The organism is Microbacterium sp. JAI119, assembly GCF_013410135.1.
Taxonomy (GTDB): Bacteria; Actinomycetota; Actinomycetes; order Actinomycetales; family Microbacteriaceae; genus Microbacterium; species Microbacterium oxydans.
The window spans coordinates 1,862,497-2,236,061 of sequence record NZ_JACCCK010000001.1; the positions used below are offsets into that span (position 1 = coordinate 1,862,497).

Sequence of the window (373,565 nt, forward strand, 5' to 3'; positions counted from 1 at the left end):
GTTGAGCTCCTCGATCTGCACGGCGACGTCGCGGCGATCGAAGACCTGACCGCACTGCAGACACAGCACGCGACGCATGGTCCCGTGGACCTCGATGACGTGCGAGCTCCCGGCCCGCAGATGCAGTCCGTCGACGTTCTGGGTGATCACGCCGGACACGTTCCCCGATGCTTCGAGTTGCGCCAGGGCGATGTGTCCCGCGTTCGGCTCGGCTCTCGCGAAAGCGCGCCAGCCCAGGTGCCCGCCGACCCAATAGCGCCGACGCGCAGCCTCGTCACCCAGATAGGTCTGGATCGTCATCGGATCGCTGCGCGTCCTCGCGCCTTCGCCACGGTAGGCGGGGATGCCGGAATCGGTGGAGATGCCGGCGCCGGTGAGGAGTGCGATGCGCTTCTCGCGCAGCAGCTCGGCGGCGTGGGCGATGGTGGCCGACAGCTCGGCGGGAATGGACACGCTCACAAGACCTCCTTGAGCGAGTCTACGGTGCCGAGGCCGACCAGGGCCTCCACGAGAGCCGCCGACGCCCCAGCGACCGGTGCTGCGCCGTGTCCTGACGGCGGCAGAGTGGACATCGTGGATCTCCTGCCTGTGACCGACGCCGCCGACCGACGTCTCGACGACTACCGCGGCCTCACCGATACCGCCCTACGAGCACTGTCGGAGCCGTCCGGTGGTCTCTACATCGCGGAATCGACGAAGGTGATCGCGCGCGCGGTCGCCTCCGGTCACCGTCCCCGCTCCGTCCTGGTGCAGGAGCGCAGGGTGGACGACATCCGTGCCATCGTCGGTGACCTCGACGTGCCGGTGTACGTCGTTCCGGACGAGGTGGCGGAGGCGGTGACGGGTTTCGCGGTGCACCGCGGCACCATCGCCTCCATGCACCGACCAGAGCTGCCCTCCGTCCGCGAGGTGATCGACGGCGCCTCCCTCGTGCTGATCCTGGAGAACATCGGGGATCACACCAACGTCGGAGCAGCCTTCCGTGCTGCAGCAGGTCTCGGCGCCGACGCGGTGCTGGTTTCTCCGGGCGGGGCCGATCCGCTGTACCGGCGCAGCGTCCGAGTCAGCATGGGCACCGTCTTCCAGGTGCCGTGGACGCGTATCACGGACTGGGAGTCCGCGATCGCGGATCTCCACACCGACGGCTTCGACATCGCCGCGCTGGCGCTGCGCGACGACGCGGTGACGCTCGACGCGTATGCGGCCGCACGTCCGGCGCGGGTCGCGCTGGTCATGGGGTCGGAAGGCGACGGACTCTCGCGCGAGGCCATGGACGGAGCGGACACCGTCGTCACGATCCCGATGTCCGGTGGGGTCGACTCCCTCAACGTGGCATCAGCGGCAGCGGTCGCACTCTGGGCGATGAAGGCCTGACGCTCAGTCCCTCCCGGGAAGGACGACGGGGGAGGGCTCCGGACGCTTCGCAGCGAGGTTGTCGCCAGATGACTGGTGACGGAGCCTTCTGAGCACCCACGGAACCAGGTGCTCCCTGGCCCAGCCCAGGTCTTCCGAGCGTGCCTCTCGCCAGGTGCGCAGCGGGAACGGCTCGGGCTGCATGGCCTCGAGATCGTTCGGCACGTTCAGGGCACGCAACGCCATGCGGGCCACCTCGTGATGGCCGAGCGCGTTGTAGTGCAGTCGGTCATCGTCGAAGAAGCGCATGTCCTGCACGACCTTGAGCGCCCACTGGTCGGCCACGATGCAGTCGTATCGCTCGGCGATGGTGCGGACGTTCTCGTTGTAGATCGCGACCTTTCCGCGGAAGGCGCGGAAGACCGGCGTGAAGGCGGTGTCGATGCCCGTGAACAACAGCACGGCGGCGCCGGTGGAGGACAGCCGGGCGACGGCGTCGTCGAGCTGGCTCGCGATCGCATCCGGGTCGGTGCCGGGCCGGATCACATCGTTGCCGCCCGCACAGATGGAGACCAGATCGGGGCGCAGCGCGACGGCCGGCTCGATCTGGTCGGCGACGATCTGGGCGATCAGCTTGCCGCGGACGGCGAGGTTCGCGTAGGCGAAGTCGTCGACCTGCGCGGCGAGCACCTCGGCGACGCGGTCCGCCCACCCGCGGTGGCTCCCAGGATGCGCCGGATCGGGGTCGCCGATGCCCTCGGTGAACGAGTCGCCGACCGCGACGAATCGGCGCCACGGGTGCGCGGTCTCGTTCGGGATGTAAGGGGTCCGAGTCGAATCCTGGTCGGTCATCCAGCTCTCCTTCGCGAACGATCAGCGACGCGGCGGTGACCACGACGCAGTGACCGAGCCTACCCGCAGGGCTCGGTGCGGGGCAGGGCACGCGCGGGAATCGCGGGGAGTGATCCGGTGTCCCCGGCAGCGATTATCGTGGACTCGATGCTCTCTCCGTCCTTTCCTCAGCGTGCCCCATGGGGAACCGCGAACAAGCTGCGTGCCTGGCAGCAGGAGGCCCTCGAACAGTACTTCGCGGCGGATCAGCGCGACTTCCTCGTCGCCGCCACACCCGGCGCAGGCAAGACCACGTTCGCACTCACCCTCGCCGTCGAGCTCATGCGCATGGGCGAGGTCAACCGCATCATCGTGGTCGCACCGACCGAGCATCTCAAGACCCAGTGGGCGGACGCCGCGGCACGCGTGCACATCCGCCTCGACCCGCGCTTCCGCAACAGCGACTGGGCACCGGCTCGGCACTATCACGGCGCTGTCGTGACGTACGCGCAGGTCGCCGCGAAATCCTCGGTGCACCGGCATCTCACGGAGGACGCCAAGACCCTGGTGATCCTCGACGAGGTTCACCACGGCGGCGATGCGCTGAGCTGGGGCGACGCCATCCGAGACGCGTACGGGCCGGCGAAGAGGCGCCTGCTGCTGTCCGGCACGCCGTTCCGCAGCGACACGGCGCCCATCCCGTTCGTGGAGTACCACCCCGATGAGTCCGGCGCCCGCATCTCGCGCACCGACTACAACTACGGCTACGGCCGGGCACTGGCCGACGGCGTCGTCCGGCCCGTGCTCTTCCACATGTACGCCGGCAAGATGCGCTGGCGCACCACCACCGGCGACGAGCTCGAGACGCACTTGGGCCAGGACAACACCAAGGACGTGACGTCGCAGGCGTGGCGCACGGCGCTCGATCCCGAGGGCGAGTGGATGCCGGCCGTCCTGTCGGCCGCGGACAGACGGCTCACGGAGATCCGCCACCACGTCCCCGATGCCGGCGGTCTCGTACTGGCGACGGACCAGACGGTCGCGCGCGCGTATGCGAAGATCTTGCACAGCATCACGGGCCAGCAGGCCACGGTCGTGCTCTCGGATGATGCGACGGCGTCGGAGCGGATCGAGAAGTTCAGCGCCAACGACTCTCGCTGGATGGTGGCCGTGCGCATGGTGTCGGAGGGCGTCGACGTGCCGCGTCTCGCCGTGGGGGTCTATGCGACGTCGTCCTCGACTCCGCTGTTCTTCGCTCAGGCCATCGGCCGGTTCGTGCGAGCCCGGCGTCGTGGCGAGGCCGCGAGCGTGTTCCTTCCGCAGGTCCCCGTGCTCATGGGGCTTGCGAACGAGATGGACAAACAGCGCGACCATGCGCTCGACCGGCAGTCGAAGGAAGACGATGGCCTGGAGGATTCGCTGCTCGAGAGTGCGAACCGTGAGGAGGAGACCTCGGACGCGCTGACGCAGGAGTTCAGCTACCAGGCGCTCTCGTCCGTCGCCCACTTCGACCGCGTGGTCTTCGAAGGACAGGAGTTCGGTCAGCTGGCCGAACCGGGGACCCCGGAGGAGGAGGAGTTCATCGGCTTCCCCGGTCTCCTCGAGCCGGAGCACGTGCATGAGCTCCTCATGCAGCGTCAGTCCCGCCAGTCACGCCTGCGGGAGGCACGTGAGGCCTCCACACCGCCCGACGAGTCGACGACGCTTCCCCCGCCCCTGCACCGCACCCTCAAGGAGCAGAGGCAGCTGCTGAACAGCCTCGTCGGCCTCTACGCGCGCCAGAAGGGTGAGCCGCACGGCGCGGTGCATGCCGAGCTCCGCCGCATCTGCGGAGGACCGGCAGTCGCGCAGGCCACCGTGACGCAGCTGCAATCCCGCATCGAGGTTCTTCGGAAGCGCGTGCGGTCCTGACATGATCTGCGCCCCGTCCGTGCAGGGACGGCGCTTCGGATCCCCGAAATGCTGTCAATCCGCGCCTGGGTGAGGTCGTGCTGAGCATCCGCGGATAGCGTTGAACGGTTGCCCACGCATAGGGCGCCGCCATCTCTGGAGGATCCATGACAGCCCCCGCTGCCGCCACCCCGACCCCCGCCGATCGTCGGCGCTGGGCGCGCTACCTGGTCGAGGAGCGCGCCGAGGGCGCCGTCTATCAGAAGCTCGCTGCACGCCGAGAAGGCGAAGAGCGCGACATCCTGCTGAGCCTCGCCGATGCGGAACGTCGCCATGAGCAGCATTGGCTCGATCTCCTCGGTGAGGAACCGCGGCGTCTGCCCCGCGCCGGGGTCCGCTCGCGCCTACTCGGATGGATGGCCGGTCGTTTCGGATCGATCTTCGTGCTCGCCCTCGCACAGAGCGCTGAGGCACGGTCGCCCTACGATTCGGAGCAGTACGCCACTCCGGCCATGAGGGCAGACGAGAAGGTGCACTACGAGGTCGTGCGCGGACTCGCTGCGCGTGGTCGCAGGCGGTTGTCCGGTTCGTTCCGCGCGGCCGTGTTCGGCGCCAACGACGGCCTGGTGAGCAACCTCGCGCTGGTGCTCGGGATCGGCGCGACGGGCGTGAGCTCCGGCTTCGTGCTTTTCAGCGGGATCGCCGGTCTCCTGGCCGGCGCACTGTCGATGGGAGCAGGCGAGTTCGTCTCGGTACGTTCCCAGCGCGAACTGCTCGCGGCGACGGAGGCCAACGAGGACGCACACGCATCAGCGGGAGATCTCGACATCGACGAGAACGAGCTGGCTCTCGTCTACCGTGCCCGCGGCATGGAGCAGGAGGAATCCCTCGCGCGGGCACGCCGCATCGTGAAGGCGGCGCAGGCCGGCGTGCGTCAGGCGGCGACCGGTCCCGTGGACATCCAGCGCGGCGATGATCACGAGATCGTCGGCAGCGACTGGACGGCGGCCATCTCCAGCTTCCTCCTGTTCGCCTCCGGGGCGATCATCCCCGTGCTCCCGTGGATCTTCGGGCTTCAGGGCACCACGGCGATCATCGTCGCCCTCGTGCTCGTCGGCATCGCCCTCCTGAGCACAGGCGCGATGGTGGGAGTGCTGTCCGGGGGCCCGCCCCTTCGTCGAGCACTCCGCCAGCTCGCCATCGGGTTCGGGGCTGCCGCGATCACCTACGCGCTCGGTGTGCTGTTCGGCGTCGGCGCGGCCTGAACGATCCGCGATCCGGCGGGCGCTGCGTCCCCGCCGGATCGCGGAAGACGAACCGCATCGCGGAACGCGAAGAAGGCCCCGGATCCTGGGATCCGGGGCCTTCTTCTTCCTGTGCGCGGAGGGGGACTTGAACCCCCACGCCCTTACGGGCACTACGACCTCAACGTAGCGCGTCTACCATTCCGCCACCCGCGCAGGTTTTGGATGATCGTTGCCGACCGAAGAATAACATTACCATGTCCTCCGCGGCCTCTCGAACCGAGGCGCACGCCCGGGCGTGGCGCGACGTTTCGATAGCCTGGACCCATGACTGAACCGTCCCTCCCGGAGGTCGTGCGCATCGCGAGCGACCTGATCCGCTTCGACACCTCCAACTTCGGCGGTGGCAACGCGAAGGGCGAGCGGGAAGCCGCGGAGTATGTCGGGGCCTACCTGGAGGGGCTCGGACTCGAGGTCGAGTACTACGAGCCGATCCCGCGCCGCACGAACGTCATGGCACGAGTGGCGGGACGCGACAGGGAAAAGCCCGCACTCGTCGTGCACGGGCACCTCGATGTGGTCCCGGCCATGGCCGAGGATTGGAGCGTCGACCCGTTCGCCGGATTGGTGCAGGACGGGATGCTCTGGGGCCGTGGGGCCGTGGACATGAAGAACATGAACGCGATGATCCTCACCTCGGTCGCCGAGATCCTGCGTGCGGGTGAGCAGCCGGAGCGCGACCTCGTTCTCGCGTTCTTCGCCGACGAAGAGAACGGCGGGGTCGAGGGGTCGGCGCTCGTCGTGCAGAACCGCCCGGAATGGTTCGAGGGTGCCGCGGCCGCGATCAGCGAGGTCGGCGGCTACTCGATCACGGTCGACGACCGCCGCGCCTATCTGCTGCAGGTGGGGGAGAAGGCCCTGATCTGGATCCGTTTGGTGGCGAAGGGGCGAGCGGGACACGGCAGCCGCCTGCACGACGACAACGCGGTCACGAAGCTCGCTGAGGCCGTCGCGGCGATCGGACGCACCCGGTGGCCGATCCGCCTGACTCCGACCACCAGAGCGCTGCTCGAGGGGCTGAGCACGCTGTCAGGTCGCAGCGCGGACGACCCTGACGCTCTCGCCGCAGCCGCAGGGCCGGCCGAGGCCTTCCTCCGCTCCTCGTTCCGCACCACCACGAACCCGACGGCGCTGACCGCGGGGTACAAGCACAACGTCATCCCGGAGCGGGCGGAGGCGCTCATCGACGTGCGAGTGATCCCCGGCACCGAGGGCGAGGTCCTGGCCGAGCTCCAGCAGATCGTCGGAGACGAGATCGTCATCGAGACGGTCGTCCGTGACATCGGTATGGAGACGCCCTTCGAAGGGGATCTCGTCGAGGCGATGGTCGCCAGCATCGGTCGTCATGACCCCGGGGTTCCGGTGATCCCGTATCTGCTCGGTGCCGGTACCGACAACAAGGCGTTGGCGTACCTCGGGATCACGGGCTACGGCTTCGCACCTCTCAGGCTCCCGGCCGACCTCGACTTCACAGGCATGTTCCACGGAGTCGACGAGCGAGTACCCGTAGAATCGCTTGTCTTCGGCCAGCGGGTGCTGACCGATCTGCTGCGCACGTACTGAGCGCCGCGCGCTCCGTGCCTCCTCCGACCTGAAAGCCCTCCATGCACCTGCTCGAAGCACTGATCCTCGGCGTCGTCCAGGGACTCACCGAGTTCCTCCCGATCTCCTCCAGCGCACACCTGCGCATCCTCGGGACGTTCCTCCCCTCCGGTGAGGACCCGGGCGCGGCGTTCACCGCGATCACCCAGATCGGCACCGAGGCCGCAGTCGTCGTGTTCTTCTGGCGAGACATCGTACGCATCGTGACCCAGTGGTTCCGCTCCCTCGTGGGGAAAGCGCCTCGCAACGATCCGGACGCGAGGATGGGCTGGTTGATCATCATCGGCAGCATCCCGATCGTGGTGCTCGGGCTGCTCTTCCAGGATCAGATCGAGACCGTCTTGCGCTCGATGTGGATCGTCGCGGTCATGCTGATCGTCTTCGGAATCCTGCTCGGTGTGGCCGATTACGTGGGGGCGAAGCGCCGCAAGCTCGACGACCTGACCTACCCGCACGGCATCGCATTCGGTTTCGCGCAGGCGCTGGCCCTGATTCCCGGCGTCTCCCGTTCGGGCGGAACCATCACCATGGGCCTGTTCCTGGGCTACGAGCGCGCCGCGGCTGCGCGTTATGCGTTCCTGCTGGCGATCCCTGCGGTGTTCGGCAGCGGCTTCTACCAGGTCTTCAAGAGCTGGGACGAGCCCTCGTTCTTCTCCTTCGGCGACACCCTCGCCGCGACCGGCATCGCGTTCGTCGTCGCTCTCGGCGTGATCGCGTTCTTCATGAACTGGATCTCGAAGCGCAGCTTCCTGCCGTTCGTGATCTACCGCATCCTGCTCGGAACCGTGCTGCTCGTACTGCTCGGCACCGGCGTGATCGCAGCCTGAGCGCGAATCAGCGCTTGCGGTCTCCCGGACCGTCGTCCCGTCGACGGAGGTAGCGCTCGAAGGCCTGCGCGATCGCGTCTCCCGACGCTTCGGGGGAGTCCCACGTGTCGCGCGTGCGCTCGAGCTGGCGGATGTACTCCGCCATGTCCTCATCCTCGGAAGCGGCGGCGTCGATGGACGCCTCCCACGCGGCAGCCTCCGTCCGCAGCGCCTGACGGTCGACATCCACGCCGGTGAGTTCCTCGAGCCGGTCCAGCAGCGCGAGGGTCACCTTCGGCGAGGGAGTCGCCGAAGCGACGTAGTGCGGCACACTCGCCCACAGGCTCGCTGTGGGGATTCCCGCATTCTCGGCGAAGTGCTCGAACACCGTGAGGATTCCCACCGGGCCCTCGTACATCGATCGTTCCAGGGCGTGCGCCTCGCGCACCTGCTCGTTCTGGCTGGAGGCGAAGATCGATATCGGTCGGGTGTGCGGCACGTCGGAGAGCATCGCACCGAGGGTCACCAGCCCGGTGATGTCGTCACGCAACGCGACGTCGATGAACTCGGAGGCGAACGCCTGCCACGTGCGCGCGGGCTCGGCGCCGGTGAGCAGCCAGATCTCGGGACCGGGCCCGGGATCGCGCGGCCGCCACAGTCCTGCTTCCGGCCAGGTCAGCTGGCGTCGTCCCTCGGCGTCCATGCGTGTCGATGGGCGCGTGTACTGGTAGTCGAAGTACAGCTCGGGGTCGACGGAATGCACGAGGTCGTACTCCGAGGATCTCCGCAGTGCCTCGATGGCGCCGCTCGCTGCTTCACCCGCATCGTTCCAGCCGTCGAAGGCGGCGATGACGATGCGCGGACCGAGAACATCCATCGAGGCTCCCTTCGAGATGGCGGTCGTGATCCTTCCAGGCTAGTCCGCGGAGGCGGGATGCGGGCGGCACCACGGCTAGCATGGGTTCAGTGAGCAGAAAGCCCAGCGCGGTCCTGTGGGACATGGATGGAACACTCGTCGACACCGAACCGTATTGGATGGCGGCCGAGACGGCGCTCGTCCAGTCGTTCGGAGGCTCCTGGACCCATGAGGATGCACTTCAGCTCGTGGGAAGCGGCCTGATCGACAGCGCGGTCATCCTACAGAACGCCGGAGTCGCCATGGAAGCCGAGGCGATCGTCTCGCATCTCACCGACGTCGTGCAGGAGTCGCTGCGCACCCAGGGCGTCCCGTTCCGCCCCGGTGCGCGCGAGCTGCTCCGCGACCTCCGCGACGCGGGGATCCCGACAGGGCTGGTGACGATGTCGTTGCGCCGCATGGCCCTCAACGTGGTCGACCTGATCGAGTTCGACGCGTTCGACATCGTGGTCGCGGGCGACGACGTGGACAACCCCAAGCCGCATCCCGAGCCTTACCTGCAGGCAGCGGCTCTTCTGGACGTCGACATCGCCGAGGTGATCGTCATCGAGGACTCGCCGACCGGGGTGCGAGCGGGCCTCGCCTCGGGCGCGCTCACCCTCGCAGTCCCGCACATCGTGCCTCTCGACCACCTCGGCGCTCACGAGCTGTGGGACACGCTGGACGGCCGAGGCGCGGTGGACCTGACCGATCTCTACGACAGCCGCGCAACCGCGACAGGAGCCGCCCGATGACCGAAGCCAGCCCGAACCGGCCGAGTGGCCCCTTCCGCGCCGGCGACCGCGTGCAGCTCACCGGCCCCAAGGGGCGCCTGCACACCGTGACGCTCCGCGAGGACGGCGAACTGCACACGCATCAGGGCGTGCTCCGCCACCGCGACCTCATCGGACTTCCCGACGGCTCCGTCGTGGCGAACAGCTCGGGGCACGACTACCTGGCGCTGCGTCCGTTGCTGCGCGATTTCGCGATGTCGATGCCGCGCGGAGCGGCGATCGTGTACCCGAAGGACGCGGCGCAGATCGTGATGCAGGCCGACATCTTCCCCGGCTCGGTCGTGGTCGAGGCGGGTGTCGGCTCCGGCGCTCTCTCCCTTTCCCTCCTGCGAGCCGTGGGACCGGCGGGAACGCTGATCTCCTTCGAACGCCGCGAGGACTTCGCCGATGTCGCCCGCGGCAACGTGGAGACGTTCTTCGGGGAGCGCCCTGACACCTGGCGCGTCGTGGTCGGCGATCTCGTGGAGTCCCTTCCCCGCGAGGTGACGCCGGCCTCCGTCGATCGGGTGGTGCTCGACATGCTCGCTCCGTGGGAGTGCATGGACGCCGTCGCCGATGCGCTGACCCCCGGTGGCGTCGTGCTCTGCTACGTGGCGACAGCCACTCAGCTCTCCCGTGTGGCAGAGTACATCCGCGCCACGGGTCTCTTCACCGAACCCGATGCCTCCGAGACGATGGTTCGCGGCTGGCATGTGGAGGGCCTCGCCGTGCGGCCTGATCACCGCATGGTCGCGCACACCGGCTTCCTGCTCACCGCGCGCAGGCTCGCGCCGGGTGCGGTCGCCCCCTCCGTGAAGCGACGGGCATCCAAGAGCAGCTATGGCGACGAGGACGTGGAGGCGTGGACCCCCGGTGCCGTGGGCGACCGCGAGATCAGCGACAAGAATCTCCGCAAGCGCGCACGGGAGGCGGAGAAGGCTGCGGAAGGGGCGCGCCTTGCCGCCGCATCGCGCGATTCCGGGCACGCGACGGAATAGACTGGAGCGCGTGCGTAAAACGTCCGCCGTTCTGGCCTCCCTCAGCCTCGCCGTCCTCGCCCTGACGGGCTGCACCGCGACCGCATCCGACGGTGTCGCCGCCTGTGATCGCGGTGGTGACGACAAGATCCTGAACGTCGCCGACGTGAGCGGTGACCTCGGTTCGCTGCCCGACGTCGAGGTCTTCGGGCCCGTCAAGTCCGACAAGACGGCCTTCGCCGATGTGACGGTCGGCGATGGCCTCCCGCTGGGCTCGAAGTTCCAGCCCGTGGTGCTCGATATCGCCTTCTACGGCGGCGACAGCGGCGAGAAGCTCTACCAGTCCGAGTTCAACGGCGACCAGAGCCGCGTGCACAGCATCGACTACTGGGCGCAGCGCTCTGCCGGTCTGTCCGATGTGCTGGAGTGCGCGACCGAGGGCAGTCGCGTCCTCGCCGTGCTCACCCCGGAGGACTTCGGCGAGCAGAACGTCCAGGCGTTCGGACTCGAAAAGGGGGAGAACATCGTGGCGGTCATCGACGTGCTCGATGTGATGCCGGCGAAGGCATCCGGCGCGTTGCAGTTCAATGACGCGCGAGGACTCCCCACCGTGGTGCGCGCTCCCGACGGCACGCCGGGCGTCATCATCCCCGACGTTCCCGCCCCCAAGGAGATCACCACGCAGACGCTGATCAAGGGCGACGGTCCGAAGGTGAAGAAGGACGACATCGTCGTCACCAACATCATGGGCGTCGGTTGGGACGACAAGAAGGTCACCACGAGCTCCTGGGGTGCCGATGCCAGCGTCAGCGTGGCTGCCGAACAGCTCGTCGGAGCCACGGTCGGATCCCAGCTCCTCGTCGTCTTCCCCGCCGCCGAGAACGCTCCGGCCACTGCGGTCGTCGTCGACATCCTGGGCGCAGTGACGGCGCCCACGCCGTGATGGCAGCCCGGATCCCCGCGGAGGAGCGTCTGACGAATCTCGTCGTGGCGCTGATGGCCACGGAGATCGGGTTGACCAAGCAGCAGATCCTCGACAACGTCTCCGGCTACCGGCAGCGCGCCGAGGCCGGTACCCGGTCGGATGCGCTCGAGAAGATGTTCGAGCGCGACAAGGACGAGTTGCGCTCACTCGGCGTGCCCATCGAGACCATCGGGGACGCCGCGGATCCGAACGATCTCCGCGAGGCGCGCTATCGCATCCCGCAGGCGGAGTACGACCTCCCCAGCGACATCGAGTTCTCGCCGGCCGAGCTCGCGGTGCTACAGCTCGCAGGAAGCGTCTGGAGCTCCGAATCGGTCTCCGGGGACGCGCAGTCCGGCGTCCGCAAGATTCGCGCCCTCGGCATCGACGGCGACGAGCCGATCATCGGGTTCGCGCCGCGCATCACCGCGCGCGATGCGGCGTTCTCGCCTCTGCAGGATGCGATCGAGCGGTGCAGGGTGGTCACGTTCGAGTACTTGAAGCCCGGAGAGGATGCGCCGCGCCGCCGCCGTATCCGGCCGCTGGCTCTGGTCGACTACGAGGCACGGTGGCATGTCTACGGCATCGACGTCGATGTGGAGGAGGACCGCACCTTCCTGCTCAGCCGGATCGTCGGGGACGTACGCATGACTCCCCAGAGCTTCGATCCGGTGCTGCGCGACGGCGCAGGAGATCGCGCACTCGCCGGGCTGGAGCGCGTCGCCGCCGAGAACTCGGCCCTTCTGGAGGTCACCCCCGGCACGGAGGCGGCGTTGCGGCTGGGACGACGCGCCTCGCCGGCCACGCAGGGCATCAACGTGCCCTTCGTCGACCTGCACATCCTCGCCGACGAGCTCGCCTCGTACGGACCGGAAGTACGAGTGGTCGACCCGGCACCCTTGCGGGAAGCCGTGATCTCGCGGCTGCGTGCCGTCGTGAACGCCCACTCCGGAGCGGAGGAGACGAAGTGAGCGCGAGCTCGAAGCCCCTGCTCGCCGCCGATCGCGTGCGCCTGTATCTCACACTGGTTCCCTATCTCCTGGAGCACGGACAGGTCTCTCTCGAGGAGGCGGCCGCGGAGTTCGCCGTCACGCCGCAGGAGATGCGCGGGATGGTGGAGAAGCTCACCGTGATCGGTCTCCCCGGAGAAGCGGGGTACTGGCAGCAGCCGCAGGAGATGTTCGACATCAACTGGGACCTCCTCGATCTGGAAGACGTGATCGAGATCACGAACGATGTGGCTCTACGCCGCGTCCCGCGCTTCACCGCTCGCGAGGCTGCGGCGCTGCTCGCAGGGCTCCAGATGGTCGCGGCGGTCCCGGCCGTCTCGGACTCGGGTCTCGTCGCCGGACTGATCTCCAAGCTGTCCCGTGGCGCGGCGGACGCGCCCGCCGATGTCGTCGTCGCCCCCAGTGCCGTCGACGAGGTGCGCGAGGCGGTGGCCCGCGGACTGCATGAGGGCGTCGCGATCGCGTTCACGTATCAGGCTCCCGACGCCGCGCCGACCACTCGCACCGTGGATCCGATGCAGATCCTCATCACCAACGGTCAGTGGTACCTCCAGGGGTGGTGCCATCTGCGCAAGGCCATGCGCACTTTCCACCTCGACCGGGTCAGCGCGCCGGCGCTCACCGACATCCCGATCACGCATCAGGGAGATCACGTCCCCGAAGCCTTCGCAGGGCTCGAGGAGGAACGGACCGTCACGGTGCGGGTGCCGGAGAGGCTGGCTCCTCTGCTCGACGGATTCGTGCCCACCGGAACCACCGACGCGGTGGACGGTACGGTCACAGCGCAGCTGCACCTCGCGGACCCGCGGGGTATCAAGCGGCTCGCTGCGCGCTTCGGCGGGGCGATGGAGGTGCTGGAGCCCGCGCTGGGCCGTACGGCGACGAGGGAGTGGGCTGCTGCGGGACTCGCGCTCTATCACCAGCCCGAAGCAGAGGTTTGATCTGTAGACTGGATCGAACGCTCACCGACGACGGGAAACCTGACATGTTCGCTGGAATGCAAGGCTGGCACCTGCTGATTGTGCTCGCCGTGATCCTCCTCCTGTTCGGTGCGGCCAAGTTGCCGGCTCTCGCGAAGAGCATGGGCCAGTCGGCTCGCGTGTTCAAGGGCGAGATGAAGGCCATGAAGGACGACGCCGCTCGCACCGACTCCGCAGCCGCCGAGCCGACCACGGTGAAGGACTCGGGCATCGACCCTGAGACCCCGCCCCGCGCCTGACCGGCCGTGGCAGCCATCGAACCGACCGTGATGCCGAAGGCGGATCGGGATCGACGGATGTCGCTCGGCGCGCATCTCGTCGAACTGCGCAAGCGCCTCATGTTCGCTGCGCTCGCCCTGCTCGTCGGAATGGTGATCGCCTTCCTCATCGCCGATCCGATCATCAACTTCATCACCGAACCGGTCCGCATCATCGCCGAGAAGCGCGGAGACGATTTCAGCGCGCTCAACTTCGGCACCGTCACGGCCGCGTTCGACATGCGCATGCGCATCGCGTTCTCGATCGGCATCTTCCTGTCCGCACCCGTGTGGCTGTGGCAGATCTGGGCGTTCATCATGCCCGGACTCACGCGCAAAGAGGTCAGGTACACCGTCGGCTTCGTGGTCGCCGCCGTTCCGCTGTTCTTCGCCGGCTGCTACCTCGGCGTCATGATCATGCCGCACATCATCGAGCTGATGTGGAGCTTCACCCCGGCAGGCGCGACGAACCTGTACTCGGCGCAGGAGTATTACGACTTCATCTTCAAGCTGATGATCGTGATCGGCATCTCCTTCGTGCTCCCGGTGTTCCTCGTCGCCCTCAACCTCGCAGGTGTGATGTCCGGACGGGCGATCCTCAAGGGATGGCGCGTCGCGATCATCATCGCGACGGTCTTCGCCGCGCTCGCGACACCCGCGGCAGACGTCGTCAGCATGCTGATGCTGGCCGGCATCCTCATCGTGCTGTTCTTCGCCGCTGCCGGTCTCTCGCTCATCTTCGACCGGCGCAAGCGCAAGCGTGACGAGGCATCAGGGCTTCTGCCGGATCCGGCATGAGCTCGCCTTCGGAGAAGTACGCTCGCGCGCGGGAAGCGGGTGAGCATCCGCAGTCAACGGCGTTCGCGGCGCTGCAGAAGTTCGATCTCGATCCGTTCCAGGTCGCCGGCTGTCATGCACTCGAGGGTGGACGAAGCGTGTTGGTCGCTGCTCCGACAGGTGCAGGCAAGACGATCGTCGGCGAGTTCGCGATCCATCTCGCGATGCAGACATCGAGCGACAAGGCCTTCTACACGACGCCGATGAAGGCACTGTCGAACCAGAAGTTCCGCGAGCTGGTCGACGTCTACGGGGCCGATCAGGTGGGCCTGCTCACCGGCGACACCAACATCAACGGCAATGCGCGGATCGTCGTCATGACGACCGAGGTCCTGCGCAACATGATCTACGCCGACTCGGCGGCGCTGAGGGATCTGCGCTACGTGGTCATGGACGAGGTGCACTACCTCGCTGACCGATTCCGTGGAGCGGTCTGGGAAGAGGTCATCATCCACCTCCCCGCCCGCGTCCGCCTGGTGTCGTTGAGCGCGACGGTGTCGAACGCGGAGGAGTTCGGCGACTGGCTGGACACGGTGCGCGGCGATACCGAGGTCATCGTCTCCGAGATCCGTCCCGTGCCGCTCGAACAGCACGTCCTCGTCCGTGACGACCTGCTGCCGCTGTTCGACGATCGGGCGGGTCTGGCCACCGCGCAGGTCAACCAGGAGCTCATGCGGATCCGCTCCGCGACGGGCACGACATACGAGAACAACCGGCAGGCGCAGTCGTACCGCAGCGACCGCCATGCCGGACGTCAGGCGAAGCGTCCGCCGCGCGGGGGACGACGTCCGGTCCGTGCTGCCAACGCGCGCCGCATCGAGCGAATGGATCGGCCCGACGTCGTCCGTCTGCTCGAACGCGCGAATCTGCTCCCTGCCATCTTCTTCATCTTCAGCCGCGTGGGGTGCGATGCCGCGGTGCAGCAGGTGCGCCGCTCCGGTATCAGGCTCACGTCCAACGAGGAGCGCGCGGAGATCCGCGCCATCGTCGAGGAGCGCACGCGGACCCTCCAGGACGAAGACCTCGGTGTGCTCGGCTACTGGGAATGGCTCGACAACCTCGAACGCGGAATCGCCTCGCACCACGCGGGCTTGCTGCCCGCTTTCAAGGAGGTCGTCGAGGAGCTCTATCAGCGCAAGCTCGTGAAGGTGGTCTTCGCCACCGAGACGCTCGCCCTCGGCATCAACATGCCGGCGCGCACCGTCGTCCTCGAGAAGATGGAGAAGTTCAACGGCGAAGCCCGCGTCGCCATCACGTCGGGGGAGTACACCCAGCTCACCGGTCGCGCAGGGCGTCGCGGCATCGACGTCGAGGGCCACGCCGTCGTGCAGTGGACCGAGGGCATGGATCCGCAGGCGGTCGCCGCACTCGCGTCCCGGCGCACGTATCCGTTGAACTCCAGCTTCCGCCCGACCTACAACATGGCCGTGAACCTGATCGACATGTTCGGCAAGCTCAGGGCGCGGCAGATCCTGGAATCGTCGTTCGCGCAGTTCCAAGCAGATCGGGCCGTCGTCGGGCTCGCACGCCAGGTGCGCGAGGCCGAGGAGTCGTTGGCCGGCTACCAGAGCGCGATGGCCTGTGAGCACGGGGATTACCCCGAGTACGCGGCCATCCGGCGCGAACTGAGTGACCTCGAGAAGAAGAACCGGCAGGACTCGAACGCCCCTCGCGCTTCACGCGACAAGCGGATGAAGCGAATCCAGTCGTTGCGCACGCAGATGCAGCGGCACCCGTGCCATCGTTGTCCGGATCGCGAAGCTCACGCGCGGTGGGCGGAGCGGTATTGGAAGCTCAAGCGCCAGACCGATCGGATCCGCCGTCAGATCGAGACGCGCACCGGCACGGTCGCACGCGTTTTCGACCGCGTGGTCGAGGTACTGGAGACGCTCGACTACCTCACCGAAGTCGACGGAGAGACGGCGCTGACCGAAGCGGGACGCACCATGCGTCGCATCTACGGCGAGCGGGATCTGCTCGTCGCGGAGTCGCTCCGTCAGGGGCTGTGGGCGGGGCTGGATGCTCCTTCACTCGCGGCGATGGCGTGCTGCCTCGTCTATGAGCCTCGCCGTGACGAGGCGAATTCGGGGGAGCGGGGTCTGCCCCGAGGCGCCTTCCGGGCCGCATACGAGAAGACGACGACGCTCTGGGCCGAGCTCGACGATCTGGAGCAGGATCACCACCTGCCCGGGAGTGAGCCGCTGGCGGCAGGGCTGGCCGGGGCGATGCACTCCTGGGCCCGCGGCGGCATGCTCGACCGCGTCCTGATCGACGCCGACATGGCTGCGGGAGACTTCGTGCGCTGGGCCAAGCAAACGATCGATCTGCTCGATCAGCTCTCCATCGTCGCGGAAGATGCCGCACTCGCACGAACGGCACGGGCCGCGCTCGATGGCGTGCGCCGCGGCATCGTCGCCTACTCGTCGATGTGAGATGGACGGAATGACCTCGAAAACCGCGCCACAACGCGCCCTCCTGCCCCTCTGGGCTGCTGTGCTCGCCGCCGGACTGGCCGCCCTGGTGATGAATCTGGCGTATCCGGAGGCTGCGATCTGGATCCTCGCCTTCCCAGCGACAGCTCTTCTGCTGCTCGCGCTGATAGGACGACGGTTCGGGGGTGCGCTGCTCGTCGGGCTGGTCTACGGCATCCTGTTCTTCGGGCTCCTGGTCTCCTGGACATCGCGATACCTCGGCCCCATCCCGTGGGCCGCCCTGAGCGTCGTCGAGGGCGTGCTGACGGCGATCGCCCTCATCCCGATTGCGCTCGCCTATCGCTGGCTCCCGAAAGCCTTCCCCGGGACAGCGGGGCGCCTTCTGGGGCTCCCGACGGTCGTCGCGGCCCTCTGGGTCGGCCGCGAGCTGTTCGTCGGCTCCTGGCCCTACGGCGGCTTCCCTTGGGCACGTATCGGCATGAGTCAGGCCGAGAGTCCCCTCGCGTCCGTCTCCTCCTGGGTCGGCGTGAGCGGGCTCAGCTTCCTCATGGTGCTCGTCGTGGCGATGCTGATCGAAGTCGTGCGGCTGCGCGCATGGCGCCGGCCCTTGCGGCTGATCGCGCCGGCAGCCCTCGTGGTGGTGCTGCTGTTCACCCCGCTCTTCCCGACCGCGACCAGCGGCTCGATGCGGATCGCCGCCGTGCAGGGGAACGGCCCGACGGGGTACTTCGACGATCGCGAGCCGTTCGCGGTGATCCAGGCGCAGACAGAGGCGACCGCCCCTCTTTACGGCGAAGACGTCGATCTGCTGGTCTGGCCGGAAGGGTCATTGGACGCGGACCCTTTTCAGAGCGATGCGCTGGCGCGGCGGATGACCCTCATCGCGAACCGGATCGACGCACCGCTCCTCGCCAACGCGCCAACAGGTCGTGACGACCGCTTCTTCAACACCTCGATGCTCTGGAACCTCGATGGCACCGCGAGGCAGCTGCACGACAAACGGCACCCCGTCCCCTTCGGCGAGTACGTGCCGGATCGCCCGTTCTTCAACGCGCTCGCCCCGGAGCTGATCGGTCTCATCCAACGGGAGTACACGCCGGGTTCGAACCCTCCGATCGTCGACGTCGACGGGGTCCGCGTCGGTCTCGCCATCTGCTTCGATGTGATCTACGACGATGTGATCTGGCAGGGCCTGAACGCGGGGGCAGAGGTGCTGGTGTTCCAGACGAACAATGCCGACTTCCGTGGCACGGACGAGAACCTGCAGCAGCTGGCCTTTGCACGCATGAGGGCCATCGAGACCGGCAGAAGCGTGGTGAACGTCTCGACCGTCGGCACGAGCCAGGTCATCCGTGCTGACGGCTCCACGGTCACGAGCCTGGACGCAGATGAGGCCGGAGCCATGCTCGAGGATGTCGAGCTGCGCTCCGGCCTCACGGCTGGTGTGGTGCTGGGCCCCTGGATCCAGGCAGTCGTGCTGTGGGGCGGTCTCGGCGCGCTCCTCGTCGGGTGGTGGCGCGCCAGGAGGCGCTAGGCGCCGATCTTCTCGCGGGTCGGGTCTTCTCCGGCACCGCGGCGGGCCCGGATGAAGGCGAGGCGCTCTTCCAGCAGCTCCTCGAGCTCGGCGCGCGTACGGCGCTCCAGCAGCATGTCCCAGTGGGTGCGGGCGGCCTTCTCGTCGCTCGCCTCGAGCGTGACGGCCTGGCCGTCGACGTTCAGTCGAGCCTCGGCACCGCAGGCGCGGCACTCCCAGGTCTGGGGCGGCTCGGCGTCCGCCGCGAACATCAGGTTCGTGACGTGGCCGCATGTGTCACAGGTGTAGGTGGTCTCACGGCGCTCCATGAAAACGACGCCCTCTTCGCTCTGTAGGCTCTGGGCGCCGAGTCGGATGCCGCGCAGGCTGCGATCTGCCATTGTGTGGTCCTCTCGTCGCTGTCAGGTATAACGCTCCAGCCTGTGGGCTTCATCCACGCGGGCGAGTTCTCGGCGGAACTCACAGGTTAATCCCAGCGGAGGAGGTTATGAGGCGGGTCGCCCCTAACGCGGGGCGAGAGTCTTCAGGGCGAGATCAGCGCGGTCCGACACGATGCCGTCGACACCGAGGTCGATGAGACGGCGCATGTCTGCGGCCTCGTTGACGGTCCAGATGTGCACCTCCACCCCGTGCCGGTGCGAGGCCTGAAGAAGAGCAGGAGTCAGCACCGTCAGCGCGCGGTGGCGCTCCGGGATCTGCAGAGCATCGATGCCGCGAAGGATGCGCGCGGGGGAGAGGCGGAGTGCCGAGAGCGCGCGCAGGGAGGCGATCGTCGCGCTGCCTCCGGACGTGGCCGGACGAAGCGCCGCCCCTGCCCGCAACACGGACGCCACCGTTCCCCGTCGATTGGCGTCGGAGAAGCTCGTCACGAGCACCCGGTGCGTGTCGTCGACCAGGATCTTCCCGAGAGGCTCGACAGCGGACGACGTCTTCACGTCGATGTTGAACCGCACGTCCGGGAAGGAATCGAGTGCTTCTGCGACGGTCAGCAGGCCCCCGTGCTCCTCGAACAGGGTGCGCAGCTCACGTGTACTCACCTCACCGACGGGCCGGGGGTCGCCGGTGAGTCGTGCGATGTCGTCATCGTGGAAGAGCACCACGTCGCCGCTCGCTGTGACCTGACAATCGGTCTCGATGTACTCGACGCCGGCGGCATGGGCGGCCGCGAAAGCCCCGGCGGAGTTCTCCCAGACGCCGGAGTCCTCGCCCGCCGCGGTGATCAGACCACGGTGGGCGAGGACTCGGGGATTCCGCATCTTCGAGAAGTACGGGTGCGTCACGCGCCGGGAAGCGTGTTCGACGGGCCCTGGCCGGGCTTCGGCGTGAACGCGCTGCCGATGCCCTTGAGCGCCTCGGTGAGTTCGCTGGGGATGATCCAGAGCTTGTTGGACTGCCCCTCACTGATCTTCGGAAGCATCTGCAGGTACTGGTAGGCCAGAAGCTTGTCGTCCGGCTCGCCCTGGTGGATGGCGCTGAAGACGTTCTGGATGGCCTCGGCCTCACCCTGGGCGCGCAGCACTGCGGCTTGCTTGTCACCTTCCGCGCGGAGGATCTCCGCCTGCCGCGCACCCTCGGCTTCGAGGATCGCGGACTGCTTGGTCCCCTCAGCGGTCAGGATCGCGGCGCGGCGGTCACGCTCGGCTCGCATCTGCTTCTCCATCGAGTCCTGGATCGAGATGGGCGGGTCGATGGCCTTGAGCTCGACCCGGCCGACGCGGATGCCCCACTTGCCTGTCGCCTCGTCGAGGACGACTCGCAGTTGACCGTTGATGTTGTCACGGCTCGTGAGCGCTTCCTCGAGGTTGAGGCCACCGACCACGTTTCGAAGCGTGGTGGTCGTCAGCTGCTCGACGGCGCCCAGGTAGTTCGCGATCTCGTAGGTCGCCGCACGCGCGTCGGTCACCTGGAAGTAGACGACGGTGTCGATCGAGACCACGAGGTTGTCCTCGGTGATCACCGGCTGCGGCGGGAAGGACACGACCTGCTCGCGCATGTCGATCAGAGGCCGCAGCCTGTCGATGAACGGCACGAGCACGTTGAGGCCCGGCGTCAGTGTCTTGTGATAGCGCCCGAGACGCTCGACCACCCCGGCCGTGGCCTGCGGGATGATGCGGATCGCTCGCGCGACGGTGACCACCACGAAGATGATCACGGCGATCACGAGGATCCACAGGATCGCTGTGGGGATGAACGATGCGTCGTTCACGGGGTTCTCCTAGTCGTTCACGGGACGGACGATGGCCGTGGCGCCGTTGATCGCGGTCACGGCGACCGGGGCACCCTGGGGGATGGGAACGGGGGTGGCGGTGCGCGCGGTCCAGGTGTCGCCGTTCGCGAGCTTGGCCTGGCCGGAGATCTGCGTGATGTCATTCAGCGCGATCCCGCGAAGGTCTATGAGGGCGTCGACGTTCGACCTGGTCGGATCCTCGCCGCGGTGCAGGCGTCTGAGAAGGGGAGGGCGCAGGAACAGGATGAACAGGGCGGCAGCGGCGGCGGCGATGATCACCTGCAGCCACACGGGGACGCCGACCAGATCCGTGACGAGACCGACGACTCCGCCGAAGCTGAGCATGAGGAACGTGAAGTCCAGCGAGAGCATCTCGATCACCAGGAAGACGGCGATGAGAACCAGCCAGCCGATCCACGCCCATTGCTCGATGAACGTGACGAACGTCACGATGTTGTCCATGCGGCCTCCTTTGTGGTCAACGTATCACGCGCAGAGCGCTGGATCAGGGCGCCACTGCGTGCGCTTGGTAGGGTGTGAAGGCCGTGCGATCACGGCTTTTTTCGCGCATCATGAGGAGTCACCGTGACCGACGTTCTTCCCGCAGGATCCCTCGACGGCAAGGTCGCCCTTGTCACCGGTTCATCGCGGGGGATCGGCGCCGACACCGTCCGCTACCTGGCGGAGGCCGGTGCCGACGTCGTCATCAACTTCCGCAACAAGGCCCCGCGCGCCGAGAAGCTCGCCGCCCAGCTGCGGGAACTCGGTCGCCGTGCGCTCGTCGTGGGTGCCGACCTCACCGACCCCGAGTCCGTCGCTGCGATGTTCGAGGCTATCCGCGCCGAGTACGGCCGCCTGGACGTACTCGTGCTCAACGCCTCAGGGGGCATGGAGTCGGGCATGGCTGCGGACTACGCGCTCACCCTGAACCGCGACGCGCAGCTCAACGTGCTCGACGCCGCTACCCCGCTGCTCTCTGACGGAGCACGCGTGGTGTTCGTCACCAGCCACCAGGCGCACTTCATCCGCACCACACCGACCATGCCGGAGTACGAGCCCGTCGCCCTCTCCAAGCGTGCCGGAGAGGACGCCCTCCGGGAGCGCATCCCCGGCCTCGCCGAGAAGGGCATCGGCTTCACGGTCGTGTCGGGCGACATGATCGAGGGCACCATCACGGCGACGCTGTTGGAGCGCGCGAACCCGGGGGCGATCGCCGAGCGCCGGGAGTCGGCGGGCAAGCTCTACAACGTCTCGGAGTTCGCTGCCGAGGTCGCCAGGGCGGCCGTCGACGCGGTGCCCGCTGACAACACGCGCCTCGTCGGTGACGTGAGCGCTTTCGCGGCCGAGTAAGAGCACGAGAAGAGCGGCCCCGTCTTGCATCGCAAGTCGGGGCCGCTCTCGTTTCAGACGATGAGCGTCAGCTCGTCGCTCCGCCCTGAACGGCGGAGACGTACTCCTTCGCATCCCGACCGAGTGTGATGGCACGGACGATCTGGATGATTCCGAGCACGACCAGCGAGATCCCCAGCAGCAGCCAGAAGGCGAAGCCGGCGATCAGCGGCGAGAACAGCACGATGATTCCCGCGACGATGCTCAGGATCGCGTAGAGGACCGTCCAGACGCGCGATCCGTCGCTGCCCAGCAGGGACAGAGCGACGATGCCGTCGACGATCCAGCTGACACCGATGAAGATCACGACGACGAAGGCGAGCGTGGCCGCAGCGACGTTCAGGTTGAAGAACGCGATCACACCGGCAGCGATGTAGAGCAGTCCGAGGACGATGTGACCGACGCGCGCCCACCCGCCCTTGGCACTCGAGAAGATACCGAGGCCGACGTAGACGAGCCCGGCGACGATCAGGTACGAGGCGAAGATCGCCGTCACGATGACCGCGGACTTGACCGGCCAGACGAGGAGGACGATACCCGCGATCAGCGCGAGAACGCCGGCGACGGCCAGCGTGACGCGGATCGACTTGAACAACGACTTCGCCTCTGCGAGTGGTTCAGACATGGTGGGGACCCCTTTCTGAGAAAATCCTGTGAGGATGCCCTTCAGGGTAGCGCCCCTGAGGGCAGGAGCGGGGGAGAAGCGCCCGCCCGCGTTTCTCTTCGTCACGCCGGGAAACTCCCCGACACGATTCCCCGACGTGGCAAGATCATCCTCGTGACGGACCTCGACCACGCTCGGCTGCGCGAGCTCGCCGTCATGCGACGGGTCCGCGATCGCATCGATCGGGAGTACGCCCGACCTCTGGATGTCGAAGCGCTGGCGCGCGGAGTGCACATGTCGGCAGGGCACCTGAGCCGGCAGTTCCGCGAAGCCTACGGGGAGTCCCCGTACTCGTATCTGATGACGAGGCGGATCGAACGCGCCATGGCTCTGCTGCGGCGCGGCGACCTGACGGTGACGGAGGTGTGCTTCGAAGTCGGATGCTCCTCGCTCGGCACCTTCAGCACGAGGTTCTCGGAGCTCATCGGTGTCTCACCCAGCGTGTACCGTGAACGCGCCACCACCATCGAGGGAATACCGTCCTTCCAGGCGAAGCAGGTCACGAGACCGATCAGGAATAGAGAAGCGCCGCGCCCCGATGCCCACCTAACGTGAGAGCCATGAGAATCAGCATCCACTACGCATTCCTTCCACACACCGATGGGGAAGCCGCTCTCGCGTTCTACCGCGACGCTCTCGGATTCGAGGTGCGCAACGACGTCGGCTACGACGGATTGCGATGGCTCACCGTCGGCCCCGTCGGTCAGCCTGAGACGTCGATCGTCCTCCACCCGCCGGCAACAGATCCCGGCATCACCGATTCCGAGCGGCAGACGATCCTCGAGCTGATCGCGAAGGGCAGCTACGCTGCTCTCACCCTCGCCAGCGATGACCTCGACACGCTCTTCGAGAGCCTGGTCGAGCACGGCGCCGATGTCGTGCAGGAGCCGATGGACCAGCCCTACGGCGTGCGCGATTGCGCGTTCCGCGACCCGGCCGGGAATCTGCTCCGTATCAATCAGACCGCTTAGACCAGACCACCTGATATCTCCACCGCAGAACCGAAGGACCCCGATGAGCACCGAAGCGCACCCTGCCGACACCCATGACCTCATCCGCGTCCAGGGCGCGCGTGAGAACAACCTCAAAGAGGTCAGCGTCGACATCCCGAAGCGCCGGTTGACCGTCTTCACCGGTGTCTCCGGCTCGGGCAAGAGCTCGCTCGTCTTCGACACGATCGCCGCGGAATCGCGCCGCATGATCGACGAGACCTACAGCGCTTTCGTGCAGGGCTTCATGCCGTCGGTGCCGAGGCCCGACGTCGATGTCCTCGAGGGACTGACAACCGCGATCATCGTGGACCAGGAGCGGCTCGGTGCGAACCCGCGTTCGACGGTCGGCACGGTGACGGATGCCAACGCGATGCTGCGCATCCTGTTCAGCAAACTCGGGCAGCCGTACATCGGCGGACCCACCGCCTTCTCGTTCAACATCCCGACGCAGAGAGCCAGCGGGGTGATGACGGGCCCTGGCGGTGAGAAGAAGATCGTGAAGGACGCGATCTACCTCGGCGGCATGTGCCCGCGATGCGAAGGCAGGGGAGCGGTGTCCGACCTCGATCTCGCCCAGATCGTCGACGAGTCGCGGTCTCTCGACGAAGGGGCCATCATGGTTCCCGGCTACACGGCGGACGGCTGGATGGTGAAGGGCTTCTCTCAGTCGGGGTTCTATCCCGCCGATAAGCCGATCTCGCAGTTCACCGACAAACAGCGTCAGCTCTTCCTCTACGGAGAGGTCACGAAGGTCAAGATCTCCGGGATCAACATGACCTACGAAGGCCTCATCCCGAAGATCACCAAGTCGATGCTGTCGAAGGATCTCGATGCGTTGCAGCCGCACATCCGTGCTTTCGTCGAGCGCGTCGCCACCTTCGCGGTGTGCCCGGAGTGCGACGGCACGCGACTCACCGAGGGTGCACGGTCGTCGAAGATCGAGGGCGTGAGCATCGCGGACGCATGCCGCATGCAGGTCACAGACCTCGCGGACTGGGTCCGGGGGCTCGACCTTCCCGGCGCGGGTCCACTACTTCAGGCGCTCAGCGCGAACCTCGATGCCTTCGTGACCCTGGGACTCGGCTATCTCAGTCTCGAACGGCCTTCGGGCACGCTGTCCGGGGGAGAGGCGCAGCGCATCAAGATGCTGCGCCACCTCGGTTCCTCGCTCACCGACATCACCTACGTGTTCGACGAGCCGACCATCGGATTGCACCCGCACGATATCCAGCGCATGAACGGGCTCCTGCTGCAGCTGCGCGACAAGGGGAACACGGTGCTCGTGGTCGAGCACAAACCCGAGACGATCATGATCGGCGACCATGTCGTCGACCTGGGTCCCGGTGCGGGCAGCGCCGGCGGAGAGATCTGTTACGAGGGAACGGTCGAGGGTCTCAAGGCCAGCGGCACCAAGACCGGCGATCACCTCGAGGACCGGGCGCAGTTGAAGGAATCGGTGCGCACCGGCACCGGCGCGATCGACGTCAGAGGCGCGACGGCCAACAACCTGAAGGACGTCGACGTCGACATCCCGACGGGCGTGCTCACGGTCGTCACGGGCGTCGCGGGCTCGGGCAAGAGTTCCCTCATCCACGGGTCGGTCTCGAAGCGCGACGGCGTCGTGGCGATCGATCAGGCCGCGATCAAGGGCTCGCGACGAAGCAACCCCGCGACGTACACAGGCCTCCTGGAGCCGATCCGCAAGGCGTTCGCCAAGGCCAACGGCGTGAAGCCGGCTCTATTCAGCGCGAACTCAGAGGGCGCCTGCCCGTCGTGCAAGGGCGCCGGCGTGATCATCACGGAACTCGGATTCATGGACACGATCGAGACGCCCTGCGAGGACTGCGGCGGCAAGCGCTTCCAGGCAGCTGTTCTCGAGTACAAACTCGCCGGCAAGGACATCACCGAGGTGCTCGATCTGCCAGTGTCCGAAGCGCGGGTGTTCTTCGGTGAGGGCGAGGCGAAGCTCCCGACGGCTTCCGCCATCCTCGGCCGGATGGAAGACGTGGGTCTCGGCTACCTGTCGCTCGGGCAGCCGTTGTCGACCCTGTCGGGTGGTGAGCGCCAGCGGATCAAGCTCGCGATCCAGATGGGGGAGAAGGGCGACGTCTACGTGCTCGACGAACCCACGACCGGCCTGCACCTCGCCGATGTCGACAAGATCCTCGGGCTGCTCGATCGGCTCGTCGACGCCGGGAAGACGGTGATCGTCATCGAACATCATCAGGCGGTGATGGCCCATGCAGACTGGATCATCGATATCGGGCCCGGGGCCGGTCATGATGGCGGCAAGATCGTGTTCGAAGGGACACCTGCAGATTTGGTGTCCCAAAAATCCACACTGACGGGGGAGCACCTCGCTGCCTACGTCGGAGCGTAGGGGCATGCCGGTCGACCGCTCCCACATTCGTGTCAAAGCCATGCTTGTGGCCACCCACAGCGACGGCGCTCGGCACCTCGTCAGCCAGCACGGTGCGACGGCGGAGAACCCGCTCGGCTTTCACCGGCTGATCGTCGGCGGTGTCGAACTCGGCGAGACACACGAGAAGGCGATACTCCGCGAAGTCCAGGAAGAGCTCCAAGCCGATGTGGTCGATCTGGCTTTCCTGGGCGTCGTTGAGAACATCTTCCGATACGACGGCGAGCTCGGTCATGAAATCGTTGCGCCGTACTGCGGCAGGCTGCACCCAGAACCTGCATTGGAGGGCGGCACCCTCACGGAGTCCGACGGATCGATCGTGCCGATCCTATGGCGCCCATTCGACGACAACGATGTGTCGGCACCGCTGTACCCGTCAGCGGCGAACCGCTGGATTCGCGACGTCGTCTCCCATACAGCAGCCCAGGGAGCATGAGGGGCCCGAGAGCACAGAGTCCCATCTCTTCGCGCCACTCTCGACTCGCGAGCTATATCCGATAATGCACATTATGTCAGCTAGCAGAAAGCAGCCCGTCCCCCTCAGACTCGCGTGAGCGGGAGATGCGGGTGCGGTGGCAACTCGACATCGATCGGATCTCCCGCAGCCACGCGCCCACCCCGCGACACGATGCCCATCACGCCGGCGAGGCGGACGACCTTGCCGTCACCGGCGTTCCGCACCACCTGCTTGAGCAGCCCCGACTGGAATCCGTTGATCTGCTGGCACGGATTGCGAAGCCCCGTGACCGTCACCACAGTCTCTCCGATTCGCAGTCGTGATCCGACAGGCAGCGCGAGCAGATCGATGCCCTGCGTCGTGATGTTCTCGCCGAGGTCCCCTGGAGCCACGAGATGGCCACCCTCCTTCAGGGTCTCGAAGAGCTCGCCGTGGATCAGGTGCACCTGCCGGAGATTCGGTTGGGACGGATCGGCGGCCACCCGCGATCGGTGCTTGACCGTCGCTCCACAGTGCGCATCGCCGTCGACGCCCAGACCCTCTAGCAGCGAGATGGATCCCCGTGTCTCCTTGCTGAACGTGTGAGAAGCACTGGAATGGACCGCGACGACCCGAGCAAGCATGTCTTCATTGTTCCACGAGCCATCCAGCCGCTCACCGTGCGATGATCGGGGCGCGAGTCCCCCTATGCATGCGCCCGCGGGCTACGTCTGCCCGTTCTGCGCTTTCCTCGAGGGCACGCATGACGATCACAACCTGCCCACAGACGTGGTCGCTGTCACTGAACGCGCTTACGCCCGGATCGCTCCGAAGTGGTGGCCTGGGAACCCGGGCGCGGTGCTTGTCATCCCTCGGACGCATGTGGAGAACATCTACGACCTTTCGCCGTCGGACAGCGCGGCGGTGTGGGACCTCACCCAGAGAGTCGCCATCGGCATCCGCTCCTCATACGCGTGTGAGGGCACCTCGATCCGCCAGCACAACGAACCCGCCGGAGGCCAGGACGTCTGGCATCTTCACGTTCACGTGTTCCCCCGCCACCCGGACGACCGTCTGTACCAGCGGCATGATGACGCGGAATGGGTCGATCCGGCTCACCGCCAAGCCTTCGCGACCAGGCTCAGGACAGCCCTCGGCATGCCGTTCCAGCTCACCTGACGCCCGTCAGACCCGAGAGTATTGCGAGAATGGCCCGATGGCTCTCACAGGCAGCGGCTCCACTCGTCTCGTCATCCTTCGCGGCGATGCGGCGTCGGGGAAGACGACCACGGCGACATCGTTGCGCACAGCGCTGGGCGCGCGCGTCGCTCTGATCTCTCAGGATCACTTCCGCCGCGAGCTCCTCCGTGAGCCGGATCGGCGGAAGCTCTCCCGCGACGCCAGTGTCCTCATCATCACCACCGCCCGCCAGGCGCTCGACCTCGGGTATGACGTGATCCTCGACGGCGTGTTCAATCTGCGCGACTACTCGGAGGCGTTCGAACGGTTGTACCGAGACCACCTCGGGTCCACACGCATCTACCAGTTCGACGTCGGCCTCGAGGAGACGATCCGCCGCCACGCGGGCCGGCAGCTTGCCCAGGAATTCGGGGAGGATAAGATCCGCGAATGGCACGATGGGTGGCAGCCACTCCCCTGGTTCGATGAACGACGGATCGGCCCCGAGATCGGTACCGACGAGCTGGTATCGATCATCGTGGAGGATCTCAGGGGCCCGGCACTCCCCTCCCCTGGGCCGTCATAGGCTCGGCATACTCCATGCCCCTCTGTCAGGCGTGCAGCGCGCTGAACGTACCCCCGGAGGCGTCGGCTCCCCTCAGAGGCCGACACTGAACGTGATCATGGGCTCGCCGCCGAGCGGATGAGGGACCGGACCGGAAACAGGCCGGAATCCCTGCAGCTCATAGAGCCGGACGGCGGGGTTTCCTCGCCGCACAGCGAGCTCGACCGTGGAGTACCCGGCGTCCTTCGACGCCCGTATCGCGTCCTTCAACAGAGCTCTTCCCATCCCCTTGCCGGAGGAAGCAGGGAGCACAGCGATCCGCTCCAGCACTGCCGTGGTCTCGTCACCGGATTTCGGTGCCGTCAGAGCGAACCCAGCGAGAGGCTCCCCTGCCAACGCGAACCGCAGGAGAGGCCCGTCGAACAGCTTGCGCATGCGGGCGGCGACTGCGGCCGCGTCGACCTCTCCATCGCGGTATCGAAGAGCCTGCACCCAGAGATCGACACATCTCGCGATGTCGTCGGTAGTACCCGCGGTGATGTCCGTCATACGGGCAATCGTCGCACGCTCGAAAGGTCCGACGCCGGGAACCGGGCGCTAGTGCGCGGACCACACCCCGAGCTCGGTGCCAGACGGATCCGCGAAGTGCAGCCGACGCCCACCCGGGAACTCATACGGCTCCTGCAGGATCTTGCCCCCGGCCGCCACGATGGCCTCCTTCGTGGCGTCGAGGTCCTCGGAGTAGAGCAGCACCAGAGGGCCGCCGGCGGGACGCACCTCGTCGGCGAGCAGCAGACCACCGGCCTCGTTCCCGTCGGCGCGCGGAGACACGATCCCCGCATAGCCCGGGCCGTAGTCGTTGAAGTGCCAGCCGAACGCATCGGCGAAGAAGCGCTTCGAGACGTCGAGGTCGGTGACGACGAGCTCGATGTAATCGAGTGAGTGATGCAGAGGTGTGCTGGTCATGGCGTGAGCGTAGCTCCCACCTGCGACATCACAGATCTCATCTGCGACATCGCAGAGGAGTAGCGTTGAGGGGTGCCGCAGGTCTCCCACTCCCCCGTCTCCACACCGGGGTGGCGGGCCTGGCTGATCTGGTCGGTCGGCGTCGCCGCCTATGTGCTCGCGATCACCAACCGCACCTCGCTAGGGGCTGTCGGCGTCGAAGCGGCCGACCGGTTCCAGGCCGACGCTTCCACGCTTGCCCTGTTCGCCGTGGTCCAACTCGCGGTGTACGGCGGGATGCAGATCCCCGTGGGAATCCTGCTCGACCGTTTCGGATCCCGGCCGATCATGACGATCGGGATGCTGCTCATGGCCGCCGGCCAGTTGACCATGGCGCTCTCCCCCAGCATCGGCATCGCGATCGTCGCACGCGTTCTGCTCGGCGCCGGAGATGCCGCCATCTTCCCCGCCGTGCTGCGCCTGGTTGCCACCTGGTTCCCCTCGCAGCGAGGACCCCTCATGGTGCAGTTCACCGGCATCATCGGCCAGGCGGGGCAACTCATCGCGCTCGTCCCCGTCGCCGCGCTGCTGCACGCCACCACCTGGACGATCACCTTCGGCAGCATCGCCGGGCTCGGGGTGCTGTTCACGATCCTCGTGGCGCTCGTCATCCGCAACCATCCGGTCGAGCGCGGCGCCGATGTCACGGTGAACACCGACACGGGAGTCGTGCGCGTCGTCACCTCAGCGATAGATACCGGCGTCGGCATACGCGCCGCCTGGGCGCACCCAGGGACCCGTCTCGCCTTCTGGTCGCACTTCACCACGCCGTTCGCGGGAACCGCGTTCGTGCTCCTCTGGGGAATGCCGTTCCTCACAGCGGCGGAGGGCCTGGATGCTGCACCCGCCGCGGGTATCATCTCCGTATATGTCGTTTCCGGAATGCTTCTCGGTCCCATCATCGGCGACCTCTCGCGTCGACTGCCGAACCATCGCTCTCTCGCCCTCGTGCTTCCGGCCGTGGGGGTTCAGATGGCAGCGTGGATCTCTGTCATCGCCCTCCCCGACACCGCACCGCTCTGGCTCCTCTACGTCCTGGCGATCGCTCTCGGGACCGGTGGTCCCGCCTCGATGATCGCCTTCGACCACGCCAGAACGCACAACCCGACGCACCGCCTCAGCACCGCCACCGGCGTCACGAACGCCGGAGGTTTCATCGCCGCGCTCATCGCCATCTTCCTCATCGGTCTCGCGCTCGACCTGCAGGGCGCCGGCACGCCGGAGACCTACTCGCTGGAAGCCTTCCGGATCGCATTTCTCATGCCGATCCCGCTCTGGATCATCGGCACCGTCTTCATCCTCGTCGAGCGCAAACGTACGCGTGTCCGCATGGGGCTCGACCCCGAGCGCCGTCGCTGACGCGGCACGCGGACAGAGTCCACAAAATCAGCGCAGGAGGTGCTGCAAAGTCTCGATCACGAGCTCCACGCTGAGATGCTCAGGGACTTCGGCGTCTCCCGCCTCGAACTCCGCGAGCTCCACGCCCTGCACGGCACCTACGGGCAGTGCGGCGAAGATCCCGGCGATCTGATGCGGCAGCAGCCCGCCCCCGATGCGATAGGCCGCAGGGATGTAACCGGGCTCGAGCACGTCCCAGTCGACGTGTATCCATACCGGTCGTCCGGCGATGATGTCGACGACGCGTTCAGGCGTGCTCTCTGCCGGCCGAAGTACGGTGACCCCTGCCTCCGCCAGAAGGTCCCCCTCGGCGGGGTCGATGTCCCGGCCACCGACGACGATCACCTGCTTCGGGTCGATGCCGGAACCGTGGCCGCTATCCCAGAGGCCGCACGCCGCGGCGAGCACCATGCCGCCGAGGTACCCCGACTCCGTCGTCTCCGGGGTGTTGAAGTCGCCGTGCGCGTCGATCCACAGCACCACCGCATCCGGGTGATGCTCCGCGACCGCGGGGAGCGTGCCGAGGCTCACAGCGCAGGTGTTGGTGATCAGCAGGGGTGTCGTCCCCGCGGCAAGGGCATCCTGCAGCGCCGCCCGGATCCCCTGGAGCGTCTGCTCCGCCTCCGGTAACGCCTTCGTCCAGTCATCGACGACACTCGGGGTCGGAGTGCCGATGGTCTGTGCTTCGATCGACATCAGGGACGACACCGCCTCGCCCACTCGGCGCGCGCCGATCAAGGCGCCGTCGGTACGGTCGGCCACCCGGCCCTGAGAGACGATGAGCGAATAGAAGGATGCCATGTCCCTCAGCCTGGCATCAGCACAGCCAGCGGGACAAATGCGCTCCTCTCGCACATGTCGCCGACGAAGAATCGGGGCGCCTCAGCCGCGGCGAGGAGTCCATCCCGATGGAAGCGGGCCATCCTGGAAAGCACGCTCTCGATCGCTTCGCGCCGACCAGCCCTGTGCCTGATCCGTGGTGTCGAAGGCGCCTCGAGCGAGCCTCAACCCCACGTCGTCGTGATGCATACGCGGCGCTCCCCCGCGACGAACGGATGCCCGAACGCTCCAGGCGTCGTCGGCGAAGCCGCCTCCGCGGAACACCCGGTAGTCGTCGTAGCGGGCGGGGTCGAGCAGGTCCCAGCACCACTCCCAGACGTTGCCGAGCGTGTCGAAGAGCCCGTTGAGATTCGGGAGCTTCCCGCCCACGTCCTGTGGCGAGGCCACCCCGTCCGCCGCCGTCCAAGCCGCATCCGCGAGCGGCGCATAGTGAGGGCCCGTCGCGCCGGCACGACAGGCGAACTCCCACTCCGCCTCTGTGGGCAGCCGGTATCCGTCCGCGGTCGTATCCCACGTGACGACCTCGCCGTCGAACGAGTAGCTCCGTTCCAGCCCCTCCCACTCCGACGCGGCATTGCAGAAATGCACCGCTCGCAACCAGCTGAGATCCGCGGCGGGGCGGCGGGGATGCCGTGCGGGAATGCCGAGCACCTCGGCGAGCTGTTCCTCCGTCACCGGGTACACACCGATCTCGAATGGTTCGAGAGCGACATCGCGCCTCTCCTGCCTGCGAGCATCATGCAGCGACACGGTGCCGGCACTGATGGCCGCGAGCTCGAAGTCACTCACCGGATTCGGCAACTGTCGGACGACGTCATGCGGGAACCCGTTCTACCCACGACGGGTACTTCGCCGCGCGGCCGTCTCCCGACGACGTCCTGGTCACACGCCGCCGCACCCAGGGCCCGACGAACTCGCGGTAATAGGCAAGGCCGGAGGGGCCCGTACCGAGCCGATCGCTCGGCGCCCACCACGTCTCCGGAGGCTCGTAGCCGAGAGCGTGCAGCACGCGGGCGGCCACACGGTGGTGACCCGATGCATTCATGTGCAGCCTGTCCTCCGCCCAGTACGCGCCGCGGGAGAGCTCACGGTCGGGCCAGTTGAGCGCACGGATCACGTCGGGACGATCTTCGACGCGACGCAGCACGGCCTCGGACAGCAGATCACCCCGCCGCTGCACGAGAGAGCCCATCGGGAGCTGACCACTCGGGTTCGCGCCGGAGAGCAGGATCATCGTCACCCCCTCCTCGTCGCATCGGCGCAGCACCCGGCTGAAGGCGTCGGCGATGTGCTCGACGTCGGTACGCGGGCGCAGCATGTCGTTGCCACCGCCGTTGAACGAGAGATGCGTGGGACGCAAGGCGAGCGCGGGTTCGAGCTGCTCTTCCACGATCGGCCAGGCGAGCTTGCCCCTGATCGCGAGGTTCGCGTACTGGATGGGGTGCCCGGCGGCGTCGGCCCACCCTTGAGCCGCCAGGTCGGCCCAGCCGCGCTCCCGTCCGTCCGGGAGGACATCACCCACACCCTCGGTAAACGAGTCGCCGATCGCCACGAACCGCACATCTGCCATCATCCCAGCCTATTGCGGGACGACGACGCACGGCGCCGGGACCGGATGGGTCGCCTCCGCCTCAGCGGTCGTCGAGAGCCTGGCCGCCGCGATCGACGAGTCCCCACGCCGCAGCCGCAGCACCGAGGAAGCAGACGCCGAAGACCGCGAACAGGAGCGGCGCGCCGCCCCCGACCAGGAGGATCGGGACAGAGAGCGGTGCGACGATCGATGCGATGCGCCCCACTCCAGCGGCCCAGCCCGCGCCCGTGCCCCGCAACGAGGTCGGATAGATCTCCGGGGTCACCGCGTACAGGGCACCCCAGGCGCCGAGGTTGAAGAACGACAGCGCCATGCCGGCGGCGATGATGGTGCCCTCCGTCGTCGCCGTGCCGAAGACCACGGCAGAGACCGCCGAGCCGAGGAGGAAGACGGAGAGCGTCAGTCGACGGCCCCAGACCTCGATGAGCCACGCGGCCACCGCGTAGCCGGGGAGCTGAGCCAACGTGATGATGAGCGTGAACCCGAAAGACCGCACCAGATCGAACCCGGCATCGACGAGGATGCTCGGGATCCAGATGAACGCTCCGTAATAGGCGAAGTTCACACCGAGCCACACCAGCCAGAGACACAGTGTGCGCAGTCGGAACTCCCGATTCCAGAGTGTCGCCAACCGTGCGCGGGCGGTGACGGCGATCGCTCGTGATGCCGGCTCCTTCCTGATGGCCGGAGTCGCCTCCACCCGCGCCTCCGCCTCGAACGCGGAGACGATGCGGTCGGCCTCTGCGATCCGTCCCCGCGACGCGAGCCAGCGAGGCGACTCGGGCATCCGCCACCGCACGAAGAGTGCGTACACCGCCGGGATGGCCCCGAGGGCGAACGCCCAGCGCCAGCCATCCTCCGAAGCGGGTATGACCAGGAACCCGATGAGAGCAGCTGCCGTCCACCCGAGTGCCCAGAACGCCTCCAGTACGACGATCAGGCGACCGCGGATCCGGGCGGGGGCGAACTCGCTCACGTAGGTCGATGCCACAGGAAGCTCGGCGCCGAGCCCGAGGCCGACGAGGAATCGGAGAACCAGAAGCGCCGCAAGCCCGCCCACGAGCGCGCTGGCTCCGGTGGCGAGGCCATACACGAGCAACGTCAGAGCGAACACCTGCCGTCGTCCGTAGCGGTCCGCCAGGAGACCGCCGAGCGTCGCACCGATGGCCATGCCGAAGAACCCGACGGAGGCGATCCAGCCCGCCTCGCCCTTGGACAGCCCCCACTGCTGCGTGAGGGCCGCGAGGATGAAGGAGATCAGACCCACGTCCATCGCGTCCAGCGCCCAGCCGAGACCGGAGCCCGTGAGCAAGCCGAGATGCCGGCGCGTGAAAGGCAGGACGTCCAGTCGCTCAGCCAAAGATGAGCGGCTCGGCAAGGCGGTGTTGGCCATGCTTCTCATCGTAAAGCCGAGCGCCGGGCGTGCTGCGCTCGATGACGTCAGTCCTGCGAGGCGAGGATCCGCTTCACGCGCGGGATCACCTCGGTGCCATACAGCTCGATGCTGCGCATCATCGACTCGTGCGACAGGGTGCCCGTGGCGTACTTGAGGTCGAAACGCCCGAGGCCGAGCGTCGTGATGGTGTCGGCGATCTTCGCAGCGACCCGGTCCGGCGACCCTGCGTAGATCGCCCCCTCAGGTCCCACGTCGTTCTGGAAACGTGCACGGCTGTACGCCGGCCACCCGCGCTCTCGGCCGATGGTGTTGTTCATCGCCTCGAATCCGGAGTAAGCGGCATCCCAGGCTTCCGCGTCTGTCGCGGCGATGTGGCCAGGCGAGTGCACCGAGACGGGATGCGACGTGGTACCGAACGATGCGACCGAGCGATGGTACAGATCGACGAACGGCTTGAACCGCACCGCCGGCCCCCCGATGATCGCGAGCATGAGGCCGAGACCGTGGCGAGCGACACGGACGACCGACTCCGGGCTTCCGCCCACACCGACCCAGGTACGCAGACCCTTCTCGGTCTTCGGGAACACGTTCGCGTTCTCCAACGACGGACGCATCGTTCCCGACCAGGTCACCGGCTCCTCCTTCAGGAGCTCCACGAACAGTTCGAGCTTCTGCTCGAAGAGCGCGTCGTAGTCTCGCAGGTCATAGCCGAACAGGGGGAAGGACTCGATGAAGGAGCCGCGCCCGAGCACCACCTCGGCCCGGCCGTTCGACAGCGCGTCCAGCGTCGAGAAGCGCTCGAACACGCGTACGGGGTCGTCGGAGGACAGCACCGTGACCGCAGTGCCAAGCCGGATGTTCTCCGTGCGCGCGGCGATCGCCGCCAGCACCATCTCCGGGGCGGACACGGCGAACTCGGTGCGGTGATGCTCCCCGACCCCGAAGAAGTCCACGCCCACGGAGTCTGCGAGTTCCGCCTGCTGAACGATGTTGCGGATCGTCTGCGCCCCCGTGAGGAGCTCCCCGTCCGCATCTCGCGTGATGTCGCCGAACGTGTCCAGCCCGAATTCGATGCCCATGTCATCCCTTCCTATTCAGATGAATGAACACGTGACCGTCCGGCCGCATTCCCGTCAGCGCGGGAGCAGAGCGGTGCGCAACGTGTCGAGCCCGACGCCGCCCATATCGAGCGCCCGCTTGTGGAAGTCCTTGAACGAGAAGGCATCGCCTTCCGCCGCGCGAACACCATCGCGGACCTGCTCCCAGATGCGCTGGCCCACCTTGTACGACGGCGCCTGTCCCGGCCAACCCAGGTAGCGGTTCACCTCGAACTGCACGAACTGATCCGACATGTTCACGTTCGCGCGCATGAAGTCCAGCGCGTACTCCGCGTCCCACACACCTGTGCCGTCGAGACGGGGCTTGCCGAGGTGCACGCCGATGTCGAGCACCACACGGGCCGCCCGCATGCGCTGACCGTCGAGCATGCCGAGTCGATCGGCGGGGTCGTCGAGGTAGCCGAGCTGCTCCATGAGGCGCTCGGCGTAGAGCGCCCAGCCTTCTGCATGGCCGGACGTGCCTGCGAGCAGACGGCGCCAGGAGTTGAGCTCTGCCCGATTGTAGACGGCCTGCGCGATCTGCAGGTGATGTCCGGGGACGCCCTCGTGGAACACCGTGGTGAGCTCGCGCCAGGTGTCGAACTCGGTGACGCCTTCGGGGACCGACCACCACATGCGACCGGGACGCGAGAAATCGTCCGTGGGCCCCGTGTAGTAGATGCCACCCTCCTGGGTGGGAGCGATCATGCACTCGAGTGTGCGGATCGCCTCGGGAATGTCGAAGTGCGAGGCGCCCAGTTCAGCGACGGCCCTGTCGCTCGTCTCCTGCATCCACTTCTGCAATGCGTCGGTGCCGACGAGCTTGCGTGCGGGATCGGCCTCGAGATGGGCGACGGCCTCCTCGACCGACGCACCAGGGAGGATCTCGTTCGCGATGGCGGTCTGCTCCGCCACCATGCGGGCGAGCTCTTCACGACCCCATTCGTACGTCTCGTCGAGGTCGATCGTCGCGCCGAGGAAACGGCGGGAGTTGAGGGCGTACAGCTCGCGGCCGACGGCGTCGACCTCGCCCGCGACGGGGGCGAGCTCCTCGGCGAGGAAGCGGCGGAGTTCGTCGTAGGCGACGCGTGCAGCTGCCGAGTTGTCCGCGAGCGTGCGTGCGAGGGAGGCCGGGAGCTGGCCCTCCTCCGGGTCGGCCTCGGCGACGAAGGCGGCGAAGAACCCGTCGTCGGCCGTGTAGCGGTCGATCTGTGTCGCGACCTCGACCACCTGACGACGCGCCGGCGTCACTCCCTCAGCGATCCCGGTGCGGAGCGTCTCGACGTATCCGCGGAGCGCATCCGGAACCGCGGCGAGACGGGTCGCGATCACGTCCCAGTCCTCGACGGTCGCAGTGGGCATCAGGTCGAAGGCGGCGCGCACGTCCTGCGCCGCCGAGGCGATGACGTTGAGGTCACGAAGGTGCCACTTGGCATCGTGGAGTTCGAGATCGAGGCGGAGCTCGGCGCTGAGATCGGTCTTCGTCACCTCGTCGATCGCGTCGACGGGCTCGAGTGCCGAGAGACGGTCGAGTGTCGCGCGGGTGGCTGCAGCGATCTCTTCGTGCCCCTGCGGGCTCAGGTCGCCGAAGCGGTCGTTCACCTCGTCGCGGCCGATGTACGTCCCGAGTGTGGGAGCCAGTACCGCGATCGTGTCGACCCATTCATCGGCGACGGCGTCGATGGCAGAGGGGGTGCGAGGAGCTGAAGTCATACCTTTCAGCCTAATCCCCGGCCCCCTCCCACCGCCGGAGGTCAGTGCGCGGCTTCGTTCCAATCGCGACCCCGACCGACCTGCACATCGAGCGGCACGGACAGCTCGGCAGCATCGCCCATCCGCGCGCGGACGATCCGCTCCGTGGCGTCCCACTCCCCCGGCGCGACCTCGACCACGAGTTCGTCGTGGATCTGCAACAGCACCCGCGAGGAGAGGTTCTCGGACCGGAGGTCGTCGTGGATGTGCAGCAGCGCGATCTTCATGATGTCGGCGGCACTGCCCTGGATCGGAGCGTTGAGGGCGGCCCGCTCGGCGTTCTCGCGGAGCACGCGGTTCGGACTCGCGAGGTCGGGGAACGGTCGACGGCGGCCGAAGATGGTCTCGGTGTAGCCGACCTCCTTCGCCTTCATCACGGATGCACGCAGGTAGTCGCGCACGGCGCCGAACCGCGCGAAGTACTCGATCATGAGCTGCTTGGCCTCGGACTGCTCGATGCGCAGCTGCTTGGAGAGGCCGAACGCGGAGAGCCCATAGACCAGACCGTAGGACATCGCCTTGACCTTGGTGCGCATCGCCGCCGTGACATCGCTCGGCTCGACACCGAACACGCGCGCTCCGACGAAACGGTGCAGGTCTTCCCCGCTGTTGAAGGCCTCGATCAGCCCCTCGTCGCCGGAGAGGTGCGCCATGATGCGCATCTCGATCTGGGAGTAGTCAGCGGTGAGCAGAGCCTCATACCCTTGGCCCACCTCGAAAGCACTGCGGATGCGGCGTGACTCCTCGGTGCGCACCGGGATGTTCTGCAGGTTCGGGTCGGTGCTCGAGAGCCGTCCGGTCTGGCTTCCCGTCTGCACGTACGTGGTGTGCACACGGTGGTCGTCTCCGATCGCCGAATCGAGCGACTCGATGATCTGGCGCAGCTTCGTGGCCTCACGGTGCTGCAGCAGCAGGCTCAGGAACGGATGCGGGTTGCTCTCCTGCAGATCGGCGAGCACCGCAGCGTCGGTCGAGTAGCCGGTCTTGGTCTTGCGGGTCTTCGGCAGCTGCAGGTCTTCGAACAGCACCTCCTGCAGCTGCTTGGGCGAGCCGAGGTTGAACTCGCGGCCGACGACGGAGAACGCCTCCTGTGCGAGGCCCTCCGCTCGGGCCGCGAGCTCACCCGAGAAGGTCGACAGCACGTCGTGCGACACGGCGACACCCGCGACCTCCATGTCGGCGAGGGTGAGCAGCGTGGGCAGCTCGATGTCGTCGAGGACCTTCGCGACCGACTCCGGGATGTCCTCGCGGAGAGCATCGGCAACTCGCAGAGCGAACCACGCCTCCTGAGACGGCGTCGCACCCTCGGTCTCGGGGACGAGCTGGGAAGGATCGGCCTCGGGGAGCTTCTCCCCCAGGTAGCGCTCGACGAGGTCGGAGAGGGTCTTGTCGGGGAAGCTCGGTCGCAGCAGCCAGCCGGCCAGACTCGTGTCGTATGCGAGCCCGCGAAGGCGGATGCCCTGGCGGATCAGCGCCTTCACCTGCGGCTTCGCGTCGTGGAGCACCTTCGGTGCGTCGGACTCCAACCATCCGCGCAGAGCGCCCGCGGCCTCATCCGACCAATCGGCTTCACGTACTTCGGTCAGCGTGGCAACACCGATGCGTACGGGGACACCGCCCTGGGTCGTGACGCGGAGCGCGACATCGCCTTCCTGCGCCGCAGCCCAACTCGCGAGGTCGGCCGCAGGCGCCTCGACGGGCACCGGGAGCACCACGACGGAGGCAGGGTCGTCAGCGACGTCGCCGGCACCGACGGCCTCGAACACCCGCGGCAGCAGGGTGCGGAACTCGAGACGGGCGAAGATGTCGCGCACGGCCTGCGCATCGATCGGTGCGACGGCGAGGTCAGCCGGGCCCACCGGAAGCTCGACGTCGGTGAGCAGACGGTTGAGCTTGCGGTTGCGACGGACGTCTTCGATGTGGTCGCGGAGGTTGCCTCCGACGACGCCCTTGATCTCGTCGGCGCGGGCGATCAGTTCATCGAGCGAGCCGAACTGCGTGAGCCATTTGACCGCCGTCTTCTCGCCGACCTTCGGCACGCCGGGCAGATTGTCGCTGGTCTCGCCCACGAGCGCGGCGATATCCGGGTACTGCTCGGGTCGCACCCCGTAACGCTCCTGAACGGTCGCCGGGTCGTAGCGCTTGAGTTGGGAGACCCCCTGCACCGACGGATACAGCAGCGTGACGTCTTCGTTGACGAGCTGGATGGTGTCGCGGTCCCCCGAGACGACGAGCACTTCGAAGCCCTGTTCGGCGCCTTGGGACGCGAGGGTGGCGAGGATGTCGTCCGCCTCGATCCCCTCCTTCGTCAGGACCGGGATGGACATGGCGGCGAGGCAGTCCTGCAGCAGCGGGATCTGCCCCTTGAACTCCTGCGGCGACTCGGACCGTGTGGCCTTGTACTCGGGGTACTCATCGGTGCGGAAGGAGTGCCGCGAGGTGTCGAAGGCGATCGCGAGATGCGTCGGCTTCTCCGCCTTGATGAGGTTGACCAGCATCGACAGGAACCCGTAGATGCCGTTCGTGTGCTGCTTGTCCTTGGTCGTGAAGTTGTCGACCGGGAGCGCGAAGAAGGCGCGGTAGGCGAGCGAGTGGCCGTCGACGACCATGAGGGTAGGCTTTGCGGAGTCCGTCACCCTGTCAGCCTAACGAGGACGACGGACACCCGCTGAGGAGGATGCATGGGCGATGTCGCGATGAGCGAGGGACTCGACTGGGCGACGGCCCGGGGAATGGGCGCCCTCGCCGAGAAGATGGGCATGGAGTTCGTCGAGTTCAGCGTCGAGCGCTGCGTCGCGACGATGCCGGTCGAGGGCAACACCCAGCCCGTCGGACTCATGCACGGCGGGGCCTACGTCGTGCTCGGAGAGTCACTCGGCTCGATGGCTGCCAATCTGCACGCCGGTGCCGGAAGGCTCGCTGTCGGGGTGGACATCAATGCGACACACACGCGGTCGGCGACCTCTGGTCTGGTCACCGGCGTCTGCACGCCCGTGCACCTGGGACGGAGCATCACGGTGCACGAGATCGTGGTGACTGACGATCAGGGTCGTCGTTGCTCGACCATCCGCATCACCAACATGATCAAGGACCTTCCCGCCGGGCGCTGAGCGGTTCCTCCAGCAGGCGCTGGAACAGCAGATGATCCTGCCACTCCCCCGCGATCAGGAGGTACTTCGGCGCCATCCCGATGCGCTCGAATCCGTTTCCGAGCAGCACCCGCTGCGAGCCGAGGTTGTGCAGCAACGTGGCCGCCTGGAGTCGGTGCAGCCGCAGCTCGGTGCGGGAGTGCTCGATCACCCTCGCGACCGCGCGGCTCGCGAGCCCACGGTGCACGCGCGTCGCATCCACCCAGTAACCGAGGTCTGCGCTCCAGAACGCCCCGCGGACGATGTTGTTGAGGTTCATCCGTCCGCGGATCTCACCATCGTCGGACTCGATCACGAAGCGGATGCCGCGTCCGGCCGATGCGTCGTCCACACAGTGCTGTGCATGCGCCTCCTGCGAGGCAGCGGTGAAGAACGCCTCCGAGCGCGTCGGCTCCCACGGCGCGAGATGCTCGCGGTTCGCCAGATACGCACGCGAAAGGGCGGCACCGTCGCCCAGGCGCACGGGCCTGAGGATGTGCTCGGAATCGAGCCGGAAGGATCCGGCGCTCACCGCTACTTCTTGGGAGCCAGCTGCTCGATGATCGCCTTCGCGACGTCCTGCATCGTGAGACGACGGTCCATGGAGGCCTTCTGGATCCAGCGGAAGGCCTCGGGCTCGCTCAGCCCCATCTTCTCGTTGAGCAGACCCTTGGCCCGGTCGACGAGCTTGCGGGTCTCGAAGCGCTCGACCATGTCGGCGACCTCTGCCTCGAGCGTGATGATCTGCTCGTGGCGGGCCAGCGCGATCTCGATCGCCGGAAGGAGGTCGTTCGGCGTGAACGGCTTCACGACGTAGGCGAGGGCGCCGGCCTCGCTGGCACGCTCGACGAGCTCCTTCTGGCTGAACGCCGTCAGGAGCACGACCGGGGCGATGTTGCCCTTGTGCAGCTTCTCGGCCGCGCTGATGCCGTCGAGCTGAGGCATCTTGACATCCATGATGACCAGGTCGGGGCGGAGCTCAGTGGCCAGAGCGACCGCGGTCTCCCCGTCACCGGCCTCGCCGACCACATCGAAGCCGTTGTCGCGGAGGATCTCGACGATGTCGAGACGGATCAGCGACTCATCTTCGGCGACGACGACGCGTCGGGGTGCGGATGACGTGGGCTGCTCAGCCTGCTCTTCTTGCTCTGTCACACACCCATCCTAGTGGAGTGCCCCTGTCTGCAGGCCTCAGGCGCTCGGCGCGGACGGTCGCGCCTCCTGCTCTGCGCTAAAGTCGTAGACGCGACACACGAGCCGGCGTGGCGGAATGGCAGACGCGGAGCACTCAAAATGCTTTGTCCGAAAGGGCGTGTGGGTTCGAGTCCCACCGCCGGCACCCAACATCGATCGAACGAACGCGCGAATTCCGGCGCGGGCGACTGATCGACTATTCCGCGAGCACCGCGAGCTCCGCCAGAACGCGTGGATGCGCGAGGATCCGGAAGTGCCCGCCCGTATCGAGGCGCACGTTCTTGGCGCCGGCCAGTTCGCTGCCTTCGGGGATGTGAGGGTCGAACGCCGCGTACACCGAGACGATCCGCTCGTTCACCGTCACCTGCTGCGCCAGATCCACGATCGACGGGTCGCGCGGTGAGAACGCACGAAGCGTTCTGGAGAGCATCAACCGCGCATAGCGCGACCCGCCGAACGGTGCGGCGATCGCGAGCATCGACCGCACGCGCGTGCCCGCCGGACCGGTCATCACGGTCTTCCCCGCAAGGCCGCCCTTGCTGTGCGCGACGAGGATCACGTCTTCGAGCCCGCGCTCCTCGAGGAACGCCGCCACGACCGCGGCCATCTCGGCCACAGGACGCTCATTCCGGTGGAGCGCCTCGACGATGTGCACCGGATGACCACGTTCATGCATCGCGACGACGAGCGGCTGCAGGAACCGCCAGGTCTCGTAGACGCCGGGGAGCACGACGATGTGTGCAGCATCTCCGGAGACGAAAGACGACGGATCGGTGCGGTCGAATGCCGCACGGACCTGCCAGTACCCCGCGTACGCGTAATCGGCTATCCACCATCGCGCGTTCCTCAGCACGCCGATGACGGCCTCCTTCGACGGCGATGCGTTTCCATGCCTGAAAGCTACCCGAAGCGGACGACAGAGGGGGCAGGACCGAAGTCCCACCCCCTCTGGATGACGTACGTCAGACGCCGGCCTTGTAGATCGGCGCGGCACCGCGGATCGCATCGCCGACCTTGTGCACGCGAAGGTCGTTCGTGGATCCGACGATTCCGGGAGGGGAACCGGAGATCACGACGACCTTGTCCCCTTCTTCTGCCAGACCGTTGCCGAGCAGATACTCATCGACCTGGTGGTACATCAGGTCGGTGTGCTGGACCATGTCGACCAGCGTCGAGCGGATACCCCACGTAAGCGCCATGCGGCGACGGATGCCGGGCTCCGGGGTGAAGGCGATCATCGGGATGCGCGAGCGCAGACGCGACAGGCGACGGGCGGAGTCACCGGACTGCGTGAAGACGCAGAGGAACTTCGCGTCGACGAACTCGGCGACCTCGAGCGCGGCGAGGGTGATCGCACCACCCTGCGTGCGGGGCTTGGCCGTGAGCGGCGCGATGCGCTCCAGGCCGTGCTCCTCAGTCGACTCGATGATGCGCGCCATGGTCTCGACCACGACGACCGGGTAGTCTCCCACGCTGGTCTCGCCCGAGAGCATCACAGCGTCGGCGCCGTCGAGCACGGCATTCGCGACGTCAGACGTCTCGGCGCGAGTCGGCACAGGGCTGTTGATCATCGACTCGAGCATCTGCGTCGCGACGATGACCGGCTTCGCCATGCGGCGGGCGATCTCGACGGCGCGCTTCTGCACGATCGGGACTGCCTCGAGCGGCAGCTCGACGCCCAGGTCGCCGCGGGCCACCATGATCGAGTCGAACGCGTCGATGATCTCCTCGAGCGCGTCGACCGCCTGCGGCTTCTCGACCTTGGCGATGACGGGGACGCGGACGCCCTCCTCCGCCATGATCTCGTGGACGCGGATGACATCGGCGGCGTTGCGCACGAAGGACAGCGCGATCAGGTCGGCGCCGATGCGCAGACCCCAACGGAGGTCCTCCTCGTCCTTCTCGCTCAGCGCGGGGACGTTCACGGCGACGCCGGGCAGGTTGATGCCCTTGTTGTTCGAGACCGCTCCGGCGACGATGACCTTGGTGGTGACCGTCACACCGTCGGTCTCGACGACCTCGACGCGGACCTTGCCGTCGTCGATGAGGAGGAAGTCACCGGGCTTGACGTCCTGCGGGAGCCCCTTGAACGTCGTTCCGGAGATCTCCTTGTTGCCGATGATGTCCTCGGTGGTGATCTTGAAGATGTCGCCCTTGGCGAGTTCGTAGGGTCCGCCCTCGAACTTGCCGAGACGGATCTTCGGACCCTGCAGGTCGACGAGGATCGCGACGGGGCGACCAGCGTCCTCAGCGGCACGGCGCACGTTGGCGTAGTTGTTCTCGTGCACGGAGTAGTCACCGTGGCTGAGGTTCAGTCGGGCGACGTCCACGCCCGCATCGATCAGTGCGCGCACCGTCTCATAGGTGGAGGTGGCGGGGCCCAGGGTGGCGACGATTTTCGCGCGTCTCAAAGATTGCTCCAGGGTAGAAGTGGGGGATGGTGAATCAGGCGACGGTGCCGGCCTCAGCCTACGCGGGCTGGAGTCCGATCGCGACATCGCTCGGACGCACCGGCTCCGGGAGCACGGTGGTGCCCATCAGGAACCGGTCGACGTTGGCCGCGGCTGCACGCCCCTCGGCGATGGCCCACACGATGAGCGACTGTCCACGGCCGGCGTCGCCGGCGACGAACACGCCCGGCACCGTCGACTCGTAGGAGGAGTCGCGCCGGAACGCACCCCGATCGGTCACCTGGGGAAGCGTCTCCTCGGTGTAGCCGTCCTGCTCCGGTCCGGTGAAGCCCATGGCGATCAGGATGAGATCGGCCGGGATCTCCCGCTCAGTGCCGCTCTTGGGCACACGCCGACCATCGACGAACTCCGTCTCCGCCACGCGCAGTGCACGGACCTCGCCGACGTCGTTGCCGAGGAACTCGACGGTGGAGGCGAGGAACACACGCTCTCCGCCCTCTTCGTGAGCGGAGGAGACCTCGAACAGGGTCGGCATCATCGGCCACGGCTGGTGGTCGGGACGGGTGTCGCCCGGCTGCTTGCCGATCGCGAGGTTGGTGACGCTGAGTGCGCCCTGCCGGTGCGCGGTTCCGATGCAGTCCGCACCCGTGTCGCCACCGCCGATCACGATGACGTGCTTGCCCTCGGCGCTGATCTGATCCGTCACCTTGTCGCCCGCCACCGCATGGTTCGACTCGACGAGGTACTCCATGGCGAAATGGACGCCGTCCAGGTCGCGGCCGGGGATCGCGAGGTCACGCGGAACCGTGGAGCCTGTGGCGATCACCACCGCGTCGTACCGGGCGCGCAGGTCCGGCCAGGAGATGTCCTTGCCGATCTCGACGCCGGCGCGGAAGCGGGTGCCCTCCTCCTGCATCTGGCGAAGGCGGGACTCGAGCTGCGTCTTCTCCATTTTGAAGTCGGGGATGCCGTAGCGCAGCAGTCCGCCGATGCGGTCGTCACGCTCAAAGACCGCGACGGTGTGCCCGGCACGGGTGAGCTGCTGGGCAGCGGCGAGTCCCGCAGGACCGGAACCGACCACTGCAACCGTCTTGCCCGTCAGCCGCTCCGGCGGCTCCGGCTCGACCCAGCCCTTCGAGAAGGCCTCGTCGATGATCGAGACCTCGATCTGCTTGATGGTCACAGCCGGCTGGTTGATACCGAGCACGCACGAGCTCTCGCACGGCGCAGGGCAGAGCCGCCCCGTGAACTCCGGGAAGTTGTTCGTCGCGTGCAGGCGCTCGATCGCCGCGCGACCCTCGCCTCGCCACGTCAAGTCGTTCCACTCCGGGATCAGGTTGCCGAGCGGGCACCCCTGATGGCAGAACGGCACGCCGCAGTCCATGCAGCGCCCTGCCTGACGGCGCAGGACCTGCTTGTCGCCGGGCTCATAGACCTCTTTCCAGTCCATGATGCGCACGGGAACGGGACGACGCGCGGGAACCTCCCGCTCGGTCACCTTCAGAAAGCCTTTGGGGTCAGCCACCGGTCACCTCCAGGATGCGGTTCCACACGATGTCGCCGTCGGGGTCGATCCCCTCGGCCAGCGCCTCCTCGCGCATGCTCCGCACGGCGGCGAAGTCACGAGGGAGCACCTTCACGAACTCTGCGGCTGCCGCCTCGAAGTTCTCGAGAAGACCCGCGGCCAGCGGAGACGCGGTGCGCTCGACATGCGCGACCAGCAGGCTCCGCAGCACTTCGAGATCCGCGCGGTCGAGCGGCTCGAGGAGCAGCTCGCCGCTCCCGAGCGACTGCGCGTTCACCTTGCTGGTGTCGAGGGCGTGCACGTAGGCCACTCCCCCGGACATCCCGGCGCCGAAGTTCCGTCCGGTCGAGCCGAGGATCACCGCGAGCCCACCGGTCATGTACTCCAGAGCGTGGTCGCCCACGCCCTCGACCACGGCGGTCGCACCCGAGTTGCGGACGAGGAAACGCTCGCCGACGACGCCCGAGATGAACATCGTCCCCGAGGTCGCGCCGTAGCCGATCACGTTGCCGGCGATCACGTTCTCGTGCGGCGCGATCTTGGAGCCTCGCGGCGGACGGATCGTGATGTCGCCGCCCGAGAGCCCCTTGCCGACGTAGTCGTTGGCATCGCCCTCGAGCCGCAGGACGATACCCGGCGGCAGGAACGCCCCGAGCGACTGACCGGCGGTGCCGTGCAGAGTCACATCGATGGTGCCCTGCGGCAGACCGTCTGCTCCGTGCCGTGACGTCACCTGATGACCGAGCATCGTCCCCACCGCACGTTCGGTGTTGGCGATGGGCAGCTCGACCACGACGGGCTCGCCGTTGAGCAGCGCGCCCTTCGCGATGTCGATCAGCTTCACGTCGAAGTGCTTCTCGAGCTCGTGGTCCTGGGTGCGTGCGCTACGACGCGGTTCGCCTGCCGGGAACACCGGGCCTTCCAGCACCGGAGTGAGGTCGAGCCCCTCGGCCTTCCAGTGCTCGACCGCGGCGTTGACCTCGATGAGGTCGGCACGGCCGATGATCTCGTCGATCGAGCGGTAGCCGAGCTCGGCGAGGAGCTCACGCACCTCTTCGGCGATGAACTCCATGAAGTTCACGACGAACTCGGGCTTGCCCGTGAACCGCTCGCGCAGAACCGGGTTCTGCGTGGCGACACCGACGGGGCACGTGTCCAGGTGGCAGACGCGCATCATGATGCAGCCGCTGACGACGAGCGGAGCGGTGGCGAAGCCGAACTCCTCCGCGCCGAGCAGCGCACCGATGATGACGTCGCGGCCGGTCTTGAGCTGGCCGTCGACCTGCACCACGACGCGATCCCGCATGCCGTTGAGCATGAGCGTCTGCTGCGTCTCCGCGAGGCCGAGCTCCCACGGTGTGCCCGCGTGCTTCAGCGAGTTCAACGGGCTCGCACCTGTTCCACCGTCGTGACCCGAGACCAGGATCACGTCGCTCAGCGCCTTCGCGACACCGGCCGACACCGCGCCGATGCCCGACTGGCTCACCAGCTTGGTGTGGATGCGGGCCTCGGGGTTCGCCCTCTTCAGGTCGAAGATCAGCTGCTTCAGGTCTTCGATCGAGTAGATGTCGTGATGCGGCGGCGGGGAGATCAGTCCCACACCGGCGGTGGCGTGACGGGTACGCGCGACCCAGGGGTACACCTTGGTCGGCGGCAGCTGGCCTCCCTCGCCGGGCTTGGCACCCTGGGCGAGCTTGATCTGGATGTCGTCCGCCTCGGTGAGGTACAGGCTCGTCACCCCGAACCGCCCCGACGCGACCTGCTTGATCGAGCTGCGACGCTCGGGGTCGACCAGGCGGTCCGGATCCTCGCCGCCCTCACCGGTGTTCGACTTCGCGCCGATGCTGTTCATCGCGACGGCGAGCGTCTCGTGCGCCTCCTTGGAGATGGAGCCGTAGCTCATCGCCCCCGTGGAGAAGCGCTTGACGATGGCGGAGACGGGCTCCACCTCGTCCAGCGGCACGGGCTTGCGAGTGCCGGTGCGCAGCGTGAACAGTCCGCGCAGGGTCTTCAGCTCGGCGGCCTGCTCATCGACGAGCTTCGTGTACTCGCGGAAGATGTCGTAACGTCGCGTCCGCGTCGAATGCTGCAGCTTGAACACCGTCTCCGGATTGAAAAGGTGCGGAGAGCCGTCGCGGCGCCACTGGTACTCGCCGCCCGTCCAGAGCCTCTCGTGCGCACGTGCTGCCGCATCCTCCGGATAGGCGTAGTCGTGGCGCGCCTGGTTCTCGGCGAAGATCTCCTCGATGCCGATGCCGCCGAGCTTCGACTCGGTGCGCGTGAAGTACGCGTCGATGAACTCCTGGCTGAGGCCGACCGCCTCGAACACCTGAGCACCGGCATAGGACGACACGGTGGAGATGCCCATCTTCGACATGATCTTCAACACGCCCTTGCCGAGCGCGTAGATCAGGTTCTTGACGGCCTTCTCGGTCGTGATGCCCGTGATGTAGCCGGTGCGCACGAGGTGCTCTACCGTCTCCATCGCGAGGTACGGGTTGACGGCGGAGGCACCGTAGCCGATCAGGGTCGCGACATGATGCACTTCGCGGACGTCTCCGGCTTCGACGATGAGACCGACCTTCATGCGGTTCTCGCGCCGGATGAGGTGGTGGTGGATCGCCGAGACCATGAGCAGGGACGGGATCGGTGTCAGATCCTTGTTCGAGTCACGGTCCGACAGGATGATGAACTCGGCACCGTTCTCGATGGCCTCGTCCACCTCGGCGCACATCTCGGTGAGCCGGTCGGCGAGCGTCTGGGGGCCGGCGTCGAAGTGGTAGAGGCCGCGGATCGTCGCGCTCGATCGACCGGGCATGGCCTTGTCGATGTGGCGGATCTTCGCGAGCTCGTCGTTGTCGATCACCGGGAAGTCCAGAGACACCGTACGCGTGTGCTCCGGCCCCCAGGTGAGCAGGTTGCTCTCCGGCCCGAGGCCCAGCTTGAGGCTCGTGACGACCTCTTCGCGGATCGAGTCGAGCGGCGGGTTGGTCACCTGGGCGAACTGCTGGGTGAAGTAGTCGAACAGCAACCGCGGACGCTTGCTGAGCACGGCGATCGGCGTGTCAGAGCCCATCGCGCCGAGCGGCTCGACACCGGTCTGACCCATCGGCGTGAGAAGGATGCGGACCTCTTCCTCGGTGTAGCCGAAGGTCCGCTGACGACGGGTGATCGACGCCGGCGGGTGCACGATGTGCTCACGCTCGGGAAGCTCGGCAAGACGCACGGCGCCGGCGTCGAGCCACTCCTGCCACGGGTGCATCGTGGCGAGATCGTGCTTGAGCTCGCTGTCCTCGATGATCCGACGCTGCGATGTGTCGACCAGGAACATCTTGCCCGGCTGCAGGCGGCCGCGACGCTTGATGCGCTCCGGTTCGAACTGGAGAACGCCGGTCTCGGATCCGATGACGACCAGTCCGTCGGTCGTCTCCGTCCAGCGTCCAGGACGCAGACCGTTGCGGTCGAGCGTCGCGCCGACGAGGGTCCCGTCCGTGAAGATGAGAGCGGCCGGTCCGTCCCACGGCTCCATCTGGTTGGAGTGGTACTCGTAGAACGAGCGCAGCTCCGGAGAGATGTCGGCCTGCTTCTCGTAGGCCTCCGGCACCATCATCATGATCGCGTGCGGCAGGCTGCGCCCGGTCAGCGTGAGCAGCTCGAGCACCTCGTCGAACGAGGCGGAGTCGCTGGCGCCGTCGGTGCAGATGGGAAGCAGCGGCGTGATGTCGCCGAGGAGCTCGGATTCCAGCTGCGATTGGCGGGCGCGCATCCAGTTGCGGTTGCCGCCGACGGTGTTGATCTCGCCGTTGTGGGCGAGCATGCGCAGCGGCTGCGCGAGCGGCCACGACGGGAAGGTGTTCGTGGAGTAGCGGGAGTGCACCACGGCGAGCTCCGAGGCGAAGCGCTCGTCCTGCAGGTCGGGATAGAACGGCTCCAGCTGCAGGGTGGTGACCATGCCCTTGTACCCGAGGGTGCGGGCGGAGAGCGAGACGAAATAGGCACCGAGTTCGTGACCGGCGCGCTTGCGCAGACGGTAGGCGACGCGGTCGAGCGCGATCCCCGTGAGGGGCGCATCGGAGTGCGTCGCTCCGCCCGCGCTGACGAAGAGCTGCTCGAACGCGGGACGCGCCTCATCGGCGAGCTTGCCGAGGTTCTCGTTGGCCGTGGGAACCTCACGCCAGCCGAGGACGCGAAGCCCCTCGGAACGGGCGATCTTCTCGATGCCGGCCTTCTGCTGGCGGCGCTCGCTGGAATCGCGAGGCAAGAACGCCAGTCCTGCGGCGTACTCCCCTACCGGCGGCAGTTCGAACCCGACCACGGCGCGGAGGAACGCATCGGGCATCTGCGTCAGGATGCCGGCGCCGTCCCCGGTGCCCGCATCCGAGCCGATGGCTCCGCGGTGCTCCAGGTTGCGCAGGGCCTCGAGGGCCAACGCGATGATGTCATGCCCGGCTTCGCCGCGCAGGGTCGCGACCATGGCGAGGCCGCAGGCGTCCTTCTCGAACGCCGGGTTGTACATGCCCTGCTTCGGGGGGTATGCGCCGGAGGCGCCGTAAGGGGGCTGGAAGTACACCAGTTACCGTCCTCAGATCTTCGAGTGAAACCCGGGGACGACGTCGGCCCGCTCGTTCAGTGCAATGGTTCTCCCGCTACGAGGCGGCGTTATCGAGAGCCGCCCTCGCTCGTGGGAGCAGTGCTTGTGGCGGTGGCTCCTGCGGTGACTTCTTCGGCCGGAGGCTCGCTCACGTCTACGAAGTCAGAGGTATTGTCCTGCGATTGTACAACAGCGTCCGGGTCGGTCCGTTCGCGGCCGGGCTGGTACGGTGACGGCTCCAGTCCGGGGTGACGACGCGTCTGCACGATGAGGATCGCGACACCGATGAGCACGCCGATGATGGCCGCGAGGACGTTGCTGCGCAGGCCCAGGATGATCTCGCTCGGATCGATGCGGATCGACTCCCAGAGGATGCGACCGGCGCTGTACCAGATCAGGTAGATCGCGAAGAGGCGACCCCACTGGAAGAAGAGCTTGCGACCGAGCCACAGCAGGACGATGACGCCGAGACCGTTCCAGATCACCTCGTACAGGAAGGTGGGATGGAACAGCGTGCCCTCGGGAAGTCCAGGGGGGAAGGCCGAGTTGGTGGACGGGATCTCCAGACCCCAGGGCAGATCGGTGGGAAGCCCGAAGAGTTCGTTGTTGAACCAGTTGCCGAAGCGACCCATGGCCTGTGCCAGCAGCAGACCGGGTGCCAGCGCGTCGGCGAACGTCCAGAAGCGGATGCCTGTCCAGCGGCACCCGAGGTACGCACCGATGGCACCGCCGATGAGCGCGCCGAAGATCGCGATGCCGCCCTCCCAGATGGCCCAGACGGAGCCTGGCTGGAACGGGTTCCAGGTGTTGATACCCTCGCCGAAGTAGTCGTTCGGGTGGGTGAGCACGTGGAAGATGCGCGCGCCGATGATCGCCAGCGGCACTGCGAGGATCGAGATGTCGATCACGACCCACGGCTCCGCTCCACGCTTGGTGAGGCGGTGGTTGGTCAGGAACGTCGCGGCGATGATGCCGGCGATGATGCACAGCGCGTAGAAGTGGATCCGGATCGGCCCGAGGTCGAAATACGAGACCGTGGGGCTCGGGATGCTGGCGAGCACGTTCGTGAAGGTGCTGTGGAGCGCGAGTGACATGAGTGCGATTCTAGTTCTCGTGATCGGGGCGTGCCGACGAGGTGCCGGAGGCCAGGTTTCGGGTGACTTCTGCGAGGGCCGGTACTCCGCCGTCACGCAGAGCGCGGACGAGCGCTGTGCCGACGATGGCGCCGTCGGCGTACTCGGAGACTCCGGCGATCTGCTCGGCGGTGGAGATGCCGATTCCGACGCAGGCGCGGTGAGCTCCGTGCGCCCGCAGGCGTCCGACGAGGGTGCGGGCAGCGCGGTCGAGTTCGGCGCGCTCCCCCGTGATGCCCATCGTCGAGACCGTGTACACGAACCCCGTGGAGGACTTCACCACCAGGTCGAGTCGTTCATCGGAGGAGGTCGGCGCCGCCAGGAACACCCGGTCGAGGCCGGTCCGCTCGCTGGCTGCGATCCACTCCCCTGCCGCGTCCGGCGTGATGTCCGGCGTGATGAGCCCAGCACCGCCCGCGGCGAGCAGGTCATCCGCGTAGCGATCGATGCCGTACTGCAGAACAGGGTTCCAGTAGGTCATCACGAGCACGGGGACATCGGTGGCCGCCGTGATGGCGCGGATCGCCGTGAAGAGGTCGGCCATCCGGAAACCCGCAGCCAGAGCCTTGGTGGTCGCCTCCTGGATGATCGCGCCGTCCATCACCGGGTCGCTGTACGGCGGTCCCAGCTCGATGATGTCGACGCCGTTCTCGGCCAGGGCGATGGCTGCCTGGATGCTCGTCTCGAGATCGGGGAAGCCGACGGGCAGGTACCCGACGAAGGCGCTGCGGCCGGCGTCCTGCGCACGCTGGATGGCTTGTTCGACGCGGCTCACAGCTGCGGTTCCCCCTTCGCGATGCGTCCTTCCTCTTCGCTCTCCTGCTCGACGTCGTGGGCCAGAGCGGCCTCGTCGTAGAGCTGGAAGTAGCGGGCCGCGGTGTCCATGTCCTTGTCGCCGCGACCGGACAGGCAGACGGCGATCAAGCCGTCGGGGCCGAGCTCGCGACCGATGCGCAGGGCCCCGGCGAGGGCGTGTGCCGATTCGATGGCGGGGATGATCCCTTCGGTCCGGCTGAGCAGACGCAACGCCTGCATCGCCTCGTCGTCGGTCGCCGGGATGTACTCGGCGCGACCGATGTCGGCGAGCCAGGAGTGCTCGGGGCCGACACCGGGGTAGTCGAGACCGGCCGAGATGGAGTGGGACTCGATCGTCTGGCCGTCGGCATCCTGGAGGACGTAGGTCTTCGCACCGTGGAGCACGCCAGGGCGGCCGCGCTCGATCGATGCCGCGTGCTTCTCGGTGTCGACGCCGTCGCCGGCGGCCTCGACCCCGTAGAGTCGGACACCCTCGTCGTCGAGGAACGCGTCGAACATGCCGATCGCATTGGAGCCGCCGCCGACGCACGCCATGACCGCATCGGGAAGCCGTCCCACTTCGTCGAGCAGCTGCGCGCGGGCCTCTTCGCCGATGATCTTCTGGAAGTCGCGGACCATCGCCGGGAACGGGTGCGGACCCGCCGCCGTGCCGAAGATGTAGTTGGTGGTCTCCACCGAAGCGACCCAGTCGCGATAGGCGTCGTTGATCGCGTCCTTGAGCGTGCGCGAGCCGGAGGTCACCGGGACCACCTCGGCGCCGAGGAGGCGCATGCGAGCCACGTTGAGCGCCTGCCGTTCGGTGTCGACCTCGCCCATGTAGATGGTGCAGTCCAGACCGAACAGCGCTGCCGCCGTCGCCGTCGCCACGCCGTGCTGTCCGGCACCGGTCTCCGCGATCACGCGGGTCTTGCCGAGGCGCTTGGTGAGCAGAGCCTGGCCGAGCACGTTGTTGATCTTGTGGGACCCGGTGTGGTTGAGGTCTTCGCGCTTGAGGAAGATGCGCGCACCGCCGGCATGTTCGGCGAATCTCGGGACCTCAGTGATCGCGGAGGGGCGCCCGGCATAGGAGCTGAGCAGATGCGCGAGCTCGTCGCGGAACGACGGGTCGACGATCGCGGCCTCGTAGGCCACCGTGAGCTCATCGATCGCCGCGATGAGCGACTCGGGCATGTACCGCCCGCCGAACTCGCCGAAGAAGGGGCCGTGCTGGTCGCGCAGGCTCATCATGCCTCCAGGAAACTCTTGAGGGTGGCGACGGGGTCGCCGGTCACGAGCGCCTCGCCGATCAGCACGACGTCGGCGCCCGCGGAACGGTAGTGCACGACGTCAGCCGGAGTGAGCACCGCCGACTCCGCGATCTTGACGGCCGTGTCGGGGATGCGCTCGACCAGGCGCCCGAACAGGTCACGATCGAGTTCGAGGGTCTTCAGGTCCCGCGCGTTGACGCCGATCAGGGGGGCGCCGAGGTCGACCGCGGCTTCGAGCTCATCAGCGGAATGCGTCTCGACGAGCGGCGTCATGCCCAGCTCGCCGATGAAGCCGAAAAGATCACGCAGCACGTCGGGCTCGAGGCCGGCGACGATGAGCAGGACGAGATCGGCGCCGGCTGCACGCGCCTCGAGCACCTGGTAGCGGGACGCGATGAAGTCCTTGCGCAGCACGGGGAGCGAGACCCGCGCCGTGACCGCCTCGAGGTCGGCGAGGCTGCCACCGAAACGACGCTCCTCCGTGAGCACGCTGATCGCGGACGCACCGCCCGTCTCATATAGCGATGCCTGAAGAGCCGGGTCGGGGATGTCGGCGAGTGCGCCTCTCGAGGGACTCGCACGCTTGACCTCGGCGATGATCTTCACGCGATCCGCAGGGGCGAGGAACGAGAGTGCGTCCTTCGCTGCGGGACGGGCGAGAGCGTCTCGCTCGAGGGCGGCCAGCGGTCGCGACAGGGCGCGACGCTCGGCGTCTGCGACAGCGCCGGCCGTCAGGTCGGCGAGCACCATTAGTGCGCCTTCGGAGCGTACTTCGGACCCTTCACGCCGTAACCGGCCTTTGCCAGCGCCCAGCCGACGATCGCGCCGATCGGGACGAGGGCCACCGAGGCGATGACGAGGACGGGCTGCTCGAAGCAGAACGCGACCGTGGCGGCGGCGAAGCCGACCAGCATGATGACCACAGCGGTCCAAGCGGCAGGCGAGTGTCCGTGGCCGGGATCGGCGATCGGGTTGGTCATGTTCTCCTCCGGGGGACGACGTGCGGTTCGGATTCAGTCTATCGGGGTCAGCGTGTCGGATCGGTTCCCCGGGACAGCTCGTCCCAGGAATCGACGGCATCGACGGGCCCGTCGTGCGGGACATCGACGCGGTCGGTGCGGTATCGGCGTCCACCGGCCTTCCACCCGCGCCACGTCGTGAGGACCACGACCGAGGCCGCCAGCAGGATCGCCCAGCCCACGAGCGCGATGTACGGCCAGGCCGAAGGCACGATGCTCGCGACCACCTCATGGACCGCCATGCCTCCCGCCAATCCGGTCACCTCGGTCACGGTGGCCCCGACGGCGTCGAAGGGTTCGGAGAGCAGCAGCTGGAGAGTCGACCAACCGAGGAACACGGCTGTCGCCGCCGCGAGCACGCCGAACACGAGGCGCACCGGCTTGCCCGCGATCGACAGCGCGGCGCCGAGAGCGAGCACAGCCAGGCTGAGCGGGGCGAGAAGCACCAGGGCGGACGCCCCGGGGACCAGGATCGCCTCGCCCGCGTCGGCGCGCTCCACGGTCAGCCAGGTCTGAGTCGACGAGATGATGCCGATCGCCCCGGCGAGAAGGAAGCCGGAGACGGACAGCGCGCGACCGCGTTTCGCGAGGCTCATGACCGATCCGTTCCGGTGACGGCCTCGAGGTCGTTCGTGTCGAAGCAGGTGCGCGTGCCAGTGTGGCAGGCGGGGCCGGTCTGGGCCACGAGGAGCAGGATCGCATCGCCGTCGCAGTCCAGACGCGCCTCGTGCACGACCTGGATGTGTCCGGACGTGTCGCCCTTGCGCCAGTACTCCCGGCGGGACCGGGACCAGTAGGTCGCCCGTCCGGAGGTCAGGGTGCGTCGCAGCGCCTCGGCGTCGACCCAGGCGAGCATCAGCACCTCGCGCGTGTCCCACTGCTGCACGATGACCGGCGCGAGCCCGTCGGCGTTGAAGGCGACCTGCGCGATGCGCTCGTCGACGGATGTCGTCTGTGCTTCCGCGTCGCTCATCGGACGAGAACCCCCTCCGCGCGAAGCGCGTCCTTGACGTCGCCGACCGTGAGCGCGCCGGTGTGGAACACGCTGGCCGCGAGCACGGCGTCGGCACCGGCTTTGATGGCGGGCGCGAAGTCCGATGCCTTTCCGGCACCGCCCGACGCGATGACGGGCACGGACGCCGCCTCCCGCATCAGGCGCACGAGCTCCAGGTCGAAGCCGTCTCTGGTGCCGTCCGCATCGATCGAGTTCACGAGCAGCTCGCCCGCTCCACGCTCCGCCGCCTCCCGCGCCCAGTCGAGGGCGTCGAGAGTGGTCTGCGTGCGGCCGCCGTGCGTGGTGACGACGAAGCCCGAGTGGGTCGTGGGCGCGCGCTTCACGTCGAGCGAGAGCACGAGCACCTGCGCACCGAAGCGGTCGGCGATCTCGCCGATGAGCTCCGGGCGCGCGATGGCCGCCGAGTTCACGCCGACCTTGTCCGCGCCGACCGAAAGCAGGCGCGCCACGTCGTCGACGCTGCGCACTCCCCCGCCGACGGTGAGCGGCACGAACACCTGCTCCGCCGTCCGCTGCACGACGTCATACGTCGTGGCGCGGGCGTCGACCGTCGCGGTGACATCGAGGAAAGTGATCTCGTCTGCACCCTGCGCCGCGTAGTGCCTGGCGAGCTCGACGGGGTCGCCCATGTCGCGCAGGTTCTCGAAGTTCACGCCCTTGACGACGCGCCCATCGGCGACGTCGAGACACGGGATGACACGGCTCGCGAGCGTCATCAGAGCCTCGCGTTGTGGATCGCGGTGACGAGGATGGCCCGTGCACCCAGCGCGTAGAGAGCGTCCATCACGGGGTTGACCCGGGAACGAGCCACCATGACGCGCACGGCCACCCACTCGGGGTCACGCAGCGGCGAGACCGTCGGCGACTCCACGCCCCCGGCGATCTTCACGGCGTCATCGAGGAGGGCGACCGGAAGGTCGTAATCGATCATGACGAAGCGTCGAGCGACCATCACACCGCGCAGGCGGCGAAGCAGCGTGTCCGCGCCCTCGGCGTCGACGGGTCCGGCGATGAGCACCGCCTCCGACTCCAGAATCACGGGGCCGAACACCTCGAGCCCGGCCTGACGCAGCGTCGTACCGGTCTCGACGACATCGGCGACGGCGTCGGCGACACCGAGGCGGACCGCGGACTCCACGGCGCCGTCGAGGGGCACCAGGTCGACGGCGATGTCACGCTCGTCGAGGAACGCGTCGACGAGGCCGGGGTACGACGTCGCGATGCGGAGCCCGTCGAGCTCGCTCACATCGGTGTAGCGTCCGGTCGGCGCGGCGAAGCGGAACGTCGAGCCGGCGAAGCCGAGAGCTTCGATCTCGCGCGCACCGGGCATGCGTGCATCGAGCAGCAGGTCACGACCGGTGATGCCGACGTCGATCGCGCCGGAGCCGACATACGTGGCAATGTCCTTGGGCCGGAGGAAGAAGAACTCGACGTCGTTGTCGGCGTCGATGACGTGCAGGGTCTTGGGGTCTCGACGGCCGGCGTAGCCCGCCTCGGCGAGCATGTCGGCGGCGGTCTCGGAGAGCGAGCCCTTGTTGGGAACAGCGATGCGCAGCATGGATGGCTTTCAGTTCGAGGGGATCGGAACGGAGCGCATCACAGATGTCGATAGACGTCCTGCAGGCTGAGCCCCTTCGCGAGCATCATCACCTGGACGTGGTACAGCAGCTGGGAGATCTCCTCGGCGGCGGCCTCGTCGGACTCGTACTCCGACGCCATCCACACCTCGGCGGCCTCTTCCACGATCTTCTTGCCGATCGTGTGCACGCCGCCGTCGAGCTCGGCGACGGTGCCCGATCCGGCAGGGCGGGTCTCGGCCTTGACGCTGAGCTCGGCGAACAGCTCGTCGAAAGTCTTCACGCTTCCAGGCTAGCGGCTCGGGCGAGGTCTCTCAGCCGGGTGACGGCCGCCTCGATGTCGTCAGCCCCGTACACGGCCGAGCCCGCGACGAATGTATCGGCGCCCGCGGAGGACGCGATCTCGATCGTGCGGTCCGAGATGCCGCCGTCGACCTGGAGCCAGACACGGGAGCCGCGCCGACGGGCTTCTTCCGCGAGAGCGCGCAGCTTCGGCATCGTCTCCGGCATGAAGCTCTGCCCGCCGAAGCCGGGCTCCACGGTCATCACGAGGATCTGGTCGAACTCGTCGAGGACCTCGAAGAGCGATTCGACAGGTGTCGCCGGCTTCACCGCGACCCCGGCTCGAGAACCGATGTCACGAAGACGACGGGCGAGAGCGACGGGCTCATCGGCGGCCTCGAGGTGGAAAGTCACGCTCGCGGCGCCGATCTCGGCATACTCGGGCGCCCACCGCTCGGGGTCCGTGATCATCAGGTGCACGTCGAGCGGGATCGGGCTGGTGGCCTGGATGCGCTCCACCATCTGCGGCCCGAACGTCAGGTTGGGCACGAAGTGGTTGTCCATCACGTCGACGTGCGCGAAGTCGGCGGTCGCGATCTTTGCGAGATCCGCCTGCATGTTCACGAAGTCGGCGGCGAGGATACTCGGGTTGATGCGCGGGGCGCGAGGGAGTTCCACAGTCCTAGTCTTCCTTCCCGGATGAGGTGTCGTCGATCGATGAGCGCTGCAGGAGCGCGAGGAACATCGCATCCGTCCCGTGACGGTGCGGCCAGAGCTGTGCGCTGCCGGAACCGACCCTGCCGTCGTCCGCGAGATCGATCGGGGCCATGGCGACATCCGCGATGACGGCCCGCGCATCGAGCTCGCGCACATCTGCACGGTCGCGGAGCACCTCCTTCACCACGCCCGTGGTCTCCGCGAGATGAGGAGAGCACGTGACATACGCGACGATGCCGCCAGGGGCGAGGGCATCGAGCGCGGCAGAGAGCAGCTCGACCTGGAGCGGCACGAGCTCGGCGACGTCGGCCGGGGACTTCCGCCACCTCGCTTCAGGGCGCCGCCGCAGCGCCCCCAGACCCGTGCAGGGGGCATCGACGAGGATGCGGTCGAACTCCCCCGGCCGGGATGCGGCCAGAGTCCGCCCGTCCTGCTCGTGCACCTCGATCTCACCGGGGACGGCCCGCAGTGCCTTGCGCACCAATCGGGCCCTCACCGGGACGACCTCGTTCGCCTCCAGAGTGACGTCATGCTCACGGGCGACAGCAGCGAGGAGCGCCGTCTTGCCACCTGGCCCCGCGCACAGGTCGAGCCAGCGCTCACCGGCGGTGATGGGCGCGGCGCCGGCCAAGGCCAGTGCCACGAGCTGGGATCCCTCGTCCTGCACGCGCACGGTCCCACCGGACGCCTCGACGGCATGCCGGGGGTCGCCGCCGGCCGAGGCGAAGGCCGTGGGCGCGTACGGCAGACGAGGCTCCCCCGGCTCGGCGAGCCCGGGGAGCGCGACGAGCGTGACATCGGGTGAGGCGTTGTCGGCCTCGAGAAGCGCCTCCAGCTCCTCGCCACGCCCCTCGGCGATCAGAGCACGACGCAGAGCGCGGATCACCCACACCGGGTGCGCGGAACGCAGGGCGAGTCGTTCGTCGTCGGAGCGTGCGCTGCTCTCGATGCGTTCCTGCCACTCGTCGCCTGATTCCCGGGCGATGCGACGGAGCACGGCGTTCGCGAAGCTCGATGCTCCACGCCCTGACTCCGTCGCGACCAGGTTCACCGACTCGTTCACCGCGGCGTGCGAAGCCACCCGCGTCGCCAGCAGCTGATGCACGGCGAGGCGCAGAGCGTCGAGGACGGCGGGATCGATGCTGTCGGGAGAACGATCCGCCGCCGCGGCGATGATCGCGTCGTAGGTGCCGAGCCGGCGCAGCGTGCCGTACGTCAGCTCGGTCGCGAGAGCAGCGTCCTGGGGGCTGAGTTGCGCTTCGGCGATCGCGGAGGGCAGCACGAGGTTCGCATAGGCATCGGTCTCGGAGACCGCACGCAGCACGCCGTACGCGACTCGTCTCGCGGGCTGCACGGTGCGGGCGGGACCGCGCTGCCCCCCGCGATGCACGTCTCCCGATCGCTGCGCGCCACGCGGACCGGCGTTCTTCGGTGCCGTCCTACGGTTCCGTCGTTCATCGCTCATGAGCCGGCCACCAGTTCGTCGCCTCCACGCAGACCGCGCCACCAGTCGACAGCGTTCATCGCGCCCTTGCCTGCCGGCTGGACCCTGGTCACCGCGAGTGCACCGGTGCCGGTGCCGATGTGGAGAGCCGTCTTGGTGCCGCGGAGCCGCCCCGGCGCGAGGGGATCGGCATCCGGGGCCGGCGTGGCTTCGAGCACCTTGAGGGGTTGACCTGCGACCGTGGTGTGCGCACCCGGTTCCGGGGTCACACCGCGGAAATGAGCGAACACGGTGTCGAGCGGCCGACTCCAATCGAGCAATCCGTCCGCGAGCGTGAGCTTGGCCGCGAAGGTGGGCTCTCCCTGCTGCGGTATCGACGACGCCGTACCCTCGGCGATCGCAGAGACCACCTCGGCGAGGAGCTGCGCGCCGTCGGCGGCGAGGAGCTCGAGTGCCTCCCCTGCGGTGGTCGTAGGGGGAATATCGACCTCACGCATGGCGAAGACATCGCCGGCATCGAGTTCCGCGACCAGCTGGAAGACGCTCGCGCCGAGCACCTGATCCCCGGCGATCAGCGCGCGTTGGACAGGGGCGGCTCCGCGCCAGGCCGGCAGCAGCGAGAAGTGCAGGTTGATCCACCCCGCACGGGGCGCGGACAGCAGAGGCTCGCGCACGAGCCCGCCGTACGCCACGATCACCCCGAGATCCGCCTCGAGCGCGGAGATCTCCACTGTCGCCGCGTCGTCCAGGCGCGCCGTCTTGATCACGGGGAGACCCAGTCCGACCGCCGATTGCGCCACCGGAGACGGGGTCAGGGTGCGACGACGCCCCAGCGGGGCGTCGGGACGTGTGATGACCGCAGCGATGTCGTGGGACTCCGCGAGTCGCTGGAGGCTGGGGACGGCGGCGGCCGGTGTGCCGGCGAAGACGAGGCGCATGAATGTTCTCCGGAAGGGTCAGAGCTCTGGTTCGAGGATATCGAGGCGGACGGAGAGGGTGCTCTTGGTGGCGCGCCCCTTTCGGCGACGACCGCTCACGGCTTCGGCGACGACCGCCGCGCGCAGGGCCGTCGCCACCCGCGCTCCGGCACCGTAGTCGAAGCGCACGAGCGCACGCACCCGTGGGGGCACGTCGTCGGTCTCGACCGGGACGGGCCCGAGCACCGCGTCCGAGGGCAGGGCGAGATCGCTGAGTGCGGCGAGGGCATCGGCGACGGCGGGGACCGATCCCTGCACGAGCGCCACGCGCGTCGTCGGAGGCATGTGCAGAGGTGCTCTGCTCTCCAGCTCCGATCGGGCATGGCCGGCCTGGTTCCAGGTGGCCAGCGCCTTCGCGGCCGCCCCGTTGACGCCCACGAGATGCACGGGCGCGCCGGGAGCCGCCAGCGCGGCCGCGTTCGACCACCACCGCAGACAGGACTCGGCGACCCGCAGGTCGGGGGCCTGAAGCATCCTCGGCCCGTCGAGCAGCACGACGGCACGGTATCCCCCATCGGCGATCGGCTCGGCACCACGGGTCGCGACGACGAGTGCGGGCTTCGCCGGAACCCGCTCCACCGGATGAGCGCCGTCCGCGACGATCACCCGCACACCGGGGAACGCGCGCCCCAGCTCGTCGGCCGTGCGCTCGCTGCCGGACGAAGCCAGGCGAAGCTTCGTCGACGAGCAGGCAGGACACGTCCAGGCACTGGCTCCGCGTCCGCACCATCCGCACACCGGCACGGCACCGCGATGCTTCGCACCGAGTGGACCGCCGCAGTGGGCGCACCGGGCGGGCGCTCGACAGTCCGCGCACACCAGTGAAGGAGAGAATCCGGGGCGCGACACCTGCACGAGCACCGGGCCCTCCGCCGCCGCGGTGCGTGCGGCGAGGAACGCGGACGACGGCATCCGCTGAGCCGTCGGCTGCTCCATCTCCTGGGGCGTGCTGAGGACGACTCGCGGCAGCACTCGACGTGCTGCTCTGACGTCCTGCAGCCAGCCGAGGACGACCAGCCGTTCGACATCCGTCGTGCGCGTGTGGCCGGCGAAGAGCAGCGCCGACCCCTCCAGCTCTTGACGCAGCAGTGCCGCGTCCCGTGCATTCACATACGGGGCCAGCGGTTCCCCGAGAAGCGGGTCGCCGTCGTCCCAGATCGCCACCAGGCCTGCGACGACGGGTGAGTACACGGCCGAGCGGTTGCCCACCACGATGCACGGGGCGTCTTCGAGCGTGCGGAGGAAGCCACGATAACGGTCGGGGTTGGTCTGCCGGGAGTCGTGACGGACCACTGCGGCGGCGGGGACGAGCGCCTCCAGAGCCGCGAGGAGTCGATCGAGATCGCGACTGTCCGGGACGACGATGATCGATGATCGCCCCGCGGCGAGCATCCGCGCTGCCGATGCCGCAAGCAGACGGGCCCAGCCCTGCACGCCGTCGACGAGCTGGGGAATCGCCTCGACCGCGGCGCGACCACCGGAGTCGAGAACGGCGCCGAGCCCCTCGTACAGATCGACCGTGCTCTCCGCCACGGCCAGAGCATCGGCGTCGGGGACCTCGGCGGGCGTATCGGCCGTCCACGCCTTCTCGACACGCACCTGACGTTTGGGGATCACCAGGCGCAACACGTCGGAGGCCGAGCCCGCTGCCCGGTCGGCGACGCGACGAGCGAGGGCGTGCAGACGCGTGGGAAGCACGGGCACCGGAGACACGACGCTCTCGACCTCCGAGAGCGCCCGGTCGGCATCGTCCTCCGCGTCGATGTCGACGACGTAGCCGTCGATCACGCGTCCGGCGGTGCGCAGGGGCACACGAACGCGAACTCCCAGGGGCACATCCCCCAGCTCAGGGGGAAGGGCGTAGTCGAAGAGCCGATCGAGTTGCGGAAGAGGGGAATCGAGGAGCACGCGCGCGATGCGCCGGCTCTCCGCAGGCATCAGGACCGCGGTCCCATCAGAGACCGGCGGCGCGGCGCAGCTCTTCGACGCGGTCGGTGCGCTCCCAGGTGAAGTCCGGGAGCTCACGGCCGAAGTGCCCGTAGGCCGCGGTCTGCGCGTAGATCGGGCGCAGCAGTTGGAGCTGCTCGATGATCGCCTGCGGGCGGAGATCGAACACCTCGTTGATCGCGCGGGTGATGATCTCGTCCGACACCTTGCCCGTGCCGAACGATTCTACGTACAGACCGACCGGGCGTGCGACGCCGATGGCGTAGGCCACCTGCACCTCGAGGCGGTCGGCCAGCCCCGCGGCGACGGCGTTCTTGGCGACCCACCGCGTTGCGTACGCGCCGGACCGGTCGACCTTCGACGGGTCCTTGCCGCTGAAGGCACCTCCCCCGTGACGCGAGGCTCCGCCGTAGGTGTCGATGATGATCTTGCGCCCGGTCAGACCCGCGTCCCCCTTGGGGCCGCCCGTGACGAAGGGCCCGGCGGGGTTGATGTACAGGGTGACGTCGTCGAGGTCGAGGCCTGTGGTCGCGAGCACGGGATCGATCACGTGTTCCCGGACCTGGGCCTTGACGTCATCCTGCGAGATGTCGGGGTGGTGCTGGGTCGAGACGACGACCGCATCGACGGTCTTCGGCGTGAAGCCGTCGTAGCCGAGCGTGACCTGTGTCTTGCCGTCGGGGCGCAGGAACGGCAGCTGGCCGTTGCGACGCACCTCGGTGAGCCGCTCGGCGAGGCGGTGTGCCGTCCAGGCGGCCATCGGCATCAGCTGCGGCGTCTCGTTCGTGGCGAAGCCGAACATGATGCCCTGGTCGCCGGCACCGAGCCCGTCCAGCGGATCGATAGAAGACCCGTCGCGGTGCTCCTGGGCGCTGTCGACGCCGTGGGCGATGTCGGTCGACTGCTCGCCCACCGAGACGCTGACACCGCAGGAGGAGCCGTCGAAGCCGGTGTCGCTGGAGGTGTAGCCGATGCCGTTCACGACCTGGCGGACGATCGTGGGGATGTCGACGTAGGCCTCGGTGCGGATCTCGCCGGCCACGTGGACGAGACCCGTCGTGACGAGCGTCTCGACAGCGACGCGGGAGCCCTTGTCCTTCGCGATGAGCCCGTCGAGGATGCTGTCGGAGATCTGATCGCAGATCTTGTCCGGATGTCCCTCGGTGACGGACTCGGACGTGAACAGACGCAGGGCGCTCATCGATACTCCAGAACGGGACGGACAGAGAGAGGGTGTTGCACCCATTCTGGACCGCGCCTCCGACAGAACGGAGGCGCGGCCTGGAATATCACTCTGCGTGACGAAGGCGGAGCTTGTCCTCGTTGATCTCGTGCAGCGCGATCGTGAGCGGCTTGTCCTCGACGGACGAGTCCACGAGCGGGCCGACGTTGTCGAAGAGGTTTCCCTCGTGCAGGTCGGAGTAGTAGTCGTTGATCTGACGCGCGCGCTTCGCGGCGTAGATGACGAGCTCGTACTTCGAGTCGACGCGGTCGAGCAGGTTGTCGATGGGGGGATCGATGATGCCGTTGTTGTGTCCGGCCATGGTGAGACCTCCTGATCAGGCGACGGGATCGTCGCGAAGACGGTGCGAAAGGCGCGCGAAGACGCTCAGCGCGCAGAGCTTGTAGACAATTCTACGACCTCGCGGGCCGCAGTGGCGACGTCCTCGTTCACGATGAGGTGGTCGAACTCGTTCTGAGCGGCGAGTTCGACCTTCGCGGTACGCAGCCTCCTGGCCCTTTCCTCGGCGTCTTCCGTGCCCCTGCCGACCAGTCGATGCACCAGTTCGTCCCAGCTCGGAGGCAGCAGGAAGATCAGCGTCGCTGCCGGTTCGGCGGCACGCACCTGACGCGCGCCCTGCAGGTCGATCTCGAGCAGTACCGTCTTGCCTTCGGCGAGAGCGGCGTCGATCGGCGCCCGCGGCGTGCCGTACCGCGAGCGGTTGTGCACCACGGCGTACTCGAGCAGCTCCCCGTCGGCGATCAACCGGTCGAACTCGTCGTCGTCCACGAAGTAGTAGTGCACCCCGTCGATCTCGCCGGGACGCGGGGGCCGGGTCGTGGCCGAGACCGAGAGGTGGATCTCGGGGTTGTGCTCGCGGATGTGCGCGGCGACCGTGCCCTTTCCCACGGCGGTGGGACCGGCGAGAACCAAGAGCCGACTGCGTGCGCCGCGGGGAGCCGCGGGCGGGAACCGGGAGTCCAGCCAGGCCTCCAGCACCCGACGCTGCCGAGCACCGAGCCCTCCGAGACGCTTGACCGGCGAGATGTGCAGCTCTTCCAGCACGCGGTCGCGCTTGCCCGCACCGATCGCGGGGAGCGCCAGCAGGAAGTCGGTGATGCGCATCGATCCCTCAACCGAGTCGGCGTCCGCCGTCGCGCGGTGCAGTACCGTCTGCGGCGTCACCACGCGCATCGTGAGGTCGCGTTTCACCGACGCTCTCGCGCGTCGACGCTCCACGGCACGGCGTGCGGCGGCCGCCCTGTCGACCTCGGGAACCGTACGCTGCGCGTCAGGCACGCGCCACCTCCAAGTACTCGGCCGCGCGAGCGGTGATCGTGGCAACCAGATGATCGGGTCCGGCGCCGAGGATGCTGCGGCTCTCGCTCGCGATCACCGCATCCGACATGGGCCCGAAGCGCACCCGGAGGTCGGCAGGCGTTGCGCCCTGCGCGCCGAAGCCGGGAGCGAGGATGGGAGCCACGGGTCCGAACGGGTGGATTCCCGCGAGGTCCCAATCCACGGTCGCACCGATCACGAAGCCGAAGCTGCCCCACTCCCCCGCGTCTGCCAGCGCGGCGTTGCGGGCGGAGACCTCGCCGATCACCGATCCGGAGACGGTCTCACCTGTCGAGGTGACTGCGCGCTGCAGCCCCTCGGCCTCGGGGTTGCTGGTCGCGGCGAGGACGAAGACTCCCTTGCCGTGCTCCTCGGCGAGGGCGAACGCCCCGTCGAGGGCGCCCACGCCGAGGAAGGGGCTGACGGTGAACGCGTCGGCTTCCAAGGGCGAGCCGGGTGTGAGCCATGCGCGCGCGTAGTCGCCCATGGTCGATCCGATGTCCCCGCGCTTGGCATCGGCGATCACGAGCAGATCGGCCGCCCGTGCGGCCGCGAGCACGTCTTCCATCGCGGCGACGCCCCGCGAGCCGAAGCGCTCGAAGAACGACACCTGGGGCTTCACGAGAGCCACTCGCCCCGCGGCCGCCTCGACCGTGCGCAGACCGAAGTCCCGCACACCGCGCGCGTCGTCGGGGAGCCCCCACGCGGCGAGCAGGGCCGCGTGGGGGTCGATTCCGACGCAGAGAGGGCCGTGCGCGCGCAGCGCTGCCCGTACGCGTTCGCCGAAGCGTCGGCTCACAGTGCCGCCTTCCGGTCCAGCGCGTACTCCTGGAGGCTCTTCACCTGGAAGCCCTCATGGGCGGCGTCCATTCCGCTCACCGCTGCGCCGAGCACGGCGATCGTGGTGAACAGCGCCTTGTCGGCGGCGACGGCCGCAGCGCGGATCTCGTAGCCGTCGGCGCGAGCGGCGCCACCCGACGGAGTGTTCACGACGATGTCGATCTCCCCGTCGTTGATGAGGTCGACGATGTTCCGGGCGCCCGACTCCTGCGTCTCGCTGTACTTCTCGACGACCGTCACGGCGATGCCGTTGCGCGAGAGGATCTCCGCGGTGCCCTCGGTCGCGACGATCGTGAAGCCGAGCTGCTGCAGGCGGTGCGCGGGAAGGATGACCGCACGCTTGTCCGAGTCGGCCACCGAGATGAACACGGTGCCGGACGTGGGCATGCCCCCGTAGGCGGCAGCCTGGCTCTTGGCGAACGCCGTCGGGAAGTCACGGTCGATGCCCATGACCTCGCCGGTGGAGCGCATCTCCGGTCCGAGCACGGAATCGACCGTCTTGCCGTCGGCGGTGCGGAACCGCTTGAAGGGCAGCACAGCCTCCTTGACCGAGACCGGAGCGTCCAGCGGGACACGCGAGCCGTCCTGCTCCGGCAGCATGCCCTCGGCGCGCAGCTCGGCGACGGTGGAACCGGTCATGATGCGGCTCGCGGCCTTCGCCATCGGGATGCCCAGCGCCTTGGAGACGAACGGCACCGTGCGGCTGGCGCGCGGGTTCGCCTCGATCACGTAGAGCACGCCGGCGCTGATGGCGAACTGCACGTTGAGCAGTCCGCGCACGCCCACGCCCTTCGCGATGGCGAGGGTGGCCTCGCGCACGCGGTCGACGTCCGTGCGACCCAGCGAGACGGGAGGCAGCGTGCAGCTGGAGTCGCCGGAATGGATACCGGCCTCCTCCAGGTGCTCCATGACGCCGCCGATGTACAGCTCGGTGCCGTCGTAGAGGGCGTCCACGTCCAGCTCGATCGCATCGTCGAGGAATCGGTCCACCAGCAGCGGCTTGCCCTCCTCGATGACGACCTCGCCTGCGGTGCGCACGAAGTAGTCGCGCAGCGACGCCGTGTCGTAGACGATCTCCATGCCGCGCCCGCCGAGAACGAAGCTCGGACGCACGAGCACCGGGTAACCGATCTCCTCGGCGATGCTCACCGCTCCGTCGACGTCGATCGCCGTGCCGTTGCGCGGTGCCACGAGACCCGCCTCGTCGAGCAGACGGGAGAACAGCTCGCGCTCCTCAGCGAGGTCGATCGCCTCCGGACTCGTGCCGAGGACCGTGTAGCCGGCCGCTTCGATGCCCTTCGCGAGTCCCAGCGGCGTCTGGCCGCCCAGCTGGCACACGACGCCGAGGATGGTGCCGCTCGCCGCCTCCGCGTCGAGCACCTCGAGCACGTCCTCGAGCGTCAGCGGCTCGAAGTACAGGCGGTCGGAGGTGTCGTAGTCGGTCGAGACCGTCTCCGGGTTGCAGTTGACCATGATGGTCTCGAACCCGGCATCGGAGAGCGCGAACGACGCGTGCACGCACGAGTAGTCGAACTCCACGCCCTGACCGATGCGGTTCGGCCCAGAGCCGATGATGACCACCTTGGTGCGCTCGGACGGAGCGACCTCGGTCTCGAAGTCGTAGCTCGAGTAGTGGTAGGGCGTGAGAGCGGGGAACTCGCCGGCGCACGTGTCGACGGTCTTGTACACCGGACGGATGCCGAGGCCATGGCGGACGCCGCGGACCTCGGTCTCGGACGTGCCGCGGAGCTCGGCGAGCTGCGCGTCGGAGAAACCGTGCTCCTTGGCGTAACGGAGAGTCGCGGCGTCCAGCTCGGGAGCCGTCCGCACGATCTCCGCGACCTCGTTGATCAGCACGATCTGGTCGAGGAACCACGGGTCCATGGCCGTCGACTCGAAGGCCTGCTCGACCGTCGCGCCCTTGCGCAGTGCCTGCTGCAGCGTGACGATCCGGCCGTCGGTCGGCGTCTTGGCGACCTCCAGGAGCTCTTCCACCGAACGGGTCTCCTCGCCCCAGTGGAAGCTGGAGCCGCGCTTCTCGAGCGAGCGCAGCGCCTTCTGCAGCGCGGTGGCGTAGTTGCGGCCGATGGCCATGGCCTCGCCGACCGACTTCATGGTCGTGGTGAGCGTGGCGTCCGCCGCAGGGAACTTCTCGAACGCGAAGCGAGGCACCTTGACGACGACGTAGTCGAGCGTCGGCTCGAAGCTCGCCGGCGTGACCCCGGTGATGTCGTTCGGGATCTCGTCGAGGCGGTAGCCGAGGGCGAGCTTCGCGGCGAGCTTCGCGATCGGGAAGCCGGTGGCCTTCGAGGCGAGGGCGCTCGAGCGCGAGACGCGCGGGTTCATCTCGATCACGATGATGCGCCCGTTCGCCGGGTCGACCGCGAACTGGATGTTGCAACCGCCGGTGTCGACGCCGACGGCTCGGATGATGTCGATGCCGATGTCGCGCATCTTCTGGTACTCGCGGTCGGTGAGGGTCAGCGCCGGGGCCACCGTGATCGAGTCACCCGTGTGCACGCCGACCGGGTCGACGTTCTCGATCGAGCAGACGACGACCGTGTTGTCGGCCGTGTCGCGCATGAGCTCGAGCTCGTACTCCTTCCAGCCGAGGATCGACTCCTCCAGGAGCACCTCGGTCGTCGGGGAGTCACGCAGACCGGCGCCTCCGATACGACGCAGGTCCTCCTCGTCGTAGGCGAAGCCGGAACCGAGGCCGCCCATCGTGAAGGACGGGCGCACCACGAGCGGGTAGCCGAGCTTCTCGGCACCGGCGAGGAGGTCGTCCATGGTGTGGGCGATGACGCTCTTCGCGACGTCGGCGCCCGCCTCGAGCACGAGCTCCTTGAAGACCTGGCGGTCCTCGCCCTTCTTGATCGCATCGACCTTGGCGCCGATGAGCTCGACGCCGTACTTCGCGAGGATGCCGCGCTCGTCGAGCGCCATGGCCGCGTTCAGAGCGGTCTGCCCACCGAGTGTCGGGAGGATGGCATCCGGCTTCTCCTTGGCGATGATCGTCTCGATGACCTCAGGGGTGATCGGTTCGACGTACGTCGCATCGGCGAAGTCGGGATCGGTCATGATCGTGGCCGGGTTGGAGTTGACCAGGATGACCCGGACACCCTCCTCGCGCAGCACGCGGCACGCCTGGGTGCCGGAGTAGTCGAACTCGCAGGCCTGACCGATGACGATCGGGCCGGAGCCGATGACGAGGACGGAGTTGATGTCGTCGCGCTTGGGCATTACTTGGAGTCCTTCTGGCTGGCGATGACCAGGTCGCGGAACCTGTCGAAGAGGTAGTTGGCATCGTGGGGGCCCGCAGCCGCCTCGGGGTGGTACTGCACCGAGAAGGCCGGGATGTCGAGGGCGCGGAGTCCCTCCACGACGTTGTCGTTGAGGCCGACATGGCTGACTTCCACCTTGCCGTAGCCGTGGGGGCTGTCGAACGTGCCCTCGATCGGCGCCTCGACGGCGAAGCCGTGGTTGTGAGCGGTGATCTCGACCTTGCCCGTCTGCTTGTCGAGCACCGGCTGGTTGATGCCACGGTGTCCGAACGGCAGCTTGTAAGTGCCGAGGCCGAGAGCCCGACCGAGCAGCTGGTTGCCGAAGCAGATGCCGAAGAACGGGAGTCCTTCGTCGAGCACCGAGCGCAGCAGCTCGACGTGGTCACCCGATGCCGCGGGGTCGCCGGGCCCGTTCGAGTAGAAGACGGCGACGGGATCGACGGCGCGGATCTCGTCGATCGTCACGTTCTGCGGAAGTACGTGCACCTCGAACCCGCGAGCGGCCAGGTTGTCGATCGTCGCCTGCTTGACGCCGAGGTCGAGCACGGCGAGGTTGCCGATCCGCTCCCCCAGTGCCGTGGTCACGGTGGCGACGTCGACCGAGACCTCCGCCGACAGGTTGCGGCCGGCCATCTCGGGAGCCTCGCGGACGATGCGCACCTGCTCCTCCGGGTCGAGCACGGCATCCGGACCGGAGAAAATGCCACCGCGCATTGAACCCGCCGAGCGGATGTGTCGGGTGACCGATCGGGTGTCGATACCGCTGATGCCCACGATGCCGTCCTCCACGAGAACGTCATCGAGCGAGGCGTTCGCACGCCAGTTCGACACCACCCTCGAGGGGTCGCGGACGATGTAGCCGGCGACCCAGATGCGACGCGATTCCGCGTCTTCGTCGTTCATGCCGGTGTTGCCGATGTGCGGTGCCGTCTGCAGCACGATCTGCCCCGCGTAGGACGGGTCGGTGATCGTCTCCTGGTAGCCGGACATGCCGGTCGAGAAGACCACCTCGCCCAGAGTGCGCCCACGGGCGCCGTAGGCGCGGCCGATGTGGCGGGTGCCGTCTTCCAGGACGAGGACGGCAGGGTCGGGGAGCCGAGCCGCTGAGGCCTGCTCGGGGGTGGTGGAGAGTGTCATGACGTTGCTCCTGTGTCGGGGGCGGCGGGGACGAGCCGCTGCAGGTCGGAGATGAGGTTCTGAGGTTCGCCGGTGGCGACGCGCAGGTAGCTGTCGACGACAGTGTCGTCGTCGATGTTCCATGCGATGCGCACGAGACCACCCGGCTCGACGACACGGTCGATCGTGACCGTGGCGCGGTCGACGGCGACGAGACGGTCTTTCGCCAGGAAGACCGTCGGCGTGCCGTCGAGGCAGAGGGCGATGCCGCGATCCGTGACGGCTACCTCACCGCGGGCCCGGTATGCGAGAGGCGACACCGCGAGACGCTCGAGCGGCTGTCCGTGCCGTGTCGTCGACACGTACAGCACCTCGTCGCGGCGGGCGACCTCCGCATGCTCGGGCACACCCAGCGGGGCCGAGAACACGGAATCGCGGCGGATTCGTCGTCGCCAGGCGCGCAGCATCACCAGCAGCACCAGGAGGGCGACCGCGATGGTGATCGCGACGGCGAGATCCCGAGCGCTCATGCGCCGAGCTCCTCGACGACGCTGCCCCCGTCGACCGTGAGGACGCCGCCGTGCACCGTGTACTCCACCCGCCCGGGAAGAGCACGGCCGAGATAGGGCGAGTTCACGCTGCGACCGTGCAGGTCTGCTTCGGTGAAGACGCCGTCCACCGACGCGTCGTAGAGCGTGAGCTGCGCCGGCTGCCCGACCTCGAGCGGTGTGCCGTGGCCGGAGAGGCGTCCGATCCGTGCCGGTGCCGCACTCATCACGCGCGCGATGTCCGCCCACTCGAGCAGCCCGGTCTGCACCATCGACTGGTGCACGACGCGCAGCGCGCTCTCGAGACCCACCATTCCGTTCGCCGCAGCCTGCCACTCGCACGCCTTGTGCTCGCTGGGGTGCGGCGCGTGGTCGGTCGCGACGATGTCGATCGTGCCGTCGGCGAGGCCCTCGCGCACGGCGAGGACATCCTCTTCCCGGCGCAGGGGCGGGTTGACCTTGTAGCGCGCGTCGTATCCCCGCACGAGCTCGTCCGTCAGCAGCAGGTGATGCGGCGTCACCTCAGCGGTGACGCTGATGCCGCGCTTCTTGGCCCACCGGATGATGTCGACGGAGCCCGCCGTCGACAGGTGGCAGACGTGCAGCCGCGAGCCGACGTGCTCTGCCAGCAGCACGTCGCGCGCGATGATCGACTCCTCCGCGACCGCAGGCCAGCCGGCGAGGCCCAGCTCGGCGGACACCGTTCCCTCGTTCATCTGCGCCCCCTCAGTGAGGCGGGGATCCTGGGCGTGCTGCGCGATGACGCCGTCGAAGGACTTCACATACTCCAGAGCCCGACGCATGATGAGCGGGTCGAAGACGCAGAAGCCGTCGTCGCTGAAGACGCGCACCTGGGCGCGCGAGGTGGCCATGGCGCCGAGCTCGGCGAGACGCTCGCCCTTCTGTCCCACGGTGACGGCCCCGATGGGCTGCACCGTCGCGTAGCCGGCAGCCTCGCCGAGGGCGAGCTCCTGCTCGACCACCCCCGCCGTGTCGGCGACGGGCGAGGTGTTCGGCATCGCGAACACCGCGGTGAACCCGCCGGCGGCGGCCGCCCTGGTACCGGTGAGAATCGTCTCCGACGCCTCGTAGCCGGGTTCGCGCAGGTGGGTGTGCAGGTCGACGAGCCCCGGCAGCGCGACCAGGCCCGCAGCGTCGATCACGCGCGCACCGGTGCGGGTGAGACCCGTCCCGATCTCGGCGATCCGCCCGCCCTCGATGATGATGTCGGCGCTCTCGGCACCGAGCAGCTGCGCACCGGTGATGACGAGGGTCTCGTTCACAGGTCTCCCCCTCGTTCGTCGTCTCGTTCTCCTGCGAGCAGCAGGTACAGCACCGCCATGCGGACGGATACTCCGTTGGTGACCTGTTCCAGCACCGTCGAACGGGCGGAATCAGCAGCTTCGGAGGAGATCTCCAGTCCCCGGTTCATGGGTCCGGGGTGCATCACAATGCTACCGCCCGGAAGCGCGGCCACACGCCGTGCGTCAAGACCCCAGCGGCGGGAATACTCCCGCTCAGTCGGGAAATACGCGGCATTCATGCGTTCCAGCTGAATGCGGAGCATCATGACGGCATCCGGCTCGTCCGCCAGCGCCTCGTCGAGGTCGTAGACGACCCGGACCGGCCAGAGCGACACGTTCTGCGGAACCAGCGTCGGCGGCGCGACCAGGGTGACGTCCGCGCCGAGCGTGGTGAGCAGCCAGACGTTGGACCGTGCGACCCGCGAATGCAGGACATCGCCGACGATCACCACACGCAGTCCGCTGAGATCCCGTCCGCGGCTTTCGGCACCGAAACGGCGCTTGCGGATCGTGAAGGCGTCGAGCAGCGCCTGCGTGGGGTGCTCGTGGGTGCCGTCTCCGGCGTTCACCACACCGGCCGATATCCAGCCGCTGGTGGCGAGGGTCTGCGGGGCGCCGGAACCCGGGTGCCGGACCACGACCGCATCGGCGCCGATGGCCTCGAGCGTCTGGGCGGTGTCCTTGAGGCTCTCGCCCTTGGAGACGCTGGATCCCTTGGCGGCGAAGTTGATCACGTCGGCGGAAAGGCGCTTGGCAGCGGCCTCGAACGAGATGCGCGTACGGGTGGAGTCCTCGAAGAAGAGGTTCACCACGGTCTTGCCCCGCAGCGTCGGGAGTTTCTTGACCTCGCGCGACTGCGTGTCGGACATGTCCTCGGCGACGTCGAGGATGCGAAGCGCGGTGGTCCTGTCGAGGGTGCGGGTGTCGAGGAGGTGTCTCATTCGCCGATCGTCACCTCCTCCGCCCCGTCGTTCTCGAAGAGGCGCACGTTGACCCGCTCCGTGCGGGCCGAGGGGATGTTCTTGCCGACGAAGTCGGGGCGGATCGGGAGCTCCCGATGTCCGCGGTCGACGAGGATCGCCAGGCGCACGACGGAGGGGCGTCCGATCGACTGGATCGCGTCCAGCGCCGCGCGGATGCTGCGGCCCGAGAACAGCACGTCGTCCACGAGCACCACGGTCTTGCCGTCGATGCCCCCGACAGGGATCTCCGTCGGCTGCGGCGAGCGGGTCGGGTGCTTCGCGAGGTCGTCGCGGAACAGCGTCACATCGAGGGAGCCGACCGGGACGGACTGCTGCGCGATCTCGCTGATCAGCAGGCCGAGGCGATGGGCGAGAGTGACGCCGCGGGTCGGTATCCCCAGCAGGACGAGGCTCTCGGCGCCTCGATTGGATTCGAGGATCTCGTGCGCGATCCGGGTCAGCGCTCGTGAGATGTCGGCTTCGTGCAGCACAGTGCGCATGCTCATCGGCCGCTCCCTTCTCCGCCTCACAGGACGGTGTTAAAGGTTGCTTGTGATGTCAGTCTATCGGAGCGCTCAGGCCTCCGCTGATCAGCTCGCCTCCTGCAGCACGGGATCGGTGACCTCGTCGATCTTCGAGGAACGGATCGGGTGCCCCGCCGTGGACAGGCAGCGTCCCGTCTTCAGGTCCCACTTCCAGTCGTGCATGCTGCACGTGAGGATGCCGTCCTCGTCGACCTTGCCGGTCTTGGTGAGGTCGGCGCGCAGATGGGGGCAGCGGCGCTGCACGACCCAGTCGCCGATCTCGGCGTCCTCCGTCTGGTCGGTCTGCTCCTGGTACCAGTTCTCGACGTACTCGATCCGGTCGACCGAGAGGCACTTGAGGAACGTGGTGAGGAACTCGTTGAACTTGCCGCTGCGGCCCACCGAGAACTGCATCGAGAGGAAGATCGAGTTCGACCAGTCGATCTCGTGGTCGACGATGTTCGTCGAGACCAGATCGGCGGGGATCGTGTACCAGTAGATGCACTCCTCGCCCGCGTACTCGCGGACCTTGGCGCGGGGGAAGTCGACCACCATGTCCAGCTCGCCGATGCGGAACCGGACGCATCCGCCGACGCCGAGTCGGATCGTGCGGGACTTCTTCAGCAGCGGCTCCCACCACTCCTTGATCGCAGCCAGCATCTCGGCCGGCGGGATGATCTCGGCGCGGGAGGCCTCCTCGTCGCGGATCTCCTGCTGACGGGATGCGCGCTGCTCTTCGAGATACTCCCACTTCTCGTCGAAGATGTGGGCGATCTCCGCTTCGGTGTACAGGGTCTGCTCGCTCGTCACCTCTCCACCCTCGACCGTGACGACGGTGCCGGGGATGAAGAGCTGTCCGTCGTACTGCGGAGCGAGCTCCTTCATATGCGCGAGGAACTGCTTCTGGTCCGTGAAGATCGACTCGCCGTTCTTTCCGAGTCCGTTGAAGTCGAACAGGTCGTCGCGAAGGAACATGGGCGGCCCTGCCATCGGGAAGACATGCGGGGCGTCGACCTTCTCGATGTAGTACATGGCGCGCTTGTTCTGCGCCTCGCGCTTGAGTCGGGCGAAGTTCTGCTTGGCGTCGAGCGGCAGGTCGTAGACCATGGGCCACCAGATCGCGCCGGAAACCTGGGTGAAGTATGCGTCGGGCTTGCCGAAGTCGAGGAGCTTCTCGAGGTCGAGCGGGTGCGAGTCGTTCTGGTTCAGCATCGAGCCGGTGCCGTCGTCGACGCTCAGCGAGGAGTCGCCGATCGGCCCGTCGCTGGGTGCTCGGAGCGGCGTGACCATCATCTTCAGCTCGCCCCGCTGGATCACCTGTCCGGCCGGGGCGTAGGTGATGTTCGTGTAGCCGAGCGCGCGGATGTCCTTCTCGAGATCATCCGTCGGGTACTCGGGCAGCAGCACCTCGATGTCCTTGCGGATGTACCGCTCGAGGAGGCGCGGGTCGAAGTGGTCGCGGTGGCGGTGCGAGATCCAGAGGAAGTCGGCGTCGCGGCCGTAGCGCTCCCAGTCAAGGCCGCGGTTGTCGGGGAACGGGAACCATGATCCGTAGAACGACGGTCCGAGGACCGGGTCACAGATGATGTTCCCGCCGACCGTCTCGATGAACATCCCGGCGTGGCCGAGTCCCGTGATCCGCATTGCATTCCTCCCGAAAGTGAACCGTTCGATTGTACCGAGGGGTCCCTGTGCGACCGGTCGGCACCGCCGTGAGTATTCCGGTCAGCCGTCGAACAGCCCGCGGATATCGTCGGCGGAGAGCGACTGCGCGAACAGCGCCTCGTCGTCCAGTACCGCGGTGAACAGCCGTGCCTTGCGGCGCTGCAGGTCGAGCACCTTCTCCTCGATCGTGCCGGTGGCGATCATCCGATAGACGAACACCTGGCTGTCCTGGCCGATGCGGTGCGTGCGGTCGACCGCCTGCGCTTCGGCGGCCGGATTCCACCACGGGTCGAGCAGGAACACGTAGTCGGCCTCGGTCAGGGTGAGACCGAATCCTCCGGCCTTCAGGCTGATCAGGAACACGGGCTGCTCGCCGGACGTGAACCCGTCGACCACCTGCTGGCGATGCCGCGTGGAACCGTCCAGGTGCGTGTACGGGATGCCTGCGGCGTCGAGGCGGGCCGCGGCCAGGTCGAGGAACGACGTGAACTGGCTGAACACGAGCGCACGGTGGCCTTCCGCCTGCAGCTCGATAACCCGCTCGATCAGCACGTCGAGCTTGCGGGAGCCGATCTTCGCGTCTTCGGGATCGATCAGCGCCGGTGCGAGGCTGAGCATGCGCATCAGGGTGAGCGAGCGGAACACGATGAATCGGTTGCGATCGAGGTCTTCCAGCAGCCCGAGGACCTTCTGGCGTTCGCGCTGCAGGACCACGTCGTAGAGGGCGCGGTGGGAGGCACTGAGTTCGACCTCGAGGATCTGCTCCTGCTTCGCCGGCAGGTCCGGCGCCACGATCTCCTTCGTACGCCGGAGCAGGAGTGGTCGGATGCGCCGACGCAGCTGCTCGAGACGACGCTGGCGATAGGCTCCGCCCTCCTCGTTCTCCGGCACCTTGCCCTGCTCGATCGGCTGGATGTACTGCTCGCGGAACTTCCGTGCAGAGGCGAAGAGTCCGGGAGCGGTGAGCTTCAGCAGAGCCCAGAGCTCGCTGAGGCTGTTCTCCATCGGTGTTCCGGTGACGGCGAACGTCACATCCGCTCGGAAGGAGGCGACGGCCCGGTGCAGCTTGGTCTCCGGGTTCTTCACGAACTGTGCTTCGTCGAGGATCAGACCCGCCCAGTCGATGCCCGCGTACTCGACCTCGTCGAGACGGGCGACAGCATAGCTCGTGATGACGACATCGGCCCCACGGATGCCCTCGTCGAGGGACGGGCCCTGTGTGGACCCCCGCAGTAGCACCCGCAAGGTCGGGGCGAACAGCGCCGCCTCGTTGCGCCAGGTGGCGAGCACCGAGGTGGGAACCACCACGAGGAAGGGCCGCCGCTCCCCCGCTTCCCGCGCGTGCACGATGAGTGCCAGCAGTTGGAGCGTCTTGCCGAGACCCATGTCGTCGGCGAGGATGCCACCGAGGCGATGGCTCCACAGGAAGACGAGCCAGTCCAGCCCTTCACGCTGGTACGGACGGAGGTCGGCAGTGATACCCGACGGCACGGCGACGACAGGCACCGAGGCGGCGGTGCGCAGGCCCTCGGCGGTCGCGCGCCAGGTGACGGCGGGCAGAGCTTCATCCGCGAGGTCTTCGAACTCCTCCCAGAGGTCCGTCTGGTAGCGGCTGATCCGCGGGCCGGTCTCCCATTCCTCGAGCTCCCCTGCCTCGTCGATCAGCTCGCGCAGCCGATCGAGGGCACGATGATTCAGCGAGAAGTAGCTGCCGTCGACGAGGAGGAGCTTCTTCCGGCCCCTGCTGAGCGCCGTGAACAGCGGTTCGAACGGGATGGTGCGTCCGTCGATCTTGACCAGGACTCCGAGATCGAACCAGTCCCGGTCGCTGCTCTCCACGGTCGACACCGTGATCTCGGGCTCTCCCGTGAGCTCGTGATAAGTCTTCCGACGCCCCGAGACCACGACCACGACGCCCTCGGCCTCGAGAGCGGGCACGAGGCGTGTGACGAACTCGGCGGCCGAGACATCATGGAACGAGCCTGTCGAGGCGAGCTCTTCTCCGAGGTGATCGGCCCACACCGCACGCAGAGTCTCGCGGAGCACATCTTCGGCGGCGGTGTCGCGCACGGCATCCCCGTCCTGCGCGAACGGAACCCTTCCGAAGCCGCGATACTCCCACTCGAACATGTACTTGACGGTGTCGCCTCTAAGGAATGACAGCGCGAGCACCGGGCGCGGGGCGGGCAGTGCGGGGAGCTCGACACGACCGGTCGGGCGCACCTCGATCCGACGTGCCAGCAGCGGGTAGGCGTCACGGAAGAACGCGCCCTCGTCTCCCGGGGGAACCTCGAGACCTGTCCTCGCACCGAGCAGGGCGTGCACCGGCTCGCTGAGTGGCACCTCGGCGAGCGTCACCCTGATCGCACTCCCCCGCTGGGAGATCTCGTACACACCGCTGTGTCCGATGGTCTGCACCGAGGAGGGTTCCGCATCGTGCCCGTCGATCACGATGTGAGGGTGCACGGTGAGACCTCCGTCGTCGCCGCGTCCGACGGTCGCGCGGATCTCGGCACGATCGGCGAGCACGACGGTCGTGCTCTTCTGCATGGCGACGAGAGGGATCCCGACCTCCGAGGCGGCGCGAAGATGTCCCCAGAGGAGCCCTGACTCGATCAGATCGGCGACGAGCCAGTCGCCGGCTGTGCCGGACAGGAGCGTGTCACGCGCGATGCTGAGCAGGTCGGCGAACCACCGTGAGCGATCACGTCCGTACTGCGTCGGCGAGCGTCGTACCGCGTCCCAGGTCGCAGTCCCCTGCACCCAGGACCCGGTCGAGAGGCTCTGCTCGAGCGGCCGGATCCCGAGCAGGATCTCGCCTGTGCGTGTCGCGACGTCGCGGGCGGTCGCGGTCCGTTGGGGACGGGATGCCCACGGATTCGCCCCGCGGCCGTCGCGCACTCTGAGTTCGATGCCGAGCGCGAGCGGCGTGTCGGCGTCGACGCGCGCCGGACCGAGGATGCTCCTCCAGTTCGCCGACGACGCGTCTTCCGGACGAGTCGGGTCAGAAGCGAGGGACATGCAGCCATCCTCTCCGACACCGCCGACAGTGCAGTCACCGACAGTGCCGCCACCGACAGGGCTGCCGTGTGCGACGGATCAGGCGGCTCGGGCCACCCGCGCGAGGACGCCGTGCACGAAGGCCCCGGAGTCGTCGGTCGAGAACTCCTTCGCGAGCTCCACCGCCTCGTCGATGGCGACGGCAGTGGGAACCTCGTCGTTGTGGAGGATCTCCCACACGGCGATGCGCAGCAGGGCGCGGTCGACAGCGGGCATCCGCTCGAGCTTCCAGTCCCTGCTGTGGGTCGTGATCTGCTCGTCGATCTCGTCGCGCGAGTCGATGATGCCGTCGACGATCTCACGGGCGTACAGCCACGAGGCCTCACGGGCGGGCTCGCTCGCCGCGCGTTTCGCCTCGGCAGCCAGCGTCACCGCGAGGTCGTCTCCTCGCACGTCAGAGGAGAACAGGATGTCGAGAGCGCGCTTGCGCGCCTTCGTCCGGGCGCTCACGCCTTACTTCTCGCGGCCGAGGTAGTCACCCGTGCGAGTGTCGACCTTGACCTTCGTGCCGCTCTCGACGAACAGCGGCACCTGGATCTCGTAGCCGGTCTCGAGCGTGGCGGGCTTGGTCCCGGCCGAGGAACGATCGCCCTGCAGGCCAGGCTCGGTGTAGGTGATCTCGAGGACCACCGACGCCGGCAGGTCGATGTACAGCGGGTTGCCGTTGTTCAGGGCGATCGTGACGTTCTGGTTCTCGAGGAGGAAGTTCTTCGCGTCGCCGACCGTGGCGGCGCCGACCGTGATCTGGTCGAAGTCGGTCTGATCCATGAAGACGTAGCCGTCGCCGTCCGTGTACAGGTACGTGTAGTCGCGGCGGTCGACGTTCTCGATCTCGATCTTCGCGCCGGCGTTGTAGGTGCGGTCGACGACCTTGCCGGAGACGACGTTCTTGAGCTTGGTGCGCACGAACGCACCGCCCTTGCCGGGCTTGACGTGCTGGAACTCGATGACGCTCCAGAGCTGCCCGTCGATGCTGAGGACGACGCCGTTCTTGATGTCTGCGGTAGATGCCATGCGCTGCGAGTTCCGTTCGTGAGTCTGCGGGGTCGGGCGGAGCCGACAGTCGATTCTAAGGGATGAGTGCTGCGAGCTGCCGCACGGCGTCCGCGTAGCCGTCCACTCCGCGCCCGACGACGCGCACGGCGGCGACGTCGTCGAGGTACGAGTGGTGCCGGAACGCCTCTCGAGCGTAGACGTCGGAGATGTGCACCTCGGCGAAGGGCAGGGACACTCCGGTGAGCGCGTCGCGAAGGACCACGGACGTGTGCGTGAGTCCGCCCGGATTGATCACGATGGCCACGCAGTCTTCGCGTGCCGCGTGGATCGCGTCGATCAGCACCCCCTCGTGATTGCTCTGCACTGCGCGCACCTCGAAGCCCACGTCCGCCGCGGCATCGGCGGTGAGGCGCTCGACGTCGGCGAGCGTCGCGGTGCCGTAGATCTCCGGTTCGCGCGAGCCGAGCAGATTCAGGTTCGGCCCGTTGACGAGGAGGATGCGTCGGGTCACGCGCCCACCTCCTGGTAGGCGGCGAACATCAGCGATTCGTCCGGGGCCTGCAGCACCGTCGGCTTCGCGATGTCGTCGAGCAGGATGAACCGCAGCATGCCTCCGCGGCTCTTCTTGTCGCGCTGCATCGTGGCGAGCAGCTGCGGCCAGGCACCGGCACGGTACGACGTCGGAAGTCCCAGCGATTCCAGGATGGTGCGGTGGCGCTCGGCTGCCGTGTCCGACAGCCGTCCCGCGAGACGCGAGAGCTCGGCCGCGTACAGCATGCCGACCGAGATCGCGGCGCCGTGACGCCACCGGTAGCGCTCCGCGTGCTCGATCGCGTGGCCGAGTGTGTGGCCGTAGTTGAGGATCTCCCGCAGTCCGGCCTCGCGGAAGTCGTCCGACACGACCTCGGCCTTCATCCGGATCGCGAGCTCGACGGCACGACGGAACTCCTCGGTCGTCGGGTCCACGGCGCGTGCGGGATCTGCTTCGACGATGTCGAGGATCTCGGGCGCCCAGATGAAGCCGGCCTTCACGACCTCCGCGAAGCCCGCCGTCGCCTCGTTCGGGCTCAGGCTGGCGAGTTCGTCGAGGTCTCCGACCACAGCCGTCGGTGCCCAGAACGCTCCGACGAGGTTCTTGCCCTCGGCCGTGTTGACACCTGTCTTGCCGCCGACAGCCGCGTCCACCAGTCCGAGAACGGTCGTCGGCACCTGGATGAGCTGCACGCCGCGGAGCCAGGTCGCGGCGACGAAGCCGGCGAGGTCGGTGACGGAGCCCCCGCCGTAGCCGATCACGGCATCGGAACGTGTGAAGTCGGCCTGACCCATGACCTGCCAGCAGAAGGCGGCGACCTCGATCCGCTTGCCCTGCTCGGCATCGGGGATCTCGGCGAGGAGCACCTCGCGCGGCCCATCGGCAGCATCGGCGAGGAGGCGGTCGCGCAGTTCAGCAGCGCGGGCCGCGAGGGTCGGCGGGTGCACGACGAGCACCTTGCGCACCCCCGGTGCGAGCGCGGCCGAGACCCGATCGAGGATCCCCCGTCCGACCGTGATGTCGTAGGCGTCGTCTCCGGTGACGCTGATGGTCGTCGTGCTCATCGCTGCTCTCTCCTCCATGCCACGATGTCGTCCGCGATCTTCTGCATCGGACGACGTGAGGTGTCGAAGGTGGCCGAGGAGACCTCGTCGTACCACCCTCGACGCTCCTCAAAGATCTTCTTCCAGCGCTCCAGCGGGTCCTCCCCCGCCAGCAGCGGACGGCTGCTGCCGCGCAGCCGATCGGCGACGGCCTCGGGACTCACGGTCAGGAACACCACCGGATGCTCGACGAGCAGATCCCGCGTCGCGGCCTTCGTCACCGCGCCTCCGCCGAGCGATATCACTCCCCCTTCGGAGAGCGCCTCGGCCACGGCCGCCCGCTCGAGGTCGCGGAAGTGCTCCTCGCCGTGCTGCTCGAAGATCACCGAGATCGGACCGTGAGCGGCGACGATCCGCTTGTCGGTGTCGATGAAGTCGACTCCGAGCCGACGCGCCACCCGCCGACCGACACTGGTCTTGCCGGCGGCCATCGGACCGACCAGCACCAGCGTCAGCGGATCAGCCGCGCTCGTCATGCGCGATGAGCGCCGCCTCGGACGCGGGGGTCGTGCGCAGCTCTTCGGGGATGCCAGCCAGGTATCCGTCAAGGTTGCGACGGGTCTCGCGGATGCTGTCTCCGCCGAACTTCTCCAGCACGGCGTTCGCGAGCTCGACCGCGACCATGGCCTCGGCGACGACGCCCGCCGCAGGCACGGCGCACACGTCGGATCGCTGGTGGTGGGCGGTGGCATCGTCTCCGGTGGAGATGTCGATCGTCCGCAGCGCATGCGGCACGGTGGCGATCGGCTTCATCCCTGCGCGCACGCGGAGCACCGTCCCCGTCGACATGCCGCCCTCGGTGCCACCGGCTCGATCGGAACCGCGGGTGATGCCCTCGGCGGTGGCGAAGAGCTCGTCGTGCGCCGCAGACCCCCGTCGGCGCGTGGTCTCGAAGCCGTCGCCGACCTCGACCCCCTTGATGGCCTGGATGCTCATGAGCGCCTGCGCGAGGCGCGCGTCCAGGCGACGGTCCCAGTGCACGTGGGAGCCCAGTCCGGGCGGCAGCCCGTACGCGAGGACCTCGACGATGCCACCGAGGGTGTCGCCGTCCTTCTTGGCGTCGTCCACCTCAGCGACCATCAGCGCGGAGGTCGTCGGGTCGAAGCACCGGAGCGGATCCGCGTCCAGAGCATCCACGTCGTCCGGTGTGGGCAGCGACGATCCCTCCGGCACGCGGACCGGACCGATCGACAACGTGTGGCTGACGAGCCGGATACCGAGCTCGCCGAGGAACGAACGGGCGATCGCACCGAGTGCGACGCGTGCGGCGGTCTCCCTGGCGCTCGCCCTCTCGAGGATCGGACGGGCCTCGTCGAAGTCGTACTTCTGCATGCCGACGAGGTCGGCGTGACCAGGACGTGGACGCGTGAGGGGTGCGCTGCGGCCACGGGACTTGTCCGTGAGCTCCACCGGCTCGGGGTTCATGACCTCGATCCACTTCGGCCACTCGGTGTTGCCGATCCGGAGCGCGATCGGACTGCCGAGGCTCTTCCCGTGTCGCACGCCGCCCGAGATCGTCAGCTCGTCCTGCTCGAACTTCATCCGTGAACCGCGACCGTAGCCCAGCTTGCGCCGAGCCAGATCGGCCTGGATGGCCTCGGAGGACACAGGGACGCCGGAGGGCAGTCCCTCCATGACGGCGATGAGTTCTGGGCCGTGCGATTCGCCGGCCGTGAGCACGCGGAGCATTGCTCCAGTCTCCCACGGGTTCGACCTGCCCCGCGCCGCGTTTCGTCGTCCGCGCCGACCGTCTCAGAGAGCGGCGCGCATGGCGGCGATCACAGAGTCCTCGTCCTGCAGCGCGATCGCCGGATCTCCGTTCCGGAAGATGCGGATCTGGCGCACGGCCTGGTGCAGCAGCATGCCGAGTCCGGAGATGGCACGGTCTCCGCCCCACAGCGCGGCGAGGGCAGATGGCCAGGGTGCGTACGCCACGTCGAAGAGGACTCCGCCTGACGCGGCCAGTGCTGCGGCGACATCCGCGGAGAGCTCAGCGCCTCCGGGCAGCGTCGCCACGGTGAGGTCCACGTCAGTCAGCGGCGCGTCGAAGGAGTCGACGTCGACGATCACTCCGAGCCGTTCACCGAGTTCCACGAGTGCGGCAGCGGCTTCGGGGCGCCGCGCTCGGACGTCGACACGCACGGCGCCGAGCTCGGAGGCGGCGACGAGTGCGGACGACGCCGTGGCTCCCGCGCCGAGGATGCGCACCTGCCCCGCCTCGGGCACGTCGGCCTCGGTGAGAGCGTCGACGATGCCACCCACATCGGTGTTGAAACCGGCGAGATGCTCCCCCAACAGGAGCGTGTTGACCGCTCCGGTCAGCTCTGCGTGACGATCGACCGTCACCGCCGCACGGAACGCCGCCTCCTTCAGGGGCATGGTCAGCGAGAGGCCGCGCCACGTGTCGTCCAGCCCCGCGAGTGCCGGCTCGAACTCCTCAGCGGCGACTTGACGCCGGCCATAGACCCAGTCGAGTCCGAGCACGCGATATGCAGCGGCATGGAGCGCAGGCGACTTGGAATGCCCGATGGGATCGCCCCAGACCGCCAGACGAGACCGCGTCACCGGCTCAACAACCGGCGTCGGGGTTCGCCCGGCACCACTCGCGCCATTTCTCGATGCCCTGCTCGTGCTCGGCCATCGTTTCGGAGAACTGCGTCTCCCCCGTCGCCAGGTTGATCGTGACGAAGTACAGCCACGGGCCGTCGGCGGGCGCCATCGCGGCCTTGATGGCGGCATCGCTCGGGCTGGCGATGGGCGTGAGCGGCAGACCGGTGCGCACATAGGTGTTCCAGTCGTTGTCGTCCTCCAGAGCTTCCTTGGAGCTCGAGACGACCCCCTCATGCAGCGAGCCGTACCCGTACTGCGCCGTCGAGTCCATCTGCAACTTCATGTCGATGTCGAGACGGTTCTGGATGACCCGCGACACCTTCGCGAAGTCGTCGAGCCGGCCTTCGCGCTGGATGATCGACGCGATCGTGAGGATCCGCTCCGCATCGGCCGCGGGCACGCCTGCCGCGTCGAGCGATTCCCGCGTGCGGTCCACCATGCGCTGGATCACCTGCGGCGCCGTTACTCCCGGGTCGAACTCGTACACCGCGGGGAACAGCCAGCCTTCCAGACTCGGTGCGTCCACTCCGTACGCCGAAGGATCCTGAACCGCCGCTTCGAAGTCGGCCAGCGGAAGACCGAGCGTCTCGGCCATACCGGGGAGCGACGAGACGATCGTCCCGCCCTCGGAGACGGAGACGGCGTTGGCCATCTTGTTGCCATCGTCCTTCAGCGCCGCCAGGGCGGCTTCTGCCGTCATCTTCTTCTGTAGGCGGTACACGCCCGGATAGAAGGTCACGGCGAGGTTCTCGTCGACGATGTAGTCGTAGAAGACGTCTTCGGTCTTCGTCACACCGGCTTCATAGAGGGCGGTGGACACAGGACCCCCGGTGTCCCCCTGCTTGATGGTGACGAGGGCTTCGCCGTTGGCCAGCCCGGGCTCCCAATCCTTCGACTCGCCCCACCCCATCGCATCACTGATCTTGTCGCCGTAGGTGTTCCACACCCACGCGCCGCCGGCGGCGATCCCGCCGAAGATCGCGAGAACGATCACGAGCGCGATCAAGCAGCCCTTCCGCCGCTTCTTCTTCTTGGGCTTCGCGTCGACGTTCTCATCGTGGGGGACGAAGAGGGCGTCGAGGCCACCGCCGATCGCGGGTCCCGCTGCATCGGCGACGGGAGCCGACGCCGGGACGGCCTCGGCTTGTGCCCGTGTCGTCGCGTCAGCAGAGGCCCGCACCGGAATCGGAGACGGTGCCGACGCGTCCGCGCCGACGGCGTCATCGGCAGAGGCTCGCACCGGCGCGCTCGAAGGCTGCGCCGCCGGGCCGGCGGTGCCGCGGGCCGGTGTGGCCGTCCCCTCCCCCGAGGCCGCTTCCCTCGCGGCACGTCGCGATCCGGGAGCAGGCGCGCTGTCGTCCACGGTCGGAATCTGTCTCGTCGGTTCGGGCAGATTCTCGAACAGGTCCCCCAGCCGGGCATCGGTGTCGGGCTCGGGTGTGGCGCTGTCACGTTCAGACATCGTCAGGCGTGCTCCTCGTCAGGCGAGATGGTGGCACCGGCCGGGTTTCCGGTGCTCTTCTCCATGTCGATCGCCTGCTGCAGAAGCACCACGGCGGCGACCTGATCCACAATGCTACGAGACTTCTTCTGAGATCTCCCGGAACTGCGCAATGCCGCGTGGGCGGTCACGGTGCTCAGCCGTTCGTCCACGAGCCGCACCGGGAGCCCACTGCGCACCTGGAGCGCGGCCGCGAACTCGCGGGCATCCGTCGTCGAGGGGGTGTCCGTTCCCTGCATGTTCACTGGCAATCCGACGACGAACTCCAACAGGTCGTACTCCTGTGCGATCTGGACGATGCGGTCGATCGAGGCGTCATCCCGCGGCACGGTCTCCACCGGCACCGCGAGCATCCCGTCGGGATCGGAGCGCGCGACACCGACCCTCGCTCTTCCCACGTCGATGCCGAGACGCACTCCGCGACGGAACCCGCTCACGCGCTGTGCAGCTCCTGGGAGATGGCGTCGAGCGCCGCGGGGAGTGCGGCGACATCCGCTCCACCGCCCTGTGCGACGTCGTCTCGTCCGCCGCCGCCGCCGCCGAGCACGCCGGCTGCGCGCTTCGCCAGCGCACCGGCCTTCGCGCCGGCCGACCGCGCCGCCTCGTTGGTGGCGACGACCACGACCGGGCGTCCGTTGACCACGGCGCCCAGTGCCACGACAGCCGCCTCAGAACCGAGCCGATCACGAACACCGTTGACGAGATCGCGCACGTCATCCGCAGAAGCCACGTCACCGAGGTTCTGCGCAGCCAGACGGAACTCTCCGACGCGCGTCGCAGCCTCGACGATCGACGGGACCTGACCCGCCCGCTCCTTCGCCTCGAACTGCGCGATGCGCTTCTCCGCCGCCTTGAGGCTCGCGGTCAGATCGGCGATACGCTCGGGCAGCTGCTCGCGAGGAGTCTTCAACGAACTGGTGAGCTGCGACACGATGGCACGCTCAGCGGCGAGCTCGCGGAAGGCATCGGCGCCGACGAGCGCCTCGATACGGCGGTTCGATGCCCCGACCGACGACTCGCCGACCAGGCTCACCAGTCCGATCTCGGCACTCGTGCTCACGTGCGTACCCGCGCACAGCTCGCGGGACCACGGGCCGCCGATGTCGACCATGCGCACCACGTCGCCGTACTTCTCGCCGAACAGGGCCATGGCCCCGGCTTCCTTGGCCTCGTCGAGCGAGACGATGCGCGTGGTCACTTCGAGCGAGTCCTGCACCGCGCGGTTCGTGATCTCCTCGATCTCGCTTCGGGTGTCTGCCGAGAGCGCCTGCGACCACGCGAAGTCGAAGCGCATGTAGCCGGCGCGGTTCAACGACCCTGCCTGCGTCGCCGTCGGACCGAGCGTGTCGCGGAGCGCGGCGTGCACGAGGTGCGTCGCCGAGTGCGCCTGGCGGGCGGCACGGCGGTTCGCGGCATCGACGACCGTGGTCGCGATGTCGTCGACGGCGACGCTTCCGCGCGTGACCTCGACGGTGTGGCTGATCAGACCGGGAACCGGCTTCTGCACATCCAGCACTTCGAGGACGTAGCCCGGGCCAACGATCGTGCCCTTGTCAGCGACCTGGCCGCCGGACTCTGCATACAGCGTCGTCTCGGCCAGCACGACCTCGGCGATCTGACCCTCGGCGGCGCTGCGCACCGGAACGCCGTCGACGAGGAGTCCGAGCACACGCGACTCGACCTCGAGCGCCGTGTACCCGTCGAATCCGGTCTCGCCCAGGGCGCGCAGTTCACGGTAGACCGACACATCGGCGAGCTGCCGCTTGCGGTTGCGGGCGTCGTCCTTGGCGCGCTGACGCTGCTCCTGCATGAGATTGTCGAAGGCGGCACGGTCGACGTCCAGCCCCGCCTCCTCGGCGACCTCGAGCGTGAGGTCGATGGGGAAACCGTAGGTGTCGTGCAGAAGGAACGCCTCCGGCCCGCTCAGCGTCTTCCCGCCGCCCTTCCTGGTCTCGTCGAGCGCGAGGTCGAGGATCGTGGAGCCGGCGACGAGGGTGCGACGGAACGTCTCCTCCTCGGCGAACGCCGACGCCGAGAGCACCGGCCAGTCCTTCTCGAGCTCGGGGTAGGTGGTCTTCATCACGTCGCGCGACGCGGCGAAGAGCTCGGGGAAGACCGGCTCGTCGACGCCGAGCAGCCGCATCGAACGGACCGTGCGGCGCATCAGACGGCGGAGGATGTATCCGCGCCCCTCGTTGGAGGGGCGGACTCCGTCGGAGAGGAGCATGAGCGAGGACCGGACGTGGTCGGCGACGACGCGGAACCGCACGTCGTCCTCATGCTGCACGCCATAGGGCCGTCCGGAGAGTTCGACGGCACGATCGAGCACGGGCCGCACCTGGTCGGACTCGTACATGTTGTCGACGCCCTGCTTGAGGAAGGCGACGCGCTCGAGGCCCATCCCGGTGTCGATGTTCTTCATCGGGAGCTCACCGACGATGTCGAACTCGGTCTTGCCTCGGATGTTCTCGATGAAGTCCTGCATGAACACGAGGTTCCAGATCTCCAGGAACCGCGAGTCGTCGACGGCGGGGCCGCCGTCCTTGCCGTAAGCGGGGCCACGATCGAAGAAGATCTCCGAGTCGGGGCCACCCGGGCCCGGCTGACCGGTGTTCCAGTAGTTGTCCGCGCGGCCGAGACGCTGGATGCGCTCGGGCTTGAGCCCGATGATGTCGCGCCAGATCGCTTCGGCCTCGTCATCGGTCTCGTAGACCGTGACCCAGAGGTCCTTCTCGTCGAAGCCGAGACCGCCGTCGGACTCCGCACTGGTCAGCAGCTCCCAGGCGTAACGGATCGCGCCTTCCTTGAAGTAGTCGCCGAAGGACCAGTTGCCCAGCATCTGGAAGAACGTGCCGTGACGGGCGGTGCGGCCCACCTCTTCGATGTCGTTGGTGCGGATGCACTTCTGCACGTCCGCGATGCGCGGGTGCGGAGCGGGCACGACCCCGGTGAGGTACGGGATCATCGGCACCATTCCGGCGACAGTGAACAGCAGGGAAGGATCGTCGCTGACCAGAGAGGCGGAGGGGACGATGAGGTGGTCGTTCTTCTCGAAGAAGTCGAGGTAACGCTGCGCGATTTCCGCAGTTTTCATAGGGGTGCCAGGTGTCCTAGGTCGCGTGGAGAGATGGTCGCGTTGAGCGATGCTGCGCGAGGCGCGCAGGAGGTGTCAGTTCTGTTCGGGCTCTGCAAGCCGAGCGTCTTCGGCGCGGTAGGCGTCGCCGATCAGGGAGGTGAAGCCGTTGATGCGGGCATCGACCTCGGCGAGGATGTCACGACCCCGCGGGTCCTTGTTCATGAAATGGGCCGCGACGAAGCCGCCGATCACTCCGATCAGGAACCACTGCAACTTCTTCATGACGCCATCCTTGCCTCTGAGCCGCGAAGGCGCGGTGATCCCATCGTATGCAAAAACGACGAGAGGCGTCGGGTTTCCCCGACGCCTCTCGTGTATGCGGTGTATCAGCGAGCCGCGTAGTACTCGACGACGAGCTGCACTTCGCAGGTCACGGGGACCTCAGCGCGCTTCGGGCGACGGACCAGACGCGCCTGGAGCTTGTCGAGCTCGACCTCGAGGTAGCCGGGAACGGGGGGCAGGACCTCGGCGTGACCGCCGGCTGCTGCCACCTGGAAGGGCTCGGTGCCCTCGCTCTTGGGCTTGACGTGGATGAGCTGACCCGGCTTCACGCGGAACGACGGGCGGTCGACGAGCTGGCCGTCGACCAGGATGTGACGGTGCACGACGAGCTGGCGAGCCTGTGCGGTGGTGCGGGCGAAGCCCGAACGCACGACGAGGGCGTCGAGACGCATCTCGAGAAGCTCGACCAGGTTCTCACCGGTCAGGCCGTCCTGACGACGAGCCTCGTTGAACGTGTTGCGCATCTGCTTCTCGCGGATGCCGTACTGCTCACGCAGGCGCTGCTTCTCACGCAGACGGACGGCGTAGTCGCTGTCTGCCTTGCGCTTGGTGCGGCCGTGCTCACCCGGAGCGTACGGGCGCTTCTCGAGGTAGCGGGCGGCCTTCGGGGTGAGTGCGACGCCGAGGGCGCGGCTGAGACGCACCTTGCGGCGGTCCTGGGACTTCGTGGTCACGAAGCGTTCCTTCCGATGACGCGGTCGCGGCTTTCGCGACTCGCGGACGTATCGTCCGCGTTCTGCCTTGGAGCGCACGCCGGGGCGCCAGCAAGGTGTGGTGTGAACGAGGAGATGCCCGAAAACTCGGTTTCGAGCCGCTCAAGTCTAACAGATCGTGTCTCTCGACCGGATCTGCGGGTCAGCGATCGCCGAGGATGCGACGGATGCGCTCGAGCCGGGAGCCGATGTCACGCTCCGCACCGAGGTTCTTCGGCTGGTAATAGCGTCGGCCGTCCAGCTCATCCGGCAGGTACTGCTGGGGCACGATCCCGAACTCGCTGTCATGGGAGTAGACGTACCCGCGGCCGTGCCCGAGTCGCTTCGCGCCCGGATAGTGAGCGTCGCGCAGATGAAGCGGCACCCTGCCGAAACCTCCCGCACGGATGTCGGCGATCGCGGCGTCGATGCCCACATAGGCGGCGTTCGACTTGGCGGTGGTCGCCAGGTACACGGTCGCCTCCGCGAGCGGGATGCGCCCCTCCGGCATACCGATGAACGCCACGGCATCGGCAGCGGCGACGGCGATGACCATTGCCTGCGGGTCGGCGAGGCCCACGTCCTCCGACGCGGAGATGACGAGGCGCCTGGCGATGAACCGCGGATCCTCCCCCGCCTCGATCATGCGGGCCAAGTAGTGCAGCGCCGCATCGGGGTCGGATCCCCTGATCGACTTGATGAACGCACTGATGACGTCGTAGTGCTCATCACCCTGACGGTCGTACCGCAGCAGCGCCTTGTCGACCGCCTGGGCGATGTCATCGGCAGAGACCTCGGGCGGCCCCGCACTCTCGTGCTCCTCGCCACCAGCGCCGTCACCGGGCTCTCCTGTCGTGGCGTGCGACAGGGCCACGGCCGCACCGGCCTCCAACCCCGTGAGGGCGCGCCGAGCATCCCCCGATGCGAGTCTCAGGAGGGCGGATCGAGCTTCGTCGCTGAGCGTGACGGCTCCGTTGAGTCCCCTGGCATCGGTCACCGCACGGTCGACGAGCACGCCGATGTCCTCGTCGGTCAGTGGCTGCAGGGTCAGCAGCAGAGAGCGCGAGAGCAATGGTGAGATCACGGAGAAGGACGGATTCTCCGTGGTCGCGGCGATGAGGATCACCCACCCGTTCTCGACCCCGGGGAGCAGAGCGTCCTGCTGCGCCTTCGTGAAGCGGTGGATCTCGTCGAGGAAGAGGATGGTGGTCTGACCGTAGAGATCGCGTTGGTTCACCGCCTCCTGCATGACTTCGCGCACGTCCTTGACGCCGGCGGTGATGGCGGACAACTCGACGAAGCGTCGCCCCGACGAACGCGCGATGGCCTGTGCCAGCGTGGTCTTGCCGGTGCCCGGCGGCCCCCACAGGATGATCGATACGGCTCCCGGCGCTGCCGCCTTCGGATCAGCGAGGGCGACGATCGGCGAACCGGCCCGGAGCAGGTGACGCTGCCCGGCGACCTCGGCGAGGGAAGTCGGGCGCATGCGCACGGCGAGGGGCGTCTGCCCGGAGAGCAGCGGCGCGGAAGGGGTCACCCGCCAAGGCTACTCGGGGCGAGCGACATCGCCGTCTCAGGAAGTCGCCGTCACTGGAAGAGGTCGACGAACTCGAGCTGCCTCGCCTGCCCGGTCGTGCCGAGGGAGATCTGGGTGCCCGGCGCCGAGGAGACCACGCGCGGTTGCCACCCGATGCTCGACACGTGTCCTCGTCCGGACACCGTGTTGCCCGGACTCCACACCCGGAGAGCCTCCATTCGAAGCCCTCGACCGGTCGTCCCCGCCGTCACCTCGGTACCGGCACCCTGCGTGCAGACGGGTGTCATCCACCCGATGTTCTGCACATGGGCCTGAAGGCAGATGACCTTGCCGGTCTGCTGCCGCACCGCGACGGCTTCAAGACCCAGCCCCTGCCCCGTGGTGCCCCCTCCGGCGATCCATCCCCGCTGAGCGACGTGGCTGCGCACGGAGGCGTCCTGCCGCGAGACCGTCGGAGTGGGCGTCGATACCGGATACTTGGCGAACACCTGCGTGGCGTAGCCGTTGACGAGACCGATGCCGATCGTCGTGTAGTCGCCGAGGATGTTCGCGCGGTGCCCGGGCGAGTTCATCCATGCGGCGACGACGGTCGCCGACGAATAGCCGGATGCGACGTTCTCGGCTGCCCTGCTCCAACCCCCGGGAATCTGGCTCGAGTACTGCGGGTTGTGGTACATCCGGCCTTCGCGGGACTGGGTCGCCGACCAGTTCTGCGCGACCGCCGTCACATCCCCGTCCAGCACCAGCGGCGCCAGTCCGTTGGCGGCCCGCGCGGCGTTCGTATCCGCGAGGATCCGTGCGACATCCGCGTTCGGCGGTGGGATCTCCGCCGCGCTCACCGGCGGCACGACGCCGAGCACGGCAGTCGCGCTGACGACGAGAGCCGCGACCAGGTTTCGGGTCCACCGCATGAGCGTGCTCCTTTTCGGACTGAGGCGATCAATAGCCTAAAAGTAGTCGGTCCATCACGGAATGACGAGCGTTCGCCGTTGAACCGTGCCGAACGGCCGAACGCAGCGCATCGGTGCGACGGGCCGACGACGCTAGGCTCTGAGGCGAGGTCGCACAGCGACACAGTGAGGGGAAACAGGGCAGATGGCAGCACGCGGGTCCAAGAATGCACAGCAGCGCACGCAAGCGGAACGCGCCCGCATCCATGCGGCCCGCAACGCCGTGCATGAAGGACTGATCCGGCGCCGCACCCGAGACAACGCGATCGGGATCATCGTCGGCGTCGTGATCGTGTCGGCGGCGATCGCGAGCCAGGTCGTGCACGCGCAGGTCACTGCCCCCGAACCCACGCCCACACCCACGGTCGCTCCGACCGGGACACCGGCCCCCAGCGAGACACCGGCTCCCACCGAGGAGCCCGTTCCCAGCGAGGAACCGGCGCCCACCGAGTAGCCTGCACACGCTCTCCTGACGAGCGCCCTCATCGGGGCTCGGCCACCGCCAGGCGATAGCCCCGCTTGACGACCGTCTGGATGAGATCGCCACGCCCCAGGGAGTCGCGCAATCGCCCGACGGCGACTTCGACCGCTCGATCGCTGCGATGGCCGCCGGGAAGCACCTGACCGAGCTCCGCGCGCGAGAGCACGCGGCCGCGAGCGAGGAACAGCGCTTCGATCAGTGCCACCGCTCCACCCGACAGGGGGACGAAGCCGTCGTCGAGAATGACGCCTCCGCTGCGAACCTCGAGGCGTCCAGCCACCGTGAGAGCGGATCCTGCCCCGCTCCGATAGTGCGCGAGGACGCTCTCCGCCAGCCCGGCCTGCGTCGACGGCTCGACGTGTCGAGCACGCAGCCCGATCGCCCGCAGTCGGGTGGCCTCCCGTTCCTCGACGGCGATGAGGAGCAGCCTTTCCGCCTCCGTCCGCCGCCGGTTGGCGTCGAGGGCGCCGGAACTCTCCGCCGCGTCGACCCACGCCGCCGTCGACGCCGTGAACAGCACAGCGTCAGCGCCGCCGGCACCTGCGCGGTGGACGGCGCGACACAGGGCGACCGGAGCCGGTGTCGTCACTCGAGGCGTGACGACACGCAGCAGCTCCGCCCCCGCTCGTTCCAGGACGCGACGCCAGCCGTCGTCGTTCGACCCGCCCCTCCCGGCGGAGGGACCTCCGGCGGATCGCGCCTCGTCCGACACGATGATCCTGCATCCTGCGAGCACCGGGCGTGCCCCCGAACGCCCGGTCGTCATGCGGGGTTCTCCGCGCGCAGCGGCGAGGCGCGGTGCCGACCCATCGAGTGACCTCGATCGGCCCAGCCTGCGTCCATCGCTCTGACAGCGTTCCGTGCAGCATCGCTTGACGGCCTCGGATGCGGTGACACAGACTCGCCGCTGGGGAGCGACTGCTCCTGGGCATCGCCCGAGCCCGTGCGCAGCGGGGACTCTTCGCACAGGATCCCGACCGCGGCCAGCCGTTCCCGCAACGCCGAACGCTGCCCCCGACGGACTCCCCGCAGCTCGATCCGCGAGTCGACGACCTGCAGCGACAGGCCGAGGTCCAGCGCGATGCAGCCGATGTCGACGAGCTGCTGCGGGCCGAACTCCCCTCCCCCCGCTTCGGAGAGGCTCACGCGACTGCCGTCAGACGCCGAGCCGACCACACGACGTGCCCGCTCGCTGGAGGCGTCTTCCCCTTTCTGCGGCAACCGCTCGTCAGCCAGCTCCAAGAGCGCACGAGCCACAGCCAGACTGCAACGCGCACAGTCGGGCTCCCTTCCAAGACGCCCCCCGAACTCGGTGAATGTGGTCAATCCTTCTGTGCGGATCACTTCCCGGAGTTCGCGCGACGACATCCCGATGTGGACGCAGGCCGGGATCGTCCCACCCTCGTCCGGAGCCGTACGCCCCAGCTCCTCGGCGACCTCGCCCCGTAGCCGTTCGCCGACGGCCCGCCGAAAGGCGACATGTCCGCTCGTATCGCCCACGAGGATGCCCCCGAGGAGAGTCTGCGCATCGTCGCTCAGGACCAGCTTGCGGTAGACACCGCCGCGACGGGAGAGCGTGACGACGTCGACCGCCCCCGGAGAAGCCGCCCACGGCTCGCCGAAGCTCACGATGTCGACCCCGGCGATGGTGCGGTGGAGATAGGCTTCGTGCCCCGTGAACCGCGACGCTCCCCCGCACGCCCGCTCCGCTGCGACCTCCGCCATGGAGTGCGCGCCCGCGGCGGAATCGACAGCACGGTCGTCGAAGCGGGCCGCTTCGCCGATCGCGAGGATGTGTGGATCCGAAGTGACGCACCGATCGTCGATGATGACCCCGCCCTGCGCGTGCACACCGAGCCCCGCGTTGCGGGCGAGTTCGTCACGCGGACGCACGCCGACCGTGAACAGCACGACATCCGCCCGTTGGAAGGTCCCGTCCTGGAACTCGAGAGCAGTGACCGCACCCGAGTCGTCCGCGTCGAGCCGCGTCGTCCTCGTACGCGTGCGCACCGCGATGCCTCGATCTGCGAGAGCGGACTGCAGCACGCCGGCACCCACCTCATCCAACCGGTCGGGCAGCAAGCGATCCGCATGCTGCACGATCGTGGTTGCGACCCCCGCCGCGTCCAGAGCGACCGCCGCTTCGAGCCCGCGTCGACCTCCCCCGATCACGACGCCGCGCAGCGGGCGCCCCAGGACGCCGGATCGCGCCTCGACGAAGGTCCGGATCGCTTCCGCGTCCTCGATCGAGTGCAGCACGAAGCACCCGGGAAGCCGAGCTCCCGATACGGCAACCTGCGAAGCGAACGAACCGGTGGCGAGCACCAGCGTGTCGTAGGAGTATGTGCGCCGGGAGCGCGTTCGCACGGTGCGGGCCGTGCGATCGATGCGCAGCACGCGGTCATCACGCACCAGCCGGACGCGGTCGTCACGGAAGACGGAGCGGTCCAGTTGGAGCTCTGCGGGATCGTCGCCGGAGAGGAGCCCCGCCACCTCGGACCTGTCGTACGGACCGTACCCCTCGTCTCCGATGACCGTAACCCGCGCGGCCGTGCCCGGGTCGCGGAGCAGCCGCTCGACGAATCGATGCGCCGCCATCCCCGCTCCGACGACGACGATCTCGCCCGGTGGGGATGTGGTGTCCTTCATACTGCTCCTGTCGACCGGATGACTGTCGTCCTGGCGACCCTAAGAGGGTCGTGTTTCCCGGAGATGACGAGCTGTGTGTCCTCCGTCGAAAGATCTCATTACAGAACGGTAACGATCCCGCGTGACGCCCGGGCCTCACCCGCGGCGCTTCGGCGTACTAGGCTGAGCCTCGTCCTTTCCGCCTCCCGCGGCCCGACCGCGCAAGGAGAATCACGTGTCTGCCAACGAGCCCACGAAGCCGACTCCCCCCATCCCCGGACCCCCCTCCGTGCCGATGCCCCGCAAGGCACCGACGCCGGCCGCCGTCGCGCCTGCCGCACCGGTGCCCGCCGCATCGTCGACGTCGGCGGAATGGGGGCGCGTCACCGAGGACGGAACCGTCGAGGTCAAGGAAGGCGACGCCTGGCGCGTCGTCGGCCAGTACCCGGACGGTACGCCCGATGAGGCCCTCGCCTACTTCGTCCGCAAGTTCGACGACATCGCCTTCAAGGTGCATGCACTCGAACAGCGCCATCAGGCCGGCGGCGCATCCGCGAGCGACCTCGCCAAGCAGGCGAAGCACCTGATCGACGAAGCCACCGATGCCGCCGCGGTCGGTGACCTTGCCGGTCTTCGCGATCGACTCAACGCTCTGACCTCGTCTCTCTCGGAGGCGACGGAACAGAAGGCGAAGCAGGCGAAGGAACTCGTCGACAAGGCGATCGCCGAGCGAACCGAACTCGTCGAGCGCGCCGAGGCGATCGCCGCACGTGACCTCAGCAAGGTGCAGTGGAAGCAGGTCACGGCTGAGCTCGGAGAGCTGTTCGACGCCTGGCAGGCGCAGCAGCAGAACGGGCCGCGCCTGTCGAAGGGAATCTCCCAGCAGCTCTGGAAGCGTTTCCGGGACGCTCGGGCCGTCGTGGACAAGCAGCGCCGCGCCTTCTACTCCGAGCTCGACGACGCTCACAAGGTCGCCCGCGACGCGAAGACCCGTCTCGTGGAGCGTGCGGAAGCCCTCGCCCCCCGCGGTACCGACGGAATCCCCGCCTACCGCAACCTCCTCGACGAGTGGAAGGCGTCCGGCCGCGCCGGACGAAAGGCCGATGACGCGCTGTGGGCGCGCTTCAAGGCCGCGGGCGACGCCCTCTATGCCGCCCGTGCCGAGCAGGCTGCCGCTGAAGAAGCGGATTCCGCTCCGAAGATAGAGGCACGCGAAGCACTCCTCGAAGAGGCGAAGGGTGTCGCAGACGAGCCCAACATCAAGCGAGCTCGCGCGCTCCTGACCCGCATCCAGCGGCAGTGGGACGAGATCGGACGCATCTTCCCCCGGGACAAGGAGCGGGCGCTCGACGACAAGCTCCGCGCCATCGAACAGGGTCTCAAGGCCCGGGAAGATGTGGACTGGAAGAAGAACAACCCCGAGACCAAGGCGCGCGCGAACGACATGAGCTCCCAACTGCTGGAAGCCATCGAGAAGCTCGAGGCCGAGGTCGCCGCGGCGGAGAAGGCCGGCGACACGAAGGCTGCCAAGGCCGCAGCGGATGCTCTGGAAGCACGCCGAGCCTGGCTGAGCGCACTCGGAAGCTGACCCGTTCTCCACAGGTCCCGCACGACGACGGACGAGGCGGGGTGCACTGCGTCAGACTGACGTGATGCACCCCGCCCTTCTGTACCTGCCCGGCGTTCGGCTGAGTGAGGCGGAGCTCAGCGCGGCACGGATCGACGGGCATGTGGTCGAGGTCGGGGACGCCTATGTCCCGGCGGACCTGATCGAGGGATCGGATGTCAGGGCGAGCGCTGTCGCATCGCTGGTTCGCGCAGGAACCGCGGCGTCAGGGCCGACGGCTGCGTGGATCCATGGCGCCGGCGATGGTCCACCGGGCGTGCATCATGTGCGACGGTGCGTCGAACGACGGATCCGTGCGACGACGAACTCACGACTCGTCTTCCACGACACCGTCGTCGCCTCTTCCGAACTGGAGTCGATCGGCGGAATCCTCGTCACAACGCCGGTGCGGACCATGCTCGATCTCGCCACGACCGTGCACCGCGATCCGCGCGTGCTGACCTGGATGGACAGACTCGCGCTCGTGTCGCCCGACGTGCCGGAGGAGGCGTCCGCCATGCTGCGCCGCATGTCGCGCGTTCCTGGAAGCCGCGCGGGACGGGCCGTGCTGGACAGGCTCGCGGTCAGGAAGAGGTGACGCGATAGACGTCGTACACGGCGTCGATCCTGCGTACCGCGTTGAGCACGCGATCGAGGTGCACGGCATCACCCATCTCGAAGACGAATCGGCTCAGAGCGAGTCGCTCGTCCGTCGTCGTGACCGTCGCCGAGAGGATGTTGACATGGTGCTCGCTCAACACGCGGGTGACATCGGAGAGAAGCCCCGAACGGTCGAGCGCCTCGACCTGGATCTGCACCCTGAAGACGCTCTTGGTGGTGGGAGCCCAGGAGACCTCGACGAATCGGTCCTGTTCGGCACCCAGCGCCTTCACGTTCACGCAGTCCGCACGGTGGACCGAGACGCCGCTGCCACGGGTCACGAACCCGACGATCTGGTCGCCCGGAACCGGGGTGCAGCATTTCGCGAGCTTGACGAGGATGTCATTGGCGCCGCGCACCAGCACGCCGGAGTCACCCGACCGCGGCTCACGCGTCTGCACGCTGCCGGGAAGGTCGATGGCCCCCGTCGCGGGGTCGTTCGCCGCGACGAGTGCGGTGACCTTCTCCAGCACGGATTGGGTCGAGACGTGCCCCTCGCCGACCGCCGCATAGAGCGCGGAGACGTCCTCGTAGTGCATGCCCCGTGCCACTTCCGTGAAGGAGTCATGGCTCATGAGTCGCTGCAGCGGCAGGTTCTGTCGACGCATCGCCCTCGCGATGGCCTCCTTGCCCTGCTCGATCGCCTCCTCGCGGCGCTCCTTCGTGAACCACCCGCGGATCTTGTTGCGGGCGCGCGTGCTCGCAACGAACCCGAGCCAGTCCTGGCTGGGTCCCGCGTCGGGGTTCTTCGAGGTGAACACCTCGACGACGTCACCGCTCTTGAGCTCGGACTCCAGAGGCACCAGGCGACCGTTGACCTTGGCGCCCATCGTGCGGTGGCCGATCTCGGTGTGCACGGCGTAGGCGAAGTCCACCGGGGTCGCGCCGGAGGGCAGCCCGATCACCCGGCCCTTCGGCGTGAAGACGTAGACCTCCTTCGCGCCGATCTCGAACCGGAGGGATTCCAGGAACTCTCCAGGGTCGGCGGTCTCGGCCTGCCAGTCGGAGATGTGCGCGAGCCAGGCCATGTCGGTGTCGGACGCGCGGACCTCGGTCTTGCCGCCGCCGTTCATCCGCTCCTTGTACATCCAGTGCGCAGCGACGCCGTACTCGGCCTGCTGGTGCATCTCATGGGTGCGGATCTGGATCTCGACCGTGCGGCCGGCGGGGCCGATCACCGTGGTGTGCAGTGACTGGTACAGGTTGAACTTGGGTGTGGCGATGTAGTCCTTGAAACGACCCGGCAGCGGAGTCCAGCGTGCGTGGATGGCTCCGAGCACCGCATAGCAGTCGCGCACGGAGGACACCAGCACCCGGATGCCGATCAGGTCGTAGATGTCGTCGAACTCACGGCCGCGGATGACCATCTTCTGGTACACCGAGTAGAGCTGCTTGGGGCGCCCGACGACCTTGCCACGGATGCGGAGATCCCGCAGGTCTTCGTCGATCTCCTCGACGACCTGGTTCAGGTACTTCTCGCGCTGCGGGGTGCGCTGCGCGATGAGGCTGTGGATCTCGTTGTAGATCTTCGGGTGCAGCACCGCGAAGGAGAGATCCTCGAGCTCCGACTTGATCGCCTGGATTCCGAGCCGATTCGCCAACGGAGCGTAGATCTCCAGGGTCTCCTTGGCCTTCTTCGCCGCCTTCTCCGGCGGAACGAAACCCCAGGTGCGCGCGTTGTGGAGGCGGTCGGCGAGCTTGATCAGCAGCACTCGGATGTCCTTGGACATCGCGACGATCATCTTGCGGACGGTCTCGGCCTGCGCGCTCTCGCCGTACTTCACCTTGTCGAGCTTGGTGACGCCGTCGACGAGCATCGCGACCTCGTCGCCGAACTCGGCGGTGAGATCGGTCAGCGCGTACCCGGTGTCCTCGACGGTGTCGTGCAGCAGCGCTGCGGCGATCGCCCGCGGCCCGAGACCGAGTTCGGCGAGGATCTGGGCGACCGCGAGCGGGTGGGTGATGTACGGCTCACCGCTCTGGCGCTTTTGCCCCTCGTGCTTCTCCTTGGCGACCGCGTAGGCCCTCTCGATCACCGAGAAGTCGCCCTTGGGGTGGTTCGCCCGGACTGTGCGGATCAGATTGTCGAGGTCATTGATCCTCGACGCGCGGGAGAAGATACGGGGAACCAGCCGTCGCAGACTCGAGCCCTGCGATGACGTCTGCGGTTCCGCCATCTACTCACCTCCTGATCGATCAATCCTACGCGTGCTGTGCGGAACCGGCCCCGCTGAGGAACCGATCAGACCTCGACGGCCGCCCTGCTGCGAGCTTCTCGGATGCGGGCATCCCGTGCCTTCAGCTGCGGCTCGTTCTCGCGGAACAGCGAGTAGAGCGGAGCAGCCACGAAGAGCGTCGAGTAGGTGGCTACGAGAATGCCGACGAAGATCGAGAGCGAGATGTCGGTGAGCGACTCCGCGCCCAGCCAGAACGCGCCGATGAAGAGCACCGCGCCGACCGGCAGAGCAGCGACGACGGACGTGTTGATGGAGCGCACGAGCGTCTGGTTCACCGCGAGGTTGACCGACTCGCCGAACAAGCGGGCGGACTTCTCCCCGTCTTCGGTCGTGTTCTCGCGGATCTTGTCGAACACGACCGTGGTGTCGTACAGCGAGTACGCGAGGATGGTGAGGAAGCCGATCACGGCCGCCGGCGAGATCTCGAAGCCGGCCAGCGCGTAGATGCCCACAGTGATCACGAGCACGTCGAGGAGACCGATGATGGCCGCAGCCGACATCTTCCAGGTGCGGAAGTAGATCGCCAGGATCAGGAAGGTCAGGGCGAGGAAGATCGCGAGACCCCACAGCGACTGCTTGGTGACGTTCTCACCCCACGCGGGTCCGATGAAGGAGGAAGTGACGTCGGACGGATCGACGCCGTATGCCTTCGCCAGTGCCTCGCCGACCTGCTGGGTCTCGGCAGCGCTCATCTGGTCGGTCTGGACGCGGACGTCCTTGCCGCTGACGACGACGACCTTGGTCGCAGCGCCGGGGACGACCGATTGCACGGCTGTGGTCGCCGTCTCCTGATCGAGGCTGTCCGGCGCCTGCACGGTGAACTGCGATCCACCCGTGAACTCGATCGAGAACTGGATAGGACGGATGAGCGGCACCAACGCCGAGCCGACGACCAGGATGATCGCGATGATGAACCACAGACGGCGCTTGCCGACGAACGGGAAGGAGGTCTTCCCGGAGTAGAGGTTGTTGCCGAACTCATTCATGGAAGGCATCAGGCGTCTCCCTCACTTCCGGCTTTGGTGGATCTCTCGCCCGTGAGGGCCTCGGCGCGCTTGCGTTCGGCGATCGTCTGTCTGCGGTCGGCCTCGCCGCGGGACCGCGCGTTCTTCGCGCCCCGCCCGACCGACGCCGTGGTGACCTCTCGGTACTGCGAGCGGCTGCGGTACACGGCCCCGAGAGCTTCGGGATCGAGTCCGGACAGCTTGTGGCCGCCGCCGAAGAAGCGGGTGCGCGCGAGAAGTTGCATCACCGGGTGCGTGAAGATCACGAAGATGAACACATCGATGAGCGTCGTGAGTCCGAGCGTGAAGGCGAAGCCCTTCACCGTGGCATCGGCCAGGATGTAGAGGACGACCGCCGCGAGGATGTTGATCGACTTGGAGATGTAGATCGTGCGCTTCGCACGACCCCAGCCGTCCTCGACCGCCGCGGTGATCGACTTCCCGTCACGGAGCTCGTCTCGTATTCGTTCGAAGTACACGATGAACGAGTCGGCGGTGAAGCCGATGGACACGATGAGACCGGCGACACCGGCGAGCGAGAGGCGGAACCCGATTCGCCACGCCAGGATGCAGATGATGATGTAGGTGAGCACCGCCATCACCGCGATCGACGCGATGATCACCGACCCGAGCGCTCGATAGACGATCAGCGAGTAGATCGCCACCAGCGCGAGCCCGATGAGGCCCGCGATGAGACCGATCTGCAGCTGCTGCGTACCCAGCGTCGCCGAGATCGTGTCGGAGCTCTGCACCGTGAAGCTCAGCGGAAGGGCGCCGAACTTGAGCTGATCGGCGAGAGTGGTCGCGGACTCCTGCGTGAAGCTTCCGGAGATGCTGGGGCGACCATCGAGGATCTGCCCGTTCATCCGCGGAGCGCTGATCACGTTGCCGTCCAGCACGAAGGCGAACTGATCCCGCGGCGTGAGCCCGTCGATGCGGTTCTGGTTCAGGCGGGTGCTGACCTTGCCGAACGCATCGGCCCCGTCGCCGTTCATCGTGAGCTGCACCAGCCAGGCACCCGACTTCGGGTCGCGACCGGCCGAGGCGTCGGTGATGGCGGTGCCGTCGAGCTCTGCCGGTCCGAGGATGTACTTGGCGCTCCCGTCCGCCGAGCAGGCGATGAGCGGCTGGTCCTTCGGCGCCTTGGAGGCGTCGTTCTCCGGGTTCGCGCAGTCGTATGCCTGGAACTCCGCGGCCAGCTTGTCGGTGACCCAGGAGAGGTCGCTCGCGTCGGTCGGCTCGGCCGTCGGCGTCGAGTTCAGACCCGGATCCGGGCTGGGATACGGCGTCGAGTTGCCGTCCTCGCCCACGAACTCGTTGGTCGCCGCCGTCGTGTAGAGCACGGGACGGAACTCCAGCTGAGCACTGGACTGGATCCGCTCCCGCGTCTGCGCGTCGGCCTCACCGGGGATCTGGACGACGATGTTCTGTCCGCCCTCGGTCGTGATGTCGGCCTCGGCGACGCCGGACGCATCGACACGCTGCCGGATGATCGCCGCGGCCTGGTCGAGCTGCTCGGACGACGGAGCCGCTCCGTCCTCGGTCTCCGCACTCAGCACGATCTGTGTGCCGCCCTGCAGATCGAGGGCGAGCTCAGGTGTCCACGAGCTCGCGGCCTCCCCGTTGCTGTCCTTGAAGACGTACACGCCCAGTGCGTTGATGCCGAAGAGCACGCCCGTCACGAGGAGCAGGCCGAGAAGGACCCGCCAGGCGTGACGGACGGGAGAGGATGAAGCCACGTGTGTTCAGCTTTCTGGAAGGACGGAGATCCGAGGGGCCGCGTCGGCCTCGGCGTTACTTGTCGTCGGCGTCGCGCTCGAGGCGAGCGCGGGTCTCCTCGGGGGTCTCGACAGCCGGAGCGACCGGCTCATCGGCGACCGGCTCCTCGACGACACGCTCCTCGACGATGTCGTCCGACGGTGCGTCGACGACGACATCCTTGGGCTCGACCACGCGCAGGATGGCCTGGCTGTGCACGTCGATGATGGTGCCGGGAGCGATCTCGACGAGCGCGGGGGTGTCGAGGTCGTCGGGGTCGTACGCGACGATCGTCCCGTAGATGCCGCCCTGCAGGAGCACCTTGGCGCCCGGGACGGTCTTGGTGGCCTTCTCCTCCTGCTCGGCCTTCATCTGCTTCGTGCGCTTGCGCGTGTTGAAGATCATGAAGACGAGGAGAACGGCGAGGAGGCCGAAGAGCAGGAATTCCATGGGCATGGGGGAAGCGCCTTTCTCAGGTGCACGCTCCAGCCTTTGGGCGCGCGAAGGTATCCGGGAAGTCTTCAGTGATTATAGGTCATCCAACTTAAGCATCCCGTCCGGATGCGCGACACCCAGGTGCGCGTACGCCTCCGGCATCGCCACACGGCCGCGGGGCGTGCGCCCGAGGAACCCGATGCGCACGAGGTACGGCTCGACCACGCTCTCCACGGTCTCGGCTTCCTCACCGACGGCGACAGCGAGCGTGCTGAGGCCGACCGGGCCACCGCGGAACCGTCGGACGAGCGCTTCGAGCACGGCACGGTCCAGGCGGTCGAGACCGATCGGATCGACGTCGTACAGATCCAGGGCCGCACGGACCTCGCGGATGGTCGCAACTCCCCCCGTGTGCACCAGCGCATAATCGCGCACCCGGCGAAGGAGGCGATTCGCGATGCGCGGGGTGCCGCGGGACCGTCGGGCGATCTCGGCGAGCGAGTCGGTCGGGAGGTCGACGCCGAGCACGGCCGCGGATCGTGCGATCACCTGCTCCAGCTCGCCCACCTCGTAGAACTCGAGGTGACCGGTGAACCCGAAGCGGTCGCGGAGCGGGTTGGGCAGCAGCCCGGAGCGAGTCGTCGCGCCGACCAGGGTGAACGGCGAGAGCTCGAGCGGGATGCTCGTCGCTCCCGCGCCCTTTCCCACCATGATGTCGATGCGGTAGTCCTCCATCGCGAGATAGAGCATCTCCTCGGCGGAGCGCGCCATGCGGTGGATCTCGTCGATGAAGAGCACTTCACCGGGGACCAGGCTCGAGAGCAGGGCCGCGAGATCACCGGCGTGCTGGATCGCCGGGCCGCTGGACAGCCGGAGCGGACGTTCGCTCTCGTGTGCGACGATCATCGCGAGCGTCGTCTTCCCCAGGCCGGGAGGTCCCGCCAAGAGGATGTGATCGGCGGGACGACTCTGGATGCGGGCGGCCTCGAGGAGCAGCTGCAGCTGACCGCGCACCTTCTGCTGGCCCACGAACTCTCCGAGGCTCGTCGGCCGCAGGGCGCCTTCGATGGCGAGTTCGGTCTCGTCGGAGGGCTCGCTGGCGTCGAGGGGATCAGACACGCGCCTGGCCTCCCTGCGCCGGGCCGAGCAGGGCGAGCGTACGACGAAGCAGAGAGGCGACGGACGCGCTCTCCGCCTCTGTGGCATCCGCTGCCGTCTGGGCGGCGGCGTCTGCGGCGACCTTCTCCGACCAGCCGAGCCCCACGAGTGCCGCGGCCACCTGCGTGACGACATCGGCGCCGCCGCCCGCGGCGGGCTTCGCCGGAGCCGCGAACGCCTGCACCTTGCCGGCGAGCTGCAGCACGATGAGCTTCGCCGTCTTGGGGCCGATGCCGGAAACGCGTCGGAAGGGGGCGTCATCCTCCGCGGTGACGGCCTCGGCGATCTGATCGCTCGTGAGGTGCGAGAGCACGCCGAGTGCCGACTTCGGACCGACGCCGGTCACGCTGATCAGCAGTCCGAAGATCTCGAGCTCACCGCGGTCGGCGAAGCCGAACAGCGACAGCGAGTCCTCACGGACGATGAGGCTGGTGTGCAGCAGCAGCTTCTCTCCCACCGTCGCGGTGTGCGCGACATCGGCGGGCACCGCGACCGCGAATCCGACCCCGCCCACATCGATGACGACCTGATCGGATGCCGCATGCAGGACGACGCCGTGCAGAGAGGAGATCATCCCCTCAGCCTACGGCGTCGCTCGTAGGTATGTTCGACCGACACGCTTCTCGGCCTCGGCCCAGGCACGCTGAGCGGGAGTCAGAGCCCCGGGGGCGGTCGCCGCTGCTCCCCCGCGTCGCCAGGCGTGGCAGAGGGCGATGGCCAGTGCGTCGGCGGCATCGGCCGGTTGCGGCAGTGCGTCGAGGCGCAGGATGCGGGCGATCATCGTCTGCACCTGCCGTTTGTCGGCAGCACCATATCCGGTGACGGCGGCCTTGACCTCACTGGGTGTGTGCGTGGCGGCGGGGAGCCCCGACTCGGAGGCGATCAGCAACGCGACGCCGCTGGCCTGTGCGGTGCCCATCACCGAGTGCGTGTTCTGCTGCGCGAAGACCCGCTCGACGGCGACGGCATCAGGTCGATGCTCGGCGATCACGGCGCGGATCCCGGCGGCCACGATCGAGAGACGCTCCCCGATCTCCGCTTCCGGCGAGGAACGGATCACCCCGACGTGCACGAGCGTTCCGCGGCGCGATCCGTCGACATCCACGACCCCCACACCGCAGCGGGTGAGACCGGGGTCGATGCCGAGCACGCGCAGAGAGGAGGTCACTCCCCCAGGCTAGGCCGCCGATCCGACACCGGTCGCCCGGCGCGCCTAGGCGTCGTCGTTCTCCAGCTCCGCCTGGACCTCGGGACTCAGATCGAAGTTTGTGAACACGTTCTGCACGTCTTCACTGTCTTCCAGGGCATCGATCAGGCGGAAGATCTTGCGCGCGGTGTCGGCGTCGATCTCGACCTTGAGGTTCGGGACGAACTCGACGTCGGCGGACTCGTAGTCGATGCCGGCCTCCTGGAGCGCGCTGCGCACAGCCACCAGGTCGGTCGCCTCCGTGATCACCTCGAAGCCCTCGGCGTGCGGTTCGATCTCCTCCGCACCGGCCTCGAGCGCAGCCATCATCACGTCATCCTCGGTGGTGCCCTCGGAACCGACGACGATGACGCCCTTGCGGCTGAAGTTGTAGGCCACGCTGCCGGGGTCTGCGAGCGTGCCGCCGTTGCGGCTGAGAGCCGTGCGAACCTCAGCGGCCGCCCGGTTCTTGTTGTCGGTCAGACACTCGATCATGAGCGCGACGCCGTTGGGGCCGTATCCCTCGTACATGATCGAGAGGTACTCGACGGCCTCGCCGCCGATACCGGCACCGCGCTTCACCGCGCGGTCGATGTTGTCCTTGGGGACCGAGGTCTTCTTGGCCTTCTGCACCGCGTCGAAGAGGGTGGGGTTGCCCGCCAGGTCCGGTCCGCCGAGCTTGGCGGCGACCTCGATGTTCTTGATGAGCTTGGCCCAGGACTTCGCGCGCCTGGAGTCGATGATGGCCTTCTTGTGCTTCGTGGTCGCCCACTTGGAATGCCCGGACATAAGTCTCCGCTCGTCGTATCCGCATGAGCTCGCGCTCAGCGCATCGTCCATTCTAACGAACGCCTCGGGTGGCGCAGGATGGGAGCATGCGCAGATCACGACACATCTCTCCCGCCCTCCGCTCGGCAGAGGTTCCTGACGGCGCACCGGCGCCCGCCGACACCCTGCGGTACCTGCTCCACCTCCCTGATGGCTACGACGATGATCCGCACCGGCTCTGGCCGCTCGTGCTCTTCCTGCACGGTGCAGGCGAACGGGGTTCCGACCTCGATCTCGCCGCCGTCCACGGTCCGCCCAGACTGGCGGACGACGGGCAGGAGTTCCCCTTCATCCTCGTCACACCCCAGTGCGCCGCGGCGAGTCAATGGGTCGCCGAGCTCTCGACGCTGGCCGCACTGATCGATGAGGTGAGCTCCACACACAGGGTCGACGAGGAGCGCGTTTCGGTGACAGGACTCAGCATGGGCGGTTTCGGCACCTGGTCGCTCGCGGTGCGCTACCCCGATCGATTCGCGGCCATCGCACCGATCTGCGGTGGCCTGTGGATGCAGAGCGCCGCTCCGATCCGCGCGATCCCCTCCTGGGCGTTCCACGGCGACGCGGACGACGTCGTGCCGATCGCCGCGACAGAGCAGATCGTCGACGAGCTGCAGGCCCTCGACGCTGACGTGCGTTTCACCCGGTACGCGGGCGTCGGTCACGACTCATGGACCGAGACGTACGAGAACTCCGAACTCTATGAGTGGATGCTCTCCCATCGGCGCGGAGTCGAACGCGACGGACCCGGCGTCGAGAAGACAGCACGATGACGACGGGAGCAGATCGGCTCCGGCCCGACTGGCATACGCTCCCGATGCCACTTCGATCTCGGATCATCTCCGCGATCGGGGGTGATCTCGTGCAGGAGGCGCCAGCCCATGGCGGCTTCAGCGCCTCCTACGCGGGCGTCGTCACGACCACGACGGGGCGCGCATTCGTCAAGGCCTGCGGTGCGGATTGGCACGCGGACTCGCTGCACTTCCTCCGCGAGGAGATGCGCACGCTCTCGCATCTGCCGACCGCCATCGCCCCACGACTCCTCGGAGCCATCGACGACCCGACGGGTACGGCGCTCGTAATCGAGGCGATCGACGGCCGCCACCCCGGCCAGCCGTGGACGACGGCGGACCTGCACGCCGTAGCCAAGGCCCTGCGCGTGCTGTCGACCACCCCTGCGCCTTCGGATATGCCTCGAGCAGAGGCTGTCATGATCCCCGGTTTCACCAGGTGGACGGAGATCGCTGCGGATCGGGGGATGCGCGAGGCGCTCCCCCACGGCCTCCCCGCGCGGATGCCGGCGTTGCTGCGCCTCGAGGAGAGCTTCCGCAGCGCGGTACACGGCGACGTCATCGTGCACGACGATGTGCGCGCAGACAACATCCTGATCAGCGCTGGACGGGCACACCTGCTGGACTGGCCGCACGCGCGCAGGGGCGCCGCGTGGATCGACCTCCCCTGTCTGCTCCCCAGCATCGAGGCATCCGGAGGCCCCGCCTGCGAGGAGGCGTGGGCTGTGTTCGAAGAGCACGGCGCACCACCTCAAGCTGAGCTGCTCGCCGTGATCTCCGCCTTCGCATCGTTCCTCTGGTTCCAGCAGGCGCAACCCGATATCCCGCAGCTCCCCGGCCTGCGGGAGTTCCAGCGCGCGCAGGCGATGCCGGCTCTGCGGTGGCTCTCGGGCCTGATCTGAGCCGACGACCTATCGCGCCGCAGCGCGGCGACGTGCGTCTGCGCGAGCGAGAAAGCGCTCGTGGAACCTCGTCTCTCCCGTGATCTCCGGGTGGAAGCTCAGACCGAGCAGGTCGCCCTGCTCCACGGCGACCACGCGTCCATCGGGCAGGGATGCCAGCACGTCGGCCCTCGGACCGACCGACTCGACAACCGGTCCGCGGATGAACGCGGCGGACACCGGATCCGCGCCGAGTGCGGGAACGTCGAGTCGCGCTTCGAAGGATTCGACCTGACGGCCGAAGGCGTTCCGGCGCACGACGACATCCAGCCCTCCGAACGACTCCTGTCCCTCGATGGCGTCGACGATCTCGTCGGCGAGCATGATCAGTCCCGCGCACGTGCCGATGACCGGCATGCCTGCCGCGATGGCCTCGCGGATGGGCTGCTGCATCCCGAAGACGCGCGACAGCTTGTCGATCACGCTCGACTCGCCGCCCGGGATGACGAGCCCGTCGACCGATGCGAGGTCGTCGGGGCGTCGCACCAACGCCACGTCGGCACCGAGACTCGAGAGCAGGGCGGCGTGCTCGCGCACGTCGCCCTGCAGCGCGAGCACGCCGACCCTGGTGTTACCAGCCACGCTCGGCGAGACGGTGCGGCGCGGGAAGGTCGCTGACGTTGATGCCCACCATGGCCTCACCCAATCCACGCGAGACCTCGGCGATGACCTTCGGGTCATCGAAGAAGGTCGTCGCCTTGACGATCGCCTTCGCCCGCTCCGCAGGGTTGCCCGACTTGAAGATCCCCGATCCGACGAACACGCCGTCGGCGCCGAGCTGCATCATCATGGCTGCGTCTGCAGGGGTCGCGACACCACCGGCCACGAACAGCACGACGGGAAGCTTGCCGGTCTCGGCGATCTCGGCGACCAGCTGGTACGGTGCCTGCAGTTCCTTGGCCGCCACGAACAGCTCGTCCTTGGGCAGGGACGTGAGAGCCGCGATCTCGCCGCGGATCTTGCGGATGTGCTTCATCGCCTCGGAGACGTCGCCGGTTCCCGCCTCACCCTTGGACCGGATCATGGCTGCGCCCTCGTTGATGCGGCGGAGCGCCTCACCGAGATTGGTCGCGCCGCAGACGAACGGGACCGTGAAGCCGTACTTGTCGATGTGGTTCACGTAATCGGCAGGCGAGAGGACCTCCGACTCGTCGATGTAGTCCACGCCGAGTTCCTGCAGCACCTGGGCCTCGACGAAGTGACCGATGCGCGCCTTCGCCATCACGGGGATGGACACCGCATCGATGATGCTGTCGATCATGTCGGGGTCGCTCATGCGAGAGACACCACCCTGCGCGCGGATGTCGGCCGGGACGCGCTCGAGCGCCATGACGGCGACGGCTCCGGCGTCTTCGGCGATCTTCGCCTGATCCGCCGTGACGACGTCCATGATGACGCCGCCCTTCAGCATCTCGGCGAGACCGCGCTTGACGCGCGGCGATCCGGTGGTTGTCTGGTCTGCCATGGGAACTCCTGTCGGATGCACCGAAGTCGGGTTTGATCTAGATCAAACATAGCACTGTCCGATTCGACCTAGAATCGCTGAGGAGGACCATGAGCGACCAGATCACAGGCACCACCGCAGCGGACATCGCCGACAGCGTGCGCTCCCTGCGCGACCGCGGAATCCTCCGCCCCGGCAGCGTCCTCCCCCCGGTGCGGGAGCTCGCCGCCACGCTCGGCGTCAACCGGAACACCGCCGTCGCCGCGTATCGACAGCTCGCCCAGGCGGGGCTCGTGCTGTCTCGCGGACGAGCAGGGACCATCGTCGCCGGCTTGGAGGCAGTGGCGCAGGAAGGCTATGCCCCCGACACCGTCCTCCGCGACATCGGCACGGGGAACCCCGACCCCCGCCTGATCCCCGATCCTGCACCGGCCCTGATGACCATCGCCTCCCGCCCTGTGCTCTACGGCGAGCCCGTGATCGATCGCGGACTCGAGGAGTGGTCGACGCGCTGGATCTCGCGCGACCTCGACGGCGTCGACTTCCGTATCACCGTGACCAGTGGAGCTGTCGACGCCGTCGAGCGGCTGCTCGCCCAGGCGCTGATGCGCGATGACGCCGTCGCCCTGGAGGATCCCTGTTTCCTCGCGAGCATCCACACGGTGCGGCTGGGCGGCTATCGCGCGGCTCCCGTCCCCGTCGACGCCGAGGGCATGACCGTTGACGGTCTGCGAACCGCGCTGGAGGCGGGCGTCCGTGCCATCATCTGCACGCCGCGGGCGCAGAATCCGACCGGCGCGAGCCTCACCGCTTCCCGGGCCGCCGAACTCCGTGCCGTGCTCGCCGACCACCCGTATGTGCTGATCATCGAGGACGACCACTTCTCGATGCTCTCGCAGCGACCCTACGAGTCGCTCATCGGACCCGAGCATCGCCGGTTCGCCCTCGTACGCTCTGTGTCGAAGTTCCTTGGTCCGGACATGTGCCTCGCGATCGCAGCGACGGACGCGGAGACCGCCGAGCGCCTCGCGATGCGGCTGAGCCCCGGAACGACATGGGTGAGCCACCTGCTGCAGCGTCTCGCTCTTACACAGCTGACCGACGAGACGGCGATGTCGGAGGTGGCAGCGGCTGCGGAGCACTACGCGCAGCGCAACGCCGCCTTCGCCGAACGACTCCGAGCGAGTGGTATCGAGGCCACGGTGTCCGACGGCATGAGCCTGTGGGTCGAGTTCTCCCAGCCGGCTCGGACCATCGCCGACCGCCTCATGCGCCGCGGATGGCTCGCCCGCACCGGCGACGACTTCGCGCTCGATGAGAAGGCGGAGCCCTCTCATCATCTGCGTCTCACCGTGCATGACCTGTCCGACGATGAAGCAGAGTCGCTGGTCGCAGACCTCGTCGCCGCCGGGCGATGACCACACCTCGCGGGCACCGGCCCGCCCTGAACGAAAGAGTCGGAGAATGAAGATCCTCTCCATCCAGTCAGCCGTGGCCTACGGGCATGTGGGGAACTCGGCCGCCGTGTTCCCGCTGCAGCGCATCGGTGTCGAGGTGCTGCCCGTCTACACCGTGAACTTCTCCAACCACACCGGCTACGGCGCCTGGCGCGGTCCTCTGATCGCCCCGGGTGACGTCCGCGAGGTCATCACCGGCATCGAGGAACGCGGTGTCTTCGGCCAGATCGACGCCGTTCTCAGCGGCTACCAGGGCGGAGAGGGCATCGGAGACGTGATCATCGACGCCGTCGCACGAGTGAAGGCGTCGAACCCGAACGCGGTGTACGCCTGCGACCCGGTCATGGGCAACGCGAAGTCGGGATGTTTCGTCGCCCCCGCGATCCCGGTGCTGCTGCGTGAGCGCGTGGTTCCCGTCGCCGACATCATCACCCCGAACCAGTTCGAGCTCGGCTTCCTCACCGACACCGAGCCTGACACGCTGGAGTCCACTCTCGCGTCGGTCGATCTCGCGCACGCGATGGGTCCGCGCACCGTGCTCGTCACCAGTGTCGAGCGCCCCGATCGCGAAGAGGGGACGATCGAGATGCTCGCCGCCGATGAGAAGGGTGCCTGGCTCGTGCAGACCCCGCACCTGCCCATGAAGGCGAATGGTTCCGGGGACGTGACCGCCGCGCTCTTCACTGCGCACTACGTCGAGACCGGCAGTGCCAAGGTCGCGCTCGAGCGCACGGCGTCCAGCGTGTACGACCTGCTCAAGGCGACGCTCGAGTCCGGAGAGCGCGAGCTGCAGCTCGTCGAGGCCCAGGAGTTCTACGCGAACCCGCGGCTGCAGTTCACGGCGCGCCAGGTGCGCTGAGCCGGGCGTCCGTCATCCGGTGGGGATGGGCAGCTCGCGATACGCGGCGAGCCAACCGGGGTGGTCATCGGGGCAGAGATACTTCATGCCTGAGATCGCCAGGCCTCCGAGCATGAAAGGCAGACCGGGGTCGCTCTCTTCGAACGCATTCGACCAGGAGCCGATGATCTCGGAGGAATCGATGTGGTCACCGACCTTGCTCGCATCGACCCGGTGCTCGGACTCGATCGCGACGAGGCAGACGTCGATCGTGAGCTCGAGGCTCATCCAGGCGACGTCCTCATCGGGTATGCCTGCCCAGACTCCGCTCTCGATCACGTCGTCGACCAGCGCCTGCTGTGCCGGGGTCTTCGGAGAGAGGCGTCCCTCGTTCTCCGCGAACCCCTGGGCGAGGTAGAAGGCGCGCCCCTCGTCCTCTACGCTCGTCGGTGCCGCCGTCGGTGTCGCCGTCCGCTGGGGATCGGGCTGCGGTGCACAGGCGGCCATGGATGAGGCGACGCCGAGGACGATCGCTGCTGCGGCGAAGCGATGCCGGAGAGCCATCGGGTTCAGCACACCGCGAGTCACGCGTTCGGGCGAGGCCAGGCGTCAGCCACGGCTTCGCGCACCTCGCCCAGCAGCTGCGGGAGCGCCTTGGTCTTCGCGATGATCGGGAAGAAGTTCGCGTCCGACGTCCACCGTGGCACCACGTGCTGGTGCAGGTGGGCGTCGACGCCGGCCCCCGCCACGGCGCCCTGATTCATGCCCAGGTTGAAGCCGTCGCAGCGCGAGACCTCGCGCAGCACGCGCATCGCCGTCTGGGTGAGCGCGCCGATCTCGGCGACCTCCTCCGGCGTCGCCTGGTCGTAGGTGGCGATGTGGCGGTAGGGGCAGACCAGCAGATGGCCGGAGTTGTACGGGAAGAGGTTCAGCAACACGTACGCCGTCTCGCCGCGTGCGACGACCAGCCGCTCGGCATCCGGGAACTTCGGCGCCTCGCAGAACGGGCACTCTTCGCGCAGGGGCTCCGGTCCCGCCTGGATGTACGCCATCCGGTGCGGGGTCCACAACCGCTGGAACTCGTCCGGCACCCCGGCGAGGCGTCCGGCATCCTCCAGCGGCTGCTCCCCGTCGGTCACGCCAGGTCCCCTGCTGTCTGCACGAGGGCGTGGGAGTCGATGGCCGCGCGGATGCGCGCTACGGCGTCCGCGATCGGTACACCGTTCTCCTGCGCCCCGTCGCGGTAGCGGAAAGAGACGGTGCCAGCGTCGCGGTCCTTCTCCCCCGCGATCAGCAGCAGCGGCACCTTGCCGGTCGTGTGCGTCCGGATCTTCTTCTGCATGCGATCGTCGGACGTGTCGAGCTCGGCACGCACGCCCTGAGAGCGCAGTGTGTCGATCACGTCGCCCAAGTAGTCGGCGAAGTCGTCCGCCACCGGGATGCCCACGACCTGCACGGGAGACAGCCACACCGGGAAGTCACCCGCGTAGTGCTCGAGCAGGATCGCGAAGAACCGCTCGATCGAGCCGAACAGCGCGCGGTGGATCATGATCGGGCGCTTCTTCTGCCCGTCCTTGTCCATGAACTCGAGGTCGAAGCGCTCCGGCAGGTTCGGGTCGACCTGCACAGTCGAGAGCTGCCAGGTGCGACCGATCGCATCACGCGTCTTGAGGTCGATCTTCGGGCCGTAGAACGCGGCCTCACCGGGGACCTCTGTGAGCTTGAGCCCTGAGGCCACCGCGACACGGCGCAGCGCGTCGGTCGACGACTCCCAGAACTCGTCCGAGCCGATCCACTTGGACTTCTCGTCGTCCTTCATCGACAGCTCGAGTTCGAAGTCGGTCAGACCGAAATCGCGGAGCATCGAGAGGATGAAGTCGAGGACCTTGGCGACCTCGGCCTCGAGCTGGTCGGGCGTGACGAACAGGTGCGAGTCGTCCTGAGTGAACCCGCGCACACGCGTGAGGCCGTGCAGCGCGCCGGAGAGCTCGTTGCGGTAGACCGTGCCGTTCTCGGCGAACCGCAGCGGCAGATCACGGTAGCTCCGAGCGCGCTCCTTGTAGATGAGGATGTGCATCGGGCAGTTCATGGGCTTCAGGTAGTAGTCCTGGCCCTGCTTGGTGATGTTGCCCTCGTCGTCGCGCTCCTCGTCCATCACGATCGGCGGGAACATGCCGTCCTTGTACGTGACGAGGTGGTTCGAGGTGAGGAAGAGGTCTTCCTTGGAGATGTGCGGCGTGTACACGTAGGTGTAGCCGCCCTCGATGTGGCGCTTGCGCGCGTGCTGCTCCATCTCACCGCGGATCACGCCGCCGCGCGGGTGCCACACGGACAGGCCCGACCCGATCTCCTCGGGGAACGAGAACAGATCGAGTTCCTTGCCGAGGCGGCGGTGATCGCGCTTGGCTGCTTCCTCGAGACGGTGCTGGTAGGCGCGCAGCTCGTCCTTCGTCGGCCAGGCCGTGCCGTAGATGCGCTGCAGCTGCGGGTTCTTCTCGCTGCCGCGCCAGTACGCGGCAGCGATGCGGGTGAGGTCCCATCCGTTGCCGATCATGCGCGTATTGGGCAGGTGCGGTCCGCGGCAGAGGTCCTTCCAGACGACCTCGCCGTCACGGGTGGTGTTGTCGTAGATCGTCAGCTCGCCCTCGCCGACCTCGACAGAGGCGCCTTCGGCGACCTCCTTGCCCGGGCCCTTGAGCCCGATGAGCTCGAGCTTGAACGGCTCGTTCGCGAGCTCGGCGCGGGCCTCCTCGTCGGTCACCACACGGCGGACGAACCGCTGGCCCTCGCGGACGATGCGCTGCATCTCCTTGGTGATGGCCTTGATGTCCTCCGGCGTGAACGGGGTCTCCACGCCGAAGTCGTAGTAGAAGCCGTCGGTGATGGGCGGGCCGATCCCGAGGTTCGCCTGCGGGTTGATGCGCTGCACCGCCTGCGCCAGCACGTGAGCAGCCGAGTGACGGAGGATGTTCAATCCGTCCGTGCTGTCGATCGTGACCGCCTCGACCTCGTCGGTCTCGGTCACGGTCGTGGCGAGGTCCTTGAGCTCGCCGTTGACGCGCATCGCGACGACGTTTCGGTCAGTGAACAGGGCGAAGCCGTCATTCGGCCGGGCGTTTTCAGGCACAGAAACTCTCTCCATCTGGGTCGATACCCAGGTTACTCGCATGATCCCGTCGTCCTGACCGCCACGAGCATGTCCGGCCCCGTCGTCTCACGGGAGGCCGTTCACGCCCCGGGGATCACGACTCCCGACTCGTAGGCACGGATCACCAGTTGGGCCCGATCGCGCGCCTGCAGCTTGGACATGATGCGATTCACATGGGTCTTCGCGGTGTGGGGTGAGATCACGAGTGCTTCGGCGATGTCCTGGTTCGAATCGCCCCGCGCCACGAGGAGCAGCACCTCACGCTCGCGGTCGGTGAGCTGTCGCAACGGCTCATCGTGCCATGCTTCAGCACGCGGGAGCTGCGGCAGCACCGAACGCTCGATCAGCGAACGAGTCGCCGCCGAGGAGAGGAGCGCATCCCCCCGGTGCACGACCCGCACGGCGTCGACGATCTCCTCCGGCTCCGCTCCCTTGCCCACGAAGCCGCTGGCGCCCGCTCGAAGGGCTGCCACGACATAGTCGTCCTCCTCGAAAGTCGTCAGGATGAGCACGCGGGTCGCCGAGGACGGGGACGAACCCGTGATCTGGGCGGTGGCCGCGATCCCATCGAGCTCAGGCATCCTGATGTCCATCACGACGACATCGGGGCTGGACCGGCGCACCTGCGCGACGGCGTCTCGCCCGTTCGCCGCTTCGCCGATCACCTCGACGCCGCCGTCGATCAGGATGTCGCGAACGGCCTGGCGAACCAGCGGCTGGTCATCGACCACGAGCACACGGATCATCGCTGACCTCCTTCCAGCGGAATCCGCACATCCAGTCGGAACTCCTCGCCGACCCTGCCGGTCTGCACGTCGCCGCGAACGGCGACGACGCGCTCGCGAAGCCCTCGTAGCCCGTGACCCCCTGACGCGGCAGGAGCCCTCGCCTCATCTACCGCGGGATTGACGATGGTGAGTCGGAGCGAGTCCTGCTCAGTGCGGATCCGGACGAGCGCCGCGTCACCTGCCCCGTGCTTGTGGGCGTTCGTCAGACCTTCGAGGATCACGAGGAACGCGACGTGGTCGCTTGCCGGCGACAGCTGCGGTCGATCCGGGGCGTCCTGCAGCTCGACACGGAGCCCGGCCTCGCGGAACTGCGCGACCAGAGCGTCGAGGTCGGCGAGTCCCCGCTGCGGGCGCAGATCACGGACGTCCTCAGGATCGTCGGACCGAAGAAGTGCCATCAGTCCCCCGATGTCGGCGAGAACCGTGCGCGAGGAACGACGGATCGTGCTCAGCGCCTCCCGCGCCCGCTCCGGCCGGAGGTCCAACGCGGATGAGGCGACGCCGGCGTTCAGACTGATGACCGAGATCTGGTGCGCCACCACGTCATGCAGGTCGCGAGCGATGCGCACCCGCTCCTCGGCGACCCGACGTCGCGCTTCCTCCTCGCGTCCCTGCTCCGCACGTTCCGTGCGTTCGGTCATCGCGATGACGAATTCCCTGCGAGACCGGGTGGCGTCTCCCAGCGCGCCGGCGAGAGCGACGATGAACACGAACTGCAGCGCGCGGGCGTCCCAGAGATCGCCGCCGAGCGGAATCGCACTGACGAAGAACACGATCACCGTCGCCGCGCCGACGGCGGTGACCCCCACGAGACGCCCGCGCCGATCCACGGTGGCGAATGCACTGATCGCCACAGCGATGAGCGCACTCGGTGACACCACTCCGGCGAACGCCAGGAACACGGCGCATGCCAGGCTGACGCCGAGCGTGAAGAGCGGGAAACGACGACGGAGCAGCATCGCGGCCGCCGGCAGGAGCGCGACCACCATCAGCCATCCGTCCGCGCGGAAGCCGTCGTCGGGGAACGGCGACACGGCGAACAGCGTCACGATGAGCACGGCGAGCACGTCGCCGAACAGCGACGCGATTCGTGGAGGACGAGCTGCCGACATCACACCAGTATTCCGCGCACCGTCGCGCCGGGGATCCCCCGGCGGGATGAGACGGGATACCGCGATCGCGGTACACGAATGCCCACGGCACGACGATGCGGTAGCGCACGCGCATCGGAAAGCTGGAAGGGAGGCTGCACACGGAGTGCGCTCGGAGAGGTCTGCATGAACAAGCACGTCAAGAGAACGCTCATCGCGGTCGCCTCCGTCATCGGGGTGGTCGCGCTGGGCCTTGCGACGACCACCGTGGGAAACGTGGTCGCGACCGCGATCGAACAGGATCGCATCGAACCCTACGGGCAGAAGGTCGCTGTGGACGGTCGGGAGATGAACGTGCTGATCGTCGGCGAGGGCGCGGAGGACGTGGTGCTCCTTCCCGGCTTCGGCACCGCATCGCCCGTCCTCGACTTCGAGCCGCTCGTCGCCGAGCTCGCGCAGGACCATCGCGTGATCGTGGTGGAGCCCTTCGGCTATGGGCTGAGCGACGGTACGGATCAGCCGCGCACCACCGAGAACATCGTGAGCGAGACCCACTCCGCCCTGCAGCAGCTCGGGGTCGACGAGTACGTGCTGATGGGGCATTCCATCGCGGGCCTCTACGGCATCCAGTTCGCGAATCGCTATCCCGACGAGGTGCGGGCGTTCGTGGGGATCGACAGCAGCGTCCCCGGCCAGCCGGGCTCCGACACGGAGCTGCCGGTCGGGCTGTTCGGCGCTGCGAAGAACCTCGGACTCGCTCGTCTCATCGCCTCGATTCGCGGCACGGGGTACGACGAGGCCGTCTACTCCGAAGAAGCACGCGCGCAGATCGCCCTGCTCACCGATCGGAACACGCTGAGTCCGACCTACCTGAACGCGATGTCACTGCTCCCCGTGAACTTCCGAGACGCACTCGGAACGACGTTCCCCGAAGACCTTCCCCTGCTGCTGTTCGTCGTCTCCGACAATCCGACCGTGCCCACGTGGCTGCAGGTGCACGAGGAGCAGGCCGCAACCGTCGCGGATGGCACCGTCGTGCCGCTCGACGGCGAGCACTACCTCCATCACACCCACACTCCGCAGATCGTCGATGCGTTCCGCTCCTGGGAGAGCGAGAGGCCGTCCCTCGTGGAGTGAGGCGGAACTCACAGCGGACGTCATCCGCGCACCGGGGAGCATCACGTAACGTGAACGGATGGACAGAGCAGTCGCACGATGGATCCTGGCGGTCGCGCTCGGCGCGATCGGGGTCGGCCACTTCCTCAGCACCCGCGGATTCCGTGTGGTCGTGCCCGATTGGGCCACCCGCCTGACTCGACTCGACAAGGACACGATCGTGATCGCCTCGGGCGCCGCCGAGATCGCGCTCGCCGCAGGACTGCTCGTCCTCCCGAAGGAACGCCGCCGCATCGGCTGGGCGACCGCCGCGTTCTTCGTCGCAGTGATGCCGGGCAACGTCCACCAGTGGCGGACCAAGCGCTCGACGTCGGGACTCGACACGGATGCACGACGTCTCGGCAGGCTCTTCCTGCAGCCGCTCCTGGTCCTGTGGGCGCTGTGGTCCACAGGCGACTCGACCCCACGCGGCCGACGCAGCCACCGGCGTCGCGCGTGACCCGAGATCGCGCACTCCAGGAGAATGACATCATGACGTCCCCCTCGCTCGTATGGTTCCGAGATGATCTCCGGCTCGCAGACAACCCGGCGCTTCGGGCTGCCATCGATCGAGGGGAACCGGTGCTCGCGCTCTACGTGCTCGACGAGGAATCCCCCGGTGTCCGACCTCTCGGCGGTGCGGCCCGCTGGTGGCTCCACCATTCGCTCGCGTCGCTCGGGGAGCGCCTGCGCGAGCGTGGCGGTGATCTCGTGCTGCGCCGCGGCGCCGCCGAGCGTGTCGTGCGCGAGCTGGTTTCGGAGATCGACGCCGGAGCCGTGTTCTGGAACCGACGGTACGGCGGCGCCGAGCGCGAGATCGATTCGTCTCTGAAGACCGCCCTGCGGGCGGATGGGATCGAGACCGTCTCGTTCGCGGGCTCCCTGCTGCACGAGCCGTGGACTGTGACGACGGGCAGCGGAACGCACTACTCCGTTTACACGCCGTTCTGGCGCGCGTGCCTCTCTCTTCCCGCCCCCCGCGCTCCCTTTCCGGAGCCCCGCTCGATTCCGGGCGTGGGCGATGCACCCGCATCCGATGACCTCGGCGACTGGGGTCTGCTGCCCACCCGGCCCGACTGGGCAGGCGGACTTCGCGAGGCCTGGGAACCCGGCGAGCCCGCGGCGCGACGACGTCTGCGTCGGTTCCTCGACGAGGACCTCCGGGACTACGACCGGGCGCGCGACGAACCTGCCGCCGGAGCCACGTCGCTGCTGTCTCCGCACCTCCGCTGGGGGGAGATCAGTCCCTTCGCGGTATGGCAAGAGGCTGTCGGCGTCGAGGGGGCGGGCGGGTTCCTCTCCGAGCTGGGGTGGCGCGAGTTCGCCTGGCACACGCTGTACCACTCCCCCGATCTCGCCACCGAGAACCTCCGTCCGGAGTTCGACGCCTTCCCCTGGCCGCCGCTGGACCCCGCGCACCTGGACGCCTGGCAGCACGGCGAGACAGGTGTACCGCTCGTGGATGCCGGGATGCGCGAACTCTGGCACACCGGCTACATGCACAACCGGGTGCGGATGGTCGTCGCCTCTTTCCTGGTGAAGAACCTGCTCATCGACTGGCGCCGCGGAGAGGAGTGGTTCTGGGACACGCTGGTCGACGCCGACGAGGCGAACAACCCGTTCAACTGGCAGTGGGTCGCGGGCTCGGGCGCCGATGCGGCGCCGTACTTCCGCGTGTTCAACCCCGAGCTCCAGGCGAAGAAGTTCGACCCCCAGAACCTCTACATCTCCCGTTGGGCAGCCGACGCTCCCACAGAGCCGATCGTCGACCTCGGCGAGACGCGGAAGGCTGCGCTCTCCGCATACGACGTCGTGAAGAGAGCGCCGAAGTCACCGCGCGAATGAGCTGAGAGCGGACGCGGCGCTGCGGCATGCGATGAGGTGTCCGCGCCGTCCATGCCAGACTGGTGCCGTGACCGAGTCCAGGAAGCCAGCCGTCATCCGCGGCTTCGCTGCTTCCTCCCTGGCGATCTTCGTCGCCCTCGCCGGTCACGTCACCGGCGGAGGGCAGATGCCGGGGCCGCTCGGCATCCTCGTGCCGTGGGTGTTCTCATTCATGATCTGCGTGCTCCTCGCCGGGCGGTCGCTCTCGCTGATCCGCCTCGGACTGTCCGTGGCGATGAGCCAGTTCCTCTTCCACACGCTCTTCGTACTCGGCACGGTCACGCCGTCCGGCGTCTCGACACCACACGTGCACGGCGGCCCTCTGGTGATTCCCCCGACGACAGGCATTCCGGCGGAGGTGAGCGCTGACGCGTCCATGTGGCTCGGACACGCTCTCGCCGCCGTGCTGACGATCGCGGCGCTGTACCGCGGTGAGCGCCTGCTCATCGCCGTGCGGGATCTCGCCGCTCAGCTCATCCGGTGGGTGCGTCGGCGTGTCGATCACGTCCTCGTGCTCCCCGGTATCGACGTCGTCGATGCGTTTCCCGGGCGGTTCGACGTCGGTGAGGCCACCAGCCTCATCCTTCTCGCGACTCTCAGAGGTCGTGCACCCCCTCTCGCCGCTGCGATCTGATCCGCGCCCTGGGTCCACCGGCCCCGTGGTGCGTCACCGCCGCGCGCTCGATGCGCGCGGGTTCTGAACGCATGCATGAACGTCGCGCACGCGACGTCTGATGAGAGGCCATTCCCATGTCCCCTGTCCGCAGGATTGCGGCCGGGCTGGCGTTGGCGACGGTCGCGACCCTCGCGATCGCCACACCCGCGTCTGCCCACGACCAGCTGGTATCCAGCACTCCGGCCGCCGATGAGCGGTTGGCATCCGCCCCCGGAAGCATCACGATGACGTTCTCCGGCGAGCTCCTGATCCTCGACGAGTCGCTGACCGGGGCCGTCGTCCTGGTCGTCGACGCCTCGGGAAAGGACTGGGTCGCCGGCGACGTCACGGTCGCCGGGCGCACCGTCACGGCCCCGCTCGCTCCCGAGATGCCTGTCGCGGGCTATCAGGTGCGCTGGCAGGTTGTGTCGGAGGACGGCCACCCGATCGCGGGCGTCATCCCCTTCACGGTCGGCGATGCCGAGCCGATGCGGGCCCCGACGGCCGGCGGCTCGACAGAGAACCCTCCGGCATCCGCAGGACAGTCGGATCAGACCGCAGCAGATTCCGGCGGCATCCCCAGGGTGCTGCTCATCGGCGCAGGCGGGGCGACGATCGCCGTCCTCGTCTTCGTCGCCATTCGATTCCTTCGCCGTCCTCGGACGGCAGCCGCACCGCCGGAAGCCGGCGGTTCCGCGGCAGATGACCTGTGAAAGACACCATCATGAACACCACGAAGAACCTTCCCCGTCTGGCAGCTGTGATCGCTGTCTCCCTCCTCGCACTCACGGGGTGCACTCCGGAGAGCACTCCGACCGAATCGGCGCCGCGCCCGGCCGGCGAGACCGTGACTATCGAGGATGCCTGGGTCAAGTCGGCCGACGAGGGCATGTCGGCAGGATTCGGCACACTCGTCAACAGCGGAGACGACGATGTGACCGTCGTCTCCGTCGCGTCCGAGGCGTCGAACATGCTCGAGCTGCACGAGACTGTCGAGAACGAGGCCGGAGAGATGGTGATGCGCGAGAAGGACGGCGGCTTCATCATTCCCGCCGGCGGGAGCCTCCCTCTGGAGCCCGGCGCCAACCACATCATGATGATGGATCTGACGGGTCCCCTCACCGCAGGCAGTGACGTCACCTTCACCCTGACCTTCTCCGATGACTCGACATTCGAGTTCACCGCACCCGTCAAGGATTACTCCGGTGCGAACGAGAACTACGAGGGCGGCGACATGCAAGACGGCTCGGGGCAGTGATGTCGGCGCCCGCTGAGGGCGCCCGCTCCCGTCGCACCGGGTCGACCCGGCGACAGTTCCTCCTCGGAGGAGCTGTCGCCGGCGTCGGCGCGGTCGCGGCGGTCGGAGTGGATCTCGCCCTGAACGATCAGAAGGACGACGCGAAGCCGGTCGCCGCTCCGATGAACGGCGACCAGACGGTGCCCTTCTTCGGCACGCACCAGGCCGGTGTCGACACCGCAGCGCAAGCTCACGGTGTCTTCGTGGGCCTCGACCTCCATGATGACGTGGACCGCGAAGGGCTCGTTCGCCTGATGCGGATCCTGACGGACGACGCGGCCCGGCTCACACAGGGGGTCCCCGCCCTCGCTGATTCCGAGCCGGAGCTCGCCCTCGCACCTGCGCGGCTGACCATCACCTTCGGCTTCGGCCCCGACCTGGTCGCCCGCGCTGGCAGAACGAGCCCGACGTGGCTCGCGCCTCTGCCGGCGTTCGGTGTGGATCAGCTGCGGCCGGAGTTCTCGGACGGCGACCTTCTGATCCAGATCGCCGGTGACGACCCGCTGACGGTCGCCCACGCGACGAGGATGCTGTTGAAGGATGCCCGTGGCTTCGCGAGCATCCGATGGACCCAGCAGGGCTTCCGTCGCGCCTACGGTACAGAGCGCCCAGGGACGACGATGCGCAACCTCTTCGGGCAGGTCGACGGCACCACCAACCCCGAACCGGGAACGGCGGACTTCGACGGGGTCGTGTGGAGCGCGGACGGGTGGCTGGCGGGCGGGACGGGCATGGTGCTCCGCCGCATCCGGATGGACCTCGACAAGTGGGACCGGCTGGACCGCGGCGGTCGGGATGCCTCCGTGGGGAGGACCCTCGCCAACGGGGCGCCACTGACCGGGACGGAGGAGTTCGACGAACCGGACTTCGAGGCCAAGACATCGATCGGGTTCCCCGTGATCCCGCAGTTCGCGCACATCCGGCGCGCGCGGCGATGGCAGCGAGAGGATCTTCCGCCGCGCGTACAACTACGACGAACGTCCGGTCGGCTCCGAAGTCTCCGAGTCCGGGCTGATCTTCATCTCATTCCAGGCCGACATCGAGCGGCAGTTCATCCCCATGCAGCGTCGACTGGACGAGCTCGACCTGCTCAACGAATGGACGGTCCCGATCGGGTCCGCGGTGTTCGCCATCCCGCCCGGATGTATGGAGGGCGGGTACATCGGGGAGACGCTTCTCGCATGAACCGGCGGATGTCGGGTCCGGTGAACGGATGTCGGGGCGAAAGCCTGATTCGGGCCCGACATCCGTTCACCGGTCCGACATCCCTGCGCTCCGCCGTGCGGAGCGACGTGGAACACGAAAAAACCCCCGGAGAACCGGGGGTTTCTGTCTGTGCGCGATACTGGGATCGAACCAGTGACCTCTTCCGTGTCAGGGAAGCGCGCTACCGCTGCGCCAATCGCGCCCGTTGGGGCTATTCAGTTTTCCCGTGAGGTGGCGACGGGATTCGAACCCGTGTAAACGGCTTTGCAGGCCGGTGCCTAGCCGCTCGGCCACGCCACCGTGTGGATTGACCCCACGTGCTGCACGCCTTCCTGAGAAGACCTGCTGCACTCGAGCGGATGACGAGACTCGAACTCGCGACCCCAACCTTGGCAAGGTTGTGCGCTACCAACTGCGCTACATCCGCATTTCGTTCCCGGTTGTCCCGGGCACTCATGAAACATTAGCCGAAGATCCGCACTCCGCCAAACCGGCAGCGAATCTCGCGCGTGTCTCGCTGAGTGGTCTTCACCGCCCCGTAGCGTCCGGTAGTATCGGTTGACGTACCCCACAGGTATGGGCGATTGGCGCAGTTGGTAGCGCGCTTCCTTCACACGGAAGAGGTCATCGGTTCGAGTCCGGTATCGCCCACCATCCAGCCCCCGGTCTCCCCGGGGGCTTTCTTGTTCCCTCACCATGCGCCCCGCGAGTTTCCTGAGAACTTGCTATGGTCGAAAGACGCTCATCCCCCGGAGCGATGGTCACGCGTTCACGGTGATCTCAGGCGTCAGATGCCCGGAGGCTCACCGACGCGATCCACGAATCCCGTTCGAGGATGCACTGCTGTTCGGTGCGCCCGGAAACGGCCGTCCCGAAAGGAGCCGCACCCCGGGCCACTCGTCTGTGTGCTGCGATGCGCCTCAGTGGTCCAGGTTCGTTCTCGCCATGTCGACCGCTTACCGCAGCCCCCGCAATCCCCAACACCAGACGACGCAGTACTCCCCCACCTAGCGGGACTCGTTCTCCATCGACACGCGGCAACGCCGCATCACGACGAGAAAGCGAGTACCCGGTGGAAGAATTCACCACACTGTCAGGCCCGATCGTGGTCCTGCTCATGCTGCTGTTCTTCGGCGGCAGCCTCTACATGTCCATCCGCATCTCCCGGAGAAGGGAGAACGCCGACGGATACATGACCGGCGGCGGCAAGATCGGCTTCGGTATCTCGGCCGCGTCGATGACGGCCACCTGGATCTGGGCATCCTCGATGTACGCCTCTGCGACATCCGGATACACCTACGGCATCTCCGGGCCCATCCACTACGGCCTCTGGGGCGCGCTGATGATCCTGCTCATCTACCCCTTCGGTCGACGCATCCGCAAGGTCGCGCCCCACGCGCACACGATCGCCGAAGTGATGTTCGCCCGCCACGGGCGCTCGAGCCAGCTCATGCTCGCCGGCTCCAACGTGCTCGGGAGCCTCATCAGCCTCACGTCGAACCTGATCGCCGGCGGAGCACTGGTCGCGATGCTGTCACCGTTCACGTTCACGCAGGGCATCGTCGCCATCGCGATCGGCGTTCTGGCCTACACGCTGTGGTCGGGGTTCCGGGCCTCCGTGCTGACCGACTTCGCGCAGGTCATCGCCATGCTGGGAGCGGTCGCGATCATCGTCCCGGTGATCTTCTTCGCCGCGGGGGGACCTGAATTGTTCGTCACGGGCGCGTCGAACCTCACTCCGCAGCAGCGAGACTTCTTCTCCTCGGATGCCTTCTTCAACCAGGGAGCGCCGTACATCGCTGCCGTGCTCGCCTACGCCATCGGGAACCAGACCATCGCGCAGCGGCTCTTCGCGGTTCGCGAAGACTTGATCAAGAAGACCTTCGTCACGGCGACCTTCGGTTATGGCGCATCGATCATCGGCATCGGCATGCTGGGCGTGCTCGCCCTGTACGCGGGAGTCCAGCCCATGGACGGCGACGTGAACAACCTGATCCCGCAGATGGCGTCGACCTATCTGCCGCCGATCCTGATCTGCGTGTTCTTCGTCATGATCATCGGATCGCTGTCCTCCACCGCGGATGCCGATATGACAGCGCTCTCGTCGATCATGATGGCCGACGTCTACGGCCAGAACATCGCGGGGAAGAAGAACGCGAACCCGAAGACGATGCTGCTCGTCGGCCGACTCACGATGATCGGCGCGACGGCCGCAGCGCTCTGCTTCGCGTCGATGCAGTTCAACATCCTCGACCTGCTGGTCTTCGTCGGCGCGATGTGGGGAGCGCTCGTGTTCCCCGTCATCGCGAGCTTCTACTGGGATCGCGTCACGAACGCCGCGTTCAGCATCGCCGTGATCGCCGCCCTCGCCGCGTTCCTGCCGGTGCGATTCGAGTGGATCTCCCTGTCCGGCGGCTGGGGGCTCGTGAGTGACATCCTGTCGGTCATCGGGATCGGGGTGGTCCTCGCTCTGATGTCGTTCGGCTTCTTCGGCCTGCGGGTGGCACTGATCGTCGGTGGGCTCGCCACCGTCATATCGGCTCCGTTCGCGATCGGCTTCCTCCACGAGTATCCGGTGCTGTCGGGCTCGCTGGTGGCCTACGCGGTGAGCACGCTCGTCTGCGTCGGCCTCACGATGATGAACAGGACGAGGAGATTCGACTTCGATCTGATCAAGGAACGCACCGGCCGCTTCGACACCGTGGCGGTCGCGCCGACAGCCGATGTGAAGGGCGACAACACGCTCGCCGGAAAGGACGCCTGATGGAGACCCTGCTGTTGACCGCCTACGGGCTGGTGTGGCCGATCATCGTCGTCGGCGTGCTCGCCGTCGTGATCCGCGCATTCGTGAAGGATGCCAAGGAAGCGAAACGCGAAGGACGCGACATCATCTGACGATCGAAGACCCCGCGCAGGCATAGACGAACCGTCTGTGCGGGGTCTGCCGGGTACTGACCGTACCTCCCACGCTCTGACGACCGGGCATAGCGTCGAGTGATGACCACTCACCTCACCTTGAACAACGGGGTCGCGATGCCCGCACTGGGTTTCGGCGTCTTCCAGACTCCCCCCGCCGAGACGGCGGACGCCGTCGCTTCCGCTCTGGAGGTCGGATACCGACTCATCGACACCGCGGCGGCCTACGGGAACGAACGCGGCGTGGGCGACGCGCTCCGGGCGTCGCGTCTCCGCCGCGACGAGGTCTTCCTCGAGACGAAGGTCTGGATCTCCGACTACGGGTATTCGGAGACGCTCCACGCGTGGGAGAAGAGCGTCCGCAAGCTGCAGGTCGACGTGATCGACCTCTTCATCCTCCACCAGGCCCTCCCCGGAGAGTTCGATCGCACCATCAGCGCCTACAGGGCTCTCGAGGCCCTGCTCGCGGAGGGCAAGGTACGAGCGATCGGCGTGAGCAACTTCATGGTGCCCCATCTCGAACGGCTGCTCGCGGAGACCACCATCGTGCCGGCGGTGAACCAGATCGAGGTGCACCCGTACTTCTCGCAGAAGCCGCTGCAGCGGCTCGGCACGGAGCACGGCATCCTCACCCAGGCATGGTCGCCGATCGGCGGCATCACGTCTTACCGAGGGGACGAGTCCCGAAGCACGTTCAACGACCCCGTGATCCGTGCGATCGCCGAGGCGCATGGCAAGACGACCGCTCAGGTGATGTTGCGCTGGCATCTCCAGAACGGCGTCCAGGCCATTCCGAAGTCCGTCACGCCCGCTCGCATCGCCGAGAATTTCGACGTCTTCGACTTCGTGCTCAGCGCCGACGAGATCGGTCGCATCGACGATCTCGACTCCGGTGTGCGCGGTGGACCTGAGCCTGAGGCCATCACGCTCGAGGCGTTCGGGCGCGAGATTCCCGAAGAGTGAGGTCGGCGCCGGCCGCCGCGCTACTCGATCTGGACACGGACGACGCGGTCGTCGCCTTCGCGCGGATCACCACGCCCGTCCGTGTTGTTCGTGAGGATCCAGAGCGCCCCGTCGGGAGCGACCGCGACGTCGCGCAGCCTCCCGAGCGCGCCGACCAAGTGCTCCTCGGCGATGCGGAGAGCGGAGAGCGGCGCTTCCCGGAGCCGCTCCCCTCGGAGGTTCGCAATGAAGATCGATCCCGACGCGATCGCGATGCCGCTCGGACTCGCGATGTCCGGCGGCCACTGCTGGATCGGATCGACGAACTCCTCCCGATCGGCGATGCCCTCGACCGTCGGCCACCCGTAGTTGCCACCGGGCTCGATCACGTTCAGTTCGTCCCAGGTGTCCTGACCGAACTCACTCGCATACAGGGTTCCATCCTCATCCCGCGCGAGTCCCTGCGGGTTCCGGTGTCCGAAGCTGTAGACGGCTGATCCGGCAACAGGATTGTCCTCCGGGATCTCCCCGTCGGGCGTGATGCGGAGGATCTTCCCTGCCAGCGACTCCAGGCCCTGTGCGCCATCGCGATCTCCTGCGTCTCCGACCGTGACGTAGAGCATGCCGTCGGGGCCGAAGGCGATCCGTCCGCCGTTGTGGTTCCCGGCGGCCGGGAGATCGGAGAGGATCGTCTCCGATCGGCCGAGCTCCATCGCCCCCGGCAGCCCCGACAGGGCGAAACGCTGCACCCTGTTCTCGTCGGCGGCCGTCGAGTACGCGTACAGCCACGCATCCCGTACGGCGATGCCGAGGAGCCCGCCCTCGCCGCGCGGCTCGACGCCGGGAACCACGCCCACCTCACGCAGCGCCCCCTCGTCCGAGACATCGAGGATGCGGGCGGTGTCACGTTCACTGATCAACGCGACGTCTCCGGAGAAGGCGATGGACCAGGGAGCCGCCAGACCCTCCGCGATCGTCGTGACCTCTCCCGCTGGCATGTCTCCGGACTCCGCAGGGCGCGTCGGACCCGGTGGCGTGGGAGTCGTCGGCGTGACGGCCGGCGGCGCGCACGCGACGAGTGCGATCGCGCCGAGCCACAGCGCGAGCGACGCCTTCATCATCCGCACCGCCGCCATCATCCTCGTTCCCTCCGCCGATGGACTCGACCCTACGCACGTCGCGCCCCAGGGTGAAGAGCGCGGGTGTCCGAGGGGGCGCGTAGCCTGCCACGGTGTCGTCCGAACTCACACTGCCGGGTCCGTGCGCCCTCTGCGGGAACGCGCGAGGTGTCCGCCGAGACGGCGCCTTGTGCTGCAGCTCCTGCGGTTGGCGGTACGGTGATGCCCCCGATACCGACCTGCCTCTCCCCCGGGTCGATGTCGTCTACTACATCCGCTTCCACCGCCGCGTGAAGATCGGCACGAGCCGCCGTCCGCGGCAGCGACTGGCGAACATCCGGCATGAAGAGCTCCTCGCCTTCGAGCGCGGAGGGCGAGCTGTCGAGCAGCAACGCCACAGGGACTTCGCCAGCATCCGTGAAGGAGGCGAATGGTTCACGTTCACGGATGAGCTCCGCACCCACGTCGCCGCGCTCCAGCGGGAGGGCGATCCCTGGCGGCTCTACGGCCGCTGGTTGAGCGAGACGCTCCGCGGCGTCGAAAGCACACGCGACTAGCCCCGACATGACGATGCCGGGCGACTGCTTCGGGAAGTCCAGTCGCCCGGCACCGCGTCCGGGGGTGGGGTCAGGCCGTTGCGGCGCGTCCCCGGGCGGTCGCGGGCTGCGGCTGGGAGAACAGCACCACGACGATCACGGCGACTCCGACGACGACGTGCGGGAGCCAGACGTTGAGCGCCTCACCGGCGAATCCGAAGATCCACGGCGAGAGCGCCAGGAAGAGGCTGGCGACGATGTCGAACACGAGGTGGACGGGCATCGGGATGAAGCCGAAGGGGCCCCACTCGTACTTCGTGAAGAGGCTGTAGACGATCAGCCCGACGCCGAGCACGATCGGGATGATGACCGCTGCTCCGCCGACACTCGCGAAGCCGAACAGCCAGGGGGCGGCGATGAGCGCGATGCCGACGATGTAGTCGAGGACTCCGTGGACCTTGGTGGGGATGAAACGCATGATTCCTCCTTGGGTGGCGCCGCTTTTCGCGACTCACCGATGGTTCGAAGCACACGTCCGATCGGATTGCCCTCCTTCATGCGTCGATCGGAAATCGAGGTGTTCCGGCCGGTCCGGCACCGGACCGGCCCTTTACTTCCTCGCGGCCCGGTCCCAGACAGCACTGCTACGGTGAAGATGTCGGCATCTTGTCGGCATCAGGGAAGACTTCTCGTCGACCAACGGGCCTCATCGGTCATTTCGTTCTCCGTCGCCTCCTCTGTGTGAGCCCGAGGAGCGTCATGCCCACCCCGTCAATCCCGTCCTTCATCGACCCCGCGCACGCGTGGGCTGCGCCCATCGCCCTCCCCGCGGGGACGACGGCGATCGTCTACTGCGAAGGCCAGTTCGGCGAGCAGGACGGCAAGACCGCCAACGGCCTGGTCCGCCACTCCGAGAAGTACGAGGTCCTCAGCGTCATCGACAGCACTCACGCCGGCGCGGATGCCGGAATGTTCCTGGACGGGCGCGCGAACGACATCCCGATCCTCGAGGGTCTCCCCACGGCTATCGCGCACGCCGGCCAGGTCCCGGACTACCTGATCTGCGGCGTCGCCCCCGCCGACGGACTGCTCTCCGCCGACCAGCGGACAGTGCTCCTGGACGGCATCGCCCGCGGGATGCACATCATCAACGGCCTGCACGAGTTCCTCACAGACGATGCCGAGTTCGTCGCGGCCGCGCTGCTCGCCCAGGTCACGATCACCGACATCCGCCGCCCGAAGGACAAGAAGGATCTCCACCTGTTCTCCGGACGCATCTTCGACGTGACCTGCCCGCGTATCGCGATCCTCGGTACGGATGGAGCGATCGGCAAGCGCACGACAGCGACGATCCTCGTCCGTGCGCTCAACGAGCAGGGCATCCATGCCGTATTGGTCGGCACCGGTCAGACCACGATCATCCAGGGCGGGAGATACGGCGTCGCGCTCGACGCCCTCGTGCCGCAGTTCTGCTCGGGGGAGGTCGAGAACCAGGTGGTCGCGGCGTTCGAGGGCGAAGACCCCGACGTGATCATCGTGGAGGGTCAGGGTGCGCTCAGCCACCCCGCGTACATCACCTCCGCTCACATCCTTCGCGGAAGCCAACCCGCAGGCGTCATTGTGCAGCATGCCCCGGGTCGTGCGGTCCTGGGCGACTTCCCGATGGTCGCGATGCCGACGGTCACGAGTGAGATCACGCTGATCGAGGCTTTCGCAGACACGAAGGTCATCGGCGTCACCGTGAACCACGAGAACCTCACGGCACAGCAGCTCGCCACAGCCATCGACGAGATCGAACTCGACACCGGACTCCCCGCCACGGATCCGCTGACCCGGCCGCTGAGCGAGCTCGTCGAGATGGTGCTGCAGTCGTTCCCGACGCTCAGCCCGCGACGGACCAGCCGTAACGCCGCGTGAGAGCAGCCACGACCCGGTCGTAACGGCCTCGATCGAGGACGGCGGCCTCCCGCCGCAGTCCTCTCTCGTGCACGCTGTACAGCTGCTCGACGTCGACCCAGGACTCTCGACCCTGAGAGTCCCACGCACCCGTGCCGATCGAGAGGTAGTCCCGCTCGCCGTCGTGGGGTTTGCTGGTCATCCGGACCGCGTATACGCGATCGACGGATTCCCGGCCGATCACCAGAACGGGACGATCCTTCCCGCGTCCGTCGTTCTCCTCGTAGGGCACCCAGGTCCAGACGATCTCTCCGGCGTCCGGGGCGCCGTCCCGCTGCGGCGTGTACGCGACCTGCAGGTTCGTGATCCGCTCCGGGTCAACGCGGAAGGTCTGGGTACCGCGCGTGGCTCCGCGATCTGCTCCGGTGGTCGCGGTCCCAGGACGCTCGTGGGGTGTCCGTAGACGCGCGTCCGGGCGCCTCGGACCTGATGTCCGAGACGCCCGGCCGGAGCCCACTGCCTTGAGCAGGATCTCCGCGAGTGTTGCCAGGATGCCGTTGGTCTTGCTCACACGGTCACCCTAACCGCAGATCACGCGTCGGCGAGTGCGTAGCCCTCCTCGCCGTGCACGACCTGGTCGACACCGGCGATCTCGTCTTCGTTCGTGACGCGGAAGCCGATCGTCTTCTGGATGGCGAAGCCGATGATGAAGGCCACGACGAACGAGTAGATCAGCACGCCGAGGGCGGCGATCAGCTGCACCGCGAGCTGGCGCGCGTCCCCACCGACGAACAGTCCGGTCTCGGTGGCGAAGAACCCGAGGTAGAGCGTTCCGATGAGGCCGCCGACGAGGTGGATACCCACGACGTCGAGCGAGTCGTCGAAGCCCAGACGGAACTTCAGCTCGATGGCGAGTGCGCAGACGACACCGGCGAGTGCGCCGAGCAGCAGCGCCCATCCCGGAGTCAGGTTGGCGCATGCCGGGGTGATGGCGACGAGACCGGCGACGGCGCCCGAGGCGGCACCGACCGAGGTGGGCTTGCCGTCCTTGATCTTCTCGACCAGGATCCAGCCGAGGATGGCTGCGGCGGTCGCACCCAGAGTGTTCAGACCGATGAGTCCCACACCGCCCATGTCCTCCGCGAGCCACTCGGCGCCGGCGTTGAAGCCGAACCATCCGAACCACAGCAGAGCGGCGCCGAGAAGCGTCAGCGGCACGTTGTGGGGCTTCAGGATGCCCTTCTGGAAGCCGATGCGCTTGCCGAGGACCAGAGCCAGGGCCAGGGCCGCAGCACCCGCATTGATGTGCACCGCGGTTCCACCGGCGTAGTCGATCACGCCGATGCCGCTGTCCTCACCGAAGAGCGTGGTGCCGAGGTTCATGATCCAGCCGCCGCCCCAGACCCACGCGGCCACGGGGAAGTACCCGACCGTCGCGAAGATACCGGCGAAGATCAGCCAGCTGCCAAACTTCGCGCGGTCTGCGATCGCCCCGGAGATCAGGGCGACGGTGATGATCGCGAACGTGGCGCCGTAGGCGACGCCGAGGAGAGCGACGTTCGAGCCCTCGCCTGCGGCGAGGCTCGAGAGGCCGAAGTCGGCGAACGGGTTGCCTGCGAAGGCGGTCGGGCTGTCGACGGCGCTCATCGAGTAGCCGAAGAGAATCCACAGCACGGCGACGAGTCCGATGGAGCCGAAGCTCATCATCATCATGCTGACGACGCTCTTCGCCTTGACGAGACCGCCGTAGAAGAAGGCGACGCCGGGCGTCATGAGCAGCACCAGCGCTGTCGCGGTGATCGCCCACGAGATGTTGCCGGGAGCATCCATAGGAAAACCTCACATCCGAAGTAATTGAGAGCTTCAGTGTGACGACCTGCGGTTTCGTCAATGCGTGAGGTTTGTTTCCCCGCTGTTACAGCGCGGCTCCGCCCGTGAACATCGCGTTACGCGCGCCTACGGGCTTACGCAGAATGCGTGAGGGCGTTGAGTCGGGAGATGGCGCGCAGGTACTTCTTGCGGTATCCACCGGCGAGCATCTCGTCGGAGAACACCGCATCGAGGCTGAGGCCAGTGGCGAGGATCGGGATCTGCGCGTCGTACACACGGTCGACGAAGGCGACGAAACGCAGTGCCTCCGACTGATCGGTCAGCTGACGGACGTCGCGCACACCCACGCCGCCGAGTCCGTCGATGAGTCGGATGTAGCGCGACGGATGCACCTGTGCCAGATGGCGGATCAGATCGTCGAACCGGTCGTCAGACGCGGTGCCCGTTGCGGCGGCCGCAGCGACGGCCGCAGCGTAGGCGTCGTCGTCGAGCACGACGGCATGACCGTCGAGGGCGCGCTGGCGGAAGTCGACGCCGTCGATGCGCAGTGTCTGGAAGCTGTCGGACATGGCATGGATCTCGCGCAGGAAGTCCTGTGCGGCGAAGCGTCCCTCACCGAGTGCGTTGGGAGGGGTGTTCGAGGTGGCTGCGAGTCTGGTGCCGGTCGGCACGAGCTCGCCCAGCAGGCGCGTCATGACCATCGTGTCGCCCGGGTCATCGAGCTCGAACTCATCGATGCAGAGCAGATCGGCGCCCTTGAGCAGATCGACGGTGTTCTTGTAGCCGAGCGCGCCGACGAGGGCCGTGTACTCGATGAACGAGCCGAAGTACTTCCGGCGGGCCGGCATCGCGTGGTAGATCGAGGCGAGCAGGTGTGTCTTGCCCACTCCGAATCCGCCGTCGAGGTAGACGCCCGGCTTGAGCTCCGGCTCCTTCTTCGCCCGGCTGAACAGACCTCCGCGCTTCACGGGAGCACCTCGTCCGGCGAAGCGCATCAGCGTCTCCTTCGCCTCTTCCTGCGAAGGGTAGGCGGGGTCGGCGCGGTAGCTGTCGAACGTCGCACTGTCGAACTGCGGCGGCGGCACCAGGCTCGCCAGCATCTCGGGTCCGCTGACGGTCGGCTGGCGCTCGGTGAGGTGCACGATTCCCGTGCGGCTGGTCGGGTCGGTCATCACGGTCCTGGATCAGGTGCTCACCTGTGTCGAAGTCTTACGAATCGGGCGCAGGGTGCTCGGCGGGGATCTATCGTCGAAGGGACGGAACAACACTACGCCGTCTGCAGCAGCACCCTCGTCCGCTCAACGCTTCGGAGACCCCATGGCCATCGAGTTCGATTCCTCCTCCCCCAAGTTCGCCGAGTACGCCGAGCCCGGCCGCCTGGTGACCACGCAGTGGCTCGCGGAACGGCTGGGGACCCCCGGCCTCGTGGTGGTCGAATCCGATGAAGACGTCCTGCTCTACGAGACCGGCCACATCCCCGGAGCGGTGAAGGTCGACTGGCACACCGAGCTCAACGACCCGGTGGTGCGTGACTACGTCGACGGCGAGGGCTTCGCCGAACTGCTCAGCCGCAAGGGCATCGCCCGCGACGACACGGTCGTCATCTACGGCGACAAGAACAACTGGTGGGCCGCCTACGCCCTCTGGGTGTTCTCGCTGTTCGGCCACGAAGACGTACGCCTGCTCGACGGCGGACGTGACCGCTGGATCGCCGAAGGACGGGAACTCACCCGGGAGGCGACCTCCCGGCCGGCTACGGAGTACCCCGTGATCGAGCGCGACGACTCCGTGATCCGCGCGTACAAGGAAGACGTCCTGGCCCACATCGGCAGCCCTCTGATCGATGTGCGCTCCCCCGAGGAGTACTCCGGTGAGCGCACCACGGCACCCGCATACCCCGAGGAGGGGACGCTGCGGGCGGGACACATCCCCACCGCGCAGAGCGTTCCGTGGGCGAAGGCGGTCGCGGAAGACGGCGGATTCCGCCCCCGGGCCGAGCTCGACGTGATCTACCGTGACGGCGCCGGCCTGAATGACGGCGACGACGTCGTCGCCTACTGCCGTATCGGTGAGCGGTCGAGCCACACCTGGTTCGTGCTCAAGCACCTCCTCGGGTTCGAGAACGTCCGCAACTACGACGGTTCCTGGACGGAGTGGGGAAGCGCAGTGCGCGTGCCGATCGTCACGGGCTCAGAGCCGGGTACCGTCTGAGCGTGTGACAATGACAGGGATGAGCACGAGCGACGTTCCTGACACCCTTGCCGAGATCCGCGAGGGATTCCTGGAGACCCCGGAGTCGGATCGGCTCCTCCTGCTGCTCGAGTTCTCGGACGAGCTCCCGGACGTCTCGGACGCGGTCGCGGCGCATCCCGAGATGTACGAGCGGGTCGCGGAGTGCCAGTCCCCTGTGTACATCCACGTCGAGGTGCAGGACGACATCGTCACCATGCATGCGACGGCACCTCCGGAGGCGCCGACCACCCGCGGGTTCGCCAGCATCCTGGTGCAGGGGCTCACCGGTCTCACCGCCGACGAGGTTCTCGCCATCCCGAACGACTACCCGCAGTCGATCGGCCTCACGAAAGCGGTGTCGCCGCTGCGGATCGGAGGCATGACCGGGATGCTGATGCGGGCGAAGAACCAGGTCATGCAGAAGCGCTGAAACCCGTGGCTTCGAGCCAGTCCGTGATGGCGGTGGTCCATCCGGTCTGGTCGTAGTTCCACAGCTTCGTGTGACGGGCGACCGTGAACTTCGGCATCGTCACGAGGTCGGGGCGCGCATTCTGAAGGGCATGGGACGAATCCGCGGGCACGAAGCCGTCGTCGTCGCTGTGCAGGATCAGGATCGGTGCGGTCAGTTCGTCCGCTCGGGCGACCATGTCCAGGCGATCGAAGTGGATCGGCTCGTCTGCGCCGCTGAGGCGCGCGGTGAGAGGCATCTGCAGCGCCCCCATGGCCAGCTCGGGCAAGGGCGGCCGCACCCCGGCAAGCTTCGCCTGGAACCGCAGCACCGTGCGCCAGTCGACGACAGGGGACTCGAGGATGATCCCCGCGATGCGGTCTCTGTGACCCGAACTCACCGCGGCCTGCAGCGAGACCGCTCCCCCCATCGACCAGCCCATCAGGATGACCCGCTCTGCTCCGTGTCGGAGTGCGTACGCGATGGCGGCATCGACGTCACGCCACTCCGATGCCCCGAGCGCATACGCACCGGCCCTGGTGCGGGGAGCCTCACCATCGTTGCGGTAGGACACCACCAGGGTCGGAAGGCCCGCCGCGTGCATGACCGGCACGGCGCGCAGGCACTCCGCCCGTGTCGCTCCTCGGCCGTGCACCTGGATCACCCAGGTCGACGACGACCCGGGGAAGTACCAGGCCGGACACGGGCCGGCGGGAGAGCCGATCAGAAGGTTCTCCCACTGCAGGTGCAGCTCGCTCGGAGTGGAGTAGTAGTAGCCGCTGAATGCCGCAGCACGATCCACGCGCGCACCGGGTTCGATCTGCGTGAGCAGCTTGCGTCGAACGGTCGTGGCGTCTGCGCTGAGCACCGCACCGAGCTTGACGTAGCCGTATGTCCCTGTCGTGAACAGGCCGTAGCGCCCGGGGAGCTCGGTGTCGGGAGTGCGCTGCAGTTCGATGGTCTGCGCACCGGTGTCGACCGCGAGGATCTGTGTATCGGTGGGTCGGCGCATCGGGGTGACGACCCGTCGGGCGACCGCGAACACGACGAGAGCGAACGCTGCCCCGAAGGCGAACAGCGCGGGGACAAGGAGCGTAACGGCGTGCCTGAGACTCTTCATCGCTTCCTGACTCTAGCCTGTTGCCGTGACCGCACACCCCGAGGCCGGGACGCCTTTCGAGAGCGCCGTGGCCGAACTGCGCGAGACCGAGTTCCGCGATGACATCACGGTACGCGAGATCGCCACGCCACAGGGTCTCGCACCCTTCGCCATCGCCCTCGGCGCCGACGTGCGCCCGGAGAGCGACGGCGAGTCGGTGTACGGCACGGGCCGCTTCGTCCTGCTGCACGATCCGGACGAGCCGGGCGCTTGGGGCGGCTCGTGGCGCATCGTGATCTTCGCGCAGGCTCCACTGGAGACCGAGATCGGCACCGATCCCCTGCTCGCCGACGTGACCTGGTCGTGGCTGGTCGACGCGCTCGATTCGCGGGATGCGGTCTACCACTCGGAATCGGGGACGTCGACGAAGACGCTGTCGAAGGGATTCGGCGGGCTCGCCATCGAAGGCGACGGCGCGCAGATAGAATTGCGTGCGTCCTGGACTCCGGAGGGCCCGTTCCGACCGCACGTCGAAGCATGGGCCGAGCTGGTCGGAATGCTGGCGGGACTTCCGCCCGGCTCCGAGGGCATCGCCGTGATCGGCGCGCGAAAGGCTGTACGTGACTGAATACTCCGTGATCTCGGATGCTGAGGAGTTCCGCGCGGCTTGCGCCGTACTCGCTGCGGGCACCGGCCCCGTGGCCGTCGACGTGGAACGCGCGTCCGGCTTCCGTTACTCGCAACGCGCCTATCTGGTGCAGGTGTTCCGACGCGAAGCCGGGGTCTTCCTGTTCGACCCGCCGGCCATCGGCGATTTCGCTCCTCTCCAGGAGGCGATCGGCGACGTCGAGTGGGTTCTGCATGCCGCGAGCCAGGACCTGCCCTCGCTGCGGGAGCTGCGCCTCGAGCCTCCGGTGATCTTCGACACCGAACTCGCGTCCCGTCTGCTCGGGCACGAGCGGGTCGGACTCGGCGCCGTCGTCGAGGACACGCTGGGCATCACGCTGAAGAAGGAGCACTCGGCGGCCGACTGGTCGACGCGTCCGCTCCCCGACTCCTGGCTCGAGTACGCCGCGCTCGACGTGCTGCATCTGATCGATGTCCGCGACGTTCTCGTGCTCGAACTGGAGGAGCAGAACAAGACGGAGTATGCCGCCCAGGAGTTCGCCGCCACTCTGGCCCGCGCGCCCAAGCCGCCGAGGGAAGACCCCTGGCGCCGGCTCAGTGGCCTGCACCAGGTCCGCGGGGCTCGTAACCTCGCGGTCGCACGTTCGCTCTGGCAGGCCCGCGAAGCGTATGCACAGGACCAGGATGTCTCCCCCGGCCGGCTCGTTCCCGACCGGTCACTCGTCGCCGCAGTGATGGCCAACCCGCCGTCGAAGCAGGCCCTCGCCGGTATCAAGGAGTTCCAGGGCCGCGCGAGCCGCACGCAGCTCGACAGGTGGTGGCAGGCGATCGTCGATGGGCGGGCATCGGAAGAGCTCCCGCGCGAACGGGTCCCGAGCGATACGCTTCCTCCCCCGCGCGCATGGGCCGATCGCAACCCCGAAGCGGATGCGCGGCTCAAGGCCGCGCGCCCTGTCGTGGAAGCCATCGCCGAGGAGTTGGGGATGCCGACCGAGAACCTCCTCACCCCGGAATACCTCCGCCGCGTGGCGTGGGATCTCCCCGGTGAGACGGCGGAGGAGATCGGGGATGCGCTGGCAGCACTCGGAGCCCGCCCCTGGCAGATTGAACAGACCGCACAGAAGATCGCGGCCGCCTTTGTAGAGGCGGCGCAAACGCCCGACAGCACCTCCGCACCCGCTTCGTAGGTTCGAACCAACCGATTCCTCCCTGTTTCCCGGGCTTCATAGACTGAGGCCACGCACTAACTTGGAGGCAGAGTGGCCGAGATCTCGGACGTCTTCTTCGTCGATGGAGTACGCACCCCTTTCGGGCGCGCCGGCGAAAAGGGCATGTACTGGAACACCCGCGCGGATGACCTCGCCGTCAAGGCGACCATCGGCTTGATGGAGCGCAACGCCTCCGTCCCGGCCGACCGCATCGATGACGTCGCCATCGCGGCGACGAGCCAGACCGGCGACCAGGGGCTGACGCTCGGGCGCTCGGTGGCGATCCTCGCGGGCCTTCCGCAGACGGTGCCCGGCCTCGCGGTCGAGCGCATGTGCGCCGGCGCGATGACCAGCGTCACCACGATGGGCGCATCGATCGGTGTCGGCATGTACGACTTCGCCCTCGCCGGCGGCGTCGAGCACATGGGGCACCACCCGATCGGCGGGAACGCCGACCCGAACCCGCGGTTCGTGGCAGAGAAGATGGTCGACCCCGGCGCGCTCAACATGGGCGTCACGGCTGAGCGCATCTTCGACCGCTTCCCGCACCTCACCAAGGAGCGCTCCGACCGCTTCGGCATGTTGAGCCAGCACAAGGTGCAGGCGGCATACGACGCGGGCAAGATCCAGCCCGACCTCGTGTCCGTCGCGATCAAGGGTGCCGACGGCGCCTGGGGCCTCGCCACCGAGGACGAAGGTCGACGCCCGCAGACCACCATGGAAGACCTCGCCGCGCTGAAGACGCCGTTCCGCCCGCACGGACGCGTCACCGCAGGCACCTCCTCCCCTCTCACCGACGGCGCGACGATGTCGCTGCTCGCCGGTGGTGGTGCGGTCAAGGAGTTCGGACTGGCGCCGAAGATGCGGATGGTCTCGTTCGCGTTCGCCGGGGTCCAGCCCGAGATCATGGGCATCGGCCCGATCCCGTCGACCGAGAAAGCCCTCAAGAAAGCCGGTCTCACGATCGACGACATCGGTCTCTTCGAGCTCAACGAGGCCTTCGCCATCCAGGTGATCTCCCTGCTCGACCACTTCGGGATCGCCGACGACGATCCGCGTGTCAACCAGTGGGGCGGCGCCATCGCCCTCGGGCACCCGCTCGCCGCGTCCGGTGTGCGCCTCATGATCCAGCTCGCGGCGCAGTTCGCCGAGCGTCCCGATGTCCGCTACGGCCTCACCGCCATGTGCGTGGGTCTCGGCCAGGGCGGTTCGGTCATCTGGGAGAACCCGCACTACGACGGCAAGAAGAAGAAGTGAGCGCGAACGTGACCGACTACGACGACATCGACTTCTCCCCCATCCAGGCGCTCACCGAGGGCGAGGTCATCACACAGTCACCGGTGCGCGACATCCGCCTCGCCTCCGGCAAGGTGCTGGCACTGATCACGCTCGACAACGGTCGCGATCACACCCGCCCGAACACGCTCGGACCCGCGACGCTCACCCAGCTGGGCGAGACCCTCGACGGCCTCAAGGCCAGGGCAGCGGCCGGCGAGATCCAGGCGGTCGGCATCACCGGCAAGCAGTACATCATGGCGGCCGGCGCCGATCTCTCGGACATCAGCAAGGTCGGGTCCCGGGACAACGCACGCCTCATCGCGCAGCTGGGCCACAAGGTGCTCGGCAAGCTCGGCGACCTCGGCGTGCCGTCCTTCGCGTTCGTGAACGGACTCGCGCTCGGCGGCGGACTGGAGATCGCTCTGAACTCCACATACCGCACGGTCGACGCCTCGGCGGCGGCAGTGGCGCTTCCCGAGGTCTTCCTCGGCATCATCCCCGGCTGGGGTGGCGCCTACCTGCTGCCGAACCTCATCGGCATCGAGAACGCGCTCGAGGTGGTCATCTCGAACCCGCTCAAGCAGAACCGCATGCTGAAGCCGCAGCAGGCGTTCGACCTCGGGATCTTCGACGCGATCTTCCCCGCGGCGAACTACCTCGAGAACTCGCTCTCCTGGGCGGATGCGGTACTCGGCGGCACGAAGGTCGAGCGCAAGAACGAGCCCGGCAAGCTCGAGCGCCTCACCAAGTGGCCGATCGCGATCAAGATGGCGCGCGGCATGCTGGAGTCGAAGATCGGCACCGTGCCGAAGTCGCCGTACGCCGCCCTTGAGCTGCTCGACAAGGCGAAGAGCGGCACGAAGGCGGAGGGCTTCGCCCGCGAGGACGAGGCGCTGGCGGAACTCGTGACCGGGGACCAGTTCGCCGCGTCGATGTACGCGTTCGACCTGGTGCAGAAGCGTGCGAAGCGTCCGGTCGGTGCGCCCGACAAGCAGCTCGCGAAGAAGGTCACCAAGGTCGGCATCATCGGTGCCGGTCTCATGGCCAGCCAGTTCGCACTGCTGTTCGTGCGCAAGCTCCAGGTGCCTGTGCTCATCACCGACCTGGATCAGGCACGTGTCGACAAGGGCGTCGCCTACATCCACGAGGAGATCGGCAAGCTCGAGGCCAAGGGACGTCTCGACTCCGACAGCGCGAACAAGCTGCGTGCGCTGGTCACCGGCACGACCGACAAGAGCCTCTACGCGGACTGCGACTTCGTCATCGAGGCGGTGTTCGAGGAGGTCGGCGTCAAGCAGCAGGTGTTCGGCGAGATCGAGAAGATCATCGCCGAGGACGCGATCCTCGCGACCAACACCTCCTCCCTGTCGGTCGAGGAGATCGGGTCGAAGCTCGCGCACCCGGAGCGTCTGGTCGGCTTCCACTTCTTCAACCCGGTCGCGGTCATGCCGCTGATCGAGATCGTGAAGACCCCGGTGACCGCCGACGCCGCGCTGTCGACGGCCTTCGTGGTCGCGAAGAACCTGGGGAAGAACGCGGTGCTCACCGCCGACGCCCCGGGCTTCGTCGTGAACCGGCTGCTCGCGAAGGTCATGGGCGAAGCCGCACGTGCCGTCTACGAGGGCACGCCGATCGCCGAGGTCGAGAAGGCCTTCGGACCCCTCGGCCTCCCGATGGGCCCGTTCCAGCTGATCGACCTGGTCGGCTGGAAGGTCGCCGCCCACGTGCAGGACACGATGGTGCATGCGTTCCCCGACCGGTTCTACGCCAACGAGAACTTCCACGCGCTCGCCGAGCTCGACACGGTCGTGGAGAAGGACAAGGGCGGACGCGTCGTCGGCTGGAGCAAGCAGGCGGAGAAGGTCCTGAAGCCGGCGGTGGGCAAGACACCGGCCACGGCCGCGACCATCCTCCAGCGCGTGCAGGACGGTCTGGCGCAGGAGATCAAGCTCATGCTCGACGAGGGCGTCGTCCCTGAGGTCGAGGACATCGATCTGTGCCTGATCCTCGGCGCCGGTTGGCCTTTCATCGACGGCGGCGCCTCACCGTACCTCGACCGCGAAGGTGCATCCGAGCGGGCCTTCGGCGGCTCCTTCCACACCCCGCAGATCCGCGGCGTCGAAAGCCGCTGATCGCCGGACGCCATCACCGAAGCGCCTCACCGGATTCCCAGCGAATCCGGTGAGGCGCTTCGTCGTCCGGCGCTCGGCAAGCCCTACCCTGGATCGATGAGCCCTCGCCCGTCTCCGCGCACCACCGAGCAGCCGATGGCCTTCAGCCGACGCGAGTTCTGGCGCGGCGCCGTTGCGACCTGGATCACCTTCAACGCTCTGTTCCTCCTGGTGACGACCGTCGTCCTCGCCATCATGTCGCGCTCCCTGCAGACCGTCTTCTCGATCCTCATCCTGGTGGCATGGTTCCAGCTCCTCTTCGTCGTGGCCACCTCCGCTCTGGCGACCGTCATCGGCAGCGGGGCCGCCTTCGTGCTGGGCCGGCTTCTGCGGACCACGGCGGGCATGCGGCAACACCTCATCGCCTTTGCAGGACTCGGTCTCGTGGTCGGAGGCGTCGTCATCGCGGTCGTCGGGACCTGGCCCGCGAACATGACCGGAGAATTCGGGTCCTTGTTGACGAACATCACCGAGCCGTACATCGCACTTCCCCTGCTGGGGATGAGCGCCGTCAGCGTCGCCCACGGCTGGTACTGGACAGCGTCACGGGCGCTGTCCGAAGACCCTGCACCACAGAGCCCTGTCGCCGAGGCTCAGCTCGCCGGCTGAACCGGGCGTGCGTCGTCTTCGCCGCGACGAGGCCAGTACGACAGCGCCCGCTCCGCCAGTGCGGTGATCGTCAGCGAGGGATTCACCCCGGGATTCGCGGGCACGGCGGCGCCGTCGACGACGTGCAGGCCGGGGTGCCCCCAGACCCGGTGATACCCGTCGATGACACCGTCCGTACGTGACGCCGAGATGACGGCACCGCCGAGGAAGTGCGCGGTGAGGGGGATGCCGAACACCTCAGGCCAGGATCCACGTGCAGCGGCTGGGACCCCGCTGTCCACCTCGACCCGCGCGGCGATCGCCGCCGCCGCCGCATGGGCCTGGGGCAGATAGCTCGGGTTCGGCTCCCCGTGTCCCTGTGCGCTCGTCATGATGAGGCGGCCGAAGCGGCGGCGCAGGGAGAGCGTGAGCGAGTTGTCCGCTGTCTGCATGACCAGCGCGATGATACCCCGCTCGCTCCAGCGGCGGAGGCTCCCGAGACGGAACTGCCGCACCGGGGAACGGAGCATCTGGGCGACCAGACTGCGCAGTCGCACCCCTATCGGACGTCCGCCGGGGACGATCACGGTAGCGAGTGCACCCATCAGGTTCGACCCCGGCCCGTAGCGGACGTTCTCGACGTGGGTGCGGTCGTCGACGTGGAACGACGTGGTGATCGCGACGCCGCGGGCGAGCTGCAGCGAGTCCGGGACGCTCACGGCGACCGCGCCGTCGAGGGCCTCCGAGTTGGTGCGGGTGAGCCGACCTACGGCGTCCGAGACCCGCGGCAGAGCCCCGGACTCCTTCATCCGGTGCAGCAGCTGCTGCGTGCCCCAGGTGCCGGCGGCGAGCACGACCTCCCGGGCGGTCACGGTCTTCCGCACGCGGCGGACCCAGGCCCCGCTGCGCTGCGTTGTCACCGCGAATCCTCCTTCGGGGAGCTCACGCACCTCGCTCACCGTGCGGAGGGCCTCGATCGCGACTCCGTGGCGCTCCGCCAGAGCCAGGTAGTTCTTCATGAGCGTGTTCTTCGCGCCGACGCGGCAGCCCACCATGCAGTTGCCGCACAGCGTGCACCCGGTTCGATCAGGCCCCTCGCCGCCGAAGAAGGGGTCCGGCGTGCGCTCCCCCGGCTTCCCGAACCAGACCCCGACCGGTGCGTGCCGGAACGTCGAGCCGACGCCGAGATCGTCCGCGGCGCCGGCCATGATCCGCTCCACAGGGCCGGTGTGCGGGTACTGGTCGACGACGCCGAGCATCCTCTTGGCCGTCGCATAGTGCGGCGCGAGTTCGTGCTCCCACTCCGCGATGCCCTGCCACTGCGGGTCCGTGAAGAAGGCCGCGCCCGGCTGATACAGCGTGTTCGCGTAGTTGAGCGATCCGCCGCCTACCCCCGCACCGGCCAGGATCATCACATGCGGCAATCGGTGGATACGCTGCACACCGTAGCAGCCGAGCGCCGGCGCCCAGAGATAGCGACGGACGTCCCAGCTGGTCTTCGCGAAGTCGTCGTCCTCGAAGCGGCGACCCGCCTCGTAGACGCGAACTCGGTAGCCCTTCTCCGCCAGCCGCAGAGCAGCGACCGAACCTCCGAAGCCGGAACCCACGACCACGACATCCTCGTCGAACTCAGTCATCGCTCTCCTTCGGCACCATCATCGTGAGCGCGCCGGGAAGCACCGAGATGGTGCACTCATCCTCGCCGATGCGCTCGCCGTCCGCGTAGACCACGAGGCCGGGGGCCGAGACGGTCACGGACCGTGCACGCCGGTGCGCGACCTCAGCGCGCGCGAGATGCGTCCCACGCAGCAGCAGCGGGAAGAGACCCAGCAGGCGCATGCGGCCCAATGGCGCGACATGGACGATGTCGAGGAGTCCGTCGTCGGGGACGGCTCCGGCGCAGATCGGCATACCCCCTCCGTAGCTGGACGTGCTGCCGGCTGCGATCAGCGTGCCCGGCGAGCTCCTCGCCGCTTCCTCGTCTACGGCGATGCGGAATTCCATCGGCCGCAGTCGCACGAGCTCGATGAGCAGCGCGAGGTAGTAGCGAGGTGCGCCGTGCGGCCAGCGGAGCCTGTTGGTGCGGTCGCTGACCTTCGCGTCGAAGCCCAGCGCCGCGATGGTCAGGAATCTCCGACTGCCCTTCGCGGTGCGGACGACGCCGACGTCGATCGCTCGTGGCACGCCGATGAGGGCGAGCTCGGCGGCGGCCCGTGCGTCACCACGTGGGAGGCCCAGGGCTCGGGCGAGATCGTTCCCCGTGCCCGCCGGCACCAGGACGACCGGGACGGAGGCGGCGCACACCGTGTCGAGCACGCCGACCAGCGTGCCATCACCGCCCACGACCACGAGGAGACGAGGGCCGTCGGCCAGCGCGGCGACGGCGAGCCGGGCGGTGTCGGCGGCGGAGGCACCCGCGTACGTTCGCACCTCGGCACCACGCTCCCGGAGAAGTCGAACGGCTGCCTCCGCCGCTCGCCCGCCCCGCCCCTTACCGGCGAACGGATTCGCGAGCACGGCGATGTGCTCGGACACGTCAGTGCGTCCGTTCCGCGGGGATCACGGCGCCGGGGTTGAGTATGCCCGACGGATCGAGCTCCCTCTTGATGGCGGCGAGGATGCGGACCCCGGTCTCCCCGATCTCCTGACCGAGCCACGGCGCATGGTCCCGCCCGACCGCGTGGTGATGGCTGATCGTTCCCCCTGCGGTGATGATCGCATCGTTCACACGCGCTTTCACGGGCTCCCACGAACGGAGCATGTCGGTGCGCACTCCCGCGAGGACCGTGAAGTACAGCGACGCCCCGGTCGGGTAGATGTGCGAGACGTGGCACATGACGTACGACTTGGCGCCGATGTCTGCGAAGCCCTCCTTGAGCGCCGCCTCGACCGTCGAGCGCAGCGCCCGCAGGTTCGACCACGTCGTCGCGGTCTCCAATGTCTCGCAGAAGACACCGGCGTCGAGAAGTGAATCGCGCAGATAAGGTCCGTCGAACCGGGTCCTGAGCCAGTCCTCTGCCGGGCCTTCCCCCGAGGAGGTCCCGCCCGCCGCGGCGAGGTGAGCACCGGCATGAGCCCGTCGTTCCGCGATGTCCTCGCCTTCGTACACCGTGACCACGCTGGCGCCCTTGGCCAGTGCTTTGCCGATCCGCCCGACCTGGGCGAGGCTGACAGCCGTCTCCGCTTCGTCGGACAGCCGGATGACGGTCGGACCGCCGCTCAGCTGAGCGACACGACGAAGCCCCTCGGCTCCACTGGCGAAGTCCGGAAACGACCAGGCCTCGAACACCCTCGCGCGCGGGATCGGGTGGACGCGCACCCGCACCTCGGTGATCACGCCGAAGATGCCCTCGGAGCCGAGGAACACTCGAATCAGGTCGGGCCCTGCGGCAGAGCCCGGCGACCGCCCGAGCTCGATGTCGCCGGTCGGGGTGGTCACTCTGATCCCGGTCACCATCGTGTCGAAGCGCCCGTTCCCCGCAGAGTTCTGCCCCGAAGACCGAGCCGCCGCGAATCCGCCGATCGTGGCATAGCGGAAGCTCTGCGGAAAATGACCGAGCTCGAACCCGCGCGCGGAAAGCAGCGCCTCCGCCTCCGGCCCCGTCGTGCCGGCCGCGAGCACGGCCTCACCACTGGTCTCATCGAGCCGCACCATGCCGCTCAGCCGCCGCAGATCGAGGCTGACCACGGCGTGATGCGCGCCCCGTTCAGGATCGAGTGCGCCGACGACGCTCGTCCCGCCACCGAAGGGGATGACGGCGACACCTTGCGCCGCCGCGGCATCGAGACACGCACGGACCTCGTCGTGGTCGGCGGGGCGGACGACGGCGTCCGGTGCGTCCTGTCGTGCCTCGCGTCGGCGAAGCAGGTCGGGCGTCGAGCGCCCGCCCGCGTGACGGACACGGGCCTCCGGTGTGTCGTCGACGTTCTCGAGGCCGACGGCGAGGACGAACGCCGCGCGGTCTTCCGCTGTCAGACGCGACGGGCGCAGCTGCACCTCCGAGAGTTCGACGGCCGGAGCGGGCGTGCGGACGCGACCCAACAGCATCGGCAGCAGAGCACGCACCGGAAGAGGCAGCCCCTTCGCCTTGGCCGGGTCGCCCCAGCCGTTCCATCTCATCAGCGAGTCCGCATCGACCCTGCCGTTCTCTTGGCCCATGCGTTACAGTGTGACACATCATGGAAGAACGTCAACCTCTCTGGGATGCCACGCAGACGAAGATCCTCGATGCGGCCGATGCGCTGATCGAGAGGCGCGGCGTGCACGGCGTCACCGTCGCGGAGCTCGCCCGGCGCGCAGAGCTGAGTCGGCCGACGATCTACCGCAACTGGAACGACGCCGATGACGTCGTCCGTGCAGCACTGCTGCGCCGTGTGACCACCATCCTGAGCGCCTTCCCCGCGACTGCGGCCACCAGGCCCGCCCTCGTCGACGACGTGCTGCGCTTCATCGGCCTGTTCCGGAGCGACGCCCTGTATGCGAGACTGCTGGCCGACGAGCCGGAAGCGTTCACGCGATACACGCTGCAGCGCGTGGGTTCGAGCCAGCGCATGATCCTCGGGTGGCTGTCCGCAGCGATCGGAACCGCACAGCTCGACGGATCGGTGCGCGACGGTGCACCGCAGGAGATGGCCGTCATGCTGCTGCTCATCGCGCAGTCCGCGGTGCTCTCCCACGGGACCGTCTCCGATCTGATCTCGGAGGCGGCATGGGAGCGCGAACTGCGGGCCGCGCTGGACGGACTGCTGCGCCCATGATCAGGGAGCCATCCGCGCTCAATGTCGCGCGACGGAGGACGGAGCTCACGCTCGCAGCCGAGGAGCGGGTCGACGTGCTCGTGATCGGCGGCGGCATCACGGGCGTGGGAGTCGCACTCGATGCTGCCTCTCGCGGACTCACCGTGACGCTGATCGAAGCCGAGGATCTGGCTTTCGGCACCAGCAGATTCAGCTCGAAGCTCGTGCACGGCGGCCTGCGCTACCTCGCCACCGGAGACTTCGCGACCGCGCGGGAGAGCGCGCACGAACGCCATCTCCTGATGACCTCGATCGCCCCTCACCTCATCCACCCCCTCGGACAGCTCCTGCCGTTCTCGCAGACTGTCACACTCCGTCAGCGTGTCGCAGGCACCGTGGGCATGGGGCTGGGCGATGTGCTGCGGATGCGCGCACACACCCCGCGCCGGGTCCTCCCCGCCCCTGCCGTGGTCTCCGCGCGCACGGCCATGCGGTTGATGCCAGCCCTCGACCAGCGGGGCCTCCGCGGAGGAATGCTGGCCTATGACGGTCAGCTCGTCGATGATGCGCGCCTCGTCACGACGGTGGCCCGCACCGCAGCGGCCCTCGGCGCCCGCATCCTCACCAGGGTCCGTGCGCTCTCCCTGCGCGCAGATGGGGCCTCGGTCGAGGAGGCGACGACGGGCGAGCGTTTCGAGATCCGTGCACGTGCGGTCGTCAACGCGACGGGAGTGTGGGCGGGAGCACTCGATCCGTCGATCACGGTGCGACCGAGTCGAGGGACCCACATCGTGCTCGACGCCGCCGACCTCGGCGCTCCGTCGACGGCACTGACGATCCCTCACGAAGGGTCGATCAGCCGATACGTCTTCGCTCTGCCACAGGCACACGGACGACTGATCGTCGGACTCACCGACGAAGACTCACCCGGCGCGGTCCCGCGGGTCGCTCAGCCGACGGAGACCGAGATCGAGTTCCTCCTCCACAGCCTCAACCGCGTTCTCGCCACCGCGGTCCGACGCGATCAGGTTCGTGGCGCCTTCGCCGGCCTGCGGCCGCTTGTCGACAGCGGAACCGACTCGACAGCCGACATCTCCCGTCGGCACCTGGTGGCGGCATCGGAGTCGGGCTTCATCTCGGTGCTCGGCGGGAAGCTGACGACCTATCGACGCATGGCCGAGGATGCCGTCGATCTCGCCGTCACGACGCGGAGTCTGCCGTCGTCGCGACAGAGTCGCACCGCGTCGTTGCGGCTCGCGGATCGTGACGTCCCCTCATCGGACGAGCTGCTGGACGAGGCGACGGCCCTGACCGCGGCAGAGGTCGAGTACGCCGTCCGCGTGGAGGGGGCGATGACGGTCGACGATGTCCTCGACCGGCGCACGCGCATCGGACTCGTCGACGCGGATAGAGCCCGCTGTCGTCCAGTGGTCGAGTCCGTCGTGGCCCGCGCGGTCTCCGCGCTTCTCTGAGACCGGATCACGGCGCGGCCGGAGCCATCGCGTATCCGCCGCACAGCCGGGCAGGGAACGTGCGGGGAACACCGCATGAAATCACGGCGAGCAGGCCGCCCGACGACACATCGGCACTCGGCGAACCTGCACAGTGGTGACATGGACATGCTCTTCACGATGCTGGGCGGCAAGGGGATGTCGGGCCTGCTGAAGACCGGAACGGCCATCCTCACCACGCTCCTGGTGCTCCCCGCTCTCCTCAAGCTCTTCATCGTCACCGTCGACGAGGGCTGGGCGGCCATCCGAACCCGCAACGGCAAACCCATCATCCGCAACCGCCCTCAACGGCGTCCGTCCCAGCACGGTGGCGCGGTGGGCGAAGTCGTCGTGCTGGACCCGGGCTCACACGGGGCGTTCCCCCTGTTCTACTGGTACAAACTCGTCGACGTGCGGTGCCGCGCGACGGATCTGCCTGCGCGGGAGCTGAGCGGTGCGAGCGGTCATCAGCATCGCGTGCACGCCTCGTTCGAGTGGCGTCCCCTACCGACGGGGCACGATCTGCGCGTCTTCGAGTTGGATGTGGTGAACGTGAAGGAACGCGCCTCGAACATCGTCGGCGCGGCGCTGCGAGATGTGGTCCGCAGCCTCGAAGGAGCAGAGCTGCCGCACAACGACGAGATCAACACCCGGGTCATCGCGGCCAGTGCCGACGAGGTTCGCCGCGCCTGCGGCGTCGAGCTGGTGCGCGTGATGGTCACCGGCGACGCGCTCACCGACGGCTACCTGCTGTCGACCGCACTCCGAGAGGTGGATCGCGGAGCCCAGGCCGTCGCGGCACTGCATGCCCTGAACTGATCTCCCCCGGGCACCACCGCCGGTGCGGGCACGCTGCTGGAGCGGGAAAACCCTGGGACGGGTCTCAGTGCCTCTCGTGCAGGGGAAGGTCGATCGTCCCGGTCTCGCCCGCGTGACGCGCCTTGGGGATGCGGGTCCCGAGCACCTGCGAAACGATGTCCTGCGCGATCTTGGGCGCGGTGAGCCCCGCATCGGCGAGGATCTGATCGCGGGAGGCGTGATCGATGAACTCGTCGGGAAGACCCAGCTCGTCCACCGCCGTGTCGATCCCCGCCTCTCGAAGAACCTGCCGGACACGGGTGCCGATTCCTCCCACGCGGATCCCGTCTTCGATGGTGATCACGAGGCGATGGTGAGCCGAGAGCTCCACGATCGACGGCTGCACAGGGATGGCCCATCGCGGATCGATGACGGTGGCGCCGATGCCCTGCGCGCGAAGCCGGTCGGCGACATCGAGCGCCAGTTCCGCGAAGGGGCCGATGGCGACGATGAGCACGTCCTCCGTCTCGCCGCGGGCGAGTACGTCGACACCGTCGCTGAGCCGCTCGATGGCCGGGAGGTCGGCGGCGACCTCGCCCTTGGGGAAGCGGATGACCGTCGGTGCGTCCTCGACGTCGACCGCCTCTCGGAGGGCTTCGGTCAGTCGGGCGCCGTCGCGGGGCGCGGCGATGCGGATGTGCGGGACGATCTGCAGCATGGCGAGGTCCCACATGCCGTGATGGCTCGGCCCGTCGGGGCCGGTCACACCGGCGCGATCGAGGACGAAGGTGACTCCGGCGCGGTGCAGCGCCACGTCCATCAGCACCTGGTCGAAGGCACGCCCCATGAAGGTGGCGTACAGGGCGACGACGGGGTGCAGTCCCCCGTAGGCCAGTCCCGCGGCGGAAGCCACGGCATGCTGCTCGGCGATTCCCACGTCGTAGACGCGGTCGGGGAAGCGCTCGGCGAACGGCGCGAGGCCCGTCGGTCGCAGCATCGCAGCAGTCATGGCGATCACATCGTTGCGCTGCTCACCCACGGAGACCAGAGCGTCGGAGAAGACGTCGGTCCACCCACGACCGCCCGACGACAGGGTCTCCCCTGTCGTCGGATCGATCTTGCCGACGGCGTGGAACTGGTCGGCCTCGTCGTCGCGGGCCGGCTGATAGCCGCGGCCCTTCTCGGTGATCGTGTGCACGATGACGGGGGCACCGTACGACTTCGCCAGCTCCAGCGTCTCGAGCAGCGCGGGGAGGTCATGCCCGTCGACGGGGCCGAGGTACTTGATGTCGAGGTTCGAGTACAGCGCCTCGTTGTTCGTGAACCGCGAGAGGAACCCGTGGGTACCGCCGCGGACACCGCGGAACACGGCACGGCCGACGGGACCGAAAGCACGGAAGAGGCGGTCGGAGCGCTGATGCAGGTCTTTGTAGGCCGCTGCCGTACGCACCCGGTTGAGGTAGCGCGACATGCCGCCGATCGTTGGCGCGTAGGAACGTCCGTTGTCGTTGACGACGATGACCAGGTTGCGGTCATTGTCATCGGAGATGTTGTTCAACGCCTCCCAGGTCATTCCACCGGTCAGCGCGCCGTCGCCGACCACCGCGACCACATGCCTGTCGGCGCGGCCGGTCGCCGTGAGCGCCCGGGAGATACCGTCGGCCCAGCTGAGCGAGCTGGAGGCGTGCGACGACTCCACCACGTCATGGGCGCTCTCCCCGCGCTGCGGGTACCCCGCGAGTCCGCCGCGCACGCGCAGGCCGGAGAAGTCCTGGCGGCCCGTGAGCAGCTTGTGCACGTAGGACTGATGCCCGGTGTCGAAGATGAAGGGGTCGTCCGGAGACGAGAACACGCGATGCAGGGCGATCGTCAGCTCGACGACGCCGAGGTTGGGGCCCAGATGGCCACCGGTACGGGACACGTTCTCGACCAGGAACTCGCGGATCTCCGCGGCGAGTTCCGCCAGCTGCTCGGTCGAGAGGGCATCCAGATCGCGGGGTCCAGAGATGCTCGGAAGAATGGGCATCTGCGCCTCCTCACAGGCTTCGTCAAAGACGCCCGACACGGGTGCGGGCGTCGTCCTGATCCTACCGCCCCGGGCCGGGAAAGCTCCGAGGATGGAGGCCCCCTTGACACGACGGAGGGGCCCGTGTCCGAAGACACGAGCCCCTCCGTTACGCGATCAACCAGCGTGCGATCAGACGAGCGAACGCAGCACGTACTGCAGGATGCCGCCGTTGCGGTAGTAGTCAGCCTCACCGGGGGTGTCGATGCGCACGACCGCGTCGAACTCGACCGGCTGCTTGCCCTCGGGCGAGTGCTCGCTCGGGGTGGCCGTGACCTTCACCGTCTTCGGCGTGACGCCGTTGTTGAGCTCTTCCAGGCCGGAGATCGAGACGATCTCGGTCCCGTCGAGGCCCAGCGACTCCCAGCTCTCGCCGGCGGGGAACTGCAGCGGCACGACTCCCATGCCGATCAGGTTCGACCGGTGGATGCGCTCGAAGCTCTCCGTGATGACGGCCTTGACGCCGAGCAGGCTCGTGCCCTTGGCCGCCCAGTCACGCGACGAACCGGAACCGTACTCCTTGCCGCCGAAGATGACGAGCGGCGTGCCCTGCGCCTGGTAGTTCATGCTCGCGTCGTAGATGTACGACTGCGGGCCGCCCGGCTGCGTGAAGTCGCGGGTGTAGCCACCCTCGACGACCTGCCCGTCGTTCACGGCGGAGACCATGAGGTTCTTGAGACGGATGTTCGCGAACGTTCCGCGGATCATCACCTCGTGGTTTCCGCGGCGCGAGCCGAAGGAGTTGAAATCCTTGCGGTCGACGCCGTGCTCCGTCAGGTACTGGGCCGCGGGCGTCCCCGGCTTGATGTTTCCGGCCGGCGAGATGTGGTCGGTGGTCACCGAGTCGCCGAGCGTCGCCATCACGCGAGCACCTTCGATGTCCTTCACCGGGGTGAGCTCCATCGTCATGCCGTCGAAGTACGGTGCCTTGCGGACGTAGGTCGAGTTCTCGTCCCACTGGAACGTGTCGTCATCCGGCGTCGGCAGGTTGCGCCAGCGCTCGTCGCCGTCGAACACCGTGGCGTACTGCTTGATGAACTGGTCGCGCGAGATCGACGAGTCGACGATCTCCTGCACCTCGTCTGGCGTCGGCCAGATGTCCTTCAGGAAGACGTCTTCGCCGTCGCTGCCCTTGCCGAGGGCGTCGTTGTCGAAGTCGAAGTGCATCGACCCCGCCAGCGCGTAGGCGATGACCAGCGGCGGGCTGGCGAGGTAGTTCATCTTCACGTCGGGGCTGATGCGACCCTCGAAGTTGCGGTTGCCCGAGAGGACGGCCGTGACGGCGAGGTCGTGCGAGTTGATGGCCTCGGAGACCTCTTCGATCAGCGGTCCGGAGTTTCCGATGCAGATGGTGCAGCCGTAGCCGACCGTGTAGAAGCCGAGACCCTCGAGGTCCTTGTCGAGACCGGACTTCTCGTAGTAGTCGGTGACGACCTTGGAGCCGGGGCCGAGCGTGGTCTTGACCCACGGCTTCTGCTTGAGCCCCTTCTCGAGCGCCTTGCGTGCGACGAGACCGGCGGCGATCATGACCGACGGGTTCGACGTGTTGGTGCACGACGTGATGGCAGCCAGGGTGACGGCGCCGTTGTCGAGGATGTACTTCTCCCCGTCGGGTGTGGTCACGGGGACGGGCTTCGAGGCGTTGGCCGGCGCGCCGCTGTTGATGTGCACCGGACGCCTGGTGGTGGGCTCCTCCTCGCCGGGAACCGAACCGGGGTCAGATGCCGGGAAGGAGTGCTTCGACTCGAGGTCGACGACCGAGTCCGAGGTCGATGCGGTCGCGTACGCCAGGATGTCCTGCTCGAACTGCGACTTCGCCTCCGAGAGGAGGATGCGGTCCTGCGGGCGCTTCGGGCCGGCGATCGACGGCACGACGGTGCCGAGGTCGAGCTCGAGGTACTCGCTGAAGGTGGGCTCGTGCGATGCGTCGTGCCAGAGCTTCTGCTCCTTGGCGTAGGCCTCGACGAGTGCGACGGCCTCGTCGCTGCGGCCGGTCAGGCGCAGGTAGTCGAGGGTGACGTCGTCGATCGGGAAGATCGCCGCCGTGGAACCGAACTCCGGTGACATGTTGCCGATGGTGGCGCGGTTGGCCAGCGGCACGGATGCCACGCCCTCGCCGTAGAACTCGACGAACTTGCCGACGACGCCGTGCTTGCGCAGCAGGTCGGTGATCGTGAGCACGACATCGGTCGCCGTGACACCGGCGGGGATCTCACCGGAAAGCTTGAAGCCGACCACGCGAGGGATGAGCATCGACACGGGCTGACCGAGCATGGCAGCCTCGGCCTCGATGCCACCGACGCCCCAGCCGAGCACGCCCAGACCGTTGACCATCGTGGTGTGCGAGTCGGTGCCGACGCAGGTGTCGGGGTAGGCGCGGAGCACGCCGTCGACGTCGCGGTCGTAGATGACCTTCGCGAGGTGCTCGATGTTCACCTGGTGCACGATGCCGGTCCCGGGCGGGACGACCTTGAAGTCGCTGAAGGCGGTCTGGCCCCAGCGCAGGAACTGGTAGCGCTCACCGTTGCGCTCGTACTCGATCTCGACGTTGCGCTCGAGTGCGTTCTCGGAGCCGAACAGGTCGGCGATGACCGAGTGGTCGATGACCATCTCGGCCGGCGAGAGCGGATTGATCTTGTTGGCGTCGCCGCCCAGAGCCGTCACGGCCTCGCGCATGGTGGCGAGGTCGACGATGCACGGGACACCGGTGAAGTCCTGCATGACCACGCGCGCCGGCGTGAACTGGATCTCGGTGTTGGGCTCAGCCGCTGCGTCCCAGGACCCCAGCGCCTCGATCTGCGCCTTCGTCACATTCGCGCCGTCCTCGGTGCGGAGCAGGTTCTCCAGGAGGACCTTGAGACTGAAGGGGAGTTTCTCGAAACCGGGCACCGTGTCGATGCGGAAGATCTCATAGTCGGTGCTGCCGACTGTCAGGGTGCTCTTGGCACCGAAGCTGTTCACCGTGGACACGAATCCGTCTCCTTCTATTCGGATGGGAGCGACAGGCGCCTCCATCTTGCTCGCCAGTGAGCCCCTGCGGCTAGCAAGGGGGACCTAACCAGTCTGCTCCGGGAAGCGCACCGGCGAAAGCCTGCGATTTATCTTGATGTCAAGATAAATCTATCACGCCTCGGGGGCATCCTCGCGCGCAGGCTCGCGGGGGTGGAGCGCCCGTACGACCAACCAGGTCACGGCGATGAGCGGTGCGAACAACGGCAACCCCATGATGAGCTTGAGCGTCCCGAGTGCCGTGACGTCGCCGGCGAGATACAGGGGCAGCTGGACGGCGAGGCGCGCGAAGAACAGCGAGGCCCAGGCGATCCCGAGCCAGAAGTACGCACGTCGCTTGCGGCGGTCGGTGCGCCAGGTGGTGCCCTCCCCCATCAGGAATCCGACCGCGAGGCCGATCAGCGACCATCCGATCAGTGCGGAGATCAGGATGACCGATCCGTAGACCGCGTTCGTGATGAGTCCTGGCACGAAGTTGTCCGCGCCGCGTCCGGTCCACAGCGCGAGCGCCGCGGCGGCCACAGCCGCGATGAGACCGCCCAGCGCGGCGGAGGGCGGCGACTTCTGCACCAGTCGGACGAGGGTGAACACCGCTGCCAGGCCGACCGACACCCCCAACGACAGGATCAGCGGCTCCGGGCGGATGGTGAAGAGGATGACGAAAGCGAGGCTCGGCAGCACGGACTCGAGGATGCCGCGCCATCCCCCCATCGCCGTCCAGACCACCTTGTGGGTGCTGGAGCCCTCAGCGGGATCGAGACCGGCACGACGCGCGGCACCGCCGAGCGCCGCCCCGAGGATCTCGGAGGTGCTCTTCTCGCGTTCGGCGTCGGGCTCGGGAGCGCTCACGCGGAACCCGGAGTCGCCGGCATCTTGAGCGGGATCAGGTCGCGCGGGGGCATCGGCGAACCGCCGCGGACGACGACGATCGAGCGGAAGAGGTCCTCGACCTTCTCGGCGGCTTCGGGGTCAGACGCTCCTGCGCCACCGATCACACCGCGCAGGAACCAGCGCGGGCCGTCGATGCCGATGAAACGCGCGAGACGCAGCCCTGATCCCTCCGCCGCCGTGGCAGGAACCTCGGCGAGGAGCTCCTTGCCCAGTGGGCCTTCGCGCTCCTCGACGCGACCGCCCTGGGCTTTGACCTGGTCGCGGAGCTGCACTCGGGTCTCGTCCCACAGTCCGCCGGAGCGCGGCGCCGCGAACGGCTGCACCTGCAGCGAGGAGTCGGCGTAGTCCAGGCCGACCGCGACGATGCGCTTCGACTGCTCCTCGACTTCGAGGCGCAGATTCAGACCTTCGCGCGGCAGGATCTTGATGCCGCCGAGATCGATGTACGGACGGACCGGGTTCGCCTCGGAGTCATCGAAGGGCCCGTCGGTGGCACGGTTCAACGGTGCCGACTTCGAAGGGGTCTCGTTGTTGTCAGTCATTGGCTCGTCCTGCTTCGCTCTGGTGGGTCGCTGCCTGGTATCCGGTGGAGCCGAATCCACCGGCACCACGGACGCTGTCCGGCAGCACGTCGACCGGGATGAACGTGGCGCGCGTGACCGGCATGATGATCAGCTGCGCGATACGATCGCCGACCGCCACATCGTACGCGCTCTTGGTATCCGTGTTGATCAGACTCACCTTGATCTCGCCGCGATAGCCGGCGTCCACCGTTCCGGGAGAGTTCACGATCGAGATGCCGTGCTTCGCCGCCAGGCCGCTGCGCGGTACGACGAATGCCGCATACCCGTCGGGTAGGGCGATGCTCACCCCCGTCGGCACGAGAGCGCGCTCCCCCGGCTCCAGGTGCACCGCCTCGGCGGCGACGAGATCGGCTCCGGCGTCTCCCGGATGCGCATACCCGGGCAGCACTGCAGCGATAATGGGGACATCAACGGAATCGGTCACCCCATGAGGCTAATGCAGAACCCCGTCACAGACTCACGTCCCCGCTACCGCGAGAGGCTCTCGCCGAGCCTCTGGCTGCTCGTGACCGTCGCGGTCGCCGGCCCCATGGTCTCGCTTGTCTTCGTGCCGATCGGCTCGACCGTCGCGCTCGTCGTCGGTGCGGCAGTATCGGCCCTGCTCGTGTTCGGTGTCATCGCCGCCACACCGGTCGTCTCGGTCGTCGGCTCCACCCTGCATGCAGGTCGCGCGCACATCGACACGAAGCACCTCGGAGCACCCACTGCACTGACGGGCGAGGAAGCCCGTCATGCCCGCGGCCCCGGTCTCCCGGCGCGCGGGTGGCACCTGATCCGCGGCGGCATCGACGGCATCGTCGTCGTGCCGAACCTCGACCAGGACGACCCCGTGGACGCATGGACGATCTCGACGCGGACGCCCGACCGGCTCGTCGCCGCGATCCGCGCTTCCCAGACCTGACACGCTCACCCAACGACAGCGCGCCCCTGACCGAGACGGTCGGGGGCGCGTGATACGTCGCTCGAAGGACTGCTTACGCAGCACACTCCTTGCAGATGGGCCCGGATGCGCCCTCGTGGTCGAGCTGCGAGCGGTGCTTCACGAGGAAGCAGCTCATGCATGTGAACTCGTCCTGCTGCGCGGGCAGCACGACGACATCGAGCTCGAGATCGGAGAGGTCGGCACCCGGGAGGTCGAAGCTCGACGGGTTGTCGGAGTCTTCGTCCCCGCTTGAGCCGGAGTTCTTGTCCGGCACACGCTCCTTGAGGGCTTCGATCGACTCGGAGTCGTCTTCGCTCTTTCGGGGGGCGTCGTAATCGGTTGCCATGCGGTAGATCTCCACTTTCATGGTGCGAGTGGGTGGTGCGCCGTCGGGTATTCGGCGGCCATAGTTTGCACGACCGGACGACATAACGCAAATGCTCGTCCGTGCGACAGAGGAAACTCACGGCACGCCCACGCTATTCCCGTCCGCGACCCCTCACGCGTGACACCATGAACGGACACCCATCAGAGGGGCATTCGCATGGAAAACGTCACCATCGTCGGCACAGAAGCAGGAGTCCTCGTACTCGCGACCGAGTCGGGCGAGCGGTTCGCGCTGCCCATCGACGACATGCTGCAGCGCGAGATCCGCCGCGCCACCCGTCAGAGCGAGCCGACGGCCCAGAAGCTCGCTGCGAGCCCGCGCGACATCCAGGCCCAGATCCGCGCCGGGCTCACCGCGCCCGAGGTCGCGGAGCTGCTCGGCATCAGCGTCGACGACGTGGCCCGATTCGAAGGACCCGTCCTCGCCGAGCGCGAGCACGTGATCGGACAGGCCCTCGCCGTGCCCGTCCTGATCGGCAGCGAGGTCGAGCCCGACGCGCAGCCGACCTTCGGTGTGGCCGTCCGCGCCAAGCTCGCCGAGATCGAAGCCACCTCCGAACGCTGGGCGAGCTGGAAGGAGGACTCCGGTTGGACCATCAAGCTCGAGTTCACCGCCAACGAGGTCGATCACGACGCCCGCTGGAGCTTCGATCCTCGCCGCAGCGCGCTCTCACCGCTGAACGCCGACGCGACACAGCTCTCTCGGCAGGGCTCGCTCCCCGAGGGTCTCATCCCCCGCCTCCGAGCGGTCGATGCCGAGCGGACCTCGCCGTACAAGGACGAGAGTCGCTTCGACTCCGGCGCGTTCGGACCGCGGCTGGTACCCGCACCCGAAGCGGACGTGGAAGACCCCTCGCTCCCGGCCCGCTCCGACGCGGCAGCGCAGGACGCGGCGATCAAGCGCGCTCCCGCCGCGCAGACCACGAGTCCGGAGACGGCGGACCTCCTCGAGGCTCTACGCCGACGCCGCGGACAGCGGGAGACCGCGCCGCTGCTCGACGACGTGGAGGACACGGATCGATCGGACCAGAGTCCGATCGCACTGTTCGAGGCCCTGGAGCAGCCGGATGAAGAACCGGAGCCCCCGCAGCCCGCGCCGCAGAACAGCAGCTCGGACACCGGCGACTCCACGGGACGCCGCCGTCGCCGGAACGCGATGCCGTCGTGGGACGAGATCGTCTTCGGCGCACGCACCGATGAGTGAGACGCGACTGGTCTGAGCCCCACCCGCGGCGGGGATGAGGGGCTGCGTCAGCGCTCGAACGCGCCGAGCCGGATCACCGGCACCTGTCTCTCCTCCGGTGTGAGCGCGCCGTGCTGGCCCACCATCCCGCGACTGCGCTGGTCGGCCGCCGTACCGTCGTAGAGAGCCCAGGCACCGCGAGCGATCGCGAGCAGGTCGCCGACGCGCGATGCGGCGGCATCTGTGACCTTCGGTCCGAAGAGGCCGTGACGTATCGCCTCCTCGCGGGTGAGCACGTCGGCCACCCCCTCCAGGTCGGCGCGCCATCTCGACGTCACCGCCGCGCGGTCCGCGTCGGTCTCCAGGTACGCGTGCAGCATGCGCGGTTCGCCGCCGATGTGGCGAATCCCCGCGACGTGCTCCTCGGCCAGGACGACCTGACGGTTCGGCGCCACATCGACCATCCCGTGATCCGAGGTGACCACGACGCCCACGCCCGCCGGGACACGTGCAGACAGCGCCGCATCGACGTCCTCCAGCGCGGCGACCCACTCCGGGGAGGCGATGCCGTGCTTGTGACCTGCCTTGTCGACCTCCGGCAGGTAACAGTAGACGAGCGACCCCGGGTGCTCGCGAGCGAGCTCATATGCGGCTTCGACCCGCGAGGCCGCGGTCGTCGCGGGAACGAACTCGGCACCGCGCAGAGTGGCTCTGGTGAAGCCGCTGTGCGCGTACCCGGCGAACCCGACGGCGAAACTCTCGTGTCCGTCGCGGGCCGCTCGCTCGAAGATCGTCGGGGCCGACTGCCAGGTGAGCGGATCGATCCCGTCGGTCTCCCAGCCGCTGAGCTGGTTGACGAGCACATCGCGGTCGGGATCGAGCACGCGGTAACCGACGAGCCCGTGCTCCCCCGGCCATACACCCGTGACGATGCTCGTGAGCGCCGCCGCCGTGGTGGAGGGGAACACCGAGTGGGCGACGTCCTTCTTCGCCATCCCCGCGGTCAGGGAGCGCGCGTGTCCGGCATGGCCACGCAGGCTGATCGCCCCGAGCCCATCGATCACCACGAGCACGACCGAGTCCGCGCGCGGCAGAACCTCGGATTCGCCTCGGAGTGCGGCGAACAGGTCGCCCGCCACCCCGACGACACTCCGGGCGCTGGGCGCCGCGGACGGTAGCATGAAGGACATCCGAGCCAGTCTGACACAGGCTCCCGTATGCCCCCAGGAAGTCCATGCCGAAAACTCCGCCGCCCGAGCCCGTCGAGGAGCGCATCCAGGACATCGACCTCTCCAGCGAGATGCAGGGTTCGTTCCTCGAATACGCGTACTCGGTGATCTACTCGCGTGCCCTGCCCGATGCGCGCGACGGGCTGAAGCCCGTGCAGCGCCGCATCCTGTATCAGATGGCCGAGATGGGCCTGCGTCCGGACCGCGGCCACGTCAAGAGTGCGCGCGTCGTCGGCGAGGTCATGGGAAAGCTGCACCCCCACGGCGACTCGGCGATCTATGACGCGCTCGTGCGGCTCGCGCAGGAGTGGGCGCTGCGTGTGCCCCTGGTCGACGGGCACGGCAACTTCGGCTCCCTCGACGATGGGCCCGCTGCAGCCCGATACACCGAGGCACGACTCGCCGCCGCCGCGCTGGCCCTCACCGAGAACCTCGACGAGGACGTCGTCGACTTCATCCCGAACTACGACGGTCAGTTCCAGCAGCCTGCCGTGCTGCCGGCCGCCTTCCCCAACCTGCTGGTCAACGGCGCGAGTGGGATCGCCGTCGGCATGGCGACCAACATGGCGCCGCACAACCTCATCGAAGTGGTCGCGGCGGCCACTCACCTCCTCGAGAATCCGGATGCGACCACCGAGGAGCTGATGGAGTTCGTCCCCGGACCTGACTTCCCCTCCGGCGGGATCCTGATGGGACTCGACGGTGTCAAGGACGCGTACACGAACGGACGCGGCGCCCTCAAGGTGCGGGGCAAGACCTCCATCGAGCCGCTCGGCCCGCGGCGTACCGGCATCATCGTGTCCGAGCTGCCGTACATGGTGGGACCCGAGCGCCTGCTGGAGAAGATCCGGGATGCGGTGCAGTCGAAGAAGCTGCAGGGCATCAGCGACGTCACCGACCTCACCGACCGCAACCACGGACTGCGCGTCGCGATCGGCATCAAGACCGGCTTCGACCCGAACGCCGTGCTCGAGCAGCTCTACCGGTTGACTCCGCTGGAGGACTCGTTCAGCATCAACAACGTCGCCCTGGTCGATGGCCAGCCGCGCACGCTGGGCCTCAAGGAGATGCTGAGCGTCTACGTCGGTCACCGTCTCGAGGTCATCACCCGCCGCAGCCGATACCGTCTGAAGCGGCGCGAGGAGCGTCTGCACCTGGTGGAGGGTCTGCTCATCGCGATCCTCGACATCGACGAGGTCATCCAGGTCATCCGCTCCTCCGATGACTCGGAGCAGGCCCGCACGCGGCTGCGCTCCGTCTTCGATCTGAGCGAGCTCCAGGCGGAGTACATCCTCGAGTTGCGCCTGCGCCGTCTGACCAAGTTCTCGCGTATCGAGCTGGAGTCCGAACGCGATGCGTTGCTGGCGGAGATCGCCGCACTGCGGGAACTGCTCGACAGCCCGACCCTGCTCCGCGCCGCGGTCGCCAAGGAGCTCGACGCCGCAGCCGATGCATACGGAACACCGCGGCGCACACTCCTGATGAACGCGGCTCCGCCCAAGCCCCGAGCGACCAAGGGTGCGGTCGATCTGCAGATCGCCGATGCGCCCACCGTGCTCGTGCTCTCGACCACGGGACGTACCGTCCGCGTCGACCTCGGCGAGGGCCAGGAACTCACCGTCCCTGCACGTCGCAGCAAGCACGATGCGATCCTGACCACCGTCGAGACCACCGTCCGCGCCGAGATCGGGGCTCTGACCAACCTCGGTCGCGTCGTCCGCTTCTCCCCCGTCGACCTCCCGTCCGTGCCGGCGACGTCGGTGCAGCTCGCCGCCGGTACTCCCCTGCGCGACTACCTCGGCATCACGACCAAGGGCGAGCGCGTTCTGGGTTTCGTGCGTTTCGACAGCGAGACTCCGATCGCGCTCGGCACCGCTCAGGGCACGGTCAAGCGCATCGTCCCTTCCAGCCTCCCGGTGCGTCCTGACCTCGAGGTCATCGGCCTGAAACCGGGCGATTCGGTGGTCGGGGCGGCAGAGGCACCGGACGACGCGGAGCTGGTCTTCGTCACGACCGACGCGCAGCTGCTGCACTTCCCGGCTTCCGCTGTGCGCCCGCAAGGCGCCCCGGCGGGCGGAATGGCCGGGGTCAAGCTCGGCTCCGGCGCATCAGTGCTCTTCTTCGGCGTCGTCGATCCGGCCGCGGAATCCGTCGTCGCCACGGTATCCGGAGGTGACAGCGCTCTTCCCGGCACAGAGCCCGGGCGCGCCAAGGTGTCGTCCTTCGCGGAGTATCCAGCCAAGGGGCGTGCCACCGGAGGCGTACGCGCCCATGCGTTCTTGAAGGGTGAGGACCGACTGACGGTCGCATGGGTCGGACCCAACCCGCCGCTCGCCGTCGATCCGACAGGCGCGGTCCGCAAGCTTCCGGAGAACGGAGCACGCCGCGACGCGTCCGGCCAGCCCGTCGAAGGTGTCATCGGCAGTATCGGCCGCACACTGGTCTGAGCACAGGCGAGCGGTCCGACCGCGTGAGAGCGAAAGGAAGCCGGCCCGGTCTGCACCGGGCCGGCTTTCTTTCGTCTGACGTCTCAGGCGTCGATCGACTCGCGCGACAATCGGTCGGAGGAGTCGATGATGAACTCGCGGCGCGGAGCCACCTCGTTCCCCATGAGGAGCTCGAACACGCGCCCGGCGGCTTCCGCGTCCTCCATCCGCACGCGACGCAGCAGACGACCCGACCTGTCCATGGTGGTGTTCGCCAGCTGCTCGGCGTCCATCTCTCCGAGGCCCTTGTAGCGCTGGATCGGCTCGTGCCAGCGCTTGCCCGCCTTGCGGAGCTTCGCCAACAACGCGTGCATCTCCTGCTCGCTGTACGTGTAGATCGTCTCGTTCGGTTTCGACCCCGGATTGATCACGATGATCCGGTGCAGAGGCGGCACGGCTGCGAACACGCGACCATGCTCGATCAACGGCCGCATGTAGCGGAAGAACAGGGTCAGCAGCAGGGTGCGGATGTGCGCGCCGTCGACATCGGCGTCGCTCATGAGGATGATCTTGCCGTAGCGGGCTGCGTCGATGTCGAACGTCCGACCGGAGCCTGCACCGATCACCTGGATGATCGACGCGCACTCGGTGTTCGAGAGCATGTCGCCCACGGATGCCTTCTGCACGTTGAGGATCTTGCCCCGGATGGGCAGCAGCGCCTGGAACTCGCTGTTGCGCGCGTTCTTCGCGGTGCCGAGGGCCGAGTCGCCCTCCACGATGAAGAGCTCGCTGCGTTCGACGTCGTTCGTGCGGCAGTCGACGAGCTTCGTCGGAAGAGTCGAGGACTCGAGCGCGTTCTTACGGCGCTGGGTCTCCTTGTGCGCGCGCGCCGAGACGCGGGCCTTCATCTCCGAGACGACCTTGTCGAGCAGCTGCGACGCCTGGATCTTGTCGTCGCGCTTGGTCGAGCCGAAGCGCTCAGCCAGGTCCTTGCGGAGCACCTGAGCCACGATCTGCCGCACGGCGGGGGTTCCGAGGATCTCCTTCGTCTGACCCTCGAACTGCGGTTCGGGCACGTTCACCGTGAGGACGGCCGTCAGCCCGGCGAGCACATCGTCCTTCTCGAGCTTGTCGTTGCCGACCTTCAGACGTCGGGCGTTCTGCTCCACCTGCGCGCGGAGCACCTTGAGCAGCTCCTGCTCGAAGCCCTGCTGGTGCGTGCCGCCCTTCGGCGTGGAGATGATGTTGACGAACGAGCGGATCTTGGTGTCGTAGCCGGTCCCCCACCGCAGCGCGATGTCGACGGCGCACACCCGCTCCACCTCGGTCGCGACCATGTGCCCGTCCGGCTGCAGGACGGGCACGGTCTCCTTGAACGTGCCCTCTCCCTGAATGCGCCAGTTGTCCGTGATCGGCGGGTCGATCGCGAGGTAGTCGACGAATTCGGAGATTCCGCCCTCGTACAGGTAGGAGGTCTCGGTGGGTCCGAGAGTGGTCGTCTCGCCATCGGAGTCGGGCACGGGGACGACCTGACCCGCCGCACGCTCGTCCTTGACGAGGATCTCCAGGCCAGGCACCAGGAAGGCTGTCTGTCGGGCCCGGGTCTCGAGCTCGGAGAGCTGGAACGCCGCGTCCTTGGTGAAGATCTGACGGTCGGCCCAGTAGCGGACACGGGTACCGGTCACGCCCCGGGGAGCTTTGCCGATCACGCGCAACTCGCTGTTCTCCTGGAAAGGAGTGAACGGCGCATCCGGCCGCTTCTCACCGGAATCGGCGAAGATGCCGGGCTCCCCGCGGTGGAAGGACATCGCATAAGTCTTGCCGCCACGGTCGACCTCGACGTCGAGGCGCTCGGAGAGTGCATTCACCACGGAGGCGCCGACGCCGTGCAGGCCGCCGGAGGCGGCGTACGACCCACCTCCGAACTTCCCGCCTGCGTGCAGCTTGGTGTAAACGACCTCGACGCCGGTCAGGCCGGTGCGCGGTTCCACGTCGACCGGGATACCACGTCCGCGGTCGTGGACCTCGACGCTGCCATCGGCGTGCAGGATGATGTCGATCTTGGTCCCGTTGCCCGCGACCGCCTCGTCGACCGAGTTGTCGATGATCTCCCACATGCAGTGCATGAGGCCGGGCGACCCGTTCGACCCGATGTACATCCCGGGCCGCTTGCGGACGGCTTCGAGGCCTTCAAGCACCTGGAGATGATGGGCGGAGTACTCGGCATTCACAATCTCCGAGTCTAATCTCGCGAGCTGCCTCTCCTCCGCAGACACTCCCCGCGCGAAGCCAGTCGGGAAACCACGCGTACGCGCTGAGCGAAACACGCCGCAAACCGGGCATGCGTACAGGTGGCGCGTGGTTGTATTGACCAAATCGCTCAGCGAAGCCGACACCCGAGGAGGCACCGAGATGAATGCAACGACCGAACGTGACACCTCCATTGTCGAGTTCCGTCTGACCGCCATGGATCGCTGTGATTCGTGCGGCGCTCAGGCGTACATCGCCGCTGAGGTCAACGGATCCGAGCTCCTGTTCTGCGCCCACCACGGCCGCAAGTACGAAGAGAAGCTCCGCAGCATCGCCACCAGCTGGCATGACGAGACCGCGCGTCTCATCGAGACGGTCTGAGCGCTCCGCTGATCCCGGTCTGTCGACCGCGGTCCGCTGAACCGGTCGGCGGGCACGAGATCAGCCGATGACGGTCAGTCGGCGACGACTCTTCGCACACGCGGTGTGAGCCGGGTGAGGATCTCTTCTCCCACGGTGTCTATCCGCTCGGCGAGGGTCGTCGCCGAAGCTTCGCCCTGCGCGCCTGCGCCGAAGACGACGACCTCCGCACCCACCTCAGCGCCGCGCCATCCGTCGACTATCGATGAGGTGTGGCCGATGGAGACGAGAGTCCTGGCTCCTTCCGGTGTCCCGACCAGGCTCCCCGAGAGCGTGGAGGGAAGCCCGTCGAAGCTGCCGAGGCTGATCGTCACACGATCCCCGTCGACCGCGGACACCTTTGCGACGAGGCTCGCCGCTGGGCGGACTCCCTCGAGCTCCGGCCCCTCTGCCGACCGGATGCCGTAGCAGAACGCCCCGATGCGCGAGACCGTTCCGCGCAGTTCGGGACGCCACCACGATGCCGCGGATGCGGTCAGGTGCAGTGCCGCGGGGACCGATCCGGTCTCGCCCACGATACGCACCGCATCGAGGAAAGCGGCTTGCGCGATGTCATCTTCCTCGTCGCTCGCTTCCGCGATATGGCTCCACACGCCTTCGAGTTCGAGCGCACCGGCCCGCTCGGCCCGTCTCGCTTCGTCGACGGCCGATGCCCAGTCCTCCGGCAGGATGCCGTTGCGGTGCAGACCCGTGTCGATCTTCAGGTGCACGCGCGCCGTCGTCCCGAGCGCCTCGGCCCGCGCGATGATCCGTCTGAGGTAGTCGGTGGTCCCGACACCGAGATCGAGGCGCTGCATCAGCGCATCGTCTATCTCCGAGTCCGTCGACGTCGCCCAGGCGAAGATCCTGGCGTCGCCGCCTGCGAGTCTGCGGACGGAGAGTCCGGTGCGGATGTCATAGCTGCCGAACCAGTCGATCCCGGCCTCCACCGCAGCCCTCACCGCCCAGGAGAGGCCGTGCGCGTACGCGTCGTCCTTGACCACGAGCATCAGCGCGGACGGGGCGACACGGTCACGCACTGTCCCGATGTTCGCGCGAAAGATACTGCTGCTCAGGCGGACCTCGGGGCGGCTCACGCTTCCCACCCCCTCACGGCGTGGGCGCCGGCGACGGCGACCAGCTCAGCTGCAGTCATCCCGGTGATGTCCGCCCAACGTGTGACTCCGGATGCGGCCGGACCGGTGCCTCCGAAGTAGGTGACCTCGCTGTCGACATCGATGTCTGCGCCCTGGAGGTCTACGACGCACACGTCCATGGCGACGCGCCCCACGATGGGCATCGACGTCTCCCGGATCTCCACGGTCGCGTGATTGCCGAGTGCGCGCACGATGCCCTGAGCGTAGCCGCCCGTCACGAGTGCGACAGTGGTCTCCTTCTCCGCTCGATACGTGTAGCCGTAAGAGACGGCATCCCCTGGCCGGAGCCGCTTGATGGACAGCACCCGCCCTGCCAGCCGCATCACCGGCCGAGCCGCGAGCTGACCCTTCTCATCGGGGAGACCGTAGAGGAGGTTGGGGTCGATGTCGGGGTCACCGGTGGTGACGCCACGGATGCCCTCGAGCTGCAGTGCCTCGACCTCGCCCTGCGCGTCGACGAGGACGCGTTCCGCACCGGCGGCGGTCACGACTTGGGCGACGGCGAGGACGCCGTGTCCCCAGGCATCGCGCCTGAGGTCGGCGACCGTTCCACCGGCAGACACCGCTGCCGAGGCTCCCGCGGCCAGTGCCGCGCGGGAGATCATGGCTCGTGGCAGGGAGCTGGAAGTCGTCTCACACACGCCCTCCAGCCTAGCTTCCGGCTCCCAGGTCGACCTCGCCCGCCCCCGTAGACTGGAGGGGACCCCGACCCTGGAGCCTCATGTCTCGACTTTCCCTCGCGCCCCGCATCCGCTATCTGATGGGACGTGCCCGCCGCATCGACGTCGGATCGGTGGTGGAACGCGCCAAGGAGGCCTCCGCTCAGCACCACAGAGCCGTGCCGGCGATCGTCGTCGACATGCTGTGGTCGGCTGCCCGTCACAACGTCGGTTTCCAGGACTACATCGACTACGACTTCGCCATGCTCACGAAGGCCGAGCGCGACACGTACATGACCCATCCGGTCTCGAACCAGCTCTCGCAGCGCTACGATCACCCCGACTACCGCTGGATCTTCCAGGACAAGGTCGAGTTCGACAAGCAGTTCTCTCCGTTCCTGAAGCGCGAGTGGATGGTGGTCGAGGAGGGGAACGCCGAGGCCGTGCGCGAACTCACCCAGCGTCTCGGCACGATCGTCACGAAGGAGCCGGTGGGACAGGCCGGCACCGGAGTGCATCGCTATCACGCCGCCGAGATCGAGGACTGGGACGAGTTCCACCGCGGGTTGCTGGCTCGAGGCGAGCTCCTCATCGAGGAGGTCATCCGGCAGCACGATGCACTGGCGGCCGTCTGCCCCGGCACGGTGAACACCACCCGCATCACCGCGTTCTTCGACGGCGAGAAGGCTCACATCCTCGCCATGGCTCAGAAGTTCGGCCGCGGCGCCGTGAGCGACCAGATGACGTTCGGCGGGTTCTACACCATGCTCGACGAGAACGGCCACGCGGTCGGCGCCGGTTACGACTCCCACGGCCACGTCCATGAGACGCACCCGGACTCGGGCTTCCGCATCGCCGACTTCCAGCTGCCCTACATGGACGAGGTACGCGCCTTCATCGATCAGGTCGCCCGGGTCGTGCCTCAGGTGCAGTACGTCGGCTGGGACATCGTCGTCTCCCCCGACGGGCCGGTCCTCGTCGAGGGCAACTGGGGTGCGGGAGTCTACGAGAACAAGCCCAGCGTGACCGGTATCCGCACCGGCCACAAGCCCCGCTACCGCGAGGTCATCGGCTTCTGAGACGCGCAGAGACGAGAATGCCCCCGGAGAGAGCCGGGGGCATTCTTCGTGGAGGGCTCAGACTTCGCGAACGATGCCAAGCGGCGTCGACTCCAGCCCCTGACCGAGCGGGTTGTCGCCGAGGATCCTGACGAGACGCTGCTCGCCCGCCTTGTCGAGAGTCGAGCCGAGGATGTTCCCGCCGAGGTCGTTGATGTCCACGACGGCGACCTCTGCCTGACCTCCGATGAGCGCCTTCAGACGAGCAGCCACGCCATCGGGATCCTTGGGGCCGAGAACCACAGCCTCGTTGTACGGAGGAATGGTGTGCTTGGTCGGACCGTCGATCGCCCGTGCCTTGTCGCCGGCGATGCGGTAGAAGTCGCCGCGACGGCCGAAGGCCTTGGTCACGGCCGCGACCGCGGAGGCGAACAGGATGCGCGGAGTACCGCACTCCCGCAAGGCCATCTCCATCGTCTCCGGCATGCCGAGACCGATGCCGTAGGGCGTGCGAGTGACGTACTTCGAGAGGAAGAGCGCGAGCTTCCGGGGCTTGATCTCGTCGAGGCGGTAGGACCGCCCCTGCGTGATGGCCACGATCTTCTCGGTCACGAAGAGGAGGTCGCCCGGCTGGACGGCATCCTTCGCGTACTCGCTGATGATCGCGTCCAGGTCGTCCTGGGGCATGACCACGCGGGTGCGCAGCGGGATGCGCGCATAGCTCTTGCCGTCGACACTCGCCTCGAGGGCCTTGCCGTCGTTCGCCTGGCTCATTCGAGGTAGTCCCGCAGGGACTGCGAGCGGCTCGGGTGACGCAGCTTGGCCATCGTCTTCGACTCGATCTGGCGGATGCGCTCACGCGTCACGCCGAACGTGTCACCGATCTGGTCGAGCGTCTTCGGCTGACCGTCGCCCAGTCCGAAGCGCATCCGGATCACTCCGGCTTCGCGCTCGGAGAGCGAGTCGAGGAGCTGCTCGAGCTGACGCTGCAGCATCGTGAAGCCCACGGCGTCGGCGGGGACCACGGCCTCGGTGTCCTCGATGAGGTCACCGAACTCGCTGTCGCCGTCTTCGCCGAGCGGGGTGTGCAGTGAGATCGGCTCGCGGCCGTACTTCTGCACCTCCACGACCTTCTCCGGGGTCATGTCGAGCTCGCGGCTCAGCTCTTCCGGAGTGGGCTCGCGACCGAGGTCCTGCAGCATCTGCCGCTGCACGCGGGCGAGCTTGTTGATGACCTCGACCATGTGCACCGGGATGCGGATCGTGCGGGCCTGGTCGGCCATGGCACGGGTGATCGCCTGACGGATCCACCAGGTGGCGTAGGTCGAGAACTTGAAGCCCTTGGTGTAGTCGAACTTCTCGACGGCGCGGATGAGACCGAGGTTGCCCTCCTGGATCAGATCCAGGAACTGCATACCGCGACCGGTGTAGCGCTTGGCGAGGGAGACGACGAGACGGAGGTTCGCGCCGAGCAGGTGGCTCTTCGCGCGCTGGCCGTCGCGGGCGACCCACTGCAGGTCAAGACCGAGCTGGCTCGTCTTCTCGGCCGGGGTCATCGCCGACAGCTTCTCCTCGGCGAAGAGACCTGCCTCGATGCGCATCGCGAGCTCGACCTCTTCGGCCGCGTTCAGCAGGGCGACCTTTCCGATCTGCTTCAGGTAGTCCTTGACCGGGTCGGCCGTCGCTCCCGTGATCTGCGTCGAGTAGACCGGGACCTCTTCGTCGTCCTTGGACGAGATGACGATCGCGCCGGTCGGCAGCGGCTCGGTGAAGGCCGGCTTCGCATCCTCGTCTTCGTCCTCCTCGACAGCAGCAGCTGCGGGAGACTCGTCTTCTTCGACGACGTCCTCGGACTTCTTCTTCTTGACGGGGGCGCGCTTCGCGGCAGCACGCTTCGCCGCGCTCAGGGGCGCGGGCTTCTCGGGCGCATCGGTCTCGACCGGAGCGTCGGCGGTCGTCTCTTCGGCAGCCTTCTTCGTCCGGGTGTTCTTCGTCGTGGCAGGAGTCACGTTTCGCCTTTCACGGAGCTGCTGTGTAGCCCCGGGACATTTCGGACACTAGTAAGACCCTTGTCAAGTCCAGTGCTCGAAAACACTGATTGACAACGGGTCAGAGTCCTAGTATCGCACACGTGTGGCGATGCGGACGCATTCCGGCGAACTTCGCGCGAATCCCGCTGCGCGCCACCTCAGCCGCGGCCCGGCTTGTCTTCGTCGCCGGACGGCCGAGAGGCCAGGTAACGCTCCAACTCGGCCGCGAGCTCATCGGCGCTCGGGAGGTCCCTTTCGCTGAAACCTCCCTCGTCGTAGGAGTCGTCGTCGGGGTTGCGCCCCGCCATGTAGGCGTCGTACCGGCGCTCGAGGTTGTGGACCATCTGCTGCAGCTCGTCGTTCCCGGAGACCTGCTCATCGACGCGTGCCAGATAGTCCTCGCGGCGCTCCAGGACGGAATCCAGGATGAGGACGAGTCCCGTCGACGCCATCAGACGCTCCGCTGCCGCGATGACGGCATCGGGGTTCTCCGTCTCCGCGAGGTAATGCGGCACAAGCAGGACGAAGCCCACCGAGGCATCCCCACGCTCGACGAATCGGAACTCGAGGAGGTGACCGGCAGTCGCAGGCACCTGCGTGCGCGGACGCCATACGGAGTGCGCCACGGTCAGGTCACGCCGATTCCCGCTGACCGTCGTGCCGATCGGACGCGTGTGCGGAACGGGCATCGCGATCGAGTGCACCCAGTGCAGTCCCGAGACCTCGAACTCCGCCGCGAGGGCGAGCACCGTGCTCGCGAAACGATTCCATGCGAAATCCGGCTCGTATCCGGCGAGCAGCAGGAACGGACGACCGAGTGCGTCCGTCGCGAGCGACAGTTCGAGCCTCGGCGGCTTGAACTCGGTCAGGTGGTCCTGGTCGAAGGAGATCACAGGGCGGCGCGCCCGATAGTCGAGCAGTGCGTCGTTGTCGAACACGACGACGGGCTCAGGGGATGCGGTCTCCCGAAGGTGATCGATCAAGCCGGAGACGGCGCTTCCCGCGTCCGTGAAACCGGTCAGAAGCAGCACCAACGGCAGGCCGTGCGGCACTGTCGGCGCATTCGCGACGCGTTCGTGGATCTCACCGGAGAAGGGCATGTGTCCATGCTACGAGCAGCCGCCTACCCCGGGGCGCGGCGCATCATGCTGAGAGCGAACACGCGCAGAGTGGGCGGACGACCATGGTGTGGCGGAGATCCTAGGATGGAGGCATGACGCTTCCCGTGCTCTCGCACACCACCGATCAGTTCCCCGGAAGCGCTGCAGATGCCGCAGTGCTCATCGTCGCCGCTCTCCCCGATTCGGCGGAGTCACTGGCCGGCTACCCCGGACTCGCCGATGCGCTGGCCGGCGTCGGATTCACCGGTTCGGTCGGATCGTTCACCCGCGTGTTCGTCCCCGAGGTGACGTCTTCGCCGTTCGCGGTGGTCGGCGTCGGCAGCTCGCCGGACGCTGCTGCCGTGCGCAACGCGGCAGGTACGGCGCTGCGTACGCTCACCGGCTTCGAGCACGTCGCGGTGGCTCTCGCCGACGGCCTCGAGTCGTTCGCCGCTGTGGCGGCCGAGGGTGCGGTGCTCGGCGGGCACAAGTTCGACGGCTACCGCACGGAGAAGGGCAAGGGGCGCGCCACGTCGATCACGCTCCATGCCGCGGTCGACGACGACGACGTCGAATACGCGCAGGTCCTGGGAGACGCGGTAGCGCTCATCAAGGATCTCGTGAACGTGCCCGCAGAGTGGCAGAGTCCGGCACAGCTCGCGCAGAGCGCCGCCGACAGCGTGGCCGACCTCGACGTCTCGGTCGAGATCCTCGACGAGAAGGCTCTTGCCGAGCAGGGCTTCGGCGGCATCCTCGGCGTCGGTCAGGGGTCGGATCGCCCTCCGCGTCTCGTCCGCCTCGACTACTCCCCCGCCGACGCCTCACGGCACATCGCCCTGGTCGGCAAGGGCATCACGTTCGACACCGGTGGCCTTTCCCTGAAGCCGGCTGCCTCGATGGTCGGCATGAAGTTCGACATGGCCGGCGCGGCGACCTCTCTCGCCGCGATCCGCGCCATCGCCACACTGGGCCTCCCGGTCCGCGTGACCGCGTGGCTGTGCATCACCGACAACATGCCGTCGGGGCGCGCGCTGCGCCCTGGCGATGTCATCCGCATCCTCGACGGGACCACCGTCGAGGTCCAGAACACCGACGCCGAGGGGCGACTCGTGCTCGCCGACGGTCTCGTCGCCGCGGGCCGTGAGAACCCGGACGTCATCATCGATGTGGCGACTCTCACCGGCGCCATCGTCGCCGCGCTGGGCCACCGGCACACCGGTGTCTTCGGCGACGTCGACACTGTGTCCTCGTTCATGTCGGCGACCGCTCAGGTCGACGAGCCGGCGTGGCACATGCCGCTGCCGGACTACATGGAGGAGTCGCTCGAGTCCCCCATCGCCGACCTGCAGAACGCGAACATGGGCGACAGGATGGGCGGTGCGTCCTACGCAGGCCTGTTCCTGCGCCGCTTCGTCGGTCGCACCTCTGACGCCGAGGACGCCCCGCGCATCCCGTGGGTGCACCTCGACATCGCGGGATCCGGCGAACACGCCGGCGCCCCGTACGGCTTCACCGAGAAGGGCCCAACGGGGGCGATGGTCCGATCGATCGTCGCCTTCGCCGCAGCATCCCACACGGAGGCATGACCTATGACAACCCACACCTTCGACATCGTCGTCCTGGGCGGCGGCAGCGGCGGTTATGCCGCGGCGTTGCGCGCGAGTGAGCTCGGCGAGTCCGTCGCGCTGATCGAGAAGGACAAGGTCGGCGGAACCTGCCTGCACCGGGGATGCATACCGACCAAAGCGCTGCTGCATGCCGCTGAGGTGGCCGAGCACGTGCGCGATGCCGCGTCCGTCGGCGTCACCGCGAGCCTGGAGGGCATCGATCCGGCGGGGGTGCGCACGTACCGCGAAGGCATCGTCGCCAAGAAGTTCAAGGGACTGGAGGGGCTGGTCAAGGCGCGTGGGATCACCACCGTCAGCGGACTCGGCCGCCTGAACCCCGACCACAGCGTCAGCGTCGGAGACGACGTGTACGTGGGCACGGACGTCGTGCTCGCGACCGGCTCGTACAGCCGCTCGCTTCCCGGCTTGGAGATCGGCGGGCGGATCCTCACGAGCGAGCAGGCACTCGCCCTCGACGTGATCCCCGAGCGCGTACTGATCCTCGGCGGCGGCGTGATCGGGGTCGAGTTCGCGAGCGTGTGGCGGTCGTTCGGCTCCGAGGTCACGATCATCGAGGCTCTGCCGCACCTCGTCCCGAACGAGGACATCGCTCTCAGCAAGGGTCTGGAGCGTGCGTTCCGGCGCCGCGGCATCCAGTACTCCCTCGGAACCCGATTCCAGGGTGCGGTCCAGGATGGGACATCCGTCACCGTGACCCTCGAAGACGGCAAGGAGTTCACGGCCGACTACCTCCTCGTGGCCGTCGGGCGCGGTCCGGTCACCTCCGACCTCGGATTCGAGGAGGCTGGCGTGACGCTCGACCGCGGTTTCGTGACCGTCGATGACAACCTGCGCACCGGAGTCCCTGGCGTGTGGGCGGTCGGAGACATCGTGCCCGGTCTGCAGCTCGCACATCGCGGATTCCAACAGGGCATCGCCGTCGCCGAGCGCATCGCGGGGCTGTCCCCCGTGAACATCCCCGACTCGCAGATCCCCAAGGTCACGTACTCGAGCCCGGAGGTCGCTTCGGTCGGGGTGACCGAAGAGGCAGCGGTCGCCGCACACGGTGCCGACGCGGTCATCGCCTACGAGTACAACCTCGCCGGCAACGGCAAGAGCGAGATCATCGGGACGGGCGGGCTCGTGAAAGTAGTCCGCCTCAAGGACGGCCCCGTCGTCGGCGTCCACCTGCTCGGCGACCGCGTCGGCGAGCTCATCACGGAAGGACAGCTCGCCGTCGCCTGGGAGGCGCACCCGGAGGACATCGCGCCCCTGATCCACGCCCACCCGACCCAGAGCGAGGCCCTCGGGGAAGCCTTCCTCGCCCTGGCCGGCAAGCCCCTGCACGCCCTCTGAGCACCAACCGGTGCCCGAGTCACTAAGCTAGACAAGCGTCATACAACTTCTTGAAGGAGACTCAGTCATGAGCACATCCGTCGTCCTCCCCGCTCTCGGCGAGAGCGTCACAGAGGGTACGGTCACCCGCTGGCTCAAGCAGGTGGGAGACACCGTGCAGGCGGACGAGGGCCTGCTCGAGATCTCGACCGACAAGGTCGACACCGAGATCCCCTCCCCCGTCAGCGGCGTGATCGAGGAGATCCTCGTGGCCGAAGACGAGACCGTCGAGGTCGGCGCGCTCCTCGCGCGCATCGGCGACGGCAGCGGAGCGGCTCCCGCCGCAGACGCGCCCGCAGCCGCGGCACCTGAAGCCGAGGCCGCACCCGCCGAGGCTGCCCCCGCGCAGGCCGCACCTGCGGAGAACGCCGCTCCGGCTGCTCCCGCACCGTCGGCAGAAGCACCGGCGCCCGCCGCAGAGGCCGCTCCTGCCGCACCCGCGGGCGACGCCACCGACATCGTGCTCCCCGAGCTGGGCGAGAGCGTCACCGAGGGCACCGTCACCCGGTGGCTCAAGCAGGTCGGCGACAGCGTCGCCGTAGACGAGGCTCTTCTGGAGATCTCCACCGACAAGGTCGACACCGAGATCCCGTCGCCGGTTGCCGGTGTGGTTCAGGAGATCGTGGCCGGCGAGGACGAGACGGTCGCCGTCGGCGCCGTGCTCGCACGCGTCGGCTCCGGCGCTGCCCCCGCCGCTGAGACCCCGGCTCCCGCGCCCGCAGCCGAGGCACCCGCTGCGCCTGCGGCTCCCGCGCCCGCCCCCGCAGCCGAAGCGCCCGCTGCTCCGGCTCCTGCCGCCGCTCCGGCTCCTGCCGCCGCTCCGGCTCCTGCCGCCGCTCCGGCTCCTGCGGCTGCTCCGGCTCCCGCCGCTGCGACGCCAGCCGAGGCGAAGCTCGCGCTCCCGACCGAGAGCGACAACCTCTACGTCACACCGCTCGTGCGTCGTCTGGCCTCCCAGCAGGGAGTGGACCTGGCTTCCGTCACCGGAACCGGTGTCGGCGGTCGCATCCGCAAGGAAGATGTCCTGAAGGCTGCGGAGACGGCGGCGGCAGCGCCCGCCGCCGCGGCTCCTGCTGCTCCCGCGCCGCTCGAGGTCTCGCCGTTGCGCGGCACGACACAGCCGATGTCGCGGCTTCGCAAGGTCCTCGCGAAGCGTGCCGTCGAGTCGATGCAGCAGACGGCCCAGCTGACCACGGTCGTCGAGGTCGATGTCACCGCACTCGCCGACTACCGCGACAGCGTGAAGGCTTCTTTCCTCGAGAAGACGGGTGACAAGCTCTCCTTCCTGCCGTTCTTCGCGCTCGCAACCGCAGAAGCGCTGCAGGCGTTCCCGATCGTGAACGCGACGGTCGACGGCGAGAACATCGTCTACCCGGCCAGCGAGAACGTCTCGATCGCCGTCGACACCGAGCGTGGACTGCTCACGCCGGTGCTGCGCGACGCCGCCTCGAAGAACATCGCGCAGATCGCGCACGAGATCGCCGATCTGGCTGCTCGCACCCGCGACAACAAGCTGAAGCCCGACGAGCTGGCCGGCGGAACTTTCACGCTGACCAACACGGGCTCCCGCGGCGCGCTGTTCGACACGCCTGTGGTCTTCCTCCCGCAGTCGGCGATCCTGGGCACCGGTACCGTCGTCAAGCGCCCCGGACTCGTCAAGGTGGGCGGCGCGGATGCGATCGCCGTCCGGTCCTACGTGTACCTCGCGCTGTCCTACGACCACCGGATCATCGACGGCGCAGACGCGGCACGCTTCCTCGGCGCCGTGAAGGCCCGCCTCGAGGCTGCGCAGTTCGCCGCTCAGCTCGGAGCCTGACCGACACGAGTCATCCTGGCTGATCCGCGACGTCATAGACGTCGCGGATCAGCCATTTCTCGTCTGTGCGGAAAAGGACGACGATGGTCTCGTCCGAGGACGCGGCGTCGGCCATCCCCGCATCGCTCTCGGGGATCGCACGCAATCGCATGACCGCCACGTCGCCGTAGGCATCGACCAGCTCGGGTGCCGTCGGAACGCGGGGCTTCGCGCTGAGCGCATCGACGATCCCCTCCGCATTCCCGGCCACGGCGCTCTGACACGCGCCGTCTCCATCGGCGCTGCACTGCGCGATGATCCGCAGGAGCGCTGACAGCGCCGCGACGGGATCGTCGGCCGCAGCAGACCTCGGCTGCGTGGCCTCGCTCTCCGCGACATCCGTCGCACGGGGCGTCGGGACGTCGGACGCCTCCCCGGAGGATGCCGGCGCCGGTGTGTCCGTGTTGCCGGGCGCGCCACGGGCGCTTGTCTCCGACTCACCACCGGGAAGGAGCAGTCCTCCCACCAGCACAGCCGCTGCGGCGCCTCCCGCGATGGCAAGGGAACGCAGACGGACCTTCGAACGAGCCGTCGATCGCTCGCGTCCCCTCCTCGGCCGTGTGGATCGTCGGTGAGGATGTTGCGCCCCTCTCTCCGAGCGCGCGCGCAGCTCGATGATCGCCTTCTGCACCACGTCGACGATCGCGCTGATGGCGCGGGTGCGACCCGCGTCCCGATGGCGGACCCGGTCCGCGCGCAGGAGCGGCGCTCTCTCCCGAGCCACGGCGACGCGGGGACCGACCGCCCGAGCGACATCCCGAGCCCGCTCCGGGGTGTGGAACTCGCGCCGGAGAGGCTGCGGCGCAGCGACGTCGAGCACCATGGTCTCCCATGCCTCCGTGAGCTTGCGAGGCAGACGCGGCTGAGCGAGAGTCTTGTGCAGCCCCTCTCCGATGCCCGACAGGGCGCGACGGACCACCTTGTCCGCGGTCTGATCGCCGAGAAGCTCGACGAGCTCCACCACACCGGCCCTGACATCGGCGCCCTCCCCGATGACGAAGACAGGCCGTCCACCGTCGGTGAGCCACCACGTGCCCGTGTGCACCCCATCGATCCCTTCCCCCAACTCGTCGAGTCCACGAAGGAGGCTGACGACGAGAGTGCTGATCTCCCCCGCAGTGATGCCCGATCCCGCTGCCTCTCGACGGCCCAGGTATCCGCGCACCCGATCCGTGCACCACGGGAGCAACGCGTCGTGACCATCCCGGCGCCGGCTGACGTCGATGGGAGCGGCGATGTGTTCCGTCCCCGAGTAGCGCCATCCCGCCCATCCGCCGAGGCGCGCGACATCCACTCTGACGACCACCTCATCGCCGTGGGTCACGAGCGTGCCCGAGAAGGGCCCCTCCGCGGGATCGAGGGTGCGCACCACACGGTGCGCCCGCGGAACGAGCGGCGTTCCTCGACCGTCGTCGATCGCGATGTCTTCCATTCCTCCATCTCACCGCGGAGATCCTCCCGGAAGCCGCCAGGGCGGAGCGTCGGGACGGATCCCCTCTGATGCCTCTGCAGTGCAGGAGGAGTGGAATCCGGCCGCTCCGCTCCACGCGAACGCCGACATCACGAGGTCGTCAGACTCGGTAGGCTGGTGCTCATGGCAAAGCGTGCTCCTGAACCCGAAAAGCGTCCTGGGTTCTTCTCCCAGATCAAGTCCCTCTTCCGGTTCACACGTGAGGCCTACTCCTGGCTGCCGTGGGCACAGGCTGCGATCCTCATCGGCGGCGTCCTGCTCGGGCTCGTCGCGGGTTATCTGATCCCTCCCTTCCAGGTATGGACGCTCGTCCTGTGGGGCATCACGGGTCTGATGCTCGGCATCCTCGGCGCCCTGTTCCTGATGACGCGGCTCTCGACCTCTGCCATGTACAGCAAGATCGACGGCATGCCCGGTGCGACCGGCCACGTGCTGAGCACCAGCCTTGGTCGCAGTTGGCAGGCCTCGGAGACTCCCGTCGGCATCAACCCGAAGACGCAGGAAGCTGTCTACCGCACCATCGGCCGCGGCGGCATCGTCATCGTCGGCGAAGGCGCACGCGGACGACTGACCCGTCTCGTGAACGAGGAGCGCAGCAAGGCCCAGCGCGTCGCGCACGGCGTCCCGGTCACCGTTCTGTACGTCGGACACGGTGACGACGAAGTCGCGATCGCCGACCTCTCGAAGACGATCAAGAAGCTCCCCAAGGCGATCGACAAGGCGACGATGGCCGCGGTCATCCGTCGCGTCGACTCGGTGTCGCAGTCGCTTTCCTCGCTGCCGATCCCGAAGGGCATCGACCCGACGAAGGTGCGCTCTCAGCGTCCGCGCTGATCGCACGCACCGCACGACTCAAGAGCGCGGCCGTCCTCCTTCGAGGACGGCCGCGCTCTCTCCTTCACTCGGAGAGCGGCTGCCGAGGCAGACGACGGACTTTCGCCCGACGACGCCGACGTTCCGGGACCATCGATCGCATCTCGTCGAGCTTGCCGAAGCAGAACAGCCGGTCGTCGGCTTCGAGCACGACGTGCTTGCGGGGATTCGGGATCACGCTGACGCCGCGGTGCAGCGTGAGGACCGTGATGTCCCGCTCCCACAGTCCCGCCTCGCCCAACGTCTTCCCGACCAGGTCGACCGCACCGTGCACCATGAGCTCGGCGACACCGTAGCCCGTTGAGACCGTGAGACGCTGGCGCACGTCGATCTCCGGAAAAGCGACCTGCCCCGCGATGTAGTCGATGATGGCACCAGCGACATCGAGCTTCGTCGCGGTCTCGATGCCCTGGAGTCCGGGCGAGGAGTTGACCTCCATGACCAGCGGACCGTCTTCGCCCTCGAGCATGTCGACACCCGCGACCCGCAGGCCCATGATCTGCGCCGAGCGCACCGCCGCGCGCTCGTAGACGGGATCGAGTTCGACCGCCTCGACGGACCCTCCTCGGTGCACGTTCGATCGGAACTCGTCACCGGCAGCGGAACGTCGCATCGCGGCGACGACGCGGTCGCCGACGACCAGCGCTCTGATGTCGCGTCCGCGGCTCTCCGCGATGAACTTCTGGATCAGCACGTTCTGCTTGGTCGAGTGCAGGGTCTCGATGATCGCCTCGGCGACCTTCACCTGCGGAGCGAGGATCACCCCGATTCCCTGGGTGCCCTCGAGCAGCTTGATGACGACCGGGGCTCCGCCGACCCGTTCGATCGCCGGTCGCACATCCGCGCGGTTGCGCACGAAGGCCGTCGGCGGCATCGCGATGTTGTGGCGCGAGAGGATCTGATTCGCGCGGAGCTTGTCACGGGCGCTCGAGATGCCGTTGGCGGTGTTCGGCGTGTAGACGTCCATCTGCTCGAACTGACGCACGACGGCCGTGCCGAAGTAGGTGATCGAGTTCCCGATGCGAGGGAGGATCGCGTCGTAGTCGCTGAGCTGTCGTCCGCGGTAATGCAGGTCCGGTTCATCGGCCGTGAGGTCGATGGCGAAGCGCAGCGTGTTGAGCACCTTGACGTTGTGCCCTCGTTGGAGCGCGGCTGCACGCAGACGCTGGGTGGAGTACGCCTGCGGCGCGCGGGAGAGCACTGCGATCTTCACGGGGGGTTTTTCCTGCCAGGATGTATCAGGTGAGTAGGACTACCCCCCATTCAAACACCCTTACGGGGTGGCGAGAATGGGTGAGCCTGCCCGATCTCGGGGTGGATTGGCTGAAGGCCAAGATCGACACGGGTGCGCGCACCTCATCGCTGCACGCTTTCGACATCGTGGAGTTCGAGCAGGACGACGAGCCCTGGGTCCGTTTCAAGGTCAAACCCTGGCAGGACAGCCAGGAGGACGCGGTCGTGGTCGAGTGCCCGATCCACGACCGTCGTGCCGTGCGGAGCTCGTCAGGGCATGCCCAGGAGCGGCTCGTGGTCGAGCTTCTGATCCGGCTCGTGGATCGCGAAGTGCTCGCGGAGGTCACGCTGAGCAACCGTGACGAGATGGGCTTCCGGATGCTCATCGGGCGTGAAGCCCTGCGCCGCGGCTACATCGTCGACCCCGCCCGTTCCTTCCTCGGCGGACGAGCACCGCGCGAGGCGCGTCGGCGCAACCGCGGCCGCGACTGACTCCGTCGGGCGGAGCCGTCAGGTGCGGATGAGAACCGTGCCGACCGCCTTGTCGTGCAGACCGCGCTGGTCGGCGTCCCAGATCACGGCGGGTACGACAACCACGAGCAGGAGCGTGCGGACGATCGGGCGCCACAGCCCGACCCAGCCCCCGTCGAGACGGGCGAGACGCATGCCGAGGATGCGGTGCCCCGGGCTGCCGCCTGCGGTCGGGATGAAGACGATCTGCAGCACGGCGAACACCAGCATCGGGGCGAACTGGGTCAGACCCGCTTCCGTCGGCAGGGCGAACTGATTGAACCCGAGGAATCCGGTGGCGATGATCGTCGCCGCTGTGTAATCGATCAGAAGGGCGCCGATCCGGCGGCCGGGACGGGCGATGCTCCCCGAACCGGATTCGGGGAGTCCGAGTCGTTCACCGGGGTACGCGTTCACTGCATCCGTCACTCCCCCAGCCTACCGAGCGTGAAATGACGTGCTGACGCCCTCACGCTCGTAACACGCCCGAAACAAAGCGGATACCGTAGAGAAATCCCCCGTCCGTACTCTGCAGAGTGGCCGTGAAGCCATCGATCCGCATTACAGGAGTCGTACATGTTCAAAGATTCGTCCGAGGTACTGACCTACATCAAGGAGAACGACGTCAAGTTCCTTGACATCCGTTTCACCGACCTCCCGGGTGTACAGCAGCACTTCAACATTCCTGCATCGACGGTCGACGAGGCTTTCTTCACCGACGGTCAGCTGTTCGACGGCTCCTCGATCCGCGGCTTCGCGAGCATCCATGAGTCCGACATGCAGCTCATCCCCGACGTCACGACGGCGTACGTCGACCCGTTCCGCGAGGCGAGCACGCTCGTCATGCTCTTCGACATCTACAACCCGCGCACCGGCGAGATCTACTCCAAGGACCCGCGTCAGGTCGCCAAGAAGGCCGAGAAGTACCTGGCCTCGACCGGCATCGCCGACACCGCGTTCTTCGCCCCCGAGGCCGAGTTCTACATCTTCGACGACGTCCGCTACAACGTCACCTCGAACTCCAGCTTCTACAGCGTCGACTCCGAAGAGGGCGCCTGGAACACCGGTCGCGAGGAGGAGGGCGGCAACCTCGGGAACAAGACCCCCTACAAGGGCGGGTACTTCCCGGTCAGCCCGGTCGACAAGACGGCCGACCTCCGTGACGACATCACCCTCAAGCTGATCGACGCCGGTTTCATCCTCGAGCGCTCGCACCACGAGGTCGGCACGGGCGGCCAGCAGGAGATCAACTACCGCTTCGACACCATGGTGCACGCGGCTGACGACATCCTGAAGTTCAAGTACATCGTCAAGAACACGGCCGAGGAGTGGGGCAAGGTCGCGACCTTCATGCCCAAGCCCCTCTACGGTGACAACGGCTCGGGAATGCACACGCACCAGTCGCTGTGGAACGACGGCAAGCCGCTGTTCTACGACGAGGCCGGCTACGGCCAGCTCAGCGACATCGCGCGCTGGTACATCGGCGGCATCCTGGCGCACGCGCCCGCCCTGCTCGCCTTCACCAACCCGACGCTGAACAGCTACCACCGTCTGGTCAAGGGCTTCGAGGCTCCCGTCAACCTGGTCTACTCGGCCGGCAACCGCTCCGCCGCGATCCGTATCCCGATCACGGGCTCGAACCCGAAGGCGAAGCGCATCGAGTTCCGCGCACCGGATGCTTCGGGCAACCCCTACCTCGCCTTCGCCGCGCAGCTCATGGCAGGCCTCGACGGAATCAAGAACCGCATCGAGCCGCACGAGCCGGTCGACAAGGACCTCTACGAGCTTCCCCCCGAGGAGGCCAAGGACATCCCGCAGGTCCCGAACTCGCTGCTCGACTCGCTGGACGCCCTGGCTGCCGACCACCAGTTCCTCCTCGAGGGCGGCGTGTTCACCAAGGAGCTCATCGAGACCTGGATCTCCTACAAGTACGAGAACGAGATCCTGCCGATGGCGCAGCGTCCGCACCCGTTCGAGTACGAGCTGTACTTCGGGGTCTGATCGCCCTTTCGAAGCGACGACGAACGCCCGCCAGGGTCCTCCTGGCGGGCGTTCGTCGTGATCCCGGACGTCATCACGCGGTGCGGACGATCGCCGGGGGCTCGTAGGTCCCGTTCAGCACCGCCTCCCCCGGGATGTACATGCGGATGATCGGCCGGAACTCTCCGGACGGCGTCGGCAGCCAGTTGGCCCGCGCCAGGGAGTCCTCGGGTGCGGAATGGCTCATGGTGATGGTCAGCGAGCCGTCGTCTCCATAGACGATTCCCGGCGTCCGGTCCCCGAGGGAATATCGGTCGATCGGGTTGTCCACCAGGAAGAACTCCGGCAACGAGTACATCGTCACGGACCAGAACGCGCCGACCGGGGGCGGCGGCGCGAGGTGGAGGGTGTAGTTCCTCTCCCCGGTGAGCTGCTCCCCGCGATCATCGACGTACGTCATGATGTACGCCGCCTCGTAGCCGTGATTGCCCCAGAGCCCCGCCTTGGCCGATCCTGCTCGCAGAGCCAGGCGCTGAAGCCCCTCGGGTGCTTTCCACTGAGGGTCGTCCAGTGCACCGATCTGGAAGAAGTCGAGGTTGTAGTCGAACACATGCAGAGTCATCTGCCAGCCGTTGATCACGGGAGCGGATCCGGACTGAAGGATCGCATCGAGCGCAGCGCTTCCCTCCGCGAACGCATCCTCGAGACGGGCCACGGCGGTCTCGCCGAGTCCGCCGACCGGAGCCTCGCCGGTGATCCCGAGTTCGACGAACGTGGCCTCGAGCGCACGGTCTCGCGCCGCGCCGGGGAAGGCCCGCGACCACACGCGGAACTGCTCCCAGAAGTCCAGAGCCTCGGATCCCTGCGGCGCGGCGTCGGGAAGCCCCTGTCCGGCAACTCCGGTCAGCGACATCGCGTCCTGCAGCGCGTGAACGGCCGGAAGATCAGCATCGCCGTCGACGGCCCAGCGACCGACGAGCGAGACGACATCCGTCGGCGCATCGATCTCGATGACGTCGGGGACGGCCTGCGTCTCGGACCGAGTCGACGGTCCCCGCAGGACCACGTCCTTCGCCCCTCCGCCTGTCGCACGGGTGCCCACGTACGCGAAGTTGTTCGTCCACGCATCGACGAACTGCATCACGTGATACCGATCCCCCGCGTCCGGCAGATGCAGCCGTACGGGACCAGCGCTCAGATCGATCTGCGCGAAGGAGTACACCGTGTCGTTGTTGATCGAGACGAAGTCGTCGTCTGCGCTCGCGAGCGTGCGGGCGTGGGCGATGGCGTTGAGAGGGGTCGCCGCCATGGTGCCGATGCCGTTCTGCACCGAACGTCGAACCTGTCCGAGATTGAACACCAGCGGGAAGGCATACAGGTAGGCGGTGACGGCGAGGGCGTCGCGATGGGGAGCGTGTTCGGTCATGGCTCATCTTCTCGTCGAACGAGGGGGCGCGCCAGTGGCCGTTCCCGGCTTGACCCGGTGGACTCGCGAGTGTTCAACTGGTGAGTCTGAGCATCGACCGGGGGAACCATGCGCCGTAGAAGAGTCATCGTGAACACCGACGCACACACGCCGGTCGCCGCCGCACCGTCTCAGCCCTCGAACGCGGTCGTCGCATATGCGAGGACCAACCCGTTCATGTTCGGCCTGCTGGGCGCCCTCGGGGTGCTGGTCGCCCTGGCCATCGGCGGAGTGATCGGCCAGCTCGCGACCGTCTTCGTCTATATCGGAGTGGCGGTCTTCCTGGCCCTCGGCCTCGACCCGATCGTCTCGTTCATCGAGAAGAAGCTCCCGCGCGCCGCCGCCGTAGCCATCGTCGTCGCTGCTGTGCTCCTCGCGTTCGCCGGCATCATCCTCGCCATCGTCCCGCTCCTCGTGGAACAGGTCGGCAACCTGATCAAGGACGGGCCGAAGATGGTCGAGGACTTCATGGCCAGCGCCTGGTACAAGGACGTCAGCAGCCAGTTCGGCACCATCGACGACGCCGTTCAGGGCGTCCTCGGGTTCTTCAAGGATCCCAACAACTTCTTCGACATCGGCGGCGGCGTCTTCGCGGTCGGCGCCGGTATCGCCGGCGGCTTCACCGGTGTCACCATCGTCCTGATCCTGACGCTGTACTTCATGGCATCGCTGCGCAGCATGAAGCACCTCGCGGCACGCTTCGTCCCGGCGTACCAGCGGGACACCTTCAGCGGCCTCCTCGAGGACGTCTCCGGGGCCGTGGGCCGCTATGTGATGGGCCAGGCCAGCCTTGCGCTGATCAACGGCATCCTGAGCCTGATCTTCCTCACCATCATCGGCGCGCCCGTTCCGGCGTTGCTCGCACTCATCGCCTTCATCGGGTCGATGATCCCGTTGGTGGGAACGCTGACGGCGTCGATCATCAACTCTCTGATCTGCCTCTTCGTCTCCCCCGTGACGGCGCTCATCGCGATCATCTACTACCTGATCTACATGCAGATCGAGGCCTATATCCTCTCGCCGCGGATCATGAGCAAGGCCGTCGCGGTGCCGGGAGCGCTCGTCGTCATCGCCGCCGTCGCCGGCGGTGCACTCGGCGGTATCCTGGGAGCCCTCGTGGCGATCCCCGTCGCCGCGAGCATCACCATCATCGTGCAGAAGGTGACGTTCCCGGCCCAGGACAGGAAGATCGTCCCGCCGGCATCGGCGCGCTGATCACGGCTCCTGCCGGGGCGCCCTCAGCGGACGAGGAGAGCGCCGGCCTCGACGCGGACGTCGAATGCCGAGACCTCGCCCATCTCCTCGCCGTCGATCTCGAACACGAGAGGCGTCTTGAGCTCGACGGAGATGGTCTCCACCGGGAGGTGGCGTGCCGAGTCGGTGCTGACGGCCTCATCCGTCGCGCCGAACAGGCGACGGATGCCGTTGTCCCACACGAATGATCGCAGCGTATCGAGCCACTGCAGCGCGCCGTCGGCGCTGATCATCAGCACGTCGAGCTTGCCGTCGTCCAGCACGGCGTCCGGCAGCAGTCTGATGCCGCCCTGCACCATCCCGCAGTTGCCGATCAACATGGTGTGGCCCCGCACCGCGACGGCCTTCTCCCCGTCGATCGTGAGGGTGATGTCGGTCATCTCGGTACCGGCGAGAGCGCGTCCCATGGCCTCGACATAGGCGAGCCAGCCCGCCTTGGACTTGAGGTCGTCGTCGGTCTCCACCAGCATCTGGGCGTCGACCCCGAATCCGACCATCACGGCGAACGCGTGCTCGGTTCCGTCGTACGACACCCAGCCGAGGTCGATGCGACGGGGCTCGGCGTCGCGCACCCGCTCCAGTGCGGCCTTCACGTTGTTCAGCGGTACCTCGAGGTTCCGCGCGAGGAGGTTGCCGGTCCCCTGCGGGACGATCCCGAGCGCCGTCTCGGAACCCGCCAACGACTCGGCGACCGCGCGTACCGTGCCGTCTCCCCCGACGGCGACCACGATGTCGCGGCCGTCTTCACGCGCCTCGCGAGCCATGCCGCGACCCGGGTCCTCGGGGGTCGTCTCCCACCAGCGGATGTCGTACCCGTCGTCGAACACTTCGCTCACCGCGGCTTGCAGGACCTCCTGCTCGACCTTCGAAGGGTTCCAGACGATGCCGATTCGCGCGTTGGTCATATCGTCAGCTTGGGACACGACACGCGATACCGCAAACCGACGCTCTCGACTCACCCGTAGAAGAGCTGCTCGAAGGTCTTCCTGGCGCGCCGGGTCACCCCGAGGTAGTCCTCCTCGAGTTCTGTGGCGGAGCGATCGGGATAGCCGAGCAGACGACCGATCGCATCGAGCTGACGGCGATCGGCGGGGAGCACGTCGCTGGTCTGCCCGGTCAGCAGAGTGATCGCTGACCTGAGACGACTGGACAGCAGCCACGCCGCGCGAAGACGCGCGGCGTCCTCCTCTGCGACCAGATCGGCCGCGACGGCGGCTTCGAGCGCACCGAGCGTCGAGGTCGTGCGCAGCCCGGGAACACCGTGCGCATGCTGCAGCTGGAGGAGTTGGACCAGCCACTCCACATCGCTCAGCGAGCCGGGGCCGAGCTTCAGGTGGCGACGGGGATCAGCACCCTGCGGCAGCCGTTCCCCCTCGACCCGCGCTTTGATGCGCTTGATCTCGCGGGTGCCCTGGAGGTCGATGGCCTCCGGGTAGCGGATCGTGTCGGCAAGCGCCGTGAACCGGGCGATCAGCTTCGCGCTTCCCGCCACTCCGCGCGCCCGGAGCAGCGCCTGGGCCTCCCACGACAGCGACCAGCGGCGATAGTACTCCGCGTATGCCTGGATGGAGCGGACGATCGGACCGTTCCGCCCCTCCGGCCTCAGATCGGCATCGAGGTCGAGCGGCAGCCGGTGATCGGTCAGGTGCTCGCGGAGGCCGGCCACGATCTGCGTCGCGAGCTTCTGCGCGCGCTGGGGATCGACACCGTTCGCGTCGTAGACGTACAGGATGTCGGCGTCGGATCCGAACCCCAGCTCGGCACCCCCGAAGCGCCCCATCGCGATGACGGCGAAGTCGAGCGCCTCGTCATCGACCGGGACGACTTCGCGCATCACCGCGCGGAGAGCGGCCTGGATCGTCGCCTCGGTGATCTCCGTGAGTGCGGTGGCGACCTCTTCGATCGTGAGGACATCGAGCACCGCCCCCATGGCCGTGCGCAGGAGCTCTCTCCTCCGCAGCGCCCTGACGGCCCGCAGCGCATCGCCGATCGTCTCATGGCGCGTCTGGATCGCTCTGGCCTCTTCGTCGAGGGCTGCGGCCCCGCGCGGGCGCAGCCGCCCAGCGTTGTCCAGCCAGGCCACGGATTCCGGGATCCACTCCAGGAGCTCGCCGATGTACCGGGAAGAGGACAGCAGGCGGGTGAGGCTCTCCGCCGCCCCCGACGAATCGCGCAGCATCCTGAGGAACCACGGGGTGTCTCCGAGACGCTCGCTGATGCGACGGAAGGCGAGGAGCGCGTAGTCAGGATCGCTTCCGTCGGCGAACCACCGCACCATGATAGGCATCAGGTGTCGCTGGATGGTCGCCTTGCGGCTGAGCCCGCTCGTGAGCGCACCGATGTGGCGGAGTGCGCCCGCCGGATCCCGGAAGCCGATGGCTGCCAAGCGGTCGTGCGCCTGAGCGGCGGAGAGGGTCCGCTCCTCTTCCGGCAGACCGGCGACAGCGCTCAGCAGTGGGCGGTAGAACAGGCGCGTATGGATCTCGCGCACCTCCCGCCGGACGCTCTCCCAGCGGGCCCACACACTGTCACCGCTCTCCGCGAGGCGTGTGCCCCTCGCCAGGATCCGCAGGCCTGCCGGAGTCCGAGGCATCAGATGCGTGCGGCTGAGCTCTCTCAGCTGGAGGCGATGCTCCATGAGCCGGAGCAGGCGGTAGTCCTCGGCGAACGCCGCCGCATCGACCCGCCCGATGTAACCGCCCTCGACGAGCGCATCGAGGCTCTCGAGGGTCCCGCGCGTGCGCAGCGACTCGTCGGTGAGTCCGTGGACGAGCTGCAGCAGCTGCACGGTGAACTCGATGTCGCGAAGCCCACCCGCCCCGAGCTTCAGCTGATACGGAGCGTCGTCCGGGTCGATGTGCTCCATCACGCGCTCCCGCATGCGTTGCACGCTCTCGACGAAGTCCTGCCGCGCGGCACTGGACCAGATCTTCGGCTGCACTGCGGCGATGTACTCCGCCCCGAGTTCCGCATCTCCGGCGAGGGGACGAGCCTTGAGCAGAGCCTGGAATTCCCAGCTCTTGGCCCAGCGGTCGTAGTACGCGAGATGGGATGCGAGCGAGCGGACCAGAGCACCTTGCTTGCCCTCTGGACGCAGCGCGGCATCGACCTCCCAGAGCGGCGGTTCCACCTCGATCGCGTCGAGGTTCCGCATGGTCTCGCGCGCGAGCCTGGTCGCGATGTCGATGGCACGCGCCTCCGTGACGACCTCTTCGTCGCTGCTGCCGCCCACGAAGATCACGTCGACGTCGCTGACGTAGTTCAACTCCCGAGCGCCGGCTTTTCCCATTCCGATGATGGCGAGACGGGTCGCCGCCACCTCATCCCGCCCCATCGACTCCTGCACCCGGGTCCGCGCCACCGCGAGCGACGCCTCCAGGGCAGCACCCGCGAGGTCGGCCAGCGCTGCCGACACGGGGCCTACTGCCATCTCCGGTGCCGTGCGCGAGAGGTCGAACGCGGCGATGGCAGCGAGATTTCGTCGGTAGGCGACTCTGAGCGCGACGACCTCGTCGTCCCCACCCGACTGCGCGAACCCGTCGCACGCACCGACTGAGGCCAGCAGCCGCTCCTGGAGCTCCTCGGCCGATGGCAGTGCATCGCGGGGTGCTTCCAGGACGCTCAGCTGGTCCGGGTGACGGAGGAAGAACTCGGCGAGTCCCTCCGAGGCGCCGAAGACCCGCCAGACACCGCGGCGGGTCTCCTCGTCGACGAGGAGCCCACGCAATGACGACTCATCCCGACGGGCCACGCGGAGCAGCCCGCGGACGGCGGCATCGGGATCCGCGGCATCGGCAGCCTCGAGCAGCACCGTCCGCGGCTGATCGAGAATCTCCGCCAGCTCAGCGAGGCCTGCCGCGGCCTCGCTCAGCTCGGAGAAGCCGAGCCTGGCGAGGGCGGAGAGGGAGACCGAATCGTCAGGACGCGCCATCGGGCGGGTCAGAGCAGCTCGAGGTTGCTCTTCAGCTCGAACGGGGTGACCTGACCGCGGTAGGCCTCCCATTCCTTGCGCTTGTTGAGCAGCACGTAGTTGAAGACCTGTTCGCCCAGAGTCTCCGCGACGAGCTCGGACGCCTCCATGTACTCCAGGGCGTGGTCGAGACTCGCCGGCAGTGCCTCGTAACCGAGAGCTCGCCGCTCGGCGTCGCTCAGCGACCACACGTTGTTCTCGGCCTCCGGCGGCAGATCGTATCCCTCCTCGATGCCCTTGAGCCCGGCTGCGAGCAGGAGCGCGTAGGCGAGGTAGGGGTTCGACGCGGAATCGATGCCGCGGTACTCCACGCGGGACGACTGGCTCTTGTTCGGCTTGTACATCGGCACGCGGACGAGTGCGGATCGGTTCGCGTGACCCCAGGTGACGAAGCTCGGTGCCTCGTCGCCGCCCCAGAGCCGCTTGTATGAGTTGACGAACTGGTTGGTGACCGCGGAGATCTCGTTCGCGTGACGCAGGAGGCCCGCGATGAAGTGCCGGCCCGTCTTCGACAGCTGGTACTTCGCGCCCTCTTCGTAGAAGGCGTTCTGGTCACCCTCGAACAGTGACATGTGCGTGTGCATACCGCTTCCGGGCTGGTCGCTGAGCGGCTTCGGCATGAACGTCGCATAGACGCCCTGCTCGATCGCCACCTCCTTAATCACCGTCCGGAAGGTCATGATGTTGTCGGCCGTGGTGAGGGCGTCCGCGTAGCGGAGGTCGATCTCGTTCTGACCGGGCCCGCCCTCGTGGTGACTGAATTCGACCGAGATGCCGAGGTCTTCCAGCATCCGGACCGAACGGCGACGGAAATCGTGCGCGGTGCCGCCGGGCACGTTGTCGAAGTAGCCCGCCGAGTCGACGGGCACGGGCCCCTCCGGCCCGAACGACGAGGACTTGAGCAGGTAGAACTCGATCTCGGGGTGCGTGTAGAACGTGAACCCGGCGTCAGCGGCCTTCGCGAGCGTGCGCTTGAGCACGTGACGGGGATCGGCGACGGCGGGCTGGCCGTCGGGAGTCGTCAGGTCGCAGAACATGCGCGCGGTCGGGTCGATCTCGCCGCGCCAGGGCAGCGTCTGGAACGTCGTCGGATCGGGCTGGGCGAGCAGGTCGGACTCGTAGGTGCGTGTCAGCCCCTCGATCGCCGAACCGTCGAACCCGATTCCCTCCGCGAAAGCACCCTCGACCTCGGCCGGCGCGATGGCCACCGACTTGAGAGTGCCGATCACGTCGGTGAACCACAGTCGCACGAACTTGACGCCGCGCTCCTCGATGGTCCGGAGGACGAAGTCCCTCTGCTTGTCCATGGCTACTCTGCGCCCTGGCCCTTTGCGTCGCCCGTGTTCTGGGGGCCCTTGACGTCCCAGCCCTGCTCGACGGCCTCTTCCTCGGCCCAGGCGCGCGAACGCTCCTTGACGACCTCCGGAGCACGACGGGCCTCGGCCTCGGTGTCGAACGGACCGATGCGGTCGATGGAGGGCGAGATCATCCCGAACTCGATCTCGCCGGTCGTGGAGTTGTACCAGTACTTGTGGTCACCGTCAGACATGTCTGCCCCTTCTTCACGTGATGTCATCGATCCTACTGGCGTGCACCGTGGTCGCTAAGCTATCGCCCATGGCAAAAGCGATCGGCGTCGACATCGGCGGCACGGGTATCAAAGCAGGAATCGTCGACCTCGAGCACGGAATCATGGCGTCCGACCGGGTACGGGTACCGACCCCCGAGGGCGCATCGCCCCAGGACGTGCTCAATGCCGTGCAGACCGTGCTGAAGACCCTCGACGTGCACGACTCGACCCTGCCGCTCGGCGTCGCATTCCCGGCGATCGTCAAGCGCGGCAAGACCCTCTCCGCCGCCAATGTCTCCAAGGAGTGGATCGACTTCGACGCCGAGCGGTTCTTCCGGGACGGTCTCGGTCGCAACATCGTGTTCGTGAACGACGCCGACGCCGCCGGTGTCGCCGAAGCCCGCCACGGAGCGGCCAGGGACGTGCGCGGTTTCACGCTCCTCACGACGCTCGGCACCGGCATCGGATCGGCCTTCCTCTACGACGGCGTGCTCCTTCCGAACACCGAGCTCGGTCACCTCAACTTCGGCGAATACGAGTCGGTCGAGACCTACGCTGCGACGTCGGCACGGGAGCGCGAGAACCTCTCGTGGGCCGAGTGGGCCGAGCGTCTGCAGGCGTTCTACTCGCACATCGAGTTCCTATTCAGCCCCGACCTGTTCGTCGTCGGCGGCGGCGTGTCGAAGAACGCCGGAGACTTCCTCCCGCTGCTCGACCTGAAGACCCCGATCGTCCCGGCGATCCACCGCAACAACTCCGGCATCATCGGCGCGGCGTCGCTCGCCGGGGACTGACCTTCGACAGGCTCAGCCACCCGGATCCGCACGAAGGCCCCGACGACTCTCCAGTCATCGGGGCCTTCGTGCGTGTGAGGCGAATGGGCCGACCTGTACGCCGGGTTCTGTTCCGGGGTTCTTCGCCCCTTCGACGGCCATCTCTCTCGGCGACACGTTGCCGTGGCACTCTAGCGGTCTACCCGAGGACTCGGCGAGCCGCGTCAACATCCTCTGTCTGACCTTGCTCCGGACGAGGTTTACCTGGCAGGCCATGTCACCATGACCCCCGGTGGTCTCTTACACCACCCTTTCACCCTTACCCCTTGCGGGGCGGTCTGCTCTCTGTGGCACTTTCTCGCGGATTGCTCCGGGTGGGCGTTACCCACCGTCCTGCCCTGAGGAGCCCGGACGTTCCTCGGTACGGTTGCCCGTAACGCGGCCGTCCAGTCGACCCATTCGCCTCTCCAGTCTACGTTCTCCTGCGCACACGACCGGCGGCTACTTCTCCGCGGACTCCGCGATGCGCAGGTCGAGGGGCACGTCGATGGGAAACGAGCCGAAGAGCCTCGTCGTGGCCGTGGCCGCGGCCTCGCGCACCGCCTCGGCAGCCTCCTCCGCGTGTTCCAGGGGAACGTGGAGGATCACCTCGTCGTGCAGGAAGAACGCCAGGTGCGCAGAGCGCGCGAACGGACCGGACGCCGCCGCCTCGGCGAACACCTCAGGGATCTGCTGCAGGCGATGCCGGATCTCCGCCAGCCAGATCAACGACCACTCGGCAGCAGTGCCCTGCACCACGAAGTTCCTGGTGAACCGGCCCCAATCGCGTCCACGCCGCCGTGCGAGCGCGACGACCGCGGGGTCGGCATCCGCACCGGTCGCGTCCGCCTGCAGCCGCATCCACTCCGTCGACGGACGAGGCGATGACCGCCCTAGCCAGGTCGAGACGATTCCCCCGTCCTCCCCTGTGCGCGCCGCGGCATCCACGAGCGCCATCGCCTTCGGGTAGACCTTGCGCAGCCGCGGGACCAGCCGGCCGCTGTCTCCGGTCGTGGCGCCGTACATCGCTCCGAGAACCGCGTACTTCGCCTCCTCGCGGGTGGAGACGGCCCCGGACGCCACGACGCCTGCATAGAGGTCGCTCCCCCGCGCCGCGCGGGCCATCGCTTCGTCGGAGGCCATCGCGGCGAGCATCCGCGGCTCGAGCTGCGCGACGTCTGCCACGACCAGGGTCCACCCCGGGTCGGCTCGGACAGCGGGGCGCAGGCTCCGCGGAAGCTGAAGAGCCCCTCCACCGGCCGACGCCCAGCGACCGGTGACGACACCGCCCGGGATGTAGACCGGACGGAACCGACCCTCATGCACCCACTCCGCCAACCATGCCCATCCGTTGGCGCTGAGCAAGCGGGAGAGCTTCTTGTAGGCGAGGAGGGGCTCCACGACCGGATGCTCGTGCTGGGCGAGCTCCCATCGACTCGTCGACTCCACCTGGACCCCGACGCGATGCAGCGCCCTGAGCAGCTTCTGCTGGCTGTCGAGGTGGAGCGACGGATCGCCGAGGAGCGCGCGCACCCGATCGCCCAGCTCGACCATGCGACTCGGTGCTCCCCCGGCGGCAGGACGGGTGCCGAGGGTGTCGGTCAGGATGGCATCGTGCACGCCTTCATCCCAGGGCAACCCCGCGACCCGCATCTCCTCTGCGATGAGTCCGCCTGCCGACTCCGCAGCGCACAGGAGGGTGAGGCGTCCGTCCTGTGCAGCGGCCATCACCCTCCGCTGTGCGCGGTACTGATCGAGTGCGGTCGTGATCGCATCGTCACCGCTCACGTCGTCGAACACGTCGAACAGCGAGGGCACCGCTGCCGTCGGCTCTCGCCGCTCCCACTCCGGCGAGGCCGGGAGCGGGCTCTGCACCGACGACGTGTCGCGCAGGATGGCGTGGCACAGCACCAGATCGTGACTGCGGGTGATCCGAACGCCGTGCTCGAGCAGGAACGCGTAGGTCTCGGCGGCGCTGCGCATGACCCACCGCGGGGCATCGGAGTCCTCGACGGAGCGCACCCATTCCGGGAGCTCAGCAACACGCAAGGACGTGCGGTCCAGCTCCTCGTCGTTCCGATCGAGCTCGATCGCGACGTACTCCTGCGCTCCGACGGAGACGAGTGCGATGCGGCGTTCGACCCCCGCCGCCGGCGCCGTCATCGCCGACGCGCGCAGGCGCGACTCATGCGAGCCCGGACTCCTCGGTGCGCACCAGGATGCACCCACATTCGGGGCAGGACACCACGAGGTCATCCGCCGCTCGCCTGATGTCGTTCAGATCCGTGCTGGGGAGCAGGATGCGGCACCCCTCGCAGGTACCGCGGGTCAACAGGGCGGCACCTGCGCTGTTCTTCGCGCGGCGGTCGTACTCCGCCAGCAAGGCAGGCGACACGGTCTCCGCGACGGCCGCACGATCGCGGGCGAGCTGTGCGCCGAGGTCGGTGGCTGCTGCGACGTCCGCCTTCGCCTGCGCGGTGAGCGCCGACCCCTCGGCGGTCGTCGTGTCGAGGAGCGCCTGCTGCGCGGCGACGGCGGCCTCTGCCTCTTCGAGACGGCCCATCACGTCGAGCTCGGCATCTTCGAGGTCACTCTGTCGGCGGGCGAGGCTGCCGAGCTCGTGCTCGAGCGCCTGCGCGTCCTTCGGATTCGTCGATGCGGCCAGGCGTTCGGCGTCGCGGTTCCGGCGTGCCTCGACGACGGCGACATCCGACTCCAGCCGCTTCAGCTCGGTGCGCACGTCGTCTCTGGTACCCGCGAGTGCGGTCAGCTCGCGGAGCTGGTCCTGACGGATCGCCACGAGCTCGGTGATCCGCTCCGCCTGGCTCGGCTTGGTCTTGGCACGCTCGGCCTGCGCGATGCGCCGGTCGAGGTCGGCGATGTCGAGCAGGGTGCGCTGGTTCTCGGGGCTGGCGTTCACGCTCTCAAATCTAGCCGCTGTCGCGACATCCGCCCATCAGTGCACGTCGCCGTCGACGTAGTACCAGTGCCGGTCCTCGCGCACGAAGCGGCTGCGCTCATGGAGCGAGCCTCTCGTGGCGCGCTGCTGCCAGAACGCCTCGAACTCCACGATGCCCTCGCGGTCGAACGGGCCCCCGGCCTCGCGATCGATCACGAGCAGCCGCCGCCACCGCAGATCCGGTTCGAACTCGATCGTCCCCGGTCTCGTCGTCGGATGCCACGTGCGCAGGAGATGCGCCTCGTCTCGCAGAGAGAACGCGGTGTAGCGCGAACGCATCAGGCGTTCGGCCGTCGGCGCCGTCGCTCCGTCGAGGAGCGGACGGCAGCAACGGCCGTACACGTCGCCGGATGAGCAGGGGCACCGCTCGAGCTCGTCGATCATGACGTCATCCGACGCCATCTCCGCCTCCGATGTCATCCCCTCAGCGTACGCTCGGGGAAAAGGCCAGAAGGAGCACCGTGACCACTCAGCCCGTCGTCCCCTCGTTCACCGCTCACAACGGGTTCGCCCTCCCCGCGATCGGCTTGGGCACGTACGCCCTGAACGGCGATGCCGGGGCCGAATCGGTCAGCGCCGGCATCGGTGCCGGCTACCGGCTCGTCGACACCGCATTCAACTACGAGAACGAGGGCTCGGTGGGCCGTGGGGTCGCAGCTTCCGGGGTGGCACGTTCGGACGTGATCGTCACCACGAAGCTCCCCGGACGGCACCACTCCTCGGCGAAGGCGCGCACCAGCATCGAGGAGAGCCGCTCCCGCCTCGGACTCGACGTGACCGACCTGCACCTCATCCACTGGCCCAACCCCAACCAGGACGAGTACGTCCAGGCGTGGGCCGCGCTCGTCGACGCGCAGGCCAGAGGCGTCGTCCGCCAGATCGGCGTCTCCAACTTCCTCCCGGAGCACCTTGAGCGCATCGAGCGGGAGACCGGGGTCAGGCCCGTGGTCAACCAGATCGAAGTGCATCCGTACTTCCCGCAGGACGAGCAGCTGGCCTACCACCGCGAACGCGGCATCCTCACCGAAGCGTGGAGCCCGTTGGGGCGTGCGAAGGAGCTCTTCGACGAACCCGTGATCAACGAGATCGCATCGTCCCGGGGTATCACCACCGCGCAGACGGTGCTCGCATGGCACGTGGCCCGTGGCACGGTCTCCATCCCGAAGGCCTCGTCACTCGAGCACCAGGTGACGAACCTCGCCGCCGCGGAGATCGTGTTGGACGACGCGGAGGTGGCCGCGATCACCGCGCTCGGTCGCCCGGACGGGCGCCTGTTCGACGCCGATCCCCGGACCCACGAAGAGTCCTGACGACCGCTGGTCAGACGTTCTGCGTGCCGAGGACCCGCAGGAACTCGAGCTTGCTCGCGGATTCGCTCCCCGGCGCTGCCGTGAGCACGATGAGCGCCTGCGACTCGTCCTCGGTGAACAGCGCCTGACAGTCGACCTCGATCTCACCCAGCTCGGGATGCACCATCACCTTGTGCTGCTCGAATCGTCGACTCACCTCGTGCGCGTCCCACAACTCCACGAACTCCGAGCTGCGCACCGTCAGCTCCGCGACGATGTCACCCGCCCTCGATCGAGCACCCATCACCCCGTATGCGGCACGCAGCGAGCCCACGAGCGCACGGGCCTGTCGCGGATGGTCGGTTTCCCGGTAGCGCAGCCGTTCGGTATCGGGGTAGGCGAACCAGCGGTAGATGCCGCTCCGGTCGAGTCCGGTGAGAGTGGTCGCGTCGCCGATCAGCGGACGGGATGCGTCGTTCTGCACGAGCACTTCGTCGAGCACCGAGACGACGAACGCGGGGGTGTCGTGCAGCCGGTCGAGCACGCGGAGGATGCCCGGGCGCACGTACTCCGCGAGCCGGGCACGATCGGGGGCGCTGTGTCCGCAGAGCCGGAAGAGATAATCCCGCTCGTCTTCGGTCAGCCGCAGGGCCCGGGCCAGGGCGGTGAGGATCTGGACACTCGGCTGAGGCCCTCGTCGTTGTTCCAGTCGCGTGTAGTAGTCCGTCGACATCGTCGCCAGCTGCGCGACCTCTTCTCGGCGCAGACCCGCGGTGCGACGCCGCGGTCCTGCCGCGAGTCCGACGTCGGCCGGGCTCAGCGCCTCGCGTCGACGGAGGAGGAATTCGGCCAGTGCTTCGCGGTCCACCTCAGAAGTATCCCCCGCTGCCGGCTCGCGTTCCAGGGATCGCCCGTCCCTGGATGACCGCTCTCTGGAGCGGCTGCCACAGGAGGACGACGGTGGGGATATGAACATCAGCGGAAACACCATCTTCATCCCCGGCGCCACGAGCGGCATCGGTCTCGCTCTCGCGTTGCGGCTGCGGGAACGGGGGAACACCGTGATCGTCGGAGGGCGCCGCGAGGACCGTCTCGCGACGATCGCCGGCGAGCACCCCGACATCCACACCGTGCGGGTCGACACGACGGATGCGAGCAGCATCGAAGCAGCGGCGGCCGAGGTGCTCGCCGCGCACCCCGGTCTCAATGTGCTCATCACGATGGCGGGCGTCATGCGGGCCGAGGACTGGAGCACGCCCTCGGGATTCCTCTCCGCCGCGGAGGAGACGGTCGTCACCAACATCCTCGGCCCCATCCGACTCATCGCCGCTTTCGTCGAGCACCTCCGCGCCCAGGCCGACGCGACGATCATGACCGTCTCGTCCGGACTCGCGTTCGCCCCGCTCCGGGTGACACCCACCTACAACGCCAGCAAGGCCGCGATCCACATGCTCAGCGAGTCCCTGCGCCTGCAGTTCGAGGGGAGCAGCGTGTCGGTGCTCGAGCTCGAGCCTCCCGCTGTGCGCACGGCGCTCATGCCGGGCCACGAGGACAACGAGTCGGCGATGCCGCTCGACGAGTTCATCGACGAGGTCATGGCCTTGATCGAGGCCCAGCCCGACGCCGCCGAGATCCAGGTCGAGCGGGTGAAGTTCCTCCGCTACGGCGAGGCCCGCGGTGATTACGATCAGGTCGTCGCCACGCTCAACCGCACGGACCCGCACGGCCGGTGATGCGGAGCGGGGTGTCGGCTTCGCAACGATCCCCCGTTCACGGACGCAGGGATGCCGCCGCAGTCGTGAGGGCGTCGGCGGACTGGCGCAACAGGGCCAGCTCCCCGTCGGAGAACGATGTGTTCCGGATCGGCACCGCCCCCGTCGCGCTCACGATCGACGGCACCGAGAGTGCGACACCGTCGATACCGTGGAAATCACGCAGCACGGTACTCACCGGCATCACGGCGTGCTCGTCACTCAGGATCGCCTCGACGATGCGCGCACTCGACAGGCCGATCGCGTAGTTGGTCGCGCCCTTGCCCAGGATCACCTTGTACGCGGCGTCACGCACGTCCACGGCGATCTCCTGCAGCTCATCGAGGGTGAATCGCGAGTGCCCCGGAGTCTCCCACTCCAGGATCGGCACCGTGCCGATCGTCGCACGGGACCAGAGCGGGAACTCGGTGTCGCCGTGCTCGCCGATGATGTGCGCATGGACGCTCGCCGTCGAGACACCGGCGCGCTGTCCGAGCTTCCAGCGCAGCCTCGAGGTGTCGAGCACGGTTCCCGAGGCGAAGATGCGCTCGGGCGGAAGCCCGGTCTCCTCCTGCGCGATGACCGTCAGCACGTCGCAGGGATTCGTGACGATCACGTAGATCGCGTTCGGGGCGACCTCCAGCAGATCCGGCATCATGCCACGGATGATGCCTGCGTTGACCTCGGCGAGCTCGATGCGGGTCTGGCCTGGCTTCTGCTTCGCGCCGGCCGTGATCACGACGACGTGCGAACCCGCGGCGACGGAGATGTCACTGCCGCCGATGATGTCGCTCGAGCCGGTGAACTGCGTGCCGTGAGCGAGGTCGAGCACCTCGGCCTCGACCTTCTCGGTCGCGATGTCGTAGAGCGCGACATGCCGCGCGGAACCCCTGATCAGTGCCGCATAGGCGACACTCGACCCCACACTTCCCGCGCCGACGACCGTGAGCTTCGAGTTCTCGATGATCTCCATGCGCTCAGTCTCGCAGTGGAACGTGTCGATGCGGGAGGGCTGTCGCCGGAAGAATGCCCCAGAACGGTCAGAGCGCGGCGGCCACAGCGTCGGCGGCGGTCGGATGTGTGAATCGGAAGCCGGACAGCTCCAGCACCTGCGGACGCACATCCGCATCCGGGAGCAGGAGCGAGTCGGCGGCATCGCCGAGTGCGATCCGGAGCGCCCAGGCGGGGGCGGGGAGCCAGAACGGCCGGTGCATCCGCTCGGCGAGAGCGCGCCCGATGTCGTTCGCAGACGCGGGAGTGGGCCCCGTGAGGTTGACCGGCCCCGAGATCTTCGCGTCGAGGATGTGACGGATCGCACGCACCTCGTCGTCGAGTGAGATCCAGGGCCAGATCTGCGTGCCCTGACCGAGCGGGCCCGAGACGCCGAACCGGGTCAGCTGGATGAGCGGTTTGAGCACTCCTCGCCGATGGATGACGGGAGCGGTACGCAGCAGCGCGACCCTGGTGTGGTCCTCCGCGCGTCGGGCTTCGGGCTCCCACCGCACCGTCAGATCCGCCAGGAACGTCTGCCCTGCAGCGGAGTCCTCCGTGAGGATCTCGCCGGGAGCGGAACCGTAGTAGCCGACCGCGGACGCCGAGACGAGAGCCGGAGCATCGGACCGCAGCGCACGGAGGGCGGTCGTCAGGGTGCGGGTGGCCTGCAGACGCGAGTCGACCAGCTGACGACGATAGCCGCGCGTCCACGGAAGTCGTCCGACGCTGGCACCCCCGAGCGCGACCACGGCGTCGGCGCCTGCCACGACATCAGGGTCGAGCGCGCTCTCGCCCGGCGCCCACTGCGCCTCATCCTCGGATCGCGGCGCACGACGCACCAGGGTGGTGACCTCGATACCGTCGGTGCGCAGCGAAGCGGCCAACGCGGAACCGATCAGGCCAGAGGCCCCGCTGATGACGATGCGTCCCGCCATGTGTGAAAGCTCCCCGCTGTCGATTCTGGAGTCCTGCCGTGCGGTACAGCGTACGCGCCGCGCTGCGCCCGCCCCTCGGGCCTTGCCTCGGCGACCGCGACGCGGTATGCACCGGGCCGGATCACTCGGCGCGCCTGTAGTGCGTCACGATCGCTCCGTTGCGCAGCGGCTCCGCCGAGACCAGTTCGAGCTTCCGCGTGTCGGACGATCGATCCCGGAACAGGGTCGGACCGTGCCCCGCGATCCGGGGGTGGATGAGGAACCGGTACTCGTCGATCAGATCGAGCCTGTCGAGTTCGGCGGCGAGGGCGCCGCTTCCGAGGAGAACACCCTCCGGCGTGTCGTCTTTGAGACGCTGCACGCCCTCTCGCAGGTTCCCGGCTATCCGATGGGTGTTCGTCCAGGGGAACTCATCGCGCGTGGAGGACACCACGTACTTGGGTTTGACCTCGAGAGCGAGCGCCCACTCGCGCAGCGCCGGCGGGGCCTCCACCTCGCCGCGAGCGACCGCGGGCCAGGCGTCCTCCATCATCTCGTAGGTCGTGCGACCCCAGAGCACGGCGCCGGAATCCTCCAGCAACCGCGTGAAGTAGGCGTGGGTCTCGTCATCGGCGATCCCCTCCTCATGGTCGACGCAGCCGTCCAGGGTGATGTTGAGGCTGAAGGTCAGAAGTCCCATGTCGGGAGCCTAGATCCGCAGCGAGGCGACCGCCAGGGAGTCGACGGGAAGCCGAAGGGCAACGGACCCCGCATCTGCCCGATAAGGTCGCGATCATGGGTTTCTCGGTGCTCGGGCTCGCGCTGAGTCTCGCCGTGTTCGCCCCCAACCTGCTGCTGGTGTGGTTCCCTCCTCGACCGGCCATGGAGCGCGTCGCCGTGCCGAAGGTCGTCGAGGTCCTCGAACGGTCAGGGCAGGCACTCTGCGTGACGGTGCCGGTGATCACGGTGGGCGATCGCCCGCTCTGGTGGTGGGCGATCCCCGCGGCGATCCTCGTCGTGGCGTACTGGGCCCTCTGGGGGCGTTACCTCGTGTCGGGCAGACGACTGTCGTCGCTGTTCGCCCCGGTCGTCGGAGTTCCCGTTCCGATGGCGCTGCTACCGGTCGGCGTGTTCCTCGCCGGTGCCGCGTGGCTCCAGAACCCTTGGATCGCGATTGCGGCGGCGGTGCTCGCCGCCGGGCACATCCCGAACTCGGTGATCGCTGCGAAGCCTCGTTAGTGGTCGCGGCGGGGTGAGCCGTCTCGGTGGAGGTGGGCCCTGCCGGGATCGAACCGACGACATCCACGGTGTAAACGTGGCGCTCTACCAGCTGAGCTAAAGGCCCTGGTGTGCCCAGTCTATCGGGCGGACGATGCGCACCCGTGTCGTGGAAGAGGGATAGGCTGAACCCGGCGCGCGTTGTGCACAGCTGACAAGGCTGCCCGTGTCGCTTCCCGTTTCCTTGGCATGACCTGCCAGCTTGACGAAAGGTTCCCCCGTGACCGTGCACGACCAGGATCCGTACTCCCAGGGTCCCCAGGACAGCGACCCGGAAGAGACGGGCGAATGGCAGCAGTCGCTCGATGAGCTGGTTGACGCCAAGGGCCACGGACGTGGCCGCGAGATCATGCTCAGCCTCCTCAAGCGCTCCAAGGAGCTGCACCTGGGCGTGCCGATGGTCCCGACCACCGACTACATCAACACCATCGCGCCGGAGAACGAGCCCGAGTTCCCTGGCGACGAGGAGGTCGAGCGCCGGTACCGCGCCTGGATCCGCTGGAACGCGGCCATCACGGTGCACCGCGCCCAGCGCCCCGGCATCGGCGTCGGTGGTCACATCTCGACGTACGCGTCCTCCGCGGCGCTGTATGAAGTGGGCTTCAACCACTTCTTCAAGGGCGCCGACCACCCCGGTGGCGCCGACCAGATCTTCATCCAGGGCCACGCCTCACCCGGCACCTACGCCCGCTCCTTCCTCGAGGGGCGCCTCACCGAGGACCAGCTCGACGGCTTCCGCCAGGAGAAGTCGCACGCGCCGAACGGCATCCCGTCCTACCCGCACCCGCGCCTGATGCCGGAGTACTGGCAGTTCCCGACGGTGTCGATGGGCCTCGGTCCGATCAACGCCATCTACCAGGCGATGTCGAACAAGTACCTCGAGAACCGCGGCATCAAGGACACGTCCCAGTCGCACGTCTGGGCATTCCTGGGCGACGGCGAGATGGACGAGGTCGAGAGCCGCGGACAGCTGCAGGTCGCAGCCAACGAGGGACTGGACAACCTCACCTTCATCGTCAACTGCAACCTGCAGCGCCTCGACGGCCCCGTGCGCGGCAACGGCAAGATCGTGCAGGAGCTCGAGTCGTTCTTCCGCGGCGCGGGCTGGAACGTCATCAAGGTGGTCTGGGGCCGCGAGTGGGACGACCTGCTCGCCCGCGACACCGAGGGTGCGCTGCTCAACCTCATGAACGTCACCCCCGACGGCGACTACCAGACGTACAAGGCCGAGTCCGGCGCATACATCCGTGAGCACTTCTTCGGCCGCGACGAGCGGGCCGCGGCCCTCGTCAAGGACTACTCCGACGACGACATCTGGAACCTCAAGCGCGGTGGCCACGACTACCGCAAGGTCTACGCCGCGTTCAAGGCCGCGACCGAGCACAAGGGCAAGCCCACCGTCATCCTCGCGAAGACCGTCAAGGGCTACGGCCTCGGACCGCACTTCGAGGGCCGCAACGCGACCCACCAGATGAAGAAGATGACGCTGGACAACCTCAAGACGTTCCGCGACGCCATGCACATCCCGATCACGGATGCGCAGCTGGAAGAGAACCCGTACCTGCCCCCGTACTACAACCCGGGGCCTCAGGACGAGACGATCCAGTACATGCTCGAGCGCCGCAACGCGCTCGGCGGGTTCCTCCCGGAGCGCCGCTCGACCCACGTCGGGCTCTCCCTCCCGGACGATTCGGCATATGCCTTGCCCAAGAAGGGCTCCGGCACGCAGGAGATCGCCACGACCATGGCGTTCGTCCGCCTGCTGAAGGACCTGCTGCGCTCCAAGGAGTTCGGTCACCGCATCGTGCCGATCATCCCCGACGAAGCGCGCACGTTCGGCATGGACGCCTACTTCCCGTCGGCGAAGATCTACAACCCGAACGGCCAGCACTACACCTCGGTCGACCGTGAGCTCCTCCTCGCCTACAAGGAGAGCCCGCAGGGCCAGATCGTGCACGTCGGCATCAACGAGGCCGGCGCCCTCGCCGCCTTCACCGCGGCGGGCACGTCCTATGCCACGCACGGCGAGCCGCTGATCCCGGTCTACATCTTCTACTCGATGTTCGGATTCCAGCGCACGGGCGACGCCCAGTGGGCAGCCGGCGACCAGATGGCCCGCGGGTTCATCATGGGCGCCACGGCCGGTCGCACCACCCTCACGGGTGAGGGACTCCAGCACGCCGACGGCCACTCGCACCTGCTCGCCGCCACCAACCCGGCGACGATCTCGTACGACCCGGCCTACGGCTACGAGATCGCGCACATCGTGCGCTCCGGTCTCGAGCGGATGTACGGCGGCCAGCACGAGGACCCGAACGTGATGTACTACATCACGCTCTACAACGAGCCTCTCGTGATGCCGGCCGAGCCGGAGGATGTGGACGTCGACGGCATCGTCCGCGGTATCCACCGCGTCTCCGTCGGCGAGGGCGAGGGACACCGCGCACAGCTGTTCGCATCCGGTGTCGGACTCCCCTGGGCCCTCGAAGCGCAGGAGCTGCTGAAGAAGGACTGGGGCGTGATCGCCGATGTCTGGTCGGTCACCTCGTGGACAGAGCTGCGCCGCGACGGCCTCGCCGCCGACGAGCACAACTTCCTGCACCCCGAGGCCGAGCCGCGCACCGCGTACCTCACTCAGAAGCTCCAGGGTGCCGAGGGACCGGTCGTCGCGGTCAGCGACTTCATGCACGCCGTGCAGGACCAGATCCGTCCGTGGGTCCCGAACCGCTTCGCCACTCTCGGTGCCGACGGCTTCGGCTTCTCCGACACCCGTGCCGCCGCACGGCGCTTCTTCAAGATCGACGGCCCGTCCATCGTGGTCCGCACGCTGCAGTCGCTCGCCGAGGACGGCAAGGTCGACCGTTCGCTCGCGGCCCAGGCGATCGAGAAGTACCGCCTGCACGATGTGAACGCCGGGACCAGCGGCAACGCGGGCGGCGAAAGCTGAGCCCTCGGTGACAGGTTCTTCTCCCTCCGGCATGGACAAGGCCGCGACACTCACCTGGCTGCGCCGGATCTCCGGTGACATCGCTTCGGTGACGATCAAACGCCTGGAGGACACCCTCCCGTGGTACGCCGACATGCCACCAGCCCGCCGCTCCGCGGTCGGGCTGGTGGCCCAGGCGGGCATCACCTCGTTCATCCAGTGGTATGAAGACCCCACCTCCACGCCGTGGATCGCCGCCGACATCTTCGCGGCAGCCCCGCGCGAGCTGCTGCGCAGCGTGAGCCTCCAGCAGACTCTGCAGCTCATCCGCGTGACGGTCGAGGTCACGGAGGAACGCGTCGCCGGACGAGGCGACGATCTGCGGGAGGCGATCCTCCTCTACTCCCGCGATGTGGCCTTCGCCGCCGCTGATGTGTATGCCAGAGCCGCCGAAGCCCGCGGACTCTGGGATGCCCGGCTGGAGGCCCTCGTCGTCGATTCGATCCTCACCGGCGAAGCCGACGAGGAGCTGCCGAGCCGGATCGCCGCACTCGGATGGCATGGTCATGGCGAGGTGGCCGTGCTCGTGGGCACCACGCCCGCGCAGTTCGACGTCGACCTGGTTCGTCGCACCGCACGCAAGCTCGCGGTCGACGTGCTCATCGGCGTGCAGGGTTCCCGGCTCGTGCTGGTCCTGGGGCGCGCCCGCGTCGAGGGGCAGGACGGCGAAGAGGAAGAGCTCGGGTTCCGGGAGATCGCCTCCCGCCTCGAGCCCTCGTTCGGTCCTGGCTATGTCGTGCTCGGACCGGAGGTCGCCGCACTCGTCGATGCGAGCCAGAGCGCCCGTGCCGCTCTCGCCGGTTTCGCGGTCGCCCGTGCATGGCGCGGTGCTCCCCGCCCGGTCGAAGCCGACGACCTGCTGCCCGAGCGCGCCCTCGCCGGCGACCCGCTCGCCAAGCAGACCCTCATCGAACGCATCTTCCGCCCGTTGCAGGCCCACTCGACCGACCTGGTCACCACGCTGTGGAGCTACCTCGACAACGGGCGCTCCCTCGAGGCCACGGCACGCGAGCTCTTCGTGCATCCCAACACCGTGCGATACCGCCTGAAGCGCGTCAGCGAGGTGATCGGCTGGGATGCCACCGGTCCCCGCGAGGCCCTCATCCTGCAGACCGCGCTGATCCTCGGCTCGATCGGCGCCGCAGACCAGGTCCGTCGACGCGCACCGCTTCGCCGCCCTCCGCGCTGAGTCGGCTTTCTGTACGCCACACACAAGGGTTTTTCGGAATCTTGTGATGGATCATCCACCGCTTCGCCCCGATCGTTGGCAGACTGGGTGGGTGATTGTCGTCGTATGCCCTGGACAGGGCTCGCAGACCCCCGGTTTCCTCGCCCCCTGGCTCGAGCTCGACGGAGTGGCAGACCGCCTCGCCGTGTACTCGGACGCCGCGGGGGTCGACCTGATCGAGCACGGGACGGTGTCGGACGCCGACACGATCCGGGACACGCGCGTCGCGCAGCCCCTGATCGTCGCCGCGTCGCTGATCGCCGGTGACGCACTGACGCAGCGAGCCGGACGCCGCGCCGACGGGATCGCCGGTCACTCGGTCGGTGAGATCGCCGCGCTCGTCGGCAGCAACGTGATCGATGCCGACACCGGTATGCGCCTCGTGGGCATCCGCGGGCGGGCGATGGCTGATGCCGCGGCGCAGGAGCAGACGGGTATGAGCGCCGTGCTCGGAGGCGACGAAGACGCTCTCCTCGCGCGCCTCACCGAACTCGACCTCTCGCCCGCCAACTACAACGGCGGCGGCCAGATCGTCGTCGCCGGTGCCCTCCCCGCACTCGCCGCACTCGCGGAGGAGCCGCTCAAGGGCACCCGCGTGGTCCCGCTGCAGGTCGCCGGAGCGTTCCACACGCAGTACATGGCTTCCGCCGTCACAGCCCTCCGTGACGCCGTCGCCGACGTCACGCCGGCAGATCCCGACATCACCCTGTGGACCAACCGCGACGGCTCTGCCGTCACGGACGGCCCGCAGGCGCTGAGCTTCCTCGTCGACCAGGTGTCGTCGCCGGTGCGATGGGACCTCTGCATGCAGTCGTTCGCCGAAGCCGGCGTCACCGGTGTGATCGAACTGGCCCCGGCCGGCGCTCTGGTGGGTCTCGCCAAGCGCGGCCTCCGTGGTGTCCCCACCGTCGCCGTGAAGACCCCTGAAGACCTCGATGCAGCAGTCGCGCTGCTGAACGGAGAAGCCGCATGAGCGTCACCCTCGCCCAGCTCACGGGTCCCGCGTACACGCGCATCTACTCGTACGGCGCCGCCCGCGGTGAGAACGCCGTGCCCAACGAGGACCTGATCGGCCCGATCGACTCCAGCGACGAGTGGATCCGTCAGCGCACCGGCATCGTGACGCGCGCTCGCGCCGACAAGGGCACGGACGCGATCGACCTGGCCACCGCCGCGGCTGCCGAGGCGATCGAGAAGTCGGGTGTTCCGGCAGATCAGGTCGACCTGGTGATCGTGGCGACGATCAGCAACCCCAAGCAGACCCCCTCGGTCTCGGCGATCGTCGCCGATCGCGTCGGAGCGAATCCCGCTGCCGCGTACGACATCAACGCCGCCTGCGCCGGATACGCCTACGCGATCGCCCAGGCCGATGCGCTGATCAAGGCCGGGGCCGCCCGCTACGCGCTGGTCATCGGTACAGAGAAGCTCTCCGACGTCGTCGACCCGACCGACCGCAGCATCTCGTTCCTCCTCGGCGACGGGGCGGGCGCCGCACTGATCGGTCCGAGCGACACGCCCGGCATCGCCCCCGCCGTCTGGGGATCCGACGGTTCCAAGGCCGACGCCGTGGGAATGAACGGCACCCTCACCGACTTCCGCGACGGCGTGGTTCCGTGGCCGACCCTGCGCCAGGAAGGTCCCACCGTCTTCCGCTGGGCGGTCTGGGAGATGGCGAAGGTCGCGCGCGAGGCACTGGACAAGGCGGGTGTGGAGCCGGCCGACATCGCCGCCTTCATCCCCCACCAGGCCAACATGCGGATCATCGACGAGTTCGCCAAGCAGCTGAAGCTGCCGGAGACCACGGTCATCGCGCGCGACATCGAGACCACGGGCAACACGTCGGCCGCGTCCATCCCCCTGGCCAGCCACCGTCTGATGGCCGAGCACCCCGAGCTTTCCGGTGGACTCGCGCTGCAGATCGGATTCGGTGCGGGACTCGTGTTCGCCGCACAGGTCGTCGTCCTTCCCTGAGAATGCGCTGACTTTCCCTAGACTGTTCCACGGTTCCGAAAACAACCCGCAAGAAAGAGGAAGACCACATGGCTTTCACCAACGACGAGGTCCTCGCTGGCCTCGCAGAGCTCATCACCGACGAGACCGGCATCAACGCTTCCGAGGTCGCCCTCGAGAAGTCGTTCACGGACGACCTCGACATCGACTCCATCTCGATGATGACGATCGTCGTCAACGCCGAGGAGAAGTTCGGCGTCACCATCCCCGACGACGAGGTCAAGAACCTCAAGACCGTCGGCGACGCCGTCAACTTCATCGTCGCGGGCCAGGAGTAATCCCGGCAGGATGCCACCCCCGCACCTCGCGGGGAGTGGCATCCGCCGACCTGCCCTCTCACCCGTTCGACTTCGTTTCGACAAGGAACCACACCCCATGACCAAGCGCATCGTCGTCACCGGCATCGGCGCCACCTCCGCCATCGGCGGCACGGCCCCGGAGAACTGGACGAACCTGCTTGCCGGCATGTCCGGCACCCGCACGCTCGAACACGACTGGGTGCAGCAGTACGAGCTGCCCGTCACGTTCGCCGCCGAGGCGATCGTCCGCCCGGAAGAGGTCCTCCCCCGGCATGAGGCCAAGCGCCTCGACCCCTCGTCGCAGTTCGCGTTGATCGCGGCGCGCGAAGCCTGGGAGGATGCAGGTTCCCCCGAGGTGGCTCCCGAACGGCTCGGCGTCGACTTCGCCACCGGGATCGGCGGCCTCTGGACGCTTCTCGACGCATGGGACACCCTGCGCGAGAAGGGTCCCCGTCGGGTGATGCCGCTCACGGTCCCGATGCTCATGCCGAACGCCGCTGCGGGCAACCTGTCGCTGCAGTTCCATGCACGTGCCTACGCGCAGACCGTGGTCAGCGCCTGCGCGTCCAGCACCGAGTCGATCATCCACGCTCTCCACCACCTGCAGGATGGCCTCGCGGACGTGGTGATCGCCGGTGGCACCGAGTCGGCGATCCACCCCATCACGATGGCCTCCTTCGCCTCCGCGCAGGCGCTGTCCCGGCGGAACGACGACCCGGCCCATGCCTCCCGCCCCGGTGCGATCGACCGCGACGGGTTCGTCATGGGTGAGGGCGCCGCCGCACTCATCCTCGAGACCGAGGAGCACGCGAAGGCACGCGGGGCCAAGATCTACGGGTATGTGCTCGGCGGCGGAGTCACAGCCGACGCCTACCACATCACCGGGAACGACCCCGAGGGGAACGGTGCGGCACGAGCCGTGACCCAGGCCCTCGACGAGGCCGGCGTCACCGCCGACCAGGTCACGCACATCAACGCGCACGCGACGTCGACGCCGGTGGGCGACCCGAACGAGTACGTCGCGCTCAAGAAGGTCTTCGGCGAGCGGATCGACGAGATCCCGGTCTCCGCGACGAAGGCTTCGACCGGACATCTGCTGGGCGGCACCGGCGCGCTCGAGGCGATCTTCTCGCTCCTCGCCCTGCGCGACCGCGTCGCACCTCCGACGATCAACATGACGGAGCCGGACCCCGCGGTCCCGTTCCGTCTCTCGGGCGAAGCCACGCCTCTCGGCGACGGCCCGCAGATCGCGATCAGCAACTCCTTCGGCTTCGGCGGACACAACGCGGTCCTCGTTCTCGCCAGCGCCGACTGATACGCCACGCACACGAAGAGCGGCCCTCGGGATTCCGAGGGCCGCTCTTCGCGTATGCATGAGGATCACACGGATGCATGAGTATCCACCGGTACTCGGTCATGCCCGTATGCACAGGTCATGCAGATGCGCACGGATCCGTCAGGCGGAGCGGAGGCTCCCGAGCTTTCGCGAACGGGTCTCGCGCATCCGGGTGATGCGCGGGAGGAACCAACCGATCAACGGACCGACGCCGAAGGCGAAGAGGACGGTTCCTACTCCGACGGGGCCTCCGAGGAGGAAGCCGACGAGCAGCACGCTCCCCTCGATCAACGTGCGCACCAGCCATACCGCCCAGCCTGTTCGCCGAACGAGTCCCGTCATCAGGCCGTCACGAGGGCCCGGGCCGAAGTCGGCAGCGATGTAGAGGCCGGTCGCGAAGGCCAGCAGCAGCAGCCCGAAGACGAACATCGGAGCGCCGATCCATACCGAGGGCGGCTGCGGGATCAGGGCGAGCGCGAGGTCCGCACTCGGGCCGACGAGCAGGGCATTCAACACGGTGCCCAGCCCCACGCGTTGGCGCAACGGGATCCAGAGCAGGAGGACGACGATCGAGACCAGCACGGTCATGACGCCGTATCCGAGCCCGGTCTGCTCCGCGAGACCGAGTGCCAGCACGTCCCACGGTGCCACTCCGATGCCACCGCGCACCATGAACCCGAGCGCGACGCCGTAGAAGAACAGACCGACGAGCAGCTGCACGAACCGCTCGACGAGGTCACGCCGACTGGTGGCGGTCACGGGGAGGAGCACGGAACGGAGGATCATCCCTCCACTCTGGCCCCTGTCCCCCCATCCGAAGCGATACCACTCACCGCAAAGTGGCCTGCGTAGATCAGTCCACTTTGCGTCATGCTGGACATATGGGATCACGTCTCGTCGAACAGCTCGGGGTGCACAACGTCGCCGGCGCCACGGCATCGGCGCTCGCAGACCAGATCAGGGCGCTGATCCTCGACGGCCGCCTCACCGTCGGCGAGCGTCTCCCGAGTGAGCGCGCCCTTGCGCTCGAGCTGCGCCGTTCTCGCTCCACGATCACTCGCGCGTACGGCATCTTGGAATCGGACGACTACGTCTCACGCCTGCACGGGGGAAGCACGCGCGTCACCCTCCCGAATGGACACACTGCTCCTAGAGCCGAGGCCGACGACGAGTCGATCGACCTCTCCATCGCGTCAATGGACTCGACGCCGGGGTTGTACGACGCGACCGTGCGGTCGCTGCCCCGTCTCGCGGCGCTGCGCGGCACCAGCGGGTACTCGCTCCGCGGACTCCCCGAGCTGCGCGAGGCGGTCGCTCAGCGCTTCCGCGATCGGGGTGCACCGACGTCGGCCGACGAGATCATCATCACCTCCGGAGCGCTCAATGCGATCAATCTGATCCTCGCGGCGATCGGGCGTCGCGGAGAGAAGGCGCTGGTGGAGCAGCCGACTTTCCCTCACGCGCTGGAGGCCCTGCACCGCCACGGGTACCGGCTTGTTCCGACGCCCGTGGATGCCGACGGGTGGGATGCCAGGCACCTGAACGAGACGCTGCTCAGCGCCCGGCCGCATGTCGCCTACCTCATCCCCGACTTCCACAACCCGACCGGAGCGACCCTTCCCGATGACGAGCGGTCGCGGATCACGACCACAGCCCGCAACGTGGGTACCCACCTCATCGTCGACGAGACGACCACCGAACTCGACATCGACCGGGGATGGTCACCGACTCCGATGGCCGCGGGCGGGCCCAATGTGATCACCGTCGGATCGATGTCGAAGATCGCCTGGGGCGGGATGCGCATCGGCTGGATCCGTGCGGAGTGCTCCGTCATCGCGCGGCTGCTCGCCGTGCGCCCCTCCTTCGAACTCGGCACGGCCCTGCTCGAGCAGTGCATCGCCGTCGAACTCCTCGCCGACATGTCGGCGCTCACAGCGCATGTCCGTCGACGTCTGCACGCCGGACGCAGCGCCGTCGAGGAAGGGGTGGCCGCCATCCCCGGGTTCCGGATGCCACATACGCCTGGCGGACTCTCCGCCTGGGTCGACATCGGCGCACCGCTGTCGACCCAGCTCTCTCTCGCCGCCCGCGAAAGGCAGCTCGTCCTTCCTCCCGGCCCCCGCTTCACGACGGGCGGAGTGCTCGAACGCCGACTGCGCATCCCCATCACGCTGCCCCCCGAGCGCATGTCGGAAGCGATGCGGCGGTTGTCCCTGGCCTGGGACGACGTGCGCGGCGGGAGCCCGTCCGCGTCCGGTGCGTTGCAGCACGCGGCCGTCATCTGACACGGACGACGAGGACCCCGCCTCGTTTCCGGGGCGGGGTCCTCGTCGTGCGGAGCGGGGATACGTCTTCTCAGCGTCCGGGATCACTCACCGGCATCCGATACTCACGCCTCCCCCGTTCCGGTCTGTGGCGCCGGGCTAGCCGACCTTATGGAGCCAGACGACTCTGGCGTCGTCGCTGGCATGACGGAAGGGCTCCAGTTCCTCATCCCACGCCGACCCCAGGGCGATGTCGAGTTCGCGCTGCAACTCGACGGCACTCCCTGCCGCGATCTCCATCGCGTAGCGGATGCGGTCCTCGCCGACCACGATGTTGCCGGCTGCGTCGGTCTGGGCATAGTGGATACCGAGGTCGGGCGTATGCAGCCACCGGCCGCCGTCGCTGCGCGGCGTGGGGTCCTCGGTCACCTCGAAGCGGAGGTGCTCCCACCCACGGATGGAGGTCGCGAGAGCCGCGCCGGTACCGACGGGGCCGTCCCAGTAGAACTCCGCCCGTCGGGCACCCTCGAGCACGGGCTGCTCGGTCCAGTCGAAGTTCACCGCACGCCCGATAGCGCGACCCACCGCCCATTCGAGGTGCGGGCAGAGCGCGCGAGGCGCAGAGTGGATGAACACCACTCCGCGTGCGTAAGCCGTCGCCATGATCTCTCCGTTTCATCAGGTGCGTCTTCCCCAACGACCTGAACCACGAAGTGGCGAGAATATGCGGTTGTGCGCCCATTCTCGCCGAGATCCCCGCAAATCACAAGCATGTGGTTCCACGACGAGGGCCCCGGTCCGTAGACCGGGGCCCTCGGGCGCTTCGACGGGCTCAGCGACCCACCGTGGAGATGCTCACGCCTCGCTCATGGCCTGCTTGACCTGCTGGCCCTTCGCGGCGTAATAGGCCGCGCGAGCAGCATCCTTGCGGGCCTGCTCGGCATACCCGAACTCGAGCGTCTCCTGGTCGACCTCGTAGTTGGGCACGTCGTCGGTGCCGTGGTACTTCTCGATGTAGGCGTCGAGCTCGGGGCCCGAGGTCCACGACGTGATGAGGCAGTAGCGGGGCTCGGTGCCGTTGTGGGTGGCCGCGTGCCACAGGCGCTGCGTGTCCACGATGAGCTGAGCGCCGGCCGGGAGGGCGATACGGTACTCGATGCTCGGGTCGGTGCGGTTCTCACGCAGGACGAAGTAGCTGTCCTTGTCGTCCGTGAGGTTGAAGAAGCCACGGACGACCCAGCCGGTGCCATCCGGGTTGAGGCGGTTGTTGTCGTCCTGGTGGAGGTTGTAGAGGCAGTCACCGTAGGGCGTCGGCTGCAGCTCGATGACGCGGCACCGACCAACGTTCGCACCCGGCTCCTGAGCGCGCCGCGTCAGGTTCGGGGCCTTCTCGGTCTGGGAGTCGATCCAGACGCCGTCCTTGTCGGTGCGCGGCGGCTTGTGGTTCCAGAACCCGTTGCACTCGATGTCGCCGAAGGCACTGGCGAGAGGTGCGAAGCGGGTGTCGCCCGACGACTTCCAGTCGTTGTACTCGATGTCGAGCCACTCCTTGGGGTCGAGCTCCTGGTTGTAGCTGTCGAGGACGACGAATCCCTTTTCCTCGAGCGCAGCGGACTTGATGTATCCCATGATCGAGTCATGTTCCTTTCATCGGGGGCCAGCACGTTTTAACAGGCCCTGATAAGGCAAGCCTAACAGCGTCCCCCGCGAGCCCCTCGGAGGTCGACCGTGCATAACCGAATAGACTGATCGGGGCGCCCGGCCAGGCCTCGGCACCCGTCGCAACGGGAGGACGAGACACCAGCATGAGCACCGCGACCAACGTCGAGGCGACAGCAGTCAACACGATCGAGTGGCTCGCGGCGGGCGGCACCACCATCGTGGTCCCCGTGTATCAGCGGCAGTACCGATGGGACATCGGCGGCTGCGAGCGGCTGCTCTCCGACATCCGCGCCGTGGCAGGCGAAGACGACGCCCACCGTCACTTCATCGGTTCGATCCTCTCCGCGCAGGACAACGTCTCCTCCGATGCCGACCTCATCCTCATCGACGGCCAGCAGCGCATCACCACGCTGATGCTGCTCGTCGCTGCGCTGCATCACTCCATCCGCGACACCGACCCCTCACTGGCGGCCGATCTCGAACGCGTGCTCGTCCGCTCCGACTCCCCCGGTCGCACGAAGCTGCGCCCGCACGACGCCTGGGCTGACCTGTACGAATCGGTCGTGTTGGATCGACGCGGCGATGCCGATCGCGAGTCCCGCTTCGACGACAACTACGCCTTCTTCCGCAGTCAGATCCATGTCGACGAGGTACCCACCATCTGGCGAGGGCTGCAGAAGCTCGAGCATGTGTCGATCACCCTCGGCGCTCGCGCCAACGCCCAGCAGATCTTCGAGAGCCTGAACTCGACAGGCGAACCGCTGCGTGACCACGAGCTCATCCACAACTACATCCTCATGGGACTCAGTCACGCCGAGCAGATCGACGTCGAGACACGATTCTGGCTGCCGATCGAACGGCACACCGGTGAGGCGGTCGGCGCCTTCTGGCGGCACTACCTCGTGTTCGTCACCGGCCGCGAGGTCGCCGCGAACGGGGAGCACGGGGTCTACAGCGCCTTCCGGCAGTCGTTCCCCCGCGTCGACGTCGCCCACCTGCAGGCCCACGCGGCGCAGTGGCGACACTACGCGGAGATCTACGGCATCCTGCTCGACCCGTCGCAGGAGCAGGACCCCGGGATCGCGCAGCAGCTGCGTCACGTCAACACCTTCGGTCGTTCCTCGTACCCTCTCGTGATGAGCGCGTACAGCGACCACGTCCGCGGGGTCATCGACCGCGACGAGTTCATCGAGACCCTGGAGTGGTTGCAAGCCCTGTACCTGCGCCGTGCGCTGGTGAACCTGCCGGCCGAACGACTCGTCGCGAGACTGTGCCGGGCCCGCCGTGACGGCAGGGATGCGCTCGCGCGGGCGTTCGCTCGCATCACCCCGTCGGACGAGCGGGTGAGCGCGGTGCTGAAGTACAGCGAACTCCCCCACCCTGCCTACGTGCTCGGACGGTTGGAAGGCGTGGAAGACCTCGACGCCTACGACATCGAGCACATCGTCCCGACCGTGCCGGGCGACGCGTGGTCCGGCGACGGTACGCGCCAGTGGAGCGAGTACTCCGAGGACGAGCAGAACAGCCATCGCGCGCTCGCCCCGACCCTCGGCAACCTCACCCTGCTCGAGGAGCACCTCGCTGAGCGCGTGTTCGGCGCCTCGTTCCCTGTCAAGCGCTCGGACGCGTACGCACGCAGCGCGGTGCCGGCGACGCGAGAGCTGGCCGACGTCGACTCGTGGAACACCGCAGCGATCACACACCGCACCGTCGCGCTCACCTCCGACCTGATCCGCATCTGGGCGCGACCCGCCCTCCCCGAGATCGACGACGACGGACTGACCCCGATCCTGGATGCCGTGCGCCGCCGCGGGTGGCCGACCGGATGGGAGCGGGAGTTCGACTACGTCGAGTATCGAGGCGAGCGCTGGGAGGTGCCGGACGTGAAGTACCTCTTCAACCGGGTCTTCCGCCGCGCCTGGACCGACACGAGAGACGCAGCCCTCGCCTACTGTGCCGCACACGGAGGGCCCATCTATCAGGACACGGCCTGGAAGGGTCAGTGGGATGAGCTCGGCGAGGGGCACTTCCTCTACATGGGCTGGGATTCCAACTACATGATGACCGCTGTGCAGGGTGTGCTCGAGGAGTCGGGCATCGCCTCGGAGGTCTTCGTCAAGTACTCCTACATCGGGAATGTGATGTGAACATGAGCACCATCGTGCGCAAGCTGCAGGACCTCACCGTCGAAGAGCACACTCTCACCGTCCCGCTGGTATGGGGCGACCCCCTGGACCATCGAACCATCGACGTCTTCGCGCGCGTGGTCGCTCGCGAGGGCGGTGAGGCCCTTCCCTACCTGGTGTTCCTGCAGGGCGGACCCGGCCACGAAGCGCCGCGCCCCTTCCACTCCTCGACGTCGCCTGCCTGGCTCGACGAAGCGCTCGCCCACTACCGTCTGGTGCTTCTCGACCAGAGAGGCACCGGACGTTCGACCCCGGTCGGCGATCTCGACCTCGAACGCGGTTCGGCAGCGGTCGCCGAGCATCTGATCCATCTGCGGGCCGACGCGATCGTGCGCGACTGCGAGGCTCTGCGCGAGCACCTGGGAGCCACCACCTGGAGCGTGCTCGGACAGTCCTTCGGTGGCTTCACGACCCTCGCGTATCTCTCCACCGATGCCGGATCCCTCGACGACGTCTTCATCACCGGCGGGCTCAGCGCGGTGGGGCGTCACCCCGACGATGTCTACGCTCTCTGCTACGACAAGATGCGGGATGCCTCCGAACGCTACTACCGCCGTTTCCCCGAGCACCGCGACGCGATGCGAAGGCTCGTCGATCTCGCGGACGCGGGCGACATCGTCCTCCCCGACGGAGAGGTCGTCTCACGCTCGCGCCTGCGGTCGATGGGATCCGCACTCGGCACCGATGACGGATGGCAGACCGTCTGGTCGCTCCTGGAGCGCGATCCCGCCTCCAACGCCTTCCGATACGACCTGATGCACGCGATGCCCTATGACGGCCGCAACCCGCTGTACTTCACCTTCCACGAGTCGAGCTACGCCGACGGTCACGCCACTCGGTGGTCGGCCGAGCGCACCGAGCCCACGGACTTCCGCGACGACCCGACGCTGTTCACGGGCGAGCACATCCGCCGTGAGTGGACCGAGTCGGTGCCGGCCTTCCAGCCGTGGCGTGATGTCGCCCTCGAGCTCGCAGAATTCGAGTGGCCGCAGATCTATGACGCCTCAGCGATCGTCGCATCGGGGGCCACCGGCGCGGCCGCGGTCTACGTCAACGATGTCTACGTGCCGTACGAGTTCTCGATCGAGACGGCGAAGCTCCTGCCCGGGGTACAGCTCTGGCAGACGAGCGAGCATGAGCACAACGGCCTGCGTTCCGGCCCCGTGCTCTCCCGCCTGATCGACCTCGCCCACGGCCGACGCATCCGCTGACGGCATCCGCCGAGAGGAGGATGTCCTTTCTCGCCGACCTGCCTATCCTGTAGTCGTGAAGGATGCGATGGCGTGGACGACGGTGGTCTTCATCCTCGCCGTGGGTCCTGCCCTGCTGATCTTCGGAATGATGCACACGTTCTCGCGCAAGCCGGTGGAGAAGAAGTACGAGCGTGTCGCGAACGGCGGCCTCGTCGGCGTGTTCGACAGCGTTTGGTCTCCCACCGCGCACGAGGCGGCACAGGAGCGCGATCGCCAGACACAGCGCACAGCCCCCGCGCCCTCTCCGGGCGATCCTCCGAGCTCTATCGACGACGGCCTTATCGTCATCGACATCTGAGCACGAGCATCTGAGTACGAAGAAGGCCCCACGCTCCGAGGAGCATGGGGCCTTCCGTGCGGCAGTCGTTACTTGGACGAGCCGCCGAAGCCCTTGAAGCGCTGGTTGAACTTCTCGACGCGGCCGGCCGAGTCCATGATGCGCTGCTTTCCCGTGTAGAACGGGTGCGAAGCCGAGGAGATCTCGACGTCGATGACGGGGTACTCCACGCCGTCGAGCTCGATGGTCTTGTCGCTCGAGACGGTCGAACGGGTGAGGAACGTCTCGCCCGAACCCAGGTCGCGGAACACGACAGCCTTGTACTCGGGGTGAATGTCAGTCTTCATGGGATTCCTTAGTTGCTGCCCTGGATTGTGCCAGGGACGAGGGAAGTCTGCGGTGCAGAGAGCACCAAGGATCGATTCTATCAGACCCTGATCAGGACGCTGCGCGCGCGGCGTAGCGTCCGTCTTCGCTGCTGAGCACGATCGGCATCCCGAACGTGTCGGTGAGCGCCTCGGCAGTGAGGGTGTCCGCGATGGGACCGGCCGCGACGACAGCGCCGTCGCGGATCAGCATCACGTGGGTGAACCCGACCGGGATCTCCTCGACGTGGTGCGTCACCATCAGCATGGCCGGCGTGGTCGGAGACGACGCGTACCCGCTGAGGAGCGCGAGGAGCTCCTCACGGGAGCCGAGGTCGAGGGAAGCCGTCGGCTCGTCGAGCAGCAGGAGCTCGGGGTCGGTCATCACGGCACGCGCGATCTGGACCCGCTTCTGCTCGCCGTCGCTGAGCGTACCGAACGTCCGGTCGGCGAGGTGGTCGAGACGCCAGTCACCGAGGACGCGGAGCGCGCGACGCTCGTCGATGTCCTCGTAGTTCTCGTTCCAGCGACCGAGCACGGAGTATGCGGCGGTGAGCACGGTGTTGAGCACGGTCTCGTCTCGCGGCACGCGCTTGGCCATCGCCGACGACGCGAAGCCGATGCGCGGCCGCACCTCGAACACGTCGGTCCTGCCGAGGGTCTCCCCCAGCACGGTCACCGTTCCGGCCGTCGGATGCATGAGCGTGTCGGCCAGCTGGAGCAGGGTCGTCTTGCCCGCACCGTTCGGGCCCAGGATCACCCATCGCTGGTCGTCGTCGACCCGCCAGTCCACGTGATCGATGATGTTGCGCCCCTCACGGCGCACGACGACGTCGGTGAATTCCAGAGCGCTCGGCATGCCCCCAGCCTATCGGCTCAGGCGGTCAGCTCCGCGTAGAGCGCGCGCGTCGTCTCGGCGATCGCCGCCCAGCTGAACTCGTTGCGCGCCCTCTCGCGCCCGGCCTCGCCGTACGTACGTGCGCGGTCCGGGTCCATCGCGACCTCGGTGAGCACGGCTGCGAGGTCGGCCACATAGCGCTCCGGGTCGACCGGCGTGCCCGTTCCGTCCTGCGCCTGCTCGATCGGCACGAGGCGACCGGTCACGCCGTCGGCAACGACCTCGGGGATACCGCCGGTCGCCGTCCCGACGACCGCCGCACCACAGGCCATCGCCTCGAGGTTCACGATCCCCAGCGGCTCGTAGATGGAAGGGCAGACGAACGTCGTCGCGGCCGTGAGGATCGCCGAGAGCTCGTCGCGGGGAAGCATGCGCGCGACCCAGATGACGCCGTCCCGCTCCTGCTGGAGCAGACGCACACCCTCCTGGACCTCGGCCATGATCTCCGGAGTGTCCGGAGCACCCGCGCAGAGGACGAGCTGCACCTCGGGAGGGAGGAGCCGCGCCGCCTGCAGCAGATACGGCAGCCCCTTCTGCCTCGTGATGCGGCCGACGAAGACGACGGACGGACGAGCGGCGTCCATCCCGATCGATCGCAGGAAGGCTTCGTCGTGCACCGGACGCCACCGGTCGACGTCGATCCCGTTGTGGATCACCCGCACCCTCGCCGGGTCCACCTGCGGGTAGCTGCGCAGGATGTCGGCGCGCATCCCGGCGCTCACCGCGATCACGGCGGCCGCGTTCTCGTACGCCAGTCGCTCGATCCCGCTCGACACCGCATAGCCACCGCCCAGCTGCTCGGCCTTCCACGGCCGAAGGGGCTCGAGGCTGTGCGCCGTCAGGACGTGAGGGATGCCGTGCAGCTGTGAGGCGAGGTGACCGGCGAAGTTCGCGTACCAGGTGTGACTGTGCACGATGTCGGCGTCGGCGATGGCCGACACGATCTCCAGATCCGTGCCGAGCGTCTGCAACGCGGCGTTGGCTCCGGCGAGTTCCGTCGGCGTGCGATAGGCGAACGTACCCGCCTCATCGCGCGGTGACCCGAACGCGCGGACCTGGACGTCGAGGTGCAGTCGGAGCGCTGCCACGAGCTCGGCGACGTGCACGCCGGCACCGCCGTAGACCTCCGGCGGGTACTCCTTCGTGATCATTTCAACTCGCATGTCTGAACGCTAGTACAGCGAGGAGGATGGCATCTATGGTGGAGCCATGTCCGCTCCAAAGAAGGTCTTCGGGATCATCCTCGCCGGCGGCGAGGGCAAGCGCCTCATGCCCCTCACGGCCGATAGAGCGAAACCCGCAGTGCCGTTCGGCGGACAGTACCGGCTCATCGACTTCGCCATCTCCAACCTCATCAACTCGGGCCTCCGACAGATCGTCGTGCTGACGCAGTACAAGTCGCACAGCCTCGACAGGCACATCTCCCAGACCTGGCGCATGTCGGCTCTCCTCGACTCGTACGTCGCCTCGGTGCCCGCCCAGCAGCGCCTCGGCAAGCGATGGTTCTCCGGCTCCGCCGACGCGATCCTGCAGAGCATGAACCTCATCAACGACGAGAAGCCCGACATCGTCGTCGTGATCGGTGCGGATCACGTCTACCGGATGGACTTCCGGCAGATGCTCGAGGCGCACATCGAGTCGGGCGCCAAGGCCACGGTCGCGGGGATCCGCCAGCCGCTCGCGCTCGCGTCGCAGTTCGGCGTGATCGATGCCGACGCGGAGTCGGGCCGGATCAAGCAGTTCCTGGAGAAGCCGACCGACATCGCAGGGCTCGAGGATTCGCCGAACGAGGTGCTCGCCTCGATGGGCAACTACATCTTCGACGCTGATGCACTGATCGCCGCCGTCGAAGCCGACGGGGAGTCGCCCGTGTCAGGTCACGACATGGGCGGCGACATCGTCCCGTACTTCGTCGAGCGCGGCGAAGCGGGCTACTACGACATGAAGCAGAACGAGGTTCCGGGGTCCTCGCCGCGCGACCGCTCGTACTGGCGAGACGTGGGAACCATCGACTCCTTCTTCGATGCGCACAGGGACCTCATCTCGACACTGCCGATCTTCAACCTGTACAACATGGAATGGCCGATCCACTCGCAGGCGGTGAACTCTCCGCCGGCGAAGTTCGTCAGGGACTCCGTCGGTCGCATCGGCAACGCGATCGACTCGATCGTCTCCCTCGGATCGGTGCTGTCGGGCACGCACCTGGAACGCAGCGTGGTCGGTCCATGGACTCTGGCGGGGGGCGGATCGACCATCACGGACTCGGTCGTGTTCGATCACGTGCAGGTCGGGCAGGGTGCGCGCATCCACCGCGCCATCCTCGACAAGAACGTCGTCCTGGCCGATGGCGCGACGGTCGGGGTCGACCGTGAGCGCGACCTGGCCCGTGGCTTCACCGTCACCGAGTCCGGCATCACCGTCGTGGGCAAGGGCGTCTTCATCGAACGCTGACGCGTCATGCGGCGCTCAGGCGGTCCGGGCGGTCGCTAGGCTCGACGGGTGACCGCTGCGCGATTCCTCGTCGTCCTCGATGCTGATTCCACCCTCATCCGCAACGAGGTGATCGAACTCCTCGCCGACGAAGCAGGCCGTCGCGCCGAGGTTCAGGCGGCGACCGAGGCGGCGATGCGCGGCGAAGTGGACTTCGCGACGAGCCTGCGCTCCCGGGTCGCGGCACTGCAGGGAGTGCCCGTATCGGCGTTCGAGCGCGTCCGCGCACGGATAGAGCCCACCCCCGGAGTCCGCGAGCTCACGGCAGCAGTCCACGATCGCGGCGGTGTCGTCGGGGTCGTCTCCGGCGGCTTCCACGAAATCCTCGACGCCGTGGCGCCGGAACTCGGCGTCGATCGCTGGCGAGCGAACCGCCTGGATGTCGTGGACGGCGTCCTCTCCGGCCTTGTCGAGGGCGACATCGTCGACGGAGCCGCGAAGGCGGCGTCCCTTCAGGAGTGGGCTGCAGAACTCGGCGTAGGTCCGCGCGCCACGATCGCCATCGGGGACGGCGCCAACGACCTGCCCATGATGGCGGTGGCGGGGCTCGGCATCGCCTTCAATGCGAAGCCCACCGTACGGCAGACCGCCGCGCTCGTGATCGGCCCGCAGGACCTCTCCGAAGTCATCGCTCTGCTTCCGTAGACGGATCCCTCTGGAGGTTGTCCGACGCCGCCGCTAGCGTCGACGCATGGACATCATCCTCATCCCCGGGCTCTGGCTCGATGCGTCCAGTTGGGAAGACGTCATCCCCTCTTTGGAAGCGGCGGGGCACCGCGCTCATCCCCTCACCATGCCCGGCCTCGGCGAACCGGCGTCGGCGTCGTCCGAGGTCGGCATCTCGGACTGGATCGATGCCGCGGTCGCGGCGGTCGATGCGCTTCCCGGTGACGTCGTCGTCGTCGGTCACAGCGGCGGAGGAAACGTCGCATGGGGTGTCGTCGATGCGCGCCCCGAGCGCGTCGGCCGCGTCATCTTCGTCGATACGGCACCCCCGCCGACGGGAAGCGGCATCAGCGAGTTCGAGCTCGTCGACGGCGTGGTCCCCTTCCCGGGGTGGAACTTCTTCCCCGAGGAGGATGTACACGATCTCGACGAGGCGACCCGTGTGCGCACGACACCGCTCACCCGGAGCGTGCCCGCGAGGGTGCCGACCGACGGCATCGTCCTGCGTGACCCGGCGCGGTATCGTGTGCCGGCGACCCTGCTCATGGGTGGCGTGGATCAGTCCGCGTTCGAGAAGATGATCGCCCAGTGGGCCGAGTATGCCGACGAGTTCCGTGCGATCGACGATGCCGAGGTCGTTCGCATAGGTTCCGGGCACTGGCCGCAGTTCTCCATGCCGGAACGACTCGGAGAACTGCTCACCGCCTCGATCGCGAGGTGAACACCCCGGTCCGGATCAGTGGCCCATCCCGAGTCCACCGTCGACCGGGATGACCGCGCCCGAGATGTAACCGGCATCGTCACCGGCGAGCCATGTCACCACGCCCGCCACCTCGTCGGGGGTCGCGAACCGCGCGGCGGGGATGCTCGCCTTGTACTGCTTCTGCGTCTCCTCGGGGAGCTCCGCGGTCATGTCGGTCTCGATGAACCCCGGAGCGACGACGTTGGCGGTGATACCGCGCGCACCGAGTTCACGCGTGATCGAGCGGGCGAAGCCGACGAGCGCGCTCTTCGACGCCGAGTAGTTCGCCTGGCCGGCGGAACCGTACAGACCGACGACGCTCGAGATCAGGATGATACGACCGAATCGTGCGCGCAGCATGCCCTTCGAGGCGCGCTTCACCACGCGGAACGTGCCGCCGAGGTTCGTCGCCACCACGCTGTCGAAGTCGTCTTCGCTCATGCGCATGAGGAGGGTGTCCTTGGTGATCCCGGCGTTCGCGACGACGATCTCCACCGGGCCGAGCTGCTGCTCCACCTCCGTGAACGCGGCGTCGAGCGCGGTGGCATCCGTGACATCCGCCCGCACGGTGAGGGTTCCCTCTGGTCCTTCGCCGCTGCGCGCGGTGACCGCGACACGGTATCCGTCCCGCACGAAGCGCTCCGCGATGGCACGGCCGATACCGCGGTTTCCGCCGGTGACGAGGACGACGCGCTCAGCGCTCATGAGGACACTCCTGCTCTGGACCTGCGGTCCGAGGTCTCGGACCGTCATCGATCCTACCGACGATGCTCCGAGCGACGACGCCGCGCGCACCCTCATCGCGACGTTGACACAGGCGGGCGCTGCTGGAACCCTGATCGAGACGAAAGGGCAACATCGTGAGCGACAATCCTCCTCCTCCGGCAGGCGACGCGCCGTTCGCGCCGGTACCACCGGCCCCGCCGAGCGCCCCGCAGGCCGCCCCCGCTCTGCCTGCGTATCCGACCGCGCCGTACCCGCCCCAGCCCCCGCAGACCGCCCAGTCTCCGCAGACCGTCCAGCCCCCTCAGCCCGGCCAGGCGTACCCCGGGTCCACTGCTGCGTATGCCGCCCCGGCCCCGCAGGTATGGCCGGTGCAGCCGAATCACGGGACCGCGACCCCTTACGGAGCCTATGGGACACCGACGTACCCGGTTGCTCCACCGCGTCCCACGAGCGGACTCGCCGTCACCTCCCTGGTGTGCGGCATCGCCGGTGTCGTCCTCATCTGGGCGATCCTCCCGATCCTCGCCTCCATCGCCGCGGTCATCACCGGTCACATGGCGCTCAAGCAGACCAAGAGCGATCCGAGCGTCGGAGGACGAGGAATGGCCATCGCGGGCCTGATCCTCGGCTATGCGATGATCGCCATCGGCGCCTTCACGCTCATCAGCATCATCATCAGCTTCCTGTTCGTCGGAGCGTTCAGCCTGCCGTTCATCTTCTCGCGCTGATCCGCGGCAGAAGCGGCACGCCGGGAGGTCCGCACCGGCGTAGGCTTGAGGCATCGTGAAGAACGCGCGTCAAATCCCGGCCGTCACCTCCCTGCCGCAGTCTCCGCAGGATGAGGGTGACCACCGTGTGCGTCGTTACGTGCTCACGATGTCCATCCGCATAGCCTGCTTCGCCCTGATGGTGCTGGTGCAGCCGTACGGATGGTACACCTGGGTCTTCGGGATCAGCGCGGCCGTGCTCCCGTACATCGCCGTGGTGTTCGCCAACGCGGGCAGCGACAGCACCGAGATGACAGCCGAGTCGCCGCGACAGGAGCTGGAGGCTCCCGGCCCCGCTCCGATCGCGAATGAGACGACCGGCCCGCAGGTGTTCACGATCCACGAAGGCCCGAAGGACCGATGACAGAGCTCGAATGCTCGCGCGCCGGCTGCCGGAGCGCGGCGACCAGACAGGTCGTATGGCGCAACCCCCGCATCCACGCCGCCGACCGGGAGAAGATCTGGCTCGCCTGCGACGAGCACGTGGACTACCTCCGCGACTACCTCGCGGCGCGGGACTTCCCGGTGACCGTTCGTGACGGGGCTCCCGCATGAGTCAGCGACTGCTCCGGTGGGGCGTCTACGTGCTGATCGCCATCGGATTCGCGATCGCGTGCGTCTTCCTGTCGAACTGGCAGTTCGAGCGGAACGAGACGAGAGCCGCCCAGATCGAGCTCGTCGAGCAGAACTACGACGCCGAGCCTGTCCCCCTGGCAGACCTCGTCGGGGAGGACGGCGCGCTCGACCCCTCGGATGAGTGGCGCCCGGTGACCCTGCAGGGCGAGTATCTGGCCGACGAACAGCTGCTGGTGAGAAACCGCCCGCACGGAGGAACCAGCGCCTTCGAGGTGCTGGTGCCGTTCCGCGACGCCGACGGCCGCGTTTTCATCGTCGATCGGGGCTGGGTACCTCCGGGCGACGGCGACGCTCCGGATTCCGTGCCGGCACCGCCCGAGGGCGAAGCCGAAGTCACCGTGCGTCTGCGCCCGGGCGAGCAGCTTCCTGCTTCGGGCCGTGGCGCCCCCGAAGGTCAGGTGCCGACCATCAATCTCCCGGCCATCGCGAAGCTCGTCGACGGCGATGTGATCACGGGCGCCTACGGCCGCGTCATCAGCGAAAGCCCCGCGGGCGAAGGCACCCTCGGGGGATTCGACTCCCCCACCGACGACCCCGGCCCGCACCTGTCTTACGCGATCCAGTGGATCCTGTTCGCGCTGATGGGCTTCATCTTCATCGGCTACATCATCCGGACGGAGATCGTGAAACACCGCGAAGAGGTCGAAGGCGTGCCGTCTCCGGTCAAGGTCAGCCGCCGCAAGGACCATGACGCCGACGTGGAGGACGAGCTGCTCGACGTGCGCTGAGCGCGGTCCGCCGCAGTCACTCCACGGGCCACGGCATGGGACGCTCCGGCAGCCGCGAGCTGTCGTCGGGAAGGTGTGGAAGCGCCTCCCCACCCGCGCGAAGACAGAGCCACCGCAGTTCACCGGGACTGTCCGGACGAGCCCGCCACGTGCGGGCGACCCCTTGCCCCACACGGACCACGGTCCCCGGCCCGACTTCCACCACATCGTCGTCGAGACCCATCTGCCCTCGCCCATGAAGGAACACGTACACCTCTTCGATCTTCCGGTGTACGTGCCAGTAGCCGGCTTCCTCCCCCGGCTGCAGGGCATTCGCGGTCATCCCGATGTACTGCATCGTCAGTTCGTGATCCACGACACGACGCCCGTCCCGCGAACGCGCGGCGTCGAAGCCGCCGTGATGCGCTCGCCATTCCTCGAGCGCTCCGATCTCCACCACCTGATAGCCGCTCATGCGTGCTCTTCCTGTCCGGCCGTTGTCCCTGTCATGGCCGCGGCCCCTGTCACCGTGAGATCCCACGCCGCATCCGTTCGCCGATACACGATCCGCGTGTGATCACGGTCGGCCGCCCCTTGCCAGAACTCGACGCGGGTCGGCACGAGCCTCCATAGGGCCCAGTCCCCCGGCGCGATGCCCGCCCTGGCCGCCGCAGACCGCGCCGCGAGATCGGCTGCGCTCTCGGCCTCGCCGGCCTCCTGGACCCGTCCACGTACACGGACGGCTCGCGCCAGCGGCTGCCACCAGAAGTTCAGCGCTCCGGCAGGGGTGCTCGCGAGCTGTGGCCCTTTGCGAGACGAACGCGCACCGGCGAAGGCCCACCCTCGCTCATCGACGTTCTTGAGGATCAACGTCCGAGCATCCGGTATGCCGTCTCCGTCGACCGTCGCCAGGGTCGCCGCATGGGGTTCGGCGACTCCGACGGAAGCCGCATGTCGGATCCAGTCCAGGAAGAGCGGAACCGGGTCGACGGGAAGTCCTGTGACATCGAGTGCTGGCGCGACGCCGGTGAGCGCCGCTTGTGCACGCAGCCAGCTCCCGGTGTCGGGCGATCGGGAGTCCGTCGGCATGTTCTCGACTATGCCACGTCCTCAGCCGCCTGAGAATCGGAGCGCGCGCTCGGGCAGCACCCGCTTCGGTCGGGAGGCGACTCCGACGTCAGGCGAGCTCGATGAGGTCCTGGTACTCCTGGCTCCAGATGTCCTCGACGCCGTCGGGCAGGATCAGCACACGCTCGGGGTTGAGCGACTGCACCGCCCCCGGATCGTGGGACACGAGCACGACCGCACCTTCGTAGTGTGCGAGCGCACCGAGGATCTCTTCACGAGAGGCCGGATCGAGGTTGTTGGTCGGCTCATCGAGCAGCAGCAGGTTCGCCGACGACACGACGAGCGTCGCGAGCGACAGACGCGTCTTCTCCCCACCGGACAAGACTCCTGCAGGCTTGAGCACATCGTCGCCTGTGAACAGGAACGACCCGAGCACCTTGCGCGCCTCGGTCTCGGTGATGTGCGGAGCGGCCGAGACCATGTTCTCGAGCACCGAGCGGTTCACGTCGAGGTTCTCGTGCTCCTGGGCGTAGTAGCCGACCTTGAGGCCGTGTCCCGGCTCGAGCTGCCCGGTGTCGGGCTGATCGACGCCGGCGAGCATCCTCAGCAACGTGGTCTTGCCCGCACCGTTGAGCCCGAGGACGACGACCTTGGAGCCGCGATCGATCGCCAGGTCGACATCGGTGAAGATCTCGAGCGACCCGTACGACTTCGAGAGGCCGGACGCCATCATCGGGGTCTTGCCGCAGGGTGCCGGCTTCGGGAAGCGCAGCTTCGCGACCCGGTCTTCCTGACGCACCTCATCGAGCCCCGCCAGCAGCTTCTCCGCACGCGCGATCATCTGATGCGCCGCAGCGGCCTTCGAGGCCTTCGCACCGAAGCGGGCCGCCTGCAGCTGCAGGGTCGTGGCCTTCTTCTCGGCGTTCGCGCGCTCCTTCTTGCGGCGCTCCTCATCGGCCACCCGCTGACGCAGGTAGTTCTTCCAGTTCATGTTGTACGTGTCGATGACCTGACGGTTCGCGTCGAGGTAGAACACGCGGTTGACCGTCTCGCCGACGAGCTCGACATCGTGGCTGATCACGATCAGCCCGCCCTTGTACCCCTTGAGGAACTCGCGCAGCCACACCACGCTGTCGGCATCGAGGTGGTTGGTCGGCTCGTCGAGGATCATCGTCTGCGCGTCGGAGAAGAGGATGCGCGCGAGCTCGATGCGGCGACGCTGTCCACCGGAGAGGGTCGACAGCGGCTGGTCGAGGATGCGGTCGGGGAGCGAGAGGTTGTTGGCGATCGACGCCGCCTCCGCCTCCGCCGCATAGCCGCCCTGGGCCTCGAATTGCTCGGTGAGGCGGGCGTAGCGCTTCATGGCCTTGTCGGCCACTGCGGGGTCGTCCGACCCCATCGCGAGGGCCGCCTCCGTCATCCCGAGGTTGAGCTGACCGAGCCCACGGGCGTCGAGGATGCGCGTGCGCGCGAGGTCTTCGGGGTTGCCCGAACGCGGGTCCTGCGGAAGGTAGCCCAGTTCGCCGGAGCGGGTCACGCTTCCGCCGGACGGCAGCACATCGCCGGCGAGCACCTTGGTGAGCGTGGTCTTCCCGGCCCCGTTGCGGCCGACGAGTCCGATCTTGTCTCCGTCGGCGACGCGGAACGAGACGTTCTCCATCAGCAGGCGCGCGCCAACGCGGATCTCGAGGTCGTGCACGGCAAGCACAGCGGACGTCCGTTCTTTCGGGGAGGGTGTTCGGCCGATCGGCCAGCCTCCCAGTATAAGCCGCGTCGCCGAGAGTCGCGGTCAGCAAGATCAACCTGGAGAGTGAGCACGCCGATACTCCGGTGGGATGCCGCCCCTCCCACTCCCCGAATACCGTGCCGGAGTGGACATCCTCAACGACCTGATCATGCAGGCGATCGCCTCACCCTGGCTGTACCTGGTGCTGTTCGCCGTCACCATCGTCGACGGCTTCTTCCCCCCGGTGCCCAGCGAGACCGTGCTCGTGGCCGCAGCCGCCGTGGCCGCCTCGACGGGAGAGGGGAATCTCCTTCTTCTCGGGGCAGTGGCTGCCATCGGGGCGGCGATCGGTGACAACGTCGCGTTCCTGATCGGACGAGGGCTGGGCACCACCCGCTTCGCGTGGATGCGCCGACCGCGCGTCGCCGCAGCGTTCGCGCATGCCCAACGCGCACTCGACCGCCGCAGCGCCACGCTGATCCTCGGTGCCAGATACATCCCCGTCGGAAGGGTGGCGGTCAACATGTCGGCCGGGGCTCTCGATTTCCCGTGGCGCCGGTTCCTCCCGTTGAGCCTGATCGCCGGAATCAGTTGGAGCGTGTTCAGCCTCGTCATCGGTCTGCTCGCGGGCGCCTGGATCAAGGACCAGCCTCTGCTCAGCGCGGGGCTCGGCATCGTCGTCGCGCTGCTCATCGGTCTGGTGATCGATCGGATCGCCGCCGCTCGCCGCCGCCGTGCCGCGGCGCCGCAACTGGCAGGATGAGAGCCATGGCACGCCGCCGCGAGCGTTCACCTCGCCGAACACGCATCAGCCGTCGCACCGCCGCCTTCGTGGCACTGTGCACGGCAGTGGTGGCGCTGTTCACGGTGCTCGTCTCGCTGCAGAGCGTCCTGTACGGCACACCCGTCCCGTTGTCGTTCATCCTCGGAGCGGCTCTGTGCGTCTCCCCGCTGCTGGCGATCTCTCATCCTCGCTGGGCCGTCGGCCTCTTCACGGCCGGGGCGCTCGCTCTCCCACTCACCGTCGTTCCCGAGCTCGCGATCGCGTCCCCATGGCCCTGGTCGGTCCCTGCGCTGCTGACATTCATCCTGTTCGTCGGAGTCGTCACATTCCTCCACGGTGCACGGCTCGGCGCGTTCGCTCTCATCCTCGGGGCCATCGCCTCGCTCCTCTCGCCGATGCTCCGCCCCGACATGGTGGCCGTGCCGGAATCGTCAGCCAGCGCCACGGCCGACCTCATCGTGACGACCTCCCTCGCCTCGGCCATGTTCCTGATCGCTTCGCTGATCGCCGGACGCGTCAGGGTGGCGGCCGAGCTTTCACGGGAGAGGGAGCACAGCGCGCTCGAGGAGGCCAGACGCGCACTCGTGGAAGAGCGCACGAGGATCGCTCGCGAGCTGCACGACGTCGTGGCACACAGCATGTCGGTGATCCAGGTGCAGGCCTCCACCGCGAAGTACCGCATCCCCGACCTGGATGACGTGGCCGTCGCGGAGTTCGAGGACATCGCCGCGACCGCACGGAGTTCGCTCGCCGAGATGCGGCGCATGCTCGGCGTGCTGCGCACCGAGGATCAGAGTGCCGAGCTCGCTCCGCAGCAGGGCATCGACGATATCCCCTCCCTGGTCGACAGCATCCGCCGCGCCGGCGTCGAGGTCGGACTCGTCCTGGAGGGTGGGGACGCCGCTACGGCGGCGACGCCCGCCGTCCAGATCGCCGCCTTCCGCATCGTCCAAGAGGCTCTGAGCAACGCCGTCCGTCACGCCCCTGGGGCACAGATCGCCGTGCGCGTGCGCGCCGAGTCCCGATCGATCCGGATCGTGGTGCACAACACCGCCCCGCCCCGCCTTCCGGACGGTCACGTGGGCGGATACGGTCTGCGCGGCATGCGGGAACGCGCGGAACTCCTCGGTGGGAGCCTCTCCGCCGGCCCCTCGAGCGACGGGGGCTGGGAGGTCGAGGCCGTCCTCCCGGTCAGCCCGAATGATCCCTCACCGGCCGACCTCCCTTCATCTGCCACTCCTCTCGATGCCACCCCTCGCGACACCGCCCTTCGCGACACCGCCCCTCACAACACCGCCCCTCACAACTCCGCCCCTCACAACAAGGAACGCTCGTGACGATCAACGTGCTCATCGCCGATGACCAGGCCATGGTCCGTGCCGGCTTCGGGGCGCTCCTCGACGCCCACGATGGCATCAGGGTGGCCGGCCAAGCGGCCGACGGTGCGGAGGCGGTCACGCTCGCGGCGCGCCTCGACCCCGACGTGATCCTCATGGACGTGCGGATGCCGGAACTGGACGGCATCGAAGCCACTCGTCGCATCCTCGGGCCTTCGTACCCCGCGGCGCATGTCCCCCGGATCATCATGCTCACGACGTTCGACATCGATGACTACGTGTACGACGCGCTCGAGGCCGGTGCCAGCGGTTTCCTACTGAAGGATGCGCTGCCGGAGGAGCTCGTGCACGCCGTGCGCGTCGTCGCCGGCGGTGATGCTCTCCTCGCTCCCAGCGTGACACGACGCATGATCGAGCAGTTCGCCGGACGCCGACCCCGGACTCCACGCGCAGCGACGGCGCTCGCCGACCTCACCGACCGCGAACGGGAAGTCCTCGTGCTCATCGGTCGAGGCCGCTCCAACACCGAGATCGCCGCCGAGCTGTTCATCGCCGAGCAGACCGTCAAGACACATGTGGGCAAGGTGCTCGCCAAGCTGAACCTCCGTGACCGCGTGCACGCCGTGATCCTGGCGTACGACACCGGGCTCGTCGAGCCTTCGTCCTGACGACGCATCGCCGCGACTCATCCCGTCGTAGGGGGTACGACGGGACCCGAGGGTGATGTCTCCGCCCGCACCACGTCCATAGTCTCCTGGAACATCGCTTCCGAGGAGGACTCATGGCCATCGTCCAGACACCGCCCGTCGCCGCCGGGCTGCGCACATCCCGCGATACGGGCATCGACTTCCTGCGGGCTCTCTGCGTGCTCGGGGTCGTGTTGCTGCACGCGATCATGGTGGGCGTCACGGTCGGCGATTCCGGTCCGATCTTCGAGAACGCCAGCGACGGCACCGCGTGGATCGCTCCGCTGAGCTGGCTCCTGCAGGTGATGCCGCTGTTCTTCGTGATCGGTGGATTCTCCGGATTCCTCGCGCATCAGCGCATGCGGCAGCGCGGCGGCACGGCGGTCGGATTCGTCGCCGGCCGCGTTCACCGACTGTTGCGCCCCGCGATCCTGACGATCGCGGTCGTCGGGCTCGCGCTCGCTCTGCTCACGATCTTCGGCGTTCCCGCCGACCTCATCGCGACGGCCGGGTTCCGTTATGGCCAGCCGCTCTGGTTCCTCGGGGTCTTCCTCCTCTGCCAGGCGCTTCTCCCCCTCTTCGCCGCCGCTCACCGCCGTGCGCCGCTGTGGACGATCGGCGCCCTTGCCGCTGCTGCGATCGCGATCGACGTCCTCCGCGGAGTCTCCGGCGTCGAGGGCCTGGGCTTCCTGAATCTCGCCTTCGTGTGGATGGCCCTCCAACAGCTCGGCTTCTTCCTCGCCGATGGACACATCGAGCGCCTCAGCCGACGGATCCGCATCGTTGCGGGCCTCGCGGCCGTCCTCGCGCTCATCATGACGTTCGCCGTCGGCGTCTACTCCGCCGACCTCATCGCGAACATCAATCCGCCGACGGCTGCCCTCCTCCTCGTGGGGGTCGCGCACACGAGCCTGCTCTCCCTGCACCGCGAGCGTCTCGAGCGATTCAGCCGACAGCCGCACGTGGCCGCGTTCACCGCCTTCGTGACGGTGCGGACCATGACGATCTACCTCTGGCACATGCCCGTGCTGCTGCTCATGGCGGGCTCGACGGCCGCGTTCGCACTCTTGACCGGCGCCGCGCTTCCGGCCCTGGACAGCGCGGCGTGGTGGTCGGGACGCCCGCTGTGGCTCGCGACCGCGCTCGCTCTCACGGCCGTCGTCGCCATCGCGTTCACGCGGTTCGAATCGCAGGCCGCACCCGCCGCCGCGTCTTCGCCCGGTCGCATCGTCGCCAGCGCTCTCAGCGCCCTGGTCGGGATCGTCCTGCTGCTGGTCCTCGGCACGTCCGTCGCAACCGCCCTGATCGCACTCGCGCTGATCGCTGGTTCTCTGCGGCTGGCTTCGCTCCCGACGCCACGGACCGCAAGGCAGCGACCGTCGACGGTCCCCGTCGCGCCGGCCCTCGTGTGAGTCAGCCGATGCCTCTGGCCGCCAGGGCGTCTCCGACATCATCCGCATGCTTCAGAGCGAGCACGAGCAACGGCACCACCGTGCGGATACCCAGCCGTGCACCACGAGCCTGCTCCGCCTCCCGCACGCGCACGGCGAACCCCGCGATCACCGGGACGGTCGTGAGGGTCAGGGAGATCGTCAGGGCCACCGCCTCGGGATCGACTCCGAGCCGACGCAACGGTCGCAGCAGCTGCTGCAGGACATCGAGCAGCGCCGACATCCTCGTGGTCAGAGTGAGCAGACCGGCGAGGAGCAGCACCGCGACCACACGTCCTGTGCTGATCCATGCCGCCTCGGGCGACACGAAGATCAGGAGCGCAGCTGCGAGCACGAGCACGATCCAGCGCAGGCGCCACGCCTCGGCGGCGAGCACGCGGAACGGGAGTCCACTCACGCGGTAGAGCCCCACCACCACGAAGAGCACGACCGCGATGCTCACCGGATCGTGCGGATACAGCGACAGGACGAGGGCTCCGATCGCCAGCATCCCCAGCTTGAGCGCGGCCGGCGCCCGATGCACGATCCCCGTCCCCGGGTGATACAGCGCGATCACGCGCACGCCTCCCGATACGCAGCGATCACACGCGAGGGCACGCCGGAGGTCACGATGCGTCCCTCGTCGAAGAGCAACGCGCTGTCGCAGCGAGAGGCCAGTTCGAGGTCGTGTGTGACGATGACGATCTGAGCCTGGATCCCGAGCAGCAGATCGGCGATGCGACGGGAATTGCGCAGATCGAGCAGGGTCGTCGGCTCGTCGGCGACGATCACATGTGGATCGGCGATCAGCACGGAAGCCAGGGCGAGCAGCTGCTTCTGCCCGCCGGACAGGGCGGCCGCCGGAACGTCCGCGTGCTCCGCCAGACCGTGCGTCTCGAGCGTCTCCCTCACGAGTTCGGACACCTCGGACTTCGGACGCCCTCGGAGCGAGAGCGCGAGGTCTTCGGCCGGAGTCGGCATCAGGATCTGCGCATCGGGGTTGGTGAAGACGAAACCGACGAGCTTGCGCACGGCGGCGCGGTCTCGGACGGTGTCGAGTCCGTGTACCGAGACGGTTCCGTCTCGCGGCGCGATGAGGCCGTTGAGGAGGCGCGCGAAGGTCGACTTGCCTGAGCCGTTGGCTCCGATCACCGCCGTCGTCCGTGCGGTCAACCCGACGCTGACGTCGTGCAGCACCATGCGCCCGTCGATCTCGACCGACACCCGGTCGAGGGTGATCGGAGCGGGTCCGATCGATGAGGAACTCTCCACCGCTGCTTCCTCCGCGTCGCACCTGAACACTGTTCACCTGAACGTCGTTCACTATAATCGGAGCATGAGCCCAGAGCCCAATCCGGCCCGACACGACCGCGACAGCGTGGCACGGAGCGCACTCGCCCTGCTCGATGAGGTAGGACTCGCCGACCTCTCCATGCGACGTATCGCCGCGGGCCTCGACCTGCAGCCGAGCGCCCTCTACTGGCACTTCGCGAACAAGCAGGAGCTGCTCGCCGAGCTCGCCGACCGGATCACCGCGTCGATACCGCACGGTGGAACGGACATCATCGTCACAGCGCGCGGCATCCGCGATGCCCTCTTCGCCTATCGTGACGGAGCCGAGCTGGTCCTCAGCACCTACGCACTCCAGCTCGGTTCCTCCACTGCGCAGAAGGCTCTGGTCGACACCCTGCGTGCACAGGGAGCCTCGGATGCCGAGGATCGAGGAATCGCCATCCTCCACTTCGTGCTGGGCCACGCCACGCTCGTGCAGCAGCGCATGCACGCCGACAGCCACGGCGCGCTCCCGGCCGCGGAGGATGCGGATGTCACCGCCGGACTCGACCGCGTCTTCGACCTCGGGGTCGCCGCCCTCGCGGGAGCGCTCAGGTCGCCGGAGACTCGGCCGCGTGCCCGAGCCTGAGACCGGGCACCACAGCCAGCGCCACGAGGGCGATGCAGAACCCGAAGACGGCGCTGAACGCCCCGGCCCCGCCGCCGAGCGTCGCCACACCGAGACCCGCCAGCGCGATCGCGACAGCCGATCCTGAGGCGTCCGAGATCGACAACGCGGACGAGTTGAACCCCTGATTGGTCTCGTTCGAGTACGCGAGCGTCAACACGGTCAGGCGCGGGTAGAGCAGGCCCATCCCGCCGCCGGCGAATGCCCAGCCGACGACCACCAGAGCGGGCGAGACATCGAAGACCGTAGCGAAGAGCACGCACAGCATCGCGATCAGCAGCGAGCCCAGGCTGATCGCCGTGATGCGGCGGTTGCCCAGACGCTCTCCGAACCGCCCCTGCAGGGCTGAGGCGGTTGCCCACGCCAGTGCCGCCAGCATCAGGGCGATGCCCGCCCAGGTCGCACTGAAGTCGAACTTCCTCATGAGCAGATACGGGATGTAGGCCTCCGTGGCGAAGAACGCACCGGCGACGATGCCGCGCATCAGCACGACGCTGGGCAACCCGGGTCCGGCTCGAAGCGTACCCCGTGGCAACAGCGGCAGCACCGCGAACCCGATCGCCAGCACGGCTCCGATCGCGACGGGCCACCCGATCGACGGCTCCATCTCGGCCGAGAAGCCGATGACGACCGCGAGTACCGCCACCACCACTGCGAGCAGCAGCCGGACGACGAGCGCCCTCCGATCCTGCGGTTCCCCCTGCCCCAGGTCGACCCCACGGAGCCGCACCGCGATCATGAGGAAAGCCGAAGCGGTGAGCACGGCCACGCCGAGGAAGGCCCAGCGCCAGTCGAGATACTCGGCGACGGCTCCCGCGAGGAACGGACCGACCATCGACGGGACGACCCAAGCCGCGGCGAAGGCGGCGAAGATGCGCCCGTGCAGGTGAGGCGGGTACAGCCGCGCCACCACGACATAGAGCGCGACCGTCTGTCCACCCGTCCCCAGCCCCTGCACCAGTCGCCCGATCAGGAACTGGTGCATCGTGACGGCGAAGCCCGAGATCAGCAGGCCGACGATGAAGAGCGACACGGCGACGTACAGCGCGCCGCGGGGACCCCGGGCGTCCGACCATGCTCCGGTCGCGACCATGCCGATCACGCTCGTGGCCAGCGTCCCCGCGAAGGCGACGGCGTAGAGCGCCTCTCCATTCAGGGCCGCGCTCACGATGGGCATGACGGTCGTGACGGCGAGAGCCTCGATCGCCGCGAGGAAGATCAGTGCGACCGCGCCGAGGGTCACCCAGATGCGGTGACGATCCCAGATCGTCGCGGCCTCGGACGGGGCGGTCATCGGCCGACGAGCGACGCGATGCGCTCGATGGCCTCGGTGAGGATCTCCGGACTGGTGCCGAAGTTCAACCGCACGTGGCCTGCGCCCTCCGCGCCGAAGGCGGGCCCGAAGTGCAGGGCGACCTTCGCGTCCTTCAGGATCCGTCTGGCCGGGTTGTCGCCCCACTCCAACGCGGTGAGGTCGATCCACGCCAGGTAGCCGGCATCGGGAATGCGGTACCGCGCTCCGGGGAGGTGCGCGGCGAGCAGATCCCCGAGCAGCAGGCGGTTCTCGTCCAGAGTGCGCAGCAGCCCGTCGAGCCACTCGTCGCTCTCCTCCGAGAACGCAGCGACGGCGGCGAGCAGACCGAACTGCCCGGTGCGCCATTCGACCTCGACCGGGAGTCCGCGCACCACGGCGCTCGTCTCGTCGTCGGCCGTGACCATGAGGGCGCATTTGAGCCCGGCGAGGTTGAAGGCCTTGCTCGCGCTCACGAGCGCGTACCCCACCCGCTGCGCGACATCACTCACCGCGAGGAAAGGTGTGAACCCCGAACCCGGCTGGGCGAGCGGCGCGTGGATCTCGTCCGACACCACGGCGACACCGAACTCGTCGGCGAGCTCCGCGAGAGCAGTGAGGCTGTCGCGTCCGTGCACCGTACCGGTGGGGTTGTGGGGGTTGCAGAGCAGGATGGCCGTCGCTCCGTCTTCGAAGGCGGCGCGGATCCCGTCCAGATCCAGCTCCCACCGGGTCCCGGTGTCGCGGAAGGGAACCCGCTCCACCTCCGCACCGGCTTCGGCGACCAGGTCGTAGAAGGGCGGATAGACCGGCGGCGTCACGACCACGCGCTCCCCCGGCTGCGTGACACGGCGCAGGATCTCGACGATCCCCATGCTCACATCCGCCGTGCTGCGGATTCGCGCGGGGTCGGGCTCCCACCCGTAACGGCGGGATGCGAAGTCCGAGAAGGCCTGCGCAAGAGGGGTCCTCGACGCCATATAGCCGGTGTCGCCGATCTCGACCGCACGCTGCAGGGCCGCCGTGATGGCAGGCGCGAGAGGGAAGTCGGTCTCGGCGACGAACAGGGGAAGCACGTCGGCCGGATACTCCCGCCACTTCTCGCTCGTCCGCTCGCGAAGCTCGGCCAAGGGCAGGGCTTTCACCTGAAGCATTCGTTCTCCCGAGTCTCGCCCCGCACCGGTGCGGAGTCAGCGAAGCGGGCGCGTAGTCGCGCCCGCTTCGTCCTGCTTGACGTTCTGTGCGGTCAGATCGCGAATCCGAGAGCGCGCATCATGTCGCGCCCGTCGTCCGTGATCCGCTCCGGACCCCACGGGGGCATCCAGACCCAGTTGATCCGGAAGCGATCGACGACGCTGTCCAGAGCCTGAGCGGTCTGATCCTCGAGGACGTCGGTGAGCGGGCAGCCGGCGCTGGTCAGCGTCATGTGGATGACGAGAGCGTCGTTCTCGTCATCCCAGGCGAGGTCGTAGATGAGGCCGAGGTCGACGACGTTGATCCCGAGCTCGGGGTCCATGACGTCTTTGAGAGCCTCGGTGACCGCGTCGTACTTCTCGTCCGTGAGGGTCGCTGTCATGCGATCAGCCTACGCCTCGATGGGGGCTGCGGGGTCGAGGAAACGGTCGTATCCCTCGTTCTCCAGCCGGTCTGCGAGCTCGGGGCCGCCCTCTTCGACGATCTTTCCCGCGACCACCACGTGGACGAAGTCGGGGCGGATGTAGCGGAGGATGCGGGTGTAGTGCGTGATCAGCAGCACGCCGAGTCCGGTGGACTCCTTCGCGCGGTTGACGCCCTCGGAGACGATCTTGAGCGCGTCGACGTCGAGGCCGGAGTCGGTCTCGTCGAGCACGGCGAACTTCGGCTTCAGCACCTCGAGCTGGAGGATCTCGTGGCGCTTCTTCTCGCCACCGGAGAAACCCTCGTTGACGTTGCGCTGCGCGAACTTCGGGTCCATGCGCAGGTTCGACATGGCCTCCTTGACGTCCTTGGTCCAGCCGCGGATCGCCGGCGCTTCGCCGTCGAGGGCGGTCTTGGCCGTGCGGAGGAAGTTCGTCACCGTCACGCCGGGGATCTCCACCGGGTACTGCATCGCGAGGAACAGGCCGGCACGGGCCCGCTCGTCGACGCTCATCTCCAGCACGTCCTGACCGTCGAACGTGATCGAACCGGACGTCACCGTGTACTTCGGGTGACCGGCGATCGTGTACGCCAGCGTGGACTTGCCGGAGCCGTTGGGGCCCATGATCGCGTGGGTCTCCCCCGTGTTCATGGTGAGGTTGATTCCGTTGAGGATCGGGGTGGTCCCCGCCTCGGTCTCGACCGTCACATGCAGGTCGCGGATCTCGAGAACAGACATTCTTCAGACTTCCTTAATCACAGTCGGATCGATGAGCACGTCGTCGCCGTCGATCTGGACGACGTAAACCGGGACCGGCTCATACGCGGGGAGATTCTGGGGCTTGCCGGTGAGGAGGGAGAACGCGGAGCCGTGTGCCCAGCACTCCACCGTGTCGCCCTCAACGAAGCCCTCGGACAGCGAGATGTCGCCGTGCGTGCAGGTGTCGCCGATGGCGTGGATCACTCCTTCGCCGTCCTTGATCACCGTGATGGGCACGCCGCTCGGGTCCACGCGCAGCGGTGTGTCCTGTTCGAGGTCGGAGACTCCGCAGACGCGTTCGGCGGTCATGCGCTCACCTCGGCGAGCTCCGCCTCGATGGCCGCCAGCAACTCGGTCTCGAGGGTGGGGATGCCGAGGCGCTGCACGATATCGGTGAGGAATCCGAGCACGACCAGACGACGGGCCTCCTCCTCGGTGATGCCGCGGGCCTGAAGGTAGAAGAGCTGCTCGTCGTCGAAACGACCGGTCGCACTCGCGTGCCCGGCTCCCAGGATGTCGCCGGTCTCGATCTCGAGGTTCGGGATCGAGTCGGCACGAGCACCCTCGGTCAGCACCAGGTTGCGGTTCGCCTCGTAGGAGTCGGTGCCTGTTGCGTCGGCACCGATCAGCACGTCGCCGATCCAGACGCTGTGTGCGTCCTCGCCCTGCAGCGCGCCCTTGTAGAGCACGTCGCCCTTGGTGTGCGCACCCTTGTGGTGCAGGTAGACCTGGCTCTCGAGGTGCTGACCGCCGTCGGCATAGGACAGCCCGTAGAGGTATCCCTCGGATCCGGCGCCCGTGAGCTCGACGCTCGGGTTCACGCGCACGACACCGCCGCCGAAGCTGATGACGAAGTGCTTCAGCGTGGCATCGGCACCGACGGTGGCCTGGTGAGCCGCGGCGTGCACCGCGTCATCGTCCCAGCGCTGCAGGCTGATGACGGTCAGGCTCGCGCCGTCGCGCACGATGATCTCGACGTTCTGCGCGTACTGCGCGGAACCGGAGTGGTCGAGCACGACGGTGCCGCGCGAGTGCGGCTTCGCCTCGATGAGGATCTGACCGAACGCACGCTTATCGGCGCCCGTGCCCGTGATCGGGACCACGACCGGCTCGTCGAGCTCTGCCTCAGCCGGGAGCTGGATGTGCAGTCCACGCGGGCCATGCTTCCAGGCGAGGGCGCTGGAGAGATCTTCAGGACGGAAGAACTCCCCGTAGGGCCCTTCCTCATCCGAGGAGGGCTCCAGGAACGCCTCGACAGCGTCGAGACCGTAGGTCACGGCGTTCTCCTCGCCCGGCTCATCGGAGAAGAGTCCGGCGAGCTTCGCCACCGGCGTGTGCTTCCAGTTGACCTCGCGTCCGGTCGGTGCTCCGAAGTCGGACGGTTCGAACGAGTGCGGCCGCTCGGAGCGGGTCTGCACCGGGACGAAGCCCGCCGCCGCGACCTGAGCCGCAGGGTCGATGTGCGCGTTCGTGTGCTGCGCCTCACTGGGCGCTGTCGTCGAGGCCGCCATTTAGCCGACCGATCCTTCCATGCCCATCTCGATGAGCTTGTTCAGTTCCATGGCGTACTCCATCGGCAGTTCTCGGGCGATCGGCTCGATGAAACCGCGCACGATCATCGCCATGGCCTCGTCCTCGGGCATACCGCGGGACTGCAGGTAGAAGAGCTGCTCCTCGCTGACCTTGGAGACCGTGGCCTCGTGGCCCAGCTGCACGTCATCGACGCGGATGTCGATGGCCGGGTAGGTGTCGGAGCGCGACTTCGTGTCCACGAGCAGGGCATCGCAGCGCACGGTGTTCGCGGAGTGGTGCGCAGCGGCATCGACACGGACCTCGCCGCGGTAACCGGCACGGCCGCCTCCGCGTGCGATCGACTTCGAGACGATCGACGACTGCGTGTACGGCGCCATGTGGATCATCTTCGCGCCAGCGTCCTGGTGCTGACCGGGTCCGGCGAAGGCGACGGACAGGGTCTCGCCCTTCGCGTGCTCGCCCATCAGGTAGATCGACGGGTACTTCATCGTCACCTTGGAGCCGATGTTGCCGTCGACCCACTCCATGGTCGCGCCTTCGTAAGCCACGGCACGCTTGGTGACGAGGTTGTACACGTTGTTCGACCAGTTCTGGATCGTCGTGTAGCGCACACGGGCGTTCTTCTTCACGATGATCTCGACGACGGCCGAGTGCAGGGAGTCCGACTTGTAGATCGGGGCCGTGCAGCCCTCGATGTAGTGGACGTAGCTGTCCTCGTCGGCGATGATCAGGGTCCGCTCGAACTGGCCCATGTTCTCGGTGTTGATGCGGAAGTAGGCCTGCAGCGGGATCTCGACGTGCACGCCCTTGGGGACGTAGACGAACGATCCGCCCGACCAGACAGCGGTGTTCAGCGCGGCGAACTTGTTGTCACCGGCGGGGATGACCGTGCCGAAGTACTCCTCGAAGAACTCGGGGTGCTCGCGCAGAGCGGTGTCGGTGTCCATGAAGATGACGCCCTGGGCCTCGAGGTCCTCGCGGATCTGGTGGTACACGACCTCGGACTCGTACTGCGCGGCGACTCCGGCGACCAGGCGCTGACGCTCGGCCTCGGGGATCCCGAGACGCTCGTAGGTCTCGCGGATCTCGGCGGGGAGGTCTTCCCACGTCTGCGCCTGCTTCTCGGTGGAGCGGACGAAGTACTTGATGTTGTCGAAGTCGATCTCGCTGAGGTCTGCACCCCACGTCGGCATCGGCTTGCGCCCGAAGAGCTGGTATCCCTTGAGCCGGGTCTTCAGCATCCATTCGGGTTCGTTCTTGAGGCTCGAGATCCCCCGGACGACATCTTCGGAGATGCCGCGTTTCGCGATGGCACCCGCAGCATCCTCATCGTGCCAGCCGAATTCGTACACCCCCAGACCGTCAAGCTCCGGGCGGTCGATCAGCACATCCGACATCCAACACTCTCCTCACAGGTCCCAAACGGTGTCATCCGCCCCGACACACCTGATCCCCGTCGAGTCTGCGGGAGCGGGTGCCGTTGGTGGGCCCTCATCACCGGCGCTTCCATCGCGCCTAAACTGTTGACGATGCTTCAGCGCTGTCAGCGCCCATCGCAACAATCCGATTCTACAGGTTCCGCCTGGCGGACGGGCCATGCCCGCCACGTCTCGCGCGGTCCGGAGGACTTATGCCCGAGACGTTGATCCCCACCACCTCGACGACGCGAGGGGTCGCTCCTCGTTCCGCGTCCTGGGGGCGTGCGTTGACGGTCTTCGCGTGGTTGTCGTTCCTCAGCGAGACCATCATCATCGGCACCGGCGGAGCCGTCCGCCTCACCGGTTCGGGCCTCGGATGCTCGGACTGGCCGCTGTGCACCCCGGACTCCCTCGTTCCCATCCTCGAGGTGCAGGGCATCCACGGGATCATCGAGTTCGGCAACCGCCTGATGACCGGTGTCGTCGGGATCATCGCCCTCGTCGTCGTGCTGCTGGTGCTGCACCTGTTCACCGGAAAGCGCGGCCTCGTCAACGCGCTCTGGTTCGCCTTGGGCGGGATCGTCGCGGCTGCCGCCGCGTTCGCCATCGCCGCTCCTCTGCACTTCCCCGCCTCGCCGATCGCCCTGGGGGTGCTGCTGGTCGCCGTGATCGCTGCGGCAGTCCGCTCCGTGCGCTCGACTCCCACCAGGCGCGACCTCGTCCTGCTCGCCTGGCTCGTGCTGATCGGCGTCGTCGCGCAGGCCCTCGTCGGCGGCATCACCGTCCTGACCGGGCTGAACCCGTTCATCGTCGGTTTCCACTACACGTCGTCGCTGCTGCTCGTCTGCATCACCGCGGCGTTCCTGGTGCGGCTCCGGACGCCCGCCGGCCCGCGAGAGCGCGCAGTGCCCGCCTGGTTCGCAGCCGTGACCCACGTGACGGGCCTCGCACTCGCCGTCACGATCGTGTTCGGCGTCCTCACGACGGGGTCGGGACCGCATTCCGGTGACGCCGACGTCCTGCGCCACGGCTTCGACGCGACGGTGCTTGCGCACGTGCACTCCTGGCCCGGCTACATCCTCGCCGCGCTGGTCGTCTTCCTGACGGTGACCGCCTGGGTACAGCGTCTGGAGCCCCGCCGCTGGCTCCTCGTCCTCGTGCTCGCGATCCTCGTCCAGGTCGGTGTGGGCGTGTGGCAGGCACGAGAGGGCCTCCCCCCGCTCCTCGTCGGGATCCACATGGTGCTGGCCTCGCTCTCGGCAGCCACCTACACGGTCGTCGTGCTGCATCTGAAGCGCACGGCCGCCGTCGAGGACTGATCTCCGCACAGTCGACTCATAGCTCCCGCATCGCGGGCTCATCAGCGCATCCGCAAGGGTGGGTGTCATGAACAAGTCACTCACTCGAAGCATCGGATTCTGGCTGCTCCTGGTCGTCTCCCTCGCCACGACGGCCGTCGGCGCCTGGCTGATCTCCGGTCAGATCGCCACGATGACGACCACGCTGCTGGATGGCACCGCCACCGGCGTCGAGGTCTACGTCGGACAGTCGCTCGTCGTCGTGGGTGCCGGAGTGCTCGCCGCAGGGATCGTCGGCATCCTGCTCACGCTCGGACTCGTCGCCGCCCGCGCACTCGTCGCGTCCCCCGCTCCTGCAGTCGTCGAGGCGATCGACTGGACCGCCGCCCCCGACGAGACGCACGCTCCTGTCACGGACACCGCTTCGCCCGTCACGGACACTGCGGCGGACGCCGACGCGGGATCCGACGCCGCTGCGGCGCCGGCGGCCGCGCTCGATGACGCGCCGGCGAAGGACGCGAACTCAGACGACTCCCCGTCGATCACCCGCTGAGCGCCTGTGCGCAGGTGATCCCTGAGCACAGAACGACGGAGCGGCGCCGAGGACATCCTCGGCGCCGCTCCGTCGTTCTGGGAGACCAGCCTCCCTGCGTCAGGTCAGAAAGGAAGCAGCGGGTCGACCGCGACCGCGACGAAGATCAGCGTCAGGTATGTGATGGACGCGTGGAACACGCGCATCGGACGCGGCTCGGTCCCGTGGACGGCGCGGTTGTAGAGACGGTGCGATTCGTAGATGAACCATCCACCGAACACGGCGGCTGACACCGTGTACACGAGTCCCATGCCGGCGATCGGCACCAGGAGGAGCGAGCAGGCGACGGTGGCCCACGCGTAGAGGATCACCTGGAGGCCGACCTGGGAGGCGTTGCGCGTGACACCCAGCATGGGGACGTCGACGTCTTCGTAGTCGTCCTTGTACTTCATCGACAGCGGCCAGTAGTGCGGCGGCGTCCACAGGAAGACCAGGAGGAACAGGATGAAGGCGGGCCAGTCGAGCGAGCCGGTGACCGCCGACCACCCGATCAGCACGGGGAAGCAGCCGGCGATACCGCCCCAGATGATGTTCTGCTCGGTACGGCGCTTGAGGATCATCGTGTAGATCACGACGTAGAAGAAGATGGCCGTCGCCGACAGCGCAGCGGTGAGCCAGTTGGTCGTCAGCAGGAGCCAGCCCGTGGAGGCGACCGCCAGCGTCCAGGAGAAGATCAGCGCGCCACGCGGGCTGACCTCGCCCGTGACGAGCGGACGGTTCTCGGTGCGATGCATGTGCGCGTCGATGTCGCGATCGAGGTACATGTTGAAGGACGCCGCCGAACCGGCGCTCATCGAGCCGCCGATGACGGTGGCCAGCACGAGCCACAGGTTCGGCATTCCTCCCTGCGCAAGGAACATCACCGGCACGGTGGACACGAGCAGGAGCTCGAGGACACGCGGCTTGGTGAGGGTGATATAGGCCTTCACCGTGCGACCGACGGACGACTTCCTCACGGTCTGATCAGACATCGTCGAGATCTCGATCGCCTCCTCCGCACGTGTGACCGGACAACCTCTCCAGTGTATGACACGGGATGACGTGTTCCGGCTCCCGGTCCCGCGTAGTGCGACTCACGTCACCGCTATGCTGAAACCACTCGCGCGCCCGGCGATGTGCACCTCACCGTGAAGTCGCGGACCTGCCAGGGAATACGGGCGCCCTCGAAACTGTCGGAAAGGGCATGAACGTGTCGGAATTGCAGTGGGATGAGATCGATCGACGCGCGGTGGACACCGCACGGATCCTGGCGGCCGATGCCGTCGAGAAGGTCGGCAACGGTCACCCCGGCACCGCGATGAGCCTCGCTCCCGCCGCGTATCTCCTGTACCAGCGCGTTCTGCGCCACGACCCGACCGATGTCGACTGGCTGGGGCGCGACCGCTTCATCCTGTCGGCCGGCCACTCGTCGCTCACCCAGTACGTCGAGCTCTACCTCGGCGGCTTCGGGCTCGAGCTCGACGACCTCAAGGCCCTCCGTACGTGGGGTTCCCTCACGCCGGGCCACCCGGAGTACGGCCACACCAAGGGCGTCGAGATCACGACCGGTCCTCTCGGGCAGGGCCTGGCCTCCGCCGTGGGCTTCGCCTACGCCGCACGCTACGAGCGCGGCCTGTTCGATCCCGAGGCCGCTGCGGGCACGAGCCCGTTCGACCACTTCGTGTACGTGATCGCCGGCGACGGCGACCTGCAGGAGGGCGTGACCAGCGAGGCCTCGTCGCTCGCGGGCCACCAGCAGCTCGGCAACCTGATCGCGATCTACGACTCCAACCAGATCTCCATCGAGGACGACACGAACGTCGCCTTCACCGAGGACGTCGCCGCTCGCTACGAGGCCTACGGCTGGCAGGTGCAGGTCGTCGACTGGAAGAAGTCCGGCGAGTACGTCGAGGACGTCGCCGAGCTGTACGCGGCGATCGAGGCTGCGAAGGGTGAGACGTCGAAGCCGTCGCTGATCATCCTCAAGACGATCATCGGCTGGCCGTCGCCCGGCAAGCGGAACTCCGGGAAGATCCACGGTTCCGCGCTCGGTGCGGATGAGCTCGCCGCGACCAAGAAGGTCCTGGGCTTCGACCCCGAGGAGCACTTCGCGGTCGCCGACGACGTGATCGAGCGCACTCGCGGGCTCGCCGCCCGTGCGGCCGAGGTGCGTGCGTCCTGGCAGGAGTCGTTCGACGCGTGGGCCGCCGCCAACCCGGAGAAGAAGGCCCTTCTCGACCGCCTCGAAGCACGCGAACTGCCCACCGACATCGCTGCCGCGCTCCCCGTGTTCGAGGCCGGCAAGGAGGTCTCGACCCGCGCCGCGTCCGGTCAGGTCATCAACGCCCTCGCTGCGGAGCTTCCGGAGCTGTGGGGCGGTTCCGCCGACCTCGCCGAGTCGAACCTCACCACGATCAAGGGCGCCCCGTCGTTCATCCCCGCTGAGTGGTCGACGCATGAGTGGTCAGGAAACCCCTACGGTCGCGTGCTGCACTTCGGCATCCGTGAGCACGCTATGGGCGCGATCATCAACGGCATCGTCCTGCACGGCCCGACCCGGGCGTTCGGTGGTACGTTCCTGATCTTCAGCGACTACATGCGTCCGCCCGTCCGTCTGGCCGCCCTCATGAACGTGCCCAGCATCTTCGTCTGGACCCACGACTCCGTCGCCCTCGGCGAGGATGGCCCGACGCATCAGCCGATCGAGCAGCTCGCCACGCTTCGTGCGATCCCGAACTTCACGGTCGTGCGCCCGGCTGACGCGAACGAGACCGCTGCGACCTGGTTGGAGATCCTCCGTCGTCACGAAGGCCCCGCCGGCATCGCACTGACGCGTCAGAACATCCCGGTGTTCGAGCGCGGCGATGGTGCTGCCGAAGGCGACACCTTCGCCTCCGCCGACAACGCCGCAAAGGGCGCCTACGTTCTCGCCGAGGCGCCGAACGGCACGCCGGACGTCATCATCGTCGCCACCGGGTCCGAGGTGCAGCTGGCGGTCAACGCCCGTGAGGCTCTCGCCGCCGAGGGCGTGAACGTGCGCGTGGTCTCCGCTCCGTCGCTGGAGTGGTTCGACGAGCAGGACGCCGAGTACCGCGAGAGCGTGCTCCCGGCAGCAGTCACCGCCCGCGTGTCGGTCGAAGCGGGCTCCGTGCTCAGCTGGCGCGGCATCGTGGGCGACCGCGGCCGCTCGGTCGGCATCGACCACTTCGGCGCCTCCGCCGACTACAAGACCCTCTTCGAGAAGTTCGGCATCACCACCGAGGCCGTCATCGCGGCCGCCCGCGAGACCATCGCGGCCAACAGCACCAAGGAGAACGCATGAGCACCCCCACCGCGCAGCTCGCCGCCGCAGGCGTCAGCATCTGGCTCGACGACCTCTCCCGCACCCGCATCTCCTCCGGCAACCTGCAGAACCTCATCGACACGAAGAATGTCGTCGGCGTCACCACGAACCCGACGATCTTCGCCAACGCGATCACCGACAAGAACGACACGTCGTACGACGCGCAGGTCACTGAGCTCGCCGGCTCCGGTGCCACCGCGGAGGAAGCGGTCTTCGCTGCCACCACGCAGGACGTCGCCGCAGCCCTCGACGTGTTCCGCCCCGTGTGGGAGGCCTCCGACCACGTCGACGGCCGCGTCTCGATCGAGGTCTCCCCCGACCTCGCGCATGACACCGCGGGTACCGTCGCGCAGGCCAAGGAGCTGTGGGCCAAGATCGACCGCCCCAACCTGCTCGTCAAGATCCCCGCGACCAAGGCGGGGCTTCCGGCCATCGCCGAGGCCATCGGCGCCGGCATCAGCGTCAACGTGACGCTGATCTTCAGCCTGGAGCGCTACGCCGAGGTCATCGACGCATACCTGACAGGGCTCGAGACCGCGAAGGCGGCGGGCATCGACCTGTCGACCATCCACTCGGTCGCCTCGTTCTTCGTGTCGCGCGTCGACACCGAGACCGACAAGCGCCTCACCGCGATCGGCACTCCCGAGGCGGAAGCACTCAAGAGCAAGGCAGGCCTCGCCAACGCCCGCCTCGCGTACGAGCTGTTCGAGAAGACGTTCGCCGGAGATCGCGCCACGGCGCTGCTCGGCGCGGGGGCGAATCTGCAGCGCCCGCTGTGGGCGTCGACCGGCGTCAAGGACCCGGCTCTTCCCGACACCCTCTACGTCACCGAGCTCGTCGCCCAGGGCGTCGTCAACACCATGCCGGAGAAGACGCTCGACGCCACCTTCGACCACGGCGTCGTCACCGGTGACACCATCACCGGCGGCTACGACGACGCCCGCGCCGTGTTCGCGGGGATCGCCGAGCTCGGCATCGACTTCACCGACATCACACAGGTGCTCGAGGACGAGGGGGTCGCGAAGTTCATCGACTCCTGGCACGATCTGCTCGCGCAGGTCACCGAGGCTCTGGAGTCGCAGCGATGACCTTCTCGATCCACACGTCCGGCGCCGCGCGCGCCGCGATCGACGAGACGGTTCCCGCCCTCGTCCACGACCTCGTCGCCTCCCGCATCACCAGTGGCGACGCGACGCTCTGGGGTCCTGCGGCGGAGGCGGAAGCGTCTGTGCGACTCGGATGGGTGGAGGCCGTCTCCGTCTCGCGTCCCCTCGTCGCCGAGATCGTCGCGCTCCGCGCCGACCTCAACGCCAAGGGCGTCACCCGGGTCGTGCTGGCCGGCATGGGAGGCTCCTCGCTCGCGCCCGAGGTCATCGCGCAGACGGCCGGCGTGCCGCTGACGATCCTCGACTCGACCGCTCCCGGCCAGGTGCTCGCCGCCCTCGATGAAGGGCTCGCCGACACGGTGCTGGTCGTGTCGTCGAAGTCGGGCTCCACCGTCGAGACCGACTCCCAGCGCCGCACGTTCGAAGCCGCGTTCCGCGATCTCGGGATCGACCCCGTCGAGCGCATCGTGGTCGTCACCGATCCCGGCTCACCGCTCGACGCCTCCGCCCGCGAGGCCGGATACCGCGTCTTCAACGCGGACCCGAACGTCGGCGGCCGCTACTCGGCGCTCACCGCCTTCGGGCTGGTGCCGTCGGGACTCGCCGGCGTCGACATCGACGAGCTTCTGAACGAGGCCGAGGCTTCGCTGCTCGAGGTCGCCGTCGACTCGGCCGAGAACCCCGCTCTGCGACTGGGGGCGGCGATCGCGGCCACGAACCCGCGACGCGACAAGCTCGGTCTGATCACCGATGGCACGCACATCAAGGGCCTGCCGGACTGGATCGAGCAGCTCATCGCCGAGTCCACCGGCAAGGAGGGCACGGGGATCCTCCCGGTCGTGCTGCTCCCCGTCTCCCCCGAGCTCGATCCGGTCCCGGCCGACCTCCAGATCGTGCGACTGGTAGACGACGCCAACGAGTTCCACCTCCACGAGCGTCATGAGGGCGAGATCCTCGTCAGCGGGACGCTGGGCGCCCAGCTCATCGTGTGGGAGTACGCCACCGCGATCGCCGGACACCTGCTGCACATCAACCCGTTCGATCAGCCCGACGTCGAGTCGGCGAAGGTCGCCGCCCGCGGACTGCTCGACGCTCGCCCCGAGCCCACGGCGCCGGCGTTCGTCGAGAACGGTGTGGAGGTCCGGGTGTCCGACCCCGCCCTCGCCGCCTCTGGCACGGTCGAAGGCGTGCTGGACGCCCTCTGGGCCCAGCTCCCCGCCGACGGCTACGTGTCCATCCAGGCGTACGTCAACCGTCTCGAGGTTCCGCAGCTCCAGGGCCTGCGTGAGCTCGTCGCAGCAGACTCCGGGCGGCCGACCACGTTCGGGTGGGGACCCCGATTCCTGCACTCGACCGGCCAGTACCACAAGGGCGGCCCCGCGCAGGGAGTGTTCCTGCAGATCCTGGAGCGCACCGAGGTCGACCTCGAGATCCCCGACCGGCCCTTCACCTTCGGGCAGCTCATCCAGGCGCAGGCCGCCGGTGATGCCGCCGTGCTCGCCGAGCACGGGCGTCCCGTCGTCACCCTGACGATCACCGAGTCCTCGGACGACGTGCTCGCCCTCTTCGAAGCCGCACAGAAGTAACAGCAGGAGAATCCCCCACCGATGTCTGTTCCCATCTCGCGCGGGCACAACCCGCTGCGTGACCCCGATGACCGCCGTCTCAACAGGATCGCGGGCCCCAGCGCCCTCGTGATCTTCGGCGTCACCGGAGATCTCTCACGCAAGAAGCTGATGCCAGCGGTCTACGACCTCGCGAACCGCGGTCTGCTCCCTCCCGGGTTCGCCCTGGTGGGATTCGCCCGACGCGACTGGGAGGACCAGGACTTCGCCCAGGTCGTCTACGACGCCGTGAAGGAGCACGCCCGCACGCCGTTCCGCGAAGAGACGTGGACCCAGCTGCTGCAAGGCATCCGCTTCGTCTCGGGTGAGTTCGACAACCCGGACTCCTTCCGCAAGCTGCGTGACACCATCGAGAAGCTCGACGTCGAACGGGGGACGATGGGCAACCACGCGTTCTACCTGTCGATCCCGCCGAAGGACTTCCCGCTGGTCGCGAAGCAGCTCAAGGAATCCGGTCTCGTCGGCGAGAACAGCGACGATGACGAGCGCTGGCGTCGTGTCGTGATCGAGAAGCCCTTCGGACACGATCTCGAGTCCGCGCGGGCTCTGAACGCCGCTCTCGAGGTGGCCTTCCCCGCGGACTCGATCTTCCGCATCGACCACTACCTCGGCAAGGAGACGGTTCAGAACATCCTGGCCCTGCGCTTCGCCAACGAGCTGTACGAGCCGATCTGGAACCGCAACTACGTCGACCACGTGCAGATCACGATGGCCGAGGACATCGGCGTCGGCGGGCGTGCCGGGTACTACGACGGTATCGGTGCCGCACGAGACGTGATCCAGAACCACCTGCTGCAGCTGCTGGCGCTGACAGCGATGGAGGAGCCGATCAGTCTCTCGGCCGAGCACCTGCGCGCCGAGAAGGAGAAGGTCCTCGCGGCCGTGCATGTGCCCGACGACCTGTCGCTCGCGACCGCCCGCGGGCAGTACGCGGGCGGATGGCAGGGTGGCGAGAAGGTCACCGGCTTCCTGGAAGAGGAGGGGATGAACCCCGAGTCGACCACGGAGACGTACGCCGCGATCAAGCTCGAGATCGACACCCGTCGCTGGGCGGATGTGCCCTTCTACCTGCGGACGGGGAAGCGTCTGGGCCGTCGTGTGACCGAGATCGCCGTGGTCTTCAAGCGCGCGCCTCAGCACCTGTTCGGCCGCGGCAACGCGTCCGAGCTCGGACAGAACGCGCTCGTCATCCGCGTGCAGCCGGACGAGGGCGTCACGATCCGCTTCGGCTCGAAGGTGCCTGGCAGTGGCTCCAACGTCCGCGACGTGACGATGGACTTCGGCTACGGCCACGCCTTCACGGAGGCGAGCCCTGAGGCGTACGAGCGTCTGATCCTCGATGTCCTGCTGGGCGATCCGCCGCTGTTCCCGCGGCACGAGGAGGTCGAGCTCTCCTGGAAGATCCTCGACCCGGTCGAGAAGTACTGGGCCGCCCAGGGCGGTCCGGTGGAGCAGTATGCGCCCGGCTCGTGGGGACCGGCATCCGCCGACGACCTGCTGGCCCGCGATGGACGAGTCTGGAGACGCCCGTGATCATCGACCTTCCCGACATGACCGTCAGCCAGGTCGCGAAGCAGCTGGTCAAGGTGCGCGAGGAGGGCGGAGCTGTCGCCCTCGGCCGCGTGCTGACCCTCGTCATCGCTGCCCGCAACGGAGTGGCGGAGGCGGCGATCGATGCCGCCAACGACGCTTCGCGGGAGCACCCGATGCGTGTGATCGTGATCACCACAGGTGAAGGCGAGTCCCGTCTCGACGCGCAGATCCGCGTCGGCGGCGACGCCGGCGCCAGCGAGGTCGTCGTCCTGCGCGCCTTCGGGGATGCCGCGAGCAACGAGGAGAGCCTCATCACGGGCCTCCTGCTGCCCGACGCCCCCGTGGTCGCCTGGTGGCCGGAGTCCGCGCCCGTCGCACCGGCGCAGTCCCCGCTCGGCAAGATCGCTCAGCGCCGCATCACCGACGCCGCGACGGCGCACGATGTCCGCGACCGGCTCGCGCTCCTCGGTGAGACTCATGCCCCCGGCGACACCGACCTGGCCTGGACGCGCCTGACCCACTGGCGCGAGCAGCTCGCGGCCGTGCTCGACCAGCCGCCGTACGAGCCGATCACCGGGGTCGAGGTGCGCGGAGCATCGGCATCCCCGTCCACCGCGCTGCTGGCCGCGTGGCTGCAGATGGCTCTCGATGTGCCGGTGCAGTGGTCGTACGAAGACCCCGACCAATGGGCTGAGGGCATCAAGTCGGTGCGCCTGACGCGTGATTCGGGAGACATCCTCCTCGAGCGCCCGACGCCGGGCGTCGCCGTGCTCACGCAGCCGGGCCAGCCGAACCACGACCTGCACCTTCCCCGACGCACACTTCGCGAATGCCTCGCAGAGGAGCTGCGTCGACTGGACCCCGACGTCCTGTACGGTCGGGTGATCACCGAGGGCTGGGAGAAGCTGGGTCCGCCCGAGACTGGAGAGTGACGTCGATGACGACATCGTCCGCAGAGAAGCGCGTGGTGGTGGAAGCCACCCCCGCTGCCCTCGCCACCCGTGTGGCCGACCGATTCCTGACGCGGGTGCGTGCGCGCACCCGCAACGGTCGGCTCGCACACATCGCCCTCACGGGAGGATCGATGGGTGGAGCGGTGCTGCGTGCCGCGTCCGAACACCCTCGTGCCGCCGAGATCGACTGGTCTCTGGTGCACTTCTGGTGGGGCGACGAACGCTTCGTCCCGCGCGACGATGTCGACCGCAACTCTCTGCAGTCGCGACAGGCGCTGCTCGACCACATCGCCGTGCCCGCGGAGAACGTGCATGAGGTCGCCGGCCCCGACAGCGGCCTGACCCTGGACGAATCCGCCGCGGCTTACGCCGAAGAGCTCGCACGGTTCGGCACCGACGAGCACCCGTGGCCCTCGTTCGCCGTGTGCTTCCTCGGTGTCGGCCCCGACGGCCACGTCGCCTCGCTCTTCCCTGATCGCGAGGAGGTCACGGTGACGGATGCCGCCGTTCTCGCCGTGCGGGACTCCCCCAAGCCTCCGCCGGAGCGCGTCACTCTGACCCGCCCCGTGCTCAACTCGTCCAAGCGCGTATGGCTCGTACTGACGGGGGCGGACAAGGCCTCCGCGCTGGGCCTCGCTCTTGCGGGCGCCAGCTACACGAGTGTCCCTGCAGCCGGGGCGAAGGGCCGCAAGCGGACGGTCTTCTTCGTGGACGAAGCTGCCGCCTCCGAGGTCTCCGCCGACCTCATCGACCAGGCCTACTGAGTCCTGCGAGCACAGCCCCTCCCGGGGACTGCGTCACGGGTGTTCCGAGGATCCATCGCCCCGCTGCGGCGCATCCGGCCCGACGGTGCCGTCGGCGCGCTCGGGAGCGCCCATCGCCGAGGGCGATGCCGTGGAGTCCTCCTGCCCGCTCCGCCCGGGGGCGCCCGGCGCACTGCCGCGCGGTATCCCCAGTTCCTGGCTGTCGCTGAGCACCTGGGGATGGTACCGGGCGAGCCCGACGACACCCCATACGGCGATCCCGCCGGCCACGGCGAAGATCACGAGCACCCACCACGGCGCGGCGGCTGCTTCGCCCAGCACGACCATTCCGATGAGCACCGCCACGAGCGGGTCGACGACGGTGAGTCCGGCGATCACGAGGTCGGGCGGACCCGAGCTGTACGCCGTCTGCACGAAGTAGGCACCGACAGCCGCAGCCGAGATGAGGGCGAGCACGCAGATGGCGGTGATCCACTCGAACTGGCCCGCCTCGATGCGCTTGATGACGACCTTGGCGAGCGTGGCCACGAATCCGTAGAGGATGCCGGCGCCGATCACGTAGAACAGCGCACGCATGCGGCGACGCAGGATCAGCCAGCATGCGCCGAGGACGATGATGACGGCGAGCAGGAGCGCCAGGATGGTGAAGAGCTCGCGGTCGGTCACCTCTTGCTCTGTCGCGTAGATCGCGGCGAAGAACACGAAGAGGAAGATCCCGCCGACGCAGCAGATGATGGCGGTCAACGATTGTCGTGTCGGCGAGTGGCCGGAGATCCGCGCATTGAGCAGCGTCGTGATCACGAGCGCGATCGCTCCGAGCGGCTGAACCACGATCAGCGGCGCCTGCACGAGCGCGGCGAGCTGACAGATGACGGCGAGCCCGAGCATGAGCGTGCCGATGAGCCACGACGGGCGGGTCAGGAGCCGCTTGAGCTGATCGAAGCTCAGTCCCGACGCACCGGTGGCACCGCTGAGACGCTCGACCTTCTCGACGCCGCGGTGCTGGTATTGCGCGCCGAGGGACATGAAGACGGCGCCGGCGAGGGCGAGCGGGATGCCGAGCAGCAGACCGGGGTTCTGGAACGCGCCGACGAGCTGATCGCCGACGTCCTCGACCGCATTCATCCACACCCCAGCACTCACAGTACGACCCTACCTGGCGCGCACCGCCGACTAGGGTTGTGACGTGGCTGTACTTCCGATTCGCATCATGGGCGATCCCGTCCTGCACTCCCCCGCCTCCCCCGTCGACGAGATCACCGACGACATCCGAAGCCTCGTCGCGGACATGTTCGAGACGATGGATGCCGCACCGGGAGTCGGCTTGGCCGCCCCGCAGGTCGGCGTGCCCCTGCGGATCTACACCTACGCATATGTCGATGACGACGACCAGCCGTGGCGTGGTGTCCTCATCAACCCCGAGCTCTGGATGGTTCCGCTCGAACCGGGCGAGCCCGATCCGGACCTCGAGTCAGAGGGCTGCCTCTCGTTCCCGGGCGAGCGATTCCCCCTGCGCCGGTCGGAGCGCGTGCACGTGACCGCGACGGACCTGGAGGGGCAGCCGGTCTCGATCGACGTGGACGGCTGGCGTGCCCGCATCATGCAGCACGAGTTCGATCATCTCGACGGCATCCTGTACGTCGACCGTCTCTCCGACGGGGACTGGAAGACCGTGCAGAAGATCGCCCGCAAGCGCGGCTGGGGGCGGCCAGGCGCGAGCTGGATGCCCGGCGTCGACGACCTCGAGGGGTGAGCCGCTCCCAGCAGAACCACAGCCTCCTCCGAGTTGCATCACAGACTCGGTGACGGCTAACGTGTTCGCGGCGGGGGCTTTCATCGTGCCTCCACATCACGCTTCGGAGGGGAAACAATCATGATGAAGATGCGCGATCGACGGGCTCTGATGCTCGCAGGATCGGCAGTGGCGCTCTCGGTCGCCCTGACCGGTTGCAGCGCCCTCAACGGTATTCTCGGCAGCGGTTCCGGCGACGCCAACCGCGATGAGGAGACCGGCCAGGTCACCGAGAGCTCGAACGTCGGCGTCTTCTCGGTGAAGCTGGGTGACTGCATGCTCGACACCGGAACCGGCATGCTCACGGATGCCAACGTCCTCCCCTGCACCGACCCGCACGACCAGGAGGTGTACTACGAGATCACGATGCCGGACGGCGAGTTCTCCGACACCGACATCGACGCGGCGACGCAGGAGTGCGTCGGAGACGCGTACACCTCGTTCGTCGGCGTCGCCTACGACGACTCCGCTCTCAACGTCACCACGCTCGTTCCCACCAAGGACTCCTGGGAGAAGAACAACGACCGCGTGATCCAGTGCATCATCTTCGACCCGGCCGGGCAGACCACCGGCTCGCTGGCCGGCGCCGCACGCTGACCCGCAGTCGCAGAGAAGGGCTCCGCCTCGTGGCGGGGCCCTTCTTCGTACCCGCGATGGTTCAGTCGTCCGAGGCGCGCAGAGCCAACCAGGCAGCCACGCGATCGTCGGGGTCGGCCATGGACAGTCCCAGCAGATCCTCGATGCGTCGGATCCGCGCCGCCAGCGTCTGCCGATGGATTCGCAGTCGCGTCGCGCTCTCGCCCCAGGCGCTGTTCGTGGCGAGGAAGACACGCAGGGTCTCGATCAGCTCCGGGTGCTGTTCAGCACCCCTCAGCGGGTCGAGGAGCCTCCCGATGCGCTGCGTCTGATCCGGTCCCAGGTGCCCGAGCACCAGGGACACCGTGGGGATGGACTCGTACCTGACGACGCGCTCACCACCCGCCCGCGCGGTCTCACTCGCCTGGCGGGCTTCGTCGACGCTGCGCGCGAGCGCGTCCGTCGCACTCGGACGACCGAGACCGAGGTAGAGCGTCGAGGCGAAGGTCCGCACACGATGCGCGATCTCCTCCGCGTGTTCCTCCCGGACGACACCGCGGATCAGTCCGCGCTGAGCGGCGAACACATGCTCGGCCCCGAGCTCGTCGAGCCACAGCGCGAGCAGATGCTCGGTATCGACGCCGCTCGTGCGCGAGACGAGGGCGAATCCCATGAGACTTCTCTCGTGCACACCCCAGCGGCGGAGGAGCCGGGCGGCCTCCTCCCCACCCTCGAGCACGGTCTCCAGCATCATCGAACGTCCGAGACGCTCGAGGTGGCTGCTGTCGCGCGTGCGCATCAGCAGGTCCAGCAGGGCCGCCGCTTGAGAGCTGAGCTCCCTTCCGCGCCCTGAGCTGTCGTTGCGCGGGGCGGTGACGAGCTGCGCGGTGATGTCCTGACCGGGGCCGACCGGATGCACCTGCAGGGCGCGATGGCGCACCCGGACGGGGCGACCGACGGCGACCGCGATCGCGTCGTCGATATGCAGACTTCCCGCCCCGGCCGTCGTGATGACCTCGCCATGTCGGTCGAGAAGCACCGCCCAGCCGTCGATCCGGTGCGCGAGTTCGGCGATGACACCGGTGATCCCGCTTCGTCGAGCGGCGAGGGTCAGCACGCGCATCGCAGAGGTGATCGCCCTGGCTTCGGCTGCCTGGTCGACGGCGAGCAGCGCGGTCAGCGTCGGCGTCAACAGCTCGTCGGCGATACCCGCTCCGACGATCGACGTGATGCGTCGTTCCTCGAGCACCTGGTGCACCGCCGGCGTGTCCGCGGCGGTGACCACGACCGCGTCCTGGAGCAGTGCGAGCTTCTCCGGGTCGTCGACCAGTTCGCCGAGCTGAGCGACCTCGACGACGACCAGGGTGGTGAAGAGGTGCTCGGAAGGAGCACTGAAGGAGTCCAGACCGACGACGGAGTTCACGTGACGCGAGCTCGGCACCGCTCCGTCCAGAAGCCGTCCTTGGAGGTATCGCGCCACGGAGGCGACATCACGAGCCACCTGCCGATCATACAAAGTGTGACTCCCACGCAGTGAATCCACACATTCGTCGAATGACTCCAGGTCGGCAGTCTCCTAGCATCGTCGGCATCCCCACTTACCCGAAGGATGTCATGAAAGCTGTTGTCTTCCGCGATCCGCAGTCTCCGATCGAGTTCGTCGACGTCGACCTCGCTCCGCCCCGCGCCGGCGAAGTGCGCGTCCGCATCGCCGCTGCGGGCGTCTGCCACTCCGACCTCCATGTGAAGCGCGGCGAGTGGGATGCTGCCGCGCCCCTGGTGATGGGGCACGAGGGCTCCGGTGTCGTGACCGAACTCGGCGAGGGCGTCACGACCCTGGCGGTCGGCGACCACGTGGTCCTGAGCTGGGTTCCGCCGTGCGGGGAATGTCGATACTGCCGCGCCGGCCATGAGGCGCGCTGCCAGAAGGTGGCGACGGTCGTCGCTCCCTTGGGCGTGCTCTTCGATGGCACATCGCGTCTGAGCCGCGACGGGGAGCAGCTCCACCACTACCTCGGCGTCTCCTCCTTCGCCGAAGAGGTCGTCGTGCCCGCGTCGGGTGCCGTCAAGGTCCGCGACGACGCCCCGCTCGATGTCGTCGCGGTCGTCGGTTGCGCCGTGGCCACCGGGGTGGGTGCGGTCCTCAACACGGCGGCGGTCGAACCGGGATCGACCGTGGTGGTGATCGGCTGTGGTGGCGTCGGCCTCAATGTGGTCCAGGGCGCGCGACTCGCCGGTGCGGAGCGCATCGTCGCGATCGACGTGCGTCCGGAGAAGACGCAGATGGCGTTGCAGTTCGGCGCCACGGACCGCATCGACGCCTCCCAGGGCGATGCCGTGGCGCAGCTGCGCGAACTCATCCCGGACGGTGTCGATTACGCGTTCGACGCGATCGGACGCACCTCCACCACCGAGCAGTCGATCCAGATGCTCGGCCTCGGTGGTGCGGCCGTGATCGTCGGGCTTCCCCCGACGGGCGCCCGCGCATCATTCGAGCCCCTCGTCCTCGCCGAGGCGGATCAGCGCATCCTCGGCTCGAACTACGGCTCGGTGCGCCCCTCCATCGATGTCCCGGCCCTCGTCGACCGCTACATGGACGGACAGCTCAAGATCGATCCGCTGATCTCGGGCCGCCGGCCTCTTGCCGAGGCCGCAGCCGCGCTGGATGACCTCGAGACCGGCTCGGCGCTGCGTACCCTGCTCATCCCCTGAGCACCCCCATCCCCCATCCCCCATCCCCATCCCCGACCCTGAAACCCGAATCCAGGAGAACCATGTCAGACACCGTCGTCGCCCCGCCTGGCGTCCCCCGGGATGCCGGTCTTCGCACCGGCGTCATGAGCGGACCAGAGCTCGCTGCCCAGGCCATCGCCAACATCGCTCCCAGCGCCGTCATCGCCTTCACGGCGGCGGCCATCTTCCTCGGTGCGGGCAACGGCACCATCTACGCCTTCGCCCTCGCCACGATCGTGATCCTGTGCGTCGGGTACTGCGTGGTGGTGTTCGCCCGCAAGCACGCCTCCGCCGGGTCGCTGTACACGTACGTGTCCAAGGGCCTCGGCCCGTTCGGCGCGTTCCTCGCTGGTGTGACACTGCTGATCGGCTGCTTCGGCATCGCGGCGGCCTCCCTCAGCGGGTCCGTGAGCTACATGGCACAGTTCCTCAGCATGCTGGGACTCCCCGCCCAGGGCCTCGGCTGGGACATCGGCCTCGCGATCGTGCTCGGCGGCCTGGCGACGCTGTTCACCATCCGCGGCATCCGCCTGTCCGCGCGGGTGTCGCTCGTCCTCGAGCTCGTGTCCGTCGGCATCATCCTCGTGCTCCTGATCACGGCGCTGGTCTGGGCGGGTCCCGCCGCCTGGGACCCCGCGCAGGTGCTCGCCACAGGATCGTCGTTCCAGGGAATCGCGTCCGGCATGGTGCTCGGCATCCTCGGTTTCGTGGGTTTCTCCTCCGCCGATGCCCTCGGGCGAGAGGCCAAGGAGCCGTACAAGGCGATCCCCCGCGCGATCATGTGGAGCGCTCTCGGCGTCGGCGTGCTCTACGTCTTCGCCGCCTACACGCAGATCACCGTGCTCGGTGACGAGCTCGCCACCGCCTCCAGCCCGCTGGAGACCATGTCGGCCCTGATCGGGATGCCCGGCTGGTTCGCCGCCGTGCTCACCTTCGGCGTCTCCGCGTCGTTCTTCGCCGTCGTGGTCGCACCCCTCAACGTGATCGGCCGCATCGTCTACGTGATGGGCAAAGAGGGCGTCGTCGCCGAGCGCTTCGGACGCACGCACGAGCAGCACCTCACACCTCATCGCGTCCTGATCATCGCCGGAGCGGCGGCCGTCGCGGTCGACATCGTGCTGCTGCTCTCGGGAGCGGCGACCGGCGAGATCCTCGTGTGGGTGAACACCTGGGGCACCTACGGCTACATGGTCGCCTACGCCCTCGTGGCGATCGCCTGCGTGGTCTACACGCAGCGGGCGAAGATGCGCAACGGTCTCGTGAAGGTGTGCGCGACCGTCGCGGTCGGCACCATGGGCTACGTCTTCTTCGCGAACGTGTGGCCGGTGCCGGCGTTCCCGTACAACGTGATCCCCTACGTGTTCCTGGTGACGGTCGCACTGGCGCTCACCCGGTACGCGTACCTCGCCCGACGTCGTCCCGACGTCATCGCCCGCATCGGCAACACCGAGACGAGCGCGATGGAGGGTGTCGGCTGACCCGACACCGCCGATCGAAGGAGCCTCTCCCCACGGAGGGGCTCCTTCTGTCGAGTCTGGACTCGACAGGATCTCTCGGCCCGCCGGAGAACGAGAAAAGCCCCCTCCGTGGAGGGGGCTTTTCCGATTGGCTCCCCGGCTTGGACTCGAACCAAGAACCTGCCGGTTAACAGCCGGCTGCTCTGCCAATTGAGCTACCGAGGAATGTGCGCCGCTGAGCGGGCAACTCGTCAAGCTTAGCAAACTCCCGGAGGTGTTCACGACACGGCGGCGCGGTTCCGGGATGCCGGGCGTGTCGGGGTCAGTGCCGTGAGTCCGACTCCGCGTTCGGCACCCAGAGCAGGTCCTTGCCGACTCCGCGGGCCACGACATGCCCACTGCGGAGCATGAGGGTCTCGGCGTTCAGTTCGCGGATGAAGTCGGCGTCGTTGGTCACGAGGAGGGCCGCCATCGACTGCTCCCTGCGACGGCGGGTGATCGCGTCGAAGACCACCGGACGCACCTCGAGGTCGAGGTTCGCGAGCACCTCGTCGGCGATGAGCACCTTCGGCTCGAGCACGAACGACCGCGCGATGGCCACACGCTGGCGCATGCCGGCGCTGAGTTCGTAGGGGAACTTCGACGCGGTCCCGAGTGGCAGGTGCAGCTCGTCGAGCAGCATGGCCACGCGGATCGAGAGGGCCTTGGTGTTCACCCGGCGCTCCCGGATGAGGATCGGCTCCGCGATCACCTCGTTCACGGTGAGCCGAGGCGGCAGGTCTGCCCCGGCGCCCTGCGGTACGAAGCCGGTGCGATAGGTGAGGATGCGGTGTTTGCGACCGGGACGGCGCACATCGACGCCGCAGACCTGGGCACTGCCTCCGACGACCTTGACCGAGGGGTCGGTGGAGCCGGCAAGGGCGGCGACCAACGTCGACTTTCCTGAGCCCGTGGGTCCGGCGACGCAGATGAGCCCACCGGGCGCCAGCGAGAACGTGACACCGTCGACCGCGCGCGTCGGCATCCCGTGGCCGATGCGGTCGATCACCAGATCGGCGCAGTCGATCGCGTTCGTTGATTCGGGCCTGCGGGACATGACTCCATCCTGCCGCCTGCCGGCCCCCGCTCCCCGTTACGACTCGGCGAAGCGCTGACGCTCTGCGTCGATGTCGCGCAGGCGCATCCGCAGCGCGCGACCACCATCGGAATCGGCAGGCACGCGTTGCACCGCACCGAGGAGCTCCTGCTTCTCGTGCTCGAGCTGCCGGAGCACGAGCCTGCGGGCGAGGTCGGCCACAGTGGCGACGGCCCGCTCCTCCGTCCGCTCGGGGAACGGCGTCATCAACAGCTCCCCCGCGAGGGAGCGGTAGGGTTCACGCACGCCGTTCACGGCCTCGGTCACCCAGCCGGCCCTGGTGCGGTCCGGAGCCGCCGCAACCGCCTCACGCACGGCGTCCAGCCCTGGAGTCCGGAAGGGTGCCTCCAACGCCCGGTTGAGCAGCGCCTGATCGACCTGGTGTCCGTACTGGAGCGCACCCATCAGCGCGTCGCGTTCAACCGCGACGTCGGGGCTGCGCGGCAGACTCGCCAGCGTCACCGGAGCGACGAGGGGAGCCCCCGTGACCGAGTCGATCTGCGGGGCCTCCCGACGCGGCTGCTGCGGGGTCGAGGCTCCGCGAGCGGCGCGTTCGACCTCACTGCGCACTTCGGTGGGGTCCATCCCGAGCCGCCGCGCCAGTACGCGTTCGTACCCCGGGCGAAGAAGCTGATCGCGGATCTCCGCCACGATGGGAGCGGCCGCCCGCAAAGCACCGACGCGCCCTTCCACCGTGGAGAGGTCGAAGCCGCCGAGTTTGCGGTCGATCGCGAACTCGAACATCGGCTGCTTGGTGTCCATCAGCCCCCGAACCGCGGCATCTCCTCGCCGGAGTCGCAGGTCGCACGGATCCATACCGTCGGGCGCGACCGCGACGAAGGTCTGCGCGTTGAATCGGTCATCCTCCGTGAAGGCACGCAGGGCCGCCTTCTGACCGGCTTCATCACCGTCGAAGGTGAAGACCACCTCGCCTGAGGCGTTGTCATCACCCATCACGCGGCGCAGCACCTTGATGTGCTCGGTGCCGAACGCCGTACCGCATGTGGCGATCGCCGTCGTGAGTCCCGCGAGATGGCAGGCCATCACATCGGTGTAGCCCTCGACCACCACGACCCGGCGTGGGTCACCTCTGGCGATGTCGCGCTTGGCGAGGTCGAGCCCGTACAACACCTGCGCCTTCTTGTAGATCGGCGTCTCCGGGGTGTTCAGGTACTTCGGCCCCTGGTCGTCGTCGAACAGCTTGCGGGCGCCGAAGCCGATCGTCTGCCCCGACACGTCCCTGATCGGCCACACGAGACGCCCGCGGAATCTGTCGTAGACACCGCGCTGTCCGGTCGAGACGAGGCCGGCATTGCTGAGCTCCTCGCGGGTGAACCCCTGCGCGGTGAGCGCCTTCAGCATGCCGTCCCAGCCACGCGGGGCGAAGCCGACTCCGAAATGCGCTGCAGCACCTGCATCGAACCCGCGCTCCCCGAGGAAGCGACGTCCTGCCTCGGCGTCCGGGGTGAGCAACTGCGCGCGGAAGAACTCCGCGGCTGCGGTGTTGGCTGCATACAGCCGACTCCGCCCACTCGTCTCGGGGGCGGCTCCGCCGTCCTCGTAGTGCAGCGTGTACCCGATGCGGCCGGCGAGACGCTCCACCGCCTCCGTGAAGCTGACGTGGTCCATCTCCCGGAGGAAGGAGTACACGTCTCCGGACTCCCCGCATCCGAAGCAGTGGTAGTACCCCACCTGCTGCCGGACATGGAAACTCGGACTCTTCTCGTCGTGGAACGGGCACAGGCCCTTGAGGGATCCGACTCCGGCGGGCTTCAGCGCCACGCGCTCGCCGATGATGTCGGCGATGTTCGTGCGCGCCTTCACCTCATCGACATCGGCCTGACGGATCCGCGGCATCAGTGCGCTCTTTCCGCGACGGGAACGCGCTCGGTGTGCGGCCGCGCACCGGGGCGGGCGTGACGGGGAGTCCAGATCCCCACCTCGGCCGGGTCGATCTCCCCGACGAGACGGTTGTGCCAGTCGATGGCGCTCTGATCGGTGAGGCTCGCGATCTGATCCACGACGACTCTGGCGCGCTGGGCGTCGGTCTCCGCCGCGATGAAGTCGGCGGCGAACGCGGGCTCGAGCACATCGGAACCCGCGGACCACAGCGCATCGGTCGACCAGAGGGCGTCGGCGAGCCTCTTCAGCACGCGCCGCTGCTCCTTGTAGACACCCTTGCGGGCTTCGATCGTGACGATGGCCTGGCCCATGATGCCCTTCAACACGGCGATCTCCACCTCGATCACCCGCGGGACGATGACATGGGCGTTGTACCGGACCAGCGCCTTCGTACCGTACGCCTCCCTGGTGGCGGAGACCGAAGCACGGGCGAAACGTCCGATCAGGTCACTTGTGAGGTTCTTGAGCCGCGCGAGAGCCTGACGGGAACGGTCGAACGAGGAGAGCCACATCGGCTGCGACGCCAGACGGTAGAGCGCGTCGGCGAGCTCGTCACGCGTGAAGTCGTACCCGACCCACTGCTGGATACGCCCGACGAGTGCGTCGTGCTGAGCGGGGTCGGCGAGCTGGGCGACGTCGACGTAGCCGTTGACGATCGCATCCTCGAAGTCGTGGACGGAGTAGGCGATGTCGTCCGAGAGGTCCATGATCTCGGCCTCGATGCACCGGAGTCGACCAGGAGCGCCTTCGCGCATCCAACGGAACACGGCTTCATCCTCGGGGTACACGCCGAACTTCAGACGTCCACCGGGATCGGGGACCGGGCTGTCGACCGTCCACGGGTACTTGCACGTCGCGTCGAGGCTGGCGCGGGTCAGGTTCAGGCCGACCGAGCGGTCGCTGTCGTCGAGCACCTTCGCCTCGAGTCGGGACAGGATGCGCAGGGACTGGGCGTTCCCCTCGAACCCCCCGATGGGCTCTGCCCACTCGTTCAGTGCCCGCTCGCCGTTGTGACCGAAGGGAGGATGCCCCAGGTCGTGGCTGAGGCACGCGGTGTCGACGACATCGGCCGACACGTCCAGTGCGACAGCGAGCTCGCGCCCGACCTGAGCGACCTCGAGGGAATGCGTCAGACGGTTGCGGGCGAAATCCGCGGTGCTGGCAGGGCTGAGCACCTGTGTCTTGGCGGCGAGTCGGCGCAGCGCGGCAGAATGCAGGACACGGGCACGATCACGAGCGAAGTCGTTGCGCTCGGATCGATGGGTCTCGGCGAAGAAGCGTTCGGCGTCTCGCGCGTCGTAGCCGTCGGCACGCAGGCCTGGCCGGGGGTCAACCGCCACTGTTCTCGATCTCCGCTCCACGCATCATCTCCGAGGTGTCGGATGCGATCTCCCGCGACTCCAACCACTTGTCCGGCAGGGCCGTGCGCTTCGGGTGTCCCGCCCGCCCGCGCTGCCCCTCGGCGTCCGCACCGGGATACGGTGCCGTGTGATCGAGCCGGCCGAGGAGGTCGTCGATCTCGGCGAGGCTGGACGCCGTGGCGAGTCCGGTGCGGATGTCGCCCCCGACCGGGTAGCCCTTGAAGTACCAGGAGACGTGCTTGCGGATGTCACGGCATCCGCGATCCTCATCCTCGAAGAACTCGACGAGGAGCTCGGCGTGGCGGCGGAAGGCGTCAGCGACGAAGCCGAGCGTCGCGTCGACCGTCTTCCCCTCCCCGCCGAACGCGGTCGCCAACTCGCCGAACAGCCAAGGGCGTCCGAGGCAGCCGCGCCCGACCACCACTCCGTCGCAGTCGGTCTGCGCCATCATGCGCACCGCATCGTCGGCCGACCAGATGTCGCCGTTCCCCAGCACCGGGATGCTCGTGACCGCCTGCTTCAGCTCGCCGATCGCGTTCCAGTCCGCGAACCCGGAGTAGTACTCGCCGGCAGTCCTGGCATGCAGCGCCACGGCGGCGGCCCCGGCGTCTTCGGCCGCACGCCCTGCATCGAGGAACGTGAGGTGATCCTTGTCGATGCCCTTGCGCATCTTCACGGTGAGAGGGATGTCGCCGGCGGCTTTCACCGCCTGGTCGACGATGTCGGCGAACAGCTTCGACTTCCACGGCAGCGCCGCTCCCCCGCCGCGACGGGTGACCTTCGGCACCGGGCACCCGAAGTTGAGGTCGATGTGGTCGGCGTGATCCTCGGCGACGATGATGCGCACGGCCTCCGCGATGGTCTTCGGGTCGACGCCGTAGAGCTGGATGGACCGCGGCGTCTCGGACTCGTGATGCCGGATGAGTCGCATCGTGGTCTCGTTGCGTTCGACGAGCGCCCGCGAGGTGATCATCTCGCTCACGTAGAGCCCGGCGCCGTACTCGCGACACAGACGTCGGAAGGCGATGTTGGTGATCCCCGCCATGGGTGCGAGGACGACCGGCACGTCGAGATCGATCGGGCCGATGCGAAGAGGGCGGGCGGGGGCGGTGGCGAGAGTCATGTCCTGTCCATTCTCCCAGACGCGGAGCCCGGAGGGATGCGGCGATCTAAGCTGTGCATATGACCGAATCCTCGCTCCGCACCATCCCGTTCACCGACGCGAAGGGCGAGGAGAAGACGCTCGACGATCTGGGCGCCGATGTGGTGCTCGTCGTAAACGTCGCGTCCAAGTGCGGGCTGACGCCGCAGTACGAGCAGCTCGAGGAACTGCAGCGTCTGTACGGCGATCGCGGATTCACCGTCGTCGGCTTCCCCTGCAATCAGTTCTTCGGTCAGGAGCCCGGCTCTGTCGACGACATCCTCGAGTTCTGCTCGACGACCTACGGCGTCACCTTCCCCGTCAACGACAAGGTCAAGGTCAACGGCAAGAACGCCGCCGAGCTGTACAAGGCGCTCAAGGAGACTCCCGACGCCGGTGGCAAAGCCGGGCGCGTGGAATGGAACTTCGAGAAGTTCCTCGTGCTGCCGGACGGGGACGTCCTGCGCTTCCGGCCGAAGCAGAAGCCGGACGCCCCCGAGATCGTCAGTGCGATCGAAGCGGCGCTGACCCGCTAGAGCGCGCCGGCCCGTCAGACGGCCGCGGTCTCCGGCTCGGCCTCTCCGCGCTTGGACCAGAGGTCGCGGAGAACGTTCTCGAACGCCGCGGGCGGTTGCGCGCCGCTGATGCCGTACTGGCCGTCGACGACAAAGAACGGCACGCCCTGGATTCCGTAGGCGCGGGCCTGCGCCTGGTCCTGACGCACGGCAGGCAGGTACTGCTCGCTCTCGAGTGCTGCGCGGGCACGGTCTGCGTCCAGCCCGACCTCGACAGCCAGCTCGACGAGATCATCGATGCGACCGACGTGCTTGCCCTCGGTGAAGTAGGCGGACATGAGCCGCTCTTCCATCTCGTGCTGCAGCCCCTCTGCCTTGGCGAAGTGCAGCAGCTCGTGCGCCTTCACCGTGTTCGTGTGCTGCAGCAGATCGAACCGGTACTCGAGGCCGGCGTTCGCCGCCACACCCGTCACGTTCGAGAGCATCTGCTCGACCTGCTCGCGCGGCATGCCCTTGTGGCCTGCGAGGAAGTCGATCTCGTCACCGTCGAAGTCGACGGGGGTGTCGGGCGAGAGCTCGAACGAGTGGAAGGTGATGTTGACCTGCGGTGCGTCCTCGTCGGCCGCGACCGCTTCGAGACCCTTCTCGAGGTTGCGCTTGCCGATGTAGCACCAGGGGCAGGCAATGTCGGACCAGATGTCGATGGAGATGGGTTCAGTCACACTGTTATGCAACCGCATGCACCTACGGGGTATTCCGAACCCGATCCGAGCCGCGGATAGGATTCTCGGATGCTCTCCGCCGAAGACCTGCTGCCCTCCGTCCCCGAGCGCGTGCTCGTCGCCGGCGTCTCAGGGTCCGGCAAGACCACGCTCGCCCGACGGCTGGCCCGCCTGTGGAACCTGCGCCATGTGGAGATCGACGGCCTGTTCCACGGCCCCGAGTGGACGCCGCGCCCCGAGTTCCTCGACGACGTGCGGGCCTTCGCAGCGGAGGAGCACTGGATCACCGAGTGGCAGTACACGAGCAAGGGAACGGACGACATCCTCCCCCCGCGCGCACAGCTCGCGATCTGGCTCGACTACCCGTACCGCGTGGTGCGAGGCCGCCTGATCCGGCGCACGCTGGCTCGAGGCGTGCTGCGGCTCGAGCTCTGGAACGGCAACCGCGAGAAGGGGCCGTGGACCATGTTCCGCCGTGATCCGGAGGAGAACATCCTCGCGTGGCAGGCAGCGACACTTCACAAGTGGACGGAGCGCTTCCCCGCGTTGCAGGAGCGCTTCCCGCACCTCACGATCGTCCGTCTCCGTCATCCGCGGGAGACGAGACGGTGGCTGCGTGCTCAGGCAGAGGCGTCGGGAACGTCGATCGCACCGCCGAAGCGACGGTCGCGCGACAGGTAGATCCCGATCGCCCGCCACAGCTCCTCGCGCGAGAAATCGGGCCAGAGCGTGTCGAGGAAGACCATCTCGGCGTATGCCGACTGCCACAGCAGGAAGTTCGAGGTACGTTGTTCGCCCGAGCTGCGCAGGAACAGATCGACGTCCGGCATGTCGGGGACGTACAGATGGCGGCGGATCATCTTCTCGGTGATCGCCTTGGGCTTCACGCGCCCTGCCGCGACATCGTCGGCGATCGCCCGCATGGCATCCACGAGTTCGACCCTGCCGCCGTAGTTGACGCACATCGTGAGCGTGAGCACGTCATTGTCGCGGGTCAGTCGCTCAGCGTGCTGCAACTCCTTGATGACGCTGCCCCACAGGCGCGGCTTGCGGCCGGCCCAGCGGATGCGCACACCCCATTCGTTGAGCTGATCGCGACGGCGGTGCAGGACGTCGCGGTTGTAACCCATGAGGAAGCGGACCTCTTCCGGCGAACGCGCCCAGTTCTCGGTCGAGAAGGCGTACACCGAGAGGTGCTTGACCCCCGCCTGGATCGCGCCGGCGACCACGTCGAGCAAGACCTCCTCCCCCGCCTTGTGCCCCTCGATGCGGTTGAGTCCCCGGCGGTTCGCCCACCGGCCGTTGCCGTCCATGACGATCGCCACGTGCTCGGGCACGGCCCGGAACGCGGGCGGGTACGAACCTGTCCAGTCCAGCGGTCGATAGGGGACGGCGTCCTTGTGCGTATAGGGCTTCGGGCTCACCGTGCTCCTTCTGAAGTGATGTCTGACACATGGGAGAGGGAGCGGATGCCGCGCTCCAGGTGCCATTGGGCGTACGCGGAGACAAGTCCCGAGGCTGCGGCGGTGTCGGCCGGCGCCGCTGCGTCGATCACGTCCCACTCCCCCGCGATGAGCGAACGGAGCAACGCCAGGGTCTTCTCTGCGACACGCGGGCTGCCTGCCGGGGCGCAGTTCTGGCAGACGAGCCCACCGAGCTGAGCGACGAATCGCGAGTGCGGCCCTGGGGTGCCGCAGCGGGCGCACTCGTCGAGCGATGGCGCCCAACCCGACAGCGACATCACCCGCAGCAGGTACGAGTCGAGGATGCTCCGTGCGACGTGCTCTCCCCGCGACAACGCCCGCAGCCCGCCGACGAGCAGCAGGTACTGATCGGGAGTGGCCTCCGCGTCGCTCAGACGGTCCGCCGTCTCCACCATGGCGTTGGCCGCAGTGAAGCGGTCGTAGTGTGCGGCGATGTCGGTGCCGTAAGAGCCGAGGGACTCGGCCTGCTGCACGATGTCGAGCGAGCGGCCCTGGTAGAGCTGCACGTCGGCGACCATGAACGGCTCGAGCCTGGCGCCGAACTTGGACGACGTCCGGCGCACTCCCTTCGCCACCGCGCGGACCTTGCCGTGCCGTCTCGACAGCATCGTGACGATGCGATCCGCCTCACCGAGTTTGTGGGTGCGCAGGATCACCGCTTCGTCTCGATAGGTGGGCACCCTTCGATTATCCTCCGTGCGCGAGAATGAACGGGTGACCGAACCGCTCTTCATCATTCCGCTCTGGGCGGACCTGCTCGGCGTCGGCCTCGGCGGAGTCCAGGGCGCGATGTTCGCATCGGGTTTCCAGGGTCAGAGACGGCTCGACTGGCTCGGGGTGGCCATCATCGGCATCATGATCGGGATGGGCGGTGGTCTGATCCGCGACATCCTGCTCGGGCAGACCCCCGCCACGCTGCAGAATCAGTGGTACCTGGTCACTGCGGCCGGCGCCGCGCTTCTGGGCATGCTGCTCGCCGGGCTCTTCACCCGCCTGAACACCGCCATCGTCGTCCTCGATGCCGTGGTGATCGGCATGTTCGGCGCCTTCGGCACGAGCAAGGCCCTCGCCTTCGGGATTCCCGAGGTGCCGGCGGTCTTCATCGGCGTCTGTGCCGCGGTCGGAGGAAGCGTGCTCCGCGACATGCTGATGGGCCTGCCGACCGCGATCATGCACGTCGGCTCGCTGTACGCGGTCGCTGCCGGAGCGGGGTGCACGTTCATCGTGATCGCCGTCGCACTCGGGATGCCGATTCCCCTCGCGGCGGTCATCGGCATCGTCGTGACGGCCGTGATCCGGATCCTCGCGGTGACGTTCGATGTCTCGCTCCCGGAGCAGCGCCGTCTCTACCGCCGTAAGGTCGCCGCGGAGACCGGCGCGATCGCGATCGTGAAACCTCAGGACTGACCGGTTCAGGTGCCGCGGAGGCGGTCCGCGCCGCGTACCATGCCGGCGAGTCCGTCGATCACTCGCTCGAGACCGAAGTCCCACGCCGTTCGAGCGTCGTAGGGAACGCCCATGGTTTCCCCCGCAGACTGACCCACCGCCCTGGCGAGCGGCATCTCCTCACCGAGGTAGGCCGCCAGACGCGGTGCGGCCTCTGCCCACGATGCCGCGAACGCCGCTGCCCGCTGCTCCTCGCGCATCCGAGCCGCCGCAGAGAGAGTGAAGTCCAGCACGAAGCTCAGCGCCGCGTCACGCTCCACGTCGCTGAGACCGAGGTCGTCGAAAGCATGGAGTTCCCGATCGTACTTGGCGATGGTGCCAGGGCCGAATGCGACACGGGGATCGTGGATGTCGATGAGCCATGGATGAGCGCGGAGGAGGTGCAGGTTGTCCTCGGCGACCGCCCGGACCGCCGCACGCCAGCCCGAGGCCTCCGCGGGCTCACTGCGAAGACTGGCGTGCATCGCATCCGCCATCAGCACGAGCAGGTCGGCACGGCTGTTGACGTGCGTGTAGATCGACATCGCGGTGAGGTCGAGGGACTGCGCCAGCGAGCGGATCGTCACCGCGCCGAGGCCGTCGGCGTCAGCCAGTGCGACGGCACGATCCACGACGTCATCCGCCGAGTGACGTGCCTTCGGCCCGCGCTGGCGGGTCACGGGAGCCGCGGGGCTGTGCCGCCAGAGCAGATCGACGAGATTCTTGGCCATCGGGGAATAGCCTAGACCGCTTCCGCCTTGACCTTGTACACTGTACAGACTTTTGGAATGGAGAACCGTGAACATCACTCAGACCGCCCTCTCGTTCAACGTCCCCGACGTGGCGGCCTCCGCCGCATTCGCCACGACGCACTTCGGCTTCGAGGAGGCAATGTCCGCGGACGGCTTCGTCTCGTTGCAGCACCCGGGGCCCGTCCCGAACATGATTTTCCTCCAGACCGGGCTCTCGACGTTCCGCCCACAAGAGATCGCCGGCTCCGCCGGTCAGGGAACCCTGATCGTCTTCGTCGTCGACGATATCGACCGGGAGTTCACCCGCATCGCCGACGCAGGCGCTCGTGTGGTCACCCCTCCGGAGACTGAACCCTGGGGTGAGCGCTATGGTCAGTTCGCCGACCCCAACGGCCTCATCTGGCAGCTGGTGCAGTGGGTGGGCTGACCTCTACCTCGAATCGCGCGATCGGTCCCCTCCTGTCGACGGACACGACCGATCGCGCGATTCGAACCGGGATCAGACGGTTGCCAGCTCCTGCTGACGCGTGCGGATCGAACGGTTCACACCCGAGACGATCGCCTTGAGCGATGCGGTGGAGATGTCTCCGTCGATGCCGACACCCCACAGGCGCTGGTCGCCGACCTGCAGTTCGACGTAGGCCGCGGCCTGCGCGTCTCCGCCGGCGCTGAGAGCGTGCTCGACGTAGTCGTAGACCGTGATGTCGAAGCCCTGTCCACGCAACACCTCGACGAACGCCGCGACCGGACCGTTGCCGTTGCCCGTGACGGACACCTGCTGATCGTCGTCGCGCAGCACCACGTCGAGTGCCACGTCACCCGACATGTCGCTCCGGGTCTGGGTCGCAAGCAGCTCGAAGCGCCCCCACTTGGCTGCGGTGTCGGCGGCGGGGAGGTACTCGTCGTTGAAGATCGACCAGATCTGCTCGCTGGTGACCTCGCCACCCTCGGCATCCGTCTTGGCCTGCACGACTCCGGAGAACTCGATCTGCAGCTTGCGGGGCAGATCGATCGCGTGGTCGGCCTTGAGCAGGTAGGCGACGCCACCCTTGCCGGACTGCGAGTTCACGCGGATCACGGCCTCATAGGAGCGACCGAGGTCCTTCGGGTCGATGGGCAGGTACGGCACCGCCCACTCGATCTCGTCCACCGTGACGCCCTGCGCCTCGGCCTTGGCCGCCATGGCCTCGAACCCCTTCTTGATCGCGTCCTGGTGGGAGCCGCTGAATGCCGTGAAGACGAGGTCACCCGCCCACGGGCTGCGCTCGGGCACCGGCAGCTGGTTGCAGTACTCGACCGTGCGCTTGACCTGGTCGATGTCGCTGAAGTCGATCTGCGGGTCGATGCCCTGCGTGAACATGTTGATCCCCAGCGCGACGAGGTCGACGTTGCCGGTGCGTTCACCGTTGCCGAACAGGCAGCCTTCGATACGGTCGGCTCCGGCCATGTATCCGAGCTCGGCGGCCGCGATCGCGGTGCCGCGGTCGTTGTGCGGGTGCAGCGACAGAATCACGTTCTCCCGGTGCGCGAGGTTGCGGCTCATCCACTCGATCGAGTCGGCATACACGTTCGGCGATGCCATCTCTACGGTCGCCGGGAGGTTGATGATGACCTTGCGGTCGGGCGTGGGCTCGAAGACCTCGATCACCTGGTTGCAGATGTCCACGGCGAACTCGAGCTCGGTCCCCGTGTAGCTCTCGGGCGAGTACTCGTAGTACACCTTCGTGTCGGGGATCGTCTTCTCGAACTCCCGGCACAGCCGGGCGCCCTCGAGTGCGATGTCGATGATGCCCTGCTTGTCGGTGCGGAAGACCACCTCGCGCTGCAGCACGCTCGTGGAGTTGTACAGGTGCACGATGGCCTGCTTCGCTCCCGCGATCGCCTCATAGGTGCGGGCGATCAGATGCTCGCGCGCCTGCGTCAGGACCTGGATCGTGACATCGTCGGGGATGAGGTTCTCCTCGATGAGCTGACGCACGAAGTCGAAGTCGGTCTGGCTCGCCGAGGGGAAGCCGACCTCGATCTCCTTGTACCCCATGCTGACGAGCAGCTCGAACATGACGCGCTTGCGCTCGGGCGACATCGGGTCGATGAGCGCCTGGTTGCCGTCGCGGAGGTCGACCGCGCACCAGCGGGGCGCCTCGGTGATGCGGGCATCGGGCCAGGTGCGGTCAGGCAGCTGGACGGTGATCTGCTCGTGGAACGGCCGGTACTTGTGGATCGGCATCGCGGACGGGCGCTGAGTGTTCTGCATGATGGGGCTTCTTCTCTTCGTCAGGTAAACGGGCCAACACAAGCGCCGCGACGAGGAAGGCCCTAGCTTTAGGACTCGTCGCGGCAGCTAAGAAGAAGCAGACCGCCGAAAGGCATGTGGTCATGCTAGCAGGGTTGACTCCGCCGATTCGACGGGTGTGAGACGTTTCCTTCGCTGTCGACACTCCCCGATATGAGCACATCGCCGCGTCGCCTGACCCTCGCCGTCGCCTCCGTCTTCGGCCTCCTGCTCCTGAGCGCCTGCACCTCCGGGCCCGGAGGCTCCGCGGCGCCGACGAGCACGTCTGCACCATCAGGGCAGGGGCTCGAAGACGTCCGGCCTGACCTCCCGGAAGGGCGCGTGATCGGCGTGGGCACGGTGCTCGATGTGGCGGGCGAGGTACAGCTATGTCTGGGAGCGATCATGGAATCGCATCCGCCCCAGTGCAGCGGAGTGCCTCTCGCCGGCTGGTCCTGGGCCGGACTCGAGGGCAGCGAGTCCAGCGGAGAGACCACCTGGGGCGCGTACGCCGTCTACGCGACCTACGACGGTGAACGGCTCACCAACACCGATCCACCGATCATGCTCGCGTTGTTCGACCCGATCCCAACGGAGGATCCGACGGGCGGCGTCGACGGCACCACACCGGCCGACGAGCTCACGAGGATCCAGGACGACATCGCCACGCGTCTCGGTGGAGAGGCGCTCACCGTCAGCACGGACCGCGGCTACGTCCGGCTCAGCGTCACGTGGGATGACGGTGCCATCCAGGAGGCCGCTGACGCGGAGTACGGTGACGGCGTCGTGATCGTGACCTCAGCGCTTCGGGAGATCGACTGAGCTACGGGATCAACGCGAGCTTGCCTCCGGGGTGACCCGTGGCGAGAAGTCGGTGGGCCGCGCGTGCCTCGAAGAGCGGAAACGTGCGGGCCAGGGGAACGACGAGATCGCCGTTCTGCGCCAGAGCGATCAACTCGCTGCGGACCTCATCCCGGAAACGTGCGCTCTCGGGCATGGAGCCGGCGATGGCGAGGATGCCGTCGGCCGTCGCGCGGTCAGCCGCGGCGATGGTCACGATCCGCCGACGATCGCCTACCAGTTCGAGCGATGCATCCACCGCTTCGTGCGTCCCCACGGCGTCCAATGCCGCAGCGATCGGCCCGTCCGCCAGAGCGCGCACACGTGCGGCGAGCCCCGAGCCGTAGCGCACCGGGAGCCCTCCGAATCGTCGCACCTCGTCGAACCGGGACTCGCTCGCCGTTCCGATGACGCGTATGCCGCGCAGGCGTGCCTGCTGCAGCACGCTCGCACCGACAGCACCGGAGGCACCGTGGAGCAGGATCGTCTCCCCCGGCGCCGCACCGGTGACGGCGAGCATCTCCGCGGCAGTCGTACCCACGAGGAGCAGGTTCGCCGCCTCCGGATGCGTCAGGGTGGAGGGCTTCGCGAAGACCTTCTCAGCCGGGACGGTGACCGCGGTCGCATAGCCGCCTCGCACGCGGAAGGCGATGACCTCGTCGCCGATGTCGACAGCGCCCGAACCGATGCGGGTACCCTGGCCGATGGCCGCGACCTCTCCCGAGACCTCGTACCCGATCGGCACCGGCAGCTCGATGCCCGGTCGGGCAGCAGCGACATGTTTCGCATCAGCGGGGTTCACCCCGGCGGCGAGGACGCGAATGGTGACCATGCCGTGCTCCGGAGCCGGAATGTCGTGCTCGACGAACTCCCAGAGGTCGGGCGAACCCCACCCCGCGGCGACCCAGTGCCGCGCTCGAGAGACCACCGCCGTCATCGCTCGGACCTGCTCAGAGGACGCAGCGGAGGTTGTTGACCGTGCCTGCGAGGTTCGCCCAGCTTCCCGCGTTGACGGTGGTAACCGTGGTGCTGCCGTTTCGCGCCTGCACGTGGCCGGAGCTCCGCGCATTGGCGACCGACTTCGCGATGAACGTGGAGGGAATCGTGTTGACGCTGCACACGCTGAACGTGAGCTTGTTGCCGCCGAGCGACCCGGCGCTGTAGGCGCAGAACCGATCGGTCGCACAGCTCCCGACCGAACGCGCCGACCGGAGCGCGATGGTCCCGATCGCGAGTTCCATGCCGAGCGCGGGCCACGCCGCATGCGTCGAATCGATGATCACACCGCCGGGCACTTCCTCGAGCATCGCGATGATCTCGGGAGCGACGGCGTCGTCGCCCTCCAGAGCAGCCTGCGCCGGTGCCGCACTGAGAAGCAGTATTGCGCTCAGCATCGTCGCAGCGACGATAACCCTCGGCCTCATCTGATCTCCTCCTCATCGAGGTCCCACATCTGATACGAGATGATCGAACCGGCGGCGAAGACGTCGTCTGCGATCAACACGGTGCGTTCGACGCCCACGATCCTGCCGGTGTCACGGGAGACCAGGATCAGATCGCTGGCGGCGCCATCCGGCGATATGACCCTGACGCCGTTCACTTCCCGCCCCAGACGGTCCTTCGTCATCCCGAGCGCTTCCCCGCCCTGCGCCTCCTCGAGGAGCGCGAGCAGCTCGCGGTGCTGCGCGTTCGTCAGCGTCCACTGGTCGAGGACCGACGTGAAAGCCACCTCGACGTCGTACGCCGTCGGGTTCTCCGGCATGCCGAAGGCACGGAGGATGGCGATCATGTCCTGACGCGTCTCGCCCGGCACGTCCGTCCAGGGGGTGTAGAAATCGCCCGGCGCCATGACGAGGTCGGTGACGACCTCCCCACTGCTGGTCACCTCGGCGGCGTTGCTCGCCACCGCGTCCTCCGGATCGTAGGGGACGCCGGCGACGATCGTCATCCGGCCCGAGCCGTCCGGTTCCCACGTGAGCGTGGAGAGCTGCGGGACGACCTTGCTGACCTTCGCCTCGACCTCGACCGAGAACCCCCAGAAGGCGGTCCGCACGGCGCGCTCCGGCGCTGCGGGTCCGGTCGGATCGGCGAGAGCCGCGTCCGCGTCATCCACCGTCTGCGCGACCGTGGTCGAGCCTTCGAAGTCGAGAGGCGATGGCATCCCGGCCACCGCGGCGCCCTGGGGCGAGAAGACGGCGAAGGCCAGGGCGGTGGATGCGGCGACCGCCGTCAGCCCGGAGGCCCAGCCGATCGCCCGCCGACGTCTCCTGCGAGGCGCCGCACTCGTGCGGAGGATCCGATCCCTGGTCGCGAGAGCCCGGGCATCGGGTGCCGCCTCACGCGGCGTCGGTGCGGGATCGGCGTCGATCAGCATCCGTTCGAGTACGGCATCGTCAATCATCACCCGTTATCAGCCCCTCCAGACCCAGCTCCGCACGCAGGCGTTCCCGCGCACGTCCCAGCGACTTCCGCACCCGGAACTCGGAAGTGCGCGACAACTCCGCGATCTCCCCCACCGTGAGTCCGTCCCAGTACGTGAGCATGATGATACGCCTCTGGCGGGGAGTGAGGACAGCCAAAGCCCGCATGACCGCCACCCTGCCGACAGGATCGGGTTCACCTTCCTCGCCGGAGACGCCGAGACGCACGGCATCGAACACACCGTGCGGTGCTGACGTACGACCGGAGCGGGCACCCAGTCGCCGATCAGCTGCCCGCAGAAGCCAGACCCGACTCGGCGGACGGGCAGGGCGCAGCTTCGTCCAGGCGAGCAGGAAGACCTCCGAGACGATCTCGGTGACCTCGGCCTCGGCGCCGACCACGCCCTCGATGTGGTGTCGAACGGCTGCCCAGTGTTCGTCGAACACCCGGCTGAAGACCTCGTCGCGCAGCGGATTCGGGTCTTCGCTGCGGCCGCTCATGTCGTCGGGGTCGGCGGCCTTCCCGCCGCCATCGACGTAGTGCCGGATGTCATTTCAGAACCCGAGTCTGCCGAGCTGTTTCGGGTCGCGCTGCCACTCCTTCGCGACCTTCACATGCAACCCGAGGAAGACGCGCGTCCCCAGCAGTTCCTCGATGCCCGCACGCGCTCGCGCGCCCACCTCGCTGAGACGCTTGCCCTTATGCCCGATGATGATCGCCTTCTGGCTGTCACGCTCCACGACGATGGATGCGTGCACGTCGGTGAGGTCGGTGCCCTCCCTCGGCGCGATGTCGTCGATGACGACGGCGATCGAATGCGGAAGCTCGTCGCGCACGCCCTCGAGAGCGGCCTCGCGGATCATCTCGGCGATCCGGTCCTCCTGCGACTCGTCGGTCGTGATGCCCTCCGGGTACAGCGCGGGCCCCTTCGGCATCAGCGTCAGGATCTCGTCCGACAGCACGTCGAGCTGCTCGCGGGTGAGGGCGGACAGCGGGACGACCGCGGCCCAGTCCTCGCGCAGCGAATCGACCTCCAGCAAACGCTCCGTGACCTCGTCACGGCCGGCCGCATCCATCTTGGTCACGATCGCGATCTTCTTCGCGCGCGGGTACCCGTCGAGGGATGCCGCGATCCGCCTGTCCCCCGGGCCCACCTTCTCATTCGCAGGAACGCAGAATCCGATGACGTCGACGTCGCCCAGCACCTGCTCCACGAGGTCGTTCAGCCGCTCGCCGAGCAGCGTGCGCGGCTTGTGGATCCCCGGGGTGTCCACGATGACGAGCTGCCCCTCCGGGCGATTGACGATGCCGCGGATAGCGCGACGTGTCGTCTGCGGCTTCTCGCTCGTGATCGCGATCTTCTCGCCGACGAGGGCGTTCGTGAGCGTCGACTTCCCGACGTTGGGGCGGCCGACGAAGGTCACGAAACCGCTTCGGGTGTCGTCAGTCATCGTCTCGATCTCCTTCATCCTGCGAAGCGTCGGGTTCCCCCGCCGCACGTTCCACGAACACCGTCGCGATACCTCGTCCACGCCCCCGCGATGCACCGCCGGTGAGCACCAGACCTTCCACGGTCGCCGTGGCGCCGGGCTGGGGAACCTGTCCCAGCGCCTTCCCGAGCAGACCGCCGATCGAATCCACGTCCTCGTCCTCGAGCTCGAGCCCGAACAGATCGCCGACGTCTTCGAGCGAGAGGCGAGCACTCACGCGGTATCGTCCGTGACCGAGATCGACGAACTCCGCCGATACCTGATCGTACTCGTCGGAGATCTCGCCGACGAGTTCCTCGATGAGGTCCTCGAGAGTCACGAGACCCGAGATCCCGCCGTGCTCATCGATCACCAGACAGACGTGCACGGCATCGCGCTTCATCTGCTGCAGGAGGGTCTCCGCTCGCATCGATTCGGGGACGAAGGTCGCCGGCCTCGCGATCGGACGGATCGACGCCGCGCGCCACGCACTGTCGTCGCGGTAGGCGAACTGCACGAGATCCTTGAGGTACAGCACTCCCACCACGTCATCGGCCTCGTCGTCGACGACGGGCATCCGGGACACGCCGCGGTTCAGGAAGAGTGCCATCGCCTCGTCGGTGGTCGCCGTGGCATCGACCGTCACCATCTCGGTGCGCGGCACCATCACGGCGCGGACGAACTGGTCGGTGAAGTCGAAGACGGAGTGGATGAGGTCGCGGTCGTCCTCTTCGATGAGATCGTTCGACGCTGCCTCGTCGACCATGCTCAGCAGCTGATCCTCGCTGGTGAAGGAGCTGCGCCCCGTGCCGGGGGTGACCCGGTTTCCCAGCAGGACCAGGCCTTGCGCGAGGGGGCCGAGGATGATGCGGAGCCCGCGCACGATCGACGCGGTGCCGCGGATCATGCCCTCGGCGTGCTGACGCCCGAACGACCGCGGGCTCGCCCCCACGAGCACGAAGGTGATCGCCGTCATGAGCACCGCGGCGGCGAGCATCGCCCACCAGTTGTTCTCGATCAGGATGGTGAAGGCGACCGTCACGAGCACGGCTGCCGTCACCTCTGCGAGGACGCGGATGAACGCCACCGCGTTCACGTGGGCGTCGAGATCTGAGGCGATACGCTCCAGTGCCCTGGCCCTGCGGCCCTCGGTCGCCATGTCGGCGAGTCCGGCACGCGAGGTCACCCCGTACGCCGCATCGATCGCGGCCATGAGACCGCCGAACGCCACCAGCAGCACGGCGGCGATCAGGAGGAGAACAGCAGTCATCGTCGGCGTTCAGCAGCCGCGAAACCCTGGATCAGCTCCTTCTGCAGTCCGAACATCTCACGCTCCTCGTCGGGCTCGGCGTGATCGAAGCCGAGGAGGTGGAGCAGACCGTGGGTCGTGAGCAGGATGAGCTCATCCATCAGGGTGTGTCCTGCCGCCTGCGCCTGCGTCTCGGCCACCTGGGGGCAGAGCACGATGTCGCCGAGCAGGCCGGGGGCGGTCGGACGGTCTTCGGTCCCGGGGCGCAGCTCATCCATCGGGAAGCTCAGCACGTCGGTGGGGCCGGGCTCGTCCATCCACTGCACGTGAAGCGCCTCCATGGCGCCCTCGTCGACGAGGACGATGGCCACCTCGGCGTCAGGGCTGACGTGCAGCTGCGCGAGATTGAAATCGGTCAGTCGCTGCAGCACGGTCTCGTCGACGTCGATGGCCGACTCGTTGTTGATCTCGATCATGAGAGTCCTCGTTTCGGGGCGCGATCACGCGGTCCAGGTCGTTGTGCTCCCCGGCGATCGGCACGGTTGGCGAACTCCGCCGCCTGCTCGCGCTCGAATCGCGCTGCGGTGCGCTTCTCGTCGTACTCGCTGTACGCGTCGACGATGCGTCCGACCAGCGAGTGCCGTACCACGTCGTCGCTGGTGAGACGGGAGAAATGGATGTCGTCGATGCCGTCGAGCACTCGGGTCACCAGGCGGAGCCCCGACGACCCCTGCGGAAGGTCGACCTGCGTGATATCGCCCGTGACGACCATCCGCGTGCCGAAACCGAGACGCGTGAGGAACATCTTCATCTGTTCCGGCGTGGTGTTCTGAGCCTCGTCGAGGACGACGAACGAGTCGTTGAGGGTGCGCCCGCGCATGTAGGCGAGGGGTGCCACCTCGATCGTGCCGGTCGCCATCAGGCGAGGGACGATCTCGGGGTCCATCATCTCGTTGAGAGCGTCGTACAGCGGGCGGAGGTATGGATCGATCTTGTCGGTGAGCGTGCCGGGGAGGAAGCCGAGCCGCTCTCCCGCTTCGACCGCGGGGCGCGTGAGGATGATCCTGGTGACCTCCTTGCGCTGGAGCGCCTGGACGGCCTTGGCCATCGCGAGGTAGGTCTTGCCCGTACCGGCCGGACCGATGCCGAACACGATCGTGTTCTCCTCGATCGCGTCCACGTACTCCTTCTGCCCGAGGGTCTTCGGACGGATCACCTTGCCGCGCGTGGTCAGGATCGCCTCGCCGAGAACCTCGCTGGGGCGCGGTCCTCCTTCCTGGCGCAGCATCCGCGCGGAACTGGACACGTCGCTCGGTGCCAGGTCCTGCCCGGCCTTCGTCATGGCGAGCAGCTCCTCGACCAGCGCCCTCGCCTTCGCGACCGCATCGGTGTCACCGCTGAGTGTGATCTCGTTGCCGCGGACGAGCACCTGCACATCGCGGTGCTCACGCTCCAGCATCCGCAGCAGCCGGTCCTGCGGTCCGAGCAGCTGCACCATGGCGACGCCGTCCGCGTAGATCTTCTCGACCGCCTCAGGAGGCCGGCCGCCCAGGCTCCGCTCCTGGGGCTCGTGGTTCTCAGGCACCGACACTCTTCTCAGTCAATCCGCCGGCCAGCACGTGCGCGTGGACGTGGAAAACGGTCTGTCCGGCGTTCGCGCCGGTGTTGAAGACGAGGCGGAAGTCGCCGTCCTCCGTGTGCTCCGCCGCGAGCTCGCCCGCGAAAGCGACCATCTCGGCGAGCAGAGAGGGATCTGCGGCCGCGACCTCGACGATATCTCGATACTCTGCCGACTTCGGCACCACGAGCAGATGCACGGGCGCCTGCGGGGCGATGTCGCGCAGCGCGAACAGCCGGTCGGTCTCGCCGATGATCTCGGCAGGGATCTCCCCGTTCAGAATGCGCGTGAAGATCGAGGGTTCCGTCATACCGTCAAGTCTACTGACCGGAGCGTGACGACGACCTCGGGCCCGTCCCGTGCCGGTCGGGCGGGGTCACCATCGACCGAGTGCCACCGACAGCACGGCGATCGCGGCCGGGCCCGCCGTCGAGGTACGGAGCACCGTCTCGCCGAGGAGCACACGCTCTGCCCCCGCCTCCGTCAGGTGACGCAGCTCCTCGTCGGAGATCCCGCCTTCCGGTCCGACCACGAGCACCAGGTCGCGTCCGTCCGGCTCGATCTCCGACAGTCGCGTGGGCGCCGTCGGGTCGAGCAGCAGGAGGCGCTGCGAGGCCGCGCGCTCCCTGAGCTGAGCCGTCGAGACGGGTGATGCGACAGCGGGCACCCAGGCGCGGTGGGCTTGCTTGGCGGCCTCGCGGACGATCGTCGCCCAGCGCTCCCGTCCCTTCACCGCCTTCGGGCCCTCCCACCGCGAGACGCTACGACTCGCCTGCCAGGGGACGATCTCGTCGACGCCGAGTTCGCACGCCGCCTGCACGGCGAGCTCATCGCGGTCTCCTTTCGCGAGCGCCTGTACCAGAACGACCCGAGGCGTCGGAGCGGGGTGCTCGACGCGCTCCGCGACACGGACCTCCACTCGGGAGGGAGACACCTCCTCTGCCACACCGGTCAGCCACACGCCCGCGCCGTCGCCCACGGTGACAGCCTCGCCGACGCGAAGACGACGGACGACGGCCGCGTGCTTGGCTTCGGCTCCGGTCAACGACACCAGGTCGTCGACTCGGGCATCCGTCGACGATTCGACGAGGAAGTGCAGTGCCATGATCAGTGGCTGCGGAAGCGGTCGCGGAGCTTCGAGAAGAGTCCCTGCTGGAACTGGGCGAGCTGGGGCTCCGGGGACTTCGCCTTCTTCGCGAAGTCCTCGATCAGCGCACGCTGCGCGGAGTCCAGTCGAGTCGGTGTCAGCACCTGGACGCCGACCCGCAGATCGCCGCGCTGCGTGCCGCGGAGCGGGGTGATGCCCCGTCCCTTGATCGTGAGCACGTCCCCGGACTGCACACCGGGACGGATCTCGAGGTCCACCTCGCCGTCGAGTGCCTGGATCTTGGTCTCGGTACCGAGGATCGCGTCGGTCATCGACACCTCGAGGGTCGCGAGCAGGTCGTCTCCCTCGCGGCTGAACGCCGCGTGCGGGTTGACGGTCACCTCGACGTACAGGTCACCGTTCGGTCCGCCCGCCTTGCCGACCTCACCGGAACCGGGAAGCTGCAGGCGGAGCCCCGTCTCGACACCGGCGGGGATGTCGAGCGACACCGTTCTGCGCGAACGCACGCGACCCTGCCCCCCGCAGGTGCCGCAGGGATACGGGATGGTCGTGCCGTAGCCCTCGCAGGTGCCGCAGGGCTGAGAGGTGACCACGTTGCCGAGCAGGCTGCGCACCTGCCGCTGCACGTGGCCGGAGCCGCCGCAGATGTCGCACGTGACCGGCGAGGTGCCCTCCTGACAGCACGACCCCTGACACGTCTCGCACAGCACGGCGGTGTCGACCTCGATGTCCCGATGCGCCCCGAACACGACGTCGCCGAGGTCGAGCGTGACCCGGACGAGGGCGTCCTGGCCCCGCTCCCGACGCGACCGCGGACGCGCACCGCGCCCTCCCCCTTGAGAAGCACCGAAGAACGTCTCGAAGATGTCGCCGAAACCGCCGAAGCCGCCGAAGTTCCCCGCGGCGCCGTCTCCGCCGCCCATGTCGTAGCGCCGGCGTGACTCGTCGTCGCTGAGGACGTCGTACGCATGCGTGACGAGCTTGAACTTCTCCGCAGCGTCGTCCCCGGGGTTCACATCCGGGTGCAGCTGCCGGGCAAGGCGTCGGTACGCCTTCTTGATCTCATCGGTGGAAGCGTCCCGGGACACCCCGAGAACCTCATAGTGGTCCGCCACAATCGCCTTTCTGCGTGTGTTCTCGTGGCGACCGCGTCAGCGGCCGGCCTCGTCTTCGTCGAGCATCCGCGACAGGTAGCGGGCCACGGCCCGCGCTGCGGCGAGATTGCTCGGGTAGTCCATGCGCGTCGGCCCCATCACGCCGACTCGCGCCGTGCCGCTGGGGGCGGCGTAGTTGCTGGCCACGATCGACGCCTCACCGAGGCCGAAGGGGGCGTTCTCGGTGCCGATGCTGGCCGCGAGACCCTGCTCGTCGGTCACCATCTCGCTCATCAGTCGCAGCAGCGTCACCTGCTCCTCGATCGCCTCGAGAAGCGGATGGATGCTCCCGCGGAAGTCCTGTTCCCGACGCGCGAGGGTGGCCGCCCCCGCCATCACCAGACGTTCCTGACGGAAGCTGCCGAGCTCGTCGACGACGACGCCGGCGAGCGTGCGGAGCACCGCGTCCTGAGGCTTGTCCTCCGCCCCGAGCAGCAGCTGAAGACGGTCGGATGCCTCACCGATGCCCTGTCCGGTGATCAACGACGACAGGCGTGCACGCAGCACCGCGAGGTCGGACTCGTCGATGATCTCCGGCAGGGGGGCGATCCGCTGTGACACGCCGCCGGCATCGGTGACCAGCACGATCAGCAGCCGGTTCGGTGCCAGGGCCACCAGTTCGACATGCGTCACGTGCGCACGCGCGAACGACGGATACTGTGCGAGCGCGACCTGACCCGTCAGCTGCGTCAGCACCCGCACCGTGCGCACCATCAGGTCGTCGAGATCGGCCGGTTCGCCCAGGAACGACTCGATCGCCGAGCGCTGTGCCGAAGAGAGCGGGCGCAACTGGGCGAGATGATTCACGAAGACGCGGTAGCCCTTGTCTGTGGGAACCCTTCCCGACGAGGTGTGCGGAGCGGTGATCAGCTCTTCATCCTCGAGCAGCGCCATGTCGTTTCGGATCGTGGCGGCCGAGACGCCGAAGGAATGCCTGTCGACGATCGACCGGCTGCCGACGGGTTCGTGGGTCTCGACGTAGTCCTGCACGATCGCGCGGAGAACCTGCAGCCCTCGCTCTGTGACCATCGCCCTTCCCTTCCGCTGGCACTCGGACGTTCAGAGTGCCAATCCTACCCCGTGCAGCTGCGGGTTCTCCGTACCGCGGACCGACGACTCTAGGATGACGCTCATGACCTCCTCCCCGCATGCCACCCTGTCGACCGGCATCGTTCGTGGCGTCGAGGAGGCGGGGATCGTCCGCTACCTCGGCATCCCGTATGCCATGGCGCCGTTCGGCGAGCACAGGTTCCGCGAGCCGCAGCCTGTCGCGACCTGGGACGGCGTGCGCGACGCACTGGAGTTCGGCCCCACTCCGCCTCAGGTTCCGTATGCGGGCGCCATCGGCGAGCTGCTCGGCTCGGTGCGGATCGACGGAGACGACATCCTCACGGCGAACGTCTGGGCCCCGCCCGACGCCTCCGGCGCCCCCGTGCTGCTCTGGATCCACGGCGGCGCGCTCGAACGCGGCACCGCCGCTCTTCCGCTCTATGACGGCGCGGTCTTCGCGCAGGCGGGAATCGTCTTCGTGTCGATCAACTACCGACTCGGCTCGGAGGGGTTCTCCGTCTTGGAGGGCGCCCCACGGAACCTCGGCCTGCGCGATGCGGCCGCGGCCCTCGAGTGGGTGCACCGTGAGGTCGCCGCTCTCGGCGGCGACCCGACACGGATAACGGCGATGGGCGAGTCCGCCGGTGGAGCCATCGTCGCCGGGCTCCTCGCTCGGGCGGACTCCCGCGCACTCATCAGTCGCGCCATCATCGAGTCCGGACCACTCCAGGCGCAGACTCCGAAGAAGGCCGGACGTGTGACGGCTCGACTCGCGAAGCGACTCGGAGTACGAGCCGACCGCGTCTCTTTCGCCGCTCTGACGCCCGAGAAGCTGTTGGACGCACGGAGAGCTCAATCCGCCGGATCGTCTCCCCTCGGCGGGGCTCCGGCGTTCCAGTTGGCGATCGACCCCGAGAGCCTTCCCCGGTCACCGCATGAGGTGCTTCGCGAGATCGATACGCCGCTACTCATCGGGAGCAACACCGACGAGTATCGGCTCTGGTTCCCACCGGAGGTGCTGGCAGGCATCGGAGAGTTCAAGCTGCAAGCCGCGCGACTGCTCTCCCGCATCCCTCGACGTGCGGTGGCGGCCTATCGATCCGCGTTCCCCGACGCCGGCGCTGGAGAGATCCTGGGGCAGCTCGTCACGGACGTGATGCTGCGTGCTCCGTTGAGCCGGGTGGCAGCCGCGCGTCCGGAGAAGACGCACGTCTACGAGTTCGCCTGGCCGAGTCCCGTCCGCGATCTCCGCGCGGCACACGCGCTCGAGCTCGGGTTCGTGTTCGATCGCCTCGATGACGAGGAAGCCGCGCGTCTGGCAGGTCCCGACGCTCCGCGTGATCTCGCCGCCGAGATGAACGCGTCGTGGGTCGGGTTCGTGACGTCGGGCGATCCTGGCTGGCCGGCCTACGGTGACGATCGCCTCACGCGGGTGTTCGACGCCAGGAGCACGACGGTGCCCCAGAGGCGTGCGGCGGCGATGGATCTGCTCCCCGGGTGACGGACGCTTCAGCCTTCAGTCGGTCAGTTCGCGGACGACGGCATCGGCGAGCAGGCGACCGCGTAGCGTCAGCTGCACGCGCCCTTGAAGCGCTGCGAGTGGTTCGACGAGACCGTCGGCGATGAGTCCGGCGACCCTGCTCCTGTTCGCCCTCGGGACTTCGTCGATCGCGATCCCCTCGCGGATGCGGCTGAGCAGCAGGATCCGCTCGAGCGTGCGCGAGTCGTCGTCCGGACGCTCCGTGCCTGCTGCCGGCGACTCGGATGCGGCAAGGCGCTGGGCGTACGCCGCGGGGTGCTTCACGTTCCACCAGCGCAGACCGGCCACGTGGCTGTGCGCTCCGGGACCGAAGCCCCACCAGTCGTTCCCCCGCCAATACGCGAGGTTGTGTCGGGAGCGACGATCGGGCGTGCGCGCCCAGTTGCTCACCTCGTACCAGTCGAAGCCGCCGGCAGCGAGTCGGCCGTCGGCGAGCTCGTACATGTCGGCCTGGAGATCGTCGTCGGGGGTCGGCACCTCCCCGCGGCGGATCTGACGCGCGAGCTTGGTTCCGTCTTCGATGATGAGCGCGTAGGCCGAGATGTGGTCCGGCTCCAGCGCGAGTGCGGCATCGAGCGACGCCTGCCAGTCGGCGAGGGACTCCCCCGGTGCGCCGTAGATCAGGTCCACGCTCACGGCAAGGCCCGCATCCTTCGCGGCGGCGACGGCCGTGCGCACGTTCTCCGGGCGGTGCGTGCGATCGAGGGCGGCGAGCACGTGGGGAACGGCAGACTGCATGCCGACCGACATCCTCGTGACTCCTGCTCGTGCCAAGGTGTGCGCCACTTCGGGCGTCACCGTGTCGGGGTTCGCCTCGACCGTGACCTCCGCGCCCGCTGCCAGGCCGAACGCATCTGTCGCCGCTCCGAGCATGCGTGCGAGGTCGCCGGCGGGGAGAAGCGTGGGAGTACCGCCGCCGAAGAACACGGTGTCCATCGGCCGCAGCGCTCCCGCGTCATCCAGCACTCGACGAGCGAGGGCGATCTCCGCGATCAACGTCGACGCGTAGTCCTCCTGCTTCGCCCCGCGCAGCTCGGTCGAGGTGTACGTGTTGAAGTCGCAGTAGCCGCAGCGCACGGTGCAGAACGGGATGTGCAGGTAGGCGGAGAACGGCACATGCTCATCGATCCGAAGATCTGCGGGCAAGCGTCCGTCCGCCGGGGCGGGGTCTCCGAGAGGAAGTGGTCCCGCCATCAGACGGGAGTCGCGTACAGCGGGGAGATCGCCCGAAGATAGCGCGCGAAGAGCTCGCGGCGGCGACGCTTCACGAGAGCGGGGATCGTGCGGTAGAGCAGGCCGTTCGGCGCGTCGAAGGCGCGCACGGTGAACCACACCTCGTCGTTGTCTTCACGCCAGTCAACGTCGAACGACTCTTCTCCGCTGACCACCGATCCGCCGACGGTTCCGAGGACGAACCCGACACGACGGGTCTCCTCCGTGACGGAGATCACGCGGAGCTCGGAGTCGGCGCGCATGCCCGCGACGCGCCCGCGGAGGTGCAGGGTCATCCCCGCGCCGACGAACGGCATGCCCTCCGCGTCGTAGCGCTGCTCGACGTCGCGCTTGCTCGGAGCGATCGGGTTGCCCTCGGCGTCGAAGCTCACGCCCGCATAGGCAGGTCCCGGTGCGGGGCGCACGTCTTCGACCGTCAGGCCGGCAGCGCGCTGTGCCGTCCACGACAGAAGCGCTTCGCCGGCGGTCTGGAAGCGTTCGATCCCGCTGCCGATCCGCCAGGATTCCTCCGCCGGGATGCTGCGCTCCGGCGGGTACTGCATCAGATCCGGAGCATGGGTCGCACCCACGGCCGCATAGTCCACCGTGTCGTCTCGGAAAGTCCCGCGCCGCATGACTTCCACCCTACTTCGGGTTACCTGAGCGAACACCCCCACGCGCCGCGGAGCGTCACATCGTGGCTCGGCGCGAGACCGACGACGCCCCCGCCTCATCCTGAACGATGCGGACATACCGGTCGTGCGTGGCTCGCTGCAGCAGCAGGAGCGCCGGCGCCAGCAATCGCCAGAACCACGTCGAAGGACGCGAGACCGATCGCGCGACGAAAACGCCGTGCTCGTCGATCAGGAACGACTCCTCGCCGTAGATCGGATGCCCAGGACGGGTTTCGTAGCCGAAGCCGTTCTCATCCGCCCATACGACCCGTACGGGCTCCACGAATCGAATACCGAGCAGACGCTTCGCGAGCACGCCCTCGACGCCTGCGGCAGGCGCACCGACAGGGACTTCGAATCCCGCACGGCGCTTGAAATCCCACGAGCTCACCAGCGCGGCGACCGCAGTTCGCGCGGCAGGGCCGACGACCGTTGAACGCTCGGAGAGGCGCATCCCCTTCGGCACCGCGCGGATCGGGCCGCGCGTCATCCCCCGCTCATACGCCGGGAACGGCACCGGTTACTTCTTTTCCTTGCCTTCGACATCGCCGGAGAGCGCAGCGATGAACGCCTCCTGCGGCACCTCGACACGGCCCACCATCTTCATGCGCTTCTTGCCCTCCTTCTGCTTCTCGAGGAGCTTGCGCTTGCGGGTGATGTCACCGCCGTAGCACTTGGCCAGCACGTCCTTGCGGATCGCGCGGATCGTCTCGCGGGCGATGATGCGTGCGCCGATCGCGGCCTGGATCGGCACCTCGAACTGCTGGCGAGGGATGAGCTTGCGCAGCCGCTCCGCCATCATCGTGCCGTAGGCGTAGGCCTTGTCGCGGTGCACGATCGAACTGAAGGCATCGACCTTCTCCCCCTGCAGGAGGATGTCGACCTTCACCAGGTCGGCTTCCTGCTGCCCTGAGGGCTCGTAGTCGAGCGACGCATACCCCTGGGTCTTCGACTTCAGCTGATCGAAGAAGTCGAAGACGATCTCGCCGAGCGGCATGTTGTAGCGCAGCTCGACGCGCTCCTCGGAGAAGTACTCCATGCCGAGCAACGTGCCTCGACGCGACTGGCACAGCTCCATGACGGTGCCGACGTAGTCCTTGGGCAACAGGATGGCCGCCTTGACCATGGGCTCCGACACCGAGCCGATGCGCCCATCGGGGTACTCGCTCGGGTTCGTGACGGTGACGGTCTCGCCGGTGTCGCTCGTGAGCACCTCGTAGATCACGCTGGGCGCCGTGGTGATGAGATCGAGTCCGAACTCCCGCGCAAGACGCTCGGTCACGATCTCCAGGTGCAGGAGTCCGAGGAAGCCGCAGCGGAATCCGAACCCGAGGGCGACCGAGGTCTCCGGCTCGTACTGCAGGGAGGCATCGGAGAGCTTCAGCTTGTCCAGGGCCTCGCGGAGCTCCGCATAGTCGCTCCCGTCGATCGGGTAGATGCCCGAGAACACCATCGGTTTCGGGTCGGTGTATCCGGGGAGCGCTTCGGATGCGGGCTTGCGGGCGTTCGTGATCGTGTCGCCGACCTTGGAGAGACGGACGTCCTTCACGCCGGTGATGAGGTAGCCGACCTCACCGACCCCGAGCCCCTTGGTGGGAGTCGGTTCCGGGCTGGACACGCCGACCTCGAGAGCCTCGTGGTTCGCGCCTGTCGACATCATCTGGATGCGCTCGCGGGGTGACAGGCTGCCGTCGATCATGCGGACGTACGTGACGACGCCGCGGTACGCGTCATAGACCGAGTCGAAGATCATGGCGCGGGCCGGAGCATCCGCGTCACCCCTCGGCGCCGGGATCTCCTGGACGAGCCTGTCGAGCAGGTCCTCCACGCCGGCGCCGGTCTTACCGGAGACCCGCAGCACATCCTCCGGCTTCCCGCCGATGAGGGAGGCCAGCTCCTTCGCGTACTTCTCCGGGTCGGCCGCCGGGAGGTCGATCTTGTTCAGCACCGGGATGATGTGGAGATCGTTCTCGAGCGCGAGGTACAGGTTGGCGAGGGTCTGCGCTTCGATGCCCTGTGCGGCGTCGACGAGCAGGATCGCTCCCTCGCAGGCGGCGAGGGACCGGGACACCTCGTACGTGAAGTCGACGTGACCCGGGGTGTCGATCATGTTCAACGCGACGGTCTGCCCATCCAGCTCCCAGGGCATCCTGACCGCCTGGCTCTTGATGGTGATGCCGCGCTCACGCTCGATGTCCATACGGTCGAGGTACTGCGCGCGCATGTCGCGATCCGAGACGACGCCCGTGATCTGGAGCATGCGGTCGGCGAGCGTCGACTTGCCGTGGTCGATGTGGGCGATGATGCAGAAATTACGGATCTGCGCAGCCGGCGTCGCAGCAGGCTGAAGAGGAGTGAGAGCGCGTGGGGACATGTCCACTCGATTGTACGGTCAGGCGAGGCTAATCCCCGATTCGGCCATACCGGTGATAGTCTCCCGAAGTTGCCAGGGAAAATCCGTGACACCGGATCCCGCAAGCGATAAGACTCCGTCATACACCCCGTGATGGTCGTCGCGTCGCAGAGTTCGGTGGATGGCGATTGTGTATCCAACTGACTCAGCGTTGCGTCGGCAGATCCCGAGCGCGTCTGTAGAAGAGAAAGACTTACCCCCCTTGATCAAGTACCTCTTGCGCCGAGCACTCGGCTGGCTGCTCATGATCGTGGTCGCCACGAACCTCACGTTCTTCCTGGCGTGGGGCTTCCTCGATCCGCGCAGCAACTATGTCGGGCGCCGACCTCCGCTCACCCCGGAGCAGATCGACAACGTCCTGATCCCACGCAACCTCAGCGACAGCGTTCCGCTCATGGAGCGCTGGTGGAACTGGTTCAGCAGCATCCTGTTCCGGTGGGACTGGGGCCTGAGCCCCACGGGCCAGTCGGTCAACGAACAGGTGTCTTACCGCATGTGGGTCAGCGCCGAACTCGTGCTCGGTGCGACGATCATCGCCGCGCTGCTCGGTATCTGGCTCGGTGTCTACACGGCCTCACGCCAGTACAAGCTCGCCGACCGCATCGGGCAGGCGACATCGATCATCACGATGAACCTGAACATCATCGTGGCCGGTCTCGGCGTGGTCCTCCTCGCGATCTCGCTCAACGAGTGGACCGGGGTGCGGATCTTCTACGTCACCGGTTCATCGAGTCCCGGCGTGACCGGATTCTTCCCCGTCATCATCGACACCCTGCAGCACCTGACACTTCCCACGATCGCGCTCGTGATCGTCGGCTACGCCCAGTACCACTTCCTGCAGCGGTCGCTCCTGCTCGACAACATCAACGCCGACTACGTGCGCACCGCCCGCGCCAAGGGCCTCACGAAGGCGCAAGCCGTCCGCAAGCACGCGCTTCGCACCTCGCTCATCCCGGTCGCGACACAGGTCGCCTTCACGATCCCCACGATCTTCACCGGCGCGATCCTGACCGAGCAGATCTTCGCCTGGCAGGGCATGGGCCGGTACTTCCTCGACACCATCAACCAGAACGACATCAACGGCGTGGTGGCCGTCGCCGCCTTCGGCGCCGTGCTGACCGCGATCGGCGCAGTGCTCGCCGACATCGTCGTCGTCGTCCTCGACCCGCGAGTGAGGGTGAGCTGACCATGACCGCCGAAATGATCGATCCTCTCGTCGAGCCGCCAGCGGCCCCGCCGACCGCGGACCGCGCCACGGGGAAGTCGCTGTCCAAGTGGACGCTCTACACGCGACGTTTCATGCGCAACAAGGCCGCTGTGGGCGGTGTGGTCGTGCTCATCGTGCTGGTCCTCTTCTCGACACTGGGGCCTCTCCTGTCTCCGTACGCCGTCGACAGCATGGACTTCCTGGCGCTGAGCCAGCCGCCGTCCGCTGCGCACTGGTTCGGCACCAACGGCGCCGGCAACGACACATACACGCAGACGGCCGTGGGACTGCAGCGATCGCTCATGATCGCCATCACCGTGTCCGTCGGCACGACGGTGCTCTCCGCACTCGTGGGAACGGCGGCCGCCTACTTCGGTGGCTGGTTCGAGCGGTTCGCTCTGCTGTTCATCCACTTCATGATGGTGGTCCCCACCTTCCTGCTGCTGTCGATCATCTCGAACGACTCCGGTGGCGTGTGGTGGGTCATCGCGCTCGTGATGATCTTCGTCGGTTGGTTCTTCCCCGCCCGCATCATCTGGACCATGACGCTCTCGCTGCGTGAGCGCGAGTACGTGCAGGCGGCGCGCTACATGGGCGTGCGTGGCCTGCGCATCGTGACGCGTCACCTGATCCCGAACATCGGCTCGCTGCTGGTGATCAACTTCACCCTGGGCATCGTCGCCGCAGTGACGACCGAGACGGGCCTTTCGTTCATCGGGTTCGGCGTCAAGATCCCCGACGTCTCGCTCGGCTCCCTGATCGGCGAGGGAAGCACGACGATCACCAGCTCACCCTGGCTGTTCTACTTCCCCGCTCTGATCCTCACGTTGCTCACCGTCTCGATGGCGCTCATCGCCGACGGACTGCGCGACGCTCTCGATCCCACTTCGGCTGCAGGAGGCCGCGCATGAGCCCTGTACTCTCCGTCCGCGACCTCACGGTCAGCTTCGCCTCCGAGGCCGGCAGGGTCGACGCTGTCCGCGGCGTCTCGTTCGACCTCGAAGCCGGAAAGACCCTCGGGATCGTCGGCGAGTCGGGTTCTGGCAAGTCCGTCACCTCCCTCGCCGTGATGGGACTGCTCGACGAGAACGCCAAGGTCTCAGGGTCCATCGTGTTCGACGGTCAGGAACTCCTGGGAAAGACGGACTCGCAGCTCTCGGCCATCCGCGGCAACGGCATCGCCATGGTCTTCCAAGACCCGCTCACCTCGCTCACCCCCGTGTACACGATCGGCGCGCAGCTCATCGAAGCGCTGACGGTGCATCGCAGCCTCAGCATCAAGGAGGCGACAGCGCGTTCGATCGAGCTCCTGAAGCTCGTCGGCATCACCGAGCCCGAGAAGCGGATGAAGTCCTTCCCGCACGAGTTCTCCGGGGGCATGCGTCAGCGTGTCGTCATCGCCATCGCGATGGCCAACAACCCGAAGCTGATCATCGCCGACGAACCCACCACGGCTCTCGACGTCACGATCCAGGCGCAGATCCTCGACCTGATCGAGAAGGCCCAGGCCGAGACCGGCGCCGCCGTCATGATGATCACCCACGACATGGGCGTCGTCGCCCGCACCGCAGACGACGTGATGGTCATGTACGCAGGCAAGCCCGTCGAACAGGCACCGGTGCGCGAGCTCTTCCATCAGACGCGCATGCCCTATTCGATCGGCCTCCTCGGCGCGATCCCCCGCGTGGACAAGGCCGAGAAGGAGCCGCTCACTCCGATCAAGGGCAACCCGCCGCTGCTGATCAACCTCCCGGATGCGTGCCCGTTCGCCGACCGCTGCCCCATCGTGATGGACGCCTGCCGCACGCGTGAGCCCGAACTGCTGCCCGTGCTCACCGGCGGCGGTGAGGAGCACCGCGCCGCGTGCATCCGCGCGAACGAGATCGCCGATGGCGGCCTCCTCGGCGGCCTGCCGGTGTATCCGGTGCGCGAAGCGCCGGAGAGCGCGCTGACCCGCCTGCCCCGCGAGGAGCGGCCCATCACGCTCGAGGTGAAGAACCTCACCAAGACCTTCCCCCTGCTCAAGGGCGCGTTCCTGAAGCGCAAGGTCGGCGAGGTGCACGCGATCAAGGGCATCAGCTTCGACGTGCGCGAAGGTGAGACCCTGGCCATCGTCGGCGAGTCCGGTTCCGGCAAGACGACGACACTGCTGCAGATCATGGACATGGTGAAGCAGACCGATGGCGACATCATCATCGCCGGAACGAGCGTCAACGACATCCACAGTCACAAGGTGGAGCGCGCGCTGCGTCGCGACATCCAGATCGTGTTCCAGGACCCGATGGGAGCGCTCGATCCCCGCATGACGGTTGCGGACATCATCTCGGAGCCGCTGTCAGCGATCGGCACGTCGAAGGTCGAGGCTCATCGACGGGTCAAGGAACTGATGGATCTCGTCGGCCTTAACCCCGCACACAGCGACAGGTTCCCGCAGGCCTTCTCCGGCGGCCAGCGCCAGCGCATCGGCATCGCCAGGGCTCTGTCCACCAACCCGAAGATCCTCGTGCTCGACGAGCCGGTCTCCGCGCTCGACGTGTCCATCCAGGCCGGCGTGATCAACCTCCTTGACGACCTCAAGGTCGAACTCGGCATCTCGTATCTGTTCGTCGCGCACGATCTGTCCGTGGTCCGGCACATCGCCGACCGCGTCGCAGTCATGTACCTCGGCGACTTCGTCGAGCACGGCGACGTCGACGACGTCTTCGACAACCCCCAGCACCCGTATACGAAGGCGCTGCTGTCGGCGATCCCGGTTCCGGACCCCGATATCGAGCGCACGCGCGAGCGGATCGTGTTCGACCCGGCGACGGCGACGTCCCGCGCCGTCCCGTCCTGATCGGCCACGGTCACCGTCCGGTAACGGTTAGTCCGGATTCACTTGCCGCAGGCGCATTCGTGCACCCGGCGAACTATTCTCCCCTTATGACACGCCGCAAGGCGAAAGGAGCACCATGAAGCAGTACAAGCTGATGGGAGCGCTGGCACTCACCGGCGCTTTCGCACTCGCACTCAGCGGGTGCGCTGCCGGCAACACCGGCAGTGGCGACAAGAACGACGAGGGCGACGCCGCCGGGGTCGAGATGTCCAACTACAACCCGCAGCCGCGCGAGAACCTCAAGGAGGGCGGCGAGGTCAACTTCGCGCTCACCGAGATCCCCGCCCAGTTGAACGCCTTCAACAGCGATGCGAGCGCCAACACCACGCGCGTGGCCGCCTGGTACATGCCGCAGATCATCCTCATGAAGCCGGATGGCACGCAGTACAAGAACGACAACTACCTCTCCGAGTGGAAGAACGAGGTCAAGGACGGCAAGACCGTGCTGACCTTCACGTTCACCGACGAGGCGCACTGGAACGACGGCACCGACATGGACTGGACTGCCATCGACGCCACGTGGAAGGCCAACCGCTCGTACGACGAGGGCTTCAACCCCAACGCGACCGACGGCTACAAGGAGATCGAGTCCGTCGAGCAGGGCGACACCGCGAAGACTGCGATCGTCACGTTCAAGGGCGAGTTCGCCTGGCCGCAGATGCCGTTCAACGGCGGCGTCATCCACCCGGCCCTCGCCGACCCGACCGCGTTCAACGAGGCGATGAACGAGAACCCGCACCCTGAGTGGGGCGCAGGTCCGTACACGGTCGACGAGTACGACGCCACCAAGGGCTACATCTCGTTCAAGCCGAACCCCGAGTGGTGGGGCGACGCTCCGCTGCTCGACAAGGTCACGATGACGGGCATGGACTACCCCGCCGGCGTCAACGCCTTCAAGAACGGCGAGGTCGACATGACCGAGACCGGATCGCAGGAGCTCATCGATCAGGTGAAGGACGTCGATGGAGCCGTGATCTACCGCGCTCAGCAGACGGCCAACACCATCCTCCAGGTCGACTCGACCAAGCCGCAGTTCGAGGACGTCAAGGTCCGCGAGGCGTTCTTCAAGGCCATCAACATCGACCAGCAGAAGCAGATCGCCTGGAACGGCCTGGGCTACAAGGAGGACCCGGCCGGTTCGCTGACGCTGTTCTCGTTCCAGCCCGGCTACTCCGACTCCATGAAGGAGGCCGGTTGGAAGTTCGACGTCGAGGGCGCCAAGAAGCTCCTTGACGAGGCAGGCTGGGAGGAGGGCTCCGACGGCATCCGCGAAAAGGACGGCGTGAAGCTCTCCGTCGTCTACCCGATCTGGAGCGACTCCGCGACGCAGAAGGCTCTCGCGCAGTCGCTGCAGGCTCAGGAGAAGGCGGTCGGCATCGACGTCAAGGTCGAGGTTCGTCCTTCGAGCCAGTTCTCCGACGACTACACGTCGAAGAACTGGGACGTCTCGGGTCTCCGCTTCACGTCCTCCGACGCCTTCGGTGCTGCCTGGTTCTGCCAGCTGTACTGCTCGGACTCGGGTCTCAACCTGTCGGGTGTCGGTGACGCTGAGCTGGACGCCGAGATCAAGGACAAGGTCGAGTCGCAGAGCGACCCCGAGGCGCAGACCGCTGCCGCGATGAAGCTCGAGCCCGAGATCTACAAGCGCTGGGGCCTCATCCCGCTGTACAACGGACCGCAGATCTACACGGTCCGCGAGGGTCTCGCCAACCTGACGCCTGAGCCCTACCTGGGTCTGGATCTGTTCGGCATCAGCCCGGTCGAGAACGTCGGCTGGGAGAAGTAACACCCTCTGACACGAATCGTGTCGAAGCGGGGCCGGTGGTTCATCCACCGGCCCCGCTTTCCTTATGCTGAACCCGTGAGCGCACAGATCGTCTTCGTGCACGGCATCCGCACCTCGGCCACGATGTGGCGATCGCAGGCCGTCTATCTCGAGGAGCGGGGACACGCCTTCACCGCCGTCGACCTTCCCGGCCACGGATCACGGATGCAAGAGGATTTCGCGCTGCACGAGGCGCTGCACACGATCGACGTCGCAGTGCGCGCGGCCGCTGACAAAGGACCCGTCGTCCTCGTCGGCCATTCCATGGGCGGACTGCTCTCGCTCGCCTACGCCGGCGGTGCCGAGGCTCCGCCGATCGCTGCCCTGGTCGCCGCCGCCTGCACGTCCCTGCCCCGCGGCACCGGTCTCGCCGCCTACCGCCTGTTCGCCCGCGCCGTCGACTCCCTCCCCGATCGCGGGATGTGGCTGACACGCCAGATGCTCGCCGCCACCATCCCTCTCGAGAACCGTTCGGACTTCGCCGCCGGCGGCTACGCGCTCGACACGCAGGACGCCGCACTGCGCAGCCTCGCCGCACTCGACATCGCCGCAGCCGTTCCCCGCATCACTGTTCCGCTGTGGTTCGTGAACGGGCAGTACGACCAGTTGCGGCTGAACGAGCCTCTGTTCCGGCAGCTCGCACCACATGCGGAGCTGATCGTCGTGCCGCGCACCACCCACCTGGTCACCGCGATGCGTCCGGAGATCTTCAACGCCGTGCTGCAGCTCGCCATCGCGACCGTCGAGCAGGCGGATGCAGCGCAGGCGGATGCAGAAGACGTGGACGTAGAGGAGCTCGCGGCGCGCTCACGCCGCCGTGGACGGCTGCCGAGCGAACGCCGTGAGGAGTCCGCCGACCAGTGACAGCACGGCGGCTGCGACGAACACGAGCCAGAACCCGCCCACGAGTGCGACCAGGCCGGCTCCCAGCACCGGACCGATGAGTTGTCCGAGGGCGGCCGTCACGTTGACGATTCCCAGATCCCTCGCGTGGTCCTGCGCATCCGGGAGGAGATCGGCGGCGAAAGCGAGGCCGACCGTCGAGAACGCCCCGTATCCGAGCCCCATGAGGGCCGCGGCCACCATGGTCATCTCGAACGTCGGGACGAGCGCGATCGCCACCCCGGACGCCGCTTGCACGACCGTCGCGGCGACCGTGAGCGTTCTCCTGTTCCCGGTGCGGTCGGACACGATGCCGGTGACCACGGAGGCGAGGACGACGAAGACCGTGTACACGACGATGAGCAGCAGCAAGTTGTCCTGGGCTGTCGCGCTGGGCTGCCCGAGGCCGTGCAACAGGAAGAACAGGAACAGCGCGGTGCCGAGGGCATTCCCCACGTTCGTCACCAGTCGACCGGAGAGCATCCACGCGAAGTCGCGGTCGCGGAGCGAGGCGAGCCGGCGCCCTCCGCTGCGCTTAGGCCGCAGCGCCTCCGTACTCGGCGGATCCGGCAGCAGGAGTGCGGTCGCCGTGCCGACGACCGCGATGATCCCGGCGAGCAGCCAGTACCCTTCGCGGGTTCCGAGGCCGAGGAGTACCATGAGCCCCACTCCGACGACGATGCCGACGGCCTGGCTGGAACCGACCGCGGCAGATGCGGCACCTCGCTGCGTCGTCGGCAGCTGATCGGCGATGAGCGCGGTGAAGGCCGCCGATGACACAGCGACGCCGATCGACACGCCCACCCAACCTGCGCCCACGGTCCACGGGCCGTCGGCGTAGCCCGTGAGCACGAGGCACACCGCCGTCAGCAGAACCCCGCCGACCGCCCAGGGGCGACGGCGGTGTCTGCCTGCAGCCGCACGGTCCGAGAGCGCACCGGCGGCGGGACCCGCGAGGATGCCTGCGAGCCCGCCGATGCCCAGAACCAAGCCCGAGGAGACGACCCCGCGAATCCAGTCGTCTTCCGGAGTGTCGAGCTGCAGCGGGAGGAGGAGCTGCACCGGAGTGAGCTGCACGGTCCAGATCGCCAGCCAGGCGAGCGTGAACAGCGACATCCATCGCGCGCCGGCTCGTATGGTGCGGGGGTGCTCGGAGGTGTTCATCGCTTCTCCCCCGCTGCACGCGAACTCCGGATGACCTCTCGGTACCAGTCGTACGAGGCTTTGGGCGTTCGCTCGCCCGTCTCGAAGTCGACGTGGACGAGGCCGAATCGCTGGGTGTAGCCGTCGGCCCATTCCCAGTTGTCCAGCAATGACCACACCGTGTACTCCTCCACCGGCACTCCGGCCGAGATCGCGTCGCCGACGGCCTGCAGATGCCCGGCGAGGTACGAGATGCGGTCGGTGTCCTCCACGCGGGTCGCGCGCTCGGGTTCGGGGAAGGAGGCGCCGTTCTCCCCGATGATCACGGGCGGCATGTCGGGATGGCGACCATGCAGGTCGATCAGCAGGTCGCGCAGCGCGCCGGGCATGATCGGCCATTCGGGACCGAATCCGGTGACCGGAACGCCGGGCGTCGGCACGATGTCGAAGGGGATCGGGCTTCCCTCTTCGGCGTTCGTGACCGTCGTCGGATTGTAGAAGTTGACGCCGTAGAAATCGATCGAGTGGCCGATGGCTTCGAGGTCGCCTTCCTGCGCGGGCATCGGGGGCAGGCCGAGTGCTTCCAGGTCGGGGTAGGTGCCGGCGAGGAGCGGCTCGCTGAAGACCCTGTTGTGGATCAGGTCGTAGATCGCCGCGGCCTCATGGTCTTCGGCGGTGTCACCCAGCGGCAGGACCCAGGTGTGGTTGTTGACCAGACCCACCGCGACAGCACCGCGAGCTCGGAGCACCGCCGCTGCGCGGGCGTGCGCCAGCAGTTGATGATGGGCGGTAGGCAGGGCACCGAACAGGAGTTGCTTGCCTGGCGCCAATGCGCCGACCGCATACCCCTGGAGGGTCGTCATCGCGGGTTCGTTGAGGGTGTACCAGTTCTGCACCCGATCGCCGAGGCGATCAGCCACAAGCGCCGCATAGTCGGCGAAGCGCTCGGCGGTGTCGCGCTCGAGCCACCCGCCGTCGGCTTCGACGCTGCTCGGCATCTCCCAGTGGTACAGGGTGGGGAACGGCTGGATCCCGGCGTCGAGAAGCATATCCACGACGCGCGAGTAGTGGTCGAGCGCTGTGCTGTCTCCCGGACCCAGGCCGTCGGGCTGGACGCGAGCCCACGGGATCGAGAACCGGTATCGGTCGAGTCCGAGACCGGACGCGAGAGCGACGTCGCGTTCGGGGCGCCGGTAGCTGTCGCACGCGGGGTCGGCCATGGATCCGTCGAGGACGGCACCCGGCCTCTCGAGGAAGTCGTCCCAGATTGATCGCCCGGATGCACCGGTGGGCCGGGAGCCCTCGATCTGGAAGGCGGACGTCGCTGCGGACCAGCGGAGCCCGGAGGGCATGGGCGAACGGGAGGGCTCGAGGGTCATGTGGCTCCTAGACATCAGTGTCGGGATAATGATGATTCTGCACCCGGTACCGTCGAATCCGCGACTGAGTCTCGCGTTCTCGCCGCCGTTTCGCGTCAACGGCCCGTCTGCTGGTAGACTCGACTCTTGGCTTGCGTGTGGGTTCTTCCCTCACGACCGCTGTGCAGCAGCCCTCTTCTGCTGCCGGCATTCCGAACACTCCTGTACAGAAAGCGTCCACACGTGGCAAACATCAAGTCGCAGATCAAGCGCAACAAGACCAACGAGAAGGCTCGCGAGCGCAACAAGGCCGTGAAGAGCGAGCTCAAGACGGTCATCCGTACCACTCGTACGGCCGTCTCCGCCGGCGACAAGGCAGCCGCAGAGGCCGCCCTGAAGAAGGCCGCCGTCAAGCTCGACAAGGCCGTCAGCAAGGGTGTCCTGCACAAGAACCAGGCGTCGAACCGCAAGTCGGCTCTCGCCAAGCAGGTCGCTTCCCTCTGAACCGACGCTTCTGAGAAAGGCCCGTCCCGATATCGGGGCGGGCCTTCTTCGTGTTCGGGGTGAGCGCACCCGGCGATGGACTATTCGCCGAAAGGCTGTCGTGTGGCGATGACCGTCACCATGCGCTCCAAGGCGAAGATCGGATCGCGCGCGGCACCCTTCACCTCGCCGTCGGCTCTGGCCGTGGCCTGGATCGCCATCCCGAGCGAGCGCTCGTTCCAGCCCGCCAGATCGCGACGGGCACGGTCGACCTGCCAATCCTTCATCCCCAGGCGCTGCGCGAGTTGACGGCTCGGCTCGCGGTTGCCGGCCACGCGGGCCATGGTGCGCAGCTTCATCGCGAAGGCTGCGACCATCGGGACCGGGTCGGCCCCCGAGGAAAGTGCGTGGCGGAGGGCCATGAGCGCCTCGCCGTAGCGGCCGGCGATCGCGGTGTCGGCCACGACGAACGCCGAGACCTCGACTCGTCCGCCGTAGTACTTGGTGACGACCTCCTCGGTGATGTCGCCGTCGACATCGCCGATGAGCTGCTGGCAGGCTGCGGCCAGCTCTGTGAGGTCGTCGGCGAACGCCGAAACCAGGGCGCGCAAGGCCGGAGGAGCGATGCGCTTCTTCGCCGCGCGGAACTCACCGGCTGCGAAATCGACCCGATCGCCGTCGCGCTTGATCGCCGGGCAGGCGATCTCGATGCCGCCACCGGAACCACCGCGAAGAGCGTCGAGGAGCTTCTTGCCCCGCACGCTGGCTCCGGTGTGCCGGAGAATGACCGTCGCCCCCTCCTGCGGGTGGTCGAGGTACGACACCGCCTCCTGGATGAACGCATCCGAGCACTTCTCCACGCCGGAGACGCGCACCAGACGCGGTTCTCCGAACAGGGACGGCGACGTGAGCGACAGGAGCGTCCCTGGTGCGTAGTCGTCGGCGCGTACGTCACTGACTTCGAGCGCAGGGTCTTCGGCGCGGAGGTAGTCGCGCACACCGGCGATGGCCCGCTCGGCGCAGACCTCTTCCGGACCGGAGACCAGCACGACCGGGGCCGGGCGCGGCTCGCGCCAGGAGACCTGGGGGATCTTGGTGGGCTTCGCGCCGCCGCGGGAAGGGGTACGCGAAGCTGCCATGGAACCAGCCTACCGGCGGTCGCCAACATGGCTCCGCCGTCACGGTGGCGTCTTCTCGGTCCAGATCTGCAACTCCCCGTCATCGAGTGCGAGCAGGATGCGCCCGTGCACGTCGGTACGGAGCACGCGTGCACCGGCGTCGGTCAGAGCATCGATCGTCTCGGCGCGGGGGTGCCCGTAGTCGTTGTCCGCTCCGACGCTGAACAACGCCACGCGCGGCCGGATCCGCCCATACAGCTCCGGATCCTGATCCGCGCTGCCGTGGTGAGCCACCTTCACGACCGCGTACGGAGCGAGTCCTCCTGTCCTCTGCAGCACGCGCTGTGGTGCGGCGGAGAGATCGCCGAGGTAGAGGGAGCGCGGCACACCTCCCCCGGCGACTTCCAGCACGACGCTCGCGTCGTTGCCGGAGGGGAACGCCGGTGACCGGCGTGGCGGCCAGAGCACGCGCCAGGCGGCATCGCCGAGCATGCCGCGCCGTCCCGCCGATGCCTGCTCGACCTCGGCTCCCTCATCGGCGAGGTCGTCGATGAGGCGTCGATCGGGCGGATCAGCCATCGGACCGTGAAGGACCGTCGACACCCGCGCCTGCACAGCTGCGGTCCCGCCGACGTGATCGAGGTCGAAGTGCGTGAGCACCAGAAGATCGATGTGCTCGATGCCGAGCGACCGCAGACAGGTGGACAGCAGATCCGGATCGGGCCCCGTGTCGATCAGCGCCACCCGGCCTGCCGAGCGCACGAGCACCGCGTCGCCCTGCCCGACGTCGCACACCGCGATCGCCCAGCCATCCGGAGCCGCCGCGGTCGCCAGCGGTCCATCGAGGAGTACACGTGATCCGGCGAGCGAGAGCACCACCACGAGCACCAGTGCCGCAACCCGCCTCAACCAGCGAGAGATCCGCCCGGCTGGAGTCGCCTCCGTCGAGCTCGGGGCGCGTATGAGGACTGCGGCGATGGCCGCGCTCAGCAGAGCCACCAGGAACGCACTGCCGAGGCCCGCCGGCACGGTGACCTGCGCGCTCGGAAGCTCCGCCGTGGTGGTGGCGGTCGTCGCGATCCAGGCAGCGGGGAGCCACGCCGAGGCCGCAAGGAGATCGGCGAGCATGGGCAGCGGTGCGGCCAGGCACGCGAGGAGTCCGATCACCGTCGCGACCGGCGCCGCGGGCGCGGCTATCAGATTCGCAGCGACTCCGACCAGGGACTGCTGCTCAGCGAACAGCGCGATGATGGGGCCGCACGCGAGCTGCGCGGCGAGCGGGACCGCCAGAGCCAACGCGACGGGTCCTGGCACGGCTCGTCTCAACCCGTGGGCGAGAGACGGGGCGAGCAGGATCAACGCCCCCGAGGCGACGACCGACAGCGCGAATCCTGGCGTCGCCGCCAGCCACGGATCCGCGACGAGTATCCCCGTCGCGCACAGAGAGAGCACTCCCGCCCCGGCGCTCGGCCTCCCGCACAGGATGGTCAGCATCCCCGCCGCTGCCATCACCCCAGCCCGGACGACGCTCGGCTCCGGAGTCACCAGCACGACGAAACCCGCCAGGCCCGCAAGCGACAGCAGGGCGCGCAGCCAACGGCCGCCCCCGCAGAGGGCCGTGAGCCAGAAGATCGCGCCGACGACGATCGCGCAGTTCGCACCGCTGACCGCGGTGAGGTGGCTGAGCCCACTCGCGCGCATGTCGTCGTTCAAGGCCGTCGTCACCGCGCGGGTGTCGCCCACCGCAAGGCCGGGCAGGAGGCCTGCTCCGGGCTCCGGCAGGCGTAGCGCCCTCTCGACGAACGTGCTCTTGATCGCGGCTGCCGCGGCGAACACACCGGATGCGGGGTCGACGATCTCGGCCTCGCTCGCGAAGATCACGAGAGCCGAGCGCTCCCCGGCCTCCGTGATCGATGACTCGCCCACCACCCGTATCCGCGCACCGAGATCGAACCCGTCGGCGGGGTCCACTCCGACGCGGACCGGGACCGTGGAAGGGGCTGCCCGGCCAGGCGGCCCGAGTGTCGTAGCCGCCGCCTCGAACCACAGCCGCCCGTCCCGTCCGAGCGATGCCGAGGAGGTGACCTCGGCCGACGACTCGATGACGCGCCCGCCCCATGCGCGGGCCTCATCCCGCGCGGGAAGAGCGAACCCGACGGACACGGCCGCACCTGCCATCGCCGACAGCACGACGATCGTGACACCGGCCTCGGCGCGCTGAGTGTTCTTGGCTCGCAGCCCGGAGCGGCTGAACACCAGCACACCTGCCGCGGCTGCCGTACACGTGCCGGCACACACCCACGCGAGTTCAGGCAACAGCACGCACAGCAGCGCGGCACCCCATACGGCTGCCGCCACAGGGAGTAAGCGCAGATCGCGCGCTCTCACACCCTGACCCCGTCGCGCAGTCCCTCGAGGAGCTTCTCGCCGATGCCGGGCACGGCCAGAAGGTCGTCGATGGAGGCGAAGCGACCGTTCTCCTCTCTCCAGGCGACGATCCGCTCCGCCAGCGCGGGTCCGATACGCGGAAGCGTCTCGAGTGCTGTCTGATCCGCCGTGTTGAGATCTATCCGCGCGTCGCCCGGTGGCGCTGCCGCCCCGCCGGGTGCATCCGTCATCGCGCCTGTCGCCGGCACGACGATCTGCTCCCCGTCTTCGACCACCCGTGCGAGGTTTACGGCGCTCAGGTCCGCATCGGTGGTCGTTCCGCCGGCAGCGGCCACCGCATCGACGACTCGCGCGTCGAGATCGAGCACGTAGAGCCCCGGCCTCTCGACAGAGCCGAGCACGTGCACGTACAGCTCACCGGTCGACGAGGGCCCCGGGCTCGCACCTGCTCCGGCGCCGGTGTCCGTGCCGGTGTCCGTGAGTGACACGGTTTCGACAGGCGCAGACTGACCACGCAGAATGCCGACCCCGACGGCAGCCGACAGCACGACGAGTGCCAGCACCACCGCCGCTCCCACGCTCAGGCGCAGACGGCGCCGGTGCGGAAGAGGTGCCTGGGGAGAAGCCATCCGGCCACGCTAGGAGACAACGATCCCCCGGTGGTGCGCAGTAGACGCCCACAGTGGACAACCCGAGTGGATCCTCCTCAGTGGAGAAGAGACGATCAGCCCTTGACGACGAAGCTCACGATCTTCGGTGCGCGTACGACGACCTTGACGATCTCGCGGTCACCGATCGATCGGATCACACGCTCATCGGCCCGGGCCAGGGCCTCGAGCTCCGACTCGCCGATCCGAGCGGACACCTCGAGCTGCGCACGCACCTTGCCGCCCACCTGCACGACGGCGGTGATGGTGTCCTCGATCAGCAGTGCGGGATCGGCGGAGCGCCAGGTCACCAGCCCGACGGAAGGCTCATGGCCGAGGATCTCCCACATCTCCTCCGCGGTGTGCGGGGCGATGAGGTCGAGCATCACGGCGATCGTCTCCGCGGCCTCGCGCACGGCGGGGTCGCCGGCACCAGCGGCGCTGTCGATCGTCTTGCGCGTGACGTTCACCAGCTCCATCAGGCGCGCGACCAGCACGTTGAACTTCGTCTGCTCGACGAGCGCCGGCGCCTCGGAGAGGAGCTTGTGCGTCGCGCGGCGGAGAGCGGCGTCACCACCGTCGAAGACCACATCGACCGGGCTCGACACCTCCCCCGCGATGCGCATGGCACGCGCCAGGAACTTCTGGGCACCGGTCGTCGAGACGTCCGCCCAGTCCTTGTCGTCCTCCACAGGACCGGCGAAAGCGAGGCCGACACGCAGCGCGTCGGCACCGTGCGCGTCGAGCTCTTCCTGGAACAGCACCAGGTTGCCCTTGCTCTTGGACATCTTCTGTCCGTCGAGCAGGACCATGCCCTGGTTGATGAGATTCGAGAACGGCTCGGTGAAGTCGATCAGGCCCATGTCGAACAGGACCTTCGTGATGAAGCGCGCGTACAGCAGGTGCAGGATCGCGTGCTCCACGCCGCCGATGTACGAGTCGACCGGCGCCCAACGAGCCGCCTGAGCAGGGTCGAACGCGACGGTCTCGCTGTTCGGCGACAGGAAACGCAGGAAGTACCACGAGCTGTCGACGAACGTGTCCATCGTGTCGGGGTCGCGCAGCACGGGGTCGCCGGTCTCGGGATCGGTCGTGCGCACCCAGTTCTCCGCACCACCCAGCGGCGAGGTGCCCTTGGGCTTCAGGTCCAGCCCTTCGACACTCGGCAGCTTCACGGGGAGCTTGTCCTCGGGAACCGGGATGATCGTGCCGTCCTCGCCGTGCAGCATCGGGATCGGGGTACCCCAGAAACGCTGACGGGAGATGAGCCAATCACGCAGACGGTAGTTCTTCGCGGCACGACCGGTACCGGAAGCCTCCAGCTGCTCGATCGCACGCGCGATCGCATTGCGCTTGGAGAGCCCGTTCAGCGCACCGGAGTTGATCATCCGACCCTCACCCGTGAGCGCGATGCCGGTGGTGGCCGGACTCTGCTCCTCGAGCGCCGCACCGGTGTCGATCGGCACGCCCTCGTCATCGACCTCGATCACGGGCATCGCACCCGTGACAGGAGCCGTGGTGTCGACGACCACTTTGACCGGCAGGTCGAAGGCTCGGGCGAAATCGAGGTCGCGCTGGTCGTGCGCCGGCACGGCCATGACCGCGCCATGGCCGTAGTCGGCCAGCACGTAGTCCGCCGCCCACACCGGCAACTTCTCGCCGTTGACGGGGTTGATCGCGTAGCGCTCCAGGAAGACACCCGTCTTCGGACGGTCCGTGGACTGCCGATCGATGTCGGTCTCCTTCTGCACCTGCTCCAGATACGTCTGGAAACGCTCACGCACCTCGTCAGGCGCTCCGGCCGCGAGCTCCGCCGCCAGGTCGGAATCCGGAGCGACCACGAAGAACGTGGCCCCGTGCAGGGTGTCGGGTCGCGTCGAGAACACCGTGACCGGCTCCTCGCGCCCCTCGATGAGGAAGTCGACATCGGCTCCCACCGAGCGGCCGATCCAGTTGCGCTGCATCTGCAGCACCTTGTGCGGCCAGAAGCCCTCGAGCTGGTTCAGGTCGTCCAGCAGTCGATCCGCGTAATCCGTGATCCGGAAGTACCACTGCGTCAGCTTCTTCTTGACGACCTCGTAGCCGCAGCGCTCGCAGCGCCCGTCGACGACCTGCTCGTTCGCGAGCACCGTCTGATCGTTCGGGCACCAGTTGACGGGGCTCTTCTTGCGATACGCCAGGCCGCGCTCGTACAGCTTCAGGAACAGCCACTGGTTCCAGCGGTAGTACTCGGGGTCGGACGTGTGCAGTACGCGGCTCCAGTCGAACGAGACGCCGTACTGCTCGAATCCGACCTTCTGCTGCGCGATGTTCTGGTAGGTCCACTCACGCGGATCGGCACCCTGACGGATCGCCGCGTTCTCCGCCGGCAGACCGAAGGAGTCCCAGCCGATCGGGTTCAGCACGTTGTGTCCGCGGTGACGCCAGAACCGAGCCACGATGTCGGAGTAGAGGTAGTTCTCCGCGTGTCCCATGTGCAGGTCACCGGAGGGATACGGGAACATCGCGAGCACGTACCGACGCGGCCGGGTGTCGTCATCGCCACCCGTGAGGAACGTGCCGTTGTCCGCCCAGTACTTCTGCCACTTGTTCTGGATGGCGTGCGCCGACGGGGTCTCGTCGTCGGCAGGAGCGGTGGACAGGTTCTCAGACAACGAACGCACGACCAATCTGGTGGAAAAAGCGGGATCAGTTCAGGATATCGGAACGCCAGAGGGCAGGCATTCCGGCGCCGAGTGCGGCGAGCGGCGCCCGAGCCTTGGTCGCGACCTCGGCCACCTCGGATGTGGCGACGGACCCCCAGGTGATTCCTCCGCCGGCACCGACGACGGCCTGCTCCTCATCGATCAGGATGCTGCGGATCACCATCGCCAGGTCGAGGGCGCCGTCGACGCCGACGTATCCGAAGCACCCGGCGTACACGCCGCGTGGCCCGCCCTCCAGCTCGTGGAGGCTAGTCATCGCGGAGAGCTTCGGGGCTCCGGTCATGCTCCCCGCGGGGAAGGCCGCACCGAGCAGATCCCCGACTGTCGTCCCCTCGACCGCGACGCCGCTGACCGTGCTCACCAGCTGATGCACGGCGGGATAGCTCTCCACCACCCAGAGTCCCTCGACACGGATGCTCCCCGCCGCGCACACCTGTGAGAGGTCATTGCGCATCAGGTCGACGATCATCACGTTCTCGGCACGTTCCTTGGGATCTGTGGCCAGTTCTGCGGCGAGCGCGGCGTCTGCGACGGGCTCGGCGCCTCGGGGTCTGGTGCCCTTGATGGGTCTGGTGCGGATGATGCCGCCCGCTGCGTGGAGGAACTGCTCCGGGCTCGCACTCAAGAGGGTGCGTCCGCCGATCCGCACGAAGCCCCCGTGGTGCGCGGGGGTCGAGGTGCGGAGGCGGTCGTAGACCTCGACGGCATCATGCGTGCCGGACACAGTGAAGCGGGTGGTCAAGCACAGCTGGTAGGCGATGCCCTCGCGGATGAGCTCTCGGCAGCGTTCGATGAGTGCGATGTACTCGCGCGGGTCGTGCCGTGCTTCGGCGACGCGCGTCAGGGGCCCGGTCGCCGTGCGGAACCGATGCCGGTTCTGGCTCTCCCTCGTGTACGCGGTGACCGCCGCTTCCCAGCTCTCCAGTTCGCTCTCAGCGCTGAGCGCCCAGACCCGTCGGTGCGAATGGTCGAAGGCGATGAGTCGCTCGGCGCTCAGCCATGCCCCATCTGTCTCGTCGCCCGTAGGGGACACGGGTGCCCCCGCAGCCGCGGCGCCGCTCTCGTAGTCGAGCCAGCCCACCCAGCCCCCGGTGAACGGCGGCTGCCCCGGCGTCGGGGCTGCGACGTCGAGGCGGACGTCGCGCGGAAGCGTCGAACGCTCCCCTGTGCCGATGAAGCTCCATCCCGTCGTCGCATCCGCGCCGGCGTCGAGCCAGAAGACATCGGCGTTCCCCGTTTCGAGCATCGGGAACACCGACGACGGCTCCGTCCACTCGGGAAGGGGTCTGGCGCTCAGCAGTACAGGCACCTTGCCAGCCTAGGACCGGGCGGCTCCCGTATTCTCGTGGGGTGGACGACCTCCTGATCTGGCTCCTCGACACCGTGCAGTCGATCGACCCGGTCGCACGCACGCTCATCGCCGGGCTCGCCGTGATGCTGGAGACGAGCATCCTGATCGGTCTCATCGTCCCCGGTGACACGATCGTGATCATCGCCTCGATGGGTGTCGCCACTCCCCTGGAGGGCATCGCGATGGGCGTCGCCGTCGTGATCGGCGCCCTCATCGGCGAGAGCATCGGCTTCTGGCTGGGCCGCTGGCTCGGACCACGAATCCGCGTGTCCTGGTTGGGGCGCAAGATCGGCGAGCACAACTGGGTGCGCGCCGAGAACTACCTCGAGCGCCGAGGGGGCATCGCGATCTTCCTCTCCCGGTTCCTCCCCGTGCTGCACTCGCTCGTCCCCCTGACCGTCGGCATGAGCGAGTACCCGTACCGCAGGTTCCTGGCGTGGACGGCTCCCGCCTGCGCGCTCTGGGCAACCGCATACGTGAGCGTCACATCGCTCGCGGCCGGCAGCTTCCGCGAGCTCGTCGATCGCGTGCACTTCGCGGGCTACATCTTCGTCGGCGTCATCGCACTGTTCCTGCTCCTGGCGTTCCTCGGAAAGAAGCTGCTGCAGCGCCTCGAGGCCCGTCACCTGGAGGGGCCCGAAGCGGAGGCCGACGCCGACGTGAAAGACTGAGTCAATGGCATCGGCTCCCCCAGCCCCCCGGATCCACTGGTTCGCCCGACTCGAACACCGCCTCCACGTCTGGCGTGAAGGTCGTGCGCGCCGTCGTGGTCGTGTCGCGACGATCCTGCCCTTCCCCGGCTACGGCGGCCCCGGGTGGGTGCGCGTGGTCGGACGTGTGCTGATCGTGCCCCCGCAGCGCCGCACACGTCACGGCGAGCCGGCGAGTGTACGCGGGTGGCGCAGCTTCGTCGGCATCCCCGTGGGCTTCGCATCCGTCAGCGTGCATTTCGGTGACACCACCCATCAGGTGGCGGCCGACCGCGGTGGCGTGGTGGATGCCATGATCCGCGTCGACCTCGAACCCGGCTGGCAGACCTTCACCTTCTCCGTCGAGGGGCAAGCCCCCGTGGAGGCGAGAGCGTTCATCGTCGCCGAGGAGACCACGTTCGGTGTGGTCTCCGATGTCGACGACACCGTGATGGTGACGGCGCTGCCTCGTCCGTTCATCGCGTTCTGGAACTCCTTCGTACTCGACGAGCACGCCCGACTCCCCGTACCCGGGATGGCCGTGCTCCTCGACCAGTTGCTGCGACAGCACCCCGGCGCCCCCATGGTGTATCTCTCCACCGGCGCCTGGAACGTCGCCCCCACGCTGTGGCGCTTCCTCGGTCGCCATCTCTTCCCCGCCGGCTCCATGCTCCTGACCGACTGGGGACCGACGCATGAACGCTGGTTCCGCAGCGGCCGCGAACACAAGCTGACCAACCTGCGGAGACTGGCGACCGAGTTCCCGCACGTGAAGTGGCTCCTGATCGGCGACGACGGGCAGCACGACGAGGCCATCTACAGTCAGTTCATGGACGAGTACCCCGATTCCGTCGCCGGTGTCGCCATCCGTCGCCTGCTTCCTGCCGAGGCCGTGCTCGCCGGTGGGCGCGCCGGACACGAGCCGCACTCCGAGGACACCGCCCCCTGGGTTAGTGCCGAGGACGGCGCGGGCCTTCGCGACCTGCTGGGCGAAGCCGGCATCCTGCACTGACATGCCCATCGCCCGCCAGCAGTGGCTCCTCCGCGAAGAGAAGCACCGTGAACGTGCCGACGAGCTCACCGCCGCGCACCGTGACAGGGCGACCAGGGCCGAGAAGCACCCGGTGTGGGACTTCCTCTTCACCTACTACTCGTACAAGCCGGCTCAGCTGCGTCGCTGGCACCCCGGTGCCGGTGTCGAGCTCGCGGAGGCCGTCGAGCGACTCGAGTGGCGGTGGTACACGACAGGCAGCAGCGCGGACAGCGCAGTTCCCGATGCGGCGGCTTTCGGCACGGAGAAGGCAGAGCTGGCATCGCTCATCGAGAGGATGCTCCGCCGCACGGCGTCGCGTCCCGGACAGTTCGGATGCTTCGGACTGCACGAGTGGGCCATGGTGTACCGCGCGGACGAGACCCGTCACTCGGTTCCGTTGCGCCTCGGGCGGGATGGAACCGACGCTGTGGTCGAGAACCACGACCTTCGCTGCACCCACTTCGACGCCTTCCGCTTCTTCACTCCCGAGGCCGTGCCCCGCAACCGCACCTCGTTGAGCAGGGACGAGCAGCCGCTGTTCGAGCAACCGGGCTGCCTGCACGCCGGCATGGATCTGTACAAGTGGGCCACCAAGCTGGGACCCCTCATCCCGGGTGAGCTGCTCCTCGATTCGTTCGAGCTGGCCCGAGACATCCGCCTCCTCGACATGGAGGCCGCGCCCTACGACCTCTCGCCCTGGGGCATCGTGCCCGTGCCCATCGAGACACCGGAGGGCAAGGCCGAGTACGTCCGCCGGCAGCGAGGATTCGCAGACCGTGGTGCGGCACTCCGGTCGGCCCTGCTGGATGCCTGGCTCGGCGAGGGAGCCCGCGAGGCGGCCTGAGCGTCAGCCGACGGGCTCGCAGTCGTCGCAGGTCGCCCATCGAGCCGTCGCGGCAGCCATCTGCATGCGCAGCGCCACCACCCGCGTCGCTGCTTCTTCGAGCCTCTCGGCCGGAAGCGCGCCCGCATCGACCGCCGCCCCGATGCCTGCCGCCATCGCCCCGGCAGTCTGCGCGTCGGAACCTGCGATCATCAGCACCAGGTCGTTCCCTGCGGCGATCGCCGCCACGCCGTTCGCGACCGGATCGGCATAGGCGGGGTCTCCCGACGACAGCAGCATCCCCAGGTCATCTGTCACCGCCACCCCCGTGAAGCCGAGCTCTTCTCTGGCGATGTCGTGCCAGACCGGCGAGAGCGACGCGGGAAGCGGGTCGATCTCGGTGTAGGCGAGGTGACCGTACATGAGCAGGGAGGCCCCGGCGTCGATGCCCGCCTCGAAAGGCACGGCTTCCGTGGCACGCCATTCCTCCCGACCCATCGTGGAACTCGGGATCGCCCGGTGCGAGTCGCCGGGCGCGGCGCCGTGGCCGGGGAAGTGCTTCAGCGTCGAGGCGACGAACTGCTCCTGTGCGGTGGTCGCCGCCGCGACGCGCTCGGCGGCGCACGCGGAGTCGATTCCGAGTGCCCGGCCGTGGATGAACGAAGCGGGATCGGACGTGTAGTCCGCCACCGTGCCGAAGTTCACCGTGATCCCGGCGCGTGCCACCAGGGCGCCCCGTGCGGAGAACGCCGCCGACGTCTCCGCGACCGGGAGCCCCTTCAGCGAGGGCGAAGCGGGGAAGCCGTCGCCGTGCAGTCGAGACACGAAGCCGCCTTCCTGGTCCACGGCGATGAGCGGCGGAAGGGCGGGATCGACGGTGAGCGCGGCCGTGAGAGCCTGCAGCTCCGCTTCCGTCGCGGGGATGTTGGCGCCCATGAGGATGAATCCGCCCAGCCCCGATGCCATGTAGGCATGCAGGGCCGCCGGATCGGTTCCCGCGACGTGTCCCATGACCACCGTCGATGCCTGCTCCGCGACCGACATCTCCGCCACCCGCTCTTCAGCGCGTTCCACGAACTCCTCGGAGGAGACGCCAGACGATGTCTCGGCCGCCGCCGCGCGTATTGGCGTGTCCGTGAAGGTGGAGGAGGCTGTGGCCGGCGTCGCTGCGCACAGCCCCGCCATCGCGGCGAGCGCCAGGGCACCCACCCCGTACCTGCGGACCCGAGACGTCATGCTCGTCGCGGTGATGCAGAGGCGTCAGCAGGACAGCGCATCGGCGATGGGGGCTGCCGAGTCGGCGTCGCCGTTGCCGAAGCGGATCGTCCGGCCGACCGTGCACGGTTCCTGCAGGGAGGCTGCGATCACAGCTGCGACGTCGGCACGGGAAACGGCTCCCCGCCCCTCGGGATCGATCTGGATGCGTCCGGTCGGATCGTCGAAGGTGAGTGTCCCCGGAGCGAGGATCGTGCCTTCGAGGCCGGTACCGCGCAGGTGCTCGTCGGCAGCCCACTTGGCATCGGCGTAGGGGAAGAACGAGTCGTCCCGCGGGACACCGTGGTCGGCGGTGGAGCCGATCCACGACACCATCACGTACCGCCGGACACCTACGCGCTCCGCCGCGTCCATGGAACGCTGCGCAGCGTCACGGTCGACGGCATAGGTGCGCTCGGGTGACCCCCCACCCGCGCCGGCCGACCAGACGACGGCATCGTGCCCGCGGATGATCTCGGCGAGCGCGTCGACGTCCATGCTCTCGACGTCGGCGACCAGGGCTCTCGCCCCACCGGCTTCGACCTCGGAGGAATGCTCCGGGTTCCGGATCACCCCCGTGACCTCGTCTCCCCGTGCGGCGAGGAGCGGCGCGAGCAGCAGGGCGATGCGGCCGTGGCCGCCGAAGACGATGATTCGCGACATACCTTCACCCTACGCGCCCTCTCCGACCTCAGCGCGGGGTCTGGTCGCTGTCGATGACGAATGCCTGCGGATGGTCGGGGAGGTAACGCACCACGATCAGCTGGCCACCGGGGATGTAGGCGTCGCGGTCCGGGTACACGGCCGGGGTGAAGAAATTGCTCTCCAGCGTGTACTCGACGCCCTCGGCTGTCGTGAACGTCACCCAGTCGCCGTCGAGGGTCGCCGCCGTCGGCCGTCCGTTGTCGTAGATGTACGCGCGGGTCACCGGAACTCCGATGAGGCTGAGGATGCCGATCACCAGGCAGGCGAGCATGAGGAAAGCCAGGATCCGCGCCCCGATGCGTACGATCGCAGCCCCGGCCCGCCCGCGCGGACGCTGATCGGGGCGCAGCAGCCCTTCCCTCCGGCGGATCGCCCGCAACTCACCACCCGGCGCGGTTCCGCTGGCGGAGAGCGCGAACAGGCCGAGGATGGAGAAACCGGCGATGAACACCATCGCGTATCCGTGCGACGCCGGGAAGTTCACGAGCCAGATGAGGGTGTCCATCGGGTTCATCGTCCCGCCTCCTTCTCGATCGTCACCGCGACCGTATGCGGGTCCTCCCGCCGGTAGTACGCCCAGACCGGAGCGCCGACCTGCAGATGCGGGATGGCCTGCGGATACACGAACACGGTGGTGTCCGCCTCCCAGGTCGCCACGCCTTCCGGTGCCATCAGCACACGGAGCGCGAGCTCGCTCTGCCCTTCGCGACGTCGCCCCGTCGGACGGACCTCGAGCACGGAGGCCGTCACCGCGGTCCCGCTCGTGCGGGCGCGCACCTGTGACGGGTCGATCAGCCCCCGTTCGATCCTCCACTGGAGCATGGCGCCACGCACCGCGGGATCGGTGAGGTCTGCGAGCACCACGGTGTCCTGGTCGATGAGGCTGTATCGCACCGGCACGGGAAGTCCGACCTGCAGGGCGGACATGTCAGAGGCGTCGACCAGCATCCGCATCTGGGCGACGAACTCTTCCCCGCTGTTCGGGGTCACGCGGATGAACAGGTCGTACTGCGGCACATCGTTGACGGTCAGACCGGTCCGGCTGACCTCGACGATCGTGCCGACACCGATCTGCGTCTCTCCGCGCACCGTCTTGCGACGCCCGAGGCCGGACAGCATGCCGCCGAAGGTCAGCAGCAGCCCCCAGGCGACGCCGATGAGGATCGGGGCGCCCAGGGTGTCCGCTCCGGCGAAGGGAAGGATCGAGTGTCGTTGATCGACTCCGAACAGGCCCTCGCCGACCCACACGACGAGCCAGGCGGAGAGCAGCAGCCAGACGACGAGGAACACGATGCGGAGCATGCTCTCAGCGTATCCAGAGTCCGATCCCCTCCCCGCCCGGAGGGTGTTCCTCGTGCGGAACACCCTCCTCTACACTCGGGGCAACGACACCACCCCGAGGTGTCCTCCGGACAGCAGGACGACGATGCCCACACCGCTGATCGAGCGCGAGATCACCGCGCCTGTGTCTCTCACCACCCCGGACGGGGAACTGAACCGGGATGCGCTGGGATGGTCGCGCACCCCTGTCCACGACACCTCCGGCATCCCCGGGCGCGGACATTGGGGCCGCAATAAGCGGTGGGAGTACTGGAACGTGATGACACCGTCCCACATCATCGCGTTCACGGTGTCGTGCGTCGACTACATGTCGCTCCACGAGGTGTGGGTGCTCGATCGCGCGACCGGGCATGACATCGGCGCCACGGTGATCTCACCCGGGAGCCGAAGTGCGACGCTGCCTGCGTCGATCGGCGATGGGCCCGCGAGGGCGCGCACCCGTCGGATCACGGTGGACGTCGATGAGAGCTTCGACGGCACCCGCCTGCGCGGGAGTGCACCTCGCGTCTCATTCGACCTGCTCGCCGGTCGTCCCGCAGGGCATGAGGCGCTGGGGGTCGTCGTGCCGTGGCGTCGGGGCGACGACATCCCCCGGTTCCAGTACACGGTGAAAGACGTCGCCCGTCCGGCCAGCGGCACGGTGACGGTGGACGGCATCGCGCACGACGTACCCACGGGAAGCTGGGCGGTGCTCGATCACGGTCGCGGACGCTGGCCGTACCGGGTGCAGTGGAACTGGGCGGCCGCGAGCGGGGTCGTCGACGGACGCGTGATCGGACTGCAACTCGGCGCGAAGTGGACCGACGGTTCCGGGGCGACCGAGAATGCGCTGCTCGTCGACGGGCGACTGTCGAAGATCAGCGAGGAACTCGTGTGGGACTACGACCCCGGACACTTCATGCGCCCGTGGCACGTGCACGGAGTGAAGGCCGATCTCACCTTCACACCGTTCTACGACAAGCGCTCTCGCACCAATGCCGTGGTGATCGCCAGCTCCACGGACCAGTTGTTCGGCGTCTGGTCGGGCTGGGTGCTCGACGACACCGGGAAACGGGTGCGCGTGGACGGCATCGAGGGGTTCGCTGAAGAGGTGCTCAACCGCTGGTGACGCGCGATTCTGCGGACTTCAGCGCGCGCTGCACGCCCTTCGCCGCGGAGCGACCGGCCCGATTCGCGCCGATCGTGCTCGCAGACGGCCCGTAGCCGACCAGCTGCACGCGAGGATCGCGGACGGCGGTCGTTCCGCGTCCGTTCCGGTCGAGCTGGATGCCTCCGGCAGCGCTGCGCAGATGCAATGGTGCCAGATGACCGATCGCGGGTCGGAAGCCGGTCGCCCACAGGATCGCATCGACCCGCTCGAAGCTGCCGTCGGACCAGCGCACACCGTCGGGTTCGATGCGCTCGAACAGCGGACGCCGGTCCGCGTAGGCGCCCAGACGCTCCGCTTCCCGCTCCTGCGCGCGGAGCATGAGTCCCGTGACGCTGACCACGCTCTGCGGAGGAAGCCCTGCGGCGACGCGCTGCTCGACGAGCGCGACCGCTGCGGCTCCCGCCTCCGGGGTGAAGTCGTCGTCGCGCCAGACCGGCTCACGGCGTGTGACCCACAGCGTCTCGGTGATCGGGGCCAGCGCGCCGAGGAACTGCACGGCTGAGGCGCCACCGCCCACGACCAGCACCCGCTTGCCGATGAAGTGCTCCGGTCCCGGATAGTCGACGGTGTGCAGCTGTTCTCCGACGAACGTCTCCATGCCGGGGAAATGCGGGAGGAACGGATGGGACCAGGTACCGGTCGCATTCACGATGGTGCGGGTCGTCCACTCCCCCTCCGCGGCTCGCACGGCCAGGAGACCGTCGCGGTCCTCCACCCGATCCACATGGACGGGGCGCAGCACGGGAAGTGCGTGCCTCCGCTCGTACGACGCGAAGTACGCCGGCACAGCCTCATTGGCGCGAGCACCGTCGCGGGCAGGAGGCGTGTCTCCCGGCAGCTCTGCAACGCCGTGCACGTCTCGCATCGTCAACGCGTCCCACCGATGCTGCCATGCGCCACCCGGGCGCTCGTCCGCATCGAGGACCACGTGCGAGATACCCAGCCGGGACAGGTGGAACGATGCCGAGAGACCGGCCTGTCCTGCGCCGATCACCAGACTGTCGAGGATGCTCACGCCGGATCCAACACGCGACGCCGCGTGCTTGTTCCTCCGCGCCTTCTCATCCGCGCCCTCATCCGTCGTGACGCGCCCGGGATGCCCCCACCGATTGGTGCTCCCGTCGATTCGTGTAGTACTCTTTTCAAGTTGCTCCGGCTGGTTCGGAACAGCGTCTGGGCCTGTGGCGCAGCTGGTAGCGCACCTGCATGGCATGCAGGGGGTCAGGGGTTCGAGTCCCCTCAGGTCCACCCAATGTGTCTTACGGGAACACGTGACATCGGAAGATGTGGTGTGTTCCCGTAAGGGTTCCTCTCCCTCGTCGCTGGGGGTCTTGCTCTCGCGGATGATGGTGGCGAACGGCTCGGCCAGGCGCGGACGTAGTTGCTCGTCATCGGTGATGTCGAGGCGGGTGTAGAACGCCTGGTTCGCCAGCCGCCGGTCGGCATCACCTGAACGAGCGTAGGCACGGTGCGCGTCGGTGAGCAGCCGCAGCGAGTCGTGCAGGAACGCGCGTCCGCCGGTGTGGTGCTCATCGTGCTCGGCAAGGCGCTGGTTCACGTCGGACAGGCCCGCCCGGATGCGGTCTTGATGCCGCTTCAAGGTCGGCAGGTCAATCGCGTCGGCGAAGTGCGCGGCCAGCAGCTTGTCGCTCTCCGACTCCAACTTGGCCCGGTTCGCCATGAGGTCGGCGATCTCCTGGTCGCGGCCCGCCATGCGCTTGTCGAACGCCGCGTCCACCCGCTTGGCGAGGTCGCGGTAGGTGTCGTCGCTGATCGTGATGGAGGCGTAGGAGTCCGCGACGAGACGTTCCGCGACCGCGACCGGAACCGCCCGCCTCGTGCAGCTCGTCTTCTTGGCGGCGCGGCCGGAGCAGACGAAGTAGGCGTAGGTGGTGCCGCGCGGGTTGGTGGCGAAGTCGAGGAGCATCCGCGACCCGCAGGTGCCGCAGTACAACAGGCCTTTGAGGTGATGGGCGTGCTGCACATGCCGGGTCTGCTTCGCGGTCCGCGCTTTCAGTAGCGACTGCACCTGATCGAACAGCGCCGCTTCCACGATGGGCTCGTGCGCACCGGGATACAGGGCGCCCTTGTACCGGATCAGCCCGGCGTAGTACGGGTTCGTCAGCAGCTTGTAGAGCGTGTTCTTCCCCAGCGGCTTGCTCGGGCGCTTCGGCGTCGGCACCGTGACCAAGCCGCGTGCGGTGAGGTCGCGCAGCAGCCCGGTCACCGAGGTCTCACCCTCGGCATAATGCTCGAACGCCCACCGGATCAGCGGCGCACGCTCGGGGTCGACCTCAACGGTTCTGATTTCGCGGCCGTTCTCATCCGTCTTGCGGACGTTGAGGTAACCGATGGGGGCGCGCATCGGGGTGCCGCCCTGGGCGATCTTCTGCGATAGGCCCTTGGACACTTCGGTGGCGAGGTTGCGGCTGTAGAACTCCGCGATGGACGACATGATGCCGTGCACGAGCATCCCCGAGGGCGTCTGGTCGATCGACTCCGTAGCCGACACCAATGTCACGCCCGCAGACAGCAGTGCTTGGTGGATGGTCACGTCGTCGGCGCGGTTGCGGGCGAGCCGGTCGAGCTTGTGCACGATGCAGAACTGCACCCGAGACGCAGCGATGAACGCCAGCATCTCTTTCAGGCCGTCACGATCCGCCGAGCGTGCCGACTCGCCTGCGTCCACGAACTCGTGCACGATCCGCGCCCCGAGTTCGTCGGCCTTGCGCTGGTTGGCCTCACGCTGGGCGGGGATCGAGAACCCCTCGTCAGTGCCGCCACGCTCGGCCTGCTCGCGCGTGGAGACACGTAGATAGGACACGGCCAGCAGCACCGGCTTGTCGCCTGTCCAGCCGTCGGTGACGCCTGCCGGGGCGAGGGCGGGAGCGGTGATGGTGCTCATGCGGTGCTCCTTCGTTGGTGCGGTTGCTCTGCTTCTACTCTGCCTCGTTCGTCTGACACCGGCCCGAGTCCATCAGGTGCCGGGAGGTCGTAGGGGTCGGGTTCCCCGGCGCGGTGCGCGTCGTAGCGGGCCTGGGTGATGTTCAGCACCCACTCCACCAATTTGCGCATGTCTGGTTCCTCCCGTCGCTCCGCCCGCAGTCGCAACTGAGGCGGATCGTTGCCCTTGCCTGTTCCGAGCGCACCCCTGCTCTGCGCCGCGCGTCGCGGCGACTCATCACTCGTGCGTCGGGGCCGGTCGCTCATCTCTATCTCACGTCGTGGCAGATACGTGAGTTATAGAGTAGCACACACATGGCGTAGCGGCCATTGCATGAGGTCATGTAGGATTGGGAGCATGATCGAGGACTTGGAAAGTGTGCCGCTGCTGGTCGCGGCGGACTTGCCTGCGGGCTGGCAGATGCCCGACGCCTCGCCCATCGACCCCGAACGCGACAGCCCCGCGATCGACGCGGCACTCAGGTATGAGCAGTGGGTCGATCCCGCGCCGGGGCTGGATCGCAGGCTGAACTCCAGCCACAACAACACCGACTCCGGGCGCTGGTTCCTCATCCAGCACACCGAGTCGTCCACTCGTGTGCTGCTGCGCCTGCAACGCCAATACCTGCTGGACGAGGAACCCAAGGGCGAGGTGCGGATCACCGGGATCGTCTACCTGCCCGAGTGGGCAGGCGATCCCGTGGCGAGCCCGATGCTCCGCAACCTGCCCACGTCGCGGATCGAGGCGGCGATCAACCGCCGCCAGTTCGCCGTCACCGGAGCCAGCCGGTTCGAGGGCGGCACCATGACCATGCCGTCGGGTCGCGTCCTCCGCTCGGCGGATGTGATGAAGCCGTTGGGGAACCCGAAGCGCACCCCGGACTTCTACGAGGTCGTTGCCCTCCAGCACACCCGCCTCGTAGACGACGGCGAACCGAACCCGACCGCGAGAATGGCCGAGCTCAGCCGCGTGCCGCTCTCGACCGCGCAGGGCTGGGTCGCCCGCGCCCGCCGCAAAGGACTGCTCCCACCCGGACGCCGAGGCCGCGCCGGATAAGGCCCGCATGACGAGCTGGGCGGTTGACGACGCGGGCGTGGTGCGCCTGCCGGACGGTCGTCTGATCCGTGGCACAGGTGCGCGTCGGCCTCGCGGTCAGGCCCCGGCCCCTGAGTTCGCCGTCTACCTCCTGGGCCGCGACCCTCGCGTGGCCGACTGGCCCTACCGCTGGGTCAGGTGGCCCGACTTCCGCCTGCCTGCCTCCACCGAGGACGCCGTATACGCGCTCAGGGAAGCTCACACGCGGGCCGCGTCCGAGCGAGTCGAGATTGCCTGCGGCGGCGGGATCGGCAGAACCGGAACCGCCCTCGCGGTGCTCGCCGTGATGAGCGGCGTTCCAGCCGACACCGCCGTGGAGTGGGTGCGAACGAACTACCACCCCCGAGCCGTCGAGACACGCCGCCAACGCGCCTGGATCGCCACCGTCGCATCCTCCCTCTCCTGACACCAAGCCCCCGCCCCTCGCCGCACTCGCGAGCGCACCCGCTCACCACACCCCCCAGCGCTCCCAACCGCTCGCCACTCCCTCCCGGTTCTCGCCCTTATCTCAGTGAATGAACGTAATCTAAGTGACGTAGTTGCTGATACGCTAGATGGTGAGTGGGGCAGACGCAAGGGTGGTGGTCGAGATGCAGGGCGGCGTGATCCCGTTCCGGGGCACCGGAGCCGACGCGCTGCGCTACGTCGAGGCCGACTGTTCCCGCGCTGACGACTACTACCTGGGCGCGGAAGCGACCGTCGCGCAGTTCGCGGCACTCGACGGATCGGGCGAGGTGACCGCTGAGCTGGCGCTTGATCCTGTGGGGTATGCGAGGTGGGTGGACTGGGAGAACCCGCTCACGGGCGAGTCGATGGGCAAACCGCGCCGGGCGGGGTCGGATCGGCGAGGCTCGCCCCGGTTCATGGAGATGGTCATCAACACGCCCAAGAGCTTGTCGATCGCCGCCGCCCTGCACCCCGAGGTCTCGGAGGTGCTGGATGCGGCGCAACAGGATGCCCTCAGCGAGATTCGGCGCTGGCTCGCCCAGCACTCCGTGACTCGTGTCGGGCCGTTGGGGGCGCAGGAGGTCGTACCCATCGAGAGCATGCAGGTCGTGGGCATCACGCACCGCACGTCGCGGGCGGGTGATCCGCACCGGCATATTCATATGCAGATCGGCATGAGAGTGTGGGCGGCGGGCAAGTGGCGGGGCTTGAACGGCGCTGCGCTGTTCAAGCAGCAGGGCGCGATCCGCGCCCTCGGCACCGCCGTGATCGCCGCCCACCCCGACCTCGCCGCCGTGCTCGACCGGCACGGCCTGACCCTCGACCCCGCCACCGGCGAAGTCGCCGAGTTGGAGCCGTTCAACGCGCTCATGTCGAAGCGGGGCGAGCAGGTGCGCAAGAATCTCGAACGCCTCGAATCCGAATGGGATCAAGCGCACCCCGGCGAGATGATCGGGCCGGTCGTCGCCTCCCGCCTGCGCGCCGAGGCGTGGGCGTATGAGCGACCCGCGAAGAAGCCCACCACCCTGCGGGAGGAAGCCGCATGGGTGACCGAGCTACGCGAAGCCGGATACGACCCCGAACGGGTCGAACGCAAGACTGCGCAACCCCCAGTGCTGCTTGAAGACCTCAGCATGCAACAGGTCGCGTCGCGGGCGCTGGATCGGTGCGCCGCTAGTGCGTCGGCATGGACGCCGCACACTGTGGAGGAACATGTCACCCGGATCACGACCGAGGCAGGCGTGCAGGCCACACCGCAGGAGTTGCGCGAGTTCGTGAGCCTCGCAACCGATCTTGCGGTATCGGATTGCTTCTCCATCCTGCCGCCTGGCGCAGCTGCACCGGAGTACGTCGCCCACCTGACCAGCGTCGGCGTGGTCGCCGCTGAGACCGCGCTGCGCGACCAGCTCACCGCCGCAACCCTGCGCCGGGAGCCGAAACCAGCGGACGTGACCGAGGCCGCACACACCGCCGGGCTCGATGAGGGGCAGACGGTCGCCGCCGCTGCGGTCGCCTCGAACGATCCGCTGGTGATCGTGGAGGGTGCAGCCGGGGCCGGGAAGACCACGATGCTCGGCGGCGCCATCGAGGTCGCCGCCGAGCAGGGCAGGGCGTCGCGGGTGGTTGCGCCGACGCTGCGGGCGGCGCAGGTCGCGCACGACGAACTCGGCGTACCCGCCACCAGTGTTGCGGCGCTGGTGTATGCGCATGGGTGGCGGTGGAACGCCGACGGCGTATGGACACGCCTCACGCGGGGCGATACCGACCCTGAGACCGGGCGCGCATTCACCGGCCCACCGCGAGAAACGGTGCTGTCGCGGGGTGAGCGGGTGATCGTCGACGAGGCCGGGATGCTCGACCAAGACACCGCCCACGCCCTCCTCACCATCACTGCCGAAGCAAACGCGACGGTTGCGCTCGTCGGCGACCGCGCCCAACTCCCCGCCGTCGGGCGCGGCGGTGTGCTCGACATTGCCGCACAGATCAGGGGCCGTACCTACGATATGAGCGAGCTGCATCGCTTCACCGATGCCCAGTACGCGGCGCTCACGCTGGCGATGCGAGACCGCGAGAACCCCGGCGAGGTGTTCGACCGGCTCGCCGCTATGAAGCTCGTGACGTTGCATGCGGACGACGAGCAGGCCCGCGACCACATCACCGTCAGCGCCCGCGCCCGCGCCCGCGCCCGCGCCCGCGACGGCGACGGCGAGGCGATCACGGTGTCGACCAATGACGAGGCGGCGGCGTTGAATGAGCGCATCCGCGCCGGACGGATCGAGCGTGGCGAGGTCGACGACACGGTGACGGAGACCGGCAGCGACGGGCTGAGCATCGGGGCCGGTGACCTGATCCAGACCCGCAAGAACAACAGTGATCTTGGGGTGGCGAACCGGCAGCAGTGGATCGTGCAGCACGTCGAGAGCGACGGCACGGTCTACGCGCGTGAGGTCGGCAGCGGGCGCAAGAGCCCGCGCACCGTTGCCCTGCCTGCCGAGTATTTGGGTGAGCATGCGCACCTGTCCTACGCCGCCACCGCCTACGGCGTCCAAGGCGCCACCGTCGATGCCTCGCACACGGTGCTGTCGGAGGCGACGAGCGCGGCGGGCGTCTACGTCGGCATGACCCGAGGCCGCAACACGAACCGGCTCCACGTCGTCGCGGAAGACCTCGCGGATGCGCGGGCGCAGTTCATCGACGCGATGGAACGCGACCCCGCAGACCGGGGCCTCGACCACGCCACCCACGCCGCACAAGAAGCCGTGCGCGGCCTCGTCAACGACGGCCCCGTGCGGCTCGTCACCGAAGAACTCGCCCGCCTCGACCACGAAGCCGAACGCGCACAACGGACGGCGGCACGATGGGAGCAGATCGCCGCCAGGCTCGACGCCCAACGCTCCACCCACCGCGCCGAGGACGACGAGAGTGCTGCTGTACTCCGCAAGGCCGAAGAAGTCGCCGAGCAGGTGCGCGCCGAGGCCGCCAGGCCGCTCACCGTCCAAGCCGAGCACGACGGGGCCGCCTACCTCGCCGCCGTGGAGAACGAGGCCGCTACCAGCGCCCGCCTCGCCACCGTGGGCAGGTTCGGCAGGCGCAAAGCCCGTACTGAGCACCGCGCCGCGACCGAACACACGCAGGAGCTGCGTGGACAGGTCAGCAGCGAATGGGGCACCACCCCGACCTACGCCGATTGTCTCCCGGCATGGGCGAGCAGGGCCGCCGAGAAGCGTGCAGAGACCGATCCTCGCGTGGCCGAGGCTGTGCAGACCGTCGCCGCCGCGACTGCCAACCGTGAGGCGATGCGGGAACGCCATGAGCAGGAGCGTCTGGCGTTGCTGGTCAGCGAGTACGGGCCACAGCAGGCCCGCCGCGACCAGCTCGGCATTCGCACCACCAGCCCCCACCGCAAGGCTCGCGACACCAGAAACCGGGGCGCCATGACTCGGGCCGAAGCCGACCAACTCCGTAGCCTGCCCGTGAACGAAGCCGCCGAACGCATCGAAGCCAAGCGCGCCGAGCAGGAGCAAGCGCGGCAGCGAGTCGCAGAGCGGGCACAGCGGCTTCCCGACCCATTCGCGCACGACACCCACCGCAGCGGGCCGCACCGCGAGGGGCCGACACGCAGCCTATAGACCACGGTAGGCAGGCAGGGTGCTCACGGCGCAGTTCCTCGGGTCGGCAAGCACAAGACCAGGAGCGGGGCGGATGATCTACCGCCAGGTAGCGATACGTCCATTCGGGAGATAGCACAATGGGAGAATGTAGAAACAGGCGAAGAGTCATGGCGAAGAGAATCAGAAGACGAGGCAGCGCTTAATCGGCAACGGTCGTAAAGTTGCGGTGTTCAGCGCAGAAGACGCAGTAGCTTTGTCTGCATCGAGTACGGCGTGTCGTGCGCGATGCATGCGCCTGTCACGAAGTCGGGGCCGCTGCACCGCTGGGGAATGCGTTAGTCCTTTCATGCGGAACCTTGGTTTCTCGGGAAACTCTGCTGGTAGAACTGCTGCATTCATGTCACGCGTTGATTCTGACCCCAGCGTGCCCAAACTCGTTGCCACAGGGACTGGGGGCGAGGCTTATCTTGTGGCTCAGCCGTGGTCGCCGGCTTTCTGTGAGTCTTGCCAGTTCCTTCTTTTGCCCTCAGATGGAGCGTATGGTGGGGAACATGTGGACAGTTCTTCTCATCTTGCTTGTGGTATGGGCGGTGCTGTCGATCGTGGGATTCGTGTTCGAGGGCCTGCTCTGGTTGGCCATCATCGGAATCGTGCTCTTCGTCGGCACCCTGATCTTCGGGCTGCTCAGGCAACGCGCGAAGCGCTCGAAAGCATAACCTGCCTCTCCCTCACGTGGCTCAGCGAGGGATGCTCTTCTGCGGCATGTCGTGCGTACCGCACACCCCAGCACTGCTTGCTTGCGCTCAGTCAGTTCACCGGGCAACCCGGACTTGCAACGCACCGGGTCTGATGCCGACATTGACGCGGGTTACGTGGCCGAAGCTGTCTCCGTCGAGTTCGATCAGGTGCGGGGTATCGAACCGTGCCTCGAACTGTCTCCCCCGGACATAGGCAAGCGCGTGAATATCCGGCGCTCGTTCAAGCATGCGCCGGCTGAGCCGGGAGCGCCGTGCGATGCCCTGCAGCGTGAGGCGCGTGCCGATCCGAGCCCACCCGAACCGTCCTTTTGGGCGCATCATGACCACGTCGAGGAATCCGTCATCGATGACCGCGCCGGGGATCAGGAGCATGTTTCCGGTGAGCGTGCCGCAGTTGCCCACGATGACCGTGTGCGCTCGAGTGGATCTGACTCTGTTCTGGTCCACGCGGTAGTCGAGGTGGAAGAGCCTGTTGACGATGACCGATCTGGCGATGGGCGTGACGTACGCGAGCCAGCCGAGGTGCTTCTTCGCGATCGAGCTCGTGTGCTCCGCCATCTCCGCATCCAGGCCGATACCCGCCATGACGACGAAAGCATGCCGTCGTGAAGCGCCGTCAGCATCGTCGAACTCGGCGACCCCGACATCCACGGCTCGCGTCGAGCCCGTGAACGCCGCCTCGATGTTGCCCTCGACATCGCCGAGAGAGATACCGAGGTCGCGCGCCAGTAGGTTCCCCGTACCGGTGGGGATCGGTGCGATGGGAATCCCGGAGCTGTGGACGACGTCTGCGACGGCCCGGACGGTGCCGTCGCCACCGGGCACGATGATGACTGCCGGGTCACCCGCCAGGGCTTGCTCTGCCGCGGCGCGTCCGGAATCCTGTGCGTTGGTCTCGTACCAGCGTGAAGCTGCCCAGCCCAGCGCTCGCTCCTGCATCTCTACTGCAGCACGGACGCGCTCCAGTGGGATCTTCGCCGGGTGATAGACCACGGCGGCATGTGACCGCCTCACCGTCCCGTCTGCGCGAGGAAACTTCACGATGCTGCTGGCATCGTGAAGTGATTGCGCTGTTCGATGAGCGGGCAGGTGAACACGTCGCGTTCCCCGAGCCCGACACGGTTGATGTAGCGCACGACGATGGCGTACGAGGCGAACAATCCCGTCTGCAGATACGGGACATCGTGGGTTCGGCAGTACTCGGCGATGATCGGTGCTGCCTTGCGCAGATGCGGGCGAGGCATTGAGGGAAACAAGTGGTGTTCGATCTGATAGTTCAGGCCACCCATAGCAGTATCGAGAACACGGGTACCGCGGATGTTCCGGCTCATCATCACCTGGCGTCGCAGGAAATCGAGGCTCACGTCTCTCGGCACGACCGGCATCCCCTTATGGTTCGGCGCGAACGAGGCTCCCATATAGAACCCGAACACGCCGAGCTGCACGGCGAGGAACACGAACGCGATTCCCGGCGAGAGCACGATGAACACCAGCATCGGGAACCCGGTCAGCCGGATCAGCAGAAAGAGGATCTCCACCCAGCGCCGCTTCAGCTCACCCCTTGCGAGCACTCGGCGCACCCCGGACGCGTGCAACGACACCCCTTCCAGGAGCAGGATCGGGAAGAAGAACACGCCCTGATGCGCCCGAAGCCATCTCAGCGTCCGGCTTCTCGGAGGCGTTCGACCCGGAGTGACGACAATCACCGGAAGGTCGATGTCAGGGTCGGCACCCAACTTGTTCGGGTTTGCATGGTGGCGCGTGTGCTTATGCTGCCACCACCCGTAGCTCATACCGACCAGCAGGTCGCCGAGGACGATGCTCACCCAATCGTTCCATTTTCCCGATACGAAGATCTGGCGATGCGCAGAATCGTGACCGAGGAACGCGATCTGGGTGAAGAGGATCGCGAGGAGCACCGCTGTGAACAGTTGCCACCAGGTGTCGCCAATCCAGATGAATGCGAGGAGACCCACGGCGAGCAAGAGGGGCAGGCCGATGAGCTTCGTCCAGTAGTACCCGTACCGGCGACGCAGCAACCCCTGTTCTCGGATCGTTTTCGCCAATGTCGTGAACTCGCTCCCGCCCTTGCCATTGACTGGCCGGCTAGTTCGTGGAGTCCGGGTCGAACGATACTCGTTCATGATGCACCTGAGATCCTGCGGGCTTGGGCGTCAGGAACGTCCGTGACCGCCCTCATCGGTCCAGTCATCGATCTGAGCGCGATCCGACCGGACACGGTTCGCCTCCGCTCCCGCCGAATCCTGACCAGCTGGGGACGGGGCGAAAGTAACGGATTCCGCGAGAGCGGTGACCGCCGCAGTGCGCGCGTTCTCGCTCACAGCCGCGTTCTGGAACACGACCGCCGCCGCGTCCTGTCGATCCCGGACCCCTGCGCTGATGTCGGCCAGGCGATCTGCGAGGGCACTTGCGAGTCCGTCGCGCAATTCCTCGAGGTTCGTGTTCGCGATCTCGAGACGACGGTCCGAGATCGTCACCTCCACGGTCGGGTAGCCAGCCTGCGCGAGAAAGTCACGGGTCTCGCTCCCCAGAATCTCGATCACTTCGTCCCGTTCGGGGCGTCGCGTGAACACGGCCTCCACCGTGTACCGATCCGGAGCCTCATCGGTCATCAGGGCAGCAGGCAACGAACCCACCAGCACCGATCCCAGGCCCAGCGTCGCGGCGTCCACGCCGCTCGTTCGTGTCTGTGTATCCATGATCTGACGATACGCCCCAAACATGTACGCCTCACAGCTTCGTCAATTCTGCCAATGGGGCGGACGGGCAGGCCACGCGCAAGACTATTCGTCTAGGTCAAAGCGCCTTGCGGCGCTCGAGTCCAGCGCGACCGTACGAGCCCAGTGCGGCGGACATCACAGCGTCGCGGGCGTCTCTTCGCAGTCCGCCAAAGCTGAACGCCTCGCATACGGGCGAGCTACGGTGAAAACATGAATGCAAATGAGAACGCCCCCGAGAAGGAACCGGATCATCGAAGAATCGCGCGGAAGCGAGCGGAACGATGGGAACGCGCGATACAGGACTCCGGGCACGCATACGCGCCCACCGAAGAGACCACGCGCCGCCGGAACTCCGAGATCATCCGCGATCAACAGGACAACGACCGCACCGAGGAACTGAGGCAAGAGGGAGGAGGCGACTCCATTGACACTACTCGTCGGTAGTGCTGACTCTTGCGGTGAACGCAGGAAAGGTTTTGCTGCCCCGCGTATCTCATCCGCCTCCGCGCGAGGACTATGATGTGAGTCCGGCGCTGCCGGAGGTGCTATCGACAGGCTCGACGAGCGCCTCAGCAGGCTCAGCGCAGGCGCGTCATAATGGGGCCTGCTGCGGAGTGCGTTGGTTCGCGCCGGGCTGAGCGGCGGCTTCAGTCTTGAGGCGAGATTTCAGTCGGCATCACTAGGCTCGCCGTCGACGTTCGTCGGGACGCGAGGTCTCCGGGGCCATCGTCGATGTGGACGACAGTGAGGCGGATCTCCACAGGGGCACAGCCACGACCGGTACACAGCGCGGCAATCGCTGCGTGTACTCGGCGACTGGTTTCAGCAGCTCCCGCGGCGGCGAGCACGCCTATCGCGGCCTCTGCTCGCGGGCCGTCCGGCGTATGCTCCCAGCGGACAAGCGGTGCTTCATTCGGCTGAGCTCCGAGGAGCTGAGCGCCGGCATCGACCACTTTCGAGATGATGCCGCCAGTGCGGAAGATCGAAGCCACACCGGGAACGGCCCTGATCGCAGTCTCGATGTCCTCGGCCATTGCCTGATCCGTCGGCTCGGTCATCGGTTTCCTTCTGTCCGGTTCTGAAGCTGCTGGATATCGTGCACGGTGATGTCGATGCCGGTCACGTTCAGCGTGGTGTGTGTCATCACACGTGCACTGATCTCACTGCGGAGGCGTTCTGCAAGATCCGGGATCGGTTCGCCGTAGGGCACGCTGACATCGACGCGGACCCGCACCGGTTCGCCCGGCACCGTGACATCTCCGTCGAATCGGCATTTGCCGATAACGACGCCGGGCACGGTGTGCTCCGCCGCGCGGATCACGCCCCGGACGGCACCCTCGGTGATGCCCAAGTCGGCTTCGAGCGCGGGCGCAGGCAGTGGGATGCGCCGTCCGGCGCGCGCGTCCAGAGTGATGCCGGCGAGGATGCTCTGCACCCAGGTGTCGTCGGGCCCCGGTTCCGCCGAAGTGTCGGCTGCAAGGAGCTCGGGGGTAAGCTCTCGAAGACGGGTCAGGGCATCCAGTGCGATGCGGCAACCGGGCGAGCCTTCGATCGAAGCATCCACAGGGGTGCGCCCGGCATCGAGGTAGTCAGAGAGCTCTTCAATGGTGTGCCCGTCCAGATCCTCGAACTCGGTCACGCGGCCCCGCGGATCAGGGGTATCGTATTCGTTCATCGCCACTGCTCCATTCGAACAATGATGTCTTTTCGTGCACGGGCGAGCAATCCCCGAACCGTCGATATCGGGAGGTCCAGTTCTTGGGCGATCTCCTCGTAGCTGTAGTCGCCCAGCTCTCGCAGCACCCAGCATTCACGCTGGGAGTCGGGAAGCTGGTTGATCGCGTCGCTCAACGCCGCGATCCCTGCGCGAGCTTCTACTTGCCGCTGCGGGGCCATCCGATCCTGGGCCGGTAGCTCCATCTCGCTCAGATCGGAGTGGGGTCGGGCGGATCGGATGCGGTCGATCGCTTTGCGACCGGTGATCCGCATCAGCCAGTTCCTCACACGCCCGGGATCATCCAACTTCGGGAGCTGGTCCCAGGCGGTGATGAACGCGTCTTGGACGACGTCGTCGACATCCGCGCTGCCCGGAAGGATCCGCCGCGTGTAGGCACGCATCATCGGCGTGTACCTGCGAACAAGCGCCGCGAATGCTGCCGTGTCTCCGTCTGCGGCTCGTCCGGCGATGATCCGGTCATCTGCCGACTCCAACGGGTTGCGGCAAGGCTCACTGCTCATCCTTCATCCCCCTGACACCAAGGGCACCTCTCCTTCGAGGGCCAACGGGCGGTGCGACGACCGCCCGTTGACCCTCATCCTTACCCGTATCCGTCAGTTCGTCCATGGCTTGTGAGGTTGGGTCACTTCTTCGCGCGGCGACCGGTGATCAGGCCATAGATGAGCAACACCAGGATCGATCCGCCGATCGCGAGCAGCCAGGTCGACAGGTTGAAGAAGCCCTGCAGGTTGACGTTGAAGATGAGGCCGCCGAGCCAGCCCCCGAGCATCGCCCCGACAACACCGAGCAGCAGGGTGACGAACCAGCCGCCACCCTGTTTTCCGGGGAGAATGAGCTTGGCGATCGCGCCGGCGATCAGCCCGAGAATGAGAAAACTGAAGAAGCCCATGAGAGCAGTCCTTTCGAATGAGAGAAACGGGGTAACCGGGGCGGGCGAGCCCGCCCCGGAGGCGTGGTTACTTCTTGAACACGTCCTTAATGTCCTCGACCTTGTCCCTGATGACTCCCTTCGCCTGGTCCGCTTTGCCTTCGGCGACGAGCTTGTCATTGTCGGTCGCTTTGCCGACGGTCTCCTTCACCTGACCGGTGACCTTGTCGGCTGCGGCCTTCATCTTGTCTCCAGCACTCATCGTGTGAATTCCTTTCATTCTCTGGAACGCTCCCGGGTCTGGGAGCGAGGTTCTGGGACAGCGCCTTGCGGCTCTTGTGCCTTAGCTGCCGAGAAAGTTCTTGCGCGCCTTCTCGAGCGACTTCTTGGCGTTCTTCGCCATGCGCTTGCGTGACTTCTTCGCCTCCGGGTTTGTCCAGAGCCGTTCGAACTGGTGCCGCAAGTCCTCGTAGTTCTTCCCGCGCGCCTTTGCCGACTCCACGCCGACCAGATAGGCGGCGACGGCGATCACCGCAAGTATCAGGATGTTCTTACGCATCGCGTTCTTCCTTTCGTTAAGCCCCGCAACGCGAGGGTCAGTTCACTCGGGATTGGTCAGCCGCGAGCCGCGAGCGAATCCCGGAATGGATCGTCACGAGCGTCGAGATCTCTCGACCCAGTAGGGTCGCAAGGCGATCGACGAGTCCTGTCACCGTCTCGGCGACCTCGACAGGTGACACGTTCTGCCTCGGCATCACACTCACATGGAGGACGTCAGCGCCCCACAGTCTGCGCGCGTTCACTTTCGAGGAGAGGATCTCGTCATGCGACGCGAGCGATTGGGTGATCGCGTCGGCCGCGAAGCCGCCCCGGATCGTGACCGATCCCTGCACCTCGCCTTCCGCCTCCTCACGGATCACCACGCTGCTTCGCCCGCCACCCAGTCGGGCGATGACGAGCACCGTGATGACCACGAGCAGCACCAGCAGGGTGAGGAACGCCAGAGTGAACCAGCTCACCGTAGTCGCCTCCGAAATACGAGACGCGTTATCTGCGCTGAGCATCCAGTCCACCCCGGTCGATAGCCAGCTCTTCCAGAGGTCGCCGGCAACGGGCCACAGTATGGGCATCACCGTGGCGCTGCCGACGCAGATCAGAAAGATGCCAGCGATCAAGAGGATCACTCGGTTCACGCCTCGGTTCGTGGCATTCATGACTTCTCCTCCCCATCTGCAGCACGCAGGACTCTTGCCCTCACCCTGACACGGGGCGACAACTGATAGCCGACCAGTTCCGACTCGGCGACAGCGCGTGCATGACGCCTATCGACGGCTTGTCCGGGCTCTGGCCTGACGGTGATATCCGCACTGCGGTGACCGACACCTACGACGACAGCGCCTTTGGCGAGATCCAGTTCACGCCGCACCCGCTCAGCGACCGACGACGCGATCACTCCGTTGTCTACGATCACCGCATACGAGGAGGATCCGAGTTGATGCTTCGGTCTCCGGCCTGGGCCGAGGGCGAGCCAGACGAGAACCAGCCCGGCCACCAGCGCGATGAGTCCTCCTGCAATGATCAGGCTCGGAGGTTGGTCTGGCAGATCCTGCAGCCAGGTCAGCGCTGCCCCTGGTGCGACCAGCAACGGGCCGATGCCGAGGAGACGTAAGACGATCTCGATTCCCACGTAGATCGCGGCCAATGCGACGAGAACAAGGAGAATCACGGTGGCGACGGTGCGCGGAGAGTGCGTCTCTCGGCGCACGACACGTTTTAGCACGGCATTCGTCATCTACCTCACCCGACTTCGCTTCGGGATGACCGCTCCCGTAACAGTGAACGACACACGGCGGATGTCCCGTCCTGTCAAACGCGCGAACTCTTCAGCGAGTTCGGCCTGAAGCGCACGAACCCGCTCGAGGACCGGCACCGCAGCCTCGATCGCTTCGATATCGCTGAGATCGGGGACGGGCAGTTTCGCCGCGATTCGCACGGAAAGACCTCCGCCCCATTCAGCCGCCTCGACGCTCACGTCGTCTCGAGACACACCGATCGCGACCGCTGACGCTTCCCGAACAACCTTGTCGATGACGCGTTCATGCACCCGAACGCTCCCAGGCGCCGACGAAACAACATCAGGTGTGCTCGCAATGCTCGGGGATGCAACGGTCAGCACGCTCATGACGAGGTTCGCCTCCCCGTGAATGCGCTAGCGAGCGCGCGGAGGTCCAGCTGACCCGACAACACTCGCCCGGTCAAAGCACCGATCACCATGAGCAGCACGACCAGCAGAAATCCCCAGAACCCGAAGATCAGCGCAGCGAAAGCCAGCACTGCGCCGACCAGCGCCCCGGTCAGCGTCGCACTCATGAGACGCGCGACTCGGTGTCGTCGTCAGCGTCGTCGATCGGCAGGTGCACATCATTCACGTCGATATTGACCTCGACAACCTGCAAACCGACCAGACGAGTGATCGCCGCGGTCACCGCACTGCGCACGTTATCGGCGACCTCCTGGATCGGCGCCGGATAGTCGACCACGATCGTAATATCCGCGGCAGCCTGCGTCTCGCCGACCTCGACCTTCACGCCCTGCGTGAGATCCGTCGCGTTCACCGCGTCACGGATAGCACCGAATGCACGCGCCCCTCCGCCGCCAAGCGCATGCACCCCCGAAACCTCACGGGCAGCGATGCCCGCGACCTTCGCGACCACGCCCTCGGCGATCGTCGTCCGTCCCGCCGAAGCACTCTCCTCCATCGGAAGACGCGGTACCGCAGGCGCACGATCCACTCGCGACGAGCCCGCAGCCCCTACGCTTCGCGGCACCGATGCGCCGCCCTCAGAAGCAACAGTCTTGTTCATCTCATCCGTAGCCATCAGAACTACCTCCACAATCCAGCAGCACGACCGCTGGCCGCACCATCCAACGAGCGAAGAACAACGCTCTACACATAAGACGGCACCCGACCGCCGAACGTCACAAAATCTTTGTGACGGGCCGGAAACTTGTCGACAGCGAGCCCGATGATTCGAGAACCCATTCTGTGGCTGATGAAGGTCGAACGTCCCGTCTGCTTCTCCCCGCGGAGTCAGATGGAAAGATCTTCACACCTTCGTTTGCCTGTCCGGATGCGAAGGGTCCTCGGCCTCGCGGTTCAGATCCGACACATTCACCGCCTCGATACGGTCGCTCACTTGCAGCGCCGTCTTGCTGTTCTTGATCTCGTGCGAGCTCAGCTTGTCGACGGACAACGGTGGCTGGAGACGGGGCGTATGCGTGTCCAGACTCGCGTACTTCGCGCTCCCACCGCTCGATCCACTCGCCACGGGTTGGATAGTCACACTCGGCGATACCGGGCATTGATGGGACACTCGAACGGATCACGAGCCGAGAGACCGACACGGTTCAGGTAGTCAATGACGATCGCGTAAGAACGACCCAGTGATGTCTCGGTGTACGGGACGCCCAGTTCCCGGCAGTGTTCGCGGACGATACGCCGCGCGCGCGAAAGAAACGGGCGGGACATGCTCGGGAACAGGTGATGTTCGACCTGGTAGTTGAGGCCGCCCATGAGCGAAGTCGCCCACCACCCACCCCGAATGTTCCGCGAGGTACGCACCTGCTTCGTGAAGAAGTCGAGCTTCGCGTCGTGAGCGATCACCGGCATCCCTTTGTGATTGGGGGCGAAAGAGGCTCCCATATACACGCCGAAGACCGCGACTTGAATCCCCAGGAACGCGAAAGCCATACCTATAGGAAGCAAGAGGAAGAGCGGGGTGATCAGGAGGGCGAACCGCGCGGCGATGATGGCAAGCTCGATCCAGCGCCCTTTTACCGGTTCCCTGCTCAGAAGGTGGCGGAGGCTGTGGAAGTGGAGGTTCAGCCCCTCTAATGTGAGCAGAGGGAAGAAGAACCAGCCTTGTCGCTTCGTGATAGCGTGCCGCAATCCTCTCGCCTGGACCGCGTCTTCTTCGAGGAACGAGATGGTATCGACCTGGATATCGGGATCCTTGCCCACTCGGTTCGGGTTGGAGTGGTGGCGGCTATGCTTGGAGTCCCACCAGGAGTAGCTCATTCCGATGGCCCCGGCGAGGACGCGCGCAAGACGATCGTTTGCCGGACCGAGGGAGAGGATCTGCCGGTGCGCCGCTTCGTGGGCGAGAAACGCGATCTGCGTGAAGACGATACCCAGAGCTCCCGCGATGAGGAGCTGGAACCAGCTCTCTCCCAGCAGAACGAATCCGGCTATCGTGCCGCCGAGAGCGACCACGAGAACCAGTCCGACCAGAACGTAGAACCAGGGCGCCCGACGCAGGAGACCCGCATCCCTCACCTGCTGCGAGACCCGCGTATAAGCCTTCGCTATCGGCGGAAAGTCCCCGGCACGGGCGCGAGTCGCGCGTACGGGGCCGAGACCGTTGAGTTCTTGTATCTTGGTTACCGACATGGGCGGTACCTGCTTCCATCACGAGCACTTCTGAGGCGAGGCCCTTGTGGAGCTACGGCATTTGCCGATCGCTACTCTGACGATAGTTCGCCAACCCGGTGTTCCCCTGTACGCCGCCGCGAATCACGATGTCGAAGTCCGTTCCTGCCATAGGTGAAGGCATGCACCGGGATCGTCGCCGAGGGCTGGGTGGAGAACACGTTGGACTATTGCCAGACGCACAGACCTTGACCAGATGGTTGTCTTCCGTGTTCAGCCACAATCGTTACTGGCCGGTGCGGGTCTCGTCTCAGCCTCCGAACTGGACCAGGCTCAGTATCGTCTGAGCCGCGAAAAGTGCTAACGAAAGTGCTAAGCACTCTGTATTTCGGAGTATCGCCGTGGAGTTATCCACATGCCACACGTCGTAGATCGTTGATTTCATGCAGCAGAACGGCCTACCGAGATTCGCGGCGCGAGGGGGTCGAGGTCAGTTCAACTCCCGCGTCGCCGTCGGGTTCATCACCGCGTCTTCGCCCACACCGTGCCCCGGTGCACCCCGAACTGACGAGCCACGGCCTTCACGCTGATGCCCTGTGCGCGGGCTGTTCGCATAGCGTCCACTTCCTCGTCGGTCAGGCGTGTTCGAGGTCGTTTCTTTGGTTCCGCCGACACGCCGATCAACGGGTCGTCGGCCTCGCCGTCGGACTCTGCATCCGCGCAAACCCCTTGATTCCACGCGGAAACCAGGCTCTCGACCCGAGGTCGCCTGTTCCCGCAACGCTCCATTGCTTCCACCCCGCGCACAAGGCTCGAACCCTTGCCAATGGAATCGTTGGCTGGGGTTCGGGCCTTGTCGCCGTTCTGGGTCCAGTTGAGTGCGTTGGCGTTGACCTCGGGGTCAAGGAGCATCTCGAAGGGCCGGTTGTTCTCGACGCGGAGTTCGTTGTCTTCGTCGATGTAGACCTTGGTGAAGAAGGCTTGGTTGCACAGGCGCCGGTTGGCGTCGTCGCACCGTTGGTAGATGTCGGCGCAGTTGGCCAGGAGTCCGAGGGCGTCGTCGAGGTGGGCGCGGGCGTCGGCGTAGTCGCCGTGGTGGGCGTCGATACGCCGGTTGAGGCGGTCGAGTTCGCCGAGGATGCGGTCTTGTTCTCGTTTGAGGACGGGCAGCGGGATGGCGTCGGCGTAGTGGGCTTGCATGAGCCGGTCTTGTTCGTGTTCGAGCCGGTCTCGGTGAGTGGTGAGGCGTTCGAGTTCGTCGGTCTCGGCGGCCATGAGTCGGTCGAACTCGTGGTGGAGCATCCCGGAGAGGGCGTCGCGCTGGGCGGGGCTGATCTGTACGCGGGTGTAGTAGTCCTCGATCAGCTTCTCGACGTCTTCGATCAGGATCGCTCCGCGGGTGCAGTCGGTGCGTTTGGAGTGCCGGCCGGAGCACACGAAGTAGCAGTAGACGTTGCCGTGTCGGTTCTTGGCGTTGGAGACGATCAGCCGGGACCCGCATTGTCCGCAGTGGATGGTGCCTTTGAGGTAGTGGTCGTGGACCTGGGTGGCTTCGGCGGCGGTCTTGTGAGCGGTGAGCACGGACTGGACCTGGTACCAGACCTCGGGTGGGACGAGGGCACGGTGGGTGCCCTTGTAGCGGGTGCCGCGGTAGACGACATCGCCCTTGTAGTAGGGGTTGGTCAGCAGGCGATGTACCGAGGAGACCGCCAGCGGCTTCGATGGCCGCTTCGGGGTGGGCAGGCTGACCAGTCCGCGGGAAGTGAGTTCGTCGTGGAGCTGGCTGACGGTCCAGTTCCCCGAGGCGTAGGCCTTGAACGCCCACTCGATCAGGGGCGCTCGCTCGGGGTCGAGTTCGACGGTGCGGACCTCGCGGCCTTGGTCGTCGCGGGTGCGGACGTTGAGGTAGCCGATGGGGGCCTTGCCGAGGGTGCCACCGCTGATGGCCTTCTGGGTCATGCCCTTGGTGACCTCGGTGGCGAGGTTGCGGGAGTAGAACTCCGCGATGGTGGACATGATGCCGTGCAGCAGCATCCCGCTCGGGGTCTCGTCGATGTTCTCCGTGGCCGAGACGAGCATGACCCCGGCCTGTTGGAGGGCGAGGTGGATGGTCACGTCGTCGGCGCGGTTGCGGGCGAGCCGGTCGACCTTGTGGACGATGCAGTAGGCGACCTTGTTGGTCTTGACGTACTGGATCATCCGCATCAGGTCGGGCCGGTCGGCGGACTTGGCCGAGGCTCCGGCGTCGACGAACTCCTCCACGATCGCCGCGCCGAGCTGGTCGGCTTTGCGGCGCACCGCGTCGCGTTGCGCGGGGATGGAGAAGCCTTCGTCGGTGCCGCCCTTGGAAGCCTGTTCACGGGTGGAGACCCGCAGGTAGGAGATCGCGACAGCGGTGCTGATGGGCGGGTCGATCAGGCTGGCGGCTGGATCGGTAGCAGTCGTAGTGGTGGTCATCGGGTCCTTGCCTCTCACGCGATTCGACCCTCGCGCCCCAGACGCCTGGGAGGAGATGTTGATCGTGAGAGCAGCCATCGGTGTGGCTGTAGGACGAGACCCGACCGGGTCACGGTGCGTGTTGCCCACCCGTGCGGGTGAGGTTTGGGACCACAACACCCCGCGTACGCGAGGCTTGCTGGTGTCATTCTACCAACGGGCCTGCGACACTCGCCGCTGAGCGGAGGGCTGCGGCTGGGTCGCGGTAGGTCTCCGGTGGTTCGGCGGCGCGGCGGTCGGCGCGGCTGCGGCCGGTCTCCTGCAAGGTCAGCCGGATCAGCACCTCGGCGAGCTTGTGCAGGTCGGCTTGGTCCCGGTGCACGGCCCGGACGGAGAAGGAGCGGTCTTCGTAGCGGCGCCGGTCGGTCTTCTTCACGTAGCCGCCCATCAGTCCCGCACCTGCCCGGTGGTCGGGTAAACATCGAGGTCGAGGTCGTCGTCGAGGCTGGCGAAGAACTCGTCCTCGGCCTCCTGGCGTCTGCGGACCTGGGCTTGGACGAACTCCACGAACTCGGCGTCGCGGTCGGCGATCACCACATCCTCCACCGGCGGTCCGGGTTCTTCGCCGGGCCAGGTGGTCTGCCGGGTGGGCCGGTCACGATCGATCCGGGTGCCCGAGGCGGCCACCCAGTCCCGGAGGCGGGCGCGGGTGTCGGCGAAGTCGCGGTGCCAGCCGATCGCCGCGGAGGCGTTCTGCTCGGGGTCGTAGGCGCCCAGCCAGTGCAGGTGCAGCGCGGAGAGTTCCCAGACCAGTTCGGGGTGGTGGTGCCAGAACGGCGGCAGCACGCTGGCGGGAAGTCCGTAGGTGTGGCGCAACCAGTCCACCCATCGGTTCAGCGCGAGCCATTCGGTTTCCAGGTCATGCGCGGACAGCAGGTTCCAGTTCACCGGGTGCGGCGTCTCGGGCACATCGGCGTCGCTGACGCGCGGCGGACCGTCGAACACATCCGGCTCATCCAACTCCGGCCCCTCACCGTTGGTTGGGTCGGCGCCGGGTGGATCGGCCTCGGGGGTGTCAGTCATGATGCTCGGCTCCCGGCGTTCACAGGCCGATGGCCGTGGATTGCGGTGCCTGGGCGGGCCGGGACGGTGGCTCGAACGCGGCCGCGTCCCGCTCCGCTGCTGCGCGGCGTGGGGTGCGGTCGACCTCGTAGCGGGTGCGGGCGGTGTCGTGACCGATCTTCTTGGCCACGAACTCCTCGCTCTCGACCGCCTGGCCGTCGCGTTCGTAGTTGACCTCGCGGGTGTAGCCCTCGGCGATGAAGTTGTCGCCCTTGGCGAACCGGTCATGCGCGTGCTCGGCCGACCGGCCGAACATCACCATGTGGTGATAGGTCGTCTCGGTCTGGGTGAAAGACCCATCGTCCTCGCGACGGAAGTGCTCCTTGCCGACCCGGGCGTAGAACCGAGGATCACCCTTCGAGGTCTGGCTGAGCTGGGGGTCTGAGGCGATGAACCCCGAGAACGATTCCTGGGTGCGGATAGCCATTTGACTCTCCTCCTGACACTCACGCGACCCCGCCGATCGGAGCCGCTGATGTCAGGCAGGTGCACAGGCCGCACCACGCCCGCCCCGGTTACGAGCCGGGTCCACGCAGCAGTGCCTCGACCTCTGCCCGGTCGGCCGTCAACTCGGCCGCGTCAGGACGAGAGGGCCAGGGTCGTAGGTCGGTGACGATCGGCGGGGCACTGCGTAGGAGCGTGACGCCGGTGCCGAACGGGAGCGTCCTGATCCGGTCTGGCGGCAGGATCGGGACTCGGCGGACCGAGCGTTGGTTGGATCGGCTGCCGTGGTCACCCAGGGTCACCGAGTCGGTGTACTCGTCACGTTCGCCGATGAGGGTGGAGAGGTCTTGGAGGTCGCGGGAGTTGGAGGCACCACCGAGAATCACCTTGACAATGGAGGCGTCCCAGATCGCCCCGGCGGCATTGTCGGACCACTTCTCCCGCGCCTGAGCGAGCGACTGCAACACGGCCAGCGTCGTGATGCCGGTGCCACCGCCCTCGGCCATCAGCGTCGGGAGGCTCGGCAATGGGGCGAGGTTGCCGATCTCATCGAGTGCCAGCAGCAGTGGTGGGTCGAGACGGGCGCCGGGTGAGCGGGCCGCGATCCGGCGCGCGGTTTCGATGAGGTCTTCCACGAACGCCGCCACCAGAGCGGCGGATGCGCCGGCCCCCGCCCCGGTGGCCAGCAGATAGAGGGTGCCGCGGGCTTGGATGAAGGTCTCGGGGTCGAAGTCCTCACCCGGCCCCGGCGACACCGCGTCGAGCACCCGCGGGTCAGCCAGGGCACCGAGGGCCAGCGCCACGCCCTGCCAGATGGAGTCGCGGGTCTTGGGGTCCGAATCGATCATCGCCCCAAGCGAGTCCGCCCACCCCGTCGCCGCCTGGGTGCTGTTGGTGAGGATGGCGACGGCTTCGGCGGCGGCCGTGGGGTCGAGGGTCCAGCGGAACAACTCTGAGGGTGGCCGTCCGTCGAGGGCGGCGGCGTGCAGCAAGGCTTGGAGGGCGGTGCGGGTCTTGCCTTCCCAGAACCCGCCGGACTCCACCCCGCCCGCAGACAGGCCGGTGGCGGAGGCGAGGCCGGTGGCGCGGATCATCGCCGTGAGTGGGTCGTGGCAGCCGCGAATCGGTGACCAGCGCATCCCGGCAGGGATGCCTTCGGCCAGGTGCTGGGGGTCGAACACCGCCACCGGCCGTCCCTCGCGTTGGCGGGCGCGGAGGGTCGCGGTGAGGTTGTCCGGACGCGTGGAGGTGGTGACGACGGCTCCGGGTGCGTCGAGGATGGCGTTGATGACCACATGCAGGCCTTTGCCGGAGCGGGGTGGACCGATGAGCAGGATCGAGTCCTCCACCGAGGCCCACACCTGCTTCCCTCGTGAACGGCCCAGCAGGTATCCCACATCGGAGGGCGTCGGCTCATCGAGTGACGGGCGCAGTGTCGTGGCTCGGCGTAGCAATGCCTTCGAAGAGGCGGTCTGGGTGACCTCATGTGCCGTGGCCGTGCCGGCCAGGCGTCGCGGGTCGGTCTCGACCCTGCGCGAGTGGCGACGCAGCCTCACCCACACCCACCCACCAGCCGTCACGAGGCCACCGAGCAAGATCGCGGTGACGATCCAGTAGGCGACCGGGCTCAGCCCTTCGGCATCGAGCGCGGTGGCGGGGTCGGTGGGGTTGAACAGCACCCCGAGCCCGGATGCAGGTCCGGCGGCGGGTTGGGGTGTGCCGGTCAGGAACGCCGCCACACTGCCGGCGGCGCGCAGGACGAGTGCGACACCGAACGCGCCGATCAGGGCGATGATGGCGGCGTTGGTCAGCTCGTCGCCCAGGCTCCCGGTCTGCCGGCCCGGCGCCGGCCCGGTCATGGCAGCCGCCGCACCCGGACCGTGCCCGAGACCCGGCCCAGCAGCACGACCTCTCCGACGCCATCGTCGAGCAGCCCAGCGAGGCGACTGGCATCGAGCAGGGCGCGGGCGTGACCGGTGCCGGCGGCGTCCGTGTGCGCGACAATCAGGGCGACGGCGATGTCCTCACCGGGCACAAACCCCTCACCAGTGACCTCCACCAGCTCCGGTGCCGGCTTCGCCTTGGTGTGCTTGCTGCGCGGTTGACTCGGCTCGGTCTCTGCGGGTCGTGGCGGTGTGGGTTTGCGGACGTGGATGAGGTCGGTGAACACGGTCCCGTCGCTCTCGCGGACCTCGATCCGCACCGCGACCGTGCGGTCCTCGGTGATGGCGTCCAGCAGGGCGCCGAAGGTGCCCCGCGTCCACGCCTGCCCCTCAGCCGGTGGCGGGAAGGCGGCACCATCGATGGTGACATCCAGGGCACCGGTCTCGGCGGCGGTGATGATCACGTGCGGCAACACCACCGGCGGCCCATCGGGCGGCGTGTTGCGGCGGCTACGGCGAGAAGGAAGATCGGCGTTGGAACCCATACCGGCCAGGTGCACCAGTACGCCCGCAGAGAGGACCGGGAACCGTCTGCGGTCAGGGCGCAACACACTTCACCGGTGCTCGGCCTTCACAGGAGTGTTAGTATATGCGTATGAACGCAGATAAGCAGTTATGCGGGATGGACCCGGCATCGGAATACGTCGACCTGGCTGCGGAGGTGCTGGGCATCCTGTCCGATCCGACTCGGATCAGGATCGTGCTCGCACTGCGGCGCGCCGAAGAACTGCCGGTCAAGGCACTGGCAGAGATCGTCGACAAGAAACCTCCCGGGGTCTCCCAGCATCTCGCCCGGCTGCGGATGGCGCGGATGGTCACAACGAGGCAGGAGGGCACAAGCGTGCTCTACAAGCTCACTGACGAACACGCCCTCGCTGTCGTCGTCGAGGCGATCAAGCAGGCAGAGCACGCAATCGCCAACGGGCAGACACCACCGCACCACCACACACCTCAGTAGCGCCTGCCGCCCCCCTTTTGTTCTCGATCTGATCGGCCCGACCTCATGCTCACCGTCCTTAGGAATCCGACCTACGCGAAGCTGTTCACCGCGCAGGCCATCGCACTGCTGGGTACCGGACTGCTCACGGTCGCACTCGGCCTGCTCGCCTTCGACATCGCTGGCGGAAATGCCGGGATCGTCATGGGCGTCGCGATGAGCATCAAGATGGTCGCCTACGTCGCCGTCGCTCCGGTGACCACCGCCCTACTCGCACGTCTGCCCCGCAAGCCGGTACTCATCGGCGCCGATCTGATCCGCGCTGGAGTCGCCGTCTCGTTGCCGTTTGTGACCGAGGAGTGGCAGATCTACCTTCTGATCTTCCTGCTCCAGTCCGCCTCGGCGACCTTCACCCCCACATTCCAAGCCGTCATCCCCTCGGTCTTGCCTGACGAGAACGACTACACCCGGGCATTGTCACTGTCACGGCTGGCCTACGACCTCGAATCGCTGCTGAGCCCGACGCTCGCCGCCGCCTTGCTGACCGTGATCAGCTACCACAACCTCTTTGTCGGCACTGTGATCGGATTCCTCATCTCCGCAGCGCTCGTCATCGCTTCTCGTTTTCCGCGAATCGAGACGCCGCCACCGACACCGTTCCTCAACCGCCTTACCCGCGGCGCACAGGCCTTCTGGGTCGATAGAGAGCTGCGCGGGCTGATGGGCCTGAACCTCGTCGTCGCGACCACCACCGCTATGGTCATCGTCAACTCCACCGTGCTCGTTCTCGGCGAGCTAGGGCGACCTCAATCAGACGCCGCTCTCTTACTCGCTGCCTACGGAGGCGGCTCGATGGTCGTCGCTCTCCTCATGCCGAAACTGTTGGAGACACTGCCAGACAGACCGGTCATGCTCACCGGAGGGATCGCGCTCCCCACTTTGCTCCTCGCCACGGCCGGGAGTATCGCCTGGATGGAGGGCCCATCCCAGTGGATCGCGCTGCTGGCCATCTGGGCGCTGCTGGGATCTGCGACCTCCACGATCCTCACCCCATCGGCCAGGCTCCTGCGTCGAGGCAGCACTGAGCAGACCCGACCCGCCGTCTTCGCCGCCCAGTTCTCCCTCTCCCACGCCTGTTTCCTCATCACCTACCCTCTCGCCGGTGTTCTCGGTGCCACGATCGGTCTCGACGCCATCGCGCTTGTGCTCGTCGCAATCGGTATCCTCGGTGCGCTCTTCACCGCTCTCACCTGGCGTAGAGTTCCGCGCCCGTCGACGCCGTCTAACCACAGCGGCCGTCGGCAGCCTGCGGCCCAATGATGAGGGCGCATGTTCCACGAGCACGCACCCTCACAACCCTGAAAAGCGGCCCCCCATCCGCAGGTTCCCACGAATCAGGCTTCAGGATTTCTGAACCTGTGAGGCGGTGTAGCGCTGGTCGGTCCGGAAGAGTTCCAGCTCGGCCGGGTGCAACTGGTGCTGAGTCACGAAGCTCCTGGCCTTGATCCGCCACAGCCCCTGACCCACGCCCAGCGACGGGAGGAGTTTCTGTTCGGTGCCGGTGAGTCCGAGCGCGGTTGCGGTGGGGCCGAGCTGGTCGGATTCCTGCCGGTACACGATCCTGGTTTCTGCGTTCGCCAACAGGGAGTTGGCGAGGGAGCGCATGGCTGAGCCGACGTCGCCGACGTTGTCCAGGTCGGAGAGCTTGTGGAAGATCAGCATGTTCGCGATCCCGTAATGCCTGGCCAGCCGCCAGTGCGCATCCATCCGCTTCAACAGGGCGGGGTGGGACATGAGTCGCCATGCCTCGTCGTAGATGACCCATCGCTGCCCGCCGTTGGGGTCGAGCAGGGCCGACTCCATCCACGCCGACGAGCACGTCATCAGCACCGAGATGAGCGTGCTGTTCTCGGTGACCCGCGACAGGTCGAGGCTGATCATCGGCAGTGACGGGTCGAACGCCACCGTCGAGGGACCGTCGAAGAGGCCTTGAAGGTCACCGGCGACCAGGCGGCGCAGGGCGTGGCCGACGAGACGACCGTCCTCGGCCAGCCGGCCGTCGGCGTCCGTCTCTGAGCTGCTCGGGGTGAGGATGTGGTCGACAACCGTGGGCAGGATCGGCACGTCGTTCTCCCGCACCGTGGTAGTGAGGGCAAGGTCGATGGCGGTGTGCTCCAACGGCGTCAACCCTCGCGCCAGGACGGTCTCGGCCAGAGCGCCGATCAGGTCCCGACGCCGCGAAGCCACGGTCGTCTTCCACTGCTCATCGGTCAGCCCACCGGGACGGTGGCCTTCGTCGAGGGGGTTGAGGCGAGTGTTCAGCCCGTGGCCGAGGACGATCGCGCGTCCGCCGACCGCGTTCGCGACGGCGGTGTGTTCGCCTTTGGGGTCGCCGGGGACGTAGACGCGGCGCCCGAACGGCAGGGACCGGGTGTAGAGGGACTTGGCGAGGGAGGACTTTCCGGAGCCGACGATCCCCGCGAGCACCACGTTGGGTGCGGTAATGATGCCGCGGGCGTAGAGCACCCAGGGGTCGTAGACGAAGCTGCCGCCGGAGTAGAGGTCTTGGCCGACGAACACCCCGTCGGAGCCGAGTCCGCCTTCGGCGACGAACGGATACGCCCCGGCGAGGGTCGCTGAGGTGTCCTGGTGGCGCGGGAGGCGGAACCGGCCCGGTGTGCGTAGCGCGGCAGGGCCGGGTTCACCGGCGGCGGGCAGGTAGGTGGTGGCGCGGCGTTCGGCGCGCTCAATCTCGGCCTTCGCGCGGGCGGCGGTCTTCTCGGCGGCGTGCTGTTCGGCTTGGAGCCTCGCCGCGGCCTTCCGGCGCTGCTTACGCAGCCGGCGGCGCTCTTTGGCGGGGGCGACGAGAACCGAGGTGTGCAGCCGCTCCCGCTCGCCTCCCTCGCCGCTCACAGTGACAGCCCTCGCCCGGACTGGCCGGCGGTGCCAGCAGGGTGGGCGTACCAGTCGCGGTCCGCGCCGAGGGCAGCGCGCCGGGCAACCGACGCATCCCGATCCGGTGCGGGCGCGTGGTGTGACTGCTCGTTGACGACCGCCGAGGGCGGCTGCTCGGCCTCGTGCAGTGCGGGGTCGGGTGGGGTGTCGAACTCCCGGTACAGCCCCACATGCCCGAGCGCGTGGTTGTAGGTCAGCGCGTACCCGCCGTCCTGGACGGTTCGGTCGGTGCTGCCGGTGGGTGGCTGGTCGTCGTAGACGTACCCGTTCTCCAAGGCCGCCTGGGTGGTCTCCTCGCCATAGTCGTACCCGCTCAGATGCGCGATGGCGGCTTCGGTGCCGTCGCGGTCGATCAGATCGAGTACCGCATCGGCCTCCTCGCCCTGGAGGAAGGCCACGTTGAACCACCGCCGCCCCACCTGCGCGGGTCCGGCGACGCGCTCGGTGGACTCGCGCTCGCTCAGCTCGGCCAGGGCGTCGGTGTTGGTGCGGGCGGCCTCGGACACCCACACCGGGAACAGGCCCTCGTGCTCCGGGCTGCTGCCGGGCTGGTCGAGCGCGTACTGGCGAGCCTCACCCGCCGCGCTCAGAAAGCTCGCGAGGTCACGGAGCGCGCGGTCGGGGTCGACGGGGGCGCCGGCGCCGGCGAACAGGTCCCGGCCCTCCACCGCCTGGCCGGTGGTGGTGTCGGTGATCCGGTAGGCGTAGCGCTGATGCTCACCCACCGGGGCATCGGGCCACACCGCCAACGCGAGCGAACCGGCCCGCACGGTCCTACTGGCGGGGTCGCCGTCGAGCCGTGCGGCCAGGCGTTCCCGCTGGGCGTCTCGGTCGACGACCGGTTCGGAGTGCCAGGCGATCCGCCCGGAGTGCGAGAACGCGGCGTCGAGCCGGCCGTAGGCCTGATCCAGCAGCGTGCCGGCCTGGTGCAGCTCATCGGCCGCTGCCAGCGCGGACGCCGCACCCGCGGCGGCGCTGCCGTCATCGTCGAACGCCCGATCCCGCGCGTCCAGGTGGGTGGTGGCGAGCTGGTCGAGGACTTGGCGCAGCGACCGCACCCCCGCGACGAGGTCACCGAACACTCGGTAGGTATCGGCCGGGTCCTCGAACACGCGGGAGGCGTGGGCCAGGCCGCGCAGCGCCTCGGAGGCTTCGGCCGCATCGGCGAGCGGGTCGTGGAACGTAGGCATCACAGCCTCCAAGACGGTGGGCGAACAGAGAGGGGCGAGCCCGTGGTTCGGGCTCACCCCTCAGGTGCACGCACCACGCCACCGCCATCACTGGGCTGGGGGCCGGCGACTGTGCGCGATCAGACGCGGCGACACAGCGGCAGCGCGGCGGCGGTGAACGCCGCAGCCTGCTGGCCCACCAGGAGCCGGGTCTCACAGGAGGCTTGGATGGCAGCCTGCTCGATCGCCGCGACCCCGGCCTCGAGTTCCTCGACCGTGGGCGCGGACACCGAGATGAGGCCGGTGTAGCGCAGAATGCCGTGGCCGGCGGTCAGGTCGGCTTCCTGCTGGAGCACGTCCTGGTACTCCGCGGTCTGGGCGGCGTCTTCGATCTGCCCGATCTTCGCCCGCTGCGCGGCGTCGGAGATGTGCTCGACCTTCTTCTTGCGAATATCCCTGGCAGCCTGATCGGAGCGCATCGGCGTGCAGATCAGCGAGAACGACCGCTGGATCCCGGTCGACAACAGCACCGGCGACAAGAACCCCGGATACACCAGCGACCGCGGCCACTCGGAGACCCACAGCACGGCGTGATGGGCAGAGTCGGTCCGCAGCCGAGTCCAGGACTCGTTGACCGCGACCGGGCCGGCGGTGGCGAGGGACTGGCCGAGTTCGCCATGACGTTCCAAAGTCGCCGCGATCGCCGGGTCATAGGCCGAGCGGAGGATGACAGCGATCTCACCCGGGCTCAGCCATCCCGACGGGGTGAGGTCAGCGGACCGGAGCGCGGCGACCAGAGTGGACATCTCTTGGCGCAGGACAGCGGCCGCACCCCGGATACCACCACCAGCCGTTCTGATATGCCGTGCCGCGGTTCTCATGTCCAGCGACAGCGACAGGGTGGTGGCGTGGCGTTCGCCGGCGGGTCCGGCGCGGTCGATCAGCTCCGCGTAGGTGGTCGCGGCCCAGGTGTCGTCGTCGGTGCCGTGGGCTTTCCACCATTCGGCCAGCCCGGTGCCCGAGTCCGGCAGCGTCCGTTCGAGAACCTGCAGCGTGGCGATACGTCCGGAGCGGCAGACGGTGGCCAGGACGCGGCCCCAGGAGGTCACGCGCCGTTCCTGCTCGCCGGGATCGAGGAGCACGAACGCCGGATGGGTCACTTCGCAGACCACGGTCAACGTCTGCTGATGGGGGTCATGGATCATCCCCGCCTGCGTCTCGGGGTCGGTGTACTCGCGCAGCCGCGCCTGGTCACCGGGCAGGGCGAGGGTGCCCACAGGGCGGGGTGTGACGACCCGCCGGCGATAGAGGAACTGACCGCCGGTCGAACGCCAGAGCCACCAGAACGCCACCGGCAACCACTCCACCGCCGGACGTCCGGCGATCGGGGCCCACGTCAGCGCGGCGGCGATCACCCAGATGGGTGCGGTGTAGGCGAGCAGGATGCCACCCCCGGCGTAGAGGGCTCCGACGATGGACAGGACGCCGGTGGCGAGGGTGATGAGCTGCGACAGGGACAACCCCAACAACACCCCGCGGCGGGTGAGACGGGAGAACTTCACCGGCACCAACTCCGCCGAGGCCACAGCACTCTCGTTCTGCTTGGTAGGCACGAGGGTTCACTCCTTCCCGGTCGGCTTCGGTGCAGGCGGCGGAGGCTGCTTCGGAGGACGCACCTCCACACCCGACGACCCGCCGGTGGGTGTCTTCGGTGCCGGCGTTGATGGCGGTGGCGCCTGCGCGGCCGGTGGGGTGCTGCCGGTCTGGCCGGCGGAGTCGGCGGCGGCCTCGCCCTGGTTGCCCAGGGCCGTGCCGGCCTTGGGTCCAGCGGTCGCGGCGTCCTTGGCGACCTTCGCCGCGACCACGGCCGCGGCTGCGGGACCAGCCGCCGCGGCACCAGCGCCGGCGCCTGCTCCACCGCTTGCCCCGGCGCCGCTGCTCGCGGCCGCCTTCCCACCACCGGACCCCGTCGAGCCAGCAGTGCCGCTGGATGCCTGCGGCTTCGGGTTCTTCGGCTCCGGCGGCTTCTTTCCACCACCACCGCCGTTGTCACTCTTGCTTCCGCCGCTGTCGTCGAGGATCTTCTTCGGCTCCGCGCCGCCTTGCGGCTTCGAGGGGGTGGGGACGGGCCGGTTGAGGGCGTTCTTGGCGTCCTGTTCGGAGCCGATGGCGTGGTACATGTCGAAGCCCACGAAGTTCAGGAACTTGTAGGTCATGTAGGGGGCGAAGGCGGCCATCGCCATGAGGACGATCCCGGCGATCGGGTCGGCCACCGATGCCAGGTCACCATCAATGGGCGCGGAGACTTGGGTGATGGCGACGAGGAACATGACGACCAGGACGAGTTTGGAGACGATGAGGGCGATGACGAACATCGCCCACTTGCTGATCCACCCCTTGGTGGCATCCCATGAGGCGCCGGAGAACGCGAGCGGTGCGAGGACGATCGCGACCAGCAGCAGCGCCTTCCTGACCAGGAGGCTGAGCCAGACGATGGCGGCTGCGCTGATCGCGAGCCCGGCGAGGAAGATGGTGATGATCGCGCCGACGCCGGGGGCGGCGATGTTGATCCCGACCAGCCCGGCGGCGAGCAGGGTGATCTTGTCGCCCATCGACTCGGTGGTCTCGCCTGCGGCTTGGATGATGCCAATGCAGAGTTGATCGACGATCTCCAACAACAACGCCGTCAACGTGATCACGACGAAGCTGCCGAGGACGCTCTTGGCGAGCCCGAGGGCGGCACGGCTGAGTGCGGTGGGGTCGCGGCGGATGAGTCCGGTGATGAGTTGGAGGCAGAAGAACAGCAGCATCACGAAGATCGCGATGCCGAAGAGAATGTTGTAGACCGCCACGTACTCGTCGCTGGTGACGTCGACGAGGGTGGTGGTGTCGAAGACTGACCAGACGGCCTCGAACAGCCAGCCGGCGGCGGCGCCCATCGCTCCGGCGAGCCAGTCGAACGGGGCGGAGACCAGGCTGGCGGCGGCTTCGCCGGCGGTGTCGCAGACGGTCGAGACGAGGGGGATATCGCACACACCCACCGCGGATCACTCCTTCAGGAAGCAGAGTCGAGTGGGTGGGGTCAGACCTGCTGGCCGACGTCCCAGAAGAAGTTGATGAGCGTCACCGACGCCCCGCAGATCACGGCGGCGCCGCAGCTCACGAGGACGCCGATCTTCCCCCGGCCGGCCAGGTTGGGGTTGGAGGAGTTGGCGCCGAAGCCCCACACGATCGCGCTGACGATCAGCGCGAGGACGGAGAGGATGAGGCCGATCGTCATGACGGCGCCGACGATGGTGCGCAGCTGGGCGATGCCCGGCAGGCCGGAATCATTCGGGTTGATGTCGATGTTGGCCGGCAACACCACCGGCAGCGCGGCGGTGGTGGTTTCGGTGATCAGGCTCAGGATGGTCATGACGGGGGTGCTCCTTCGGGGCGTCGGCGAGACAGGGGGTTCTCGTCGATCAGGTGCACCGCCCGCCCCACACGGGCGGAGCCGATGAGGGGTCGGCTGGTGGGGTGCGTTCAGAGTTGTTGGCCGAGGTCGATCAGCCAGTTCAGCCACGCCACCCCGCTACCGGCCAGGACCGCGGCACCCAGGGCGGTCCAGGCGCCGATCCTTGCCCTGGTGGCGGCGGCGTGGTGACCGTTCGCGGTCGACAGCGCCCACACGATGGCGCAGACGATCAGCATCAGCACGGCGATGATGAGCACGAAGGTCAGCAGGGCACCGATGACCTCGCGCAGGTCACCGATCCCTTCGAGGCCGTCGAAGTCGGGGAACACGTCCATGCCCGATCAACTCCCAGCCCGGACGGTAACGTGCAGGTGGTCGTCGTGCCGGGTGGTGACGTCGGTGCCACGTTCGTAAGGCCGCCAGCCCTCATCTGCTCGGGCAGTCGACCAGATCTGGTTCTGCCAGATGAGGTAGTCGATGCCGAGGGTGTCAGCGTGCTCCCGCATCCAGTTCGTGACCTGCCAGCCGAGGTCCAGTGCTGGTCCGGTCGCCGCCCCGCCGATGGCGTTGCCGAACGTCCCGTCACAGGCTCGCCCGAGCGGGTGTTCAGAGACGGTGCCGGGGCGGGGTGAGTAGCAGGCCCAGGAGGTGTCGGGGAAAGCGGCGATCGTCTGGGTGTAGAGGTGCAGCATCCGTGCGGTGATCTGCCCATCCGAGGTCGGGTCATCGACCATGCGGTCGGGGTCGCCATCGACGGGGTCCGGCTCACCACCAGGAGTCCCGGAATCGGGGTCGCAGTCGCCGCCGGGTGCGCCGGTCTCGGGCTCGGGTAGGTCGGCGGCGTTGTGGGCATTCAGCCAGACAGCGGGGTCGGTGTGCTCACCGTTCGTGCCGCCGAGGCGGACCTCGAAATGCAGATGCGGCCCGGTCGAGTTGCCCGAGGAGCCGGTGTCGCCGATGTGCTGCCCGGCCGTCACCTGGTCGCCGACCTGGACGTGGACGCCGTGCTCCCACATGTGCGCATACGCCGTCGCGACCGTCTGCCCGTTGATGGTGTGCTCGATGACGATGAGGCCCCCGTAGCCGCCGGAGAACTCCGCCACCGTCACCGTGCCGTCCGCTGCGGCGAGGAGGGGTGTGCCGTCGGGGGCGGCGAAGTCGGTGCCGGTGTGGAAGGAGTCCTCACCAGTGATCGGATGCACCCGCGGCCCGTACTCGCTGGTGAGCACCCAGGTGCCTTCGGGCATCGGGAACACCACCCGCGACGTGCCCGCCGTTGTCGTCTGCGCAGCCGGGACCACAGCATCGCCGCCAGACGCGTCCGTGCCGGCCGTTGTTGTAGTGGTGAGGGTGGTCAGGATGGATTCGGCGACGGGCTCGTAGTTCCGGTACCGGTCCGGATACGCGCTGACCTCAACGGCTTGGGCGGCTTCGCCCTTGTCCATCTGTTCCCATCCGGGAATGTCCAAGAGTCCCCGTGGTGAGGGGTGGTTGGGTCCGGTGGGTCCGCCGAAGAACGCCTGCGCCTGGTAGACGGGGTCCATCAGCTCGGCGACTGTGCCCCAACCTGACTGCGGCCGCATCTGAAACAGGCCCAGGGAGTCGTGGTCGAAGCCGTCGCCGTCGTTCGGATAGTCACCGGATTCCGGGTAGGCGCTGGTGTTAGAGAGCATCCGCAGTGTGCTCTCGGTGAGCGCCGCCATGAGCGCGATGACCAGGCCGTCGCGGGTGATGCCGTCGATGCTGTTGCCGGTCTCGATGATCGTCGCCGCGTGGGTGAGCTGGGTCCGGTTTAGCGTGAACGTCTCACCGTTCGCGGTCGTCACGGTCAGTTCGTCGGGGACGTCGCCGATCGTGACGGTCGAGCCGCCGGGGATGGTGCAGGAGCCGGTGGCGCTCAGGGCGGGGTTCATCACCACGCCGATCCCGATCAGCACCAGCGAGGGTGCGAGGAAGGCCAGGGCGAGGGCGGCGACGACGAGCTTCTTCAACACGACATGTCACCGTCCTTACTGGAGGGGGTTGTCGAGTTGGGACAGCCGCAGCAGATGACAGGTCTCGTAGGTCGGGCCGCAGACCACGAACACCGTGAACGCCACCGCATGTTCGGAGGTCACCGGTTCGTCGTTCCAGAGTCCCTTGCGGTGGCGGGTGCCCTCGATCGTGACCGCGACCGTGCCCTCGGCGAGCTGACCGGGCTGGGCCTGCTCGACCGCGGTCGTCCACGAGTCGGGGATGAAGGTGTTGTCGATGGTGAGGTGCTGGGCGGTGGCGTACTGCCTCAGCTCCAGCCAGGCGTCCCGGGATGGGAGGTAGGCGGCGATGTCCGAGGCGAGCCCCGCTTGCTCTTGGCCGGTGGGGTCGCCGACGTCGAGGACCACGCTGGTGTAGTCCAGGGGCATGAACCCGCTCGCGGTGTCCCACTCGAACAGCACGGTGGCGACGTTGCGGGCGAAGGTCTGCGGATCATCTGAGGTCCGCACGACCGGCAGCCGCGGTGTCGTGGTGGGGGCCGGATCGGACGGTGCGGTCACCACTGGGCCAGGAGTCTCGCCTTCGTCGTTGTCGTGGCTGGGTGGGCCGGTGATCAGGCCGTAGACGCCCACACCGGCCAACACGAGGACTACGACCGCCGCGATCAGGGCAGCGATAAGTCGGCGGCGGGTCCGGGGTTCGGAGAGGTCGGGAGTCTTCATACCCACCAGGTGCACGCCCGCCACCCACCGGGCCAGAGGGAGGCTGGTTGTCAGAGGGCGCGCAGATGCGCGCGAGCCGGCACCGGCTCATCGCCGGCGGTGTCGCGGTCGCGCAGGGTGCGCAGCTCCTCGGCGAAGCGGCTGGTGCCCTCGACCGTGGCGAAGAACAGGTCGATCTGTTCATCGCTCAGCTCGGCGGCGAGGTGCTGGGCGTCATAGTGGGTCCACCACTGGTCCAGCTCGCCCCAGGTGAGCACGAATGCCCGCACCGGGTACTGGGCGGGCTCACCGTCATTGTCGGTGACCGGCCGGGGACGGGGCGTGCGGGTCTTCTTGGCGTCCTTGGCGCGTGCGAGGGCGTCGGCGGCGAGCTGATGCAGGTCGGTCTCACGTTCTGCCTGCGCGCTCTGGGCGGCGGCGCGGATCGCCTCAAAGATCGGATGCACCGGGGCGCCGGCGTCGATGCGCTCCAGCGCAGCACTTGCTTGTGCTCGGAGTTCGGCGGGTTGGGCGGGGTCTTCGGCGATCTTCTGGAGGTAGCCGATCTTCTCCAGCGTCGTGTGCGAGGCACCACCGGGGATCATCGCTGCCGCCTGCTCGCGGGCGATACCCGAGGGGCCGGGCGACGGTCCTGCAAATTTTGCAGGACCGTCCGATCCAGGCTGGTTGTCGGCGCTGAACTGCGTCGCGGCTTTCCGCCGGGCTGCGTCCTCGTGCATGAGGGTCTTCAGCTCGCGGTAGAGGGCGGCGGCCTCGGTCTGGGTCAGCGGCTTGTGGAGCACGTTGTCGTCCTGCTCGGCCAACAGGTGGCCAAGGCGGTCCGATATGCCGGAGCGGACCCAGACGTTGACCTTGCGCCAGCCGAGCTTCTTGATCGCCGCCAACCTCCTGGCCCCGCACACCAGCGCCCCGTCGGGGGTGATGGTGATGGGCTGCAACAGCCCGTCCCGCTCGATCGAGGCGGCGAGTTCGTCGATGTTGCCGAACGCGGTCCGGTGCCGGCGCCCGACCCGGATGGAGTCGACGGTGCGCTCCAGCTCGATGTACCCGGCCGGTGCGGTCACGACCGATCACCACCAGAATCGTCGCGGTCCTCATGGGTGCCGGGTGCGGCCAGGGAGATGGTCAGGATGAGGTCGTCATCGCGCAGCAGCACCGGCAGGGTCTCGCCGATCAGCAGTCGCAGCAGCACACCCCGCCCCGCGGTCGTGGCGGCGTAGGCGGGGTGCGGGTTGCCCAACAAGACGCGCAGCAGCGCGGTCCACGAAGAACGTGGGATGTCCAGCAGCGCGCGGGCGTGCTTGTCCCGCCGCAGCGCCTCGTAGGCGGCCTGGCGGGTGCCGGTCTTTGTCAGCGCCCCGCAGACATGCTCCACCCCGGCCCGGGCGGTGGCCGGGTCCCAGCCCAACAGCGTGAACAGCGCGATGGCGTCCTCGGCCGCCGACCCCGCGGACATGCATGCCCGATCCGACCCGCGCCCACCACCATCGGAGCCTGATCCGGCAGCGTCCGTCTCCGCGTCGGCGCCGTCGTCGTGGTTGTGGGTGTCGGTGATGTGGAAAGCCGGGTGATAGTCGGTCAGCGCGTTCTCCCGGTCGGAGAACCGCTCCGGGTCATGAAACGCCGAGACGTGCGGGCGCCTCGCTTGGTGGACCGAGCAGAGCAGTCCTTGGGCGCGTTCTTCGAAAATGCAGGTGATCCGCACCGCGTGCGTGATCACCGCCCACGGGTCGCGTGCCTCACGGGCGGCGCGGGTGATCATCACCTTGAACGCCGCCGACGCGGCCTCCCACGGGTCCAGGCCGTGCTTGCGGGCGAGGGGTTCGTACTTGGCCGCGGTGTGGGCCATCAGCTCCGCGGCCACCGGATCATGGCTCCACGAGCCCGCTCCCGCGGCGTGGAGCCGGTGCAGCAGCGTCCGCAACCCGTCGCTGGTAGTGAAGTCCTCAGCACCCTCGCCGTCAGCGATGTGCGAGTGGGTGGGTGTTGTCGTGGTCATGGTCTGGCACCTCCTGACAGGTAGGTGCACGCGCGTCCCCACACCACCGTCAGGGACGGCGACGGCGACGTGATGATGGGGGTGCGCATGTCAGGTCACCCCCACCCGATCCCCGAACGGCTCACCCACGACTGGTGCCGGCTGCCGCGGCCGAACTCCGAGACATCCGGCAGCCGCCGCGCCCGCTCACTGATCGCCTGCGCGGCCTTACCGAGACCGCGGCCGCTGGTCTGCGTGATGTGGCCGGTGAGGTTGCGGGTGCGGCGAGCGAGTTCGACCTCGAAGTCGATACCCCGCCCCGCGGCTATCGCGGATTGCCGGGCGAGCAGATCGGTGGGGCGCACCCACTCCACACCCCGCGCCCGCCGCGCATCGTCCACGCTCTTCGTGTTCATGCCGCGGTTGCACGCGGCGACCTTTGCGGCCTGCACCGCCTCCGGCGTCCCCGCCTTCTCCGGCTCCTCCCGGACCGAGTGGTCCTTGGTCGGCTCGGGTGGGTTCTGCCGGCGCTCGTACCGGTGACGGGAGTGGTCGGTGGGGGTGGTCATGGTGTCTTCGCCTCCTCGACGGTCTGCTTGTCGGGAAGGTGCGCGGGCGTGAACCAGCGGCCGACCGTGGACGGGTGCACACCGAGTTCGCGGGCGATGCGCTTGTTCGACCACCCCTGCTCACGCAACCTCGCGGCGCGCTCACGCCGGTCCGAGCGCGTGCCGCCGGCCCGCGTGTGCCGGGTAGTTTCGACCACCGGCGGTGGGGCATCTGGCGCGCTGTCCCCATCAGCGGCGTCCTCCACCGGCGCTGGCGTCGCCGGGAGCAGACTCGGTTCAGGCGCTTCGACGGGCACGGACGACTGCATCTGATGCTCCACCGGCGCGACCCGGTCACGGGCGACCATGCACGTGTCAGTCAGGGGGTCGGTGGCTGGTGGGAGTGGTCGGGTGAGGATGACGGTCAGGTGGGTGATCGCCAGCAGCACCACCGGCGGCACCGCCGCCACGGCGGCGGCCAGCACCCCAGGCACATCGGCATCGGCGGCGACCACGGCATGGAGGGCGTTGGCGGTCACCGAGACCGCGGCGCCGCCGATCAGCAGCGCCCACGGATACCACGCCGACCTTTGGCCTGCGAGGGCGACGACGGCGACGGTGGCCACGACGATGATGCCGTCCACGATCAGCGGCCACGCCCACGCCTGCCCGGCACCGACACCGCTTCGGGCCGCGAGGTCTGCCAGCGCGGTGAAAGACAGCCAGAAGGCGCCGGCGGCGATGAACACCGTCCCGGATACCGCCGTCACCACCGCCCACCGGCGCCCGGCGGTCCTGCTCACGACCCTGCTGCTGATGATTGGGGTGGTCATCACAGCCCCCGCACCCTCGACGACATCGGCGGGCGGGTGCTGGTGTTGCGGTCGAACCAGCCGTCCGCGGCCACCGGCGAGGCACCCCGCCCCGGCGACGAGGTGCCGCGCCCGGCAGGCGCGGGACGGACGGTCCGGTAGGCGGAGCGGACCGTGGCGGTGATCTCGCGCTCAGCGAGCCCGGCGTCCCCGGCGGCCACGGTGAGCACATCGAGGGCATCCGAGGCCGGGAGCCCGTTCTCCGCGAGCCGGCACGCTGCCCAGAACAGGCCACGGTTCCGCTCACCCTCGCCACGGGCAGCGACCCACGCCGCCAGCCGCGACACATCGACACCTCGGTCCAGACCCGCGGGCGTGGCTCGGGGTGTGGGGCGGGGGTCGAGGAAGTCCCGCAGCCGTCCCGCGGCCAGCGTGCTGGCGGGGCCTGTATTGACCTCCTCGACCTGGTAGCTGACCGTGGTGCCGTCGATGGAGCGGGCCGAGGGCGGGACGATGATGTAGCCGCCATCACCGCGGAAGTCGATCCCCGCACGCGCCGCCTGCCACGACCGCTGCTCTGTGCCGGGTGTGGCCGGGTAGTAGGCGTGCATCCCGCCGGTGGGTGTGCGCACCAGCAGCTCCCACCCCTCCACCAGCCCGGCGCGAGCGGCGCGGTCGAAACTGGTCCGGCCATCTACCGGGCCGTGCACGTCCACGTCCACCACGACCGCGCCCGAGGCGGTGCCGGTCGGGACACCGATGTTCGCGCCGGGCGACTGCCGCCACCACTCCTCGACCTGGTCCAAGTCCGTGGTGGCGTCATGGAAGCCGTGTCCGGTGGCCGGCCGCTTCCCCCACGGTGCGCAGGGGAAGACCGGCACCCCCGCGGATGCGAACTCACGCGCGGCGGCCGAGAGCGGCCACGCCGCGTTCATCCGCAGCAGCACCGAGGAGACGGCGCCGTGCTTGGTCATCACAGTCCCCGCCCCTCGAACGGCGACACCGGTGCGGGTCTGGTGGCCGGTTCAAGCGATGGAGTCGCCTGCCGCGGCGATGCCGGCTCCGCTGTCGGCGACGCTTGCGCTTGTGCGGGTGCCTCGCGCTGGGCGGCGTCCCGGTCCAGACCTGGCGGGGTGCCGTCACCGACCTGCGCGGTGTCGAGCTGGTCCAGGATCGTCAGCGCGGTCTTGCGGACCCGCTCCCCGGTGGCCCTGACCACTTCCACCGGCTCTTTCCCGTCGACGCGGGCCGCCCAGGTCGAGACGTACGGGACCGTGTAACCGGAGGTGTCCATCCCGTGGGCGGCGCCGATCATCAGCGCGACGGACTCGGCTTCGACCTCTCCGATGCCGCGATGCTGCCGGGCCTCATCCTGGTCGGGGCCGTGCAGGAGGACGTGGCCGAGTTCGTGGGCGAGGGTCTTGACCTGCGCGGCCGGGTCCATGTTCTCCCGGACCGCGACGGTGTTCGCGGTGTAGTCGGTCATCCCGTTGGCGCCGTGGATCATGCCCTCGTGCGGCACCCGCAGCACCGTGAACCCGGCCGCCTCAACCTGCGCCGTGAGCCCGTCCCACAGCCCGGCCGGGGCCCGGCCTTCCAGCAGCTTCGGTGCGGGTGGTTCGGGGATCGGGTCGCCGGCGGTCTGGGAGGCGTCCCACACGTAGGCGGGGCGGACGCCGACCATCCGCGTGCGCACGACCTCGCCGGCACGGGGCTTCTCGCCCTTGCCGAGACGGCGCCACGACTCCGCATCCGCCGGGGTAGCGGTAGCGAAGCGACCGGTCACCGGAGCGAGAATCTGAAACCCCGGCTGGCCCTTCTGCACCTGCCGGCCCAGGCCCTGCCACTGCCGATACCCGGCCACATACGACGGGAACGGCTCGGGCACCAGACCGGCCTCGAACGCGGCCTGGTGCTGCTCCCAGATCAGCAGGGTGTTGGAGAACGATCGAGTCCTGAACTGTGCCGCGAACGCGAGCGCCCGCGCCCAATCCTCACCGGAGACGAGCCGTTCCACAGCGCCACTGAGGCGCTCGTGCAGCTCGTTGAGCTTGGCCTCCCGCCTGGCTTGGGTCTGCTCCCGTGTTGTCGCCATCGTCGTGTCCTCCCGATACCCTGAGCACCGGGGCCGAACTGGGCCCCGGTGACCATCAGGTGCGCCGGGATCACCAGCAATGACGAGACGGACAACGGACGATGTGACCGTCAGGCGTGTGGTGAACCCGACGAGTCCGTACCGGACTATCAGCCCCTCAGCGGTCCCGGGCGCCGAGGCGGGCGATGATGCGGATGTGGGTATCTCAGATGCGGCGATCGGTATCGTCCGCTGATCAGGCCACAGCGCGTTCCCGCACCAGCTCGCGGTAACGAGCCGGGGTGACTCCGACCGCCTGGCGGAACAATCGGGCGGCGTGGCCGCGGCTGTTCCAACCGACCTCGCGCATCGCGGCCTCGATCGGCAGGTCGGTCTCCCGCAGCAACCGGGCGAGGTGTTCGGCGCGCACGGTCATCAGGTACGCCATCGGCGACTTGCCGTAGGCATCGACGAACACCCTTCCGAGTTGCGATGGGGACAGGTGCACCGCGTCGGCGAGTGCACCGAGCGTCCACCGTTGCGCCGGCGCCCCGCGCAAGAGTTCAACCACTGCGCGCGCCTCAGCCCGCAGCGGCGCAAGCTGACGCGGGAGTGGCGAACCGGGGTAGGCCGCTCTGCGTTGGGTCAGCGACCGGCGCACCGGTGTGGTCGTCACGTAGGGCGTGATTACGTCCAGGACCGCGAACAGCAACGCTTGCATCCGGTAGAACCGTTCCGGCGATGGGCCGTCCAGACTGAGAGCCACCAGCTCGTCCAGCCACGGCATCAACAGCCCCACGCGGTCCTCACCGAGACGGAGCACCTGCGCCGGCTCGGAGTACAGCTCGTCGGCGAAGTCCTGCGCGTCGAGCCGGTCAGCCAGCAGGGCCGCGTGTTGCCAGAAGACCTGGTCGATGACGTAGTCACGGTCTAGGTAGATCGTCGTCACCGTGATTGACCCTTCAGGCTCGCTCCCGCACAGCGTGTTCGCGCCGAGTACCACCACGTCGCCGACGGCAACGAGTCTCTCGCCGAACTCGCTGAGCAGGAGTGCCGACCCGTGACGGACGAAGATCAACTTCACACAGTCATAAGCCAGGGGTGGGACCGGAGCGTAGATGCTCTGACTACGAGCAAGGATCGGCCCACGCATCCTCTTCGTGTCGCGCCGCACTAGCTTCCGCGACGGTCAGCGGCACGCGACCGCGCAGCGTCCTTCCTCGCCTCGTGCCCTCCATCGGTCAGCGTGGCTCCTGCGAAGCTCGCTCATCGATCACCCACCCCGCGAGCGAACCGGATCGTGACGAGCCAGCGCATCGCCTGGCAGCACCGATGGGCAGACACTTCGACATCGCGGACGACGATGGAAGGCGTGAGCGTGCGTAGAAGGGCGAGCATGGCGAACCCCTATGACTTCACGAGGCGGGCGATGGCGTCGGAGGCCTCTTTGATCTTGGCCTCGGCGCTGAGGTCGCCGTCGCGGATCGCTGCGGTGACGCAATGCTTGAGGTGGTCGTCGAGCAGCCCGAGCGCGACATTCTCCAGTGCTGCGGTGACCGCGCTGATCTGGGTGAGGATGTCGATGCAGTAGGTGTCCTCGTCGATCATCCGGTGGATGCCTCGAGCCTGTCCCTCGATGCGCTTGAGGCGGGCCAGATAGCGGTCCTTGTCGTTGATGTAGCCGTGCCCGGCAGGGCCCTGCCGCATCGGAGGCGTGGTGGTGGTCGTCATCGTGCTGCTCCTTCCCGTGTCTGCTCATGGCGGTGCCCGGCGCCCATGGCCTGACTGGTCATGGTGTCGGTGAGCGGTCGAGGAACTTGGCGGTGCTGGCGGCCGGCGTGAGATCGAGGCGTCGCAACAGCTGAGCATTGAGGGCCACGACGACGGTGGAGGCGGACATCAGAATCGCGCCGATGCTCATTGGCAGGACGAACCCGATGGGCGCCAGCACGCCCGCGGCCAAGGGCACAGAGATGAGGTTGTAGCCGGCGGCCCACCACAGGTTCTGCTTCATCTTGCGGTAGCTCGCGCGAGAGAGATCGATGACCGAGAGCACCGAGCGCGGGTCGGAGGAGGCCAGAATGACCCCGGCCGAGCCGATAGCGACATCGGTGCCGGCGCCGATCGCGATGCCCACATCGGCCTGGGCGAGCGCGGGAGCGTCGTTAACGCCGTCGCCGACCATCGCGACCTTCCTGCCCTCGTCCTGCAGCTCTTTGACCTTGGCGGCCTTGTCCTCGGGTCGCACCCCTGCGAAGACGCGATCGATGCCGAGCTCTCCTGCGACGGTGGCGGCCACGGCCTGGGCATCGCCGGTGATCATCACGACCTGCGCCCCGGCAGCATGGAGAGCATCGACGGCGTCCTTGGACTCGGGGCGGATCTCATCAGCCAGCCGCAGGGCACCGATGACCTGCCCGTCGGCAAGGACGTGCAGGATGATCGCCCCCTCATCCCGCCAGGTCTCGGCTATCGGCAGCTCGGTGAGTCCGTGCTGTTCGAGTAGGTAGGGACCGCCGACTTCCACGGTGGTCTCTCCGATGATGGCTTTGACCCCCACGGCCGGCGAGGAGGAGAAGTCACGTGCCTGGGGGACGTCGAGGTTGCGGTCCTTCGCGGCGCCGGTGATGGCCCGGGCCAGGGGGTGCTCGCTGTCGGCTTCCGCGGCGGCGGCCAACGCCAGCACCTCGTCGTCAGTCCGGTCGCCGACCGGGTGGATGCCGGTGACGGTGGGTTCGCCCTTGGTGAGCGTGCCGGTCTTGTCGAACAGCACCGTGTCGACCGTGCGCATGGACTCCAAGGCGAGGCGGTCTTTGATCAGCACGCCGCCGCGGGCGGCGCGTTCGGTGGCGATGGAGACCACCAGCGGGATCGCCAGGCCGAGCGCGTGCGGGCAGGCGATCACCAGCACCGTGATGGTGCGCACCACCGCGGCATCGGGCATCCCGACGAGTGTCCATACGATCGCGGTGACGGCGGCGGCGCCGAGGGCGAACCAGAACAACCAGGCCGCGGCGACATCGGCGATCCGCTGCGCGCGAGACGACGACGCCTGAGCATCGGCGACGAGCTTCTGAATCCCGGCCAGCGCGGTGTCCTCACCGGTCGCGGTCACCTCCACCCGCAGCCCGGAGTCGGTCGCGACAGTCCCGGCGACCACGACATCGCCCACCTCGCGGCGGACGGTCTTGGACTCGCCGGTGACCATCGACTCGTCCATCGACGCCGACCCGTCGACGATCCGGCCGTCGGCGGGGACCGCGGAGCCGGGTCGGACGATGACCACGTCGCCGACGGTCAGGTCGGCGGGTGCGATCTTCACGACCTGGTCGCCGTCGAGCTTCTCGGCTTCGTCGGGCAGGAGCGCGGCGAGGGAGTCCAGGGCCGAAGTGGTCTGGGCCAGGGAGCGCATCTCGATCCAGTGACCGAGCAGCATGATGACCACCAGCAGCGCCAGCTCCCACCAGAAGTTCAGCTCATGGTCCAGCAGGTGCAGGCTCGCGCCCCAGGAGGCGAGGAACGCCACCGTGATCGCCAGCCCGATCAGCAGCATCATGCCGGGTTTACGGGAGCGGACCTCGCTGATCGCGCCGGTCAGGAACGGCCATCCGCCCCAGAAGTAGATGACCGTGCCGAGGATCGGGGAGACCCACCACACCCACTCGGCGTCGGGCAGATGGTAGCCGATCAGGTGGGCGAACATCTCGTTGAAGCCGACCACAGGGACGGCGAGGACGAGCATGATCCAGAACAGCCGCCGGAACTGCCCGACATGATCGCCATGCCCGCCATGACCCCCGTGCCCTTCGTGAGCGGAATCACCCGCGTGCACGTCGTGTCCACTGTGATCCTGATGGTCGGCGTGACCGTGGTGCCCAGCATCGTGGCCGTGAGCAGAGTGGCTCTTGTGCTGGTGGTCGTGATGCGCGCGACCATGCTCGGGCGCGGAGTGGTGCTCTCGCGTCGCGTTGCCGCCACCGTGATCGTGATGATGTTCGCTGTGCTTGTCGTTCATGCCGGTCTCACTGCTCCTGGTCCGCGTCCGTCCTGTGGCGGGTTAGCTGGTGGGTTCGATTTCGCTTTCGACGACCCACTTGTGGTTGGTCATGGTCATGCCGTCGGCTTCGTAGTCGACGACGTAGACGGTCTCCTCGGTGGAGGAGGCGATGGTGGCCGCAGCTCCGTCCATGCCGTCCATGTGTGCGGCCGCGAGGGTGACCTCGGTGCCGTCGGGCAGGCGTTCGTCGCCGGCGCCTTCGAGTTCTTCCTGGACGACCCACTTGTGGTCGGTGATGGGGTCGCCGCCGGTGGTGGGGGTGTAGTCCACGGAGTAGGTGTAGGTGTCGTAGGCGCCCACGATCGTCGCCGTCGCCCCGTCCATGCCGTCCATGTGGTCGGCGGTCAGGGTGACCTCGGTGCCGACCGGGTAGGTGGGGTCGGTGGCCTCGGTCATGCCCTCGGGCACAGGCCCGCCGTCGGCCGGGTGCTCCATCCCGCCATGTTCGCCGTGCTCCTCCGGGCTGTTTCCCGGCGGGTCCTCATCGGTGTTGTCGGCGGCGCAGCCGGTGAGCAGGATCGCGGCACTCAGCAGTCCGGCCCCGACGGCGGCACCCAGGCGTCGGTTCCGGCGCCGGGTCGTGCGTCCGTTCATGATGTTTCCCTCCTCATGATCGCTTCCCGCCAGCCTCCGTGGCCGAACGCCGGGCTTCGTGCCCACCTGAGTGGTTCTCGGGGGCACGAAGCCGGCTGCGGGTTACGGAGCCGACTCAGGCCGCGTTCGCGTAGCGGTCGGGGTCGGCGTCGAAGAGTGGGCCGCAGGCCGCGCAGCAGAACCAGTACCGCTTACCCTCGTAGTCGCGGTAGAGCCCGGCGGCCTCAGCGTCTGACTTGATGACCGGGGTGCCGGCCATGACCAGGCACTCGGTGACATCGTCGCTGTTCGCCTTAGCGAGGTCCTCGGTGTTGGGAGCGTGGCCGCTGCAGCCGCCAGAGGCGCTGCCGTGGTCGTGATCGTTTCCGTGGTTGTGGTGATCGTGTGCAGTCATCGTGAATGGTGTCCTTTCTGATTTGATGACGGGTTCTTCTCAGACCTGCGCCGGCTCGCGTGCCGGGACAGGGGCACTGTCTGCTGGGGTGTTCTGGTTGTCGGCCTTGGCCTTGAACCTGCGCAGCCTCAGGCTGTTGGAGACCACCGAGACGGACGAGAAGGCCATGGCCGCTCCGGCGAGCATCGGATTCAACAGCCCGAAGGCCGCAATCGGGATGGCGGCGCTGTTGTAGCCGAAGGCCCAGAACAGGTTCTGCTTGATCGTGCGCAGCGTGCGCCTCGCGAGCCGGATCGCATCCGCGGCCGCCCGCAGGTCACCGCGGACCAGGGTGATATCAGCGGCTTCGATGGCCACGTCGGTGCCGGTGCCCATCGCCAGGCCGAGGTCGGCCTGGGCCAGGGCGGGGGCGTCGTTGACACCGTCGCCGACCATGGCCACGACCTTGCCTTCGCCCTGGAGGCGGGCGACGACGTCGACCTTGTCCTTCGGCAGCACTTCGGCGATGACCTCGGTGATGCCGACCTCGGCGGCGACCTGCTCGGCCACGGTCTGGTTGTCCCCGGTCAGCAGCACCGGAGTCAGACCCAGGTCCTTGAACTGGCTGATCGCCTCCGCACTGGTGGGCTTGATCTGGTCCGAGACCACCAGCACACCGCGCGCTTGCCCGTCCCAGCCGACGGCGATCGCTGTCTTGCCCTCGGACTCTGCGGCCTGCTTGGCGGCTTTGAGCTCCTCGTCGAGGTGCATCGACCAATCAGCCAGCAGCGCCTCTCGGCCGGCGACCACGGCGTGACCGTCGACGACGCCTTGGACGCCCTTGCCCTCGATGTTGTCGAAGGACTCCGGGGTGGGCAGTTCACCGACCTGTGCGGTGGCGCCTGCGGCGATGGCCTGGGCGATGGGGTGCTCAGAGTAGTCCTCAAGCCCGCCGGCGATCCGCAGCAGCTCATCACGGCTCACGCCTGGGGCGGGGATCACGTCGGTGAGGGTCATCTTGCCGGTGGTGACGGTGCCGGTCTTGTCCAGCACGATCGTGTCGACGCGCTTGGTGGACTCCAGCACCTCGGGGCCTTTGATGAGCACGCCCATCTGGGCTCCGCGTCCGGTGCCGACCAGCAGCGCCGTCGGGGTGGCCAGGCCTAGGGCGCAGGGGCAGGCGATGATCAGCACCGCGACCGCCGCGGTGAACCCGGCCGAGAGCGGGAATCCTGCGCCGATCCACGCACCGAGCGTGGCGACGGCGATGGCGATCGCGATCGGCACGAACACCCCGGAGACCCGGTCGGCGAGGCGTTGGATCTCAGCCTTGCCCGACTGGGCGTCCTCAACAAGCCTGGCCATCTGCGCCAGCTGGGTATCCGAACCGACCCGGGTCGCCTTGACGACGAGACGTCCGCCGGCGTTCACGGTCGCTCCGGTCACCGTGTCACCCTCGCCGACCTCGACCGGCACGGACTCGCCGGTGAGCATCGACGCGTCGATCGCGGAACTGCCGGAGACGATGACGCCATCGGTGGCGATCTTCTCGCCGGGCCGGACCACGAACTCGTCCCCGACGCTCAGCTCCTCAATGGAGATCCGCTCTTCTTTGCCGTTCCGCAGGACGGAGACCTCCTTCGCGCCGAGTTCGAGCAGGGCACGCAGGGCGGCACCGGCGCGGCGCTTGGAGCGCTTCTCGAAGTAGCGGCCCAGCAGGATGAACGTGATCACCCCGGCGGCGACCTCCAGGTAGATGTGCCCGAGGCCATCGGAGCGGGAAATGGTGAGCTCGAACGGGTGCACCACGCCGCGATCACCAGCGGTGCCGAAGAACAGCGCGACGATCGACCAGATCATCGCCGCACTCGTACCTACGGAGATGAGCGTGTCCATCGTGGCGGCACCGTGCTTGAGATTCATCCAGGCGGCCTTGTGGAAGGGCCACCCGGCCCAGACCACCACGGGTGCGGCCAGAGCCAGGGAGGCGAAGCCCCAGTAGTCGAACTGCAGCGCCGGGATCATCGCCATCGCGATCACCGGGACTGCGAGCACGGCCGAACCGATGAGCCGCTGACGCAGGGTGCGCAGCTCGGCGTCCTCGCGAGACTCGCCGTCATCCTCGCCGCCGGGGGCGGCGGCGTCCTTGGGAGCGGGGAGCTCGGCGGTGTAGCCCGTCTTCTCCACTTCCGCGATCAGCAGCTGCGGGTCGTAGCCCTCCGGGGCGGTGACGCTGGCCTTCTCGGTCGCGTAGTTCACGCTCGCGGTGATGCCGTCGAGCTTGTTCAGCTTCTTCTCGATCCGGTTCGCGCACGACGCACAGGTCATGCCGCCGATCTGCAGTTCGACCCCAGCCAGGTTGGTCCCGGTGGACTGATCAGTGCTCATGGCCTTCTCCTTCCTCCTCGTGCCCGCCGCCGCTTCCGGCGTCGGCGCCGCCGTCGCCAGTGGTGGTGTCGATGACCAGCGACGCGGTGTGCACCTGCCCGTCAACCTGGAAGTCCAGGAACAGCAGGTAGCGGCCGGGCGTGGGTGCAGTGGCCTCGAACACGATCTCCGGGCCCGAGGTCTGCCCCGCGTCGGGCGCCTCGCCGTGGGGGTGGACGTGCAGGTAGGCCAGGTCCCCATCGCGCAGCGCGACCAGATGCCCGAACGCGCCCAGATACGGTTCCAGTACGGTGACCGGCTGCCCGTCGCGGGTAATGGTCATGGTCAGCGTCGAGGACTCGCCCGCGACAAGGTCACCGGTCACCGCGACGTCGAACCCGTCTACGGTGGTCTCCGCGGTCGGCTCCGCCGCCACGGTCTCGTAGCCGCCGGACACCTGCACGGTGGTCGAGAGCGTGATGCCCTCTCCGGTCTGGCCGGGCACGAAGTCCGCGAACACCCGGTAGGTTCCGGCCGCGTCCCACCGCCAAGGGATGGACCACGTGCCGTCGGCGTCCATCTCGGGGTGCACATGGCGGAACTGCTGCCCGTCGGCGCGCACGACGATCAGGTGCAGCTCCTTCTCATGTTCCAGCTCGAAGTCGGTCACCGCCTGGCCGTCAGGCCCGGTGATCGTCAGCGACAACTCACCGTCGGCGCCGGTCTCGGTCGGGGCGCCCAGGTCGGTCAGTTGGTAGCCGTCCTGTGCCACGCCCAGCCCGAGCGACGACGCGTCCGCGGCGTGGCCGGCGTGTCCGCCCTGCCCGTTCATGTCCTCTCCCTCCTCGCTGTTGTGGGCGGCGTGGTCACCGCTGTCTTCTGTCCAGGCCTGCACGGCGCTCTCGGGGACGACCGCGCTCGCCGTGGCGAACGCCACGGCGAACACGGCCACCAGCCCCGCGCCGTACAGGCCGAGCCGCGCAGGCGCCTTCATCTCAGCTCCTGACCGCGGCGTAGCCGGCCTCGTCGACCGCCGCGATCACCGCAGCGTCGTCGAGGGGCTGCTCACTGGTCACGGCCAGGCGCCCGGTCTGGGCACTGACCTCGATGCCGGTCACCCCGGCGATTTCGGAGACCTCGGACCGGATGGCGGTCTCGCAGTGTCCGCAGCTCATCCCGGTCACCTGGTACTCGGTGGTGGTTGCGCTCATCTCAGAACTCCTTCATCTGTGTACGAGTTATTCGAGACTATACCCATAGGGGGTATAGGTCAATGAGTGGATGCTTCCTCCGGACTGTCCTGCGACTGCCCGGTGGGGCGGATGTGACGCAGTCGCGTAGCGGCGATGATCGCCGCCACACCCGCGATGACCGCCGAGACGATGGCCGCAGTGTTGAGTCCGCCCGTGAATGCGGCTTGCGCGGCAGCGATGACCTGCTCGCCGAGCGCTCCCGGCAGTTCCGCAGCCGAGGCGAGCGCCCCGTCGATGCTGTCCGAGGCGGCGGCTGCCGCCTCGGGTGGCAGCCCCTCGGGGAGTCTGGACTCGATGTTGCCGCGGTAAGCGGCGATTCCGACACTGCCGATCACTGCGACACCGAGGGAGATCCCCAGGTCGTTAGCTGTGGTCGCGAGTCCTGAAGCGCCGCCGGTCTTCTCCGGCGGGACGGAGCTGACGACGAGATCGGTGGTCAGAGCCATCGATGGGGCCACGCCGGGGTAGGTGATGACGAAGCTCGCGATCACCAGCGCCAGTCCCGTGCCGGCATCCAGTTGAGTGAACAAGATGTAGCCGACCACCTGAGTGAGTAGGCCGATCGCGATCACGTTGCCGGGCCGGAACTTCCTCGCGAACACCGGCGAGAGCGTCGAGACGACGATCAGCACCGCCGCGGCCGGCAAGATCGACAGGCCCGCCTGCAGCGGCGAGAGCTCCTGCACGTGCTGGAGGTACTGCGTGAACAGCGAGTACACGCCACCGAGCGCTGCAGCCGAGAGCAGGAACACCGCCAGCGCTCCTGAGACAGTGCGGTTGGCGAACAGGCGCACGTCCAGCAGCGGCCGCTCGGCACGCAGCTGGCGAAGCACGAACCACAGTCCGATCAGCAGGCCTGCGACGAGCAATCCGATCGAGGGTCCCGCCGGCTCCTGCGCGGCGAACCGCTTGATGCCATAGATGATCGCCAACAGGCCGCCAACCAGCAGCAGAGCACTGAACAAGTCGATCCTCGCCGAAGGATCGCGGTGCTCTGGCACCAGCAGCGGGGCGGCGATAGCGACCAGTGCCATGATGGGCACGGCCACCAGGAAGGTTGCCTGCCAGCCAAAGCCCTCCAGTAGGACACCCGAGAGCAATGGGCCGAGGGCAACGCCCGCGGAGATTCCGCCGGCCCACACCCCGATCGCGACGCCGCGCTGCTTCGCGTCGGCGAAGAGCACGAAGATCAGCCCGATCGTCGCCGGCACCATCATTGCCGCGGCCAGCCCGAGGATGGCCCGCCAGGCGATCATCAGTTCCGGGATCGTCGTCAGCGCCGCGGCGATCGAGACGGCGGCGAACAGGATCGCGCCGATCACCATGAGCAGGCGCTTGCCGATCCGATCGCCGAGCACGCCCATCGCGACGAGGAACCCGGCCATCACGAAGCCGTAGATGTCGAGGATCCACAGCAGCTGGGTGCTCGACGGGTTCAGGTCCGCGGCCAGGTTCGGGGCGGCGAGGAACAGGATCGTGAGCATCATGAACAGCAGCGTCGAGGGGATCACCAGCACGGCGAGCCCCCACCACTGCTTGGCGCCGGCACGCGGCGCGGCGGTGTCGCTCATTGCGCACCCCCGGGGATGTGTGTCGTGGACATGGTCGTCATCTCCTCTCTGCCGGTCCCGCCTCGCCCTCCGAGCCGGAACTCGATCATCGGTGTACGAGTTGTAACGGCTACACTATCTCATACATTCCAGTACGACTTGTGAGGTGGATCATGACGGCGAAGAGGACGACGCCCCGCGGCGCGACGGCCGGTGCGTCAGGTGGCGGTGGGCGGGCGGCCAATCAGCGGGCGGATGCGCAGCGCAACCGGGCGAGGATTCTGGCCGCGACGGCGACGGCGATCCGTAAGAACCCCGACGCGTCGGTCGGCGACATCGCCGCCGAGGCCGGGATGGGCAGAGTGACCGTCTACGGGCATTTCCCGACCCGTGCGGAGCTGATCGAGGCTGCCCTGGTCGACAGCCTCGAACGCGGCGAAGAGGTGCTCAGCGGGGTGCCCTTGGATGGTGATCCGGGTGAGGCGTTCCGGCGGCTGGTGGCCTCCAGCTGGGTTCTGGTCGACCAGTCGCGGGCGCTGCTGGCGGCTGCGCTGAAAGAGCTGCCCGCGGCACGCATCCGGGAGTTGCACGAGAAGGCCGAGGGGCGGATGCGGGCTCTGCTGCTTCGCGGCCAGCGCGAGGGCGTCTTCCGGGTCGATCTGCCGGTGTCCTGGCTGCTGACCACCACGCACGTGGTGATGAACGGTGCTGCCGAAGAAGTGCGTGCCGGGCGCCTCGACGCCGACGACGCGCCGTGGTTCATCGAGGCGATCCTGCTGCCCGCCTTCACCGCCACCACCAGCACCACCACCATTGGGGAAGGAGCCTGATGAGTATGCCGAGCGTCGCGATCATCGGGGCCGGTGCCGCCGGCACCGCAGCCGCGAGAAGCCTGCACGCCGCCGGCCTCGACGTCGACCTCTACACGCGGAGCGGCGAAGCACCGTACAACCGGACGTTGGTCAATAAGGGCATCGCGATCGGGCTGCTCGAACCGGCCCAGGCGGCCCTGCCCGACACCGGGGCCACCCTCCGGTCGGAGACGGTGCGCGGCCTCGACCCGAGGTCTCGGCGGTTGCGCCTGGACTCCGGTGATACCCGCGCCTATGACGCGCTCCTGATCGCCACCGGTAGCCGGCCGCGCACGCTGGATGAGGAGGTGATCGGCCGCGACCAAGCGATCAGCGCCGGCAGATTGACCACCCTGCACTCGGCCGCCGACGCCGTCCGCCTCCGCGATCTGCTCGCGACCACCAAGCCTGCCCGGGTGCTCATGCTCGGCGGCGGCCTCGTCGCCTCCGAGACCGCGTCACTGCTCACCGACGCCGGCCACGACGTTGCCCTCATCACCCGCGCCGCGATCCCAGGAGCGAACGCCATCGGCGCACACGTCGCCCGGCGGCTACGCGACCTGCACCGCCCCCAGCACGCCGCCTACCTGGAACGAACCGTGCGCTCGATCCGCACCCACACCGACCGCATCAGCATCACCCTCAACGACGGCAGCCGGGTCGAGGGTGACCTCGCGATCGTCGCGCACGGCACCATGCCCGCCGCCCCCGCACCCTGGACCGGGCCCGACGGCATCCCCGTCGACTCCCGCCTGCGCTCCATGCACGCCCCGCGCCAGCGGATCTACGCCGCCGGCGGCGTCGCCGTGCATCACTATCCCGGCCACGGCTCCTACCGAATTGACCACTGGGACGACTCGGCCGCCCAGGGCATCCACGCCGCGAACACGCTGCTACACGACCTCGGTATCGCCGGCGACCCCGGCCAGTACCTGCCGAGCTCGACGTTCACCGCACGCATCCACGGCCACACCCTCACCGGCGCCGGACACCCCGCCCTGGGCAACCGCACCCGCATCCTTTCCGAGGAACCGCTGATCACAGCCCACTACCTCGACGAGGTGCTGGTCGCGCTCACCGGGGTGAATGCCGCCGGCCCTATGCGTGAGCTGATACCCCGCCTGCATCACCCTGATACCGCGGCTGATCCGGTGACGCAACAGGCCTGAAGTATCGTCGATCCAACCGGCGTTCAGACTGTGCGCACGCAGGCGTGCTGGCGCACACCGCGAGAGCGACTCGGGCAATCTCGGTCTTTGCGCACTACCCGATGGCTCGTCGTCTCTGCGGCAAAGCCCAGGCACATGCTTTCCGATCCTCACCGATCGAACCCGACTCAGCCCGACCAGTTCTGAGCGAATCGCCTATGCCCGTCTTCGCCAGCCCAAGCGCTGCGGAGCGACGCTCAGGCGGCTGATCACGCAGGTCCGAGCAGACGCCGTCGCCTCATAACTCATACACCAGTGCCTGTGTTTCTGGTACCGTAAGTCAAACAGCAGTGTTTGACTATCGGAGTTGGAGATGATGCCTCGCACCACGATCACCCCCGAACGTCGCCGCTCGGATGCGACCAGAAACACCGAGCGCATCCTCGCGGCAGCTATTTCGCAGCTGAGCACTCGCCCCGATGCCACCATCACCAGCATCGCTCGCGAGGCCGGCCTCGGTAGAGTGACCGTCTACGGGCACTTCCCGTCTCGCACGGCCCTCGTCGATGCCGCCGTCGGCCGCGTCATCGCCGACAATCAAAAATGCCTCGACGACGTCGCCGGGAATCCCGATCCCGTCCGCGCCTTGGAGTACGTGCTCGGGATCAGCTGGCAGCTGATGGACCAATCTCGGTCCATCGTGATGGCCGCCTCTGACGCGCTCACCCCAGCACGGCTGCGCGAACTCCACGCGGCGTTCGAGGCTCGCATCTGCGCACTCATCGAACGTGGACAGGCAGTGGGCATTTTCCGCTCCGATCTCCCCGCCTGGTGGCTCGTCACCGCCATCCACCGGATCTTCCACGGCGCCGCGAACGAGATGGCCGGGAACCGACTGGATCAGGGGAAGGTCCTGCCTCTACTGATCGGGACCGTGCTGGCACTGATTCGCGACCCCGCGGCCTCCCCGAAGGAGAGCACGTCATGATTACCACCCGCACCTATCTTTGCGACCGTGTCGACCAGATGGCACGGTTCCGGCCCGAGGCGATCGCCGTTGTCTGTGGCGACCTCCAGCTCACCTATGCTCAGCTCGCCGCGCAGGCAGCAGACCTTGCCGACGAACTCGCCCAACACGGGCTGCCCCTCAACGGCTCGGTCATGGTGGCCTTGCCACGCGGGCCTGAGCAGATCGTGGCCATGCTGGCGATTTGGCGAGCTGGTCTTGCCTACCTGCCAATCGACCACCGAGACCCGCCCCAACGCCACAACGAGATCCGTCGAATTACCGGCGCGGTCGCCACGCTGACCCTGCAACATTCCACTTCTACGGACGCGCAGGCCGTCACGATCACCCCTAACATCCCCGTGATAAACGCGACCTCAGCCGGTTCATGGCAGACCGAGGCTTCAGAGATCGCCTACGTGATCTTCACTTCCGGTTCCACCGGCCACCCCAAAGGAGTCGCCGCCTCCCATCAGGCCCTGGCTTCTCTACTTGATCAGCTCGTGACTCGCTACGGCATCACGGAAGAGGATCGCGTACTGCAGTTCGCGGCGTCGACTTTCGACACCTCAATCGAGCAGATCGGCGTGAGCCTGGCCGCCGGGGCGACGCTGGTCCTTCCCGAGACCCTCTGGGCGCCCTCGGAGTTTCACGACAAGATCAGCCAGGCCGGTGTGACCGTCATGGACCTCACGCCCAGCTATTGGCGCGAAGTCGTCGCACATTCCGCCGACGCCGACGTCGCCGACCAATCGATCCGACTGCTCATTCTCGGCGGTGCGGCAGTGTCCAACCGCGATCTCAAGGCCGCGCGGAGCCTCTATCCGCGGGCCCGCGTGCTCAACGCCTACGGCCTCACCGAGACCGGCATCACCTCCTGCCTCTCCGAAGTCCACGACATCGGCGCCCTCGATGACGGCCCGGCCGCCGTCGGGTTTCCTCTCGATGGTGCTGGCGTGCGCATCCTCGATACCCACGGCACTCCCGTGGTCGACGGCCGCGCCGGAGACGTCGCTGTCTCCGGGCGTCTGGCATTGGGCACTACACACGCAGGCGCCGGCCTGGACCCGCTGCCGAGCGTGAAGCTCGATGGTCACCATTTCTACCTCACCGGGGACACCGGCTTCCTGGACCCGCGTGCCGGCCTATTCATCACCGGGCGTGCTGACCGGCAGCTGAAGATCCGCGGCTACCGCGTCGACCCGGAAGAAGTCGAGAACATCCTGCGCAGCCACGACGCCATCAGTGACGCCGCAGTGCTCGGCGACAGCGAGGGGACCCGCCTGCATGCTTTCTACACGGTGGCCCCGGGGCGTCGGGATCCTGGCAGTCAGGCCGCACGAGATCATGTGAGTGCCGCGCTTCCGGCGCACGCCGTTCCCAATACCGCCACAGTGGTGGACTCACTGCCGCAGACCGCCCACGGCAAGACCGACTACAAGGCTCTGGCCGCCGGCCTTGAAGCGCTCCCCGCCGAGACCCCAAGCACCACCATCGAACTGGATTCGGCGATCGAGCACGCGGTGGCAGGCATTTGGACCGAGGTCCTCGGCATCGCCCGTCACCAGCTCGGGCTGTCCTTCTTCGACGCCGGCGGCACCTCTATAGCCGCTGCCGAACTCGTCGCCCGCACCCGGTCCAGCCTCGGCATCCACGTCCGGTTCGTCCGGGCGCTGATCGAGCGGCTGCTCAGAGACCCGTACTTCACCAGCTACTGCCAGGCCGTCGCGCACGCCCGCGCCGGAGTCCTCGAAGCCGGTAGCCATCCACGCACTGCCATGCAGGCAGACCTCCAACGCTCCATCACCCTCAACGGCGCAACTCCGAGCCCGGGCCCGCCGGTCCTGGAGGAGACCTCCACCATACTGCTCACCGGCGCTACCGGCTTCCTGGGCTCGCACCTGCTGCCACGACTGCTCGCATCGACCCCGGCGCGGCTGGCCTGCGTGGTGCGCGCCCCGTCAGAGGAAGCTGCACGCCAGCGATTGCGTACTGCTTGGGAGACCTACGGTTCGGCCCCGGACGTTCGTCCGGAGGATGAAGCCCGCATCGACATCGTCCTCGGGGACCTCGCCCAACCCTGCCTCGGGCTGGACGAGATCAACTTCGAGGGGCTGACCGAACGCACCAGCCTCGTGGTGCACTCGGGCGGAACGGTCAACTTCATCTACCCCTATGCGCAGATGAAGGCGGCCAACGTCGATGGCACCTATGAGCTGCTGCGCCTGGCAGCCAGACATGGCATCGCGTTCCACTACGTCTCCACAATGGCGGTTGTCGCCGGCCACGGCGTTGCCGGTACGCGCACCATCAGCGAGGACACTCCTCTGGATCACCTCGACCAGCTTGGTGTCGGCTACGCCGAAAGCAAATGGGTTGCTGAACACCTGGTGCAGGACGCTGCACGGGCCGGGCTGCCAGTGGCCATCTACCGGGCAGCCGACATCTCCGGACACAGCAGCCGCGGCACTTGGAATACCACCACCGAGATGTGCTGCATGAAGCGTTTTATTCGCGACATCGGAGCCATCCCACACGCCGAGCTCCCGATGGACTACACCCCGGTCGACGTCTTCGCCGACGCCCTGGTCCACATAGCCACCCACGAACCGGCCACCGGGCAGGTTTATCACCTGACAAACCCGCACAAGGCTCCCATCTCGCTGCTCCAGCAACGTCTCCAGGCGCGCGGCAACACGATCGCGGAGATCCCTTGGGCGGACTGGGTCGCCCAGATGATCGACCTGGCGGTCACTAACCCCGAGCATCCGATGACCCCCTTTGCGCCCCTGTTCATCGACAAGTGCCCCAGCGGGCAGATGAGCGTGGCCGAGATGTACCTCGAGGACACGTTCCCCGCTTTCACCCGAACCAACGTCGAGCAGGCCCTGGCTGGCACGGACATTACCTTCCCCGATGTCGACGCCGAGCTGATCGACCGCTACCTCGACTTCCTGGAGCGAAAGGAGTTCCTATGAGTCTCGACTGGACCGCGCTCAGCCGCGACACCCTCCCAGCCACCGGGCCCGTGGCTTTCGACGCTGACCTCTCAGCGCCGAACATCTTTGCCGCAGCGTCACACGGTTTCTACTGCTTTCCCGCTTCCTCCTACGAAGAAGCCATGCTCAATGAAATCCGCTACGCCGCGGACGCCGAGAGCGGCAGCCTCACCGTCAACGAGCAATCGTCCGAGCCTTACTCCGTCGCCTGGTTCAACCCGGACCCCCGGCCCGTAGCAGAGCTGACCACCCGCCGCACCGGCCGTACCATGCGCCGATTCGCCCGACGGCGCGCCGAGTGGCGCACGAGCATCAACGCCGCCTTCGACCAGGTCGTCAACGCCTGCGCCCAGACACACCAGAGCACCTGGATCACCGACACCCTCCGACCGGCCCTGCAGGAGCTCCATGAGCAGGGGCTGGCTCACAGTTGCGAGGTCTGGCACGACGGAGAACTGATCGGCGGAGTCTTCGGCCTCCAACTTGGCGCGGTCCTCTCCGCCGACTCCCAATTCACCCTCGTCGAGGGCGCTGGCAAGATCGCCGTCGTCGACCTCATGACGCGCTTCCTGCAAGGCGGAGGGCGTCTCTTCGACTTCCAGCATGACTCCCAGCACGCAACAAACCTGGGAGCAAAGCCGATGCCCCGTGCTGCCTACCTGCAATCCCTGCGCCAGCTCATCGAGAAGCCGGTCCATATTCCCCACGAGCAGCGCTCCGCCGAACACCTCGCAGAGTTGGTGACGACATGACAAATTCTATTCGGACCTTAACCCTCGCCCAGCGCCCGGACTTGCTGCCGGCATTCTTGAACTTGGACATCCCGTGGCCGGCGTTCATCGAACCCAACCGGCTGCTAGTGGAATGGGGCATCCACGCCCACGCCGAGCACCAGCTCATCGTGCTCGACGGTGATACCCCGATCGCCCGCGCCTCCTCTCTGCCCCTGCACTGGGACGGCAACCCGCAGACGCTTCCGAGCCGCGGCTGGGACGGAGTCATCGAGCAATCAGCGACCGATACCTACAGCGAGGCGACTCTCAACACGTTGTGCGCACTCGAAGCCGGCATCGACACCAGCCACACGGGCCGGGGCCTATCCCAATCCGTGTTCGCTGCTCTGCGCGATCATGCTCGCGAGGCCGGGTTCGAGCACTTCATCGCCCCGGTCCGGCCCAGCGGCAAGACCGAGTTCCCCGAGATGCCCATCGAGGACTACGTCGAGCGTCGCCGAGACGATGGGCAACGCGCCGACAACTGGCTGCGAATCCACGAACGGATCGGTGGGCGCATCATCGCACTCAGCCACACTTCCATGACCATCTCCGCACCCCTCGACATCTGGAGGACCTGGACCGCGGAACCCTTCACCACCACCGGCCTGATCATCGTCGGTGGCGGTATCGCCCCGGTCTACGCCAACACAGACCTCGACTACGCCGTCTACATCGAGCCCAATGTCTGGGTCAGACACCGACTCACCGACGCGCCCGCCGAGGAAGGACAGGGATCATGACAAGCCTTCAAGACCGCGACACCGTCATCCGTCTCATCGGCGGCTACATGGTCTCCGACGCTATCCGCGCGGCAGTACACCTCGCCGTCTTCACCCACCTGGACACGACCCCCGGGATGAGACTGGAAGAGCTAGCAGCCCGGACCAGAGCTCCGGCAGACCACCTCGACCGCGTCCTGAACCTGCTGCGCTATGCCGGGCTGATCGAACAGCGCGAATCTGGCCTGCACAATACCCGCCTCGGCACCGTGCTGGTGCCCGGCAAACCCGGCTCGTTGGCAGCCTTCGCCGAGAATTTCACCAGCCCCTTGTTCCAGCGCGCCTGGGACCATCTCGAAACCTCGACCCTCACCGGCGAAGCCGGGTTCGACCGCGAATACCACCAGCCGGTCTATGACTATCTCAGCCAGGACACTGGCGCGAACACCCTGTTCAACCAGGCCATGCAGGAAGAAGCCACCGCCACCGCCGAGTCCGCTGCCGCGTTGATCTCCATCGGCGAGGACGAGACCGTCGTCGACATCGGCGGCGGAGACGGCACCTTCCTGACCACCGTGCTACAGACAGCACCGACGGCGACCGGCATTGTCTTCGACAGCCCCGCCGGAATTGCCGCCGCCGAGAACGTCATCGCCCGCGCCGGGCTGACCGAGCGGTGCGCCAGCATCGCCGGAGACTTCTTCGCCGCGATCCCACCGGACGGGACGACCTACATCATCAAGAGCGTCCTCCAGGACTGGGACGACGAGCACGCCCTGGCCCTCCTCTCCACGTGCAAAGAGCAGATCCCGGATGGAGCACGTCTCATCATCATCGGGAACTTCCTGCCCGACGTTTACACCGACGAAGCAGCCGTGGGGTATCTGACCGATGTGTGCATGCTCGTCATCAGCGGCGGCCGCGAGCGCACCCTCGCCGACCTCACGGCACTGCTTGATCGGGCAGGGTTCAACACCGCCGAGCTGCGCCACCAGCGGCTCGGACCGCTGACCGCCGTCGAATTGGGGCCACGCCGATGACCGCACCGAGCCGCGACTACGACCCCAACTCCATCATCGACCAGATCCTCAGCGGACACGCCCCTGCGTCGGACCAGCCGAGCACTCGTACGGAGCTCTCACCCGAGGAAGCCCGCTTCGTGGTGAGCATCACCGACTGGTGCTCACGACATGACCTGGCAGAACGCATCGAATCCAGTGCCCAGATACCCGATGACCTCCTCCAGGATCTCGGACAGCTGGGCGCCTTCCGGATCACCATCCCTACCCGCTACGGCGGTCTGGGATTCTCCGATACCTGCCTACTCGCGGTGCTCTCCGTGCTCACCTCCGCGCATGCGAGCCTGTGCGAGGTCATCGCCGCGCACCAGGTCATCGGCGCCGTTCGCCCCCTCCTTGAGTTCGGCACCGAGACCCAGCGTGACCGCTACCTACCGCAGCTGACCGAACAAGTCTCGGCCTTCGCGCTCAACGAGCCCGAACTCGGCTACGGCAGCGGACCCCTGCGGACTACCGCCTTCTTCGACGCCGATGAGGGCGCCTATCGGGTCACCGGTACCAAGACGTGGATCACCAACGCCACGATCGCTTCCCACGTGATCGTCCTGGTCGACGTCGCCGCCACCGAGAACTCATCGGGCGGGATCACTGCCATGCTGATCGCCACCGATGATCCCGGCGTAATGCGTGGCCCTCAGAGTCGCTTCGCCGGCATGCATGGCCTGCCCAACGGCCGGCTGCAGTTCAATGACGCCCGCGTTCCTGCCGACCGGATCATCGGTGGGGAGGGCAACGGCGTCGAGGTCGCCCTAACCTGCCTGAGTCAGTGCCGTGCCGCTCTGCCGGTGGCGGGACTGACGACGATTCTCACCTGCCTGCAGCAGGCCGTGGCCTGGGCCGGCGAAGACCGGCAGACCCGTCGCGGACTGCACACCCACCCCCAGACTCAGCACCACCTCTCCACCCTCATGACCGAGGCACTGGTCGCCAACGCCGTGACCTGGCATGCCCTCGACGAGCAGTGTGCGCCGACCGACAGCGAAGCCGCCAAGCTCATTGTCAGCGAGGCCGCCGACCGAGCGACCGACACGGTGATGCAACTGGTCGGCGGACGAGGCTACGAAACCGCGGCCTCGGCACGAGCCCGCGAGGCAACACCATGGCCAATCGAACGTCTCTGGCGCGACACCCGCGTCACCCGCATCTTCGACAGCTCCACCGAGATGCTCAAAGACTTTCTCGCCCAACCCCCGAGCGATGCCCCCACGACGGCGCCGACGATGGCCAACGGAGATATGGCCGAGCGCGTGACCCGCCTGCACCGCGCGATCGCCCGCGAGCCCTACGACCCATGGATGAGAGCGAGCGCCGTCGACTGTGCTCTGGAGCTGTTCACCCTCGCATGCTTGCACCGGTACCGGCGGCACCTCGGCGAGGACAGTCATCCCACCACCACGGCATGGGAGACGGCCAGCGTCGAATTGCACCGCCGCATCGACGCACACTTGCAAACCCTCTCCAGCCCCTCCCGCCTTCAGCGGCAGCGAAAATTGTCCACCGAGCTCCTCAACATCCCCCGGGCAGGCCTTCCCGCCGCGTTCACTCGTCCCCTCAGCGACCTCGGAGTGCACCGATGACAGCAGAAATCCCGGACGCGGTCCTGTCTGAAAACCCACTGGCCCACGCCATCGAGTCTGGCAGCATCACCCCCGGCGACCTCGGCTCGCTGGCATCTCATCTCGACGCTCTCGTGGCATCAAACGTCGCCTCGACCCAGCTCATGATCGACCGGCACCACAACACAGCGGTCGCGGAGCTCTACACGCTCAGCCACCAATCCGAACAGGAAGCACACCGCCTCCTGCAACCGTTCGTCAGCGCCTACCACCAGTCTTCCGAGCGGGGGAGCGACTTGGACGCCTACGCCATGGTCTACCCCGCCCACATTGCTCGCATCGCCGTCACCGGCAGCCCCTGGGACTATCCGGTCTGCTTCCGCCACCTCGTGAACGCCTCCACACGCTGCTACCAGCAACTGCGCGAAGCCCTGGCGCACACCGGGGCGTTCACCGACAACCAGCTCGCACACTTCGACTACTTCGGCCATGCCGATGCCGCCGAGATCCAGACGATCGACACCTTGCTCGCCACAGCACCGCCGAAGGCACTGACCCCGGCCCTGGGACTAGCCAGACATCTTGCCGTCTTCGAAGACCTCTTCTGGCAACGCATGCTCGCCCTATGCACCCCGAGCCCCGCAGCCTAAGGAGATACTCATGCCCATCCCGTTTCACACCGCCCCCGTGACCACTCTGCCCAGTAGATCCGGTGCTTGCATGTACGCCAAGACCGAGGAACTCCGACGTCTCGGCCCCGCCGTTCCGGTCGAACTGCCCGACGGACTCACCGCATGGTCAGTTGTGCGCGGTGAGACCGTCTCCTATCTGCTCACCCACCCAGACGTCTCCCGCGACGTGACCCGCGCTGTGCCCACCTATGAGACCGGCGAGGTGCCTTGGTTGGCTCCCTGGATTGATCTGCAGAACATGACGACCAAGGACGGTGCCGACCACTCCCGTCTGCGCCGGGTCGTCGTGCCCTCGCTGACCTACCGTCGCATCCAGCAGTTGCGCCCAGCCATCGAGAACACAGTGCGTGGCCTTATCGAGGACCTCGCCAACAAGGCCGACGACACCCCCGTTGATGTCCACGCCGCATTCTCCTACCAGATCCCTACTCTCGTCATCTGCGATCTGCTTGGCATCCCCGAGGACCAGCGGCCCGAGGTGCTGCGTGTGTTCCGCCTCGTTGCTCGCACCGATGCTCTCAGCGAAGACGAAGCCACCCAGCTCAACCTCGATCTGCTCACCGCTATGCGCACACTCATCGACGAGAAGCGCGCCCACCCCGGCGACGACCTCACCAGCATCCTCATCATCGAAAGTCAGAAAGAGGAAGACCCTCTCACCGAGGACGAACTCATCGCCACGTTGCTGCTCATGATCGGCGGGGGCAGCCAGACGACCATCAACCTCATTGACCATGCTCTGGCCGATCTCACTGCCTGCCCTCACGCCCGACAGTCCCTGATTCGAGGAGAAGATCCGAGACCCATCATTGAAGAGTCTCTGCGCAAGGACTGTCCGGTGATGAACTTGCCAATGCGATGGGCTCTTGCTGACATCGACCTTGGCGAGGGTGTCATGATCCGAACTGGAGAACCCATCCTGCTCAACTACGGCGGCCACGGCAGAGACGAGAACGTCAACCCCGAACCCGCGCACTTCGATCCGGACCGGACGAACCCGCAGCACTTGGCGTTCGGACTCGGGGTGCATCGTTGCCCGGGCTCGCACTTGGCGATCCTTGAGGCAGAGGTCGCCGTAAGCCTGTTCTGCCAGGCCTTCCCTCATGCACAGCTCGTCGGCGCCATCGACGATTATGCAGGGCCGACATTCATCGGCAATGACTTGCTCGAACTGCCCATGCGACTCGGAAACGCCCATGAAGCCGCACAGCACTGACTTCTGACTCTGTCACTCTGATTTGGCCCAGGGATGTCGCTTTGGTCTGGCCCATGTTGCGACGCGCCGGGGTGTTCATGTCGGTTTGATTTGGCCCAC

General features: G+C 67.7%; 356 protein-coding genes, 9 tRNA genes, 1 other RNA gene and 2 pseudogenes (1 of these 368 running past the window's edge). 137 read left to right on the top strand and 231 right to left on the bottom strand.

What is annotated here, in order from left to right; all coding sequences use genetic code 11:
- On the bottom strand, positions 1-453 hold the 5' portion of the coding sequence (locus tag HDC31_RS08985; protein WP_258546593.1) for a Sir2 family NAD-dependent protein deacetylase. 381 nt of this gene lie to the left of the window's left edge; 453 of the gene's 834 nt are visible here — the first part of the coding sequence; it begins with the start codon at positions 451-453; its stop codon lies beyond the left edge, outside the window.
- A 120-nt stretch (positions 454-573) separates the two neighbouring features.
- On the opposite strand from HDC31_RS08985, the gene HDC31_RS08990 reads away from it, so the two are divergent.
- Positions 574-1,374, top strand: a complete 801-nt coding sequence (locus tag HDC31_RS08990; protein WP_061015224.1) for an RNA methyltransferase — start codon at positions 574-576, stop codon at positions 1,372-1,374.
- A 3-nt stretch (positions 1,375-1,377) separates the two neighbouring features.
- Here HDC31_RS08990 and HDC31_RS08995 read toward each other — a convergent pair whose 3' ends face one another.
- Positions 1,378-2,205, bottom strand: a complete 828-nt coding sequence (locus tag HDC31_RS08995) for an SGNH/GDSL hydrolase family protein (RefSeq protein ID WP_058631166.1) — start codon at positions 2,203-2,205, stop codon at positions 1,378-1,380.
- 147 nt (positions 2,206-2,352) lie between these two features.
- Here HDC31_RS08995 and HDC31_RS09000 point away from each other — a divergent pair, with 147 nt between their 5' ends.
- Both HDC31_RS09000 and HDC31_RS09005 read left to right on the top strand, forming a co-directional pair.
- Positions 2,353-4,095 carry a DEAD/DEAH box helicase gene (locus tag HDC31_RS09000; RefSeq protein ID WP_058631214.1) on the top strand — a complete coding sequence of 581 codons (1,743 nt, stop codon included), beginning with the start codon at positions 2,353-2,355 and terminating at the stop codon, positions 4,093-4,095.
- A 146-nt stretch (positions 4,096-4,241) separates the two neighbouring features.
- The gene (locus HDC31_RS09005; RefSeq protein WP_058631167.1) at positions 4,242-5,339 is read left to right on the top strand and encodes a VIT1/CCC1 family protein; all 1,098 of its coding nucleotides are present in this window, start codon (positions 4,242-4,244) and stop codon (positions 5,337-5,339) included.
- 112 nt (positions 5,340-5,451) lie between these two features.
- Here HDC31_RS09005 and HDC31_RS09010 read toward each other — a convergent pair.
- Positions 5,452-5,534: transfer RNA gene (locus HDC31_RS09010), tRNA-Leu, on the bottom strand.
- A gap of 111 nt (positions 5,535-5,645) precedes the next feature.
- Here HDC31_RS09010 and HDC31_RS09015 point away from each other — a divergent pair.
- Together HDC31_RS09015 and HDC31_RS09020 are read left to right on the top strand one after the other, a co-directional pair.
- Entirely contained in the window at positions 5,646-6,941 is a 1,296-nt protein-coding gene (locus HDC31_RS09015; RefSeq protein WP_113681952.1) for a M20/M25/M40 family metallo-hydrolase, read from the top strand.
- Between the two features lie 41 nt (positions 6,942-6,982).
- Positions 6,983-7,807 carry an undecaprenyl-diphosphate phosphatase gene (locus HDC31_RS09020; protein ID WP_017830635.1) on the top strand — a complete coding sequence of 275 codons (825 nt, stop codon included), beginning with the start codon at positions 6,983-6,985 and terminating at the stop codon, positions 7,805-7,807.
- Positions 7,808-7,814: 7 nt separating this feature from the next.
- On the opposite strand, the gene HDC31_RS09025 is transcribed toward HDC31_RS09020, so the two are convergent.
- Positions 7,815-8,663, bottom strand: coding sequence for a PAC2 family protein (locus HDC31_RS09025; protein WP_046747004.1), 849 nt, complete (start codon positions 8,661-8,663; stop codon positions 7,815-7,817).
- An 80-nt stretch (positions 8,664-8,743) separates the two neighbouring features.
- Between HDC31_RS09025 and HDC31_RS09030 the strand changes: the two genes are divergently transcribed.
- From HDC31_RS09030 to lnt, 9 genes are read left to right on the top strand one after another with little or no spacing between them, the layout of a single operon-like run.
- Positions 8,744-9,436 (top strand): HAD family phosphatase, encoded by a 693-nt coding sequence (locus HDC31_RS09030; protein ID WP_371861856.1) that lies wholly within the window; start codon positions 8,744-8,746, stop codon positions 9,434-9,436.
- Positions 9,433-10,452 (top strand): tRNA (adenine-N1)-methyltransferase, encoded by a 1,020-nt coding sequence (locus tag HDC31_RS09035; protein WP_058631169.1) that lies wholly within the window; start codon positions 9,433-9,435, stop codon positions 10,450-10,452. Before HDC31_RS09030 ends, HDC31_RS09035 begins: the two co-directional genes overlap by 4 nt.
- Positions 10,453-10,462: 10 nt before the next feature.
- Complete coding sequence (locus HDC31_RS09040) at positions 10,463-11,374, top strand: hypothetical protein (protein WP_113681953.1); 912 nt, start codon at positions 10,463-10,465, stop codon at positions 11,372-11,374.
- Positions 11,374-12,366 (top strand): YafY family protein, encoded by a 993-nt coding sequence (locus HDC31_RS09045; protein WP_058631171.1) that lies wholly within the window; start codon positions 11,374-11,376, stop codon positions 12,364-12,366. Before HDC31_RS09040 ends, HDC31_RS09045 begins: the two co-directional genes overlap by 1 nt.
- Positions 12,363-13,346: a YafY family protein gene (locus HDC31_RS09050; protein WP_113681954.1), complete on the top strand. Its 984-nt coding sequence runs from the start codon at positions 12,363-12,365 to the stop codon at positions 13,344-13,346. Before HDC31_RS09045 ends, HDC31_RS09050 begins: the two co-directional genes overlap by 4 nt.
- Positions 13,347-13,390: 44 nt before the next feature.
- Entirely contained in the window at positions 13,391-13,624 is a 234-nt protein-coding gene (gene tatA / locus HDC31_RS09055; protein ID WP_113681955.1) for a twin-arginine translocase TatA/TatE family subunit, read from the top strand.
- A gap of 57 nt (positions 13,625-13,681) precedes the next feature.
- Positions 13,682-14,440: a twin-arginine translocase subunit TatC gene (tatC, locus tag HDC31_RS09060; protein WP_045265395.1), complete on the top strand. Its 759-nt coding sequence runs from the start codon at positions 13,682-13,684 to the stop codon at positions 14,438-14,440.
- A complete protein-coding gene (locus tag HDC31_RS09065) occupies positions 14,437-16,911 on the top strand; it encodes an RNA helicase (RefSeq protein ID WP_113681956.1) in 2,475 nt (824 codons plus the stop codon). Before tatC ends, HDC31_RS09065 begins: the two co-directional genes overlap by 4 nt.
- A gap of 1 nt (position 16,912) precedes the next feature.
- On the top strand, positions 16,913-18,445 hold the full coding sequence (gene lnt, locus HDC31_RS09070; RefSeq protein WP_113681957.1) for an apolipoprotein N-acyltransferase: 1,533 nt from the start codon (positions 16,913-16,915) through the stop codon (positions 18,443-18,445).
- Here the strand turns inward: lnt and HDC31_RS09075 are convergent.
- The 4 genes from HDC31_RS09075 to HDC31_RS09090 all read right to left on the bottom strand — a co-directional run bounded on the left by HDC31_RS09075 (position 18,442) and on the right by HDC31_RS09090 (position 21,134).
- Entirely contained in the window at positions 18,442-18,825 is a 384-nt protein-coding gene (locus tag HDC31_RS09075) for an RNA polymerase-binding protein RbpA (protein ID WP_021200565.1), read from the bottom strand. The genes lnt and HDC31_RS09075 overlap by 4 nt on opposite strands.
- Positions 18,826-18,948: 123 nt before the next feature.
- Entirely contained in the window at positions 18,949-19,725 is a 777-nt protein-coding gene (locus HDC31_RS09080) for a glycerophosphodiester phosphodiesterase family protein (RefSeq protein ID WP_179516025.1), read from the bottom strand.
- Positions 19,722-20,651, bottom strand: a complete 930-nt coding sequence (locus HDC31_RS09085) for an SPFH domain-containing protein (RefSeq protein WP_046746996.1) — start codon at positions 20,649-20,651, stop codon at positions 19,722-19,724. Before HDC31_RS09085 ends, HDC31_RS09080 begins: the two co-directional genes overlap by 4 nt.
- Before the next feature lie 9 nt (positions 20,652-20,660).
- Positions 20,661-21,134 carry an NfeD family protein gene (locus tag HDC31_RS09090; RefSeq protein WP_046746995.1) on the bottom strand — a complete coding sequence of 158 codons (474 nt, stop codon included), beginning with the start codon at positions 21,132-21,134 and terminating at the stop codon, positions 20,661-20,663.
- 123 nt (positions 21,135-21,257) lie between these two features.
- Between HDC31_RS09090 and HDC31_RS09095 the strand changes: the two genes are divergently transcribed.
- Positions 21,258-22,022 carry an SDR family oxidoreductase gene (locus HDC31_RS09095; RefSeq protein WP_046746994.1) on the top strand — a complete coding sequence of 255 codons (765 nt, stop codon included), beginning with the start codon at positions 21,258-21,260 and terminating at the stop codon, positions 22,020-22,022.
- A gap of 67 nt (positions 22,023-22,089) precedes the next feature.
- Here the strand turns inward: HDC31_RS09095 and HDC31_RS09100 are convergent, their stop codons facing one another.
- Positions 22,090-22,686, bottom strand: coding sequence for an HdeD family acid-resistance protein (locus HDC31_RS09100; protein WP_046746993.1), 597 nt, complete (start codon positions 22,684-22,686; stop codon positions 22,090-22,092).
- A gap of 195 nt (positions 22,687-22,881) precedes the next feature.
- Between HDC31_RS09100 and HDC31_RS09105 the strand changes: the two genes are divergently transcribed.
- The 4 genes from HDC31_RS09105 to HDC31_RS09120 are packed head-to-tail and all read left to right on the top strand — an operon-like array spanning position 22,882 to position 26,572.
- Positions 22,882-23,280 carry a helix-turn-helix transcriptional regulator gene (locus HDC31_RS09105; RefSeq protein ID WP_058631215.1) on the top strand — a complete coding sequence of 133 codons (399 nt, stop codon included), beginning with the start codon at positions 22,882-22,884 and terminating at the stop codon, positions 23,278-23,280.
- Positions 23,281-23,285: 5 nt separating this feature from the next.
- Entirely contained in the window at positions 23,286-23,696 is a 411-nt protein-coding gene (locus tag HDC31_RS09110; protein WP_113681959.1) for a VOC family protein, read from the top strand.
- A gap of 43 nt (positions 23,697-23,739) precedes the next feature.
- On the top strand, positions 23,740-26,097 hold the full coding sequence (locus tag HDC31_RS09115) for an excinuclease ABC subunit UvrA (RefSeq protein WP_113681960.1): 2,358 nt from the start codon (positions 23,740-23,742) through the stop codon (positions 26,095-26,097).
- A gap of 4 nt (positions 26,098-26,101) precedes the next feature.
- On the top strand, positions 26,102-26,572 hold the full coding sequence (locus tag HDC31_RS09120; protein ID WP_179516026.1) for an NUDIX domain-containing protein: 471 nt from the start codon (positions 26,102-26,104) through the stop codon (positions 26,570-26,572).
- 104 nt (positions 26,573-26,676) lie between these two features.
- Here the strand turns inward: HDC31_RS09120 and HDC31_RS09125 are convergent, their stop codons facing one another.
- Entirely contained in the window at positions 26,677-27,216 is a 540-nt protein-coding gene (locus HDC31_RS09125) for an MOSC domain-containing protein (RefSeq protein ID WP_061015923.1), read from the bottom strand.
- 64 nt (positions 27,217-27,280) lie between these two features.
- On the opposite strand from HDC31_RS09125, the gene HDC31_RS09130 reads away from it, so the two are divergent.
- Positions 27,281-27,751, top strand: coding sequence for an HIT family protein (locus tag HDC31_RS09130; RefSeq protein ID WP_058631181.1), 471 nt, complete (start codon positions 27,281-27,283; stop codon positions 27,749-27,751).
- A 37-nt stretch (positions 27,752-27,788) separates the two neighbouring features.
- The gene (locus tag HDC31_RS09135; protein WP_058631182.1) at positions 27,789-28,337 is read left to right on the top strand and encodes an AAA family ATPase; all 549 of its coding nucleotides are present in this window, start codon (positions 27,789-27,791) and stop codon (positions 28,335-28,337) included.
- A gap of 72 nt (positions 28,338-28,409) precedes the next feature.
- Here the strand turns inward: HDC31_RS09135 and HDC31_RS09140 are convergent, their stop codons facing one another.
- Both HDC31_RS09140 and HDC31_RS09145 read right to left on the bottom strand, forming a co-directional pair.
- Complete coding sequence (locus tag HDC31_RS09140) at positions 28,410-28,865, bottom strand: GNAT family N-acetyltransferase (RefSeq protein ID WP_113681962.1); 456 nt, start codon at positions 28,863-28,865, stop codon at positions 28,410-28,412.
- Between the two features lie 48 nt (positions 28,866-28,913).
- Positions 28,914-29,282, bottom strand: a complete 369-nt coding sequence (locus HDC31_RS09145) for a VOC family protein (RefSeq protein ID WP_113681981.1) — start codon at positions 29,280-29,282, stop codon at positions 28,914-28,916.
- A gap of 72 nt (positions 29,283-29,354) precedes the next feature.
- On the opposite strand from HDC31_RS09145, the gene HDC31_RS09150 reads away from it, so the two are divergent.
- Positions 29,355-30,680, top strand: coding sequence for a nitrate/nitrite transporter (locus HDC31_RS09150; RefSeq protein ID WP_113681963.1), 1,326 nt, complete (start codon positions 29,355-29,357; stop codon positions 30,678-30,680).
- Between the two features lie 27 nt (positions 30,681-30,707).
- Here HDC31_RS09150 and HDC31_RS09155 read toward each other — a convergent pair whose 3' ends face one another.
- The 7 genes from HDC31_RS09155 to polA all read right to left on the bottom strand — a co-directional run bounded on the left by HDC31_RS09155 (position 30,708) and on the right by polA (position 40,031).
- Positions 30,708-31,520 carry an arginase family protein gene (locus HDC31_RS09155; RefSeq protein WP_179516027.1) on the bottom strand — a complete coding sequence of 271 codons (813 nt, stop codon included), beginning with the start codon at positions 31,518-31,520 and terminating at the stop codon, positions 30,708-30,710.
- 81 nt (positions 31,521-31,601) lie between these two features.
- Positions 31,602-32,348: an SUMF1/EgtB/PvdO family nonheme iron enzyme gene (locus tag HDC31_RS09160; RefSeq protein ID WP_058631186.1), complete on the bottom strand. Its 747-nt coding sequence runs from the start codon at positions 32,346-32,348 to the stop codon at positions 31,602-31,604.
- 25 nt (positions 32,349-32,373) lie between these two features.
- Positions 32,374-33,129: an SGNH/GDSL hydrolase family protein gene (locus HDC31_RS09165; protein WP_174799774.1), complete on the bottom strand. Its 756-nt coding sequence runs from the start codon at positions 33,127-33,129 to the stop codon at positions 32,374-32,376.
- A gap of 61 nt (positions 33,130-33,190) precedes the next feature.
- Positions 33,191-34,543 carry an MFS transporter gene (locus HDC31_RS09170; protein WP_113681965.1) on the bottom strand — a complete coding sequence of 451 codons (1,353 nt, stop codon included), beginning with the start codon at positions 34,541-34,543 and terminating at the stop codon, positions 33,191-33,193.
- Positions 34,544-34,590: 47 nt separating this feature from the next.
- On the bottom strand, positions 34,591-35,625 hold the full coding sequence (locus HDC31_RS09175) for an LLM class flavin-dependent oxidoreductase (protein WP_058631189.1): 1,035 nt from the start codon (positions 35,623-35,625) through the stop codon (positions 34,591-34,593).
- A gap of 54 nt (positions 35,626-35,679) precedes the next feature.
- Entirely contained in the window at positions 35,680-37,356 is a 1,677-nt protein-coding gene (locus tag HDC31_RS09180) for a DUF885 domain-containing protein (RefSeq protein ID WP_046747115.1), read from the bottom strand.
- Positions 37,357-37,397: 41 nt separating this feature from the next.
- Positions 37,398-40,031 carry a DNA polymerase I gene (gene polA, locus HDC31_RS09185; protein ID WP_179516028.1) on the bottom strand — a complete coding sequence of 878 codons (2,634 nt, stop codon included), beginning with the start codon at positions 40,029-40,031 and terminating at the stop codon, positions 37,398-37,400.
- Positions 40,032-40,076: 45 nt separating this feature from the next.
- On the opposite strand from polA, the gene HDC31_RS09190 reads away from it, so the two are divergent.
- On the top strand, positions 40,077-40,505 hold the full coding sequence (locus tag HDC31_RS09190) for a hotdog fold thioesterase (protein WP_046747117.1): 429 nt from the start codon (positions 40,077-40,079) through the stop codon (positions 40,503-40,505).
- Here the strand turns inward: HDC31_RS09190 and HDC31_RS09195 are convergent.
- Both HDC31_RS09195 and HDC31_RS09200 read right to left on the bottom strand, forming a co-directional pair.
- Positions 40,480-41,055: a GNAT family N-acetyltransferase gene (locus HDC31_RS09195; protein ID WP_113681967.1), complete on the bottom strand. Its 576-nt coding sequence runs from the start codon at positions 41,053-41,055 to the stop codon at positions 40,480-40,482. The two genes, HDC31_RS09190 and HDC31_RS09195, sit on opposite strands and share 26 nt — an antisense overlap.
- 2 nt (positions 41,056-41,057) lie before the next feature.
- The gene (locus HDC31_RS09200; RefSeq protein WP_017830602.1) at positions 41,058-41,678 is read right to left on the bottom strand and encodes an ANTAR domain-containing response regulator; all 621 of its coding nucleotides are present in this window, start codon (positions 41,676-41,678) and stop codon (positions 41,058-41,060) included.
- Between the two features lie 101 nt (positions 41,679-41,779).
- Here HDC31_RS09200 and HDC31_RS09205 point away from each other — a divergent pair.
- Positions 41,780-41,862 (top strand) — tRNA-Leu (locus HDC31_RS09205).
- A gap of 51 nt (positions 41,863-41,913) precedes the next feature.
- Here HDC31_RS09205 and HDC31_RS09210 read toward each other — a convergent pair.
- From HDC31_RS09210 to HDC31_RS09425, 44 genes are all read right to left on the bottom strand, one after another.
- Entirely contained in the window at positions 41,914-42,570 is a 657-nt protein-coding gene (locus tag HDC31_RS09210) for an alpha/beta hydrolase (protein ID WP_258546591.1), read from the bottom strand.
- A 109-nt stretch (positions 42,571-42,679) separates the two neighbouring features.
- The gene (gene pyk, locus HDC31_RS09215) at positions 42,680-44,128 is read right to left on the bottom strand and encodes a pyruvate kinase (RefSeq protein ID WP_113681968.1); all 1,449 of its coding nucleotides are present in this window, start codon (positions 44,126-44,128) and stop codon (positions 42,680-42,682) included.
- Between the two features lie 58 nt (positions 44,129-44,186).
- The gene (locus HDC31_RS09220) at positions 44,187-45,653 is read right to left on the bottom strand and encodes a glutamate synthase subunit beta (protein ID WP_113681969.1); all 1,467 of its coding nucleotides are present in this window, start codon (positions 45,651-45,653) and stop codon (positions 44,187-44,189) included.
- Positions 45,646-50,169 carry a glutamate synthase large subunit gene (gene gltB, locus HDC31_RS09225; RefSeq protein ID WP_113681983.1) on the bottom strand — a complete coding sequence of 1,508 codons (4,524 nt, stop codon included), beginning with the start codon at positions 50,167-50,169 and terminating at the stop codon, positions 45,646-45,648. The genes HDC31_RS09220 and gltB overlap by 8 nt, the downstream gene beginning before the upstream one ends.
- Before the next feature lie 143 nt (positions 50,170-50,312).
- Positions 50,313-51,338, bottom strand: coding sequence for a prolipoprotein diacylglyceryl transferase (gene lgt, locus HDC31_RS09230; RefSeq protein ID WP_113681970.1), 1,026 nt, complete (start codon positions 51,336-51,338; stop codon positions 50,313-50,315).
- Between the two features lie 10 nt (positions 51,339-51,348).
- Positions 51,349-52,152 (bottom strand): tryptophan synthase subunit alpha, encoded by an 804-nt coding sequence (trpA, locus tag HDC31_RS09235; protein ID WP_046747123.1) that lies wholly within the window; start codon positions 52,150-52,152, stop codon positions 51,349-51,351.
- Positions 52,149-53,417, bottom strand: coding sequence for a tryptophan synthase subunit beta (gene trpB, locus HDC31_RS09240; RefSeq protein WP_113681971.1), 1,269 nt, complete (start codon positions 53,415-53,417; stop codon positions 52,149-52,151). Before trpB ends, trpA begins: the two co-directional genes overlap by 4 nt.
- Positions 53,417-54,187, bottom strand: a complete 771-nt coding sequence (trpC, locus tag HDC31_RS09245) for an indole-3-glycerol phosphate synthase TrpC (protein WP_171010952.1) — start codon at positions 54,185-54,187, stop codon at positions 53,417-53,419. The genes trpB and trpC overlap by 1 nt, the downstream gene beginning before the upstream one ends.
- Before the next feature lie 2 nt (positions 54,188-54,189).
- A complete protein-coding gene (locus tag HDC31_RS09250) occupies positions 54,190-54,420 on the bottom strand; it encodes an HGxxPAAW family protein (protein WP_046747126.1) in 231 nt (76 codons plus the stop codon).
- A 47-nt stretch (positions 54,421-54,467) separates the two neighbouring features.
- Positions 54,468-55,055, bottom strand: coding sequence for a Trp biosynthesis-associated membrane protein (locus HDC31_RS09255; protein ID WP_113681972.1), 588 nt, complete (start codon positions 55,053-55,055; stop codon positions 54,468-54,470).
- Complete coding sequence (hisI, locus tag HDC31_RS09260; RefSeq protein WP_046747128.1) at positions 55,052-55,432, bottom strand: phosphoribosyl-AMP cyclohydrolase; 381 nt, start codon at positions 55,430-55,432, stop codon at positions 55,052-55,054. The genes HDC31_RS09255 and hisI overlap by 4 nt, the downstream gene beginning before the upstream one ends.
- Complete coding sequence (gene hisF, locus HDC31_RS09265) at positions 55,429-56,190, bottom strand: imidazole glycerol phosphate synthase subunit HisF (RefSeq protein WP_058631197.1); 762 nt, start codon at positions 56,188-56,190, stop codon at positions 55,429-55,431. The genes hisI and hisF overlap by 4 nt, the downstream gene beginning before the upstream one ends.
- Positions 56,190-57,032, bottom strand: coding sequence for an ATP phosphoribosyltransferase (gene hisG, locus HDC31_RS09270; RefSeq protein ID WP_046747130.1), 843 nt, complete (start codon positions 57,030-57,032; stop codon positions 56,190-56,192). Before hisG ends, hisF begins: the two co-directional genes overlap by 1 nt.
- A 38-nt stretch (positions 57,033-57,070) precedes the next feature.
- Positions 57,071-57,334 (bottom strand): phosphoribosyl-ATP diphosphatase, encoded by a 264-nt coding sequence (locus HDC31_RS09275; RefSeq protein WP_045265324.1) that lies wholly within the window; start codon positions 57,332-57,334, stop codon positions 57,071-57,073.
- Positions 57,331-58,011 (bottom strand): ribulose-phosphate 3-epimerase, encoded by a 681-nt coding sequence (gene rpe, locus HDC31_RS09280; RefSeq protein WP_046747131.1) that lies wholly within the window; start codon positions 58,009-58,011, stop codon positions 57,331-57,333. The genes HDC31_RS09275 and rpe overlap by 4 nt, the downstream gene beginning before the upstream one ends.
- A gap of 4 nt (positions 58,012-58,015) precedes the next feature.
- Positions 58,016-59,515: an RsmB/NOP family class I SAM-dependent RNA methyltransferase gene (locus HDC31_RS09285; protein WP_218867363.1), complete on the bottom strand. Its 1,500-nt coding sequence runs from the start codon at positions 59,513-59,515 to the stop codon at positions 58,016-58,018.
- Positions 59,512-60,432: a methionyl-tRNA formyltransferase gene (fmt, locus tag HDC31_RS09290; RefSeq protein WP_113681973.1), complete on the bottom strand. Its 921-nt coding sequence runs from the start codon at positions 60,430-60,432 to the stop codon at positions 59,512-59,514. The genes HDC31_RS09285 and fmt overlap by 4 nt, the downstream gene beginning before the upstream one ends.
- A gap of 18 nt (positions 60,433-60,450) precedes the next feature.
- Positions 60,451-62,409 (bottom strand): hypothetical protein, encoded by a 1,959-nt coding sequence (locus HDC31_RS09295; RefSeq protein WP_046747133.1) that lies wholly within the window; start codon positions 62,407-62,409, stop codon positions 60,451-60,453.
- Positions 62,410-62,425: 16 nt separating this feature from the next.
- A complete protein-coding gene (gene metK / locus HDC31_RS09300) occupies positions 62,426-63,619 on the bottom strand; it encodes a methionine adenosyltransferase (RefSeq protein WP_113680139.1) in 1,194 nt (397 codons plus the stop codon).
- Positions 63,620-63,707: 88 nt separating this feature from the next.
- Positions 63,708-63,962: a DNA-directed RNA polymerase subunit omega gene (rpoZ, locus tag HDC31_RS09305; RefSeq protein ID WP_017204385.1), complete on the bottom strand. Its 255-nt coding sequence runs from the start codon at positions 63,960-63,962 to the stop codon at positions 63,708-63,710.
- Between the two features lie 65 nt (positions 63,963-64,027).
- A complete protein-coding gene (gmk, locus tag HDC31_RS09310; RefSeq protein ID WP_058631200.1) occupies positions 64,028-64,939 on the bottom strand; it encodes a guanylate kinase in 912 nt (303 codons plus the stop codon).
- On the bottom strand, positions 64,932-65,777 hold the full coding sequence (pyrF, locus tag HDC31_RS09315) for an orotidine-5'-phosphate decarboxylase (RefSeq protein ID WP_113680140.1): 846 nt from the start codon (positions 65,775-65,777) through the stop codon (positions 64,932-64,934). The genes gmk and pyrF overlap by 8 nt, the downstream gene beginning before the upstream one ends.
- Positions 65,774-69,061: a carbamoyl-phosphate synthase large subunit gene (carB, locus tag HDC31_RS09320; RefSeq protein ID WP_113680141.1), complete on the bottom strand. Its 3,288-nt coding sequence runs from the start codon at positions 69,059-69,061 to the stop codon at positions 65,774-65,776. The genes pyrF and carB overlap by 4 nt, the downstream gene beginning before the upstream one ends.
- Entirely contained in the window at positions 69,061-70,239 is a 1,179-nt protein-coding gene (gene carA, locus HDC31_RS09325; RefSeq protein ID WP_113680142.1) for a glutamine-hydrolyzing carbamoyl-phosphate synthase small subunit, read from the bottom strand. The genes carB and carA overlap by 1 nt, the downstream gene beginning before the upstream one ends.
- Positions 70,236-70,748, bottom strand: coding sequence for a hypothetical protein (locus tag HDC31_RS09330; RefSeq protein WP_046747139.1), 513 nt, complete (start codon positions 70,746-70,748; stop codon positions 70,236-70,238). The genes carA and HDC31_RS09330 overlap by 4 nt, the downstream gene beginning before the upstream one ends.
- Positions 70,745-72,049, bottom strand: coding sequence for a dihydroorotase (locus HDC31_RS09335; RefSeq protein ID WP_058631202.1), 1,305 nt, complete (start codon positions 72,047-72,049; stop codon positions 70,745-70,747). The genes HDC31_RS09330 and HDC31_RS09335 overlap by 4 nt, the downstream gene beginning before the upstream one ends.
- Complete coding sequence (locus HDC31_RS09340; RefSeq protein ID WP_046747141.1) at positions 72,046-73,011, bottom strand: aspartate carbamoyltransferase catalytic subunit; 966 nt, start codon at positions 73,009-73,011, stop codon at positions 72,046-72,048. The genes HDC31_RS09335 and HDC31_RS09340 overlap by 4 nt, the downstream gene beginning before the upstream one ends.
- A complete protein-coding gene (pyrR, locus tag HDC31_RS09345; RefSeq protein WP_113680143.1) occupies positions 73,008-73,538 on the bottom strand; it encodes a bifunctional pyr operon transcriptional regulator/uracil phosphoribosyltransferase PyrR in 531 nt (176 codons plus the stop codon). Before pyrR ends, HDC31_RS09340 begins: the two co-directional genes overlap by 4 nt.
- An 84-nt stretch (positions 73,539-73,622) precedes the next feature.
- Complete coding sequence (locus HDC31_RS09350; protein WP_046747143.1) at positions 73,623-75,200, bottom strand: Rieske 2Fe-2S domain-containing protein; 1,578 nt, start codon at positions 75,198-75,200, stop codon at positions 73,623-73,625.
- Between the two features lie 81 nt (positions 75,201-75,281).
- Positions 75,282-78,242, bottom strand: a complete 2,961-nt coding sequence (locus tag HDC31_RS09355) for a DEAD/DEAH box helicase (RefSeq protein WP_113680144.1) — start codon at positions 78,240-78,242, stop codon at positions 75,282-75,284.
- A gap of 78 nt (positions 78,243-78,320) precedes the next feature.
- A complete protein-coding gene (gene nusB / locus HDC31_RS09360) occupies positions 78,321-78,731 on the bottom strand; it encodes a transcription antitermination factor NusB (RefSeq protein WP_045265339.1) in 411 nt (136 codons plus the stop codon).
- Positions 78,732-78,734: 3 nt separating this feature from the next.
- Positions 78,735-79,295: an elongation factor P gene (gene efp / locus HDC31_RS09365; protein WP_046747145.1), complete on the bottom strand. Its 561-nt coding sequence runs from the start codon at positions 79,293-79,295 to the stop codon at positions 78,735-78,737.
- Positions 79,296-79,350: 55 nt separating this feature from the next.
- A complete protein-coding gene (locus tag HDC31_RS09370; RefSeq protein ID WP_046747146.1) occupies positions 79,351-79,788 on the bottom strand; it encodes a type II 3-dehydroquinate dehydratase in 438 nt (145 codons plus the stop codon).
- Positions 79,785-80,873: a 3-dehydroquinate synthase gene (gene aroB / locus HDC31_RS09375; protein WP_058631205.1), complete on the bottom strand. Its 1,089-nt coding sequence runs from the start codon at positions 80,871-80,873 to the stop codon at positions 79,785-79,787. The genes HDC31_RS09370 and aroB overlap by 4 nt, the downstream gene beginning before the upstream one ends.
- A complete protein-coding gene (locus tag HDC31_RS09380) occupies positions 80,870-81,388 on the bottom strand; it encodes a shikimate kinase (RefSeq protein WP_113680145.1) in 519 nt (172 codons plus the stop codon). Before HDC31_RS09380 ends, aroB begins: the two co-directional genes overlap by 4 nt.
- The gene (aroC, locus tag HDC31_RS09385) at positions 81,372-82,601 is read right to left on the bottom strand and encodes a chorismate synthase (protein WP_058631207.1); all 1,230 of its coding nucleotides are present in this window, start codon (positions 82,599-82,601) and stop codon (positions 81,372-81,374) included. The genes HDC31_RS09380 and aroC overlap by 17 nt, the downstream gene beginning before the upstream one ends.
- 63 nt (positions 82,602-82,664) lie before the next feature.
- Positions 82,665-83,477 (bottom strand): shikimate dehydrogenase, encoded by an 813-nt coding sequence (locus HDC31_RS09390; RefSeq protein ID WP_061018707.1) that lies wholly within the window; start codon positions 83,475-83,477, stop codon positions 82,665-82,667.
- A gap of 4 nt (positions 83,478-83,481) precedes the next feature.
- Positions 83,482-84,984: an endolytic transglycosylase MltG gene (gene mltG, locus HDC31_RS09395; protein WP_179516029.1), complete on the bottom strand. Its 1,503-nt coding sequence runs from the start codon at positions 84,982-84,984 to the stop codon at positions 83,482-83,484.
- Between the two features lie 2 nt (positions 84,985-84,986).
- Positions 84,987-85,460 carry a Holliday junction resolvase RuvX gene (gene ruvX, locus HDC31_RS09400; protein WP_046747152.1) on the bottom strand — a complete coding sequence of 158 codons (474 nt, stop codon included), beginning with the start codon at positions 85,458-85,460 and terminating at the stop codon, positions 84,987-84,989.
- The gene (alaS, locus tag HDC31_RS09405) at positions 85,457-88,117 is read right to left on the bottom strand and encodes an alanine--tRNA ligase (RefSeq protein ID WP_061018713.1); all 2,661 of its coding nucleotides are present in this window, start codon (positions 88,115-88,117) and stop codon (positions 85,457-85,459) included. The genes ruvX and alaS overlap by 4 nt, the downstream gene beginning before the upstream one ends.
- Positions 88,118-88,192: 75 nt before the next feature.
- Positions 88,193-88,381 (bottom strand): hypothetical protein, encoded by a 189-nt coding sequence (locus HDC31_RS09410; RefSeq protein WP_046747154.1) that lies wholly within the window; start codon positions 88,379-88,381, stop codon positions 88,193-88,195.
- Positions 88,382-88,485: 104 nt separating this feature from the next.
- Positions 88,486-89,115 carry a 30S ribosomal protein S4 gene (rpsD, locus tag HDC31_RS09415; RefSeq protein WP_052748643.1) on the bottom strand — a complete coding sequence of 210 codons (630 nt, stop codon included), beginning with the start codon at positions 89,113-89,115 and terminating at the stop codon, positions 88,486-88,488.
- A gap of 181 nt (positions 89,116-89,296) precedes the next feature.
- The gene (locus HDC31_RS09420) at positions 89,297-90,619 is read right to left on the bottom strand and encodes a replication-associated recombination protein A (protein ID WP_218867732.1); all 1,323 of its coding nucleotides are present in this window, start codon (positions 90,617-90,619) and stop codon (positions 89,297-89,299) included.
- A gap of 101 nt (positions 90,620-90,720) precedes the next feature.
- Entirely contained in the window at positions 90,721-91,581 is an 861-nt protein-coding gene (locus HDC31_RS09425; protein WP_179516030.1) for a CAP domain-containing protein, read from the bottom strand.
- A gap of 184 nt (positions 91,582-91,765) precedes the next feature.
- Here HDC31_RS09425 and HDC31_RS09430 point away from each other — a divergent pair, with 184 nt between their 5' ends.
- Complete coding sequence (locus HDC31_RS09430; RefSeq protein WP_046747155.1) at positions 91,766-92,074, top strand: hypothetical protein; 309 nt, start codon at positions 91,766-91,768, stop codon at positions 92,072-92,074.
- A 28-nt stretch (positions 92,075-92,102) separates the two neighbouring features.
- On the opposite strand, the gene HDC31_RS09435 is transcribed toward HDC31_RS09430, so the two are convergent.
- Entirely contained in the window at positions 92,103-92,867 is a 765-nt protein-coding gene (locus tag HDC31_RS09435; RefSeq protein WP_179516031.1) for a winged helix-turn-helix domain-containing protein, read from the bottom strand.
- The gene (locus tag HDC31_RS09440) at positions 92,864-94,750 is read right to left on the bottom strand and encodes an NAD(P)/FAD-dependent oxidoreductase (protein WP_113681284.1); all 1,887 of its coding nucleotides are present in this window, start codon (positions 94,748-94,750) and stop codon (positions 92,864-92,866) included. Before HDC31_RS09440 ends, HDC31_RS09435 begins: the two co-directional genes overlap by 4 nt.
- A 214-nt stretch (positions 94,751-94,964) precedes the next feature.
- Between HDC31_RS09440 and HDC31_RS09445 the strand changes: the two genes are divergently transcribed.
- Positions 94,965-96,317, top strand: coding sequence for a DUF349 domain-containing protein (locus HDC31_RS09445; protein ID WP_179516032.1), 1,353 nt, complete (start codon positions 94,965-94,967; stop codon positions 96,315-96,317).
- Between the two features lie 64 nt (positions 96,318-96,381).
- Positions 96,382-96,933 carry a hypothetical protein gene (locus tag HDC31_RS09450; protein ID WP_058633073.1) on the top strand — a complete coding sequence of 184 codons (552 nt, stop codon included), beginning with the start codon at positions 96,382-96,384 and terminating at the stop codon, positions 96,931-96,933.
- On the opposite strand, the gene HDC31_RS09455 is transcribed toward HDC31_RS09450, so the two are convergent.
- The 8 genes from HDC31_RS09455 to HDC31_RS09490 all read right to left on the bottom strand — a co-directional run bounded on the left by HDC31_RS09455 (position 96,920) and on the right by HDC31_RS09490 (position 105,562).
- The gene (locus tag HDC31_RS09455; RefSeq protein WP_046747156.1) at positions 96,920-99,172 is read right to left on the bottom strand and encodes a bifunctional (p)ppGpp synthetase/guanosine-3',5'-bis(diphosphate) 3'-pyrophosphohydrolase; all 2,253 of its coding nucleotides are present in this window, start codon (positions 99,170-99,172) and stop codon (positions 96,920-96,922) included. The two genes, HDC31_RS09450 and HDC31_RS09455, sit on opposite strands and share 14 nt — an antisense overlap.
- 65 nt (positions 99,173-99,237) lie before the next feature.
- Entirely contained in the window at positions 99,238-100,227 is a 990-nt protein-coding gene (gene secF, locus HDC31_RS09460; RefSeq protein ID WP_046747157.1) for a protein translocase subunit SecF, read from the bottom strand.
- Complete coding sequence (secD, locus tag HDC31_RS09465) at positions 100,227-101,975, bottom strand: protein translocase subunit SecD (RefSeq protein WP_046747158.1); 1,749 nt, start codon at positions 101,973-101,975, stop codon at positions 100,227-100,229. Before secD ends, secF begins: the two co-directional genes overlap by 1 nt.
- Positions 101,976-102,030: 55 nt before the next feature.
- Positions 102,031-102,450, bottom strand: a complete 420-nt coding sequence (gene yajC, locus HDC31_RS09470; RefSeq protein WP_374168973.1) for a preprotein translocase subunit YajC — start codon at positions 102,448-102,450, stop codon at positions 102,031-102,033.
- A 72-nt stretch (positions 102,451-102,522) separates the two neighbouring features.
- On the bottom strand, positions 102,523-103,548 hold the full coding sequence (gene ruvB, locus HDC31_RS09475) for a Holliday junction branch migration DNA helicase RuvB (RefSeq protein ID WP_058633076.1): 1,026 nt from the start codon (positions 103,546-103,548) through the stop codon (positions 102,523-102,525).
- Positions 103,541-104,161: a Holliday junction branch migration protein RuvA gene (gene ruvA / locus HDC31_RS09480; RefSeq protein ID WP_046747161.1), complete on the bottom strand. Its 621-nt coding sequence runs from the start codon at positions 104,159-104,161 to the stop codon at positions 103,541-103,543. Before ruvA ends, ruvB begins: the two co-directional genes overlap by 8 nt.
- A 9-nt stretch (positions 104,162-104,170) precedes the next feature.
- Positions 104,171-104,755 carry a crossover junction endodeoxyribonuclease RuvC gene (gene ruvC / locus HDC31_RS09485; protein ID WP_046747162.1) on the bottom strand — a complete coding sequence of 195 codons (585 nt, stop codon included), beginning with the start codon at positions 104,753-104,755 and terminating at the stop codon, positions 104,171-104,173.
- Between the two features lie 45 nt (positions 104,756-104,800).
- On the bottom strand, positions 104,801-105,562 hold the full coding sequence (locus HDC31_RS09490; protein WP_046747163.1) for a YebC/PmpR family DNA-binding transcriptional regulator: 762 nt from the start codon (positions 105,560-105,562) through the stop codon (positions 104,801-104,803).
- A gap of 86 nt (positions 105,563-105,648) precedes the next feature.
- On the opposite strand from HDC31_RS09490, the gene HDC31_RS09495 reads away from it, so the two are divergent.
- On the top strand, positions 105,649-106,371 hold the full coding sequence (locus HDC31_RS09495) for a dienelactone hydrolase family protein (RefSeq protein ID WP_113681282.1): 723 nt from the start codon (positions 105,649-105,651) through the stop codon (positions 106,369-106,371).
- 44 nt (positions 106,372-106,415) lie between these two features.
- Positions 106,416-107,291 carry an aminoglycoside phosphotransferase family protein gene (locus tag HDC31_RS09500; RefSeq protein WP_257022008.1) on the top strand — a complete coding sequence of 292 codons (876 nt, stop codon included), beginning with the start codon at positions 106,416-106,418 and terminating at the stop codon, positions 107,289-107,291.
- Positions 107,292-107,300: 9 nt separating this feature from the next.
- Here HDC31_RS09500 and pdxT read toward each other — a convergent pair whose 3' ends face one another.
- Positions 107,301-107,912: a pyridoxal 5'-phosphate synthase glutaminase subunit PdxT gene (gene pdxT, locus HDC31_RS09505; protein ID WP_258546432.1), complete on the bottom strand. Its 612-nt coding sequence runs from the start codon at positions 107,910-107,912 to the stop codon at positions 107,301-107,303.
- Positions 107,902-108,795 (bottom strand): pyridoxal 5'-phosphate synthase lyase subunit PdxS, encoded by an 894-nt coding sequence (gene pdxS / locus HDC31_RS09510; RefSeq protein WP_179516033.1) that lies wholly within the window; start codon positions 108,793-108,795, stop codon positions 107,902-107,904. Before pdxS ends, pdxT begins: the two co-directional genes overlap by 11 nt.
- An 89-nt stretch (positions 108,796-108,884) precedes the next feature.
- On the opposite strand from pdxS, the gene HDC31_RS09515 reads away from it, so the two are divergent.
- Positions 108,885-110,192, top strand: a complete 1,308-nt coding sequence (locus HDC31_RS09515) for an aminotransferase class I/II-fold pyridoxal phosphate-dependent enzyme (RefSeq protein ID WP_113681279.1) — start codon at positions 108,885-108,887, stop codon at positions 110,190-110,192.
- 46 nt (positions 110,193-110,238) lie between these two features.
- Positions 110,239-111,090, top strand: a complete 852-nt coding sequence (pdxY, locus tag HDC31_RS09520) for a pyridoxal kinase PdxY (RefSeq protein WP_058633080.1) — start codon at positions 110,239-110,241, stop codon at positions 111,088-111,090.
- Positions 111,091-111,102: 12 nt separating this feature from the next.
- Here pdxY and HDC31_RS09525 read toward each other — a convergent pair whose 3' ends face one another.
- The 5 genes from HDC31_RS09525 to HDC31_RS09545 form a co-directional block, all read right to left on the bottom strand.
- Positions 111,103-111,633 (bottom strand): hypothetical protein, encoded by a 531-nt coding sequence (locus HDC31_RS09525; protein ID WP_179516034.1) that lies wholly within the window; start codon positions 111,631-111,633, stop codon positions 111,103-111,105.
- Between the two features lie 20 nt (positions 111,634-111,653).
- Positions 111,654-112,208: an HIT domain-containing protein gene (locus HDC31_RS09530; protein WP_046747170.1), complete on the bottom strand. Its 555-nt coding sequence runs from the start codon at positions 112,206-112,208 to the stop codon at positions 111,654-111,656.
- Positions 112,205-114,133: a threonine--tRNA ligase gene (gene thrS, locus HDC31_RS09535; RefSeq protein ID WP_257022115.1), complete on the bottom strand. Its 1,929-nt coding sequence runs from the start codon at positions 114,131-114,133 to the stop codon at positions 112,205-112,207. The genes HDC31_RS09530 and thrS overlap by 4 nt, the downstream gene beginning before the upstream one ends.
- A gap of 164 nt (positions 114,134-114,297) precedes the next feature.
- A complete protein-coding gene (locus HDC31_RS09540; protein WP_046747172.1) occupies positions 114,298-114,963 on the bottom strand; it encodes a response regulator transcription factor in 666 nt (221 codons plus the stop codon).
- Positions 114,960-116,117 carry a histidine kinase gene (locus tag HDC31_RS09545; protein ID WP_113681276.1) on the bottom strand — a complete coding sequence of 386 codons (1,158 nt, stop codon included), beginning with the start codon at positions 116,115-116,117 and terminating at the stop codon, positions 114,960-114,962. Before HDC31_RS09545 ends, HDC31_RS09540 begins: the two co-directional genes overlap by 4 nt.
- Positions 116,118-116,282: 165 nt before the next feature.
- Here HDC31_RS09545 and HDC31_RS09550 point away from each other — a divergent pair, with 165 nt between their 5' ends.
- The 7 genes and pseudogenes from HDC31_RS09550 (at position 116,283) to HDC31_RS09580 (ending at position 122,272) form a co-directional block, all read left to right on the top strand.
- Complete coding sequence (locus HDC31_RS09550) at positions 116,283-117,233, top strand: alpha/beta fold hydrolase (RefSeq protein WP_058633044.1); 951 nt, start codon at positions 116,283-116,285, stop codon at positions 117,231-117,233.
- 58 nt (positions 117,234-117,291) lie between these two features.
- Positions 117,292-117,711, top strand: coding sequence for a hypothetical protein (locus HDC31_RS09555; protein ID WP_113681275.1), 420 nt, complete (start codon positions 117,292-117,294; stop codon positions 117,709-117,711).
- A 32-nt stretch (positions 117,712-117,743) separates the two neighbouring features.
- Positions 117,744-119,096 carry a deoxyribodipyrimidine photo-lyase gene (locus tag HDC31_RS09560; protein WP_061018761.1) on the top strand — a complete coding sequence of 451 codons (1,353 nt, stop codon included), beginning with the start codon at positions 117,744-117,746 and terminating at the stop codon, positions 119,094-119,096.
- Positions 119,097-119,163: 67 nt separating this feature from the next.
- Entirely contained in the window at positions 119,164-119,769 is a 606-nt protein-coding gene (locus HDC31_RS09565) for a hypothetical protein (protein WP_113681274.1), read from the top strand.
- A 116-nt stretch (positions 119,770-119,885) separates the two neighbouring features.
- Positions 119,886-120,503: a copper resistance CopC family protein gene (locus tag HDC31_RS09570; RefSeq protein WP_127012164.1), complete on the top strand. Its 618-nt coding sequence runs from the start codon at positions 119,886-119,888 to the stop codon at positions 120,501-120,503.
- An 11-nt stretch (positions 120,504-120,514) separates the two neighbouring features.
- Positions 120,515-121,048 carry a copper chaperone PCu(A)C gene (locus HDC31_RS09575; RefSeq protein WP_046747239.1) on the top strand — a complete coding sequence of 178 codons (534 nt, stop codon included), beginning with the start codon at positions 120,515-120,517 and terminating at the stop codon, positions 121,046-121,048.
- Positions 121,048-122,272 (top strand): annotated as a pseudogene (locus HDC31_RS09580) (Dyp-type peroxidase). Before HDC31_RS09575 ends, HDC31_RS09580 begins: the two are co-directional and overlap by 1 nt.
- Before the next feature lie 151 nt (positions 122,273-122,423).
- Here HDC31_RS09580 and HDC31_RS09585 read toward each other — a convergent pair.
- The 3 genes from HDC31_RS09585 to HDC31_RS09595 all read right to left on the bottom strand — a co-directional run bounded on the left by HDC31_RS09585 (position 122,424) and on the right by HDC31_RS09595 (position 122,720).
- A tRNA-Val gene (locus HDC31_RS09585) sits at positions 122,424-122,495 on the bottom strand.
- Positions 122,496-122,522: 27 nt separating this feature from the next.
- Positions 122,523-122,593, bottom strand: a tRNA-Cys gene (locus HDC31_RS09590).
- A 54-nt stretch (positions 122,594-122,647) separates the two neighbouring features.
- Positions 122,648-122,720: transfer RNA gene (locus HDC31_RS09595), tRNA-Gly, on the bottom strand.
- Between the two features lie 151 nt (positions 122,721-122,871).
- On the opposite strand from HDC31_RS09595, the gene HDC31_RS09600 reads away from it, so the two are divergent.
- From HDC31_RS09600 to HDC31_RS09610, 4 genes are all read left to right on the top strand, one after another.
- Positions 122,872-122,947, top strand: a tRNA-Val gene (locus HDC31_RS09600).
- 463 nt (positions 122,948-123,410) lie between these two features.
- The gene (locus HDC31_RS09605; RefSeq protein WP_113681292.1) at positions 123,411-125,057 is read left to right on the top strand and encodes a sodium:solute symporter family protein; all 1,647 of its coding nucleotides are present in this window, start codon (positions 123,411-123,413) and stop codon (positions 125,055-125,057) included.
- Positions 125,057-125,188, top strand: a complete 132-nt coding sequence (locus HDC31_RS19995) for a putative transporter small subunit (protein WP_218867367.1) — start codon at positions 125,057-125,059, stop codon at positions 125,186-125,188. Before HDC31_RS09605 ends, HDC31_RS19995 begins: the two co-directional genes overlap by 1 nt.
- Before the next feature lie 102 nt (positions 125,189-125,290).
- Positions 125,291-126,172: an aldo/keto reductase gene (locus HDC31_RS09610; protein WP_113681273.1), complete on the top strand. Its 882-nt coding sequence runs from the start codon at positions 125,291-125,293 to the stop codon at positions 126,170-126,172.
- Positions 126,173-126,192: 20 nt separating this feature from the next.
- On the opposite strand, the gene HDC31_RS09615 is transcribed toward HDC31_RS09610, so the two are convergent.
- On the bottom strand, positions 126,193-127,290 hold the full coding sequence (locus HDC31_RS09615; RefSeq protein WP_179516035.1) for a sorbosone dehydrogenase family protein: 1,098 nt from the start codon (positions 127,288-127,290) through the stop codon (positions 126,193-126,195).
- A 92-nt stretch (positions 127,291-127,382) separates the two neighbouring features.
- Here HDC31_RS09615 and HDC31_RS09620 point away from each other — a divergent pair, with 92 nt between their 5' ends.
- Positions 127,383-127,826 (top strand): GIY-YIG nuclease family protein, encoded by a 444-nt coding sequence (locus tag HDC31_RS09620; protein WP_082738598.1) that lies wholly within the window; start codon positions 127,383-127,385, stop codon positions 127,824-127,826.
- 70 nt (positions 127,827-127,896) lie between these two features.
- Here the strand turns inward: HDC31_RS09620 and HDC31_RS09625 are convergent, their stop codons facing one another.
- A complete protein-coding gene (locus HDC31_RS09625) occupies positions 127,897-128,283 on the bottom strand; it encodes an SPW repeat protein (RefSeq protein ID WP_058631749.1) in 387 nt (128 codons plus the stop codon).
- Between the two features lie 281 nt (positions 128,284-128,564).
- Here HDC31_RS09625 and HDC31_RS09630 point away from each other — a divergent pair, with 281 nt between their 5' ends.
- Complete coding sequence (locus HDC31_RS09630) at positions 128,565-129,722, top strand: DUF1611 domain-containing protein (protein ID WP_179516036.1); 1,158 nt, start codon at positions 128,565-128,567, stop codon at positions 129,720-129,722.
- Here HDC31_RS09630 and HDC31_RS09635 read toward each other — a convergent pair.
- The 3 genes from HDC31_RS09635 to zapE form a co-directional block, all read right to left on the bottom strand.
- The gene (locus HDC31_RS09635; protein WP_179516037.1) at positions 129,688-130,272 is read right to left on the bottom strand and encodes a type II toxin-antitoxin system PemK/MazF family toxin; all 585 of its coding nucleotides are present in this window, start codon (positions 130,270-130,272) and stop codon (positions 129,688-129,690) included. The genes HDC31_RS09630 and HDC31_RS09635 overlap by 35 nt on opposite strands.
- A gap of 20 nt (positions 130,273-130,292) precedes the next feature.
- On the bottom strand, positions 130,293-131,531 hold the full coding sequence (locus HDC31_RS09640; protein WP_113681272.1) for an ammonium transporter: 1,239 nt from the start codon (positions 131,529-131,531) through the stop codon (positions 130,293-130,295).
- A 134-nt stretch (positions 131,532-131,665) separates the two neighbouring features.
- Complete coding sequence (gene zapE / locus HDC31_RS09645) at positions 131,666-132,703, bottom strand: cell division protein ZapE (RefSeq protein ID WP_046747196.1); 1,038 nt, start codon at positions 132,701-132,703, stop codon at positions 131,666-131,668.
- Between the two features lie 145 nt (positions 132,704-132,848).
- Between zapE and HDC31_RS09650 the strand changes: the two genes are divergently transcribed.
- A complete protein-coding gene (locus tag HDC31_RS09650; RefSeq protein WP_061018748.1) occupies positions 132,849-133,742 on the top strand; it encodes a sulfurtransferase in 894 nt (297 codons plus the stop codon).
- Positions 133,743-133,761: 19 nt separating this feature from the next.
- On the top strand, positions 133,762-134,193 hold the full coding sequence (locus HDC31_RS09655; protein ID WP_046747198.1) for a SufE family protein: 432 nt from the start codon (positions 133,762-133,764) through the stop codon (positions 134,191-134,193).
- Here the strand turns inward: HDC31_RS09655 and HDC31_RS09660 are convergent.
- Positions 134,177-135,331 carry a S9 family peptidase gene (locus tag HDC31_RS09660; RefSeq protein WP_058631751.1) on the bottom strand — a complete coding sequence of 385 codons (1,155 nt, stop codon included), beginning with the start codon at positions 135,329-135,331 and terminating at the stop codon, positions 134,177-134,179. The two genes, HDC31_RS09655 and HDC31_RS09660, sit on opposite strands and share 17 nt — an antisense overlap.
- A 25-nt stretch (positions 135,332-135,356) precedes the next feature.
- On the opposite strand from HDC31_RS09660, the gene HDC31_RS09665 reads away from it, so the two are divergent.
- The 5 genes from HDC31_RS09665 (at position 135,357) to HDC31_RS09685 (ending at position 141,203) form a co-directional block, all read left to right on the top strand.
- The gene (locus tag HDC31_RS09665; protein ID WP_113681271.1) at positions 135,357-135,938 is read left to right on the top strand and encodes a DUF3000 domain-containing protein; all 582 of its coding nucleotides are present in this window, start codon (positions 135,357-135,359) and stop codon (positions 135,936-135,938) included.
- On the top strand, positions 135,931-137,124 hold the full coding sequence (locus HDC31_RS09670; RefSeq protein WP_061018750.1) for an HRDC domain-containing protein: 1,194 nt from the start codon (positions 135,931-135,933) through the stop codon (positions 137,122-137,124). The genes HDC31_RS09665 and HDC31_RS09670 overlap by 8 nt, the downstream gene beginning before the upstream one ends.
- Before the next feature lie 72 nt (positions 137,125-137,196).
- Positions 137,197-138,402, top strand: a complete 1,206-nt coding sequence (locus HDC31_RS09675) for a thiolase family protein (protein ID WP_046747202.1) — start codon at positions 137,197-137,199, stop codon at positions 138,400-138,402.
- Between the two features lie 8 nt (positions 138,403-138,410).
- The gene (locus HDC31_RS09680) at positions 138,411-140,555 is read left to right on the top strand and encodes a 3-hydroxyacyl-CoA dehydrogenase NAD-binding domain-containing protein (RefSeq protein WP_058631785.1); all 2,145 of its coding nucleotides are present in this window, start codon (positions 138,411-138,413) and stop codon (positions 140,553-140,555) included.
- A 96-nt stretch (positions 140,556-140,651) separates the two neighbouring features.
- Positions 140,652-141,203, top strand: coding sequence for a hypothetical protein (locus HDC31_RS09685; RefSeq protein WP_113681270.1), 552 nt, complete (start codon positions 140,652-140,654; stop codon positions 141,201-141,203).
- Here HDC31_RS09685 and HDC31_RS09690 read toward each other — a convergent pair.
- From HDC31_RS09690 to HDC31_RS09700, 3 genes are read right to left on the bottom strand one after another with little or no spacing between them, the layout of a single operon-like run.
- Positions 141,188-142,819 carry a GMC family oxidoreductase gene (locus tag HDC31_RS09690; protein ID WP_113681269.1) on the bottom strand — a complete coding sequence of 544 codons (1,632 nt, stop codon included), beginning with the start codon at positions 142,817-142,819 and terminating at the stop codon, positions 141,188-141,190. The genes HDC31_RS09685 and HDC31_RS09690 overlap by 16 nt on opposite strands.
- Entirely contained in the window at positions 142,812-143,717 is a 906-nt protein-coding gene (locus tag HDC31_RS09695; protein WP_113681268.1) for a YegS/Rv2252/BmrU family lipid kinase, read from the bottom strand. The genes HDC31_RS09690 and HDC31_RS09695 overlap by 8 nt, the downstream gene beginning before the upstream one ends.
- Before the next feature lies 1 nt (position 143,718).
- On the bottom strand, positions 143,719-145,341 hold the full coding sequence (locus HDC31_RS09700; RefSeq protein WP_257022013.1) for an FAD-binding oxidoreductase: 1,623 nt from the start codon (positions 145,339-145,341) through the stop codon (positions 143,719-143,721).
- A gap of 20 nt (positions 145,342-145,361) precedes the next feature.
- Between HDC31_RS09700 and HDC31_RS09705 the strand changes: the two genes are divergently transcribed.
- The 3 genes from HDC31_RS09705 to HDC31_RS09715 all read left to right on the top strand — a co-directional run bounded on the left by HDC31_RS09705 (position 145,362) and on the right by HDC31_RS09715 (position 148,228).
- On the top strand, positions 145,362-145,940 hold the full coding sequence (locus HDC31_RS09705; RefSeq protein WP_052748652.1) for a TetR/AcrR family transcriptional regulator: 579 nt from the start codon (positions 145,362-145,364) through the stop codon (positions 145,938-145,940).
- Positions 145,937-147,391: a glycerol-3-phosphate dehydrogenase/oxidase gene (locus HDC31_RS09710; protein ID WP_046747207.1), complete on the top strand. Its 1,455-nt coding sequence runs from the start codon at positions 145,937-145,939 to the stop codon at positions 147,389-147,391. Before HDC31_RS09705 ends, HDC31_RS09710 begins: the two co-directional genes overlap by 4 nt.
- A 141-nt stretch (positions 147,392-147,532) precedes the next feature.
- Positions 147,533-148,228: an SPFH domain-containing protein gene (locus HDC31_RS09715; protein ID WP_113681267.1), complete on the top strand. Its 696-nt coding sequence runs from the start codon at positions 147,533-147,535 to the stop codon at positions 148,226-148,228.
- Between the two features lie 64 nt (positions 148,229-148,292).
- On the opposite strand, the gene dxs is transcribed toward HDC31_RS09715, so the two are convergent.
- From dxs to dut, 5 genes are all read right to left on the bottom strand, one after another.
- On the bottom strand, positions 148,293-150,233 hold the full coding sequence (gene dxs / locus HDC31_RS09720) for a 1-deoxy-D-xylulose-5-phosphate synthase (RefSeq protein WP_046747209.1): 1,941 nt from the start codon (positions 150,231-150,233) through the stop codon (positions 148,293-148,295).
- Between the two features lie 171 nt (positions 150,234-150,404).
- On the bottom strand, positions 150,405-153,242 hold the full coding sequence (locus HDC31_RS09725) for an aconitate hydratase (protein WP_113681266.1): 2,838 nt from the start codon (positions 153,240-153,242) through the stop codon (positions 150,405-150,407).
- A 153-nt stretch (positions 153,243-153,395) separates the two neighbouring features.
- Positions 153,396-154,130 (bottom strand): DUF3159 domain-containing protein, encoded by a 735-nt coding sequence (locus HDC31_RS09730; protein WP_058631761.1) that lies wholly within the window; start codon positions 154,128-154,130, stop codon positions 153,396-153,398.
- Positions 154,127-154,714 carry a DUF3710 domain-containing protein gene (locus tag HDC31_RS09735; RefSeq protein WP_045264797.1) on the bottom strand — a complete coding sequence of 196 codons (588 nt, stop codon included), beginning with the start codon at positions 154,712-154,714 and terminating at the stop codon, positions 154,127-154,129. Before HDC31_RS09735 ends, HDC31_RS09730 begins: the two co-directional genes overlap by 4 nt.
- A complete protein-coding gene (dut, locus tag HDC31_RS09740) occupies positions 154,707-155,180 on the bottom strand; it encodes a dUTP diphosphatase (protein WP_046747212.1) in 474 nt (157 codons plus the stop codon). Before dut ends, HDC31_RS09735 begins: the two co-directional genes overlap by 8 nt.
- A gap of 12 nt (positions 155,181-155,192) precedes the next feature.
- Between dut and HDC31_RS09745 the strand changes: the two genes are divergently transcribed.
- On the top strand, positions 155,193-155,657 hold the full coding sequence (locus tag HDC31_RS09745; RefSeq protein WP_046747213.1) for a DUF3093 domain-containing protein: 465 nt from the start codon (positions 155,193-155,195) through the stop codon (positions 155,655-155,657).
- 73 nt (positions 155,658-155,730) lie between these two features.
- Here the strand turns inward: HDC31_RS09745 and HDC31_RS09750 are convergent, their stop codons facing one another.
- Positions 155,731-156,024 carry a DUF4193 domain-containing protein gene (locus HDC31_RS09750; RefSeq protein WP_046747247.1) on the bottom strand — a complete coding sequence of 98 codons (294 nt, stop codon included), beginning with the start codon at positions 156,022-156,024 and terminating at the stop codon, positions 155,731-155,733.
- A 198-nt stretch (positions 156,025-156,222) separates the two neighbouring features.
- On the opposite strand from HDC31_RS09750, the gene sepH reads away from it, so the two are divergent.
- Positions 156,223-157,269, top strand: a complete 1,047-nt coding sequence (sepH, locus tag HDC31_RS09755) for a septation protein SepH (RefSeq protein WP_058631763.1) — start codon at positions 156,223-156,225, stop codon at positions 157,267-157,269.
- A gap of 47 nt (positions 157,270-157,316) precedes the next feature.
- On the opposite strand, the gene HDC31_RS09760 is transcribed toward sepH, so the two are convergent.
- Positions 157,317-158,438 (bottom strand): alkaline phosphatase family protein, encoded by a 1,122-nt coding sequence (locus HDC31_RS09760; protein ID WP_218867369.1) that lies wholly within the window; start codon positions 158,436-158,438, stop codon positions 157,317-157,319.
- 44 nt (positions 158,439-158,482) lie between these two features.
- On the opposite strand from HDC31_RS09760, the gene HDC31_RS09765 reads away from it, so the two are divergent.
- On the top strand, positions 158,483-160,924 hold the full coding sequence (locus HDC31_RS09765; protein WP_058631765.1) for a DNA topoisomerase (ATP-hydrolyzing) subunit A: 2,442 nt from the start codon (positions 158,483-158,485) through the stop codon (positions 160,922-160,924).
- An 83-nt stretch (positions 160,925-161,007) separates the two neighbouring features.
- On the opposite strand, the gene HDC31_RS09770 is transcribed toward HDC31_RS09765, so the two are convergent.
- Positions 161,008-163,134 carry a type IIA DNA topoisomerase subunit B gene (locus HDC31_RS09770; protein ID WP_082682603.1) on the bottom strand — a complete coding sequence of 709 codons (2,127 nt, stop codon included), beginning with the start codon at positions 163,132-163,134 and terminating at the stop codon, positions 161,008-161,010.
- A 181-nt stretch (positions 163,135-163,315) separates the two neighbouring features.
- On the opposite strand from HDC31_RS09770, the gene HDC31_RS09775 reads away from it, so the two are divergent.
- Entirely contained in the window at positions 163,316-163,534 is a 219-nt protein-coding gene (locus tag HDC31_RS09775) for a hypothetical protein (protein ID WP_045264803.1), read from the top strand.
- A gap of 74 nt (positions 163,535-163,608) precedes the next feature.
- On the opposite strand, the gene HDC31_RS09780 is transcribed toward HDC31_RS09775, so the two are convergent.
- Together HDC31_RS09780 and HDC31_RS09785 are read right to left on the bottom strand one after the other, a co-directional pair.
- A complete protein-coding gene (locus HDC31_RS09780; RefSeq protein ID WP_308431905.1) occupies positions 163,609-164,658 on the bottom strand; it encodes an alanine racemase in 1,050 nt (349 codons plus the stop codon).
- The gene (locus HDC31_RS09785; RefSeq protein WP_230977898.1) at positions 164,646-165,350 is read right to left on the bottom strand and encodes an alanine racemase; all 705 of its coding nucleotides are present in this window, start codon (positions 165,348-165,350) and stop codon (positions 164,646-164,648) included. Before HDC31_RS09785 ends, HDC31_RS09780 begins: the two co-directional genes overlap by 13 nt.
- An 80-nt stretch (positions 165,351-165,430) precedes the next feature.
- On the opposite strand from HDC31_RS09785, the gene HDC31_RS09790 reads away from it, so the two are divergent.
- On the top strand, positions 165,431-166,447 hold the full coding sequence (locus tag HDC31_RS09790; protein WP_058631767.1) for a sugar-transfer associated ATP-grasp domain-containing protein: 1,017 nt from the start codon (positions 165,431-165,433) through the stop codon (positions 166,445-166,447).
- A 57-nt stretch (positions 166,448-166,504) separates the two neighbouring features.
- Here HDC31_RS09790 and HDC31_RS09795 read toward each other — a convergent pair whose 3' ends face one another.
- The 3 genes from HDC31_RS09795 to HDC31_RS09805 form a co-directional block, all read right to left on the bottom strand.
- Entirely contained in the window at positions 166,505-167,200 is a 696-nt protein-coding gene (locus tag HDC31_RS09795) for a coenzyme F420-0:L-glutamate ligase (RefSeq protein ID WP_058631768.1), read from the bottom strand.
- The gene (locus HDC31_RS09800) at positions 167,197-168,435 is read right to left on the bottom strand and encodes an RNA polymerase sigma factor (RefSeq protein WP_046747222.1); all 1,239 of its coding nucleotides are present in this window, start codon (positions 168,433-168,435) and stop codon (positions 167,197-167,199) included. Before HDC31_RS09800 ends, HDC31_RS09795 begins: the two co-directional genes overlap by 4 nt.
- A 179-nt stretch (positions 168,436-168,614) precedes the next feature.
- Positions 168,615-169,556 (bottom strand): proteasome assembly chaperone family protein, encoded by a 942-nt coding sequence (locus tag HDC31_RS09805; protein WP_046747223.1) that lies wholly within the window; start codon positions 169,554-169,556, stop codon positions 168,615-168,617.
- A gap of 113 nt (positions 169,557-169,669) precedes the next feature.
- Between HDC31_RS09805 and HDC31_RS09810 the strand changes: the two genes are divergently transcribed.
- The 3 genes from HDC31_RS09810 (at position 169,670) to sucB (ending at position 174,374) form a co-directional block, all read left to right on the top strand.
- Positions 169,670-171,142: a leucyl aminopeptidase gene (locus tag HDC31_RS09810; protein ID WP_113681263.1), complete on the top strand. Its 1,473-nt coding sequence runs from the start codon at positions 169,670-169,672 to the stop codon at positions 171,140-171,142.
- Between the two features lie 3 nt (positions 171,143-171,145).
- Positions 171,146-172,519 carry a dihydrolipoyl dehydrogenase gene (gene lpdA, locus HDC31_RS09815; RefSeq protein ID WP_179516039.1) on the top strand — a complete coding sequence of 458 codons (1,374 nt, stop codon included), beginning with the start codon at positions 171,146-171,148 and terminating at the stop codon, positions 172,517-172,519.
- 67 nt (positions 172,520-172,586) lie between these two features.
- Positions 172,587-174,374, top strand: a complete 1,788-nt coding sequence (sucB, locus tag HDC31_RS09820; protein ID WP_179516040.1) for a 2-oxoglutarate dehydrogenase, E2 component, dihydrolipoamide succinyltransferase — start codon at positions 172,587-172,589, stop codon at positions 174,372-174,374.
- Positions 174,375-174,384: 10 nt separating this feature from the next.
- Here sucB and HDC31_RS09825 read toward each other — a convergent pair whose 3' ends face one another.
- The gene (locus HDC31_RS09825) at positions 174,385-175,845 is read right to left on the bottom strand and encodes a hypothetical protein (protein ID WP_113680463.1); all 1,461 of its coding nucleotides are present in this window, start codon (positions 175,843-175,845) and stop codon (positions 174,385-174,387) included.
- Positions 175,846-176,007: 162 nt separating this feature from the next.
- On the opposite strand from HDC31_RS09825, the gene HDC31_RS09830 reads away from it, so the two are divergent.
- On the top strand, positions 176,008-176,718 hold the full coding sequence (locus tag HDC31_RS09830; protein WP_046749091.1) for a DUF4191 domain-containing protein: 711 nt from the start codon (positions 176,008-176,010) through the stop codon (positions 176,716-176,718).
- A gap of 64 nt (positions 176,719-176,782) precedes the next feature.
- Here the strand turns inward: HDC31_RS09830 and HDC31_RS09835 are convergent, their stop codons facing one another.
- A complete protein-coding gene (locus HDC31_RS09835; RefSeq protein ID WP_045264814.1) occupies positions 176,783-177,970 on the bottom strand; it encodes a RimK family alpha-L-glutamate ligase in 1,188 nt (395 codons plus the stop codon).
- A 20-nt stretch (positions 177,971-177,990) separates the two neighbouring features.
- On the opposite strand from HDC31_RS09835, the gene HDC31_RS09840 reads away from it, so the two are divergent.
- Positions 177,991-178,482, top strand: coding sequence for an ATP-dependent zinc protease (locus tag HDC31_RS09840; protein WP_171010949.1), 492 nt, complete (start codon positions 177,991-177,993; stop codon positions 178,480-178,482).
- Positions 178,483-178,500: 18 nt separating this feature from the next.
- On the opposite strand, the gene HDC31_RS09845 is transcribed toward HDC31_RS09840, so the two are convergent.
- Positions 178,501-178,929 carry an RDD family protein gene (locus HDC31_RS09845; RefSeq protein WP_308431906.1) on the bottom strand — a complete coding sequence of 143 codons (429 nt, stop codon included), beginning with the start codon at positions 178,927-178,929 and terminating at the stop codon, positions 178,501-178,503.
- Positions 178,930-179,076: 147 nt separating this feature from the next.
- Here HDC31_RS09845 and glnA (HDC31_RS09850) point away from each other — a divergent pair, with 147 nt between their 5' ends.
- Positions 179,077-180,501, top strand: a complete 1,425-nt coding sequence (gene glnA / locus HDC31_RS09850) for a type I glutamate--ammonia ligase (protein ID WP_046749104.1) — start codon at positions 179,077-179,079, stop codon at positions 180,499-180,501.
- A gap of 73 nt (positions 180,502-180,574) precedes the next feature.
- On the opposite strand, the gene HDC31_RS09855 is transcribed toward glnA (HDC31_RS09850), so the two are convergent.
- Positions 180,575-181,906, bottom strand: a complete 1,332-nt coding sequence (locus tag HDC31_RS09855; RefSeq protein WP_058631774.1) for a DUF1254 domain-containing protein — start codon at positions 181,904-181,906, stop codon at positions 180,575-180,577.
- Between the two features lie 129 nt (positions 181,907-182,035).
- On the opposite strand from HDC31_RS09855, the gene HDC31_RS09860 reads away from it, so the two are divergent.
- The gene (locus HDC31_RS09860) at positions 182,036-183,160 is read left to right on the top strand and encodes an AI-2E family transporter (protein ID WP_258546263.1); all 1,125 of its coding nucleotides are present in this window, start codon (positions 182,036-182,038) and stop codon (positions 183,158-183,160) included.
- 23 nt (positions 183,161-183,183) lie between these two features.
- On the opposite strand, the gene HDC31_RS09865 is transcribed toward HDC31_RS09860, so the two are convergent.
- From HDC31_RS09865 to HDC31_RS09880, 4 genes are read right to left on the bottom strand one after another with little or no spacing between them, the layout of a single operon-like run.
- The gene (locus tag HDC31_RS09865; protein ID WP_046749107.1) at positions 183,184-184,104 is read right to left on the bottom strand and encodes a diacylglycerol kinase family protein; all 921 of its coding nucleotides are present in this window, start codon (positions 184,102-184,104) and stop codon (positions 183,184-183,186) included.
- A 50-nt stretch (positions 184,105-184,154) separates the two neighbouring features.
- A complete protein-coding gene (locus tag HDC31_RS09870; protein ID WP_179516041.1) occupies positions 184,155-187,130 on the bottom strand; it encodes a bifunctional [glutamine synthetase] adenylyltransferase/[glutamine synthetase]-adenylyl-L-tyrosine phosphorylase in 2,976 nt (991 codons plus the stop codon).
- Between the two features lie 8 nt (positions 187,131-187,138).
- Positions 187,139-188,476 carry a type I glutamate--ammonia ligase gene (glnA, locus tag HDC31_RS09875; RefSeq protein WP_046749109.1) on the bottom strand — a complete coding sequence of 446 codons (1,338 nt, stop codon included), beginning with the start codon at positions 188,474-188,476 and terminating at the stop codon, positions 187,139-187,141.
- Between the two features lie 2 nt (positions 188,477-188,478).
- Positions 188,479-188,718 (bottom strand): hypothetical protein, encoded by a 240-nt coding sequence (locus HDC31_RS09880; RefSeq protein WP_058631777.1) that lies wholly within the window; start codon positions 188,716-188,718, stop codon positions 188,479-188,481.
- Positions 188,719-188,786: 68 nt separating this feature from the next.
- On the opposite strand from HDC31_RS09880, the gene ppgK reads away from it, so the two are divergent.
- Positions 188,787-189,533 carry a polyphosphate--glucose phosphotransferase gene (gene ppgK / locus HDC31_RS09885; protein WP_046749111.1) on the top strand — a complete coding sequence of 249 codons (747 nt, stop codon included), beginning with the start codon at positions 188,787-188,789 and terminating at the stop codon, positions 189,531-189,533.
- Positions 189,534-189,613: 80 nt separating this feature from the next.
- On the opposite strand, the gene rnpB is transcribed toward ppgK, so the two are convergent.
- From rnpB to HDC31_RS09905, 4 genes are all read right to left on the bottom strand, one after another.
- Positions 189,614-189,970: RNase P RNA component class A (rnpB, locus tag HDC31_RS09890), an RNA gene on the bottom strand.
- Between the two features lie 43 nt (positions 189,971-190,013).
- Entirely contained in the window at positions 190,014-191,714 is a 1,701-nt protein-coding gene (locus HDC31_RS09895) for a bifunctional 3'-5' exonuclease/DNA polymerase (protein WP_058631778.1), read from the bottom strand.
- A gap of 22 nt (positions 191,715-191,736) precedes the next feature.
- A complete protein-coding gene (locus tag HDC31_RS09900) occupies positions 191,737-192,471 on the bottom strand; it encodes a zinc ribbon domain-containing protein (protein WP_046749113.1) in 735 nt (244 codons plus the stop codon).
- 36 nt (positions 192,472-192,507) lie between these two features.
- Positions 192,508-192,930 (bottom strand): YchJ family protein, encoded by a 423-nt coding sequence (locus tag HDC31_RS09905; RefSeq protein ID WP_082108714.1) that lies wholly within the window; start codon positions 192,928-192,930, stop codon positions 192,508-192,510.
- Between the two features lie 41 nt (positions 192,931-192,971).
- Here HDC31_RS09905 and HDC31_RS09910 point away from each other — a divergent pair, with 41 nt between their 5' ends.
- A complete protein-coding gene (locus HDC31_RS09910; RefSeq protein ID WP_258546264.1) occupies positions 192,972-193,820 on the top strand; it encodes an aldo/keto reductase in 849 nt (282 codons plus the stop codon).
- A gap of 10 nt (positions 193,821-193,830) precedes the next feature.
- Here HDC31_RS09910 and HDC31_RS09915 read toward each other — a convergent pair whose 3' ends face one another.
- A complete protein-coding gene (locus HDC31_RS09915) occupies positions 193,831-194,667 on the bottom strand; it encodes a helix-turn-helix transcriptional regulator (RefSeq protein ID WP_113680467.1) in 837 nt (278 codons plus the stop codon).
- A gap of 100 nt (positions 194,668-194,767) precedes the next feature.
- Between HDC31_RS09915 and HDC31_RS09920 the strand changes: the two genes are divergently transcribed.
- Positions 194,768-195,532 (top strand): SDR family oxidoreductase, encoded by a 765-nt coding sequence (locus HDC31_RS09920; protein ID WP_113680468.1) that lies wholly within the window; start codon positions 194,768-194,770, stop codon positions 195,530-195,532.
- 37 nt (positions 195,533-195,569) lie between these two features.
- Here the strand turns inward: HDC31_RS09920 and HDC31_RS09925 are convergent, their stop codons facing one another.
- The 3 genes from HDC31_RS09925 to HDC31_RS09935 form a co-directional block, all read right to left on the bottom strand.
- Positions 195,570-196,523: an L-lactate dehydrogenase gene (locus HDC31_RS09925; RefSeq protein WP_113680469.1), complete on the bottom strand. Its 954-nt coding sequence runs from the start codon at positions 196,521-196,523 to the stop codon at positions 195,570-195,572.
- Positions 196,524-196,590: 67 nt separating this feature from the next.
- A complete protein-coding gene (locus HDC31_RS09930) occupies positions 196,591-197,478 on the bottom strand; it encodes a TIGR01777 family oxidoreductase (protein WP_113680470.1) in 888 nt (295 codons plus the stop codon).
- A 121-nt stretch (positions 197,479-197,599) separates the two neighbouring features.
- A complete protein-coding gene (locus HDC31_RS09935) occupies positions 197,600-198,157 on the bottom strand; it encodes a dihydrofolate reductase family protein (RefSeq protein WP_058631883.1) in 558 nt (185 codons plus the stop codon).
- A 95-nt stretch (positions 198,158-198,252) separates the two neighbouring features.
- On the opposite strand from HDC31_RS09935, the gene HDC31_RS09940 reads away from it, so the two are divergent.
- Entirely contained in the window at positions 198,253-198,696 is a 444-nt protein-coding gene (locus HDC31_RS09940; protein ID WP_058631882.1) for a hypothetical protein, read from the top strand.
- A 33-nt stretch (positions 198,697-198,729) separates the two neighbouring features.
- On the opposite strand, the gene HDC31_RS09945 is transcribed toward HDC31_RS09940, so the two are convergent.
- A tRNA-Val gene (locus HDC31_RS09945) sits at positions 198,730-198,802 on the bottom strand.
- A gap of 153 nt (positions 198,803-198,955) precedes the next feature.
- On the opposite strand from HDC31_RS09945, the gene aceE reads away from it, so the two are divergent.
- The 6 genes from aceE (at position 198,956) to HDC31_RS09975 (ending at position 206,573) form a co-directional block, all read left to right on the top strand.
- A complete protein-coding gene (aceE, locus tag HDC31_RS09950; RefSeq protein ID WP_046749121.1) occupies positions 198,956-201,682 on the top strand; it encodes a pyruvate dehydrogenase (acetyl-transferring), homodimeric type in 2,727 nt (908 codons plus the stop codon).
- A gap of 31 nt (positions 201,683-201,713) precedes the next feature.
- On the top strand, positions 201,714-202,910 hold the full coding sequence (locus HDC31_RS09955; protein WP_045264837.1) for a CdaR family transcriptional regulator: 1,197 nt from the start codon (positions 201,714-201,716) through the stop codon (positions 202,908-202,910).
- Positions 202,911-203,001: 91 nt separating this feature from the next.
- Positions 203,002-203,922 carry an ACP S-malonyltransferase gene (locus HDC31_RS09960; RefSeq protein ID WP_058631872.1) on the top strand — a complete coding sequence of 307 codons (921 nt, stop codon included), beginning with the start codon at positions 203,002-203,004 and terminating at the stop codon, positions 203,920-203,922.
- On the top strand, positions 203,919-204,920 hold the full coding sequence (locus HDC31_RS09965; RefSeq protein WP_058631871.1) for a beta-ketoacyl-ACP synthase III: 1,002 nt from the start codon (positions 203,919-203,921) through the stop codon (positions 204,918-204,920). Before HDC31_RS09960 ends, HDC31_RS09965 begins: the two co-directional genes overlap by 4 nt.
- Before the next feature lie 68 nt (positions 204,921-204,988).
- The gene (locus HDC31_RS09970) at positions 204,989-205,237 is read left to right on the top strand and encodes an acyl carrier protein (protein WP_017202249.1); all 249 of its coding nucleotides are present in this window, start codon (positions 204,989-204,991) and stop codon (positions 205,235-205,237) included.
- A 97-nt stretch (positions 205,238-205,334) separates the two neighbouring features.
- Positions 205,335-206,573, top strand: a complete 1,239-nt coding sequence (locus HDC31_RS09975) for a beta-ketoacyl synthase (RefSeq protein WP_046749123.1) — start codon at positions 205,335-205,337, stop codon at positions 206,571-206,573.
- 141 nt (positions 206,574-206,714) lie between these two features.
- Here HDC31_RS09975 and HDC31_RS09980 read toward each other — a convergent pair whose 3' ends face one another.
- A complete protein-coding gene (locus HDC31_RS09980; protein ID WP_113680471.1) occupies positions 206,715-207,380 on the bottom strand; it encodes a YitT family protein in 666 nt (221 codons plus the stop codon).
- Positions 207,381-207,475: 95 nt separating this feature from the next.
- Here HDC31_RS09980 and HDC31_RS09985 point away from each other — a divergent pair, with 95 nt between their 5' ends.
- The gene (locus tag HDC31_RS09985; RefSeq protein WP_179516042.1) at positions 207,476-208,879 is read left to right on the top strand and encodes a PLP-dependent aminotransferase family protein; all 1,404 of its coding nucleotides are present in this window, start codon (positions 207,476-207,478) and stop codon (positions 208,877-208,879) included.
- Between the two features lie 138 nt (positions 208,880-209,017).
- On the opposite strand, the gene HDC31_RS09990 is transcribed toward HDC31_RS09985, so the two are convergent.
- Both HDC31_RS09990 and HDC31_RS09995 read right to left on the bottom strand, forming a co-directional pair.
- Positions 209,018-209,521 (bottom strand): DUF3145 domain-containing protein, encoded by a 504-nt coding sequence (locus HDC31_RS09990; protein WP_046749126.1) that lies wholly within the window; start codon positions 209,519-209,521, stop codon positions 209,018-209,020.
- A 192-nt stretch (positions 209,522-209,713) separates the two neighbouring features.
- Positions 209,714-210,487, bottom strand: coding sequence for a hypothetical protein (locus tag HDC31_RS09995; protein WP_021200730.1), 774 nt, complete (start codon positions 210,485-210,487; stop codon positions 209,714-209,716).
- A 176-nt stretch (positions 210,488-210,663) separates the two neighbouring features.
- On the opposite strand from HDC31_RS09995, the gene HDC31_RS10000 reads away from it, so the two are divergent.
- The 3 genes from HDC31_RS10000 to HDC31_RS10010 are packed head-to-tail and all read left to right on the top strand — an operon-like array spanning position 210,664 to position 214,257.
- Positions 210,664-212,667 carry a DUF262 domain-containing protein gene (locus tag HDC31_RS10000; protein WP_179516043.1) on the top strand — a complete coding sequence of 668 codons (2,004 nt, stop codon included), beginning with the start codon at positions 210,664-210,666 and terminating at the stop codon, positions 212,665-212,667.
- A gap of 2 nt (positions 212,668-212,669) precedes the next feature.
- Positions 212,670-213,917 carry an alpha/beta fold hydrolase gene (locus tag HDC31_RS10005; protein ID WP_058631867.1) on the top strand — a complete coding sequence of 416 codons (1,248 nt, stop codon included), beginning with the start codon at positions 212,670-212,672 and terminating at the stop codon, positions 213,915-213,917.
- Positions 213,918-213,972: 55 nt separating this feature from the next.
- Positions 213,973-214,257, top strand: a complete 285-nt coding sequence (locus tag HDC31_RS10010) for a hypothetical protein (RefSeq protein WP_231728728.1) — start codon at positions 213,973-213,975, stop codon at positions 214,255-214,257.
- Between the two features lie 68 nt (positions 214,258-214,325).
- Here HDC31_RS10010 and HDC31_RS10015 read toward each other — a convergent pair whose 3' ends face one another.
- From HDC31_RS10015 to glgA, 3 genes are all read right to left on the bottom strand, one after another.
- Positions 214,326-214,583, bottom strand: coding sequence for a type B 50S ribosomal protein L31 (locus tag HDC31_RS10015; protein ID WP_021200734.1), 258 nt, complete (start codon positions 214,581-214,583; stop codon positions 214,326-214,328).
- A gap of 91 nt (positions 214,584-214,674) precedes the next feature.
- The gene (locus tag HDC31_RS10020) at positions 214,675-215,460 is read right to left on the bottom strand and encodes an ABC transporter ATP-binding protein (RefSeq protein ID WP_179516044.1); all 786 of its coding nucleotides are present in this window, start codon (positions 215,458-215,460) and stop codon (positions 214,675-214,677) included.
- A gap of 17 nt (positions 215,461-215,477) precedes the next feature.
- Positions 215,478-216,662, bottom strand: coding sequence for a glycogen synthase (glgA, locus tag HDC31_RS10025; RefSeq protein WP_179516045.1), 1,185 nt, complete (start codon positions 216,660-216,662; stop codon positions 215,478-215,480).
- A gap of 46 nt (positions 216,663-216,708) precedes the next feature.
- On the opposite strand from glgA, the gene HDC31_RS10030 reads away from it, so the two are divergent.
- The 3 genes from HDC31_RS10030 to HDC31_RS10040 are packed head-to-tail and all read left to right on the top strand — an operon-like array spanning position 216,709 to position 219,376.
- Positions 216,709-217,950, top strand: a complete 1,242-nt coding sequence (locus HDC31_RS10030; RefSeq protein ID WP_058631863.1) for a glucose-1-phosphate adenylyltransferase — start codon at positions 216,709-216,711, stop codon at positions 217,948-217,950.
- A 48-nt stretch (positions 217,951-217,998) separates the two neighbouring features.
- Entirely contained in the window at positions 217,999-218,634 is a 636-nt protein-coding gene (gene serB, locus HDC31_RS10035) for a phosphoserine phosphatase SerB (protein ID WP_046749133.1), read from the top strand.
- A gap of 46 nt (positions 218,635-218,680) precedes the next feature.
- Positions 218,681-219,376 (top strand): alpha/beta fold hydrolase, encoded by a 696-nt coding sequence (locus HDC31_RS10040; RefSeq protein ID WP_113680476.1) that lies wholly within the window; start codon positions 218,681-218,683, stop codon positions 219,374-219,376.
- A 15-nt stretch (positions 219,377-219,391) separates the two neighbouring features.
- Here HDC31_RS10040 and HDC31_RS10045 read toward each other — a convergent pair whose 3' ends face one another.
- Entirely contained in the window at positions 219,392-220,102 is a 711-nt protein-coding gene (locus HDC31_RS10045; protein WP_046749399.1) for a beta-ketoacyl-ACP reductase, read from the bottom strand.
- Positions 220,103-220,257: 155 nt separating this feature from the next.
- Between HDC31_RS10045 and HDC31_RS10050 the strand changes: the two genes are divergently transcribed.
- The 4 genes from HDC31_RS10050 to HDC31_RS10065 are packed head-to-tail and all read left to right on the top strand — an operon-like array spanning position 220,258 to position 222,254.
- A complete protein-coding gene (locus HDC31_RS10050) occupies positions 220,258-220,851 on the top strand; it encodes a DUF4190 domain-containing protein (protein WP_179516046.1) in 594 nt (197 codons plus the stop codon).
- A 55-nt stretch (positions 220,852-220,906) separates the two neighbouring features.
- A complete protein-coding gene (locus HDC31_RS10055; RefSeq protein WP_058633205.1) occupies positions 220,907-221,254 on the top strand; it encodes a DUF3099 domain-containing protein in 348 nt (115 codons plus the stop codon).
- Positions 221,251-221,445, top strand: a complete 195-nt coding sequence (locus tag HDC31_RS10060) for a hypothetical protein (protein ID WP_046749137.1) — start codon at positions 221,251-221,253, stop codon at positions 221,443-221,445. Before HDC31_RS10055 ends, HDC31_RS10060 begins: the two co-directional genes overlap by 4 nt.
- Entirely contained in the window at positions 221,442-222,254 is an 813-nt protein-coding gene (locus tag HDC31_RS10065; protein ID WP_046749138.1) for an SURF1 family protein, read from the top strand. The genes HDC31_RS10060 and HDC31_RS10065 overlap by 4 nt, the downstream gene beginning before the upstream one ends.
- Before the next feature lie 16 nt (positions 222,255-222,270).
- Here the strand turns inward: HDC31_RS10065 and HDC31_RS10070 are convergent, their stop codons facing one another.
- The 3 genes from HDC31_RS10070 to abc-f all read right to left on the bottom strand — a co-directional run bounded on the left by HDC31_RS10070 (position 222,271) and on the right by abc-f (position 225,009).
- Entirely contained in the window at positions 222,271-222,708 is a 438-nt protein-coding gene (locus HDC31_RS10070; protein ID WP_113681594.1) for a cupin domain-containing protein, read from the bottom strand.
- The gene (locus HDC31_RS10075) at positions 222,705-223,322 is read right to left on the bottom strand and encodes a pyridoxal 5'-phosphate synthase (protein ID WP_113681595.1); all 618 of its coding nucleotides are present in this window, start codon (positions 223,320-223,322) and stop codon (positions 222,705-222,707) included. The genes HDC31_RS10070 and HDC31_RS10075 overlap by 4 nt, the downstream gene beginning before the upstream one ends.
- Positions 223,323-223,410: 88 nt before the next feature.
- Complete coding sequence (gene abc-f, locus HDC31_RS10080; protein ID WP_017202270.1) at positions 223,411-225,009, bottom strand: ribosomal protection-like ABC-F family protein; 1,599 nt, start codon at positions 225,007-225,009, stop codon at positions 223,411-223,413.
- Between the two features lie 163 nt (positions 225,010-225,172).
- On the opposite strand from abc-f, the gene HDC31_RS10085 reads away from it, so the two are divergent.
- The 4 genes from HDC31_RS10085 (at position 225,173) to HDC31_RS10100 (ending at position 229,246) form a co-directional block, all read left to right on the top strand.
- Complete coding sequence (locus HDC31_RS10085) at positions 225,173-225,790, top strand: DedA family protein (protein WP_113681596.1); 618 nt, start codon at positions 225,173-225,175, stop codon at positions 225,788-225,790.
- A 5-nt stretch (positions 225,791-225,795) separates the two neighbouring features.
- On the top strand, positions 225,796-227,148 hold the full coding sequence (locus HDC31_RS10090; protein WP_113681597.1) for a sensor histidine kinase: 1,353 nt from the start codon (positions 225,796-225,798) through the stop codon (positions 227,146-227,148).
- Positions 227,145-227,816 (top strand): response regulator transcription factor, encoded by a 672-nt coding sequence (locus HDC31_RS10095; protein ID WP_046749141.1) that lies wholly within the window; start codon positions 227,145-227,147, stop codon positions 227,814-227,816. The genes HDC31_RS10090 and HDC31_RS10095 overlap by 4 nt, the downstream gene beginning before the upstream one ends.
- 113 nt (positions 227,817-227,929) lie before the next feature.
- A complete protein-coding gene (locus HDC31_RS10100; protein ID WP_113681598.1) occupies positions 227,930-229,246 on the top strand; it encodes an acyltransferase in 1,317 nt (438 codons plus the stop codon).
- A gap of 1 nt (position 229,247) precedes the next feature.
- Here HDC31_RS10100 and HDC31_RS10105 read toward each other — a convergent pair whose 3' ends face one another.
- Together HDC31_RS10105 and HDC31_RS10110 are read right to left on the bottom strand one after the other, a co-directional pair.
- Complete coding sequence (locus HDC31_RS10105; protein WP_113681602.1) at positions 229,248-229,841, bottom strand: energy-coupling factor transporter transmembrane component T; 594 nt, start codon at positions 229,839-229,841, stop codon at positions 229,248-229,250.
- Positions 229,838-230,536 (bottom strand): energy-coupling factor ABC transporter ATP-binding protein, encoded by a 699-nt coding sequence (locus HDC31_RS10110; protein WP_258546499.1) that lies wholly within the window; start codon positions 230,534-230,536, stop codon positions 229,838-229,840. Before HDC31_RS10110 ends, HDC31_RS10105 begins: the two co-directional genes overlap by 4 nt.
- Before the next feature lie 64 nt (positions 230,537-230,600).
- On the opposite strand from HDC31_RS10110, the gene HDC31_RS10115 reads away from it, so the two are divergent.
- Positions 230,601-231,185 carry a TetR family transcriptional regulator gene (locus tag HDC31_RS10115; protein WP_046749404.1) on the top strand — a complete coding sequence of 195 codons (585 nt, stop codon included), beginning with the start codon at positions 230,601-230,603 and terminating at the stop codon, positions 231,183-231,185.
- Here the strand turns inward: HDC31_RS10115 and HDC31_RS10120 are convergent.
- The 7 genes from HDC31_RS10120 to sufB form a co-directional block, all read right to left on the bottom strand.
- Positions 231,148-232,518, bottom strand: a complete 1,371-nt coding sequence (locus HDC31_RS10120) for an MFS transporter (protein ID WP_179516047.1) — start codon at positions 232,516-232,518, stop codon at positions 231,148-231,150. The genes HDC31_RS10115 and HDC31_RS10120 overlap by 38 nt on opposite strands.
- Complete coding sequence (locus HDC31_RS10125; RefSeq protein ID WP_113681599.1) at positions 232,515-233,669, bottom strand: MalY/PatB family protein; 1,155 nt, start codon at positions 233,667-233,669, stop codon at positions 232,515-232,517. The genes HDC31_RS10120 and HDC31_RS10125 overlap by 4 nt, the downstream gene beginning before the upstream one ends.
- A gap of 92 nt (positions 233,670-233,761) precedes the next feature.
- Complete coding sequence (locus tag HDC31_RS10130) at positions 233,762-234,091, bottom strand: metal-sulfur cluster assembly factor (protein ID WP_021200756.1); 330 nt, start codon at positions 234,089-234,091, stop codon at positions 233,762-233,764.
- 9 nt (positions 234,092-234,100) lie between these two features.
- Positions 234,101-234,871, bottom strand: a complete 771-nt coding sequence (sufC, locus tag HDC31_RS10135; RefSeq protein ID WP_046749145.1) for a Fe-S cluster assembly ATPase SufC — start codon at positions 234,869-234,871, stop codon at positions 234,101-234,103.
- A gap of 3 nt (positions 234,872-234,874) precedes the next feature.
- Positions 234,875-235,201, bottom strand: a complete 327-nt coding sequence (locus HDC31_RS10140) for a non-heme iron oxygenase ferredoxin subunit (protein ID WP_046749146.1) — start codon at positions 235,199-235,201, stop codon at positions 234,875-234,877.
- A complete protein-coding gene (gene sufD / locus HDC31_RS10145) occupies positions 235,198-236,403 on the bottom strand; it encodes a Fe-S cluster assembly protein SufD (protein ID WP_113681600.1) in 1,206 nt (401 codons plus the stop codon). Before sufD ends, HDC31_RS10140 begins: the two co-directional genes overlap by 4 nt.
- Positions 236,404-237,822, bottom strand: coding sequence for a Fe-S cluster assembly protein SufB (gene sufB / locus HDC31_RS10150; protein ID WP_021200759.1), 1,419 nt, complete (start codon positions 237,820-237,822; stop codon positions 236,404-236,406).
- A gap of 233 nt (positions 237,823-238,055) precedes the next feature.
- Between sufB and HDC31_RS10155 the strand changes: the two genes are divergently transcribed.
- Entirely contained in the window at positions 238,056-239,162 is a 1,107-nt protein-coding gene (locus tag HDC31_RS10155; protein WP_052748805.1) for a heme A synthase, read from the top strand.
- Positions 239,163-239,229: 67 nt separating this feature from the next.
- Positions 239,230-239,694, top strand: a complete 465-nt coding sequence (locus tag HDC31_RS10160) for a hypothetical protein (protein WP_046749148.1) — start codon at positions 239,230-239,232, stop codon at positions 239,692-239,694.
- A 104-nt stretch (positions 239,695-239,798) separates the two neighbouring features.
- Here the strand turns inward: HDC31_RS10160 and HDC31_RS10165 are convergent, their stop codons facing one another.
- The gene (locus HDC31_RS10165) at positions 239,799-240,704 is read right to left on the bottom strand and encodes a heme o synthase (protein WP_046749149.1); all 906 of its coding nucleotides are present in this window, start codon (positions 240,702-240,704) and stop codon (positions 239,799-239,801) included.
- 218 nt (positions 240,705-240,922) lie between these two features.
- Here HDC31_RS10165 and tkt point away from each other — a divergent pair, with 218 nt between their 5' ends.
- The 6 genes from tkt to pgl are packed head-to-tail and all read left to right on the top strand — an operon-like array spanning position 240,923 to position 249,036.
- A complete protein-coding gene (tkt, locus tag HDC31_RS10170; protein ID WP_113681604.1) occupies positions 240,923-243,034 on the top strand; it encodes a transketolase in 2,112 nt (703 codons plus the stop codon).
- Complete coding sequence (gene tal / locus HDC31_RS10175; protein WP_113681601.1) at positions 243,031-244,143, top strand: transaldolase; 1,113 nt, start codon at positions 243,031-243,033, stop codon at positions 244,141-244,143. The genes tkt and tal overlap by 4 nt, the downstream gene beginning before the upstream one ends.
- Positions 244,140-245,747: a glucose-6-phosphate isomerase gene (locus HDC31_RS10180; protein ID WP_046749151.1), complete on the top strand. Its 1,608-nt coding sequence runs from the start codon at positions 244,140-244,142 to the stop codon at positions 245,745-245,747. The genes tal and HDC31_RS10180 overlap by 4 nt, the downstream gene beginning before the upstream one ends.
- Positions 245,748-245,768: 21 nt before the next feature.
- Positions 245,769-247,319, top strand: a complete 1,551-nt coding sequence (gene zwf, locus HDC31_RS10185) for a glucose-6-phosphate dehydrogenase (RefSeq protein ID WP_046749152.1) — start codon at positions 245,769-245,771, stop codon at positions 247,317-247,319.
- On the top strand, positions 247,316-248,251 hold the full coding sequence (locus tag HDC31_RS10190; protein WP_179516048.1) for a glucose-6-phosphate dehydrogenase assembly protein OpcA: 936 nt from the start codon (positions 247,316-247,318) through the stop codon (positions 248,249-248,251). The genes zwf and HDC31_RS10190 overlap by 4 nt, the downstream gene beginning before the upstream one ends.
- A gap of 5 nt (positions 248,252-248,256) precedes the next feature.
- Entirely contained in the window at positions 248,257-249,036 is a 780-nt protein-coding gene (pgl, locus tag HDC31_RS10195) for a 6-phosphogluconolactonase (RefSeq protein WP_058633218.1), read from the top strand.
- 33 nt (positions 249,037-249,069) lie between these two features.
- Here the strand turns inward: pgl and HDC31_RS10200 are convergent, their stop codons facing one another.
- Positions 249,070-250,161 carry a DMT family transporter gene (locus HDC31_RS10200; protein ID WP_058633217.1) on the bottom strand — a complete coding sequence of 364 codons (1,092 nt, stop codon included), beginning with the start codon at positions 250,159-250,161 and terminating at the stop codon, positions 249,070-249,072.
- Between the two features lie 61 nt (positions 250,162-250,222).
- Here HDC31_RS10200 and def point away from each other — a divergent pair, with 61 nt between their 5' ends.
- Both def and HDC31_RS10210 read left to right on the top strand, forming a co-directional pair.
- Positions 250,223-250,789 (top strand): peptide deformylase, encoded by a 567-nt coding sequence (gene def / locus HDC31_RS10205; RefSeq protein WP_082682753.1) that lies wholly within the window; start codon positions 250,223-250,225, stop codon positions 250,787-250,789.
- Positions 250,790-250,909: 120 nt separating this feature from the next.
- Positions 250,910-251,425, top strand: coding sequence for a hypothetical protein (locus HDC31_RS10210; RefSeq protein ID WP_061015334.1), 516 nt, complete (start codon positions 250,910-250,912; stop codon positions 251,423-251,425).
- A 61-nt stretch (positions 251,426-251,486) separates the two neighbouring features.
- On the opposite strand, the gene HDC31_RS10215 is transcribed toward HDC31_RS10210, so the two are convergent.
- The gene (locus HDC31_RS10215; protein WP_058633212.1) at positions 251,487-252,905 is read right to left on the bottom strand and encodes a CdaR family transcriptional regulator; all 1,419 of its coding nucleotides are present in this window, start codon (positions 252,903-252,905) and stop codon (positions 251,487-251,489) included.
- Between the two features lie 113 nt (positions 252,906-253,018).
- Here HDC31_RS10215 and HDC31_RS10220 point away from each other — a divergent pair, with 113 nt between their 5' ends.
- Positions 253,019-254,116: an alcohol dehydrogenase catalytic domain-containing protein gene (locus HDC31_RS10220; protein WP_058633211.1), complete on the top strand. Its 1,098-nt coding sequence runs from the start codon at positions 253,019-253,021 to the stop codon at positions 254,114-254,116.
- Positions 254,117-254,178: 62 nt separating this feature from the next.
- On the top strand, positions 254,179-255,615 hold the full coding sequence (locus tag HDC31_RS10225) for an APC family permease (RefSeq protein ID WP_113681129.1): 1,437 nt from the start codon (positions 254,179-254,181) through the stop codon (positions 255,613-255,615).
- Between the two features lie 128 nt (positions 255,616-255,743).
- On the opposite strand, the gene HDC31_RS10230 is transcribed toward HDC31_RS10225, so the two are convergent.
- The 5 genes from HDC31_RS10230 to dusB all read right to left on the bottom strand — a co-directional run bounded on the left by HDC31_RS10230 (position 255,744) and on the right by dusB (position 261,115).
- Positions 255,744-255,819, bottom strand: a tRNA-Asn gene (locus HDC31_RS10230).
- Positions 255,820-255,916: 97 nt separating this feature from the next.
- Positions 255,917-256,690 carry an ATP-binding cassette domain-containing protein gene (locus HDC31_RS10235; protein ID WP_046749179.1) on the bottom strand — a complete coding sequence of 258 codons (774 nt, stop codon included), beginning with the start codon at positions 256,688-256,690 and terminating at the stop codon, positions 255,917-255,919.
- A 36-nt stretch (positions 256,691-256,726) separates the two neighbouring features.
- Positions 256,727-258,586 carry a DNA primase gene (dnaG, locus tag HDC31_RS10240; RefSeq protein ID WP_046749180.1) on the bottom strand — a complete coding sequence of 620 codons (1,860 nt, stop codon included), beginning with the start codon at positions 258,584-258,586 and terminating at the stop codon, positions 256,727-256,729.
- The gene (locus tag HDC31_RS10245; RefSeq protein ID WP_046749181.1) at positions 258,586-259,971 is read right to left on the bottom strand and encodes a deoxyguanosinetriphosphate triphosphohydrolase; all 1,386 of its coding nucleotides are present in this window, start codon (positions 259,969-259,971) and stop codon (positions 258,586-258,588) included. Before HDC31_RS10245 ends, dnaG begins: the two co-directional genes overlap by 1 nt.
- A complete protein-coding gene (gene dusB, locus HDC31_RS10250; protein ID WP_179516049.1) occupies positions 259,961-261,115 on the bottom strand; it encodes a tRNA dihydrouridine synthase DusB in 1,155 nt (384 codons plus the stop codon). Before dusB ends, HDC31_RS10245 begins: the two co-directional genes overlap by 11 nt.
- A gap of 59 nt (positions 261,116-261,174) precedes the next feature.
- On the opposite strand from dusB, the gene HDC31_RS10255 reads away from it, so the two are divergent.
- On the top strand, positions 261,175-261,669 hold the full coding sequence (locus HDC31_RS10255) for a glutathione peroxidase (protein ID WP_046749183.1): 495 nt from the start codon (positions 261,175-261,177) through the stop codon (positions 261,667-261,669).
- A 14-nt stretch (positions 261,670-261,683) separates the two neighbouring features.
- Here HDC31_RS10255 and HDC31_RS10260 read toward each other — a convergent pair whose 3' ends face one another.
- Complete coding sequence (locus HDC31_RS10260) at positions 261,684-262,370, bottom strand: DsbA family protein (RefSeq protein WP_058631369.1); 687 nt, start codon at positions 262,368-262,370, stop codon at positions 261,684-261,686.
- A gap of 69 nt (positions 262,371-262,439) precedes the next feature.
- Between HDC31_RS10260 and HDC31_RS10265 the strand changes: the two genes are divergently transcribed.
- Positions 262,440-263,051 (top strand): AAA family ATPase, encoded by a 612-nt coding sequence (locus HDC31_RS10265; protein ID WP_058631370.1) that lies wholly within the window; start codon positions 262,440-262,442, stop codon positions 263,049-263,051.
- Here HDC31_RS10265 and HDC31_RS10270 read toward each other — a convergent pair.
- Both HDC31_RS10270 and recO read right to left on the bottom strand, forming a co-directional pair.
- A complete protein-coding gene (locus HDC31_RS10270) occupies positions 262,991-263,794 on the bottom strand; it encodes an isoprenyl transferase (RefSeq protein ID WP_058631371.1) in 804 nt (267 codons plus the stop codon). The genes HDC31_RS10265 and HDC31_RS10270 overlap by 61 nt on opposite strands.
- A complete protein-coding gene (gene recO / locus HDC31_RS10275) occupies positions 263,791-264,534 on the bottom strand; it encodes a DNA repair protein RecO (protein WP_046749187.1) in 744 nt (247 codons plus the stop codon). Before recO ends, HDC31_RS10270 begins: the two co-directional genes overlap by 4 nt.
- Before the next feature lie 34 nt (positions 264,535-264,568).
- On the opposite strand from recO, the gene HDC31_RS10280 reads away from it, so the two are divergent.
- Positions 264,569-265,261 (top strand): trimeric intracellular cation channel family protein, encoded by a 693-nt coding sequence (locus HDC31_RS10280; RefSeq protein ID WP_046749188.1) that lies wholly within the window; start codon positions 264,569-264,571, stop codon positions 265,259-265,261.
- Between the two features lie 5 nt (positions 265,262-265,266).
- Here HDC31_RS10280 and HDC31_RS10285 read toward each other — a convergent pair whose 3' ends face one another.
- Positions 265,267-266,010 carry a TetR/AcrR family transcriptional regulator C-terminal domain-containing protein gene (locus HDC31_RS10285; protein WP_113681130.1) on the bottom strand — a complete coding sequence of 248 codons (744 nt, stop codon included), beginning with the start codon at positions 266,008-266,010 and terminating at the stop codon, positions 265,267-265,269.
- A gap of 67 nt (positions 266,011-266,077) precedes the next feature.
- On the opposite strand from HDC31_RS10285, the gene HDC31_RS10290 reads away from it, so the two are divergent.
- Entirely contained in the window at positions 266,078-266,458 is a 381-nt protein-coding gene (locus tag HDC31_RS10290; RefSeq protein WP_113681131.1) for a VOC family protein, read from the top strand.
- Positions 266,459-266,530: 72 nt separating this feature from the next.
- Here HDC31_RS10290 and leuA read toward each other — a convergent pair whose 3' ends face one another.
- Complete coding sequence (leuA, locus tag HDC31_RS10295) at positions 266,531-268,285, bottom strand: 2-isopropylmalate synthase (protein ID WP_046749191.1); 1,755 nt, start codon at positions 268,283-268,285, stop codon at positions 266,531-266,533.
- A gap of 192 nt (positions 268,286-268,477) precedes the next feature.
- Between leuA and HDC31_RS10300 the strand changes: the two genes are divergently transcribed.
- Positions 268,478-269,125, top strand: coding sequence for a hypothetical protein (locus HDC31_RS10300; protein WP_113681132.1), 648 nt, complete (start codon positions 268,478-268,480; stop codon positions 269,123-269,125).
- A 1-nt stretch (position 269,126) separates the two neighbouring features.
- Here HDC31_RS10300 and HDC31_RS10305 read toward each other — a convergent pair whose 3' ends face one another.
- The 12 genes from HDC31_RS10305 to hrcA form a co-directional block, all read right to left on the bottom strand.
- Positions 269,127-270,080, bottom strand: coding sequence for an NADP-dependent oxidoreductase (locus HDC31_RS10305; RefSeq protein WP_113681133.1), 954 nt, complete (start codon positions 270,078-270,080; stop codon positions 269,127-269,129).
- Between the two features lie 13 nt (positions 270,081-270,093).
- Positions 270,094-270,567, bottom strand: coding sequence for a hypothetical protein (locus tag HDC31_RS10310; RefSeq protein WP_046749193.1), 474 nt, complete (start codon positions 270,565-270,567; stop codon positions 270,094-270,096).
- Positions 270,564-271,544: a hypothetical protein gene (locus HDC31_RS10315; RefSeq protein WP_179516050.1), complete on the bottom strand. Its 981-nt coding sequence runs from the start codon at positions 271,542-271,544 to the stop codon at positions 270,564-270,566. The genes HDC31_RS10310 and HDC31_RS10315 overlap by 4 nt, the downstream gene beginning before the upstream one ends.
- The gene (locus HDC31_RS10320) at positions 271,537-272,064 is read right to left on the bottom strand and encodes an RNA polymerase sigma factor (RefSeq protein WP_113681134.1); all 528 of its coding nucleotides are present in this window, start codon (positions 272,062-272,064) and stop codon (positions 271,537-271,539) included. The genes HDC31_RS10315 and HDC31_RS10320 overlap by 8 nt, the downstream gene beginning before the upstream one ends.
- Positions 272,065-272,118: 54 nt before the next feature.
- Positions 272,119-273,015 (bottom strand): GTPase Era, encoded by an 897-nt coding sequence (era, locus tag HDC31_RS10325; protein ID WP_046749411.1) that lies wholly within the window; start codon positions 273,013-273,015, stop codon positions 272,119-272,121.
- On the bottom strand, positions 273,008-274,303 hold the full coding sequence (locus HDC31_RS10330; RefSeq protein ID WP_046749196.1) for a hemolysin family protein: 1,296 nt from the start codon (positions 274,301-274,303) through the stop codon (positions 273,008-273,010). The genes era and HDC31_RS10330 overlap by 8 nt, the downstream gene beginning before the upstream one ends.
- Positions 274,300-274,758, bottom strand: a complete 459-nt coding sequence (ybeY, locus tag HDC31_RS10335) for an rRNA maturation RNase YbeY (RefSeq protein WP_017202321.1) — start codon at positions 274,756-274,758, stop codon at positions 274,300-274,302. The genes HDC31_RS10330 and ybeY overlap by 4 nt, the downstream gene beginning before the upstream one ends.
- Positions 274,755-275,780, bottom strand: a complete 1,026-nt coding sequence (locus HDC31_RS10340) for a PhoH family protein (RefSeq protein ID WP_242868634.1) — start codon at positions 275,778-275,780, stop codon at positions 274,755-274,757. Before HDC31_RS10340 ends, ybeY begins: the two co-directional genes overlap by 4 nt.
- 79 nt (positions 275,781-275,859) lie before the next feature.
- Positions 275,860-276,210 (bottom strand): HIT domain-containing protein, encoded by a 351-nt coding sequence (locus HDC31_RS10345; RefSeq protein ID WP_113681135.1) that lies wholly within the window; start codon positions 276,208-276,210, stop codon positions 275,860-275,862.
- A 66-nt stretch (positions 276,211-276,276) separates the two neighbouring features.
- Positions 276,277-277,005: a 16S rRNA (uracil(1498)-N(3))-methyltransferase gene (locus HDC31_RS10350; RefSeq protein WP_046749198.1), complete on the bottom strand. Its 729-nt coding sequence runs from the start codon at positions 277,003-277,005 to the stop codon at positions 276,277-276,279.
- A 2-nt stretch (positions 277,006-277,007) separates the two neighbouring features.
- On the bottom strand, positions 277,008-278,123 hold the full coding sequence (dnaJ, locus tag HDC31_RS10355; RefSeq protein WP_061018470.1) for a molecular chaperone DnaJ: 1,116 nt from the start codon (positions 278,121-278,123) through the stop codon (positions 277,008-277,010).
- Positions 278,124-278,159: 36 nt separating this feature from the next.
- The gene (gene hrcA / locus HDC31_RS10360; RefSeq protein ID WP_113681136.1) at positions 278,160-279,191 is read right to left on the bottom strand and encodes a heat-inducible transcriptional repressor HrcA; all 1,032 of its coding nucleotides are present in this window, start codon (positions 279,189-279,191) and stop codon (positions 278,160-278,162) included.
- A gap of 103 nt (positions 279,192-279,294) precedes the next feature.
- On the opposite strand from hrcA, the gene HDC31_RS10365 reads away from it, so the two are divergent.
- Complete coding sequence (locus tag HDC31_RS10365; protein ID WP_257022018.1) at positions 279,295-280,713, top strand: carboxylesterase/lipase family protein; 1,419 nt, start codon at positions 279,295-279,297, stop codon at positions 280,711-280,713.
- A gap of 15 nt (positions 280,714-280,728) precedes the next feature.
- On the opposite strand, the gene hemW is transcribed toward HDC31_RS10365, so the two are convergent.
- The 4 genes from hemW to lepA are packed head-to-tail and all read right to left on the bottom strand — an operon-like array spanning position 280,729 to position 285,012.
- Entirely contained in the window at positions 280,729-281,946 is a 1,218-nt protein-coding gene (gene hemW / locus HDC31_RS10370; RefSeq protein ID WP_113681137.1) for a radical SAM family heme chaperone HemW, read from the bottom strand.
- Entirely contained in the window at positions 281,946-282,599 is a 654-nt protein-coding gene (locus tag HDC31_RS10375; protein ID WP_046749203.1) for a DUF1990 family protein, read from the bottom strand. The genes hemW and HDC31_RS10375 overlap by 1 nt, the downstream gene beginning before the upstream one ends.
- A gap of 55 nt (positions 282,600-282,654) precedes the next feature.
- Positions 282,655-283,128 (bottom strand): DUF1990 family protein, encoded by a 474-nt coding sequence (locus tag HDC31_RS10380; RefSeq protein ID WP_113681138.1) that lies wholly within the window; start codon positions 283,126-283,128, stop codon positions 282,655-282,657.
- Between the two features lie 30 nt (positions 283,129-283,158).
- Positions 283,159-285,012 (bottom strand): translation elongation factor 4, encoded by a 1,854-nt coding sequence (gene lepA, locus HDC31_RS10385; RefSeq protein WP_058631387.1) that lies wholly within the window; start codon positions 285,010-285,012, stop codon positions 283,159-283,161.
- A gap of 241 nt (positions 285,013-285,253) precedes the next feature.
- On the opposite strand from lepA, the gene HDC31_RS10390 reads away from it, so the two are divergent.
- From HDC31_RS10390 to HDC31_RS10410, 5 genes are all read left to right on the top strand, one after another.
- Positions 285,254-286,237 carry an ABC transporter permease gene (locus tag HDC31_RS10390; protein ID WP_058631388.1) on the top strand — a complete coding sequence of 328 codons (984 nt, stop codon included), beginning with the start codon at positions 285,254-285,256 and terminating at the stop codon, positions 286,235-286,237.
- 2 nt (positions 286,238-286,239) lie between these two features.
- Complete coding sequence (locus HDC31_RS10395) at positions 286,240-287,169, top strand: ABC transporter permease (RefSeq protein WP_058631389.1); 930 nt, start codon at positions 286,240-286,242, stop codon at positions 287,167-287,169.
- A complete protein-coding gene (locus HDC31_RS10400) occupies positions 287,166-289,094 on the top strand; it encodes an ABC transporter ATP-binding protein (RefSeq protein ID WP_179516052.1) in 1,929 nt (642 codons plus the stop codon). Before HDC31_RS10395 ends, HDC31_RS10400 begins: the two co-directional genes overlap by 4 nt.
- 115 nt (positions 289,095-289,209) lie before the next feature.
- Positions 289,210-290,919 (top strand): ABC transporter family substrate-binding protein, encoded by a 1,710-nt coding sequence (locus HDC31_RS10405; protein ID WP_058631391.1) that lies wholly within the window; start codon positions 289,210-289,212, stop codon positions 290,917-290,919.
- 75 nt (positions 290,920-290,994) lie between these two features.
- On the top strand, positions 290,995-291,822 hold the full coding sequence (locus HDC31_RS10410) for an alpha/beta fold hydrolase (protein ID WP_113681139.1): 828 nt from the start codon (positions 290,995-290,997) through the stop codon (positions 291,820-291,822).
- On the opposite strand, the gene HDC31_RS10415 is transcribed toward HDC31_RS10410, so the two are convergent.
- On the bottom strand, positions 291,766-293,004 hold the full coding sequence (locus tag HDC31_RS10415) for an MFS transporter (RefSeq protein WP_179516053.1): 1,239 nt from the start codon (positions 293,002-293,004) through the stop codon (positions 291,766-291,768). The two genes, HDC31_RS10410 and HDC31_RS10415, sit on opposite strands and share 57 nt — an antisense overlap.
- Complete coding sequence (locus tag HDC31_RS10420; RefSeq protein WP_113681140.1) at positions 293,001-294,362, bottom strand: glycoside hydrolase family 1 protein; 1,362 nt, start codon at positions 294,360-294,362, stop codon at positions 293,001-293,003. The genes HDC31_RS10415 and HDC31_RS10420 overlap by 4 nt, the downstream gene beginning before the upstream one ends.
- Before the next feature lie 222 nt (positions 294,363-294,584).
- Between HDC31_RS10420 and rpsT the strand changes: the two genes are divergently transcribed.
- Complete coding sequence (gene rpsT, locus HDC31_RS10425) at positions 294,585-294,845, top strand: 30S ribosomal protein S20 (RefSeq protein ID WP_017830351.1); 261 nt, start codon at positions 294,585-294,587, stop codon at positions 294,843-294,845.
- A gap of 80 nt (positions 294,846-294,925) precedes the next feature.
- On the opposite strand, the gene holA is transcribed toward rpsT, so the two are convergent.
- From holA to HDC31_RS10450, 5 genes are all read right to left on the bottom strand, one after another.
- Positions 294,926-295,963, bottom strand: coding sequence for a DNA polymerase III subunit delta (gene holA, locus HDC31_RS10430; protein ID WP_046749211.1), 1,038 nt, complete (start codon positions 295,961-295,963; stop codon positions 294,926-294,928).
- Positions 295,964-296,002: 39 nt separating this feature from the next.
- Complete coding sequence (locus tag HDC31_RS10435; protein WP_308472272.1) at positions 296,003-298,300, bottom strand: ComEC/Rec2 family competence protein; 2,298 nt, start codon at positions 298,298-298,300, stop codon at positions 296,003-296,005.
- A 26-nt stretch (positions 298,301-298,326) separates the two neighbouring features.
- Entirely contained in the window at positions 298,327-298,959 is a 633-nt protein-coding gene (locus HDC31_RS10440) for a ComEA family DNA-binding protein (RefSeq protein WP_058631395.1), read from the bottom strand.
- 95 nt (positions 298,960-299,054) lie between these two features.
- Positions 299,055-301,631, bottom strand: coding sequence for a leucine--tRNA ligase (gene leuS, locus HDC31_RS10445; RefSeq protein WP_058631417.1), 2,577 nt, complete (start codon positions 301,629-301,631; stop codon positions 299,055-299,057).
- A gap of 34 nt (positions 301,632-301,665) precedes the next feature.
- On the bottom strand, positions 301,666-302,991 hold the full coding sequence (locus HDC31_RS10450) for an anthranilate synthase component I family protein (RefSeq protein WP_258546488.1): 1,326 nt from the start codon (positions 302,989-302,991) through the stop codon (positions 301,666-301,668).
- A gap of 41 nt (positions 302,992-303,032) precedes the next feature.
- Between HDC31_RS10450 and HDC31_RS10455 the strand changes: the two genes are divergently transcribed.
- Genes HDC31_RS10455 through HDC31_RS10465 form a run of 3 tightly spaced genes read left to right on the top strand, consistent with a single transcriptional unit; the run spans position 303,033 to position 305,599 of the window.
- Positions 303,033-303,704 (top strand): DedA family protein, encoded by a 672-nt coding sequence (locus tag HDC31_RS10455; protein ID WP_046749215.1) that lies wholly within the window; start codon positions 303,033-303,035, stop codon positions 303,702-303,704.
- A gap of 4 nt (positions 303,705-303,708) precedes the next feature.
- Positions 303,709-304,734 (top strand): App1 family protein, encoded by a 1,026-nt coding sequence (locus HDC31_RS10460; protein ID WP_061015441.1) that lies wholly within the window; start codon positions 303,709-303,711, stop codon positions 304,732-304,734.
- 1 nt (position 304,735) lies between these two features.
- Positions 304,736-305,599 (top strand): 3-methyladenine DNA glycosylase, encoded by an 864-nt coding sequence (locus HDC31_RS10465; protein ID WP_113681545.1) that lies wholly within the window; start codon positions 304,736-304,738, stop codon positions 305,597-305,599.
- Between the two features lie 3 nt (positions 305,600-305,602).
- Here HDC31_RS10465 and HDC31_RS10470 read toward each other — a convergent pair whose 3' ends face one another.
- Genes HDC31_RS10470 through HDC31_RS10485 form a run of 4 tightly spaced genes read right to left on the bottom strand, consistent with a single transcriptional unit; the run spans position 305,603 to position 308,839 of the window.
- Positions 305,603-306,814, bottom strand: coding sequence for a glycoside hydrolase family 3 N-terminal domain-containing protein (locus HDC31_RS10470; RefSeq protein WP_257022021.1), 1,212 nt, complete (start codon positions 306,812-306,814; stop codon positions 305,603-305,605).
- A gap of 24 nt (positions 306,815-306,838) precedes the next feature.
- On the bottom strand, positions 306,839-307,495 hold the full coding sequence (locus HDC31_RS10475) for an SDR family oxidoreductase (protein ID WP_113681544.1): 657 nt from the start codon (positions 307,493-307,495) through the stop codon (positions 306,839-306,841).
- 28 nt (positions 307,496-307,523) lie between these two features.
- Positions 307,524-308,051, bottom strand: a complete 528-nt coding sequence (locus HDC31_RS10480) for a hypothetical protein (RefSeq protein WP_113681543.1) — start codon at positions 308,049-308,051, stop codon at positions 307,524-307,526.
- A complete protein-coding gene (locus HDC31_RS10485; protein WP_113681542.1) occupies positions 308,048-308,839 on the bottom strand; it encodes a hypothetical protein in 792 nt (263 codons plus the stop codon). Before HDC31_RS10485 ends, HDC31_RS10480 begins: the two co-directional genes overlap by 4 nt.
- A 124-nt stretch (positions 308,840-308,963) precedes the next feature.
- Between HDC31_RS10485 and HDC31_RS10490 the strand changes: the two genes are divergently transcribed.
- The gene (locus tag HDC31_RS10490) at positions 308,964-309,986 is read left to right on the top strand and encodes a DUF2804 domain-containing protein (protein WP_113681548.1); all 1,023 of its coding nucleotides are present in this window, start codon (positions 308,964-308,966) and stop codon (positions 309,984-309,986) included.
- On the opposite strand, the gene HDC31_RS10495 is transcribed toward HDC31_RS10490, so the two are convergent.
- Positions 309,973-311,043, bottom strand: coding sequence for an NAD(P)-binding domain-containing protein (locus HDC31_RS10495; RefSeq protein ID WP_113681541.1), 1,071 nt, complete (start codon positions 311,041-311,043; stop codon positions 309,973-309,975). The two genes, HDC31_RS10490 and HDC31_RS10495, sit on opposite strands and share 14 nt — an antisense overlap.
- Before the next feature lie 160 nt (positions 311,044-311,203).
- On the opposite strand from HDC31_RS10495, the gene HDC31_RS10500 reads away from it, so the two are divergent.
- Positions 311,204-311,276, top strand: a tRNA-Ala gene (locus HDC31_RS10500).
- 604 nt (positions 311,277-311,880) lie between these two features.
- On the opposite strand, the pseudogene HDC31_RS20235 reads toward HDC31_RS10500, so the two are convergent.
- Positions 311,881-312,933: pseudogene (locus tag HDC31_RS20235) on the bottom strand (recombinase family protein); the annotation flags it as partial.
- On the bottom strand, positions 312,930-313,103 hold the full coding sequence (locus HDC31_RS10510) for a hypothetical protein (protein ID WP_155488420.1): 174 nt from the start codon (positions 313,101-313,103) through the stop codon (positions 312,930-312,932). The gene HDC31_RS10510 and the pseudogene HDC31_RS20235, both read right to left, overlap by 4 nt.
- A 226-nt stretch (positions 313,104-313,329) precedes the next feature.
- On the opposite strand from HDC31_RS10510, the gene HDC31_RS10515 reads away from it, so the two are divergent.
- The 4 genes from HDC31_RS10515 to HDC31_RS10530 all read left to right on the top strand — a co-directional run bounded on the left by HDC31_RS10515 (position 313,330) and on the right by HDC31_RS10530 (position 318,841).
- A complete protein-coding gene (locus HDC31_RS10515; protein ID WP_179516055.1) occupies positions 313,330-314,028 on the top strand; it encodes a hypothetical protein in 699 nt (232 codons plus the stop codon).
- A gap of 7 nt (positions 314,029-314,035) precedes the next feature.
- Positions 314,036-314,473 (top strand): protein-tyrosine phosphatase family protein, encoded by a 438-nt coding sequence (locus tag HDC31_RS10520; RefSeq protein ID WP_179516056.1) that lies wholly within the window; start codon positions 314,036-314,038, stop codon positions 314,471-314,473.
- A 151-nt stretch (positions 314,474-314,624) separates the two neighbouring features.
- The gene (gene mobF / locus HDC31_RS10525) at positions 314,625-318,143 is read left to right on the top strand and encodes a MobF family relaxase (protein ID WP_308472273.1); all 3,519 of its coding nucleotides are present in this window, start codon (positions 314,625-314,627) and stop codon (positions 318,141-318,143) included.
- A 533-nt stretch (positions 318,144-318,676) separates the two neighbouring features.
- A complete protein-coding gene (locus tag HDC31_RS10530; protein WP_172952688.1) occupies positions 318,677-318,841 on the top strand; it encodes a hypothetical protein in 165 nt (54 codons plus the stop codon).
- A gap of 96 nt (positions 318,842-318,937) precedes the next feature.
- Here HDC31_RS10530 and HDC31_RS10535 read toward each other — a convergent pair whose 3' ends face one another.
- The 22 genes from HDC31_RS10535 to HDC31_RS10640 form a co-directional block, all read right to left on the bottom strand.
- Positions 318,938-319,876: a diacylglycerol kinase family protein gene (locus HDC31_RS10535; RefSeq protein ID WP_308472274.1), complete on the bottom strand. Its 939-nt coding sequence runs from the start codon at positions 319,874-319,876 to the stop codon at positions 318,938-318,940.
- 44 nt (positions 319,877-319,920) lie between these two features.
- The gene (locus HDC31_RS10540) at positions 319,921-321,027 is read right to left on the bottom strand and encodes an acyl-CoA desaturase (protein WP_179516057.1); all 1,107 of its coding nucleotides are present in this window, start codon (positions 321,025-321,027) and stop codon (positions 319,921-319,923) included.
- A gap of 30 nt (positions 321,028-321,057) precedes the next feature.
- Positions 321,058-321,603, bottom strand: coding sequence for a hypothetical protein (locus tag HDC31_RS10545; RefSeq protein ID WP_179516058.1), 546 nt, complete (start codon positions 321,601-321,603; stop codon positions 321,058-321,060).
- Between the two features lie 668 nt (positions 321,604-322,271).
- The gene (locus HDC31_RS10550) at positions 322,272-322,682 is read right to left on the bottom strand and encodes a hypothetical protein (RefSeq protein ID WP_179516059.1); all 411 of its coding nucleotides are present in this window, start codon (positions 322,680-322,682) and stop codon (positions 322,272-322,274) included.
- On the bottom strand, positions 322,679-323,299 hold the full coding sequence (locus tag HDC31_RS10555) for an Asp23/Gls24 family envelope stress response protein (RefSeq protein WP_179516060.1): 621 nt from the start codon (positions 323,297-323,299) through the stop codon (positions 322,679-322,681). Before HDC31_RS10555 ends, HDC31_RS10550 begins: the two co-directional genes overlap by 4 nt.
- A complete protein-coding gene (locus HDC31_RS10560) occupies positions 323,296-323,862 on the bottom strand; it encodes an RNA polymerase sigma factor (RefSeq protein ID WP_179516061.1) in 567 nt (188 codons plus the stop codon). Before HDC31_RS10560 ends, HDC31_RS10555 begins: the two co-directional genes overlap by 4 nt.
- 122 nt (positions 323,863-323,984) lie before the next feature.
- Positions 323,985-324,251: a GlsB/YeaQ/YmgE family stress response membrane protein gene (locus HDC31_RS10565; protein WP_055346123.1), complete on the bottom strand. Its 267-nt coding sequence runs from the start codon at positions 324,249-324,251 to the stop codon at positions 323,985-323,987.
- A gap of 67 nt (positions 324,252-324,318) precedes the next feature.
- Positions 324,319-324,492 carry a CsbD family protein gene (locus HDC31_RS10570; RefSeq protein ID WP_179516062.1) on the bottom strand — a complete coding sequence of 58 codons (174 nt, stop codon included), beginning with the start codon at positions 324,490-324,492 and terminating at the stop codon, positions 324,319-324,321.
- 81 nt (positions 324,493-324,573) lie between these two features.
- The gene (locus HDC31_RS10575; RefSeq protein WP_179516063.1) at positions 324,574-324,789 is read right to left on the bottom strand and encodes a hypothetical protein; all 216 of its coding nucleotides are present in this window, start codon (positions 324,787-324,789) and stop codon (positions 324,574-324,576) included.
- 37 nt (positions 324,790-324,826) lie between these two features.
- A complete protein-coding gene (locus HDC31_RS10580; protein ID WP_179516064.1) occupies positions 324,827-325,444 on the bottom strand; it encodes a hypothetical protein in 618 nt (205 codons plus the stop codon).
- Entirely contained in the window at positions 325,441-326,022 is a 582-nt protein-coding gene (locus tag HDC31_RS10585; RefSeq protein ID WP_179516065.1) for a DUF2065 domain-containing protein, read from the bottom strand. The genes HDC31_RS10580 and HDC31_RS10585 overlap by 4 nt, the downstream gene beginning before the upstream one ends.
- A complete protein-coding gene (locus HDC31_RS10590; protein WP_179516066.1) occupies positions 326,023-326,412 on the bottom strand; it encodes an NTP pyrophosphohydrolase in 390 nt (129 codons plus the stop codon).
- Complete coding sequence (locus HDC31_RS10595; RefSeq protein ID WP_055346117.1) at positions 326,409-326,600, bottom strand: DUF2273 domain-containing protein; 192 nt, start codon at positions 326,598-326,600, stop codon at positions 326,409-326,411. The genes HDC31_RS10590 and HDC31_RS10595 overlap by 4 nt, the downstream gene beginning before the upstream one ends.
- Entirely contained in the window at positions 326,597-327,109 is a 513-nt protein-coding gene (locus HDC31_RS10600) for an Asp23/Gls24 family envelope stress response protein (protein WP_374939218.1), read from the bottom strand. The genes HDC31_RS10595 and HDC31_RS10600 overlap by 4 nt, the downstream gene beginning before the upstream one ends.
- A 228-nt stretch (positions 327,110-327,337) precedes the next feature.
- Positions 327,338-327,484: a hypothetical protein gene (locus HDC31_RS10605; protein WP_179516067.1), complete on the bottom strand. Its 147-nt coding sequence runs from the start codon at positions 327,482-327,484 to the stop codon at positions 327,338-327,340.
- Positions 327,485-327,570: 86 nt separating this feature from the next.
- Positions 327,571-328,680 carry an acyl-CoA desaturase gene (locus HDC31_RS10610; RefSeq protein ID WP_179516068.1) on the bottom strand — a complete coding sequence of 370 codons (1,110 nt, stop codon included), beginning with the start codon at positions 328,678-328,680 and terminating at the stop codon, positions 327,571-327,573.
- 501 nt (positions 328,681-329,181) lie between these two features.
- On the bottom strand, positions 329,182-331,116 hold the full coding sequence (locus HDC31_RS10615) for a recombinase family protein (protein ID WP_257022022.1): 1,935 nt from the start codon (positions 331,114-331,116) through the stop codon (positions 329,182-329,184).
- Positions 331,117-331,300: 184 nt separating this feature from the next.
- Positions 331,301-331,543: a hypothetical protein gene (locus HDC31_RS10620; RefSeq protein WP_058859027.1), complete on the bottom strand. Its 243-nt coding sequence runs from the start codon at positions 331,541-331,543 to the stop codon at positions 331,301-331,303.
- Positions 331,543-332,178, bottom strand: coding sequence for a hypothetical protein (locus tag HDC31_RS10625; RefSeq protein ID WP_058859026.1), 636 nt, complete (start codon positions 332,176-332,178; stop codon positions 331,543-331,545). The genes HDC31_RS10620 and HDC31_RS10625 overlap by 1 nt, the downstream gene beginning before the upstream one ends.
- Before the next feature lie 19 nt (positions 332,179-332,197).
- Positions 332,198-332,644, bottom strand: a complete 447-nt coding sequence (locus HDC31_RS10630) for a single-stranded DNA-binding protein (protein ID WP_058859025.1) — start codon at positions 332,642-332,644, stop codon at positions 332,198-332,200.
- Positions 332,645-332,732: 88 nt separating this feature from the next.
- Positions 332,733-334,520 carry a type IV secretory system conjugative DNA transfer family protein gene (locus HDC31_RS10635; protein WP_067162132.1) on the bottom strand — a complete coding sequence of 596 codons (1,788 nt, stop codon included), beginning with the start codon at positions 334,518-334,520 and terminating at the stop codon, positions 332,733-332,735.
- Positions 334,517-335,089 (bottom strand): hypothetical protein, encoded by a 573-nt coding sequence (locus HDC31_RS10640; protein WP_231902676.1) that lies wholly within the window; start codon positions 335,087-335,089, stop codon positions 334,517-334,519. Before HDC31_RS10640 ends, HDC31_RS10635 begins: the two co-directional genes overlap by 4 nt.
- Positions 335,090-335,199: 110 nt before the next feature.
- Here HDC31_RS10640 and HDC31_RS10645 point away from each other — a divergent pair, with 110 nt between their 5' ends.
- Positions 335,200-335,562, top strand: a complete 363-nt coding sequence (locus HDC31_RS10645) for a metalloregulator ArsR/SmtB family transcription factor (protein WP_197464291.1) — start codon at positions 335,200-335,202, stop codon at positions 335,560-335,562.
- A 45-nt stretch (positions 335,563-335,607) separates the two neighbouring features.
- Positions 335,608-336,861: an MFS transporter gene (locus HDC31_RS10650; RefSeq protein ID WP_058859023.1), complete on the top strand. Its 1,254-nt coding sequence runs from the start codon at positions 335,608-335,610 to the stop codon at positions 336,859-336,861.
- An 81-nt stretch (positions 336,862-336,942) separates the two neighbouring features.
- Here HDC31_RS10650 and HDC31_RS10655 read toward each other — a convergent pair whose 3' ends face one another.
- The 23 genes from HDC31_RS10655 to HDC31_RS10765 all read right to left on the bottom strand — a co-directional run bounded on the left by HDC31_RS10655 (position 336,943) and on the right by HDC31_RS10765 (position 361,445).
- Positions 336,943-338,454 carry an ATP-binding protein gene (locus HDC31_RS10655; protein WP_067162134.1) on the bottom strand — a complete coding sequence of 504 codons (1,512 nt, stop codon included), beginning with the start codon at positions 338,452-338,454 and terminating at the stop codon, positions 336,943-336,945.
- Positions 338,451-339,686: a hypothetical protein gene (locus tag HDC31_RS20570; protein WP_374939219.1), complete on the bottom strand. Its 1,236-nt coding sequence runs from the start codon at positions 339,684-339,686 to the stop codon at positions 338,451-338,453. The genes HDC31_RS10655 and HDC31_RS20570 overlap by 4 nt, the downstream gene beginning before the upstream one ends.
- Before the next feature lie 119 nt (positions 339,687-339,805).
- Positions 339,806-341,278: an SCO6880 family protein gene (locus HDC31_RS10665; RefSeq protein WP_067162136.1), complete on the bottom strand. Its 1,473-nt coding sequence runs from the start codon at positions 341,276-341,278 to the stop codon at positions 339,806-339,808.
- Positions 341,279-341,284: 6 nt separating this feature from the next.
- Positions 341,285-342,706: a conjugal transfer protein TrbL gene (locus HDC31_RS10670; RefSeq protein ID WP_067162138.1), complete on the bottom strand. Its 1,422-nt coding sequence runs from the start codon at positions 342,704-342,706 to the stop codon at positions 341,285-341,287.
- A 41-nt stretch (positions 342,707-342,747) separates the two neighbouring features.
- Positions 342,748-343,080: a DUF6112 family protein gene (locus HDC31_RS10675; RefSeq protein ID WP_058859019.1), complete on the bottom strand. Its 333-nt coding sequence runs from the start codon at positions 343,078-343,080 to the stop codon at positions 342,748-342,750.
- 110 nt (positions 343,081-343,190) lie between these two features.
- Positions 343,191-343,457 (bottom strand): DUF6112 family protein, encoded by a 267-nt coding sequence (locus HDC31_RS10680; RefSeq protein ID WP_058859018.1) that lies wholly within the window; start codon positions 343,455-343,457, stop codon positions 343,191-343,193.
- Positions 343,458-343,463: 6 nt separating this feature from the next.
- The gene (locus HDC31_RS10685) at positions 343,464-345,116 is read right to left on the bottom strand and encodes a M23 family metallopeptidase (RefSeq protein WP_058859017.1); all 1,653 of its coding nucleotides are present in this window, start codon (positions 345,114-345,116) and stop codon (positions 343,464-343,466) included.
- Positions 345,117-345,131: 15 nt separating this feature from the next.
- Positions 345,132-345,818, bottom strand: coding sequence for a hypothetical protein (locus tag HDC31_RS10690; protein WP_067162140.1), 687 nt, complete (start codon positions 345,816-345,818; stop codon positions 345,132-345,134).
- A 50-nt stretch (positions 345,819-345,868) separates the two neighbouring features.
- Positions 345,869-346,882, bottom strand: a complete 1,014-nt coding sequence (locus tag HDC31_RS10695; RefSeq protein WP_067162143.1) for a ParB N-terminal domain-containing protein — start codon at positions 346,880-346,882, stop codon at positions 345,869-345,871.
- Complete coding sequence (locus HDC31_RS10700; protein ID WP_067162145.1) at positions 346,879-347,817, bottom strand: hypothetical protein; 939 nt, start codon at positions 347,815-347,817, stop codon at positions 346,879-346,881. Before HDC31_RS10700 ends, HDC31_RS10695 begins: the two co-directional genes overlap by 4 nt.
- A 95-nt stretch (positions 347,818-347,912) precedes the next feature.
- The gene (locus tag HDC31_RS10705; protein WP_067162148.1) at positions 347,913-348,365 is read right to left on the bottom strand and encodes a hypothetical protein; all 453 of its coding nucleotides are present in this window, start codon (positions 348,363-348,365) and stop codon (positions 347,913-347,915) included.
- Positions 348,362-349,177: a DUF2637 domain-containing protein gene (locus HDC31_RS10710; protein WP_218867388.1), complete on the bottom strand. Its 816-nt coding sequence runs from the start codon at positions 349,175-349,177 to the stop codon at positions 348,362-348,364. The genes HDC31_RS10705 and HDC31_RS10710 overlap by 4 nt, the downstream gene beginning before the upstream one ends.
- A complete protein-coding gene (locus HDC31_RS10715) occupies positions 349,177-350,130 on the bottom strand; it encodes a bifunctional DNA primase/polymerase (RefSeq protein WP_067162152.1) in 954 nt (317 codons plus the stop codon). The genes HDC31_RS10710 and HDC31_RS10715 overlap by 1 nt, the downstream gene beginning before the upstream one ends.
- A complete protein-coding gene (locus HDC31_RS10720; protein WP_058859012.1) occupies positions 350,130-351,251 on the bottom strand; it encodes an ArdC-like ssDNA-binding domain-containing protein in 1,122 nt (373 codons plus the stop codon). Before HDC31_RS10720 ends, HDC31_RS10715 begins: the two co-directional genes overlap by 1 nt.
- Before the next feature lie 235 nt (positions 351,252-351,486).
- Complete coding sequence (locus HDC31_RS10725) at positions 351,487-352,383, bottom strand: helix-turn-helix domain-containing protein (RefSeq protein WP_067162154.1); 897 nt, start codon at positions 352,381-352,383, stop codon at positions 351,487-351,489.
- Positions 352,384-352,637: 254 nt separating this feature from the next.
- Positions 352,638-352,961, bottom strand: a complete 324-nt coding sequence (locus HDC31_RS10730) for a metal-sensitive transcriptional regulator (protein WP_058859011.1) — start codon at positions 352,959-352,961, stop codon at positions 352,638-352,640.
- Positions 352,962-353,019: 58 nt separating this feature from the next.
- The gene (locus tag HDC31_RS10735) at positions 353,020-355,245 is read right to left on the bottom strand and encodes a heavy metal translocating P-type ATPase (protein ID WP_067162156.1); all 2,226 of its coding nucleotides are present in this window, start codon (positions 355,243-355,245) and stop codon (positions 353,020-353,022) included.
- A gap of 42 nt (positions 355,246-355,287) precedes the next feature.
- The gene (locus HDC31_RS10740; RefSeq protein WP_058859009.1) at positions 355,288-355,881 is read right to left on the bottom strand and encodes a YdhK family protein; all 594 of its coding nucleotides are present in this window, start codon (positions 355,879-355,881) and stop codon (positions 355,288-355,290) included.
- 115 nt (positions 355,882-355,996) lie between these two features.
- Entirely contained in the window at positions 355,997-356,275 is a 279-nt protein-coding gene (locus HDC31_RS10745) for a YHS domain-containing protein (RefSeq protein WP_058859008.1), read from the bottom strand.
- Between the two features lie 39 nt (positions 356,276-356,314).
- Positions 356,315-358,642, bottom strand: a complete 2,328-nt coding sequence (locus HDC31_RS10750) for a cation-translocating P-type ATPase (RefSeq protein ID WP_087624724.1) — start codon at positions 358,640-358,642, stop codon at positions 356,315-356,317.
- A complete protein-coding gene (locus tag HDC31_RS10755) occupies positions 358,632-359,615 on the bottom strand; it encodes a heavy metal-binding domain-containing protein (protein ID WP_067162161.1) in 984 nt (327 codons plus the stop codon). The genes HDC31_RS10750 and HDC31_RS10755 overlap by 11 nt, the downstream gene beginning before the upstream one ends.
- 1 nt (position 359,616) lies before the next feature.
- The gene (locus HDC31_RS10760) at positions 359,617-359,832 is read right to left on the bottom strand and encodes a heavy-metal-associated domain-containing protein (RefSeq protein ID WP_058859005.1); all 216 of its coding nucleotides are present in this window, start codon (positions 359,830-359,832) and stop codon (positions 359,617-359,619) included.
- Between the two features lie 59 nt (positions 359,833-359,891).
- Positions 359,892-361,445, bottom strand: a complete 1,554-nt coding sequence (locus HDC31_RS10765; RefSeq protein ID WP_067162163.1) for an MFS transporter — start codon at positions 361,443-361,445, stop codon at positions 359,892-359,894.
- Between the two features lie 152 nt (positions 361,446-361,597).
- Here HDC31_RS10765 and HDC31_RS10770 point away from each other — a divergent pair, with 152 nt between their 5' ends.
- From HDC31_RS10770 to HDC31_RS10815, 10 genes are all read left to right on the top strand, one after another.
- Positions 361,598-362,254: a TetR/AcrR family transcriptional regulator gene (locus tag HDC31_RS10770; protein WP_067162165.1), complete on the top strand. Its 657-nt coding sequence runs from the start codon at positions 361,598-361,600 to the stop codon at positions 362,252-362,254.
- On the top strand, positions 362,254-363,444 hold the full coding sequence (locus HDC31_RS10775; RefSeq protein WP_067162167.1) for an FAD-dependent oxidoreductase: 1,191 nt from the start codon (positions 362,254-362,256) through the stop codon (positions 363,442-363,444). Before HDC31_RS10770 ends, HDC31_RS10775 begins: the two co-directional genes overlap by 1 nt.
- Positions 363,445-363,796: 352 nt before the next feature.
- Entirely contained in the window at positions 363,797-364,411 is a 615-nt protein-coding gene (locus tag HDC31_RS10780; RefSeq protein WP_095376737.1) for a TetR/AcrR family transcriptional regulator, read from the top strand.
- Positions 364,408-367,407 (top strand): non-ribosomal peptide synthetase, encoded by a 3,000-nt coding sequence (locus HDC31_RS10785; protein WP_067162172.1) that lies wholly within the window; start codon positions 364,408-364,410, stop codon positions 367,405-367,407. Before HDC31_RS10780 ends, HDC31_RS10785 begins: the two co-directional genes overlap by 4 nt.
- A complete protein-coding gene (locus HDC31_RS10790) occupies positions 367,404-368,180 on the top strand; it encodes a leucyl/phenylalanyl-tRNA--protein transferase (RefSeq protein ID WP_067162174.1) in 777 nt (258 codons plus the stop codon). Before HDC31_RS10785 ends, HDC31_RS10790 begins: the two co-directional genes overlap by 4 nt.
- The gene (locus HDC31_RS10795) at positions 368,177-368,944 is read left to right on the top strand and encodes an N-acetyltransferase (RefSeq protein ID WP_179516069.1); all 768 of its coding nucleotides are present in this window, start codon (positions 368,177-368,179) and stop codon (positions 368,942-368,944) included. The genes HDC31_RS10790 and HDC31_RS10795 overlap by 4 nt, the downstream gene beginning before the upstream one ends.
- A complete protein-coding gene (locus HDC31_RS10800; RefSeq protein ID WP_067162179.1) occupies positions 368,941-369,963 on the top strand; it encodes a methyltransferase in 1,023 nt (340 codons plus the stop codon). The genes HDC31_RS10795 and HDC31_RS10800 overlap by 4 nt, the downstream gene beginning before the upstream one ends.
- On the top strand, positions 369,960-371,579 hold the full coding sequence (locus HDC31_RS10805; protein ID WP_067162180.1) for an acyl-CoA dehydrogenase family protein: 1,620 nt from the start codon (positions 369,960-369,962) through the stop codon (positions 371,577-371,579). The genes HDC31_RS10800 and HDC31_RS10805 overlap by 4 nt, the downstream gene beginning before the upstream one ends.
- Complete coding sequence (locus tag HDC31_RS10810) at positions 371,576-372,208, top strand: hypothetical protein (protein WP_067162182.1); 633 nt, start codon at positions 371,576-371,578, stop codon at positions 372,206-372,208. The genes HDC31_RS10805 and HDC31_RS10810 overlap by 4 nt, the downstream gene beginning before the upstream one ends.
- Before the next feature lie 70 nt (positions 372,209-372,278).
- Complete coding sequence (locus HDC31_RS10815) at positions 372,279-373,466, top strand: cytochrome P450 (RefSeq protein ID WP_176472509.1); 1,188 nt, start codon at positions 372,279-372,281, stop codon at positions 373,464-373,466.
- Positions 373,467-373,565 lie beyond the last annotated feature (99 nt).

What these genes read in the sequence shown, in the direction of transcription:
- HDC31_RS09905 (WP_082108714.1), bottom strand. Translation starts at nt 192,930, where the DNA reads ATGACATCGGAGGCGGAGATGGCGTCGGATGACGTCATGATCGACGAG.
- HDC31_RS09765 (WP_058631765.1), top strand. Translation starts at nt 158,483, where the DNA reads ATGCCGAAAACTCCGCCGCCCGAGCCCGTCGAGGAGCGCATCCAGGAC.
- HDC31_RS09575 (WP_046747239.1), top strand. Translation starts at nt 120,515, where the DNA reads ATGAACACCACGAAGAACCTTCCCCGTCTGGCAGCTGTGATCGCTGTC.
- HDC31_RS10630 (WP_058859025.1), bottom strand. Translation starts at nt 332,644, where the DNA reads ATGGCTATCCGCACCCAGGAATCGTTCTCGGGGTTCATCGCCTCAGAC.
- HDC31_RS10305 (WP_113681133.1), bottom strand. Translation starts at nt 270,080, where the DNA reads ATGACGGCGGTGGTCTCTCGAGCGCGGCACTGGGTCGCCGCGGGGTGG.
- HDC31_RS09515 (WP_113681279.1), top strand. Translation starts at nt 108,885, where the DNA reads ATGAGCGACCAGATCACAGGCACCACCGCAGCGGACATCGCCGACAGC.
- HDC31_RS09715 (WP_113681267.1), top strand. Translation starts at nt 147,533, where the DNA reads ATGGACATGCTCTTCACGATGCTGGGCGGCAAGGGGATGTCGGGCCTG.
- zwf (WP_046749152.1), top strand. Translation starts at nt 245,769, where the DNA reads ATGTCTGTTCCCATCTCGCGCGGGCACAACCCGCTGCGTGACCCCGAT.
- HDC31_RS10735 (WP_067162156.1), bottom strand. Translation starts at nt 355,245, where the DNA reads ATGAACGACAAGCACAGCGAACATCATCACGATCACGGTGGCGGCAAC.
- HDC31_RS09705 (WP_052748652.1), top strand. Translation starts at nt 145,362, where the DNA reads ATGGAAGAACGTCAACCTCTCTGGGATGCCACGCAGACGAAGATCCTC.
- HDC31_RS09105 (WP_058631215.1), top strand. Translation starts at nt 22,882, where the DNA reads ATGCGACGGGTCCGCGATCGCATCGATCGGGAGTACGCCCGACCTCTG.
- HDC31_RS09140 (WP_113681962.1), bottom strand. Translation starts at nt 28,865, where the DNA reads ATGACGGACATCACCGCGGGTACTACCGACGACATCGCGAGATGTGTC.
- sucB (WP_179516040.1), top strand. Translation starts at nt 172,587, where the DNA reads ATGAGCACATCCGTCGTCCTCCCCGCTCTCGGCGAGAGCGTCACAGAG.
- HDC31_RS10380 (WP_113681138.1), bottom strand. Translation starts at nt 283,128, where the DNA reads ATGACGCGCGGCCCGATCCGCGCGGTGCCGAAGGGGATGCGCCTCTCC.
- HDC31_RS10420 (WP_113681140.1), bottom strand. Translation starts at nt 294,362, where the DNA reads ATGACCCTCGAGCCCTCCCGTTCGCCCATGCCCTCCGGGCTCCGCTGG.
- HDC31_RS09100 (WP_046746993.1), bottom strand. Translation starts at nt 22,686, where the DNA reads ATGTCTGAACCACTCGCAGAGGCGAAGTCGTTGTTCAAGTCGATCCGC.
- fmt (WP_113681973.1), bottom strand. Translation starts at nt 60,432, where the DNA reads ATGCGCCTCGTCTTCGCCGGCACACCGGCCGCCGCCGTCCCCAGCCTC.
- HDC31_RS10750 (WP_087624724.1), bottom strand. Translation starts at nt 358,642, where the DNA reads ATGAGCACTGATCAGTCCACCGGGACCAACCTGGCTGGGGTCGAACTG.
- ybeY (WP_017202321.1), bottom strand. Translation starts at nt 274,758, where the DNA reads ATGATCGAGATCAACAACGAGTCGGCCATCGACGTCGACGAGACCGTG.
- HDC31_RS09145 (WP_113681981.1), bottom strand. Translation starts at nt 29,282, where the DNA reads ATGACCAGCACACCTCTGCATCACTCACTCGATTACATCGAGCTCGTC.
- HDC31_RS10615 (WP_257022022.1), bottom strand. Translation starts at nt 331,116, where the DNA reads ATGACCACCACTACGACTGCTACCGATCCAGCCGCCAGCCTGATCGAC.
- HDC31_RS10790 (WP_067162174.1), top strand. Translation starts at nt 367,404, where the DNA reads ATGAGTCTCGACTGGACCGCGCTCAGCCGCGACACCCTCCCAGCCACC.
- HDC31_RS10180 (WP_046749151.1), top strand. Translation starts at nt 244,140, where the DNA reads ATGACCTTCTCGATCCACACGTCCGGCGCCGCGCGCGCCGCGATCGAC.
- HDC31_RS09355 (WP_113680144.1), bottom strand. Translation starts at nt 78,242, where the DNA reads ATGTCCCTCGCTTCTGACCCGACTCGTCCGGAAGACGCGTCGTCGGCG.
- HDC31_RS10765 (WP_067162163.1), bottom strand. Translation starts at nt 361,445, where the DNA reads ATGAGCGACACCGCCGCGCCGCGTGCCGGCGCCAAGCAGTGGTGGGGG.
- HDC31_RS09895 (WP_058631778.1), bottom strand. Translation starts at nt 191,714, where the DNA reads ATGACGGCGCCGGCGGCGGGGGTCGAACGCCGCATCGCACTCGTCTCC.
- HDC31_RS10770 (WP_067162165.1), top strand. Translation starts at nt 361,598, where the DNA reads ATGACGGCGAAGAGGACGACGCCCCGCGGCGCGACGGCCGGTGCGTCA.
- HDC31_RS09495 (WP_113681282.1), top strand. Translation starts at nt 105,649, where the DNA reads ATGCGCAGATCACGACACATCTCTCCCGCCCTCCGCTCGGCAGAGGTT.
- HDC31_RS09330 (WP_046747139.1), bottom strand. Translation starts at nt 70,748, where the DNA reads ATGAGCGCTCGGGATCTCGCCGTCGCGATCACCATCGCGGTCGCCCTC.
- HDC31_RS10100 (WP_113681598.1), top strand. Translation starts at nt 227,930, where the DNA reads ATGGCCATCGTCCAGACACCGCCCGTCGCCGCCGGGCTGCGCACATCC.
- glgA (WP_179516045.1), bottom strand. Translation starts at nt 216,662, where the DNA reads ATGCGAGTTGAAATGATCACGAAGGAGTACCCGCCGGAGGTCTACGGC.
- HDC31_RS10265 (WP_058631370.1), top strand. Translation starts at nt 262,440, where the DNA reads ATGCTCTCCGCCGAAGACCTGCTGCCCTCCGTCCCCGAGCGCGTGCTC.
- HDC31_RS09930 (WP_113680470.1), bottom strand. Translation starts at nt 197,478, where the DNA reads ATGGCGGGACGCATCGTCATCAGCGGGGCCTCTGGCCTGATCGGTTCC.
- glnA (WP_046749109.1), bottom strand. Translation starts at nt 188,476, where the DNA reads ATGGACAAGCAGAGGGACTTCGTCCTCCGGACCATCGAGGAGCGCGGC.
- HDC31_RS09830 (WP_046749091.1), top strand. Translation starts at nt 176,008, where the DNA reads ATGGCAAAGCGTGCTCCTGAACCCGAAAAGCGTCCTGGGTTCTTCTCC.
- HDC31_RS10220 (WP_058633211.1), top strand. Translation starts at nt 253,019, where the DNA reads ATGAAAGCTGTTGTCTTCCGCGATCCGCAGTCTCCGATCGAGTTCGTC.
- HDC31_RS10120 (WP_179516047.1), bottom strand. Translation starts at nt 232,518, where the DNA reads ATGACCGCCCCGTCCGAGGCCGCGACGATCTGGGATCGTCACCGCATC.
- metK (WP_113680139.1), bottom strand. Translation starts at nt 63,619, where the DNA reads ATGAGCGCCCTGCGTCTGTTCACGTCCGAGTCCGTCACCGAGGGACAT.
- HDC31_RS09975 (WP_046749123.1), top strand. Translation starts at nt 205,335, where the DNA reads ATGACCAAGCGCATCGTCGTCACCGGCATCGGCGCCACCTCCGCCATC.
- HDC31_RS10780 (WP_095376737.1), top strand. Translation starts at nt 363,797, where the DNA reads ATGATGCCTCGCACCACGATCACCCCCGAACGTCGCCGCTCGGATGCG.
- HDC31_RS10155 (WP_052748805.1), top strand. Translation starts at nt 238,056, where the DNA reads ATGCCCGAGACGTTGATCCCCACCACCTCGACGACGCGAGGGGTCGCT.
- HDC31_RS10645 (WP_197464291.1), top strand. Translation starts at nt 335,200, where the DNA reads ATGAACGCAGATAAGCAGTTATGCGGGATGGACCCGGCATCGGAATAC.
- HDC31_RS10465 (WP_113681545.1), top strand. Translation starts at nt 304,736, where the DNA reads ATGCCCATCGCCCGCCAGCAGTGGCTCCTCCGCGAAGAGAAGCACCGT.
- HDC31_RS10745 (WP_058859008.1), bottom strand. Translation starts at nt 356,275, where the DNA reads ATGACTGCACACGATCACCACAACCACGGAAACGATCACGACCACGGC.
- HDC31_RS10460 (WP_061015441.1), top strand. Translation starts at nt 303,709, where the DNA reads ATGGCATCGGCTCCCCCAGCCCCCCGGATCCACTGGTTCGCCCGACTC.
- HDC31_RS10700 (WP_067162145.1), bottom strand. Translation starts at nt 347,817, where the DNA reads ATGACCACGACAACACCCACCCACTCGCACATCGCTGACGGCGAGGGT.
- HDC31_RS09435 (WP_179516031.1), bottom strand. Translation starts at nt 92,867, where the DNA reads ATGACGACCGGGCGTTCGGGGGCACGCCCGGTGCTCGCAGGATGCAGG.
- HDC31_RS09985 (WP_179516042.1), top strand. Translation starts at nt 207,476, where the DNA reads ATGGGATCACGTCTCGTCGAACAGCTCGGGGTGCACAACGTCGCCGGC.
- HDC31_RS10805 (WP_067162180.1), top strand. Translation starts at nt 369,960, where the DNA reads ATGACCGCACCGAGCCGCGACTACGACCCCAACTCCATCATCGACCAG.
- HDC31_RS09685 (WP_113681270.1), top strand. Translation starts at nt 140,652, where the DNA reads ATGAGCCCTCGCCCGTCTCCGCGCACCACCGAGCAGCCGATGGCCTTC.
- HDC31_RS09440 (WP_113681284.1), bottom strand. Translation starts at nt 94,750, where the DNA reads ATGAAGGACACCACATCCCCACCGGGCGAGATCGTCGTCGTCGGAGCG.
- HDC31_RS10320 (WP_113681134.1), bottom strand. Translation starts at nt 272,064, where the DNA reads ATGAGCGGCCGCAGCGAAGACCCGAATCCGCTGCGCGACGAGGTCTTC.
- HDC31_RS10585 (WP_179516065.1), bottom strand. Translation starts at nt 326,022, where the DNA reads ATGACGAATGCCGTGCTAAAACGTGTCGTGCGCCGAGAGACGCACTCT.
- HDC31_RS10395 (WP_058631389.1), top strand. Translation starts at nt 286,240, where the DNA reads ATGACCGCCGAAATGATCGATCCTCTCGTCGAGCCGCCAGCGGCCCCG.
- HDC31_RS09165 (WP_174799774.1), bottom strand. Translation starts at nt 33,129, where the DNA reads ATGGCAGATGTGCGGTTCGTGGCGATCGGCGACTCGTTTACCGAGGGT.
- HDC31_RS09285 (WP_218867363.1), bottom strand. Translation starts at nt 59,515, where the DNA reads ATGAGCGATGAACGACGGAACCGTAGGACGGCACCGAAGAACGCCGGT.
- HDC31_RS10115 (WP_046749404.1), top strand. Translation starts at nt 230,601, where the DNA reads ATGAGCCCAGAGCCCAATCCGGCCCGACACGACCGCGACAGCGTGGCA.
- HDC31_RS09425 (WP_179516030.1), bottom strand. Translation starts at nt 91,581, where the DNA reads ATGCGGTGGACCCGAAACCTGGTCGCGGCTCTCGTCGTCAGCGCGACT.
- HDC31_RS10725 (WP_067162154.1), bottom strand. Translation starts at nt 352,383, where the DNA reads ATGCGTGGGCCGATCCTTGCTCGTAGTCAGAGCATCTACGCTCCGGTC.
- lpdA (WP_179516039.1), top strand. Translation starts at nt 171,146, where the DNA reads ATGACAACCCACACCTTCGACATCGTCGTCCTGGGCGGCGGCAGCGGC.
- HDC31_RS09170 (WP_113681965.1), bottom strand. Translation starts at nt 34,543, where the DNA reads ATGGCCAACACCGCCTTGCCGAGCCGCTCATCTTTGGCTGAGCGACTG.
- HDC31_RS09125 (WP_061015923.1), bottom strand. Translation starts at nt 27,216, where the DNA reads ATGCTTGCTCGGGTCGTCGCGGTCCATTCCAGTGCTTCTCACACGTTC.
- HDC31_RS08995 (WP_058631166.1), bottom strand. Translation starts at nt 2,205, where the DNA reads ATGACCGACCAGGATTCGACTCGGACCCCTTACATCCCGAACGAGACC.
- leuA (WP_046749191.1), bottom strand. Translation starts at nt 268,285, where the DNA reads ATGCAGAACACTCAGCGCCCGTCCGCGATGCCGATCCACAAGTACCGG.
- gltB (WP_113681983.1), bottom strand. Translation starts at nt 50,169, where the DNA reads ATGTACAACCCGGCGTTCGAGAAGGACGCCTGCGGCCTCGCCATGGTC.
- HDC31_RS09500 (WP_257022008.1), top strand. Translation starts at nt 106,416, where the DNA reads ATGCCACTTCGATCTCGGATCATCTCCGCGATCGGGGGTGATCTCGTG.
- HDC31_RS09030 (WP_371861856.1), top strand. Translation starts at nt 8,744, where the DNA reads ATGGGTTCAGTGAGCAGAAAGCCCAGCGCGGTCCTGTGGGACATGGAT.
- HDC31_RS09825 (WP_113680463.1), bottom strand. Translation starts at nt 175,845, where the DNA reads ATGGAAGACATCGCGATCGACGACGGTCGAGGAACGCCGCTCGTTCCG.
- HDC31_RS10590 (WP_179516066.1), bottom strand. Translation starts at nt 326,412, where the DNA reads ATGAGCGTGCTGACCGTTGCATCCCCGAGCATTGCGAGCACACCTGAT.
- dnaG (WP_046749180.1), bottom strand. Translation starts at nt 258,586, where the DNA reads ATGCCGCGGATCCGTCAGGCCGATGTCGATGAGGTGAAGGCGCGCACG.
- HDC31_RS10675 (WP_058859019.1), bottom strand. Translation starts at nt 343,080, where the DNA reads ATGACCATCCTGAGCCTGATCACCGAAACCACCACCGCCGCGCTGCCG.
- HDC31_RS09075 (WP_021200565.1), bottom strand. Translation starts at nt 18,825, where the DNA reads ATGGCAGATCGCAGCCTGCGCGGCATCCGACTCGGCGCCCAGAGCCTA.
- HDC31_RS09035 (WP_058631169.1), top strand. Translation starts at nt 9,433, where the DNA reads ATGACCGAAGCCAGCCCGAACCGGCCGAGTGGCCCCTTCCGCGCCGGC.
- carA (WP_113680142.1), bottom strand. Translation starts at nt 70,239, where the DNA reads ATGACACTCTCCACCACCCCCGAGCAGGCCTCAGCGGCTCGGCTCCCC.
- HDC31_RS09020 (WP_017830635.1), top strand. Translation starts at nt 6,983, where the DNA reads ATGCACCTGCTCGAAGCACTGATCCTCGGCGTCGTCCAGGGACTCACC.
- HDC31_RS09450 (WP_058633073.1), top strand. Translation starts at nt 96,382, where the DNA reads ATGCACCCCGCCCTTCTGTACCTGCCCGGCGTTCGGCTGAGTGAGGCG.
- HDC31_RS09410 (WP_046747154.1), bottom strand. Translation starts at nt 88,381, where the DNA reads ATGAAGAAGTTGCAGTGGTTCCTGATCGGAGTGATCGGCGGCTTCGTC.
- era (WP_046749411.1), bottom strand. Translation starts at nt 273,015, where the DNA reads ATGACTGACGACACCCGAAGCGGTTTCGTGACCTTCGTCGGCCGCCCC.
- HDC31_RS09660 (WP_058631751.1), bottom strand. Translation starts at nt 135,331, where the DNA reads ATGAAGAGTCTCAGGCACGCCGTTACGCTCCTTGTCCCCGCGCTGTTC.
- sufC (WP_046749145.1), bottom strand. Translation starts at nt 234,871, where the DNA reads ATGTCTGTTCTCGAGATCCGCGACCTGCATGTGACGGTCGAGACCGAG.
- HDC31_RS09925 (WP_113680469.1), bottom strand. Translation starts at nt 196,523, where the DNA reads ATGGAGATCATCGAGAACTCGAAGCTCACGGTCGTCGGCGCGGGAAGT.
- HDC31_RS09880 (WP_058631777.1), bottom strand. Translation starts at nt 188,718, where the DNA reads ATGTCTGACGGTGACCACAAGTACTGGTACAACTCCACGACCGGCGAG.
- HDC31_RS09180 (WP_046747115.1), bottom strand. Translation starts at nt 37,356, where the DNA reads ATGACTTCAGCTCCTCGCACCCCCTCTGCCATCGACGCCGTCGCCGAT.
- HDC31_RS10340 (WP_242868634.1), bottom strand. Translation starts at nt 275,780, where the DNA reads ATGGTGCAGCTGCTCGGACCGCAGGACCGGCTGCTGCGGATGCTGGAG.
- HDC31_RS09935 (WP_058631883.1), bottom strand. Translation starts at nt 198,157, where the DNA reads ATGGGACTTCTGACCTTCAGCCTCAACATCACCCTGGACGGCTGCGTC.
- HDC31_RS09255 (WP_113681972.1), bottom strand. Translation starts at nt 55,055, where the DNA reads ATGAGCCTCGCGAAACGCGGTCGCGCGCTGTCCGTCTCCGGCTTCCTT.
- HDC31_RS10530 (WP_172952688.1), top strand. Translation starts at nt 318,677, where the DNA reads ATGTGGACAGTTCTTCTCATCTTGCTTGTGGTATGGGCGGTGCTGTCG.
- HDC31_RS10760 (WP_058859005.1), bottom strand. Translation starts at nt 359,832, where the DNA reads ATGAGCGCAACCACCACCGAGTACCAGGTGACCGGGATGAGCTGCGGA.
- HDC31_RS10490 (WP_113681548.1), top strand. Translation starts at nt 308,964, where the DNA reads ATGCCCACACCGCTGATCGAGCGCGAGATCACCGCGCCTGTGTCTCTC.
- HDC31_RS09805 (WP_046747223.1), bottom strand. Translation starts at nt 169,556, where the DNA reads ATGCCCTTCTCCGGTGAGATCCACGAACGCGTCGCGAATGCGCCGACA.
- HDC31_RS09610 (WP_113681273.1), top strand. Translation starts at nt 125,291, where the DNA reads ATGACCACTCACCTCACCTTGAACAACGGGGTCGCGATGCCCGCACTG.
- hemW (WP_113681137.1), bottom strand. Translation starts at nt 281,946, where the DNA reads ATGGCGGGACCACTTCCTCTCGGAGACCCCGCCCCGGCGGACGGACGC.
- HDC31_RS10475 (WP_113681544.1), bottom strand. Translation starts at nt 307,495, where the DNA reads ATGTCGCGAATCATCGTCTTCGGCGGCCACGGCCGCATCGCCCTGCTG.
- HDC31_RS09630 (WP_179516036.1), top strand. Translation starts at nt 128,565, where the DNA reads ATGCCCACCCCGTCAATCCCGTCCTTCATCGACCCCGCGCACGCGTGG.
- HDC31_RS10030 (WP_058631863.1), top strand. Translation starts at nt 216,709, where the DNA reads ATGTCCGCTCCAAAGAAGGTCTTCGGGATCATCCTCGCCGGCGGCGAG.
- HDC31_RS10740 (WP_058859009.1), bottom strand. Translation starts at nt 355,881, where the DNA reads ATGAACGGACGCACGACCCGGCGCCGGAACCGACGCCTGGGTGCCGCC.
- HDC31_RS09790 (WP_058631767.1), top strand. Translation starts at nt 165,431, where the DNA reads ATGTCTCGACTTTCCCTCGCGCCCCGCATCCGCTATCTGATGGGACGT.
- HDC31_RS10690 (WP_067162140.1), bottom strand. Translation starts at nt 345,818, where the DNA reads ATGAAGACTCCCGACCTCTCCGAACCCCGGACCCGCCGCCGACTTATC.
- HDC31_RS09555 (WP_113681275.1), top strand. Translation starts at nt 117,292, where the DNA reads ATGGACAGAGCAGTCGCACGATGGATCCTGGCGGTCGCGCTCGGCGCG.
- HDC31_RS10480 (WP_113681543.1), bottom strand. Translation starts at nt 308,051, where the DNA reads ATGAACCCGATGGACACCCTCATCTGGCTCGTGAACTTCCCGGCGTCG.
- HDC31_RS09110 (WP_113681959.1), top strand. Translation starts at nt 23,286, where the DNA reads ATGAGAATCAGCATCCACTACGCATTCCTTCCACACACCGATGGGGAA.
- hrcA (WP_113681136.1), bottom strand. Translation starts at nt 279,191, where the DNA reads ATGGTCACAGAGCGAGGGCTGCAGGTTCTCCGCGCGATCGTGCAGGAC.
- sufB (WP_021200759.1), bottom strand. Translation starts at nt 237,822, where the DNA reads ATGTCGGATGTGCTGATCGACCGCCCGGAGCTTGACGGTCTGGGGGTG.
- HDC31_RS09420 (WP_218867732.1), bottom strand. Translation starts at nt 90,619, where the DNA reads ATGCGCCCGACTTCCCTCGCCGAGGTCGCCGGGCAGCGTCACCTGCTC.
- HDC31_RS10795 (WP_179516069.1), top strand. Translation starts at nt 368,177, where the DNA reads ATGACAAATTCTATTCGGACCTTAACCCTCGCCCAGCGCCCGGACTTG.
- HDC31_RS10235 (WP_046749179.1), bottom strand. Translation starts at nt 256,690, where the DNA reads ATGTCCCGCAGGCCCGAATCAACGAACGCGATCGACTGCGCCGATCTG.
- HDC31_RS10800 (WP_067162179.1), top strand. Translation starts at nt 368,941, where the DNA reads ATGACAAGCCTTCAAGACCGCGACACCGTCATCCGTCTCATCGGCGGC.
- hisI (WP_046747128.1), bottom strand. Translation starts at nt 55,432, where the DNA reads ATGAGCGACGCGGAAGCACAGACGACATCCGTCGACGAGCGCATCGCG.
- ruvA (WP_046747161.1), bottom strand. Translation starts at nt 104,161, where the DNA reads ATGATCTCCTCTCTGCACGGCGTCGTCCTGCATGCGGCATCCGATCAG.
- HDC31_RS10640 (WP_231902676.1), bottom strand. Translation starts at nt 335,089, where the DNA reads ATGGGTTCCAACGCCGATCTTCCTTCTCGCCGTAGCCGCCGCAACACG.
- HDC31_RS10350 (WP_046749198.1), bottom strand. Translation starts at nt 277,005, where the DNA reads ATGGCACTGCACTTCCTCGTCGAATCGTCGACGGATGCCCGAGTCGAC.
- HDC31_RS10570 (WP_179516062.1), bottom strand. Translation starts at nt 324,492, where the DNA reads ATGAGTGCTGGAGACAAGATGAAGGCCGCAGCCGACAAGGTCACCGGT.
- HDC31_RS10045 (WP_046749399.1), bottom strand. Translation starts at nt 220,102, where the DNA reads ATGAGCGCTGAGCGCGTCGTCCTCGTCACCGGCGGAAACCGCGGTATC.
- dusB (WP_179516049.1), bottom strand. Translation starts at nt 261,115, where the DNA reads ATGACTCTCGCCACCGCCCCCGCCCGCCCTCTTCGCATCGGCCCGATC.
- HDC31_RS09455 (WP_046747156.1), bottom strand. Translation starts at nt 99,172, where the DNA reads ATGGCGGAACCGCAGACGTCATCGCAGGGCTCGAGTCTGCGACGGCTG.
- HDC31_RS09380 (WP_113680145.1), bottom strand. Translation starts at nt 81,388, where the DNA reads ATGACGAGCGCGGCTGATCCGCTGACGCTGGTGCTGGTCGGTCCGATG.
- HDC31_RS10575 (WP_179516063.1), bottom strand. Translation starts at nt 324,789, where the DNA reads ATGCGTAAGAACATCCTGATACTTGCGGTGATCGCCGTCGCCGCCTAT.
- yajC (WP_374168973.1), bottom strand. Translation starts at nt 102,450, where the DNA reads ATGCCCATGGAATTCCTGCTCTTCGGCCTCCTCGCCGTTCTCCTCGTC.
- pdxS (WP_179516033.1), bottom strand. Translation starts at nt 108,795, where the DNA reads ATGGCAGACCAGACAACCACCGGATCGCCGCGCGTCAAGCGCGGTCTC.
- HDC31_RS10040 (WP_113680476.1), top strand. Translation starts at nt 218,681, where the DNA reads ATGGACATCATCCTCATCCCCGGGCTCTGGCTCGATGCGTCCAGTTGG.
- ppgK (WP_046749111.1), top strand. Translation starts at nt 188,787, where the DNA reads ATGGCAAAAGCGATCGGCGTCGACATCGGCGGCACGGGTATCAAAGCA.
- HDC31_RS09065 (WP_113681956.1), top strand. Translation starts at nt 14,437, where the DNA reads ATGAGCTCGCCTTCGGAGAAGTACGCTCGCGCGCGGGAAGCGGGTGAG.
- HDC31_RS09640 (WP_113681272.1), bottom strand. Translation starts at nt 131,531, where the DNA reads ATGGATGCTCCCGGCAACATCTCGTGGGCGATCACCGCGACAGCGCTG.
- HDC31_RS10625 (WP_058859026.1), bottom strand. Translation starts at nt 332,178, where the DNA reads ATGACTGACACCCCCGAGGCCGATCCACCCGGCGCCGACCCAACCAAC.
- secF (WP_046747157.1), bottom strand. Translation starts at nt 100,227, where the DNA reads ATGCCTTCCATGAATGAGTTCGGCAACAACCTCTACTCCGGGAAGACC.
- HDC31_RS09690 (WP_113681269.1), bottom strand. Translation starts at nt 142,819, where the DNA reads ATGACTGAGTTCGACGAGGATGTCGTGGTCGTGGGTTCCGGCTTCGGA.
- HDC31_RS10020 (WP_179516044.1), bottom strand. Translation starts at nt 215,460, where the DNA reads ATGCCGAGCGCTCTGGAATTCACCGACGTCGTCGTGCGCCGTGAGGGG.
- HDC31_RS09750 (WP_046747247.1), bottom strand. Translation starts at nt 156,024, where the DNA reads ATGGCAACCGATTACGACGCCCCCCGAAAGAGCGAAGACGACTCCGAG.
- HDC31_RS09870 (WP_179516041.1), bottom strand. Translation starts at nt 187,130, where the DNA reads ATGGCGCGTCCTGACGATTCGGTCTCCCTCTCCGCCCTCGCCAGGCTC.
- HDC31_RS10005 (WP_058631867.1), top strand. Translation starts at nt 212,670, where the DNA reads ATGAGCACCATCGTGCGCAAGCTGCAGGACCTCACCGTCGAAGAGCAC.
- HDC31_RS09340 (WP_046747141.1), bottom strand. Translation starts at nt 73,011, where the DNA reads ATGAGACACCTCCTCGACACCCGCACCCTCGACAGGACCACCGCGCTT.
- hisF (WP_058631197.1), bottom strand. Translation starts at nt 56,190, where the DNA reads ATGACGCTCGCGAGCCGTGTCATCCCGTGTCTCGACGTCGCCGATGGG.
- HDC31_RS09430 (WP_046747155.1), top strand. Translation starts at nt 91,766, where the DNA reads ATGGCAGCACGCGGGTCCAAGAATGCACAGCAGCGCACGCAAGCGGAA.
- HDC31_RS10815 (WP_176472509.1), top strand. Translation starts at nt 372,279, where the DNA reads ATGTACGCCAAGACCGAGGAACTCCGACGTCTCGGCCCCGCCGTTCCG.
- trpB (WP_113681971.1), bottom strand. Translation starts at nt 53,417, where the DNA reads ATGAGCCTGCGCGACCAGCACGGCCCCTTCTTCGGCGAGTTCGGCGGG.
- HDC31_RS10015 (WP_021200734.1), bottom strand. Translation starts at nt 214,583, where the DNA reads ATGAAGACTGACATTCACCCCGAGTACAAGGCTGTCGTGTTCCGCGAC.
- HDC31_RS10470 (WP_257022021.1), bottom strand. Translation starts at nt 306,814, where the DNA reads ATGACGTCTCGGGTCCGCAGGTACGGGGTGGGTGCCCTGGCGCTCGCC.
- HDC31_RS09865 (WP_046749107.1), bottom strand. Translation starts at nt 184,104, where the DNA reads ATGACCAACGCGCGAATCGGCATCGTCTGGAACCCTTCGAAGGTCGAG.
- HDC31_RS10415 (WP_179516053.1), bottom strand. Translation starts at nt 293,004, where the DNA reads ATGAACACCTCCGAGCACCCCCGCACCATACGAGCCGGCGCGCGATGG.
- HDC31_RS09025 (WP_046747004.1), bottom strand. Translation starts at nt 8,663, where the DNA reads ATGGATGTTCTCGGTCCGCGCATCGTCATCGCCGCCTTCGACGGCTGG.
- HDC31_RS10610 (WP_179516068.1), bottom strand. Translation starts at nt 328,680, where the DNA reads ATGTCGGTAACCAAGATACAAGAACTCAACGGTCTCGGCCCCGTACGC.
- carB (WP_113680141.1), bottom strand. Translation starts at nt 69,061, where the DNA reads ATGCCCAAGCGCGACGACATCAACTCCGTCCTCGTCATCGGCTCCGGC.
- rpoZ (WP_017204385.1), bottom strand. Translation starts at nt 63,962, where the DNA reads ATGGCCGGACACAACAACGGCATCATCGATCCCCCCATCGACAACCTG.
- sepH (WP_058631763.1), top strand. Translation starts at nt 156,223, where the DNA reads ATGGAAAACGTCACCATCGTCGGCACAGAAGCAGGAGTCCTCGTACTC.
- HDC31_RS09980 (WP_113680471.1), bottom strand. Translation starts at nt 207,380, where the DNA reads ATGATCCTCCGTTCCGTGCTCCTCCCCGTGACCGCCACCAGTCGGCGT.
- HDC31_RS10375 (WP_046749203.1), bottom strand. Translation starts at nt 282,599, where the DNA reads ATGCGGCGCGGGACTTTCCGAGACGACACGGTGGACTATGCGGCCGTG.
- HDC31_RS09295 (WP_046747133.1), bottom strand. Translation starts at nt 62,409, where the DNA reads ATGCCTGCGGAGAGCCGGCGCATCGCGCGCGTGCTCCTCGATTCCCCT.
- HDC31_RS09955 (WP_045264837.1), top strand. Translation starts at nt 201,714, where the DNA reads ATGGACAAGGCCGCGACACTCACCTGGCTGCGCCGGATCTCCGGTGAC.
- HDC31_RS10140 (WP_046749146.1), bottom strand. Translation starts at nt 235,201, where the DNA reads ATGACCGCCGAACGCGTCTGCGGAGTCTCCGACCTCGAACAGGACACA.
- HDC31_RS09005 (WP_058631167.1), top strand. Translation starts at nt 4,242, where the DNA reads ATGACAGCCCCCGCTGCCGCCACCCCGACCCCCGCCGATCGTCGGCGC.
- HDC31_RS10565 (WP_055346123.1), bottom strand. Translation starts at nt 324,251, where the DNA reads ATGGGCTTCTTCAGTTTTCTCATTCTCGGGCTGATCGCCGGCGCGATC.
- HDC31_RS09250 (WP_046747126.1), bottom strand. Translation starts at nt 54,420, where the DNA reads ATGACCAACCCGATCGCCGATCCCGGCCACGGACACTCGCCTGCCGCT.
- HDC31_RS10225 (WP_113681129.1), top strand. Translation starts at nt 254,179, where the DNA reads ATGTCAGACACCGTCGTCGCCCCGCCTGGCGTCCCCCGGGATGCCGGT.
- HDC31_RS10440 (WP_058631395.1), bottom strand. Translation starts at nt 298,959, where the DNA reads ATGGCTTCTCCCCAGGCACCTCTTCCGCACCGGCGCCGTCTGCGCCTG.
- lnt (WP_113681957.1), top strand. Translation starts at nt 16,913, where the DNA reads ATGGACGGAATGACCTCGAAAACCGCGCCACAACGCGCCCTCCTGCCC.
- HDC31_RS10400 (WP_179516052.1), top strand. Translation starts at nt 287,166, where the DNA reads ATGAGCCCTGTACTCTCCGTCCGCGACCTCACGGTCAGCTTCGCCTCC.
- HDC31_RS09940 (WP_058631882.1), top strand. Translation starts at nt 198,253, where the DNA reads ATGGGTTTCTCGGTGCTCGGGCTCGCGCTGAGTCTCGCCGTGTTCGCC.
- sufD (WP_113681600.1), bottom strand. Translation starts at nt 236,403, where the DNA reads ATGGCGGCCTCGACGACAGCGCCCAGTGAGGCGCAGCACACGAACGCG.
- HDC31_RS09605 (WP_113681292.1), top strand. Translation starts at nt 123,411, where the DNA reads ATGCTGCTGTTCTTCGGCGGCAGCCTCTACATGTCCATCCGCATCTCC.
- HDC31_RS10775 (WP_067162167.1), top strand. Translation starts at nt 362,254, where the DNA reads ATGAGTATGCCGAGCGTCGCGATCATCGGGGCCGGTGCCGCCGGCACC.
- HDC31_RS09130 (WP_058631181.1), top strand. Translation starts at nt 27,281, where the DNA reads ATGCATGCGCCCGCGGGCTACGTCTGCCCGTTCTGCGCTTTCCTCGAG.
- lepA (WP_058631387.1), bottom strand. Translation starts at nt 285,012, where the DNA reads ATGTCCCCACGCGCTCTCACTCCTCTTCAGCCTGCTGCGACGCCGGCT.
- HDC31_RS09655 (WP_046747198.1), top strand. Translation starts at nt 133,762, where the DNA reads ATGAGCACGAGCGACGTTCCTGACACCCTTGCCGAGATCCGCGAGGGA.
- HDC31_RS10810 (WP_067162182.1), top strand. Translation starts at nt 371,576, where the DNA reads ATGACAGCAGAAATCCCGGACGCGGTCCTGTCTGAAAACCCACTGGCC.
- HDC31_RS10200 (WP_058633217.1), bottom strand. Translation starts at nt 250,161, where the DNA reads ATGAATGCGGTCGAGGACGTCGGCGATCAGCTCGTCGGCGCGTTCCAG.
- HDC31_RS09615 (WP_179516035.1), bottom strand. Translation starts at nt 127,290, where the DNA reads ATGATGGCGGCGGTGCGGATGATGAAGGCGTCGCTCGCGCTGTGGCTC.
- HDC31_RS10365 (WP_257022018.1), top strand. Translation starts at nt 279,295, where the DNA reads ATGACCTCCTCCCCGCATGCCACCCTGTCGACCGGCATCGTTCGTGGC.
- HDC31_RS09700 (WP_257022013.1), bottom strand. Translation starts at nt 145,341, where the DNA reads ATGGGCCAAGAGAACGGCAGGGTCGATGCGGACTCGCTGATGAGATGG.
- HDC31_RS10635 (WP_067162132.1), bottom strand. Translation starts at nt 334,520, where the DNA reads ATGACCGGGCCGGCGCCGGGCCGGCAGACCGGGAGCCTGGGCGACGAG.
- HDC31_RS10545 (WP_179516058.1), bottom strand. Translation starts at nt 321,603, where the DNA reads ATGGATACACAGACACGAACGAGCGGCGTGGACGCCGCGACGCTGGGC.
- HDC31_RS09115 (WP_113681960.1), top strand. Translation starts at nt 23,740, where the DNA reads ATGAGCACCGAAGCGCACCCTGCCGACACCCATGACCTCATCCGCGTC.
- HDC31_RS10540 (WP_179516057.1), bottom strand. Translation starts at nt 321,027, where the DNA reads ATGAACGAGTATCGTTCGACCCGGACTCCACGAACTAGCCGGCCAGTC.
- HDC31_RS10680 (WP_058859018.1), bottom strand. Translation starts at nt 343,457, where the DNA reads ATGGACGTGTTCCCCGACTTCGACGGCCTCGAAGGGATCGGTGACCTG.
- HDC31_RS10600 (WP_374939218.1), bottom strand. Translation starts at nt 327,109, where the DNA reads ATGGCTACGGATGAGATGAACAAGACTGTTGCTTCTGAGGGCGGCGCA.
- HDC31_RS09570 (WP_127012164.1), top strand. Translation starts at nt 119,886, where the DNA reads ATGTCCCCTGTCCGCAGGATTGCGGCCGGGCTGGCGTTGGCGACGGTC.
- HDC31_RS10070 (WP_113681594.1), bottom strand. Translation starts at nt 222,708, where the DNA reads ATGAGCGGCTATCAGGTGGTGGAGATCGGAGCGCTCGAGGAATGGCGA.
- HDC31_RS10710 (WP_218867388.1), bottom strand. Translation starts at nt 349,177, where the DNA reads ATGACCACCCCAATCATCAGCAGCAGGGTCGTGAGCAGGACCGCCGGG.
- HDC31_RS09650 (WP_061018748.1), top strand. Translation starts at nt 132,849, where the DNA reads ATGGCCATCGAGTTCGATTCCTCCTCCCCCAAGTTCGCCGAGTACGCC.
- HDC31_RS10515 (WP_179516055.1), top strand. Translation starts at nt 313,330, where the DNA reads ATGATCGAGGACTTGGAAAGTGTGCCGCTGCTGGTCGCGGCGGACTTG.
- HDC31_RS09760 (WP_218867369.1), bottom strand. Translation starts at nt 158,438, where the DNA reads ATGTCCTTCATGCTACCGTCCGCGGCGCCCAGCGCCCGGAGTGTCGTC.
- HDC31_RS10165 (WP_046749149.1), bottom strand. Translation starts at nt 240,704, where the DNA reads ATGTCTGATCAGACCGTGAGGAAGTCGTCCGTCGGTCGCACGGTGAAG.
- HDC31_RS10075 (WP_113681595.1), bottom strand. Translation starts at nt 223,322, where the DNA reads ATGCCGACGGACTCCCGATCGCCCGACACCGGGAGCTGGCTGCGTGCA.
- HDC31_RS10730 (WP_058859011.1), bottom strand. Translation starts at nt 352,961, where the DNA reads ATGACGACCACCACCACGCCTCCGATGCGGCAGGGCCCTGCCGGGCAC.
- HDC31_RS09155 (WP_179516027.1), bottom strand. Translation starts at nt 31,520, where the DNA reads ATGGCATCCTTCTATTCGCTCATCGTCTCTCAGGGCCGGGTGGCCGAC.
- HDC31_RS09490 (WP_046747163.1), bottom strand. Translation starts at nt 105,562, where the DNA reads ATGTCCGGGCATTCCAAGTGGGCGACCACGAAGCACAAGAAGGCCATC.
- HDC31_RS10300 (WP_113681132.1), top strand. Translation starts at nt 268,478, where the DNA reads ATGAGCACATCGCCGCGTCGCCTGACCCTCGCCGTCGCCTCCGTCTTC.
- HDC31_RS09525 (WP_179516034.1), bottom strand. Translation starts at nt 111,633, where the DNA reads ATGGCTCTCCGGCATCGCTTCGCCGCAGCAGCGATCGTCCTCGGCGTC.
- HDC31_RS10330 (WP_046749196.1), bottom strand. Translation starts at nt 274,303, where the DNA reads ATGACTGCTGTTCTCCTCCTGATCGCCGCCGTGCTGCTGGTGGCGTTC.
- HDC31_RS09990 (WP_046749126.1), bottom strand. Translation starts at nt 209,521, where the DNA reads ATGGCGACGGCTTACGCACGCGGAGTGGTGTTCATCCACTCTGCGCCT.
- HDC31_RS10405 (WP_058631391.1), top strand. Translation starts at nt 289,210, where the DNA reads ATGAAGCAGTACAAGCTGATGGGAGCGCTGGCACTCACCGGCGCTTTC.
- HDC31_RS10550 (WP_179516059.1), bottom strand. Translation starts at nt 322,682, where the DNA reads ATGACCGAGCCGACGGATCAGGCAATGGCCGAGGACATCGAGACTGCG.
- HDC31_RS09015 (WP_113681952.1), top strand. Translation starts at nt 5,646, where the DNA reads ATGACTGAACCGTCCCTCCCGGAGGTCGTGCGCATCGCGAGCGACCTG.
- tal (WP_113681601.1), top strand. Translation starts at nt 243,031, where the DNA reads ATGAGCACCCCCACCGCGCAGCTCGCCGCCGCAGGCGTCAGCATCTGG.
- HDC31_RS09995 (WP_021200730.1), bottom strand. Translation starts at nt 210,487, where the DNA reads ATGGGATACATCAAGTCCGCTGCGCTCGAGGAAAAGGGATTCGTCGTC.
- HDC31_RS09550 (WP_058633044.1), top strand. Translation starts at nt 116,283, where the DNA reads ATGAACAAGCACGTCAAGAGAACGCTCATCGCGGTCGCCTCCGTCATC.
- HDC31_RS09090 (WP_046746995.1), bottom strand. Translation starts at nt 21,134, where the DNA reads ATGGACAACATCGTGACGTTCGTCACGTTCATCGAGCAATGGGCGTGG.
- HDC31_RS10650 (WP_058859023.1), top strand. Translation starts at nt 335,608, where the DNA reads ATGCTCACCGTCCTTAGGAATCCGACCTACGCGAAGCTGTTCACCGCG.
- HDC31_RS10210 (WP_061015334.1), top strand. Translation starts at nt 250,910, where the DNA reads ATGATGAAGATGCGCGATCGACGGGCTCTGATGCTCGCAGGATCGGCA.
- HDC31_RS10130 (WP_021200756.1), bottom strand. Translation starts at nt 234,091, where the DNA reads ATGACAGCGACCCTCACGGACGAGAAGTACGACGCGGTCACCGAGGCT.
- HDC31_RS09625 (WP_058631749.1), bottom strand. Translation starts at nt 128,283, where the DNA reads ATGCGTTTCATCCCCACCAAGGTCCACGGAGTCCTCGACTACATCGTC.
- HDC31_RS09745 (WP_046747213.1), top strand. Translation starts at nt 155,193, where the DNA reads ATGCAGAACCCCGTCACAGACTCACGTCCCCGCTACCGCGAGAGGCTC.
- HDC31_RS10785 (WP_067162172.1), top strand. Translation starts at nt 364,408, where the DNA reads ATGATTACCACCCGCACCTATCTTTGCGACCGTGTCGACCAGATGGCA.
- HDC31_RS10520 (WP_179516056.1), top strand. Translation starts at nt 314,036, where the DNA reads ATGACGAGCTGGGCGGTTGACGACGCGGGCGTGGTGCGCCTGCCGGAC.
- tatA (WP_113681955.1), top strand. Translation starts at nt 13,391, where the DNA reads ATGTTCGCTGGAATGCAAGGCTGGCACCTGCTGATTGTGCTCGCCGTG.
- HDC31_RS09545 (WP_113681276.1), bottom strand. Translation starts at nt 116,117, where the DNA reads ATGTCGGCAGCTCGTCCTCCACGAATCGCGTCGCTGTTCGGCGACGTG.
- HDC31_RS09045 (WP_058631171.1), top strand. Translation starts at nt 11,374, where the DNA reads ATGGCAGCCCGGATCCCCGCGGAGGAGCGTCTGACGAATCTCGTCGTG.
- thrS (WP_257022115.1), bottom strand. Translation starts at nt 114,133, where the DNA reads ATGCGCGTCAACGGCGAGCTCAAGGACCTCGCCACGACCGTGACCGAG.
- mltG (WP_179516029.1), bottom strand. Translation starts at nt 84,984, where the DNA reads ATGTCTGAACGTGACAGCGCCACACCCGAGCCCGACACCGATGCCCGG.
- HDC31_RS10090 (WP_113681597.1), top strand. Translation starts at nt 225,796, where the DNA reads ATGGCACGCCGCCGCGAGCGTTCACCTCGCCGAACACGCATCAGCCGT.
- HDC31_RS09710 (WP_046747207.1), top strand. Translation starts at nt 145,937, where the DNA reads ATGATCAGGGAGCCATCCGCGCTCAATGTCGCGCGACGGAGGACGGAG.
- HDC31_RS09855 (WP_058631774.1), bottom strand. Translation starts at nt 181,906, where the DNA reads ATGACCGAACACGCTCCCCATCGCGACGCCCTCGCCGTCACCGCCTAC.
- HDC31_RS19995 (WP_218867367.1), top strand. Translation starts at nt 125,057, where the DNA reads ATGGAGACCCTGCTGTTGACCGCCTACGGGCTGGTGTGGCCGATCATC.
- HDC31_RS10125 (WP_113681599.1), bottom strand. Translation starts at nt 233,669, where the DNA reads ATGCTTCAGGTGAAAGCCCTGCCCTTGGCCGAGCTTCGCGAGCGGACG.
- aroB (WP_058631205.1), bottom strand. Translation starts at nt 80,873, where the DNA reads ATGAGCACGACGACCATCAGCGTCACCGGAGACGACGCCTACGACATC.
- pyrR (WP_113680143.1), bottom strand. Translation starts at nt 73,538, where the DNA reads ATGAGCATGCGCACTGTGCTGCACGAAGCCGACATCTCACGAGCGCTG.
- HDC31_RS10060 (WP_046749137.1), top strand. Translation starts at nt 221,251, where the DNA reads ATGACAGAGCTCGAATGCTCGCGCGCCGGCTGCCGGAGCGCGGCGACC.
- HDC31_RS10160 (WP_046749148.1), top strand. Translation starts at nt 239,230, where the DNA reads ATGAACAAGTCACTCACTCGAAGCATCGGATTCTGGCTGCTCCTGGTC.
- holA (WP_046749211.1), bottom strand. Translation starts at nt 295,963, where the DNA reads ATGGCAGCTTCGCGTACCCCTTCCCGCGGCGGCGCGAAGCCCACCAAG.
- HDC31_RS10595 (WP_055346117.1), bottom strand. Translation starts at nt 326,600, where the DNA reads ATGAGTGCGACGCTGACCGGGGCGCTGGTCGGCGCAGTGCTGGCTTTC.
- HDC31_RS09965 (WP_058631871.1), top strand. Translation starts at nt 203,919, where the DNA reads ATGAGCGTCACCCTCGCCCAGCTCACGGGTCCCGCGTACACGCGCATC.
- pgl (WP_058633218.1), top strand. Translation starts at nt 248,257, where the DNA reads ATGACGACATCGTCCGCAGAGAAGCGCGTGGTGGTGGAAGCCACCCCC.
- HDC31_RS10310 (WP_046749193.1), bottom strand. Translation starts at nt 270,567, where the DNA reads ATGAGGCCGAGGGTTATCGTCGCTGCGACGATGCTGAGCGCAATACTG.
- HDC31_RS10580 (WP_179516064.1), bottom strand. Translation starts at nt 325,444, where the DNA reads ATGAATGCCACGAACCGAGGCGTGAACCGAGTGATCCTCTTGATCGCT.
- HDC31_RS10560 (WP_179516061.1), bottom strand. Translation starts at nt 323,862, where the DNA reads ATGAGCAGTGAGCCTTGCCGCAACCCGTTGGAGTCGGCAGATGACCGG.
- HDC31_RS09120 (WP_179516026.1), top strand. Translation starts at nt 26,102, where the DNA reads ATGCCGGTCGACCGCTCCCACATTCGTGTCAAAGCCATGCTTGTGGCC.
- HDC31_RS09840 (WP_171010949.1), top strand. Translation starts at nt 177,991, where the DNA reads ATGTATCAGGTGAGTAGGACTACCCCCCATTCAAACACCCTTACGGGG.
- HDC31_RS09175 (WP_058631189.1), bottom strand. Translation starts at nt 35,625, where the DNA reads ATGGGCATCGAATTCGGGCTGGACACGTTCGGCGACATCACGCGAGAT.
- aroC (WP_058631207.1), bottom strand. Translation starts at nt 82,601, where the DNA reads ATGCTCCGCGTGCTCACGGCCGGCGAATCGCACGGCCCAGAACTCATC.
- HDC31_RS10755 (WP_067162161.1), bottom strand. Translation starts at nt 359,615, where the DNA reads ATGAAGGCGCCTGCGCGGCTCGGCCTGTACGGCGCGGGGCTGGTGGCC.
- HDC31_RS09190 (WP_046747117.1), top strand. Translation starts at nt 40,077, where the DNA reads ATGGGCGATGTCGCGATGAGCGAGGGACTCGACTGGGCGACGGCCCGG.
- HDC31_RS09735 (WP_045264797.1), bottom strand. Translation starts at nt 154,714, where the DNA reads ATGACTGACAACAACGAGACCCCTTCGAAGTCGGCACCGTTGAACCGT.
- HDC31_RS10720 (WP_058859012.1), bottom strand. Translation starts at nt 351,251, where the DNA reads ATGGCGACAACACGGGAGCAGACCCAAGCCAGGCGGGAGGCCAAGCTC.
- HDC31_RS10255 (WP_046749183.1), top strand. Translation starts at nt 261,175, where the DNA reads ATGACCGAATCCTCGCTCCGCACCATCCCGTTCACCGACGCGAAGGGC.
- tatC (WP_045265395.1), top strand. Translation starts at nt 13,682, where the DNA reads ATGTCGCTCGGCGCGCATCTCGTCGAACTGCGCAAGCGCCTCATGTTC.
- HDC31_RS10620 (WP_058859027.1), bottom strand. Translation starts at nt 331,543, where the DNA reads ATGGGCGGCTACGTGAAGAAGACCGACCGGCGCCGCTACGAAGACCGC.
- glnA (WP_046749104.1), top strand. Translation starts at nt 179,077, where the DNA reads ATGTTCAAAGATTCGTCCGAGGTACTGACCTACATCAAGGAGAACGAC.
- HDC31_RS10315 (WP_179516050.1), bottom strand. Translation starts at nt 271,544, where the DNA reads ATGATTGACGATGCCGTACTCGAACGGATGCTGATCGACGCCGATCCC.
- alaS (WP_061018713.1), bottom strand. Translation starts at nt 88,117, where the DNA reads ATGAAAACTGCGGAAATCGCGCAGCGTTACCTCGACTTCTTCGAGAAG.
- zapE (WP_046747196.1), bottom strand. Translation starts at nt 132,703, where the DNA reads ATGACCGACCCGACCAGCCGCACGGGAATCGTGCACCTCACCGAGCGC.
- pdxY (WP_058633080.1), top strand. Translation starts at nt 110,239, where the DNA reads ATGAAGATCCTCTCCATCCAGTCAGCCGTGGCCTACGGGCATGTGGGG.
- HDC31_RS10510 (WP_155488420.1), bottom strand. Translation starts at nt 313,103, where the DNA reads ATGCGCAAATTGGTGGAGTGGGTGCTGAACATCACCCAGGCCCGCTAC.
- HDC31_RS09920 (WP_113680468.1), top strand. Translation starts at nt 194,768, where the DNA reads ATGAACATCAGCGGAAACACCATCTTCATCCCCGGCGCCACGAGCGGC.
- HDC31_RS10555 (WP_179516060.1), bottom strand. Translation starts at nt 323,299, where the DNA reads ATGAACGAATACGATACCCCTGATCCGCGGGGCCGCGTGACCGAGTTC.
- dxs (WP_046747209.1), bottom strand. Translation starts at nt 150,233, where the DNA reads ATGCCCATTCTTCCGAGCATCTCTGGACCCCGCGATCTGGATGCCCTC.
- HDC31_RS10285 (WP_113681130.1), bottom strand. Translation starts at nt 266,010, where the DNA reads ATGGCCAAGAATCTCGTCGATCTGCTCTGGCGGCACAGCCCCGCGGCT.
- HDC31_RS20570 (WP_374939219.1), bottom strand. Translation starts at nt 339,686, where the DNA reads ATGCCTACGTTCCACGACCCGCTCGCCGATGCGGCCGAAGCCTCCGAG.
- HDC31_RS10000 (WP_179516043.1), top strand. Translation starts at nt 210,664, where the DNA reads ATGAGCACCGCGACCAACGTCGAGGCGACAGCAGTCAACACGATCGAG.
- HDC31_RS09775 (WP_045264803.1), top strand. Translation starts at nt 163,316, where the DNA reads ATGAATGCAACGACCGAACGTGACACCTCCATTGTCGAGTTCCGTCTG.
- HDC31_RS09810 (WP_113681263.1), top strand. Translation starts at nt 169,670, where the DNA reads ATGACGCTTCCCGTGCTCTCGCACACCACCGATCAGTTCCCCGGAAGC.
- HDC31_RS09350 (WP_046747143.1), bottom strand. Translation starts at nt 75,200, where the DNA reads ATGCGGATCACGGGACTCGGCCACGCCGGGATGTTCATCGAGACGGTC.
- lgt (WP_113681970.1), bottom strand. Translation starts at nt 51,338, where the DNA reads ATGTCACTCGCGCTCCACAGCACCTTCACGAACGTGCTCGCCAGCATC.
- HDC31_RS09795 (WP_058631768.1), bottom strand. Translation starts at nt 167,200, where the DNA reads ATGAGCCAGGCGAACGACGGCAAGGCCCTCGAGGCGAGTGTCGACGGC.
- HDC31_RS09135 (WP_058631182.1), top strand. Translation starts at nt 27,789, where the DNA reads ATGGCTCTCACAGGCAGCGGCTCCACTCGTCTCGTCATCCTTCGCGGC.
- HDC31_RS10345 (WP_113681135.1), bottom strand. Translation starts at nt 276,210, where the DNA reads ATGACGGAACCCTCGATCTTCACGCGCATTCTGAACGGGGAGATCCCT.
- HDC31_RS10705 (WP_067162148.1), bottom strand. Translation starts at nt 348,365, where the DNA reads ATGACCACCCCCACCGACCACTCCCGTCACCGGTACGAGCGCCGGCAG.
- HDC31_RS09970 (WP_017202249.1), top strand. Translation starts at nt 204,989, where the DNA reads ATGGCTTTCACCAACGACGAGGTCCTCGCTGGCCTCGCAGAGCTCATC.
- hisG (WP_046747130.1), bottom strand. Translation starts at nt 57,032, where the DNA reads ATGCTGCGCATCGCTGTTCCCAACAAGGGCTCGCTCTCCGAGACCGCC.
- HDC31_RS10485 (WP_113681542.1), bottom strand. Translation starts at nt 308,839, where the DNA reads ATGCTCCGCATCGTGTTCCTCGTCGTCTGGCTGCTGCTCTCCGCCTGG.
- HDC31_RS09560 (WP_061018761.1), top strand. Translation starts at nt 117,744, where the DNA reads ATGACGTCCCCCTCGCTCGTATGGTTCCGAGATGATCTCCGGCTCGCA.
- HDC31_RS09540 (WP_046747172.1), bottom strand. Translation starts at nt 114,963, where the DNA reads ATGATCCGTGTGCTCGTGGTCGATGACCAGCCGCTGGTTCGCCAGGCC.
- HDC31_RS10715 (WP_067162152.1), bottom strand. Translation starts at nt 350,130, where the DNA reads ATGACCAAGCACGGCGCCGTCTCCTCGGTGCTGCTGCGGATGAACGCG.
- HDC31_RS09000 (WP_058631214.1), top strand. Translation starts at nt 2,353, where the DNA reads ATGCTCTCTCCGTCCTTTCCTCAGCGTGCCCCATGGGGAACCGCGAAC.
- efp (WP_046747145.1), bottom strand. Translation starts at nt 79,295, where the DNA reads ATGGCATCTACCGCAGACATCAAGAACGGCGTCGTCCTCAGCATCGAC.
- HDC31_RS10065 (WP_046749138.1), top strand. Translation starts at nt 221,442, where the DNA reads ATGAGTCAGCGACTGCTCCGGTGGGGCGTCTACGTGCTGATCGCCATC.